The following is a 453750-nucleotide window of genomic DNA, read 5'->3' as shown; positions in this document are numbered from 1 at the left end:
CCGTCGCCGCGCACCAGAAGGGTTTCCAGACCTGGGGCGTGAAGCAGGCCGAACTCAAGCCGAACCTCGCGCTGTTGGTGCATCTGGGCGTGACCGGGAAGAAGCCCACGAAGTAGTCGCGCCCTGGGTCCTGTCTGGCAGGCGGTGGTTCCCGTGCAGCGGGGAACCACCGCCTGCCGCCCTAAGCCGGCAACGGCCGGTCCCGCACCACGTGCTTCATCACCAGCGTCGAGGTCAGGCGCTGCACGCCCGGCAGGGTCGCGAGCCGCTCGTCGTAGAGCCGCTGGAAGGCGGCGAGGTCGGCGGTGGCCACCCGCAGCAGGTAGTCGGGCTCGCCGAACAGCCGCTGCGCGTCCAGCACATGGGGGATCTCCGCGAGCGCCCGCTCGAAGTCGGCGACCGTGTCCCGGTCCTCCTGCCGCATGGAGACGAAGACCAGCGCCTCGAAGGTGAGCCCCACGGCAGCCGGGTCCACCACCGCCCGGTACCCGCTGATCGCCCCCGACCGCTCCAGCTCGCGCAGCCGCCGGTGACACGGCGAGACGCTCAGCCGCACCCGCCCGGCCAGCTCGGTCACGGTCAGCCGCCCGTCCTGCTGAAGCTCGGCAAGGATTTTCCGGTCCACGTCGTCCATGGGCAAGATTCTCCCCCGGAACCCGCACTCGCGAGCAAATTTCGGAAACACTTTCGGGACAATCGCTCCTAATGTCCCTTCCATGGACACCGGACTCCTGCTCTCCTTCCTCGCCGTCGACCTGCTGCTGGTCTGCGTGCCGGGCGCCGACTGGGCGTACGTGATCTCCGCGGGGGTGCGCGGCCGCTCGGTGCCGCGGGCGGTGGCGGGCCTGATCGCCGGGTACGCGCTGCACACCGCGCTGGCGGTCGCGGGGCTCGCGGTGCTGGTCGCCCGGTCGCCGCGGCTGCTCACGGCCCTGACCGTGGCCGGCGCCGGATACCTGCTGTGGCTGGGCTGGGGCGTGCTGCGCCGCCCGACGGTCCCGCGGGAGGCCGAGGGCGCGGGCGGGGCGGGGGCCGGGCCGCAGGGCTTCCGGCGGGGCGCCGCGATCAGCGGCCTGAACCCGAAGGCGCTGCTGCTCTACCTCTCGGTGCTCCCCCAGTTCCTGGTCACGACGGGCGCCCACCTCCCGGTGGCCGCCCAGACCGCCGTCCTCGGCGCCCTGCACATGGCCGCCTGCGCCGCCGTCTACCTGGCCGTCGGCGCCCTCTCCCGCGCCCTGCTCGCCGCCCGCCCCCGGGCCGCCCGCGCGGTGACCCGCACCTCGGGGGCGGCGATGCTGGGCATCGGGGCGCTGCTGCTGGGGGAGCGGCTGTTCTAGTGCCGCGGCAGGCAACGTTTGCCCGTCAAGGAGCGGCGTCCGGTGCGTGCTCTCGGCGTGCCGGCCGGAAGTCCTCGTACTGGACGTACTTGGGCTTCCGTCCGGTGCGGCGAGAGTGCGTGCCGGGCGTCGTGACGGGGCGAACGTTGCCTGTTGCGGCACTAGCCGCTCCCCCGACTTCTCAACGGCGGTCGAGGACGGTGGTCGACTGGGCGGCCAGGTCGGCCGGCACGCTCGTCCGGGTCGTGCAGGAGGCGTCCGCGCCGGGGGCGCCGGCGGTGTCCGGGTAGGCGCAGACCGTACGCCCGGTGCCCGGGACGGGGCCCTTCTGGCCGAAGGACTCGGGGGCGCTGCCGTGTTCGGTCCACGCCTCCAGGGCGTCCAGGAGCCGCGACGGCACGTCGGTGGTGCCGGCGAGGTCCGGCTCGGTGTGGCCGACGCCCGGGAAGTAGAAGGTGCGGACGAAGGAGCGGGTGCCCTGGACGCCGTAACGCTCGAACAGGCGCTGCTGGTAGTTGTAGGAGGTGAACGGCACGATCAGAGGGTCGTTGGTCCCCGCGTAGTAGAGGATCTTGCCGTTGTTCTTCCGGACCTTGGACAGGTCGGTGCTGTCGGTGGCGGCGGTCTTCTCGAACTTGCGGTAGGACGCCTCGAAGAACCGCGGGAAGTTCTCCATGGTCAGGTTCTTGCGCCAGTCGTAGTCCGGGTCCTGCTCCAGCCAGTTGCGGACGTAGGTCTCGATCAGCGGGCTCATGGTGTTCCCGCCGGGCAGCAGGACCGAGAAGGTGGTGCCGCGGGTGATGCCGCCCCACAGCCGGTTGCCGTCGGCGTCGCGCGGGCCGTCCCAGACGAGGTCGACCGCCTCGGCCTCCGTGGCGGTGAGGCCCTTGACCTCGCGGGCGTCGAAGGTGCAGCGGCGGGGGTCGGCGACGACCCCGTCGGTGACGCCGTCCTCGGGGTCGCAGGCGGCGACGGCGGCGGCGTTCGCGGCGTCGCTCTTGGCGGGTGACAGACCGGCGGGGCCGAGCAGTTCGTTGACGACGACCGCGGGCCAGGCCTCGCCGATGATGAACCGGTTCCAGTTGACCGCCGGGTAGCCGATCAGGAAGCCGTCGTACTCGTCGCCGTACTTCTGGGCCATCTGCCAGCCCTGCCGACCGCCGGTGGAGCCGCCGGCCCAGTAGTTCCGCTGGGCGGCCCGGCCGTAGTAGGTCTTCGCGAGGAAGAGCGCCCAGACCGTCTGCTCGTGCAGGCTGCGGTCGATGAAGTCGTCGATCTGCCCGGTGTTCAGCCTGCCCGAGGGGGACAGCACGAAGCCGCCGCCGGCCTCACCGCAGCCGGGCTGGGCGTTGGCCTCGCCGGTTCTCGGGTCGGTCGCGTCGCACCAGGCGGAGCTGTGGCCGGTGTCGGTGACCGAGCCGACCTCGCCGCGCTGGACCGCCACGCCGAGGTCGCCGAGGTCGCCGGCGTAGCCGCCGCCGCCCATGTTGAGGACGCGGCCGTTCCAGGCGCCCGTGTAGGTGCCGCCGGCGCCGGCGTCGGCGGTGCTGAGCGGGAGGGTGACGCGGACGTTGATGGCCCGGGTGGGCACGAGGTCGACCCGGCAGTACGCCGGGAGCGTCCCGGAGGCGGGTACGACCTCGGAGCTGATGCTCTTGACGTGGGAGTCGGCGAGCACCGTCCGCGCGAGGTCGGCGCAGCCGGGCCCGGACGCCCGACCGCCGTTCTCGGCGCCGGCCGGCTGCGCGGCGAGCGCGGACACCGTCACCGTCACGGCGCTCGCGAGGCAGGCCGCGAGCCGCAGCCGGCGGGCGGAGGAGCCGGTGGGACGCCGGGACGCGAGCGGTTCACGTGTGGTCATTCGTCGGCCTTTCGGAGGCGGGAATGCTCAACGCGCCGTTCCAGCGTCCGGTCACGCACGACGGCACCACGTGTGCCGCTCCGCGGAACACCCGACGTGAACACGGACGGCCGTACGCCCTCGGCCGCGGGCCGGTGGGGGCTTGTCGCGCAGTTCCCCGCGCCCCTGACGGGCGATCGGCCCACCGCCTCTTTCCACGGCAACGGTCCGGCAGCAGTTCGGCTGCCGGTGCGTGGGGGCTGATCGCGCAGTTCCCCGCGCCCCTGACGGGCGATCGGCCCACCGCCTCTTTCCACGGCAACGGTCCGGCAGCAGTTCGGCTGCCGGTGCGTGGGGGCTGATCGCGCGGTTCCCCGCGCCCCCAGAAGAAGGGGCGCTGGTGCAGCGCCCCTTTGGGAGCGCGCCGGAACTGCGCGACAAGCCACGGCGGCGCCGCAGTCGGCAGTCGGCGGGGATGCGGGGTGTCCTACCGGCGGGTCAGGTGGAAGATGCGGATCTGCCGGTCCACCCGGTGCTGGTAGGCGGCGTACGGCGGCCAGAAGTCCAGGAGCCGGTGCCAGGCGTCCGCCCGTTCCGGCCCGTCCAGCAACCGGGCGGTGACCGGGATGTCGCGGCCCTTCCAGCTGATCTCGGCGTCGGGGCGGCGGAGGAGGTTGTAGGTCCAGGCGGGGTGACCGGCGCGGCCGAAGTTGGAACCGACGAGGAACCAGCCGTCGCCCGAGGGCATGCAGGCCAGGGGCGTCCGGCGCGGCTGTCCGCTGCGCGCACCCGTGGAGGTGAGGATCACCCCGGGCAGCATCCGGTCGCTGAGCAGCATCCGGCCGCCGCTCAGCCGGTGCACGGCCCGGTCCAGGGCCGGGATCACATGCGGGGCCACCCTGGCGAACCCCCGGGTCGCGGACACCCTCTGCACCAGCCGCTCGCCGATCACACCGCCACCTCCCGCCCCGTGAACAGCCCGGCCGCCTCGGCCGCGTGCGCGCGCAGCCGGTGCCCCGGCCCGAACAGCAGCTCGTCCCCGGCGCCCCGCTTGAAGTACAGGTGCGCCTCGTGCTCCCAGGTGAACCCGATCCCCCCGTGCAGCTGGATGCCCTCCCCCGCGGCGGTGCGCAGCGCCTCCAGCGCCTGGGCGAGCGCCAGCGCGCCGACCGGTTCCCCGTGCGCCGTCGCCCAGGCCGCGTAGTAGGCCGCCGACCGGGCCGCCCGCACCGCCACGTACACGTCGGCCAGCCGGTGCTTGACCGCCTGGAAGGACCCGATGGCCCGCCCGAACTGCTCGCGCTGCTTCACGTACTCCACGGTCCGTTCCAGCGCCCGGTCGGCGGCCCCCACCGCCTCGGCCGCGAGCACGGCGGCCACGGTGTCGCCGAGGGCGGCGAGGGCCGGCTGGATGTCGGACTCCTCGTCCGCCCCGACCAACTCGGCCGGCACGTCACGCAGGTGCACGCACGCCTGACCGCGCGTGGCGTCGAGGGTGGTCCGCCGGGTCCGTACGACCCCGTCTGCGTCTCCCGCCACCAGGAAGAGCAGGACGCGCGAGCGGGCGTACCCCCCGGTGTGCGCGGGGACGAGGAGCAGCCCGGCACTGTGCCCGTCCAGCACCTGGTCGGCCTCGCCGTAGAGCCGCCACCGGTCCCCCCGGTGCCGTGCCTGGACACCGCCGGCCCGCCCGCCGCCCGCCCAGTCGCCGTCGAGGGGACCGGTGAGCGCGAGGGCGGTGCCGAGCCGGGTGCCGGGGACGGCGAGGGCGGCGGTGAGGCTGCCGTCGGCGATCCTCGGGAGCAGTGCGGCGCGCTGGGCCCCGGTGCCGAGGGCGAGCAGCAGCGGGGCCGCGAGCACGGCCGTGGCGAGGAACGGGGTGGGGGCCAGCACCCGCCCCAACTCCTCCGCGGCGAGGACGACTTCGGTGCTCGTGCAACCCGTGCCGCCGTACGCCTCGGGGAGGGCGAGGCCGGGCAGGCCGAGCTGTTCGCCGAGGGCGGTCCACAGGCCGGGGTCGTACCCCTCGGGCCTGTCGACGGCGGCCCGCACGTCCTGCGGGCCGCAGCGCTTGTGGAGCAGTTCACGCAGGGCGCGCCGGATCTCGTCCTGCTCGTCGGTGAAGCGGGCGTCCATGGCCGGACCTCCTGACGATCTGACGGTCCGTCATGTTAGGGGTGGCGGATGCGGATGCACAGGGGCGGAGCCGCAGGGATCTGATGTACCGTCAGATTCATGACTGGCCCCCGCAAGGTCGCCGTGGTCGGCGTGGCGCTGTCCGACTGCGGCCGGGTGGACGAAGCCACCCCCTACGCCCTGCACGCCCAGGCGGCCCGCCGCGCGCTGGCCGACGCCGGCCTCGGCCGTGCGGTGGTGGACGGATTCGCGTCCGCCGGGCTGGGCACCCTGGCACCCGTGGAGGTGGCCGAGTACCTGGGCCTGCACCCCACCTGGGCCGACTCCACCTCCGTCGGCGGCTCGACCTGGGAGGTCATGGCCGCCCACGCGGCGGACGCGATCGCCGCGGGCCACGCCAACGCGGTCCTGCTCGTGTACGGCTCTACGGCCCGCGCCGACATCAGGGCGGGGCGGCGCACCGGGAACCTGTCCTTCGGCGCCCGCGGCCCCCTGCAGTTCGAGGTCCCCTACGGCCACACCCTGATCGCCAAGTACGCGATGGCCGCCCGCCGCCACATGATCGAACACGGCACCACCGTCGAGCAGTTGGCCGAGATCGCGGTCCAGGCACGGGCCAACGCGGCGCTCAACCCGGACGCGATGTTCCGCGCCCCGATCACCGTCGACGAGGTCCTGTCGGGACCGATGATCGCCGACCCCTTCACCAAGCTGCACTGCTGCATCCGCTCGGACGGCGGCGCGGCGGTCCTGCTGGCGGCCGAGGAGTACGTACCGGACTGCAGGACCGCCCCGGTGTGGGTCCTCGGCACGGGCGAGTCCCTCTCCCACGCCACCATGTCGGAGTGGGCGGACTTCACGGTCTCCCCGGCGGCGGTGAGCGGGCGACTGGCCTTCCGCCGGGCCGGAGTCACGCCCTCCGACATCGACTTCGCCGAGATCTACGACGCGTTCACCTACATGACCCTCGTCACGCTGGAGGACCTCGGCTTCTGCGCGAAGGGCGAGGGTGGGGCGTTCGTGGAGAAGGGACGGCTGCGGGTCGCGGGCGGAGAGCTTCCGGTGAACACGGACGGCGGCGGCCTGTCGGCCCAGCACCCCGGCATGCGCGGCCTGTTCCTCCTGGTGGAGGCGGTACGGCAACTGCGCGGCGAGGCCGGGCGGCGGCAGGTGCGGCGGGCGGACGGGGGGCTGCCGGAGTTGGGGGTGGCGTCGGGGACGGGGGGCTGGTTCTGCTCCTCGGGGACGGTGGTGCTGGGGCGGGGGTGAGCGGGAGGACATGTTTCCCGACGAGCGGCGGCAACCTTTCCGGCTCCGGCGGCAACCGCTGTACCGGAAGCTTCGAGTCGTTCGAAGGACATGCACCGCCGAACCGCGTAAGGATCCCTCCGTGGCCTCCTCCTCACACCGCCGCCGCACGCGGCCGAAGCCGGACCAGGACTTCGGGTGGCGCCCGGTCCGCGGCCCGTTGCTCGCGGTCGCCGCCGTGGCCGCCGTCGCCCTCGTCGTCACCCTGGTCGTGGCCTTCCGGCCCGGTGCCGCGGCCGGTGTCACCGGACAGGACCGGGCGGCGTCCGGGCCCGCGTCCGAAGCCGTGACGAGCGCGGCGGCGGCCCCGAAGAGACCGTCACCGAAACCGTCCACGCCGTCACCGGCCCCCACCGGGAGCAGGCGGCCACCGGCGTCGCCGAAGCCCTCGGCGGCGGCGTCCGGAACCCCTTCCCACGCGGCGGCGAACGGCGCCACCCGTACCACCACCGCCCCCGCGGCCGGCCGGATCCGCCCCGGCGCCGCCTACCGGGGCGTCGCCACCTCCTACGACGCCGGCAACGGCGACGGCGCCTGCTCCTTCGGCCCGACCTCCGACGTGCTGACCGCGGCGATGAACACCGCGGACTACGAGACGGCGAAGGCCTGCGGCGCGTACGTCGCCGTCCGCACGGCGAGCGGTACGTCCGTCACCGTACGGATCACCAACGAGTGCCCGGCCCCTTGCGCGGTCGGCCAACTCGACCTCAGCCGACAGGCGTTCGCCAAGCTCGCGCCGCTCTCGGCGGGCCGGATCGCGATCACCTGGAGCCTGCTGAGCCCGGCCGTCCCCGACACCGTCTCGATCCGCTACAAGACCGGTTCCAGCCGGTACTGGTGCGGCATCCAGGCGATCGGCCACCGCAACCCGCTGGCCCGCCTGGAGGTCCGCACCGGCGGCGGCTGGCTGGCGCTGACCCGCACCGGGTACAACTACTTCCTCTCCGAACACGGCACCGGCTGCGGCGGCGAGATCCGCCTCACCGACATCTACGGCGAGCAACTCACCGTGCCGGCCCTCGCCGTACGCCCGGACGTCGCGCAGCGGACCGGGGTGCAGTTCTCCCGACACTGACGGACGGCGCCCCGAAGGTGCGCGAGGAACCACGCGGCCGGCCCCACGGACCCGCGTGGACGAACAGCCCGACCCGCGCAACGCTCAACCGCGTACCGGCACGATCCGGTGGCCGCGGCGCGGCGCGGGACCGTCGAGCAGCACGACGCCGATGTGGTGACGGCCGCGCAGCCACGCCGTGAGCGCCACGACGAGCCCGACGACCGCGACGCACACGCCGGCCGAGATGAGGGCCGGCAGCGCCCTGCCCGCCTCGTGGACGGCGTAGCCCAGCGCGGCGACGGACACGAGGAGGGACAGCGCCGACACGGCCGCCCAGACGCTCCGCACCCGCCGGGTGCGCGCGTGGTCCGCGACCTCGGCGAGGACGGCCGCCGTACAGACGGGACACTCCAGCTCGACCCGGTCCCGGCCCTCGGCCGGCCGCACCAGCCGGAAGTCGCGCGCGGCCCAGGTGACGGCCCGTGTCCTGCGCCGCCCGGCATCACCGTTTACGTGGCGTACGGCCACTTTGACGGTCTTCGGTCCCCTCATGCCGGACAGTGTGGGGCCGGGGCACAGGTGTGCGCAGCGGTTCGCCCGGTTGTGCCCCGGGGCTTGGCCGCAGGGCCCCCGGACCGCCGCGCGAGGTGGCTGATGGCGCGGGTGCGGGAGGTACCGAGTGATACTCGGCACATGGCAGCAACGGATCTTCACGCGCTCCTGAAGTCGCTCCGCGTCTGGTCGCCCGGGACCACGGAGCTACGGCCGTTCGACCCCGAGTCGGCACCCGACGCCCCGCTCCCGCTGTTCACCGCCTGGTTCGCGGAGGCGGTGGCGGCCGGCCAGCCGGAGCCGCACACCGTGTCGCTGGCGACGTCGGACGACGAGGGCCGCCCGGACGTCCGGATCGTGATGCTGCACGGCGCGGACGCGGACGGCTGGTCCTTCGCCTCGCACGCGACCAGCCGCAAGGGGCACCAGCTGAGCGCCCGCCCGTACGCGGCCCTCGCCTTCTACTGGCCGGTGCTGGGCCGCCAGGTCCGGCTCCGCGGCCCCGTCACCGCGGCGCCCTCGGAGGAGAGCCAGGCCGACCTGCACGCCCGCTCGACGGGCGCCCTGGCGGCGGCACTCACCGGCCGCCAGAGCGGGTTCCTGTCCTCGCTGGAGGAACTGCGCGAGGAGTCGGAGGCGGCCTGGGAACGCGCCCGCGCCGACCCGGCCGCGCCCTCCCCGACCTGGACCCTCTACCGTCTGCGCCCGCAGGAGGCGGAGTTCTTCCAGGGCGACCCGGACCGCCGGCACGTCCGGCTCCGCTACGTCCCGGCGGGGGACGGCAGGTGGCGCAAGCACCTGCTGTGGCCATGAGCGCACACCTCAGGCGGTGAGACCCTCGATGGCCACCGGAAGGTGCCGGGGGCCGCGCAGCACCGCGTTGGCCCGGTACGGCGGCGGGTCCTCGACGAGCCCGGTGAACCTGACCCGCCTGAACAGCTCGGGCACGGCCGCGTGGAGTTCGATCCGGGCGAGCGGGGCGCCGAAGCAGTAGTGGATGCCGGTGTAGAAGCCCAGGTGCTCGTTGTCCTTGCGGTCGGGATCGAACCGGTCGGGGTCGTGGAAGCGCACGGGGTCGCGATTGGCCGCGGCCAGCATGAGCCAGACCGGCGAGCCCTTGGGGATGGTCGTGCCGGCGACGTCGATGTCGGCCAGGGCGGTCGTGAACGGTATGAACTGGACCGGGGGCTCGTAGCGCAGCACTTCCTCGATGAGCGGGACGGCCAGCTCCGGCTCCCCCCGGAGCCGTTCGAGGACATCCGGGTGGCGCAGCAGGGTGAGGGTCGTGTTGGTGATCGCGTTGACGGTGGTCTCGTGGCCGGCGACCAGGAGCAGCACCGCGGTGGCCTCCAGGTCCGCCGCTGTCATCTCGTGGGAGAGCGCGCTGAGTATCCCGGGGCCGGGGTTGCGGCGTTTGGTCTCGATCAGGTCGTTCAGGTAGGCGCCCAGCTCCTGGCGGGCCCGCTGTGCCTCCTCCTGGCCGGCGCCGCCGGCGGCGGGATCGAGTGACGACGCCAGGGCGTCGGCCCAGCCGTGGAAGCGCGGTTCGTCCTCGCGCGGCACGCCGAGGACCCGGCAGATCGCGGTGACGGGGAGGGGGTAGGAGAAGTCCTCGACGATGTCGACCTGGTCCTTGCCCTCGAAGGCGTCCAGCAGCCCGCTGACCACCGTGGCCAGCTCGCCGCGCAGGCCGTCGAGGAATCTGGGGCTGTGCGGTGGACCGAAGGGCCGGTTGATGGTGTCGCGCAGCCGGTCGTGCACGGGCGGGTCGGTGAAGATGAAACTGGGCGGCAGACCGGTCTCCTCCGCCGGCTGCCCGGTGCGCGCGTACCCGGGCGGCCGGTTGCTCGTGTCGTTGCTCAGCCGCGGGTCGTTCGCCAGGCTCCGCACCTCGTGGTAGGTGCTGACCAGGTAGGTGCCGTCGTCCTCGCGCCGCACCGGTGTCTTGCGCAGCTCCGCGTAGAGCGGGTACGGATCGGCCCGGTTGGCGTAGTCGACGATCTGCGCGGAGATGGGGTCGGGCGTCATGGCGTCTCCTCGGGGCTCCGGGCGGTACCGGGCCGGTGCTCAGGCGTGCGACGGGACGAACTCGACCCGCCGTTCGCTCGGCGAGTGCCCCGTCAGCGTGACGGTGGCCCCATGGGTGGGCAGGTGCGGATCGGGGAAGGCGGGGTCGACCGGCTGCAGCATCTCGGTCCGGCGGTCGACCGTGCGGTAATCCGGCGGGAAGGGCGCGCCGGACGCGATCTGCTGCTCGTAGAACCCCAGCCACTTGGCGCCGTCGAAGGCCACCGCGGCGATGCAACGGCCGCGGTACCCGTACACCGCGACGAACCGCTCCTCGGCGAGGGTCCCCTGTGCGACGACCAGCTGGTCGCCCAGCGAGGGCACACCCACCGACTTGATGTTGACGCCGAACTGGGAGGACCAGAACATCGGCAGCCACAGGTGCGGACGGCGCTCCGGGCTCGCGCAGATCATGTTGTGCGCGGCGATCTCGGCCTGCTCGACCGCGTTCCCCCAGTGCTCCAACGCCAGGAACTGGTAGTCGAACAGCGGGTGCGGGCTGCGTGCCACGTCACCGGCGGCGTAGATGTCGTCGGTGACGATGCCGTTGACGTCGAACACCCGGCACCCGGCGTCGCACGCGATCCCCCGGGGACCCGCGGCCAGTCCCGAACCGGCGAGCCAGTCCGTGTTCCGCATGGCACCGAGCGAGACGACCGCCACCTCCACGTCGACCGTCGAACCGTCGGACAGATGGGCCCGCTTGAGCCGCCCCACGTCGTCGCCCTCCAGGGCGGTGACACTGATCCCGCAGCGCAGGTCGACGCCGTGCTTGCGCTGCATCCGCTCCGCGACCGAGCCGATCACCCCGCCGAGCGCGCCCACCAGCGGTGCCGGACCGCGTTCGGCGACCGTCACGTCCAGGCCCAGCTCCCGGCAGGCGGAGACGACCTCGGACCCCGTGAAACCGGCGCCGATCACCAGCACCCGCGACACGCCTCCGGCCAGCTTCCGGGTCAGACGCGCGGAGTCGTCCCGGGTACGCAGCACGAACACCCCGTCCAGCGCGGCCTCGTCCGGGTGGAACCAGGGCCGCGCCCGGGTCCCGGTGGTGATCAGCAGCCGGTCGTAGGCGACTCGGTCGCCGTTCGCCAGGACCACCTGCCCGGTGTCCCGGTCCAGCTCCTCGGCGGCGACGCCCAGCCGCCACTCGGCGTCGATGTCACGGCGCCGCGGCAGCGCGGTGTCCTCCGGCCGGGCCCGCCCCAGCAGCGCCTGCTTGGACAGCGGCGGCCGGTCGTAGGGCTCGTACGGCTCGTCGCCGATCATCGTCAGCGATCCGGTGAAGCCCTGCTCGCGCGCCCTGACGCCGCAGGACCTCGACGTCCGTGTCAGCCGACATGGGACTCCACCCGCTTCGTCGGCTCGTCGGAGTAGTCGACCAGGATGGCCTGGACGGGACAGGCCGCGACGGCCTTCTCCACCCGGTCCCGGTGCTCCTCGTCGAAGCGAGGGGAGAACAGCAGCGCCTCCTCGCCGTGCAGGGCGAAGACGTCCGGGGCGAGAAAGACGCACTGCGCGAATCCCTGGCACCGGTTGAGATCGACGACAAGCCTCATCGGGCACCCGCTCCCTGCGCGGGCGACGGAATCCCACGGGCTCCGCGCCCGTCCGCGCTCGGTCCAAACGGTGGTCGGCATGCCTTGCTCCCAGCGTGTGCCTCCCCGAATGCCCTCGCAAGTACAGCGCTCCGAAGCCCCGTCCCCGGACCTGTCCGAGCGACGGTCCGGCGGCGCCGCGGACGACGGACGTCAGGCCCCGAACTCGTACACCGCCCAGTCGGCCACCTCCCGGTAGCCGATGCGCTGGTAGAGCGCGTTGCTCGTGGGATTCGCGAGGTCCGTGAAGAGCAGCACCTCAGCGGCCCCCGCGGCCAGCGCCGCCCGGCTCACCTCCGCGGTCACCGCCCCGGCGTACCCGCGGCCGCGCAGTTCCGGCGGGGTGTAGACCGGCGCGACCCGGACCTGGCCGGCGACCTCCGGGGTCAGGCCGGCCAAGGAGACGGGGGTGCCGTCGGGGGTCTCCCAGAGGGTGACGCCGCCGTACGAGAGCCGGAAGTCCGCCCACTGCCCGGCATCCCCGCCGGCCCGCAGGCCCGCGTCGGCGACGAACCCCTCGTACCAGCGGATCAGCAGGTCCCGGTCGGACGCCTCGGCCACCCTCGGCCGCCCCTCCGGCGCCGGCACGGGGGGCGTCAACTCGGCCAGCCGGTACAGGCGTTGCAGCTCGTGCAGCTTTCCCGGCACCCCCGTCCGCCGTTCCCAGGCCGCCGCGAACGCCGCCGCCGTGGTGCCGTCGGCGCAGATTTCGGACACCGGGTGGCCGAGGGCGAGGAGGCGCTCGGCCAGCGTCTCGGCCTCGGCGGCGGCGAGGCGAGTCACGTTCAGGGCGTAGGGGGGCGTGTGGAGCAGGGTCGCGGCCACACCGCCGTCGCCGCGGGTCAGGACACCGAGGAACGGTGGGTCGCCGCCGTACGTCCGCGGACCTCGCCGCCGGAGCTGCGCGGTCACCGAGAGGTGGACGGTGTACAGGTCCGGGCGGGAGTGGAGGAAGTCACGGGCGAGGGCGAGGAATTCGTCGACGTCGTCGGTGAAGTGCCAGTCGGAGTTCTGAGGTTGTGAAGTCATGGTCGATGGTCCCGGCGGACCGCCGGACCTCGCACCCGAATTAATCCCGCTTGGTCCATCCCGCCTGATCGACCGGCCTGCTCGACCCGGCTTGCTCAATCCCGCTTGCCCGATCCCGCTTGCCCGATCCCGCTTGCTCGATCCGGCTCAGTCCCCCGCCGGGACCCGGTCCAGGTCCGGGCTCGGGTCCGTGGCCAGGCGGCCGTGCAGGTGCACGTCCCGGAAGGCGTCCTGCCGGCCCGCCTCGAACATGGCGCCGCGGAGCGTCCCTTCGTAGCCGTAGCCGCACGTCAGGGCGATCCGGCAGGACGCGTCATGGCCGAGGGCGTGGCCCAGTTCCAGGCGGTGCAGGCCCAGTGCGGTGAAGGCCCAGTCCGTCGCCAGGGCCAGCGCGCGGGTGGCGACCCGACGGCCCCGCGCCTCGGGCAGGACCCAGTAGCCGACCCGGGCGGTCCGGAACGTGTGGTCGATCATGTTCACGCCGACGTGACCAAGGGTCGCGCCGCTCTCCGCGTCCGTGATCCGGAACGGCGCACAGGTGCCGTCCGCCGCCTGCTTCCGCTGCGCGGCCAGGGCGGCACGAGCACCCGCGAGGTCGCTCACCTCGGTGAGCGGAGTGTTCCAGCGACGGAAGTCCGGGTCGGTACGGGACCGCAGCCACGCCTCGACCTGCGCCTCCGCCTCCGGGTCCCAGCGGTCGAGCCGCAGGCCGTGACCGTGCGGGGTGGCTTCGGGGCGGGGGACGGCGGACTGTTCGTCGGTGAGGGCCATGGGGCCATTGAAACCCGTGCACCAGACACGGGCCCAGCGGGTTCCCCGGCCCGACCCGGGCCGCTCCGGTCTTGCCCGCGGCCTCAGCGCCGCGCCGCCGGCACCGGCACCGGCACCGGGCGGAACACCGGCGTTCCCTCCCGGAAGGCGACCTCCAGGTCCAGCCCGGCCCGCAGGGTCTCCGGGTCGGCGTCCACCAGTTCCGTCATCATGCGCGGGCCCTCGGCGAGGTCGACCACGGCGGGCACGTACGGGACGCGGTCACCGAAGGGCGGGAGGTCGTTGCGGTGGACGACGGACCAGGTGTACAGGGTCGCGCGGCCAACCGCCCGTTCCCAGGTGACGTCCTCGCTCCAGCAGTGCGGGCAGAACTCGCGGGGGTAGTGGTGGGCCCGGCCGCAGGAGCCGCAGCGGCGGAGCAGCAGCCGGCCCTCGGCCGCCGCCTCCCAGTAGGGCCGGGTGAAGGCGTCCGGTTCGGGGCGGTCGTATCGCGGGCGCTCGCCGCGTATGCCCTCGGGGCCGGCGTCGGAGCCGCCGTCGGAACTCCTCGCGTCCGTACTCGTCGCGTCCATGCATCTGACGTTACGTCAGTTTCTGAAGCGCGGCCCAGGCCCGGACGGGCAGAACCTGCGCACGTTCCGTGGTCCTGTGGGTCCCCCCTGAGATCCCGGGAAATTGATCGACGTTCTCCGGCCGTCTCACAACAGATTCGGTAGAGCTTCTGGCAGATGAGGTGGGCTGCGTCACAAGCCCCACTCACTTTTCCTACGGGTGTGATCAATCCGCAACCAATTCCGGTCTTGACCGAGACCCATCAACGTGACGCGTGATTACGCTCCCGCTCATGGCCGCATTTCCCCCCACCGTTTCGCCCGTCTACGTCATCGGCGCAGGCCCCGGAGGGCTCGCCGCCGCGTACGCGCTGCGGGTCCGGGGCATCCGTGCCGTGATCCTGGAGAAGTCGGACGGCGTCGGCGCGTCCTGGCGCCGCCACTACGACCGTCTCCACCTGCACACCACCCGGCGCCTGTCCGCGCTCCCCGGGCTGCCGATACCGCGCCGCTTCGGCCGCTGGGTCTCCCGGGACGACGTGGTGCGCTACCTGGAGAAGTACGCCGAGCACCACGAGCTGGAGATCGTCACCGGCGTAGAGGTCTCCCGCGTGGAGCGCTCGCCCGACGGCGACGGCTGGCTGCTGCACGCCTCCGGCGGACGGGAGCTGACCGGCTCCGCGGTGGTGATCGCCACCGGCTTCAACCACACCCCGCACCTCCCCGACTGGCCCGGCCGGGACGGCTTCGGGGGCGAGTTCCTGCACGCCGGCGCCTACCGCAACGCCGAGCCCTTCGCCGGCCGGGACGTCCTCGTCGTCGGCAGCGGCAACACCGGCGCCGAGATCGCCGTCGACCTGACCGAGGGCGGCGCCTCCCGGGTGCGGCTGGCCGTCCGCACGGTCCCGCACATCGTGCGCCGCTCCACCGCCGGCTGGGCGGCCCAGTACAACTCCGTCCTGGTACGACGGCTCCCGACCGCCTTCGTCGACCGGCTGGCCCGCACCATGGCCAAGGTCAGCGTGCCCGACCTGGCCGCGCATGGCCTGCCCCGCCCCGACAGCGGGCTCTACAGCCGGGTGAAGCAGGGCGCCATCCCGATCCTGGACGTCGGGCTCATCGATGCGGTGCGCCGGGGGAAGGTCGAGATCGTGGCCGCCGTCGACGGTTTCGAGGACGGCCGGGTCGTGCTCGCCGACGGCACCCGCGTCTCCCCCGACGCGGTGATCGCCGCGACCGGATACGTCCGCGCCCTGGAGGGCCTGGTCGGCCACCTCGACGTGCTCGACGACCGCGGCCGCCCGGTCGCCCACGGCCCCCGCGCCCTGAAGAACGCGCCCGGCCTCTACTTCACCGGCTACACCAATCCCATCAGCGGCAACATCCGCGAGATGGCCATCGACGCGGAGAAGATCGCGAAGGCGGTCGCCAGGAGAGCCGCGAGGACGGCCGCCCAACGGCAGCGGCGTCAGGCCCGGCCCGAACGCCAGCCGACGGCGTAGACAGCCCCACCTCACTGCGCATCAACCCCGTTGCCCGTGTGACGCATGCGACGGGCGCTGTTTGTTACCGGCGGTAGCATCGCGCCCGTGCCCGGGACCAGAATGTGAGCCCTGCTCAACTTTCCGGTCCCACCCCTCTCGCCCAGCACGGAGGACGCACGTGGCACGTGAAAGACAGCTCTCATCCCGGCCTTCCCCCGAGCCCTCTCCCCAGCTCTCCCGCCGCTCCCTCCTCGGCGGGGCCGCCGCCGGCGCCGCCGGCCTCACCGCCGTCTCCGCGGGCACCGCCACGGCTGCCACGGCCGTCATCTCCCGGACCGTGGACGTCGCGATCGTCGGCGCCGGCATCGCCGGGCTCACCGCGGCCCGTGACCTGGTGGCCGGCGGCAGGTCGGTGGCCGTGCTGGAGGCGCGGGACCGGGTCGGCGGCCGGGTGGTGAACCTGAAGCTGGCCAACGGCGGTTTCACCGAGGGCGGCGGCGAGTTCATCGGCCCCACCCAGAACCGCGTCAAGGCCCTCGCCGACTCCCTGGGCGTGGCCACCTTCCCCACCTACAACACGGGGAACAACCTCCTCTACAAGGACGGCAAGCGCACCCCGTACGACACCAGCGGCCTGCTCGGCTCGGTCCCGCCGGTGGACGCGGCGGGGCTCGCCAACGCGGCGATCGTGCAGTCGAAGCTGGACGGCATGGCCGCCCAGGTGCCGGTGGACGCGCCGTGGACGGCGGCCAAGGCCGCCGAATGGGACAAGCAGACCTTCGAGAGCTGGCTCAACGCCAACGCGGTCATCCCCTCCGCCAAGTTCCTGCTGGACCTGGCCTGCACGTCGATCTTCTCGGCCCAGCCCCGCGAACTCTCCCTGCTCTACGTCCTCTCCTACATCGCCGCCGCCGGCGACGAGTCGAACGCCGGCACCCTGGAACGCCTGACCGACACCGCGGGCGGCGCCCAGGAGTCCCGTTTCGTGGGCGGCTCCCAGCAGGTCCCGATCAAGCTGGCCGCAAGCCTCGGCGACCGGGTGGTGCTGAGCGCGCCGGTGCGCTCGGTCGCCAGGTCCACCGGCGCGTACGTCGTCACGGCCGACGGCATCACCGTCAGGGCCACCCGGGTGGTGGTCGCCCTGCCGCCGCCGCTGGCCGCCCGCATCACGTACGACCCCCTCCTGCCCGCCGCCCGCGACCAGCTCACCCAGCGGATGCCGATGGGCTCGATCGGCAAGGCCATCGCCGTCTACGACACCCCGTTCTGGCGGGCCGACGGTCTCAACGGGCAGGCGGTCAGCGACTCGGGAGTGGTCCGCTCGACGTTCGACAACTCCCCGCCGGACGGCTCCTACGGCGCGCTGATGGGGTTCATCGAGGCCGACGAGATGCGGGCGTACGACGCGGCGGCCGAAGCCGACGTCAGGGCGGCCGTACTGGCCGACTACGCCAACTACTTCGGGAACAGGGCCACATCCCCCACCTCCTTCGTGCTGCAGCGCTGGGACAACGAGGGCTTCTCGCGGGGCGGCCCGGTGGCCTACGCGCCGCCCGGGGTGCTGACCGAGTACGGGGCCGCGCTGCGCGAGCCGGTGGGCGGGATCCACTGGGCCGGGACGGAGACGTCGACGTTCTGGACCGGTTTCATGGACGGTGCGGTGCGGTCGGGCGAGCGGGTGGCGAAGGAGGTACTGGCCGCCCTCGGCTGAGAAGAGGAGCTGTTGCGGCCCTCAACTTTGCGTGCAGAGCAGTTCCTGACGCAGCGTCAGTTCAGTAATCTGACACTGCGTCAGATAATTGTGCTGTCACACAGGAGCGGGCGGAACGATGCTTGGATCAACCCACGGCACCCTCACCACCGACTCCCGCCGGGCCCGGGTCATCGCCTGCGGTGAGCAGCGTCCCGGGCCCGCCGTCCACGGCCGCGCGGCCGAGGCGGGCGACGCGGACGTGCTGGACGTCAGCGGACGGCCGCTGTACGCGGACGTACCGGATCTGGACAGGTTCTTCCGCCCCGAGTCCGTGGCCGTGATCGGCGCCTCGGACGCCGAGGGGCGGCCCAACACCGGCATCACCCGGCAACTGCTCGACTGGGCGGGGCGGGTGGGGGCGCGGGTGCACCCGGTGCATCCGGTTCGGCCGTCGGTGTTCGGCATCGCCTGCGTGGCCTCCGTCGCCGACCTGCCCGAGCAGGTCGACCTCGCCGTGCTGCTGGTCGCCGATCCGCTGCCGGTGATCGAGGAACTGGCGGAGGCCAAGGTGAGGTTCGCGGTGGCCTTCGCCTCCGGGTTCGCGGAGACCGGCGAGGAGGGGGCCGCGGCCCAGACCCGCCTTGCGGCGGCCGTACGGCGCTCCGGGCTCCGGCTGCTCGGCCCGAACACCAACCTGAACGCCTTCGAGCGGTTCCGCGACGATTTGGAAGGACCTGCGATCGCGCTGATCACCCAGTCGGGGCATCAGGGCCGCCCCGTCTTCGCCGCCCAGGAACTCGGCATCCGGCTCTCGCACTGGGCGCCGACCGGCAACGAGGCCGACCTGGAGACCGCCGACTTCCTCTCCTACTTCGCCGAGCGCCCCGAGGTCGGCGCCATCGCCTGCTACGTCGAGGGTCTCAAGGACGGCCGCGCCTTCCTGCTCGCCGCCGACCGCGCGGCCCGCCGCGGAGTGCCCGTGGTCGCCGTGAAGGTGGGCCGCACCGAGGCCGGCGCCCGTACCGCCGCCTCCCACACCGGCAAGCTGACCGGCGCGGACGACGTGGTGGACGCGGCGCTGCGCCAGTACGGGGTGATCCGCGTCGACGGCCTCGACGAACTCCAGGACACCGCCGCCCTGCTGGCCCGGGCGCGGGCACCGCGCGCCGACGGGGTGGTCGTCTACTCGATCTCGGGCGGCACCGGCGCGCACGTCGCCGACCTGGCCGCCGGCCTGGGGCTGAGGCTGCCGGTGCTGTCGGCGGCCCGGCAGGCCGAGCTGCACCAGTGGATACCCGAGTACCTGAGCGTGGCCAACCCGGTCGACAACGGCGGGCACCCGGTGGGCGACTGGCGCGGCCGGAAGATCATCGACGCGATCCTCGCCGACCCGGAGGTCGGGGTGCTGGTCTGCCCGATCACCGGCCCCTTCCCGCCGCTCAGCGACAGGCTCGTCCAGGACCTGGTGGACGCGGCCGAGGCGACCGACAAGCTGGTGTGCGTGGTGTGGGGTTCGCCGGTCGGCACCGAGGCCGCCTACCGCGAGGTCCTGCTCGGCTCCTCCCGGGTGGCCACCTTCCGCACGGTCGGCAACTGCCTCACCGCCGTCCGCGCCCACCTCGACCACCACCGCTTCGTGAGCGACTACCGCTCCCCCTTCGACGAGGCCCCGCGCACCCCGTCCCCCTCCTACCGCAAGGCGCTCGCGCTGATGCGGCCCGGACAGCAGCTGAGCGAGCACGCGGCGAAGCAGCTGCTGCGCGCGTACGGCATCCGGGTGCCGCGCGAGCAGCTGGTGACCAGCGCGGCGGCGGCCGTCCGCGCGGCCGGGCTGGTCGGCTACCCGGTGGTGATGAAGGCGTCCGGCGGCCAGATCGCCCACAAGACCGACCTGGGCCTGGTGAAGATCGGCCTGACCTCGGCCAGCCAGGTCCGGGACGCCTACCGCGACCTGACCGACATCGCGCGCTACGAGGGGGTCGCCCTGGACGGCGTGCTGGTCTGCCAGATGGTGGAGCGGGGCGTGGAGATGGTCGTCGGGGTCACCCACGACGACCTGTTCGGGCCGACCGTGACCGTGGGGCTCGGCGGGGTCCTGGTGGAGGTCCTGCACGACGCGGCGGTGCGCGTACCGCCGTTCGGTGAGGACCAGGCCCGGGACATGCTCGCGGAGCTGCGCGGGCGGGCCCTGCTGGACGGGGTGCGGGGCCGCCCGCCGGCCGACCTGGACGCCCTCGTGGAAGTGATCCTTCGCGTCCAGCGGATGGCCCTGGAGCTCGGCGACCAGCTCGCCGAGCTCGACATCAACCCGCTGATGGTGCTGGAGCAGGGGCAGGGCGCGGTGGCGCTGGACGCGCTGGCGGTGTGCCGCTGATGGACACCGTCCGGTACGTGACGGCGGAGCGGGTCGCCCACCTCACCCTCGACCGCCCCGACGCCCTCAACGCCCTCACCCCCGACCAGCGCGACCACGTCGTCCGCCTCCTCGGCGAGGCCTCCGCGGACCCCGGGATCGGCGCGGTGGTCGTCACCGGCACCGGCCGCGGTTTCTGCGCGGGCGCCGACCTGCGCGGCGGCAGCGGCAGTACGGCCGAACGCGTGCCGGGTGACGTGGCCCGCACCATCCGGCTCGGCGCCCAGCGGCTGGTCGCCGCCGTCCTCGACTGCGAGAAGCCGGTGATCGCGGCGGTCAACGGCACCGCCGCCGGTCTCGGCGTGCACCTCGCGCTCGCCTGCGACCTGGTGCTGGCCGCCGAATCGGCCCGTTTCATCGAGGTGTTCGTACGACGCGGACTGGTCCCCGACGGCGGCGGCGCCTACCTCCTGCCCCGCCTGATCGGCCCGCACCGCGCCAAGGAGCTGATGTTCTTCGGCGACGCGCTCTCCGCCCCGGAGGCCGAACGCCTCGGCCTGGTCAACCGGGTCGTCCCGGACGCCGACCTGGCCAGGACGGCCCGCGACTGGGCCGTCCGCCTGGCCACCGGCCCCACCCGTGCCCTGGCGCTGACCAAGCAGCTGGTCAACACGTCCCTGGACACCGACCGGGCGACCGCCTTCGCCGCCGAGGCAGCCGCCCAGGAGATCAACATGACGTCGCGTGACGCCCGGGAAGGCGTGCGGGCCTTCGTGGAGCGCAGAGATCCCGAGTTCCTCGGGCGGTGAGGCCGACCGGCCTCGCTACGCCCGTTCGAGGATGCGCAGGGTGCCCGCGTCGGGGTCGCCGAAGAGCACGAAGAGCTGGGGCGCGTCCTCGGTGCCGCCGACCGACCACTGGGTGTCCCAGCCGCAGTCCCCGTCCAGTTCGACCAGCACACCGTCGCGCGAGGTCCTCCGGGGTGCCCAGGTACCGGGTCCCGCGCACACGACATAGTCAGTGAAGTCGTCGTTCGTGAAGGGCGCCGGTTCGGTGGGCAGCTTGACGGCCTCCGCGCTGCCGTCGGCACGCAGGCGCAGCTCGGCGCCGCTTCCGTCCCGCCAGACCCCGGTCAGCTGGGCGGCGGTCAGCCGCGGTGGCTCGTACTGCGGGATCATGCCCGCCTCGGACGCCAGCACCCCGCCGACGAGGGTGAGAACGGCCAGCCCGAACGAGCCGGCGGCGGCCCGCCACCAGACGGCCGCCGGCCGCAGGGCGCGCCGCCGGACCCAGCCGACGCCGAGCGTCGGCAGCGCGCCGAGCCCGGCCAGGACCGCGAACGTCGTGGTGAACGGCCAGGACCCGAGCGACGCGAGGAGTGCGCTCCAGAAGGCGGCCGGCACCACCGGCACCACCAGGTACCACGGCCAGGAAGGGCCGCCCAGGCGCCGGGCCGTGAGCCGGGCCGCCACCACGGAGGGCAGGGCCAGCAGGAACGCCTGCGCGACGCCCAGCAGCGGCAGCAGGACCGGCGCCAGGAACAACAGGAACGCCCCACCCAGGACACCGCCGTTCCCGGCGCCGTAGTCGTCACGGCCGGACAGGTCGATGTACCCCAGCAGTCCGGCCGCCGGCAGCTGGGCCATGGCCAGCGCGACCGCCGTGCTCAGATCACCGCCGGACCAGACCGGCCGCCGCTCGCCGGACCGCTCCCGCGTCCCGCCCCGCCCCCGTACGCTTTTCCACCCCATGTGCGCAGCCTACGAAGCGGTCGGCCGGCGCCCGCACCACCCTTCCCATCTGACGTTCCGTCAGCTTCAATGAAGAGGTGATGGGACACGCAGGGGCGGCCGCGGCTGCCGTCCGTTATCTGAGGTCGGTCCCCGCGGCGGGCCCCGTGGAGTCGCTGCCGCGCCCGGAGTTGCGGTGCGTGCGCGCGGACGAGCGGGCGCCGGTCGACCAGACGGAGTTCCGGCGGGTGCTCGGCACCTTCGCGACCGGGGTGACCGTGATCACCGCACCGGCCGCCGAGGGCGAGTCCGCACCGGCAGGCTTCGCCTGCCAGTCGTTCTCCTCCCTCTCCCTCGACCCGCCCCTGGTCTGCTTCATGGTCGCCCGCACGTCGGCCACCTGGCCGCGCATCGCCCGCGCCGGCGTCTTCTGCGTCAACGTCCTCGGCGCGGGCCAGGGCGAGCTGTGCCGCGCCTTCGCGGTGAGCGGCGCGGACAAGTTCGCCGGCGTCACCCACGACCCGGCCCCGGTCTCCGGCTCCCCCCGGCTGACCGGCGCCGCCGCCTGGATCGACTGCACGGTCCACGCGGTCCACACGGGCGGCGACCACCTGATCGTGGTCGGCCGGGTGACCGCGCTGGGGACGGGCGAGGCCCCGGAAGAACCGTTGCTCTTCCACCGGGGGCGGTTCCGCTGAGCCTCCTCCCGCCTGCGAGCGGCTACCCCGCCTGCCATTCCCGGGCGCTGGCCGTGTAGACCGCGCGGCGGGCCCGGTTGAGGTTGCCGAGCGGCCGGAACTCCGGCGGGGCGTGCCACGGGTTGAAGGCGAGGGTGTCGACGCGGTCGCGGGTGGCCTGGCCCGCCGCACCGAGCAGGTCCTGCGCCGGGATGGTCAGCGTGGCCACGCCGAGCCAGGGCGAGTCGCCTTCCCGCCACTCCACCGCGCCGTCCTCGATCGGGGTGAGCCGCTCGTCCACGAACTTCTGGACGTGCAGGGCGAACCGGACCGGGGCGCCGCTCAGCCCGGCCGCGAAGCGGGTCCGCAGTTCGTCCGCCGGATCCGCCGCCGGTGCGAGGGCCGGGGCCGGACCGCCGAGGGGGCTGAGCCGGAACCGTACGGGACCCGCGTCCCCCCACAGGACGGCCCCCCGGCTCCAGTACGACTCCTGCGCCAGGCCGGCCGACGGGCGGTTGGCCCTCCGCAGGTTGCCGAGGATGCGCGCGGTCTCCGACGGGCCGAACCTCAGCAGCATGCGGGGCAGCACCAGCGGCCTGGGTCCGGCGCCGATCCTGGCGATCTCGACGAACTGGGTGGCGTCGCGGGCGTGGGAGACCGGGTAGCTGGTCATGAGCAGGTCGTGCTCCCCGCCGCCGGGCAGCCTGATCTTCAGGGCCGCGCCGCGCAGATCCGGGCTGCTGTCGGCGCGGACGGCGCCGCTCGCGTTGGACAGCCGGACGGTGACCGGGAACCGGGCGCCCGGGGTGAAGTCCCCGGCGCACAGTGCGGCGGGCAGATCGTCCCGGAAGGCGAGTTCGGCGTTGTCCACACCGACGACGATCTTGGCGTGGAAGGTGCGGTGGGAGACCGGCGAACCGGATCTGCGCCGGTTCGCCCGCTGCACGCCCACGATGACGTCGGCGAGGTCCCGGAAGTGCCTCTCCTCGGCCTCGGGTGAGCCGCCGTGGTAGATCTCGCGCCAGCCGGGCCGGGGGGCGGGCGGGGAGCCCTGTTTCTCTGTCACGACGCGTTGTCCTCCGCTGCGGATGGGCCGGTCATATCGGTCTTCCTGTCGTGTCGGCCGGTCAGGCGAGCCGGACGTTGTGCGTGGCGGTGTCGACGACGTCGTCCAGGCGGCCGGCGAAGACCTGCCGCGCCGCGCTCAGGGTGAACCCCGCGGCGGTGCTGGCGGGCACCCGGGCCGGGATCGCGAGCGCGTAGGGATCGACGAGGACGTCGACGACGACCGGGCCGCCGGTGTGGGCCAGGGCGGTCGCGAGCCCGTCCGCCACCTCGCCGGGATCTTCGATGCGGATACCCCTGGCGCCCATCGCCTCGGCGACGGCGGCGAAGTCCGGGGTCGCGAAGTCGGTCCCGAACGGCACGAGGCCCGCCTCCTGCTGCTCGATCCTGACGAACTCCAGCCCGCTGTTGTTCAGGACGACGTGCACGACCGGCAGCCGGCGCTGCACCTCGGTGAGCAGGTCGCCGAGCGCGAGCATGCTGAACCCGCCGTCGCCGCACAGCGCGATCGTCTGCCGTCCGGGGAAGGCGAGCTGCGCACCGAACGCGCCGGGCGACGCGGTGGCCATGGACGCCCACGAGAACGATCCGGACAGCCGCCGCCGCGGCCCGTACCTGATGTGCCGGGCGGCCCAGATGACGGGGGTGCCGGTGTCCGCGAAGAACAGGGCGTCCTCGTCGGCCAGGTCGCTGAGGACGGTGGCGACGTACTCGGGCCGGATCGGCCTGATGCGCGGCCCTTTCTCCGTGTAGTGCCGCATCCTGCGGTGGAACCGTTCCGTCTCCTCCACACAGCGGGCGAGGAAGCCGCCGTCGGGCTTCGGCTCGACCAGCGGCAGGATCGCCTGCACGGTCGCCCGTACGTCACCGGCCACGGCCAGGTCGACCGGAACGCGCCTGCCGAGCCGCTCCGGTTCGTGGTCGACCTGGATGATCCTGGTCCTGCCGTGCTGCGGCAGGAACTCGGCGAACGGGAAGTCGGTACCGAGCATCAGCAGGACGTCGGCGTGGTGCAGCGCGTGATGGCAGCCGCCGTAGCCGAGCAGCCCGGTCATGCCGACCGCGTTCGCGTTGTCGTGCTCCAGGAACTGCTTGCCCTTGAGCGAGTAGCCGACCGGCGCACCGAGCTTCCCGGCCAGGGCCGTCACCTCCGCGTGCGCCCCGGCGCAGCCCTGGCCGCCGAAGACCGCCACCGTACCGGCCTCGTTGATCAGCCCGGCCATGGCGGCGAGGTCCTCCGCCCCGGCCGGGGCGCGGGCCGGCCGGGGCAGCCGGATCTCGTAGCGGTCCTTCGGCGCGCTCGCCGCCGCGACGTCACCGGGCAGGGACAGGACCGCGGGTCCGCCCCGGGTCACGGCGGCCGTGACCGCCGAGGTCACGACGTGGCGGAGCTGGGCGGGGTTGACCAGCCGGGCCACGTACACCGCGGAGGTGGCGAAGAACCGGTACGGGTTGAGCTCCTCGACGGTCTCGCTGTCCAGCAGGCCGGTCTCGGTGTCGCCGGCCAGGACGATGACGGGCACCCGCTCCTTGCGGGCGTCCAGCATGCCGTTGACCAGGTGTACGACGCCCGGTCCCGCCGTTCCGCAGACCACGACGGGCTGCCCCGTCAGCCGTGCCTCGGCGACGGCGGCGAAGACGCCGAACTCCTCGTTGCGCACATGCACGAAGTCGACCTGGCCGTTGCGGCGCAGGGCGTCGACCACCGGGTTGAGCGCGTCACCCACGATCCCGTAACAGCGTCGCACCCCGGCGCTGACCAGCATTTCCCACAGGCCGTCGGCCACTGTCCTGGACATCGCGCACCTTCCGTTCTCGGAGGTCGGCCGGTCACACCGGGTCGCCGGTCGCGGAGTCGAGGACTCCGGGGCGCGGGTCCAGCGCCCAGTCGAGGGCGAAGTCGGCCACCGCCTCCCACCCGGGCTCACCGCAGGTGAAGTGGTCGCGCCCCTCGAACACGGTGTGCGCGGTGACCGCCGTCGAGTGCTTGACGTTCTTCTCGTAGTTCTGCCGCTGGACGACCGGGGGCAGGATGTGGTCGCTGCCGCCGGAGACGAACAGCAGCGGCGCCCGGTCGTCGTCGGCGAAGTCGAAGGTGGTGGCCGCGTGACGGGTGACGGCCGCGAGACCGCCCTGGAAGAGGATGCGGGCCGGCGTCGGCACCGCGTAGCGGTCGTAGGCGCGCCGGGAGGCGTCCTCGTCCAGGGTGTTGGTGAAGGCGTAGTGGAACTGCTCGGCCGTCAGCGGGACGGCCCGGCGCACGTTCGCCGGGTCCTTCAGGACCGGCAGCACCGAACGGAGCTCGGACAGGGGCATCGCGTTCACGCCCTTGACCGCCGCGCCGTCGAGCGACACCCCCGCCGCCCCGAGCCCGGCGCCCACCAGCAGCTGGGCGAAGGTCCCGCCGAACGAGTGCCCCATGATGATCGGCGGACTTTCCAACTCCTCGATGAGGCCGGTGAGATGGTCCAGCACCTCGCGGACGCCGACCCCGGCGATCGCGGAGGCGTCCTTCCGGAGCGCCTCGACCCCGGCCTCCCCGGGCTCGATCCCCGGGTATCCGGGCGTCAGCACGGTGAATCCGCGCTCCTCGTACCGGGTCACCCAGTGCTCCCAGGCGAGCGGCGTCATCCACAGGCCGTGTATCAGGACGATCGTGTCCGGGGCCGTCGTCATGCCCGCATCTCCTCCATCGCGGTAAGGGTGCCGGCAGGGCGGGAATCCCGGCTCCGCCGGACCCTGCCGCCGGACAGCGTGGCACCTGCCTCGTTGTGCACGGGGACAAGAAGCGGGGCCGCCGTTGGGCACCATGACGGCGCCCGGACAGAAGGCGGGCTCCCGGAACGGCGCGGGGCCGGCCGGTGCGGGCCGGCCGGCCCGGTCACGCGGAGCGAGGCGCGGTGCGCGTACCCGTCGTCTCCGCCCGGACCACCGCCAGCCGGGCCAGCTCCCGGTGGGCGTGCCGGTCGAGGTCGAGGCCGGACAGCTTCTCGATCCGGTTGATCCGGTAGAGCAGGGTGTTGCGGTGGGCCGGCAGGGCCGCCGCGGCCGCCGTCCGGTTGAAACCGTGCGCGACCAGGCACGCCAGTGTCCGCGACAGCGTTCCGGAGGGGTCCTCGGCATCGAGCCGGCCCAGTACGCGCCGCATGACGCCGTCGGCGAGCTGGGGGGAGTTCCCGAGCATGACCTCCGTCAGGAAGTCGTCGAGGCGGATCCGCCCCCGGCGTCCCGCCCTGCTCCCCAGGGTGACCAGGTCGTGCAGGGTGCCGACCGTCTCCGCCAGTGCCGCCCGGCCGGTGGCCGGCTCGGCGGCGAGGACCAGCGCGCTGTCGGCGAGGAAGTCCGTCCAGTCGAACCCCGGCCGGGTCAGCCCGGCCACCCGGTGCCCCTCCGCGCAGGCCAGCGCCCCCGCGCTCCGCAGCCGCGCCGCCAGGCCGGCGTGGGCGGCGGCCGAGCCGCCGTCGAGCGCCGTCACGAAAGGGCAGTACGGGCCGGCGAGGTCGAAGCCCAGCCGTTCCGCCCGGTCCAGGTCCTCGACGGTCGTCGCCGACCGGGCGCAGATCCGGGCGAAGAGCGCCGCCGCGCGGGAGTTGCCGTCGGCGGACGGCAGCTCCCGCTGATCGGCGAACGCCCGCCGCACGGTCGTCAGGGCGATGTCCAGGAACGCCCACGCCACGTCCAGCTGGGGCATCAGCCACACCCGGTCCTCGGCCGGGCTGAGCTCAAGCAGCGCGCTGCACACCGCGCGTGCCGCCCCGGAGCAGGCACGGAACGCGTCCTCGGCGAGAAGGCCGTGCCTGGCCGCCGCGCGCGCCGCCTCGTAGAGTTCCGACAGCGCGTCCCCGGCAGGTTCCTGCCCGCTCAGCAGCCAGTTCCTGATCAGTTCGACGCTACGGCGGATCAGGTCCTCCCGGGACCCGGCCCGGCAGCCGGGTCCGGGTATCCGGCCGGTCGGCACCTCCGCCAGGCCGCGGGCCAGCTGATGCGCCATCAGGTCCGGGTCCAGGCGGCGGAGTACGCCGCGCAGCCGGCCGGCCGCCGCGGAGCAGGCGTCGGCGCGGGGCGTGGCGTACATGCGCGTCACCTTCCGGGGGGGGTCGATGCGGCCGGCGTGCCCCGGCTCGCGTGGTGGCCGGTGCGGCCGGGCTCTGGGTTCACCGCCGGCACCGGTGATCAGCTGTCCGGCTTCCGCGGCGGGTGCGCGTGCGGCGGCGGGAGCAGGAAGCGCCACGCGTTCAGCACCCCGCTGACGAACGCCACGGCGGAGGCAGGCAGCAGCAGGTAGAGGCCCGCGTCGTGGCCGAAGGCCAGCAGGGCCCCGGCCGCCACGAACAGCAGCATGACGACCACGTTGGTGTCCCGGCGGTCGAAGATGTCGGTCAGCCGCCCGTCGTCGACGGCCGCCTCGCGCTTGTTCCGCCCGATGGCCAGCAGGCTCAGGCAGGCGCCGATCCCCATGGCGATGAGCTCGGCGCCCAGCACCGGGTCGGGCTGGCCGGGCACGAGCAGGGCGGTGGCCATGAGCAGCGGCGCGATGAACAGCACCAGGGTCTGCGCCGCGCCCGCCCGCAGGCCCGGGTGCCGGGCGATCCGGCCGGTGTCCACGGACACCGCGACGAACAGCAGCCCGGTGAGGGCGGCGCTGGCTCCTCCGGTCATCACGGCGAAGCTCTCCCAGTCGGCCGGGACGCTCATACGCCGCGCACCCCCGGCAGCGACGGCCGGGGCCGGGCGTCACGCCCGGGACTTTCGCAGCGCGCCCTGGCCGCCTCCGGGGCACGTTCGGGGGGCGTCCCGGCCGGCAGTTGCCGGAGAGTCGCCCCCGGGGTCCTGACCGGCGTCCCGCGCGGATCGAGCTCGGACACACGCTCCCCTCCCGTACTGGTGCTCTGCCGTCATTCAACGCCCTGCCGCCTTGTGCCCGGGCACGAACACCCGCCCGGTTTTTGGAAGACCGCCCAGCGGGAGCGCCCGTAGCTTCGCCGCATGCACAAGAGCCCCCTGGCCCGCCTGGGCCGTTCCTGGACATGGCACCTGCTCTTCGGGCTGGTCTCGATCGGCTCCGGCGTCGTCGCCGTGGCCTGGCCCGGCCCGACACTGGTCGTGCTCGCGGTCGTCTTCGGCGTACAGCTCGTGGCCACCGGGGTGTTCCGCCTGGTGGGCTCGGTGAGCCTGGGCGCAGGGGACACCGCCCGCGCCCTGACGGGAGTCCTCGGCGTGGTCAGTCTGCTGCTCGGGCTGTACAGCCTGCGGCACGTGCTGATCACGGTGCTCGCGCTCGGGCTGCTGCTCGGCATCTACTGGGTGGTCGACGGTTTCACGGCCGTGTTCGTGGCGCTGGACCGTCCCGGTCTGCCCGGACGCGGCTGGAACGTCTTCATCGGCCTGCTCGGTGTCGTCGCCGGACTGATGCTGCTGACCTGGCCACAGCTGTCGCTGCTGACGCTGGCGTTCCTGGCCGGCCTCTGGATGATCATGCTCGGCGCCATGCAGCTGGGCCTGGCCCGCCTGCTGCGGGGCACCGGGCGGCCGGCCTAGTGCCGCGGCAGGCAACGTTTGCCCGTCAAGGAGCGGCGTCCGGTGCGTGCTCTCGGCGTGCCGGCCGGAAGTCCTCGTACTGGACGTACTTGGGCTTCCGTCCGGTGCGGCGAGAGTGCGTGCCGGGCGTCGTGACGGGGCGAACGTTGCCTGTTGCGGCACTAGGAACCGTCGGGCTCCGCGCCGGCCGGTCGCAGGTCCCGGCCGAGGGTCTCCCAGGTGACCGCGAGCAGGACGAGGGTGCGGTCCCGCTGCTCCCGGAGAGACAGGCCGGTCAGCTTCTCGATCCGGCCCACCCGGTACAGCAGGGTGTTGCGGTGCACCGGCAGCGCGGCCGCGGCCGCCGTGCTGTCGAAACCGTGGGCGGCGAGGCAGCGCAGGGTGGCCGCCAGGTCCACGGCGTCGGCACGCTCCAGCGGCCCGAAGACCCGCCGGACCACCCGGTCGGCGGTGTCCGGGGCATCGGCGAGCAGCAGTTCGGGCAGGTGGTCGTCGGCCCGCACCCGGCCCCGGCGCCCGGACCGGGCCCCGATGGCGATCAGCGCACGCAGCCCGTCGGCCGCCGCCCCGAGCCGGCCGCGGGCCAGCGGCTCGTCCTCGGCCAGCAGCAGCCGCGGGTCTTCGAGGAACGCCGTCCAGCCGAATCCCGACGGGGTCAGCCCGGTGACCCGCAGCCCCTCGGTGAAGGCCAGCGCCCCCGCCGCACGCAGCCGGAACGCGAGGTCGGCGTGCGCGGCGACCGACGCCCCGGCGAGCTGCGCGGTGAACGGCCGGTACGGCTCCACCAGGTCGAAGCCGAGCCGGGCGGCCCGGTCCTGGTCCTCGATCGTGACGGGCAGCCGGGCGCACAGCCGGTCGAACAGGGTACGGGCGCGCCGGTCACCGGCCGTGGACGGCGCGTCCTCCTGGTCCGAGTAGGCCCGCGCGAACACCTCCACGACCAGGTCGAGGTAGTCCTCCAGACAGCCCCAGACGGTCTCCGACCGGGCGAGCAGCACCGCCCGGTCGGCGTCCGACGCCAGATCCAGCAGCGCCTCCCAGAGCATGCGCGCACCGCGGCGGTAGACCAGGATGCTGCCCTCGATCGGCTGCCCGGACATCGCGCGGGCACGCAGGAACTCGTGGAGCTCGGACCGGAGGTAGTCGTCCGGGGGCAGGCCGTCGACCAGCCAGCGCAGGACGAGGTCGACGTTCCAGCGCACCACCGCGGCCCGGTCCACCGGCCACTGGAAGTCGGTGTAGGCGGGGAGCCGGGCGAAACCGTCCTCCATCCTGCGCACCACGACGCCCACGTCGAAGCGCTGCAGAACACCCCGCAGGTCACCGTCGGCGCCGCCCGCGCCGGCCGGCCGATGCACGTTCACGCGGCGATCCTTCCACAACGGCGCCCGGCACCCGCCCGCCACGGGAGCGCGGGACCGGACCGGGGCACCAGGCGGGGCCGGCGACGTCCGCCGCCGTTGGGCAACGCGCCCCCGAAGGGGCGCTGGAGATACACCGCGGCAGGGCCGGGGGAGAACCCACGCGACCGGCCACGACGGCGGCGCGGACGGCAGACGGCAGACGGCGGACGACGAAGGGCAAACGGCGGACGACGTACGGCGGACGACGTACGACGTACGGCGGACGACGTACGACGTACGACGTACGGCAGACGGCAGACGGCAGACGGCAGACGGCAGACAGCAGACAGCAGACGGCAGACGGCAGACGGCGCACTCTCGGCACTTCCGGCGGGGCGCCTGGCCTAGGCCGCCACGGCACCGAGTCCCGCCGCCGGGGCCACCGGCCGCCGCCGGATCACCAGGGCCATCAGGGCCGCCGCCGCGCACAGGGCACCGGAGGCGTACCAGACCATGTCGTAGGTGCCGAAGACGTCGCGGGCGACGCCGCCGAGGAAGGCGACGAGGGCCGCGCCGACCTGGTGGGAGGCGAGGACCCAGCCGAAGACGATGGCGCTGTCCTCGCCGTATTGCTCCCGGCACAGGGCCAGGGTGGGCGGGACGGTGGCGACCCAGTCGAGGCCGTAGAAGACGATGAAGAAGATCATCGAGGGGTGGACCGACGGACCCAGCAGCATCGGCAGGAACAGCAGCGAGACGCCGCGCAGGGCGTAGTAGACGGCGAGCAGGCGGCGCGGTTCGAAGCGGTCGGTGAACCAGCCGGAGGCGATCGTGCCGACGACGTCGAACACGCCGATGACCGCGAGCAGCGAGGCCGCCGTGGTCACCGGCAGGCCGTGGTCGTGGGCGGCGGGCACGAAGTGGGTCTGGATCAGGCCGTTGGTGGACGCCCCGCAGATCGCGAAGGTGCCGGCGAGCAGCCAGAACGGACCGGTGCGGACGGCGGAGAGGAGCACCCCGACCGTCCTGCGCGCGGCTCCGGTGACCGGTGCCGGCTTCGGGACGAACTCCGTCGCGCCGTACGGCATCTGGGCCACGTCGGCGGGGTGGTCGCGCAGCAGCAGCCAGACGAAGGGGACGACCGCGAGGGCGGCCAGGGCGACGGTGACGGCGGCCGGGCGCCAGTCGTACGTCTCGACCATCCAGGAGAGCAGCGGCAGGAAGATCAGCTGGCCGGAGGCGGAGGCGGCGGTGAGGATGCCGCTGACCAGGCCGCGGCGGGTGGTGAACCAGCGGTTGGTGACCGTGGCGGCGAAGGCGAGCGCCATCGAGCCGGACCCGAGGCCGACCAGCAGGCCCCAGCAGAGCATCAGCTGCCAGGCCGCCGTCATCCACACGGTCAGGCCCGAGCCGATCGCGATGACGGTCAGCGCGACGGCCACCACCCGGCGTATGCCGAAACGGTCCATCAGCGCGGCGGCGAAGGGCGCGGTGAGTCCGTACAGCGCGAGGTTGACGGAGACGGCCGCGCCGATCGTGCCGCGCGACCAGCCGAACTCCGCGTGCAGGGGGTCGATGAGCAGGCCGGGCAGGGAGCGGAAGGCGGCCGCGCCGATGATCGTGACGAAGGTGACGGCGGCGACGAACCAGGCACGGTGGATGCGCGGCGACCGGGTCGGCTTCGGGTCCTCGGCGAGGGCGGCCGCGGCTTCGGTTGTCTGGGTCACTCCACAAATATCGGGCCGACCGCTCCCTTCCATCGAGTGGCCGAGAGGACAGTGTTCGCTAGGATCGGGCCATGAGCAGAGACCCCGGCCCCGGCTTCCGCCCGCACCGCGTCGTCGTCCTCGCCCTCGACGGCCTGCTCCCCTTCGAGCTGGGCATCCCGCACCGCATCTTCGGCCGCCCCAAGGACGCCCAGGGGCGCCACCTCTACGAGGTCGTGACCTGCTCGGTCCGCCCGCCCGGCCCGGTCGACACCGACGCCGACTTCGCGATCCACGTGGCCAACGGCCCGGAGACGCTGGCCACCGCCGACACGGTGATCATCCCGGCCTCGTACGAGCTGGGCCCGGTCTTCGAACAGGGCGTCCTCACCCCCGAACTGGCCGCCGCCCTCGCCCACATCCGCCCCGGCACCCGGCTCGCCTCCATCTGCACGGGCGTCTACGTGCTGGCCGCCGCCGGCTATCTCGACGGCCGCCCGGCGACCACCCACTGGGCCGAGGCGGACCATCTCCAGCGGCTGTTCCCGCAGTTGGAGGTCGATGCGGACGTCCTGTTCATCGACGACGGCGACATCCTCACCTCCGCCGGGGTGGCCGCCGGCATCGACCTGTGCCTGCACATGGTCCGCCGCGACCACGGCACGGCCGTCGCCAACGAGGTCGCCCGCCGTACGGTCGTCCCGCCGCACCGGGACGGCGGCCAGGCCCAGTACATCCACCGTCCCGTCCTCGACCCCCAGGTCGCCACCACCACCGCGGCCCGCGCCTGGGCGCTGGGCCGCCTCCACGAGCCCATCCAGCTGCGGGACATGGCCGAGCAGGAGGCCATGTCGGTACGGACCTTCACGCGCCGCTTCCGCGAGGAGACCGGCGTCAGCCCCGGCCAGTGGCTCAGCCAGCAGCGCGTCGAACGCGCCCGCCACCTACTGGAGTCCACCGGCCTCTCCGTCGACCAGGTGGCCCGCGACGCCGGCTTCGGCACCGCCCAGTCGATGCGCCAGCACCTACAGGCGACGCTCGGCGTCACCCCGACCGCCTACCGCCGTACTTTCCGCACCGGAACGGGCGACCCCGACAGCCGCGGCGCCGTCACCACCCCGGGCTGACGCCAGGGGCCGCCGCACCTCGCCCCACCACCCGACCGCGCCGAGCACCAGGGTGACACCGACCCCGGCCAGGACGGCCGTGGACGGGGCGACCACCCGCAGCAGTGCCCCGGCGAGAGAGCCGGTCACCGCGTAACCGGCGCCGGCGGCCGCGTACATGACCGCGTACCCGGCGGCCAGGGCACCCGCCGGAAGGACTGCGCGCAGCGACAGGTTGCGGGTGAGCGTCGCGGCAGCCGCGCCCCTGACGACACCGGCCAGGCGCCGGCCAGCACGCGCGGGACCGGCAACGCCGAAAAATTTTCCCAGGGTTGTGGATAACCCGGGCACGCTCACCGGAACGTGAGCACCCCCCGTGCCACCCGTCCCGCCTCGGCGTCGGCGCGGGCCTTCTCGAAGTCCTCCACCGGGTATGTCTCGGTCACCAACTCGTCGAGCAGCAGGCTGCCCTGGCGGTACAGACCGGCGTAGAGGGCGATGTCGTGCTGCGGGCGCGAGGAGCCGTAGCGGCAGCCCAGGATGGACTTGTCGAGGAACATGGAGGCGACCGCGAAGGACACCTCGGCGGTGGGGGCCGGCATGCCGAGGAGGACGGCCTGGCCGTGCCGGTCGAGGAGGTCGACGGCCTGCCGGACCAGCTCGACCCGGCCGACGCACTCGAAGGCGTGGTCCACCCCGGTCGGCAGCAGGTCCTTCACCCCGTCCGTCGAGGTCAGGAAGTCGGTCGCGCCGAACTGCCGGGCCGCCTCCTCCTTGGCCGGGTTGGCGTCCACGGCCACGATCCGCAGCGCGCCCGCGATCCGCGCGCCCTGGATGACGTTGAGCCCGATCCCGCCGGTGCCGATGACCAGTACGGTGTCACCGCGGTCGACGCGGGCGCGGTTCAGGACGGCGCCCACCCCGGTCAGCACCCCGCACCCGATGAGGGCGGCCGAGGTCAGGGGGATGTCCTTCGGGATCCGTACCGCCTGCACGGCCTTGACGACCGTGCGTTCCGCGAAGGCCGAGTTGCACGCGAACTGGTACACGGCCCGGCCGCCGCGCAGGAACGGCCGCTGCGGGCGCCCTATGGCCTTGCGGCACATGGTGGGCCGCCCCCGGTCGCAATCGGCGCAGGCGCCGCAGTTGGCGAGCGTGGACAGGGCCACATGGTCCCCCGGCGCCACATGGGTGACCCCCACACCGACCGACTCCACCACCCCCGCGCCCTCGTGCCCGAGCACCACGGGTACGGGGAAGGGTATGGTCCCGTCCACCACAGAGAGGTCGCTGTGGCAGAGTCCGGCCGCGGACACCGCGACCAGCACCTCACCCGGCCCCGGCTCCCGCACGTCCAGATCGTCGACGACCTGCACCTGTTTCCCGTCGAACACGACTCCGCGCATCACGACTCGACCCCCTTCGGTTCCCTCGGCAGACCGAGCACCCGCTCGGCGATGATCGTGCGCTGGACCTGGTCCGAGCCGCCGTAGACGGTGTCGGCCCGGGCGAAGAGGAACAGGTGCTGGGCGGCGTCCAGTTCGTACGGCGCCGCGGCTGACCAGCCGGCCGGGCCGACGCTCGCGGCCGCGCCCCGCACCAGCACGGCGAGTTCACCGAGCCGTTGGTGCCAGCCGGCCCACAGCAGCTTGGCCACACTCGGCGCGCCGGGCTCGACGGCCGAGTTCCCCAGCGTCCGCAGGGCGTTCCACCGCATCACCCGCAACTCGGCCCACAGCCGCACCAGCCGCTCCCGTACGACGGGATCGTCGGCGGCCCCGCTCCGCACGGCGTCCCGCACCACCCGCCCCAGTTCCTGGGCGAACCCGATCTGCTGGGCGAGCGTGGACACCCCGCGCTCGAACCCGAGCAGGCTCATCGCGACGCGCCACCCGTTGCCCGCACCGCCGACGACGTGCTCCACGCGCGCGTGCGCGCCGTCGAAGAAGACCTCGTTGAAGTCGCTGGTGCCGGTCATCTGCCGGATCGGGCGCACCTCGACGCGGCCCGGCTGGTCCATGGGCACGAGCAGGAAGCTCAGCCCGTGATGGCGCCGCGAGCCCGCCTCGGTGCGCGCCAGCACGAAACACCAGTCGGCCTCGTGGGCGAGCGAGGTCCAGATCTTCTGCCCGGTGATGCGGTACCCGCCCGCCTCCCGCACCGCCACCGTCCGCACACCGGCCAGGTCGGACCCCGCGCCGGGCTCGCTGTACCCCTGGCACCACAGCTCCTGCCCGGCGGCGACCGCCGGCAGGAACCGCGCCTTCTGTTCACTGCTGCCGTGCGCGATGAGCGTCGGAGCGAGCAGGTTCTCCCCGATGTGCCCGGACCGCGGCGGCGCGACCGACCGCGCGTACTCCTCGGCCCAGGCGACCTGCTGAGTGAGCGTCGCGGTCCGGTTCCCGTACCCGCCCTCCGCCCACCCGATCCCGATCCACCCGTCGGCCCCCAGGGTGCGTTCCCAACCGCGCCGGTCCACACCGGCTTCGGCATGCGCACCGAGCCAGTCCCGGACCTCACTGCGAAACACCTCATCCTCCGGCGCTACGCCGAAATCCACGGTGACCTCCAGAGATGCGTGGGGAAGTTGGGGCCGTACGAAAACCGCCGGACACCGCCGGACACCGCCGTGGCGACTGATCGCCGTCGCGGCGGAGAAGGAAAGGGGGCCGACCGGGGGCGAAGACTGCGAGCACCGGCATGAACAGCCAACCCAGGGGCGCGGGGAACTGCGCGGCCGGCCACGGCGGCGCCGCACCCGCCCACCCACCACACCCCCACAGAGACGCGAGGAACCACGCAACCCACCACAACCGCCGCACCCACCCACCCACCGCACCCCCACAGGGGCGCGGGGAACTGCGCGACCCACCACAACCCCGCCGCACCCACCCACCACACCCCCACAGAGACGCGAGGAACCACGCAACCCACCACAACCCCGCCACACCCACCCATCACACCCCCACAGGGGCGCGGGGAACTGCGCGACCGGCCACGGCGGCGCCGCACTCGCGCATGGTCCGCACCCCCCTGCCCGCTAGGCGTTCGGCCGGCTTCCCGTTCGGGCGGCCGCTTCCATCGCCGCCAGTCGCGCCAGCATCGGCATCGGATCCGTCCCCACGCTCCCGGGCAGCGCCTGCGCGATCCGTTCCGGCGTCCAGGAGCCCCCGTCGGCGTACGCGGCGCGCAGTTCCCTCGGCTGGGCCCAGACCGCGATCTTCGGTCCGGCCACCGTGTAGACCTGCCCGGTGACCCCCGCGTCCCGCGCCGCGTCCGACAGCAGGTAGACCACGAACGCGGCCACGTCCTCCGGCTCGCCGATCTCGGTGAGTTCCGTCGGCACGCCCGCCGACATCCGGGTCCTGGCCACCGGCGCCACCGCGTTCGCGGTCACCCCGTACTTGTGCAGGCCTAGCGCCGCGCTCCGGACCAGGGAGATGATCCCGCCCTTGGCCGCGCTGTAGTTGGCCTGCGAGACCGACCCCTGGTGGTTGCCGCTGGTGAAGCCGATCAGTGTGCCGGCCCGCTGGGCGCGCATCACCGCCGACGCCGCCCGGAACACCGTGAACGTGCCCTTGAGGTGGGTGGCGACCACCGGGTCCCACTCCTCCTCGGCCATGTTGAACAGCATCCGCTCGCGCAGGATCCCCGCCACGCACACGGCCCCGTCGAGCCGGCCGTACGACGACAGCGCCGTGTCCACGACCCGCTGCCCGCCCGCCATCGTGGAGATGTCGTCGGCGACCGCGACCGCGTCCCCGCCCGCCGCCTCGATCTCCTTGACGACGGCCTCGGCGACCTCGCTGGTGGGCGAGGCACCGTCGACCGAGACGCCGTAGTCGTTGACGACGACCTTCGCTCCCTCGGCCGCCGCGGCCACCGCGACCGCCCGTCCGATACCGCGGCCCGCACCGGTCACGGCGACGACCTTGCCTGCCAAGAAGTTCCCCACGTCCGGCCCCTTCCCGCGGTTTCTGACGGACCGTTAGATTTTATGGCCCGTCAGATGTGCGGACACAAGGCCTGGGGAGGACCCAGATGTCACTGCCGGCGCTTCATCCCGCGTTCCACGACATCGCCAAGCGCGTCAACAACTGGGGGCGCTGGGGCGCCGACGACGAGATCGGCACGTTGAACCTGGTCACCGACGAGGTGGTGCGCGAGGCGGCGGCGACCGTTCGCAGCGGGCGGCGGGTGCCGCTCGCCCTTCCGCTCCGGGAGGACGGGGTGCAGACCGGGCTGATCCCCGGGCGGGTCAACCCGCTGCACGCCATGGTGCAGATCAACCAGGAGCTCTTCGGCCCCGGAACGGTCGCGTGCAGCGACGACGCCGTGACCATGGGACTGCAGGCCGGCACCCATTGGGACGCGCTCACCCACGTCTCGCACTCGGGGCGGCTCTACAACGGCCGCCCGGCGGGCACGGTGACCGCGCACGGCGGTGCCGAGTTCTCCGGGATCGACAAGGCGCGGCACGTCGTCTCGCGCGGGGTGCTGCTCGACGTGGCACGCGCGCGTGGCGTGGACCGGCTGACGGGCGGGCACGCGGTCACCCCGGAGGACCTCGACGCGGCCGAGGAACTCGCGGGAACGCGCGTCCGGGCCGGTGACATCGTCCTCGTGCGGACCGGGCAGGTGCAGGTCTACCTCGCCGGGGACAAGCACGGGTACGGCTACCCGTCGCCGGGCCTGTCGGTGCACACCCCGGAGTGGTTCCACGCGCGCGACGTGGCCGCCGTCGCGAACGACACCCTCACGTTCGAGATCTTCCCGCCCGAGATCGAGGACCTGTGGCTGCCCGTGCACGCCCTGGACCTCGTGGAGATGGGGATGCTGCAGGGGCAGAACTGGAACCTCGAAGAGTTGTCCACAGCCTGTGGAGAAACCGGCCGGTACGCGTTCCTGCTGTCGGCGATGCCCGAGCCGTTCGTCGGGGCGACGGGCACCCCGGTCGCCCCCGTGGCCGTCCTGTGAACCGCGACCACGGGAAGCCGGTGTCACGCCCGAGGGGGCGTGACACCGGCCCTCCCCCATTCCCCCCATCCGGACGGCTGCGCGCACCGGCCCGCCCCGAGCCCGGTCCCGCACGCCGCCGTCCGGCTCGACCCACACTCGACGAGGGCGTCCGTCACGGACCCTCGCCGTCCCCTCGCGGCGAATCGCAGACCTCAAGCGTGAGCAAACGGTCACAAGGCGTCAACACCCGTACGGGGTTTTACGACTTATGCCCCGGTTCACCATGGGCGCGCACGGATGCAAACCCCCGGCGCATGACCGCACACCGGGATCACACCGCCTCGAAGGCCAGCCCTTCGTACGAGGCCAGGCCACCCCCGTACGCCACCGCGGCGCCCTGCCTGGTCTCCGAACAGCGATCGAGTTCGCACCAGATGCGCTTGCCGGCACCCTCGGGGCTCCAGCCCCAGCGGTCGGCGAGCCCGTCGACGAGGGCCAGGCCCCGGCCGCCGGTCGCCTCGCCGTCGGCGCACCGCGGCACGGGCGCGCGGTCGCTGGCGTCGGCGACCTCCAGCCGTACGGTGGCCGACGCGTCGGCGCCGCCGCGGTCCGCGCCCGGCAGTGAGAGCCGCAGCACGGCCGGACAGCCGGTGTGCACCACGGCGTTGGTGACCAGCTCCGAGACGAGCAGGATCAGCGTCTCGGCCAGCGGCTCGTCCGCCGCTATACCGGACCCGGCGAGGCGCGAGCGAGCCCACCTTCTGGCCCGCCCCACCTCCGTGGGGTCGGGCCGGATCTCCAGCTGCACTTGAAGCACCTGCACCGCTCACACCATCCGAACCGGCGGACACATGAACCCGCACCGAGCCAGGGCCACGACGAGGGTCGCGACCACGAGGACGGCGAGGGCCACGATCGTAGCCATTTTCTGCATGGCCAGAACAACGGCCAGAGCAAGGGTCACGGAACGTGATTCCCTTACGCGACAGCATGGTTGACGTACAGTCACCCCAACAAGCGCTTCGGGCATATTCCAGCGCGAAGGAGTACGCCTGCGGCATACTGTGCGACGCTCGCGGCGGGGAGTCGAACAAGCGGGGGCGCAAGCCCTTACCGCCCTGCGAGCGGCGGTGCGCACCCCGAGCGGCGGGGCCGCTTCGACGGCACCGCCGGCATGGCTCGTCCTCGGAACCACTCGCATCCCACAGAAGGTACCCGAGCGGACAGCCGACTCCAGGCCGTGACGAGTCACGCGTTGGACACAACCCGGTATCACGCTCAGTGATTCCGGTATGCCACAATCCGCGACATCCCGACCGCTCGGACCCGTGATTCCGCAGGCCAGCGGCGTTTCGAACGCTCAGCCGAGCAGCTCCGCGGCGAGCACTTCCTCACTCTCCGTATTCACCCCACCACGCAACGACCGCACCCATGTCCGTTTCAGATGCAGATGCACCTCCGACTCCCACGTGAACCCCATCCCCCCGTGCACCTGGAGGCAGTCCCGGGCGCCGCGCACCGCGGCCTCGTCGGCGAGCAGCCGGGCCGCCGCGACGTCCACGGGGTCGGCGGTGACGGCGGCGGCGTAGACGGCCGCCCGCGCGGTCTCGGCGCGCACCAGCATGTCGGCGCACAGGTGCTTGACCGCCTGGAACGCCCCGACGGGCCGGCCGAACTGCACGCGTGTGCGGGCGTGTTGGACGGCCAGCTCGCACACGCGCGTGGCCGTGCCGAGCTGCTCGGCGGCGGTGAGCAGCACGGCCACCGGGTCGGGCGGCCCGAGGGCCGGTCCCGGGACCGGCCCCGGCACCCGGTGCAGGGGCGTCAACGGGTCCGCCGAGCGCACCGGGACGGCCCCCGACGCGCCCCCGGTCACCGCGTCCGCCTCGGCCAGCCACTCCACCAGACCGCCGTCCACGCGGGCCACCACGGCCTCCCCGGTAGCCGCGCCGGGCACGTCGGCGGCCGCGAGGTGGGTCGCCACCAGCGGTCCCGGCAGCAGCGCCCGCCCCGCCTCCTCGAACACCAACACGGCTTCCGGCAGCCCGAGTCCGACCCCGCCGCCGGCCTCCGGCAGCCGCAGCGCGAAGAACCCGGCGGCCCCCAGTTCCCGCCACAGGCCCCGGTCGAGACGCGCCGGCCCGCCGGCCGCCGCCCGCAGCGCCGCGCCGTCGAACCGGCGCCAGAGCAGCTCCCGCATGCCCTCCCGCACCGCCTCCTGGTCGCGGGTCAGTCGAAAGCGCACGTCCGCTCACCGCCCCTTCGGCAGCCCGAGGATCCGCTCGGCCACGATGTTCCGCTGGATCTGCGAGGTCCCGGCGGCGATGGTGTACGAAAGCGAGGTGAGGCGGTCCAGGACCCACGGCCGGTCCAGATCGAGGGCGTCGGGCCCGAGCACCGCGGCCGCCGCGTCGTACAGCTCCTGACGGGCGTGCGAGTAGCGCAGCTTGAAGACCGAGCCGCCGACGCCCGGCACGCCCCTGCCCTCCGCCTCGCTGACGTTCCACTGGGTGAGCCGCCACAGCGCCCGGAACTCGGCGTGCAGCCGGCCGAGGCGGCGGCGCAGCTCCGGGTCGTCCCAGGTGCCGTTCGCGCGCGCCGTGCGCGCGAGGTCGCCGAGGACCCGGCGGCAGGCGACGACCTCGCCGACGAAGGCGGTGCCGCGCTCGAAGGAGAGGGTCACCATGGTGACCCGCCAGCCGTCGTTCTCGGCGCCGACCCGGTTGGCCACGGGCACCCGCACCTCGTCGAGGAACACCTCGGCGAACTCGTTGGACCCGGCGAGCGTGCGCAGCGGCCGCACGGTGACGCCCGGCGCGTCCATGGGCAGGGCGAGCCAGGTGATGCCCCGGTGCCGGGGCGCCTCCGGGTCCGTGCGCACCAGCAGCTCGCACCAGTCGGCGACCTCCGCGTGCGAGGTCCAGATCTTGGAACCGCTGACCACGTAGTCCTCGCCGTCCCGCCACGCGCGCGTGCGCAGCGCGGCCAGGTCCGAACCGGCGTCCGGTTCGCTGAAGCCCTGGCACCACACCTCGTCGCCGCGCAGGATCGGCGCCAGCCAGCGGGCCCGCTGCGCCTCGCTGCCCTCGGCGGCGATGGTGGGGCCCGCGTGCAGCAGACCGACGAAGTTGGCGCCCACGTAGGGTGCGCCGGCCCGCTCGGTCTCCTCGAGGAAGATCAGCCGCACGGTGGGGGACGCGTCCCAGTGGACGTCGGCGTACCCGGCGTCGTACAGCGCGCGCTGCCAGCCGAGGTCGTAGGCGCGGCGGCCCGGCCAGTCCTCCGGTTTCGGCTGCGGCGGCAGGCCGGGCAGCACCTTGGCGAGCCACTCCCGCAGCCGGGCCCGGAAGTCCTCCTCCTCGGGCGTGTAGGACAGGTCCACCGGCAGACACCCCCACGCAACTGATGGTTCGTCAGGTTCCGCAGGCTAGCCCCGCACCCCTGGACCAGCAAGGTGCCAGGACCTACGATCTGACGACTCGTCAGCTCCGCTGTCAGGGGGACTCCATGGACGCCACCGCACACGAACTGAGCGCCTCCCGCACCCTCTGGGACCTGGTCGCGCACCGCGCCGAACTCACCCCCGGACGGCCGGTGTTCCTCCAGGACGACCGCACCCTCTCGTTCGGCGGGCTGCGCGCGCGTGCCGAACGCGTCGCGGCCGGACTCCACGACATGGGCGTGCGCCCCGGCACGGTCGTCGCCTGGCAGCTGCCGACCCGGATCGAGACGGCCGTGCTTTCCTTCGCGCTGGCCAGGCTCGGCGCCGTGCAGTCCCCCGTCATCCCCTTCTACCGGGACCGCGAGGTCGGCTTCGCGCTGCGCGAGTCCAGGGCCGAGTTCTTCGCCGTGCCGGGCGTGTGGCGCGGCTTCGACCACACGGAGCTGGCGCGGCGGCTGGGCGCGAAGGGGATCTTCGAGGCGTACGACGAGCTGCCCGACGGCGATCCGGCCGTGCTGCCCGCCCCGCCCGCCGAGGGCACCTCCGTCCGGTGGATCTACTGGACCTCGGGGACCACCTCGGACCCCAAAGGCGTTCTGCACACGGACCGTTCGCTCATCGCGGGCGGTTCGTGCCTCGCGCACGCGCTGCGGCTCACGGCGGACGACGTGGGCTCGATGGCCTTCCCGTACGCGCACATCGCAGGACCCGACTACACGGTGATGCTGCTGCTGTACGGCTTCCCGGCGGTGATGTTCGAGCAGTTCGCGCTGCCGGACGCGCTGCCCGAGTACCGCAGGCACGGGGTGACGGTGGCCGGCGGGTCCACGGCGTTCTACTCGATGTTCCTGGCCGAGCAGCGCAAGCAGCCCGGGGTGCCGGTGATCCCCTCGCTGCGGCTGCTGGCCGGCGGCGGGGCGCCCAAGCCGCCGGAGGTGTACCACGCGGTGGTGCGCGAGATGGGGGTGCAGCTGACGCACGGGTACGGCATGACCGAGGTGCCGATGATCACGATGGGGGCGCCGGACGACACCGCCGAGAACCTGGCGACGACCGAGGGGAGGCCGCCGGAAGGCATGGAGATCCGGATCGCGGAGGGCGGCGAGGTGCGGCTGCGCGGGGAGGCGGTGTGCCAGGGGTACCTGGACCCGGCGCAGTCCGCCACGGCCTTCGACGAGGAGGGCTTCCTGCGCACCGGCGACCTGGGCCGGGTGACCGGCACCGGCCACCTGGTCCTCACCGGGCGGCTCAAGGACGTGATCATCCGCAAGGGCGAGAACATCTCCGCGAAGGAGATCGAGGACCTGCTCGCCGCGCACCCGGCGGTGGCCGACGCGGCGGTGGTCGGACTGCCGGACACGGAGCGCGGGGAGCTGGTCTGCGCGGTGGTCGAGCAGCCGCCGGGGGCGGCCGCGTTGACGCTCCCGGCGGTGGTGTCGTACCTGCGCGCGGAAGGGCTGTCGGTGCACAAGCTGCCGGAGCGGCTGGAGGTGGTGGACGCCCTGCCGCGCAACGAGACGCTGCGCAAGGTGCTCAAGCGGGAGACGAGTGGTCCGGATCCTCCGTCTTGGGCGGGTCCGCGAACTCCCAGGCGGCGAGGTGTACGCCGCCGGCTCCTGTCACGTCGATGCGCCGTGCCATGGGCCTGGCACCCCCCTAGCTCCGCGTGCCTAGTGTCGCCTCGTTGTGTTTCGTGGTGCTCCGGTACCGCTGCAGACTATCGAACCTCTATTCGAAAATCGGGTTCCCGCGGACAACACCCCTCATTCGAGTGACCCCTCGCCAGGCATGATCGGCGGCACCGGGGGGATTTGTTCTGCGGGGGGCGGGCCGCTCGGGGAAAACGGTCCGCGGGGATGACCCTGAGAGCTCGGGGCTCCGGGTCAGCACTGGGGAGGACAGGCCCCGGCACCGAAGGGTGCCGGGGCCAATCCCACGTCTTCGGCACATCCTCCCCGCCCCCCTCAGGCCATATGCCTCTCGCGACAGCCTCGCACGCGAAACGTTCCGGCGCTGCGATTCGGCGCATTGAACCTTGGATTCGACGCGTTCGACACGCCGCGGGGAGAGGCCGCCCGCAGACGCCAACTTCCGCACACGCAAAGGAAGTTGAACGACGGGCTTCGGGCGCTCAGCGCTTGGCGACGAACACGTGGGAGGCGACGTCCGCCTCCAGCTCGGCCGCCTCGCCGCCGCTGCCCACCAGCACCCCGCCGGCCGCCTCCGTCACGCTCACCACCGAACCGGGCTGCACACCCGCCCGCCGCAGCGTGTACATCAGCTGCGCGTCGGTCTGGATGGGCTCACCGATCCGGCGTACGACCACCGTCTTGCCGTCGGCGCCCGGGTCCAGGTCGGCCAGCGACACCATGCTCTCGTCCAGGAACGGATCCGCGCCGTCCTTCTCGCCCAGCTCCTCCAGCCCCGGGATCGGGTTGCCGTACGGCGACTCGGTCGGATGCCGCAGCAGTTCGAGCACCCGCCGCTCCACGGCCTCGCTCATCACGTGCTCCCAGCGACAGGCCTCGGCGTGCACCTGCTCCCACTCCAGGCCGATCACGTCGACCAGCAGGCACTCGGCGAGCCGGTGCTTGCGCATCACGCGCGTCGCCAGCCTGCGCCCCTCGTCGGTCAGCTCCAGGTGCCGGTCGGTGGCGACGGACACCAGACCGTCCCGCTCCATCCGCGCCACCGTCTGGCTCACCGTCGGCCCGCTCTGGTCGAGCCGCTCCGCGATGCGGGCGCGCATGGGGACGACGCCTTCCTCTTCGAGCTCGAGGATGGTGCGGAGATACATCTCCGTGGTGTCGATCAGTCCGGACATTCGTGCCCCTCGATTACCTCTGCCGGAAGCCCCGGCGGCGTGCACTGCAACCAATTCTGCCGGATCCCACTGACAAGCGGGGGACACCGGAAGAACGGGGGGTGCGGGCCCGTCCTGCACCGGCGGGCCGGTGGTGGTTGCTCGCGCAGTTCACCGCGCCCCTCGCAGGGCGCCGCGGCCGCCGTGGCCTCGTAGCCCGGCACCCTTCGGCACAGGCCGTATTGACACCACCATGGTCCAGACCTGAGGGTGATCCGCGACACAGACGCCGACACAGACGCTGACGCTGCGAAGGGGCACCGCATGAGCGACGGCACGCCCGCCGACCTGTTCTTCGACGCCGCCATCGGCCTCCTGCAACGGGTCCGCGACGAGGAGGCCGAGACCATCGCCGCCGCCGGCACCCTCCTCGCCGACACCGTCACCGCCGGCGGCCGCCTCTTCGCCTTCGGCGCCGGGCACTCCTCCCTCGCCGCCCAGGACGTCGTCTACCGCGCCGGCGGCCTCGCCCTCATGAACCTCCTCGCCGCCCCCGGCCTCGTCGGCGTCGACGTCATGCCCGCCACCCTCGGCTCCCGCCTCGAACGCGTCGACGGACTCGCCACCGCCGTCCTCGACACCTCACCCCTGCGCGCCGGCGACGCCCTCGTGATCATCTCCCTCTCCGGCCGCAACGCCCTCCCCGTCGAGATGGCCATCAGCGCCCGCGACCGCGGCGCCAGGGTCATCGGCGTGACGTCGGTCGCGTACGCCACCGAGACCACCTCCCGGCACGCCTCCGGCACCTACCTCAAGGACCACTGCGACGTCGTCCTCGACTCGAAGATCGCCGTCGGCGACGCCGAACTCACCCTCGACACCATCCCGGCCCCCTTCGCGCCCGCCTCCACCGTCGTCACCAGCGCCCTGCTCCAGGCGGTCCTGGCCACCACCGCCGCCACCCTCGCCGACCGCGGCACCGAACCCCCGCTGCTCCGCTCCGGCAACGTCGACGGCGGCCACGAGTGGAACGCCCGCGTCTTCGAGCAGTACCGCGACCGGATCTTCTACCAGCACTGAGGCCGGAGAACCCCAGCCGCTCCGCCCCACGCCTCGCTACTGTGGCTCCGCGTGACCGGTACCGAGATCGAGATCAGCGCGGACCTGGTCCGCGGCCTCCTGCGGGAGCAGCATCCGGACCTCGCGGGGCTCGCCGTTCGCGAGGTGGCGGGCGGCTGGGGCAACCAGATGTGGCGGCTCGGGGACGAGCTGGCCGTGCGCATGCAGCGCATGGACCCCACCCCGGAACCCCAGCTCAAGGAGCGGCGGTGGCTGCCCGTGCTGGCCCCGCGGCTGCCGCTCCCGGTACCGACCCCGGTGCGGTTCGGCGAACCCTCCGAGCGCTTCCCCAAGCACTGGACCGTGATGACATGGGTTCCCGGCGAGCCGCTGGACCACGGCTCGATCAGCCGCGGCACCCACGCGGCCGACACGCTGGCGGATTTCCTCCGGGCGCTCCACGTACCGGCGCCCGCCGAAGCCCCGACCGCCACGGACCGCGGTGCCCGTCCCGGGCACTCCTCGGACGGCTTCGAGAACCTCCTCCAGGCCGTCGCCCCCCACGACGTCGCCGCCCGCGTCCGGGCCGTCTGGGACGACGCCGTCGCGGCCCGGGCCTGGGAGGGCCCGCCGGTGTGGGTGCACGGCGACCTCCATCCCGCGAACGTCGTCGTCTCGGACGGAACGCTCTCGGGCATCGTCGACTTCGGTGACATGTCGGCCGGCGATCCGGCGTGGGACCTCGCCGCCGCATGGGTGCTGCTGCCCGCGGGCACGGCCGCACGGTTCTTCGACACGTACGCGCGCGCGGACGAGGCGGCGATCCGGCGCGCCCGCGGACTGGCCGCGATGAAGTGCCTCTTCCTGATGCTGATGGGCCAGAACGGGGACCGAGGACTTCCCGGCGGCAAGCCGCACTGGGGACCGGTGGGCCGGGCGGCACTCGACCGTGTCCTGCAAGGCGTCTGACGACCGGCTCAGCCCGCGGGACGGTCCTTCGCGAGATGGGCGAGATCCAGCGCGGTGGCGATGCGCACCGCCACGTCCTCGGCGTACGTCGCGTCCGCGCGCTCGAAACGGTTGCGGCCCGCCCCGCGCAGGAACGTCACGACGCCCAGCGTCCGCCCCCGGCTGCGCAGCACCGCGCACAACGCGTGCACCGCGTCCCCGGGCCACCGCCGGTCCAGCGCCCAGGCCCGTGCCCGGTCCAGCGGCACCGAACCGGCGTCCGCCCGCACGCTGCCCGCCCGCGCCACGCACTGCAACGCCGGATGCCCCTCCTCGTAACGCACCGGCAGCCCCGCCGCACCCGTCAGCATGCTCGGCCCCGGCGTCCCCGACGGCGTGGCCGCGATGCGCACCAGCCGCACCGGTCCCACCTCCCCGTCGGCCCGCGAACCGCCCACCACCCGGTCGATCACCGCGTGATCGGCGAACCCGGCCAGCGCGAAGTCCAGATGGACGGTCGCCGCCTCCGCCGGGTCCTCGCACTCCGCGGCCGCACGGGCCGCACGATGCAGCTGATTGGCCCGGAAGCGCAGCATCGCCGCCTCCTGCTCGGCCTGCTTGGCCTCCGTGACGTCCAGGAACAGCCAGCCGACCCCGAGCGGCACCGGCTCCTCCGCCAGTGGCGACGCCAGCCGCAGGAACCCCGACCGCCAGCAACGCCGCTGCTCGCCCTCCGCCGTCCGCACACTCACCCACATCTCGGCCGGCGCGGGCGGCGCCCCCTCGGCCAGCACATGCGTCAGCGCACCCTCCAGATCCTCCACACCCAGCGCCAGCAGCTCGCCCAGCGGCCGCCCCAGCGCCGACGTACGCCCGGTACCGAGCGCCCGCGCGGCATACGCGTTGACGACGGCCGGCCGCAGGTCCGCGTCCACGACCACCACACCCCAGGCCGCGTCCTCGAACAGCGCCTCGCTCAGCGCGATCGACCGCTCCAGGTCGATCTGCGCATGCACCTCGCTGAACGCGCAGTACACCCCGGCGGGCTTCCCGTCCGGCCCCCGCACGGCCGCCGACTGCGTCCGTACGAGCACCCGCCCGCCGTCCTTCGTGAGCAGCGCGAACTCGTGCACCTGACGCCCCGGAGCGTGCATCGCGGACAACAGCCGGCCCTCGACCTCGTCCGCGTCCGCCTCACGCACCGCCCACCCGGCGAACCCGTGCCGGCCCACCGCCTCGGCCGCCGTCCACCCCAGGATCCGCTCGGCCTCACGGTTCCAGTGAGTGACGAACCCGTCCGCGTCGAAGGCACACAGTGCCGCGTCCATGCCGTCGAGCAGCGCCGCGAGCAGGTCGGACCCGCCCGAGTCCTCCGGAACATCCCGCTCCGGCTCGGGCCCGTCGGGCCCCAGCTCGTCCGTGGCCCCACTACGCCGGGAAGCACTCACCTGGACCCCCATCAGGCTCACTCACTGCCTTCATTCAACTCGAACGTGACGCAGCCCACACTGTGTTCCCGCAAGATTGAAGGAATCGTTGCAACCCGCCGCCCGCCACCTCCTCACAGCACGAGCCGCAGATCCACCCACTCGTCGCTCTTCCCGTCGAGCACATACCGCTCCACCTCGGCGAACCCGTACCGCGCGGCGAACCGCAACCCGTCCTCGTTGACGCCCAGCACACACGTCTCGACGACCTCGGCCCCCTGCCCGCGCACGTACGCGAGCACATGCTCGTACAGCGCCGTCCCGAATCCCCGCCGCCGGAACTCCGGCAGCACCCGCGCGATCACCGTCCCCACCCCGCCGACGACGGGCCGCACGGTCGCACACCCCACGAGCACGTCCCCGTCGTACGCGTTCTCCAGCCGGTACCCCCGCGCAAGCCGCTCCCGCGCCTCCGCCACCGACATCGCGGCCGGCGGCACCACGACGTTGTGCACGTACCGCCACTGCTCCAGCGCCTCACCGTCGTCGTCCACCAGGCCGATCCAGAGCCCGCCCGCACTCACTCGCCGCTTTGTCATGGTCGGGAAGCTAGGGGGTGCCGCCGTGGCACGTCACCTTCAATAAATCCCTTGAGCACCTCCGGCCGACTTCGTAGGGTGTGGGGTACACGAGAAGGGAGGTGGTTCGGCAGATGTATGACAACCGGACGCGTGAGGTGGCTGCGGGCTAGCGGCCCGTCACCACACCGAGTGCGGTGCCGGACCAGCGTGCGACCGATGCATGCAGCCGGCCCAATCCCAGGCAGTCACCCGACCCGCGAGCTCGCCGGTACGTCCGGCCGGCTTCTCCGCCGTACGGCGGAGGGACCCGAGCTCGCGGGTCGTCTGCGTTTTCGGGCGCCGTCCGGGGGCGTCAGGGGCTGAGGCGTTCCACGTGCCAGGTGCCGGCGGGGTCGGCGACGTAGCGGAGGCGGTCGTGGAGGCGGTTCTGGCGGCCCTGCCAGAACTCGACGGCCTGGGGGGCGATGCGGAAGCCGCCCCAGTGCGGGGGGACCGGGACCTGTTCGCCCTCGGGGTAGCGGGCGCTGAGCTCCGCGTAGGCGGCGTCGAGTTCGGCGCGGGAGTAGATGACCGTGGACTGGGTGCTGGCCCAGGCGCCGAGCTGGGAGCCGTGCGGGCGGGTGCGGAAGTAGGCGGCGGTCTCGTCGCGGCCGGTGCGGCGGGCGGTGCCGGTGACGATGACCTGGCGGGCGATGGCGTGCCAGGGGAAGACCAGCGAGACGTACGGGTTCGCGGCGAGATCCTGGGCCTTGCGGGAGTCGTAGTTCGTGTAGAAGACGAAGCCGCGGCTGTCGTACTGCTTCATCAGGACCGTGCGGGAGCTGGGGCGGCCCTCGGCGTCGGCGGTGGCGACGACCATCGCGTTGGGTTCGTAGATCATGCCGTCGGCGGCGGCCCGCGCGGCCTGTTCGAACCAGCGGGTGAACTGGTCCATGGGGTGGGCGGCCAGATCGTGCTCTTCGAATCCCTCGGCCCGGTAGTGCTTGCGCATCGCGGCGGGGTCGAGGATGGGGTCGTCGGATGCGGCGGCGTCGCGATCGGTCACGCGGTCATCCTGCCGTATGCACATATGGGTCCGGGGCACATGTGACGCATACCCGCCCTGGCACTGAGTGCCGCTGGGGTCCCCAAGAGTGGCACTCGGAGTTATGGTGCAGTTGCCTCCGCCTACACCCCCGAGGAGCCGCCCCATGTCCGACTTCGTGCCTGGGCTCGAAGGAGTCGTCGCGTTCGAGACGGAGATCGCCGAACCGGACAAGGAGGGAGGCGCCCTGCGGTACCGGGGCGTCGACATCGAGGATCTGGTCGGGCACGTCTCGTTCGGGAACGTGTGGGGGCTCCTGGTGGACGGGGCCTTCAACCCGGGGCTGCCGCCGGCCGAGCCGTTCCCGATCCCCGTCCATTCGGGTGACATCCGGGTGGACGTGCAGTCGGCGCTCGCGATGCTGGCGCCGGTGTGGGGTCTGAAGCCGCTCCTGGACATCGATGCCGAGCAGGCCCGCGAGGATCTGGCGCGGGCCGCGGTCATGGCGCTGTCGTACGTCGCCCAGTCGGCCCGCGGGCAGGGGCTGGCGATGGTGCCGCAGCGGGAGATCGACAAGGCGCACTCGGTGGTGGAGCGGTTCATGATCCGGTGGCGCGGCGAGCCGGATCCCAAGCATGTGGCGGCTGTCGACGCCTATTGGACCTCGGCCGCCGAGCACGGCATGAACGCGTCCACCTTCACGGCGCGGGTGATCGCCTCGACCGGCGCGGACGTCGCCGCGGCGCTGTCGGGTGCGGTGGGGGCCATGTCGGGGCCGTTGCACGGAGGTGCGCCGTCTCGGGTGCTCGGGATGATCGAGGAGATCGAGCGGACCGGGGACGCGGTGGGGTACGTCAAGCGGGCGCTGGACCGGGGCGAGCGGCTGATGGGGTTCGGGCACCGGGTGTACCGGGCGGAGGATCCGCGGGCGCGGGTGCTGCGGCGGACGGCGCGGGAGCTGGGGGCGCCGCGGTTCGAGATCGCGGAGGCGTTGGAGAAGGCGGCGCTGGAGGAGCTCCACAATCGGCGGCCGGATCGTGTGCTCGCCACCAATGTGGAGTTCTGGGCGGCGATCATGCTGGACTTCGCGGAGGTGCCGGCCCACATGTTCACGTCGATGTTCACGTGTGCGAGGACCGCCGGGTGGTCGGCGCACATTCTTGAGCAGAAGCGGACGGGCCGGTTGGTGCGGCCCTCGGCGGAGTACGTGGGGCCGGGGGTGCGCAGGCCTCAGGACATCGAGGGGTACGGGGATATCGCCCACTAGGGCGGGTGCGGCGGTGGGTGGGCGGGTGCGGGTGGACGGGGGGCTGGTCGCGCAGCTCCCCGCGCCCCTTACGGGGTGCTGTCCAGCACCTCGTCCAGCAGCGCCGCCCACTGTGTCACCACTCGCTCCCGCCGCGCCCTGTCGTCCGTGAGCAGATTCGCCAGGCCGAGGCCCCGCGCCATGTCCAGGAGGCCCTGGACCGTCTCCCGCGCACCCGGGTGGGATTCGTCGGCGGCGAGGAGGTCGACGGCGATGCGGTGGGTCTCACGGCCCACGCGGGCTTCCAGTTCGGTGACGCGGGGGCGGAGCTGGTCCTCGTTGGAGGCGGCGACCCAGAGGTGGAGGGCGGCGCGGAAGAGGGGGCCGGTGTAGAGGTCGACGAGGGCGGAGACGACTGCTCTGCGGTCGTCGGCCGCGCCCTGCGGGAACAGGGCGCGCAGGGCCGTGGAGCGTTCCTCGGCGACGTATTCGACGGCTGCCGTGAAGAGGTCCTCGCGGGTCGGGAAGTGGTGCTGGGCGGCGCCCCGGGAGACGCCGGCGCGCTCGGCGACGACGGCGACCGTGGAGCCGGTCCAGCCGTGTTCGGCGAGACAGGCCACGGCGGCTTCCAGGAGCCGCTGCCGGGTGGCCCGGCTGCGGTCCTGTTTGGGGGCGCGTTCCGCCGTGCTCGCCCCCGTGTTCACACCACCCACGCTGCGTCCCGTCGTTCGAGGAAGGCCGTCATCCCCTCGCGGGCCTGGTCGGAGGAGAACAGCCGGGCCGAGAGTGCGGTGAGGGTGGCCGCGTCCCGGTCGAATGTCTCCAGCACCCTAGCTGTGAGCAGCTGTTTCGTCTCGGCCAGGGCCTGGGGGGCGGAGCGGCGGAGGCCGTCGAGGATGGGTTCGAGGGCGGTGTCGACGTCGTCGGCGGCGGTGGTGAGGAGGCCGAGGCGGACGGCCTCGGCGGGGGCGAAGCGTTCGCCGGTGAGGTAGTAGCGGGCGAGGGCTCGGGGGTCGGTGCGCGGCAGGAGGGGCAGGGAGATCACCGCGGGGGCGACGCCGATGCGTACCTCGGTGAAGGCGAAGGTGGAGTCGGTGGAGGCGGCGGCGATGTCGCAGGCGGCGAGGAGGCCGAGGCCGCCGGCGCGGACGTGGCCGGTGACACGGGCGACGACGGGTTTGGGCAGTTCGACGATCTGGCGCAGGAGGCCGACGACGGCGTCCGGGTCGGGCGGGTCGCGCAGGTCGGCGCCGGCGCTGAAGGTCGTACCGGTGTGGGTGAGGACGACGGCGCGGACGTCGGGGTCCTTGGCGCTGTCGGTGAGGGCCTGGGCGAGTTCGGCGACGAGGGCGGCGGACAGGGCGTTGCGGGTGGCGGTGGCGTCGAGGCTGAGGGTGGTGACGGCACGCGCGCGTGTCTGTCCGATCAACGTTCCGGTCGGCGTTCGGGCCGCTGTTGCGGGCCGTGTTCCGGGTGATGTCATGGGCGCTCCTCGGGTTCCGCGGTCTTCGCGAGGGCGCGCAGTTCGCGGCGGAGTATCTTCCCGGAGGCCGCGCGGGGCACTCCGGCGATGAAGGTGACCTTGCGGACGCGCTTGTAGGGCGCGACGTGCTCGGCGACGTACAGCATGGTCTCGTTCTCGGTGAGGTCGCCGGCGGTGGGCTGGCGGACGACGAAGGCGTGCGGGATCTCGTTGCCGTCCTCGTTGTAGGCGCCGACGACGGCGGCGTCGGCGATGCCCGGGTGGGTGAGCAGGAGGGCCTCCAGTTCGGCGGGGGCCACCTGGAAGCCCTTGTACTTGATGAGTTCCTTGACCCGGTCGACGACGAACAGCCAGCCGTCGGCGTCGGCGTGGCCGACGTCCCCGGTGTGCAGCCAGCCGTCGGTGTCGATCATGTCGGCGGTGGCGTCGGGGCGGCCGAGGTAGCCCTTCATGACCTGGGGGCCGCGGATGAGGATCTCGCCGGGTTCGCCGGTGCAGACGTCCTTGCGCGGGTCGTCGAGCGAGACGATCCGCATCTCGGTTCCTGCGATGAGCTTGCCGACGGTGCCGGGCGGTGCCTGGTCCAGGGCGTCGAGCGGGGTGACGTGGGTGCCGGGCGAGAGTTCCGTCATGCCGTAGGCCTGGGCGACCGGCGGCAGGCCGAGGCGCTCGGAGCAGGCGGCGGCCAGGCGGGCGTCCAGGGGGGCGGCGGCGCTCATGACGTACTTCAGGGAGGACAGGTCGTACGCGGCGACCGCGGGGTGCTTGGCGAGGGCGAGGACGATCGGCGGCGCGACGTACAGGCCGGTGATGCGGTGGTTCTGGATCGCGGCGAGGAAGGTCTCCAGGTCGAAGCGGGGCAGGACGACGACGGTGGCGCCCTTGCGCAGCGGCGCGTTCATGAGGGCGGTGAGGCCGTAGATGTGGAAGAGGGGGAGGACGGCGAGGACGCGGTCGCCGGGGCCGGCCGGGACGGCGGGTTCGAGCTGGGCGAGATTGGTGGCGATCTGCCGGTGGGTGAGCATCACGCCCTTGGGGACGCCGGTGGTGCCGGAGGAGTACGGCAGGGCGGCGACGTCCTCGACGGGGTCGATGTCGACCTCGGGCTCCGGGGCCTCACTGGCCAGCATGTCGATCAGCGAGCGGTGGCCGGGTGCGCTGTCGCAGACGAATATCTCCGCTATGCCACCGGCGAGTTCGGCGGCCCGGCGGGCGGCTGCCAGGAGCGGTGAGACGGTCACGATCCAGCGGGCCGCGGAGTCCTTGAGCTGTTTGGCGAACTCCTCGGGCGTGGCGAGCGGGTGCACGGTGGTGACGGCGGCACCCGCGCGCGTGGCCGCGTAGAACGCGGTCGGGAAGGCGACCGTGTTGGGGCTGTGCAGGGCGAGGACGTCGCCCTTGCGGACGCCGGCCTCGGCGAGCGCGGCCGCGATCCGGCGGTGGAACCGGTCCAGTTGTGCGTACGTGAGGGTGGTGCCGTCGGTGCCGTCGATCAGGGCGGGTGCGTCGCCGAACTCGGCGGCGTGGCCGAGCACGGCCTCGTGGATGGGGAGTTCTACGGGTGGAACGTCTGCGTACTCACTGCGGAACACGGTTCCTCCAAGGCGGCCTCGGGCCTCGTCACGGCTCGGTTCGGCCTGCGTGCGACCTCAGTACGACTTGGGCAGGCCGAGGGTCTGGTGGGAGACGTAGTTGAGAATCATCTCCCTGCTCACCGGAGCAATACGAGCCACGCGCGCGGCCGTTATCAACGAGGCGAGCCCGAATTCCCGGGTGAGTCCGTTGCCGCCGAGGGTGTGCACGGCCTGGTCGACGGCCCTGACGCAGGCCTCGCCGGCCGCGTACTTGGCCATGTTGGCGGCCTCGCCTGCGCCGATGTCGTCGCCCGCGTCGTACAGGTGGGCGGCCTTCTGCATCATCAGGCGGGCGAGTTCGAGGTCGATGTGGGCCTGGGCGAGGGGGTGGGCGATGGCCTGGTGCGCGCCGATGGGGGCCTTCCAGACGGTACGGTCGCGCGCGTACTCGATCGCCCTGGAGAGCGCGTAGCGGCCCATGCCGATCGCGAACGCGGCCGTCATGATCCGCTCGGGGTTGAGTCCGGCGAACAGTTGCAGCAGACCGGCGTCCTCGTCGCCGACGAGCGCGTCGGCGGGCAGCCGCACGTCGTCCAGGGTCAGCTCGAACTGCTTCTCGGCGGCGCTCAGTTCCATGTCGATGGGACGCTTGTGGAAGCCCTCGGCGTCCGTGGGGACGATGAACAGGCAGGGCTTGAGGCGGCCGGTGCGGGCGTCCTCGGTGCGGCCGACGACGAGGACGGCGTCGGCCATGTCGACGCCGGAGATGAAGACCTTGCGGCCGGTCAGCAGCCAGTCGCCGCTCGCCGGGTCGCGGCGGGCGGTGGTGGTGATGCGGTGGGAGTTGGAGCCGGCGTCCGGTTCGGTGATGCCGAAGGCCATGAGGCGGGAGCCGTCCGCCAGCGCGGGCAGCCACCGGTTCTTCTGGGCGTCGGTGCCGAAGCGGGCGATCACGGTGCCGCAGATCGCGGGTGAGACCACGAGCATGAGGAGCGGGGAGCCCGCGGCGCCGAGTTCCTCCAGGACGATGGAGAGTTCGGCGATGCCGCCGCCTCCGCCGCCGTGCTCCTCCGGGAGATTGACGCCGAGGTAGCCGAGTTTGCCGGCTTCCTGCCAGAGCTCCGTGGGGTGACGGCCCTCGGCGACGGTTCGCGTGATGTAGTCGCGGCCGTACTTGGCGCCGAGGGCGGCCACCGCCGCGCGGAGTGCCTTGTGTTCGTCGGTTTCGATGTGGAGGGGCATGGTGGCTCCTTCGCGTGCGGGTCGTGTGTGGTTGCTCGCGCAGTTCCCCGCGCCCCTAGAGGGGCGCCTGTACCACTGCCAGGAGGGAGCCGGGCTCCACCTGCTGTCCGACCACGACCCGCAGTTCGCTCAGCGTGCCCGTGACCGGTGCCGTGATCTGGTGTTGCATCTTCATCGCCTCCAGCCACAGGAGTGGTTGTCCGGCCGTCACCGCCGCCCCCTCCTCCAGGCCCTCCGCCATCCGTACGACCGTCCCCGGCATCGGTGCCAGCAGGGACCCCGGTGCCAACTGAGCCTTGGCATCGGGGAAACGGGGCAGGGCGGTGAGGGTCGTGTTGTTGACGTGGACCTGGTCGCCGTATCTCGACACCTCGAACTTGCGGTGCACGCCGTCGATGTCGAGTACGACGAGACGGGCGCCGGTGTGCACGACCCGGACCCCGTCCGCCGTGAGGCCCTCGCGGGTGTGCCAGTAGTGGGCCTCGTGCTCCTCGCCCGCCATCAGGTAGCGCTTGGTCTGGGGCTGGGAGGGCAGGTTGCGCCAGCCGCCGAAGCGGGAGCGGCCGTGGGCGTCGGCCAGGGCGGCGGCGAGAGGGGCGTGCGGGTCGTGGGCGGGCGCCGTCAGTTCGGTGAGGTGGCGGTCGTAGAAGCCGGTGTCCATGCGGGCCGTCGTGAACTCCTCGTGGCGCAGGGAGCGGACGAGGAGGTCGCGGTTGGTGGTGGGGCCGTGCAGGGTGGCCTGTTCCAGGGCGTGGGCCAGTTTGCGGAGGGCCTCCGCGCGGGTGGGGGCGTGGGCGACGGCTTTCGCGAGCATGGCGTCGTAGTGGACGCCGATCTCGTCGCCGTCGGTGTAACCGGTGTCCAGGCGGACGCTGTCCGGTACGGCGAGGCGGTGCAGGGTGCCGGTCTGCGGGGCCCAGTCGCGGGCGGGGTCCTCGGCGTAGAGGCGGGCCTCGATCGCGTGGCCGCGCGCGGGTGGCGGGTCGAGGGGGAGGGTGTGGCCCTCGGCGACGCGGATCTGTTCGGCGACGAGGTCGAGGCCGAAGACGGCTTCGGTGACGGGGTGTTCGACCTGGAGGCGGGTGTTCATCTCCAGGAAGTGCGCCCTGCCGTCGGCGACGAGGAACTCGACGGTGCCCGCGCCGACGTAGGCGACCGAGCGGGCCGCGCGTACGGCCAGTGCGTGCAGCTCCTTCACCAGGCCTTCGGGGAGGCCCGGTGCCGGTGCTTCCTCAATGACCTTCTGGTGCCTGCGCTGGAGGGAGCAGTCGCGGGTGCCGAGCGGCCAGACCGTGCCGTGCGTGTCGGCGAGGATCTGGACCTCGACGTGGCGGCCGCGCTCGATGTAGGGCTCGACGAAGACCTCGCCGTCACCGAACGCGCTTGCGGCCTCGGCGCGTGCGCCGTCCAGGGCGGCGGCCAGTTCGTCGAGGCGGCGTACGACGCGCATGCCGCGCCCGCCGCCGCCCGCGGCCGCCTTGACCAGCACCGGCAGGTCGGACTCGGTGACCTCGCCGAGGGGGGCGACGCCCATGAGCTCCTTGGCGCGGGTCTTGGACGCCATCGCCTCGATGGCCTCCGGGGGCGGTCCGATCCAGACCAGGCCGGCGTCGACGACGGCGCGCGCGAAGTCGGCGTTCTCGGAGAGGAAGCCGTATCCGGGGTGCACGGCGTCCGCGCCGGCGCTCACGGCGGCCTTCACCACCAGGTCGGCGCGCAGGTAGGTGTCGGCGGGGGTCGAGCCCGGCAGCCGTACGGCGCTGTCGGCCACGCGCGTGTGGAGCGCGTGCTCGTCGGCGTCGGAGTGCACGGCGACGGTCCTGATGCCGAGGTCGGCGCAGGTGCGGAAGATCCGGCAGGCGATCTCGCCGCGGTTGGCGACGAGCAGGGTCGAGATCACGTGGTCCCTCACATCCGGAAGACGCCGAAGCCGCCGCGTGCGCCTTCGTAGGGGGCGGTGTGGATGGCGGACAGGCACAGGCCGAGGACGGTGCGGGTGTCGCGCGGGTCGATGACGCCGTCGTCGTAGAGCCGCCCGGACAGGAACTTGGGCAGCGACTCGGACTCGATCTGCTGCTCGACCATGGCGCGCAGGGCCGCGTCGCCGTCCTCGTCGTAGGGCCGGCCCTGCGCGGCGGCCGACTGGCGGGCGACGATCGAGAGGACGCCGGCGAGCTGCTGCGGGCCCATGACGGCGGACTTGGCGCTGGGCCAGGCGAACAGGAAGCGGGGGTCGTAGGCGCGACCGCACATGCCGTAGTGGCCGGCGCCGTAGGAGGCGCCCATGAGGACGGAGAGGTGCGGGACGCGGCTGTTGCTGACCGCGTTGATCATCATGGCGCCGTGCTTGATGATGCCGCCCTGCTCGTACTCCTTGCCGACCATGTAGCCGGTGGTGTTGTGCAGGAAGAGGAGGGGGATGTCGCGCTGGTTGGCGAGCTGGATGAACTGGGCGGCCTTCTGGGACTCCTGGCTGAACAGCACGCCCTGGGCGTTGGCGAGGATGCCGACCGGGTAGCCGTGCAGGTTCGCCCAGCCGGTGGCGAGGCTGGTGCCGTACAGCGGCTTGAACTCGTCGAAGTCGGAGGCGTCGACGAGGCGGGCGATCACCTCGCGCGGGTCGAAGGGGATCTTCAGGTCGCCGGGGACGATGCCCAGGAGTTCCTCGGCGGAGTACTTGGGGGGCTCCGCCGGGCCCGGCTCCCGGTGTGCCTTGCGGTGGTTGAGGCGGGCCACCACGCGGCGGGCCTGACGGAGCGCGTCCGGTTCGTCGACGGCGAAGTAGTCGGCGAGGCCCGACACACGCGCGTGCATCTCCGCGCCGCCCAGCGACTCGTCGTCGCTCTCCTCGCCGGTGGCCATCTTCACCAGGGGCGGTCCGCCGAGGAAGACCTTGGCGCGCTCCTTGACCATGATCACGTGGTCGGACATGCCGGGGATGTAGGCGCCGCCGGCGGTCGAGTTGCCGAAGACGACGGCGACGGTGGGGATGCCTGCGGCCGAGAGGCGGGTGAGGTCACGGAAGATGGCGCCGCCCGGGATGAAGATCTCCTTCTGGGAGGGCAGGTCGGCGCCGCCGGACTCGACCAGGCTGATGCAGGGCAGCCGGTTGGCGAGGGCGATGTCGTTGGCGCGCAGGGCCTTCTTCAGCGACCAGGGGTTGCTGGCGCCGCCGCGCACGGTCGGGTCGTTGGCGGTGATCAGGCACTCCACGCCCTCGACGACCCCGATGCCGGTGACCAGTGAGGCGCCGACGGCGTAGTCGCTGCCCCAGGCGGCCAGCGGGGACAGCTCCAGGAAGGGGGTGTCGGGGTCGAGGAGGAGTTCGATGCGCTCGCGGGCGAGGAGTTTCCCGCGTCCCCGGTGCCGTTCGACGTACTTCGGGCCGCCGCCCGCGAGGGCCTTTGCGTGCTCGGCCTCCAGGTCGGCGAGCTTGGCCAGCATGGCGTCGCGGTTCGCCCGGTAGCCGGGGGTGTGGGTGTCGAGGGTGGTCTCGATGACCGTCACAGCAGGGCCTCCGGGATGTCCAGGTGGCGGGAGCGGAGCCATTCGCCGAGGGCCTTGGCCTGGGGGTCGAAACGGTGCTGGGCGGCCACCCCCTCGCCGAGAATGCCCTCGACGGTGAAGTTGAGGGCGCGGAGGTTGGGAAGCGGGTGCCGGGTGACCGGCAACTCGGCCGTCTCGGGCAGCAGTTGCCGGAAGGTGTCGACGGTCAGGGTGTGCGCGAGCCAGCGCCACGCCTCGTCCGAGCGCACCCAGACGCCGACGTTGGCGTTGCCGCCCTTGTCGCCGCTGCGGGCCCCGGCGACGAGCCCGAGGGGCGCCCGCCGGGTGGGGCCGCCGGCCGGGTACGGCTCGGGCAGCGGTGGCTCGGGCGGGTCCTGGAGTACGAGGGTGTCCTGGGCCGGCGGCACCGGGATCCGTCGCCCGTCATGGAGGACGGCCACATGGGGCACCTCGCCATGGGGGACGTACACATCCTCGAAGACCCCATAGGGCGCGCCCTTCCCCGGTGGGGCGAGCACATGGAAACCGGGGTAACTGGCGAGCGCGAGTTCCACGGCGGCTCCGGTCAGCGCCCGGCCGACGGTCTCCTGGTCCCGGTCCCGTACGACGAGCCGGAGCAGCGCGCCGGCCGTCTCCTCGGTGTCCGCGTCGAGACGGTCGGTGCGGACCAGCTCCCAGCGGATACCGGCGGGCGGTGCCTTGGCGAGCGCGAGCGCGTCGGTCATCTGCTCCCGCACCAGGGCGGCCTTCGCCTCGATGTCGAGCCCGGTGAGCACGAAGACGACCTCGTTGCGGAAGCCGCCGAGCCGGTTGCGGCCGACCTTGAGGGTGGGCGGCGGTGCCTCGCCCCGGACGCCCTCGATCCGCACCCGGTCCGGGCCGTCCTGGCTCAGCCGGACGCTGTCCAGGCGGGCGGTGACGTCGGGGCCCGCGTACCGGGCTCCCCCGGTCTCGTACAGCAACTGGGCGGTGACCGTGCCGACGTCGACGAGGCCGCCGGTGCCGAGGTGCTTGGTGATGACGCAGCTGCCGTCCTCGTGGAGTTCGGCGAGCGGGAAGCCGGGGCGGCGCAGGTCCCGGCCCGCGGCCGCCGCCTCGGCGAAGAACGCGTAGTTGCCGCCGGTGGCCTGGGTCCCGCACTCCAGGACGTGCCCGGCGACGACGGCGCCCGCGAGCCGGTCGTACTCCCCGGGCCGCCAGCCGAAGTGGGCGGCGGCGGGCCCGGTGACCAGGGCCGCGTCGGTGACCCGGCCGGTGACCACGATGTCGGCGCCGGCCCGCAGGCACTCGGCGATCCCGAAGCCGCCGAGGTAGGCGTGGGCGGCGAGGCTTCCCGGGTGGGCGGCGGTGAGGTCGTCGCCCTCCACATGGGCGACGCGCACAGGTATGCCGAGCCGGTCGGCCAGCCGCCGTACGGCGTCGGCGAGTCCGGCCGGGTTGAGGCCGCCGGCGTTGGTGACGATCCGCACGTCCCGCTCCCGGGCCAGGCCCAGACAGTCCTCCAGCTGGCGCAGGAAGGTGCGGGCGTATCCGGCACCGGAGTCCTTGAGGCGGTCGCGGCCGAGGATGAGCATGGTCAGCTCGGCGAGGTAGTCGCCGGTGAGGACGTCGAGTTCGCCGCCGGTGAGCATTTCGCGCAGCGCGTCGAAGCGGTCGCCGTAGAAGCCGGAGGCGTTGCCTATGCGCAGGGTCACGGGGTGCCGCCCTTCGGGGCGCGGCCGGGGCCGGGCGGGCCCGCGAAGGCCTGGGCGACGTCCAGCCAGCGGTCGGCGTCCTGACCTGCGGCTTCGAGGGTGAGGTCGGCGCGGTGGGCGCGCTGGGTGACCAGGAGACAGAAGTCGAGGGCGGGGCCGGTGACGCGGTCGTCGGCGTCCTCGGGGCCGTACGTCCACAGCTCGCCCGAGGGGGCGGTCAGTTCGACGCGGAACTCCTCGAAGGGCACGGGCTGTCCGTGCACGCCGAAGGCGAAGTCCCGGGTGCGGACACCGAGTCGGGCGATGTGCCGGAGCCGGTCGGTGGGGGTGCGGGTCACGCCCAGCGCATCGGCGATGTCCAGGCCGTGTGCCCAGGTCTCCATCAACCGGGCGGTGGCCATGGAGGCGACCGACATAGGGGGGCCGTACCAAGGGAAACGCGCCCGTGCGGGCGCCGCGCGCAGCGCCTGGTCGAGGGCCTCGCGGCCGGCCCGCCAGTCCGCCAGCAACTGGGCGGGGGGCTTGGCGGCGCCCTCCTCCGCCCCGTTGTCCACGAAGTCCCCGGGCTGGGCCAGCGCCTTCTCGACCTCGCGGGAGAAGGCGTCATGGTCGGTCGCGGCCAGCAGCGAGGAGTGGTCGGTCCAGGCGAGGTGCGCGATCTGGTGGGCGACGGTCCAGCGAGGTGCGGGGGTGGCGAGAGCCCACTGCTCGGCTCCCAACTCGGCTACCAGCCGGTCGAGTTCCGCACTCTCCTCACGCAGGTCGTCGATGACGGGCGTCGGATCGGACATGGGGGGAGCATGGCAGCGCCTCAGGAAACAATCAAGCATGCTTGCATGAATTCAGGAGCGCCGCGGCCCGGAGCACGGGACCGCCGCTTCCCCCGGACCGCCGCTCCCCCTTCAACGTGGCCGTACCGCGCTCGGTCCTCGACACCTTCTCCGGTTCGCCTTGGTTGTCGGTGCTGTTCCTGGCCGCGCCGGCGGTCGTCCTCGCGGTGTGTTCGGAGGCGGACGCGTTCGTGGCGTCGTCGCTCACCGGTTTCTCCCCTCACCGCGCGGCTGGCGTTCATGGTGGTGGGGCCCATGGTCGACCTCAAGCCGATCGCGTTGCAGGCGGGTACCTTCGGGCGGACCGCCCGCCGGCCATCAAGGCGCGGACCGTGGAGATGAACGGGCTGGTCACGCCCGTCCCGGGGGGCGGGTCCTGGGACCTGACCCGGATCATCACCTCCTGCTGCGCGGCCGACGCGCAGTCCGTGAAGGTGCGGCGGCCACCGGCTCCGGCCGGACCCCGCCCGCCGAGTCCGGTTGCGCGGCGACCGCCGATCCCGGCTGTGCGGGGACCGCCTGCCGCCGGCCGCGTCCCGCCTGGGAGCGGACCGCGCCGATGCTCGCCCCGATGACGAGGGCGACGGCGGCCGCCTGGGTGGCCGACAGGGCCTGGCCGAGGACGAGGAACCCGGCGGTGGCGGCGATGGCCGGCTCCAGGCTCATGAGGACGGCGAAGGTGTGGGCCGGGAGGCGGCGCAGGGCGAGGAGTTCGAGGGTGTAGGGCAGGACCGAGGAGAGGACCGCGACCGACGAGCCCAGGGCGACGGTGGTCGGGTCCAGGAGCCTGGTGCCGGCGCCGGCGATGCCGAGCGGGAGGAAGAGCAGGGCCGCGACCGCCATGGCCAGGGCGAGGCCGTCGGCCTGGGGGAAGCGGCGGCCGGTGCGGGCGCTGAAGATGATGTAGGTGGCCCACATGGCGCCGGCGCCCAGGGCCAGGCCGACACCCACGGGGTCGAGGCCGCTGAAGTCTCCGCCGCCGAGCAGGAAGACGCCGCCCAGCGCCAGTCCCGCCCAGAGGGCGTTGATCAGGCGCCGGGAGGCCAGCACCGACAGGGCGAGCGGACCGAGCACTTCGAGGGTGACGGCGAGGCCCAGCGGGATGCGGTCGACGGCCTCGTAGAAGAGACCGTTCATCGCGCCCATGGTGATGCCGAAGACGATCACCGTGCCCCAGTCGGTGCGGGAGTGGCCGCGCAGCCGTGGCCGGCAGACCACGAGCAGGATCACGGCGGCCGCGAGGAGCCGCAGGGTCACCACGCCGAGCGCGCCCGCCCGGGGCATCAGGGTCACCGCGAGGGCACCGCCGAACTGCACGGAGATCCCGCCGGCCAGGACCAGCCCGACGGGACCGAGCGAGCCGAGCCGGCCCGGGCCGGAGGCGGCGGGCGCGGACACCGGGGCGGCCGTGGGCGTCGACGTCGGCTGTGAGGTGCTGGGGGTGCTCACGGGCGGTCCAGGGGATTCGTTGTTCATTACGATGCACTTCTCAGTCCAGGGTAATGGACTCAGACAGGCGCGTGAACCCCTCATGGAACTGTCCTGGATGGTGAGATGCGGCGCCGCCGAGCCGGTACGCGTTCGGCCTCGCCCCCTTGGCGCGGGGCGAGGCCGAACGTAGCGAAACGAATCTTCAGAGATCCCCGGACGGTGGCGGACGTTACTTCACGTCGACGTAGTCGCCGGTGGCCGTCGAGGCACCGGTGGTGGCGTTGGTGGCGAAGGAGTAGCGGTAGTAGCCGTCGACGGTGGCCTTGGTGGTGGCCTTGAGGGCGCCGCCGGTGCCGGCGGTGATGGTCTTGAGGGTGGTGTAAGTGGTGCTGCCCTTCTTGCGGAACTGCAGCTGCACCTTCTGCGACGCGTAGCCGGCGTACGTGCGGGTGTTCCAGTTGGCGCGCGTCAGCTTGCCCGTGACGGTGATGGTCTTGCCCTTCTTCACCGGCTCCGGGGTGGCGTTGACGGTCAGCTTGGACGCCTTCTTGATCTTGGCGGTGGCGACGTTGTCGTCGACGCTGGCGTTCGCGGAGAGGTCGAAGCCACCGAGGAACAGCTTCCAGGTGCCGGCGGCACCGTTGTTCTTCAGGTCGGTGGCCGCGTCGATGTTGAAGACGGCCTTGCAGCTGTAGACGCCGGTCTGGGCGGTCGACTCGACGCAGTTGGGGTCGTCGTCGGTGTCCAGTTCTCCGGTGATGCCGGCCGCGCTGGAGCTGTCGGTGCCCTGCCAGAGGGCGGCCACCGTCAGCGCGACGCCGTTGTCGCTGGTGGCGGTGTAGGTGGCGGTGACGGTCTTCTTGGTCGTGGTGCCGAGGACGATGTCCTTGCCGCCGTTCACAACGCCCTTCGAGAACTTGATGTTCCCCTCCGCGTCCTTCGGCTGGACGACCTTGGCGGAGAAGGAGGCGAGTCCATCCTGCGCGCCGGAACGTTCCGCCGCCTGAGCGGCCACCGGAACGGCGAGTGCGGACAGGACGACCGCGCCGGAGAGAACAGTGGCCGCGACGCGTATGCGCATGTGAATCCCCCTGGGATCGCGAGGGGCCCGGTGAGTCGCCCCCGGCCGAGCCCATTGGCGTACGCAGCCTACGAATCAAGTGGAGGATTCTTGAAGATCCCTTGTGCAATAGGTGTGTAACAACAGCTATGTGACGGACACTCACCAAAACTGCCCGCCGTCCGCGTTGGGCTCAGCCGCCGGCCCAGGGCTCCACGTCACGGAACAGAGGCCGGCCGTCGGGGAGCACGGTGGGCACGTTCGCCCCGTAGTGGGCCTGGATAGGGACCGACTCCACGTGTGCCGACTCCGTGTGCGGTGCCTCCGTGGAGGCTTCGTACACGGGCTGGGGCCCCAGCCCAGCGGCCGCGTACGCGTCGTAGTCGTACATGTTCCCGTACGGCTGCTGTTAGGTGTAGCCGTCGCTCTGGGCGCCCGCGCAGGAGGCCTGGGGCATCTCCACGCCATGGTTCCCCCTGCCGCTACCGCTGCCGCCGGGGCCGTGCCAGGGCGTGATCGGTGAGGTCGCTGAAGAGCAGGATGGCCTCGGTCTCGGCGAGCGCGGCGATCACCGTGCCCACCCAGACGATCACCAGCCAGCCGCGCAGGCCCCTGGTCAGCGGCCAGAAACGGCGGAAGGCAACGCGGGCCGGGATGGTGGGCATGTACTCGTCCCCGTCCTCGACGTACTTTTCGTCGTCGACCTCGTATTCCGAGCCAGCGACTTCGCACTCGAATTCCGCTTCCTCACTCTCCTTCGCGCGCATTTCGCGCCACCTCCGCCCTCCGACGCCAGAACCAACGAATTGCCGATTTCGCGAGCGACAAAGGACCGACGGCGAACCGTCGGTCCTTTTCACGGCCGGCTCAGTTGTCCTGGCCGCCGGGGATCGCCTTCGGAGCCGGCTTCTGAGCCTTCTTCTTGGGCTTCGGCGGCGGGGGCGGCGGCAGCTGCCTCTTGGGCTTGGGGGGACAGCGGGGCGAGCTTCTTGAGGCTCATTCCGACTCCTTGGGAGTTCGAAGTGCAAGTGGTGCGGGATGGTACGAGAACCTCTTGGGGCAACGTCCGGGGATTTCGGATCGTCATCCTCGGAAATCCCCGCCGTCCGACACCGAGAAACTTACACGGCCCAGATCCCAAGCAACGGTAATGTCGGCTTCCGAACGGCAAACAGGTGCTGTGAATATCCGGGTAACAGCTGCATAACGACCCCGAACCCGAGAGTTCTCTCATGAACCTGAGAGCCAGCTTATGAACCCGGGCCGGGCGAACCCCGGACAGGCCTCAGCGGCGGGCCATGTACAGGTCGAACGCCTTGTGGAGCAGCCTGTTGAGCGGGAAGTCCCACTCGCCGGCGTACTCGACGGCCTCACCGCCGGTGCCCACCTTGAAGCGGAGCAGCCCCAGCAGGTGGTTGGAGTCCTCCAGGGTGTCGGTGATGCCCCGGAAGTCGTAGACGGCGGCGCCGAGTTCGTGGGCGTCGCACATCATCCGCCACTGCATGGCGTTGTTGGGCTGGACCTCGCGCCGGCGGCTGGTGGAGGCGCCGTAGGAGTACCAGACGTGGTCGCCGACGGTGAGCATGGTGGCCGCGGCGAGGACGTCGCCGTCGTGGTGGGCGAGGTAGAGGCGCATGCGGTCGGGGTGTTCGGCGGTGAGCGCGGTCCACATGCGCTGGAAGTAGGAGAGGGGGCGCGCGATGAAGCGGTCGCGCTCGGCGGTCTCCGTGTACAGGCCGTAGAAGGCGGGCAGGTCCTCGTACCCGCCCCGGACCACCTTGACCCCGGCCTTCTCCGCCTTCTTCACGTTGCGCCGCCACTGCTGGTTGAGCCCGCGCTGGATGTCCTCCAACGACCGCCCCGCGAACGGCACCTGGAACACGTACCGGGGCTGCCCGGCCGCGAACCCCTCCTCGCCGCCCGCCTCGGCCTGCCGCCACCCCGTCCGGCGCAGCCGTTCGGCGAGGCCGGCACCAAGGGCGTCGTACGACGTCGGTTCGGTGTCCCCCAGCCGCCGGGCGGCCGGATCGGCGATGGCCTCCTTCACGGCCTCCGCGCTCCACCGCCGTACGGCGACCGGCGGCCCCATCTTCACCGCGAACGCCCCGCGTCCCTTCAGGTACGCCAGCAGCGGGTCGAGCCACCGCTCCAGCTCCGGGTCGTGCCAGTCGATGGCGGGCCCCTCCGGCAGGTACGCGAGATACCGCTTCACCCTGGGCACCGCCCGCAGCAGCACCAGCCCGGCCCCGACGATCCGTCCCTCCCCGTCGAACCATCCCAGGCTCTCGGCCGCCCAGTCGGGCTTGACGTCCCCCCAGGACGGCAACTGCATATGGCTGACGGAGGGGCGGGACCCGGCGAAGGCGAGGTGCTCGGCACGGGTGATGGGCTGGAGGCGGAGGGCTGCGGTCATGGGCGGTGCTCCTCGGCAGGTCGGCGACGGTTCACTGGCGACGCGCACCGGCCGGGACGGCGGACGGGGCTGCGGGCGGGGCCGGTGGCGTCGGCTTCCAGGACAACAGACGCACGCCTGCCGGGAATCGTTTCGGCGCGCAGGTGGGCCAAGGCGTGTCGGCGGAGTGCGGGGACGGCGGGCACCCGGCGCCCGGCGCCTGGGGCCTGGGGCCTGGCGCCCGGGTCTGGTGCCGGGCCTGCCGGCCGGGTGCCGGCGCCCTGGGTGACCGGTCCTTCGTGGGTGCCCGGTCCTTCGCGGGTGCCCGGCCCTTCGCGGGTGCCCGGCCCTTCGCGGATGTCCGGTCCTTCATGGGTGTCCGGCCCTTCATGGGTGTCCGGGACGTCACCCCACCTGGGCAAGCAGTTCCTCGGTCGTGAGGATCGCGTGCGCGAAGGTCGGGCCGTTGAGGGCGTGGGCGGCATGCATGCCCTCCTGGGCGAAGGCGGCGGTGGCGTCCTTGACCAGGGTGACGTGGTACCCCAGCTCCATGCCGAAGCGGCCGGTCGCCTCGATGCAGGTGTTGGCGATCAGGCCGATCAGGACGATGCGCCGGATGCCGTGCTGCTTGAGCTGCAGATCGAGGTCGGTGTGGGCGAAGCCGCTCGACCCCCAGTGCTCGTGGGCGACGACGTCTCCGGGCTGGGGCTGGAAGTCGTCGCTGAACGTGCCGCCCCACGTGCCCTTGGCGAAGACCTCCTTCTCGGCCGCTCCGAGCTGGTAGGGAGTGGGGAAGTCGAAGGAGACGTAGTCGCCGGGCTCCCAGCGGTGGTGCGGCACGAAGACGATCTTCATGTCCCGGGCGCGTGCGGCCGCCACCACCTCCCGCAGGTGGTCGAGGAGGTGCACCTCCTCGGCGACCGCCTTCACGCGGGGCCAGATCTTGCCGCCCTCGCTGAGGAAGTCGTTGTAGGGGTCGACCAGCAGAATGGCGGTGGTCGAGGCGTCGTAGCCCATGACGGTCTCCTGTTCGGTCTGTTCCCAGGTCGCGCACTCCCAGGTCACGAGGGGCCCGGCCTGAGCGCGACCTCCGTGCTGCCGGGAACCCGTCCCCCATGAGGATTACGTACATCATCCTCAGAGCCAAACGGGGACGGATCGCACCCCTCCATGGTGGAAGCGGTCGGCCCGGGCCGCCTCCCGGCGCGCGCCCCGCGCTACGGCAGGTGCCGCGCCGACGCCTGCCATCCTGGGGCCATGGACGAACTGGTCGATCAGGTGGACGAGTTGGACCGAGTGGTGGGCGTGGTGGAGCGGGGCGAGGCCGTCCGGCGCCGGCTGCTGCACCGGATAGCGACGACCGTGTGCCGGGACCCCGACGGGCGGTTCCTCGTGCACCGCAGAGCCGAGACCATGCCCCGCTTTCCCGGACAGTTCGACTGGATGCTGGGCGGGGCCGCGGGCACCGGTGAGTCGTACGAGGAGGCCGCCGCACGGGAACTGGCCGAGGAGCTGGGGGTCAGGGCCCGGCCGCGCTTCGTGCTCAAGTTCCTGTGCCGGGGCGGGATCTCCCCCTACTGGCTGGGCCTGCACGAGGTCGTCGTCACGGGACCGCTCCGGCCGGATCCCGAGGAGATCGCCTGGCACGCGTGGGCGACGGAGTCCGAACTCTCCGCCTTCGCCGCCCGCGACTCCTTCGTCCCCGACGCCCGCGAGGCCCTGGCCCGCTATCGCGATCTCGCCCCGAACACCCCGAGCGCCTCCCCGTCCGAGGCCCGGGCCCGCAGGAAGTAGTCGGCCCATTCCCCGATGCCGGGGTAGGCGCACTCCGCCACGAGACGGGCGACGGCCGCCGGGACGTCGTACCGCGTGACGCGCAGGTCCGCTCCGGGACCGAGGAGGCACCAGTGGGCGCCGGGGCGGCCGTACGGCATGCCGACGCTGCCGGGGTTGACGACCAGGCGGCCGTGGGCGAGACGCAGGTAGGGCATGTGGGTGTGACCGCAGACCACGGTGCCGACGTCGGGCGGGACGGCGGCGAGGACCTCCGCCCAGCGCTCCAGCGGGGAGTCGACCAGGACGATCTCCTCGTCGTCGCGCGGGGTCGCGTGGCAGAAGAGGACGCGGCCGAGGCCCCGGACCGCGAGGGTGGCCGTCCCGGGGAGCGCCGCGAGGAAGTCGACCTGGTCGTCCCGGAGCGCGTCCGCCGCGAACGGGCCTATCGGGTCCGGGATCCCGGCGCGCTCTCCCCTGCGGTACTCCACCAGTTCCCGGTCGGCGTTCCCCGACAGCCACAGCACCCGGTCGCCCAGGGCGCGCAGCGCGTCGATCGTCTCGGCCGGCTGCGGGCCCGCCGTGATGTCGCCGGTGAGGACGATGCGGTCGGCCGCCGCCACCTCCGGCTCCGCGAGCACCGCCTCCAGCGCCGGGAGCACCCCGTGGACGTCGGAGAGCACCGCCACCCGGCCCAGCCCGGCCTCGCCGCCCGTCACTCGCCCTCTCCGTCCAGCGCCTGGGCCAGCACCTCCGCCAGATGCCGCCCTCGCACCCCCGCCAGCTGTTCCAGCTGCGTCCGGCACGAGAAGCCGTCGGCCAGGACCACCGTGCCGGGCTCCGCCTCCCGCACCGCGGGCAGGAGCTGTTCCTCCGCGCACGTTCTCGACACCTCGAAGTGACCTTTCTCGAAGCCGAAGTTGCCGGCCAGCCCGCAGCAGCCGCCGACGAGGTCGCCGGTGAGGGCGGCGGCCTCGCGGAGGCGGCGGTCGGGGGCGTCACCGAGGACCGCGTGCTGGTGGCAGTGGGTCTGGCCGGTGACCGGGCGGTCCAGGCGGGGCGGGGTCCAGTCGGGGGCCAGGCGGTCCAGCGCCTCCGCGAAGGTGAGCACCCGCGCGGCGAGCCGGGCGGCCCGGGGGTCGTCCGGGAGCAGCTCGGGCAGGTCGGCACGGAGGGCCGCGGCACAGCTGGGCTCCAGGACGACGAACGGCGGCGGATACCCGGGCCCGTCGGCCGGCTCCGTCTCCGGGGCCGGCTCCGGGTCCGGGTCCGTCTCCGCCGGCGGCAGGAGCGGCTCCAGCAGGTCCAGCGTCCGGCGCAACGCCGCGCGGGCCCGGTCCAGTTGGCCCGTCGACAGGTACGTCAGTCCACAGCAGGCACGCGCCCGGCGAATCCCCCACGGGAACGCCCCGAGGCCCCGCGACCGCCGCCGGTCCGGCAGCGGCACGACCGCCACGCCCGCCGCCTCCAGGACCCGCACGGCTGCTCGGCCCACGGACGGCGAGAGGTGCTCGGTGAACGTGTCCGGCCACAGGTACGCGGTCCGTTCCGGGACGTCCGGCCGCCGTCCCACGCGCACGTCCTCCGTCCGCTCCCGTGGGCGCCCGCGCTCCTGGCGCCGCTCCCAGCGGCTGAACGGCTGCGCCGCCAGGCGCGGGATCCGCCGCTCCGGAGCGATCCCGCCCAGCCGCTTGGCGAGCGCCGCCAGCGGCCCCACCGAGGCGAGCGCGTTGACCAGCCGGGCCGTGCGGGTCCTGGCCGCCCAGCCCAGCCACTTCGGCAGCCATCCCATGCTGTAGTGGGCGGCCGGCCGGCGCCTGCCCGCGTAGTGGTGGTGCAGGAACTCCGCCTTGTACGTCGCCATGTCCACCCCGACCGGGCAGTCCGACCGGCAGCCCTTGCAGGACAGGCAGAGGTCGAGGGCGTCGCGGACCTCCGTCGAGCGCCAGCCGTCCGTCACCAGTTCGCCCGCCAGCATCTCGTGCAGCAGCCGGGCCCGGCCGCGCGTGGAGTGTGCCTCCTCGCCCGTGGCCCGGAAGGACGGGCACATGACGGAGGCGCCGGGCGGCCCGGTCGTGCGGCACTTCGCCACGCCCACGCAGCGGCGGACGGCCGCGGTGAAGTCGCCGCCGTCGGACGGGTAGCCGAAGGCCACGGGCACCGGCTCGCGCGGGAGGACGGTGAAGCGGAGGTTCGTGTCCAGGGGCGCGGGCCGGACCAGCATGCCCGGGTTCAGGAGGTCGTCCGGGTCCCAGACGCCCTTCGCCCGCTCGAACAGGGCCACCAGCTCCGCGCCGTACATCTTCGGGAGCAGTTCCGCCCGCGCCTGGCCGTCCCCGTGCTCCCCGGACAGGGATCCGCCGTGGGCCACCACCACGTCCGCCAGCTCCTCGGAGAACCGCCGGAAGCGGGCCACACCCGCCTCGCTCACCAGGTCGAAGTCGATGCGGACGTGGATGCAGCCGTCGCCGAAGTGGCCGTACGGCGTGCCGCGCAGGTGGTGGGCCGTCAGCAGGGCACGGAAGTCGCGCAGGTAGGCGCCCAGGCGGGCCGGCGGTACCGCGCAGTCCTCCCAGCCCGGCCAGGCCTCTCTGCCGTCCGGCATCCGGGTCGCCGTGCCGGAGGCGTCCTCGCGGACACGCCACAGCGCGCGCTGCCCGGCCGCGTCGGTGACGACCAGGGCGTCCAGGACGTCCGCGGCCCGGACGATCTCCTCCGCACGCGCGCGTGCCTCCGCCGCCGTCCCGCCGCCCGTCTCGACGAACAGCCAGGCCCCGCCCCGGGGCAGGCCGGCCGGGGACGGCACCAGGTCGGCCGCCATGCCCTCGACGGTGAGCGGTCCGTACCGCAGCAGCCCGGCCGCCGCCTCCGCCGCCGCGCTCTCGCCGCCGTAGCCGAGCACCGCCAGCGCACGCGCGGGTGGCGCGTCCACGAGCCGTACGGTCGCCTCCGTGAGGATCCCCAGCGTGCCCTCGCTGCCGCAGAAGGCGCGGGCGACGTCCGCGCCCCGCTCGGGGAGGAGGGCGTCCAGGGCGTAGCCGGAGATGCGGCGGGGGAGGTCGGGGAAGCCCGTGCGCAGCCGCGCCAACTCCCCCTCGACAAGCTGCCGCAGACCCTCCGGCGCCCCGGCCCAGTCCCGCCCCGGGCGCAGCCGCCGCCCCCGCGCGGTGAGCACGTCCAGCTCCCGGACGTTGTCCGCGGTCGTCCCCCAGGCCACGCTGTGCGAGCCGCAGGAGTTGTTGCCGATCATCCCGCCGAGCGTGCAGCGGCCGTGCGTGGAGGGGTCCGGGCCGAAGCGCAGGCCGTGCGGGGCGGCGGCCTCCTGGAGGCGGTCGAGGACCAGACCCGGCTGGACGACGGCCGTCCGGGTGACCGGGTCCAGGCCGACCAGGCGGTTCATGTGACGGGTGAAGTCCAGGACCACACCCGTGCCCGTCGCCTGGCCCGCGATCGACGTGCCCCCGCCGCGCGCGACCACCGGCACTCCGTGGCCGCGGCACACCTCCAGGACGGCCGCCACGTCGTCCGCGTCCCGGGGGGCCACCACCCCTCGCGGGACCCGCCGGTAGTTGGACGCGTCCATGGTGACCAGGGCCCGGGACGTGACGTCGAAGCCGACCTCACCCCGGACCGCGCGCCTCAGTTCCGCCTCGAGTCCCGCCAGATCCGTCATGCGTCCAGGATGCATCCGATCACACTCAGTCACCGATCCTTTTCCACAGCCACGCCAATATCGTCGTACAACCTCACAAGTCCAGGGCCTGGTGATCTCGTCTCATCGAACGGACACGGTTCCGTCCCGTTTCGACCAACGGCTACCCTCCGACTCGTGGCTGACATCCAGATTCCTGCTGACATCAAGCCCGCGGACGGTCGGTTCGGCGCGGGTCCCTCCAAGGTGCGGGTGGAGGCGCTGGACGCGCTGGCCGCCACCGGTACGTCCCTCCTCGGTACCTCCCACCGCCAGGCCCCGGTCAAGAACCTGGTCGGCCGGGTCCGCGAGGGCATCAGCGCCCTGTTCTCCCTCCCGGACGGCTACGAGGTCGTCCTCGGCAACGGCGGCTCCACCGCCTTCTGGGACGTCGCCACCCACGGTCTGATCGACGCCAAGTCGCAGCACCTCAACTTCGGTGAGTTCTCCTCCAAGTTCGCCAAGGCCGCCAAGCTCGCCCCCTGGCTGGCCGAGCCCACCGTCATCGCCTCCGACCCGGGCACCCACCCGGAGCCGCGGGCCGAGGCCGGCGTCGACGTGTACGCCTTCACCCACAACGAGACCTCGACCGGCGTCGCCATGCCGATCAGGCGGGTCGCGGGCGCCGACGAAGGCGCGCTGGTCCTCGTGGACGCCACCTCGGGCGCCGGCGGCCTCCCGGTCGACGTCGCCGAGACCGACGTCTACTACTTCGCCCCGCAGAAGTCCTTCGCCTCCGACGGCGGTCTGTGGATCGGCGTCTTCTCCCCGGCCGCGATCGAGCGCGCCGAGCGCGTCCACGCGTCCGGCCGCCACGTCCCGGAGTTCTTCAGCCTCCCCACGGCGATCGACAACTCCCGCAAGAACCAGACGTACAACACCCCGGCCCTCGCCACCCTGTTCCTGCTCGACCAGCAGCTGCAGTGGCTCAACGGCCAGGGCGGCCTCGCCTGGGCGACGGCCCGCACGAAGGACTCCTCGACCCGCCTGTACACCTGGGCGGAGGAGTCCAAGTACGCCACCCCGTTCGTCGCCGACCCGGCCCAGCGCTCGCAGGTCATCGGCACCATCGACTTCGCCGACGAGATCGACGCGGCCGCCGTCGCCAAGGTGCTGCGCGCCAACGGCGTCGTCGACACCGAGCCCTACCGCAAGCTCGGCCGCAACCAGCTGCGCGTCGCGATGTTCCCGGCGATCGACCCGGCGGACGTCGAGGCGCTGACGAAGTGCGTCGACTACGTCATCGAGAAGCTGTAGCGGCAGCGTGCCGCCCCGGCACCAACTCCCGTGACAAGCTGCTGGTTTACGCGGAAGGCATGATCAAGGCAAAGCCTTCCACGGGCCGTTGAGTCCCCTTCGTCGCACACCGGACACTATGTGACCCCTGCGCCCCCCGGGCCGTGCGACGAAGGAGATCCACGCGTACATGAACAGACCGATACCGGGCACCGTCGAGGTCGCGGTGCGACACATCCTCAGCGACAAGGTCACCGGCTTCCTCGTCCGGACCCGCAGCATCACCTGGAAGGACGGCATCGTCCGGGTGCGTCGCCCGCAGTCCGGCAAGCAGACCGTGGAGCTCACCTGCACCGTCTGCGACGCCTCCCTGCTGGCCGAGGTCCGCACCGAGGCCCACGCCCGGAGGGCCAGGGTCGTCTTCGGCGTCCTGGCCGCCCTCTGCGTGATCGCCTTCTTCGCGGCCCTGGCCTACGCCGTCCACGAGGGCGGCAGGACCCTGCCCGAAGGCCAGTCGCTGCCGGCCCTGTTCCCGGTCAGCATCGTCTCGGTCTTCGTCACGTTCGCCGTCACTCCGGCGCTCGCCCTCCGCAGCCGCTTCTACAACGGCGTCAGCCTGCTGGACGCCCCCAGACCACGCCGCAGGCACGCGATCAGGCCCGTGAAGGGCTGAGCGCCGGGCGTACCGAGGGGCGCTCGCGGAGCACCGCGGGCGCCCCTCGCACCGTCACTCCCCGATGAGCTTCCGGTACGCCTTGGCGTCGAGCAGTCCGTCGGAGGATGCCCCGCCCTTGGCCTTGATCCTGAAGAGCCACGTGTCGTAGGCGTCGGAGTTGACTTCCTCGGGGCTCTCGACGGCCTCCTCGTTGACCGCGACGATCTCGCCGTCCAGCGGGCTGAAGATGTCGGACGCGGCCTTGACCGACTCGACCACGCCGATGGCATCACCCACCTGGACCTTCAAGCCGACCTTGGGCAGCTCGAAGAAGACGATGTCACCCAGCGTGTTCTGGGCGTGGTCGGTGATGCCGACGGTCAGGCTGCCGTCCGCCTCGGTGCGGATCCACTCGTGTTCGTCGGTGTAGCGCAGATCGGCGGGCACTCGGGACATGTCAGGACTCCTTCGGCGGTCGCGGTGCGATCGGGAACAGCCTGACGCCCCGTATCCACGCATCCGTGCATTTCCGGCGGCACGGTCGACCATGCAGGTGACGGCGCGTCACCTCCCGTGCGGCACCGGAGGCCGCCCGCCTCAGGGCGCCGTACAGGTCACGCTCGGCACGGCGCCGCCGCCCGGCGCGCCGCGGAACCCCAGGCGCACCGAGCCGCCGACCGGGACCGACCCGTTGTGCGCGGCGTTCACGGCGGTGACGGTTCCGCCGGCGCCCCGGCCTGGCCGCGCTGGGTGTCAGGTGCCGGGGTTGCCGACCGTGGCGGTGACGGCGCCGATCGTGCCGGTGCTGGCGAGGGTGACCGAGACCGTGACGGGCCGGATCGGGTTGGGCGGCACGATCGGGTTCGGCGGTACGAGGGGCGAGATCAGCAGGAAGCGCGGCTTGATCTTGAGCGTCGTGGTCGCCGCCGCCGAGAACGGCAGGCTGTCCCGGTCCGCGCCGACGAGGTCGTACGTCCCGCCGCTGGGGTCGCCGGTGCCGGAGGTGTCGTCCAGGTCGCTGATGATCTGCGCGGTGCCGCCGCCGGCCGCGTTCGGGACGGTGATGACGGAGACGTCGAGGGTGCCCGTGACGGCGATGTTCTCGCTCGGGCCCTTGAAGGTGCCCCTGATCGGCAGGCGCACCGAGCGGACCTGCGGGACGGCGACGGCAGCGGCCCGTGCCGTCCGGCCCGGCCCGGCCGCGGCGGGGCTCGCGGCGGCGGGGACGGCCAGGGCCAGGGCGGCCGTGAGCAGGCAGACGTGTGCGGTCAGGCGCGGGGCGTCATGGCGCATGGGTGCTCCCGTTCCGTGCGGCGGGACCCGGTGCCGCCTGGTTGCCGCCCCGTCCCGCGGGACGGTTCCCAGCCTGCCCGGACCGGCGCGGGGCCGCCCGGCCGGTGGGCCGGACGGGTGACGTCCGGCGGGCGTCCGGGGGTGCCCGGTCAGTGCCGGCGGGTGGACGGGCGCCGCAGCCGCCGCAGCCCGAAGAGAGCGAGCACGGCGACCCCGACGGCGACGGCGCCGACCTTGGCCCCGGCACTGGGGGAGCTTCCGCCGTCGCTCCCGGCGGCGGAACCGCCGCCGGCCGACGGCGGCGACGCCTTGCCCGACCCGCCCGGCACGTCCTCGGCCTGCACCGGGCTGTCGGCGCCCTCGCTGCCGTACAGCAGCCTGGTGCCGTCGACGGAGTAGGTGAGCGACTCGCCCTGCTTCTGGAGCGGCACGTCGAGCCGGCCCTCGCGCTTGATCTTCCCGCCGTTCCAGTCGTAGTAGACGCCGCCGAAGTAGCCGCGTACCGCGAGCTGCGTGCCGTCCGGCGAGAAGGCGGCGTCGGTGGCCCAGAGGTCGACGGAGGCGACGGGCCTGAAGATGTTCGTGCCCGTCGGGGAGAGGGTCGCCGGACCCGCGTACAGGTGCCCGCCGTCCTCCTTCTTGTCGATGATGTACACCCGCCCGGTCTTGGGGTGGACTACGAGCGACTCGGCGTTCCGGGCGCCGTCGGAGTACTTGACGACGTACTGCGTGGCCCGGACGGTCTGGTCGACGAGCTTCTTCGGCTCGGGCAGCTTGTAGATCCAGACGTACGGCCAGCTGCCGTCGAGGTTGTCGCCGATGTCGCCGACGTAGATCTGGTTGCCGGGGCCGATGGAGATGGCCTCGACGTCCCGCGGCCTGCCGACGCCGCTGAGCGTGATCCTGGCGACGGTCTTCCCGGTCGCGCTGTCGACGGCGTAGATGTACGGGCCGTCGCCGCTGTCGTTGTGCGTCCAGTAGATGCCGGGGTGCAGGTGGGAGGCGGCGAGACCGCTGGACTCGGCGATCCGCGGGTCCGTGATCGTGAATCCCTGGTCACCGGCGCCGTCGGCGGCGGAGGCGGGTGCGGCGGCCAGGGCGCCCGTGAGCAGGACACCGGCGAGGAGGGCGAGCGATCGTGGACGCATGGGCCCAAGCCTGCCATCCCGCGCTGTGTCCGGACGCGGCGGACGTGTCGGTCCTCACACCCCGCCGCCCCCGCTGATCGTCCATCATGAGCGGATGCTCAGGTTCATGCCCGTCGGGGACTCGATGACGATCGGCAGCGCGGGCGAGCACACATGGCGGTACCGCATGTGGCAGCACCTGTGCGCGACGTACGGCGGCCCGTTCACGCTGGTCGGCCCCCGCGAGACGCTGTACGACAAGCAGGCCGACGCGCCCACCTCGTACGCCTACGCCGACCCCGGCTTCCCCCGCGGCCACCTGGCCGGCTGGGGCGAGGGCTGGCTGCACATGGCGCCGCTGATCGGGGAGGCGGTGCGCTCCTGCCGCGCCGACGTCCTGCTCGTCTCCCTCGGCCTGATCGACCTGGGCTTCTACACGAACGCCGAGCAGACGGCGGCGAACGCGCGGACCTTCGTCGCGAACGCGCGGGAGGCCAACGCGCGCATCCACATGGTGCTCCTGCCGGTGATCCCGAACATCCGCGCGACGACGGACGAGCCGTTCGCGGAACAGGTGACCCTCTTCAACGAACTCCTGGCGAAGACGGCGGCCGACCTGGACGAACCCCGCTCCCCGGTCCTCATGGCCGCACCTCCGGAGCCGTACGACATCCACACGGACACCTACGACGGCACCCACCCCAACGCGAACGGCGAGCACCGGATCGCGGGGGCCTTCGCGGAGGCGATGTGGCAGGACTGGGACCTGGGCGGGGAGTACGCGGCCGGAAGCAGTTGACCGAGTTCGGCCGCTTCCCGGTCACCCTGTGTGTCGTTGGACCGCGCGGCCGAACTCGTGCGGAGAGCAGCCGGGGGTGCGCTCCAGGACGACCGTCCCCGAAGACAGGACCGACGAGTTCCCGACCGACTGGTTCCCCCGGCCGAGCACCCCGAAGCCCTTGCCTAGAGCGCACTCCACGCCGTTGGCTGGGTGACCATGAAGTACACGCAGCTCGGACGTACCGGACTCAAGGTCAGCCGACTCGTCCTCGGCACCATGAACTTCGGCCCCCAGACCGACGAGGCCGACAGCCACGCGATCATGGACGCGGCCCTCGACGCCGGCATCAACTTCTTCGACACCGCCAACGTGTACGGGTGGGGTGAGAACAAGGGGCGGACCGAGGAGATCATCGGCAACTGGTTCGCCAAGAGCCCCGTCCACCGCGACAAGGTCGTGCTCGCCACCAAGGTGTACGGCAACATGGCCGCCGACGGGGACGCCTGGCCCAACCACGACAAGCTCTCCGCGCTGAACATCCGGCGCGCGGTGGACGCCAGCCTCAAGCGGCTGCAGACCGACTACATCGACCTCTACCAGTTCCACCACGTCGACCGCCGGACCCCCTTCGAGGAGATCTGGCAGGCGATCGACACCCTCGTCACGCAGGGGAAGATCCTCTACGTCGGCTCCTCCAACTTCCCCGGCTACAAGATCGCCCAGGCCAACGAGATCGCCGCCCGGCGCGGCGGGACCATCGGCCTGGTCAGCGAGCAGTGCCTGTACAACCTCGCCGAGCGCCGCGCCGAGATGGAGGTCATCCCGGCCGCGCAGGAGTACGGCCTCGGGGTCATCCCCTGGTCGCCGCTGCAGGGCGGCCTGCTCGGCGGTGTGCTCAAGAAGGAGGTCGAGGGCGGGCGCCGGGCCAGTGGCCGCGCCGCGGACTCCCTCGCCAACACCACCATCCGCGCCCAGATCCAGGCCTACGAGGACCTGCTGGACAAGCACGGCGTGGAGCCGGGCGAGGCCGCCCTGGCCTGGCTGCTCACGCGTCCGGGTGTCACCGGCCCGATCGTCGGCCCCCGGACCGCGGAGCAGCTGGAGTCGGCCCTGCGGGCCGTGGAACTCGAGCTGAGCGCGGACCTGTTGGAAGGCCTGGACGAGATCTTCCCGGGCCCGGGCCCCTCCCCGGAGGCCTTCGCCTGGTAGGCGCCCCGTAGAGGCGCGGGGAACTGCGCGACCGGCCACCGCCGGCCCGCGGCCGGCAACGGCGGCCGCGGTTCCCCGCTCTCTCGCTCACCTCATGGCCGACGCCACCGCCACCACCACGAACAACAACGCCAGCGCAACGGCCATGATCCGGTTCCGGGTCTTCGGGTCCACGGCAACGAGCCTAACCGGCCGCCCCCAGCTCCCAGCGGCCGACCACCTCGTACCGCGGCTGCTCCCCCGGCACCCCCGAGGTCGGCAGACTGCTCCGCACCAGCGCCAGCTCCCCGACCGTCCAGGTCCGGCTCGCGAACTCGGCGAGCAGCGCGACGTACGGCCGTACCTGCACCGCGTCCCGGCTGCGGGCCACCGTCAGGTGGGCCTTGTAGCGGCGGTGCTCCCCCATCGGCAGGCCCGCTCTCCGGGCCGCCGCCTCCGCGCGGTCGGCCAGCAGGCGGAGGGTGTCCAGGTCGCCGTCGGCCCCCGCCCACAGCGCCCTGCCGTGCCCGAACTGCCCGCCGCCCGCGACGGCCAGCGCGAAGGGCGGGGTGCGGTGGGCGGCGCGGGCGAGGCGGTCCGCGAGATCCGGTACGACGTCGTCGTCGACCTCGCCGTAGAACGCGAGGGTGTAGTGCCAGCCGGGGCGGCCGGTCCAGCGCAGCGCTCCCGCGCCGGGCAGCTTCTTCAACCCGGCCACCCGCTCGGCGAGTTCGGCGGCCACGTCGTCCGGGGGCAGCACGGCGGCGAAGAGTCTCATGCGGACCACCCTGCCATCATGGGGCGATGCGGATCACCATCACAGAAGCCGGACCCGACGACATACCCGTGATCCTCGGCATGCTCGACAGCTGCGTGGAGTGGCTGGTGGGGCTGGGGCGGACCGAGCAGTGGGGGACGACGCCGCTGTCGGCGAACGAGAAGACCGCCGAGTCGGTCGCCCGGTACATGGCCGAGGGCGTGACGTACCTCGCCGAGGCGGACGGGGTGCCCGCCGCCACGCTCACCCTGACCGACGCGCCCGGCGCCTACCTGGCCCATCTGCCGCCGCCCGGTGAGCCCGAGCGGTACATCCACTGGCTCGCCTCCGACCGCCGCTTCAAGGGCCACGGCATCGGCAGCGCCCTGCTGGCGCACGCGGCCGAGGAGACCCGGCGGGCGGGGGTCGCGCTGCTGCGGGTGGACTGCTACGCGGGCGCCGACGGGAAGCTCGTCCGCTACTACGAGAGCAACGGCTTCACCCGCACCGACACCTATACGGCGATGCGCGACTGGCCGGGACAGGTGCTGGCCCGGAGGCTGTAGCCGGCCTCCGGGCCGCAGTCGCGGCTTCGCGTGTCTCAGGCCGCCGGTGCGAGCTGTTCCTGCTGCTCTCTCGGGACGAAACGGACCCGCGGGTGGCCGCCGTGCCAGCCGACCGACAGGCGGAGGTTGCCGACCCGGGCGAGGACCAGGCCGATGACGATCGCCGCGGCCGCGGCGATCGCACCGCCGACGGCGAGGCCCGCCCGGACGCCGTAGGTGTCGGTGATCCAGCCGGCGATGGGCGCGCCGATGGGCGAGCCGCCCATGAACACCATCATGTAGAGGGCCATCACCCGGCCTCGCATGGCCGGGTCGGTGCCCATCTGGACGGTGGTGTTGGCGGTGACGTTGACCGTCATGCCGAACATGCCGATCGGGACCATGAGCAGGGAGAAGAGCCAGAGGGAGGGGGCGGTCGCGGCCACCAGTTCCAGGCCGCCGAAGGCGACCGCCGCCGCGAGCATCACGCGCAGCTTGGCCGTGCCGCGTCGGGCCGCGAGGAGGGCACCGGCCAGGGAGCCGACGGCCATCAGGGTGTTGAAGAGGCTGTAGGAACCGGCACCGGCGTGGAAGACGCCGTCCGCGAAGGCGGAGAGGTAGACGGGGAAGTTGAAGCCGAAGGTGCCGACGAAGCCGATCATGATGATGGTCCAGGTCAGGTCCGGGCGTCCGGCGACATAGCGCAGGCCCTCTCTGAGCTGGCCCTTCCCCTTCGGGGCGCGCCGCACCACGTGCAGCTCACGCGCCCGCATCAGCAGCAGGCCGACGAGCGGGGCGACGAAGGACAGGCCATTGAAGAGGAATGCCCAGCCGGTGCCCACGCCGGTGATCATGAGGCCGGCGACGGCCGGCCCGACCAGGCGGGCGGACTGGAAGTTCGCGGAGTTCAGGCTGACCGCGTTCTGCAGCTGGTCCGGGCCGACCATCTCGGAGACGAAGGACTGGCGGGCCGGGTTGTCGACGACCGTGGCGAGGCCGACGGCGAAGGCGGCGAGGTAGACGTGCCAGACCTGGACGTGGCCGGAGAGGGTCAGCAGGGCCAGCGCGATGCCGGTGAGGGCCATCGACGTCTGCGTGACGAGGAGGGCGCGCCGCTTGTTGAGGCGGTCGACCAGGACCCCGCCGTAGAGGCCGAAGAGGAGCATCGGCAGGAACTGCAGGGCGGTGGTGACGCCGACGGCGGTCGCGGAGCCGGTGAGGCTGAGGACCAGCCAGTCCTGCGCGATGCGCTGCATCCAGGTGCCTATGTTCGAGACGACCTGGCCGGCGAAGAACAGCCGGTAGTTCCTGACCTTCAGCGAGCTGAACATCGAGGACTTGCGGGCTGCGGGGGTAGTAGGGGCGGTCGGTGCGGGGGCGGAAGGTGTTCCGGGTCCCGTACTCAAACGGATTCGCCTCCTCCTTCTATCGGCTGTTACAGGTGTGCGAGCTTCTCCAGCACGGGGGCGGCGGCGCGGAGTTTCGCCCACTCGTCCTCGTCGAGACCGTCGACCAAGCCGGCCAGGAACGCGTTGCGCTTGCGACGGCTCTCTTCGAGCATCGTCTCGGCCTGTTCGGTCTTGGTGACGACCTTCTGGCGCCGGTCCTCCGGGTGCGGCTCCAGCCGGACCAGTCCCTTGGCCTCCAGCAGCGCGACGATGCGGGTCATCGAGGGCGGCTGCACGTGCTCCTTGCGGGCCAGCTCACCGGGGGTGGCCTGACCGCAGTTGGAGAGGGTGCCCAGCACCGACATCTCGGTGGGGCTCAATGACTCGTCGACCCTCTGGTGCTTGAGCCGTCGCGAGAGTCGCATCACGGCGGAACGGAGGGAGTTCACGGCGGCCACATCGTCGCCATGGGTAAGGTCCGGCATGTTCTTTAGAGTAACTCATTACCCTCTCTAAAGACCACTCGGACACGCCGATATGCCCGTGACCTCGGCCACTGAACCTCTTCATCACCCTTCCGAGTGAGTCAGAACCGGAAAGTGACGCATCGGGCGCGCGGATGTGGCGCCCTCGTACCCATGGGGACCAGTGTGCTCAGCCTGCGGATAGACGGGGAGCTGCTCGACCGGCTCCGATGCCACGCGGCGAAAAGGGGAATGAGCGTCCAGGACTACGTGGTCCGGACGCTCATTCGGGACGACTTCGACGAACGGTTCTCGGCCGCCGTCGAGGAGACGGAGAGGTTCTACGGCGACCAGGTCAAGGTCACGTGAGCCCCAGCGCCGGCATCAGGTAGTAGAAGGCGAATACCGCCGAGACGACGTACATCGCGACCGGGATCTCCCGGGCCCGGCCGGCGGCCAGGCGCAGCACCACGAAGGTGATGAAGCCCATGCCGATGCCGTTCGTGATCGAGTAGGTGAACGGCATCATCACCATGGTCACGAAGGCCGGGACCGCGAGCGTGTAGTCGGCCCAGTCGATCTCCTTGACCGAGCCGGCCAGGATCAGGAAGCCGACCGCGAACAGCGCCGGGGTGGCCGCCTGGGACGGGACCATCGTGGCGACGGGAGTGAGGAACAGCGCCACGGCGAACAGGCCGCCGGTGACGACGTTGGCGAAGCCGGTGCGGGCGCCCTCGCCGACGCCCGCCGTCGACTCGACGAAGCAGGTGGTGGCGGAGGAGGAGCTGGCACCGCCGACCGCGACGGCGACACCGTCGATGAAGAGGACCTTGTTGATGCCCGGCATGTAGCCCTGGGCGTCGGTCAGCTTGGCCTCGTCGCTGACGCCCATGATCGTGCCCATGGCGTCGAAGAAGCAGGACAGCAGGACGGTGAAGACGAACAGGATGCCGGTCAGCACGCCGACCTTGCCGAAGCCGCCGAAGAGGCTGACCTTGCCGATCAGGCCGAAGTCCGGGGAGGCGACGGGGTTGCCGGGCCAGGTCGGGACGGTCAGACCCCAGGTGGTCACGTGCGCCACGGCGTTGATGATCAGCGCCAGCACGGTCATCGCGACGATCGAGATCAGGATCGCGCCGGACACCTTGCGGACGATCAGCGCGAGGGTGAGCAGGACGCCGAGCACGAAGACGAGCACCGGCCAGCCGTTGAGGTGACCGTCGGCGCCGAGCTGGAGCGGGACGGTGGTCTGGGCGACGTCCGGGATACGGGTGACGAAGCCGGAGTCCACCAGACCGATCAGCATGATGAACAGGCCGATACCGATCGAGATCGCCTTGCGCAGGCTGTAGGGGACGGCGTTCATCACGCGCTCGCGCAGACCGCTGGCAACCAGCAGCATCACGACGATGCCGGCCAGCACCACCATGCCCATGGCGTCCGGCCAGGACATCCGGGGGGCCAGCTGGAGCGCCACGACGGAGTTCACGCCGAGGCCGGCGGCGAGCGCGATGGGGACGTTGCCGATGACGCCCATCAGCAGCGTCGTGAAGGCCGCGGTGATGACCGTGGCGGTGACCAGCTGACCGTGGTCGAGCTGATGGCCGTACATGTCCTTCGCGCTGCCGAGAATGATCGGGTTCAGCACGATGATGTACGCCATCGCGAAGAACGTGGCGAAGCCGCCGCGCACCTCGCGGGCCAGGGTGCTGCCCCGCTCGGAGATCTTGAAGTAACGATCCAGCGCGCCGTACGCGGGGGTCGCACCCGGCTGTTCGGGGGCGGGGGCCTGAGTGGAAGCCGGGGTCGACATTGGAGTTTCCTACGATCGAAAGTGGTCAAACATAAACGGTTTCAGTATGAACATATGATGCCCAGATCGCTATCTCCGCGCGTAGACCTTGCGAGTGCGTAAGCTGAGCGCCATGGCGAAGTGGACCCCCCAGCACGAGGCACCCGAGCCCCTTGAGGGCCCTGTCGTCCCGACGATCATCGGCGGCACGATCATCTGGTTCGTCCTCTTCCTCGCCCAGCTCCCCTTCTACGGCTGGTACTCCGACCACGGCCACACCTGGTGGATCTGGACCTGTCTGGCCGGCGGCGGCCTCGGCCTGATCGGCGTGTACTACGTGAGGCGACGGGACGCGGCGATCAAGGCGCACCGGGCGCCGGCCGAGTAGGGAATCACCGCGAGGCAGGCAGGACGGACGGGCCGGCCGCTCCGCCGGAGGTGCCGCGGTCCGCCGACGCTGACCGCTGACCGCCGACCGCCGACCGCCGACCGCCGACCGCTGACCGCTGACCGCCGACCGCCGACCGCTGACCGCTGACCGCTGACCGCCGACTGTGCCACCGTCGTGGCTGGTCGCGCAGTTCCCCGCGCCCCTTACGGGGCGCCGCCGGGGACTCGCCAGGCGGGTCCGGGCGGGTCCGGGTGGGTGGGCGAGAAGGACCGGTGTCTACAACCTGCGCACGAGTTCGATCCTCCCCTGGTCGGATCTTCCGGGCACTCGGCAGGTGAACGCGCAAATCCGCACGTACCGTCGAATGCATGCAGCACATCGACGCGGGCGCCGAGCTCGACCCCGTGCATCCCGTACCGCTGCCGGTGCCGCCGGGCAGGGCGGCCGGCCTGACCACCGCCGAGGTCGCGGAGCGGGTCGCGCGGGGCCAGGTGAACGACGTACCGGTCCGCAGCAGCCGCTCGTTCGGCGAGATCGTGCGCGCGAACGTCTTCACCCGGTTCAACGCGATCATCGGTGTGCTGTGGCTGGTCATGCTGGTCGTGGCGCCGATCCAGGACAGCCTGTTCGGCTTCGTGATCCTCGCCAACACGGGCATCGGCATCGTGCAGGAGTGGCGGGCGAAGAAGACCCTGGACTCGCTCGCGGTGATCGGCGAGTCCCGGCCGACCGTGCGCCGGGACGGAGCCGCCGTCGAAGTGGGCACGAGCGAGATCGTGCTCGGCGATCTGATAGAGGTCGGTCCCGGCGACAAGATCGTCGTGGACGGGGCCTGCGTGGAGGCCGACGGCCTGGAGATCGACGAGTCGCTGCTCACCGGCGAGGCCGACCCGGTCGTCAAACGCCCCGGCGACCGGGTGATGTCGGGCTCCTTCGTGGTGGCCGGCGGGGGCGCGTTCTCCGCGACGAAGGTCGGCCGGGAGGCGTACGCCGCCCAGCTCGCCGAGGAGGCCTCCAGGTTCACGCTCGTCCACTCCGAGCTGCGCACCGGTATCTCGACCATCCTCAAGTACGTGACCTGGATGATGGTCCCGGCCGCGATCGGCCTGGTCGCCACCCAGCTGGTCGTGAAGAACAACGGTCTCAAGGACGCCGTCGCCCGCACGGTCGGCGGCATCGTCCCCATGGTCCCCGAGGGCCTGGTGCTGCTCACCTCCGTCGCCTTCGCGATCGGCGTGATCCGGCTGGGCCGCCAGCAGTGCCTGGTCCAGGAACTTCCCGCGATCGAGGGCCTCGCCCGCATCGACACCGTCTGCCTCGACAAGACCGGCACCCTCACCGAGGGCGGCATGGACGTCACCGAGCTGCGGGCGCTGGACGGGGTCGACGAGACGTACGTACGCAAGGTCCTGGGCTCGCTCGGCGAGTCCGACCCTCGTCCCAACTCCTCCCTCCAGGCGATCGTCGACGCCTACCCCGACAGCGATGACTGGCGGTGCGTGGAGTCGCTGCCCTTCTCCTCGGCCCGCAAGTACAGCGGGGCGACCTTCAGCGAGGGCGACGGGGAGCTGAGCACCTGGCTGCTGGGGGCGCCGGACGTACTCCTCGGGGCCGACGACCCGGCCCTGGCCGAAACCGTGCGTCTCAACGAGCAGGGGCTGCGGGTGCTGCTGCTCGCCCGCGCCGACCGCGACCTCGACGACCCGAAGGTGTCGCAGGGGGCCCGCGCCACCGCGCTCGTGGTCCTGGAGCAGCGGCTCCGCCCGGACGCCGCCGACACCCTCCGCTACTTCGCCGACCAGGACATCCGCGCCAAGGTCATCTCCGGTGACAACGCGGTGTCGGTGGGAGCGGTCGCGGCCAAGCTCGGCCTCAGCGGTACGACGGTGGACGCGCGCCGGCTGCCGGCCGAGCGGGACGGGATGGCCGAGGCGCTCGACGCGGGCACCGTCTTCGGGCGGGTCACCCCGCAGCAGAAACGGGACATGGTGGGGGCGTTGCAGTCGCGCGGGCACACGGTCGCGATGACCGGCGACGGCGTGAACGACGTACTCGCCCTCAAGGACGCCGACATCGGGGTCTCGATGGGTTCGGGCTCCGAGGCGACCCGGGCGGTCGCGCAGATCGTGCTGCTCAACAACAGCTTCGCCACGCTGCCCTCGGTGGTGGCCGAGGGGCGGCGGGTGATCGGCAACATCACCCGGGTCGCCACCCTGTTCCTGGTCAAGACGGTGTACTCGGTGCTGCTCGCGGTGCTGGTGGTCTGCTGGCAGGTGGAGTACCCGTTCCTGCCGAGGCACCTGACCCTGCTCTCCACCCTGACCATCGGCATCCCGGCCTTCTTCCTCGCCCTGGCCCCGAACAGGGAACGGGCGCAGCCGCACTTCGTGCGCCGGGTGATGCGTTACTCGATCCCGGGGGGTGTGGTGGCCGGCGTCGCGACCTTCGTGACGTATCTGATCGCCCGCCACTACTACACGGGGCCGGGGTCCCTGGACGCCGAGACCAGTGCCGCGACCCTGACCCTGTTCCTGATCTCGATGTGGGTACTGGCGATCATCGCCCGCCCGTACACGTGGTGGCGGATCGCCCTGGTGGCCGCGATGGGCGTGGCCTTCGTGTTCGTGCTCGCCGTGCCCGCGCTGCAGAGCTTCTTCGCGTTGAAGCTGGTGGGGGTGGCGATGCCGTGGACTGCCGTCGGCGTGGCCGTGGTGGGGTCGGCTGTGCTGGAGCTGCTCTGGAAGTGGGTGGGGCGGAGGTTCCCGGTGTGATGCGGTCGGAGGGGACTGCGCGGGCCCGGTGGGGGCTGGTCGCGCAGTTCCCCGCGCCCCTGAAGGGGCGCTGCAACTACTGCACGTCGACGTAGTCGCCCGCGGCGCTGACCGCCGGGGTCGTGGTGGTGCCGGCGAAGGAGTAGCGGTAGTAGCCGTCGACCGTCGCGGTGGTCGTGGTCTTCAGGGCGCCCGTGGAGGACGTCTTGATGGTCTTCAGGGTGGTGTAGGTGCTGGAGCCCTTCTTGCGGAACTGCAGCTTCACCGACTGGCTGCCGTAGCCGGCGTACTTGCCGGTTTCCCAGTTGGCGCGGGTCAGGGAGCCGGTGACCGTGACGGTCTTGCCCTTCTTGACCGGCTCGGGGGCGGCGTTGACCGTCAGCTTGGACTGGCGCTGGACCAGGACCTTGCCCATGGCGTCCTGGAAGGTCGGGTTGCCGTCCTTGTCGAAGGCGATGCCGCCCTTCTGCCACGTGCCGGCGATGCTGTTGACCAGGTCGGCGCGGCTCACGTTGAGGGTGACCTTGCAGCTCTGGACGGTGGACGAGGTGTTCGTGCAGGTCGGGTCCGTGTCGGGGGCGACGCCGTACTCGGAGGTCTTGATCGAGGTGCCGTGGTAGATGACCGGGACGGCGTAGAAGTCGCTGGTGCTCAGGCTCGCGGCGTGGGTCACCTTGTAGGTGACCGGGACCTTCACGGTGCCCGTGGCGGGCACGACGATCGCCTTGCCGGAGTTGACCGTCATGTTGGAGAAGGTGATGTCCAGCGTGGTGCTGCCGGCGGCGTGCGCGGCCGGGGCGACGAACGCGGAGAGGGCCAGGGCGCCGGAGACGGCCGCCACAGTGGCACGAATGCGCATGAATTCCCCAGTGGGAACAGTGGGCGCGAGGCCCAAGGATCTAGGGAGTCTGTTGACTCGGGTGATCAGATCCACGAGGGGCGAACAAGGTTGTACGAGCGAGACGCAATCCGGTCAGATTTTTTTCTTTTGCGACCGGATTACGTCTCCTTGGGATTACTCGTGGTGCTGCTATTCGAAAATTGTGTTCGGCTCGTGAAGATCAGTCGAACCAGCGGTCCCGCGCCAGCTCCTCCGTCCGGGACGGGTCCTCCAGGAGGGCCGCCACCTCGAAGCGGCGCGGCCACTGACCTGCCGCCCAGGCCAGACCGGCCGCCACGCCCTCCAGGGTCGCGGCGTGCAGGACGCCGTCGCCGGTGAGGCGCCAGTCGATCTCGACGCCGTCGACGACCAGTTCCTCGTGCTCGACGTACGTCCGCGGGGTGCGCGGGCCGAGCAGGACGTGCACCGGCTCGGGGACGTCGTGCTCCGTGCCCTCCGAGTCGACCGACCCCGTCACCGACTCGCTCAGCCTCCGCACCTGGAACAGCTCGGCCAGCTCGGCGGCCCGGGACGGGCGGACGGGCAGCAGCGGGACACCGGCCGTGAACGGCAGGAGGTCGGGCGAGTCCACGACCACCGCGTCCGCCGCGTCCACGACCTCCACCCGGCCGTCGGTCACCGCCCGCAGCTCGTCGGGGAGCGTCACCTGCTCCGGGTCCAGGTCGGCCAGCGCGCCGTACAGCGCGTGCAGTTGGGCGCCGGAGACGGAGCGGTCCGGGTCGGCGAGCCGGTCGAGGAGTTCGGCGGCGCCGCCCGGCTCGTCCAGGAGGGCGGCCACCGAGGTCCGTACGCCCAGTGCCCGCAGCACCTGCTCGTCCTCGAAGCCGGTCGCGTCGGCCTCCTCGTAGAGGCCGCGCAGCAGCGGGTCGCCGCCGGCCGAGAGCAGCCCGGCCGGGCGGCGGCCGTCGAGGACCGGGTGCCCGCGCAGCCACCACGCGGTGTACGGCCGTACGACCTCGTGCGTGCCGTCGGGCAGCAGGATGCGGACCGGCTGGGTGAGGGCGTCGCGCAGCGGCGGCTGGGCCAGCAGGGCGAGGGCCTCGGGCCAGTGGTCCTCGTCGACGAGGTCGAGGTCGCGGACGGCGATCAGCTCGGTGGCGACCGGCGGGACGGAGGCGTCCGGGTAGCGGTCGAGGATGTCCTCGCACCAGACGTCGACGGCGTCGAGCAGGCCCGCGTCGTCGGGTTCCGCGAAGTCGCCCTCACGGGGCTCCAGTTCGTCGGGGTCCAGGACGACGTCGGTGGCGCGGACGAGCGCGAAGTTCGCGAGCACCCCGCAGGCGGCCAGCGGCCCCTCGCCCCACTTCTCGGCCAACTCGGCGTCCACCGAGGCCAGTTCGCCCTCCCTGATCACCCGGGCGAACGGGCTGCCGGGGAAGACCAGTTCACCGGCCGGGGCCGGCTCGCCGTCCTCGTCGGGGAGTGCGAGCGCGCCCAGCCAGGGCTCGTCACCGGGGTCGAGACCGGCGTCCCGGACCAGCGCGAGCACCGTGTCCGCCAGCTCCTCGGCGTCCGGGGCGTCCTCCTCCCAGAGCGCGCCCCCCTCGTCGTCCAGTGAGGCCGCGACCGCGGCCCGCACCTGCGGGGTGGTGAGGACCGCGCGGGGGCTCGCGGGCAGGGCGCCCAGTTTCTCCAGGAGCGGGTGGGCGGCGTCCCGGTGGGCGACCTTGAGGCCGAGCCGGGCCAGCACCTCGGGGTCGACGGCGGCCGCGTCCGGGGTGGGGAGCAGGACCTGCCGGGGACCGATGGTGGTCCTGCCGTCCGCCAAGGGCACCGGCAGCCCGGACAGCCGGTCCGGGTCGACGCCCGCGAGGCTGTCGTAGAGCCGCCACCACCAGTCCGGGTCCTTCTCCAGTCCGGCCAGGCGGTCGACGGCGTCGGCGAGCGGCAGCCGGGCGACTGAGAGGGTGCGCAGCTCGACGCGGCGTTCGAGACCGGCGGGCAGGAGCGTGGGCAGCACCTCGGCGAGCACCCGGACGGTCTCCGCTCCGGCCCCCTCCACGATCTCGGCGTCACGCGGCCGCAGCGCCTCCGGGAGGTCGGCGTCGTCGCTCGCCACGGCGGGCGGCAGGAACGCGGTGCGCGGCAGCCGCTCCAGGATCGCCTGGCGCAGCGCGCCGTCCAGCTCGCCCTTGCCGAGCGGGCCGGGCACCAGGTGGATGATCCCCTCCCCCACCGGCCGCCAGTCGGCGAGGAGTTCGGCGTACGCGTCGGCCGCGCGCTGCACCAGGAAGTCGGTGAGCGGGCCGGGCGCGGCGTGCCGGCGGGTGGTGTCGAGGGGGAAGGAGGCGATGAGCAGGGCGGGCACGCCGAGCTGTTCGTCGCTGGGGGTCGGGGCGTGTACGACGGGGGCGGTGCGCGGCCGGTCGGGGGCGCCCTGGCCGTCCGTGGGCACGGCCCAGGTCAGCGACCAGTGCGGGCGCAGCCGCTCCTCGACCGACCGGTCGGCGAGCAGGTCGGGGGTGAGCGGGCCGTGCGCGGAGACGGTACGCCAGCGGGTGGTGCCCTCCCGCGAGTCCGATACGACGGTGAGCGCGCCGTCGGTGCTGCGGCGCAGGGTGCGGGTGGTGTCGGCGTTCTCGATCACGACCTCCTCGAGCCCGGGGAGGGCGAGGAGCAGGGCGTCGTCCACGGCGTCGAGGAGGCGCTCGGCGAGGTCGGCGGCGGCGGTGTCCCGCAGCGGCAGGATCACGACCGTGTCGTACGGATCGGGGGCGGTGCCCTCGGCGGCGAACGGCAGCCGGAGCAGCGGCACATGACCGTCCCGCCGGCGGATCTCGTCCCCCAGCCCCGGACTGTGCCGGGCGGTCTCCTCGGCCAGTTCCCGCCCCTCGGCGAGCGACCAGCGGACCCCGCCGTGCCGGCCCACGACCGCGGGTTCGTCGGTCACGGCCAGCACGGCGGCGAACCCGACGCCGAACCGCCCCACCGCGCCCTCGGCGTCCCCCCGCTTCGCGGAGGCGCGCAGGGTGGAGAGGGACTCGACGCCGGCCGCGTCCAGCGGAGCACCGGTGTTGGCGGCGAACAGGACGCCGTCGCGGAGGGTGAGCCGGAGCCGGCCGGGCACCCCGGCCCGCGCGGCCGCGTCGGCCGCGTTCTGCGCGAGCTCCACGACGAGCCGGTCCCGGTACCCGCCGAGGACCAGGTCCTCCTCGGCGTTGGCGTCCTCCCGGAACCGGGCGGGGCTGGTGGCCCAGGCGTCGAGGACACCTCGCCGCAGACGAGCGGTCCCGAACGGGTCGGCACCCTCGGCTGCGGGCCGCACGAACTTGCTCACGTTGTCTCTCCTCGTCGACGTGAGCACGAAGGTACCGCTTCACCGGGGAAGCGTCGGCTGGAGGCCGCCGACCTTGACCGGGAGCTTCTGGCGCGTGGCGACCGGGACGTCGGGCCTCTCCGGGTCCACCGGCTCCACGGGGCACCGCAGCTGGTACAGGTCGCCCCGTGGGGGGGAGGTACCGGGGCCGGCCGGGCGACGAACCCGGCCGGATCCCTGGTGGTCGGAACCTGGACCCCGCCGTCGCCCGGCCGGGTCCCCTCACACGGACGGGGGTCGCCCGGGCCGGGCGCGTCGGCTCGTGGCTACGAGTGGCCCAGTTCCGCCGACGTCTCGTCCTCCGTTGCCGGTACCGAACCGGAGTCGGGGGCGGGGCGGAGGGGGAAGGGGTCGACTCTGGTCTCATCGACGACCGGTGGGGCCGGCTGGGGGGTCTTCGGCATGACCGCGGCCTCGGAGTGGCCGCCGCAGCCGTAGGAGAGGGAGACGACACGGCCGTCGGCCGGGGAGAACTCGTTGGCGCAGACGCCGAAGGCCTGGCCGAGGGAGCCGCCGATGGGGCTGAGGAAGCCGCAGCTCACGCAGGTCGCGGGGGCGGCCTGGGCCATGGGGGTCTTGGCGCCGAACGCCTCCTCCCAACGGTCGGCCGCGATGTGCAGGCCGTAGCGGGACAGGACCCGGGCGCGGCGCATGCCGAGTTCCTCGGCGACCGCGGCGATCGTGCCGCGGGAGGGGACCGTCGGCAGGTGCGCGGGCGTGCCCGCGGTGACCTCGGCGTCCTCCGCCTCCACCAGCTCCTCCATCTCCTCGGAGATCGGGGAGTTCGGCTCCGGCTCGTCCTCGCCGGTGTAGCCGGGCTCCAGCCGGAGGTCCTCGGCCTCGGTGGGCAGCAGGTCGCCGGGGCCCATGTCACCGGGGCGCAGCCGGTCGCTCCACGGCACCCACTCGGGGGCGAGGAGGGCGTCGGGGCCGGGGAGGAGGACCACCTCGTCCAGGGTGACGAGCTTGGCGCGGGAGGCGCGGGCCACCGTCACCGCCCAGCGCCAGCCGCGGTACCCCAGCTCCTTGCACTCGAAGAAGTGCGTGACCACGCGATCGCCCTCGGCCACCGCTCCGGTGTGCTCGCCGACCACCCCGGGTGCGGCGGCCTCCTCCGCGGCTCCACGGGCGAGGTCGACGGCCTCGGCGCACAGACGGTCGGGGGTGCGGCTTCGCGTTGTCGCTGCGCTCACAGGTATCGCTTCTCTCCTACGCCGTCTCACGAGTGCGGTTGCCTCCGGCGGTGGGGCGGACGGAGCGGACCTGTGGGCCGCATCGACGTCCGCGTCCGATCGCGCTCGGGCGCACCTATGCCATCCATTCTGCTTTATGGCTGAGATACGCACGCTACCCCGTCGCCGGTGGTGGGGGACAGTCCGGCGTGCGAGCGGGGAGGGGGAGAGCCGACGGGGTGGGTTCCGGGGTCGTGGGGAGTGTGCGGGTGGGTGGGGGTTGCTCGCGCTGTTCCCCGCGCCCCTGACCGGGCGCCGCGCCCGGCCCCTTCCGACTCGCTTGGCCACAAAGTGCACTAGGAACAGCACTCTCAGGGCACTATGAAGCACGTGGCAACCGCGAGGTCACCCCAACGCGCTGTCGGGGTCGGTAGCGGTGCGGGCCGGATGCGCGGTGCCGTCCGCTCGGTCGGGCGTGCCCTGCACCTTCCGGTGACCGGTACCGCCCGCTCCATCCGCAAGGCCACCCACGCGCACGGCGCCGGCGAGTCCGGGCTCGGAAAACTGATCGAACTGCATGCGGTCAACGGCGCCGGCGATGTCATGATCACCGTCGCTCTCGCCTCCACCGTGTTCTTCTCGGTGCCCACCGACGAGGCCCGCGGCCGCGTCGCGCTCTACCTCGCCATCACCATGGCGCCCTTCACCGTCCTCGCCCCGGTCATCGGCCCCCTGCTCGACCGGCTGCCGCACGGGCGGCGCGCCGCGATGGCCGGTGCGATGCTCGCCCGGGCGCTGCTCGCGCTGATCATCGCGGGCGCGGTGGCCGGCGGCGGCCTGGAGCTGTATCCGGCCGCACTCGGGGTGCTGGTCGCGTCGAAGGCGTACGGCGTGGTGCGCAGTGCCGTGGTGCCCAGACTCCTGCCGCCCCGGTTCTCGCTGGTGAAGGCCAACTCACGGGTCACCCTGGCCGGATTGCTCGCCACCGGGGTGGCGGCCCCGGTCGGGGCCGGGCTGCACGCGATCGGCGACCCGTGGCCGCTCTACGGGGCCTTCGTGATCTTCGTGGCGGGAACTTTTCTCTCCTTCTCGCTGCCACCCAAGGTCGACTCGGCCAAGGGCGAGGACGTGGCGCTGCTCGCCGCCGACGAGGAGCATCTGCACGGCCCGCTCCGCAAGGAGACGCGGCGGCCGGGGCTGCGGACGGTCGGCCCCGCCGTCACCCACGCCCTGGGCGCCAACGCGGCCCTGCGCTGCCTCTCCGGCTTCCTGATCTTCTTCCTGGCGTTCCTGCTCCGCGAGCACCCGCTGACCGGCGAGAGCGCCGCGGTGTCGCTCGGGATCGTGGGGGTCTCGGCGGGGGCGGGCAACGCGCTCGGTACAGCGGTGGGGTCGTGGCTGCGCTCCCGGGCGCCGGAGATCATCATCGTGGCGGCGGTGGCCCTGGTGCTGGGCACGGCGATCGTCGCGGCGCTGTTCTTCGGCGCTCTTCTGGTGGCGGTGCTGGCGGCGACGGCCGGTTTCGGGCAGGCGCTGGCCAAGCTCTCCCTGGACGCGCTGATCCAGCGGGACGTGCCGGAACTGGTGCGCACGTCCGCGTTCGCCCGCTCGGAGACGCTGCTCCAGGTGGCCTGGGTGTTCGGCGGCGCGGTGGGCATCGTGATGCCGCTGAACGGCACCCTGGGGCTGGTGGTGGCGGCCGCGATCGTGGCGGTCGGCTGGCTGGCCACCCTGCGCGGCCTGATCGGCTCCGCCCGGCACGGCACCCACCCCCGCCCGCGAGTGGCGTAACGAACCGGGCACGCCGTACCCCACATGGGGAGACGGCCCGGACCGCCCGATAGCCTTCGGCCATGACCACGCTGCACTCCCGCTCGCGACGCCGCCGCGTCGTCGCCGCCGCCGGCGCCGTTTCCGCCGGACTGCTCGTCCTGTCTGCCTGTGACAAGCCGACGCCGATCGCCACGATCACGGTCGGTACGTCCTCGGTCAACTCCGAGGCCAGCTGCTACAACGACGGCAAGGCCCTGGACACGGCCTCCCTCACGAAGTGCCTGAAGGACACCGGGATCAAATCCATCAAGGTGGACCCGGACGACACGGTCCGGTTCGGCGTCGACCCGAAGATCGCGGACAACGGCTGGACGATCCTGCTGAACGGTCAGGCGCTCACCGACTCCAGCACCAAGACCTACCGCACCATCCCGGGCAGCGTGTTCTTCAACGCCCAGTACGGCGCCTCCGGCAGCTCGACCCTGGTCTCCATCAAGGAGGGCGACAAGTCGGTGCTGGGTCTGTGGTCCTTCAAGCTCAAGAAGGACGCCTGACCACGTCCGCCGTGCGCATCCTCGTGGCCACCGCGGTCCCGGCCGAACGGGACGCGGTGGCAAGGGCGTTCCCGGACGGTACGGCGGAGGAGGTACGGCTGCCTGCCGCGACGCTGCTGCGCACGGCCGACGGGTACGACCTGCTCGCCGCCGGCGTGGGTTCTGCCCTCGCCGCCGCCGGCACCGCGACCGCCCTCACCGCGGCCGCGCTCGACGACCGCCCCTACGCGCTGGTCGTCTCCGCCGGGATCGCCGGCGGTTTCCAGCCGGAGGCCCCCGTCGGCTCCCTGGTCGTCGCGGACGAGATCACCGCGGCCGATCTGGGCGCCGAGACGGCCGACGGATTCCTCCCGGTCACCGAACTGGGTTTCGGGACCGTCAGCCACCATCCGCCAAATTCACTCGTACGAGTGACAGCCAGGGCGACCGGAGCCCGCCCGGGAGCGGTACTCACCGTCTCCACGATGACCGGAACCGGCGCCCGCGCGGCCGCACTGCGGACCCGGCACCCGGGCGCCCTCGCCGAGGCCATGGAGGGCTTCGGCGTCGCCGAGGCGGCCGCCGCGCACGGCGTGCCCGTGCTGGAGCTGCGCGCGGTCTCCAACCCCGTCGGCCCCCGCGACCGCGCCGCCTGGCGCATCGACGACGCCCTGGCCGCCCTGACCGAGGCCTTCGGGAAGCTCGTGCCCGCCCTGGAGAGTTGGAACCAGCATGACCAGTGAGCCCCTGCAGATCGCGTACTCGCCCTGCCCGAACGACACCTTCGTCTTCGACGCCCTCGCCCACGGCCGGATCCCGGGCGCGCCCGCGCTCGACGTGACCTTCGCGGACATCGACATCACCAACGGCATGGCCGAGCGCGGCGAGTCGGACGCGCTGAAGGTGTCGTACGCCGTACTGCCGTACGTCCTCGACACGTACACCCTGCTGCCCTGCGGGGGCGCGCTGGGGCGGGGCTGCGGGCCGCTGGTGCTGACCCGGGAGGCCGGGGCGGACCTCACCGGCCGCACGGTCGCCGTGCCGAGCGAGAAGTCGACGGCGTACCTGCTGTTCCGGCTCTGGGCCGCGGACACGCTCCCCGGCGGTGTCGGCGAGATCGTGGTCATGCCCTTCCACGAGATCATGCCGGCCGTGCGGGACGGAAAGGTCGACGCGGGGCTCGTGATCCACGAGGCACGCTTCACCTACCAGAACTACGGCCTGCACAAGCTCGCGGACATGGGCGAGCACTGGGAGAACACGACGGGCCTGCCGATCCCGCTGGGCGCGATCATCGCCAAGCGCTCGCTGGGTGCCGAGGCGCTCACCCGCCTCGCCGACTCGATCCGTACGTCCGTTCACGCGGCCTGGGACGACCCCGAGGCCTCCCGGCCCTATGTCATGGCACACGCCCAGGAGATGGACCCGGCCGTCGCCGACCAGCACATCGGGCTCTACGTCAACGAGTTCACCTCGGAACTCGGCGAGGACGGTTACGCGGCGGTGCGCGGACTGCTCACCCGCGCGGCGGCCGAGGGACTCGTCCCGCCCCTCGGCCCGCACGCACTCGATTTCCCCTGAAAAAAAGCACGGGACTTACCCGCTTCCGAGAGGCATATGCCGCTTGCGCGGCCACCCGGCTTCCCGGCTACACGTCAAGCTGGTCCGCGACCGCGCGCAGCAGCCCGGCGATCTTCGCGCCGGCGGCCTTGTCCGGGTAACGGCCGCGCTCCAGCATCGGCGTGATGTTTTCGAGCAGGGTCGTCAGGTCCTGCACGATCGAGGCCAGCTCGTCCGGCTTCTTCCGCTGGGCGGCGGCGACCGACGGGGTGGGGTCGAGCAGGACCACGGACAACGCCTGGTCACCGCGCTGACCGGCGACGACACCGAACTCCACGCGCTGGCCCGGCTTGAGAGCATCGACGCCGTCGGGGAGAACCGAGGAATGGACGAAGACGTCACCGCCGTCGTCGCGGGAGAGAAAGCCGAAGCCCTTCTCACTGTTGAACCACTTGACCTTGCCGGTAGGCACGTCTGTCCTCGTCCTCGTATCTCGTCGGAAACTGCTCGGAAAACTTCTGAATGCAACAGCTCTGGAACGGGCCTTGATAGCACTCGGGCGGGTCGACCACGACCCGCCGGTACCAAGGCTAATGGTCTTCGGGCGCGTGACAAGACGTCGCCCGGTTGTTCCTTCGGGCAGGGAACTACCCTGGTCGAGTGCGTGACAAAACCCAAGCGAATTCCGCCGGGCCCGGTGACCGACTGGTCCGTGCCGGAGCCGTGGTCTTCTTCATCGGTACGGTGGCCACACTCGTCACCGTGATACCGCTGTTCCTCGGTGCGAAGCCTTTTCCGACGTACATGTACCTGCTGAGCATGCTCATGGGCGTCGGCTTCCTGGTCGCGGCCGCCGGAGTGCTCCAGTCGGTCGCGGCCGGCCGCCGTCAGGCGCGGGAGGCGTCCTCCCGGTAACCGTCCTCGCGGTAGCCGTCCTCGCGGTAGCGGGCCAGCCACGCGGGCAGCTCGGTGAGGTCGGCGAGCACCACGTCGGCGCCGGCCGCGCGCAGCTCCTCGGCGTCACAGGGCCCGGTGGCCACCGCCACCGACAGGGCTCCCGCCTTGCGTGCCCCGCGTACGTCTCCGACGTGGTCGCCGACGTACGCGCCCGCGGCGTGCTCGCGCAGCGCCACCGCCTTCTGCTCGGCCCACAGGCCGCCGACGACCGCGTCGGGGACTATGCCGAGGTGGCTGAGGTGCAGCTTCGCGTTGGGCTCGTACTTCGCGGTGACCACCACGCTCTTGCCGCCGGCCTCCCGCACCGCCGCGATCGCCTCCCGCGCACCCGGCATGGCGGGCGTCGCCACGATGGCGGTCTCCGGATACATCGCCCGGTACAGGTCACCCACCTCCGCGATGCGCTCGGCCGGGAACCAGTGCACCAGCTCCTCCGCGAGCGGCGGCCCCAGCCGGGTCACCGCCAGATCGGCATCGATGAACGTCCCGGTCCGCTCGGCGAGCGCCACGTAGGTGGCGTGGATGCCGGGCCGGGAGTCGATGAGCGTCATGTCGAGATCGAAGCCGACGGTGAGGGGGCGAGGAGTCATACGGGTCATTGTGCAGGGCGGGGGCTGGGGCCGGATGTGGGGACGCTCACCGGCGCCGGCCGGGTGCCGCCCACGCCCACCCGGGGCCCCAGCGGCACGAATGCCCGCGGCCGGGACTTCAAGCACACGGCTGGAAAGCGCCCCGTGAGGGGCGCGAGGAACTGCGCGACCAGCCCCCACCGGCCCGCAGCCGCCCGGCAACAGGCCGCCCCACCTCCTACCGCGACCTCTGCGACCGCCACACCACGTAAGCGGCCGAGGCCAGCGCAGCGCCCCGTACCACCCACGGCCATGTCTCCCCCACCGCACCGCTCATCTGCCCCTGGGCGATCGGTGCGCCCCAGCGGCCTGCGCTGCGGCCCCAGAGCCAGACCAGACCGGCCGCCACGGACAGCCCGGGGACCCACATCACCGCCAGCTTCGTCTCCGCGGGGGTGAGCCGGCGGGAGCCGTAGGCGATGGCCCAGCCGAGGAGGAGGGCGAACCAGTTGCCGAGGACCGCGCCCACCACGAGCGCGGCGGCGGCGAGCAGGAGGAGGGGGTTGCTCCAGCCGACCGCGGGCCGGAACCGGCGCCGCGCGGACGGCGGCGCGGCCTCCGCCACCACCGGGGCCGCCTCCGGCTCGGCCGGCTCCTCCGCCGGCTCCGGCTTCCGCAGCCGCGGCCCGCTGAGCAGCTCCGGGATCTCCACCCCGCCGACGAACCCCGGCACCCCCTCCGCGTCCCCGTCCCCGAACGGGCTGCTGTCCACCCGCCACCAGTCCGGCGGCGCCGTCGTGCCGCCGCCGTCCGGCTTCGCGGGCCGCGGGCGCGGTACGACGCGCCGCAGGTCCTCGGCCGGTACCGAAGGCCCCGCGTCCCGCTGGACGGGGACCGTGCCCGGCGGCGGTTGCGGTGCGCCGGCCGCCGTCGTACCCGTACCGCCCGCCGCCTCGACGACCTCGTCGGGCGTGCCCAGCCGGTCCAGGATGCGCCGTACCGCGGCCGGGCTGTCGACGGTCGCCTTGGCCCGCTGCCGGTCGATGTCGTTGCGCAGGCCGGAGACCAGCCGCATCCGCTCGGCCGACGACAACTGGCGCTGGTGCGCGATGTCCCCGACGCGGCTCAGATACTCGTAGACGACCTGATCGCTCTCGATACCCACGAAGTCCCCTCCGGGGCCGCTGCGTTGCCCTTGACGACTTGGATTACCCCGTCGGGACGACGGTAGCGCAGGCCACCGCTCATGTCGGCCGGCACACCCGCGGGTAGCGGGTCTCCGAGCAGGGGCGGTTGCCGTACTCGCGCGGGATGTCCTTGCCACCCTGGTCGGTGAGGCGGCGCAGGAAGGCGGCGGCGATGGAGCCTGACGGCCGGTTCGCCGTAGGCGTGGGCGTACTCGGTGTTCGCCCGGCCGCATCCCCCGAATCGCCGTGTCCCACCGCGTTGTTGACAACGCGCGGCGGTCAGGGGCCCCGGGTGAGGGCCGGGTGCCGAGTGTCGCCGGCGGTGCCGCGGTCCTCCCGCCGGAATTCATTCGCCGGACATCTGCGCAGCGTCCTGTCGTCCGGGTGGCTGCCCTTTACACGGAAACGGCCGTGGACAGGTGATCCCGGTGCCCGCCCCGCACCCGCTACCGTGGGTCGGATGAGCAACCCGGCCACCCCGCCGCGTTCCCTCGCGGAGGCGCTCCGGGCCAGGGACGACGCCTCCCTGGCCGTACTGCTGCGTGCCCGCCCCGACCTCATCACCCCCGTCCCCACCGACCTGACCCAGCTGGCCACCCGGGCCGGCACCCGTGCCTCGGTGCTGCGCGCCCTGGAACGCCTTGACCGCTTCACCCTGCAGACCGCGGAGGCGCTGGCGGTGGCCGGCGACCCGGCGTCGTACCAGGAGCTGCTGGGCCTGATGGCCGGGGACGGCGGGGACAGCAGGGACCCGGCCGTCGCGGGCGAGCTGCCGCGGGCCGTCGCCGCGCTCCGCGACCAGGCGCTGGTGTGGGGCGGCGACGACCGGCTGCGGCTGGTGCGGACCGCCCGCGAGGTGCTCGCCCCGTCCCCGCAGCACCCCTCGCCGACCGGTCTCGGCCCGACCGTGCGGGAGGCCACCTCGGGGATGTCGCCGGGCCGGATCCAGGAGATCGTGGCCGCCGCCGGGCTGCCCTCCACGCACGACTCGGTCTCCGCGGTGGACGCGCTCACCAAGCTGTTCGGCCACCGCAAGAAGATGGCGAAGCTGCTCGCCGCCGCGCCCGCCGAGTCCCGCGAGGTCCTGTCCCGGCTGGTCTGGGGGCCGCCGTACGGGCAGATCACCCCCGAACCTGCCGCCCATCTGCGCTGGCTCCTCGACCGCGGTCTGCTGCTGCCGACCGCGCCCGGCACCGTGGTCCTGCCCCGCGAGGTCGCCCTGCACCTGCGCGAGGGCCGCGCCCACCGCGAACCGGAGCCCGTGCCGCCCGCCGTCGAACCGGCCGCCGCCCACCGTCCACAGGTTGTGGACGCGACCGCCGCCGGACAGGCGTACACCTCGCTCGCGACCGTCGAGGAGCTGCTGAAGGACTGGGACGAGGGCGGCCCGGCCGTGCTGCGGTCGGGCGGCCTGAGTGTCCGGGACCTCAAGCGGACCGCCGTCGCCCTCGACGTGCCCGAGCCGATCGCCGCGTTCTGGGTCGAGCTGGCCTACGCGGCCGGGCTGCTCGCCTCCGACGGCGAGGCCGACGAGCGCTACGCGGTCACCCCCGCCTACGACGAGTGGCTGGACCGGCCGCCCGCCGAACGCTGGGCCCAGCTGGCCGAGGCCTGGCTCACCGCCACCCGCGCCTCGGGCCTGGTCGGCGGCCGGGACGCCAAGGACCGCGCCCTGTCCGCGCTCGGCCCCGGCCTCGACCGCTCGGCGGCGCCCGAGGTACGGCACCGGGTGCTGTCCCTCCTCGCCGCGCTCCCGGAGGGCGCCGCCCCGGCCGCCGACTCGGTGCTGGCCCGGCTGCGCTGGGAACGCCCGCTGCGCGGCCCCCGGCAGCACGGCGACGACCTGCGCACCCGGCTGGCCCGCTGGACGCTGTCCGAGGCCGAGCTGCTGGGCGTGACCGGGCGCGGGGCACTGTCGGCCCACGGCCGCGCGCTCCTCGGCGCACCGGCCGCGGAGAAGGCCCCCGAGCAGGCCGCGGAGCCGTCCGGCCCCGGCGACAAGCTCCCGGTGCGCCATCACCACCTCTCCGCCGCCCTCGAACCCCTCTCCCCGCCCGAGCAGGCCGTCGCCACCGCCACCGCCGTCCGACTGCTCGCCCCGCTGCTCCCCGAACCCCTCGACCACGTCCTGCTCCAGGCCGACCTGACCGCGGTCGCCCCGGGTCCGCTGCGCCGCCCGCTCGCCGACGCGCTGGGCGTCCTCGCCGACGTCGAGTCGAAGGGCGGCGCCACCGTGTACCGCTTCACGCCCGCCTCCGTCCGCCGCGCCCTGGACGCCGGCCAGACCGCCGCCGACCTGCACGCCTTCCTCACCACGCACTCCCGCACACCGGTCCCGCAGCCGCTCGCCTACCTGATCGACGACGTGGCACGCAGGCACGGACACCTGCGGGTGGGCGCGGCCTCGGCGTACGTCCGCTGCGACGACGACACCGTCCTCAACGAGATCATGGCCGACAAGCGGGCCTCGGGCCTGCGCCTGCGCCGCCTGGCCCCGACGGTCCTCGCCACCCAGGCCGACCCGGCCGCCCTCCTGGAAGGCCTGCGGGCGATGGGCTACGCGCCCGCCGCCGAGTCCGCTGAGGGCGACGTCCTGATCACCCGCGCCCACGCCCACCGCACCCCGCCGCGCACGGCGCCCGAGCCGGTCCCGGACGGCCCGCCGCCACCGGACCCCACCCTCCTCGCGGCGGCGATCCGCGCGATCCGCGCGGGCGACCTCGCCGCCACCACCCCGCGCAAGCCCGCGGGGGCGGCCGTCAAGGGCGGCGAACTCCCGCGCACCACCGCCGCCGAGACCCTCGCCACCATGCAGGCCGCCGTCCTCACCGGCGACACCCTCTGGATCGGCTACGTCAACGCCGAGGGCACGGCCAGCCAGCGGGTCATCGCCCCCATCCGCGTGGAGGGCGGCTTCGTCACGGCGTACGACCACACGGCCGACGAGGTGCGCACCTACCCCTTGCACCGGGTGACGGGCGTGGCGGAACTCGCGGAGGACTGAGGCTCCCCGGTGGACAGGCCGCGAGGGGCCGTCGTCCGGCTGCGGCGCCGTGGTGACTGGTCGCGCGGTTCCTCCCCCAGCCTTCGGCCGGGGCCCCAGCGCCCCTTTCGGGGCACTTGACCGTTCGGCGGCCCGGCTAACAGTCCCGCACCGGTGCCCCGGCCGGCAGGCCGAAGTGGGTGCGGGCCGCGGCCCGCAGGCCGGTGGACGACATCCCCCGGTCGAGGCGGGACGCCGCGTAGCGGCTGAAGTGGTGTTCCGCCCACTCGGCGCTGTCGTCCTCCGGCGCCTGCTCCTCGGAGACGACGCGATAGCCCCCGTCGGCCGCGTCCCGCTCCAGCCGCACGACCTCCGGTATCTCCGCACCGCTGCACAGCACCAGGGCACCCGCGCGCTCCCCGTACTCCTCGCACAGGGTGTTGACGCCGGCCCGCACCCGGCCCCCGCTCGCCTCCAGGTCCAGCGCCTCCGCCCGGCAGAACCACCGCGACCTGAGAGCGGGCTCGTCGGTCTCCGCGTACCCGGTCCCGGTCGCCTGCGTCACCAGCCGCGCCTCGATCGCGGGACGTACCTCGGCCCACAGGCCGGCGTCGACCGCGCTCGACCCGCGTGCCCACACCCCGGCCGCCACCAGCACCACCGCGGCCCCCGCGCCGGTACCCCAGATGCGTACGGACGTCACCCCAGCCTCCCCACCGAGCCACGCCCGTCCGTGGCTCCCTCGGACATGACACCCGAAACGGACCCAAGGTTGCGCCGGACGATCAGGCACCTCCCGAAGCCGGTCACGAGCGGTGCACGTTCCGCCGAACGGCGAAGGTGATCGCTCGCCCATGAGGCACACTGGAACTTTGGTCCATGACGAAAGGGTGCAGCGCGTGAACGGTCCGTTGATCGTCCAGTCCGACAAGACCCTGCTCCTGGAGGTCGACCACGAGCGGGCCGACGACTGCCGCCGGGCGATCGCGCCCTTCGCCGAGCTGGAGCGGGCGCCGGAGCACATCCACACCTACCGGGTGACCCCGCTGGGCCTGTGGAACGCGCGGGCGGCCGGGCACGACGCCGAGCAGGTCGTGGACGCACTGGTCGAGTACAGCCGCTATCCGGTGCCGCACGCGCTGCTGGTCGACATCGCCGAGACGATGGACCGGTACGGACGGCTGACGCTCAGCAAGCACCCGGCGCACGGGCTGGTGCTCACCACCACCGACCGGCCGGTCCTGGAGGAGATCCTGCGCTCCAAGCGGATCACCCCGCTGGTCGGGGCCCGGATCGATCCCGACACCGTCGCCGTGCACCCCTCCGAGCGCGGGCAGATCAAGCAGACCCTGCTCAAGCTGGGCTGGCCCGCGGAGGACCTCGCCGGCTACGTGGACGGGGAGGCGCACCCGATCGAGCTCGCCGAGGACGGCTGGGCGCTGCGGCCCTACCAGAAGCAGGCCGTGGAGAACTTCTGGCACGGCGGGAGCGGTGTCGTCGTCCTCCCCTGCGGGGCCGGGAAGACCCTGGTCGGGGCCGGGTCCATGGCGCAGGCGAAGTCGACCACGCTGATCCTGGTGACGAACACCGTCTCCGCCCGGCAGTGGAAGCACGAGCTGGTGAAGCGGACGAGCCTCACCGAGGACGAGATCGGCGAGTACAGCGGGACCCGGAAGGAGATCCGGCCGGTCACCATCGCCACCTACCAGGTCCTCACCACCAGGCGGAAGGGCGTCTACCCGCACCTTGAGCTCTTCGACTCCCGGGACTGGGGTCTGATCGTCTACGACGAGGTCCATCTGCTGCCGGCTCCTGTCTTCAAGTTCACCGCCGATCTGCAGGCGCGCCGGCGGCTGGGGCTGACGGCCACCCTCGTGCGCGAGGACGGCCGGGAATCGGACGTGTTCTCCCTCATCGGGCCCAAGCGGTTCGACGCTCCGTGGAAGGAGATCGAGGCGCAGGGCTACATCGCACCCGCCGACTGCGTGGAGGTGCGGGTGAACCTGACGGACGCGGAGCGGCTGGCGTACGCCACCGCCGAGACCGAGGAGAAGTACCGCTTCTGTGCGACCACCGCGACCAAGCGGAAGGTCACGGAGGCGATCGTGAAGCGCTTCGCCGGGCAGCAGATCCTCGTCATCGGCCAGTACATCGACCAGCTCGACGAGCTGGGCGAGCACCTGAACGCCCCGGTCATCAAGGGCGAGACCTCCAACGCCCAGCGCGAGAAGCTCTTCGACGCCTTCCGCGAGGGCGAGATCAGCGTGCTGGTCGTCTCGAAGGTCGCCAACTTCTCCATCGACCTGCCGGAGGCGACGGTCGCGGTCCAGGTGTCGGGCACCTTCGGGTCGAGGCAGGAGGAGGCCCAGCGGCTGGGACGCGTGCTGCGCCCCAAGGCCGACGGCCACCAGGCCCACTTCTACTCCGTCGTCGCCCGCGACACGATCGACCAGGACTTCGCCGCCCACCGGCAGCGGTTCCTGGCGGAGCAGGGGTACGCCTACCGGATCATGGACGCGGACGAACTGCTGGCGGAGAGCTGAGAGCCGTCCGGCAGGGCGCCGCCGGGGCGCCTGTCCGGCAGCCTGCGGCTCCGCCGCCGTAGAGCGAGCCCGGCGCCGGCCAGCAGCGCCAGCCCCAGGAGGGGGTAGGGCGCCGCGCATGCCTGCTGCCACCACGGCAGGTGCAGGTCCAGGTCGCCCTGGTGGGGCACCAGCCACATCGTGCGGGCCGTGAAGAGCAGGGCCGCCGTGGCCGCGAGGAGCGTGCGGCCCTCGGCCAGCAGGACCGCCAGCAGCGGGACGCACCACACCCAGTGGTGGGACCAGCTGATCGGGCAGACCAGCAGGGCGGTGCACGCGGTGAGCAGGATGCCCCAGCGGTCGCAGCCGTGGGCCCGGTGGGCCCGGGCTGCCAGGAAGAGGCCCGTCGCCGCCACCAGCGCCGCCGGAAGCATCCAGGCCAGGCCCGGTGCCGCCGTTCCCGTCGCCCTGGCGGCCAGGCCCTGGAGCGACTGGTTGTCGACGATCCAGGCCTTGCCGACCCGGCCGGTCTCGAACAGGCGTCGCGTCCAGAAGTCCACGGTGGCCGCGGGCAGGAGAAGGGCGCCGAGCAGGGCCGTACCCGCGAAGGACGCCGTCGCGGTGGCTGCCTCCTTTCTGCGTGCGGTGAGGAACAGGTAGGCGATGAAGAGCGCCGGGGTGAGTTTGACGCCCGCCGCGATGCCCAGCGCCAGGCCTTTGGCGCGGGCGCCGGGCGGGCGGGTGAGGTCCCAGAGGACCAGGCCGGTGATCGCCAGGTTGACCTGGCCGAAGAGCAGCGTCTGGAAGACCGGCTCCAGCCAGAGCGCGAACGCGGTCGCCGCGCACAGCGGCGGGAGGGGTGCGGGGCGGCCGGCCAGGCGGGCGGAGAGGGCGACGAGCCAGGCGAGCAGGAGCGCGTTGCCCGCGAGGAACAGGGCCTTCAGGGCCGGGACGGGGATCCAGGTCGCCGGGACGAACAGGACCGCCGCGAAGGGCGGATACGTCGCCGGCAGCCGCCACTCGGTGACCGTGAAGCCGTACAGGTCACCGCCGTGGACCACGGCTTCGCCCTCGGCCCGGTAGACCAGCAGGTCGGCCATCGGGGCGCGGAGCAGGATGCAGAGGGCGGCGATTGAGCAGAGGGAGACCGTCAGTAAGGAGAGGGACAGGAGGAGGGGGAGGGAGGCGGGCGGGGCAGAGGGTGACGTCACCGTCCGGTTCGGCACGGGGGCGACCCTATGCCGTTACTTGCGGCGTATGCCCGCTTCCTCGCCGTATTCACCGAGTATCGCGACGCTGAACGCCGCGCTGACGAAGACCTTGACGGCGCGCAGGGCGTCGCCCAGACGGTGGTGGGGTCGAGGGACTCCGTCGAGGGCCGTGGCGCCCGGGGGACGGCTGGGGGCTGGGTGGATGGTTGCTGCGCTCATGTCTCCATGGTGGAACTTCGGACGCCTATGCGGCATCGGTCCACGGGTCCAATTTCCCGCACCCTCCGGTCCACCCCCCGATGGACCCCGCCCCCGGCCTCGGCCCCACCCTCCGGGTGACGCTCCCCCTAGGGGACGCGGCCTCCCGGGCCATGTGGGACTCGGCTGAGGCAACCCCCCTTCACCCCGGAGGCCGCCCCTGCTCACCTCCGGGAAATCCATTGGCCTCCCCGCCCCCACCTGACTAGAATCTCCGCTCTTGCCCGCCTCCGTCCCCGGAGTGCCGCCGCCCGGACGGAAACCGGTCGGCTGATCGCCACCCGCGCGCCACCCACACCTGAGCGCCATCGACTCGCAGGCCTTCGGAGGCACCCCCTTGTCCACGCCCGCCCACGATCCGCTAGCGGACGCCCTCTCCGACCCCGACCCCCTCTCCCGCGAACGGTCGCACCTCGCCGAGTCCCGCGCCGCCCTGCGCGCCATGCGCGAGGACGTCGAGTCGCTGGACATCAGCGACGTCACCGCGAACTGGGTCAACGCCGAGGTCCTCGCCCGCCAGATGGAGGAGCGCATCAAGGCGCTGGCCGACCTCAGCGACACCCCGCTGTTCTTCGGCCGCCTCGACTACCTGCACGCCCCCGGCGCCGACCAGGCGGAAGGCGCGTACGGCGAGCGTTTCTACATCGGGCGCCGGCACGTGCACGACCACGACGGCGACCCGATGGTGATCGACTGGCGGGCGCCGGTCTCCCAGCCGTTCTACCGGGCCTCCAAGAAGGACCCGATGGACGTCGCGCTGCGCCGCCGTTTCGGGTACACCCGCGGTGACATCACGGCGTACGAGGACGAGCACCTCTCCGACCCCGCCGAGGCCGCCCGCACCAGCAAGCTGCTCCAGCAGGAGATCGAGCGCCCGCGCGTCGGCCCGATGCGCGACATCGTGGCGACCATCCAGCCCGAGCAGGACGAGATCGTGCGCAGCGGGCTCGGCGGGACGGTGTGCGTGCAGGGTGGCCCGGGGACCGGGAAGACCGCCGTCGGCCTGCACCGGGTCGCGTACCTCCTCTACGCCCACCGGGAGCGGCTGGCCCGCACGGGCACCCTGGTCATCGGGCCGAACCGCTCCTTCCTGCACTACATCGAGCAGGTGCTGCCCGCGCTGGGCGAGCTGACCGTGCAGCAGGCGACGGTGGACGACCTGGTGGCCCGTGACGTCGACGTCCGCGGCACCGACGACGCCCCCGCCGCGGTCGTCAAGGGCGACGCCCGGATGGCGGAGGTCCTGCGCCGGGCCGTCTACGCGCACGTCACGACGCCCACCGAACCGGTCGTGGTGGTGCGCGGCTCCCGGCGCTGGCGGGTCCCGGCGTACGACCTGGCGGACATCGTCCGCGAGTTGCTGGACCGGGACATCCGATACGGCGCCGCGCGCGAGGCCCTGCCGCAGCGCATCGCGCACGCCGTGCTGGTCCAGATGGAGCGCTCGGGAGAGGCGCCCGACGACCGCGTGCAGGACTCGGTGGCGCGCAACGCGGCGGTGAAGGCGGCCGTCAAACAGGTCTGGCCGCCGGTCGACCCGGCGAAACTCGTGCTGCGCCTGCTCACGGACGCGGACTTCCTCGCGGAGCACGCCGCCGGGATCCTCGACGAGGACGAACAGAAGACGATCCTGTGGGCGAAGCCGGTGCGCAGCGTCAAGGCGGCCAGGTGGTCGGCCGCGGACGCGGTGCTGATCGACGAGGCGACGGACCTCGTGCAGCGCACTCACTCGCTCGGCCATGTCGTCCTGGACGAGGCGCAGGACCTCTCCCCCATGCAGTACCGCGCGGTCGGCCGCCGGTGCACCACCGGTTCGGCGACCGTCCTCGGCGACCTGGCGCAGGGCACCACGCCGTGGGCGACGCGGAGCTGGGACGAGGCGCTGGCCCACCTCGGCAAGACCGACGGGGTGATCGAGGAGCTGACGGCGGGTTTCCGCGTCCCGACGGACGTCATCACCTACGCCTCCCGGCTCCTCCCGCACATCGCGCCGGGCCTCACCCCGGTGGCGTCGGTCCGCGAGAACCCCGGGTTCTTCCAGGTCCGCACCACGGAGGACACCACCGAAGTGGTCGCCGCCTGCGGGGAGTTGCTGGGCAACGAGGGCTCGACGGGCCTGATCGCGGCGGACGCGCGGGTGCCCGCACTGGCCGAAGCGCTCACCGCGGCCGGGATCACCTACCTGAACCCCGGCGAGGAGACCACCGCCGAGACCCGCCTCACCCTGGTCCCGGCGTCCCTGGCCAAGGGCCTGGAGTACGACTACGTGGTCCTCGACGAGCCGCAGGCCGTGGTCGACGGCGAACCCGACGAACGCACCGGCCTGCGCCGCCTGTACGTGGCCCTGACCCGGGCGGTGTCGGGCCTGATCGTGACCCATGCGGCCCCGCTGCCGCCGCAGCTGACCTGAGCCGGCCGGGCTTGCGCGCCCTTCCCCGCGGTTAGGGCACCTCCGGTGATCGGAAGGGGGCCGACGCCACGCTCGCGGCGACCGCCCTGGTGACGGCGGCGCTGGCGGTGCCGATCCGCGGGCTGTCCCGGATCGCCCCCGCCCACCTGCTCGCCACCGAGTGAGCCGGCCCGGCCCCCGGGCGGCGGAGTCCGCCCGGTCAGTCGGAGGAGTCCGCCCGGTCAGTCGGAGGAGTCCGCCCCGTCCAGCACCCGGCGCCAGGACCGCACCGCCGCCTCCGACACCGCACCGTCCCAGCCGGCCGGCCGGGCGGCGCCGCCGATGTGGAAGGCGTCGATGCCCGCCGCCAGCAGGTCGGGCACGTGGTCGAGCCGCAGGCCACCGCCGACCAGGAGCGTCTGCTCGTACCCCGGCTCGCCGCGCCGTCCCGCCTCGGCGAGCAGTCGGGGCAGCCCCTCGTCCACGCCCTCCGCGGCGCCGGCCGTGAGGTAGGTGTCGAGGCCGGGCAGGTCGGCGAGCTGCTTGCGCAGGGCGTCGCGGTCCGCGGCCCGGTCGATGGCCCGGTGGAAGGTCCAGCGGCAGCCGTCCAGCGCGGCGACCACCCGCTCCACGGCGTCCAGGTCCACCCCGCTCTCCGCGTCCAGGAACCCGAACACGAACTGGTCGGCCCCGGCCGCCCGCAGCTCCCCGGCCACCTCCACCAGACGGTCGGCATCGCCCGCGGCGAACCCGTCCGCCAGTCGCAGCATCACGCGCAGGTCGATGTCGACGGCGGCCCGGATCGCGGTGAAGGTCCGGGGCGGCGGGGTGAGCCCGTCGGCCGCCATGTCGGTGACCAGTTCGAGGCGGTCCGCGCCTCCGGCCTGGGCGGCGACCGCGTCCTCGGCGTCGAGGGCGATCACCTCCAGGACTGCACGCGTGCTCATGGGGCTCCTTCCGTGGTGTTCCCCGTGCACCCCGGACATCTCCCGCAAGAGGTCTAGTCCGGAGGTCTAGTCCAATCCAGGGTACGCGGGGAGCGGGGACGGCCGCGAGACCGCCCCCGTCACACGGGGTCCGTATTCAGCCGCGGAAGTTCAGCCGCGGAGGTTCAGCCGCGGAAGTTCGGCCGCGGAGGTTCAGCCGCGGAAGTTCGGCCGCGAAGGTTCAGCCGCGGAAGTTCGGCCGCGAAGGTTCGGCCGCGAAGGTTCAGCCGTAGAGGTTCAGCTCCGCCGCCTCCGCCCCCATCAGCTCGTACGGCGTCCCGTCCGGCGACCGCCCGGTGTACAGCCGGACGAGCGTCGCCGCGTCCCCCATGAAGCGGGCCGGGGTCCGGCTCCCGCTGGTCTCGCCCAGGTGCAGCGGGTCGTCCACGTCGTCCAGGTCGGCCTGGAGCCGCAGGTGCCCCCGCGCCCGGGTCACCCGGGTCAGCAGCGACAGCGCGTGGGGCAGGCCCGCGCCCGTGTAGGCGCCGGGCTCGCCGAGGGTGTCGCGGACGTCACCGGCGTGCACCCATTCGCCGAAGGCGACCGGGTCGAGGCGCCCGTCCGCCCGCTCCGCGATCACGTCGCCGGCCTCGGTCATCCCGCGCTCCAGCTCGTCGAGGACCCGGGCGTTCGACCAGTCGGCGCGCTCGGCGATGTCCCTGGCGTTCGACTCGGGCGAGAACACCCCGGGCCCGAAGCGGCTCTCCACCACCCGGATCAGCGCGGACGAACAGTGGGCGAGCACGTCCCGCACCGTCCACCCGGGACAGGCTGTGGTCGGCAGCGCGAAGTCCGCGTCCGGCCGGGAGCGCAGGAGCGGGATCAGCGCGTCGCGCTCGACGGTGAGGAGACGGCCGGGCAGGAGGGGGTCGCGTGTGTCGTCAGCAGCAGTCATGTGTCCCACGCTAGGGGGATGTCGGTGGCGGGCGGGAGAATGGGCGCATGGACGATCTCCAGGAAAGTGACCTGCGCTCCCGCTGGCTCAGCGCCTTCCTCACGTCGCGGGACGACGACTCCTGTGCGCCCTCCCCGTACCGGTACGCCGAGGAACTGCTCCGCCGCTGGCAGGAGCCCCAGCGTCGGTACCACACGGTCGCCCACCTCGTCGCGGTCCTCGACCGCGTCGACGTACTGGAGGAGTACGCGGACGACCCGGACCTGGTCAGGCTCGCCGCCTGGTTCCACGACGCCGTGTACCTGCCGGACCGGTCGACGAACGAGGAGCGTTCGGCCCGCCTCGCCGAACGGGCCCTCCCCGAGGCCGGAATCTCCGCGGAGAAGACCGCCGAGGTCGCCCGCCTGGTCCGGCTCACCGTCACCCACGACCCGGCCCCCGGCGACCGCAACGGCGAGGTGCTGTGCGACGCCGACCTCGCGATCCTCGCCGCGCCGCCCGCCGCGTACGCCGCCTACACCGCCCAGGTGCGCGAGGAGTACCACTTCGTGCCGAACGACGCCTTCCGCGCGGGCCGTTCCGCGATTCTGCGCCAACTCCTCGACCTGCCACAGCTGTTCAGAACGCCGTACGGCCGCACCGAGTGGGAGCCGACCGCCCGCTACAACCTCGCCGCGGAGCTGGAAATGCTGTCGACCGCTGAGGATCCGGCGTCCTAGGGTGCGACCCATGCGTGTCATGGGCGGGGACCAGGTGGAAGAGGCCGTCGCGGGCTGTGTGACCGCGTTGCGGCCCGCGGTGACGAGGGACTGGACGGAGGTGACGGCCGGCAGGCTGGACTGGAACTGCCACCAGACGGCGGTCCATGTCGCCGACGACCTCGTCGCGTACGCCGCGAACCTGGCCGGGCGCGCCCAGGACGCGTACGTGCCCTTCGAGCTCAGGCTTGACGACGGGACCGACAACTCCGGTCTGCTGCACGTGATCGAGACGACCGGCGCCCTGCTCGCCGCCACCGTCCGCACCACCCCCCGCCAGGTCCGCGCCTTCCACCCGTACCCCTTCCGCAGCGCGGACCGCGCGGGCTTCGCCGCGATGGGCGTCGCCGAAGTCCTGCTCCACACCCACGACATGGCGCTGGGCCTCGGGCTCCCCTACCGGCCCTCCGAAGAACTCGCCGAGTCCGTCCTGGCCTGGCTGTTCCCGCACGTCCAGCCCGGCCCCGCCGCCTGGCCGACCCTCCTGTGGGCCACCGGCCGCGGTGAGCTGCCCGGCCGCGCCCCGGTCACCGACTGGCGCTGGCACAACAACCTGGTCATCCCCGCCGAGCGCCTCGACCTCGTCGGCGTCCGCCCCGCCGAAGCCCGTGACCTGCGCATCGGCGGCGACGGCGGCTTCGAGTGGGTCGACGGCGGCCCCTACGAGGGCACCCGGGACGCCGCCGGCTTCCTCCTCAAGGCGTACGAAGGCGGCGTCCACCGGCCGGAGTTCGGCGTCTTCGCCCTGGTCCGCCGGGCGGACGGCCGTGCGGTCGGCGGCATGGGCTTCCACTCCGCCCCGGACGAGGAGGGCCGGGTGGAGATCGGCTACGACCTGGCCGAGGCCGCCCGCGGCCACGGCTACGCGACGGAAGCGCTGCGCGCCCTGGCCGGCTGGGCCCTGGCCCGCGACGACGTACGGACGCTGTTCGCCACCGTCGAGACCGCCAACACCGCCTCCCAGGCGGTCGTCACCCGCGCCGGGTTCGGCAAGGTGAGCGAGGGCGAGGCGGGACTGGCCTTCGCACTGCGGGCGGAGTGAGGGCGCAGGCGCCGTTACCCGCGGGGCACGTCGCTCTTGCGGCGGCGCAGCCCAGCCCCGTGCAGCAGCCGCACCACCTCGCGGCTGCTGACCTCCACGGCACCGGCCCGGACCGCGTCCCGGTAGCGGTGCGAGGGGATGTCGTAGTGGTCGCGCTCGAAGGCGCGCCGCAGTACGCCCATGTCCTCGGCGAAGGCGTGCAGTTCGGCGTACGAGACGTCGCTGACCAGGTGGGACCACATCCGGCCGTGGCCCGGCCAGTTCGGCGGATCGATGTACACCGTCATGAGAACTCCGTCACGAGGAGGGCATCCCGCCACCCAGGGAACCGCCCAGTGAGCCGACCGAGGCGACCTTCACGCCCACCTTGTGGCACACCCAGTGCGGGTCCGGGCCGAGTTCGGGTTCGACGTCCAGGGCGTGCGGGTCGCCGGAGCCGCACACCGGGCACAGCGGCCAGCGGCCGTACCGTTCGAGGAGCGCGTCCTGTACGTCCTGGGCCACCAGGCCCACCACGTACCCCGCGCCCTCCGGCCACTGCTCCACCCACCAGCGGCGCTGTACGACGGAGTCCTCGACCAGCGAGACGACGTCGGCCTCGGCGACCTCGCCCGCGACCAGATCGGCGAGCACGAGGGCGCGGGCGGCGTGCAACGCCTGTTCCAGGGGGCTCACGGGGTCCATGGTCCTATTGTGCGCGGTCTTGACCGGGTACCCGAGCCGAAAATATCTTTCAAGGGTGATCGAGAGCGCGAAGGAAATTTTCGGCGGCCACGGAAGCGGCCAACGAAGCGGCCGTGGCGGCGGCCACGGAGGCAGCCATGGCAGCGGTGCCGCGCCGCCGGCGCCCGCCGCCCTCGCGGCCAAGGTGCGGACCCTGGCGCCCTCCATGACCCGCTCCATGCAGCGCGTGGCCGAGGCCGTCGCGGGTGACCCGGCCGGCTGCGCCGCCCTCACGGTCACCGGACTCGCGGAGCTGACCGGAACCAGCGAGGCGACCGTCGTGCGCACCGCCCGGCTGCTCGGTTACCCCGGCTACCGCGACCTGCGGCTCGCCCTCGCCGGGCTCGCCGCCCAGCAGCAGTCGGGGCGGGCGCCCGCCATCACCACCGACATCGCGGTCGACGACCCGATCGCCGACGTCGTCGCGAAACTCGCCTACGACGAGCAGCAGACCCTCGCGGACACGGCGGCCGGCCTCGACACGGTGCAGCTGGGGGCCGCCGTCAGCGCGCTCGCCGGGGCGCGGCGGACCGACGTGTACGGCATCGGGGCGTCGGGGCTGGTCGCCCAGGACCTCACGCAGAAGCTGCTGCGGATAGGCCTGATGGCGCACGCCCACAGCGATCCGCATCTCGCGGTCACCAACGCGGTGCAGTTGCGGGCCGGGGACGTGGCGATAGCGATCACGCACTCCGGGTCGACCGGGGATGTCATAGAGCCGCTGCGGGTGGCCTTCGAACGGGGGGCCACGACCGTCGCGATCACCGGGCGGCCGGGGTCGTCGGTGACGCAGTACGCCGACCATGTGCTGACGACGTCGACGGCGCGGGAGAGCGAGCTGCGGCCGGCGGCGATGTCGTCGCGGACCGGGCAGTTGCTGGTGGTGGACTGTCTGTTCGTGGGGGTGGCGCAGCGGACGTACGAGGCGGCGGCTCCGGCGTTGGCGGCGTCGTACGAGGCGTTGGCCCACCGGCACCGGAGTGTGCCTCGATAGACCGTAGGGCTTGATCATGGTGGGAGCGTGCCGGTTCGTCGTGGCTTGTCGCGCAGTTCCCCGCGCCCCCGAGTTGATGCACTCCTCCGCGTTGAAAAGGGCCGTATCCGAATGACCACCGAACACCGCTCACTCCGCAGCGAGCTGGAAACGCTCACCACCGAGGCCTTCCGGCCGGAGCTCGCCGAGATCGACACGCTGCCCACCCTCGACATCGCGCGCCTGATGAACGGTGAGGACGCCGCGGTGGCCGGTGCCGTGGCTCTGCGGTTGCCGCAGATCTCGGCCGCCATCGACGGCATCGCCGCCCGGATGGCCCAGGGCGGACGGCTGGTCTACGCCGGAGCCGGTACCGCCGGGCGGCTCGGGATCCTGGACGCCTCGGAGTGTCCGCCGACCTTCAACACCCGGCCCGGTCAGGTCGTCGGGGTCATCGCGGGCGGGCCCTCGGCCATGGTGACGTCCGTGGAGGGGGCCGAGGACTCGGCGGAGCTGGCCCGCACGGACATCGACACGCTCGGCATCGGCCCCGCCGACTCCGTCGTCGGCGTCTCCGCGTCCGGCCGCACCCCGTACGCCGTCGGTGCCGTCGAGCACGCCCGCGCCCTCGGCGCCCTGACCGTCGGCCTCTCCTGCAACGCAGGCAGCGCGCTCGCGGCCGCCGCCGAGCACGGGATCGAGGTCGTGGTCGGCCCAGAACTGCTCACCGGGTCCACCCGGCTCAAGGCCGGCACCGCGCAGAAGCTCGTCCTCAACATGCTGTCGACGATCACGATGATCCGGCTCGGCAAGACCTACGGGAACCTGATGGTCGACGTCCGCGCCTCGAACGAGAAGCTGCGCGCCCGTTCACGGCGGATCGTGGCGCTCGCCACGGGCGCGCCGGACGACGAGATCGAGGCGGCCCTCACCGCCACCGACGGCGAGGTCAAGCCCGCCGTCCTGGTGATCCTGGCCGGGGTCGACGGGCCCACCGCCGCCCGCCTTCTGGAGGAGTCCGGCGGCCATCTGCGCGCGGCGCTCACCGCGACGGGCGGCTGACGCGCACCCTCGGGGGGTGCAGAGATCGTCGTACGACACCGCCGCCGCGCTGCTGCCCCTGGTCGGCGGCCCCGGGAACGTCACCTCCGTCGCCCACTGCATGACCCGGTTGCGGCTGGGCATCGCCGACCGGGAGCGGGTCGACGCGGAGGCGGTGCGGGCGGTGCCCGGGGTGCTGGGGGTGGTGGCCGACGGCGACACCCTCCAGGTGGTGATCGGCCCGGGCGCGGTGGTGGCGGTGACCGCCGAGTTCGAAAGTCTGCTGGGCACCGCCGCAACCGCCCGTCGCGCACCGGACGACGACCGGCCGGACGCCTTCGAGCCGGGCGGCCCGGCTCCGGACGGCCTCCGCGCCCCCACGGGGCGCGGGGAACCGCGCGAGCAACCACGACGCGCCCACACGCGAGGACGCCGGCCCGATCACGACGCCGTGGCCCTCGCCGCCCGCGGCGCCGAACTGAAGGCCGCCCGCGCCCGGCGCAACGCGACCCCCCTCAAGACCGCCCTGCGCCGCGTCGCCGACGTCTTCGTGCCGCTCATCCCCGCCCTGATCGGCTGCGGGGTCCTGGCCGGCCTCAACGGGCTCCTCGTGAACGCGGGCTGGCTGCCCTGGCTGACCCCCGCCCTCGCCGCCGTCGCCTCCGGCTTCATGGCGCTGATCAGCGTCTTCGTCGGATACAACACGGCGAAGGTGTTCGGCGGGACGCCCGTGCTCGGGGGCGCGGTCGCGGCGGTCGTCGTCTATCCGGGCGTCGCGAAGGTGACGGCCTTCGGAGTGGCGCTCGCGCCCGGCCAGGGCGGGGTCCTCGGGGCCCTGGCGGCGGCCCTGCTCGCCGTCGGCGTCGAGAGGTGGTGCCGGGGGCGCGTCCCGGACGCCCTCGACGTGCTCCTCACCCCCACGGTCACCGTCCTCGTCGCGGGCCTCGCCACGCTCTACGGCCTCATGTACGCGGCCGGTCTCGTCTCGTCCGCCATCGGCACCGCGGCGAACTGGCTGCTCGCCACCACGGGACCCCTCGCCGGACTCGTCCTCGGCGGGCTCTTCCTGCCCCTCGTCATGCTGGGCCTGCACCAGGCCCTGATCCCCATCCACACCACCCTCATCCAGCAGCAGGGCTACACCGTCCTGCTCCCCCTCCTCGCCATGGCGGGCGCGGGCCAGGTGGGCGCCGCCCTCGCCGTCTACGCCCGCCTCCGCCACGACACGCAGCTCCGGACGACGATCAGATCGGCGCTCCCGGCGGGCCTGCTGGGCGTCGGCGAACCCCTCATCTACGGCGTCTCGCTCCCCCTCGGCCGCCCCTTCCTCACCGCCTGCGCGGGCGGGGCGGCGGGCGGCGCCTTCGTCGGCTTCTTCGCGGTGCTCGGCGACCGGGTGGGCGCCACCGCCATCGGCCCCTCGGGCTGGGCCCTGTTCCCCCTTCTCACGGGGAACAGGGGCCCGGCCCTGGCGGCGGCGATCTACGCGGGCGGCCTGCTGACCGGCTACGCCGTCGGCTTCCTGGCGACGTACGCCGGCTTCAGCGGGGCAGGTGCTCCGGGTGACCCGTCACCTCGGCGATCCGGGTGATGACGTCACCGGCGCCCGAGTGACGGCTCGCGCCGTCACCGCGCGGCGGCGTCCGAGAGGATCGCCCGGAGCCGCGCCAGACATTCGGCGACGAAGGCGGGGAAGGTCCGCCAGTAGTAGGCGACTCCGCTGACCCCGACGGCGATCGCCCAGGCACGGGCCCGCGTCCAGGTGGGATCGTCGATGCCCATGGCGTCCCGATAGGCACCCCGGGCGTCCTGCGGCAGGTCCCAGAGCACGGAGTGCTCGGCGTCCGGATGGCCGACCGAGAGAGACCCGAAGTCGATGACCGCGTGCAGCCTGCCCTGCCGGACCAGGAGGTTGGTGGGCTTGAGGTCGCCGTGCAGCCACACGTGCGGTCCCCGGGGCTCGGGCAGCGCGAGCGCTGCCTGCCACAGCCGCTCCAGGGTCGCGACATCGAGTTCGTCCCCGGCGACCGCACGGCATTCCCCGAAATACGTACCGACCCAGTCGGCACAATCCCGCAGGCTGCCTCCGCGGTACCAGCTCAGGTCGTCCGCGCGCGCCGCCCCCATGAGGCCGATGCCGTGCAGCTCCCGCACGACGGCCGCCAGGTCGGCGCCGAAGGCGGCCCAGTTCCGGACGGTGTCCGGACCGGCCTCGTCACCGTCGATCCACCGGTAGACCGACCAGCGGGCCGGGTAGCCGCCGGTGGGCAGCCCGGCGTGGACGGGCTCGGGAACGGGGTACGAAAGAGAGGGTGCCAGGCGCGGCAGCCACTCCTGCTCCTTCCGCAGCGCCCGGCCCTTCGCCACGGTCCGGGGCAGACGCACCAGCAGGTCATCGCCCAGCCGGTACATGGTGTTATCCGTACCCGCTCCGACACGCGACAACGGCAGACCGGCCCACTCCGGGCGCTGAGCCGCCAGCAGCTGACGGATCAGCGTCTCGTCGACCGGAACCTCGTCCTCATGCAGAGTCACGCCGACAGTCTCGCTTCCGAGCCGTTCCCGGAGCCAACGAGATTTCCTCAACCCGGCCGCCGCGCAGCCGCGTTCGCCCGCCGCACCTGCGCCCGCAGCACGTCGTCCGGTGACGCCGGCTCCAGCGCCCCCGCCGGACAGTCCCACTCCCGCCCACCCGCCACGGGCCGCACCTGCACGACACCGCCGACGTGGCCCCTGACCTCGCCGATCCGGCCGTCCCGTACGTCCGTCACGTACGTACCGAGCGGCGGCCGTTCGCCCCGGACCACCGAGGCCAGCCGCTCCGCGACCCGCACGTTGCACCGCCCCAACTCGACCAGGGCGAACGGCTCGTCGCTCGCGCCGGTCACCGGGTCGACGCAGAGCGACGGCAGCACGACACCGGCGCCCCGCAGGGCCGACCGCAACATCTCCACGACTTCTTCGGTGGGCCGCAGCACCATTCCCTACCTCCACGCTGAGTTTCCGGTTCACCACACAGCGTGTCGGAGGCGCATCTAACCTGGCCAGATACGGCATCCCAACAACTTCGGCTGTTGAGACAGGGAGTGGCCCATGTCAGGACCAAAGGACCTGGACCCGTCGTCGTCGCCGCGCGCCCTGCTGGGGGCGGAGTTACGCCATGCGCGGGAGCAGAAGGGGCTGAGCCAGGCCGAGTTGGGTCAGCGCGTTTTCGTGAGCGGCTCGTTCATCGGGCAGCTGGAGGCGGGGACGCGGCGGATGCAGCCGGAGTACGCACAGTTGCTGGACGAAGTCCTGGAGACAGGAGGCTTCTTCACGCGGAACTGCAGGGCGGCGGCAAAGTCGAAGTATGAGCGACCCTTCGAGGAGGTTGCGGAAGCAGAGGCTCTTGCCACGGCAATCAGGCAATACGCACCGCTCCTGATCCCCGGACTCCTGCAGACGCGCCCCTACGCCCGGGCAGTGGACCGGGTGTGGGCGCCGATGGCACCGGAAGAGACCATCGAGGAGTGGACAGAAGGCCGTATGGAGCGGGCCCGACTGCTCGACGACCCAACAAGGCCGGTGTTGTGGGCGGTCCTTGACGAGGCAGCTCTACACAGAAGGGTTGGCGGTCCGACGGTGATGGCAGAGGCTCTACGGCATGTCGCCGACCTGGCCCACCGCAATCGGATCATCGTGCAGGTACTGCCGTTCAGCGCAGGCGGGCACGCGGCAATGCAGGGTGCCCTGAAGCTGATGGAATTCACGGACGCCCCTCCGCTTGCCTACTGCGAGGGGGTGCGTAGCGGACGTATGGACGACGACCCGGCCACCGTCACCCAACTGAGGTTCGTGTTCGATCTCCTCGTGGCCTCCGCGCTCTCGCAGGAGCAGTCCCTGGCTCTTGTGGAGTCATTGGCTCAGGATTACACCCATGAGGAACAGCCCTGACAGCCAACTGAACTGGCGCAAGTCGACGTACAGCGGTGGCAACGACAACTGCCTCGAAGTAGCCGCCGCCCACCCCACTCTCATCCCCGTCCGCGACTCCAAAACCGCCCCCCACGGCCCCACCCTCACGTTCCTCCCGGACACCTGGTCGGCCTTCGTCGACGGCGTCAAGAGCCGTGGTCGTGGCCCCGGGGGCGCCGCGCCAGGGTCTGGGCGCGGGCGGTGACGTCGTCCGGGGAGAGGACGGCGTTGTCGTCGAGCGTCAGCTCGCCGCCGTTGAGCCGGCGGCCGTAGTAGCCGTCGTCGAAGTAGGCCGCCCGGTCCAGGCGCTTCAGGGCGTGCCGGAAGGCGTCCGTGTTGACGCCGCCGGACGCGATACGGCTCGAAAGGATCGCCAGCGCGAAGGCCCGGCGCGCGAGAAGAAGCTGCCCATGGGTCACGTCGAGTCCCCTGAGGCCGCGGCCGAGCGTGCCTCCGGCGAGATCCGACTGGCGAACGCGTGACCCTCCCCCTGCTGCGGCCCCCAGCCCTGGACGCTTCGCCCACCATCGCCCTGGACGACGATCGCCAGGAGGTCGCCTCCGTCGCGCCCCCTGAATGCGCCTGATCACCGAGTACGGCGAAGCCCGCCGCCCCGCTCGTCCCCGTCGGCGGCCTCATCAGAGCCGACATCACGTTGTCGGCGCCGTATGCCACGCTGGTCCCCATGAACCACTCCCAGCTCACCGCCCTGGGCCGGGCCCTTCGTCTGCTCGGTGAGCATGGGGAGGCCCTGACCGGCGAGACGACCGATGCCAAGTTGCACGAGGTGAAGGACGACCTGCGGCGCGCTCTGGACCTGCTGGAGGAGAGCGTCAGCAGGGCCGCTCCCACGACCCGGTGTGCCGAGCATCCGCAGGGGCCCGTGGACGAGAGCGCCCCCGATCTGTGCCTGCTGTGCGAGACGCGGCGGCGGGCCGCACGGCGGTCGGAGTTCGCGGGTGGGCCCCGGCCCGTGCCGGAGGAGGCCGCCGGGCCCGCCATGTCCCGGTACGGCGTGCGGGCGGACCGTCCGCAGCCGCAGCAGCGCTGGCTGCCGGAGGCGTGGAACGGCCGGGAGTGGGAGCTGTGCGGCACCCCCCGGCGCGACCGGCGCGAGGCCGAGCTGTATCTCGCCGCCCAGCGGCGCGGATCCCGGCCGGCCATGGCCTACCGGCTGGTCCACGAGTTCACCGACTACGAGGTGCTGCGCGTCTGGGGCACCCCCTCCCACCTGGACATCGAACCACTCGGCAACCTCTGAGCAGGCCAGACCCCCAGCAGCCACTGGCACCGTCCCCGATTCTCTGACTAAAGTCAGAGAATGGATGAGGCGCAGGCGCAGATCGACCAAGTACGGCGATTCAACCGGACCGTCACCGAACGCGTGGGCGTGCTCCACGACCGGTACCTGGGCCGCGACCGGCCGATCGGCGAGGCCCGGCTGCTCTGGGAGATCGGCGGGCAGGGCCAGGACGTGCGGCGGCTGCGGGAGCGGCTCGGGCTCGACTCCGGGTACGTCAGCCGGCTGCTGCGGTCCCTGGAGGCGGACGGCCTGGTGGCGGTGGAACCGCAGCCCCAGGACAGGCGCGTGCGTACCGTGCGGCTGACCGAGAAGGGGCGCGCGGAGCGCGCCCTCCTCGACGGCCGCAGCGACGAACTGGCCGGTTCGATGCTCCAGCCGCTCAACGCCGGACAGCGCGCCCGGCTGGTCGCGGCCATGGCCGAGGTCGACCGGCTGCTGACCGCCGGGACGGTCACCCTGGACGTGATCGACCCCGACCATCCCGACGCGCGGCACTGCCTGCTGGCCTACTTCGCCGAGTTGCAGGAGCGCTTCGACACCGGCTTCGACCCCGCGCGCAGCCTGCTGCCCGACGCGGGCGAGCTCCGGCCGCCGCGCGGCCTGTTCCTGGTCGCCCGGCTGCACGGCGAACCCGTCGGCTGTGCCGGGGTGAAACTGCCGTCCGGGGCTCCGGCGGAGATCAAGCGCATGTGGGTCGCGCCCCAGGCGCGCCGGCTCGGCCTCGCCCGCCGGTTCCTGACCGAGCTGGAGACACAGGCCGCCCGGCACGGCTACGACACCCTGCGCCTGGACACCAACAAAACGCTCGACTCCGCGATCAACCTGTACCACTCCTACGGCTTCCAGGAGGTCCCCGCCTTCAACGACGAGCCGTACGCCCACCACTGGTTCGAGAAGCGGATCGCCGCGGCGCCGCCGGAGTGACGCGCCGCCGCCACGGTTCGCGCCCGAGCAGCCGTGGCGTCTCCTCCAGCGGTGCCGCCATCCAGGCACTGAACGCCCGGCCCCTTCATGCCGGGGCCCCCGTCCGGGTACCTGTGCGGGGACACGCACACGGAAGGGGTTCGGCAGGATGAGGATCGATCTGACAGGGCGCACGGCGCTGGTCACCGGCTCCACGCAGGGCATCGGCGCGGCGATCGCCGTCGGCCTGGCCCGGGCCGGGGCCCGGGTGGGGGTCAACGGCCGGGACGCCAAGCGCGTCGAGGAGAGCGTGGCCCGGCTGGCGGTGCAGGCGCCCGGGGCCGCCTTCGTGCCGGTCGCCGCGGACGTGACCGGCGAGGAGGGGGCCCGGCGGGCGGCGGAGGCGCTGCCCCGGGTGGACATCCTCGTCAACAACCTGGGGATCTTCGGCGCCGAGGACCCGCTGCGGATCACCGACGACGAGTGGCGGCGCTACTTCGAGGTGAACGTCCTGGCCGGGGTGCGGCTGACCCGCCTCTTCCTGCCCGGCATGACCGAACGCGGCTGGGGACGCGTCCAGTACATCGCCAGCGACTCGGCGGTCGCCATCCCCGCGGAGATGATCCACTACGGCATGTCGAAGACCGCGCTGCTCGCGGTGGGCCGCGGCTTCGCCAAGCAGGCGGCCGGCACCGGTGTCACGGTGAACTCCGTGATCGCCGGACCCACCCACACCGGAGGCGTCGAGGACTTCGTCTACCAGCTCGTCGACCGCGACCTGCCCTGGGACGAGGCCCAGCGCGTCTTCATGCGCGAGCACCGGCCGCAGTCGCTGCTGCAGCGCCTGATCGAGCCGGAGGAGATCGCCAACATGGTCGTCTACCTCAGCTCCGACCAGGCCTCGGCCACCACCGGCGGCGCCCTGCGGGTGGACGGCGGCTACGTCGACGCCATCCTGCCGTGACCGGCCGGACTCCGCGGCTCACCAGCCAGGCCGCGGCTCACCAGCCAGGCCGGGGCTGACCAGCCAGGCCGGGGCTGACCGGGCGTGGCCCCGTCGTGGTCAGCCGAGCAGCGGTGACGGGCCGAACTCGTACCCCTCCCACAGCCGCCTGCTCGTCTCCTCCGGGTAGGCCGTCACCGTCGGTGCCGCGTCCAGGACCTGTGTGGTGCGGGCCTCGGGGTCGTAGGCCGGCCAGCCCGGGTCCCCGGTCCTGGCGAAGGACGTCCACGCGGTGCGGAAGCGGGCGGAGAGGGCCTCGGCCTCGGGGGTGATGCCGGCGCCGGCCCAGAGGAGGTTGGCGAGGTCCGCCTCGAAGGTGCCGAACAGGAGCGGGATGTCCAGGCCGTGACAGGCGCCGAGGAGGCCGCCGTTGCCCGGGGCACCCCAGGTCAGCTCGTAGAGGTGGGCCCGGCCGCCGCCCGCGGTCTGTGCCTCCGCGAGGCGCAGCGACGGTATGGCGAACAGCCAGTCGGTCTGGACCCGTTCGTACAGCTCGCTCGGCGAGGCGTCGGGGTGGGCCGCGCGGTAGGCGTGGTCGCCCGCCGCGCCGCCCGGTGCGAACAGGCGCAGGGCACCGGTCGCCTGCTCCTCCGTGATCTTGCCGTACATCCCGCTCATGACGAGGAACAGGCGGAACTCGTCCCGGTTGTGACCGACGAGGAGGTCCACGTCGCGCGCGGAGCCGGCGGCCAGGGCCTGCCAGGGGGTGGAGGGGAGCACCTCGCCGTCGACCACCGGCGAGAACGGGGTGACCGTCGGCGCGATCCGGCCCCAGCGGTCCACGTACTGAGGCATCTTGGCGCCGAGCGCCTGCCCGGCCTCGGTCAGCCGGCGCGGATCGGTCGTCGCCAGGTCGGCCGCCGTGGGGCGCAGGCCGGCCTCGGCGGCGAGGGTCCTGCCGATGTCCTCGGCCAGGTCGAGGGAGAAGAACGTGCCCGGGACGCTCTGGGCGATCGCCCGCCGGAACAGCCCGCGCGCCCTGTCCATCGCCAGCAGGGACGCCACCGACCCGGCGCCCGCGGACTCACCGAAGACCGTGACCTGGTCCGGGTCGCCGCCGAACGCCGTGATGTTCTCCCGCACCCACTCCAGCGCCGCCACCTGGTCCAGCAGGCCCCGGTTGGCGGGCGCCCCCTCGATCTGGGCGAAACCCTCCATGCCGACGCGGTAGTTGAGGGAGACCACGACCACGTCGCCGTCCCGGGCGATGTGCCGGGCGTCGTACCCGGGGCTGCCGGAGTGGCCCAGCTTGTAGGCACCGCCGTAGATCCACACCATCACCGGGCGCCTGGCGGCCGGGTCCGGGGCGGGCGTCCACACGTTCACCGTCAGCCAGTCGTCGCCCTCGGGGGCCTCCAGGACGCCCGTGCGGCCCTGGATGCCCAGGTCCTGCGGGGGCGGCGGGCCGAAGGCGTACGCCTCACGCGTGCCCTCCCACGGCCGTGCCGGGCGCGGCGCCGCGAACCTGGCGGCTCCCACCGGGGGTTCGGCGAACGGTATCCCCCGGAAGACCGCCAGGCCGTCCTCCCGCACCCCGCGCACGGCACCGGCGGCGGTGCGCACGACGGGGCCCTCGGCGGCGGAAACCGGCTCGCGGGGTTCGAGGGACTCGTTCGTGATCATGATCACTCGCTTTCGACGGCTGGGGCTGCCACTTCCGACGACTGACCGTGCCGGTTTCACGGCCGGTCACCGATGAAACGTCCGGCGGCTCGCACGAGTGCCGAACACACCTCACCCGTTGAGGTGAATCCAGACAATCCGGGTCAGCGCGCCGGGCCGTGAACGCCCTGGCCTCCGCCTCGTCGATCTCGTACACCGTCTCACGGGCCCACGGATCCCGCGCAGGGAGCACGTGCCCGCCCGGCGGGAACGGCACCGGTGACACCGGCGGCCTCCAACGGCCGTCACAAGCGGATAACGAAGTGCGTGCGACAAGTGGTCCGGATCGCCCCCCACTTGAGGCGTTCCCGCAGGTCAGCGCCGCGTCCTGCGACCGTTCCCGGGAGTCGTCCGCACAGCATCCTGACGTCCCACACCTCGACAGCCAGCCGCCGACCGGAGAGCCGAGCCGTGACGAACCCCCCGACCCCCGCGCCGGGACCAGCGCCGATGACCGGCCTGCTCAGGCAATTGCGCGTGTCGCTCCTGATCACGCTCGGGATGTCGGTCTTCACCGTGCCGGACGACCTCCTGCGCGGCGTGGTGCACGGCGACTTCCTCGCGACCCTGGGCGACCAGGCCGCGCGCGCTCTTCTCGTCTGCGCCCTCGTCGCCCTCGTCCACTCCCTGATCTACGGCGCGATGCGCTTCGGACGCCCCGAGACACGCGAGGTGCGGGGCGTCCGGGCCGCGGTGGGGGTGCTGCTGGCGCTCGACGTGGTCCCGCTGTTCGCGGCGGGTCACGTCGTACTGGCCCTCGTACCTCTCCTGGCCATCGTCGGGGGCTGGGTCTTCGCGAGGCGCAGAGGCACGGATGCGGACGCCGGTCCGTACGGCGCCCTGATCTTCGGTGTCGCGTCCCTGCCCGTGCAGGGTGTGGTCGCCGTGGCCATGGCGATCCTGAGGTGACCATGACCTGGGCGGGGCTCGTCGCGCCCTACGCGGTCGCCCTCGGGTTCTCCGGCTGGTCGCCGGCCGACCCGAGGGCGAACCGCCCGGTCAGCTCAGGGTCTTCAGTGCTGACGCGTCGTAGGAGGTGAGTTCGTCCGTGCGGCCGGCCAGGACCTTCGCCGCCCACTCGGGGTCCTGGAGGAGGGCGCGGCCCACGGCGACCATGTCGTACTCGTCGCGCTCCAGGCTGTCGAGGAGGTCGTCGATGCCCCTGATCTCGGAGCCCTCGCCCGCGAAGGCCTTGATGAAGTCGCCGTCGAGGCCGACCGAGCCGACGGTGATGGTGGGCCTGCCGGTGAGCTTCTTGGTCCAGCCGGCCAGGTTGAGGTCGGAGCCGTCGAACTCGGGGAGCCAGTAGCGGCGGGTGGAGGCGTGGAAGACGTCGACGCCGGCGGCGGCCAGCGGGGTGAGGATCGCCTCCAGCTCCTCGGGGGTCTCGGCGAGGCGGGCGTCGTAGTTGTCGGACTTCCACTGCGAGTAGCGGAAGATGACCGGGAACTCCGGGGAGACCGAGTCGCGTACGGCGGCCACGATCTCCGCGGCGAACTTCGTACGGGCGACCGGGTCGCCGCCGTAGGCGTCGGTGCGTCGGTTGGTGCCCGCCCACAGGAACTGGTCGAGCAGGTAGCCGTGGGCGCCGTGCAGTTCGACGCCGTCGAAGCCGATGCGCTCGGCGGCGGCCGCGGCCTCGGCGAACGCGCGGATGACGTCGTCGAGGTCCTGCGACGTCATCGCCTTGCCCTCGCCCTCGGTGCCGTCCAGGCGGATGCCGGAGGGACCGACGGCGGGCGCGTCCGCGACCGGTGCCTGGCCCTGCTTGCGGACCATGCCGATGTGCCACAGCTGCGGCACGATGGTGCCGCCGGCCGCGTGCACGCCCTCGGCGACCTTCGCCCAGCCCGCCAGCTGCTCCTCGCCGTGGAACCGCGGAACGCGGCTGCTGCCTCCCGCCGAGTCGTGACCGACGTACGTCCCCTCGGTCACGATCAGACCGACACCGGCTGCGGCCCGGCGCGAGTAGTACGAGACCACGTCCTCGCCGGGGACGCCGCCGGGGCTGAACTGGCGGGTCATCGGCGCCATCACGATCCGGTTGGGGACCGTGAGCCCGTTCAGGGCGATGGGACGGGCGAGGATCTCGGCTGCGCGGGAGGCGGGGGGCGTGGTGACGGTCACGTGGGGGATCTCCTCGAAAGTAGGTCTTACCAGTCGGTATGTGCACACGCATCGACTACACGTCCCTAGAAACGACCTACCCGCCGGTATGCATTCCCGCTCCCGCGCGGTTGCCGTGTGACCCAGGACACAGATCCTCTCCAGCCGCGGAAACGCCGAAGGGCGGCACCCCCTGTCGAACAGGGGGTACCGCCCTCGGTGCTGCCTGGGAGCTGCCGAGCCGTCAGGCTCAGAAGTCCATGTCACCGCCCGGCATGCCGCCCGGAGCGGCCGCGGCGGCCTTCTCCGGCTTGTCGGCGATGACGGCCTCGGTGGTGAGGAACAGCGCGGCGATGGAGGCGGCGTTCTGCAGGGCAGAGCGGGTCACCTTCGCCGGGTCGATGATGCCCTCGGCGACCAGGTCGACGTACTCACCGGTCGCGGCGTTCAGGCCGTGGCCCGGGGTGAGGTTGCGGACCTTCTCCACCACGACACCGCCCTCGAGGCCGGCGTTGACGGCGATCTGCTTCAGCGGGGCCTCGAGCGCGAGCTTCACGGCCTGCGCGCCGGTCGCCTCGTCACCCTCCAGCTCCAGCTTCTCGAAGACCTGGGAGGCCTGGAGCAGGGCCACGCCACCACCGGCGACGATGCCCTCCTCCACGGCCGCCTTGGCGTTGCGCACGGCGTCCTCGATGCGGTGCTTGCGCTCCTTGAGCTCGACCTCGGTCGCGGCACCGGCCTTGATGACGGCGACGCCACCGGCGAGCTTGGCCAGGCGCTCCTGGAGCTTCTCGCGGTCGTAGTCCGAGTCGGACTGCTCGATCTCGGCGCGGATCTGGTTGACCCGGCCCTGGACCTGCTCGGTGGAGCCGGCGCCGTCGACGATGGTGGTCTCGTCCTTGGTGATGACGACCTTGCGGGCGCGGCCCAGCAGGTCGAGGGTCGTGTTCTCGAGCTTGAGACCGACCTCCTCGGAGATGACCTCGCCGCCGGTGAGGATGGCGATGTCGTTCAGCATCGCCTTGCGGCGGTCGCCGAAGCCCGGGGCCTTGACGGCGACGGACTTGAAGGTGCCGCGGATCTTGTTGACGACCAGGGTCGACAGGGCCTCGCCCTCGACGTCCTCGGCGATGATCAGCAGCGGCTTGCCCGACTGCATGACCTTCTCCAGGAGCGGGAGCAGGTCCTTGACCGAGGAGATCTTGGAGTTCGCGATCAGGATGTACGGGTCGTCGAGGACGGCCTCCATACGCTCCATGTCGGTGGCGAAGTACGCCGAGATGTAGCCCTTGTCGAAGCGCATACCCTCGGTGAGCTCCAGCTCCAGACCGAAGGTCTGGGACTCCTCGACGGTGATGACGCCTTCCTTGCCGACCTTGTCCATGGCCTCGGCGATGAGCTCGCCGATCTGGGTGTCGGCGGCGGAGATGGAGGCCGTGGAGGCGATCTGCTCCTTGGTCTCGACGTCCTTCGCCTGCTCCAGCAGGGCACCGGAGACGGCCTCGACGGCCTTCTCGATGCCGCGCTTCAGGGCCATCGGGTTGGCACCGGCGGCCACGTTGCGCAGGCCCTCGCGGACCAGGGCCTGGGCGAGCACGGTCGCGGTGGTCGTACCGTCACCGGCGACGTCGTCCGTCTTCTTGGCGACTTCCTTGACCAGCTCGGCGCCGATCTTCTCGTACGGGTCCTCCAGCTCGATCTCCTTGGCGATGGACACACCATCGTTGGTGATCGTGGGGGCGCCCCACTTCTTCTCAAGGACGACGTTGCGGCCCTTGGGGCCGAGGGTGACCTTGACGGCGTCGGCGAGCTGGTTCATACCGCGCTCAAGGCCGCGCCGCGCCTCCTCGTCGAACGCGATGATCTTGGCCATGTGAAGTGGTCCCTCCAGGACTGGGGGTGAGTCTTCGGACCGCGCCCGCGCCCGCGACGGACGGCTCGCCGACCCGTGGGTTCCTTGCCCCACCCGGTCCGCGGGCCTCACCGACCCGGTCCTTCTTTGTCACTCTCACCTTCAGAGTGCTAACGCCAATGATTAGCACTCGACCCAGGAGAGTGCAAGGCGCGCTCGCGAAGCGAGTGCTCGTCGGGGGGTGGTGATCGGGCGAAGGGCGGGCGCAAGCGGCTCTCGAGGACCGAGGCCGGGAACATGGCCCGGGACATGCCGAAGGGCTCGTGCCCCGGGAGGCACGAGCCCTTCGAAGATGTACAGAAGAACGTCGCTGTCAGTCGGCGCGTGCTTCAGCTGGTCGCCAGCCGGACCATGTCCGCCTGCGGCCCCTTCTGGCCCTGCGAGATCTCGAAATCGACCCGCTGACCTTCCTCGAGGGTGCGGTAGCCGTCCATCTGAATCGCGCTGTAGTGGACGAAAACATCCGCACCACCGTCGACCGCGATGAAGCCGTACCCCTTCTCCGCGTTGAACCACTTGACGGTGCCCTGAGCCATGCCTAACTCCCCTATTACTGGCCCTTGCACAGATCCACACTTCGCGGATCCGGGTCAGACCTCACCCCCCATTGGTTGGGGGCGTGCGCCGGAACGCGTCGACCGCGGCTGAATGTATCTGTCCAACTGCCGTCTGCAACAGGTCAATCGGACGAGAATTCTTGAGGGAAGGGGTCCGGAATGTGGTAAGAATTCGGCCGAATTCAGGGCAAGTCGGGCCCCATAAAGGCCACAAAAGCCGCATATAACCCGGGCACTTTGGCTGCTTCTTGTCGGGCTCGCGGTATCGAATACGGGGCCCCCGACCTGGAGATCGGGACCGTGTTCCCCAACTGTACCGCGCTCAACCACACAGAATTGCCCCCTCCGCTTCTCTCACGGAGGGGGCAATCGGATGAACAGACGGTGATCGGCGTTACCGAAGGTAATGTTCGGTCATTCGATCAGCCTGTCAAGCAGGTCCGCAGGTCAGCCGCCGGCGACGGCCGGGATGATGGAGACGCCCGCGCCGTCCGGGGTGGCGGTCTCCAGGCCCTGCTCGAAGCGCACGTCGTCGTCGTTGACGTACACGTTGACGAACCGGCGCAGCTTGCCCTGGTCGTCCAGAACCCGCGCGGAGATACCGGTGTGGTTCTTCTCCAGGTCCGAGATGACCTCGCCGAGGGTGGTCCCTTCGGCGGCGACCTCGGCCTGGCCACCGGTGTAGGTGCGCAGGATGGTGGGGATGCGAACGGTGACGCTCACGTTTTTACCTCCGGTCCGGGCGGCCCCTCCGGGCGGCGCCCCTATTTCTCGGGGGACTCAGGCGAGCCCGGCCTCGTGGAAAGACTCCAGACTCGGGCGAATGGTCGCGGTGAGTCCGGTTCCCGCCACCGCGTCCAGCGTCTTGAGTCCATCACCGGTGTTGAGTACAACGACCGACTTGGCCGGATCAATCAACCCATTCTCAATGAGCTTTTTGGTGACTCCAACCGTCACTCCGCCGGCGGTTTCCGCGAAGATTCCCTCGGTCCGCGCGAGCAGCTTGATGGCGTCGACGACCTGCTCGTCGGTGACGTCCTCCACCGCACCGCCGGTGCGCCGCGCGATGTCGAGGACGTACGGCCCGTCGGCCGGGTTGCCGATGGCGAGGGACTTGGCGATGGTGTTCGGCTTCTGCGGGCGGACCACGTCGTGGCCCTCCTTGTAGGCCACCGACACCGGCGAGCACCCCTCGGCCTGGGCGCCGAAGATCTTGTACGGCTTGTCCTCGACCAGACCGAGCTTGATCAGCTCCTGCAGCCCCTTGTCGATCTTCGTGAGCTGCGAGCCCGAGGCGATCGGGACGACCAGCTGGTCCGGGATCTCCCAGCCGAGCTGCTCGCAGATCTCGTACGCCAGGGTCTTGGAGCCCTCCGCGTAGTACGGCCGCAGGTTGACGTTGACGAAGCCCCAGCCCTCGCCCGCCGGGTCGCCGATCAGCTCGGAGCAGAACCGGTTCACGTCGTCGTAGTTGCCCTCGATGCCGACGAGTTCGCCGCCGTAGATCGCGGCCATGACGACCTTGCCCTGCTCCAGGTCGTGCGGGATGAACACGCAGGAGCGGAGGCCGGCCCGGGCGGCGGCGGCACCGACGGCGCCGGCCAGGTTGCCGGTGGAGGAGCAGGAGAGGGTGGTGTAGCCGAAGGCGCGGGCGGCCTCGACGGCCTGGGCGACGACGCGGTCCTTGAAGGAGTGCGTCGGGTTGCCGGAGTCGTCCTTCACGTACAGCCCGCCGGTGACCCCCAGCTCCCTGGCCAGGTTGTCCGCCTTGACGAGCTTGGTCCAGCCGGGGTTGATGTTCGGCTTGGTCGCCACGTCCGCGGGGACGGGCAGCAGCGGCGCGTAGCGCCAGATGTTCGCGGGACCCGCTTCGATCCGCTTGCGGAGCTCCTCGGTGTCATAGGCCGAGAAGTCGTACGCGATCTCCAGCGGGCCGAAACACTCCTCGCAGGCGAACACCGGGCCGAGGGGCACCCGGTGACCGCACTCGCGGCAGCTCAGGGCAGCGGCGGGACCGAGATCGACGGTGGAGTCCGTGGTGCTTGCAACAGTCTGCACAGCCATGTGAGGCGAGGCCCTTTCTCCTCATCTTCCTCACGACGCATCTCGTCGTGAGACGGATTTGGCACCTTCCCTAGCCGGGAGCCTCGCGGTGATCGACAGCGATCTACGAGTACCGACTGGAGGGTTGCCGGGGCTTCAACGGGCCGTTTCCCTCTGCCCCTCTGGATGAGCGGTATGCGGTTGTCAACGCCGGGTGCACCCAGGACATGCGATGGTCATCGGCGTTGTTCAAGACTGTAACCGAAGGCCAGGACAGTTGAGAGAGTCGTCCGTACCGCGAGATGGATCACACGTCGTCGTGTGGCCGTGACAGTGAGGAGCCGCTGACCGTGCTGGAAGAAGTCGAGCGCTGGCTGGCCACCCGCTCCTGGTCCGTAACCGATCGTCCCCTGCACCGGATCATGGCCGCCAAAAGGTCCTCCGGGCAGACGGTCAGCGTCGTGCTGCCCGCGCTCAACGAGGAGGAGACCGTCGGCGACATCGTCGCGATCATCCGCCACGACCTGATGCAGCAGGTGCCGCTCGTCGACGAGATCGTGGTCGTCGACTCCGGCTCCACCGACCGTACGGCGGCCGTCGCCGCGGCCGCCGGCGCCCGCGTCGTGCACCGCGACGCGATCCTGCCCCGCATCCCCGCCGTCCCCGGCAAGGGCGAGGTCCTCTGGCGCTCCCTCCTGGTCACCACCGGGGACATCGTGTGCTTCGTCGACGCCGACCTGCGGGAGTTCTCCTCCGACTTCGTCACCGGCATCGTCGGCCCGCTCCTCACCGAGCCGGGCGTGGACCTCGTCAAGGCGATGTACGACCGCCCGCTCGGCGGCGCCGCCGGGCAGGGCGGCCGGGTCACCGAGCTGATGGCCCGCCCGCTGCTGAACATGCACTGGCCGCAGCTGGCGGGCTTCGTCCAGCCGCTCGGCGGCGAGTACGCGGCCCGCCGCTCGCTGCTGGAACAGCTCCCCTTCCCGGTCGGCTACGGCATCGAGCTGGGCATGCTGGTCGACGCCCTGCACCTGGCCGGCCTGGACGCCCTCGCGCAGGTCGACGTCGGCGTCCGCAAGCACCGCCACCAGGACGGCCAGGCCCTCGGCCGGATGTCCGCCGCGATCTACCGCACCGCCCAGCTCCGGCTGGCCCGCGGCCACCTGATCCGGCCCTCGCTCACCCAGTTCGAACGGGGCGAGGACGGCTTCGAACCGCGCACGTACTCGGTGGACACGGAGGAACGGCCGCCGATGGTGGAGATCACGGAGTACGCCGAGCGCAAGGTGGCGTGACTTCGTCGTACGGCCGTATACGGCGGCGCGTCGGACACGGCCGTACGTTTGAGCGTTTACGGGCCGGGCTAGGTTGTGGCGTATGGCTTCCCCCATGGCTTCCACCGGCGGTGCCGAGGTGCTCGTCGCCTCGAACCGCGGCCCGGTCTCGTACGAGCAGCGCGAAGACGGTTCCCTGTACGCCAAACGGGGCGGCGGCGGGCTGGTCTCGGGGCTGTCGGCCATCGGGCCGGACGCGAACGCGGTGTGGGTGTGCGCGGCGCTGGGCGACGGCGACCGTGAGGCGGTGCGGCGGGCCGACGGCGGCCGGCTGCCGGCCGGGGACACCGGCGGGCAGCAGGTCCGGATGCTCGACATCGACGCGGACGTGTTCGCCGACGCGTACAACGGCATCGCGAACTCGGTCCTCTGGTTCGTCCACCACATGCTCTACCAGACCCCGCTGGAACCGGTCTTCGACGCGGAGTTCCGGCGCCAGTGGGGGTCGTACCAGGCCTACAACCGCGCCTTCGCGCAGGCGCTGGCGGAGGAGGCGGGCCAGGGGGCGGTGGTGGTCATCCAGGACTACCACCTGGCGCTCGCCCCCAGGATGCTGCGGCAGCTCCGCCCGGACCTGCGCATCGGCCACTTCTCCCACACCCCCTGGGCGCCGCCGGACTACTTCCGGCTCCTCCCCGACGACATCGCGGCCGAGCTGCTCAGCGGGATCCTCGGCGCCGACCACGCGGCGTTCCTGACGCGGCGGTGGGCGGACGCGTTCGTGGACTGCTGTCATGCGGTGCTGGGGCCGGGGATCCCCTCCTCGGACACCCGGATCGGGGTGCACGGGCTGGGCGCCGACGCGGACTTCTTGCGGAAGCGGTCGCACGAGCCGGACGTGGACGAGCGGATGCGGGCGTTGCGGGAGGAGATCGGCGGCGAGGGGCGGAAGACGATCGTCCGGGTCGACCGGACGGAGCTGTCGAAGAACATCGTGCGGGGGCTGCTGGCGTACCGGCAGCTGCTCGACGACCACCCCGAGTGGCGGGAGCGCGTGGTGCATGTCGCGTTCGCGTACCCGTCGCGGCAGGACCTGTCCGTGTACCGCGACTACACGGCGGAGGTGCAGCGGGTCGCGGACGAGATCAACGCCGCTTACGGGACGGCGGGTTGGACGCCGGTGGTGCTGCACGTCAAGGACGACTTCGCACGGTCGCTGGCGGCGTACCGGCTGGCCGACGTGGCGCTGGTGAACCCCATCCGGGACGGCATGAACCTGGTGGCGAAGGAGATCCCGGTGGTGTCGGACGAGGGGTGCGTGCTCGTGCTGTCGCGGGAGGCCGGGGCGTACGAGGAGCTGGGCGAGGACGCGGTGGTCGTGAACCCGTACGACATCGGGGGGACGGCGGACGCGTTGGCGCGGGCGCTGGCCATGCCGGTGGGGGAGCGGGCGGAGCGGTGCAAGCGGCTGGCCGAGGCGGCTACGGCGTTGCCGCCGACGGCCTGGTTCCTTGAGCAGCTCAGGGCGTTGGGCGGGTAGGCCCGGGTAGTGGTTCGACTGCGGGGCGGTGGGGGCTGGTCGCGCAGTTCCTCCCCCGGCCTTCGGCCGGGGGTACCCCCAGCGCCCCTTACGGGGCGCTTCAGTTACGGGGCGCTTCGGTTACGGGGCGCCACAAGTCATGAAGCACTCAGTGCGGCCAGACTCCTCAGCAGTCTGACCACTCCCTCCGGGCCGTCCACCACCACGTCGGCCCGGTCCGCCAGTTCGGTCACCTCTGTGCTGCCGCTGCATACCAGCAGGCCCGGGACGCCCTCCTCGCGGAGTTTCTCGACGGCGGCGAAGGCGGGGATGTCGCCCAGGTCGTCGCCGGCGTAGAGGATCGCGCCGGCGTCCATGTGCCGTGCGTACTCGCGCAGGGCCACGCCCTTGTCCATGCCCGGGGGACGGAGTTCCAGGACGAGGCGGCCCGGTTCGACGATCAGGCCGTGCCGGGTGGCGAGATCGGTGAGGGGCTCACGGAGGGTCTCGAAGGTGGCCTGGGGATCGGGGGCGCGGCGGGTGTGGACCGCGATCGCCCGGCCCTTCTCCTCGATCCAGGTGCCGTGCGAGGCGCCGGCGCGGTCGAGGAGGGCGGGGAGTTCGGCGCGGACGGCGGCGATGCCGGGGTGCGGGGGCGGCGCGGTGAGCTCGCCGGTCGCCGCGTCCCAGCGTTCGGCGCCGTAGTGCCCGAGGACGACGAGGTGTTCCAGGCCGGGCACGCCCGCGAAGCCGCCGTAGCGGACGGCCACCTCGGCCGGGCGGCCGGTGACGACGGCGACCGCGGCCACCTTCGGGGCGAGCGCGGCCAGCACCGGCACGGCGTCCGGATGCGCCCGCGCCTGCTCGGGGTCGGCGACGATCGGCGCGAGCGTCCCGTCGAAGTCGAGCCCGACGAGGGCCGTGCCGGGACGTGCGAGGAGCGCGGCGAGGCCGTCGCGACCGGCGGCGGTGCGGGGCGTCGGAAGGGGTTCCGTGATGTGGGTTCCCATGAGCCCGACACTATCCCGTCGGGGGTCCAGGACAGCGCCCCGTCAGGGGCGCTGGAGCCCCCGGCCGAAGGCTGGGGGCGGCGGGGGCGAAGAACCGCCGGCTCAGCGCTCCGAGCGGCGCGCGTCCCGTACCCTCCGCAGCCGATTCACCGTCACCGGGTCGTGGGCCAGCGCCCCCTCGTCGTCCAGCAGGGCGTTCAGTAGCTGGTAATAGCGCACCGGAGCCAGGTCCAGTTCCTCGCGTATCGCGCGTTCCTTCGCGCCGGGGCTGGGAAAGCCCCGGCGTTCGAGGGCGAGGATGGCCTGCTCGCGCGCGCCCAGTTCGTGCCGGTCCATGGCGAGAACCGTAACGCTCAGCGGGTCCCGAGCGTACGGCTGTCGGCCGTCGCCGCCTCGGCCTGGATCCGGGTGAGGACACCGGTGGGGTCGCCGGTCGGGCTCACCGCGGCACCGATCTGGTTCTTGATGTCGGCGCTGATCGCCGCCCAGGAGGTCTTGCCCGCCGGGTAGAGCTGCGAGGTGGGCAGCTGCTCCAGGAAGGGACGCAGCTGCTTGTCCTCGGCCCGGGTGGAGTCGGTCATCGCCTGGGACGCGGACGTGGTGACGGGCAGCAGGCCGTACTCGCGGGAGAAGGCGAGGACGTTCTTCTCGCTGTAGACGTAGTTCAGGAAGTCGCCGACCTGCTCGGCGTGGCCGTTCTGCTTGAACGCCGCCATCCAGTCGGCGACGCCCAGGGACGCGGTGCTGGTGCTCTGCCCGGCGCGGGCCGGCATCGGGACCGTGCCGAACTTGACGCCCTTCTTCTCGGCCTGCTTGATCAGCGTGGGGTGGCCGTTGAGCATGCCGACCTGGCCGTCGGCGAAGGCGGCGAACGCGGTCGCGCGGTTCAGCTTGCCGGGGGCCACCGGACCCGTCAGTCCCTTGCCGACCAGGTCGTCCTTGAGCCAGGTGAGGGTGTCGATGTTCTGCGAGGAGTCGATCGTGTACGTGCCGGTGTCGTCGGTGTAGCCGCTGCCGCCGCTGAGCAGCCACTGCATGGTCTCCGCCTGCGCCTCCTCGGGGCCGAGCGGCAGCGCGTACGGGTACTTCACGCCGTTCGCCTTGAGCGCCTCCGCGTCGGCTTCGAGCTCGTCCCAGGTGGTGGGCGGGGTGGTGATGCCGGCCTGGGAGAAGAGGGTCTTGTTGTAGAAGAGGACGCGCGTGGAGGCGGCGAAGGGTATGCCGTACTGCGCGTGGTTCCACTGGCCCGCCTCGGCGAGCTGGGACGGGAAGTCGGCCTGGACCGGGATGGAGAGCAGGTCGCCGGCCTCGTACAGCTTGCCGGCGGCCGCGTAGTCGGCGTACGCGCCGATCTGCGCCAGGTCGGGGGCGTGGCCGGCGTCGACCATGTCCTTGACCTTGCGGTCGACGTCGTTCCACGAGTAGACGGTGACGTCGACCTTCACGTCGGAGTGCTGGGCCTCGTACGCCCTGGCCAGCTTGTCCCAGTACTTCTGGGAGCTGTTGGCGGCGGAGTCTCCGTAGTCGGCGGCGACGAGTCTGAGGGTGACGTCCGAGGATCCCGTCGTCCCGCACCCACCGAGGACCGCGGTCATGCCCGTTGCGGACACCACCGCGATCATTCCTGCCCTACGCCGCCGCACGTCTACTGCCCCTGTCCCGCTGTCTCGCCGTTCAATACGTCTGACCTATAAGGTCTACACCACGTAAGTGGACTAGACCTCTTGCGGGTCGACGGGCCACACTGTTCCCGTGAGACATGTCATCGCCCTGGACGTGGGCGGCACCGGAATGAAGGCCGCGCTGGTCGGCCCGGACGGCGAGCTGCTCCACCGGGACCGCCGGGCGACCGGCCGGGACCGCGGCCCCGACGCCGTCGTCACCGCCATCCTCGACTTCGCCGCCGAGCTGCAGGCGTACGGCGCGCAGCACCTCGGCGAGCCGGCGTCCGCGGCCGGCCTCGCGGTCCCCGGAATCGTGGACGAGCAGGCCGGAACCGCGGTCTACTCGGCCAACCTCGGCTGGCGCGACGTCCCGCTGCGCACCCTCCTCGCCGACCGCCTCGGCATCCCGGTCGCCCTCGGCCACGACGTCCGTACCGGCGGTCTGGCGGAGGGCAGGCTCGGCGCGGGCCGGGGCGCGGACCGCTACTTCTTCGTGGCCCTCGGCACCGGGATCGCGGGCGGCTTCGGCCTGGACGGCCGGGTGGAGCCGGGCGCGCACGGCTTCGCGGGCGAGATCGGCCATGTCGTCGTACGGCCGCAGGGTGCCCCCTGTCCGTGCGGGCAGCGCGGCTGCCTGGAGCGGTACGCGTCGGCGGCCGCGGTGAGCGAGGCGTGGGCGAAGGCCGTCGGCGACCCGGCCGTGGACGCGGCGGACTGCGCCAAGGCGGTCACGTCCGGCGACCCGAACGCCGTCCGGGTGTGGGGCGACGCGGTGGCGGCTCTGGCCGACGGCCTGGTCACGGCCCTCACCCTGCTGGACCCACGGGTCCTCATCATCGGCGGCGGCCTGGCGGAGGCGGGGGACGCCCTGTTCGGGCCTCTGCGCGAGGCCGTGGAGCACCGGGTGACGTTCCAGAAACTGCCGACGATCGTCCCGGCCGAACTCGGGGACACGGCCGGCTGCCTGGGCGCGGGCCTGCTGGCCCAGGACTTGTTGAAGACGACGACTACTCCGGAGGTAACCCGCTGATGGCTGCGAACGAGCCGCACGACAGCGCCCCGTCAGGGTCGCGGGGAACTGCGCGACCAGCCCCCACGGACCCGCAGCCCGCAGACCACGGACTGGTCCTCTCCGGCGCCCGGGCAGTCCTGCCCACCGGAGTCGTCGAAAACGCCCGGATCTCGGTCGAGGGCACCCGGATCGCCGCCGCCGCCAACGAGAACGCCCAGGTCGTCGACCTCACCGGCCACTGGCTCCTGCCCGGCTTCGTCGACATCCACAACCACGGCGGCGGTGGGGCCTCCTTCAGCTCCGGCACCGCCGAGCAGGTCCTCACCGGCGTCCGCACGCACCGCGCGCACGGCACCACCACGCTGGTCGTCTCCACCGTCACCGACGACATGGACGTCCTGACCCGCCAGGCCGGCCTGCTCTCCGAGCTCGCCGAGCAGGGCGAGATCGCCGGCATCCACTTCGAGGGCCCCTTCATCTCCCCGTGCCGCAAGGGCGCCCACTCCGAAGCGCTGCTGCGGCACCCGGACCCGGCCGAGGTGCGCAAGCTGGTGGACGCGGCGCGCGGGCACGCGAAGATGGTCACGCTCGCCACCGAACTCCCCGGCGGCATCGAGTCGGTACGGCTGCTCGCGGAGCACGGCGTGATCGCCGCCGTCGGCCACACGGACGCGACGTACGAGCAGACGGTGGCGGCGATCGACGCGGGCGCCACGGTCGCCACCCACCTGTACAACGCGATGCCGCAGATCGGCCACCGCGCGCCCGGCCCGATCACCGCCCTCCTGGAGGACGAGCGGGTGACGGTGGAGCTGATCAACGACGGCACCCACCTGCACCCCGCCGCGCTCCAGCTGGCCTTCCACCACGCGGGGCCGGACCGGGTCGCGTTCATCACGGACGCGATGGACGCGGCCGGCAGCGGTGACGGCCGCTTCCTCCTCGGTCCGCTGGAGGTCGACGTCACCGACGGAGTGGCCCGGCTGGTGGACGGCGGTGCCATCGCCGGCTCCACGCTGACGCTGGACCGCGCGCTGCGGCGGGCGGTGACCGTCGACAGGCTGCCCGTCGAGCACGCCGTCGCCGCGCTGTCCGCCAACCCGGCGCGGCTGCTGGGCCTGTACGACCGCGTCGGCTCCCTGGAGCCCGGCAAGGACGCGGACCTGCTCGTCCTGGACGCGGACTTCACGCTCAAGGGCGTGATGCGGAAGGGTACTTGGGTGGTCGCACCCGAACTGGCCTGACTGCGACCATCTCTTGGGAGACGGCGACCTAGGCCGGTCGCCGTCTCTTTGGCATGATCGTGCCCCCACCGATGGCACGGGCATGCACGAGGGAGGTCGCCCGGTGATTCTCACCGTCACCCTGAACACCGCTCTCGACATCACCTACCGGGTCGGCGCCCTGCGCCCGCACACCTCGCACCGCGTCTCGGACGTGACCGAACGGCCGGGCGGCAAGGGGGTCAACGTCGCCCGGGTGCTGGCCGCGCTCGGCCACGAGACGACGGTGACGGGATTCGCGGGCGGGGCCACCGGCCGGGCGGTACGGGAACGCCTCGCGGACGCCCCTGGCGTGCGGGACGCACTCCTCCCGGTCGCCGGCCCGACCCGTCGCACCATAGCCGTCGTGGACGAACTGACGGGCGACACGACCCAGTTGAACGAACCCGGGCCGCAGATAGCCCCGGCCGAGTGGGGCGCCTTCCTCGACCGCTACGAGGAACTGCTCGGCGGAGCCGCGGCGGTGGCCCTGTGCGGCAGCCTGCCGCCCGGGGTCCCGGTGGGCGCGTACGCCGGCCTGATCAAGGCGGCCCGCTCCGTCGGCGTCCCCGTCCTCCTCGACACCAGCGGTGAGCCGCTGCGGCGCGGGGTCGCGGCCCGGCCGGACCTGGTCAAGCCGAACGCCGACGAACTGGCCGAACTCACCGGCTCCCACGAACCGGCCCGCGCCACCCAGGACGCCCGCCGCCGGGGCGCTCGCACGGTGGTCGCCTCCCTGGGCGCGCAGGGCCTGCTGGCCCTCACCCCGGAGGGCCGCTGGCGCGCCACCCCGCCCACCCGGGAACACGGCAACCCGACCGGCGCCGGCGACTCCGTGACCGCCGCCCTCCTCTCCGGCCTGATCGAACAACTCCCCTGGCCGGACCGCCTGACCCGCGCAGTGGCCCTGTCAGCGGCGACGGTACGGGCCGCGGCGGCCGGGGAGTTCGACCGCATGGCGTACGAGAAGCTGCTCGGCCAGGTCGCGGTGACCGGTGGGCCTGCGGCCGGTTAGTCCTTGTTCGTGTGCTTGCCCTGCCTGAGCCACATCTGGTCCAGCAGGACGTCGCACTTGTCGCCGCTCTGGCAGGACAGGGAGATGACGTTGGTGCCCTTGGTGAGGGTGGGGTACGTGTAGCTGGTCGTCCAGGCCTTGGTCGGGTCGCTCTGGCCCGTGTAGTTGTTCAGGGGGAACTTGCTGCCGAACGTCTTGCCGTTGATGGACAGCGTCATGCTCTGGTCCTGTACGGCGCTGTAGTGCGCGTAGACGGTGTAGAGGCCGTCCGACGGGATGCCGTCGACCGTCCAGGTGACGCCGGCGCCTGTCTGGCTGAAGTTGGTGACATAGATGCCGCCCTGGGACTTCGCGCCCTTGACGTCCGAGGCCGTGCTCGCGCCGCCGTCCAGGTGGAAGGTCTTCGCGTCGACCGGCGCGACGTCGCCCGACGCCGACACCGAGCTCGTGCTCGACGGGCTCGGGGACGCGCTCTGCGACTGGGTCGGGGAGGTGGAGGCGTCGCCGCCTGCCTTGTTGTCGTCGCCGTTGCCGTTCATCATCGCGACGCTGATGCCGATGACGACGGCGGCGACGACGGCGACGGCGCCGATGAGGAGGCCCTTGGTGTTGGGGCCGCGGCCGCGGCCTGCGGGCGGCATGGGCGTGCGGGTGGTGGGGGCGCCGCCCGGGAGGGTCTCCGGGGCCTGGTAGGCAGCGGCCGGCTGCTGGCCGTAGCCGGCACCGGGCTGCTGCGGAATGGTCTGGCCGCCGTACTGCGGCTGCGGTGCCTGCTGCTGGCCGCCGTACGTACGCTCGCCGACCGAGCGCACCCTGCTGACCTGATGCGGGTAGCCGTAGCCACCGCCGCCGGACGGCGGCTGGGCCCCTCTGGCCTGACCATCGGCGTACAGATAGCCGAACGGGTCGTCGTCCTCGGGCGTGCTCGCGCCGTTGTCGCCGGGCGTCATCCCTTGGTACTCCTCAACAGGTGCGGGCGGATGCGTACAGGTATTGAGAGTCGAGCCTACCCGGTCTGACTGAGCCAAACGGGTGACTCGGATCGCATCAGCACGATGACCTGCGGATCATCCGGCCCGGCGATGTGCTTTGGGACGAGATCGTTTCTCTACGTACATCCGCTCGTCGGCGGATTTCAGGACTTCGTCCGCCGTCATGCCGCAGTGCGCCCACCCGATGCCGAAACTGGCGCCCACCCGGACGGCCCGGCCCTCGGCGCGGATCGGCTGGATGATCTCGTTGCGCAGGCGTACGGCCAGGTCCTGGGCGTCGGCCTTGCCCAGCCCGTCGGCGAGGATCACGAACTCGTCGCCGCCGAGGCGGGCCACGGTGTCGCCGTCCCGGACGCCCCGGGTGAGCCTGCGGGCGACCTCGATGAGGACGGCGTCGCCCGCGTTGTGGCCGAACCGGTCGTTGATCGACTTGAAGCCGTCGAGGTCGCAGAAGAGCACCGCGAGCCCCTTGGCGCCGTCGTCGCGGCCCTCCTCGGGGGCGACGGTGTGCACGTGGTGGTCGTAGCCGCCGTCGTACGACTGTGTTCCGCCCGCCGTGCCGGCGAAGTCGAAGCCGTGGCCGTTGACGTCGAAGGCGGGGTGGCCGTAGGCCGCGTCCAGGGACTCCAGCTCCCCGGCGTGACCGGCGCGCCGGCAGAGCCGGGAGGAGAGCCGGGAGCGCAGCTCCGCGGAGTTCGGGAGACCGGTGAGGGAGTCGTGGGAGGCGCGGTGGGCGAGCTGGAGCTCGCGGCGCTTGCGCTCCTCTATGTCCTCGACGTGGGTGAGGAGGAAGCGGGGGCCGTCGGCCGCGTCGGCGACGACGGAGTTGCGGAGCGAGACCCAGACGTAGGTGCCGTCACGGCGGCCGAGGCGGAGCTCGGCGCGGCCGCCCTCCGCGGAGGTGCGGAGCAGGGTGCCGATGTCCTCGGGGTGGACCAGGTCGGAGAAGGAGTAGCGGCGCATCGCGGAGGCGGGGCGGCCCAGCAGGCGGCACAGGGCGTCGTTGCTGCGCAGTATTCGGCCGTGCTGGTCGCCGCCCATCTCGGCTATCGCCATGCCGGAGGGGGCGTACTCGAAGGCCTGCCGGAAGCTCTCCTCGCTGGCCCGCAGCGCCTGCTGCTCGCGCTCCAGGCGGACCAGGGCGCGCTGCATGTTCGCGCGCAGCCGGGCGTTGCTGATCGCGATCGCGGCCTGGAAGGCGTACATCTGCAGGGCCTCGCGGCCCCAGGCGCCCGGGTGGCGGCCGTTGCGCGGGCGGTCGACGGAGATCACGCCGAGCAGTTCGCCGCAGGAGCTGCCCGATATGCCGGGCGTGTACATGGGCGCGAAGAGCCGGTCGGAGGGGTGCCACTCGTCCTCGAAGCGCGGCGCGGGGCCGTCGGTGTACCACTGCGGGACGTCGTCGTCGTCGAGGATCCAGCCCTCGGTGTGCGGTATGAAGACGAGGTCGCCCCAGTTCTCGCCCATGTTCAGCCGCCGCTCCCAGGAGTCGCGGGAGCCGACGCGGCCGGTGATCAGGGCCTCGGCGGCGGAGTTGCCGGAGAAGGCGGCGACCACGAGGTCGCCGTCGGGGCGCACGAGGTTGACGCACGCCATCTCGTACCCGAGAGCGGTGATCACGCCGTCGGCGACGGTCTGCAGTGTGTCCGCCAGGCTGCGGGCCGTGTTCATGTCGGCCATGACCTGGTGCAGCTGTCGCAGGGACGCAAGACGGACGTAGGGCTCCGACTCGGTCTCCATGCTCGCCCTCCCCCCGAGACCTCGCAGCGAATCAAGGGTCTGCTTCGGCGCTACTTTTCCCCGCCACTGAATCACAGCGCGCTGCCCACTCGGTACACAGGGTCAACAATTAATGCCCCTTGTGACTCAAGTCACAGGAGAACGTGAGCAATTGCGTGGAGTTTCCGCGTTTTCCCTGTGTCTTTGCCGAACACAGTCTTTGCGGGTGTGCGCACATGACGCACGTTACGGGTTTTCACCGCAGCGCACCCCGCCCTTGGTCCTAGGACCCGGCTCGGGCCGATGGCCGATGCGGCCGCGCCGGGTCCGACACTAGCGTTTCCGGCGTGCTGAAGACTCCCTCCCCCACCGCCGCAGAAGCCACCGGGCATGCTGTGGGGGTGAGCAACGAAGCGTTCAAGGCCGCCCTCTCCCGGCTCGCCGCCGGCGTGGTCCTGGTGACCGCGCAGGAGGCGTCGCTGGATCCGGACGACCCGCTGGCGCCGGCCGGCGAGGACGTCGGCATGACCGCCACCGCGTTCATGTCGGTGTCGCTCGACCCACCGTTGGTGCTGGTCAGCCTGCGTGAGGGCTCCCGGATGGACGACCTCCTGGACGAGCAGCCGCAGTGGGCGGTCTCCGTGCTCACCGAGAGCCAGCGCCACATCGCCGGCCGCTTCGCGATGAAGGGCCGCATCAGCGACCGGCTGCTCTTCGAGGACATCCCGTACGTCCGCGGCCGGACCAGCGGCGCCCCGCTGGTCGGCGGTGCCCTCGCGACCCTGGAGTGCCGCACCGAACAGCGCGTCGCGGCCGGCGACCACACCCTCGTCATCGGCCGCGTCCTCACCGCCGAACTGCCGAGCACGGAAGGCGGACCCCTGGTGTATTTCCGGGGGCGCTACCGGCAGCTGGGATGAAACCGCGCGGTCTGTTTTCGTAAATTCGGTGCGCGGTTACTGAACGCCCCTTCTAGAGTGCGCGGATGCCCTTCGCACCCCGCCTCGAAGAAGTGACGACCGCGAATTTGGCGGCGGCACTCCGCATTCGCGTCCGGCCCGGCCAGGAACAGAACGTGGAACCGGTCGCCGAGTCCCTCGCCGAGGCGTACGTCCATCCGGCGGGGGACGCCTGGCCGCGTCTGATCGTCGACGGAGACCGCACGGTCGGCTTCCTGATGGCCTTCCTCGACATCGACTGGCGCGCCGACGGCACCCTCTTCCGCTCCGGCCTGTGGCGCCTCACCGTCGACGCGGCGGAACAGGGCAGGGGCTACGGCCGGTTCGCGGTCGAGGCGGTGGCCGCCGAGATCCGCCGCCGGGGCGGCAGGGAGATGTACGTCACCTGGCACGCGGGACCGGACGGCCCCGAGGAGTTCTACCTGCGGCTGGGCTTCCGGAGGACCGGTGAGACGAGCGGGGACCAGCCCGTCGGGGTGCTGGTCCTCTGACCCGGTCCGGGTGCCGGGGTCGGCCGGCATCTCCGCGGCGAGCCGCCGTTCCCCTTCGAGGGACCGGAAGAGAACGGCCGACGGCCGGCCCAGCGAGGCGGTCAGGTCGTTCTGGGTCCGCTCCGACGGCCGGCGGGTGGTCAGCTGATACATGCTCAGGCCCCACAGGCCCGCGCCGCCGAACGCGACGCCCAGGCCTTCGTTCCCGCCTGCGCACGCCGGCCGGGGGAACGGCTGCGCCACGGCGCCTTCCGAGGTTTCGGCCGGAGAGCCGCGGCACGGCGCGAGGGGCGCTGAAGGGGCGTTACGACCAGTCGCGGCCGGTCCGCCCCCGCTTGGTATCCGACCGCTGCTTCTTCTCCCGGAGCCGGCGCTCGTTGATCCCGCGCGGAATCCGGGTCGGCCTGCGCGGCTTGGGCGGCGGCGCGGTGGCCTCCGCGAGGAGTGCGGCGAGACGTACGGCGGCGGTCTCGCGGTTGCGCCACTGCGAACGGTGCTCGGACGCCCGTACGACAATCACCCCGTCGACGAGCCGCCCCGCCAGCCGCTCCAGCGCCCGCTCCTTCCACACCGGCGGCAGCGCCTCGGTGTTCGCGAGGTCGAAGCGGAGCTCCACCTGCGAGTCGCTGGTGTTGACGTGCTGGCCGCCCGGCCCGGAGGACCGCGAGAAACGCCAGTTGAGCTCGGCCTCGGGGAGCGAGACGGAGCCGCGGATGACGTAAGGACCGGACATACCCCTATGGTCGCGCGCCTGACCGGCGCACGTCACGCGAATATCGCTCCTCACCCGCTTGGTAAAGAAAGTAAAGCAACGTGGAACCTTCGGTACCCCTCGTGGCGTTCATACGGGTAGCTGTAGCTTCAAGCCCGTACGCGCCGCACGGTCGTACGCGAAACGAGGGAAAGGACTCCCGACCATGGCTGTAAGCCTCTCCAAGGGTGGCAACGTCTCGCTCACCAAGGAGGCTCCGGGCCTGACCGCCGTCACCGTGGGCCTCGGCTGGGACGTCCGCACCACCACCGGCACGGACTTCGACCTGGACGCCTCGGCCATCGCGGTCAACGCGCAGGGCAAGGTCTACTCCGACGCCCACTTCGTCTTCTTCAACAACAAGCAGACCCCGGACAACACGATCGTCCACACCGGCGACAACCGCACGGGCGAGGGCGCCGGCGACGACGAGGCGATCAACGTCAACCTCGCCGCCCTCCCCGCCGACATCGACAAGATCGTCTTCCCGGTCTCCATCTACGACGCGGAGACCCGCTCGCAGAACTTCGGCCAGGTCCGCAACGCCTACATCCGCATCGTCAACCAGGCCGGCGGTGCCGAGATCGCCCGCTACGACCTCTCCGAGGACGCGGCGACGGAGACGGCCATGGTCTTCGGCGAGCTGTACCGCAACGGCGCGGAGTGGAAGTTCCGCGCGGTCGGCCAGGGCTACGCGTCCGGCCTGGTCGGCATCGCCCAGGACTTCGGCGTCAACGTCTGACAGACGCCAACCCCCGGCCGCGCGGGCGCGGCCGGGGGCCCGGCGCCGGATCAGTGCGCCGACGCGTAGGACACGAAGGCCGCCCAGGCGGAGGGGGCGAGCCGGGGGCCGGGGGTGGCGGGCGGGGGTGTGTGGGGGTACTTGGAGTCGCGGATGTGGATGGTGGTGGGGGTGGGGGCTATTTCCAGGCAGGACTCGCCGTCGTTGCCGTCGCTGTAGCTGCTCTTGAACCAGGTCAGGGCGACCTCGACGCAGCTGTCGCCCTCAGGGCCGTCGCTGTAGCCGCTCTTGAACCACGCCAGGTTGGAGGAGTTGCAGGCCGAGGTCTCGTGGATCATGTTTCTCCCAGCAGTTGCTCGATCTCGCCGACAGCACGGCGGGAGTCCCGCTGGGACGCCCCGGAGACCCGCGCGACATCACGATGATCATCGGACGGGCGGGGATAGGTTGCCCGCATGATCCTCCAGCCCCTGTCCGTGCGGCCCGGTGACGACATCCCGGGACCGGTGCTCACCGAGATCACCGCCCTGTACGCCTCGAACCGCGCCTTCTTCGCGCTCAGCGGGGACTTCCCGGACCCGGACGACGTGCGGCCCGAGCAGGTGGCGCGGGCGCTGGCGGACGAGCTGACGCATCCGGACGGGGAGGTGCTGCTCGCCCGCAGCGAGGGGCGGCTGGTCGGCATCGCGGTCACCCTCGCCCGGCATCCGGACCCGGCCGACCCGGACCCGTGGATCGGGCTGCTGATGGTGGACGCGGGGGTGCGGGGGCAGGGGCACGGCCGTCGGATCGCGACCGCCGTCGAGGACCGCTTCCGGGCCGAGGGCCGTACGGCGGTCCGGCTCGCCGTGCTGGAGAACAACCCCGACGGGCTCGCCTTCTGGACCGCCCTCGGCTACGAGGTGATCGGTCACCGCCCGGACCGGGAGCACGGCCGCCCGTGCGCCGTCCTGCGCAGGGAACTGGGCCGCGTGGACGCCTGACGCGCTAGGGATGCGCCGGCTTCCCGTCGCCGTACAGCCAGTCCTTCCAGATCGCGTCGAAGTTCCTGCCCGGCGCCATCTTCTCCACGTACGCGGTGAACTCGGCGGTGTCCGCGTTGCCGTGGCGGTGGGTGGCCGCCCAGCCCCGGAGGATGGCATAGAACCTGTCGTCGCCGACCGTCTGTCGGATCTTGTGCAGGACCATCGCGCCCCATTCGTACACCGGCCGCTCCGAGATGTGGGCGGCGCCCGGCGGTTTCCCCGGGGGGAACCCCCAGAGGGTCGCGTCGTCCTTGGGGGTCGCGTAGACCCTGTCGAATATCTGCTGCGCGGTCTGGCCGCCGTGGTCCTCCTGCCACAGCCACCCTGCGTAGGTCGCGAAGCCCTCGTTGAGCCACATGTCCCGCCAGTTCTTCGGGGTGACGGAGTCGCCGTACCACTGGTGGGACAGTTCGTGGACGAGGGTGTGGAGTTCCGGAGCACCGGGGAAGACCGGCCGGTTCTGGGTCTCCAGCGCGTACCCGGCGTCTCCCGGCCGGTCGACGATCGCGCCGGTGGAGGAGAGGGGGTAGGGACCGAAGGTCTGCTGCTCCCACGCGATGATCTCCGGGATCCTCGCGAGCACGATCTTGCTCGCGGCGGCCTGCGTGGGGTCCACGGCGACGTACACCGGCAGACCGTCCGAGGTGGTGGTCCGGGTGATCGTGAAGTGGCCGATGGCGACCGTGGCGAGGTAGCTCGCCATCGGCTCCGCGCAGTGCCAGACGAAGGCGGTCCGGTCGCCGTCGGTCGTCTCGCTCTTCAACTCGCCGTTGGAGACGGCCTGGAGGCCCTTGGGCACGGTGATCGTGATGTCGTACGACGCCTTGTCCGAGGGAAGGTCGTTGTCGGGGAACCAGGCCATGGAGCCGACGGGTTCACCGAGGGCCAGCGCGCCGTCCGCGGTGCGCAGCCAGCCCTCCTTGGAACCGTCGGGGTCGGTGATCGTCTCCGGGCTGCCCGAGTAGCGCACGGTGGTGGCGAAGGTCGCGCCCTTCTTCAGGTCGCCGTGCGGGCGGATCGTCAGCTCCTGGCCGGCGCGGTTCCAGCGGGCCTTCTTGCCCCCGACGGTGACCGTGTCGACGTCCAGCCCCTTCAGGTCGAGGTCGAAGGCGGTCAGGTTCTGGGTGGCGCGGGCGGTGATGACGGCGGTCCCGGTGAGGTGCCGGGTTCCCGGGTCGTAGGCGAGGGTGAGGCCGTAGTGGCGCACGTCGTAGCCACCGTTCCCCGCCTTCGGGAAGTACGGGTCGTGGAGGCCCGCGCCGCCGGGGGTGCCGTGGACTCCGCCGCTCGCGGTGAGCGTGAGGGTGATGGAGAGGATGAGCGCGCCTGCGGCGACCGACAAAACGCGTACACGTCTGGACACGCGATCGATCCTAATGAGGCCGGGGCGGTTCCCTCAGGCCGATGAGGCGGATGGTTCCGGCCGTGACACCATCGGCACGTGCTCGACATCGGCTATGCCCTTTCCAACCGCTTTCCCGACCCGCCCCAGACGGACTACCGCCGCGTGGACGTCCACGCGCTGCGTCACGACCTGTTCTGCGGGGACGTCTACCTCGCCGACACCAAGGCGGACCGGGAACTGTCCACAGCCTGGGGATGGGTGCCGGTGCTGGACTTCGCGTGGGCGCTGTGCGACATCGTGGAGCGGCTGGACCGGGATCCGGCGGGGTCCCGGGCCGCCCGGCCCCAGCACGCGGAACTCGACTTCACCGAGTCCACCGACCGCATGCTCTTCGAGCGCCGCTTCGGCTGGGTGGACATCGAGGCCGACTGGATGCCGGGCGAGGAACCGCCCCTCACCTTCTCCCACACCGAACTGCGCCGCGAGGCACGCGACTTCCTGCACGACCTGATCGCCGACCTCACCGACCTGCACGAGGACCTGGCGGACAACCCGGCGATCTGGACGCTCCAGGCCCGTTTCCCGAGGGTCCCGTAACCGTTCCGGCAGGTTGAACGACCGTACGGTGTACGCAAGTTGACCACCTGCCGAGGCGACGGTGACAAGTGGTGCGGAGGGGCTTTCCGCCGCCCCGGCCACGCCTACGTTGACTCCGTGCGGACGCAGCAGAAGGCAGGCGACGGCGGAAAGGACGCCTCTTCCGAGGCCTCCCGGGCCCCGGCCACCGCCGCGCCCGTCGACTCCACCGTGCCGGTCGGACCCCCGGAACACGCGATGCGCGCCCTCCAGGGGAGGGCGGGGAACACGGCCGCCACGCTGGCCCTGCGGAACGCGAAGGGCAAGGGCGTCGCGCGGCCCCCCGCGGTCCGCAGCCGGCCGGTGGCACCCGTGGCGACCGTCGAGGAGGAGAACACCGCACCCGGCCTCGTACTGCCCCCGTACCTGAGGGACTTCCAGGCCGCCGGGCTGTCCACGGCGTACGGACCGACCGGGCACGAGTTCGTCCGGAACGCGGTGGCCGCCGTCGTCGGGCACGGCGACGGCACGGTCGCCGAGATCGGCGCCGAACTCGCCGGCCGCCCCGAGTCGTTCTACGGGCAGGGCCGCGCCTTCGCCGTCAAGGGCGGGACCGGCAAGGAGTGGTACGACGTCACCGTCACCGTCTCCCGGGCCCCCGACGACCGGCCGCCCGTCTTCCACCCCACGGACCTGCTCACGAACACCGTGCCGGACCCCGACGGGGCGCCGGTCGCCGCGGTGGACGACGCCGAGGGCAAGGACACCAAGGTCGACGTCCAGCACAACACCGCCACCACCGTCGCGACCACCGCGAGCGGCAGTGCCGGCAAGGGCGCCGGCGGCATGGCCTTCGGGCTCGCGCCCGTCGCACCGGGGCTCTGGCTGGGCGGCGCCGGCCTGCTCAACGCGCAGCCCTGGCAGTCCTCCCGGGAGTCCCGCAGCCAGCGCAACGTGGCCGAACCCCGGGTGCTGCGCAGCGAGAAGGGCTCGGTCGAGGCACCACGCAAGGTGCGGTACGGCGTCCGGATCAAGAAGCAGGGCGCCCAGCACGCGCAGACCTTCCAGGGCTCGGGCACCCTCACCCAGCGCGTGCCCACCGAGCACCTGGTCCCGGCCGGCACCGAGGCCCCCGCCGCTCCGGAGGGCGTCGGCGCGGACACCGCCAGGCGCGTCTCACTCGCCGACTCCATGGCCCCGGTCGCGGTCACCGACACCGCCGCCCCGCACCAGGGCGGCGGCGGGCTCTTCGACGCGGTCGCCACCGTCCTGCACCCCTCGCTCACCGCCCCCGGCGCCCCCGGCCGCTCCCGCCTCTACGAGGCCACCTCCACCGCGACCGTCCTGGAGGACCTGCCCCGCCTGCTGCGCGACGGCGTCACCGGCGAGGACCTCGCCTCCAAGGACGGCAACAGCGTCGGCAGCTACCGCCTGCACGCCGAGATCACCGGCCTGTCCCCCGCCTGGGGCACCGGCGGGACCCAGCTGCGCACCCACCAGCAGACCCAGCACACGGTCACCGACAGTGCCGGCAAGGGACGCGCCCTCACCGGCGGCCTGGGCCCGGCCATCGGCGTCGGCGCGGTCGGCAACGCCGCCGTCCTGCGAGGTACGGCCATGCCGGTCGCGGCGGCCCGCAAGGCGCGGTTCACCGTGGCCGAGCAGACCGTCTCCAGCCGCCAGGGCGCGGAGGTGCGCGGCGACAAGGTGCTCTACCTCGCGACCGTCCAGTTCACCGCGGAGGGCACCGGACCGCGCTCGGCACAGATGGTCCTGCGCCCCGGGACCCGGGTCGCCCGGCACGCGATGCGGGTGTGGATGAGCCTGCGGGCCGACGAGGCACAGTCGCTGGGGCTGCCGCTGCCGCCCGGCACCGAGGCCGGGGAGTTCATCAAGAAGCCGAAGCGGACCGACGAGGACGGCAACGAGGTCGACGTCGAACGGCACCTCCCGTTCGGCGCCATGGGCTCCAGCGTCACCCTCAGCCGGCTCGACACCCGGCCCATGCTCCGGGCCGTGCAGGAGCTGTTCGCGACCGACCCCCAACTGGCCGGCTACCTGCCCTCCTTCGGCACCGACACGCGCCCCACCCCGCCGTCCGGGGAGGAGGCCGCGCTCCAGCGGCGCAACCACCGCGAGCTGACGGCCGCCCTGTCCGAGACCAACCTGCGGGTCAACAAGGACCAGCTGACCACGACCGGCATCCGGGTGCGGCTGCGCCGCAAGACCACCCTGCACTCCCACGACGTACAGATCCGCGTCCGCGGACAGCTCCGCGAGACCGGCTACCTCGGCGACACCGACGACTGGCTGGTCCGCAGCCACTCCGGCGTCACCGGCACCACACAGAGCGGGCGGGGCAGTTCGCGCTCCATCGGCGGTCTGGTGCTCGGGCAGGCCAGGATCGTCCCCGGCGTCCTGACCGGCTCGGCCCGCTACGAGCGGCACAGCACCGGAACCCGCCGCAACCAGGCCGGCCCCACCACCCGCACGGACGTCCTCACCAACGGTTCCGAGCAGGCCGGCACCTTCGGGGCGGCCCTGCGCCTCGACGTCGACGTCACCATGACCTCCCGGCAGCGCAAGCTGGGCCGCGCCCTCACCCCCGGCCTGCCGGGGCAGCACTCGCCCGAGGCGAGACACGTGGCGGACCTGCACCTGGACGAGCAGGACGTACGGCTGGTCACGCCGGCCGAGTTCACCCTCGACGAGGAGGGCAAGCGGCGCCAGGACGCGGTGGGCGACCGGCGCCGGGGCCAGGCACCGCGCCCCGAATACGCCGTCACCGCCGAGGGCATCGGCGACCTGGCCGGCCTCGTGCCCCGGCCGACGGTCGGGCATGCGCTGCGGGACTGGCAGCTGGTGGAGACGGTCGGCGACGGCCAGGCCGTCCGGGACCTCGCCTTCCAGCTGCTGTCCAGGGCCGCCGCCCGCAACAAGGGCGTCCGCGAGGATCCCGCGCTGCAGACGGAGGGGCTCGCGCCACGGCTGGCGATCGAGGAGCGGTTCGGGCCGCAGGCCATCACGGCCTCGCTGCGGCAGGCCGCGTCCTCCGGGTGGGTGGTGAAGAACCTGCGCCATCCGCGCCGGCTCGCCGCGCTGAACGGGGCCGTCGGCACCCGGCTCACGCTGGCCAACCCGAAGTTCCTGCACCGGGGCGCGGGCCCCGGCACGGAGACCTTCGTGCTCGGCGGCCACCAGGCGGCCGGCCAGGAGGGGCAGGGCACCACCAGCACCTGGCAGTTCGGCGCCACCGGCTCGGAGAACGACGCCGAGTGGCGGCTCGGCCAGGGCCTGTCCGGGAACCGCACCACCAACCAGGGCGACACCCGGTCCGCGGCACTGTCCGGCACGGTCGAGCGCAACGCCCACACCCCGAAGAAGGCGCCGCTCTACCTGGTCCAGTGCGACCTGCTCGTCACCATGGTCGCCGAGGTCAAGGTCACCGGCGGCGGCCCCTACGTGGCGAGTGCCGCCCGCACCCTGCCGGCCGAGGCGGCGGTGTGGCTGACGGAGGCGCAACTGCCGGCGGCGATCCGCAGACAGCTGAAGCTCGACCCCGAACCGGACCTGATGACGTCGCCCCGTCAGCCGGGCCGAAACCCGGCGGAGACCTCCCGGCCGGCCGAGAACTCCCGGCCGGCCGAGAGCTCCCGGGCGGATGCCGAGCGCGAGGGCCGGGAGCAGGCGCGCGCCACGGACACCGCCGGGTCCTCGACCTCCGCGCCGCCGCGCACCGGCCCGTCCTTCGCCCGCACGCTGCCCCTCGGCTTCGGCATGGTCGAGGACCTGCCGAACTTCGTGCCGCTGCTGGCCCGGCTGCGCACCCGCCTCGCGGAGAGCGGGCAGCAGAGCCTCGCCGAGGACCTGCTGCCCCGGCAGCAACTGGCGGACCGCAACGACAACGTGCAGCGCCTGCTGCGCGTCCTGGACCGCGACGGCAGCGCGGGACTGCTGTCCGGGGCGATGGACGGCGGAGTCACCGTCGAGCTGTTCGACGGCCGCAGGACGCCGTACTGGGCGGTGTTCAAGGTCAACCGGCCGGCCGACGGCAGCTACGACGGCGCGGCGGACGACGGCAGGGACATGGAGTACATCACCGCGGCCGTCGCCCAGCAGGCCGCCACCCACGACGAGGGCGTGTCGTACGGCCTGGAGGGGATCTTCGCCGGCTCCGGCAAGCCGGACGGCGGAGCCGGCCAGCTGAAGAGCACCGGCGGCGCGGCGGGCCTCGGCGTCGGCACGGGCGGCTCGCGGCGCTCCGGCACGGCCGGCCGCGGCCAGCTCGGCATGAAGACGGTCGCCGAGGCGAAGACCGCGAAGTCGTCGAAGATGCGGGTACCGGTCGAGGCCACCCTCGAACTGCACCGCGGCGACCGCCGGCTGGCGCTGGCCTCGCTGGGCCGCCAGTCGGTGACCCACCGCGTTTTGGACCAGGACCTCGCCGCCCTCGGCCGGCTGACCGCGCCCCGCCGCCAGCCGGTGGCCCCGGCTCCGGGACCCGGGGACGGCCGCCCGGCCGCCCTCGGCGCCTGGCGCGCCGGCGGTGTGCGGCTGCCGATGGAGGCGCAGGTGAACGGCTTCCAGGGGGCACCGCAGGTGCGGGAGCTGGTCGGCTCCGCGGTCCGGGAGGCGGGCGGCGGCGACCGCTTCCGGTCCAAGGGCCAGGCCGCCGCGTACACCCTCCAGGAGGCCGTCTCCACCGAGTGGCTGATCGCCGCGCTGCCGCTGCTGACCTCGGCCGGGGCGGAGCTGCCGCCGGTGCACGCCACCGGGGTGGAGGGCCAGGACCTGCGGGCGTCGGTGCACGCGCGGCTGCGGGACGGGCGGGTGCTGGGCGTCGGCGACAAGATGACCTTCGAGACGGTGGGTCAGAGCCGCCTGGACGCGCCCCGGCCCACCCAGACGGACGGCCTGAGCGCGGCCGACCACGGCCGGTCGGCACGCGGCCTCGCGGGCGCGGGGCTGCTCAACGCCGACGAGTTCCGCCTCAACCAGCTGATGGGCAACGCCGGTGGCGCGGGCGGCGCGGCCGACACCGCGGTGAACGCGTCCGGGTCGATGCCGTTGCACAAGCCCAAGTCCGCCGCGGTCCTGGTGCAGTTCACGCTGGACGTGCGAGTGGTGGCGAGGGTGACCAACCGCGTCCGCTCCGGCCGCACCGGGACCGCCGTGCGGGAGCTGACCCTGCCGCGGCCGGTGGTGGTCCGGATGCCGGAGGCGGCGGTCCGCCGCATGCTCGCCGCGCAGCCGGACCGGCTCCAGGACCCGGACGACCGTCTGGGGCTGCGGAAGAAGGCGGCGCCTGTGCCTCCGGCGAGCTGAGCTTCCGGCGGTTCGTCTGCTGCCGGCCGGTGGAGGCTGGTCGCGCAGTCCCTCCCCCCGGCCTTCGGCCGGGGGGACCCCCAGCGCACCTTACGGGGCGCTGTCCGCGGGGTTCGTCAGTTCTCCACGCGGATGCCCAGCTGTGCCGCCAGTACCGGCGCCAGGTCCAGGAGCTGGGACATGCTGATCACGGCCCCGGACAGGCGCTCCACCCCGGTGGTGATCTCCAGGGACGCGGCGCCCCGCAGATCGACGTCCTTCATCGTCACCCCCCGGAAGTCGGCCCCCTTCACCGTGCAGCCGGTGAACTCCACGCGCTCGAGGACGGCGCCGCCGAAGTCCGGTTCCACCAGGACGCAGCCCTCGAAGACGACGTCCCTGAGCTTCGCGGTGCGCAGGTTGAGGTAGTCGATCTTGCCGCCGCGGATCACCACGCGTTCCAGGACGGAACCGTGCAGCTGGGTACCGCCCAGCCGGGCGTCGACCAGCTCGACATCGCGCAGGGTCGCCTCGGCCAGATCGGTGCCGACGCCTCTTATCCCGGTGAGGACCGTGTCCAGCACGCGCGCGCGGCGCAGCCCCGTCTCGTCGAAGGCGCAGTCGGCCAGCGCGCAGTCCATGAAGCGGGCGCCCGCCCCGTCCTGCCCCGCGAAGTCCGCCTCCCGGAACGCCTGCCCGTCGTAGTCCCCGTCCGGCTCCAGCTCGCCCCCGGCCCAGGGCTCCAGCTCGGGCAGCCGCACCTCCGGCCGCCGCGCCCCCTTCACCCTGCCTCCGCCGGTCCCACCGGCCGCTGTCCTCGCCATGCCCTCCATAGTGCAGGCCGCCACTGACAATCACCGTTGCGCACGCCTTCGGCCCTGGTGCGATCAGCCCATCCGGAATGTCAATCACACACCCGGCGTTGCCGTCGTGCATGAATCGCCTCATGCGATTTCTCCGGGGACTCCGCGGCACGGTGTGGGCGTATGTCCGCAGCGCCCCCGGTACGTACGTCTGGCTGGCGATTCTCTTCGTGACGGCCGTGGCGGTGCACCACATGTCGCCGGAGTTCGAGCAGCAGTTCCTGCGGCAGCGGTCCACCAACATCCGGGAGCTGTCGGACAACCCGGTACGGGTGCTGGTCTCCAGCGCGATGTGGATCGAGGGCGGGCACTGGGTGCCGTACGCCTTCCTCTACACCGTCTTCCACGCGCCGGCCGAGCGCTGGCTGGGGACGGTCCGCTGGCTCGCGGTGTGCGTGACCGCGCACGTCCTGGCCACCCTGATCAGCGAGGGCGCGCTGCTGAAGGGCATCCACGACGGCATCGTCCCGCAGTCCGCGGTCAACACCCTGGACATCGGGGTGAGTTACGCGCTGGCCGGGGTGATCGCGGTGCTGGCGTACCGGATCGCGACGCCCTGGCGGTATCCGTACCTCGCGGCCGTCCTCCTCGTCTACGGGCTGCCGCTGACCGAGTCGCCCACCTTCACCGACCTGGGACATTTCGTCGCCGCGCTGATCGGTCTGGGCTGCCGGCCGCTGGTCAGAGGGCGCGGAAAAGCATGGAATCCGAAGGAGACACTGGACGCCCTGAAGGGTTAGCGTCCAGGTCATGAGCAGATCGGCGAGCGGTGTCGTCAACGGCGGCATCTCCTTCTGGTACGCGGACGACGGCCTCCCGGCGGTGCGGGAGCCGCTCGCCGGTGACGCCTCGGCGGACGTGGTGATCGTGGGCGGCGGGTACACCGGCCTGTGGACCGCGTACTACCTGAAGAAGGCCGCGCCCTTCCTCCGGATCACCGTCCTGGAGCAGAAGTTCTGCGGCTACGGCGCCTCCGGCCGCAACGGCGGCTGGCTCTACAACGGCATCGCCGGCCGCGACCGGTACGCCGCGCTGCACGGCCACGAGGCCGCCGTACGCCTGCAGAAGGCCATGAACGAGACCGTCGACGAGGTCGTGGCGGTCGCCGCCGCCGAGGGGATCGACGCCGACCTGCACAAGGGCGGGGTGCTGGAGGTCGCCACCACCCCGGCCCAGCTGGCCCGCCTGAAGGCCTTCCACGAGCACGAGCTGTCGTACGGCGAGAAGGACCGCGAGCTGTACGGCGCCGGTGAGACCCGGGAGCGGATCCGCGTCGCCGACGCGGTGGGCGGCGCCTGGACCCCGCACGGCGCCCGGCTGCACCCGGTGAAGCTGGTGAAGGGCCTGGTGGCGGCCGTAGCAGCACTCGGCGTCGACATCCACGAGTCCACTCCGGTCACCGAGATCCGCCCCCAGCAGGCCGTCACGCCGTACGGCACGGTCCGCGCTCCCTACGTCCTGCGGTGCACCGAGGGCTTCACCGCGAACCTCAAGGGCCAGAAGCGCACCTGGCTGCCCATGAACTCCTCGATGATCGCCACCGAGCCGCTGACGGCGGAGCAGTGGGCGTCGGTGGGCTGGGAGGGCCGGGAGACCCTGGGCGACATGGCGCACGCGTACATGTACGCGCAGCGCACGGCCGACGGGCGGATCGCGCTCGGCGGGCGCGGGGTGCCGTACCGCTTCGGTTCGCGGACGGACAACAACGGCCGCACGCAGGAGGCGACGGTCGAGGCGCTGCGCGAGATCCTCGTGCGGTTCTTCCCGTCCCTGGCCGGGGTCGCGGTCGAGCACGCCTGGTCCGGGGTGCTCGGGGTGCCGCGGGACTGGTGCGCGACCGTCACCCTGGACCGCTCGACGGGGCTCGGCTGGGCCGGCGGCTACGTCGGCTCCGGGGTCGCCACCACCAACCTGGCCGCCCGGACCCTCCGGGACCTCGTCCAGCTCGACTCCGGCCAGGCCGGCCGCACCGCCCTGACCGAGCTGCCGTGGGTGAACCACAAGGTCCGCAAGTGGGAGCCGGAACCCTTCCGATGGCTCGGCGTCCAGGGCATGTACGCCACCTACCGCACCGCCGACCAGCGCGAACGCCTCCACCCCAGCACGGAGTCCTCGCGGCTGGCCCGGGTCGCGGACCGGGTGGCGGGACGGCACTGACCCGCACCACCCGGCTCCACCTCACGCGTCGGCCCCTCCGGCCCGCAGCACAGCACCGCCGCCCCGCCGTCCAGCCGCAGGGCGGCCAGGTCCGGCCCGCCCCGCTCAGCCGTGTCCCACCACTCCACGCGGTCGCCGTAGCGGGCGAGTTGGCTCCACCTCCCGCCGGCAGATGAACGCCTCACGCGCCGGGGTGCCGCGCGCCAGTGCGACCGCCGGTCGGATGCCGCCCCCGCCCCGGCCGATCACGACGGCGGTCTCGCATGCGTGGTCCAGCTGCGCGGTCCCGACGGGCCGGACGACGGGATCGGCCGGCCCGCCGAGCGAGGTCACCGGCTCGCCGAACAGGACCGGCTTCTCGGCCAGGTTGCTGCCGAACGTGTTCGCTGTAGTTCGCTCCGACCGCGACGATCACTCCCGGACGGGTGACCGGCGGTCCGATACGGACGGCACCGGCCGCGACGGCGACCGGATCGGAACCGGAGACGAGTTCGTCGAGGCGGTCACGCAGGGCGGGACGATGCGCCAGGACGTCGTTCACGCGGGCGGACCCCGGCGCTGCTCGACGTCAACCGTTCGACCCATGCCGCGCGGTCCACCGGCGTGGTCGTGCCCTCCGCCGACGCCGCCGGGATACCCCAAGGCCGAGTTCCGTGCCCACCTTGTCGGAGCCCCCTGTCGGATTCGAACCGACGACCTTCGCTTTACAAGAGCGGCGCTCTGACCAGCTGAGCTAAGGAGGCGCGCGCGCACTCGGGGTGCGTGCCAGTGCAGTGTACCCAGGTCCCGGGCGGGGCCTGTCGAAAATTCCCGCGAAGTTCACAGGGCTCCAGGTACTGACATACAGGGTGAACGCCAGGTACCGTCCTGATCCGGTTCACTCGCGTGGACTACCCGAGTGGACTACACCAACCACCTTCCTACAACGGATCGTCCGGCACGTTCCTGCCGGTAGAAGGGGGCCTCTGAGCCATGGCCACTGTCACGTTCGACAAGGCGACCCGGATCTACCCGGGCTCCACCAAGCCCGCCGTCGACGGCCTCGACATCGCGATCGAGGACGGCGAGTTCCTCGTCCTGGTCGGCCCGTCGGGTTGCGGCAAGTCCACCTCGCTGCGGATGCTCGCGGGCCTGGAGGACGTCAACGCCGGCGCCATCCGCATCGGCGACCGCGACGTCACGCACCTGCCGCCCAAGGACCGGGACATCGCCATGGTGTTCCAGAACTACGCGCTCTACCCGCACATGAGCGTCGCCGACAACATGGGCTTCGCGCTCAAGATCGCCGGCGTCAACAAGGCGGAGATCCGGCAGAAGGTCGAGGAGGCCGCGAAGATCCTCGACCTCACCGAGTACCTGGACCGCAAGCCGAAGGCGCTCTCCGGCGGTCAGCGCCAGCGTGTCGCGATGGGCCGCGCGATCGTGCGCGAGCCGCAGGTCTTCCTCATGGACGAGCCGCTGTCCAACCTGGACGCCAAGCTCCGCGTCTCGACCCGTACCCAGATCGCGTCGCTGCAGCGCCGCCTCGGGATCACCACCGTCTACGTCACCCACGACCAGGTCGAGGCCATGACGATGGGCGACCGGGTCGCGGTCCTCAAGGACGGTCTGCTCCAGCAGGTCGACTCGCCGCGCAACATGTACGACCGCCCGGCCAACCTCTTCGTCGCCGGCTTCATCGGCTCCCCCGCCATGAACCTGGTCGAGGTCCCGATCACCGACGGCGGCGTGAAGTTCGGCAACAGCGTCGTCCCGGTCAACCGCGAGGCGCTCAAGGCCGCCAGCGACAAGGGTGACCGCACGGTGACCGTCGGCGTCCGCCCCGAGCACTTCGACGTCGTCGAGCACAACGGCGAGGCCGCCTCCGCCCTGTCCAAGGACACCGAGGACGCCCCGGCCGGTCTCGCGGTCTCCGTGAACGTCGTCGAGGAGCTCGGCGCCGACGGCTACGTCTACGGCAGCGCCAAGGTCGGCGACGACCTCAAGGACCTGGTCGTCCGCGTCAGCGGCCGCGCGGTCCCGGAGAAGGGCGCCACGCTGCACGTCGTGCCGCGGCCGGGCGAGATCCACGTGTTCTCGACGTCCACGGGCGAGCGTCTCTCCGACTGAGCGATCCGATCGGGCGATCCGGCCGGTCGATCCGGCCGGTCGATCAAACAGAGAAACCTCTGACCAGGGTGAATTCACCCAGGTTGACGGAAAGGGCCCCGCGGCCTGCTGCGGGGCCCTTTCCGTTGCCTCGATTTACCCCGGCAAGCGGGTGGTTTTCGAGCAGCGTGCGTCAACCCCGTACGCGAAACACGGCCCTTCTCCGTCCCTCGAACCGGTGACTAAATGTCGCCAAATCATTACCGCACGCTACCCTCACACGCGTGAAGCACTCCACCACCCCTCAGACGCGAAGCGGCCACCGGGGCGGCCCTGCCCGCCGGATCGGCCGCACTCTCGCCCTCGTCCTGCCCGTCGTCCTGGTGCTCTCCGGGACCCTCGCGGTCACCCGCGTCAACTGGACCGGGTCCCCGCGGAGCTCGGTGCTCACCGCGACCGACGTGACCGACGCGCACGTCTCCTCCAAGGCCGTCGCCGCCCAGGCCCCACAGGACGCGCTGCGCGAGCAGCTGATGACCGAGCTCCAGGACAAGAACCCGGGCCAGGTCCTCACCCACCTCCAGCAGGCGGTCAACGGCCACCCGTCGCTGGCGAAGCACTGCACGTCCATCGCCCGCGCGCTGGGCCGGGCCGCGGTGCGGATGTACGGCGCCTCGCGCGCCCAGTCGTACGCCCGCCCGGTCTGCGACACGTCCTTCGCGTCGGGTGTGCTGGCCGCGCACAGTTGAACCCCGGTCGGGAAGCAGGTAACAGCTCCTTAAGGGCGCACCTGCGGCGTGCAGCCGCCCCCGGGGCGCGTCGTAGAGTTCGGGCATGACCCATCCGAACGCCGCGTTGCGCCCCACCCAAGCCGTGGTCCTGGCCGGTGGCCAGGGCTCACGGCTTCGTCCGTACACCGACGACCGGCCCAAGCCGATGGTCGAGATCCCGGGTACGGGCACGCCGATCATCGGCCACCAGCTGGCCTGGCTCGCCGAGGAGGGCGTCACCGACGTGGTGGTCTCCTGCGGCCATCTCGCCGAGGTCCTGCAGAAGTGGCTGGCATCGGCCGACCTGCCGCTCTCCGTCACCACGGTGGTGGAGACCGAGCCGCTGGGCCGGGGCGGCGGGCTCAGGTACGCGGCCGCGCACCTTCCCCACACCGACCGGCCCTGGTACGCGACGAACGGCGACATCTGGACGCGGTTCTCGCTGCGCGACATGGCCGACTTCCACACGGAGCGGGACGCGGTGGCGACGCTGGCGCTGGCCCGTCCGCGGATCCCGTGGGGCGCCGTGCAGACCGACGGCTTCGGTCACATCACGGACTTCATCGAGGCGCCGCCGTCGACGTTCGAGATCAACGCCGGCGTCTACGTCTTCTCTCCCGAGTTCGCCGCGATGCTGCCGGAGCGGGGGGACCACGAGCGCACCACGTTCCCGGGCCTGGCGCGGAGCCGGCAGCTGGCCGGGTTCACGATTCCGCAGGGCGCGTACTGGCGGGCGATCGACACCGCGAAGGACCTGACGGAGGCCGCGAAGGAACTGGCCTCGCTGGGGCGGTAGCCGAAGAGGGGGGCGCGGCCTGCTCGCCGACTGCGGGCGGGCGGGGGTTGTTCGCGCAGTTCCCCGCGCCCCTTAACAGGGGGCGACGGCAGTTCGTCGACTGCAGGTGCGTGGGGTTTCTCGCGCAGTTCCCCGCGCCCCTTAACAGGGGACGACGGCAGTTCGTCGACTGCAGGTGCGTGGGGCTTTTCGCGCAGTTCCCCGCGCCCCTTTCCCGGGCGCGCGAACGGATGTTCGTCGAGTGCGGGTGGGTGGGGCTTTTCGTGGTGGTTACCGCGCTTCTGACGGAGGGTGCGGGAGCGCCCCGTAAGGGGCGCGGGGAACTGCGCGATCAGCCACGATGGCGTCGCGGACGGCACACGACCGCAGCCCCGCGTCTCTGAAGGGCGGGGCTGCGGTGGTGTGCCGTGGGTGTCAGCCGAGGAGGCCGCCCACCAGGCCGGGCTGGCCGGAGGAGGAGGCGCCGCCGGAGCTTCCGGAGCCGGTGCCGGTGCCGCCGCTGGTGGAGGCGCCGCCGGTCGCGGTGCCGCCGGAGGTGGGTCCCGCGGTGGTCGGCGCGGGCGCGGTGTGCTGGGGCGGGGCCTGACCCGTCGTGCCCTGGGTCTCACTGGGGGTCGTGGTGGTGGCGCCGCCCGTGGTGTGGTCGGCGCCCGGGGTGGTGGCCGCCTGCGAAGGGCTCGCCGTGGCACCCCCGGAGGGAGCCGTGGAGGCCGACGGAGTCTTCCGGTGGGGCTTGGCCGACTCGCCGGGGAGCGGGGAGCCGGGGAGGTTGTTGCGCGGGGCCTCGCCGGGGCCGGGGACGACCACCCGGCTGGAGTCGCGGACCGCACCGCCCAGGAGCGAGCCGACCAGGAGGGTGAGGCCGATGGTGACGGCCGTGATCAGGGCGCCGCGGCGCAGGACGTAGGCGCGCAGGTCCCAGATGTCGGAGTGCGGGCCGAGCCGCCGCCAGGCGCTGCCCGCGAGGCGGCCGTCCACGGAGTAGACGGGGGCGCCCGCGATGATCAGCGGGGACCAGGCGGCGAGGTAGATGATGTCGGGGGCGTCGTAGGCCGGGACGGTCTTCCAGCTGACGGTGACGATGAGCGCGGCGGAGAGCAGCGCGCCGACGACCGCGGCGACCCGCTGCCAGCAGCCCAGGACGGTCAGGACGCCGACGATCACCTGGAAGAAGGCGATGACGAGGCCGGAGCCGACCGGATGCTGGAGGGCGAACTGTCGCAGCGGCTCGGCGACCTCCCACGGGTGCAGCGTGTTGAGCCAGGTGACCATGGAGCCCCGCTTGCCGCCGTCGAAGTAGACGGGGTCGCAGAGCTTGCCCATGCCGGCGTAGATGGAGATGAAGCCGAGGAAGATGCGCAGGGGGAGGAGGACCACGCCCAGGTTCATCCGGCGGCCGGGGTAGTAGGCGTGCCGGGCCGGGTCGCCGTCCCCGGCCCGCCGGGACGACCTCGGTTCGTCGAAGTCCTCGAACTCGTCGTCGCCGTAGGGCGGTTCGTCATAGGAAGGGTCGCCGTAGGCCGGCTCGTCGTAGGCGCTGCCCACCGCCGGCAGGTCCGGGAGCAGCCGCCTCTCGCCGGACGCCGGGGAGCGCGGGTGGCCGACCACCGGGGTCTCGACGGTCTGGTCCAGGGCGTCGTAGCCCTCGTCGACGCGCGGGATGACCTGGGTCGCACCCGCCGGTTCGGCGGGCTCCTCGACGTGCCGGACGCTGCCGCCCCGGACGGCCTGGAGCAGCCGGTGGGCGCCGGTGTCGTCGGGCGCGGACCTGCCGCTCCAGACGAGCGGGCGGCGCCGGCCGGGCACCGCCCCCGCTCTGCCCGCCGGGCCGGCGACCGGGATGCGCGCGGTGTCCTCGGTGGCGCTCAGGTGCCGTGCGACCCGGGGGGATTGGGTACGCCGTGTCGATACGCCCAGCTGCACGCGGAAACTCGCGTGGTTGACGATGACCTGCGCCGGATCGCTCGGCACCTTCACCATGCTCAGCGCGGGAGCGTCGTCGAGCCCGGAATCGAATCCGGAGCGGAATCCCGACGAGCGGTCCCCCGTGGGTGTGCGGGGTGTTCTGGTGTCCACACTCATCTAACCGAGTGACGTGGAGTTAGGACACTGCTTTGACCCGCCGGATGTGTCCGGACCCCGTCAAGGATGTCCCGGACGCCGGAATTAACCCGGCCGGGTGAGGTTACGGACGCTTGTTCACCCGCGTCGCCGCGCCGACTCGTACAGCACGATCCCGGCCGCCACACCCGCGTTGAGCGACTCGGCGCCGCCCGGCATCGGGATCCGGACCCGGAAGTCGCAGGTTTCGCCGACCAGTCGGGACAGGCCCTTGCCCTCGCTGCCGACGACGATGACGACGGGCCCGCCGAGGGCCTCCAGGTCGCCGATCTCGTGCTCGCCGTCCGCGGCGAGGCCGACGACCACGATGCCGGCCTTCTTGTACGCCTCCAGGGCCCGGGTCAGGTTGGTGGCGCGGGCGACGGGCGTACGGGCCGCCGTACCGGCCGACGTCTTCCAGGCACCGGCGGTCATGCCGGCCGCGCGGCGCTCGGGGACGACCACGCCGTGGCCGCCGAAGGCGGAGACCGAGCGGACGACGGCGCCCAGGTTGCGCGGGTCGGTGACCCCGTCCAGGGCGACGATCAGCGGGTCCTCGCCCTCGTCGTAGGCCGCCTCGGCGAGGTCCTCGGGGTGCGCGTACTCGTACGGCGGGACCTGGAGGACCAGGCCCTGGTGGTTGAGGCCGTTGGTCATGCGGTCCAGCTCGGGGCGCGGGGCCTCCATGAGGTTGATGCCGCCGCGCTCGGCCGTGAGCTGCAGGGCCTCACGGACCCGCTCGTCGTTGTCGATGAACTGCTGGACGTAGAGGGTGGTGGCGGGGACGCCCTCGCGCAGCGCCTCGACGACCGGGTTGCGGCCGACGACCATCTCGGAGGTGCCCCTGCCGCCCCGGCCGCGTGCCGCCGGACGGCGCTGGGCCTGCTTGGCCTTGGCCGTGGCGATGCGGTTCTTCTTGTGTCCCTTGCGCATCTCGGCGGGCGGGGTCGGACCCTTGCCCTCCAGGCCCCGGCGCCGCTGGCCGCCACTGCCGATCTGCGCGCCCTTCTTGCCGGACATGCGGCGGTTGTTGGCTGCCATGAGTTACCCGTCTCCGTGAGCTTCGTGTGGTACGTACGTCTTATGCAGTGTGCCGCCCGGGGGGCCGGGCGGCACAGTTGATCTTCCGTTCGGGGGCGCCTAGGACTTCAGGGTCCAGCGCGGGCCCGAGGGGCTGTCCTCGATCGCGAGGCCGGACTGGTTCAGCTGGTCGCGGATGGCGTCGGCGGTCGCCCAGTCCTTGCGGCCGCGGGCGGACTCGCGCTGGTCGAGGACGAGCCGCACGAGCGTGTCGACGACCCCGTGCAGGTCCTCGCCCTGCTCGGCGCCACCGGACCACTGCGGGTCCAGCGGGTCCAGACCGAGGACGCCGAGCATGGCGCGGACCTCGGCGAGGCGGGCGACGGCGGCTTCCTTGTCGTCGGCGGCGAGGGCGGAGTTGCCCTGCCGGACGGTGGTGTGCACGACCGCGAGGGCCTGCGGGACGCCCAGGTCGTCGTCCATCGCCTCGGCGAACGCCGGCGGCACCTCGGCCGAGGGCTCGACCGCTCCCCCGGCCAGCTCCACCACGCGCTGCACGAACCCCTCGATCCGCGCGAACGCCGACTCGGCCTCGCGCAGCGACTCCTCGCTGTACTCGATCATCGAGCGGTAGTGCGGGGTGCCGAGGTAGTAGCGCAGCACGATCGGGCGCCACCGCTTGACCATCTCCGAGACGAGCACCGAGTTCCCGAGGGACTTCGACATCTTCTCGCCGCTCATGGTGACCCAGGCGTTGTGCACCCAGTACTGGGCGAAGTCGTCGCCGAACGCCTTGGCCTGGGCGATCTCGTTCTCGTGGTGCGGGAAGATCAGGTCGAGACCGCCGCCGTGGATGTCGAAGGCCGCGCCGAGGTACTTGTGGGCCATCGCCGAGCACTCCAGGTGCCAGCCGGGCCGGCCGCGCCCCCACGGCGTCTCCCAGCTGGGCTCGCCCGGCTTGACGGCCTTCCACAGCGCGAAGTCCCGCTGGTCCCGCTTGCCGGTCTCGCCCTCGCCCTCGGGCTGGCGGAGGTTGTCCAGCTCCTGGTTGGAGAGCTGGAGGTAGTCCGGGTAGGAGCGCACGTCGAAGTAGACGTTGCCGTCGGCCTCGTAGGCGTACCCGCGTTCGATGAGCCCGCGCATCATCTCGATCATCTCCGGCACGTGCCCGGTCGCGCGGGGCTCGTACGTCGGCGGGAGGCAGCCGAGCGCGGTGTAACCGTCGTTGAACGCCCGCTCGTTCTCGTAGCCGATCGCCCACCAGGGGCGGCCCTGGTCGGCGGACTTGGCGATGATCTTGTCGTCGATGTCCGTGACGTTCCTGATGAACGTCACGTCGTAGCCGCGGTATTCGAACCAGCGGCGCATGATGTCGAAGTTCAGGCCGGACCGGATGTGCCCGATGTGGGGCGCCGCCTGCACGGTGGCACCACAGAGGTAGATCGAGACACAGCCCGCGGTGAGCGGGGTGAAGTCACGGATCTGCCGGGCGTTGGTGTCGTACAGGCGAATAGTCACGGGACCTAGGGTAGTGGGCCGAGGGTAGTGGATGGCACCGGTATGTGGAGCGCCGCGGTCGTGTGCGCCCCCTGGGTGGGACCGGTCACCCCTGTCCGACGACCAGCGCAGTCGCGACAGCCATCAGGCCCTCTCCCCTGCCCGGGAATCCGAGGCCGTCCGTCGTGGCCCCCGAGACCGAGACCGGGGCGCCCGCCGCGTCCGACAGGATCTTCTCGGCCTCGTCCCTCCGCTTGCCGATCTTCGGGCGGGGTCCTACGACCTGTACGGCGACGTTCCCGATGGTGAAACCGGCGGCCCGGACGATGCGGGCCGCCTCCGCCAGGAGGGTCACGCCCGACGCGCCCGACCACTGCGGGCGCCCGGTGCCGAAGTGCTGCCCCAGGTCGCCGAGGCCGGCGGCGGAGAACAGCGCGTTGCACGCCGCGTGGGCGACCACGTCCGCGTCGGAGTGGCCGGCCAGGCCGGGGCCCTCGCCCTCCCACTTCAGGCCGGCGCACCACAGGTCGCGGCCCTCCTCGAAGGCGTGGATGTCGGTGCCGATGCCCACCCGGGGGAGGATCACCTCAGAAGCCATCGTTGAGCCTCCTGCGGGCCAGGACCGCCTCCGCGAGGACCAGGTCGAGGGGGCGGGTGACCTTGAAGGCCTCCTCATGGCCGGGGACGACGACGACCCGGCCGCCGAGCTGCTCGACCATGCCGGCGTCGTCGGTGACGTTCTCGGTGACCGTCTCGTGGGCGCGGACCAGGGTCCGGCGGTCGAAGCCCTGGGGGGTCTGGACGGCGCGCAGCCGGGCCCGCTCGGGGGTGGCGAGCACCGGCTCGGGATCGCCGGGGACGGCGGCCGGCTCGACCTCCTTGACCGTGTCGGCGAGCGGGAGCGCGGGGACGACCGCGGGGGCGCCGTCACGGACCGCCTGGATCACCGCGTCGACCGTGTCGACGGGGACGAGCGGGCGGGCGGCGTCGTGCACCAGGACGATGTCGTAGTCCGGGGGCAGCGCGTCCAGGCCGAGCCGGACCGACTCCTGGCGGGACTCGCCGCCGGGGACGACGACGAAGTCGGTGCGGTCGGGCAGCGCGTGGGCGTCGAGGAGGGACTTGACCTCGGGCGCGCCGTCGGGCGGGGCCACGACGACGACCAGGGAGACGGCGCGGGAGGCGGCGAGGGCGCGTACGGCGTGGACGAGCATGGGCGTGCCGTTCAGCGCGCGCAGCGCCTTGGGGGCGCCCGGACCGAGCCGTACGCCCCGGCCGGCGGCGGGAATCACGGCTGCCGTGCGCAGTGCGGTACGCGGTTCCGTACGCGAAGGACGCGAATCGTCAGACATCGGTTCCTGTCAGGTTTGTGTGCGGGCCTGGCGTGGGTATGGCCTGGGAAGTGCCGGGCGCGACGCCTTGACCGGACCCTTCCGTGACACTGGTCGAGCCAGCAGCCCGGGCCCGGCACGCCTAGTATCGGGGGTCCCCCGACGGCGTACGCAAACATGCCGCAGCGCCCGGCGACAGAGAAAGTGTCATCGGGCACCGCGGCATATCGGGTGTGCGGAGCTTCAGCGTGCCAAGCCGGACAGCGTCTGCGTCAGGACGCGAGGACCTCGTCGAGCAGGGCCTCGGCCTTGTCCTCGTTCGTGTTCTCCGCGAGGGCGAGCTCGCTCACCAGGATCTGGCGGGCCTTGGCGAGCATGCGCTTCTCACCGGCGGAGAGTCCACGCTCGCGCTCACGACGCCACAGGTCACGCACGACTTCCGCGACCTTGATGACATCGCCGGAGGCGAGCTTCTCCAGGTTTGCCTTGTAACGACGGGACCAGTTCGTGGGCTCCTCGGCGTACGGCGCGCGCAGCACCTCGAAGACCCGGTCCAGCCCGTCCTGACCGACCACATCACGCACGCCGACGAACTCCGCATTGTCCGCTGGCACACGTACCGTCAGGTCACCCTGGGCGACCTTCAGCACCAAGTAGGTCTTGTCCACGCCTTTGATCTGGCGAGTTTCGATGGCCTCGATCAGCGCGGCCCCGTGATGGGGATAGACCACGGTGTCGCCAACCTTGAACGTCATGTGACAGGTACCCCTTCCGTGGCTATCCAGGGTAACACGGAAACCGGCGGTTCTGAATGGCGTTTTCGCAGGTCAGGGCATATCTCGGGGCTTGACAACAACGACAGGAACGTGCTTCGCGGACTCTCCGGAAGCAGGTATTCGCAGGTGGGAGCGGCTCTCCGGCCAAGGGGAAACGCCCGCGTTACACACATCCGGACACCCTCCCGAGTGGCCGAACGTCCACATATGTCCGCTTCCAAGCGTACGACTTCCGCTACTCCGTTCGGTTGCCGGCGCCGGATCCCGGACGTTTCCGGAATTGATCACGGGTGCGGCCGAACGCCCGGCTGAACGGTGCGGGAAGCCGCACCTGAAGCAGTAGGTGATCAATTTTCCCGGCGGTCGCGCATTCCTTCACGGAAATTTTGCGCGTGGTGTTGCGGACGGGTTATGTGAATGCCGCACGAGAGTCGCTCCAAAGTGGCCGAAGGGGCACTTGCGGGTGCCCGCGCGTACCCCCTGCCCGAGGGAAGCGAGAGGCTTGGGGAGGGTCGGGTGCGGCCTCGGGGGAACGGCTCGGTAACCTAAGGCCGCTGACAGACACTTAGGGCGGCTTTATAGGGGGCCGCCCGTGCGTTCAAGGAGTTGCCGCCGCCGTGAGCAGCAGCCTTCGACGCGGCGCCCTCGCCGCCTCCGCCATCGCCTTCTCCGCCGCCGCGCTCTCCGCCTGCGGCGCGGGCAACAACTCCCAGACGCTGGAGATCAAGCCGGACAACGCGGCCACGAGTGTCGGTGACATCAAGGTCCAGAACGCGACCGTGATCACCCAGCCCGACCTCACGTCGACCGGCCCGGCCGTGGTCTCCGCGACCATCTTCAACACCGGCACCGAGCCGGAGACGCTGCAGTCGATCATCGTGGCCGGCACCGGCAAGACCGCCGAGCTGCACGCCACCAAGACCCAGCCGCTGACCATCCCGGGCGGTGGCCGGCTGATCCTGGGCGGCAAGGACAACGCCTCCGCGGTGCTGGGCAGCAGCCGCGAGGCGGTCCAGGACGGCAACGCCCAGAAGGTCACGTTCACCTTCAGCAGGGCCGGTGACGTGAGCCTGCGCGCCTTCGTCGTGCCGGCCGAGAGCTACTTCACCGGCTGGGGCCCGAGCGCGGTGCCGTCCGCCACGGCCTCGGCGTCCGCCTCCTCGTCGGCCTCCGCCTCCGTCTCCGGTGCCCCGGCCGCGGGCTCGACGGCGAGCGGGAGCGCCAAGGCAGGCAAGAAGAACAAGGGGTCCGCGAGCGCCACCCCGAGCGACTCCGCCTCCCAGTCGACGAACGCGGGCTGAGCCGACCACACCGGCAACGCGAGAAGGGCGGTACCCCCGAGGGGGCCGCCCTTTTTCGTCGTACGGTCATAACGGCAGGTAAGCGGCTTACGGCTCGAACACCTCCCTCGACGCACCCCTCGCACCGCTCCGCGGGCTTCGGCGCGCCGCGCCGGACTCCGTCCGCCGACCGACCACCGGCCGGTTTTTACGGCTCGAACTTGTAGCCGAGACCACGCACCGTCACCAGGTAGCGCGGCGCGCCCGGGTCCGGCTCGATCTTGGCGCGGAGGCGCTTCACGTGGACGTCGAGGGTCTTGGTGTCGCCGACGTAGTCGGCACCCCAGACGCGGTCGATGAGCTGCATGCGGGTGAGGACGCGGCCGGCGTTGCGCAGGAGCATCTCCAGGAGGTCGAACTCCTTGAGCGGGAGGTCGACCTTGGAGCCGGAGACCGTCACGACGTGGCGGTCGACGTCCATGCGGACCGGGCCCGCCTCCAGGGCGGCCGGTGTGACCTCCTCCGGCTCGCCGCGGCGGCGCAGGACGGCCCGGATACGGGCGACCAGCTCGCGCGAGGAGAAGGGCTTGGTGACGTAGTCGTCGGCTCCTATTTCGAGCCCGACGACCTTGTCGATCTCGCTGTCCTTGGCCGTCACCATGATGACCGGGACGTTGGAGCGGCCGCGCAGCTGGCGGCAGACCTCGGTGCCCGGCAGGCCGGGCAGCATCAGGTCGAGGAGAACGAGGTCGGCGCCGTTGCGCTCGAACTCGTCGAGTCCGTCGGGGCCCGTGGCCGCCACTGCGACCTCGAAGCCCTCCTTGCGGAGCATGTACGACAGGGCGTCGGAGAAGGACTCCTCGTCCTCGACGACGAGCACTCGGGTCACGGAAGGACCTCCGGGGCAGGAAGCGGTTCGTACGGGGATGACTCGGTGGTACCGACCTCGTCTTCGAGGTCGGGGTCGTGCGATGCGCGATCGCGGGCCACGCCCGCCTCCGGCAGCCTGAGGGTGAAAGTGGAGCCCTGGCCTTCGGCGCTCCACACCGTGACCTCCCCGCCGTGCGAGGCGACCACGTGCTTGACGATGGCGAGGCCGAGACCGGTGCCACCGGTGGCCCGTGAGCGGGCCGGGTCGACGCGGTAGAAGCGCTCGAAGATGCGGTCCTTGTCCTTGTCGGTGATGCCGATGCCCTGGTCGGTCACGGCAAGCTCGATCATGTCGCCGCCGGTCGCGCCGATCCGGCGGGCGGCTATCCCGACCCGGGTGCGGGCCGGGGAGTAGTTCACGGCGTTCTCGACCAGGTTGCCGAGGGCGGCGGCGAGCTGGCCGCGGTTGCCCCAGACATGGAGGTCGGCGGTGCCGCCGGCGGCCATGGTGATCTGCTTGGCGCCCGCCTGGTGCCGGCACCGGTCGATCGCCTCGGCGACCAGCTCGTCGACCCGGACGGGCTCGGCGTCCTCCAGCGGGTCGTCGTTCTGCACTCTCGACAGGTCGATGAGCTCCTGGACCAGGTTGGTCAGGCGCGTGGCCTCGATCTGCATGCGACCGGCGAAGCGCTCCACGGCCTCCGGATCGTCCGACGCGTCCATGACGGCCTCGGAGAGCAGGGAGAGCGCGCCGACCGGGGTCTTCAGCTCGTGGCTGACGTTCGCCACGAAGTCGCGTCGTACCGCCTCGATCCTCCGGGCCTCGGTCAGGTCCTCGACGAGGAGCAGCACGAGCCGGGAGCCGAGGGGCGCCACCCGCGCGGAGACGGCCAGGGCCTCGCCCCGTCCGGTCCCCCGCCGCGGGAGGTCCAGCTCGACCTGTCGTATCTCGCCGTCCCGCCGGGTGTCGCGCGCCATGCCGAGCATCGGCTCGATGGCGAGTTTGCCACCGCGCACGAGTCCGAGGGCGTACGCCGCCGAGCTCGCCTTGACAACCGTGTCGGCCTCGTCCAGGACGACCGCGGAGGAGCGCAGCACGCTCAGTACGGTGTCCACGCCCGGGGGCAGTACGGGGTCGGTGTGCAGAGAAGTCCTGGTCGGTCGCTTCTGGTCGCGTTCGCTCCAGCGGAACGCCAGCATGGCGATGACACCGGTAAGCACCCCGGCGATCGCTGCCGCTGCGGCGACCGCCGCGTTCACGTCCATGCAAACAGGTTAAGCAGGGCGTACGACATCCCCACAGTCCGCAAGGTGTCAGCTCGAACACTCGTCGCTCAGAGTTCACCTTGGAGCCAGTATTGGTTCATTTGGGGTGGCAGAAACGGACGCGTAGGGACCGGAACGTGGGAGCGTGGGGTTCGCAGTTGGTTTCGGCCACGGGCCCCGACCCCCGGAACCCCTGAACCACGCATACGAGAGGGAACCCTGATGCGGGACGCGTACCACGAGGAACTCGATTCGATCAGCGACAGCCTGGTCGACATGGCCCGCCTGGTCGGATCGGCGATCGGACGCGCCACGACGGCGATCCTCGACGGCGACCTCAAGCTCGCCGAGAGCGTCATCGAGGCCGACCAGAAGGTGGACGAGCTCCACCACGATCTGGAGGCGCGCGCGATAGCCCTGCTCGCCCGCCAGCAGCCGGTAGCGACGGACCTGCGGATCGTCGTCACCTCGCTCCGCATGTCCGCCGACCTGGAGCGTTCCGGCGACCTCGCCCAGCACGTGGCGAAGCTGGCCCGGCTGCGCTACCCGGCGAACGCGATCCCGCACGACCTGCACGCCACCATCCTGGAGATGGGCCAGCTCGCGCAGCGCCTGATGGCCAAGGCCGCCGAGGTGATCATCACCAAGGACGTCGACCTCGCCCTCCAGCTGGAGCAGGACGACGACGAGATGGACCTGCTGCACCGCACGATCTTCCAGCACCTGCTGGACGACCGCTGGAAGCACGGCATCGAGACCGCCGTCGACGTGACCCTCCTCGGCCGCTACTACGAGCGGTACGCGGACCACGCGGTCGCCGTCGCCAAGCGCGTCGTCTTCCTGGTCACCGGCGAGCACGCGGACGAGCTGCAGCCCGACATCCATCCGGTGACGGGCGCCGAGGGGGCGTGATCCACCGGGCGGGCGGGGGCTCGCGGGGTGCGGGTCGGGCGTACGGGCGCCACTGTGCGCCGTTGATGCGCCCAGTGAAATGGGCATGGAATGGGCAAGGCCCTACCTCTAGGGCATCTAGGGACCTCTAGGAGGGATCCATGGCCGAATCCCCCAGCACCACGCCCGACCCCACGCAGCAGCACGAGACCGATCAGCCCGCCGAGATCAAGAACCTTCTGGTCATCGGCGCCTGCGGGTGCGGCTCGGGCTGCGGCTGCGGCTGCCAGTCGGGCAGCCCCTGCCAATGCGGCTGAGCCGACCCGTCAGCACACATCAGTACAGCGAAGGGCCCCGGACTCCGGTCCGGGGCCCTTCGCATGCCGTGCCGCGGTGACGGGCGCAGCATGGGGGTGAGACGGGTGGGACGGACAAGGCGAAGGAGGTGGCAGCCATGCCGCACTACATGGACGTCCACCACGGGATGAAGGGCATCACCGCCGACCGGCTGAAGGAAGCCCACGAGGCCGACCTCGCCGTCGAGAAGGAGGAGGGCGTGCACTTCGAACGCACCTGGGCCGACCCCGCCTCCGGCAAGGTCTACTGCCTCTCCGAGGCGCCGTCGGCCGAGGCGGTCAAGCGCGTCCACGAACGCACGGGCCATCCGGCGGACGAGATCCACCCGGTGCCGCTCTCGCTCTGACGAGGCCCTTCAAACCGACGAGGCCTTTCAGACCGAGGAGGCCCTTCAAACCGACGAGGCTGCCTTTCAGGCGGAGGGCAGCGCGGCGAGCCAGTCGATGAGCAGCCGGTTGACCTCGTCTGGCCGCTCCTGCTGGATCCAGTGCCCGCAGCCGTCGAGGATGTGGGCGGAGACCAGGCCGGGGAGGGTCACCGGGTACGCCTCGATGGCGTCGGCCAGCCAGGTCGTCGAGGCGTCGAGGCCGCCGCCGACGAACAGGGACGGCTGGGTGACCGGGGCGCCGTCGTAGGCGGCGAGGTCCTCCCAGTCGCGGTCCATGTTCCGGTACCGGTTGAGCGCCCCGGTCAGTCCGGTGCGCTCGAACTCCCCGGCGTAGACGTCGAGATCGCGCTCACCGAGCCACCCGGGCAGCCGGGCGGGGAACCGCTCCCGGAGCGTGCCCCCTGTGCCGACGAAGTGCGGGTCGGGGGCGCCGGGTCCGGGCATGGTGTCGCCGGACAGGGCACCGTAGAACCCCGCGAGCCAGCCCCGTACATCGGGTTCGATCTCGGCCTCGGCACGGCCGGGCTCCTGGAAGTACGAGACGTAGAACTCCTCGTCCCCGCCGCTCATCGCCGCGAAGACGTCACTGGGCCGGGGTCCGCCGCGCGGGGTGTACGGGACGCTCAGCAGCCCCACGGCCCGGAACACCTCCGGCCTCAGCAGCGCGGAGTTCGCGGCGACGGTCGCGCCCCAGTCGTGCCCGACGACCACCGCCGACTCCGCGCCGAGGGCCCGCACGACCTCGGCGTTGTCCGCCACCAGTTCGGTCATCCGGTACGCGTCCGGCGCGACCGGCTTGGACGAACGCCCGTACCCCCGCACGTCGATGGCGACCGCCCGGTACCCGGCCGCGGCGAGCGCCGGCAGCTGGTGCCGCCAGGAGTACCAGCACTCGGGAAACCCGTGCACGAGCAGTACGAGGGGCCCCTCCCCCTGCTCGACGAGATGGATCCGCCGTCCGCCCGCGACGACCGACCGCTGCCGCGCTGCCATACGCCCTCCTCGACTTGCCTGCCTTGCTGCGCTTGCCGTGCTTGCCGTGCTTGCCCTTCGGAACGTCGCCGATCGGCCCGCAGGCCCTTCCCCGATCATGCGAAACCGCGCGCGGCGAGGCCGAGCCCGTTTGCCGGTTCGGCAAACGGCGTCCGGGTCCCGGCTCCCGGCTCCCGGTGCCGCCAAGGGGGCGTCGGGGAGCGAAAGGGACGGAAGCTCCCGTTCTATGGCGTCCATCACAGCTCTCCGCAGCCCTACCGGCATGCTTAGTAGATCCGACGTGGCGGACATCTGAGCATTTGTCCGTCTTGGGTCGTATGTGACCTCAACGACTCTCCCGGAATTCCACCCGGTCGACAGTCGCGCCCAATCCCGCCCACAGCACGCCTTCTGACGCTGTGACAGCTTTCCCGCCCGCCGCCGAACGCGGGCCGGAGCTCCGCGCGCCACCCCGGCGACGTTCCGGGACCTACGAGGCGACGTAGTTGTGGGGACCCCTGGGGACCCTTTGCGCTCCCTGTCAGGCAGTTCTAAGAATGTCGACCCACAGGACGTCGCCGCAGTTCGGCACCGGTGTTCACGCAACGTCGACCACACACCGGACGCTCGGCGTCACCGAGTGAGTAGGAGCCCCCCACATGAAGTCGTCCCGTACGTCCGCGAGACTCCTCGCCCTCGGCCTGGGCCTGGCCTCCGGCGCGCTGGGCACGGCGGTGCCGGCGAGTGCGCAAGCGTCCGCCGCCCCGTCGGCCCCCCGCTCCGCCGCCACCGGTTCCTCCGTGGCGCGGTACGACGGGACGGGCGAGGAGGCCGCAGGCAACAAGGCGTTCTTCAAGGCCGTGCTCAAGTCGGTCGCCGCGAAGCGCGCGGCACAGTCCGACGCGCAGGCGGTGACCATCTACTACAACGACTCCCAGGCACCGAGCTTCCGCTCGCAGATAGCGAGCGCGGCCTCGATCTGGAACAGCTCCGAGTCCGACGTCAAGCTCAAGGAGTCCTCTTCGAGCAACGCCGACTTCTCCTACCGCGAGGGCAACGGCTCGCGCGGGTCCTACGCCTCGACCAACGGCCACGGAAGCGGCTACATCTTCATCGACTACACCCAGGCCCGGCAGTACGACTCGGTCCGCGTCGTCGCCCACGAGACCGGCCACGTGCTGGGTCTGCCGGACGACTACAGCGGGCCGTGCACTGAGCTGATGTCGGGCGGCGGCCCCGGCCCGTCCTGCACCAACCGCTACCCGAACGCCACCGAGCGCTCGCGTGTCGAGCAGCTGTGGGCCGGCGGAGGCGGACAGCAGGCCACGGGGGGCACGGCGAACCAGCCCGGCACCTCGGTGAACGTCGCACCGCAGGCACCGCAGGCACCGCAGATGCCGCAGATGCCGCAGATGCCGCAGATGCCACAGGCGCCGCAGGCACCGCAGATGCCACAGTTGCCGCAGATGCCGCAGATGCCGAACACGGCACCGGGCCAGGTTCACGGGGGCCCGCTCACGGGCATCCTCTGGGGCTGACCGCACTCCACGGCCGCGGCCGGCTACGGGCGCCGGATCGTGCCGTCCGCCGAGATCCGGGCGGCGTGCGGGCCGAAGTCCTCCTCCGACATGGTGGAGACGAGGTCGATCGCATCGCCGCCCGGTTCCGGCGTACCGGGCGCCACGATCAGGGTCGGGCGCAGCCGCCCGGACAGGTAGGTGCCGTCGGAGCCGAGGGTGACCTGCAGCACTCCGCTGGTCGAGAGGGTGCCGCCGAGGCCGAGCACCTTGTAGCCGGAGAAGTTGCCCAGGCTATAGGCGATCAGGCGGCCCTTGTAGAACTCCATCCCCCGCATGACGTGCGGGCCGCTGCCCACCACGAGGTCGGCTCCGGCGTCGATCACCGCACGGCTGAAGCGGTAGCTGTCGCCGCGGTCCTCGCCGAGGAAGTACTCGGTGCCGGGTTCCACGTGGGTGCGGTCCGAGCCTTCCGCACCGGCGTGCATGACGACGATCACGATGTCCGCCATTGCCGCGGCGCGGGCGGTGAGTTGGCGTGCCGCGGGGATGTCCGTGAGGTCGTTCGCCCCTCGGTCGGGAGCGAACCCGAGCACCGCGACCCTGATGCCGCGTACCCGCTGCACGGTGATCTGGCCCAGCCGGCCGGCGTACGGCAGGTTCGCGGAGCGCAGCGCGGCGAACGTCTGGCGCCGCCCTTCCGCCCCGAAGTCGTCGATGTGGTTGTTCGCCGTGTTCAGGACCGTGAACCCGGCCTTCCTGAGCAGGCCGCCGTAGGACGGCGGGGCGTGGAAGGCGAAGCAGTTCGGGCCGTCGATGTGGTCGCACTTGCTGTCACCGCCGGTGGTGAGCGTGCCCTCCAGGTTCCCGAGCACCACATCGCCGGTGAGCAGGTCCTCGACGGGGTCGAAGAACGAGACGCCGTCGTCCGGCGGCAGGTCGTCCGGCAACGAGCCCATGACGATGTCTCCCACGGCGGAGATCCGCACGTTCCCGACCGGACGCGGCGGCGCCGCCGCCCCGGACGGCGCCGCCGCCCTGGTCGCGCGTAGGGGGAGCCGGGCACCGCCGCCGGAGTCCGAGCCCGCGCCGCCCTCGGCGCGGAACGCGAAAGCGAACACCGCGCCGGCCACCACACCGCTCCCGACCAGCCCGACGACGAACAGCCGCCACCGACGCCCCGGCCCTCGCCACGCACCCCGCCGCCCCGAGCGCCGCCCAACGAACCTGATCATTCGCTCATATTACGAAGCGTGCACTCTCCATCCACGGAGGGTCACCATCTGGCGTGTTCCTCAGTCCGCCAAAAAGCCCCCACCCTGCCGGGAAACAGCAGACCGGGGGCTCGACCGGCGTCGGCTTACCCCTTCTCGCCCTGGGTCCTGTCGGGGATCTTGATGACCTGGGGTTTCGCTGCTCAGGAGCGGTGGGCTCGTGTCCCGGCCCGGCGAGCCTCAACAGGGCCTCTGGCGAGGACGGCTCGGGCCGCGACCTGGGGATTCCGCCAGCTTGATCGGCTACACCACTCGGCGGGACGCCATCGCCGCTGCGCGGTGGTGCACCCCTCTTCCATGTCCCACCCTTCGTTGGCGGCGCCGTGGTTGAGCTGTGACCGCATAGGTTGCGCCGGGTTGGGGGCGCGGCGGGTTACCGGCGGAAGCCGTCTCTGTAAGATCGCGGGCCCAGGGTACGAGGGCCGGAGGGCGTGACCATGGAAATGCCACAGACACGCCTCGGCAGCAATGGAGCATGGCTGGAGCTGGTACAGGCCGGCGAGGACAGCTGGCGGGTTACCGCCGATTGGTGCTCATCGTTGTCGGCCGACTACACCGCCTCCCTCACCAGGAAGGAGGCCGCGGACTTCGCTACGCGGATGCTCTCCCACTTGCGCGCCCCTTCGGGCTCTCGATTCTCGGCGGCCGTGACTCCTGGTCGCAATAATCCGCTGGTGCTGAGCGCCGAACCTGTCGGGGACAGGTTTGCCTTCTTCGTGCGTCTGACTCCCAACGGTGACGACGGCGTGTGTCACCTGCAGATGGAGATCAATCCCATCGACGTCGCCGAACTCCGCGACATATTTCATGCGTTGTATACATCATTGGTCCTCTGACCGCACGGATTGCCAGGGCAGGTCACGTCTCGAGCTTTCGGCCACCGGAGGCCCTTTTCGCCGCGCATGCGGGCGCGTTGCGCGACGTTGGGCTTCCAGGATGTCGGGGTGGTGGGCCTTGACGTCGCACCCGTGCAGGTACCGGTCGTCCACGCTCACTGCCGTCAGTGTTGTCGTTGACGACTTGTCGTAACCACGGGCTTGGGGGTTTGGTCCGAGGCGAATTCGGCGAACCACGCTTGGAGGCCGATGTATCCGACACGCTGCTGGAATTTTGCGTCCATCGGAGCCTTCGACCACGCCACAGTCACCCCGGGTCGCCACCGTGGCTGCAGTCATAGTGGTTGCGGTACTTCGTTGCTTATCAAACGCAGTCGTTCGACCATCGCCGCGGCCTCGCCTTCCCCACCTCGAGGTGCGTCTGGCCACTCGTCGACTCGTTGCCACCAGTAGTCACGGGGAGTCCCGGGGTATCGGGGCAGGAGGTGGACGTGCAGATGGGGAAGGTTATCGCCAATGACGGCGGCGTATACGTGCTCGGCACCGCCGGCTTCACGCAGCGCGGCAGCGGCTCGGGTGCACCAGAAGCCCACACGCCGGGCCTCCGCGTCGTTGAGATCAGCAAGCCCTGGAGCATGTCGGCGGGGTTCCACCAGAAGATGGCCGAGGTAAACCGAGTCCGCGCCACCGGGAGCTCGCGGCGACAGATGTGAGACAACCACGAGGTCGTCCATCCATACCGCCCCTCCAGGCATCAGCGAGTCGTCACGGTGCTTCCGGCAAACGAAACAGTCGCCTGGTGAGACTTCAGCTGTCATGGAACCACCCATCTCCTCCGTGATAGCTGGCCTAATGTCAGGCTAGTGCGCGACGCTGTGTATTGGAGCTGTGATCGGACGACTGCCGCGCTGTGGACGGCAGGGCACAGGGCACCATCGGGAGCCGTAGACTCCGGATCGGCTGATCCTCGGGCAGGGGGGACTATGGGTCGGCGGCTCATCGAGCGCACGTGGAACTGGAGCGTGCGGCAGAAGGTGGCGGCCTACCTGGTTTCGCAAGCCCTGTTGCTGGGCGTGCTGCTGGCTGTGGTGGTTGGCGGGGCCATCGGCGTGCCACTCCCGGTCTTGGTTGCCGTGTGGTGCGGTCCTGCCCTGGGCGGGCTCATAGGAGTGTGGCGGAGCGCGAGAAATTCATCCGCTGTACCTTCGGCGCCCGGCGACATCGACGCTGGACGTTGACATCCTCAACCCACCACTCTCGCCGGCTCCGATCCCCTCTGCCATCGCCCCACACACCATGGAGCGGGCGGGTTCATGGCGTCCAGGTGGAGAACGCCACTGTACGAACGACCTGGACGCCATGGGCCGCGTCTGCTCGGCTCTGCCTGGGGCCTCGGGCTGGGCCAGACCCCGTCTGCGGACGGGCCGAGGAAGTCCGGCTGTTCGGGCGTCGGCACACCCGTGAACACCTCGGCCGCCTCCCCCGAGTTCTTCGTCACCGGGGCGAGGCCGGGCGCCGGGTCATCCCGCCGACGGGGGTTGCGTACGACCGTCGTCGGGGCGAGGCTCTTCTGTGGTCCGGCCGCGGGCCTCGGCCAGGGCCTGGTCCAGTGTTTCGCGGGCCCGCCGTTGGACGCCTTCACCGCCGTGCAGGAGCTGATCCGTCTCCTCGGGAGTGGGTGGCTCGGGCGGAGGTCCCTCGTCGGTCAGGCGGTCGTGGAGCCAGCGGCACGCCTGGTCCTCGTCCGTGAACCGTTCCCACACCTCGCGCGTGCCGCGCTCATGGACACCCACGGCCCACAGGCCGCCGCGCTCCTCAAGGAAGTAGCGATCGGTCATGTGAGGCCCGTGGGGACAGCCCTGGATCTCGTAGTACGCCTCCGGGACGCCGGCCGACCGAAGAGCGCGGCACAGCTCGAACCGGTTCATGGAGCCAGTCTCCCACCACGGGCCACACGGTCATGACCGGGACGGATACGTGGTCTTCAGCCGCACGAGGGTGCCGTTGTTCACCAGGTCGGCCACGTTGGTGCGGGGAATGCTCGGGCAGAACGAGCTCGAGGTCACGTACTGGGTGCCCGTGCCCGGTTGCTCGAACGCCGGGGCCTGCGGTCCCGCGCACACGGTGACGTCCTTGGCCAGCCGGTACAGGTGGTAGTCGTAGGGGTAGCGAGGGTCGATGGTGTTGAGGCTGGACGGCGGGAGCGCCCTCAGCCCGTATTTCGTGCCTGCCGGGGCGAGGAACCGGCCCGCCTCGGCGCCGAAGCGGTCGAGCATCAGGCTCTGGTTCGCGTGCAGCACCAACGGCGCCGCGATGACGGCGCCCTGGGCGTTGTGCGCGAAGCCGTCGTCCGGCGGATAGCGCCAGTCGCCCTGGCCCGAATCGGCGGTCGGATTCCACCAGCGGTCCAGGAACCCCACGGCGGTGAGGCCGCCGAGCCGGTTGTAGCCCTTGACGATGGCTCCCACCGGCCCGCCGGTCGGCAACCGACTGGGGCCGAGCCGCCAGTCGCCGCAGAAGTAGTACGGGCGGTAGGCCGCGGGGATGGGGTAGGGCACCAGCCCCCTGCATGCGCGTGGCTCACCGGGCCCGGTTTGCCCGCCGCCGGGCTGCGCAAGAGGTCCGACCGGTGCGGGTGCCGACGTGTCCGGCCGGGCCTGCCGAACGGCTGCCGCCCGGCCGTCGCGGTCGGCAGCGGTCGCGGACGACGAGACTGAAGCGCCCATGACGAGGAAACCGGACAGGCTGACCGCGGAGACGACGCCGGCCCACCACCTTGACGATTTCACTGAACCTCCCGAAGGGGGCCGATTGCTGGGAAGCGGCCCGGCCAGCCGGACATCGGCCACGGATCATCCGATAAGACGGGATCACTGAAGCCGCGAGGAGGGACGAGCGCGAAGGAACCTGCCGCAGCTGCGTCCGAACGAATGTCTCGGTTCATACGGGGAGCCCAACCGCCGAGCGGCCCCCGAACGCCGGCGGAGCGATTCAGGGCGGGAGCTGCCTCGGCGCGGGCGATCACGACCCCATACGCCGTGCGAGCCAATGAAAGCCAGGTTCATGACAAGATTGTCCTCGGCACAGGTGACGGCCAGCTCGCCGAAGGTCACAACAAGCTGCGTGCGGATTCCCCGCTGTGGGCGCCGAGCCACGCAACCGGTGAGGAACAGCGAAGCGGCCCGGCCCACCAAAAGCCCCCGCCCCGCAAAAAACTCGCGGGGCGGGGGCTTGCCGGTGTCGCGTTACTTCTTCTTGCCCTGGTTCTTGACCGCCTCGATGGCGGCCGCTGCCGCGTCCGGGTCGAGGTACTGGCCGCCCGGGGTGATCGGCTTGAAGTCGGCGTCGAGTTCGTAGGCGAGGGGGATGCCCGTGGGGATGTTGAGGCCGGCGATGTCGGCGTCCGAGATGCCGTCGAGGTGCTTGACCAGGGCGCGCAGGCTGTTGCCGTGGGCGGCGACGAGGACCGTGCGGCCGGCCAGGAGGTCGGGGACGATGCCGTCGTACCAGTAGGGCAGCATGCGGACGACGACGTCCTTGAGGCACTCCGTGCGGGGGCGCAGCTCCGGGGGGATGGAGGCGTAGCGCGGGTCGGAGGCCTGGGAGAACTCCGAGTCGTCCGGGAGCGGCGGGGGCGGGGTGTCGTACGAGCGGCGCCAGAGCATGAACTGCTCCTCGCCGAACTCGGCCAGCGTCGCCGCCTTGTCCTTGCCCTGGAGGGCGCCGTAGTGGCGCTCGTTCAGGCGCCAGCTGCGGTGGACCGGGATCCAGTGGCGGTCGGCGGCTTCGAGGGCGAGCTGCGCCGTGCGGATCGCCCGCTTCTGGAGGGACGTGTGGACCACGTCGGGGAGCAGGTCGGCGTCCTTGAGGAGTTCACCGCCGCGGACTGCCTCCTTCTCGCCCTTCTCGTTGAGGTTGACGTCCACCCAGCCGGTGAACAGGTTCTTCGCGTTCCACTCGCTCTCGCCGTGACGGAGGAGGATCAGCTTGTACGGTGCGTCGGCCATGGGACAGAGCGTAATCCACGGATTCGGGGCGGCGGGCGGGCGGCCGCGGGGCGTCCCAGGGGGCGGACAGTTGACTGCATTTGTTAATTGACTGGCTCAGCCGAGCGGTCGGTAAGTAAGTTCCAGTAGCGGTCCGTGGCGCTTACAGAAACCGCATCCGCACCGCATCCGCACCGCTTACGCCTGCCCTGGGGGAAACCATGCCGTCCGCCGCCCTGCGCCGCGCCGTCCGGGAGACCGTCTCCGGTCTGCCCCGGGAGTTCTGGTGGCTGTGGACCAGCACCCTCGTCAACCGGCTGGGCGCCTTCGTGGCCACCTTCATGGCCCTGTACCTGACCCTCGACCGGGGGTACAGCGCGTCGTACGCCGGGCTCGTCGCCTCCCTGCACGGGCTGGGCGGGGTGGTCTCGTCGCTGGGCGGCGGGGTGATGGCCGACCGGCTGGGACGGCGGCCGACCCTGCTCGTCGCGCAGGGGTCCACCGCCGCGGCCGTCGCGCTCCTCGGGTTCGTGCAGGACCCTGTCGCCATCGCCGCCGTCGCCTTCCTCGTCGGCGTGGCCTCCAACGCCTCCCGGCCGGCCGTGCAGGCGATGATGGCCGACATCGTGCGGCCCGAGGACCGGGTGCGGGCCTTCTCGCTCAACTACTGGGCGATCAACCTGGGCTTCGCCGTGTCGTCCATGGGGGCCGGGTTCATCGCCGAGGTGAGCTACCGCGCCGGGTTCCTGATCGAGGCGGGGATGACCGCCGTCTGCGCCGTCCTCGTCTTCCTGCGGCTGCCCGAGTCACGGCCCCGGCGGGCCGCCGCCGAAGTCGCCGAGGGCAGCGAGGTCAGTCTGCTGACCGTGGTGCGCGACGGGCGGTACATGGGCGTCGTCGGGCTGTCGTTCCTGGTCGCCCTGATCTTCCAGCAGGGGTCGGTCGGGCTGCCGGTGGCGATGGGCGAGGCCGGGTTCACGCCCGCCGACTACGGCATGGCCATCGCCGTGAACGGCGTCCTCATCGTGGTGCTGCAGATTCCGGTGACCCGGGTCATCCAGCACCGGGATCCGCGGTCCCTGCTCGTCGTCTCGTCCCTGCTCGCCGGGTACGGGTTCGGGCTCACCGCGTTCGCAGGTTCGGTCGGGGTGTTCGCGCTCACCGTGTGCGTGTGGACGCTCGCCGAGATCGTCAACGCACCCACCCAGACGGGGCTGGTGGTACAGCTGTCGCCGGTGCACGGGAGGGGCAGGTACCAGGGGATGTACACGCTGTCCTGGTCCGCCGCCGCGCTCATCGCGCCGCTGCTGTCCGGCGTCGTCATCGACCGGTTCGGGGCGCGGTGGCTGTGGGGGGTGTGCGCGGTCGTGGGGACGGCGGCGGCTCTCGGGTACGGGCTGCTGATGCGGCGGCTGCCGGTGGAACGGCCGGTGGCGGCGGCCGGGGCGGATGCGGAGGCGGACGCGGGGGTGCGGGCGGCCTGAGCGCGGTGCGGGCCCCGGTCCTCCTACGACGGAGGACCGGGGCCCTTTCCACGGCCGCGGGCGGGTGGTGTCAGTCCGTGCAGCCCGGTACCCGGTTCGGGGTGCAGTTGGTCGGGATGTTGCCGACGACCTTCGAGTCCGTCACCGAGACGTCGTTGGTGCTGAAGACCCCGCCGGGTGCCACCGTGGAGGCGTTGTTGCGGACGTTGCTGTGGTCGAGGGTGACAGTTCCGCCGTTGTTGTAGATGCCGCCGCCCACCGATGCAGCGGGGCCGTTCGCGCTGTTGCGGAAGACGTCGGTGTCTTTGAGACGGAGCCCGCCCGTGTTGTAGATGCCGCCGCCCAGGCCCCCCACGCCGCCGACGACGTTGCCACTGACCTCGGACTTCGCCAGCCTCAGGTTCCCGGCGTTGTAGATCCCGCCGCCCCTGGTGCCCGTGTCGGTGTTGTTCGTGATCTTGCTGTCGACGATCTCCGTCAAGTTGCTGCCGGCGACGAAGATGCCGCCGCCGTTCAAGGACCCGGCCGCGGTGTTGCGCCGGATCACACTCGAGCCGACGAAGATGCTGTCCCCGGACTGGTAGATCCCACCGCCGGAGTACCGGGCGTGGTTGCGGGCGAACTCGGAATTCTCGACGGTCACGGTCCCCCTGGTGTAGAGGCCACCGCCGTTGTTGGCGTTGTTGAACGCCACATAGCTGCTTCTGATCTCCGCCGACCCGCCCGGCTCCACCGCGATGCCGCCACCGCCCCCCACGGCGGTGCTCTGCCCGACGGTGTTGTCGACCACATCGACCTTCGACAGCCTGAGCGCGCCGCCGTTGACGCGGATGCCGGCGCCGTCCCCGGAGATGAGATAGCCGCCGCGGACAGTGAGGTCCTGCAGACGCAGGTTGCCGTTCGAGGCGATGTCGAAGATCCGGAACGCAGAGCCACTCGTCCCGTCCCGGAGGATCGTCGCGCCATTGCCCCGGATCGTGAGGTCCTTGCCGATGGCCGGCAGAGCGGTGCTCAGGTGGTAGGTGCAGTCGCGGCGGAGATCAATGGTCTCGCCGTTCCGCGCGGTGGCGATGGCAAGGCTCAGCGCCGTCCCGCTGCACGGCACCCGGTCCGGATCCGCTGCGGCCGCCCCTCCGCTCGTCAGCACCGTGACGATCGCTGCCGCAACCGCGGCCGCACTGCAGAATCTGATGTATCGCATGACAGTCACATGCGACGCCCGACCCCCGCAGCAACAATTACGATCATCAGATCACCCGGTCACCGGAGGAAATTCCTCCTGTCAGGCGAAGAAGCGGGTCACGGATGCATCCGCGCCCCCTTCAGCACCTTGTCCACCGCGTTCCGCGGCCCGTACACCGAGAGCCCCACCAGGTCCAGCTCCGCCGTGGGCATGGCGCGGACCGCCGCCCGGTTGTCGCGGTCGTTACCGGTCGTGAACAGGTCCGCGGTGAAGACGGCCCGCGGCAGGGCGCGGCCCAGCGCCCGCTCGTGCGCGGCCTTCAGCGTCTCCTTCGCACCCTCGAAGACCAGCACCGGCTGCCGGAACATCGGCAGGTACGCGACGCCGTCCGCGTCCTCGTACGGCTCCCCGACCACCTCGGGGAGCGTCGCGCCCAGGCCGCTGACCAGGAACGCGGTCACGTTCAGCCGCTGCCAGGGCTCCAGGTCGTCCCGCAGCAGCACGGCGATCTTCGTGTCGAAACGGACGGCGTCCGTAGGGGGAGTGCTCATGCCCCGAGACTGCCGGGCGTCGCACGCCCCCGTCTTGTACGTTCTTTGCATGGCCGCCCGGCAGTCCGACGCACGGGAAGTAACCGCCTGGCGCCCCGGTGTCCCGGGCGTCACCGAGGTCTTCCACGCCCGTTTCACCGAGTACGCGTACCCGATGCACGTCCACGACGCCTGGACGCTGCTCATCGTGGACGACGGCGCCGTGCGGTACGACCTGGAGCGCCACGAGCACGGCACCCCGGCCGACACCGTGACCCTGCTGCCGCCGCACGTCCCGCACAACGGCTCCCCCGCCACCGCGGACGGCTTCCGCAAGCGCGTGGTCTACCTGGACGAGAGCGTCCTCGGACCGGGCCTGATCGGGCCGGCCGTCGACGGGCCCGACCTGCGCGACCCCCTGCTGCGGCGGCGGGTGGGCCAGCTGCACTCCGTGCTCGTCCGCCCCGGCGACGAGCTGGAGGCCGAGAGCCGGCTGACCCTCATCGGCGAGCGGCTGCGGGACCTGCTCCGCCCCCGGCCCGTGACCCCCGACCCCACTGACCCGGTCCTCGCCCGCACCCTGCGCGACCTCCTCGACGAGCGGGTGGCCGACGGGCTCGGCCTGGCGGAGGCGGCCCGGCTGCTGCACGCCCACCCCGCCCACCTGGTACGCGCGTTCAGCGGCGCGTACGGCATCGCCCCGCACCAGTACCTGACGTCCCGCCGGGTCGGCCGGGCCCGCCGCCTGCTGCTCGACGGCGTGCCGCCCGGCGAGACGGCCACCGCCGCCGGCTTCTACGACCAGGCCCATCTCACCCGGCACTTCAGGCGGCTGGTCGGGGTGACGCCGGGGCGCTACCGGAGCAGCGCGCGCTGAGCCTCGTACAGGTTCCGCGGCCGTACCGCGTCCCGGGTGCCGTACAGCTCCAGGCGGGAGTGCAGGTCGCCGGTGAAGTCCGGTACGTCGATCTGGTCGAACTCGGTGACCTCGTTGAGGCCGACCGTCGCGGAGTACGGGGCCAGCCCGTCCAGGCGCATCAGGCCCGCGCGGCCGTTGGTCACTCGAACGTTCCAGTGGGTGAAGCGGGCGCCGAACAGCGGTCCCGCGTTGGCGTCGCCGCCGTGCCGGCCGTTGTTGTTCACGGTGATGTCGGTGCGGACGTTGGCGAACGGCAGGCCGCGGTGGGAGTCGAAGGTGCCCATCTGCATCTCGCCGCGCGACCAGACGTTGTGGGAGGACAGACCTTCGACGTTGATGCCGTGGAGTTGGGTGTCGGACGGGGCCGGGACCGTGCGCTCCTCAATGGTGAAGTCCTCGACCAGGTTGTCGTGCGAGCCCTCGCGGCAGAAGTAGGGGTGGTGCTCGCCCCGGCCGCCGACCCGGGTGCGGCGCAGGGTGCAGGCGGAGGCGGCGACCAGGCCGAAGCCGTTGTCGACGTTGCGGACGGTGACGTCGTCCACCCAGCAGTCGTACGCGCACTGCAGGACGACCCCGTTGTAGCCCTTGTCGAGGAGGTGCGGGGACTGCGGGGTCTCCATCACGTCGAGGGTGAGGCCCTCGACGCCGGAGCCGGTCAGCTCCCGGACGTGGGTGGTGAACTGGGGGTTCCACTCCGGGCGGAGGTCCAGCGGCAGCGGGCGTTCCAGCGTCACCCGGCGGCCGCGCACCGCCGTGACCCGGACGGGCCACTCGTAGGGCACGTACGACAGCAGCTTGGTCTTGTCCTCCCAGTAGTACGACGCCGGTCCCGGGCCGCCGCCGGACATGTGCTGGAGGAGGGTGTGGGCGGTGTCGTCGGCGATCCGGAGCAGGACCAGGCGGCCGGGGCGGAGGCCGGAGGGGTCGGTGACGGTGACCGTCCGGTCGCCCTGGCGGGCCGGTTCGACGGAGGTCAACTGCTCCCACTCGTCGCGCCTGTTGCCCGTCCAGCCCTCGAACGGCCAGGCCTGCGCCTTGATCGCGGCGACCAGGGAGTCCCAACGGGCCTTCGGCGCCAGCCAGATGAGGCCGCCGGCCCAGGACCACGCCGACTTCGTGCCGCCGTAGCGCGAGCCGTACGGGCCGATCAGCTCGGTGAGGTTCTTCGTCGCGTACAGGGTCGTACGGCCGCTGCCGGCGCCGCGCAGCACCACGTTGTCGTGGCCGACCAGGATCAGGCCGTCGATGCGGAAGGTGCCAGGCGGGATGGTGACCGTGCCACCGCCGGCCCTGGCGGCAGCGGCGATGGCACGGTTGATCGCGGGGGCGCAGTCGGTGACGCCGTCGGCGACGGCGCCGTACGCGCGGACGTCGGCGACGACCGGGAGGCGCCGGATGCGGGCCGCTCCGGCCCGGCCGACGTAGGGGATCTGCGGGTGGGTGAAGGGGGTGCGCCGGAACTCCCGCCACAGGGAGGGCACCTGGTCGTCGGAGGCACTGCCGCCGAAGGCGTGGGCCGTGCCGCCCGCCACGGCGGTCGCGGCCACCGCCGTGGCGCCGGCGAGCAGGGTCCGTCTGGTCATACCCGCGGTCACGTGGTGGTGCGTGGTGCTCATGCCGTACGTCCTTCCCATGGCGGATTTCATGGTTGTGAACGACGTTCATATGTGCGTCGGCGGTGAGCATGCCATGACGGCCCGGTGCGGTGAAAGAGTCGTGCAGGCCTCAATCAGGTACGGACCTGAGGTCAGTCAGCGGGGCGTTCGATCAGGTGCGTGAACGCGTCGAGGTTGCGCGTGGACTCGCCCCGGGACACCCGCCAGGCGTACTCCTTGCGGATCGCGGAGGCGAAGCCCAGCTCCAGGAGGGTGTTGAAGGCGCCGTCCGCGGCCTCCAGGACCTGGCCGAGGAGCCGGTCGAGGTCGGCGGCGGTGACGGAGGAGAGCGGGAGGCGGGCGGTCACGTAGACGTCGCCGAGGCGGTCGACGGCGTAACTCACGCCGTACAGCTTGAGGTTGCGCTCCAGGAGCCAGCGGTGGACGGCCGGTTCGTTCTCGTCCGGGTGCCGGATGACGAAGGCGTTCAGGGAGAGGGAGTGGCGGCCGACGATGAGGGAGACGGTCGTCCTCAGCTTGCGGGTGCCGGGCAGCTGCACGACGTAGGTGCCGGACTCCGGGCTCTCCCACTCCAGTTCGGCGTCCTTCAGGACACCCTCGATGACCTGGCCGGCCTGCCGTTCCTGCGCACCATCACCCATGGGCCGAGCGTACGCGACGGCGGTGGGACTGGGTCGCGGCCAGGTAGACGTCGGCGGTGGCGGCGGCCGCGGTGTCCCAGCCGAAGGACTGGGCGTGCCGGGCGGCGGCGCTGCCGAGACGGTCCGCCAGAGAGGTGTCGTCGGCGAGACGGCGCAGCACGCGCGCGTAGTCGGCGGGATCGTGACCGCGCACCAGGAAGCCGGTCTCGCCGTCCCGCACGGCCACCGGCAGGCCGCCGACCGAGGCGGCGAGGACGGGTGTGCCGGCCGCCTGGGCCTCTATCGCCACCAGGCCGAAGGACTCGCTGTAGGACGGCATGACCAGGACGGAGGCCGCCCGGAACCAGTCCGCGAGCTGCTCCTGGTCCACCGGCGGGCGGAACCGGACGACGTCCGCGATGCCGAGCCGCGCGGCCAGCTTCTGCAGCCCCTCCGGCTTGGCCAGGCCGCTGCCGCTGGGGCCGCCGACGATCGGCACGACGATCCGGGAGCGGAGCTCGGGGCGCTCGTCGAGGAGCACGGCGACGGCGCGGAGCAGCACGTCGGGGGCCTTGAGGGGCTGGATGCGGCCCGCGAAGAGCGGGATCAGGGCGTCCTGCGGGAGGTCCAGGCGGGCGCGGGCCGCCCTGCGCCCGTCCGCCGGGCGGAACCGGTCGAGGTTCACGCCGGGGTGGACGACGGCGACCTTGCCGGGGTCGGCGCTGTAGTGGCGTACGAGTTCGCCTGCCTCTTCGGAGGTGTTCGCGATGAGGCGGTCCGCCGCGGCGACGATCTGGGTCTCGCCGATGACCCGCGCCGCGGGCTCGGGGGTGTCGCCGTCGGCCAGGTTGGCGTTCTTGACCTTGGCCATGGTGTGCATCGCGTGCACCAGGGGGACCCCCCAGCGCTGGGCCGCCAGCCAGCCGACGTGGCCGGAGAGCCAGTAGTGCGAGTGGACGAGGTCGTAGTGGCCGGGGCGGTGACCGGCCCAGGCCTGCATGACGCCGTGCGTGAAGGCACACAGCTGGGCCGGGAGGTCCTCCTTGGCGAGGCCCTCGTAGGGGCCGGCGTCGATGTGCCGGACGAGGACGCCGGGGGCGAGCTCGACGGTGGGCGGGAGACCGCCGGAGGTCGCCCGGGTGAAGATCTCGACGTCGATGTCGATCGCGGCGAGACGCTGCGCGAGTTCGACGATGTAGACGTTCATGCCGCCGGCGTCTCCGGTGCCGGGCTGGTGGAGCGGTGAGGTGTGCACGGAGAGCATGGCGACGCGGCGCGGCCGGCGGGCCCGGCGGAGCCGGGAGGCAGCCGACGGGGAGCGACGCCCGAGCCTGCTGACGTACTGGCTCACGTGGCGGTCCTCTCTCGGGCGGGCATGCCGTTGGGAGGCATCGGGTGCCCCTCCAACGGGGTGCAACACGGAGGGGAGGATTCCCATTCCGGGGGTGGTTGATTTTGCCGACCCATTGCTTGTGGTCGCTCAACCGTTCGAGGGTGGGATGCGTGGGGGCGGTTCGGTGGTGGGTTCTGGCGCCGGGAGGTGGGGGCGGGTCGCGCGGTTCCCCGCGCCCCTCACGGGGCGCCTCACCTCGGGGCGCCGCACTGTTTACCCTTTGAGACATGACAGCCCGCGCCGCCTCCCGACCCGTGGGGAACGTGACGCGCGGGACCACCAATCCCAACCGGCTGCGCCGCATGGACCGGTGGATCGCCGTCACGCACGGCGGCGTGCTGCGTCGCGCCGCCGACCCGGTCGCCGTCGACCTCGGTTACGGTGCCGCGCCCTGGACCGCCGTCGAACTGCTCGGGCGGCTGCGCACCGTCGCGCCACGCGCGCGTGTCGTCGGGGTCGAGATCGATCCCGCACGGGTCGCCGCGGCCCGGCCGTACGAGCGCGAGGGGCTCGCCTTCCGGCACGGCGGATTCGAGATCCCGGTCCCCGTACGGCCGTTGCTGATCCGCGCGGCCAACGTGCTGCGGCAGTACGACGAGGGCGAGGTCGCCGAGGTGTGGCGGCGGCTGTGCGGGCGGCTGGCGCCGGACGGGCTGCTGGTCGAGGGGACCTGTGACGAGATCGGCCGGCGGCACGTGTGGGTCGCGCTCGGGGCGGAGGGGCCGCGGACGGTGACCTTCGCGACCCGGCTCGGCTCCCTGGAACGCCCGTCCGACCTCGCCGAACGGCTGCCGAAGGCGCTCATCCACCGCAACGTGCCGGGCGAGCCGGTGCACGCGTTCCTGCGGGACTTCGACCGCGCGTGGGCGGCGGCCGCGCCCTACGCGTCCTACGGCGCCCGGCAGCGGTGGGTCCGGGCGGTGCGGGACCTGACGGCCGACTGGCCGGTGACGGACTCGGCGGCGCGCTGGCGGCAGGGCGAAGTGACCCTGACGTGGGAGGCGTTGGCACCGAGGGTCTGACGGGGCCGCCTGGGAACGATCTCGGTGAGTCGTTCGTCACAAGGGCGGGGAGATCGTCATGCTCGGGGGGAAACCGGGGAGGAACCCACCTGCCGTTACCTCTGTCGCTTTGCGGCACGCCGTGGCACGATCCTCCACGTGTCACAAGTTACTGACGGTTAATCAGTTTTTCCGGAGGGGGGGTCGGGCCATGGGACCGGACAAGCACACCGTCCGGCCGGGCGGGCGCGGGATCCTGGCGGCGGCGGTGACCGTGGTCTGTGCGGTGACGGTGCTCGCGGCACCCGGCACGGCGTTCGCGGCACCCGGACCGACGCCCTCCCCCGGCGCCTCGGCCGCCGCCGGCGGTTCCACTTCCGCCTCCGTGACCGTCCCGCCCGACAAGGACCTCGAGGCCGTCCAGGCGAAGCTGGACAAGCTCTACCACGACGCGGCCGTCGCCACCGACGCGTACAACGCCGCGGAGGAGGCGGCCCGGAAGCAGTCCGCCGAGATCGTCGGCCTGGCCAAGAAGATCGTCAAGGGGCAGCAGAAGCTCGACGGACTGAAGGAGCGGGCCGGCCGGGCGGCCGCCGCCCAGTACCGCACCGGCGGACTGCCGGACTCCGCCAAGCTGATGCTGAGCGACAACCCCTCCGAGTTCCTGGACGGGGCCGGGCGGGTACTCCAGGGCGAGCGGGCCACCAAGGCCCTGATCAGGGAAGTGACCCAGACCCAGCAGGACTTGAAGCAGTACGCGGCGGACGCGGCCGACCAGTGGAACAGACTGGAGGCCGGCCGCAAGGCGAAAGCCGCCGCCAAGAAGGAGATCACGCAGCGGATCGCCGCCGCCGAGAAGCTCGAGTCGACGCTGCAGAGGAAGCAGAAGGAGCGTCTCGCCGAACTGGAGCGGCAGTCCGCCTACAAGGCGCAGACGGCCTGGCTGGACACCGGGATACTCGACGAGATCCACAGCAAGGCGTCCGCGGCGGGCAGGAAGGCGGTCGCGTTCGCCACCGCCCAGCTCGGCAAGCCCTACGTGTGGGGCGCCGAGGGTCCGGACTCCTACGACTGCTCGGGGCTGACCTCGCAGGCCTGGGCGAGCGCCGGAAAGCCGATCCCGCGCACCTCCGAGGAGCAGTGGAAGCAGCTCAGGCACGTCGACGTGCAGGACATGCGCCCGGGCGACCTGATCATCTACTTCGACGACGCCAGCCATGTCGCGATGTACATCGGGGACGGCGCGATCATCCAGGCCCCGCGCCCGGGGCGGACGGTGTCGATCGGCGGCGCGGGGTCGATGCCGATCCTCGGGGTGGTACGGCCGGACGCCTGAGCACCGCCGGGCGGTTTACGCATGATGTCCCTTTCGTGAGCTGCGTCATGTGACGCGACGCACCGCAACACCCGCTCAAACTCAGGCAGCACGTGACCTTCGTCATCCCTGCCCGACGACCCTCTTGTCCAACTGCGGTACGGCACGCGGCATATGACAGTGGCCTGAGACAGGGCGACGTGGCTCACACCATTCCGTTGCGGCGGCCGGTACCGCTATGGTCCCCGTCGGGTGGGTCGAGGTCCCTCGCCCCGCCATGCCCTCGGGGGGAGGGAAGGAACCCAACACGATGCCCGTACCCGTACCGCGGCAGAGAGCGATCCCGGCCGTGGAGAGTGGTCAGGCGCCGGCCGCCGTGCCCGCACAGGGCGGCGGCCCCCTCAAGGAAGAGGCCAACCGCACGGAAGCCGCCACCCCGAACACCGGCGGCACCACTCTCACCCTGCTGCTGATCGAGGACGATCCGTCCGGTTCGCCGGTCCTGCCCGAGTTGCGGGACGCGTCCGGCACCTCGATCCGCGTCCGCACCGCCCGCAACCTCACCGAGGCCGAGCGGCTGCTGACCGATGACGTCCACTGCATCCTGCTGGACCTGGCGCTGCCGGCGCCGGGCGGCAAGGAGACGGAGGGCGAGCTCGCCGTGCTCAAGCACGTCCTTGAGCTCGCGCCCCGGCACGCCGTGCTGGCCCTCACCGCATCCGGTGACGCCGAGCGCGGCACCGAGGCCGTGCGCGTCGGCGCGCAGGACTACCTCTTCCGGGACGAACTGGACGGACGGCTGCTGAGCCGCGCCATCCGGTACGCCGTCGAGCGCAAGCGTTCCCTCACCACCGAGCGCAAGCTCGCGGAGGGGCGGCTGCGCGCCCAGGAGAACCGCCGCCTGGAGCGGGGCCTGCTGCCGACCCCGCTGCTGGACGGCTCCTCGCTGCGCTTCGCGGCCCGGTACCGGCCCGGCCGCTCCCGCGCACTGCTCGGCGGCGACTTCTACGACACCGTGCGCACGCCCGACGGGACCGTGCACGCGATGATCGGTGACGTGTGCGGGCACGGCCCGGACGAGGCCGCGCTCGGCGTGGAGCTGCGGATCGCCTGGCGGGCGCTGACCCTGGCGGGGCTGTGCGGCGACGAGCTGCTGTCCACGCTGCAGGAGGTGCTGGAGCACGAGCGCTCCGACGAGGAGATCTTCGCGACGCTCTGCACCGTCGACATAGCGCCGGACGGGCGCCGGGCCGGGCTGTGCCTGGCCGGGCATCCGGCGCCGCTGGTCGCCCGGCCGGGCCGGCCGGCCGAGCTGCTGCCGTACGAGAACAACGGCCCGGCGCTGGGGCTGCTGAAGGGTGCGCGGTGGCCGCGGATGCAGGTGGAGCTGGGCGCCGAGTGGAGCCTGATGCTCTACACCGACGGCCTGATCGAGGGCCGGGTGGGTTCGGGCGGGGAGCGGCTGGGGCAGGACGGGATGGTCGAGATGGTCCGCCGGCAGTTGGCCTCCGGCCTGACCGGGGAGGCGTTGCTGCGGGCGGCGGTGAACGAGGTGCGCCAGCTCAACGGGGGCGAGCTGACGGATGACGTGGCCGTTGTGCTGCTGGACCGGGGGGTTTGAGGGCGGCTGCTCGTCGGCGGGGGGCTGCCGTCGCCCGGGTGCGGGAGCGGTGTGGCTGGTCGCGCAGTTCCCCGCAGCCCCTGACGGGGCGCCCCGGTGGGCGTGTCGTGAAAGGCTCAGCGGCCGCCGTTGTACGGGCCGTACGGGCCGTCGCTGCTGCTGCCGCCTCGGCGGCCCCGCCAGCCGCCACCACCGCCGGAGACCTGCTTGACCGCGGGGCGGACGTCGACGAGGTAGACGATGCTCGCCACCACACCCGCGATCGGGAGGATGGAGAGGATCGAGAAGAGGTAGCTGACGACCAGGGCGATGGCCAGGATGACCAGCCAGAACACCTTGTTCTGCTTGTCGGCCGCGCGGAAGGCGTCCTCGCGCCGGAACACGGCGTCGACCAGTCCGAACGCTGCCAGCGCCATCAGGACGATCTTCAGCAGTCCCAGGAACCCTGCGAATCCCAGCATCAGCATGCCGTCACCACCCGCTCTCTCCCTATCCCTACGCGGCCACCGTACCCGCAGAACGGACCGGGCACCCTCAAGGTGCCCGGTCCGTACGTTCCGCTGACGCGTGCGCCGGTTACTTGGCGGGCGGGGTGCTCTTCCGGACCGGGGTGGCCTTGCGCGGGGCCGGGGTCTTCTTGGCGGCCGGGGCCTTCTTCGCCGCGGCCGGCTTGGCCTCGGCGGCCTTGGGCTCGTCCGCCTTCTTGTCGCCCTCCTTGACCGTGCCCGTCTCGACCTTGCCCTCGACGGCGATGGCCAGGTCCTCGATCTCGTCGGCGGCCTCGCCGCGCCAGGTCTTCACGGCCTGCTCGCCGTGCTCGGCGACCTTCTCATAGGTCTCACGGGCCTTGACGGCGTACTCGGCCGCCACGCCGACCTGGCGCAGCGCGAAGTCCTGGGCGGACTCGCCGAGCTTCTTGAGGTCGCCGTCGAGGGAGACGATGAAGTCGTTGACCTTGGTCTGAAGGCTGGCCTGCGCCTCCTTGGCCTTGACGCCGGCCTCCTTGGCGCGGGCGGCGGCCCTCTCCTGGACGGCCTTCGGGTCGGCCTTGCGGACCGCCTCGATGCGGGCCGGGGCCTCGGCGCGCAGCTGCTCGACCAGGGCGGGTACCTTCTTGGCCTGCTGGAGGGCCAGGTCGGCGGTGCCGGCGGCGAAGTAGAGCGGAGTCGGGTCGCTGAGGGTCTTGCGCAGGTCGTCGGTGATGGCCATGGTGATGGTCCTCCCGTATTAAAGTTCGGCTGAGGGTTGTGTGGTCCGCGGCGCGGCGGCCGGCGCGCTTGGCCGGCTCATCCGGCCGTCCGCCGCGGACCGGTCTCTCTGTCTTCGGTGTCGCTGCCGTCGGTGTCGCTGCCGACGTCGTCGTCCTCGGCGACTGCCAGGGTGCCCGTGCCGCCCGTCCGCTCCTCGCCCGACACGAAACCGTTCTCTTTCCTGAACGACTCGTAGATCTGCAGCAGCACCTGCTTCTGCCGCTCGTCGAGGGTGGGGTCGGCGAGGATGACCGCACGGGTCTCCACCTCGTTCAGATCCCGCTCGGCGTCGAGGATTCCGGCGCGGACGTACAGCGTCTCGGCGGAGATCCGCAGGGCCTTGGCGACCTGCTGGAGCACCTCCGCGCTCGGCTTGCGCAGCCCGCGCTCGATCTGGCTCAGGTACGGATTGGACACCCCGGCGGCATCGGCGAGCTGCCTGAGTGACAGCTGCGCGTTGCGCCGCTGTTCACGCAGATACTCACCGAGATTGCCGACGTTCAGCGATGCCATGCCTCCACCTTGCCTCATCGTCGCTAACAATTGCAAGCACCTGCTTGCAAAAGTGTGCCGCACCATACCCGGATGGCCGCTCCGTCGGCCCGGCCGGTGTCCGTTCTCCGTAGATGTGGCGAGTCCCGGTGGTTCTGGCAAACGACATGGCGGAGTCCCGGCGAAGCCGGCCGGCCTGCACGGTCCACCGCATGGTTGACGCGTTCGACGTGGCTCAAGCTCTGCGCGGCGGAACCCCCGGCAGGGCGGGAGCCTGGGCCTCCGTTCGGAACTTTGCCGCAGCGCGGGCGAAACCGCTCGCCGACGGCGCGGGCACGCGAGCCGAGGAGATGCCGGGGATCGCGCTGCCGACCGCGTTGCGCGAGGCGTATTCGCTCCTCGGCACGCGTCACGACCTCACCGGCAACCAGATCCCGCTGCCGCGCCCTTCCGAGCTGTTCGTACGCGACGAGTTCGGTGGAGGGCCCGTCTTCCGCAGCGAGACCCGGGGATGCGCTTTATGGGGAGTGCGGTGAACCTCTGGAGTGCCGGGCACCTCTGACAGCGTGGGGTCGGCGAACTACGTGTGAGCAGTGGACGTGACGGGTCGCGACAGATGACACCTGGTCGCCATGACTGACGCCCAGAGCGTGCCCGACCCCCGCCACTAGACTCCGGCACCATGACGGCCGCCGCTTCCGCATCGCCCATCCCGGTCGCGCCTGCCGGCCTGACCGACCGGGCCAGGAGGTTCGTCGAAGTGAACGGCGTTCATGTTCCTCGGCGGGACCTGAGGCAGCACCGGGAGAGGTGGATCGAGCAGGGAGTTCCGGCTGTGGACTGCGACCGGGCCGCGGCCTTCCAGGACCGTTGGGGCGGCCTTGCGCTGCCGTCTGCCCCGTTCTACGAGGGAGGTCCGCGCATCCTGGGCGCCGACTGCCCCGAGGGCCCGGCCGCTGAGGGCTGGTCGTTTCCGGCGGGTAGCTGTCGGGTGTCCATGGCCTACGGATTCATGATCGGCTCCGACGGCGCATTCGGGATCGATGCCTACCGCTGGACACCGCTGCATGCCAGCACGGACGGATGGGTGGAGTCCTTGGCGCTCGCCGCCCATGCCGGCCGCTGGGCCAGGACCGTGACACGGATCAAGGGGAAGGCCGTCGAGTCATTGGACCTCGTCGGCTTCGAGCCGGTGCCTGAAGTACAGGGCGTCACGGACACGTGGTGGCGGGGCAAGGACTCACTCATCGCCCTCTACCGAGGCGAGGCTGTCGGCATGGACGCTCCTCGATGCCTTGAAGCCCACGTGTACGGCGGCCTCGACGGGTGGGGGCTTCACGGCGGCTGATCGCCGACACCGCCGAATCTCACCACGATGCCGCCAGTGATCACGAAGACTCCGACCGAGCCGGCTCGCAGCGCCCGTCGTCCCGGCACCTTGGCCGCCATGACCGAAGGCCTCCTGGACCCTCCGCGAGGCGCAACCGCGTCCACGGCCTGAGGCATCGATACCCACCGACGGTCGGCGTCCTTGACCGATCACTCAGCCGACGAGCGAGTGGAAGCAGGACTCTGGTTGACCTTCACCTTGGGGGAGGCCACAGCATCGGTGAGGCCGGGCGACATGCTCGGCATGAGGAGGAGAGCGGGCATGGGGTTGCTGACTATCGGGACGTTCGCGAAGGCGTCCGGGCTGTCACCGAAGGCGCTGCGTCTCTACGACGAGCTCGGTCTGCTGACTCCCGCTCGCGTCGACCCGGTGACCGGCTACCGTCTCTACGCCCCGGAACAGCTGGAGCAAGCCCGGCTGGTCGCCTGGCTCCGGCGCCTGGGGATGCCCCTGGCCCGCATCCAGCACGTCTGCGCGCTGGAGGCAGGACCGGCAGCCCGGGAGGTCCGCGCGTTCTGGGCCCAGGTCGAGGCCGACACCGCCGCGCGGCGAGACCTCGCTTCCTTCCTCATCGGCCATCTGTCCTGGAAGGACCCCGCCATGTCTCCGACCGCTACGCCCCTGGGCATCCGTTACGCCGCTCTCTCCGACACGGGCCTCGTCCGTGAGAGCAACCAGGACACCGCCTACGCGGGGTCCCGCCTGCTCGCGGTCGCCGACGGCTTCGGCAGCGGAGGAGCCCCCGCAAGTGCCGCCGCCGTCGACGCACTCAAGCGCCTCGAAACCGACGGCATCCCGGCAGGCGGTCTCCTCAACCTCCTCGAGGACGCCGTCGAACAGGCCAAACAGGCCGTCAACGGCGTCGCCGGACCCGCCTCATCGCCCGAAGGGGCCGGCACCACACTCACCGCGATGCTCTGGACCGGCTCACAGCTGGCCCTCGTCCACATCGGCGACTCCCGCGTCTACCTCCTGCGCGACGGAGAGCTGTTCCAGATCACCCACGATCACACCATGGTGCAGTCGATGGTCGACGAAGGACGCCTCACCCCGGAGGAAGCCGCCTCCCACCCCCAGCGGTCCCTGCTGCTACAAGCCCTGGGCCAAGGAGCCGACGGCACCCCCGACATGCGTCTGCACGACGCCCGGCGGGAAGACCGCTACCTGCTCTGCTCCGACGGCCTGTCGACCGTCGTGCCGACCGAGGAGATCCACCGGGTGCTCTCCGAGATCGGTGAACCCGAGCAGGCGGTCCGCGAACTCGTCGCCCTCGCCAACGGCTCCGGCGGCCCCGACAACGTCAGCTGCGTGGTCGCCGACGTCGTGGCGCTCCAGCAGTAGGAGCGCGCGGCATGCACTTCGAGTTGCACCAGATCCGCTCTCATGAACTCATCCGCGAGGCGCACGAATACCGACTCGCCCGACAAGCCAGGAAAGCCGATTCGGCTCCCCGATCCCTGCCGGCCGACACATGGCGACCGACTCCACGACGCCTGCCGGCCTGGCTCCGCGGGTGAACCACCACGCTGCCTACAGGTCAATGCCTCCCCCTGCCCACAGACATCTGGGACAGGGCCGCCGGTTTGATCAACCTCCTGCCGCGGCGATCTCGCCGCCCTATGGTGAGCCGATGAGTGCACACCAAATCGACCGGCCTGCCGATCTCGACGTGGTCCGGGAGTCCTACGACCGGGTGGCCGACAACTACGCCGAGATGGTGGCGACGACCGGAATGGGCGACATCCGCCGCCATCCCTGGCTCAAGGCGTCGATCGACGCCTTCGCCGACACCGTGCGCGGACTCGGACCGGTCCTCGACGTCGGCTGCGGGCCCGGAACGGTTACCGCCTACCTCGCCGAACGCGGACTCGACGTGTCCGGGGTCGACCTCTCGCCCGGGATGATCGACAACGCCCGACGCCTCTATCCGAACTGCCGCTTCAGCGTCTCCTCCGCCACCGACCTCAGCCTCGAAGAGGCCTCCCTCGGCGGCGTGCTCGGGTGGTGGTCGCTCTTCAACCTCCCGCGCGCCGTCCTCCCGCAGGTCCTCGCCCTGTTCGCGCGGGCTCTGAAGCCGGGCGGACACCTCATCACCGGAACGCACGTCGGCGACGAGGACGTGGTGCGCACGGAGGCCTACGGAGGCGTGCCCGTCCGCTGGACGACGCACAAGTGGCGGCCGGAACAGTTCGTCGCCCTGATCGAGCAGGCGGGACTACGCCCCGTCGCCGAACTCCGGCTCCCGGCAGACGAGTTCAGCGGCCCGGGCCTGGTCGTCATGGCCGAGCGCCCCGCCTGAGGACGAGGCGCCGGAGAAGGCCCAGGGGCTCGCGCCGGGACTCATGACCTGGCGCCCGCAGCCGGCCGCAAGCGGTCGGCCTCGGGTGCCCGCCTCGACGCACCGTTCGCCGCCCCTTGAAGGCAGGGCGCTGCCACGGCTGTTCTCTAGAACGGCAGCGGTCTCGCGTGCACCACGTCCAGTCGGGACACCGCCCGGGTCAGCACGACGTACAACCGGTGCAGGCCGCGTTCCTCCCCCTCCGCCACCGCCGCCGGTTCCACGGCGACCACGTGGTCGTACTCCAGTCCCTTGACGACGCTCGCCGGGACCACGGCCACCCGTGCGCCCAGCTCGTCCGGGCCCGCCGGTTCGATGCCGGCCGCGGTCAGCGCCTCGCGTACGGCGGTCACCTGCGCGTCCGCCGCGACGACCCCCACCGACCCCGCGTGGGCCAGGGCCTCCCGCACCGCGGTGACCGTCGCCGCGGGCACGTCCCGGGCCGGACGGATCGTCACCTCGCCGTCGCCGCGGTAGGACCTGGCCGGGGGTACGTCCGTGCCCAGGCGCCGCAGCAGCCGGTTGGTCAGGTCCACGACCGCCGCCGGCACCCGGAAGCCGGTGGTGAGCGGGACCACGGCCGCCTCCGGCTTGCCCAGGTGGCCCAGGACGGAGTCCCAGCTCCGCGCCGACCAGGGTGTGGTGGCCTGGGCCAGGTCGCCGAGGACGGTGAGGGAGCCGAAGACCGCGCGGCGGGCGATCGCCCTGCACTCCATGGGGGACAGGTCCTGGGCCTCGTCGACGACGATGTGGCCGTAGCCCTCGGGGTGTTCGACGAGCCCTGCCAGCTCGTCGAGGAGGACCAGGTCGGCGGCCGACCAGCGGGCGGACCTGTACGAGCGCGGCGGCCGGGTCCAGAGCAGGTCCCGCTGTTCGCCGGGGGTCAGGAACCCCTCGGCGGCCCTCGCCAGTGTCTCGCCGTCCGTGAGGAGTCCGGCCAGCACCTCCTCCGGGCGCACCTTCGGCCAGACGGTGTCGAGGCAGGCGCTCATCGCACGGGAGCGTTCGAGCCGCCGCGTCCAGACGCCCGGCTGCGGGCCCGCCCGCCGCTCGGCCTGGAGCTGTACGGCCCGCATCGCCCGGCCGCGGACGCGTTCCCGGCCGACGGCGTACGGCGGTTCCTCCTCCCGTACGCCCGCGACGATCCTCGTCAGCGCGGCCGCGGAGAGCCGCCAGGTGTACGTGCCGTCGGAGAGCGACAGCGGGGTGACGGCGTCGGTGCGGACGCGGGAGTAGAGCGCGCGGCGCAGGACCTCGGCCATCCGCGGGTCGTGCTTGAGCGCGGCGGTGCGGTCGGCGTCGGTGCCGGTGACCGGGTGGCGGCCGATCTCCTCCGGCAGGGTCCGCTGCCGTACGCCGGTCTCGCCCAGGGCCGGGAGGACTTCGGAGATGTAGGAGAGGAAGGTGCGGTTGGGGCCGAGGATCAGCAGGCCGGAACGCCGGATGCGCTCGGGGTGGGTGTAGAGGAGGTAGGCGGCGCGGTGCAGGCCGACGGCGGTCTTGCCGGTGCCCGGGGCGCCCTGGACGCAGACGGAGTCGGCGAGGCCGGCCCGGACCAGGTCGTCCTGGTCGGGCTGGATGGTGGCGGCGATGTCGCGCATGGGGCCGACGCGGGGCCGTTCGATCTCGCGGGTGAGCAGCGTTCCGGTCCCGGACTCCCCCTCGCCGAGCCGCTCGTCCTCCAGGCCCGTGAGGTCGGCGGAGTCGCCGCGGCTGCCGGGTGCCCAGCCGAACCGCCGGCGTACGGCCACGCCCTGCGGGTCGTCGGGGCCGGCCTGGTAGAAGGCGCGGGAGACGGGGGCGCGCCAGTCGACGACGAGGGGCGGTGCGGTCGGCTCCTCGCTGATCCGCAGCCGGCCGATGCGGTAGCTCTGTCCGGCGTGCTCCCCCGCCTCGAAGTCCAGCTTGCCGAAGAACAGCGGGCCCTCGGGCAGCTCGCGCATCTCCTTGGCCCGGCTGCGCAGCCGGTAGCCGAGCACTTCGGCGTCGGCACCGGACGCGGAGACGTCCTCTCCGGTGACGACGTGCTCGGCGGCGCCCTCGACCATGCGGGCGAGGGCGGCTCGGCAGGTGTCGTGGTAGGCGCGTTCGCGGTCGAGTTCCTGCTGCATGGGGACAGCGTAGAGGAGATACTGTAACTGAGTTAAATTTCTTACCGGGAATCATCCGGATCTCGGCCGGCGTCCGCCAGGGCCCGCTCCAGCCGCCCGAACGCCCGCTCCGCCGCCCGCACGGCGTCCGGCCGCACGTCCTCGACCCGCTCCCCCGCCGCGATCCGCCGCCAGTTGTCCTGCGCGAGGATCCGCTGTACGGCGATGATCTGGCCGGCGGCGAGCCTGGCCTCCAGGGTGCCCCCGAGGGCCTCGGCGAGCGCGGCCTCCGACCGCTCCAGGTAGGCGTACTGGCGGGCGACCAGGGTGGGGGTGCTGTTGAGCAGGGTGTGGAAGGCGAGCACCTGGGGATGGTCGTTGAGCCCGGTGATCGGGTCGTTCCGTTCGAGTCCGGCCAGGAAGTGCGCGCGCAGTACGCCGACCGGCGACCCGGCCCCCGCGACCAGCCGCGCCGCCTCCGTCTCGTGGTCCGCGATCCGGTGCAGGACCAGGTCCTCCTTGGCCGGGAAGTACCGGAACAGCGTCGGCTTGGAGATCCCGGCCGCGGCGGCCACCTCGGCGACCGACACCGCGTCGAACCCCTTCGCGAGGAACAGCCGCACGGCGATGTCCGACACGTCCTCGTACATCCGCCGCTTCTTGCGCTCACGCAGGCCCATGTCACCCATGGGGCGAGCCTACGCAGCGAGGGTCAGGCGGACGGGACCTGTCGCCACTGCGGCAGCTTCGCGAGGTTCCACAGGTCGTCGAAGTGCTTGGTCCAGGTCGCCACCGCCGCCTCGGCGACGCCCTCCCGGGACCACACGTTCAGGTCGGTCCGGTAGCCCTTGGGGTCGTAGTACTCGTCGCCCAGGTGGTGCAGCCGCATCCGCACGGACAGGTCGTACAGACCGTGCAGCACCTGCTGCCGGTTGAAGATGCAGATCTTGTCGCGCGGGATCCCGGGATAGAGCCGGTACTCGCACTCGACCCGCACCCGGCCGGCGGCCGTCAGCCGCTCCGCGAGCTCGGAGAGGATGCCGTCGTATTCGCGGCACCGCTGCTCCATGCGCTTGCGGAAGTCGGGATCGTCCACGGGCAGGTCCTGCTCCCCCACCTTGGAGGGAACCGTCATCGGCTGGCCGAAGTCCGGCACGAGCATGCGGACCAGCACCCTGCGGGTGGGGCCGGGGTGGTCGAAGAGGTCTTCCAAGCGGTGGTAGAGCGTGTTGTACAACGTCTCGCCCGTGTAGCCCAGAAAGCTGATCTCGACTCTTCGGGCCTCGAAGGCCTCGCTCACGAAGCTGCCCAGCTGACTGGAGTTCACGAGCGCCCGGGTCGGGGCGCGGACCGACGACGTCAGCTCCTTCACCTGGTCGTACAGGACGTAGCCGACGAGGCTCAACAGGGCGCCGCCGAGATAGGCCTTGCCCTCCAGTGCGTCCCCGACCGGCTTCACGAACTGGGCCGTGAGGCCCGTGACGAAGATGCCGAGCAGCAGGACGCGGGTCACCACCGGCTCAATGCGTTCCTGAAAGCGCCTCAACCGCGATGTGCCGCCCTCACCCGCAGAACCATCGCTTCCCCCGGACATCCACGCCCCCTCCACGCAGCGCTGCCCGGCCGGCCCTGCAGACCCGTGGGCAAACGGGTTTTCGAGGCACTCATGTTCCCGCTAGGTAAGAGCACGAGCAAGATGGGGACTTGCCGCCGCCCGTACGGGCAGGCCCAGGGAGGCGATCGCCGCTGCCAGCGTCATCGCGTACGAGTCCACCGCCCTGCGGACGTTGGGGGCGTCCAGGCTCGCCCCGGTGACCAGCCGGTCCAGGTCCACGTAGGCGGAACGGACGATCTCGATCCACCGGTAGACCCGCCAGTCCTGCTGCCAGGCCCGGGTGTAGGCCTCGGGCAGCAGGCGTTCCCAGCGGCGGAACATCCGGTCCCGGATCTCCGGCCGCGTCGGGGTGAGATGCATGTGCCGGACCAGGTCGTACAGGGGGTCGCCGACGACCGCCATCTCCCAGTCGATGATGGTCAGCGCCATGGCGTCGTCCCGGCGCACCAGGTTCCAGGGATTCAGATCACCGTGCAGGAGCATCGGACTGCGATCAGCCACCTGGTGCCTGCCCAGGATCTGCCGCAGCCGTTCGGCATCCGGCAGGCCGAGTTGCCTGGCGAGTTGCTGGGATTCCTTGGGCAGGTGCCTCACCAGCAGGACGAGTTGTTCGCTCAAGTAGTTGTAGAAGTTGTAGCTCGTTTCACCGGCGGCCGGATCGAGCCCGGTGTAGTCGACGCCCTTCAGCGCACTGAGCTGGTCGACGAGCCGGTCCGCCTCGTGTGGCAGCAGTCCGTGCACCGGATGGTTCGGGGGCCGGTCGATGTCGAACGGCCCTTCGTAGGTGTGAATGGCAAAGCTGTCTTTCCGGTACTTCCCCGGGTAGCTCTCACCGAGGGCCAGGACTCTCGGTGCCGCCACCGGAACACCCGAACTTTCGATGGCCCTGAGCACGGCATGCTCGCTGAGAAAACTGCGCTCGCGGCGGAACACCTTTTTCACCTTGCGCCGCACGACGACAGGGAATTCGATCCCGGGAACCCGTACCACCGAATTCAGGTGTCCGGTTCCCTTGAAAACCCGGCCGGCCGGGGCGGCACCCTCGGCATGCAGAGCACCCTGGACGGCCGCATAAGGAAAGTCCGGATGCTCGGGAAAACGCTTGTCCGGCGTCCAGGACACGCTGACAAAGCTGGAGAAAAGCCCTTTGTGTGCCTCGCCGCGGGAAATGCGCCACCTGAACAGAACGCGCTCGATCTCGGCCGCGCTGGGCAGTTGCCGCAGCCGCAGGGGCACCTGGGCCGTCTCCAGCGCGTTGTGCACCGCCGACGTGGCCTCGTCCAGTCCCTTCTGGTCGAACGATTCGTCCAGGGAGGCGGCGGCCCGCATCACGTCCGGATAGACAGACTGCGCCTGTTCGAAGGCGACGTAGTGGCGCAGATCCTTGTGTACGCCGTTGACGGCTCCGGGTCTGGTCCACTCCATGGCCCGGACCCAGGCCTCGATCACCTCGGACCACTGATCGCCGGGGTACCGCATGCGTACCAAGTGGGTCGCCAGGTCGTGGAGGGGGTCGCCGTAGGTGGCGAGTTCCCAGTCGACACAGATGAGCGGCGGGCGGCCGCCGTAGGTGACGATCAGATTGTCCCGGTGCAGGTCCGCGTGGAGGAGGCTGTACGGCCGACGGGTCATCACCGGCACCCGCTCCGCGAACCGGGTGAGCGCGTCCTCCGGGATACCGAGCGCCGCGAACAAACCGCCGAACACCGACAGGTTGGCTCGCCGGATCTGCTGGTCGGCGCAGTGCGCCAGCGTCTGCAGAAAGCCCTGGCTGTCCTGGCCGTTGCTGGGCCAGGAGGCCGGCAGGCCCGGCAGCGCGGCCCGGCGCACCTGGGTCATGTGCGCGAGGATTTGCGCAATCTCCTCGATGACCAGGATGTCGACGGGTTTGCCGTTGCCGCAGACGCTGGACAGCGGCACTCCTTCCACATAGCTGTGGATGGCGAACCCGTTTCCCTCGAAGAGGCATTGCGGGACATTCGGCAGCACGGTCCTGACAGCCCTGAGGATCTCCGCCTCGTTCTGCCAGGTCCTGATCACCACGGGCAGCGCGTCGGCACGCCGCATGCGCACCGTCACCGAGGTGCCGGACTCACGGCCCAGCAGCTGCGCCACGGAGCCGGCCAACGGCAGGACGTAGTTCCTGTTGTGGTGCCCGCTGTGGGCCTTGCCATGTCGCATGGCGAGGCCCACGAAGTGCTGATAAAGCGCATGACCTGCGCCGGGTTTGGCGCGTTCCCCAGAGGACATGGAGGGAACAGAAGATGCGCCCACTGGCCGCTCCGGGATTGCTAGCGCTGGCTGGAAGGTACGGCAAACGGTAAACGCGGCGAACTGTCCGCACGACCAGAGGCGCAATCGAGTAGCCACAACGGGTGGGTCTGGTGCCCCGCTGCGTCAGGTCGTTCTGAGATCGGTGTGGTTGACCTTCTCATACGTAGGAACCGGAGCGGTTGCTCAGATAATGCGGGCATGCTAGCGCACCTGGCTTGTCCTCACCTCGGTCCGTCCAGGACCCGACAGAAGCGCTACTCGGCGAGCAGGTTCCAAACCGACTCGAACCAGGACCGCATCTTCAGCACGAAGACCGATCCCGGCGAGTCCGGGTCGGCGTCCTCCACGTGATGCGTCAGCATTGCGCCCAGCCCCAACACGTCGAGCGCGTCGATCTCCTCGCCGGTGGCCAGAATGATGGGCCGCCCGATGACCTCGTAGAGGGCGTGCAGAACCTCTGTCCTGTTGATGACGTAGAGCTTGAAGGCCGGAGCCAGCCGCACATGCCTGACCTGTACGTCGACGGACGGCACCAGCTTCTCGGCCTGCAGGTCCCGCAGTGCGGTGCGCAGGGATTCCGTGTGCCGGTCGGTGATGGCGCGCAGCCGCTCCCGCAGGCGCGGATCGTCCCTGTCCTGCCTGACCACGGGGTACGGCAGGTCGAGCTGGGGATCAGGCAGCAGCATCCGCACGACGATGCTGCTGGGCGCGATGAGACCGGCCCGGATCCGCTCCGCCTGGAGCCGGATGTGGGTGTCGAGGGACTCCGAGGTCAACGTGAAGACGTCCAGGGAGACCTCGGGCTGCTCGAACGCCTCGCTGATCAGCGGCTGCAGCGTCATCGCCTGGCGTGACCTGGTGGCCTTCGCCGTGGTGGACTGCACCCGCTGGATCTTGACGACCCGCGCCGGGCTGCCCTGGCGGGACTCGATCCATCCCTCGTTGCCCAGCTCGCGCACCACTCGCTGCACGGTGTCACGGGAGACGCCGAACTCCTTGGCCAGCTTGCCCTGCGCGGGCAGTTCGGCGCCCAGCGGATACGTCCCGTCCACCATCCGGGTCCGCAGCGCCTCGGAGACCTGCCGGAACGCCCTGCCACCACCGTCATGCGCCTGCCTGGCCGCCATACAGCGAACTTTCCTCTCCCAACTCCACGGCAAACACGCACAGTCCATACAGAAAGAGTCATGGACCGCACCGGTTAACGGATCTACCTGCCTGGGCATGCCTGAAATTGACCGGCAACCAGGCAGGTGAGCCCGGGTGCTGCACGGTCGACCAGAGGGTGCAGGGGGCGGGCGCCATGGAGTTACGGGTATTCGGGGTCACGGTGCGGATCGACGACCTGGTGCAACTGGCCGTCTCCGTGTCGAGTGTGATCGGCGGGGTGATCGGGATCCTGACGGCCCGGCGCCACGGGCGCACCGCCCCCCGACGGCTGCGCCCGGCGCCCCCTAGTGCCGGAGGGTCTCCAGCAGCGGCCACAAGGACCCCACCACGTACTCCGCGCCGGCCTCCGTCAGGAGCTTGGCTTTCCGTGCGTTACGCGCGTAGCCGAGAAAGGGGACGCCCGCCGTGCGGGCCGCCTGGTAGTCCGTCGGCGAGTCGCCGATCATCAGGGCCGCGCCGGGGGCGGCGCCCATCGCGCTGAGGGCGCGGTTGAGGCAGTGCGGGTCCGGTTTGAGGCGGTGCAGGTCCTGGGTGCGGCCGTAGATGTGCGGGGCGAAGCAGGAGGTCAGGGCGCGGTCGTCGAGGTAGGCGCGGACCACCCGGGGGGAGTTGTTGGTGGTGACCGCCATGCGCGCGCCCCGTGCCCGCCACGTCTGGATGAGGATGTCCGCGAACGCCGTGGGCATCGCCGTCGACGTGGCCCGCAGCTCCTCTTTGGTGAGACGTTCCTCCAGCTCCGCGACCAGGTCGCTGCCGGGGTGCCGGCGGTCCACGGCGCGCAGCACGAGGTGCGGGTCGAGGGAGGCCCGCTCCGCCTCCGTGACCAGGCCGTGCAGGCCCCGGACCGCCAGCCAGTCGACCAGTTCACCGGCCACTCCGGCCGCCGAGTGTCCCGCGAACAGGCGGCAGATCGGCCCGTCGAAGTCCCAGAGGACGACACTGGCGCTTCTGACCAGTTCCGCGATCTCTTCGGTCGTGTTCCTGCTCTTGGCTGCCGCCGGTTCAGTCTGCCTCGTATCAGAAGTCACTAAGAGAGTGTCAGGTCCGTCGTGATGGTTTCCCAGAGGGCGTTGAACCACTTCTGCGATTGCTCCACGAACGCGGCGTCCCGTTGGCCGGCTCGCTTCTCGAAGGAGAAGAGGAGGGACTCCGAGCCGACGGCGTCGTACATGTCGAGCAGGCCCTCCTCCGTCTGCTCCTCGCGGCGGGTGACCGTGTAGTACGCGAACAGCGCCTCGGCGTCGTTGAGCAGGTACAGCTTGATCGGCGGGGTGAACGGCAGGGCCCGGAAGGTGACGTTCACGTCGATCTTGTGGGTGGAGCGCAGGCCCTGGAGGTTGTACTGGAGAACCTGGCCCTGGGCGTTGCGCATGCCGAGCCAGCGGTTGTGGACCGTGTCGTCGTCGCCGTCGACGGCCGTCGGGAAGGCGAGGGGGATGTTCCGGCTGGGGAGCAGGACGCGGACGTCGATGCGGTCGGGGCGGATCCGCCCCTCGTGGATCAGGCGCAGGGGCTCGGCGAGCGCCGGCAGCAGGCTCTGGGCGGTCAGGCAGGCGGCGTCGATACGGACGTGGTCGGCCGCGAACGCCTCGGTCATGCGGGGGCCGAGGCCGACCATCGTCGGCTGGGGCTCGTCCAGCGCGACGGGCCGCTGCTCGGCGATGCGCGGCGGGCTGCCCTTGCCGACGTCGACGAGGTAACCGTCGTCCTGCAGCGCCCGCACGGCCTGGCGTACGGTCCCCCGCTCCACGCCGAAGGCCTCGGCCAGCTCGGCCTGGGTGGGCAGGCGGTCGCCGGCCTTGAGGTCGCCCGAGCGGATGCGCTGCCGCAGGGTGTCGGCGATCTCCTGAGGTGTGCTGCCGGCGTTCACTGCCACGTTCTCCTGAGTCACGACCAAACGCTACAACTTTGATCCATCTACCGGGAGTTGTTTGAAGGTTGTTTATAAGTAGTGACCAACCGGGGACAACTTAACCAGAGTTGGTCACCAACTTGGTTGAGTTGGCGGAAGCCTTGCTTCCCGACTGATGGGGGACCCACCATGCCTGCCGCCCTCGCTCTCCTCTCCGCCGTCTTCGTCATCGGCTTCGAGCAGATGGTCCAGTCGAAGTACGGTGCCACCGGCATTATCGGCCTGCTGTTGCTCACCGTGGGCATCAAGGCCAAGAGCCCGGCGTTCAGCTCCGCCGGCGCCGTCCTGCTCGCCCTGATGCTCGCCGGCCCGGCCCTGTAGGAACCAGGGGCGGTCCTAGGCAGTCAGGTGCAGCTCCGAACTGATCGTCTCCCACAGGGCGTCGAACCACCGTGTGGACTGGTCCACGAACGCGGTGTCCCGCAGCCCCGCGCCCTGTTCGAAGGCGAAGAGCATCGACCGCGTGCCCTCGGCGTCGTACGTCTGCAGGTGCGCGTGGTCGATCTCCCGCTCGTGGCGCCCCAGCGTGTAGTACGCGAACAGCGCCTCCGCCCCGTTGAGCAGGTACAGCTTGACCGGCGGGGTGAAGGGCAGCGCCCGGAAGGTGACGTGCACGTCGATGCCGTGCGTGGCGCGCAGCGCCAGCAGGTTGTGCCGCAGCACCTGGCCCTGTGCGTTGCGCTGGGCCAGCCAGCGGTCGTGCACCGCGTCCTCGGCCGAGGCGTCGGCCGCCACCGCCGTCGGGAACGCGAGATCGATGTCCCGGCTCGGCAGCAGGACCCGGACGTCGATCTTGGCCGGTTCCAGCCGCCCCGCGTGGATGAGCCGCAGCGGCCCGCCGAGCGCCAGGTTGAGCGAGACCGAGGTCAGGCAGAGCGCGTCGATCCTCACGTGCGAGGCCGCGAAGGCCGCCTCTATGCGCGGGGTGAGGGCCACCATGGTCGGCTGCGGCGGCGCCTCCGGGCCCGGGGCGAACCGTACCGGGCCCGGACCCGGGGCCACCGTCGCCGGAGCGCCCTTCGACACGTTGGTGAGCAGGTGCTCCGACTGCAGGATGCGCAGCGCCTGCCGCACCGCCCCGCGCTCGACACCGAACTCGTCGGCCAGTTTGGCCTGCGTGGGCATGCGCTGGCCCGGCCGCAGCACCCCGGACCTGATCCGGGTGCGCAGTTCGTCGGCCACCTCGTGGTGTGACGACTGAGGCCGCTGTGGCCTCTTCCGCCCATTGACGGAGGCGTGTTCCGGCTCCACGGACAAACAGTACAACTTCCCGCCATCTTTCGGCAGTTCACGGGAAGGTGGTTATGAGTCGCATCCAAGTGGAGATAAGTACTTTTGAGTTGGTCACCAACTCCTGCAACATGGTCATACTTCCTCGGCGGTTGGCCATCCGGGTTCCCTTCCGGAGGGGAGCCGGGAGCCCGGTCCACCTGGGCCGGCCGTCGGGGCGCGCGGCCAGCACGAGCAGCACAGTCACAACTGAACACCGACAACCGAACACAGGCAGACCCGCACAGCCACAACTTCACAGCTCGCTACGGATGAGCAGCACTGCACAGCACAGTCACAACAGCACAGTCCAAGTGAACACAGGTGATTCAGGCACCGTCCCCGGGAGGAAGGAGCGCCTCAGAAGATGTCCGGGCACCAAGGACGCCCGGACGCGCGCAGCAGGGCGTCGGCCTCCCGGGCGGCGCCCACTCGCTCTTCCTGGACCCGTCCGAGGGCGTGCAACCGCGCCACGGACTGGTCACCGAGCCAGACGCTCGCCAGCTCGGCGATGTCGAGGGCGAGGTCGGGGCTGTCGGTGGTCGGGGTGCAGGACGCCCCATCGGGGGAGGCGTCCAGCCGGAACCGGCCGCCGGCCAGTCCCTGCCGATCCACCACCTCCAGGACCAGCGTCCCCGCCCTGTCGTACGTCCGCGCCTCCAGGGCCCGTACGACGTCCAGGATCCGCACCCACAGCCAGTCCGCCTGGTTGGTGACCCGCGCGGCCCGCGGGTCGGGCAGGTAGTGCGGCAGCAGGTCGTCCGGCGACCGCCAGCCGCTCTTCACCCGGGTGATCCAGTCGATCGAGCACAGGTAGTGCCACAGCGCCCGCTCCGCCGCCGGGGTCGCGCCGAGCAGCCAGTGCACGTCGGCGGTGTTGTACGGCTGCTTGCCCTGCCAGTTGTCGTCCGACGCGTACGCCGCCATGCCCTCCACCTCGCCGGCCGCCGAGCGGTACACCGCGAAGTAGGGCTCCTTCCAGTCGTCCTCGAAACGGACGGCGCCGGTGCGCAACTGCCACCACAACTCGCTGCGGCTGACCGCGCCCGGGGTGCTGCGGCGGACGCGTTCGTGCAGGTCGGGGCCGAGCTTGCGGATGTCCTCGCCGTCGACGAGGTCGATCCGGCCGCCGTCCTCGGGGCGCGCCCAGCGCGGGTCCAGGCCGGCCCGCGGGACCTCGACCGTCCACTCCGTGAGCGTGGTCGCCGGGCCGAAGCCGTAGCGGCCGTAGATCCGGTACTCGGCGGCGATCAGGGTCGCCACCACGTCTCCGCGCTCCTTCGCCGCGGCCAGGTCCTGGCTCATCATGCGGGTGAGCAGGCCGCGGCGGCGGTGGGTCGCGGTGACCGTGACGCTGGAGACGGCGTCGGCGGGCAGGATCCCGCCGCCGACCGCGGTCAGCTCCTGGTCGAAGGAGCGGAACGTCGCGACGCAACGGGGGCCGTCGAAGGCGCCCAGGAGTCTGCCCGGCACGAACTGCCGGCGGCGGGCGTCCAGTTGCTCGGCCGAGAGGGTGGGCCTCTGGAGGAAGCCGGTGGACACGGCGCGGTGCCAGTCGGCGAGCTCGGGTTCGGTGACGGGGCGGACTTCGACGGCGTCAGTCATGACAGCACGGTAGGTGTGTTTCGGGGGTGTTGCCGACAATTTTTTGGCCGCGGGCGCACGGGGGCCGAGCGCGCGGCCGGCCGCGCTCCAGGACGAGGCCCCTACGTCAGCAGATCGTCGACCTGGGCTTCGCCCTCCCGGTACCTGCGGGTGATCTCGCCGCTCGAATCGTCGGCCGTCCGCTGCAGGCGCTGCCTTCGCCGGGACACCTCCTGCTCGTAGCGGACCAAACGGCCCATCGCCGTGTTCAGTTCCATGTCCGTGCGGGCCTCCAGGTCGGAGAGTTCGACCTCGGCCAGCATGTCGGCCGCCAGCCTGCCGTACTCCTCGTTGTGCGGGGTGCCCAGCGTGACGTGGCGGGCCGAGGAACGGTGGCGGGCCGGGGCGTCCGTGAGGATCTCCGGGAGCCGGTCCACGACGGCGGCGGCGCCCGCCGGGGAGCGGCGGGCCAGTTCCGCGCGCAGGATGTCGATACGGCCCTGCAGCAGCCGTCGTACGTAACTGAGGTCGGCCTCGTCGCGTTGCGCGTCCCGGCGCAGGACGCGCAGTTCGGGCAGGCTCAGGCGGGCCAGGTCGTGCTCCGGCGGCTCCGCGGGCAGCGGGATGTCCTCGCCGCGTTGTGCGGGCGGCCGGGGCAGGCTCTGCACGCTCTGCGTGCCCTGCGTCTTCAGTCGCCCGGTGCTCGGTGTGCTCATACGTCTCAACCGTCCCCTCGACCGACGTGTGGAAGCATGGTGTCACCCCAAGTGGCCGCAATGTGACCGAGTGCCCCCGAACGGCCCTAGTTGGGACGTTAAGGATCAATAATGGGCCCCTGTGAGGGGCATGTGGGCACCGGGCATGATGGTGCGCATGCGAGCGGTGGTACAGCGGGTGGACGGCGCGAGCGTCGTCGTGGACGGCGAGACGGTGGGCGCGATCGAGGGCGAGGGCCTGTGCGTGCTCGTCGGGGTGACCCATGAGGACACCAAGGAGAAGGCGGCCCAACTCGCCAGGAAGCTCTGGTCGATCCGCATGCTGGCGGACGAGCGGTCGTGCAGCGACGCCGACGCGCCGCTGCTCGTGATCAGCCAGTTCACGCTGTACGGCGACGCCCGCAAGGGGCGCCGGCCGACCTGGAACGCGGCGGCGCCCGGCGCGGTGGCGGAGCCGCTGGTGGACGAGGTGGTCGCGCAGCTGCGGTCGCTGGGGGCGACCGTGGCGACCGGGCGGTTCGGGGCACAGATGCGGGTGTCGCTGACGAACGACGGCCCGTTCACCGTCCTGCTGGAGATGTGACTCCCCCTCCCGCCAAGGCCTCGAAAAGCTCGAAGAGCCCGAAGGGAGGGGATTGCTGGGCGCCGCGGGCTACGGCTCGACGATCACTTCCTGTGCCGCGGCCGTCTCCCCCGCCACCAGGCGGGCGTCCGCCGGGACGTTGCGCTTGACCAACGCCAGGGCGACGGGGCCCAGTTCGAAGTGGCGCACCGACGTCGTCACGACGCCGACCCGCCGGCCGTCCTCGCCCTCGTCGGCCACCCGGATCTCGGTACCGTGCGGCGGCAGGTGGACGTCGCTGCCGTCCAGGTGGAGGAAGACCAGGCGGCGCGGCGGCTTGCCGAGGTTCTGTACCCGGGCCACGGTCTCCTGGCCGCGGTAGCAGCCCTTCTGGAGGTGGACCGCCGTGCCGATCCAGCCCAGCTCGTGCGGGATGGTCCGGTGGTCGGTCTCGAAGCCGACCCGGGGCCGGTGGTGCTCGACGCGCAGCGCCTCGTAGGCGAGCAGCCCGGCAGCCGGGCCCGCCTTCCCCGCGTACGCCTCCAGGTCGGCCCGGGGCAGGAAGAGATCACGCCCGTACGCCGTCTCGCGCACGACGGCGCCCTCCGGGGCCTCGGCGATCGAGCCGGCGGGCAGGTGGACGACCGCGAAGTCGGCGGTGCGGTCGGCGACCTCCACCCGGTAGAAGAACTTCATCGACTCCAGGTAGGCGATCAGCGCCTCCTGGGTGCCGGGCTCCACGTGGGCCCAGACGGTCGTACCGTCGTCGACCAGGTACAGCGCGTGCTCGATGTGGCCGTGCGCGGAGAGGATCAGCGCCTCGGTGGCCTCGCCGACGGGCAGCTCGCTGACGTGCTGGGTGAGGAGCAGGTGCAGCCAGGCGAGACGGTCCTCGCCGGTGACGGTGACGACCCCCCGGTGGGAGAGGTCGACGAAACCGGCGCCGTCGGCGAGGGCGCGCTGCTCGCGGAACAGGTCGCCGTAGTGCGCGGCGACGCCTTCGTCCACGCCCTCACCGGGGACGGCGCCGGGCAGGGACAGCAGGGGGCTCTTCATATGCGTAAGCCTACGACTCGGTAATTGAACTCTGGAGGGACGTGGACGCGGCGGATGGCGCCTTGGCTCTCTTCAGCGTGCAGTCCTTGCAACGCCCGAAGATCGCGAAGTGTTTCATGTCCGTCTCGAAGCCGAAGTCACGCCGCAGCTTGGCGGTGAACTCCGCGGCCACCGCCACGTCCGCCTCGATCACGTTGTCGCAGTCACGGCAGACCAGGTGGATGTGGTGGTGCCGGTCGGCGAGGTGGTACGTCGGCGCACCGTGCCCGAGATGGGCATGGCTGACCAGCCCGAGCTCCTCCAGGAGCTCCAGGGTCCGGTAGACCGTCGAGATGTTGACCCCCGACGCGGTCTTCCTCACTTCACCGAGGATGTCGTCGGGGGTCGCGTGCTCAAGGGTGTCCACGGCTTCGAGCACGAGTTGCCGCTGCGGCGTCAGCCGGTAGCCGCGCTGCCTTAGGTCGCTCTTCCAGTCGGTGCTCACCACACCGAAAGTCTAGAACTACTTCCGAATTCCAGAACTACTTGAAGAACGCGATGCCGTCGTCCGGCATGTCGTCGGGGAGGGCCTTGGCCCAGCGCTCGACGTCCTCCGGGGTGACGACCTTCTTCAGGTGCGCCGACATGTAGGGGCGCAGCTCGACCTCGGGGGTCTGCTTCTCGCCGACCCACATCAGGTCGCTCTTGACGTAGCCGTAGAGACGCTTGCCGCCGGTGTACGGGGCGGAGGCGGCGGTCCGGGCGACGGCGTCGGTGACCAGGTCGATCTGGGGCTTCTGGTTGGCCATCTCGCCGTACCAGATCTCGATCACGCCGTCGTCGCGGACCATCGTGACCTCGACCTTGCGGTCGGCGTCGATGCGCCAGAAGCCGGACTCCGACTCCAGCGGGCGGACCTTGTTCCCGTCGTGGTCCAGCACCCAGGTGTGGGAGTGGTACTCCAGGAAGTCCCGTCCGTCGTGGCTGAAGGTGACCTCCTGGCCGAAGTTGCACTTCTCCGAGCCCGGGAAGTCGTGAACACCCGCACCGGCCCAGTTGCCGAGCAGGAAGGCGAGCGGGACGAGGTCCTTGTGCAGGTCGGACGGAATCTCGATCATGGGTGGTGGTTCCTAGACTCGGGCTCGGACTCGGTCAGCGCTGGCCCTGGTACAGCTTCTTCACGGTCAGCCAGGCGAAGGCGAGGACGCCGACGCAGACCAGGACCAGCAGGGTTTCGAAGAAGGCTTCCACGGGTGCTCCTTGAGCGAGGTCGGGCGTACGTACAAGAGCCGGGCCCAAGCTTACGCGGCCCGGGCCCGGCGCTCTTGGCGAGGTGCTCCCCGCGGGGTCAGCCGAGCAGCTCGCTCTGCAGGGTCACCGTCTGCTCGAAGGGGACGGCGGGCATGCCGCCCTTGCGGGACTGGATGATCACGCCGACGGTGTCGCCGGAGGCGAGGTAGGCCTGCCGGGCCTGCCGGGCGCCGTACGGCTTGAGCTCCGTGTAGGGCGCCAGCAGGACGTGCTCGATCCTGGCCACGTCAGGGAACTTCCCGTCGAGTTCGAACTGGTCCCCGTCGCGCAGCGCGTAGGTCGGCGCCGCCTGGCTCATGAGCTTGCCGTTGAGGATCACCTCCGCGACCGCGGCGGTGTCGAACTGGAGCAGGTAGATCCGGGTGTGCGTGCCGTCGGGGGTGGTCCAGCCGCGGGCGGTGATGTGCCGCAGGCCGCTGTCGAGGAGCGTCTGGCCCAGCTCCTTCCGGTCGTCCGCGGAGGCGAACTCGGCGAGGAAGCCCTTCGTCGGCAGCCAGCCGTCCGTGCCCTTGAGCGAGACGTCGGCGGTGGCTCCCTTCGGCGCCGGGAGGAGCAGTTTCCGCAGGTCGGCGTAGTGGGTGCCGGCCAGGTTGCGGGCGTCGTCGTTCGGGCCGGGGCTGCCGGAGGGCAGCGGGGGCTTCACCAGGACGGGGTACGTCCAGCGGCCGTCGGAGTGCGTGGCCAGACCGGGTACGTCGGTGCGGTCGAGCCGCGTGATGCCGTACGCCGTACCGGTCCCGACGACGCCGAAGACGGCGACGGCGGCGACCCAGCGGAGCGTGGCCCGCAGCAACCGCCGGTCCTTCTTCACGGGCGGCGCGGGCTCCACGGGCGGTACGGGTTCCACGGGCGGTACGGGTTCCACGGGCGGTACGGGTTCCACGGGCTGCGCGACCTCCGCGACCGCAACGGGGACTGGGTCCGGGTCCGGGTTCGAGTCCGCCTTCGCGTTCGGGTCGGGGTCCGAATCCGTGACCAGGACCGTGCTCGGCTCCGTGACCGGGTCCGTGCTCGGCTCCGCGACCGGCTCCGTGACCGGCTCCGGGTTCGGGTCCGCGTTCGTGTTCGTCTCGGTGGTCATACGGCCGCCCCCGGGTCCTTGATCCGTTCGAGCTGGGCGTGCAGCATGTCCGCCGCGCTCTTCGTGTCCAGCGGCTTGGCCGCGGTGGCCGTGGCGGTGACCAGGACGTCCCCCACGTAGCCGTAGCAGAGCATCGAGTCGAGTTTCTCGCCCGACTCGGCCGGCGGCAGGAAGCACGAGGTCGAGTTCTTGTACCCCGCGATCTGCGGGCCCTTCCGGAAGATGGCCAGCGAGTCGAAGAGCTCGCGCTCGGCGTTGGCGATGGTACGGACCGTGGCCCGGTTCTCCATCTGGGCCAGCTGGACGTCCATTGTGTAGTCGTCGTCCTCATTCCCGGCGGTGTACACGTAGCTGCGCATCACCATGCCCTTGACCGGGTTCCTGTCTATCTGCCGGTCCAGCTGCTGGCGCTGCGAACGCGGCAGGTCCTTGATCGACTCCTTGCGCAGCGCCGTGGCCTGGGCGCCGGTCAGCCGCACGTCCGAGCCGAACCCGGGCAGGTCCGGTCCGCGCCCGTACCGCTCGTCGTCGTACGGCAGCAGCATGCCCTGGAGGCCGGTCTGCGCCGTCGCCGCCGCCCCCTTGGACTGCTCGGGCAGGCTCCAGTGGGGAGCACCGGGGTCCCGGTCCGCGGCACGCACGGTCACGACCGTGCCGGCGACACCCGCGACGACGGCCGCGGCGAGGACGCCGGCGGTGATGAAGAGGCCGATACGGCGCCGGGGGCGCGGTGCCGGGGCGGTGAGGTCGGAGGCCGAGGCGTCCGCAGGGAGGGGCGCCTCGGGAACGGCCTCGGGTACGGCCTCGGCAGCGGTCGCCGTCGGCTCGGAGACCGTCGGCTCCGGCGTCGCCGCCGGTTCGGGGTGGACGGATTCCTCGCTCACAACCGCTCCATCTGCCGCTTCGCCACATCCAGCACCTTCGTCCTGGAGATCGACTTCGTGTCGCTGATCCAGATCTCCATGGCGATGTCCCCGCGCCACGCGTGCGCCTCGGCCGAGTACACACTCACGCCGTACTCGCTCTCGGGCTTGTGGTGGACGTACGCCATGCCGTCGCCGGTGCCGGGGATCGGCCAGCTCTCGGTGTCCCGGGCCCCCCTGTCGGCCCAGTAGTACGCGTCGCCCGCCGCGTCCTCGGCCGCAGAGCTGGTCTCCTCCTGGCGGTACTGGACCAGGCGGATCTCGACGCTGTAGGTGCTGCCCTCACGCCAGGTGGTGGCGGCGGCCCGCCGGAAGTCGTCGTCCGCGATCAGTTGACGGAAGGCGCCGGCCGGCTTGTCGAACGTCTCCGCGTACTCGGTCAGGCTCATCCAGCCGTCGGTCCCCACCGTGTACAGCCCCTTGCGCGCCCCGCTCGGCTTCTTCAGCAGCAGCTTGCGCAGGTCGCCGTCGACCTTCACCTTCCGGTCCTCGGCGGCCGACAGCGGCTCCGGACCGGCGCCCTTCGCCTGCGCGACCGACGCCTGGGAGAGGGACGGCAGGGCGGTGGGCGCCCGGTCGGCCTGAACGAGGTAGCCGACGCAGGTGCCGGCCACGATCCCGAGCACGGCGGCACCGGCGATCAGCGCGACGGTACGGCCCGCCCGGCGCCCACGTCCGGGCGAGGCTTCCGGCAGGACTTTCGGAGGGGCTTCCGGAGGGGCTTCCGGAGGGGCCTCTGGAGAGGCCTCTGGAACGGTTTCCGGTGGTTTCTCTGGTACGGGTAGGTCCATTTCGTCCCCCTGTTCGCAACGGGAACACGGATTCCCTGATCCGCGTGCCACAGGAGACTCGTGGTCCGCTCAATGAGTTGTACAAGGATTAATTACGATCAGGACACCGCCGCGAGCCAGGCAGTCGCCCCCGCCGCCGCCAAGAGCGCCAGGTTGAGGCCCACTTGGCGGTCCCCCATCCGCATGTGCACCCGGATCGCGCCGACTTGGAGCACGACGAACCCGACGGCGGCGGCCAGGCCCAGCCAGGGCGCGACGCCGGTCAGGCGCGGGAGGACGAGGCCGGCCGCGCCGAGGATCTCGACGCTCCCGATCGCCCGCACGGCCGGCATCGGCGTGCTGTCCACCCACGCCATCATCGGCAGCAGCCGCTCCCTGCTCTGCACGACCTTCAGCCCGCCCCCGTAGAGGTAGAAGAGGGCGAGCAGACCGGCCACGGCCCAGTACGCGACGCTCATGAGGCGCCGGCCGGCTCGGTGGCGTAACGGCTCATGATCTCGGCGCTCGCCCGCGGGTCCGGCGCCTCACCGGTGGCGAACAGGTCCCGCAGGTCCCGGAAGTACTGCACATACAGGTCGGGCGTGAACGTGCTGAGCATGACGGCCGGTTCGCCGGTGACGTTGGCGAAGCTGTGCGGGGCGCCGGGCGGCACCATGACGAGGGTTCCGGCCCTGGCGTCGTACTCCTCGTCCCCGACGGTGAAGCGCACCGAGCCGGAGATGACGTAGAACCCCTCGTCGTGCTGCGCGTGCCGGTGCTGCGGCGGGCCGGGGGTGTGCGGCGCGAGGACGGACTCGGCGAGGCCGAGGCGGTGACCGGTGGTACGGCCGTCCTCCAGGACGCGCATCCGGGTGGTACCGAGCATCAGCACCTCGCCGTCGCCGGGACCGACGACGGATACCGCGGGAGTGTTGTCGTGAGTCGTCATGCTCCGATTCGACGGCCGCGGCGGTCCGGCTGTCCAAGACCTGTTCGGCCACCCCGATACCCGATCGGTATCGTTGCTGCATGGAGCCGATGGAGCGGATTGAGCTGCGCACGCTGCGCTACTTCGTGGCGGTCGCCGAGGAACTCCACTTCGGCCGGGCCGCCGCCCGGCTCCACATGAGCCAGCCCCCGCTGAGCCGCGCGATCAAGGCGCTGGAGACCGAGATCGGCGCGCTGCTGTTGCAGCGGTCACCGGCGGGGGTCGCCCTGACCCCGGTGGGAGCGGTCCTGCTGGACGAGGCCCGCGCGCTCCTCGACCGGGCCGACCGGCTGCGCGTACGGGTCGCCGCGGCGGCGGGCGCCGGGGTGCTCACCGTCGGCCTCCTGGGCGACAGCACGGATCCGGGCGTACGGCGCCTGGCCCGCGCGTACCGCGAGCGCCACCCGGGCGTCGAGATCCGCATCCGCGAGACCGACCTGACGGACCCCACGTGCGGGTTGCACGCCGGTGCCGTCGACGTCGCCCTCACCCGCGCGCCGTTCGACGAAACAGGTCTGGTCGTTCGGGAGTTGCGCGCCGATCCGGTCGGGGCGCTGCTCCGTGCCGACGATCCGCTGGCCGGCCGGGAGAGCCTGGAGCTGGCCGACCTCGCCGCGCGGCGCTGGTTCCGGTTCCCGGACGGCACCGACCGGCTCTGGCAGTCGTACTGGAACGGCGGCGAGGCGCGGGAGGGGCCGGTCGTGCGAGCCGTCCAGGAGTGCCGCCAGGCGGTGCTCTGGAACGGCACGGTGGGCATGACACTGGCCGGCCATGACCCGGGGGCCGGGCTCACGGTCGTACCGGTCGCCGACATGCCGCCGAGCCGAGTGGTGGTGGCGTGGGCCGAGGGGGACGCGAACCCGCTGCTGCGGTCGTTCGTGCGGGTGGCGGTCGCCGCCTACCGGTGATCAGAGGAAGACGCGGGCGATCTCCAGCCACGTGCGCGCGTCCTCGCCGACCGCGGTGAGGCCGGTCGGCTCCAGCCGGAACGGCTCGGTCGGCAGCGGCAGTTGGGCGGCGTGGAAGGACGGTTCGCGTCCCATCACGCCCAGTGCGGCCACGTGCCGGAGGCGGCCCGTCGCGGGGTTGCCGGACAACCCAGGGTGTCGTAGACGTCCTGGGCCGTAGTCCGGCGTCAGCGCTTGACCCCGTCGACGAAGGCCGCCCAGGCGGAGGCTGCGAAGAGGAGGGCTCCGAGCGAAGGGGCCTTGCTGTCGCGGACGGGGACGAGGGAGGGGAGACCGGCGGCGGCTTCGAGGAAGTTGCCACCGTCCTGGTTGCGGTAGCTGCTCCTGTGCGAGTCGGCGGCGGTACGTAGGAGGCCGTCGGAGACCTCGACGCACTGGCCCCCGTCCTGGTTGCTGTAGCTGCTCTTGCGCCAGGAGGCGGTGGCCGGGAGATCGTCGGAGACCTCGACGCAGTCGCCGCCACTCGTGTTGCTGTAGCGGCTCTTGCGCCACGTGACGCCACTCAGGTCGACGGCTCGCACGGCACTCCCTCCAACGTCCGCAGGATGAACTCGCGTGACTCGGCCGGTGAAAGCGCCAGGTCGCGCATCGCGTCGCACCTACGCAGTAGCAGCTCAACTGAGGCGTTTTCCTCCACCAGTTCACCGCGCAAGTCGTTCTCGGTGTAGGCGACCGTACGGCCATCCGGCAAACGCGGGAACTTCACGGAGGTATTCATCAGGCCACGCGGTCCAGCACTGAACGTCAGCACCTGAAGCGTGATGTCCGGGCGCTCGGTGACTTCTGCCAGGTGCTGCAATTGCTCGCGCCACGCTCTCGAGTCGCGTAGCGACGTGTGCAGCACCGCCTCAGACAGGATGACCCGGAACATCGGCGGATCGTCGCCTTCCAGCAGTTGGCCACGCCCTACCCGCGCTTCTACCTGCTGCTCCAGTTCTGCGCCCTCGATCCAACCCACGGCCAGCGCCTCACGGGCGTATCCAGCCGTCTGAAGCAAACCCGGCGGTGAACTCGACGAGTAGTGCCACGGACTCACCGCCTCGCCTCCAACACCATGTACCGCCGGTACTGCTCCTTGAACTGCGACGGATCCCCAACCGCCAACTCCCACAAGGCCAGCAACAGCCCAGGCGTCCCATAGAACTGATCGAGCGCCTCCACGACCTCCGGGCTCCCCAGGGTCGCCCGCTCTCCGTCTTCCCGAAGTTGGACGCGTCCCAGCCCAGTTCCTCGGCCAGCCCCTTCAAGCTCACCCCCCGGTCCGCCCGCAGCAGCCGCAGTTCCTCCGCGAATCGTTGCCTCGGCTCCTGGCTGCGTCCCGTCACCACCCGCCTCTGCGGCACCGCGCCCCTCCCTGACTCCCCGTGGAATTTGTGGAATTAGCGCCGCCAGACGGGGAAGAACCGGTCCTTCTCGGCGTGCCGACCCCACCTCCCGGCCATCCTCGTAGCAGCCTCGACACGCAGAGTAGTCCAACTCTCGCATTTCGTATAGATGTTGGACAAAAGGAGCGAATGCCATGGAGCCCGGAACCCTGCTCTACGACACCGCCACCGAACAGGTCGGCGAGTACCGGGACCAGTCGGGGCCGTACGCGATGCTGCGTCCCGTGGGGGGAGGGAGAGAGTGGCAGGCCCATCCGTCGACGCTGCGGCCCGCCACCGACAGAGAGCGGCTCAGCGCGGGCGTACGGGCGGCGAACGACCGTACGTGGGCCGTGCCGCCGGATCCCGAGGACCTCAGCCGGCCACCGTGGCCCGTGCCCGGCTGCGCCGAGTGCACGCACCTCGACGGCCGGCGGCAGACCGCCCGCGCCGCGCACGACCACAGCGCGGCCACCGACGCGAACGTGCTGCTGCGCCAGCACCAGCGGGCGGAGCACCCATGACCCGCCGTGCCTTCCGGTACGTGCCGTACGTGATCGCGCAGGACGCGGGCGCCGCACCCGAGTACGAGACGCGGTGCGTGTCGGGGGACGAGGAGGACTGCGGGGCCGGATCGGGGCTGTGCGGGCATCCGGCGGAGGTGGAGGAGTGGCAGCGCAGGCATACGCAGGAGACCCGGCACATGCGCTATCGGCGCGTCTTCGCGGACTACGCGGTGCTCACCCCGGCGTGAGCCGTTCGGCGGGCGCCTGCCGTCGTCCGCCGGCTGCGGCGCACTCACGCCACCCCGGAGCCCTCGCCAGGAGGGCGGCGGATCAGGTGCAGACAGACGACCGAGGCGACGAAGGTCCGCCGTTCGGAGGCGTCCAGGCGGGGCGTCATTGCGACGACGTACTGCTGCAACCCGAGCCATGGGTCGACGGTGCTCACCTCGACCCGGCCGAGGATCTCCGGCGCGGGGTCGCCGCTTTCCGGGTCGGCCTCCGTGAGGCGCCATTCCACCGACGCCGCACTCAGCCGCGTGAGGAGGAGTCGGCGTCCTTGTTCCGTCCGGAGGCTCAGCTGCCGCGACTTGACGAGTCCACGGGCACCGGCGGTGCCGATCTCCCGGTCCGCTCCGTCGGCGAAGTGGAACCGCACCGGACCGAACTGCTGGAACGACTCGACCCAGGAACGCTTCTCGATTCGGAAGACGACCTCGCCGGACGTTCTCGTCAGGAGGAAGTGCGTGTGGTCGAGGTCCGTGACCTCGGCGAGCGGGGTCCCCTCCACGGTGGACACGGCCAGGGCGGGGCCCCTGTACGTGCGCCACTTCGAACGCTTCGGTTGCCCCACCACTACGGCATCCAGCGCGAACAGATCAGGTTGCGTCATCGGTCGCCCCTCCCCGCGCCCCGGCTTCCCCTCGACCGGGTACGTCCACTGTGGCCGAGAACCCGTCGGATCCCCACCCCTCGGGGGCGGCGCATCGGCGCCTGCACCGCGTTCACCGTCTGATCAGAGCTGGTTCGGGCCGAACCGCCAGGGACGGAGCTTCTCGGGATTCCGTACCGCCCAGATGTGCCTGATCCGGTCGCCCGCGATCTCGAACGCGAAGACGGTCGCGACGGCGCCGTCCTGCTCGGCGACCAGTCCGGGCAGGCCGTTGACCGTGCACTCCAGGAACGTCGTGCGGTGGCCCGCCACGCGAGCGATCTCGGCGTAGGCGTGGGCGATCCGCTCCCCGCCCACGATCGGGTCCAGGTGGGTGACGGCCAGCCCGCCGCCGTCGGCGGTCGCGGTGGCCTCGGGGTCGAGCAGGCCGATCAGGGCGTCGATGTCCTTGGCCTCCCAGGCCGTCCGGAACCGCCTGACGATGCCGGCCTGCCCGGCGTTCGGGCCCGCGGGGACCTGTGCGGTGCGGACGCGGCGGCGGGCGGAGGAGGCCAGCTGGCGGCAGGCCGCCGGGGTGCGGCCGACGATCTCGGCGACCTCGCCGAACGGGTAGCGGAAGACGTCGTGCAGGACGAAGGCGACGCGCTCGGCCGGGGTCATCGCGTCGAGGACGACCAGGAAGGCCATCGTCACCGACTCGTCGAGGGTGATCCGGTCGGCCGGGTCGGCCCCGCCGGAGCGCGCGGTGCTCCACTCGGTGGGCTCTGGCAGCGGTTCCGGGATCCAGTCGCCCACGTATGTCTCCCGCCTGGCGCGCGCCGAGCCGAGCAGGTTGAGGCAGATGCGGCTGGCGACCGTGGTCAGCCAGGCGCCGGGCGATGCGATGGCCTGCCGCCCGGACGCGGACATGGCGTACCAGCGGGCGTAGGCCTCCTGTACGACGTCCTCGGCGTCGGCGAGGGACCCGAGGAGCCGGTAGGCGAGGTTGATCAGCTGACGGCGCTCGCTCATGACCGCGCCGAGGCCCGGGGCGCTCTGCTCGCCCCGCTGGTGCCGTTCGCCCTGCTCGGCTCCGGTGGTCATGGCCTGCCGTCTCCCTCGCTCGCCCGTGTGACTGTGCCCCCTACCCGGTACGACAGAACAGCGCACCGGAATGTCAGGCCGGCGGGCCGCCTCACATCCGGCGGGGCTGCGTTGTCGTAACCGGTGAGGACGACGACGACAGGACGATGACGACTAGGGGACTTCGATGAACGACTTCCAGGCCATCGCGGACCGCGTCGAGATCGAGGCACTGCGCGGCGAATTCACCGACGCGGCGATGATGCGCGACCGGCCCCGCCTGGCCTCGCTGTTCACGCCGGACGGCGCTCTGCGCATGCCCAACATCCCCGCCGAGCAGATCGGCCGCGAGGAGATCATCGCCGGGGGCGAGCGGCTGCAGAGCCAGTGGGACTTCTTCGTGCAGAACACGCACCCCGGCACGATCCGGCTCGACGGCGACACCGCGACCGGCCGCGCCTACATCCAGGAGATCGCCCGCGCCCTCGACGGCCGCCAGGGGCTCAACTACGCCGTCTACCACGACCGCTACCGGCGCACCGCGGAGGGCTGGCGGTTCACCGAACGGGTGTACGAGGTCAGGTACCTCGACACCTCCCCGCTGGCGGGCACGGCGCCCCGGGCGGCGCCTGCCGCCTCCTTCGCCGACCCGGCACCGGCCGAACGGCTGGAGCGGACGGCCGCCGCGCTGCGGGCCAACGGCTTCGCCGCGGAGATCCTGGACGGCACCGCGGCCGCGCGCGCCCGCGTCAGGGAGCTGCTCCCCGAGGGCGCCACCGTGTTCACCGGAGCCAGCGAGACGCTCCGGCTGTCCGGCATCGACGAGGACATCAACACCGGCGGCCGGTACGACGCCGTCAGGCCGCGCGTCCTGGCCATCGACCGGGCCACCGGCGCCGACGAGATCCGCAGACTGCTCGCCAGCCCCGAGTACGTCCTCAACAGCGTCGCCGCGGTCACCGAGACCGGCTCGCTCGTCCTCGCCTCGGGCAGCGGCAGTCAGCTTCCCGCCAACGCCGGCGGGGCCGCCCACGCGGTCTGGGTCGTCGGCGCGCAGAAGGTGGTGCCCGACCTGAACACGGCGCTGCGCCGCGTCGAGGAACACGCCCTCCCGCTGGAGGACGCCCGCGCCCGGGAGGTGTACGGGTCACCCAGCGCCGTCAACCGGCTGCTCGTCCTCAACGCGGAGCCCCGCCCCGGGCGCGGCACGGTGCTGCTCCTCCGGGAGGCCGTCGGATACTGACCGGACGCGGCGGGTCCTGGTCGGTGGTTACGCTTCCGGCATGGCGAAGAAGCTGGTGATCAAGGTGACGGCGGGGGCGGACGCCCCCGAGCGGTGCTCGCAGGCGTTCACGGTGGCGGCGGTGGCCGTGGCGAGCGGCGTCGAGGTGTCGATGTGGCTGACCGGCGAGTCCGCGTGGTTCGCCCTGCCGGGCCGGGCCGCCGAGTTCGAACTCCCGCACGCGGCGCCGCTCCCCGACCTGGTCGACTCGATCCTGGCCGGCGGCACGCTCACGCTGTGTACCCAGTGCGCGGCCCGCCGGGACATCACGGAGAAGGACGTCATCGAGGGCGTACGGATCGCGGGCGCGCAGGTCTTCGTGCAGGAGGCGATGGCGGACGGGGCGCAGGCGCTCGTGTACTAGGCGCTCGCGCCGGATGTGCCGCCGTCCATCGGCTGCGGCGCCGTCGTGGCCGGTCGCGCAGTTCCCCGCGCCCCTTCGGGGTGCTAGGACCTCGGTGGCTTCTTGCCGTCCAGTTCGTCCCACCACTCGTCCGACTGCGGATCACCGGAGGGGTCGTCCCACCAGCGGTCGTCGGGGCCGCGACGGTTCGCGACCATCGCGGCGACCGGAGGGATGACCATGGCCACCACGCACATCCCCACGGCGGCGGGGACGGACCAGATGCGCACGACTCCCCAGGCCAGGACGAAGAGCCCGATACAGGTCCCCATCATGGCGAAGTACACGCGACGGCGACGAGCCAGCATGCATCCAGAGTAGGTCGGCCGCGGGCGATGAGCGCGGGCCGGGCGACGGGCGCCGCTCCGCCTCAGGGCCGACGGACGGAGTCCGGCGCAGCGTCACGAAGCCTGCGCAGCAGTACGAGCGACGCGTCACGAGGGGCCACGCGCCGGCGACGAGCCAGCAGCATCCAGAGTAGGTCTGCCGCGGGCGATGAGCGCGGGCCGGGCGACGGGCGCCGCTCCGCCTCAGGGCCGACGGACGGAGTCCGGCGCAGCGTCACGAAGCCTGCGCAGCAGTACGAGCGACGCGTCACGAGGGGCCACGCGACGGCGACGAGCCAGCAGCATCCAGAGTAGGTCTGCCGCGGGCGATGAGCGCGGGCCGGGCGACGGGCGCCGCTCCGCCTCAGGGCCGACGGACGGAGTCCGGCGCAGCGTCACGAAGCCTGCGCAGCAGTACGAGCGACGCGTCACGAGGGGCCACGCGACGGCGACGAGCCAGCAGCATCCAGAGTAGGTCTGCCGCGGGCGATGAGCGCGGGCCGGGCGACGGGCGCCGCTCCGCCTCAGGGTAGGTCGGCCGCGGGCGATGAGCGCGGGGCCGACAGCGGTGAAGGGCCGCGCCTTCCGGAGTGTGGGTCCGGGAGGCGCGGCCCTTCGGGTGTGCTCAGACCGCGATGGCGACCTCGGCCAGGCCGCCCTGCTGGGCGACGACCGTGCGGTCGGCGGTGGCGCCGGGGACGAGGGCGCGGACGGTCCAGGTGCCCTCCGCCGCGTAGAAGCGGAACTGTCCGGTGGCGGAGGTCGGGACCTCCGCGGTGAACTCGCCGGTCGAGTCCAGGAGGCGGACGTAGCCGACCACGGGCTCGCCGTCCTTCGTCACCTGACCCTGGATCGTGGTCTCACCGGGCTTGATCGTCGAGGGGTCCGGGCCGCCGGCCTTCGCTCCACACATGCTGATACTCCAGAGGTCTTGAACGGTCGGTCTGAGGTCTGGCCGGGGTCTTACTTGTTGGCGCCGAGCTCGATCGGGACGCCGACGAGGCTGCCGTACTCGGTCCAGGAGCCGTCGTAGTTCTTGACGTTCTCGACACCGAGCAGCTCGTGCAGGACGAACCAGGTCAGGGCCGAGCGCTCGCCGATACGGCAGTACGCGATGGTGTCCTTGGCGAGGTCGACCTGCTCCTCGGCGTAGAGCTCCTTGAGCTCGTCGTCCGACTTGAAGGTGCCGTCGTCGTTGGCGTTCTTCGACCACGGGATGTTGCGGGCCGAGGGCACGTGGCCGGGGCGCTGGGACTGCTCCTGCGGCAGGTGGGCCGGGGCGAGCAGCTTGCCGGAGAACTCGTCGGGGGAACGGACGTCGACGAGGTTCTGCGAGCCGATGGCCGCCACGACGTCGTCGCGGAAGGCGCGGATGGCGGTGTTCTGCGGCTTGGCCTTGTAGGTGGTCTCGGTGCGCTCCGGGACCTCCTCGACCAGCTCGCGGGCGTCCAGCTCCCACTTCTTGCGGCCGCCGTCGAGGAGCTTGACGTTCTCGTGGCCGTAGAGCTTGAAGTACCAGTAGGCGTAGGACGCGAACCAGTTGTTGTTGCCGCCGTAGAGGATCACCAGCGTGTCGTTGGCGATGCCCTTCGCCGACAGGAGCTTCTCGAAGCCCTCCTGGTCGATGAAGTCGCGGCGGACCGGGTCCTGCAGGTCCTTGGTCCAGTCGATGCGGATCGCGCCTCGGATGTGGTTCTTGTCGTAGGCGGACGTGTCCTCGTCCACCTCGACGATCGCGATCTCGGGGTTGTCCAGGTTGTCCTGGACCCAGTCGGCGTCGACCAGGACGTCGCTGCGGCTCATGCTCTTTCTCCTCCGGGGCAGGTGCGGCGGGGCGTGCGAGTGCGGTGGGTGCGCGTCAGAGCGCACGGATGCCCTCGACAGGGAGGGCAGGGGGATGCGGAGGCACGGCGCGGCCTCCGCCGTCAGAAGGGGCGACAGAGCATGGCGGCGACGCGGCACAGGTCGACTGCCCGCCGCTTCGTGAGATCCGCCTGACGCTTCATGGGCTCGATCGTAGGGACGGATAACCGGGCATGTCACCGGCATGTCGTATGGTGAGACGCGATCGTCCGAATCGCGAGACGGTGGAGGGTTCCGAGGCGTGGTTCCGGGGCGGGCGGGCGCCTGTGTCGGTCACCGCATCTACTGTACGGACGCAGCCGTCTCGTGTGCTGGACCGGCGCCGGTCCCGCCGTGCCGCCTCCCCCTACCCGGCCAGCCTGACGTTCGAACCCTTCACCGCGATCTCCACACCGTCCTTCTCGGCCTCCACCTTGTCCAGCTTGATGCCGCCGGGGAGCTGGTTGATCGCCTGCTGGAAGTCGGAGGCCTGCCGCAGGCGGTCCTCGGCGAGGCTGAAACCGCCGAGCTTGGGGAGGTTGTCGGCGTGCACCTGCACGGTGTTGTCCTTGACAGTGACCGAGCTCAGGACGTCGACCTTCTGGTGGGCGCTGACGCCGGGGACGGTGACCTCGACGGCGACCTTGATCTTGCCGTTGCCGCCGTCGGAGAGGCCGACGACCTGGCCGGTGAAGCCGAGGCCGAGGTCGGTGGGTGCGGTCCGGGCGTTCTTCAGCAGCTCGGCGTAGGAGATGAGCGCGGTGCCGGTGGCGGTCTGCGCGGTGGCGGAGCTGTAGTCGCCGGTGAAGGTGACGTCCTTCATGTCGGCGTTCAGGTCCTCGACGCGGATGGTCTTGCCGGTGGTGCCGGTGGTGGCGTCGTAGTCCTTGATGCCGACGTGCACGTCGTCGAGGGTGCCGCTCGCGACCTGGGTGAGGAACGGGAAGCCCTTGATGGAGACGTCGGGGGTACTGGCGAGGTTCTCCGTCGTCTTCAGCTTGCCTGCGGCCTCGCCCTGGGCGAAGTGCACGGCGACGCGGTCGACGATCACGAAGAGGACGCCGAGGACTACGAGGGTGATCAGAAGGATTCGCAATGCACGCATGTGGTCGGTTTCCCCCGGGGTCGGTGCTGGCGTCGGTGCCGCCACGCTAACCCCGCGGGGGTGGGCCGACGGGGAATTGTCGAGCACCTGTGACACTGCGGTGCTGGTGGTGCGGGGGGCTGCCGCCCCCAGACCCCCGGATCAGGGGGTGAACCGGCCCGTTTCCGGGTGCGGGCTCGGGGGGCTGAGCGCGCAGTTCCCCGCGCCCCTTACGGGGCCCAGGTCCGCGTCCGAGTGCAGGTTCGGGGGGGCTGAGCGCGCAGTTCCCCGCGCCCCTTACGGGGCCCAGGTCCGCGTTCGGGTGCAGGTTCGGGGGGGCTGAGCGCGCAGTTCCCCGCGCCCCTTGGGTCGGTGGAGAGCACCGGTGTTCGAGAGGCCTCGCCTTGTGACGGAGCTCAGCTCGCTTCTCTCGGCTGGCCGAGTCGGGTGGTGGGGGGCGAAGGTCAGTGGAGGATCCACACCACCGGGGCCGCGGCCGTCAGGGGGAGGGCGACGCCCGCTGTGAAGTGGACGAACCTCGACGGGTAGTCGTAGCTCGCCGCGCGGTGGCCGATGAGGGCGCAGGCCGCGGCCGCCGCTCCGATCAGGGCGCCCTTCGCGCCCAGGCCCGTCATGCCGCCCACCGCGATGCCCGCGCCGGCCGCGGCCAGCAGGGACACGACCACCGAGGCCGGGGCCGGCAGGGGCAGCGCCCGGGCCAGGACGGCCACCGCGACCGCGGCCGCGCCGACCGACACCGCGTCGGGGTCCGCGCCCAGGTAGCCCGTCGCGATGATCGCCAGTGCGGAGGAGGCGACGGTGGCCATCAGGCCGTACATCCGGGTGTCGGGGTCCGCGTGCGAGCGGAGCTGGAGGACGAGAGTGAGCAGGACCCAGATGCCCAGCGGGCCGAGGATCGCCGCCGGGGCCTGGTCGCGGCCCGCCACCAGGACAGCCACGTCCGCCGTGACGCCGCCCAGGAAGGCGAGCGCGATGCCCTGCCGGGCCGGCCACATGCCGTTCAGGCGGAACCAGCCGGCCGCCGTCACGGCCTGGAGGACCACCAGGGGGACGACGAGGGCGTACGAGGAGATCGGCGCCGCCACCGCGAGCAGCAGGCCCAGCAGTGCCGTGAGCAGCGCCGGCTGCATGCCGGGCTCGATGATCGGCGAACGGCCCTCCAGGCGGGCCCGCTGGGCGTCCGTGACGCGCGCGTTGCCCGCGAGGGTGGCGGGGCCGTAGCCGGCGTCGGGTTCGGCGGGGGTGGGAGCAGGTGTGGGAGCAGGGGTGGCGAACGCCTGCGGCGGCTGCTGCGGCTGCGGCTGCGGCTGCGGCTGCTCGGCGGTGTACGGGCGTTCGTACGACTGCGGCGGGAGGTAGGCCGCCTCAGGGGCGGCCGCGGCCTGTACCGGGGTGTGCGTCTGCGTCTCCCAGGTCTGGCCCTGCCACTGCTGGGTGGCGTACTGCTGCTCGTCGTACCCCCACTGCGGCTGCCCGGGGGGCTGCTGGTAGGGGTCGTAGCCCTCGTACGGCTCGTACGGCTGGTTGGTCATCGCTCTCGCTCACCCTCCTGCGAACGGCGGGAGCACCTCGACCGTGCCGCCCTCGGCCAGCCGTACCGTCTCATGTCCGCGCGTGCCCACGGGGTCACCGTCGATGAGGAAGGAGCATCGCCGCAGGACGCGCGCCAGTTCACCGGGGTGTCGCGTGCGCACCGCGGCCAGCGCCTCGGCGAGGGTGTCCGCGTCGTACGGCTCCTCGGCGATGCCGGCCGCGGCCTTCGCGGCGGCCCAGTAGCGCACCGTGACCTTGGGCATGCGGTTCCTCAGGAGGCTCGGAAGTTCATCAGTCGGCTGTGTACTGGGCCAGGCTAGCCCGCCCGCGCGGCCGCCCAGTCGCCGATCCTGGCCAGCAGCCGGTCGCTCGCCGCGTGTTCGGCGTGGCCCATGCCGGGCTCCAGCCAGAGCTCGGCGGCCCCACCTGCGGCGTCGGCCAGCATCCGGGGGTGGTCGACCGGGAAGTAGCCGTCGCTGTCGCCGTGCACGATCAGCAGCGGGGTCGGCGCGATCTTCGGCACCGCCTCCACCGGGGAGAGCGGTACCGGGTTCCAGTCCCGGTGGTGGATCCGGGTGCGGAAGCCGTAGCGGCCGACCAGCCGGCCCTCGGGCCTGGTGACCAGCCAGTGGACGCGGCGCATGGGTGCGGTGCCGCGGTAGTACCAGCGGGCGGGGGACGACACGGAGACGACCGCGTCCACACCGGCGTGCAGCGCGGCGTGCCGCAGGACCACCGAGCCGCCCATCGAGAAGCCGACGGTGACCACGCGCGCGTGGCCGAGGTCGCGGGCCCAGGCCACCGCCGCCGCCAGGTCGAGGACCTCGCGGTCGCCGACGGTGGTGCGGCCGGTGGACCGGCCGTGGCCGCGGAAGGAGAAGCTGACCACCGGGGCGTAACCGGTCAGGGCGGCCACCACCCGTCGTACGTGTGGCCGGTCCGCGTCTCCCGTGAAACCGTGGGCGATGACGAACACCAGGTCACGGGAGAGTGGCTGGGAGCCGTCGTATACGACGGAGGCGGGATCGTATACGGAATCGATGGAAACTCCGTCGACCGTGCGCAGAAACGTCCGCATAGAGGCGTTTCTGCTCGTCTCATATGTCGGACGAACGGCGGAACGTGCCACATGACCTGCCGGACCGATGCTCATGTGGGCTATTCTGCTGGGCAGAGGACTCGGGCAGCGCCGCCACCGGGTCCTTTTGTGCTTTCGGAAGGGCTGTATACGAAGCGGGAAACTCCAGGTGACCCGCGGTGTACGGAACATCGGGAGCGCAGCGCAGTGTCGTTGCACACAGTCCTCGCAGGGACCGAGGAGGAACCAGACTTATGAGTTCTCTGCTGCTCCTGACCAACGCCCTCCAGCCGTCGACGGAGGTGCTGCCGGCTCTCGGCCTGCTCCTGCACAACGTGCGGGTCGCCCCGGCGGAAGGGCCCGCCCTCGTCGACACCCCGGGTGCCGACGTCATCCTGATCGACGGACGCCGCGACCTCCCGCAGGTCCGCAGCCTCTGCCAGCTGCTCCGTTCCACCGGCCCCGGCTGTCCCCTCATCCTCGTCGTGACGGAGGGCGGGCTCGCCGCCGTCACCGCCGACTGGGGCATCGACGACGTCCTCCTCGACACCGCGGGTCCCGCTGAGGTCGAGGCCCGGCTGCGGCTGGCCATGGGCCGGCAGCAGATCGTCGCCGACGACTCCCCCATGGAGATCCGCAACGGCGACCTGTCGGTCGACGAGGCGACGTACAGCGCGAAGCTGAAGGGACGGGTCCTCGACCTCACGTTCAAGGAGTTCGAGCTGCTGAAGTACCTCGCCCAGCACCCCGGCCGGGTGTTCACTCGTGCACAGCTGCTCCAGGAGGTCTGGGGCTACGACTACTTCGGCGGCACCCGGACCGTCGACGTGCACGTACGTCGGCTGCGCGCCAAGCTCGGCGTGGAGCACGAGTCCTTGATCGGAACCGTCCGGAACGTCGGTTATCGATTCGTTACGCCGGAGAAGGGCGAGCGGGCCGGTGACGCGGCCAAGGCGCACGCCGACCGGCCAAAGCCGGAGGATGCGGACGCATCGGCGGCCCTGGACGCGGTCGAGGTGCCGACGGAGGCGTAGTCGTCGTCCGGGCGGGGCATGGCCGCCGCCCGGACAGGGCATTGCTTACGCAAGCGAAGCTCCGATTCGCCCTGCCCAGAGCGGGTCCATCCGCGTAGACTCCGCGCGTGGCCAAGGTGACTCGGGATGATGTGGCGCGGCTGGCGGGGACTTCCACCGCCGTTGTCAGTTATGTCATCAACAACGGACCCCGGCCGGTCGCCCCGGCCACGCGCGAGCGTGTCCTCGCCGCGATCAAGGAACTGGGGTACCGCCCGGACCGGGTCGCCCAGGCGATGGCGTCCCGGCGCACCGACCTCATAGGCCTCATCATTCCCGACGCCCGCCAGCCGTTCTTCGGCGAGATGGCGCACGCGGTCGAGCAGGCCGCGTCCGAGCGCGGAAAGATGGTGCTGGTCGGCAACACCGACTACGTCGGCGAGCGCGAGGTGCACTACCTGCGCGCGTTCCTCGGGATGCGGGTCTCGGGCCTCATCCTGGTCTCCCACGCGCTGAACGATCTGGCCGCCGCCGAGATCGAGGCCTGGGACGCCCGGGTGGTGCTGCTGCACGAGCGGCCCGAGGCGATCGACGACGTGGCGGTGGTGACCGACGACCTCGGCGGCGCGCAGCTCGCCGTCCGCCATCTGCTGGAGCACGGCTACGACTACGTGGCCTGTATGGGCGGCACCGCCGACACCCCGGCCGTCGGCGACCCGGTCTCGGACCACGTCGAGGGCTGGAAGCGGGCGATGGACGAGGCGGGCCTGCCGACGGAGGGCCGGCTGTTCGAGGCGCCGTACAACCGGTACGACGCGTACCGGGTCGCCCTCGAGGTCCTCGCCGGCCCCGACCGTCCTCCGGCGATCTTCTGCTCCACCGACGACCAGGCCCTCGGTGTGCTGCGGGCGGCCCGCGAGCTGCGTATCGACGTGCCCGGGGAGCTGGCGGTGGCCGGTTTCGACGACATCAAGGAGGCGGCGCTGGCGGATCCCCCGCTGACGACGATCGCCTCGGACCGCCCGGCGATGGCGCGTGCCGCGGTGGACCTGGTGCTCGACGACGGGCTGCGGGTGGCGGGGTCGCGGAGGGAGCGTCTGAAGACGTTTCCTTCCCGGCTGGTGGTGCGGGGTTCCTGCGGGTGCGTGTAGGCGTTCGGGCCCGGGTGCGCGGTGGTTCGTCGACCGCGGCTGCGTCGTGGTTGCCCGCGCGGTTCCCCGCGCCCCTGACGGGGCGCTGAAGCAAGCGGCGCCACAGACGCGCCCAAAGCACAGGTAACACCTTCCTTAACGACCCATGAGAGCCCTCCGCGACCTGCGGGAAGCTTCCTTATATCGGGCAAACGAGCTTCTCGCGGCGTTCTCAGCGGGCACTCAGGAGGCTCTCATGGTCGCGGGACAAGCTACTTGTCATGACCGAGAGCTTCCGCCGCAGCGGCGAGTACGAGAACCCGCAGGGTCCCCAGGGTGACGCCTACCAGGGCGCGTACCCCCAGCAGCAGCACGCCTCCTCCCCCGTCAACCCGGAGTGGCCGCCCCCGCCCACCCACCAGCCGGTGGTCGACGGCGGCTACGGCGAGGGGACGGCCGTACTCCCCACTGTCGGCCCGGACGCGGAGCACCCGGCGGAGCACGGGACGCACTCGGCACCCAAGAAGCGGACCCGGGGCCCGATAACCCTTCTCGCCGCGGTCGCGATCGTCGCGGCCGCCGTCGGCGGCGGCACCGCGTACGCCTTCCAGGAGCTGACCGGCAAGAACGAGGTCGTCTCCAGCAGCACCACCACCAGCGTGGTGCCCTCCAGCAAGAAGGGCGACGTCGCCAGCATCGCCGCCGCCGTCAGCCCGAGCGTCGTCGAGGTCAACGCGACCCTCAGCAACGGCACCTCCACCGGCTCCGGCGTCGTGATCACCAGCGGCGGCGAGATCGTCACCAACAACCACGTGATCTCCGGCGCCCAGTCGGTCAAGGTCACCACCAGCAACGGCAAGTCGTACACCGCCGAGGTCGTCGGCACCGACAGCTCCAAGGACCTCGCCCTCCTGAAACTCCAGGGCGCCTCCGGTCTCAGCCCCGCCACCCTCGGCAACTCCGCCGGCGTCCAGGTCGGCGACACGGTCGTGGCGATCGGCTCACCCGAGGGCCTGACCGGCACCGTCACCAGCGGCATCGTCTCCGCGCTCAACCGGGACGTCACCGTCTCCACCGACGAGGGCCAGCAGCAACAGCAGGGCGGCGGCGACGGCCGGTGGCCGTTCTCCTTCGGCGGCCAGCAGTTCAACGGCGACACCGGCTCGTCCACCACGACCTACAAGGCGATCCAGACCGACGCGTCCCTGAACCCCGGCAACTCCGGCGGCGCGCTGATCGACGCCGGCGGCGACATCGTCGGCATCAACTCCGCGATGTACTCGGCCAGTTCCGACTCCTCGTCGTCCTCGGACGCGGGCAGCGTCGGCCTCGGCTTCGCCATCCCGATCAACACCGTCAAGTCCGACCTGGCCAAGCTGCGGTCGGGCTCCACCAGCTGAACCACCGGCAAGAGCACGTAGGGAGCACGTCATGATCAAGCAGGTTTCGCACACGATGTCCGCCGACAGCCCGGCCGGTGTCAGCCTGGCCCTTGCCGTGGCGTACGAGTTCCACGCGCCGACGGAGGCCGTGGTCGCGCCGACCCCGGCCCCGCGCGCCCCGGAGGAGGCCATGGTGGCGCCGGCCCCGGCCCCGCGTGCCCCGGAGGTCGTGCCGGCCCCGCAGCTGATGGGCCTGCGCACCTCGGCGGCCCGGCCGCACCAGCGCAAGGTGCCGCTGAGCCGCATGACCCTGGTACGCGGCTAGGGGCGTATCGCCCCACCGGTGTGCATACCCGACAGCCCGGAAACATGCGAGGCTGAGAGGCATCCCGACCAAGAACCCCCACACCCCGAGGAATCGCGAGCGATGAGCCCCGCCGATGGCGACCGTGAACCCCAGCGCATCCTGATCGTCGACGACGAGCCGGCCGTACGCGAAGCCCTCCAGCGCAGCCTCGCCTTCGAGGGGTACGAGACCGAGGTCGCGGTCGACGGCGCGGACGCGCTGGAGAAGGCGGCAGCCTACAAGCCGGACCTGATCGTCCTCGACATCCAGATGCCGCGGATGGACGGCATGACGGCCGCCCGCCGCATCCGCGGGGCCGGCGACACCACCCCGATCCTGATGCTGACGGCCCGCGACACGGTCGGCGACCGCGTCACCGGGCTCGACGCGGGGGCGGACGACTACCTGGTCAAGCCGTTCGAGCTCGACGAACTCTTCGCCCGCATCCGCGCCCTGCTGCGCCGCAGCTCGTACGTGGCCACGGTCGCCGACGGCGTCCAGGAGGACGAGGCGCTCACCTTCGGCGACCTGCGCATGGACCTCGCGACCCGAGAGGTCACCCGGTCCGGCCGCCAGGTCGAGCTGACCCGCACGGAGTTCACCCTGCTGGAGATGTTCATGGCGCACCCGCGCCAGGTCCTCACCCGCGAGCAGATCCTGAAGGCGGTCTGGGGCTTCGACTTCGAGCCCTCGTCCAACTCCCTCGACGTCTACGTCATGTACCTCCGCCGCAAGACCGAGGCCGGCGGCGAGCCCCGACTCGTCCACACCGTGCGCGGCGTCGGGTACGTCCTGCGCCAGGGCGGCGCCGAGTGAACAGGCTCACCGCCCGTTTCCGCAGCCTCCCGATCCGTGCCCGCCTGTCGATGCTGGTCGCGGCGGCGGTGGCGTTCGCGGTGGCGGCGGTTTCGGTGACCTGCTGGTTCATCGTGCAGGGGAAGCTGTACGACCAGCTCGAGAGCGATCTGACGAAGCAGCAGCGCGGTCCGGCGGTGTACCAGATCGTCAGCAACGCCATAGCCGAATGCTCCGAAGCGCCCCAGGACGCCAACAGCTTCCGGACCAACTACGGCCAGGCCGTCACGCTGGACGGCAGGATCTGCCTTCTGCCCGGCGCCACGGGCGAGGTCAAGGTCAGCCAGTCCGACAAGAACCTCATCAAGGCCGGCGACACCCGGACCCTCTACTTCCGCAACGGCACCGACAACGAGGGCAACGCGCTGCGTGTGATGACCCAGGTGTTGCCCACCAACACGGACACGTACGTGGGACTGGTCACAGCCGTTCCTCTGAAGGGCACCCAGGACACCCTCAAGGACCTCGCCCTGATCCTCCTCCTCGTCTCCGGCGTAGGAGTGATCGGCGCCGGCGCCGCGGGCCTCGCCGTAGCGCGGGCCGGGCTCCGCCCCGTCGACAAGCTCACCGAGGCCGTCGAGCACGTCGCTCGTACCGAGGACCTGAGTGTCCGGATCCCGGTGGAGGAGGAGTCGGACGACGAGATCGCGCGTCTGTCCCGGTCCTTCAACAGCATGACCAGCTCCCTGGCCAGCTCCCGCGAACTGCAGCAGCAGCTCATCGCGGACGCCGGTCACGAACTGCGCACCCCGCTCACCTCCCTCCGCACGAACATCGAACTCCTCACCCGCAGCGAGGAGACCGGCCGCCCGATCCCCGCGGCGGACCGCAAGGCGCTGCTCGCCTCGGTGAAGGCGCAGGTGACGGAGCTGGCGTCGCTGATCGGTGACCTCCAGGAGCTGTCCCGCTCGGAGGGGCAGCACGGTGAGCGCGTGCAGATCGTGGCCCTTCAGGACACGGTCGAGGCGGCCCTGCGCCGCGCCCGCCTGCGCGGCCCGGAGCTGACGATCACGGCGGACGTCCAGCCGTGGTTCGTCCGCGCGGAGCCCTCCGCCCTGGAGCGCGCGATCGTCAACATCCTCGACAACGCGGTGAAGTTCAGCCCGGAGGGCGGCAAGATCGAGGTCGCCCTGGAACGCGGCGTCCTCACGGTCCGCGACCACGGCCCCGGCATCCCCGAGGACGAACTCCCCCACGTCTTCGACCGCTTCTGGCGCTCCCCGAGCGCACGGGCCCTCCCCGGCTCGGGGCTGGGCCTGTCGATCGTGGCGCGCACGGTGCGACAGGCAGGCGGCGACGTCACCCTGGCCCGCGCAAACGGCGGCGGCACCCTGGCGACGGTACGGCTGCCGGGGGCACCTACGACTCCGCCGGACATCCGGTGAACAGTTGAACCGCCACCGGCCGTAGCAGCCGGAGCATCCGGCGACCAGCCCGTCTGTCGGGGGCGGCACTCGTGAGACCGTCGGCCGCTCCCCGGACTCCGGCCGGCTGGGGTCACCCTCGTCGCCGTCAGTGTGCGGCCTCCGTGGCCACCGCACTCACCCGCGCTTCGGCCCCGTGATCGTCTCCCCGATCACGGGGCCCGTCGGCTCCAGGCCACCCGTTCGGGCGAGGACGGAACGGGACGCCCACCGCCTCCTGACGCCTCAGGCGGCGGCCATATCCTCTCCCCAGTCGCGCACCCGTTCGGTGCGTACGGGGAGGGGTTCGGGGTCGTGGACGAGGGTGGAGTCAGGCGGGAGTACCGGATGCGGCGCAAGCAGCCGCGCTCGCAGTTGCTGCTGCTGGGGCTGCTGCTGGTGAACGCGTTCGTCCAGACCGGTCGGGTCTCCGGCGGCGGGGACGGAGGCGGGGTCCGGTGGGGGCCGCCGGTCATGGTGCTGGTGATGGTCGTGGCGATCGCGCGGATCTCGCTGGAGCACTTCCGGGCGCGCACCAGGGTCAGCACCGCCGGGATCATTGCGCAGGGGCCGGTGCGGGCGCGGAACTGGGCCTGGTCCGACGTGTACGACATCCGGGTCGAGCACGCGCCGCGCGGTTCCGGGCCGGCGGCCCCGCAGTGGCTCACCTACCTGTACGACTTCCGGGGCCGCCGGTTCCTGCTCCCGCACCTCGACGACTGGCAGGTCGACGACCCCTACGCCGAGGTCGCCGAGCTGTGCCTGGTCGCCGCCCCGCTGCGCAGCCTCACCTGGGAGCGCCGCCCGGACGTCGAGGAGCGGATCCTGCGAGGGGCCGTGCGGCGCAGGGCGTGGACGTGGGGGGCGAACGGCACGATCGCGGTCTTCTGCCTGATGTTCGCGGTCGACATGGGGCGCGCTGCCACGGGGCGCTCCGACCACCCGTTCCTGCTCATGGTATGCGTGCCCCTCGCCTGCGGCGTCGCCCTGGCCGCCGTCCTCGACCGGTACTGGAGCACCCGGCCGCCGCGCTCCCCGGCCCGGCAGCCGTAGCCCACCCACATCCCACCCCCAGCCCGGTTTTGTCCAGCGGGTGCGGCAGAGAGGGCCCGGTGCGCACGGGGGTGCGTACCGGGCCCTGGGTGGGGCGGAGACGGGTGACTACTGGACGATCGTGATCCGGTTGGTGGCCGGCGGCGCGAGCGGGCTCGCGGCCGAGGAGTGGGCCGTCAGGTACTCCGCGAGGGCGGAGAGGTCGTCGGTGCCCACCAGGTCGCCGGTGCCCTGGCCGAGGGTGGTGAAGCCGTCGCCGCCACCCGCGAGGAAGGAGTTGGTGGCGACGCGGTAGGTGGCGGCCGGGTCGATGGCCGTGCCGTTCAGCTTCACGGAATCGGTGACGACACGGTCCGCGCCCGTCTTCGTCAGGTCCAGGGTGTAGGTGAGCCCCCCGGACGGCTGGAGGATCTTCGGGGCGGCCGCGTTCGCACCGCTCACCTGCTCCTTGAGCACCTGGACGAGCTGCGCGCCGGTGAAGTCCTGGAGGTTCACGGTGTTGGCGAACGGCTGGACCGTGAAGCCCTCGGCGTACGTCACGACGCCGTCGCCCTCGCTCCCCTTGGCCGCGTACGTCAGCCCGGCCCGTACCCCGCCCGGGTTCATCAGCGCGAGGTCGGTCTCCGGGTCCAGCTCCTTGCCGTACGCGAACTGGGCGTCGGCGATCAGGTCGCCCATCGGGGACTCGGTGCCGGTGCTGTTGACGTCGGCGGAGATGTAGCCGATGGCGCGGTTGCCGATCGGGGCGGCGAGGGTGTTCCACCTGCTGATCAGCTCGGTCATGTCTGGCGCCTTGGCGACGTCCCGGGTGACCACGTGGTTCGCGGACCGCACGGCCGTACGCGCGATGTCGCCGGTGCGGCGGTCGTAGGTCAGCGTGGTGTCGGTGTAGAGGCGGCCGAAGGAGGCGGCGGAGGTGACCATGCGGGGGTGGCCGGCCGGGTCGTCGATCGTGCAGACGTACGCGGTGTGGGTGTGGCCGGTGACCAGCGCGTCCACGGCCGGGGTCACGTTCTTCGCGATGTCGACGATCGGGCCGGAGATGCCGTCGCCCGCGCCCGGCGAGTCGCAGTCGTAGTTGTAGCTGGACGAGGACGGGAAGCCGCCCTCGTGGACCAGCGCCACGATCGACTGGACGCCCTGGCGCTGGAGCACCTTGGCGTACTTGTTGATGGTCTCGACCTCGTCCTTGAAGGCCAGGCCCTTGACGCCGTCGGCGGAGACGATGCCGGGCGTGCCCTCCAGGGTCACGCCGATGAAGCCGATCCTGACGTCCTTCTTCTGCCAGACCCAGTAGGGCTTGAGGATCGGCTTGTCCGTCTTCTCGTCGAGGACGTTGGCCGCCAGGTACGGGAAGTCGGCGCCCTTGAACCTCTTGCCGGTGTAGCAGCCGTCGGTGGGGTGGCAGCCGCCGTTCTGCAGGCGGGCCAGTTCCTTCGCGCCCTCGTCGAACTCGTGGTTGCCGACCGTCGTGACGTCCAGGTCGAGCTTGTCGAGCGCCTCGATGGTCGGCTCGTCGTGGAAGAGACCGGAGATGAGCGGGGAGGCGCCCACCATGTCGCCGCCGGCGGCGGTGACGGAGTACTCCTTGCCCTTGCGGGCCTGCCGCAGGTGGGTCGCGAGGTACTCGACACCGCCGGCGTCGATCGTCTTCGTCGTCCCGTCGGCCTGGGTCTCGGTGACCCGGCCCGAGGACCCGGACGGCGGCTCCAGATTGCCGTGCAGGTCGTTGAAGGAGAGCAGCTGGACGTCCTGGTAGCGGCTGGGGCCGTGGTGCCCGTGCCCCTTGCCGGAGTGCGCGTCGGCGGGCAGCGCGCCGGCCAGGGCCGCGACGGTGGCGAGCCCGGCGGCCGACGCGAGCAGCGCGTACGTACGGCGTCGGGACGGTCTGGACTCCGCGTGCATGGAACCCCCCTGTGGGTCTGCTGAGAAGTGGCCCGGTCCGGCGCAGCCTAGGGTCAACGCGCGTAGCGCAACAGGGGGTTCATGGTTACATCTTGGTTGCCGGTTGCCCTGTCCTTTACCTTTCGCCGGTGCCCGCACTTTGCCGACCCGGCCCCGTACCCTCGTACGCATGACCAGCGACGACACCGCACGGCCGCCCACGTACTCCCGCTCCATCGACACCTACTCCGCGCTCGCCCCGGATCAGGCCGAGGCCGTACGGGAACTGCTGACGGCGGCCGCGCAGGCCGACGGCCAGCAGCCGGTGTCCGAGCAGGGCCGCCTCCAGCTGAGCGGCGGTGCCCGGGAGGGCGTCTCCCATCTGCTCCTCTCCGTCGGCGACGAACTCGTTGGCTACGCCCAGCTGGAGGACACCGATCCGGTGGAGGCGCCGGCCGCGGAGCTGGTCGTCCATCCGGCGCACCGGGGCCACGGCCACGGCCGCGCGCTGGGCTCCGCCCTGCTGACCGCGTCCGGCAAGCGGCTGCGGGTCTGGGCGCACGGCGGCCACTCGGCGGCCCGCCACCTCGCGCAGGTCCTCGGCCTCACCCTGTTCCGCGAACTGCGCCAGATGCGCCGCTCGTTGACGGACCTCGACCTGCCGGACCCGAAGCTGCCCGAGGGCGTCACCGTCCGCGCCTTCGTCCCCGGCCGGGACGACGCGGCCTGGCTCGCCGTCAACGCCGCCGCCTTCGCCCACCACCCGGAACAGGGCTCGCTCACCCAGCGCGACCTCGACGACCGCAAGGCCCAGCCCTGGTTCGACCCGGCCGGGTTCTTCCTCGCGGAGCGCGGCGGCGAACTCCTCGGCTTCCACTGGACGAAGGTCCACGACGCGGAAGGCCTCGGCGAGGTCTACGTCCTCGGCGTCTCCCCCACCGCCCAGGGCGGCGGCCTCGGCAAGTCCCTCACCACCATCGGGCTGCGCCACCTGGCGGAACGGGGGCTGCCGACGGCGATGCTGTACGTCGACGCCGACAACACGGCGGCGGTCGCGGTCTACGAACGGCTGGGCTTCGTGACGCACGAGACGGACCTGATGTACCGGACGGAGACGTGACGGAGACCTGAGGTCACCTCACCGGTTCGGTGACCGCCTGCGGTTGATCAGGTAGGCGGACCTGCCGAGCACGGCGACGGCGACCGCCGCGGCGACCGCCTTGACGAGGGGCCCGGCACCGCCGGCCAGGGTGGCCGCGGCGAGGACGAGGACGACGGCGGCCGAGAGCCAGGGCATCACCCTCTCGGCCGGGCCCCCGTCACGGAAGGGGTTGTCGCGCAAGCGATCGTCCACGTCCGTCTCCTCACCCGTCCCGGCGCCTGTTGCCCCCCATCATGCCCCCGTCAGCCCTCCTGGCAGTCGTCCGGGCCCTTCGGCACCCGTACGCCGAGCAGGCGGGCCGCCTCGGCCGTTGTGGTGTGCGGTGAGACCAGTTCCCGCCAGTGGGACCTGACCCGGGCCGCCACCGTGTCGTGCGGCTCGCGGAACAGCTCCCGTACGACCTGCGTCTGCTGGCCCGAGACGGACATGCTGCCGCCGTCCGGGGTGAGGACCGAGGCCGGGCCCGTGAGGCTGTCGTCGATGCGGAGGTGGCGGAAGGTGTCCTCGGGGGCGGGGTCGGTGGCCAGGGCCAGCCACATCGTGGTGACCGGGCGGGCGTCGCACATCTCGACGGACGCCGACTCGTTGCCCGCGACCAGGACCCGGGCGACGCCGACCGCGAACTCGGGGACCCGGTGGCCACCCCACTGGGTGCCGACGGTGACCGTGCCGGGGGCGGAGCTGGTCGGGAGGGTGGCGTCCGTGGACAGGTCGGTGATCTCCGGGATGCGCTGGCGGACGGTGAGACGGGCCGTGGCCTGCTCGCCGCCCGCCTCGGCCCGGACGCGACGGACGACCGAGGCCCAGTCGACGGTCCAGCCCTTCCAGTCCGGGTACGCGCAGTACCGGGAGCCGGCCCGCTCGACGCACGTCTGGAACTGCGCGGGGTGGTCCGCCTCCGCCTTCCGCTCGGCCTGCAGACCCGGGGAGTCCCCCGGCGTCTGCCCGGCCACGCCGGCCACCGCCGCCGCCAGGGCCACGGCCGTCGCCGCCTTCAGGAGCCGCGCCCGGCCGCCGGCGACCAGCATGGCCGCACACACCGACAGCACCGTGAGGCCCAGCAGGTACAGCGCGTGCCAGTCCGCCGGGCGGCCCAGCAGTTCGCCGGGGACCGGGGTGCCGCCGTTCTGCAGCACCGCCGGCCAGAGCCAGTCCACGCCGTGCGTGCCCGAGCCGGCGGGCAGCAGGCTGGTGCCGAACCCGATCGCGAGCAGGAACAGCAGCGGGGCCGCCGGGTGCGGCAGGACCCTGGCCAGCAGCACACCGAGCGCACCTGCGAGCAACACGGTCAGCGGAGCCACCGCCAGTTCGAAGACCGAGCCGTGCCCGACCGCGCCCGGCCGCAGCGACGCCCACGCGAACTGGACGTCGACCAGCACGGTCACGCCGACCGCGAAGGGCACGACGGACAGGGCGTGCGCGAGCGTACGGCGGGCGGGCGCCATCGCCAGCACCCCGAACTGCTCCTCCAGGCCGCGCCGCCGGTTGAGCAGCGCCGCCCGGTGCACGCACACCAGCAGGGCCACGGCGAACAGCTCGGGGCCGCCCTGGGTGGCGCGGTCCACGTCGTGCAGGACGGGATACGCGTCCATGCCCTCGTCCCGGCCGAACAGGCCGTACCCGACGTAGGCGAGGTAGAGCAGCCCGAAGAAGAGCAGCGGTATCTGGAGGAGGAGCTGGCGGGCCTCGAACACGGCCAGGGCGACGACCGACGCGGAGGCAGTGACCCGCTCCTGGCGCTCGCGCCCGGCGGCGGCCGGCTCCGGCCCGGTCACGAGTACGGCCGTCATGCCGCCACCCCCGTGGTCTCGTCGTCGAGGACCAGCAGGTAGCCGTCCTCCAGGGTCGGTTCGAGCAGGTCGGCGCCGGCGGGCGGGTCGCCGACGTTGCGGAAGGCGCCGGTGCCGGTGCGCCAGCCCGCCCGTGCGCCCGGGGCGCGTTCCGTGCTGCTCCACACCCGTCCGGCCGCACGGGCCGTCAGCCCGGCCGGTGTGCCGTCGAACCGGACCCGGCCGCCGGCCAGCACGATCACCCGGTTGCAGAGCATCGCGACGTCCTCGGTCTGGTGGGTGGAGAGCAGGACCGTGCGGCCCTCCCCCGCCTCCGTGATCAGCTCCCGGAACCGCATGCGCTGCTCGGGGTCGAGTCCGACCGTCGGCTCGTCCAGGACCAGGAACCGGGGGCCCCCGACGAGCGCGGCGGCCAGCGCGACCCGCTGCCGCATCCCGCCGGAGAGCCGCTTGATCCGCCTGCCGCGCACGTCGGCGAGGCCGACCAGGTCCAGGACGCGCCGGACCTCGCGGTGGCGGCCGCCGCGGTCGGTGAGCTCCTTGAGGATGGCGACGTAGTCGACGAACTCGAAGGCCGTGAAGTCCGGGTGGAAGCCGGGGGTCTGCGGGAGGTAGCCGAGCGTGCGGCGGACCGCGAGCCGGCCGGCCGCGGTGGCCGGGTCCTCGCCGTGCACCGTGAGGGTGCCGCCGTCGGGCGGTACGGCGGTGGCGAGGACCTTCAGCAGGGTCGTCTTTCCGGCGCCGTTGGGCCCGAGCAGACCGGTGACGCCGTCCGTCAGGGACAGGGTGACGCCGTCGAGCGCGGGGGTGCCGCCGTAGCGCACGGTGAGGCCGGCGGCGGAGACAGTGGTGTTCAACTCGGGACTCCAGCGGTCAGTAGGGCTTGGCGTCGAAGCGGTCGCGCACCTGGTGGAGCAGGAGCGTCGCCAGCGCGGCGAGCGCGGCGGCCACCGACTGCCCGGCCGTGGTGAAGGCGACCGACGCGTGCGCCGGATGCATCGCGGCCACCGCCATCAGGGCGGTCCACGCCCCGCCGACCAGTCCGGGCCCGAGCAGCGGACCCAGCCGGGCGGAGAGGGCGAGGCCGGCCGCGGTGAGCGCGAGGGCGGGCAGCAGCCAGCCGAAGGCGAGCAGGCCGTAGCCGGGAAGTGCCAGCGCGGCCAGGCAGTTGAGGCCGAGCGAGACGGTCAGCGCGGCCACCGTGCGGATCATCAGCAGCCGGAAGCCGTGCGTCGGGGCGACCACCGCGATCTCGTACGTCGGGTCCAGGACCGGCCCGTACGACAGGGCCACCGCGGCCAGCGGGAGCAGCGGGGCGAGGGCCAGGAACAGCGCCGGGGCGTCCACCGCGTCGACCACCAGTACTGTCGCCGCCAGCACGAACGCCACCGAGGCCAGCCAGGAGCGGCGCAGCACCGGGGTCGCGGTGAGCAGCTGTGCGGTGTGGTCGGCGACCCCGAGGCGGACCAGGAGCCGCTGGCCCAGCCCTGGGCTCGGCGCGTCCAGTTCGGCGTCCAGGCGGTCCCAGCCGGCGTCCAGCGCGACCGGGTCCGACACGGACGCCAGTACCGCCCTGCACGCGGCGCAGGAGCCGACGTGGGTGTCGGCCGACCACAGCAGCGGCGGCGCCAACTCGCCGTGCGCGTACGCCCGTAGATCCTCTTCAGACACGTGCCAGGTCATGCCAGCTCCTCCCGCAGCTGCTTGCGCGCCCGCATCGCGCGGGTCTTGACCGTCCCCGGCGGGATGCCGAGCAGGACCGCGGCCTCCCGGGTGGTCAGTCCGTCGATCACCGTGGCCTGGAGCACCGCCCGCAGCTCGGGCGAGAGCCGGACCAGGGCCCCGGCGAGGTCCCCGTGCTCCACCCCCGCGAGCACGCGTTCCTCCGCCGAGGCCTCGTCCCGGTGGCGCAGCCGGGCCAGCGCCTGCCGCAGCCGGCCGCGGGCCCCGTCGCCGCGCAGCGCGTCGACCAGCCGCCGCGACCCGATCCGCCACAGCCACCCGGCGGCGTCACCCTCCTCGCGGTAGCGGGCGGTCCCCCGCCACACCGCGAGGAACGTCTCCTGCACGACGTCCTCGACGACCGCCGGATCGGCGCACCGGCCGCGCAGCCGCGCGGTCAGCCACGGGGCGTACCGGCGGTACAGCTCCTCGAAGGCGCGCCGGTCCGAGTCCGCGGCTATGGCCCGCAGCAGCTCACCGTCGCTTCTCGTTCCGCTCACGTCTCCTCATCGCACGAGCCCCGGCGATCGGTTCACCGATCCGGGTTGACTTTCGGGCAGCGCTTCCACCACCCTTTCACTACTCAATTAGTGAAAGGGTGGTTGTACGGGTGGTCGAGTACCGCATCGACCGGCGCTCCGGCGTCGCCACCTACGTCCAGATCGTCCAGCAGACCAAACAGGCGCTGCGCCTCGGGCACCTCCAGCCGGGAGACAAGCTGCCCGCCGCCCGTGAGGTGGTCGAGGCCACCGCCATCAACCCCAACACCGTCCTCAAGGCCTACCGGGAGCTGGAGCGCGAGGGCCTGGTCGAGGCCCGGCGCGGCCTCGGCACCTTCGTGAAGCGCTCGCTCGGTTCCGCCCCGGCGGCCGAGTCCCCCCTGCACGCGGAGCTGGCGGACTGGGCGGAACGCGCCCGTGCGGCCGGCCTCGACCGCGACGACGTGGCCGCACTCTTCACCGCCGTACTCGAGACCCACTTCGAGAAGCATCTCCAAGGAGAGAGTTCATGACCGACACCGCGATAGCGGCGTCCGCGCTCGGCAAACGGTTCGGCCGGCGCGGGGGCTGGGCGCTGCGCGAGTGCACCTTCCGGCTCCCCGCCGGACGGGTCTGCGCCGTCGTCGGCCCCAACGGAGCGGGCAAGTCCACCCTCCTCGCCCTCGCCGCCGGTCTGCTCGGCGCCACCGAGGGCGGGCTGACCGTCCTCGGCACCACCCCGGACCAGGCGCGCACCCGGGTCGGCTACGTCGCCCAGGACAAGCCGCTCTACCCGCAGCTCACCATCGCCGAGACGCTGGCGATGGGCGCCGACCTCAACCCCGGGCGCTGGGACGCGGCCGCCGCCCACGAGGTCGTGGCCGCCGGCGACCTGGACCCGAAGTCCCGGGTCCGGGCCCTCTCCGGCGGCCAGCGCACCCGGGTCGCCCTCGCCCTCGCCCTCGGCAAGCGGCCCGAACTGCTGCTCCTCGACGAGCCGATGGCCGACCTCGACCCGCTGGCCCGGCACGAGCTGATGGGCGTGCTGATGGTGCAGGCCGCCCAGCACGGCACCACCATCGCGATGTCCTCGCACGTGGTCGCCGAACTGGAGGACTCCTGCGACCACCTGCTGCTGATCGGCGGCGGCCGGGTCCGGCTGGCCGGCGAGATCGACGACCTGCTGGCCGCCCACGCCCGCATCGCCGCCGAGGCCGACGCCGACCTCGCCCCGCACACCGTCGTGGACTCCCGGACCACCGGCCGGCAGGTCAGCGCCCTGGTCCGCCCGGCGGGCCCGCTGCCCGCCCACTGGCGCGCCGGCACCCCCTCCCTGGAGGAACTGGTCCTCGCCCATCTCCGCAACCCCGAGGCCCCGGCCCTGACCGCGGTGGAGGCCACCGTATGACCACCCTGACCGCACCCGCGCCGGCCCCTCGGGTCCACCTCACCCGCTGGCTGCTGCGCCTGCACCGCCCCGCGCTGTACGTCTGGGCGGGCCTGGTCCTGGCCCTCGCCGTCCTGCTCCTCGTCCTGCACGGCCCGCTGACCGGCGCCGCGGCCGACGCCTGGCGCCAGTACGACGCCTGCACGGACTGGCAGCGGTGCAGGTACGACCAGAACGCGATCCTGCGCTACAAGGACTGGTACAACTACGCCACCCTGGCCGCGGCCGCGGTGCCCTTCCTGACGGCCGCCTGGGCCGGTGGCGTGTTCGGCAGGGAGCTGGAGTCCGGTACCGCCCGGCTGGCCTGGACGCAGTCCAGCACCCCCGTACGCTGGCTGGCCTTCCGGCTCGCGGTGCCGGCCGCGGCCGTCGCCGCCGGGACCGCGCTGCTGGTCTGGCTGCACCATCTGGCCTGGACCGCGGGCAACGGCCGGATCGACACCGCCAAGCAGTGGTACGACGTCTGGACCTTCCACACCAACGGCACCACCCTCGTCGCCCTGGCCCTGTGCGGCCTGGCCGCGGGCGCGCTGACCGGGCTGCTGTCCCGCCGCGCCCTGCCCGCCCTGGGTCTCGGCCTGCTCCTCACCGGCGCGGTCTGGACCGGCCTCCAGCTGCTCCTGCCCCGCCTGTGGCCGACGAGGACCAGCACCGGAGAGGCCTACGGCGCCCTCCCCCGCAGCTCCTGGACGGTGTGGGAGAGCCCGCGCGGCACCGTCCCCGCCGGCGACTACCACCCCGCCTCGCACTACTGGCCGCTCCAGCTGACCAGTACCGCCCTGCTCCTCACCGTGACGGCCCTGCTGACCCTGGGCTGCTTCCTGGCGCTGCGCCGCCTGACCGGAAAGACGACCGCCCGATGACCGCCCTGCCCGCCACGCCCGCCCCCGCCCCCGCCCCCGGCCCCGTGTCCGCCCACCGCTCCGTGCGCCGGCTGCACCGCCCCGCCCTGCTCGTCTGGGCCGCGTTCGCGCTGCTCGTGACCGGCTGGCTGCTCTGGGTGCACTTCGCCGAGGTGCCCGCCGAGCGGGCCTGCCAGGGCTTCCACTACTCCGTCCGGAGCGACGACCTCCCCAGCTGCGGTTACTCGGCGTTCACGGACGCCAACAACGTCTTCAACTTCCTCGGTGAGGTCCTCACCTACTCCTGCGTCGCCGTCGCCGCCTGGGCGGGCGGGGCGCTGATCGGCCGGGAGCTGGAGTCCGGCACCGCCAGGCTCGCCTGGACCCAGTCCGTGTCCCCGGCCCGCTGGCTGGCCGGCAAACTGACCGCGACCGCCCTGCCGCTGGCCGCCGGGGGCGGGCTGCTCGCGCTGGTCTTCGGCTGGGTGTGGAGCTCCGACCAGGGGCAGTTGGTCAGCAGCTGGACCTACGACCGCGTCTTCATCCCGCACGGCCCGCTGCTGCCGGCCCTGCTCCTGCTCGGCCTCGCCGTGGGCGCCCTCGCCGGGATCGCGCTCGGCCGCACCCTCCCGGCGCTCGGCGCGGCCGCCGCCGTGACCCTGGTGACCAGGCTGTACCTGCGCGAGGCCTGGCTGCCGCTGCACGGCCCGCTGCACGGCTTCTGGGCGGTGCAGCTCAGCGCCACCGCGATGGTGCTCGCCCTGACCGCCGCCGTCACGGCCGGCGCGTTCTTCCTCCTGCGCCGCCGGGCCGGCTGAGGGACCGTCGGCCCCGCGCGTACCCCGGACGGCGGACAGGGCGGACGGGACCTGGGAAGCTCCGGTGGGAAGGTCGTACAGGAACGTCGCTTTCGTGATCCCCAAGGTCTCCCGAGGCTGGTCACATACGTCCGCGAGCCGCCCTCCGCTATCTCGTACGCCATGTCTTCGTAACCATTGGTTCAGACGGACTTGCGACGCTCAGCCAATGAAGCCCGCCGTGCCAGAGCCTTCGCCGCCACCCGAGGGGTTCGCGGGAAACGGGGTCGTCCAGCTCCCACCCGCGCGTTCCGACGCGCCCGTCACGGCCCGGGCGCGGAAGAATGGGGTCATGAGCCAGCAGAACACCCAGGCACCCGAGGTCCAGCACACCCAGCCCTCCGTGGGCTCCATAGCCGCACACCGCCCGCACACCGTGGCCGCCGTGGTCTCGGACCTGGAACCCGATCTCGACGCCGACCTCGACACCTACGAGGAGTCGCAGGTCGACGGGGTGCAGCTGCCCCAGGGGCGCTTCCTCGACCGGGAGCGCAGCTGGCTCGCGTTCAACGAGCGGGTCCTCGAACTGGCCGAGGATCCGGACACGCCCCTGCTGGAGCGGGCGAACTTCCTGGCGATCTTCGCGAGCAACCTGGACGAGTTCTTCATGGTCCGGGTGGCGGGCCTGAAGCGCCGGATCGCCACCGGGGTGGCCACCCGCTCCGCCTCCGGGCTGCAGCCCCGCGAGGTGCTGGAGATGATCTGGGCCCGCTCCCGCGAGCTGATGGCCCGGCACTCCGCCTGCTACCACGAGGACGTCGCCCCCGCGCTCGCGGAGGAGGGCATCCACCTGGTCCGCTGGGCCGAGCTGACCGAGAAGGAGCAGGCGCGGCTCTTCACGCTCTTCCGGCAGCAGATCTTCCCGGTCCTGACCCCGCTGGCGGTCGACCCGGCACACCCCTTCCCGTACATCTCGGGCCTCTCCCTGAACCTGGCCGTGGTCGTCCGCAACCCGGTCAGCGGTCACAAGCACTTCGCCCGCGTGAAGGTGCCGCCGTCGCTGTCCCGCTTCCTGGAGAGCTCTCCGGGCCGGTACGTCCCGATCGAGGACGTCATCGCCGCCCACCTGGAGGAGCTGTTCCCGGGCATGGAGGTCGTGGAGCACCACGCCTTCCGGCTGACCCGGAACGAGGACCTGGAGGTCGAGGAGGACGACGCCGAGAACCTGCTCCAGGCCCTGGAGAAGGAGCTCATGCGGCGCCGCTTCGGGCCGCCGGTGCGCCTGGAGGTCGAGGAGTCCATCGACCGCGAGGTGCTCGACCTGCTGGTGCGCGAGCTGAAGATCTCCGAGGCCGAGGTCTACCCGCTGCCCGGCCCGCTCGACCTCACCGGCCTGTTCCGCATCGCGAGCCTGGACCGGCCGGAGCTGAAGTACCGCAAGTTCATCGCGGGCACCCACCGCGACCTCGCCGAGGTCGAGTCGGCCTCCGCCCCCGACATCTTCGCGGCCCTGCGCGAACGGGACGTGCTGCTGCACCACCCGTACGACAGCTTCTCCACCTCCGTGCAGGCCTTCATCGAGCAGGCCGCCGAGGACCCGGACGTCCTCGCGATCAAGCAGACCCTGTACCGCACCTCAGGCGACTCCCCGATCGTCAACGCGCTCATCGACGCCGCCGAGGCCGGCAAGCAGGTCCTCGTCCTGGTCGAGATCAAGGCCCGCTTCGACGAGCACGCCAACATCAAGTGGGCGCGCAAGCTGGAAGAGGCCGGCTGTCACGTGGTCTACGGCCTGGTCGGCCTGAAGACCCACTGCAAGCTGTCCCTGGTGGTCCGCCAGGAGGGCGAGACGCTCCGCCGCTACAGCCACGTGGGCACCGGCAACTACCACCCGAAGACGGCGAGACTGTACGAGGACCTCGGGCTGCTCACCGCCGACCCGCAGGTCGGCGCGGACCTGTCCGACCTGTTCAACCGGCTCTCCGGCTACTCCCGCCGGGAGACCTACCGCCGCCTGCTGGTGGCCCCCAAGTCGCTGCGCGACGGCCTGATCGCGCGCATCGACAAGGAAATACAGCACCACCGGGCCGGCCGCCCCGCGTTCATCCGCATCAAGGTCAACTCCATGGTGGACGAGGCGATCATCGACGCCCTGTACCGCGCGTCCATGGCGGGCGTGCCGGTCGACATCTGGGTGCGCGGCATCTGCGCGATCCGCCCGGGTGTCGCCGGCCTCTCGGAGACCGTCCGGGTCCGCTCGGTCCTCGGCCGCTTCCTGGAGCACTCCCGGGTCTTCGCCTTCGGCAACGGCGGCGAGCCCGAGGTGTGGATAGGCAGCGCCGACATGATGCACCGCAACCTCGACCGCCGGATAGAGGCGCTGGTCCGGGTCACCGACCCGGCTCACCGGGCCGCGCTCAACCGGTTCCTCGAAACCGGCATGTCCGACTCCACCTCCTCCTGGCACCTGGGCCCCGACGGCGAGTGGACCCGGCACGCGACCGACGCGGACGGCCAGCCCCTGCGCAACATCCAGGAGATGCTCATAGACGCCCGGAGGCGCCGGCGTGGCACAGCAACACCTTGAACCGACGGACCCGACGGCCCGGGTGACGACCGGGGACGCCCTCGCGGGCTACCTGCGCGCCCAGGCCACGGAGTTCCTCCGCGCGCTGCGCCTGCACCGGGAGACCGGGACGGCCAGCGCGACGGAGGAGTCCGTCGACGCGGCCCGCGCCCTGCGCCGCTCGGCCCGGCGCATCAGCGGCAGCCTGCACACCTTCCGACCACTCCTGGAGGCCAACTGGTCCGAGGAGATCCGCCCCGAACTCGCCTGGCTGTCGGGCACGTTGGGCCTTGAGCACGCCTACGAGGCCCGGCTGGAGCGCCTGTTGCTGGCGCTGCACCGCCTCTCCGGCTCGACGAGCCTGCCGAACCAGGCCACTTCGGAGGCGGCGGCCGGGCGCGGCAACCTCACGGTGGGCGCGGCCAAGGCGGGCGCCCTCCTCGACCGCCAGCTCACCCTCGCCCGCACCCGGGCCCACTCCACGGCCCTCCAGGCACTCGGCTCCTCCCGCTTCCACGCGGTCGCCGACAAGGTCGCGGTGCTGGCCAGCGAGGTCCCGCTGACGGCCGCGGCGCCCGCGACCGACCTGCGCCCGCTGGCATCGGCGGCCGAGGAGCGGCTCACCGACGCCGTCGCCGCACTCCCGCTGGTCGCCGCGGGCCACCCCTACAACGCGGAGGCCCTGGTCCACGGCCTGTCCCCGGACCCGTCCCCGCACCCCCAGGACGGCCCCTGGCACCAGGTCCGCCTGCTGCTGCGCCTGCACCGCTACGCCCGCGAGGTGCTGTCCGGCCGGGACGCGCCCGTGGACGTACGGCTGCTCGCGGCCGGCCACGCCCTGAACCGGCACCGGGACGCCTCGGAAGCCGCGGCCGCGGCCGCCGCGGCGGCGCGCACGCCGCGCATCGCCCCCGCGACCGCGTACGCCCTCGGTGTCCTCCACGCCGACCAGCGGCACGAGGTGGAGGCGGCCAGGTTCGAGTTCCAGCAGGCGTGGCAGAAGCAGCGGGTGGAGGCCGTGTGACCGACACCCCGGTGCTGGCGGCGGGCTGCGTCCTGTGGCGCCGGTCGCCGGTCGACGGCGGCCTGGAGGTCTGCCTCGTCCACCGCCCCAAGTACGACGACTGGTCGCACCCGAAGGGCAAGCTCAAGCGCGGCGAGGACGCGGTCGCGGGCGCGTTGCGCGAGGTGGCCGAGGAGACCGGCCGCACGGCGGTCCTCGGCAGCGAGCTCTCCACCACCCACTACTACGCCAACGGCCTTCCCAAGGAGGTCCGTTACTGGGCCGCCGAGGCGGGTGAGGGGCACTTCACCCCGAACCACGAGGTGGACCGCGTCCTGTGGCTCCGCCCGGCGGAGGCCCGGCAACGGCTGACCCAGCCGCGCGACGCCGAGCTGGTGGACGAACTGCTGGCCTCGCTGCCCAGCACCCCCTAGGGACGCCGGCGAACCAGGGTCCGACTGGGGTCCGGCCCTGGGGACCCGACCGGCGCCGGGTGGTTGGGTTCGGGCATGACCGAACACCTGCCCGTATCCGTGCGGGCCCCGCGCCGGGTTCCGCTCGTCGGCCGTCACGCGGAACTGCGGGTGCTCGCCGGTCATGTGCGGGGCGCTCAGGCCCAGGACGGTCCGGGCGGCGCGGTACTGCTGGCGGGTGAGCCGGGCATCGGCAAGACCCGGCTGCTGGACCGGCTGGCCCGGACCTGCCCGGAGCACCTGGTCGTCGGGATCGCCGGGGTGCGCTCCCAGGCGCGGCTCGGCTTCGCGGCCCTGCACGGCCTGCTCCGCCCCTTCCTGGGCGGCCTGGACACGCTGCCGCCGCCCCAGCGCGAGGCGCTCGGGGCCGCGTTCGGCCTGGTGTCCGGCGGCACCGCCGACCGCTACCTGGCCGGCCTGGCGACCCTCACGCTGCTCGCCGGCGCCGCCTCGGTCCGCCCGCTGCTGGTTCTGGTCGACGACGTGCAGTGGCTGGACCCCGAGTCGGCCGACGTCCTGGGCTTCGTCGGCCGGTGCCTGCACGGGGACGCCGTCGCCCTGGTGCTCGCCGGCCGCGACGACCGCGACGGGCCGGATCCGTTCGACGGGATTCCCGTGTTGTCCCTGACCGGGCTGCCCCCGGCCGACGCCCGCGACCTGCTCGCGGCGAACAGCGCCGGCCGGATCGATCCGGCGGTGGCCGGCCGGATCGCCGCCGAGACCGGCGGCAACCCGCTGGCGCTGCTCCGGCTCACCCGCACGCTGACCGCCGAGCAGCTCTCCGGCGGCGCGCCGCTGCCCGTGGCGCTGCCGGTGCCCGGCCGGCTCCGCGCGCACTTCCTGCGCCGGGTCCGCGCGCTGCCCGCCGATACCAGGACGCTGCTGCTGGTCATGGCGGCGGCCGCACCGCGGGAGTCGGCGGAGCGCTGGCGGGCGGCCGGGTATCTCGGCATAGCCGCGCACGCCGCGGACGCGGCGACGGCCGCGGGCATCCTCACCCGTGAGCACGCGGCCGGGTTCCAGCACCCGGTGTTCCGGTCGGCCGTCTACTGGGGTGCCGAGGCGGCGGACCGCCGGCTCGCGCACGCGGCGCTGGCCGCGGTCACCGATCCGGTGCGTGCTCCGGACCGCCGGGCCTGGCATCGCGCCGAGGCGGCGGTCGGACCCGACGCGGAGGTCGCCGGCGAACTCGAGGCGGCCGCCCGGCACGCACGGGCCGACGGCGGACCCGCCGCGGAGGCGACGTTTCTCCTCCGCGCGGCCGAGCTGTCCCCCACCGACCGGGTCCCGCGCTTCCTCGCCGCCGCCCACGCCCACCTCGCACTCGGGAACCCGGCGTCCGCACAGGCCGCCGTGGACCGGGCCGAGACCGAACTGGGCCCCGAAGACGCCCTCCTGCGCGCCCGCGTCCGGCAGACGAGGACACGGGTGGACCTGCATCGCGCACGGCTGACGGACGTACTGCTCGCCGAGCGGGCCCGCACCGAGCTCGCGGCCGCCGGCGAACAGGCCCGCACCCCTGCCGAACCGGCCGACCGCGCACTGACGCACCGGGAGCGGGAGGTGGCCCGGCTCGCGGCCGGCGGGGTGCTGAACGCCGACATCGCGGGCCGGCTGTTCATCAGCGTCTCGACCGTCGAGTACCACCTCGGCAAGGTCTTCCGGAAGCTCGGCGTCACCTCACGGCGTCAGCTGACGACCGTGCTGGACGCCGAGGCCCGGCTGCCCTGAGCGGTACTACTCGGTGGGCGGTGGTCCAGCGACCCGTACCCGGTACGCCTCCGCCGAGGCGATGATCGCGCCGATGTCGAAGGCGGCCGGGGCCTCGTCGACGCTCGACACCGGCGTGCCGTTGGCCACGAACCAGTCCTCGACGCTGGCCGGCGAGAAGACGGTGGCCAGCCGGGCGGACTTGCTCCGCACGAGGTAGCTGTGCGCGACACCGCGCGGGCCGTGTGCGGCCTGGCCGGGTTCGAGGTCGAACTTCTGGTCGCCGACGAAGAAGGTCACCTTCCCGTCCAGGACGATCCAGACCTCCTCCTCGTCGTCGTGCACGTGCAGCGGGGGTGCGTGGCCCGCGGTGTCGGTGAACTCCATGACGCTGATCGATCCGCCGGTGGCCCGGCTGGGCACGAGCACGCGGGCCTGCCCGCCGAGGAACCAGAACGGCTCCCCGGCCGTGTGCGGTGCGGTCATGACCGTCCCTTCAGGAAGGTGAGCAGGATGCGGGTCATCGCCGCCGGCTGCTCCTCGTAGAGCCAGTGGCCGGAGTCGGGTACGACGACCCCGGTGACGTGGGTCGCGTACTTCTTGACCTGCTCGGGCACGGAGTCGCCGAGGCTGCCTTCGGCCCCGACCGCGAGCACGGGCATGGTGAGCTTCCTCTTCTGGTAGACGGCGTCGTTCTTCATGTCCTGCGGGAGCGTCCGGAACCAGGCGAGGCTCGCCTCGAGATGGGCCGGGTCCTTCAGGTGGCCGGCGAAGACGGAGACGTCCTCGGGGGTGACCGCGCCCTTGCGGACCTCCAGGTCGTCGATGAACCGGTCCGTCCACACCTCCTCACGGCCCTGGATGAGGTCCTCCGGCAGGCCGTTGCCGAGGGCGAAGAACCCGAAGTGCCAGGCACCGGGGCCGTCCGCCGTCAGCGACGGGAAGGTGTAGATGCCCGGGTCCGGGATCGGGGCTTCGCTGAGCACGAGCTTCCGCACGTCGGCGGGGTGCGCGGCGGCGTAGGAGTAGGCGACCATCGTGCCGATGTCGTGCCCGACGAGCCGGATGTCCTTGTCATGGCCGATCTGGGCGAGCAGGCCGTGGATGTCCGCGGCCATGCTCTTCTTGTCGTAGCCGCTCACCGGGGCGTCGCTGAGGCCGGCGCCGGGCAGGTCGGGGGCGATGACCGTGTAGTGCTCGGCGAGGGCGGGCATGACGTGCCGCCACTCGTACCAGGTCTGCGGGTAGCCGTGCAGGAGGACCAGGGTCGGGCCGTGGCCGCCGATCACGTAGTTGAGGCCGAGCGCACCGACCTGCGTCCTGTGCTGGGTGAAGCCGGCCGGCAGGTCCTCCTGCACGGCGGCGGCCCGGGTGGCGGGTGCGGCGGTCGCGTACGGCGTGGCGGCGGCGGCGGTCAGGCCGAGCGCCGCCGCCGCTGCCAGCAGGGTCAGGGCTCTCGGGGTGGAGACGGCGGAGAGATGTCGCACGGGGAACTCCTAGGAAGGAACGGTGCGGACTTGCCGCGGCTCAGGACACCAGTCGGGCCGTGCCGTTCGCATCGGGGTGGAGCCACAGTCGCGGGGAGCGCCGGCCCCTGGAGTCGGGGCGGCTCGCCTCGGCCGCGCGGGCACCGGACTGCGCGTGTTTGGCGGTGGCTTGACGACCTCTGTGCCCCGAACGGTCATCTCCCGGCGATATCCTGCGAGTTGCGGCAGGCCCGGTCCCCGGAGGTTCGTGTTGGAGCGCGCTGGTTCGGAGGGGCTGTTCGTGGGCCGTCTCGGCGAGTCGGCCCGGTTGGCGGAGTGCGCCGACCGGGTGCGGGCCGGGGAATCGTGGCTCGCGGTGGTCGAGGGCGAGGCCGGGATCGGCAAGAGCGCCCTGCTGCGCCGGTTCGCCGCCTCGCTGGCGGACCACACCGTCCTGTGGGCCACCGCCGACGCCTCGGAGACGGGCTACTCGGGCGGGATCATCGGCCAGCTCACCCGGCGGGTGGACCGCGCACTGCTCGCGCAGTTCCCGCTGCTGGCCGGGGAGCCGCCCGCCGGAGCGGCCCCGCACGCGGTCGGCGGGCAGCTGCTGCTCCTGCTGGGGGCGCTCCAGGAGTCCGGACGGCCGGTCGCCGTGATGGTGGACGACCTGCAGTGGGCGGACCGGCTGTCGGTGCAGGCCCTGGGCTTCGTGCTGCGGCGCCTGTGGGCGGACCGGGTCCTGACCGTGCTGGCCACCCGCCCGGACGCCGAGGCCGTTGCCGAGCCCCTGGACCGGCTGCTGCGGTCCCTGGACCGGACGGTCAGGCTGGAGCTGCGCGGCCTCGGCGACGGCGAGGTGGCCCAGCTGGCCCAGGGGCTGGTGGAGGGCCGGCTGGCGGCGGGACTGATCGAGCGGCTGTACACCTACACCCAGGGGCATCCGCTGTACGTCCGCATGGTGCTGGCCGAGGTGCCCGCCGCCGCGCTCCACGACGGCGTGCTGGAGCGCTGGCCGGTGCCGCCCTCGCTGCGGGTCGGGATCCGGGCCCAGCTCAACCGGCTCCCCAAGGACGCGCGCGACCTGCTCGCGGCGCTGGCGGTGCTGGACGCCCGGGTGCCGCTGGCGACGGCCGGACGGCTGGCCGGGGTCGCGGATCCGGTCCGCGCCCTCGGCCCCGCCCTGGCGTCGGGGCTCGCGCAGTGGTGGCCGATGGAACACCAGAGCCCCGTCGCCCTGGTGCACGCCCTGCACCGCGACGCCGTGTACGAGACGCTCACCCCCGAACGGCGCCGGGCCCTGCACGCCGGCGCGGCCGCCGTCGTCAGCACGGCCGCGGGCTGGGCGCACCGGGTCGCGGCGGCCGGCGGACCCGACGCCCGGCTCGCCGACGAGCTGGAGGAGTCCGGCATGCGGGAGGCGGCGAACGGGCGCAACGCCCTGGCCGCCACCCGGCTGCTGTGGGCCGCCTCGCTGTCGGAACACCGCGACGAGCACGAGCGACGGCTCCTGACCGCCTGCGCCCAGTCGCTGCTCACCATGCTGCCCGGCTGGTCGGCGAAGCTGCGCCCGCAGGTCGAGGAGTGCGCGCCGGGTCCGCTGCGCAGCTGCGTGCTGGGCGTGATGGACATGATGGCGGGCCAGTTCGCCGCCGCCGAGGCCCACCTCGACCGGGCCTGGCGGGAGGCTCTGGCGCAGCCTGCGGCCGACTGGGTCGCCGTGCTGGCGGGCACCTTCCTCGCCAACATCACGCTGTGGCACGGCCGCGGCGCCCAGACCGTGGAGGTCGCCCGCCGGACCCTCGCGATCGGCGACCTGGACCCGGCCACCACGGACTTCACCCGGGCCGCCCTGGCCACGGGACGACTCTGGCACCGGGGCCCGCGCGCCGCCCTCGAGGACCTCACGCACCTGCCGGACGACGGCTCCGCGGTCCCCGACCACAGCCTCGACACGCTCGCCACCCGGGGAGTCCTGCGGCTCTTCCTCGGCGAACTCGGCCCCGCCCGTGCCGACCTGCAGACCGCGGAGGCGCGCGACCGGCAGGGCGCCGGGGCCAAGATGGGCCCGCTCACCCTCGCCCTGCTGTCCGTCGTCCACTACCTCACGGGCGACTGGAACGAGAGCGAGTCGGTCGCGGACCGGGCGCTCGCGGTGGCGGCCACCCACGACCAGCTGCTCGGCGACGCGGCGGCCCGCTTCTCGGCCGTCTGCGTGCTGGCCGGCCGGGGTGAGTGGGACGCCGCCCTGGACCACGTCGACAACCTGGCCCGCCTCGCGAAGACCCTCGGCGCGTCGACCGAGATCGTCTACTGGTCGCTCGCCGGGGCCACGGTGGCGCAGGCCCGCGCCGACCACCCGGCGATGCTGCGCGCGCTCACGCCGTTGCTCGACGGCACGCCGGACTCCGCGGGCGGCGAGGTCCGGCTCCGGTACCGGCCGTTCGGGCTCTGGCAGCAGTCGCTGCTCGTCGAGGCCCTGGCGGGGTGCGGACAGACGGAAGCCGCCGCGGCCGCGCTGGACGAGATGCGGCAGGCGTTCGACGGCACCGGTTACCTCCGGGTGGTGGTGGCCAGACTCGCCGGCCTCGTCGCCGAGGGCCGCGGCCGCCCGCACGATGCCCTGGAGATCTACGAGCAGGCGGTCGCCGCCGTCGCCGCGGCGACGGACCCCGCCGACGTGTCCCCGCTCCACCGCGCCCTGCTGGAACAGGAATACGGCAGGCTCCTGCTGGCCACCAGAGCCGCCTCACGGCGTACGGCCGCGATGTGGCTGCACACGGCGCACGGCCGGTTCAGCGCACTGCGGGCGACCCCGTTCGTACAGGGCTGCGACGCCAGGCTGGCGGCCGGCGGGCTCACCGCGGCGCCACAGGCCCCCAGCCGGCTGCTGACCCTCACCGAACGCGAACTGTCCGTGGCGTACGTGGTGGCCGGCGGCCGGACCAACCAGGAAGCGGCGGCCGAGCTCTACGTCAGCCAGAAGACGGTCGAGTACCACCTGTCGCACATCTACGCCAAGCTAGGCATCTCGTCACGGCGTCAACTCGGCGAGGCATTGCGGGCGTTGGAGAGCTGAGCCGGCCACTGCCGTCCGTCGGCCGCGGCGCCGTCGTGGCCGGTCGCGCAGTCCTCGCGCCGCTGCGGGGCGCTGCCGCGCGTCACGCCCGGGCTCTGTGGCCCTCGCCGTCCGTGCGGGCGAGGCTTCTCGCCCGTCGTGCCGGTCCCCGCCATCCGCAGGTGCAGCGGACGAAACAGAACCGCCCCTGTTCGACCACGCTCGTGTGGTGTCCCTGTCCCCGCAAGCCCTGCTCGGAACCGTCCTCCTGCGCCACGCCGACAACGTTACTCATGCTCGGTAAAGCACTGGTATGCGTGACGGCCCCACCGACCCCTCGTTAAGCGGAACGACGCGGGACCCGTGACGGACGTACCGGCTGGGGGTAGGCAGGCAATGGATCGGCGGCAGCACTGGCGCGCTGGGAAGACGGCCGTCACCGTAGGGCTCGTGGTCGGCCTCGGCGCCTGCGCCACCGGCTGTGGCGGCGCCACGGCCGAGGGGGTCGGCGGTTCCCCCGGCGACAACCCGGTCCCCCTCCTCAAGCGCGCGGCGGACACCCTGCGGGCCACCCGCACCTCCAAGGCCACGACCTCGATGGAGATGGCCACCGGCGGCACCCGGGTCACCATCCGCGGCAAGGGCGTCTACGACTACGGCCGGCAGCTCGGCCGGCTCACGGTCGTCCTGCCGCAGGACCCGGCCGGCGCCTCCGAGCACCGTCCGATCACCGAACTCCTCGCCCCGGGCGCGCTGTTCATGAAGAACCGGGGCGCCGGGGTGCCCGCCGACAAGTGGGTCCGCGTGGAGACCGCGAGCCTCACCGACGGCAACCTGGTCACCGGCGGCGCGACCGACCCGTTCGCGGCGGCCGAACTGCTGCGCGGCACCCGCACCGCGACCTACGTGGGAGAGACCGAGCTCGCCGGTACCGAGGTACGGCACTACCGGGGCACCGCCGACCTCGCGGCGGCCGCCCGCTCGGCGTCCGCCGGCGACAGGGCCGCCCTGGCCGCCGCGGCGAAAGGGTTCGCCACCCCCGAGGTCCCGTTCGACGTGTACCTCGACGACCAGGGCCGGATCCGGAAACTGCGGCAGCGGTTCAGCTTCGTCAACGACAGCGGCAAGGGCACGGTGGCGGTCGCCTCGACGACCCTGCTGTACGGATTCGGCACTCCGGTCGACGTGAAGCTGCCACGCTCCGAGGACATCTACGCGGGCCGGATCGCCGAAAACCAGCCGACGCACTAGTCAGGGAACGGCTCCGTACAACCCGTGAACTAGCCCGTCCGTGCCATGCGCGTTGTGTAGACCGCTGCCTACTCTAGAGAGTCGGTGACGGCAGAGAAGAGGTGATGCACGTGGCTCCGGTCGGCGGTACGGCAGTTCAGGACCACGTGGCCCTCGCCGAGATCGAGCTGTGCGGAGAGCTGATCATCGCGGCGTCGGCCGCCGAGGACCGGCTCAGCCTGGAGAGCATCGACAAGGTGCTGCGCGTGGCCGAGGAGCGCGAGGCCTACTGATTCAGGCCGTCAGCCGGTCGGGACCGCCCGGCGCCGCTCAGGTCCGCAGCAGGCGGGCGATGGCCTGGGTGGCCTCCTCGACCTTCGCGTCGATCTCCGACCCGACCTTGACCGCCGCGTCGGCGACGCAGTGCCGCAGGTGCTCCTCGAGCAGTTGCAGGGCGAACGACTGGAGGGCCTTCGTCGAGGCGGAGACCTGGGTGAGTATGTCGATGCAGTAGGTGTCCTCGTCGACCATGCGCTGCAGGCCCCGGATCTGGCCCTCGATCCGGCGCAGCCGTTTGAGGTGCTCGTCCTTCTGCTTGTGGTAGCCGTGCGTGGTCGCCGGCGCTCCGCTTCCGGAGGGCGTCGTGGCGCCGGCCTCGGTGGTCGTCATCGCGTCCTCCGCATCGTCGATCTATATACCCCTGGTGGGTATATGGTAACGAACTTTGCTGGGTATAGGGCCCTCGGGGCGCCCCCTTCATGATCACCGAACCCGATGGGCGAAACTGGAGGACGGCCCATTAGCCGTGGCCGGATGATGCGCTTAGCATCAGCCTGACCGAAACCCATGCATACCGAGGACCCCAAGTGCGCTTTCGTCTGACCCCCAGGGAGACGAGCTTCTACGACATGTTCGCCGCGTCCGCGGACAACATCGTCACGGGCTCGAAGCTCCTGATGGAACTGCTCGGGGCGGACATGTCCGCCCGGGCCGAGATCGCAGAGCGTATGCGGGCAGCGGAACACGCGGGTGACGACGCCACGCACGCGATCTTCCACCAGCTGAACTCCTCGTTCATCACGCCCTTCGACCGCGAGGACATCTACAACCTCGCGTCGTCCCTCGACGACATCATGGACTTCATGGAGGAGGCCGTCGACCTGGTCGTCCTCTACAACGTCGAGGAACTGCCCAAGGGCGTCGAGCAGCAGATCGAGGTGCTGGCGCGGGCCGCCGACCTGACGGCCGAGGCCATGCCCCACCTGCGCACGCTGGACAACCTCACGGAGTACTGGATCGAGGTGAACCGCCTGGAGAACCAGGCGGACCAGATCCACCGCAAGCTTCTCGCCCACCTCTTCAACGGCAAGTACGAGGCGATCGAGGTGCTGAAGCTCAAGCAGATCGTGGACGTCCTGGAAGAGGCGGCGGACGCGTTCGAGCACGTGGCGAACACGGTGGAGACCATCGCCGTCAAGGAGTCCTGAGCCGTCGATGGACACCCTCGCGCTCGTCGTGACCGTCCTGGTCGCGCTCTTCTTCACGTATACGAACGGTTTCCACGACTCGGCGAACGCCATCGCCACCTCCGTCTCCACCCGCGCGCTGACGCCGCGCGCGGCGCTGGCCATGGCGGCCGTGATGAACCTCGCGGGCGCCTTCCTGGGCTCCGGGGTCGCCAAGACGGTCAGCGAAGGCCTGATCGAGACGCCCAAGGGCTCCACCGGCATGGGCATCCTGTTCGCGGCGCTGATCGGCGCGATCGTCTGGAACCTCGTGACCTGGTACTTCGGCCTGCCCTCGTCCTCCTCCCACGCGCTGTTCGGCGGCCTGGTGGGGGCGGCGCTGGCCGGCGGCACGACCGTCCTGTGGAACGGCGTCGTGGACAAGGTCATCATCCCGATGTTCCTGTCCCCCGTCGTCGGCCTGATCCTCGGCTACCTGGTCATGACGGCCATCATGTGGCTGTTCCGGCGCTCCAACCCGCACAAGGCGAAGCGGGGCTTCCGCATCGCCCAGACCGTCTCCGCGGCCGGCATGGCCCTCGGCCACGGCCTCCAGGACGCCCAGAAGACGATGGGCGTCGTCGTCATGGCACTGGTGATTTCCGGCCACGAGACGTACGGCGACCCGATCCCGGCCTGGGTGAAGGTCGTCTGCGCCCTCATGCTCTCGCTCGGCACCTACGCCGGCGGCTGGCGCATCATGCGCACCCTGGGCCGCAAGATCATCGAACTCGACCCGCCCCAGGGGTTCGCGGCGGAGGCCACCGGCGCCTCGATCATGTTCACCACGGCGTACCTCTTCAAGGCCCCCATCTCCACGACCCACGTCATCACGTCGGCCATCATGGGCGTCGGCGCGACCAAGCGGGTGAACGCGGTCCGCTGGGGCGTCGCCAAGAACATCGTCCTGGGCTGGTTCATCACGATGCCCGCGGCAGCCCTCGTAGCCGCAGCAGCCTTCGGCATCGTGGACCTGACGCTCCTGTAGCCGCCTCTTTCCCCCCACCCGACTCGGTTCGTACAGCGGCAAGGTCGAAAGACCCCGACAGCCGCCCGGCGCCAGACAGCCATACGGCAAACACCGGCCCCGCCAGCAACGCAGACACCAGCCCCCGCAAGGGGCACAAGCACGAGCCACGTCAGCAACGCACGCACCACCCCCTCAGGGGCACAAACACCAGCCCCGTCGACGACGCACGCACCAGCGCCCTCAGAGGCGCAAACACGAGCCTCGTCAACGACGCGCACACCAGCGCCCTCAGAGGCAACAAACACCAGCCCCGCCAGCAACGCACACACCAGCCCCCTCAGGGGCACAAACACGAGCCTCGTCAACGACGCGCACACCAGCGCCCTCAGGGGCAACAAACACCAGCCCCGCCAGCAACGCACACACCAGCCCCCTCAGGGGCGCGGGGAACTGCGCGACAAGCCACAACGCACCCGCAGCCGCCGTACGACAGGGGGCCCCACCCTCCGGCGGCTCTTCCGCGCCCCCAGACCCGCGCCCCCAGACCCGCAGCCGCCGGCCGGCAGCCCCGCCCGGTTGCGGCCTCGCCTCTCGGCGAACCGAGTCGGGTGGGCGGGTGGGCTGGAGGGGTACAAAAGGGCGGGCCCGCCCCCGGAAGCCCAGGGGCGGGCCCTTTTGCGTCCTCACGGTGGCACCGCCATGCAGCACCGCGAGGGGTCGGTGACACCCTCGGCTCAGCCGAAGCGGCCGGAGATGTAGTCCTCCGTGGCCTGGACCGACGGGTTGGAGAAGATCCGCTCCGTGTCGTCGATCTCGATCAGCCTGCCCGGCTGGCCGACGGCGGCGAGGTTGAAGAACGCCGTGCGGTCCGAGACACGCGCCGCCTGCTGCATGTTGTGCGTCACGATGACGATCGTGAAGCGCTCCTTCAGCTCCCCGATCAGGTCCTCGATGGCGAGGGTGGAGATCGGGTCGAGGGCGGAGCAGGGCTCGTCCATGAGCAGCACCTTCGGCTCGACCGCGATCGCGCGGGCGATGCACAGACGCTGCTGCTGACCACCGGAGAGCCCGGAGCCCGGCTTGTTCAGGCGGTCCTTGACCTCGTTCCAGAGGTTCGCGCCCTTGAGCGACTTCTCGACGATGTCGCTGAGCTCGCTCTTCCTGAAGTTGCCGTTCAGCTTCAGACCCGCGGCCACGTTGTCGAAGATCGACATCGTGGGGAAGGGGTTCGGACGCTGAAACACCATGCCGATCTCGCGGCGCACCGCCACCGGGTCGATGTTGGCGGAGTACAGGTTCTCGTCGTCGAGGAGGACCTTGCCCTCGACGCGGCCGCCGGGGGTGACCTCGTGCATGCGGTTCAGCGTGCGCAGGAACGTCGACTTGCCGCAGCCGGAGGGGCCGATGAACGCCGTGACGGTGCGCGGCTCGATGTTCATCGAGATGTCTTCGATGGCCTTGTGGGAGCCGTAGTAGGCGGTGAGCCCGCTTACGTCGATTCGCTTGGACATTACTTCTTCACTTCCAGACAGTCGGTCGCTGTAAGGCCGCGTCAGCGACCGGTCTTGGGGGCCTTCCAGCGGGCGATGCCGCGGGCCACCAGGTTCAGGATCATCACGAAGGCGATCAGCGTGAGCGAGGCCGCCCAGGCTCGGTCGTAGGCCGCGTTGGCACCGGCGCTGTTCGCGTACTGCTGGTAGATGAACAGCGGCAGCGACGACTGCGCACCCTCGAAGGGGTTGTTGTTGATGAACGGGTTGCCGAACACCAGCAGCAGCACCGGCGCCGTCTCACCCGCGATACGGGCGATGGCCAGCATGACACCGGTCGTGATACCGCCGAGGGAGGTCGGCAGGACCACCTTCAGGATGGTGCGCCACTTGGGCACGCCGAGCGCCAGGGACGCCTCGCGCAGCTCGTTCGGGACGAGCTTGAGCATCTCCTCGGTGGAGCGCACGACCACCGGCATCATCAGGATGGCCAGGGCCAGCGATCCGGCGAAGCCGAACGGCTGCATGTCGAAGATCAGCATGAGGCTGAGGATGAACAGACCCGCGACGATCGACGGGATACCGGTCATCACGTCCACGAAGAAGGTGACGGCCTTCGCGAGGCGGCCGCGCCCGTACTCCACGAGGTAGACCGCGGTGAGGATGCCGATCGGGGCGCCGATCAGGGTGGCGAGGCCGACCTGCTCCAGCGAGCCGATGATGGCCGCGTAGGCGCCACCGCCCGGCTGGGAGTCGGCGACGACGCCCATGGAGTGGGAGAGGAAGTAGGGGTCCAGGACCTTCACACCGCGGGAGACGGTCACCCAGATCAGGGAGACCAGCGGGACCACGGCGATGACGAAGGCGACCCAGACCAGCGAGGTCGCGACCCGGTCCTTGGCCTGCCGGCGGCCCTCGACGCGGGCGGCGACGGCGTAGGTGCCGAGGACGTAGAGGAGGCCGGCGATCAGACCCCACTGGACCTTGCTGTCCAGGCCGCCGACGAGGCCGATGAGCACACCGAGGACGATGGACCCGCCGACGATGGCGTAGGGGAACCACTTGGGGAGGCTGGCACCGCGCAGGGTGCTCGCGCGCCTGTCGACTGCTGCGGTGCTCATGCGTTGGCCCCCGAGTACTCCGCGCGGCGCTGGATGATGATGCGGGCCGCGCCGTTGACCAGCAGGGTGATGACGAAGAGGACCAGGCCGGAGGCGATGAGCGCGTCACGGCCGTCCGAGGTCGCCTCGCCGAACTTGCTGGCGATGTTCTGGGCGAAGGTGCCGCCGCCCGGGTTGAGCAGGCTGGCGTGGATGTCGAAGTCCGGGGAGAGCACGGTGGCGACGGCCATCGTCTCGCCGAGCGCGCGGCCGAGGCCGAGCATCGAGGCGGAGATCACGCCGGAGCGGCCGAAGGGCAGCACCGACATGCGGATGACCTCCCAGCGGGTGGCGCCGAGGGCCAGGGCGGCCTCTTCGTGCATCTGCGGGACCTGACGGAAGACCTCGCGGCTCACGTTGGTGATGACCGGCAGGATCATGATCGCGAGCAGGATCGAGACGGTCAGGATCGAGCGCGGGGCACCGCCGTCCCAGGAGAAGATCCCGGTCCAGCCGAAGAAATCGTTCAGCCAGCTGAACAGGCCGGTCATGTGCGGTACGAGGACCAGCCCGCCCCACAGGCCGTACACGATGGACGGCACGGCGGCGAGCAGGTCGATCACGAACGCGACGGGGCCGGCCAGGCGGCGCGGCGCGTAGTGCGTGATGAACAGCGCGATCGCGACCGCGATCGGGACCGCGACGGCCATGGCGATGATCGAGGAGACGATCGTGCCGAAGGCGAGGACCGCGATGCCGAAGCTCGGCGGGATGAGGTTGGTGTTCCACTCGAAGGTGGTGAGGAAGTTGCCGTGGTCGCGGTTGATCGCGAGGGCGGCCCGGTAGGTGAGGAAGACCGCGATCGCGGCCATGATCACCAGGAGCAGGACGCCGGAACCGCGGGAAAGACCGAGGAAGACTCGGTCACCGACCCGGGTGGCGCCGCGCGCGTTGCGCTTCCGCTGGGCCGCGGAGGGCTGTGGAGGCGTCGGGGGAGATGCGTCTGCTGTCTGCGTGGATATGTCCATCGGGTTCTCCGGTCTGCGGAGTCGCCCTGTGGGGCGGCTCGGAGGAGCCGTACGTCCCACACGTAGGGGCGTGCGGCTCCGGGCGGCGGTGCACCGGACGGTGCGGCCGGGCTCCTTCCGGAACTCGGCCGCACTCTCGGATCTTTAGCTCAGGCCCGCGATGGTGGAGCGGACCTTGGTGATGATCGCGTCGGGGACGGGGGCGTAGTCGATCGTGGAGAGGACCTTCTGACCGTCCTCGGAGGCGATGTAGTTCAGGAACGCCTTGGTCGCCGGGAGGGTGTCGGCCTTGTTGCCCTTGTCGCAGACGATCTCGTAGGTGACCAGGGTCATCGGGTACGCGCCCTCGGCCTTGGTCTTGTAGTCGAGCTTCAGCGCCAGGTCCTTGCCGGTGCCGACGATCTTGGCGGCCGCGATGTCGGCGGTGGCGGACTCGGTGGACGGGGCGACCGGCTTGCTGGCACCCGTGTCGATCGAGACGGCCTTGACGCCGTCCGAGACGTAGGAGAGCTCGAAGTAGCCGATGGCGCCGGAGGTCTGCTTGACCTGCTGGGCCACACCCGCGGACTGCGGAGCGGACTGGCCGCCCTTGGCCTGCCAGGCCTTGCCGCCGGAGTACTTCCAGTTGGACGGGGCGGCCGCGATCAGGTACTTGGTGAAGTTGTCCGTCGTACCCGACTCGTCCGAGCGGTGGAACGCCTGGATCTTCAGGTCGGGGAGGGTGGCGGAGGGGTTCAGCTTCTTGATCGCCGCGTCGTTCCACTTGGTGATCTTGCTGTCGAAGATCTTGGCGATCGTCGGCGCGTCCAGAACCAGGTTGTCGACACCCGGGACGTTGTAGCCGAGAGCGATCGGGCCGCCGACCATCGGGAGGTCGATGCCCTGGCCGCCGGAGCAGACCTTCTTGGAGGCGGTGACCTCTTCGGGCTTGAGGGCGGAGTCGGAACCGGCGAAGGCGACCTGGCCCTGCGTGAAGGCGGTCACACCGGCACCGGAGCCGGAGCCCTTGTAGTTGATCTGCACGCCACAGGCCTGCGAGAAGTTCTTGACCCAGGCGTCGATCGCGTTCTTCTGCGCGGAGGAGCCGTCGGCGAGCAGCTGACCCTTGGCGTCGTCACACTTGATGGAGCTGGCGTTGGCAGCGGTCGAGGGGTTGCTGCTCGAACCGCTACTGCTGCCGTTGTCGTTGGACCCGCACGCCGTCAGGGCCAGGGCGCCGGAGACAGCGACAGCACCGAGAGACAGGGCGCGCAGCCGGTTCTTGCGCTGAAGCTTCACTTTCGGGGGTTCCTTCCAGAGGCGCCACCTTCGGCGGCGTGCGTAGTAGATGGTGGGTGAGGGCCTCCTGACTGGGCATTTACGACCGCTCACCGCACCCGGTAAGGCCGAAATTAGGCAGAACAGGTGAAGCGGCCGATGGCCATAGGTGAACGGAGGGTGAACCCCTGCCGTCAACCCGGTTAGGTCACGGAACGCTTACGGTGAGGGCACATGCCGGTTCCAGCGGGCGGGCTTTCCGAACATTTCTTCGCCGTTCGCCATCGCAGTCGTTACGACGTCACAGCGTTCGTTACACCGCACGGGAACCCGTGTGCGACGGACGCCGTCTCGTCCCACGACAGCCGAAGCGAAAGGCACGGGCATGGAACGGCGTACCTTCATATCGGGCGGGGCGGCCGCCCTCGCGGCGACCGCACTGACGGGGTGCAGCTCCGGCAGCGCCACCGCGACCCACACGACCGGGACGCCACTCGCGACCACATCGTCTCGTACGGCGCTGAAGACCACCAGCGCGGCGGCCGCGGCCAACTGGACGGCCCTCGCCCACGCCCTCGACGGCACCCTGGTCCGCCCCGGCGACGCCACCTGGACCACCGCCCACCAGCTCTACAACACCCGCTTCGACGGTCTGAAGCCGTCGGCGGTCGCCTACGTGGCGCACGCCGACGACATCCGCACCACCCTGTCGTACGCCCAGGCCCACGCCCTGAAGGTCTCGATCCGCAACGGCGGCCACTCCTACGCGGGCTACTCCTCCGGCGACGGCCGCCTCATCCTGGACGTCTCCAAGCTGAACCGCATCCGCGTCAGTGGCGGTACGGCGGTCGTCGGCGCCGGCTCCAAGCTGATCGACGTGTACCGGGCCCTCGCGGCCAAGGGCGTGACCATACCGGCGGGCTCCTGCCCCACGGTCGGCGTCTCCGGCCTGGTGCTCGGCGGGGGCCACGGGGTCGCGTCCCGCGCGTACGGCCTGACCTGCGACAGCCTCACCCAGGCGACGCTGATCACGGCGGACGGCACGCAGGTGGTGGCCAACGCTTCGACGAACAAGGACCTCTTCTGGGCCCTGCGCGGCGCCGGCAACGGCAACTTCGGCGTCGTCACGGAGCTGCAGTTCAGGACCCACCCGACCCCGCAGGGGGTGACGGCGTACCTGACCTGGCCGTGGGCGAAGGCGGCGCAGGTGTTCAAGGCCTGGCAGGAGTGGGGCCCGTCCCAGCCGGACGAGATCTGGTCATCCCTCCACCTGGAGGACTCGGGCAGCGGCCCCCGCGTCTCGGTCGCCTGCTTCTCGATGGGCACGTACGGCGAACTCCAGAACGCGGTGGACGCCCTCGCCCACAAGGCCGGCGCCAACGCCTCCTCCGTCTCGCTCCGCCGCCACGGCTACGAGGAGGCGATGGAGATCTACGCCGGCTGCTCCTCCTTCGCCACCGAGCCCCAGTGCCACCTGCCCGGCTCCACCCCCGGCCGCTCCCCCCAGGGCAAGCTCGGCCGCGAGACGTACACGGCCCGGTCCGACTTCTTCGACCGCTCCCTCTCCTCGGCCGGCATCCAGACGGCGCTGCGGCAGATCGCCGGCGTCCGGGGCGGCGCGGGCAGCATCGCGTTCACGGCGCTGGGCGGAGCGGTGAACAGGGTCTCGCCGACGGCGACGGCGTTCGTGCACCGCCGGTCGCGGATGCTGGCGCAGTACATCGTGTCCTGGGGGGCCGGGGCCTCCGGCAGCACCGGGCAGTCCTGGCTGAACGCGGCGCACACCGCGATGAAGCCGTACGCCTCCGGCGCGGCCTACCAGAACTACACGGACCCAACGCTCACGGACTGGAAGAAGGCGTACTTCGGGGACGCCGTGACGAAGCTGGGCAAGGTGAAGCAGCAGTACGACCCGAACCGGTTCTTCTCTTCTCCGCAGGGGTTGTAGGAAGGGGTGGCTCGGCGGGCCGTGCGTCCACGGGTGCGTGGGGGTCGCTCGCGCAGTTCCGCGCGCCCCTAAAGGGGCGCTTCCCCCGCCTACGCCGCCAGGTCACGCTCCTCGGCCTCGACCGGCGTCCGGCCCCCCGGCACCACGCCGACGGCCGCCGACCGCCCCCGCACGATCCACCCCACCCGGGCCGACCCCTCCACCGCCTTCATCACCGGCGTCAGCAAGGCCGTCGCCGGCGGGGACAGGAGCAGGACGACGGCCGTACCGAGGGCGAACCCCCCGACCACGTCCGTCGGGTAGTGCACCCCCATGTACACCCGGCAGAAGCCTTCCACCAGCGCCAGCCCTATCCCCGCCACCCCGAACCTCCGGTTGGCGACGAACAGGCCGACCCCCAGCGCCATGGTGATCGTCGCGTGGTCGCTCACGAAGGAGTAGTCGGTCTTGCCCGAGAGGAGGACGTCGACGCCCTGGTGGGTGAGGAACGGCCGGGGCCGCTCGACGAAGCCGCGGATGGGAACGTTCACCAGGACGGCGATCGCGGCGGCGAGCGGCGCCCACACCAGCGCGGCCATGGTGGACGGCGCGTCCTCGCCACCCCGGCGCCGCACGGACCACCAGCACCACACCACCAGCAGCACCATCGCGACCAGCAGCCCGTACTCCCCGACGAACTCCATGGCCCGGTCGAACCAGTGCGGCGCGTCCTTGGCCAGGCCGTTGATGTCGTAGAGCAGGTCGACGTCAGGGTTCGACCCGGATTCGGCGATTACAGCCATCGCGCTGCGGCCCCTTCGTCGTCGTTCCGGGACGCACCTGGTGTGCGTCGCTCGCTGCCACCCCCGTGGTCGGCTACGTCAACAGGAACGCACGGCCCACACCACTACGTTCCAGGTTCCACCGAATGATCACGCAGACGTTATCGAAGAGAGACACAAACCCCCAGCTCAGGGGGTGGGTTATACGCTCCGTTCACACCGCGGTGGGGAGTGCTTTCGCGCCATCCTCGGTGACCCGGGTGGCCCCGAAGTAGTCGGCGGAGTCGATGGGGTCGAACCGGATCACGGCCCCGGTGTAGGGCGCGTCGATCATGTATCCGCCGCCGACGTAGATCCCCACGTGGTGGATGGCGCGGGAGTTCGAGAGGTCGGTGGAGAAGAAGACGAGGTCGCCGGGGAGCAGCTCGCCCCGGGAGGGGTGCGGTCCGGCGTTGTACTGGTCGTTGGCGACGCGGGGCAGCGTGATCCCGACACTGGCGTACGCCGCCTTGGTCAGCCCGGAGCAGTCGAAGCGGCCGTTGTCCGCCGTGGTGCCGTTGCCGCCCCAGAGGTAGGGGGTGCCCAGCTTCTCCTGGGCGTAGTTGATCGCCCCGGCGGCCTGCTTGGTCGGGGAGAGCCGGCTGACCGGCGCGGCGAAGCTCTCCTCCAGGGTGGTGATGGTCCTGACGTAGTTCTGGGTCTCCTTGTACGGCGGCACACCCCTGTACTTGATGACCGCGTACGCCCCCGCGTTGTAGGCGGCGAGCATGTTCTCGGAGGTGTTGCCGGGCACGTCCTTGACGTACGAGGCGAGCTCGCAGTCGTAGGAGGCGGCCGACGGGATGGCGTCGTTGGGGTCCCAGACGTCGCGGACCCCGTCGCCGTTCCCGTCGATGCCGTGGGTGGCCCAGGTCCCCGGGATGAACTGAGCTATCCCCTGCGCGGCCGCCGCGCTCTGCGCCTTCGGGTTGAACCCGCTCTCCTGGTAGAGCTGTGCGGCGAGCAGGGCGGGGTTGATGGCGGAGCAGAGGTTGCCCCACTTCTGCACGAGCGTGGAGTACGCGGCCGGCACGGCTCCCTTGGCCAGGGTCTTGCCGGCCCCGCCGACCCCGTTGAGAAGGTTCCCGGCGACGACGTACACGCCGATGACGAGCAGCATGACGAAGCTCACGCCGAGCGCCGTCACCGCGCCACCGACCACCCATACTTTCCGCACGCCCCAACCCTCCCCCATGTCAGGGCTGTTCAACGCCATTTCGGCCGAGAGTGGCGCTATTTCACAGGAAGACGGCGCACATGACGCGCCCTCAGCCGGACGGCTCAGTCAGCCGTGGCGTCCTTGTACAGCTCGGCGGCCTCGCGGCCGAGCACGACACTGTAGGAGACGTCGGGGGTCGACCCGCCCTGCTCGTGTCCGCCGAGGATCCCGACCACCTCGTGGTCCCCGTTCACCCAGGGGCTCCCGCTGGTGCCGCCGGTGAACTCGGGGCAGTCGATCCGCTGTTGGGTGGCGCTGCGCGGAACGGGCTTGTTGGTGCAGCTGACCGGCACCTCACGGGAGTCGGGGTATCCGGTGACGGTGACGGCGGTGGCGCCGGTGGCCACCCCGGCGGCGAACCGGTTGCTCCCGGTCACGTCCTCGACCCGCTTGCCGTCCCGCTCCGCCACGACGGCGAAGGCGACGTCGCTGTCCTCGCTCTGCCCGTGTGCCCACCCGTCGGGCAGGTACCACTTCCCGAGCTTCCACACCCCGTACGGCGCCTGCCCGTCCCGGTACCCGGGCACGAACACCAGGCCGGTGGCCTCCCCCGCCCCGTCGACGCAGTGCGCGGCGGTGACGATCAGGTCGCGCTGCGGGCTGTGCACGACGGAGGCGGTGCAGAAGTGGTTGCCGGACAGGTTCCCGGCCTTGTCCGCACCGAACAGCGCCCCGACCCGGGCGCTCGCCGGCGAGGCCCCGACCACCGCGGTCACCCCGAACGGCCCCGCCGCCTCGTCGGCGGCCGCGACGGAGGCCGAGGTGGCGGCCAGCACGACGACGGCGCAGAGCGCGACGCGTCGCAAGGTGGCGGAGGTGCGTGAGGTGCGCTTCATCGCGCCCACTGTCTCCCACAAAGGTGAGAAACGGTTCCCGACTTCGCTGAGATTTTCCTGTGAACCCCCCTTGCGGCCGACCGGCCTCGCCGCGCAGCGGGAACCCGTCGGTCACGACAGCGTGGTAGGGGCCGTCGTCGGGGGGTGCAGCACGATCAGTTCCGGCGTCACGTGGTCGTCGGGGTCTTCTGTCGGCGCTTTGCCGACTGTCGCCCCGCGCTCAGAACGTCGTCGTCATCCCCCCGTCCACCGCGATCGTCTGCCCCGTGATGAAGGACGCCGCGTCGCTCGCCAGGAAGACGACGATGCCCGCGATCTCGGCCGGGCGGCCCCAGCGGCCGAGGGCGGTGCGGGTGCGGAGCCACCTGTTCCATTCCGGGTCCTCGGCCAGCTCCGCGTTGACCTCGGTGGCGAAGGTGCCCGGGGCCACCGAGTTGACCGTGGTGCCGCTGGGGCCGAGGTCGGCGGCGAGGGCCCGGGTCAGGCCGTCGAGGCCCGCCTTCGCCGTGGCGTAGGCGACGTCGCCGATGCGGCCGAGCTGGCCGACGACGGACGAGACGTTGATGATGCGGCCCGGGGTGCCCCGCTCGGCCAGGCCCCGGGCGACCGTCTGGCTCAGCGCGTACGCCGACGTCAGGTGGACGTCGAGCAGCGCGGACAGCTCGTCCGGCGCCATCTCCTCGACGCCCCTGCGGTCCCGGTGGCCCACGTTGTTGACAAGGATGTCGATCGCGCCGAGGGCGGTCACCGCCTCCTCGGCCGCCTCGCGGTCGGTGACGTCGAAGGCGGCGCCCGAGACGTCCAGGCCGTCGTGCTCGCGCAGGCCCGCCGCCACCTCCTCCAGCGTCGCGGCGTCCCGGCCGTTGAGGACCACGTGCGCACCGGCGCCCGCCAGCCCCCGCGCCATCTCCAGGCCCAGCCCCCGCACGGAGCCGGTCACCAGGGCCGTCCGCCCGCCGAGCGAGAAGTCCACGGCGCCGCCGCTCATCCGGCCACCTCCCGCAGAACCGTCGTACCCGTCGCATCCGTCGTGTCCGCTCACCGTATCCGGGTGCCGTGACAGGCCGGCCGGGAGTCCGGCAACTGGGCGGTCACCAGGACGGGCCGGCGTTCACGCGGCCTCGACGCCCAGCGGCCACCGCACTCCCGTCAGCTCCTCCGACAGCGTCCACAGCCTGCGGGCCGCCGCCGGGTCGCTCGCCGCCGCGCTGCGGGCGACCAGGGCCGGCGCTCCCCTCATCTCGCCCAGGCCGTCCGGGCCGACATAGCTCGCGCCCGGCAGGTCCTGGGTCGCCGCGTACAGCGTGGGAAGGGTGCCCGCGCGGTCGTCCTGGGCGAAGAGGCGGTTGCCGAGCCGCATGCCCAGGCGGGCCAGCGGGTTGGCGGTGTGGCTCTGCAGGTTGGTGGCCGCGTAGCCCGGGTGGGCGGCGAGGGCACGGACCCGGGAGCCGGCCTCCGTCAGCCGGCGCTGGAGTTCCAGCACGAACAACAGGTTGGCCAGCTTGGACTGGGCGTAGGCGCGGGTCGGGGTGTAGGCGCCCTCGAGGTTCACGTTGTCGAAGTGGATCACTCCGTCGCCGCCCCGGTGCAGGCCCGAGGAGACGGTGACCACGCGGTCCGTGACGTAGGGCAGCAGCAGGTTCGTCAGCGCGAAGTGGCCCAGGTGATTGGTGCCGAACTGCATCTCGAAGCCGTCCTTGGTACGCAGCTCCGGGAGCATCATCACGCCCGCGTTGTTGACCAGGAGGTCCAGCGGCCGGTCCCAGCCCGCGGCGAACTCGCGTACCGAGGAGAGGTCGGCCAGGTCCAGGCGGCGCACCTCGGTGCTGCCGTTCACCCGCGCCGCGGCCGCCCGCCCGCGCTCCGGGTCCCGTACCGCCAGCACCACGTGCGCACCCGCCCGGGCCAGCGCGTCCGTGGCCGTGAAGCCGAGGCCACTGTTGGCACCGGTGACCACGGCCGTACGGCCGGCGAGTGCGGGGAGGTCGGACGCGTTCCATTTGCGATTCTTCTCAGCCATGCCCGCCAATGTAGGCGTCGACAACAATGCTGTCAACGACAACAAAGGTGGCAACGACAACAAAGGTGACGCCGCCTACAAAGCTGGCAGCGACTACATCGGGCTACGATGGCCCCCATGCCGCAAAGCCGCCCCTACCACCACGGAGACCTGCGCGCCGCCCTGCTCACGAGCGCCGAGCGCACCCTGCGCGAGAAGGGCACCGCCGCACTCTCCCTGCGCGAACTGGCCCGCGACACCGGGGTGAGCCACGCCGCCCCCGGCCGGCACTTCAGGGACAAGCAGGCCCTGCTGGACGCGCTCGCGCTCAGCGGGTACGAGCGGCTGAACCAGACCCTGGCCGCCGCGGACCTCCCGGACGCCGCCCTCGAACAGCGCATGACCGCGCTCGCCCGCGCCTACGTCGACTTCGCCGTCGCCAACCCCGAGCTGCTGGAGCTGATGTACTCCCGCAAGCACGCCCCGGACGTCGGCACCGACCTCGCGGCCGCCGCCGAGCTCTCCCTGAGCTCCTTCGTCGTGCTGGTGGCCGACGCCCAGCGGCGCGGCGAGATCGTCCAGGGCGACCCGGAGGCCGTCACCCTCACGGCCGCGGCCAGCATCCACGGCCTGGCCGCGCTCGCCACCAACGGCACCCTCGCGCCGGACGCGGTCCTGGCCGGCCTGGACCGGCACGTCCACCTCGTCCTGCACGGCCTCAAACCCCGCTGATCCGGGCTCAGTTCAGGTCGCTCAACGGCGCGGTACGCCCCGATCAACGCGCATTGGACCCCGCCCCGAAGGGGCTTCGGGTCAACCGAGCCCCAACGTGCGGCCATCCGGGCCCCAATGATCAGTAAGCCCATCCCGCGCTTCAGTAACGCGGAAGTCAGGATTCCGAAACCCACCTTGTTGTCGCGTACTCAACAAGGGGATGGTTCGTCGCGGGCCGCCGCCCCCCACCGGCAACCAGGCCGGTGGTCCCCCACCCGCAGGCCTCTGTCCCACCTCTCCCAGGAGGCTGTACGTTGCGTACGCCCACCCCCACCTCCCCCCACATACGCCGTAGATGGCGTCAGCTCGGTTCGGCAGCCGCCGCCACCGCCGCGCTTCTCGTGGCCGGCTTCGGCACCGCGGCCCACGCCAGCGCCGCCCCCGCGACCGCCGCCGCGACCCACAAGGTCAGCGCCAAGGCCATCGCCGCCCAGGTCGCCAAGGCCCACGTCCAGTACGAGAAGGCCGGCTGCGGCGCCGCCCCGAAGGCCGGCTTCGCCGCCTGCAACGCCCTCAGGGTCACCGGCGGCACCACCGCGTTCATGGAGAGACAGGCCGCCCTCAAGGGCGTCACGCCGAAGACCGTCAAGCCGGACGCCGCCTCCGACTCCCCCACCGGTTACGGCCCGAGCGACATCCAGTCCGCCTACGGTCTGACGGACGCCGCCGCCTCCAACGGCTCGGGCGAGACCGTCGCGATCGTCGACGCGTACGACGACCCGAACGCCGAGGAAGACCTCGCGACCTACCGCTCGTACTACGGCCTGCCGGACTGCACGACCGGCAACGGCTGCTTCAAGAAGGTCTCCCAGACCGGCTCCACGACCTCCCTCCCCTCCGCCGACAGCGGCTGGGCGGGCGAGGAGTCGCTCGACCTCGACATGGTCAGCGCGACCTGCCCGAACTGCAACATCCTGCTCGTCGAGGCGAAGTCGGCCTCCGACGCCAACCTGGGCACCGCGGTGAACGAGGCCGTCAAGCTGGGCGCCAAGTTCGTGTCGAACAGCTACGGCGGCTCCGAGTCGTCCTCGGACACGTCGTACGACACCTCGTACTACAAGCACGCGGGCGTGGCCATCACCGCGAGCGCCGGTGACGAGGGCTACGGCGCCGAGTACCCGGCCGCCTCCCGCTACGTGACCGCCGTCGGCGGCACCGCCCTGAAGACCTCCTCCAACAGCCGCGGCTGGACGGAGTCGGTCTGGAAGACGTCGAGCACCGAGGGCACCGGCTCCGGCTGCTCCGCCTACGACGCCAAGCCCACCTGGCAGACGGACGCGAGCTGCTCCAAGCGCATGATCGCCGACGTCTCCGCGGTCGCCGACCCGGCCACCGGCGTCTCCGTCTACGACAGCTACGGATCCGACGGCACCGGCTGGAACACCTACGGCGGCACCAGCGCCTCCTCGCCGCTGATCGCCTCGGTCTACGCCCTGGCCGGCACCCCTGGCAGCAGCGACTACCCGGCCGAGTACCCGTACGCCGCGGCCGGCACCTCCGCCCTCAACGACGTGACGAGCGGCAACAACGGCACCTGCTCCACCTCGTACTTCTGCACCGCGAAGTCGGGCTACGACGGCCCGACCGGCTGGGGCACCCCCGAGGGGCTCGACGCCTTCACCGGCTGAGCCCGTCACCGATCGACCTCCCCGTCGGGTCACGGGGAGCCGCCACCGTGAGGGGGACGTGGGGTCCCCTCGGCGGCAGGGAAAGAGAGACGGGCCACGGCATCCGGCCGTGGCCCGTCTTTCACGTGCCCGACCGCCACGGTTGCTTGCCCTCGGACAACTCCCGTGAATCTGCTGTGAGTTGGGTCAAGCACCCGTCACCCGCGATCCAACGGGGCGCCATCGAAGGGTCACGCGAAGGCCCCGTTCGGCAATGCGGAAGTCAGGATTCCAGTAGCCCCTTGTTGTCGCGTACTCAACAAAGGATTCTCTTCGCGGGCCGTCGCCCTCGCCGCCGAACCCCCATACCGACGGCGAAAGCACCAGATCGCACCCGCACCGCCCCTGTTCCCACCCCCAGTACCGGAACTCAGGAGGCTGCACGCATGCGTTCCACGCTCCCCGACAGACCGTCCACCCGCGGTAGCCGGCGCCGGATCGGCGCCGCCGCAACGGCCTTGGCCGCGCTGGTGTTCGCCGGCTTCGGCAGCGCCGTCCAGGCCGACGCGGCACCCACGGCGTCGTCCAAGGTGACCTACACCGCGACCCCCTGCGCCACTCCCAAGCACACGGGCGAACTCGCCTGCAACTCCTACCGCGTCACCGGCGGCCTCACCGCCTACCAGAAGCAGCAGGCCGCGAAGACCGGCATCACCCCCAAGGCCGCCGACGCGTCCACCCCCTCCGGCTACAGCCCGACCAACCTCCGGTCGGCCTACGGCCTCACCTCCGCCGCGGCCTCCAACGGCTCGGGCGAGACCATCGCGATCGTCGACGCGTACAACGACCCGAACGCCGAGTCCGACCTCGCGACCTACCGCTCGTACTACGGCCTCTCCGCCTGCACCACGGCCAACGGCTGCTTCAAGAAGGTCAGCCAGACCGGCTCCACCACCTCGCTGCCCTCCTCCGACTCCGGCTGGTCCGAGGAGATCTCCCTCGACCTCGACATGGCCTCCGCCATCTGCCCGAACTGCAAGATCCTGCTCGTCGAGGCCACCAGCGCCACGATGGCCAACCTGGGCACCGCGGTGAACGAGGCGGTCACCCTGGGCGCGAAGTTCGTCTCCAACAGCTACGGCGGCAGCGAGTCCTCCTCGGACACCTCGTACGACTCCTCGTACTTCAACCACACCGGTGTCGCCATCACCGTCTCCGCCGGTGACAGCGGTTACGGCGCCGAGTACCCGGCCGCCTCCCGGTACGTCACCTCGGTCGGTGGCACCAAGCTGTCCACCTCCTCCACCACCCGCGGCTGGACCGAGTCCGCCTGGAAGACGTCCAGCACCGAGGGCACCGGCTCCGGCTGCTCCTCCTACGACGCCAAGCCCACCTGGCAGACCGACACCAGCTGCACCAAGCGCATGATCTCCGACGTCTCCGCGGTCGCCGACCCGGCCACCGGCGTCTCCGTCTACGACTCCTACGGCGTCACCGCCGGCTGGTACACCTTCGGCGGCACCAGCGTCTCCGCGCCGATCATCGCCGGCGTCTACGCCCTCGCCGGCACCCCGGCCGGCGGCACCTACCCCGCCCAGTACCCCTACGACTACGCGGGCACCTCGTACCTCAACGACGTGACGAGCGGCAGCAACGGCTCCTGCTCCGTCTCCTACTACTGCACCGCGAAGTCGGGCTACGACGGCCCGACCGGCTGGGGCACCCCCGAGGGCATCACCGCCTTCGCCAACTAGTGACGACCACCCCCTCCGACGGGTCGCGGCAACCAGCCGCGGCCCGTTCGTCATGAGAACATCGGGACGGTGGCATTCACCCGACTGGCCGTCAAAAACCCCGCCAGGTAGTAAAAGGGCACAACGACGGAACTACACCACAGGTTCCGCCCAGGCCTCATTGCCCGGCGTGACCTGCCGTGATACACAGAGTGACCGTACGATCCCTTCGTACGAAACCCGCCAATCAATGACGTCAAGTCGACATACTCCGGCGGCGTTGTCGGCGAGAATGATGCGTGACCTCTGCACCGGGCAGGGGCGGAGAGAACTACCCACCAGGGGCGGTGACTTACATGTTCCTTGCAGCCGACAAGGGTGACATCAACACCATCATCGGCGGAATCGCTCCGGACTGGGGCCCCTTCGGCAGCCTGGGCAACGAAGCGAAGACGATGATCCAGGTGGTCATGGCCGTCGCCATCCTGCTCTGCCTCGGCATCGCCGTCTGGGGTGCCGCCAAACAGCGCATCGGCGCCACGGCCCTCCGTGACACCTTCAGCGCCGAACAGGGCAAGGGCCTCATCATCGCCGGACTGACCGGAGTCTTCATCATCGGCTCACTCGGCACCCTGTTCACCATCGTGTACGGCATGGCCGTCTAGCTGCCTGGACCTCCGTATCCCCCGCTCCGAGGTTGCGTCTCCCTGATGTCGAGTCACCACACCGCGCCCGCGCGGGAACCAGCACGGCTACCGTCGTACTGCTACGCGTTCCGGTACGACGTGGAGGGGGAGTACCCGGCATGAGCCTCGGAGACGAGCCCGGCTACCCGGAGACCGGCCACACCCGCACCCGGCTGCCCGAGGGCGACCCGTACGGCGGCGCCTCCCGGCGCGGCGGCCGCTCCTCCTCCCGGAGCCTGGTCACGGTCGTCGGCGTCGTCGTCCTCCTCATCGCGGCGATCGCCTTCGCGAACAGAGGCGGCAACGACGGCTCCTCGGACACCACCGGCAACGGCAGCACCGGCAACGGCAGCGGACCGGTCACCTCCTCGACGGCGGCCAGCGGCACCAAGCCGGTGGAGACGAAGAGCGACGGGATCCCGACGGGATACGCGCACAGCCAGCAGGGCGCGCAGAGCGCGGCGGCCAACTACGCGACGGCGCTGGGCTCCGACGGCATGTTCATCACGGCCACCCGGCACGCGATCGTGCAGACCGTCGCCGACCCCAACGTGATGAACAGCATGCTGTCCGGCTTCGACGCCGACTACTCGGCCGACTTCCTGAAGAAGGCCGGTCTCAACGCCGACGGCACCGCCCCCCAGGGCAGCACCTTCGTCAACCGCACACTGCCCGCCGGCACCAAGGTCACGGCGTACAGCGACGCCGCCGCCACCGTCGAGGTCTGGTGCAACGGTTTGTTCGGCATGGCCGGTGAGAAGTCCACCACCCCGGTCACCAGCAATTGGTTCACCATCACCATGAAGCTGAACTGGAGCGACGGCGACTGGAAGGTCCTGGAGTCCAGCCAGACGACCGGTCCCACCCCGGTCACCGGAGACAACCCCGTCTCCGGGACCGACGAGATCAGCAAGGCGGTCCAGGAATTCGGAGGGTTCACCTATGCCCGCTAGCCAGCACCGCGTGCTCAAGCTGACCGGCCTGGTGGCCTCCGTGCAGGCCTCCGCCATCCTTCTGGCCACCCGCGCCTTCGCGGACCCGTCACCGACCGCCACCCCGTCCGCCACGCCGAGCAGCAACAACTGCGCCGGAATCACCGGCCCGTCCCTGCAGCTCTGCGAGAGCGGCTCCGGCGGCGGCACCGGCTCCACCACCGACCCCCTCACCTCCACCCTCGACCCCCTCACCTCCCTCGGGCAGGGCTGTGCCAAGGCCGCCTCCTGGACCATCGACAAGCTCAGCGGCGCCGTCAAGGAGACCGCGAACGTCGACTTCACCAACGAGAAGTTCCTCCAGCAGTACGCCGTGGTCTTCGCCGCGTCGACGATCCTCACCCTGCTCCTGTGGCTGCTGGCCGTGGCCAAGCGCGCGGTACGAGGCGTCCCCCTCTCCACCGCCGTCTCCGAGGCCATCGGCTTCCTCTGGCTCACCGTCCTGGCCTCCGCCTTCACCCCGCTGATCCTCTACACGGTCGTCTCGGCCACCGACGGCGTCACCGACGTCCTCGCCAAGACCACCGGCGACCAGACCGACACGTTCTTCGGCACCTTCTCCGGCGCCCTCGGCAAGGGCACCGACATAGGGGGCGGCCCGATCATGCTGATCGTCGTCTCCCTCGTCAGCATCCTCGCCGCCGGCGTCCTCTGGCTGGAGCTCGTCATCAGGGCCGCCCTGCTCTACGTCGGCGCCCTCCTCGGCACCGTCGTCTACGCCGGACTCGTCGACAAGAACCTGTGGGGCCACGTCCGCCGCTGGGCCGGCATCATGATCGCCGTCATCCTCGTCAAGCCGGTCATCGTGATAGTGCTCGGCCTCGCCGGCGCCCTGTCCTCCGACGGCGGCCCGGACTCCTTCTCCGCGGTCGTCTCCGGCCTCGCCATCATCCTGCTCGCCATCTTCGCCAGCGCGATGATCTACCGCTTCGTACCCGGCTTCGGCGACGAGATCGCGGCCGGCCGCAGCAACCGCATCATGTCGGGCGCCGAGGGCAAGGCCGCCGCCGTCATCAGCAGCCCCGCCAACCTGGTCGCCCAGGGCATCAGAACCCACAGCGCCCGCACCGACAACAACGGCGGCGGGGGCGGCGGTTCCGGCGCCTCCGGAGCCCGCCCGGCCAACCCGGCCTCGGGCGGCGTCGCCGCGCACAGCACGCGCACCCCGAACGGTGGTGGCGGCGGAACTGTCCCCTCCGCCGCACCCGCACCCCGGGCGCCCAGCCCGGCGAACACCCCGCACGCCAGCAACACCCGCAACAACAGCTCGGGAGGTGAAGGGCGTTGACGACAGAGTCCCACCTGTCCCATCCGATCACGCCCCGCCGTACGTATCTCATCGGCCGTGCCCGGCCGAACGCGATCATCGGCAGGAACCGTGAATCCGGCGAGATCGTGCTCATCATCGCGGGCGCGTTCCTCGGCATGATGTGCGGGCTCCTCGTCCCGGTGCTCTCCCTGCGGATCGTGCTGCTGATGGGCTTCCCGCTGATCGCACTGGCCGCGGTCTACGTGCCCTACAAGCGCCGCACGTTCTACAAGTGGTTCGAGATCAACCGCAGTTTCAAGCGGACGCTGCGCAACGGCACCGTCTACCGCTCCACCGCGTCCGAGGCCGGCACCCGCCTCGACGGCCGTGAGGTCGAGATCGGCCCGCCGCCCGGCATCGGCCGCATCACCTGGCTCGCCGCGCCCTTCGGCCCCGACGAGATCGCCGTACTCCTGCACGCGGACCGCAAGACGGTCACCGCCGCCATCGAGATCGAGGGCCCCGGCGTCGGCCTGCGCGACTCCGAGGACCAGGAGGCCCTCGTCGACCGCTTCGGCACCCTCCTCAAGCACGTGGCCAACGGCGACGGCTTCGTCACCCGCCTCCAGATGCTCGCCCGCACCCTCCCGGCCGACCCCGACGCGCACGCCAAGGACGTCGCCCAGCGCGGCGACGACAAGGCCCCGGACTGGCTGTCCCGCTCCTACGACCAGCTCCAGTCCATGGTCTCCACCAGCAGCGAGCAGCACCGCGCCTACCTCGTCGCCTGCATGCACTACTCCCGCGAACTGGCCGCCGAGGCCCAGGCCATGGCCCGCGCGTCCCGCCCCCAGTCCGGCCGCAAGCTGGACCGCGACGCCGGCCTCGCGGTCGTCATGGCCCGCGAACTGACGGACATCTGCTCGCGCCTCCAAGAGGCGGACATCCGCGTCCGCCAGCCCCTCGGCCAGGGCCGCCTCTCCTCGCTCATCCACTCCATGTACGACCCGGACCACCCCATCGACCACATCCAGGCGATGACCCAGCGCAACGCCTGGCCGGCCGAACTCGACGCCATGGAACCCACGTTCCTCCAGGCGAAGACCCGCGAGTCCAGCACCCGCGAGCCCTGGTGCCACGCCACGGCCTGGGTGAAGGAGTGGCCGATGACCCCGGTCGGCGTCAACTTCCTAGCCCCGCTCCTGGTCCACACCCCGGACGTCATCCGCACGGTCGCCGTCACCATGGACCTCGAACCCACCGAGGTCGCCATCGAGCGCATGCTCACCGAGAAGACCAACGACGAGGCGGAGGCGTCCCGGGCCGCCAAGATGAACCGGACCGTCGACCCTCGCGACATCGCCGCCCACAACCGCCTCGACCAGCGCGGCGAGGACCTGGCCAGCGGCGCGGCCGGCGTCAACCTGGTCGGCTACATCACGGTCTCCTCCCGTACCCCGGAGGCCCTCAACCGCGACAAGCGCACGATAAGGGCGTCCGCCGGAAAGTCGTACCTGAAACTCGAGTGGTGCGACCGCGAGCACCACCGCGCCTTCGTGAACACACTGCCCTTCGCCACCGGAATCCGAAGGTAGAGGCTGATGCGCTGATGAGGGACCCGCTGTCCGTCCTCACCGAAGCCTTCACGTCCTTCCTGTTCGGGAAGGTCGAGACGACCCGCTCCCCGGTCCGCACCTCCACCGGCCAGGCCCAGGCGGTCTACCTCCCCACGGCCGCCCCCGGCCTCGGCGACTCCGGCGTGATCATCGGCCGCGAGGTGTACTCCGGAAAGGGCTACATCTACGACCCCTTCCAGCTCTACGGCCAGCAACTCCCCGCCCCGCACTGGCTGGTCCTCGGCGAGTCCGGCAACGGCAAGTCGGCCCTGGAGAAGACCTACGTCCTGCGCCAGCTCCGCTTCCGCGACCGCCAGGTCGTCGTCCTGGACGCCCAGGGCGAGGACGGCGTCGGCGAGTGGAACCTCATCGCGGAAGAGCTGGGGATAACGCCGATCCGGCTCGACCCGATGGCCGCCCTCGACCACGGCATCCGGCTCAACCCGCTGGACCCGGCGATCACCACGACGGGCCAGCTGGCGCTGCTGCGGACCATCATCGAAGTGGCGATGGGCCACGGCCTCGACGAGCGCGCGGGTTTCGCGCTGAAGGTCGCCCACTCCTACGTCAACGAGTCGATCCTCGACCGCCAGCCCGTCCTGACCGACATCGTCGAGCAGCTACGGCACCCCGAGCCGGAGTCGGCCGAGGCGATGAACGTCGCCATAGACGACGTACGGGCCTGGGGCCTGGACGTCGCCCTGGTCCTGGACCGCTTGGTCGACGGTGACCTGCGCGGCATGTTCGACGGCCCGACCACGGTCGGCATCGATCTCGACGCCCCCCTCATCGTCTTCGACCTCTCCCACATCGACCGCAACTCCATCGCCATGCCGATCCTGATGGCGATCGTCGGCGTGTGGCTGGAGCACACCTGGATCCGCCCCGACCGCAAGAAGCGCATCTTCCTGGTCGAGGAGGCCTGGCACATCATCGCCAGCCCGTTCGTGGCCCAGCTGTTCCAGCGGCTGCTGAAGTTCGGCCGCCGGCTCGGCCTGTCCTTCGTGGCGGTCGTCCACCACCTCTCCGACGTCGTGGACGGCGCGGCGGCCAAGGAGGCGGCGGCGATCCTGAAGATGGCGTCGACGAGGACGGTCTACGCCCAGAAGGCGGACGAGGCACGAGCGACCGGGCGCGTGCTGGGCCTCCCCCGCTGGGCGGTCGAGATCATCCCGACCCTGACCCCCGGCATCGCCGTCTGGGACGTCAACGGCAACGTCCAGGTGGTCAAACACCTGGTCACCGAGACGGAACGCCCGCTCGTCTTCACGGACCGCGCGATGACCGAGTCCTCCAGCGACACCCTGTTGTCCGCGGACGACGCCCTGGTCGCCGCCGAACTGGAAGCGGAACGGCGGGCCGCGGCCTTCGTGGAGCAGCACCTCGGCGACTCCGAATCGACGGTGGCGTAGGGAGGCCGTTCGTGAGACCGGACCCTCGGCGGGAACACGACCAGCAGGGCGGCGGGATCCCCGACGGCCTGCTGATCGGCATACTCGGGTTCCTGCTCGGCATCACGATCCTGGTGTGGACGGCGACGGGACTGGCGGCCTGGTTCGCCCACGGCGGCTGGCCGTCGACCGTCGACCTCTCCCACACCCCGCCGGCGATGCGCCACCTCATCGGCTCCCCGCACGACATCACGGGCGCCTGGCCGGACACACCGGCGGACCGGCTCGCCGGCTGGGGACTGTTCTGGGGCCTTTTCATCGGCCAGCTGATGGTCCTGATCGTCCTCACCGTGTTCGTCCTCGGGACGATCGCCCGGTGGCGGGCCGGCCGGAGAAGACGGGCGGCGACGGCGAAGGGGGGACGCGCCGGCGCGGTTCCGGAGCCCTCCTCCGAGGCGGAAAGCGTCCAGGAGGCCTATCCACCGGCCTTCCAGGAGGCGCTCCGGACGCCGGCGGTCCCCACACCCACCGCACAGCCGGAACGCCCCCTGGAAGACGTCCGACACCCCTTGGAGGACGTCCGACGCCCTCTGGAGGACCCCCGTCCGGCCCCCGTCCCCGCTCCCGCCGACGGCGTCCGGCCGGGCACCTGGACCAGACTCCACGTCGCACCGCGGGAGAGCCGGCAGACGACCGCGACCCACGCGATCCAGGACGCGCTGGGCCCCGCCCTCGTCGTCACCTCGAACCCCGCCCTCTGGTCGGAGACGAAGGACGCCAGAGCCAAACTCGGCCCCGTCCTCCTCTACGACCCGAACCACCTCTGCGACACCCCCGCCCGCTTCCACTGGTCACCCACGGCCCACTGCGAGGACAAGCCCACCGCGATCCAGCGCGCCCAGGCCCTCCTCGCCCCGGTCCGGCCCACCGCGAAGATCGACCAGACCGTCACCGACACGGCCGAGACCCTCCTGCGCAGCTACCTCCACGCCGCCGCCCTGGAGAACCGCACGGTCCGGCACGTCCACCGCTGGGCCCAGGGCACCGGCGTCCAGGACGCCGTGCGGACCCTCCGCACCCACCCGAAGGCCGCCCCCGGCGCCGCGGGCGAACTGGAGGCCGCCCTCACCTCCCACCCCGAACGCCGGGACATCGCCCAGGAGTTGACGGCCCGCGCGCTCGCCGCCCTCTTCACGGTCAACATCCGCGAGGCCTGCACACCCAACCGAACCGATGCCCTCGCCCTGGATTCCTTCGTCGCCGAAGGGGGCACGCTTTATGTGGTCGGTGAATCCATCGAGGACCCCAGGACCAACCCCGGCGCGATGCCCCTCCTGACGGCCCTCGTCTCCAGCGTGGTCGAGCGCGGCCGGCGCATGGCCGAACGGTCATCCTCCGGTCGGCTCGACCCACCACTGACCCTGGTCCTGGACGACGTGGCGGCCGTCGCCCCGCTGCCCCAGCTCCCCGACCTGCTCGCCACCGGCACCGACCAGGGCCTGCCGTCCCTCGCCCTGCTCCGTTCCCACGAACAGGCCCGCTCCCGCTGGCCGCACCGGGAACTGCCGGTCTAGGCCTACCACTCCAGAACGAGCTCGAACTCCCGCTTCCCCGCATGCGTCTCCAGCTGCACGCTCACCCCACTCGGCACGAACCCGGCCTTCCGGTAGGCGCCCTGAGCCCGCGGATTGTCCTCGTGCACCAGCAGCCGCACCCGCTGAGCACCTTGCTCCCTCGCCCACGCGACACCGGCGTCGAACAACGCCTTGAGCAACCCACTCCCCCGGTGCTCGGGCCGGACGAACACCCCCACCACGTGTCCCTGCCGCCGCTCCACGGGGAACCCGGCCCAGTCCGTGGACCCGGCCTCCTCGATCAGCACGGTCACGGTCCCGACCCACTCGCCGTCCGCCGTCTCGGCGATGAACTGCCGCGCACCACTGGGCTCCTGGGCCGAACTCGCCGCCCGCTCCCGGTAGAAGGAGTCCGGCCGCTTCAGGGCGTCGTCATAGGTCTCAAGAAACGCGATGTCCGCAACCGGATCCCGCAACGCGACGAGCCGCAGCCGCTTGACGGCCTCCCACTCGTCGGCCCGTATCGCGCGAATCACGTAATCACCGCTGGTCATAGGACTCATACGGCCACGCTAACGCCCAACGCACTCCGCCCTCACCTGGTTTCCCGTTCGGTTCGCCGGCCGGACTGTCAGTGCCCCGGTCTACGGTGGGCGCCATGACGACTCTCCCGAACCGCCCGAACACCGCCCTGCTGATCGTGGACGTACAGAACGGGGTGGTGGACAGCTCCCACAACCGCGACGAGGTCATCGCCAACATCAACACCCTGCTCGCCAGGGCCCGTTCCGAGGCGGTCCCCGTCGTCTGGATCCAGCACGCCAGCGACGAACTGAAGCCGGACAGCGCCCCCTGGCAGTACGTCCCGGAACTCGTCCGCGAAGCCACCGAGCCCCTCGTCCACAAGCGCTACGGAGACTCCTTCGAGGACACCGAGCTGGAGTCCGTACTCGCCGAGCGCGGCGTGGGTCGCCTGGTCGTCACCGGCGCCCAGACCGACGCCTGCATCCGCTCCACCCTGCACGGCGCGATGGTCCGCGGCTACGACGCGACGCTGGTCGCCGACGCCCACACCACGGAGGACCTCACCGCGTACGGCGCGCCGGCCCCGGCGCAGGTCATCTCGCACACGAACCTCTACTGGAGCTGGCAGGAGGCCCCGGGCCGACAGGGCGGCACGGTCGAGACGGCGGACGTCGCCTTCTGAACTCTCCGAATTCTCCGGAAACGCAAAAGAGCCCCACACCGTGAGGTGTGGGGCTCTTTCCAAAATTTGTTCGGCGGTGTCCTACTCTCCCACAGGGTCCCCCCTGCAGTACCATCGGCGCTGTGAGGCTTAGCTTCCGGGTTCGGAATGTAACCGGGCGTTTCCCTCACGCTATGACCACCGAAACACTATGAAGTCAGACCGGAAAAAACACGGTCGTTGCCTCAGAACTAACACAGTGGACGCGAGCAACTGAGGACAAGCCCTCGGCCTATTAGTACCGGTCACCTCCACCAGTTACCTGGCTTCCAGATCCGGCCTATCAACCCAGTCGTCTACTGGGAGCCTTACCCCATCAAGTGGGTGGGAGTCCTCATCTCGAAGCAGGCTTCCCGCTTAGATGCTTTCAGCGGTTATCCCTCCCGAACGTAGCCAACCAGCCATGCCCTTGGCAGAACAACTGGCACACCAGAGGTTCGTCCGTCCCGGTCCTCTCGTACTAGGGACAGCCCTTCTCAAGACTCCTACGCGCACAGCGGATAGGGACCGAACTGTCTCACGACGTTCTAAACCCAGCTCGCGTACCGCTTTAATGGGCGAACAGCCCAACCCTTGGGACCGACTCCAGCCCCAGGATGCGACGAGCCGACATCGAGGTGCCAAACCATCCCGTCGATATGGACTCTTGGGGAAGATCAGCCTGTTATCCCCGGGGTACCTTTTATCCGTTGAGCGACGGCGCTTCCACAAGCCACCGCCGGATCACTAGTCCCGACTTTCGTCCCTGCTCGACCCGTCGGTCTCACAGTCAAGCTCCCTTGTGCACTTACACTCAACACCTGATTGCCAACCAGGCTGAGGGAACCTTTGGGCGCCTCCGTTACTCTTTAGGAGGCAACCGCCCCAGTTAAACTACCCATCAGACACTGTCCCTGATCCGGATCACGGACCCAGGTTAGACATCCAGCACGACCAGACTGGTATTTCAACGACGACTCCACAACCACTGGCGTGGCCGCTTCAAAGTCTCCCAGCTATCCTACACAAGCCGAACCGAACACCAATATCAAACTGTAGTAAAGGTCCCGGGGTCTTTCCGTCCTGCTGCGCGAAACGAGCATCTTTACTCGTAGTGCAATTTCACCGGGCCTATGGTTGAGACAGTCGAGAAGTCGTTACGCCATTCGTGCAGGTCGGAACTTACCCGACAAGGAATTTCGCTACCTTAGGATGGTTATAGTTACCACCGCCGTTTACTGGCGCTTAAGTTCTCAGCTTCGCCCACCCGAAAGTGAGCTAACCGGTCCCCTTAACGTTCCAGCACCGGGCAGGCGTCAGTCCGTATACATCGCCTTACGGCTTCGCACGGACCTGTGTTTTTAGTAAACAGTCGCTTCTCGCTGGTCTCTGCGGCCACCCCCAGCTCGAGGAGCAAGTCCTCTCACCAAGCGTGGCCCCCCTTCTCCCGAAGTTACGGGGGCATTTTGCCGAGTTCCTTAACCATAGTTCACCCGAACGCCTCGGTATTCTCTACCTGACCACCTGAGTCGGTTTAGGGTACGGGCCGCCATGAAACTCGCTAGAGGCTTTTCTCGACAGCATAGGATCATCCACTTCACCACAATCGGCTCGGCATCAGGTCTCAGCCTTAAAGTGCGACGGATTTACCTACCGCACGGCCTACACCCTTACCCCGGGACAACCACCGCCCGGGCTGGACTACCTTCCTGCGTCACCCCATCACTCACCTACTACCACCTTGGATCAGCGGCTCCACCACTCCCCTTTGCCCGAAGGCTCCAGGGCGGCTTCACGGCCTTAGCATTAATGGGTTCGATGTTTGACGCTTCACAGCGGGTACCGGAATATCAACCGGTTATCCATCGACTACGCCTGTCGGCCTCGCCTTAGGTCCCGACTTACCCTGGGCAGATCAGCTTGACCCAGGAACCCTTAGTCAATCGGCGCACACGTTTCCCACGTGTGAATCGCTACTCATGCCTGCATTCTCACTCGTCAACCGTCCACAACTACCTTCCGGTGCTGCTTCACCCGGCAGACGACGCTCCCCTACCCATCACGATCCCCGTTGGGGGTACATATCGCAATGACACGACTTCGGCGGTACGCTTGAGCCCCGCTACATTGTCGGCGCGGAATCACTAGACCAGTGAGCTATTACGCACTCTTTCAAGGGTGGCTGCTTCTAAGCCAACCTCCTGGTTGTCTCTGCGACTCCACATCCTTTCCCACTTAGCGTACGCTTAGGGGCCTTAGTCGATGCTCTGGGCTGTTTCCCTCTCGACCATGGAGCTTATCCCCCACAGTCTCACTGCCGCGCTCTCACTTACCGGCATTCGGAGTTTGGCTAAGGTCAGTAACCCGGTAGGGCCCATCGCCTATCCAGTGCTCTACCTCCGGCAAGAAACACACGACGCTGCACCTAAATGCATTTCGGGGAGAACCAGCTATCACGGAGTTTGATTGGCCTTTCACCCCTAACCACAGGTCATCCCCCAGGTTTTCAACCCTGGTGGGTTCGGTCCTCCACGAAGTCTTACCTCCGCTTCAACCTGCCCATGGCTAGATCACTCCGCTTCGGGTCTTGAGCGTGCTACTCCAACGCCCTATTCGGACTCGCTTTCGCTACGGCTACCCCACACGGGTTAACCTCGCAACACACCGCAAACTCGCAGGCTCATTCTTCAAAAGGCACGCAGTCACACCACAAGGATGCTCCCACGGCTTGTAGGCACACGGTTTCAGGTACTATTTCACTCCCCTCCCGGGGTACTTTTCACCATTCCCTCACGGTACTATCCGCTATCGGTCACCAGGGAATATTTAGGCTTAGCGGGTGGTCCCGCCAGATTCACACGGGATTTCTCGGGCCCCGTGCTACTTGGGTGTCTCTCAAACGAGCCGTCAATGTTTCAGCTACGGGGGTCTTACCCTCTACGCCGGACCTTTCGCATGTCCTTCGCCTACATCAACGGTTTCTGACTCGTCTCACAGCCGGCAGACTGCAAAAGAGAGATCCCACAACCCCGTATACGCAACCCCTGCCGGGTCTCACACGCATACGGTTTGGCCTCATCCGGTTTCGCTCGCCACTACTCCCGGAATCACGGTTGTTTTCTCTTCCTGAGGGTACTGAGATGTTTCACTTCCCCTCGTTCCCTCCACACTGCCTATGAGTTCAGCAGCGGGTGACAGCCCATGACGACTGCCGGGTTTCCCCATTCGGAAACCCCCGGATCAAAGCCTGGTTGACGACTCCCCGGGGACTATCGCGGCCTCCCACGTCCTTCATCGGTTCCTGGTGCCAAGGCATCCACCGTGCGCCCTTAAAAACTTGGCCACAGATGCTCGCGTCCACTGTGCAGTTCTCAAACAACGACCAGCCACCCGTCACACACCGCTTACGCGATGCTTCACCGGGGCCGGCGACTGAAGGAAGATCATTCCCTCAGACACCCAACAGCGTGCCCGGCCAACTCCCGTCCGGAGATCATGCGTTCCACGCTCTGACGAGCAGTACTAGCAGCCTCCGACCCGAAAACCTGGCCGAGTAGTCAACGTTCCACCCATGAGCTGACCACCGTCGGACATTTGCCGACGTAGTGGCTCTGGCTGCCTCGCGGCAGCTAGATGCTCCTTAGAAAGGAGGTGATCCAGCCGCACCTTCCGGTACGGCTACCTTGTTACGACTTCGTCCCAATCGCCAGTCCCACCTTCGACAGCTCCCTCCCACAAGGGGTTGGGCCACCGGCTTCGGGTGTTACCGACTTTCGTGACGTGACGGGCGGTGTGTACAAGGCCCGGGAACGTATTCACCGCAGCAATGCTGATCTGCGATTACTAGCGACTCCGACTTCATGGGGTCGAGTTGCAGACCCCAATCCGAACTGAGACCGGCTTTTTGAGATTCGCTCCACCTCACGGTATCGCAGCTCATTGTACCGGCCATTGTAGCACGTGTGCAGCCCAAGACATAAGGGGCATGATGACTTGACGTCGTCCCCACCTTCCTCCGAGTTGACCCCGGCGGTCTCCCGTGAGTCCCCAGCACCACAAGGGCCTGCTGGCAACACGGGACAAGGGTTGCGCTCGTTGCGGGACTTAACCCAACATCTCACGACACGAGCTGACGACAGCCATGCACCACCTGTACACCGACCACAAGGGGGCGCCTGTCTCCAGACGTTTCCGGTGTATGTCAAGCCTTGGTAAGGTTCTTCGCGTTGCGTCGAATTAAGCCACATGCTCCGCCGCTTGTGCGGGCCCCCGTCAATTCCTTTGAGTTTTAGCCTTGCGGCCGTACTCCCCAGGCGGGGAACTTAATGCGTTAGCTGCGGCACCGACGACGTGGAATGTCGCCAACACCTAGTTCCCACCGTTTACGGCGTGGACTACCAGGGTATCTAATCCTGTTCGCTCCCCACGCTTTCGCTCCTCAGCGTCAGTAATGGCCCAGAGATCCGCCTTCGCCACCGGTGTTCCTCCTGATATCTGCGCATTTCACCGCTACACCAGGAATTCCGATCTCCCCTACCACACTCTAGCTAGCCCGTATCGACTGCAGACCCGAGGTTAAGCCTCGGGCTTTCACAATCGACGTGACAAGCCGCCTACGAGCTCTTTACGCCCAATAATTCCGGACAACGCTTGCGCCCTACGTATTACCGCGGCTGCTGGCACGTAGTTAGCCGGCGCTTCTTCTGCAGGTACCGTCACTCTCGCTTCTTCCCTGCTGAAAGAGGTTTACAACCCGAAGGCCGTCATCCCTCACGCGGCGTCGCTGCATCAGGCTTTCGCCCATTGTGCAATATTCCCCACTGCTGCCTCCCGTAGGAGTCTGGGCCGTGTCTCAGTCCCAGTGTGGCCGGTCGCCCTCTCAGGCCGGCTACCCGTCGTCGCCTTGGTGAGCCATTACCTCACCAACAAGCTGATAGGCCGCGGGCTCATCCTTCACCGCCGGAGCTTTACAACCCAGGAGATGCCTCCCAGGCTCATATCCGGTATTAGACCCCGTTTCCAGGGCTTGTCCCAGAGTGAAGGGCAGATTGCCCACGTGTTACTCACCCGTTCGCCACTAATCCCCACCGAAGTGGTTCATCGTTCGACTTGCATGTGTTAAGCACGCCGCCAGCGTTCGTCCTGAGCCAGGATCAAACTCTCCGTGAATGTTTACCCGTAATCGGGTCGACACCACGAGAGCGGAACAGTCGGAGGAATGATCCGACCGTTCACAGCGTCCTCGCTGTGTATTCTTCAAAGGAACCACGCCCCAGCCGTGACGGCCGGAGACGGGGTATCAACATATCTGGCGTTGACTTTTGGCACGCTGTTGAGTTCTCAAGGAACGGTCGCTTCCTTTGTACTCACCCTCTCGGGCTTTCCTCCGGGCTTCCCTTCGGTCTTGCGTTTCCGACTCTATCAGATCTTTTCTCGACCCGATTTCCTCGGTGCTTTCCAGGTTTCCGCTCTCGCGTTTCCCTTTCCGGCGGTTCCGACTCTATCAGATCCTTTCGGCGTCTGATTCCCAGTCAGCGGGAGTTGCCTTCGCGGCCGTTGGGCCGTTCCGACGTCCCAAACCCTAGCGGATCCGCTCCGCGATTCCCAATCGGGCCTACTGGTCCGACCGGGCACCGCTGAGACCCGAAATCGAATTGAATTCGGGCACGCCGAAATCAACCCGGTCGGGAGATCGTGCTGGTGGTTTGGGTGCCGCGTATGCGGCGGAGGTGCTGTCGCAGAACCGTTACGGCTCCGCGGCAACCCGAAGAACATTACGGATCGGCCAGGGGGCTGTCAACCCTCCCCTGTCAAGATTTTTTCCATGACCCGCGCGTCGCGGCATCAGTCCAGGTCGCTGAGCCGGCCGCCGGCGTCGGGCTGAGCGTGCTCCACGCGACGGAGCAGCCGGGTGAGGACCTCGCCGAGCACCGCGCGCTCCGCCGGCGAGAGGTCCTGGAGCAGATCCTCCTCGAAGACGGAGGCGAGACGCATGGCCTCCAGCCACTTCTCACGCCCTTCGGGAGTCAGCTCGACGATCACCCGGACGCGGTTGCACTCGTCCCTCTCCCGGGTGACGAGTCCTTCGGCGACCATCCGGTCGATGCGGTGGGTCATCGCGGCCGGGGTGAGGCCGAGGCGCTTGGCCAGTTCGCTGGGGCCCATGCGGTAGGGGACCCCGGAGAGGACGAGGGCCTTGAGGACCTCCCACTCCGCGTTGCTGATCCCGAGGGCGCCGGTCTGGCGGCCGTAGGCGACGTTCATCCGGCGGTTGAGCCGGGACAGCGCCGAGACGATCTTCTCGACCTGGGGGTCGAGGTCCTGGAACTCGCGCTGGTAGGCGGCGATCTGCTCGTCGAGCGTCGGCTCGCCGGCGCCGGTGGTGTCGGCCATGGTCCGAAGTATCGCACGGTCAGGCTTGGCGTTGAAGTCCTTCGGGATGTAGTCTTTAGCTTCGAACTTTAGCTTCAAAGTCTTCAGACTTCAGCAGTCCGTCGACTTGATGACCTGAGAGAGGTGAACGTGACCAGGGCGATGGGCGCAGCGATGCGCCGGATCCACGTGGGCAACGCACTCAGCGCGTTCGGGCTCGGCTTCACCGTCCCCTACCTGTACGTCTACGTGGCGCAGGTGCGGGGGCTCGGTGCCATGACGGCGGGTGTCGTGCTCGCCGTCTTCGCCGTGGCCGCGCTGATAGTGCTGCCGTTCGCCGGCCGGGCGATCGTGCGGCGCGGCCCACTGCCGGTCCTCCTCACCGCCCTGGTGACGGCCGCTGTCGGCGCGCTGAGCCTGGGGCTGGCGGGGAGCGCCCCGGCGGTGCTGGCCGCGGCAGCGCTGCTCGGGGCCGGCCAGGCCGTGATGCAGCCGGCGCTGGCGACGATGATCGTGGACTGCTCGACGGCGGAGACCCGGTCCCGGGCCTTCGCGACGCAGTTCTTCCTGCAGAACCTGGGACTGGGCGTCGGTGGCCTCATAGGCGGCCACCTCGTCGACACGACCAGGGTCTCCTCCTTCACCCTGCTCTTCGCGATCGAGGCGGCGATGTTCCTGCTGCTGGTCGTCGTGATGGCGACGGTGCGGCTGCCGCACTCGCCGCGCATCGCGGCCGCGCCGGCCGCTGCGTCGGCGAAGGGCAGCTGGAAGCAGTTGCTCGGGAACCGGGCGATGGTGCAGCTGTCCGTGCTCGGCTTCGTGCTGTTCTTCGCGTGCTACGGGCAGTTCGAGTCCGGGCTGAGCGCGTACGGCGTGGAGGCGGCGGGGATATCCACGTCCGCGCTGGGAACCGCGCTCGCCGCGAACACCCTGATGATCGTCGTCGCGCAGTTCGCCGTGCTCAGGTTCGTCGAGCGTCGGCGGCGGTCGCGGGTGATCGCCGGGGTCGGGCTGATCTGGGCCGTGGCGTGGGTCGCGGCCGCGTACGCGGGGCTGGGGCACGGCAGCCAGGAGATGGCGACGGCCGCGTTCGTGTCGACGTACGCGCTGTTCGGGCTGGGCGAGGCGATGCTGTCGCCGACGGTGGCCCCGCTGGTGGCCGACCTGGCGCCGGAGGGGATGGCCGGGCAGTACAACTCGGCGTTCGCGCTGGTCAAGCAGCTTGCGCTGGCCGTGGGGCCGGCGGTGGGCGGGCCGCTGGGGGCCTCGCTGCCCACGCCGTACGTCGTGACGTTCCTGCTGTTCTCGCTGGGGATCAGTGTCCTGGCGATCCGGCTCGGCAAGCGGCTGACCGAGGTCCAGGACCGGCCTTGGCTGGCCGCGAGGAGCAGGGTCGTGGCCCGGGGCGGGGCGACTACGGAGTCCGTGTCCGCGTAGTGGCGGGCTGGGGGCGGGGGGTGTCATTTACGGCACTGGCACGGTGCCGCTGCGCCCACCCGTGCCGCCCTGCGGCACGCCTGCCCACAGCTGGGAAGAAGGGGTGGGCAAAGCGCCCCGTCAGGGGCGCTGGGGGTACCCCCGGCCGAAGGTTGGGGGAGGAACCGCGCGGGCAACCCCCACCCACCCGCAGCCGCAACACAACAGCCGCACCCCCTACGGCGCTCCCGCTACCCCTTCGGCAGTACGAACTCGCACCACACCGCCTTCCCGCCCCCGGGCGTCCGTCTCGACCCCCATCCGGAAGCGATCGTCGCCACGATCGCGATGCCCCGCCCCGACTCGTCGCCCGGTTCCGCGCGGCGGCGCCGCGGCAGGTGGTCGTCGCCGTCGGTGACCTCGATGATCAGTCGGCGGTCGGTGCGGCGGAGCCGCAGCCGCATGGGCGGGGTGCCGTGCTGCAGGGAGTTGGCGACCAGCTCGCTCGTGGCGAGGACGCCCAGATCGTGCAGGTCGGCCGGGAAGCGCCAGCTGGTCAGCACGCCGGAGGCGAAGGCACGGGCGCGTGGCGCCGCCTCGATGCCGCCGAGGAGTTCCAGCGCGGCGTTGCGGAACAGGTCGCCGTCCGGGCCCGTGCGGGCCGGGTGCTGGAGGACGAGGACGGCGACGTCGTCGTCGTGGTCGGCCGTGACGCCGGCCGAGCGGACCAGGCGGTCGCAGATGACCTGGGGCGTGCCGGTGGCCCCCGCCAGCGCGCGCTGCAATGCCGCGATGCCCTCGTCCAGGTCCTCGTCACGGCGTTCGACCAGGCCGTCCGTGTAGAGGACGGCCGTCGAGCCGGGACTCAGCGGCACCGAGGCGGACGCGTGGACCCAGCCGCCGGTGCCGAGCGGCGGCCCGGTCGGTTCCTCGGTGCGCAGCACGCTGCCGTGCTCGTCGCGGACGAGGATCGGGAGGTGCCCGGCGGAGGCGTAGACCAGGCGCCCCTCGTTGGGGTCGTGGACGGCGTAGACGCAGGTGGCGATCTGGTTGGGGTCGATCTCGGTGGCGAGGCCGTCGAGGAGCTGGAGGACCTCGTGCGGGGGGAGGTCCAGGCGGGCGTAGGCGCGGACCGCCGTACGGAGCTGGCCCATGACGGCCGCCGCGCGGACGCCGCGGCCCATGACGTCGCCGATGACGAGGGCGGTGCGGCCGCCGCCGAGGGTGATGACGTCGTACCAGTCGCCGCCGACCGCGGCTTCGGTGCCGCCGGGTTGGTAGGTCGCGGCGATCCGGAGGTCGTCGGGCTGTTCCAGTTCCTGCGGGAGCAGCGAGCGCTGGAGGGTCACGGCCGTCTCGCGCTGCCGGCGTTCGCTGGCGCGCAGCCGCTCCGCCGCCTCGGCGTGGTCGGTGACGTCGGTGGCGAAGAGGAGGACGCCGCCGTCGCGGTCGCCGTGCTCGGCGACCGGGGTGCAGGTGAACGTGTAGGTGCGGCCGTCGAGCGCCTTGCGGGACTTGAGGGTGCGGGGCTTGCCGCTGCGCAGGACCTGGTCGAGGAGGGGGAGGAGGCCGAGTTCCGCGAGTTCGGGCAGGGCCTCGCGGGCGGGGGCGCCCAGGGGCCGTGCGCCGAAGGCCGTCGTATAGGCGTCGTTGACGTACGCGATGTGGTGGTCTGGGCCGTGGACGAGGGCGACCAGGGCCGGGACGTGGTCGAGGACGCCGCGGGCGGGCAGTTCGTCGACCGCGGGGACGCAGGGCGAGTCATCGGTCAGTTGTTCGGCGCGGGCCGCGGGTACGGAGCCTTCCCCTCGTCGGTCCGGGGAGACCGCGTGCTCGGTCCGCGCTGCGGCGCGGCGCTGCGTTCCGGGGAGCCGGGCGCTCCAGCGCGTGAAGTTCACGAAACCTTGCCTCGTGTCGTCGTCTCCGGCCGGCTCGGGGAGCGGCCGGGGGCCGGGGGAGGTCCCCCGGTGCAGTTCTGGGGAGAAGCTGGGGGTGAGCCTTGTGCTCGGTCGGGGGCAGTCTGGCAGGGTGGCCGTCGGCGACGACATCCGTCAGACGCCGGGGCGGCCCGTGGAGTTCCTGAGTTCCGTCAGGACGACCCGTTCGAGTCGCCGGAGGGACTGTGAGGAGGCTTTCCACCGGCCGCGAGTTCGAACTCCGCTCGGGGATGTTCGAGTGATCCGAGCGAGACGATCTCCCGTTTGAAGAGCCCGGAGAGGGTCCATTCGGCGAGGACGCGGGCCTTGCGGTTGACGGTGGGCACCCTGCTCAGGTGGTAGACGCGGTGCATGAACCAGGCAGGGTAGCCCTTCAGCCTGCGCCCGTAGACCTGGGCGACGCCCTGGTGGAAACCGAGCGAGGCGACCGAGCCGGCGTTCTTGTGGGCGTACGTGTCGAGGGGTTCGCCGCGCAGTGCGTGGACGATGTTGTCGCCGAGGACCCTGGCCTGGCGGACCGCGTGCTGGGCGTTGGGGGCGGTGTCGGTGCCGGGTTCGGCGGCGGTGACGTCGGGGACGGCGGCGGCGTCGCCCGCGGCCCATGCGTGGTCGACGCCGTCGATGGTCAGCTCGGCGGTGCATTTCAGCCGTCCGCGCGGGGTGCGCGGCAGGTCGGTGGCGGCGACCAGGGGGTGCGGTTTGACGCCGGCCGTCCAGACGACGGTGCGGGTCGGGAAGCGCTGGCCGTCGCTGAGGACTGCGACGCGGTCCGCGCAGGACTCCAGGCGGGTGCCGAGCAGTACCTGGATGTTGCGGCGGCGCAGTTCGGTGACGGTGTAGCGGCCCAGTTCGGGGCCGACCTCGGGGAGGATCCGGTCGGTGGCCTCGACGAGGATCCACTTCATGTCCTCGGGCTGGACGTTGTGGTAGTAGCGCGAGGCGTAGCGGGCCATGTCCTCCAGTTCGCCGAGGGCTTCCACGCCCGCGTAGCCGCCGCCGACGAAGACGAAGGTGAGCGCCGCGTCGCGGAGCGCGGGGTCGCGGGTCGAGGAGGCGATGTCCATCTGCTCGATGACGTGGTTGCGCAGGCCGATGGCCTCCTCGACGGTCTTGAAGCCGATGCCGTGCTCGGCGAGACCGGGGATGGGCAGCGTGCGGGCGATCGAGCCGGGGGCGAGGACCAGTTCGTCGTACTCCAGGACAGTGGCGCCTTTGCGCTCCTCGGCGGTGGCGAGGGTGGCCACTTCGGCGGTGCGCTTGGCGTGCTCGACGGCCGTCACCTCGCCGACGACGACATGACACCGGTCCAGAACGCGCCGCAGGGGTACGACGACATGACGAGGGGAAATCGAACCCGCGGCCGCTTCGGGAAGGAACGGCTGGTACGTCATGTAGGGATCGGGGGTGACGACGGTGATGTCGACCTCCCCCCGGCTGAGCTCCCGCTTCAGCCTCCGCTGCAGCCGCAGGGCCGTGTACATCCCGACGTAGCCGCCGCCGACAACGAGAATGCGCGCACGTTCCTTCACCATCCCATGACGCACCCGTGACTGTTGTTTGTCCACAGCCCCGGCAATTTGTGTGACCGGAGGGCGGCTTTCCGGGTCGCCGGGCGCACGCGCCGGGCCGGACGAAAGGGACCAGGTCAGCGGGGGCGGGCAGGGGGGCGCGAAGGCACCGAACCGGGAGGTATGCGACCCGTACTCCGATCGGGGGGCGCACCGTGCGGAACGTCCCCCTTCTGAATTGACAGCCTCTCAACTATGTTCGTGTGTCGACGGGGTGCAGAGGATGTGGTCGAACGGCCCGCGAGGGGCCGGTCCGCCCGGCCCGCGTTCCATGGATCGGTCATGGGTCGGCCGCAGTTCCGCTCACTCCGGCTTTCAGTGACGGGGAGAGTCTCCGGGGGGAGACGTCGTTAACCGGGGGAACACAGATGCATATTCAGGACACGCATTGGTCATCGGCGTCCGCTCTCGCGGCCGCTGGCGGAACGATGAGCGCGGCGGTGGGCAACGGACGCGGTGACGGGCCGCGCACGACGCCGCTGCGGGTGGACGCACAGCGCAATCTGGAGCACGTGCTGCGTGCGGCACGCGAGGTCTTCGGCGAGCTGGGGTACGGCGCGCCGATGGAGGACGTGGCGCGGCGCGCGCGGGTCGGGGTCGGCACCGTGTACCGGCGTTTCCCGAGCAAGGACGTGCTGGTACGGCGGATAGCCGAGGAGGAGACCTCCCGGCTGACCGACCAGGCGCGGGCCGCGCTCGGGCAGGAGGACGAGCCGTGGTCGGCGCTGTCGCGCTTCCTGCGGACCTCGGTGGCGTCGGGGGCGGGTCGGTTGCTGCCGCCGCAGGTGCTGCGGGTCGGGGTGCCGGAGGAGGTCGGCGGCGGTGCCGGGGCCGAGTCCGGGGAGACCCGGGTGCCGCAGCAGCGGACGCAGCCGGGCGCCGGTGCCGGGGAGTTGCGGCTGGTGCCGGAGGAGCGGGAGCCGGTGGGCGACGTCGCCGACGACGCGGGGGCGGCCGCGCTGCTCGACGTCGTGGGGCGGCTGGTGGAACGGGCGCGGGCGGCGGGTGAGTTGCGGCCGGACGTCTCCGTGTCCGACGTGCTGCTGGTGATCGCCACGGCGGCGCCGTCCCTGCCGGATGCCGCGCAGCAGGCGGCGGCTTCGGCTCGGTTGCTGGACATCCTGCTGGAGGGGCTGCGGTCCCGGCAGTGAGGGTGGTCTGCGGTGCCCGCGGGAGCGCAGCAGCGTGTGCCGGGTGATGGCCGTGGGCGGGTGCGGGTGAGTTGTGGCTGGTCGCGCAGTTCCTCCCCCAGCCTTCGGCCGGAGGTACTCCCAGCGCCCCTTACGGGGCGCTGTAGTCCCGGCGTTTCCCGACGTGTCCTCTTCCGGGTGACCGTTTCGTCACTCGGGGTCCTCGGCAAAAGGCGGTGTGGCAGTCTGAGCCGGTGATTCGGTCGGTCGGGCAGGCATCGGGGGCGTTCCGCGGTGAGCGTTGAGGGGTGGGACGAGTCCGTCGGTGAGGAGACGGCCTCGCCGCAGGTGCCCAGCCAGGGCGGGCGGGCCTCGGTGCCGCCGACCGGTGAACCGCCGGAAGGGAACGTTCCGGCACAGCGCGGCGGGAGCGTCCTGCCTCCGCCCCGGAAAGTTCCGCATCCCGACAGCCAGTTGATCGAGCGGATGCGGGCCGGCGACGACTCGGCGTACGAGGAGCTGTACCGGCGGCACGCGGACGCCGTGCGGCGCTACGCGCGCACCTGCTGCCGGGACGGGCACACCGCCGACGACCTGACCGCCGAGGTGTTCGCCCGCATGCTGCAGGCGGTGCGCGGCGGGTCGGGGCCCGAGTACGCCGTGCGCGCCTACCTCCTCACCTCCGTACGGCGGGTCGCCGCGCAGTGGACCAAGTCGGCCCGGCGTGAGCAACTCGTCGACGACTTCGCGCTGTTCGCGGCGCAGTCCGGGCGCGGCTCCGAGGTGTCCGACGACGACACTCTGGACCTCGGCGCGGATGTGCGCGCGATGCACGAGGCCGAGCAGTCGATGGCGATGCAGGCCTTCCGTTCACTGCCGGAGCGCTGGCAGGCCGTGCTGTGGCACACCGAGGTCGAGGACGAGTCGCCGAGCGAGGTGGCCGTCCTCTTCGGGCTGGACGCCAACGGCACCCGGGTCCTTGCCAGCCGGGCCCGGGAGGGCCTCAAGCAGGCCTACCTCCAGGCCCATGTGAGCGCCGCCCTCGCCGACGACGAGGAGTGCGCCCGCTACGCCGACCAGCTCGGCGGCTACGCCCGCCGCAAGCTGCGGATCCGCGCCGAACGGGGGCTGCGCAAGCACCTGGAGGAGTGCGCCAGGTGCCGGCTGGCCGCCGCCCAGATCGAAGAGGTCGCGAGCGGGATCCCGGCCGTCGTACCGGTCGCGGTCATCGGCTGGTTCGGGGCCGCCGGGTACGCCAAGGCGTTCGGCATCATCGCCGGGGGCGCCGGCGTGGGAGCCGCGGGCGCGGCCGCCGCGGCCGGCGGATCGTCCGGCGGGGCGGGCGGTGGTGGCGGCGGCGCCGCGGCCTCGGAGGGGCTCGCGGGGCCCGTGAAGGCCGGTATCGCCGCCGGAGTGGTCGCGGCGGCCGTCGCCGTGGTGGCTCTCGCCCTGACGAACGACGGCCACCCGGTCAAGGAGGCCGCCAGACCCGCCCCGTCCGCGCCGGCCGTGCAGCCCGCCACCCCGGCCCCCACCCCGACGAAGAGGAGGCCGGAACCCGAGCCGGTCGTCCTCGCCCCCGAACCGGACCCGACGCCCACGCCGACGCCGCCCCCGAGCCCGCGGCCCACCCCCAGCCCGAAGCCGGCACCCACCCCGACACCCACGCCCACCCCGCCGGCACCGACCCCCACCCCCACGCCCACTCCGCCGCCCGCCCCGGCCGTATACCAGTGGAGCGAGCTGCGCTTCGACGTCACCGGCGACGGCACCCGGCCGGAGATGCGACTGGGCGAGAGCAGTTGGGTGTGGCAGCGGTACGGCGTGACGGTCGCCGGCAAGGAGTACCCGCACGGCGTCACCGTGCACGGCCGGTCCTCCGTCACCATCGACCTCAACCGGCAGTGCACCGCCTACGACGCGCTGGCCGGCGTCGACGACATGACCCTCGGCCTGGGCGAGGTCAGCTTCGCCGTCTACGCCGACGGGGTACGGCTGTGGCAGTCCGGGGTGGTCGAGGGCGGGCAGGCCGCCGTACCCGTCCACGTGGACCTGACCGGGCACCGGACCGTGCGGCTGGTGGTCGAACCGCGGACCGCCTTCGACACGGTGGCCCTCGCCGACTGGGCCGAGTCGAAGTTCACGTGCCGGTAGCGGCCGTCGGGGTTCTGCCCAGTTCGCGCAGGGCGTCCTCCTCGGTGAGGGAGGCACCGCGCGAGCGCTCGGCCGCGTAGCGCTGCGGGGTCAGCGAGGCGCGGGCGGCCGCGTCGACCTCCTCGGCGCGGGTGCGCTCCGGCTCGGGACGGACGCTCCCGGCACGCCAGTGCTCGGCGGCGGCGTACAGCCGTACCGCACCCGCCAGATCACCGAGCCGGGCCAGCAGGTCGGCGCCGACGTCCACCAGCGCCGCCGTGATCACCTCGGCGCACCGGTACGCCACCGCCTCACGCAGCCCTTCGGCCACGATCGGCAGCCCGCTCGCGGGGCCGTGCTCCAGGGCCGTGAGCATGGCCTCGACGGCGCGGAGCGCGGCCGTGAACTGCGGTGGCGCGGAGCCGGCCGACGTGGCGGCGCGGGCGGTCTCGTAGTACTCGCGCGCCCTGGGCAGGTCCCCGACGTGCTGGGCCAGGAGCGCCCGCAGCAGCGCCACGTACGCCTTCGACTCCGCCACCGCGTACCGCTCGGAGGCCTCGCCCGCCTGGTCCAGGACCGCCTGGGAACCCACCAGGTCACCGGAGCGGAAGGCGATCTCGGCGAGCCGCGCGAGCAGGAACGGCGTCTCCGCGTACGCGCCCACCTCGTGGGCGAGGCGCAGCGCCTCCCGGTACTCGCCCTCCGCCGCCACGAACCGGCCGCGCGCCATGTCCGCCTCGCCGGCCGCGCTGCACACCTGGGCCCCCATCCAGCGGTCTCCGACCCGCCGGCTGAGGACGCGCAGCTCGGCCAGGTCCTCGTCGACGCCCCGCAGGTTGCCGGGCGAGTCGACCATGATGTGGGTGCGGTACATCAGGCTGACGCCGACCTCCCAGTCACCGCCGTACATCCGGCAGTTGGCGATCACCGCGGACATGTCCGGGCTGATGTCCACGGCGGAGCCGCCCATGGTCCACGCGGTGAGCGGCCAGATGAGGCCCGGCATCCGGGCGGCCCGGGGACCGCCCGCCTCGAAGGCGGCCCGGACGAGCGCGACATAGCGCGGGGTCCGCTCGTCCGCCGCCAGGTCCGACGGGCCGGACTCGGACGCCAGGAACAGGTCGAGCAGCCTGAGGTCCATGCGCAGCTCGTACAGCGGGTGCCCGGCCTCGGCGTCGGGGGCGGCCAGGAGGGCGCCCACGGGGTCCGCCACGGCGGCGAGCGCGCGCAGTTCGTCCGGTTCCGCGTCGTCGGGCAGGGCGTCCCGGGCGACGCCGAGGCGCAGCACCGCGCGTACCGAGGCCGTCGCCTCCTGGCGGTAGTTGCGCAGCCACCAGAACCAGCCGACGGCGAGGACGATCCGGCCCGCCCGCACCTCGTCGCCTGCGTGGACCGCCCGGTCGAGGGCGGCGCGGATGTTGTCGAGGTCGGCCTCCAGGCGGCGGATCCACGGAAGCTGCTCCCCGGAGCGCAGTCTCGGCTCCGCCTCCTCGACGAGCGCGCACACCCACGCCCCGTGCCGTCGCTCGGCCGCCGTCCGCAGCCCGGGCACCTCGGCGGCACGCTCGACGGCGTACTCGTGGATGGTCTCCAGCATGCGGTAGCGCATACCGCCGGTGCCGTCCGGGCCGTCCGGGGTGGCGACGATCAGGGACTTGTCCACGAGCGCGCCGACCAGGTCCGCGGCCGGTCCGGTGCAGACCGCCTCCGCCGCCGTGAGGTCCCAGCCGCCGGCGAAGACGGACACCTCGCGCAGCATCGTCCGCTCCCGTTCGTCGAGCAGGTCCCAGGACCAGTCGACGACGGCGCGCAGGGTCTGCTGGCGGGGCAGGACCGTGCGGCTGCCGGCGGTGAGCAGGCGGAAGCGGTCGTCGAGCCGGTCGGCGATCTGCCGGGGCGTCAGCAGCCGGAGCCGGGCCGCCGCGAGCTCGATCGCGAGGGGCAGGCCGTCCAGGCGCCGGCAGATCTCGGCGACGGCCGCCGGGTCGCCCGGCGCGGCACCGGGCCCCGCCCCGGGGCGGACGGCGGCGGCGCGCTCCTCGAAGAGGCGGTGTGCCTGCTCGGGGGCGAGGGGTTCGACCGGGCGCACCGACTCGCCGGGGACGCCCAGGGGTTCACGGCTGGTGGCGAGGACCGTGAGGCCGGGGCAGTGGGTGAGCAGGGTCTCGGCGAGGGCGGCCGCCGCTTCGATGACATGCTCGCAGTTGTCAAGGATCAGGAGTGGGCTGCGCTGGGCGCAGTACTCGACGAGCAGGGCCGTGGGGTCGGTCTGCACGGTCGCCAGCTCGTTGGTCATGAGCACGGTCTCGCGCAGACCGAGGGCGCTGACCACCGCGCCCGGCACCGCCTCGGGCCGGTCGAGCGGGGCGAGCTCGACGAGCCATGCCTGCGGGAGCCCGGCGGCGGCCTCCTCGGCGAGACGGGTCTTTCCGGAGCCGCCCGGTCCGGTGAGCGTGACGAGACGGGCCCTGTGCAATTCGGAACGAACAGCTTCGAGTTCGGGTTCCCGCCCCACGAAAGAGGTAAGCCGCGGACGGAGGTTGCCGCCGCGGGGCGGGGGCGCCGGCAGCGGGGTCGTCTGCTGCGTGAGCAACGACGCGTGCAGGGCCTGAAGTTCCGAGCCGGGGTCGGTGCCGAGGCCTTCGGCGAGGGTGCGGCGGGCGGCCTCGTACGCGGCGAGGGCGTCCGCCGGGCGGCCGGTGTCGCGCAGGGCGCGGATGAGCAGGGCGTGCAGCGGCTCGTCGTACGGGTGGGCCGTGGTGAGCTCGGTCAGCTCCGGTACGACACCGGCGGCCCGGCCGAGGCGGAGGGCGGCTTCGGCCCGGGCGCGGGTGGCTTCCAGCCGGAGCGCGTCCGGGCGGGCGGCGGCCGTCGCACGGTCGGGGAGATCGGCGAGGGCGGGGCCATGCCAGAGGGCGAGGGCGTCGGTGAGCACGCGGTGGGCCCCCGCCGGGTCGCCGGCGGCCAGGGCGCCGGTGCCCTCGCGGACCTGCCGCTGGAAGACGTGCAGGTCGATGTCGTCCTCCGCCGCCGCCAGGCGGTAGCCGCCGGGGGTCGAGGCGATGCTGTCCCTGCCGAGGACCCTGCGGAGCCGGCCGACGAGCGCCTGGAGCGCGGCCGGGGCGTCCTGGGGTGGGTCGTCGTCCGCCGCCCAGATCTCCTCGATGAGGGTCTCGGGGGTGAGGGTGCGGGCGGGGTGCAGGGCGAGGACAGTGAGCAGGGCGCGGAGGCGGGGGCCGCCGACGGGTATGGGGGTGCCCTGGTCGTCGCTGGCTTGGGCCACGCCCAGGATTCGGTACCGCACCGGGTCATTGTCGCCGGGGGCGGGGGAAGGGGCACGGGGTTTCGACGCCGGTGGGCTTGCAGGTCGCCCGGAGCGGCGGCTGGGGGTGGGGACGCTCCCCGGCGCAGACCGGGCGCCGCCGCGCCCACCCGTGCCGCCCCAGCGGCACGACTGCCCGCAGCTGAGTGGCTGAGTAACTGCCACGGGCACGCACAGCTGAAGGCCGACACGAACGCGCACAGCTGAGAACCGACCCGAGCGCGCACAGCTGAGAACCGACGCGAACGCGCGCGGTTAAGAGCCGACGCGGACACGCACAGCTGAGAACCGCCCCGGGCACGCACAGCTGAGAGCCGACACGAGCGCGGGGAGTTGAGAACCGACGCGGGCACGCGCGGTTAAGAGCCGACGCGGACACGCACAGCTGAGAACCGACCCGAGCGCCGGCAGTTGAGAACCGACGCGGACACGCACAGCTGAGAACCGACGCGAGCGCGCGCGGTTAAGAGCTGACACGGGCGCGCGCGGTTAAGAGCTGACACGGGCGCGCGCGGCTGTGCAGGGCGTGGCTGGGAAGCGCCCCGTAAGGGGCGCGGGGAACTGCGCGACCTGCCCCCACCGGCCCGCGGCCGAAGCACAGGGGTCCCGGTTGCGGGGGTCTGGGGGCGGCAGCCCCCGGATGCGGCAGCCCCCCGGATGCGGCAGCCCCCGGATGCGGCAGCCCCCCGGATGCGGCAGCCCCCCGGATGCGGCAGCCCCCGGATGCGGCGGCCTCCCTCACGACCTCACGCCCCCGACGCCAACGCCCCCCGCATCGGCCGTATCCCCGCAGGGACCGCACGCGCGCGTGCCGGCGTCCCCGTCCAGCACGTGCCGCGGCGGGAGAGGAGCCGGCGCAGCCACAGCTCCAGGGAGACCAGGTCGGCCAGCCCGTCCAGCGGCAGCGGCTCGCCCGCGGCCGCCCCGCGGAGCGCCTTGCGGACCACCCGCGCCTCCACCAGCCCCGCCTGCGCCAGCAGCGGCGTCGAGAAGAGGGAGATGAGGTCGTCGGCCGCCACGCGCAGCCCCGTACGGGTGGCCGCCGCCGAGGACGCGTGGGAGGGGGCGCCCCAGCCCGGCGGGAGGTCGGCGACGCCGGCGCCCTCCAGGACCGTGCGGAGGATCGCGGCGCGGGCGCCCGGCTGGACGCGCAGCGCCTCGGGGAGCTCGCGGCAGGCGCGGACCACCTGGTTGTCGAGGAAGGGGGTGTGGAGGCGCTGGGAGCGGATCTCGGCCGCCTGTTCCAGGACCCGGATGTCGGCCGCGTGGCGGGCCAGCACCGCACGCGCGCGGTAGTCTCCGGGGCGCTGCCCGGGGCCGACGCCGGAGCGGTTCGCCGATCCCTGGAGCAGAACCGATACTTCAGCCAGCGCCTCACCGGTCAGCCAGCGCGCCGCGGGGCCCGGTCTCGCCCAGGTGAGCGCCGCGAGGGACGCGCCCACCGCGCCTCCGGGGTCGTCGAACCGGCGCCGCAGCAGGCGCTCGGCGAGGGACTCGACGCCCGCACGGTACGGCGTGCGCGCCAGGCGGCGGGCCGCGCTGTAGACGCGCGCGGGAACCATCACCGAGCCGTCGGCCTTGGCGAGCGCGGCGACCGGGCGGACGAGGTGGCGGCGCTTGCGGTCCATCAGCAGGTCGGCGAGGCGCGCGGGGTGGGCGTCGAGGACCTGGCGGGCGCCGTAGCCGGTGAAGTGGTCGGCGCTGCCGGCGGCGAGCCGGGCGCGGTGCCGGGCCGCGGAGATCAGGGACGGGGCCGGTTCGTCGGTGAGGGGGCCGTCGAGGTCGGCGTACGGCAGCACCTCCTCGCCGCCGGTGACCACCACGTGGTGCAGGCGCGGGTTGGCGGCGAGGGCGCCCGCGCGTTCGAGTTCGGCCTCGCGGCCGCCCACGGCCAGATCGTTGAAGGTGACGGCGAGGAGGCGCTCGCCGGCGCCCGTGCCGTGGCCGAGGACCGTGCCGGGCATGCCGGGCAGGCCCGCGGCCAGCAGGGCCAGCGTCCCCGACGCCGGGCCGCCGGAGAGGTCGGCGCCGATGCCCGGGACCGGCATCCCGCGTGCCGCGCGACGCTCCGCGGGGCCCATGCCGGGTACCGGACCAGGGTCGATGTCCGGGACGTGCCGGGGCGCCGACAGCCGCGCGCGTACCGCTTCTACGAGCGCGTCCCGTACGGCGTCCACCGCGCGGTCGGGGTCGGCGGAGGGGGCCGCGACCGCGAGCGAGGCGACCTGCTCGTACCCGGCGACCTCGCGCGCCCCGGTGCGCAGGATCAGCGCATGCCCCGGCGGAATGCGCCGCACGCCCTCGTACGGGGTCGAGTCGTGCAGCGCGGCCGGTACGTCGGGGGCGGCGAGGAGGGCCGCGAGGTGGCCGTAGTCGAGGTTGGCCTCGATGAGGTCGGCGAGCGGGAGCGCGGCCGTGGCGTAGGCCGTCCCGCCTGCCCAGGGGCTGTAGAAGACCGGGCGGGCGCCCGCGAGGTCGCCGCAGACGGTGACCCGGCGGCCGACCTGGACCACGGCGGTATAGCTGCCGGGCCAGGCGGTCAGATGCCGGAGTGCGCCCCCACGCGCCGTGAAGAGGCCGAGGCGGAGTTCCTCGTCGGTGGCGCCGCAGGTGCCGAGGACGGCGATGCGGTTCTGCGCGTCGGCCTTGATGACGCGGACCTCGTCGGGGCGCCAGTCGCCGACCGCCCAGAGCGGGTCGGGGTCGCCCCACAGGAGCTGGGAGCCGACGGGGTGGACGGTCTCGCCGTCGTAGCCCATGGCGCCGGCGGAGCCGATCGTGGCGGCACCGGAGATGGTGCTGCTCCATCCCACCAACCACCGCATCGACGCCTCCACAGGCTGTGGACAACCATGCACGGTACGAACCGGGTCCCCATGCTGCCATGAAGGGCGCGGTCAGGAGTGGCGGTGGGGCCGCCTTTGATCCCTGGAAGATTTCACGGAGTTGCCGTGGAGTTGCCGCAGGACCGGCGACGCGCGCGTGCCGCGGGAGATCCGCGGCGGGAGCCGGACGCCGTACGGTACCGGGCGACCGCGACGTGAATGCGCCCCCCGTACGCTCCCCAAAAACGCCGTTCGCGCCCTCAATTGCCATGGTAGGAGCGTTGAGTCGCCGAAAACGGTGGGGGCGATTTTCGGCCAAATCGCAGACGGCCGCACGGACTTGCGCACGCTCTGTACATGCTTTGCGCATCGCACGCGCGCTTGGCCGGACGCGCACAGTCCGGGAGGCGGGCATCGCCTCCCGGACCGGTCCGCCACCCGCGGGGATGAAGGTGGCGGTGTCCCCCAGCCCACTGGATCCAGTACAGCGGGCCGACCCACGCATCAGCCATGGAACCGCCCCCCAGTTGGCCGGAGAAGAGCGCACGCACAGGCGCACGGCCACACGGCGGGGGCACGACGCGACAGCCCGAGCACGGTGCGTATCTGGGCCGCACTCGCGTACGGACCACAATCCCGCCATCCGGAACAATGCCCCTTAACGCTTGGGATGCGGCGAACTACGCTGGGTTTACGAATGCCGCGTGGTTATGCCAGCGCGACAGCCGTCTGTGTCGAGGGGTGGCGCATGTCCAGGGAGCAACGCGGGCCGAACGAAAAGCTCGGCGCCGTTCTCGCCCTCGCGGGAATCAGCAACGCAGGACTCGCGCGACGCGTCAACGATCTTGGCGCTCAACGCGGGTTGACTCTTCGCTACGACAAGACGTCGGTGGCGCGCTGGGTGTCGAAGGGCATGGTGCCGCAGGGCGCCGCGCCACACCTCATCGCCGCCGCGATAGGCCAGAAGCTCGGCCGCCCGGTGCCGCTCCACGAGATCGGCCTGGCGGACGCGGATCCCGCCCCCGAGGTGGGCCTCGCCTTCCCACGGGACGTCGGCCAGGCGGTGCGGTCGGCGACGGAGCTGTACCGCCTCGACCTCGCCGGCCGCCGGGCCGGTTCCGGCGGCATCTGGCAGTCGCTGGCCGGTTCGTTCGCAGTGAGCGCGTACGCAACGCCCGCCTCGCGCTGGCTGATAACACCCGCCGACAGCTCGGTCGCGCGCGAGGCGAACGCCGTGGACGGTTCGGGCGCACCGCTCAAAGTCGGCCACAGCGACGTGCAGAAGCTGCGGGAGGCCGCCGAGGACGCCAGACGCTGGGACTCCAAGTACGGCGGCGGCGACTGGCGGTCGTCGATGGTGCCGGAGTGTTTACGGGTGGAGGCGGCACCACTGCTGCTCGGCGCGTACTCCGACGAGGTCGGGCGGGCGCTGTTCGGGGCGAGTGCCGAACTGACACGCCTCGCCGGGTGGATGGCCTTCGACACCGGGCAGCAGGAGGCCGCGCAGCGGTACTACATCCAGGCGCTGCGGCTCGCCCGCGCGGCGGCCGACGTGCCGCTCGGCGGGTACGTCCTGGCTTCGATGTCCCTGCAGGCGACGTACCGCGGCTTCGGTGACGAGGGCGTCGACCTCGCGCAGGCCGCCGTGGAGCGCAACCGGGGGCTGGCGACCGCGCGGACCATGAGCTTCTTCCGGCTGGTCGAGGCACGGGCACACGCGCGTGCGGGGGACGCGCAGGCCGCGGGGGCCGCGCTGAAGGCGGCGGAGGGATGGCTGGAGCGGGCGCGGGAGGGTGACAACGACCCGTCCTGGCTCGGCTTCTACGGCTACGACCGGTTCGCCGCGGACGCGGCCGAGTGCTACCGGGACCTGAAGGCCCCGCGGCAGGTGCGGCGCTTCACGGAACAGGCCCTCTCCAAGCCGACGGAGGAGTTCGTGCGGTCGCACGGGCTGCGGCTGGTGGTCTCGGCGGTCGCCGAACTGGAGTCGGGCAACCTCGACGCGGCCTGCGAGCAGGGAGTGCGGGCCGTGGAGGTGGCCGGGCGGATATCGTCCGCGCGGACGACGGAGTACGTGAAGGATCTGCTGCACCGGCTGGAGCCGTACGGGGACGAGCCGAGGGTGGTGGAGTTGCGGGAGCGGGCGCGGCCGTTGCTGATGGCGCCGGCGTGAGGGGCGCCCACGCGTCTGCCGGGGCCGCTGTGGTCGTGCGGGTGCGGGTGCGTGGGGGCCGGCCGCGCGGTTCCTCCCCCAGCCTTCGACCGGGGGTACCCCCGGCGCCCCTTACGGGCGCTTCACCAACCGTGCGTTTGAAGTGGCTGTCAGTGGCGCAGTGCACTATCGGATGCGGGAGGTGGTGCAGGTGTCTGCCGGGGTTGCGTACGACTGTGATGTGCTCGTCGTCGGGGGTGGGATCGTCGGGCTGTCCACCGCGTATGCGGTCACGCGGGCGGCTCCTGGGACCCGGGTCGTCGTGCTGGAGAAGGAGGCCGGTCCCGCGCGGCATCAGACCGGGCGGAACAGCGGGGTCATCCACAGCGGGGTCTACTACCGGCCCGGATCGCTGAAGGCGCGGTACGCCGTCAAGGGTGCCGCGGAGATGGTCAAGTTCTGCGCGGAGTACGGCATCGCGCACGCCGTCACCGGCAAGCTGATCGTCGCCACCGAGCGCGACGAGCTGCCCCGGCTGCACGCGCTCGTGCAGCGCGGCCGGGAGAACGGCATACCGGTGCGGGAGCTCGGGGCCGCCCAGATCGGGGAGTACGAGCCCGAGGTGCACGGGCTCGCCGCCATACACGTCGGGACCACCGGGATCGCCGACTTCGTGGGCGTCGCCCGCCGGCTCGGGGAGGCCTCGGGAGCGGAGATCCGGTACGGCGCCCGGGTCGTCCGGGTGGACCGGCGGCCGGAGCGGGGCGTAGCCGTGCTCACCTCGCGCGGGGACGTCGTACGCGCGCGCGTGCTGGTCAACTGTGCGGGGCTGTACTGCGACGAGGTCGCCCGGCTGACCGGGGACGAGCCGGGGATGCGGATCGTGCCGTTCCGCGGGGAGTACTACGAGCTGGCGCGGCCGGAGCTGGTGCGGGGGCTGGTGTACCCGGTGCCGGACCCGGCGTTCCCGTTCCTCGGGGTGCATCTCACCCGCGGGATCGACGGGGGCGTGCACGTCGGGCCCAACGCGGTGCCGGCGCTGGCCCGGGAGGGATACGGGTGGGACGTCGTCCGGCCGCGGGAGGTCGCCGGGACGCTGGCCTGGCCGGGGTCCTGGGCGCTGGCGCGGCGGCACTGGCGGTACGGGGGCGGGGAGCTGCTCCGGTCGGTGTCGAAGAAGGCGTTCACGAGGGCCGTACGGCGGCTGCTGCCCGCCGCGCAGGAGGATGACCTGGTGCGGGCGGCCGCGGGGGTGCGGGCGCAGGCCGTGCTGCGGGACGGGACGCTGGTCGACGACTTCCTGATCAAGGAGGGGCCGCGGACGGTCCACGTGCTGAACGCGCCCTCGCCCGCGGCGACCGCCTCGCTGCCCATCGGGCGGGAGGTGGCACGGAGGGCGCTGGAGGCGCTGGGCTCGGTGTGACACCCCGCGGGCCGTCCCGCGGGGGCCGTAAAATCGACGCACTGTGTCTGACTCCCGCAACGCCCCCGAAGCCCCCCGGCCCGCCGAGACCGGCCTCACCGAGACCGGCCCCGCCGAGCACGTCCCCGGTGCGCACCCCGACCACGCCCCCGGGGTGTCCGTCCGGCACACCCGGGCCAAGGGGGAGCCGCGGTTCCCGAACGGCCCCATGGCCGATCCGGCCGGGTCCCACTTCGAGCGGCGGATCCGCAGTTTCCAGCCACGCCGCAGCCGGGTCACCGCCGGGCAGGCCGACGCGTTGCAGCGGCTGTGGCCCAAGTGGGGCCTGGACATCGACGGGCAGCGGGTCATCGACCTCGGCGAGTTGTTCGGCAACGACAACCCGGTGGTGCTCGAGATCGGGTTCGGGATGGGCGAGGCGACCGCGCAGATGGCCGCCGAGGAACCAGGCGTCAACATCCTCGCGGTCGACGTGCACACGCCGGGTCAGGGGAACCTCCTCAACCTCGCCGACCAGAACGGGCTGTCCAACGTCCGCGTCGGCAACGGCGACGCGATCATCCTGCTCCGGGAGATGCTCACGCCCGACGCGCTGGACGGGCTGCGCGTCTACTTCCCGGACCCCTGGCCGAAGAAGCGGCATCACAAGCGGCGGCTGATCCAGCCCGAGTTCCTCGACCTCGCGGCGACCCGGCTGCGGCCCGGGGCGATCCTGCACTGCGCGACCGACTGGGAGCCGTACGCCGAGCAGATGCTCGACGTGCTCGACGCCCACCCGGAGTTCGAGAACACGCAGGCCGAGGGCGGTTTCGCGCCACGTCCGGCGCACCGGCCGCTGACCCGTTTCGAGGGTCAGGGACTGGACAAGGGACATGTGGTGAACGATCTGCTCTTCCGTCGCGTACAGCACCGGGTGCCGCAGAGCGAGCAGCACCGTCAGGAGTCACCTCGTTAGGGTCGATGCCGTGGCCACCTTCCCGCCGCCGTACCCGCAGTACTCACCACAGCCGCCGCGGCCGCCGTATCCGCCGGACCCCGCAGGGCACGGTCTGCGGCATCCCCGCTGGTGGCAGCGGCGCTGGGTGCGGTACGCGGCGCTGAGCACCCTGCTGGCCCTCTCCGGGCTGGTGATCCTGGCGCTGGTGCGGGAGCAGACCGGGACGGAGGGCTTCCTCGTCGGGCTCGGGCTCGCCGTGCTGCCCGTGCCGCTGCTCGTGGGCGCGTTCCGGTGGCTGGACCGGGTACAGCCAGGACCCTGGCGGAACCTGCTGTTCGCCTTCGCCTGGGGCGCCTGCGCGGCCGCGCTGATAGCCATCGTCGCCAACAGCTTCGCGACGAGATGGATAGCGACGGCGACCGCGGACCCGAGCAGCGCGGACACGCTCGGGGCGACCGTGATAGCGCCGGTCGTCGAGGAGTCGGCGAAGGCGGCGGCCGTCCTCCTCGTGTTCCTCTTCCGCCGGCGGGACTTCACCGGGGTCGTCGACGGGGTGGTGATAGCCGGGGTCACCGCCACCGGGTTCGCCTTCACCGAGAACATCCTCTACCTCGGCACGGCCTTCGGGACCGACCAGCTGACCGGGGACAGCGGGATCGCCTCCGTCACCGCCGCGACGTTCTTCGTGCGGATCGTGCTGTCGCCGTTCGCGCATCCGCTCTTCACCGTCCTCACCGGCATCGGCTTCGGCATCGCCGCGCTCTCCGGGGAACGGCAGCGGGCGCGGCGGGTGCTGGTGCCGGTGGCCGGGCTGCTGCTCGCGATGAGCATGCACGCGTTCTGGAACGGTTCGTCCACGTTCGGGCAGTACGGGTTCTTCGCCGTGTACGGCATGTTCATGGTGCCGGCGTTCGGGCTGCTGACCTGGCTGGCCGTCTGGACGCGGCAGCGCGAGCTGCGGGCCGTACGGGAGGAGCTGCCGGTGTACGTCTACGCGGGGTGGCTGGGCACCGCGGAGCCGTTCGTGCTCGGGTCGATGCGGGCGCGGCAGATGGCCCGGGAGTACGCGGCGTACCACTTCGGGAAGGCGGCGGGTCGGGCGGTCGCCGAGTACGAGGGGTACGCGACGACGCTGGCGCTGCTGCGGCGCCGGGGGCGGCGGGGGCGGGCGGCGGCCGACTTCATGGCGCGGGAACGGGAGCTGCTGACGGAGCTGTGGAGCCGACGGGAGCTGGTGCGGCCGGCCATGGAGTACGCGGCGCGGACGGCTGCGCCGGGCGGGTGGCGGCCGGGGCACGCCGGTTACGCGGCGCCGGCCCACGGGGCGGCGGTGCCGTATCCGGCCCACAACCCGTACCGGAACTAGCGCTTCGGGGTTGCGGACGGCTCGGCACCGCCGGAACGCGCCGCGAGGGCTGAGCACTGTCGCGGCCGACTCACGTACGCGCCTAACTACAACTCCCCAGCCGAGGGCTGGGGAGGCACCGTTGCGGCGGAAAGGACGGAGCGGGGCCGGCCGTCGTCAGGCCGAGGCCGTCGTCAGCTTCGTCAGTTCCTCGTCCGTCAGGGTCAGGTCGGCGACGCCCAGCAGCGGTGGGAGTTGCTCCAGCGTGCGGGCCGAGGCGATCGGGGCCGTGATGGTGGGCTGGGCTGCCAGCCAGGCGAGGGCGACCGTGGGGATCGGGGCGTCGTGGGCCGCGGCGATCTCGTCCAGGGCCGCCAGCACCCGCTGGCCGCGCTCCGACTCGGCGTACTGGGCGGCCCGGCCCGCTCGCGCGCTGTCGACCGTCGTACCGGGGCGGTACTTGCCGGTGAGGAAGCCGGCGGCCAGCGAGAAGTAGGGGACGGCCGCGAGGCCGGTGCGGGAGGCCAGGTCCTGGAGGGGGCCTTCGTAGGTGTCGCGCGAGACCAGGTTGTAGTGCGGCTGGAGGGCCACGTACCGGGCGAGGCCCTCGCGGTCGGAGAAGTCCAGGGACTCCTGGAGCCGCTCCGGCGTGATGTTGGACGCGGCGATGTGCCGGACCTTGCCCGCCCGCACCAGCTCGTCCAGCGCGCCGATGATCTCCTCGACCGGGATCTCGGGCTTGTCGAAGTGCGTGTAGTACAGGTCGATGCGGTCGGTGCCGAGACGGCGCAGGGACGCGTCGGCGGCGGCCTTGATGTTGGCGGCGGACAGGCCCTGGTACTCGGGGTGCTGGCTGACCTTGGTCGCGATGACGACGTCGTCGCGGTTGCCGCGCGCCTTCACCCACTTCCCGATGATGGTCTCGGACTCGCCGCCCTTGTTGCCCTCGATCCACGCCGTGTACGAGTCGGCGGTGTCGACGAAGTTGCCGCCCGCGGCGGTGTACGCGTCGAGGACGGCGAAGGAGGTGTCCTCGTCGGCGGTCCAGCCGAAGACGTTGCCGCCGAGGGCTAGCGGGAAGACCTCGAGGTCGGAAGAGCCGAGTTTGCGAAGAGCAGTCATGCCCTACTTCAACGCGGGCCGCCCGGGGACCCATCCCTGTCGATTACGAAGGTCTCGTAAAAGCGGAATCCGCGGTCGGCACGCCGGCGGCCCTGACGCCGGGGGTTGTCGTCAGGGCCGCCGGGAGCCGGTCGGTGCGTTCCGGGCCGGGGTCAGGGGTTGAGGCCCTTGCCGCGCAGCCAGGTCATGGGGTCGATGGCGGTGGCCTGGCCGTTCGGGTGGACCTCCAGGTGGAGGTGCGGGCCGGTCACGTTGCCGGTGGCGCCCACCCGGCCGATGACGTCGCCGGTGGCGACCTTCTGGCCGACCTTGACGCCGATCGAGGACTGGTGGCAGAACCACAGCTCGGTGCCGTCGTCGAGGGTGATGATCGTGCGGTAGCCGTAGGAGCCGGCCCAGCCCGCCTCGGTGACCGTGCCGCTGTGCACGGCCTTGATCAGCGTGCCGGTGGGCGCGGCGAAGTCGAGGCCGGTGTGGTAGCCGGAGGCCCACATGGAGCCGGCCTGGCCGAAGGTGCCGGTGATCGTGTACGAGACGACGGGCAGCGTGTACTGCTTGGCCAGCGCGGCGAGGCGGGCCTGCTCGGCCTTCTGCTTCGCGGAGGCCTCGGCCTTCTCCTTGGCGTCGGCGGCCTTGGCGGCGGCAGCCTTCTCCGCCTGGGCCTCGGCGTCCGCGACCGCCCTGTCGGCGGCGGCGACGGCCTTGGCGCTGGCCTTGGTGTCGAGCTGGTTCTGCTGCTGCGCGGCCTGGGCGATGATCCGGCTGCGCAGCGCCTCGCCGGCGTCGGACGAGGAGGAGTCCGCGTCGGTGGCGCTCGTCGTCGTGACGCTGCTGAGCGCGGTCTGGGTGGCCTGGTGGCCGCTGCCCTCGCCGAGCAGGGCGTCGACGGAGGAGGGCAGGTCGGGCAGCGAGATGGAGACCGGCGGCTTGCCGGTGTTGGCGCTGGCCATGCCGCCCGCGCCGACGGCGGCTATGACGCCGACGCCGAGAACCGTGGAGCTGCGGGCGAGGCCGCCGCCCTTCTGCTTGGCGACCCGGTGCCGGCCGCGGGCCGCGGAGAGGGACTCCTCGGTGGGGTTCCACTCCTCGAAGGGGCCCTCGTCGGTGCGGTAGCCGCCGTAGGCGAAGGTCTCGGGCCGGCGCTGGCTGGGCACGAACGGGGCTGTCGGAGCAGGCGGGTTGGACGCCACGCGGGCGCACTCCTTTCCTTCCGCTGCCTACCGGGTTAGCTGACGGGTTCGGAGCGGGAAGGTCTCCTACGCGCGTATACCGGCCGTTTCGTACCCGGCGGTAGCCGTGCGATTCACCCCAAGGTGGTGGTTCCCCGGTTCCCTTGCGGGATTCGGCGCGTGCGCACGGAGCCGTCGCGGGTGACGGCTGGGACGACCGCGCTGCGTTATCGAACGTTAATAGACCCGGCTATCAGATTCCAAGCAGTTCGTCTTGATCATTAAGCTTTCAAAGCTCGGACTTACCTGCCATGACCGGTCGAAACCGGTCGAGTCGACGGTGCGCGCTGCTCAGCTCAGGAGTCACACAGGTTTTGATGGTGACTCAGTTGTCATGCGCAGGGCGGTCGTCCGGACACCGACCGTGACCGCCCGCCGTTCAGGGCCGCCGTACCGCGAGCAGCGCCATGTCGTCGGTCATGGCGCCCCCGGTGTGCCGGCGCACCTCGGCCGCGAGCCGGGCCACCAGGGCGCCGGGGGCGGTGGCGGCGCGGCCGGTCAGCCGCCGCTGCGGATCGTAGAAGCGGCCGTGCGCGTCCCGCGCCTCGGAGAGGCCGTCGGTGTGCAACAGCAGCGTGGCCCCACTCGGGAACGCGTGCTCGGCCGCCCGGTCGGGCCACGCCTCCAGCTCGCCCAGCCCGAGCGGCAGCGCGGCCTCCGGCGCCCGTATCGGGCGCACCTCGCCGTCGCCGTGCAGCAGCAGGGGTGGCGGATGACCACGGTTGACGAGCCGGAGCGTGCCGTCGCCGTGCGGGAGTTCGGCGAGTACGGCGGTGGTGAACCCCTCGTGGGCGTCGGCGCCGCCGCGCCGGGCGCCCTCGCGGGCCAGCGCCCGCTCCAGCCGGCCGGCCACCGCCTCCAGCGTGGCCTCCTGCTCGGCGGCCTCCCGGAAGGCGCCGATGACCACGGCGACGACGGCGACCGCGCCCATCCCCTTGCCGCGGACGTCGCCGACGACCAGCCGCACGCCGTACGGGGTGTCCTGGACGGCGTACAGGTCGCCGCCGACGAAGGTGCCCTCCTGGGCCGCCTCGTAGCGGGCGGCGATCTCGAAGCCGCCGATCCGCTCGGCGGGCTCGGGCAGCACGGCCCGCTGGGCGGCCTCGGCGACTTCGCGGGCCGTCGCGAGGCGCTGGTCGCCGAGACGGACGATCCGGTTGATGCCGGCGGCGAGGGCGGAGACGGTGATCACCGTGAGGATCTCCGTGACGGCGTCGTCGTCCGGGAGCAGGGCGAGCCGGGCGTGCACGGCGTAGGTGGCGAGGAGCGCGGCCAGGCCGGTGAGGAGGGTGGTGCGCAGCGAGGAGAGGGGCGCGGCGATCAGCGGGGCGGCCGTGAAGAAGGGGACCGCGGTGAAGGGGGCGGGGGTGAGGCGGTCGTAACAGACGCCGGCGCAGATCAGCAGCGCGGGCAGGAAGCGGGCGAGGACGCGGGCGGACGCCGGACCGCGCTGCTCCAACTCCGCACGGCCCACCACGCGACCCCCCTGCCGTCCCATGTCCTCGATGCGCTCGCCGTGTGCGATGTCCTCGCCGTGTGCGATCTGCTCACGGTGTTCGATGCGTCCGGTGTCTTCGATGCCTGTCCGTCCAGGTTTGCGGCTGCGAGCGGGTGGGGCGAACGGTGTGGGCCGGGCGGATGAGTGCGGAAGTGTGTGATGAGGAACACGCGCCCGGACACGACTCAGGGCCGGAATCCTCGAATCTCGGATTCCGGCCCTGGGTTTCAGTAGCGGGGACAGGATTTGAACCTGCGACCTCTGGGTTATGAGCCCAGCGAGCTACCGAGCTGCTCCACCCCGCGTCGGTGACACCAGCATACGCCATCGGAAGGGTGGGAGTCACACGCGTTAAGACTCACGCGCGGGAGCGGGTCAGCGCACGCCGAAGCGGCGGGCCCGGGTGGCCGCCTCGCGGGGGCCGTCGGCGAAGGGCCGGCCGTGGCCCGGCAGCAGGACGGTGTCCCGGGAGAGGCCGGCGATGGCGTCCAGCGATGCGAGGGCGGCGGCGGAGTCGTGGGTGAAGGCGCGGCAGACGAGGCAGGGGCCGGTGTGCCCGGTGAAGGCCTCCTGGGTGACCAGGGCGTCGCCGGTGAAGAAGAGGCCCTGGTCGGGGAAGTGGAAGCCGGTGCTGCCGGGGGTGTGGCCCGGCAGCGCGACCGCGAGCGGCCGTCCTCGCCCTGCTCGCCGGCCTCACCGCGGCCGCGGCACCGGCAACCGGTCCGGCCGCGACACCGCCCGCGCCACCGGCCGCCGGCCCGGCCACGCCACCGGCCACCGGGCCAACCGCGGCCGCGGCACCGCCCGCGAAACGGCCCGTCACTCCGGCCGCGGAACCGCCTGCCGCTCCGGTCGAGCCGCCGCGTCACCGGCGCGGGTGACGCGTCACCGGCGCGGGCGAGCCGACAGCCCGCCGACCCGACCCCACCAGCCCCCCGCTCGGATCAGCCGAGGAGATGTCCGTTAGGCGCCTTCGCCAGTCCCTCGTACTCCCCCAGCACCAGCACCTCCACCCCCGCCTCCCGCAGCATCCCCGTCCCGTCGGCCGCCGCCACGAACGTGTCCGGCTCGCGCCACGCCGTCACCACGCGTCGTACCCCGGCCCGGAGGATCAGCTCGGCGCAGGGGTGCGGGCGGGAAGCGCGGTGGGTGCAGGGTTCGAGGCTGGTGTAGACGGTGGCCGAGGCCAGCCGGGGGTCGTCCGCGGGGAGCTTGGCCAGGGCCGCCTCCTCCGCGTGGACCACGGGGTCGCCGGCCTCACGGGAGTGGCCGCGCGCCAGTTCCGTGCCGTCCGCCGCGACGACCACCGCGCCCACGCTGAACGCGGTCCTGGACGGCGGGCACTCGGCCGCCAGTTCACAGGCGATCCGCAGCCAGTGCCGGTCCGCGGCGGACGCCGACCCGCCGGTGCCGGGGGCCGTGGGCTCGTAGCGCATGAGGACGACGTCCTCGATCCGGCGGGTCTCCAGGAGCCGCAGCCGCCCCTCCTGGTATCCGCCGGGACCGAAGAGGCGCGGCGCCTTCGGGTCGCCGACGAAGAGGGGCGCCAGCACCAGCTGGAGCTCATCGGCCAGGCCCAGCTGGAGGAGCTGGGTGTGCACGGTGCCGCCGCCCTCGACCATGAGCCGCCGTACGCCCCGTACGTCGTGCAGGTGCTCCAGGAGCAGCCGCCAGTCGAGGTCGGTGCCGAGGGAGACGGTGTCGGCGGCGATCCCCAGGTCGTGGGCCCGCCGCACACCCTCGTCCGTCGTGTAGACGATCTTCTCGCCGCCGGTGTGCCAGAACTTCGCGTCCGGGTCGAGGTCGCCGGTCGCGGTGACCGTGACCTTGAGGGGATACTCGGCCCGGCCGGCGGCGGTCCGGGCCGCGCGCCGCTCCGGGGAGTTGACCAGGAGCCGGGGGTTGTCGGCGCGGATGGTGCCGGCGCCGATCAGGATTGCGTCGGCGGAGGCCCGTACCGCGTCGACGCGGTCGAAGTCGGCGGGGGAGGAGAGCAGGAGCCGGTCGGGGCCGGTGTCGTCGAGGAAGCCGTCGAGCGAGACGGCGGCGGACAGCAGGACGTAGGGATACGGCATCGGACGCGCTCACTCCTGGCGGCGGGCGGGCTGGCCGGCCGGCTGGGATCGGCGATCGGCCTGTCTGCTCTGACATGGACGCTTGGTTAAAGTTTGAAGCAAACCTACACTGGTGGCATGACGACTCGCTGGCTCACTCCGAAGGAGCAGCGCGCCTGGCGCGCCTACATGGCGGCGACGCACCTCCTGGAGGACGCGATCGACCGGCAGCTCCAGCAGGACGCCGGCATGCCCCATCTGTACTACGGCATCCTGGCCAACCTCTCCGAGGCGCCGGAGCGCAGGCTGCGCATGACCGATCTCGCCGAGAAGTCGAAGATCACCCGGAGCCGGCTGACGTACGCCGTGACCAGGCTGGAGAAGGACGGGCTGATCCGGCGCGAGGACTGCCAGTGGGACAAGCGCAGCAGCTTCGCGATCCTGACGGACGAGGGCATGGCGGTGCTGGAGCGTACGGCTCCCGGCCACGTGGAGACGGTGCGGGCGGCGGTCTTCGACCATCTCTCCGCCGAGCAGGTGGAGCAGCTCGAGGGGATCAGCTCCGCGATCGCGCGGGCTCTGGAGGGTGACGAGTCGACTCCGCGGCCGACCTCGGACGAGCTGCCCTGGCGACGCCGGTCGTCGTCGCCCTGCAGCGGATCCTGAAGCTCGCTCGTGCACGTGATTTCGCGAAACCGTACGGAAATCTGTCGCTTCAAATTTAAAGCATGCGGTAGGGTTCCAGCCGTGGATCTGCTTCAAATCTGAAGCAGGCACCCGCGACGTCCCACTGGAGAACCCGATGACCGACTTCCCAGCCGCCACCCAGCGCGCCCGCGTCCGGGTTCCGCTGCGCTTCAACGACGGCTACAGCGTCAACGCCGAACTCGTCACGTTCCATGGCCTGATGGACGGCCAGGAGCACGTCGCCGTCGTCCTGGGCGAGCCCGCCCCGGGCGCCCTCCCGCTGGTGCGCCTGCACTCCGAGTGCCTGACCGGCGACGTCTTCGGCTCGGCCCGCTGCGACTGCGGACCCCAGCTGCGCGAGGCCGTCGAGCGGATCGCCGAGCGCGGCGGCGTCCTGCTCTACCTGCGCCAGGAGGGCCGCGGCATCGGCCTCTACAACAAGCTCGACGCCTACGCCCTCCAGGACCAGGGCCTGGACACCTACGAGGCGAACGCCGCCCTCGGCCTGCCCGAGGACGCCCGCGACTACACCGCCGCCGCCCAGATGCTGGCCGCCCTCGGCATCGCCGACCTGGACCTGCTCTCCAACAACCCCGACAAGGCCGAGCAGTTGCGCGGCCTCGGCGTCACCGTCCGGGACCGCGTCCCGACCGGTGTCTTCAGCACCGCCCACAACGTCCGCTACCTGCGCGCCAAGGTCCTGCACACCCAGCACACGCTGCCGCTGTCCGAGCTGACGGAGCTCAACGCGGGCTGAGCAGGCCTCCGTGGACGACCGCCGGCGCGTGTTCTCGACGGCCTCCAGCAGGAGGGCCGGGCGCGCCGGCCTGCACCCCGGGCGCCCCCGTCGGCCTCCTGGCCGTGCTCGACGCCGAGCGACCGGCATTCCCCACGGCGGAGGCAGTCACCCCCTGAAGAAGGAATGACCGGCGCCACAGCCCGCCGGGCGCCCGGCCACGAACGGGCTTCCGCGGCGGTCAGGACTTGCCGCGGCCGGTGATGAGGTCGCGGGCCCGGTCCACCAGACCCGCGCCGGGGGCGAGAAGCTTGTTGGCGGGCGGGGTGTTCGGGGCGGAGGGGTGCGGGCGGGTGGGGGCGATGGACTTGGCCCGGCGGATCTTGTCCCCGAGATCGTTCAGCGCCTCGGCGGTGCACGCCTGCCGCAGCGCGGGGAAGAGGTTGTCCTCCTCGTCCCGGACGTGGGCGGAGACCTCGTCCATGAGCTGCCGCAGCAGCGGGCTCGTCTTCAGGTCGTCGGTGTCGGTCTTCTCCAGCTCCTTGAGGAGCTTCTCGACCCGGTCGTGGTCCGCGATCTCCTTGTCGGCGATCCGGTCGCCGCCTTCGATGTGTTCGCGCACCGCCGGGTAGAGGTGCTCCTCCTCGGCGATCGAGTGCCGGACCAGCTCGATCGTGACCTCGTCCACCACGTCACGGAGTTCCTGCCCGGCGCGCGGCATCCCCTGGATCCGGGCGAACATCTCCTCGACCTCACGGTGATCGGTCATCAGCTCCGCGATCGCGTCTCCGCCATGCCCCATCGTCTGTCCGCCTCTCGCTGATCATGTCCGGGCCGGCCCATCCCGCCCGGCTGACAGTGGTTCCCCTGCCGAAAGGGCCCGGTGCGGCCCCGGGTGATATCCACCCGGTCGGGCGCCTCCGCCCTGCGGGAAGGGACGCGGACGAACCGACCCCGTGCCCGTGTCGTCGAGCGTTGCGCACACGCGGGTCCGCATCGTCATGGGCAGCCACCGCCTCACCAGAGCCCGGTGGCGTTCCCGACGCCCGCTGAGCCCAGGGAGCGTCGGGAACGGAGGAGAGGTCACGCGACGGCGTCCTCCAGGTTTGCGTACACCTTGAAGACCCGGTCGGTCCCGGTGAGTTCCAGCAGGCGCCGCAGCTGGGTCGGCGGCGCGAGTATGCGCAGGTCGATCGTGCGGTGGATGCCGATCAGCAGATTCAAGAAGGTCGAATCGGCGAACGTGACGGCGACGGTGTCCACCACCACCCTGGGGTGCTTCTCGGCAACCGACCGCAGCGCTACCGCCAGCGGCGTGATCGAGGCGGGGTCGTAGGCACCCTGGGCCACGACCACCTGAGTGCCCTGGAACTCGTACTGCACCGCCTCCGGCGACTCCGGGCTGGAACGGCCGACCCGGGTGGAACGATCGTCGTCACTCCCGGCCGAATGACTCATGCCTCCAGTATCCTCCGCGGGACGACTCGCGGACAGGCGGAGGCCAGGCACGACGGTGGCCACGGCCGCGCCGGGCGCCGGGCGCTGGGCATGTGGTCAGCGGTCAGCGGTCAGCGGTCAGCGGGACGCTCCTCCTCGTCGTCCTCTCACGCGGTCACGCGGTCACGACGGCTCACGGGTCTTGGCGTTGCCGGCCCGGAGCCCCTTACGGCTGCGCCGCAGCGGGGGCTGCTGGGGGTCGGACGTGTCGGGGCCTCCCCTCTCTTTCGGGATGAGGTCAACGTTTCGAGTTCCCTGAAGCTGCCGTCCGATCCATCGGCCTACAGGAGTCGGAGACGTCATCCGGGGCGACAGGGGCCGGTGCCACGCCGTCTCGGCCCGCTGCGGTTCCTGGAGAAGCAAGAGGTCCAGTCCCCGGCCATCCGCCCAGGCCGCTCCTCCGTTACGGCAGCTGTCCAGGGGTACCCGTGTGGCGCCGTCGGCCGCGCCCGGCACATCCGATTCCCGACACCACTGTGGAGCGATCCCGTGAAAGCCCTCGTCATCAACTGCACGCTCGAGAAATCCCCCGAGCCCTGCCCTACGTACGACCGGATCGCGGGTGTGGTCGTCACCGGGAACGAGGACGGCGCTCACCACGTCATCAGTGGGATATCCGGCGCGCGCGCCGAACACCCGCTGCAGACGGCCGGCTGACGGGCCCCGCGATGACGGCCGAATCCCTCGCCACGGCTCCCCGGCTCCGCTGCTGGACCCCGCCGGGCGTCTACCGCCCGCAGACCGACACCGCCCTGCTCGGCCGGGCCCTGCGCCGGGAGAGGATCATCAGCCGCACCGAGGTCCTGGACCTCGGCACCGGAAGCGGCGCGCTCGCCGTGGAAGCCGCCCGGCTGGGTGCCCGGGTCACCGCCGTGGACATCTCCTGGCGGGCACTCGCCGCCGCCTGGTGCAACGCCCTGCTGAACGGCCAGACGCTGCGCGTCCGCCACGGTGACCTGGCCGCCGCGGTGCCCGGCCGCCGCTTCGACCTCGTGATCACCAACCCGCCCTACGTACCCGCGCCGTCCGGCGACGGTCCGCCCCGGGGCCCCGCCCGGGCCTGGGACGCCGGCACGGACGGACGGCTGCTGATCGACCGCATCTGCGCGGCGGCGCCGACGCTGCTGCGACCGACCGGGCGGCTGCTGATGGTGCACTCGCAGCTCAGCGGTGTCGAGGAGACGGTGGCCCGCCTCCGGGAAACGGGGATGCGCGCGGAAATCGTCGACCGGACCAGGCTCCCCTTCGGCGACGTCCTGCGCTCCCGGCTCGGCTGGCTGCGCGAACGCGGCCTGGTCGCCGACAACGCCGAGTCCGCGACCGAGGAGTTGGTGGTGCTCCGTGCCGAGAACACCTGACCGCCCCCGCCGTATCCGCGACGGGAGCGTGTCCCGGCGCTGCACGGTGGCCGTGCGCACCTGCCCGACGTCCGAGCAAGCGGTCCCTGGGCCCCGGACATGGACGCTTCCAGCGTCGTCGGCCGATCAGCAGCAGCCGCCTGCGACGGCCGGTTCCTCCGTTGCGGTATCCGCAGAGTCGGCGCAGCAAGTGCTGCCCTGCCGCTTGGCCAGGGAGTCGGCGTCGGCCTTGACGACGTAGACCTCCCAGGGTTCCTGGCCGGGGCCGTGGACCCAGACCTTGTCCTGGAGGGCGTAGCAGCAGACGGTGTCGTTCTCCACGTCGGTGGCCAGGCCGGCCTCGCTCAGGCGGGTGGTGGCGGCGTGGACGGTCTCCGCGCTGTCGACCTCGACGCCGAGGTGGTCCATGCGGGTCGCCTCGCCCGCGGTGCCTTCGATCAGGACGAGCTTGAGCGGGGGCTCAGCGATGGCGAAGTTGGCGTAGCCGTCGCGGAGTTTGGCGGGTCCGGTGCCGAACAGCTTGCTGTAGAAGGCGATGGACGCGTTGAGATCGGGAACGCGGAGGGCGAGCTGTACGCGGGACGTCATGGCGAACCTCCTTGCGCGGGTGAGGTGTTCAGCAGCCGCCGGAGGAGGCCGTCGGGGCTCCGACGCCGATCTGGAGGGTGGCGGGGGCAGCGCAGCATCCGCCGCCGGACCGCTCGGCGTCGTCCGGCTCGTCGAAGAGGCCCGCACCGCCGCACACCCCCGACTCCGGGAGGACCAGTTCGACGCGCTCGGCGGCCTCCCGGTCGCCGGCGATCGCGGCGCTGATGGAGCGGACCTGCTCGTAGCCGGTCATCGCGAGGAAGGTCGGGGCGCGGCCGTAGGACTTCATGCCGACGAGGTAGATGCCCTGTTCGGGGTGGGAGAGCTCGCCCACGCCGTGTGGGTAGACGGTGCCGCAGGAGTGGACGTTGGGGTCGATGAGCGGGGCGAGGGCCGTCGGGGCCTGGAGGCGCTCGTCGAGGCCGAGGCGGACCTCGGAGAGGAAGGACAGGTCGGGGCGCAGGCCGGTCAGGACGATGACCTCGTCGACCGGGTCGAGGCGGCGGCCGTCCTCCGCGACCAGGACGAGCTGGTCGCCGTCCCGGTCCACAGCCTGTGTACGGAAGCCGGTGACCGCGCCGGCGTGGCCGGCCTCGACGGCGGCCTTGGCGCGCAGGCCCAGGGCGCCTCGGGCTGGGAGCTGGTCGGCTTGGCCGCCGCCGTAGGTGTGCGCGCCGATGCCGCGGCGCAGGATCCACACCACGTGGGTGCCGTCCTCCTCCTTGGCCAGGTCGGCGAGAAGGGCGAGAGCGGTGAAGGCGGAGGCACCGGAGCCGAGGACGGCGGTGCGCCTGCCCGCGTAACGGGCGCGTACGGCCGGGTCGCCCAGGTGGGGGACGCGGTAGGTGATGCGGTCGGCGGCGGTCTTCTCGCCGAGGGCGGGCAGGCCGTCGGCGCCGGCGGGGCTTGGAGTGGACCAGGTGCCGGAGGCATCGATGACGGCGCGGGCGGTGATCCGCTCCTCGCGTCCGTCGGCGTGCTGGATGTGGAGGGTGAAGGGCTGCTCGTCGCGGCCGGAGTCGACGATGCGGTCACGGCCGGCGCGGGCGACACCGGTGACGATGGCGTCGTAGCGGACCTTGTCGCCGAGGACGTCGGCGAGCGGCTGCAGGTACTGCTCGGCCCAGTCGCCGCCGGTCGGGTAGGCGGACCCCTCGGGGCGGACCCAGCCGGTGGGGGCGAGGAGCCTCTCGGCGGCGGGGTCGGTGACCTCGGCCCAGGGGGAGAACAGCCGTACGTGTGCCCAGTCGCGAACGGCGGTACCGGCGGACGGTCCGGCCTCCAGGACCAGGGGTTCGAGACCGCGCTCCACGAGGTGGGCGGCTGCGGCCAGGCCGACAGGGCCGGCTCCGATGACCACGACGGGCAGCTGGTCGGTGGCGGGCGCGCTCACGAGACTCCCCTTTATTTCGACGTTTGTCGATGGCTTGTGCGGCCCAGCATGGCATCTGCATCGACAAGCGTCAACATAGACATGTCTCGAATTAGGCCGGACGGGTAAGCGACGGCAGCCGGCCGGACCGGTCAGGAACCGGCGGACACCGCGGGCGCGGGCATTGCCGGACGTCCGGCAGCCCGCTTCACTCGCGACCGGCCACCCCTCCGCGCTTGCTTCGACGTGTGTCAACATAGACGCATGTCGAATGCCCAGGTGCTGCCGCTGGTCGAGTCCGAAGCGTCCGATGCCGTGGCGCCGTGCTGCCCGCCGCTCACCGAGCGCCCGTTCACCGCGGAGGAGGCCGACGTGGCGGCGCGGATGTTCAAGGCGCTCGGCGATCCGGTGCGCCTGCGGCTCTTCTCCGCGGTCGCCTCCCACGAGGGCGGCGAGGCGTGCGTGTGCGACATCTCCGACGTCGGCGTCTCCCAGCCCACCGTCTCCCACCACTTGAAGAAGCTCAAGGACGCCGGCCTGCTGACCTCCGAGCGGCGCGGCACCTGGGTGTACTACCGGGTCGAGCCGTCGGTGCTGGCCGCGATGGGCAAGCTGCTCACCGTTGCGCCGACCACGATCCCGAGGTGACCGGCCACCCAGTTCGTCATCCCCCTCGGCGCGCAGCGGAGGCCCGCTCGGACAGGCCGGTCCGCTGCGGAGCTGGTGGTAACGCAGCGGCAGCTTTCCGATCGGGCATGAAGATGAGGGACACCAGAGCCAGTCCGGCCACGGCGCCCACGAGTTGCGCGCCGATGAAGCCCAGCACCGAACCCGGGGCGATGCCCGCGAAGGTGTCGGTGAAGGCGCGGCCGACCGTCACGGCCGGGTTGGCGAAGGACGTGGACGAGGTGAACCAGTAGGCGGCGCCGATGTAGGAGGCGACCGCGACGGGCGCGAAGCGCAGCTGGTCCGCCCGGGCCAGGCCGAAGATCAGCAGGATCAGACCGGCCGTCGCGACGACCTCGCCCAGCAGCAGATGACCCGCCGACCGGTCGTGGGTGGACCACTTCACCAGCGGCTCGCCGAACATCGCGTCCGCCAGGATCGCACCCGCGACGGCGCCCGCGATCTGCGCGGGCAGGTACACGGCCGCCTCGCGCAGGGTGACCCCGGCCCCGCCACGTCGTGCTGTCCACCACTCGGCCAGCGTGACCACGGGGTTGAAGTGCGCACCGGAGACCGGGCCGAGCAGGAGGATGAGGACGCCGAGGCCGAAGACGGTGGCCGTGGAGTTGGCCAGCAGTTGCAGGCCGACGTCCTTGGTCAGTTCGGTGGCCTGGATGCCGGAGCCGACCACGACCGTCACCAGCGCGGCGGTGCCTGTGAGTTCGGCGGCGGCCCGGGCGACCAGCGAGGTGCGCGGCGGGCCGGCTCCCGGCGCGGGCGCGACGGACTCGGCCGCAGGCGCCGCCGGCGCGGACTGATCGGTCGGGGCGGCCTCGGCGGCGGTCATGGGCAGGCCCTCTTCTTCTCCGCGGCGGCGCGGGCGGACTCGGCCAGGTCGGCGAACTGACCGGCGAGCGAGGCGATCACGTCCGGACGCAGCTTGTAGTACGTGAACCGGCCACACGGCTCCGTCTCCACGACCCCGGCCTCGCGCAGCACCTTCAGGTGGTTGGACAGGTTGGTCTGTCTCGCGCCCGTCTCCGCCACGAGATGCGTGGTGCACAGCGTCTCCCGGGCGAGCAGGCTCACGATCCGGAGCCTGAGCGGGTCGGCCAGAACCCGGATCAGATCAGCGTCGACTGACGTCAGCATGCGCTGATACTGTCACATCAGCGGTGACTGACACCATCGGGTACTGATATGTCGTGCCCGTTCTGTTGCGAGACAAGAGAGACCTCTGATGTCCGACAAGCCCTCCGTGCTGTTCGTCTGTGTCCACAACGCCGGCCGCTCCCAGATGGCCGCCGCGTGGCTGACCCACCTGGCCGGGGACCGCGTCGAGGTCCGCTCCGCCGGCTCCGACCCCGGCGCCAACGTGAACCCGGCCGCCGTCGAAGCGATGGCCGAGGTCGGCATCGACATCTCCACCGAGGTCCCGAAGATGCTCACCGTCGACGCCGTCAAGGAGTCCGACGTCTGCATCACCATGGGCTGCGGCGACACCTGCCCGGTCTTCCCCGGCAAGCGGTACCTGGACTGGGATCTGGAGGACCCGGCGGGCCAGGGTGTCGCGGCCGTCCGCCCGATCCGGGACGAGATCAAGGTGCTGGTCGAGGGCCTGATCAAGGAGATCGCACCGGAGCCCCGGGCATGAGCGAGGGGATGCCCATCGACACGGGAAGCGGCGAGAGGAAGTCTGGCCGACCTCCGTCGTCGTGACCGGCGGTGCGGTCAGCCGCGCCACTCCACCAGGAGCAGCGTCGCGTCGTCCGTCGTCTGTCCGCCCCGCGCCCGCATGAGGGTGTGCGACAGGCTGCGTGCCACCGCCCGGACCCCGCGGCCGGTCCTCTCCAGCCGGTTCACCGAGTCGATCAGCTGGTCCTCCCCGAACTGCTCTCCTCCCACCGCGTGCTCCTCGATCAGTCCGTCCGTGAAGCAGAGGACGCGGTCCCCGCGCTCCAGTTCCAGCTCGCTGACCTCCGGCTCGGCGCCGCCCAGGCCGACGGGGAGGGTCGTGGGGGCGTCCAGCCGGCGCAGGACGCGGTGATCGCGCACAAGTATCGGTGGCGGGTGTCCCGCATTGACCAGGTGTACCCGTCCCGTGGCCGTGTCCAGCCGCATCATCTGCGCGGTGACGAAGTGGTCGGGGCCGAACTGCTGGGCCACGGCGTCGTCCATGGCGGCGTAGATCTCCGACAGGCCGGTGCCGCGGCGGCGGGCGTGACGGTACGCACCGATGGCGACCGTGGCCATCGTGGCAGCGCCCAGGCCGTGACCCATCGCGTCGATCATGGCCACGTGGAGGATGTCACCGTTGAGCGCGTAGTCGAAGCTGTCTCCCGCCACGTTGTAGGCGGGCTCCAGGATCCCGGCCACGGCGACCCGCGGCATGATCATCGCCAGTGGCGGCAGCAGGGACCACTGGATCTCGGCCGCGACGCTCATCTCTTCTCCTCGGCGGGCGGAGAAGAACAGGTCGGAGTAGCCGTGCTTGGTCACCAGCAGGACGGCAATCAGGCCGGAGAGCCTGCCCAGCAGCCGTCGGTCGTCGTCGTCGACCCGGTCCAGCGTCACGGCCATCACGCCCACCTGGTCACCGCAGTCCAGCAGCGGCAGGTAGACCCGCACGCCGTCGTCCTCGAGCACCTCGACGCGCCGGGCATCGAGAAAACACCGGCCCGCGGCGGAGGCGTCGATGTCCTGCGGGTCTCCGGCCTTGAGGCCCTCACCGCACAGAGGCACGAGCAGCAGTTGGCCGTAGTCCTGGAGCAGCACCTGCGGACGGCGGCCCCCCAGCCGCTCCACCACGTCGGCGAACAGCGATCCGACGAGGTGCGGCGGGAGCTCGTTCGACCCGTCGAGAACCGCCCCCAGGAGCGCTTCCCCGAAGCTCTCGGAGCGGTCCACGCGCGGTCCGGCCGTCATCCGCTCACCCACCGTGATCCGCTTGAACACGCGCGGCGGGCTCGGCCGACGAAAGAACTGCCTGTCTCATCACTTCATCATGGGCCGCGTCGGACCTCGGTGCTTTCCCGGCCGAGGCCGGCCTCGACACGTGCCAAGGTGCGCTGAGCCGACAACGGGTTCCACGGATCGGCGGCCGCGGCCAGCAGGCGCTCGGCCGTTCCGGCCGGCTCGTCGGGCGGGACGACCAGCAGCTCCCAGCGCCCCACGGTGCCGCAGTCCAGGCTGATGGCGTGCTCCTCGGCGGTGGCGTCGCTCAGGACGACCTCGATCACGTGGTCGGGCGCCGACACGGTCAGTGGGGCGTCAGGCCAGGCCACGGCACCCACGGTGACACGGGTGACCGTGCCGCGGCCGGGGTCCAGTGACCCCACCAGCGCGGGCAACTCCAGCTCCAGTGCGTCGCAACGCGGCCACCACGCTCCGTCCAGCGGGCCGTGGCTGGCCTCGGGCGTGAGGCTCAGCCGGGCCAGCGGCATCCTGTAGGTGTGCGCGTCACCCGGTGACCGGTCGCCGGCAGGCGATGCGAGGGAGTCCATCGTGCGATCCCGTCCGGGCTGCCCGGGGCTGCCCTCGTTCGTCACTCGCCGGAAACGGCGCTGAGGTGGTCGTGCGCCCGACATGCTCCCGGTATCTCCCAAGCTACGCCCGGCCCGGACCGGGCGGCCCGAGGCGCGGACAGCGAAGATCCGCGCTCCCGGGACAGGGTCAGCACGCAAGGAGCACTCCGGCAGGGCAGCCCGACCAACTCCCCGTGATTCCGCCAGCCCCAGGAGTCGTAGAGGGTTTGTCCGGCCCGGTCGGCCGGGTGCAGCAGGGTGACTCCGAGTTCGGCGCGCCCGTCGGCCAGCAGACGCTGTTGCAGACGACGGCCGATGGCCCGGTGCTGAGGGTGCTGGTGCGCCACGACCTGGGTGAGGAGCAGGAACCGGGCACAACCGGTGATCCGTTGGACACTCTCCTGCAGCCCCCGCTCGGAGTGGCCGGCGGGGCTCACCGGAAATCCGAAGACGCACCCCACCAGCACCGTCGTCTCGGCCACCAGCAAAGCGAAGCCAGGCCGTCGGGCGCTGGCGGCAAGCCGCCCCAGGAAGTCGCCCCGCTCCCGGTACACCTTTCCGGTGAAGCCGACGACGGATGCCACGGCCAGGTCGGCGATGTCCTCTCGCATGTCCTCCGCCTGCCGACGAGTCAGTCTGCGCAGTCGGATCCCGTCCTCGACGACAGGTGCACCGGCACGATCGTCGGACGTCTGAGTCCCCGGCGCCGAAGGACCCGCCGCGGACGCGTCCGGCAGATCGCGGAGCAGGGCAGGGGGCACAGGATGTGCCGGGGTGGCGAGGAGCAGGGGTGCGGAGCCGGTGGCGGCGAGGAGCCGGGTGATCTGCGCGCACGGATGGTGGAGGTACAGGCAGGCGCGCACCCGGCCGGCCCGCCGTGACGCCGTCAGAAAGACGTCCAGGCCCTTGGCGTCACAGGAGTGGACCGTGGTGAGATCGACGTCTATGGCGGTCATTCCGTCACGCAGGCACTGCTCCAGCGCGGCCCGCAGCAGGGGCGTCGTGGCCGGCCAGATGTCACCGACGAGCGTGACGAGGGCGCGCTCCCCCCGGTCACGCCGGTGGATGTCCAGGCGTTGCACTGCCATCACCCCGCACTTCGGAAGGGCGGCGCAACAACCAGGGAAGGGTGCGGAGTTGTGGTGATCGCGGCGGCCATGACGCCGACCCGTCTCCGCACCGGCGCTCGGACGGCCCGGGGTTCGTCTCTCGCCGAGGACGACCCGGCAGGACAGCCGGAGTGCGTGATGCCCTCGGTACCTCCACCGTACGCCGTCGGCCGCCTCGACCCGGAGCACCGGACGGGCTCACCCGGAACGAGCGCACCGCCCGCCGAGCGGCTCATGGAGACATCCGGGGCAGACGGCCCGCTCGTGGGGCACACTGCCGTACCTCACGCCCACCGGGTATCCGCTGAGGCCGGTCTCACACCAACCCGCCGCAGCTGTACGCGCTTCCCGCTCACGCAACGCTCACGCAACGGCTCGAAAACGAAGCAGCGCCCGAGCCGACCGAAGCCGACCCGGGCGCTGCGTAGCAGGTCAGAGGGTATATCCCCCGCCCACATCCCGTAGGCCGTGTGGGACTCGAACCCACAACCAATGGATTAAAAGTCCACTGCTCTGCCAATTGAGCTAACGGCCCAGGCGATGTTGCCTCCCCGAGCATAGCCGGACGGAGGCGTCTGGCCGATCGGGTATCGGGGTCGTGGCCGCGTCGCGTGGCAGAAGTGGGACGGACGGGGTCCGCCGGGTCAGAGATCGACCAGTTTGGCGGGGTCCTGGGCGCGTGCTCGGTCCGGGTTGAGGAACCAGTGGCGGGCCGAGGCCTGCCACCAGATCGCGGCGAAGCCGAGGACGGCCAGGACGGCGACCGGGGCGTAGTTGAAGGACTTCCAGGTGACCGGGGAGACCTGCGGGAGCATGAAGAGGACGGTGATGATCACGACCCAGGTCACCGAGACCACACCGACGACCAGCGACCAGCGGCCCAGGTGCCAGGGGCCGCGCTCGAACGCGTCGCCCTTGCGCACCCGCAGCAGCGTCGGGATCACGTACGCCACGTACAGCCCGATCACCGCGATCGACGTCACGGCGGCGTAGGCGGTGTAGTTGATCAGGTAGGGCAGGCCCAGGGCGAGCGCGGAGAGGGCCGCCAGCCAGACCGCGGCCACGGGCGTGCGGGTGCGCGGGCTGACGGTGTGCCAGACGCGGGAGAAGGGGAGCGCGCCGTCGCGCGAGAAGGCGTAGATCATGCGGCTGTTGGCCGTGACCGAGGCCATTCCGCAGAAGAGCTGGGCGCCGATGACGACGAGGAGCAGCAGCTTGCCGGAGGTCGCGCCGAGTGCGTCCAGGAGGATCTGGGCCGGGGGCGCGCCGGTCGGGGACGCCAGCTCCTTGTCGTACGACTGGATCGCGAACGTGAAGCCGAGGAGGAGGACGAAGCCGGCTATCCAGGACGTCCAGATCGAGCGGACGATGCCCTTGGGGCCCGCCGTCGCCGCGTCGTGGGTCTCCTCGGTCATGTGCGCCGAGGCGTCGTAGCCCGTGAAGGTGTACTGGGCCATCAGGAGGCCGAGGAGCACGACGTACGGGCCGCTGCTCCAGCCCGTCTCGTTCACGAACTTCGTGAAGACGAAGGACGCCGACTGGTGGTGGTCGGGGACGAAGGTCAGCGCGCCGACGATGACGGCGACACCCAGCACGTGCCACCACACGCTGACGCTGTTGAGGAAGGCGATTATGCGGACGCCGAAGGTGTTGAGGAGACCGTGCAGGACGAGGATCGCCGCGAACAGGAGGATCGTCCGGCCGGGGGTGACGGTGAAGTCGAACTGGAGATTCAGGTAAGCACCCAGGAAGGACGCGGCGCCGAAGTCGATGCCCGCCGTCACCGCCACCTGGCCGAGCACGTTGAACCAGCCCGTGAACCACGCCCAGGCGGCGGCGCTGCGCGGCGGGGCCAGGCGGTGGGCCCAGAAGTAGAGGCCCGCCGAGGTCGGGTACGCCGAGCAGATTTCGGCCATCGAGAGGCCGACGAACAGGGTCATCAGGCCTACGGCCACCCAGCCCCAGGTGATCACGGCGGGACCGCCGGTGATCATGCCGAAGAGGTAGAGGGTGAGACAGCCGGAGAGGACCGAGATGATCGTGAAGGACACCGCGTAGTTCGAGAAGGCCGACATACGGCGGGCCAGGACCTGGGTGTAGCCGAGCTGGGCGAGCCGCTCCTCGTCGGAGAGCGCGCCGGGAGCCGGGCCGGAGAGCGACTTGGCTGTCGCGTCATCTGTCATGCCCCCAGCGATTCCCTCCCCGAGGGCGTGACATGCGTCACAAGTTGGCTAGAAAAGACCCTTGTAGCCCTGCCAGCCCGTCGCGATCTTCACCCGGGCCGCGAACGTCCCCTTGCCGGTGCCGCTCAGCCGGTACAGGTTCCCGGCCGTGTCGCGCGCGACCAGGTCGTTCCGCGCGTCCCCGGTGAGGTCGCCGACGCCGACGACCGCGTTGTACGACGCTCCCCACCCGGTGGCGATCCGCGCCCGGCCCCCGAAGGTGCCCTTGCCGGTGCCGTAGTACCGGTACAGGTTGTTCGCCTTGTCCTGCGCGACCAGGTCCCCGATGCCGTCGCCGTTAAGGTCCCCGGCGCCGACGACCTTCTTGTACGTCTTCCAGTTGCCGTACAGCTGCACGCGCGCGGAGAGCTTGCCCGTGCCGGTCGTCCTGTAGAGGTAGACCGCGCCGGTGGAGGCGTTGCGGGCGAGCAGGTCGGGGCGGCCGTCCTTGGTCAGGTCGCCGGGCGAGGTGAGGACGTCGTACTGGTTCCAGCCGCTCGCCCCGAGGGTCGTGTACGGCGTCGACGAGGTGAGCGCGGCGCCGCAGGCGGGCCTGTAGGCGCGCAGCGCGCCGGCCGGCGTGCGGACCAGCACGTCGTTGCAGCGGTCGTTGTTCAGGTCGCCGTACGGCACGGCGAGCGTCTTCGCCGACCAGCCCTTCCCGGAGACCGTCCCCGCGAAGCCGCCCTTGCCGGTGCCCCGCTGGAAGGACAGCGTCGACCCCGAGGAGTTGAGGGTGAGCAGGTCACCGATGCCGTCGGCGCCGACGTGGTCGTGGCGTACCGGGCTGCCGGTCTCGATCCGCACCGAACCGGTCACCTGGAGGTCCGCCCCGGTCCCGTCGGCGGGCGTGACGGACACCGTCCACGTGTACGCGCCGTTCGGCAACGGCACGTCCCCGGGGAGCGCGCGGTCCATGCCGAACCAGCCGACCTTCAGCTCACCGCGTACCTCGGCGCCGCTGTTCTCGGTGTCCACGACCTTCCCGGTCGCCTTCGAACGCACCGTCAGCCGCCATCCCGCGGCCGGCTTCGACAGCAGCAGGGTGGTCAGGGTGTCCGCGGTCGTGTCGACCGGCGTCGGGTCGACCGAGGCGGCGTTCTGTGCCGGGGCGAGCAGTCGCAGCGGCTGCTGCGGCACCCCGGACGGCACGAGGTGGATCTGCTCCTCGTCGTCGACGTAGGCCGCGTTCGCCCCGGACTCGTCGACCGTCCAGCGCACGTCCCGCTGCGAGACACCGGTGTCGGGCAGGTCGCCGATGACCCGGCTGACGGGGCTCCCGCCGGCGACGGCGGTCAGCACCAGCCGCCCGGCCTTCTTGTCGTGCGTGACGACGTACCCGTCCCCGAGCTTCGCCTCGTCGGCGGGCACGGGCACCGACGTCTTCGCCGTACGGTCGTAGACCCCGGCCGTCGTGCCACCGCAGTTCCAGTACAGGTAGCGGCCGTTCGCCTGGAGTTCGGTGGGGGCGCAGCCTCCGTTGTCGAGGGTGAGCGTTCCGACGGTCTTCTTCGCCGCCAGGTCGTAGGCGCCGACCTGCCCGGGGGTGGTGACGCTCGCGGTCCAGAGCAGGTCACCGGAGAGGGCGGCGGCGCCGGGGGCGCGGGTGACCTCGGGGCCCGCGCTGTCACCGATCTTGTAGACGTACTGCTGGGTGCCGGTGGTGTAGAGGACGTACGGGCCGGAGACGTCGGTGATCCGGCCGCCGGCCGGTACTTCTCGGTCCCAGAAGCGGCCCGGCCCCGGGCCGTTCGCCCGCAACCAGTCGGAATCGCCGGCAGCGCCCGCCCCGCGCATCAGCCACACGGTCAGGCCCGAGGCCGTGCCGAACAGCTGCGAGCAGCCTGTGTCCGTCATCGCACAGTCGCCCAACAGGACGTTCCCGCCTCCGTAGTTCGCCCGCGTCCCGAACACCGGTGTGCCGGTCGCGGCGACGGTACGGCCGTAGGTGGCACGATTGCCGTACGTGCTCTCGTCCACCTCGACCAGCCGCCCCTGGTCCAGCGACAGACCCTGGATCGGGTACGGCGGCTTCGACAGGGCCTTGATCATCTCCACGACGGGGCGGCCGTCGGCCCCCGCCCGGATGCGCTGCACACCCCAGTCGTCGGCGCCCGTACGGCCGACGACGACGGCGCCGCCGTCCGGCGTGACCGAGATCCCGAGGCCGGACGCGGCGGTCAGGGTGACCGGATCACCGCCCGCGATCGGGACGGCCGTCACCTGTCCGCCGCTGCCGGGCCGGTGTACCAGCCAGTCCCCGACGACCGCGAGGTCGTCGGCCGTGGCAAAACCGCTCGCCACCCGGTCCAGGGCGACCGCTACCGGAGCGGCCGCCGGATCGGCCCGGGAGTAGACGTACGCCGTGGTGGCCTGGGCGCCGGTGTAGGCAACCAGGTACCGCGGCGAGAGCTTCACGTAGTAGGCCTCCGCCGGCAGCGCGGGCGTCCAGCTCCCCACCTGCCCGGTCGCCGGGTCGACCTCGGCCAGGCGCAGGCTGTCGTCCAGCTTGGCCAGGAAGACCAGTCCCTCCGCGTCGCCCCGGAGCACCCCGCCGACGGTCATCCCCGCCGGAGCCCCGCCGACGGTCACGTCCCGGGTGGTGCCGTCCGGGGCGGCGGTGAGCAGGTGCTTGACCCTGGTGACGGTGCCGTCCCCGGCGGTCACCTGGTGGTAGGTGACGACCGTGCCGCCGTAGACGCCGAGGTAGGTCTGGTCCTCGGGCACCCGCACGGTGGTGGTCGTGCCGTGCGCCGCGTCCCACAGGTCGATGCGCCCGTCGGAGTACCGGTAGGCGAGGAGGTCACTGCCGGTGGCGGTCTGCTGGGTGAGGTTGATCAGCGGCGTGTCGAAGGACCGGCCGTCCGAGTACCGCGTCCACACCGGGGTCGGATGCCCCTCCAGGCGGTGGAACACGCCCTGTGTGCCCGCTCCGTCACCACCGGTCCGCTCGTCGTACGAGAACAGCGGCGCCGAGGTGTACGTGGTGCGGTACGTGGCTGGGACCACCGTCTCCTGCGCCGGCCCCGCGACCGCGGTGCCCAGCGGGCCGAAGGCGGTGATCAGCGCGGCGGAGGCGGCTACGGCCACCGCGGACACGAAGGCGTGACGCGCCAAAATGAGTCCTCCCCTGGGAAAAGGAGGGACGCGCGCCGCTCGGTTGCCCCGCCCCCGGCTGTCATGTCCCCCTCTGAAGTGCGCTGATTTTACCGTCACCTCAGGGGTTCATGGGCATCCCTTTTCGATCCGCCGAGCGGTCCGGAAACGGCTGAGCGCCGCGCCCCGGTGCGGGGCGCGGCGCTCAGCCGTTCATGAGGGTGTGTCAGCCGTTGCGCTTCCAGCGCGGCTTGTCGTCGCGGCGGCCGACGGAGCCGGAGGACGAACCGCGGTGGTCGTCGCGGCGGCCGAACGGGCGGTCGTGGCCGCTGTGGCCGCCGGTGCGGAAGCCCGGGCGGTCGTCGCGGCGGTCACGGTTGAACGGACGGTCGCTGCCACGGTGACCGGACGGACGGTCGTCCCGGCGGAAGCCGCCGCGGTCGTCACGGCGCTCGAAGGGACGGCCGCCACGGTCGTCACGGTCCCGGTCGAAGGAACGGCCACCACGGTCAGCGCGGTCGTCGCGGCGGAACCCGCCACGGTCGCCCCGGTCGTCACGACGCTCGTCGCGACGGAAACCACCGCGGTCGTCGCGGCGGTCGCGGTTGAACGGACGGTCCGTGCGGTCGCGGTCCCGGTCGAAGGAACGGCCACCACGGTCGTCGCGCTCGAAGGGGCGGCGCTCGTCACGGCGTTCGAAACCGCGCTCGCGGTTTTCGCGGCGCTCGAAGGGACGGCCGCCACGGTCGTCACGGCGGTCGTCGCGACGCTCGAAGCCACGGTCCCGGTCACGGTTGAACGGGCGGTCGCCGCGGTCGCGGTCCCGATCGAAGGAACGCTTCTCGAAGCCGCGCTCCCGGGTGTCCCGGCGCTCGGTCTCCCGCGCCGCCGGAACGGTCGGCTCGGCCGCCACGACGGCCTCCTCGACCACCGCGACCTCCGCCTGGGCCTGCGCCTCGGCGACCGCCGTCTCCGGGTCCTCGCCGCGCTCGCGGGCGACCCGGGCGACCAGACGGTCGGCCTCGTCGCGCAGCTCGGCGGCCCGGCGCTGCGCCCGCTCCAGCTCCTTGGTGAGCTGGGCGACCTCGCGCTCGGCCTGCTGAGCCGCGTTGGCCGCGGACTCGGACTGGACCTCGGTCATCGAACGGGCGCCGGTGATCTCGGCGACCTCGGGCTCGAAGGCCGTACCGGAGTTGATGATGTGACGCCCGGCGTCGACACCCGCGTCCTCCATGAGACGGAAGATCTGGCGGCGCTGGTGCGGCAGCGAGAGCGAGACGACCGTGCCGGTGCGGCCCGCGCGGGCGGTACGGCCGGCCCGGTGCAGGTAGTCCTTGTGGTCGCCCGCCGGGTCGACGTTGAGGACCAGGTCGATGCCGTCGACGTGGATACCGCGGGCGGCGACGTCGGTGGCGACGAGGACGTTGACGTAACCGTCCTTGAAGTCGGCCAGGGTCCGGGTACGGGCGCCCTGGGTCATGCCGCCGTGCAGCGCGTCGGCCTTCACGCCGGAGTCGCGCAGCTGCTCGGCGACGCGGTCGGCGCCCAGCTGGGTGCGGACGAAGATGATCGTGCGGCCCTTGCGGGAGGCGATGGCCGCGGTGACCGGCGCCTTGTCCTTGGGCTTCACGATGAGGATGTGGTGGGACATGGTCGTGACCGCACCCTGGGCCGCGTCCACCTCGTGGTGGACCGGGTTGTTCAGGTAGCGGTCGACGAGGGTCTTGATCTCGTTCTCCATGGTCGCGGAGAAGAGCATGCGCTGGCCGCCGGCCGGGATCTGGTCGAGCAGCTCGGTGACCTCGGGCAGGAAGCCCAGGTCGGACATCTGGTCGGCCTCGTCGAGGACGGCGATCTGCACGTCCTCGAGGGAGCAGGCGCCGCGGTTGATGATGTCGCGCAGGCGGCCCGGGGTGGCGACGAGGATGTCGACGCCACGCTCGAGGGCGTAGATCTGGTTGCCCATGGACGTACCGCCGCAGACGACCTTCATCTTCAGGCCGAGGACGTCGCCGTAGGGCTGGAGCGCGTCGGCGACCTGCATCGCCAGCTCGCGCGTCGGGGTGAGGATGACGGCACGCGGCCGCTTCTTCTCGGTGCGGCCGCCGGCCAGCGTGGCCAGGGTGGGCAGACCGAAGGAGAGGGTCTTGCCGGAGCCGGTGCGGCCACGGCCGAGGATGTCCTTGCCGACCAGGGCGTCCGGGATGGTCGCGGCCTGGATCGGGAAGGGGGTCGTCACGCCGTTCTGCGCGAGCTTGCGCACGACGCCCTCGGGGAGGCCGAGGTCGGTGAAGGTGGTCTGGGGGGTGGTGTCGGTGGTGTCAGCGGTCTCCTCGGAGACCTGGGTCACCAGCTCGTCGTCCTGAATATTCTCGGGCACGACGATCTGATCATTACTGGACACGGACATGCGAATGCGAAACCTTCCGGAGTCTCGTCGGCACGCGCCCGTCAACTCCGTGATTCGCACACGACCGCCTCAATGCGGTCCGCCACGGCAAGGGAGAGTACGCGCCACACGGCGCGCTCTGCGGTGGCGCCGGGCAAATGGGATCAAACGATCTACCACCATACGCACCCAACACCCACGAAGGCAAACCGAGCCACAACCTCGCAGCTCACAGCAGGTTCACCACAACCCCATCGACGCTCACGCCGATCCCTCGACGCACCGATCACAGTGATCTGGTGCACCGGGTCAGATAGACCGGACGCGCAGCCCTACTCACCCCCCAACACCCGACCCCACCGTCTTCTTCCCGCCCGACATCCCCTCCTCCGACCGCCCTGAGCGCACCCGCCGACCCGGAACCCGCCCGCCACACCACCGCAGCCCACCCGCCATACCGCCGCAACTGGCCCACCGCACCGCTGGTCGACTCCGCCCGTGACACTCGTCTCACCGCACGGGCCCCACGTCCGCCGCCCGAAAGTCTTTTCCCGCCGCATCTCACCCGCGATACCGCCGCAGCTCACCCACCGCACCGCTGGTCGACTCCGCCCGTGACACTCGTCTCACCGCGCGAGCCCCGCGTCCGCCGCCCGAAAGTCTTTTCCCGCCGCATCTCACCCGCGATACCGCCGCAACCGGCCACCGCACCGCCGGCCAACTCCGCCCGGGACACTCGTCTCACCGCACGGGCCCCACGTCCGCCGGCGCCCGGAAGTCTTTTCCCGCCGCAACGGCGCCCAGCCCCCACGGCGGTCCCGGCGGTGCCGAAACCCGCCGCGCCCCCGCGTCCGGCGCCGCCCCTCCTACGCCGGTGTCCCCGCCGCCGGTGCCGGCTCCCGCTGGACCAGTTGTGTCCCCGTGCCCTCGTGTGCCGACGAGGACGGCTCGGCGGACGGCGGGTCCGTCGCCGGGGGCGGCGGGGTGGGGGAGTCCGGCGGCGGGGTGGGCGAGGCCGCCGGCGGCGCGGGGGTCGTCGGGGCTCCTGTCGGCCCGGCCGGCACCCCCGGCGGCGCGCTCTGGCCCGGCTTCACCGGCACGGCCGGCACCGCGCTCGCTCCTTTCGCCGGCTTCGTGGACGCCGAGGCCGACTCCCCCGGCTTCGCCTTCTCCCCGTGCCCACGCTTCCCGTCGGCCATCGCACCGCCGGACCCCGCACCGCCCTCGCCGAACACCCCCGACCCGCCGTCGGCCGCGTCACCGCCCCGGTGCCCCGCGGAGTGCGACGGCTTGGCCTTGCCCGCGTCGTCGCCCACGTTCACACAGCCGGCGGCGGCCGCGACCGCCATCACCGTGACGGCCAGACGGACGGGTACGTACAAGGGGCGCACGGCGGCCACCTCCGGGGGCGGAGAAAGAAGTCAACCTGCCCAACTCCCGCCGCCCACAAGAGGACACGCAACCGGCGCGGTACCCGGCACCGCACCCGTCAGCCGTACCCCAGCGCGTGCAGCCGCGCGTCGTCGATGCCGAAGTGGTGGGCGATCTCGTGCACCACCGTCACCTCGGTCTCCGCGACGACCTCCTCGCGCGACGCGCACATCCGCAGCGTCGGCCCGCGGTAGACGGTGATCCGGTCCGGCAGCACACCCGCGTACCACTCCCCGCGGTCGGTGAGCGGAGTCCCCTCGTAGAGCCCGAGCAACTCGGGGTCCGACGGATCGTCGGGCTCGTCCTCGACGAAGACCGCCACGTTGTCCATGAGCCGGGTCAGTTCCGGCGGGATCCGGTCGAGCGCCTCGGCGACCAGTTCCTCGAACTCCTCGCGCGTCATCTCCAGCACAGGCCCATTGTCCGGTACGGAACGCCCGTACGAGAGTCGCGAACCCCGGAACATGCACGCCACGAGCCCCGCATATCAGCCCCCAAGCCTGGGCATACGGCACCAATGGCCCGCGTCCGCACCCGAACCCGAGCCCAGTCCCGAACCCAGACCCAGGCCCGGATCCGGATCCAGGCCGAGACCCGAACCAGAACCCGAACCCGAATCATCGACCGCATCCCTGGCCGAACCCGCGACCGGGGCCGTCTGCCCGTGCTGGAGCTGGCCCCCGAGACGCACCGGCCGCGCGCCTGGCGCCGCGCTCTCGGTCTGGCCGCCGTCGTCCTCGTCGGCGCCTGGCTCGGCCTGCTGATCGTCGGGAACGTCCGGGCCCAGGTCGGCCCGATGGACACGACGATGACACTGCGCCCGTCCCTCACCGGCGGCACGAAGATCAACGTCTCCCCGCTGGGCGCCCTCTACCTGGACACGCACTCCGGCCCCGTCCGCCTCGACGTCAACGTCGACCAGCTCGACCCGATCCGCGCCCAGGCCCTGGTCGACCACCCCGAGCGGCTCTCCGGCCTCCAGGACGAGGTCGCCCACGACGTCGAGCACGGCACCCTCGACCTGGCCGTACGCTCCTGCGTGGCCGTCGTCACCGGCGCCACCGCCCTCGGCCTCGCGGTCTACCGCCGCCCGCGCCGCGCCCTGGCCGCCGGCGGCCTCGCCCTCGCCCTGCTCGCCTCGTCCGGCGCGACCGCGTTCGCCACGTGGAACCCCGAGTCGGTCCTGGAACCGAGGTACTCCGGCCTGCTCTCCTCCGCCCCGGCGCTGGTCGGCAACGCGCGCAGCATCGTCACCGAATTCGACGTCTACCAGAAGGAACTGGCCCGCCTGGTGACGAACGTGACGAAGCTGTACGACGTCACGTCCACGCTCCCCGCCTACTCCCCGGACCCGGGCACCCTCCGCGTCCTGCACGTCTCCGACATCCACCTGAACCCGGCGAGCTGGAAGATCATCGCCTCGCTGGTGGAGCAGTACAAGGTGAACGTGATCGTCGACTCCGGCGACACCATGGATCACGGCAGCGCGGCGGAGAACGGCTTCCTGGACCCCGTCGCCGACCTGGGCGTGCCCTACGTCTGGGTCCGGGGCAACCACGACTCCCGTACCACCCAGCACTACCTCTCCCGCATGAGGAACGTGCACGTTCTGGACGACGGCCGCGCGGAGACGATCGCCGGGCTGCGCTTCGCCGGGATCGGCGACCCCCAGTTCACTCCCGACCGCTCGTCCGTCCCCGGCGGCGACGCGTCCGAGGAACTGGCCGGGGACCGCCTCGCCACGGCCCTGCGGGAGCAGCGCGCGGCCGGCACCCCGGTGGACGTCGCGATCGTCCACGAGCCGTCGGCGGCCCGGATGACGGACGGCGAGGTGCCCCTGGTCCTGTCCGGCCACCTCCACCGCGAGCAGACCGTGCTCCTCCCGCACGGCACCCGGCTCCGCGTGGAGGGCTCCACGGGCGGCAGCGGGCTGCGGGCCGTCGAGGGCAAGTACCCGGACCCGATCGAGGCCTCGATCCTCTACGTCGACCGGGACAGCCACCGGCTCCAGGCCTGGGACGAGATCAAACTGGGCGGCCTGGGCGAGACGACGGCCGAGGTCAGCCGTCACCTCCCGGAGGACAACCAACCGGGCGCGACCCGGTCCCCCTCGCAGAGCCCGTCACCCTCAGGGAGCACGACCAGCGCACCCTCGCCTTCGGCGCCGTAAACCGTTTTGGCGATACTCCCCGCCATCCCATATGCTTCTCACGTCCCCGACGCGCTGACGAAGCGCCCAGGCGGGCCGATAGCCCTCATCGTCTAGCGGCCTAGGACGCCGCCCTTTCAAGGCGGTAGCACGGGTTCGAATCCCGTTGGGGGCACGCAAGATCGTGTGCAACACTGTTGCACGCACAGCTTGGTCCTGTGGAGCAGTTTGGAGTGCTCGCCACCCTGTCAAGGTGGAGGCCGCGGGTTCAAATCCCGTCAGGACCGCTGGGGTTTCACGTGAAACCTCGTGGCTGGGTAGCTCAGTTGGTACGAGCGATCGCCTGAAAAGCGATAGGTCGCCGGTTCGACCCCGGCCCCAGCCACAACAGACAGCCCCTCCGGGATTCCGGAGGGGCTGTTCTCATTCCCCACCCCGCCCGCCGTGCTTCTTCCACTCCCGGCGCATCAGCTCCAGCTTTTCGTAGAAATCGGGATCCTCGGCGATCTTTCCCGAGGTGAAGGGAACGGGCAGCAGGAACGACGTGCCGTCGGTCCGGGTGACTCCGATCTGGGTGATGCTCCCGTTGCGCCCACGGCCCGCGAGCTCGTGGATGCTCTCGATGTCCTTCCAGGCCACGCGGCGGTGGCCGGTCATCCCGCGGGTGCGCAGGCCCTCCGCGTCGATGCGCGTCCAGCCCGTCGGCATCCCCACCAGCGGTACGAACAGCACGGTCGGTATCAGTCCGAGCACGAGCCACAGGCTTACGGCGGAACCGGTCTGGCCGTCGGCCAGGTACCCGGCTGCACGCACGCTCACCGCCCCGGCCCAGACCGCCATCCCCGACGCGGACGCCCCCATCGCCAGGCGCTGCCTGCGCGTGTACCGAAAAGCCGTCTCGTTCATCCGTGCAGTCTGCACAGTGGCCCGCCAACCGGCGCCGCTGGGCCGCCTTTTGAGCAAGACCGGGGCGGAGTATGGCGTTCCTTTGAAGTCGGGCTGCGATCATGACGACTGCATGACAACGCTGAGCCGACCTGCCTCCTCCGGCGTTCTCGTGACCGCACCCGCGAACGCGCCGTGGAGACCCCATGCACAGATCCCGCCCAGCCGTCGGACTGTCCCTCGCCCTGGTCGTCGCGGTGGGCGTGATGGGCGGCGGGGGCGCCGGGCGGGCCGCGGCGGACCCCGGCCCGGGACCTGGCCGGACGCTGTACGTGGAGAACTACAGCGCGGTCTGCAGTGACAGCGGTACGGGGACGGAGAGCCGGCCCTTCTGCACCGTGCAGGCCGCCGCGGACGTGGTCGAGCCGGGGGACACCGTCCGGGTCCTGGGGTCCTCCCTCTCCGCGTACTCGCAGGCCGTGACCCTCACCCGGTCGGGGACCAGCGACGAGCCGATCACCATCAGCGGGGCGCCCCTCCCGTCGAGCCGTTCGCAGGCGGTCCTCGCCACGCCCGCCTCCGCACCGGCGCTGACGCTGAAGGGCGTGCACGACGTACGCGTCGAGTCGCTGGCCTTCAGCGACGAGCACCACGCGGACGTGGTGGCGGTGACCGGGTCCGACCATGTGACCCTCGACCGGCTGACGGTGGCCAACTCCGCCCCGACGGTCGCCGTCACCGGGACGGCGATCGGCGTGGACGGCACGTCCTCGGACGTGACCGTGGCACGGACCTCGATCTACGCCGGCACCGCGTACGGCGTGCGGGTCGAGCCGGGAGCAGCCCGGGTCACCGTGACGACCAACGTGATCCTCACGCAGCAGCGGGGCGGGATCGCGGTGTCGGGGGCGGCCGACACGGACGTGACCGGCAACACCGTCTTCGCGCCCTGCGCCACCGCGATCTCGCTGGACGGCGGGAGCTCCGGAGTGGTGGAGAACAACGTGACCGCCTTCCTCAGCAACGGCTCGCTGCAGACCGGCGCCTGCCAGACGCCGACCGCTCCGCTCTACGCGGTGTCGGCCGACTCCGCGAGCCGGGTCACCGCCGACTACAACGCGGTCACACACCAGCAGTCCTCCTCCGCTCCCGCCCGGACCGAGTACTCCTGGGCCGGCGCCTCGTACACCACCAGCGGGGCGTTCCGGGACGGGACCGGTCAGGGCGCGCACGACATCGACGGGATCACCGCGCCCCCGGCGACGCCGTCCGAGCACTCCCCCCTGATCGACTCGGCCGACGCCACCGCGCCCGGCGAACTCGGCACCGACCAGGAAGGGCACGCCCGGGTCGACGACCTGCTGGTCGCCGACACCGGCAACGGCACGGGCCACCCCGACCGGGGCGCCCTGGAGCGGCAGGACACCCTCACCATCTCCGCCGACGACGATCCGACGCCCCCGAAGGGGCTCGCGCCGCTCGGCATCTCCATGAAGACCGACGCCACCAGCGCATGGGGCGCGGCCCTCACCTACTCGGCCGACTTCGGCGACGGCAGCGCCCCGGCCACCGGCACGCCGGGCACCCCGGTCAGCCACACCTACACCGCGCCGGGGCGCTACACCACGCGCATCACGTTCACCGAACCCGACGGGACGAACGCCGAGAAGTCCTACGCCGGAGTGACGGCGGGCACGGCCACCCCGCCGGGCACCGCCCTGTCCGTCGCCGCGGACACCGCGGCCGGGCAGGTCAACGGCGGGTTCGCACGATTCACCGTGCCGGCGCCGGCCGACCCGTGGGAGGTCGGGTACCGCACCCTGAGTTTCGGCGACGGCACGCAGGACAACCTGCCCGCCGACGACCAGGGACCGACGCAGACCACGCACCAGTACCCGGCCCCCGGCACCTACACCGCCACCCTGACCCAGACCGACCTGCTCGGCCGGACCACCACCGCCAGGACGACCTTCCACGCCGCCGACGCCTTCGTCGCGATGACCTCGCAGTACGACACCGAGAAGACGATCGCCGCGCACGGCGTCCTGAAGCTCTCGGCCGCCACGCTGCGGGCCGACTCGAACGGCGCGGACGCGGTGCAGCTCCAGCTCGCCACCAGCAACGCGAAGGCGAGCGGCACGCTCACCCTCTACCCCCACGGCACCACCCGTCCGGGCACCGGCGACGCCACCTTCGAACCGGGCCGTACGACGACCACCGAGACCACGGTGAAGGTCACCCCGACCGGTTCGGTCGACCTCTACAACGGCAGCTCCGGCGCGGTGACGGTCAACATCGCCACGGTCGGTCTCCAGTCCCACGCCCAGTACGCCGACACCTACCACCCGGTCGCCCCGGTCCGCCTGCTCGACACCCGCACCGGCACCGGCGGCACGCGGAGCCCGGTCGCGGGCGGCCACTCGCTCACCCTGACCGCCGGCGGCACCCACGGCGTCCCGGCGAACGCGACCGCCCTGGTCCTCGACGTCACGGCGACCACCACCAAGGCGTCCGGCGACCTCACCGTCGCCACGCACAGCACCAACGACTCCGTCGTGAGCGGCCCCTACTGGACCACCGGCCAGACCGCCACCACCCAGGTCGTGATCCCCGTGTACGACGGCAAGGTCGTCCTGCGCAACGAAAGCAAGGCGTCGGCGAACCTCGTGGCGGACCTCGCCGGCTGGTACGGCACCACCGCGAACGGCTCGGAGTTCCTGCCCGTCACTCCGGCCCGCATCCTCAGCACCCGCACCGGGGCCGGCACCGGCAAGGTCGCCAGGCTCGCCGCCCACGGCACCCTCAAGCTCAAGGTCACCGGCGCCCACGGCGTCCCCGCGACCGGGGTCACCGCCGTCGACCTGAACCTCACGGTGCCGTCCCCGTCCGGCAGCGGCTACCTCGTCGCCTACCCCGACGGCACCTCACGCCCCGGCACCTACGCGCTGAGCTTCGCCAAGGGCCACACCACGACCGCCCGCGCCCTGGTCAGAACCGGCACCAACGGCGAGATCGACCTCTACAACGCCGGCAGCACCTCCGTGGACGTGTACGCAGACCTGGTGGGCGACTACGACGTCTTTCCGGCGGGCTGACCGGAGCGAGGAGACAAGATGGCACCCGAGTTCCACGGCTTCGAGATCGTCCGGCGCGGCTACGACCGCGCCCAGGTCGACGCCTACCTCGCACTCCTGGTCTCGGGTACGGCCCCGGACACGCCGCCCGCCTTCGACGTCGTGCGCCGCGGATACGACCGGGCACAGGTCGACGCCCGGCTGGCCGAGTGGAATGCGCCCCGCTAGGTTCTGGCGGGTCAACACGTCACCAGGGTGGGGAAGATGAGCCGGGATCAGGACATACAGCTGGAGAAGGTCCGTGCGCGCTACGGCCTCCTCGCCGTCGTCGTCAGCAACCTCGCGATCGCCGGGGTCGCGGTCTTCGGCGTCTGGCGGCTCGACGGCAACGAGTCCGTGATCATCGGCGTCCTCACCGCCGCCTTCACGGCGGTGAGCAGCATGACCACGGCGTACCTGGGCATCAAGGCCGTGTCGAACACGGCGAAGTCCATCGCCGCAGCCTCCGCCCCGGCCCCCACCCCTACGCCCCCTGCCCAGCGGACCCCCTGAGGGCTTTCACCCACCGGCGCCGACGGGTGCCGCCGCGCCCACCCGTGCCGCCCTCCTGCGGCACGCCTGCCCGCAGCCGAGTAGCGGTGAAGCGGCCCCATAAAGGGCGCGCGGAGGGCGCGGGGAACTGCGCGAGCAGCCCCTATCCATCCGCACCCGAACCACGAGGGCCGCCCCCCGTAGCCTCGGCCAAACCGCCGGAGGCAAAAGCGTTCGCCATGAATTTCCCCGAGGTGAGATCCTGGATCGCGTATGTCTACGCATCCCGCCCCCGCCCTCGGCCCCCTCGCCCCCCGCCTGACCGAGCTCTCACTGCGCGACGCGCACCGGCTCGGGCGCAGGCTGGAAGGTGCGCGCAAGATCCGTAAGCCGGAGGCCCGCGCCGCCGTCCTCGCCGAGATCGAGGCAGAGGTGGCCAGGGCCGAGGAACGGATGGCCGCCCGGCGCGCCGTCGCGCCCGCCGTCACGTACCCCGAGCAGCTGCCCGTCAGCCAGAAGAAGGACGAGATCGCGGAGGCGATACGCGACCACCAGGTCGTGATCGTCGCCGGTGAGACCGGCTCCGGGAAGACCACCCAGATCCCCAAGATCTGTATGGAGCTCGGGCGCGGCGTGCGCGGCATGATCGGGCACACCCAGCCCCGCCGGATCGCCGCCCGTACCGTCGCCGAGCGGGTGGCGGAGGAGCTGCGGACGCCGCTCGGGGAGGCCGTCGGCTGGAAGGTCCGCTTCACCGACCAGGTGAACCCCGACGCCACCTTCGTCAAGCTGATGACGGACGGCATCCTGCTCGCCGAGATCCAGACCGACCGCGAGCTGCGCGCCTACGACACGATCATCATCGACGAGGCCCACGAGCGGTCCCTCAACATCGACTTCCTGCTCGGCTACCTCGCCCAGCTGCTGCCGCGGCGGCCCGACCTCAAGGTCGTCATCACCTCCGCGACCATCGACCCCGAGCGGTTCTCCCGGCACTTCGGCGACGCCCCGATCATCGAGGTGAGCGGCCGGACGTACCCGGTCGAGGTGCGGTACCGGCCGCTCCTGGAGGAGGACGCGGAGGACGCCGACCGCGACCAGATCACCGCCATCTGCGACGCGGTGGAGGAGCTCCAGGGCGAGGGCCAGGGCGACATCCTCGTCTTCCTCTCGGGCGAGCGGGAGATCCGGGACACCGCCGACGCGCTCACCAGGAAGAACTACCGGTTCACCGAGGTCCTCCCGCTCTACGCGCGGCTCTCGCACGCCGAGCAGCACCGGGTCTTCCAGCCGCACACCGGTCGCCGGATCGTTCTGGCGACCAACGTCGCCGAGACCTCCCTCACCGTCCCGGGCATCAAGTACGTCATCGACCCCGGCTTCGCGCGGATCTCCCGCTACAGCCACCGCACCAAGGTGCAGCGGCTGCCCATCGAGGCGATCAGCCAGGCCAGCGCGAACCAGCGCAAGGGCCGCTGCGGCCGTACCTCCGACGGCATCTGCATCCGGCTGTACAGCGAGGACGACTTCGTCTCCCGGCCGGAGTTCACGGACGCGGAGATCCTCCGTACGAACCTGGCGAGCGTCATCCTGCAGATGACCGCGGCCGGCCTCGGCGACATCGAGAAGTTCCCCTTCATCGACCCGCCGGACCACCGCAACATCCGGGACGGCGTGCAGCTGCTCCAGGAGCTGGGCGCGATCGACCCGGCCGAGAAGGACCCGCGCAGACGGCTCACCGACACCGGCCGCAAGCTCGCCCAGCTGCCGGTCGACCCGCGGCTCGCCCGGATGGTCCTGGAGGCCGACAAGAACGGCTGTGTCCGCGAGGTCATGGTCATCGCCGCCGCGCTCTCCATCCAGGACCCCCGCGAACGCCCGGCCGAGAAGCAGACCCAGGCCGACCAGCAGCACGCCCGCTTCCGCGACGAGACCAGCGACTTCCTCGCCTTCCTCAACCTGTGGAAGTACGTGCGGGAACAGCAGCGCGAACGGGGCTCGTCGTCCTTCCGGCGGATGTGCAAGCAGGAGTACCTGAACTTCCTGCGCATCCGCGAGTGGCAGGACATCTACACGCAGCTGCGTACGGTCGCCAAGCAGATGGGCATCCACCTCAACGAGGAGGACGCCCCAGGCGACCGCGTGCACGTCTCCCTCCTGGCCGGTCTGCTGTCCCACATCGGCATGAAGGACGTGAAGGACGGCGCGAAGAACGAGTACCTGGGGGCGCGCAGCGCGAAGTTCGCGCTCTTCCCGGGCTCCGCGCTCTTCAAGAAGACCCCGCGGTTCGTGATGTCGGCCGAACTGGTGGAGACCTCGCGCCTCTGGGCCCGGGTCAACGCGAAGATCGAGCCGGAGTGGGTCGAGCCGCTCGCCGAGCACCTCCTCAAGCGGACGTACAGCGAGCCGCACTGGGAGAAGGACCAGGCGGCCGTGATGGCGTTCGAGAAGGTCACGCTGTACGGCGTACCGATCGTCGCGGACCGGAAGGTGAACTACGGCCGGATCGACCCGGAGACCAGCCGCGAGCTTTTCATTCGCAACGCGCTGGTCGAGGGCGACTGGCGGACCCACCACAAGTTCTTCGCCGACAACCGCAGGCTGCTGAGCGAGGTCGAGGAGCTGGAGCACCGCGCCCGGCGCCGGGACATCGTCGTCGACGACGACACCCTCTTCGACTTCTACGACCAGCGGGTGCCCGAGCACGTCGTCTCCGGCGCGCACTTCGACTCCTGGTGGAAGCGGAAGCGGCACGAGCAGCCGGAGTTCCTGGACTTCGAGCGGGAGATGCTGATCCGGGAGTCGGCGGAGGCGGTCACCAAGGCCGACTACCCGGACTCCTGGCGGCAGGGGCAGCTGAAGTTCCGGGTGACGTACCAGTTCGAGCCGGGCGCGGACGCCGACGGCGTGACCGTCCACATCCCGCTCCAGGTCCTCAACCAAGTCACGGACGAGGGCTTCGACTGGCAGATCCCGGGCCTGAGGGAAGAGGTGGTCACCGAGCTGATCCGGAGCCTCCCGAAGCCCATCCGCCGTAACTACGTGCCCGCGCCGAACTTCGCGAAGCGCTTCCTGGACACCGCGGTCCCGCTCCAGGAACCCCTCACCACGACCATGGCGCGTGAGCTGAAGCGGATGGTCGGCGTGCCCTTCGAGGCCGAGGACTTCGACTGGGCGAAGGTCCCGGACCACCTGAAGATCACCTTCCGGATCGTCGACGAACGGCGCCGGAAGCTGGCCGAGGACAAGGACCTGGAGGCGCTGAAGCTCCGGCTGAAGCCGAAGGCCCGCCAGGCCCTCTCCCAGGCCGCCGCGGCCACCGCCTCCCGTGAGGGCGGCGAGTCCCTGGAGCGCAAGGGCCTCACCGACTGGACGATCGGCACCCTGACGCGCGTCTTCGAGACCCGTCGGGCCGGCCAGCCGGTCAAGGCGTACCCCGCGCTCGTCGACGACGGCGACACGGTCTCGGTCCGCCTCTTCGACACCGAGGAGGAGCAGGCCGAGGCGATGTGGAAGGGCACGCGGCGGCTCATCCTCCGCAACATCCCGGTGAACCCGGCGAAGTTCGCGTCGGAGAAGCTGACGAACGCCCAGAAGCTCGCGCTGTCGGCGAACCCGCACGGCACGATACAGGCCCTGTTCGACGACTGCGCGATGGCGGCGGCGGACAAGCTGATCGCCGACTTCGGGGGGCCGGCGTGGGACGAGGAGTCGTACCGGAAGCTGTACGACAAGGTGCGCGCCGAGATCGTCGACACGACGGTCCGCACGGTCGGGCAGGTGCAGCAGGTGCTTGCCGCCTGGCAGGCCTGTGAGCGCCGTCTGAAGGCCGTCCGGAGCCCTGCGCTGCTCGCGAACCTGACGGATGTCCGCAAGCAACTGGACGCCCTCGTGAAGCCCGGCTTCGTGACGTGGGCCGGGATACGCCGGCTCCCCGACCTGATGCGCTACCTGGTCGCCGCCGACCGTCGCCTCCAGCAGATGCCGACGAACGTCCAGCGGGACACCACCCGCATGGAGAAGGTCCACGAGATGCAGGACGAGTACGCCTGGCTCCTGGAGCAGCTCCCGAAGGGCCGGCCGGTGCCGCAGCAGGTCCTGGACATCCGCTGGATGCTGGAGGAGCTGCGGGTCAGCTACTTCGCGCACGCACTGGGCACGGCGTATCCGGTCTCGGACAAGCGGATCGTGAAGGCGATCGACTCGGCGGCTCCGTAACCGACCGGGCACGCTGGGTGAGTTCGACCAGGGCCCGCCCCCTCCTGTACAGTCCTTCTCGCAGCACAGCGCAAGACAAAGTGCCGCGAAACCTGGTCCTGTGGAGCAGTTTGGAGTGCTCGCCACCCTGTCAAGGTGGAGGCCGCGGGTTCAAATCCCGTCAGGACCGCCCAACTGCCAAGGCCCGCATCCCGCAAGGGAAGCGGGCCTTTCGCATACCCGCAGCCGACGAGCCGGGCATCGCCCGCTCCCTCCCTCCCGCCGCCACCGCGGCCGCCCCGACGGCGCGGACCGGTGATGCCGGACCGGCCACAGCCGGCGCGCCGGGCACCGCCGAGAACCGCCGTCGCGGCCAAGCGCCGTCGCGGCGGAAAGACAGGCATCCACCGCACCCCCATTCCCACCGCAGCGGAAAGACGAGCACCGGCCCCTCCCCCCTCTCCGGCCACGGAAGAAAGAAAGGCACCGGTCGCGCCCCCTTCCGCCGCCACGGCGGGAGGTCAGGGTCGGTCGGGGAGGGGGCGCGGCGGCCGGGCCGGGCGGCGCAGGCGGCAGGGGAAGGGGAAGGTGAGGGCGGGGCAGCTGAGGGGGTGCCGCTGAAGTGAGCGGACAGGAAGGGGGCCGTATCGGAGATCGACGGTCTGAAAGTGGGCCGGATCGGTCGCATGTGGTCGGCTTGGAACGCGTGGGGGGAGCGGTCGGTGCCCTTGACGGCGTCACATTCGGTGGCTACCCAGGAGGGAGGGCTTGGTTGTTGTCGGCGCCCTTCTGGAGGTGGCGTATGGCGGCTTCGGTGCGGCACGAGACGCGGGCGTTGCTGAGGGCCCACCTGGCGGCCGCCTCGTCGTACCGGCATCTGACCCGCCACTGCGCGGTCTGCCACCAGCTGCTGCGGCTGGCCATGGACTCCGCCCCGCACGCCGCGGAGCCCCCCGAGGACGCCACGGAGGACCAGGCCCCCGTCAGCCCGTGACGGTGGGCCCAACCGCCGTTCCCCCAAGGGCCGGTGGGGCGCGAGGCTCCTCTAGCGCACCCGGGACAGTACAAACAACCCGTGCGGTATGTGACGGGTGTCACCGCATGAGTTTCCGAAACGGCGGTACTTACCCCCTTCCTACAACTGGTCAATTTAATATGTGCAATTGCACCACCCTGGGAGCCCCGTACCGGGCCGCGCCCCGAGCCCCCTCCGGTGCCCGCACAGTGGATCCGACAGCGATCCCCAGACTCAGACAAGGCTGCTCACAGAGGCGCCGGCCAGGGTCTCCGAAGACGCCATGGACGCACAAAAAAGATCGCGCTGGACCCGGCGGAGTCCAGCGCGATCTACGACGCACCCTGTGTCGCTTGCCTGAAAGTTCTTGTCGGCCTGGGCGTGGGCCCTGTTGGGGCAGGTCCCGCGTCGCTTGTAGCTAGGGTTCGGGGCACCTCGGCCAGTTGGGGGACCGGTCGGTTTGCCCGCTATTCAGTTGGATCAGGCTTCACTGCGCTGCTGCGGGATGCCCGCCAGCAGGGCGCGCACCTCAGCCTCGCGGTAGCGGCGGTGTCCGCCGAGCGTGCGGATCGACGTGAGCTTGCCGGCCTTCGCCCACCGCGTGACCGTCTTGGGGTCGACGCGGAACATCGTGGCGACCTCGGCGGGGGTCAGCAGCGGCTCGGCATCAGGGGTGCGAGCGGTCATGAGCGGCCTCCTCGGGAGAACCGAACCTTCTCGGTTCTTTCCTCTAAATTCTGCACCTTGACCCGCGTTGCCCGAAATGGCGGACGCGAGTCGAGTCGGTTATAGGACGAACGGCTTGTCCTCGGCACTACAACTACACCATCTGTCCAGCCGCGTCGGCCAAACCGATGGAATTGCCCTCCCAGGTAGGCATCAGCCGCGGAAGCCGATGGACCATGCCATAGCGGACAGTCACGCCACTGTGACGATCAGTCACAGGACGATCAGGAGGCATCAGCCCCCCCAAAACACGTAATGCTGAGAATCCGCCCACAGTGCACCACACTTGGACGGATGGAGACCTCCCCGGACTCCTTGTCCTATTTTGGCACGAGGAGTGGCAAGAGGCGCAAGAGCCGTGTACGTGCTATCCGTCACCCTTGACGCAAAAGCCCGGATCAGGATCCAACGTCCAGTGCGTTCACTGAAGTGCCGTCAACGTACGTTGTTTCATGGCTTCTGGGCCGTGACGTGCATCACTCACCACACACACGTCACGCAGGTGTCATCCGGTGGTAAACCGCATCGGACGCCCCGTCACTCAGTGCGGATCACCGGCTGTCCGCGCTCAGACCGACTTCCGGACCGGCTCCCGACCGGCTCCGGCCGGCTCGCAGAACGTGGCGCGGACCGGTCAGTTCGCCGAACGGCGGTCCCGTACCGTGCGCCACCGCTCCACCAGCCGCCCGTACGCCTCCCCGGCCGCCGCCCCGTCGCCCTGGCGCAGCGCCTCGATGCCGGCCGCCACGTCGGCCGCCGAGTGGTCGTCCTCCAGGTCCCCGGCAGGCAGGGTGTGCACCAGGCCGCCGTAGTCCAGTTCGACCACCGAGCGTGGATGGAACTCCTCCAGCCAGCGGCCGACGTCCACCAGGCCGTCGATCAGCGGCCCTTCCTCCACGGTGTCCTTGAGCGTGCGCAGCGCCCGGGCCACCCGGCGCCGGGCCTGCACCATGGGCGTGCGGTAGCGCAGCATCGGCGGGATCTCGGCGGTGCCCTTCCCGTACCGGCGCTCCTCGTCGGAGACCAGCACGAACCAGTTCAGCGGCACCTGCCAGGTCGCGGTGCGGATCCACGGCCGGGAGTCGGGATTGCGGGCCAGCCAGCGCTCGTAGTCCATCGCGGCCTGCCGGCGCACGACCGGCGGCAGCATCGCGTCCAGGACCGGCTTCGGCAGCTCGTCGGGGAGCTCCTCCAGAGCCCGCCAGCCGCGCAGCCGGGTCCGCCACGGGCAGACGCAGACGACGCCGTCGACCTCCAGGACGAACGCGTCGCCGCTCTCCTGGACCGGCACCGCGATCGGCGGGGTGGGCAGCAAGTCGGCCAGGGAGCGTCGGAGTTCGTCCTGGTAGGAGGGGCGTTCCGGACGGCGGGCGTAGCGCGTCCAGTGGTCGCGCTCCCGGTCCGGGAAGGCTGCCAGCGGCTCGTACACACGCAGGTACGTCGCGTAGGGGACGACCACCGAGGACACCTTGGGCACGCCTGCTCCCTCCCCATCGGACCGGTCTCGAAACCAGCGGAACCCACGGCGGAGCCATGACGGAGCCGGCCGGGGCCGGCCGCGGAAACCACAGCAAATCGTCCCACGCTCATACGTGCACACACGGCACGGGAGAGTGATCCTGAACACTGCGCGGATGGTGTACGGGCAATGGCTCTACGCTCATGCCAGGCCCCCGCCACCCTTACGGGAGCCCCCCGCTTCCACCCGCGCGACACACGCGACACAACCGGGAGTCACCACAGTGACCGACGTTTCCACCGGCGTCCTGCACACCCTGTTCCACTCGGACCAGGGCGGTCACGAGCAGGTCGTGCTCTGCCAGGACCGCAAGAGCGGCCTCAAGGCCGTCATCGCCATCCACTCCACCGCACTGGGCCCCGCTCTCGGCGGCACCCGCTTCTACCCGTACGCCAACGAGGAGGAGGCCGTCGCCGACGCCCTCAACCTCGCGCGCGGGATGTCGTACAAGAACGCCATGGCCGGGCTCGACCACGGCGGCGGCAAGGCCGTGATCATCGGAGACCCGGACCGCGACAAGACCGAGGAGCTGCTGCTCGCCTACGGGCGGTTCGTGGCCTCGCTCGGCGGCCGGTACGTCACCGCCTGCGACGTCGGCACGTACGTCGCCGACATGGACGTCGTGGCCCGCGAGTGCCGCTGGACCACCGGGCGCTCCCCCGAGAACGGCGGCGCCGGCGACTCCTCCGTGCTCACCGCCTACGGCGTCTACCAGGGCATGCGGGCCAGCGCCCAGCACCTGTGGGGCGACCCCTCGCTGCGCGGCCGCACCGTCGGCATCGCCGGCGTCGGCAAGGTCGGCCACCACCTGGTGGAGCACCTGCTGGAGGAGGGCGCGCGGGTGGTCGTCACGGACGTGCGCCGGGAGGCCGTCGGCCGGATCTCCGACCGCCACCCGCAGGTGCAGGTGGCCGTCGACACCGACGCCCTGATCCGCGTCGAGGGCCTCGACATCTACGCCCCCTGCGCGCTCGGCGGCGCCCTGAACGACGCGTCCGTGCCGGTGCTGACCGCCAAGGTGGTGTGCGGCGCGGCCAACAACCAGCTCGCCCACCCGGGCGTCGAGAAGGACCTCGCCGACCGCGGGATCCTCTACGCGCCGGACTACGTGGTGAACGCCGGCGGGGTCATCCAGGTCGCCGACGAGCTGCACGGGTTCGACTTCGACCGGTGCAAGGCGAAGGCGGCGAAGATCTTCGACACCACGCTCGCCATCTTCGCACGCGCGAAGGACGACGGGATTCCGCCGGCCGCCGCGGCCGACCGGATCGCCGAACAGCGGATGCACGAAGCGGTAACGGCGGGCGGTCACTGACCGAACACCGGGTTTCCGGACGGATTTCCGGTACCCGTCGGCGGGCACTTGGAGAGAACTCTCACGTTCGTCGGCGGGTCGTCCGCCAGGAAGTGGTTAAAATCGTGGTTGACCAGCGGGGACGGGGCGCCTCGCGGGTCGTGCAGCCAGGCGCGTGGTGCGGGCGACGTACCGTATGGGCGCGGGCTCAGGTACCGTGGAAGCCCTACGGACCGGTCTCTCCGAGGAGAGCCCGTTCCGGACCATGAACGCGTGTCAGACTCTGGGGCCGTCGAGCCCCGTCACCGAGGGGGTCGAGCCATGGGGCGCGGCCGGGCCAAGGCCAAGCAGACGAAGGTCGCCCGCCAGCTGAAGTACAACAGCGGTGGGACTGACCTGTCACGTCTGGCCAGCGAGCTGGGCGCATCGACTTCGAACCAGCCGCCGAATGGCGAGCCGTTCGAGGACGACGACGAGGATGACGACCCGTACGCCCAGTACGCGGATCTCTACAACGACGACGATGAGGACGAGGACGAGGACGACCAGTCCGGTCCGCACTCCCAGCATCGTCGCGGTGCTTGACGCCGGCGGCTGCTGAGCCGCTTCACTTGCCCGGTCCGGGGTTCCATGCCGGACCGGGTTTTGTGCTGGCCTCTCGGGCTCCGCCCCGGATCCCGCTCATGGGACGCCGGAGGGAGCCGGGCTTATGCGTAGTCGCCCACCAGTTCCGCGCCCGTGGTGTGTTCACCGCGGTCGGTGATCTCGCCGGCCACCCAGGCGTCGACCCCACGGTCGGCCAGGGCGGTCAGTGCCACGTCGACCGATTCCTGCGGAACGATCGCCATCATGCCGACGCCCATGTTGAGCGTCTTCTCCAGTTCGAGCCGCTCGACGCTGCCGGTGCGGCCGACCAGGTCGAAGATCGGACCGGGGGTCCAGGTGGCGCGGTCGACGATCGCGTGCAGGTGGTCCGGGATCACCCGGGCCAGGTTCGCGGCGAGTCCGCCGCCCGTGATGTGGCTGAAGGCGTGAACCTCCGCCGTGCGCATCAGGGCGAGGCAGTCCAGCGAGTAGATCTTGGTCGGCTCCAGGAGTTCCTCGCCGAGGGTGCGGCCGAGGTCCTCGATGTGCGTGTCGAGCGCGAGGCCCGCCTGGTTCAGCAGCACGTGCCGGACCAGGGAGTACCCGTTCGAGTGAAGCCCGGAGGACGCCATGGCGATCACCGCGTCACCCGTACGGATACGATCCGCACCGAGCAGCCGGTCGGCCTCCACCACGCCCGTACCGGCTCCGGCCACGTCGAAGTCGTCCGCGCCGAGGAGGCCCGGGTGCTCGGCCGTCTCGCCGCCCACGAGGGCGCAGCCGGCCAGCACACAGCCCTCGGCGATGCCCTTGACGATGGCGGCGACCCGCTCCGGGTGCACCTTGCCGACGCAGATGTAGTCGGTCATGAACAGCGGCTCGGCGCCGCACACCACGATGTCGTCCATGACCATGGCGACCAGGTCGTGACCGATGGTGTCGTACACGCCGAGCCGGCGCGCGATGTCGACCTTGGTGCCCACGCCGTCCGTCGCGGAGGCCAGCAGCGGGCGCTCGTAGTTCTTCAGTGCCGAGGCGTCGAAGAGGCCGGCGAAGCCGCCGAGGCCGCCGAGGACCTCGGGGCGCTGCGTCTTCTTCACCCACTCCTTCATCAGCTCGACGGCGCGGTCGCCCGCCTCGATGTCGACACCGGCAGCCGCGTAGGAAGCACCGGGAACAGAGTTCTCAGACATTGCCTGGGATCTTTCGGGTTGGTTTCTACGAGGCTTACGGGCGACGGATCGCGTCGGCCGCGGCCGTGGCTGCCGGACCGGCCGCCAGCTCGGTCTCCAGGAGCTGCTTGCCGAGCAGCTCGGGGTCCGGGAGCTCCATCGGGTACTCGCCGTCGAAGCAGGCGCGGCACAGGTTCGGCTTGGCGATGGTGGTCGCCTCGATCATGCCGTCGATGGAGATGTACGCGAGGGAGTCGGCGCCGAGCGAGGTGCCGATCTCCTCGATCGTCATGCCGTTGGCGATGAGCTCGGCGCGGGTCGCGAAGTCGATGCCGAAGAAGCACGGCCACTTGACCGGCGGCGAGGAGATCCGGATGTGGACCTCGGCCGCGCCCGCCTCCCGCAGCATCCGCACCAGGGCCCGCTGGGTGTTGCCGCGGACGATCGAGTCGTCGACGACGACCAGCCGCTTGCCCTTGATGACTTCCTTGAGCGGGTTCAGCTTGAGGCGGATGCCGAGCTGCCGGATGGTCTGCGAGGGCTGGATGAAGGTCCGGCCGACGTAGGCGTTCTTGACCAGACCGTTGCCGAAGGGGATGCCGGAGGCCTCGGCGTAGCCGATGGCGGCCGGGGTGCCGGATTCCGGGGTCGCTATCACCATGTCGGCGTCGACCGGGGCTTCCGCGGCGAGCTTCCGGCCCATCTCCACGCGGGACAGGTACACGTTCCGCCCGGCGATGTCGGTGTCGGGGCGGGCCAGGTACACGTACTCGAAGACACAGCCCTTGGGCTTCGCTTCCGCGAATCGCGAGGTGCGCAGGCCGTTCTCGTCGATGGCGACGAACTCGCCCGGCTCGATCTCGCGGACGTAGCTGGCGCCGCAGATGTCGAGCGCGGCGGACTCCGAGGCGACGACCCAGCCGCGCTCCAGGCGGCCGAGGACCAGCGGGCGGATGCCCTGCGGGTCGCGGGCGGCGTAGAGGGTGTGCTCGTCCATGAAGACGAGCGAGAAGGCGCCCCGGACCTTCGGCAGGACCGCGTGCGCGGCCTCCTCGATGGTCAGCGGCTTGCCGTCGTCGTCGGTCTGGGCCGCGAGGAGGGCGGTGAGCAGGTCGGTGTCGTTGGTGGCCGCGACCCGGGTGGACCGGCCGTTGTGGTCCTTGGGGAGTTCGGCGACCATCTCGGCGAGCTGCGCCGTGTTGACCAGGTTGCCGTTGTGGCCGAGCGCGATCGAGCCGTGCGCGGTGGCGCGGAACGTCGGCTGGGCGTTCTCCCACACGGAGGCACCGGTGGTCGAGTAGCGGGCGTGACCGACCGCGATGTGACCCTGGAGCGAACCGAGCGAGGTCTCGTCGAAGACCTGGGAGACGAGGCCCATGTCCTTGAAGACGAGGATCTGGGAGCCGTTGCTGACCGCGATACCCGCGGACTCCTGGCCCCGATGCTGGAGGGCGTACAGCCCGAAGTACGTGAGCTTGGCGACCTCTTCACCGGGAGCCCAGACACCGAAGACGCCGCAAGCGTCCTGGGGGCCCTTCTCGCCGGGGAGCAGATCGTGATTGAGGAGACCGTCACCACGTGGCACGGCACCGAGTGTAGGCGAGATCGACCACTGGTCCGAATTGGGGATACCCGGCCTTAATGGATCTACGACCGCGGACGCGGTTGTGGCTTTCTCCATTTTCGCAGGTCAGCACGGTGGGAGCTTTCTCCAGGTGGCGCCGGTTGGGGCGGAGCGGTGCCCGCGCAACCCCCTCACACCGTATCTCTGAGTGAGGTGTCGCACATCATTCGGGGGCCGCGCGGCCGCCGGGTGTCACGCCTTGGACAGCTGGACGCGGTCGCCGCCGCTCGCGGTGAGGGTGAGTTTCCCGGCCTCGCCCGTCATGGTCAGCGGCCCGGAGGTGAGCGTGCGGGAGAGGGCGCGCTCGAAGGTCATCCGCGCGTTGTCGCAGGCCATTCGCGTGGTGCGGACGTGGCTCAGCCGGAACTGGTCGCCGGTGATCTGCGCCGTGCCGCTGAACCGGTTGCACCCGAAGCTGCCGGCCGCCCGGTCGTCCTCGATCCTCACGTGGGCGTGCGCCGGCGCGCGCTGGGTGGTGCCGCCGACGGTCACGCTGTCCACGGTCCAGTCGATCCCGGTCACGGCCGGCACAGTCCCCACGGTGGTCCCGCCTCTCCCATCGCCACAGGCCACCGCGAGCAGAGCGAGCAGGGCGGCGGCCACTGCCCTCGCCAGGGTCATACGGCGCATGCGCTGTTTCAACCCGTACCCGTACATACCGTTTCGACGGCGCGCCCCGGGTGATCGGTTCCCTCACCCCATGACGGGCAGGTACGCCCCGAGATCCGCCCGCTCCCCGCTGGCGCTGACCCTGGCGTCCGCCAGGGCCTCCGTCCACCCCAGCCGTCCGGTGGCCAGCCGGATCCAGGTCAGCGGGTCGGTCTCGACGACGTTCGGCGGGGTCCCCCTGGTGTGCCGGGGCCCCTCGACGCACTGCACCACGGCGTACGGCGGCACCCGCACCTCGGTCGACCCGCCGGGCACCTTGACCGCGAGCGCGTCGGCGAGCAGCCGGGTGCAGGCGGCCAGGGCCTGCCGGTCGTAGGGGATGTCGAGTCCCGGGACCGCCGAGCCGAGGTCGTCGGAGTGGACGACCAGCTCCACGGCCCGGGTGACGAGGTAGTCGTCGAGGGAGAGCGCACCGGCGCTGGTGGCGATCAGCCGGGTGCCGGGGTGTGCGTCGAGCAGGGCGCGGAAGCCGTCGTCGATGTCGGCGAGGTAGGCGTCGAGGTCGGGATGTCCGGCGGCGAGGCGCCGGGTGAAGTCGTCGATCGCGGCGGCGTTGCCGGAGGTCCCGAACGGCCAGTCGAGCAGTACCGCGTCGGCCTTCGCCGGCTCGGGCTGGTCCAGGGCCCGGTGGACGGCGGTGAGCGCCATGCCGATGTGGGCGACGAGGTCCCGTACGGTCCACCCCTCCAGCCGGGTGGGGAGCGCGAGTTGGTCGGGGGCGAGGGTGCGGACGGCGTCCCGCACGTTCGAGAGCTGGGCGAGAACCGCCGCGCGGGTCTTGGCGGGGTCGTACGTCCTGGGGCGCTTCTTGGCGGGAGGCATGGCGGTGAGCGTATTGCCTCGGTCCGACAGACGAGCTCGGGAAGTGTCAGTCTGGGTTGACAGTGTCCCGGTCGTCAATCCAGACTGACAGACATGGAGACACAAGAGCTCTCGGAACGCCTCAGGTCGCACGACCCCGCGGTGGGACTGCGGGCCGTGGGAGCCCTGCACCGGCTGGCCGAACAGGTCGAGGCGGCGGCGGTCGTGCGCGCCCGCGAACAGGGCTGGTCCTGGGAGCAGATCGGGGACGCCCTCGGGGTGTCCCGGCAGTCCGTCCACGCCAAGTACGGGAAGTGAGGCGACCATGTTCGAACAGTTCGCGGCGGAGGCCCGGGCGACCGTCACGTCGGCGGTCGAGGAGACCACGCTGCGCGGCGACCGCCGCATCGGCACCGAGCACCTCCTGCTGGGGGTGCTCCACGACCCCGGCGCGGCCCGCGCCCTCGGCACCGACCTGGAGACCGCCCGCGCCGCCCTCGACACCCTCGACCGCTCGGCGCTGGCCGTGGTCGGCATCGACGTCCAGGGCATCGAGCGATCGCCGATCCCGGCGTCCCGCAAACGAACCCCCTTCACCTCGGGCGCCCGCGCCGTCCTCCCCCGCGCCCTCGCCGAGACGAAGCGGGCCCACAGCCGCCGCATCACCCTGGAACACCTGCTACTGGCACTGCTCGACTGCGAACACCCGGACCCGGTGGCGGCACTCCTCACCGAACTCGACATCGACCGCACCACGGTCCGGGCCCGCCTGAGGCAGCCGGGGTGATCACCCGTGCGTGTGATCAGCGGCCGAACCCGCCCCGCACCGCCACGGCCTGGCGACACTGGTCTTCGCCTGGAAGGGGGTGCAACATGACGGTTATGGCCGAGCGCACGTCTCAGATGTCGGTGGAAGAGTTCGAAACGATCGCCTCCGCTGCTCCCGAGACCGTCACGTTGGAGTTCATCGACGGACGGATCGGAGTCAAGAAGGTGACGGACGGGGACCACAGCACCATCGTGTCCTGGCTCGCCCGGCGCTGTATGCAGAGCAGGCCCGACCTGGACCTGTACCAGGGCCAAGGGCTCCGGGTCGATGCGTACCGGGAAGGCAGAGCGAAGCCGGACGCAGTACTCGCGCCGGAGGCCCACTTCGCAGGACACGGCGAGTGGGCCGACCCGGACGGCGCGCTCATGGTCGTCGAGATCACCTCGTACGACTCGGACACCGACCGGCGGGACCGGCACGAGAAGCCGACCGCGTACGGCCAGGCCGGGATCCCCCTGTACCTCCTGATCGACCGGGACTCCTGCACGGTCACGGTGCACAGCGGCCCGGACCGGCAGGTCGGCGGGTACCGCACCGTCCAGACCTCGAAGTTCGGCGAGAAGGTGATCCTCCCCGAACCGATGGGCATCGAACTCGACACGGAGATTCTCAAGAACTACGTCCGATGAGTGCGACGAAGGCCCCGCCCGGCGGCATGACCCGGGCGGGGCCTTCGGCGTGCTGCGGCGGGTTACGCCAGGAGGGCCTCGATCGTGCCCTCGTGGGCCTCGCGGAGTTCGGCCAGGGAGAGTGCGAACTCGCCCTGGATCTCCACCGAGTCGCCGTCCACGACACCGATGCGGGTGACCGGGAGGCCGCGGGCGCCGCACATGTCGTTGAAGCGGACCTCCTCGGAGCGCGGGACGGCCACGAGCGCGCGGCCGGCCGACTCGGAGAGGAGGAAGGTGAAGGCGTCGAGGCCGTCCGGGACGACGAGGCGCGCGCCCTTGCCGCCGAGGAGCGCGGACTCCACGACCGCCTGGATCAGGCCGCCGTCGGACAGGTCGTGCGCGGAGTCGATCATGCCGTCGCGGGAGGCGGAGATCAGGATCTCGGCGAGGAGCCGCTCACGCTCCAGGTCCACCTTCGGCGGCAGACCGCCCAGGTGGTCGTGGACGACCTGGGACCAGGCCGAGCCGCCGAACTCCGCACGCGTGTCGCCGAGGAGGTAGAGCAGCTGGCCCTCCTCCTGGAAGGCGACCGGCGTGCGCCGGGCCACGTCGTCGATCACGCCGAGGACGGCGACCACCGGGGTCGGGTGGATGGCCGCCTCGCCCGTCTGGTTGTAGAGCGAGACGTTGCCGCCGGTCACCGGGGTGCCGAGCTGCTGGCAGCCGTCGGCGAGACCGCGGATGGCCTCCGCGAACTGCCACATCACCGCCGGGTCCTCGGGCGAGCCGAAGTTCAGGCAGTCCGAGACCGCGAGGGGCTTGGCGCCGGTCGTGGCCACGTTGCGGTAGGCCTCGGCCAGCGCCAGCTGGGCGCCCGTGTACGGGTCGAGCTTGGCGTAGCGGCCGTTGCCGTCGGTGGCGATGGCGACGCCGAGGCCGGTGGCCTCGTCGATGCGGATCATGCCCGAGTCCTCGGGCTGGGCCAGCACCGTGTTGCCCTGCACGAAGTGGTCGTACTGCGAGGTGATCCACTTCTTGGAGGCCTGGTTGGGGGAGCCCACCAGCTGAAGGACCTGCGCGCGGAGTTCCGCGCTGTCGGCCGGGCGCGGCAGCTTGTTCGCGTCGTCCGCCTGGAGGGCGTCCTGCCAGGACGGGCGGGCGTAGGGGCGCTCGTAGACCGGGCCGTCGTGGGCGACCGTGCGCGGGTCGACGTCGACGATCTTCTCGCCGTGCCAGAAGATCTCCAGACGGTCGCCGTCGGTCACCTCGCCGATGACCGTGGCGATGACGTCCCACTTCTCGCAGATCTCCAGGAAGCGGGCGACCTTGGCCGGCTCGACCACCGCGCACATGCGTTCCTGCGACTCGCTCATGAGGATTTCCTCGGGCGAGAGGGTCGAGTCGCGCAGCGGGACGTCGTCCAGGGTGACGGTCATGCCGCCGGAGCCGTTCGAGGCCAGCTCGGAGGTGGCGCAGGACAGACCGGCCGCGCCGAGGTCCTGGATGCCGACGACCAGCTTCTCGGCGAAGGCCTCCAGGGTGCACTCGATGAGGAGCTTCTCCTGGAAGGGGTCGCCGACCTGGACGGCGGGGCGCTTGGAGGGCTTGGCGTCGTCGAAGGTCTCCGAGGCCAGGATCGAGGCGCCGCCGATGCCGTCGCCGCCGGTCCGGGCGCCGTACAGGATGACCTGGTTGCCGGCGCCGGAGGCCTTGGCGAGGTGGATGTCCTCGTGCCGCATGACGCCGATGGCACCGGCGTTGACCAGCGGGTTGCCCTGGTAGCAGGCGTCGAAGACGACCTCGCCGCCGATGTTCGGCAGGCCCAGGCAGTTGCCGTAGCCGCCGATGCCGGCGACGACGCCGGGCAGGACGCGCTTGGTGTCGGGGTGGTCGGCGGCGCCGAAGCGCAGCGGGTCGACCACGGCCACCGGGCGCGCGCCCATCGCGATGATGTCGCGGACGATGCCGCCCACGCCCGTGGCGGCGCCCTGGTAGGGCTCGACGTAGGAGGGGTGGTTGTGCGACTCGACCTTGAAGGTCACGGCGTAACCCTGGCCGACGTCCACCACGCCCGCGTTCTCGCCGATACCGACGAGCAGGGCGTCCGTCTGGGGCGCCTTCTCGCCGAACTGGCGGAGGTGGACCTTGGAGGACTTGTACGAGCAGTGCTCGGACCACATGACCGAGTACATGGCGAGTTCGGCGCCGGTCGGGCGGCGGCCGAGGATCTCCACCACCCGCTCGTACTCGTCCTTCTTCAGGCCGAGTTCGGCCCAGGGCAGCTCGACGTCGGGGGTCGCGGCCGCGTGCTCGACCGTGTCCAGAGGCGTCCGGCTCATGCGTTGACCAGCTTCTTGAGGATCGAGGTGAAGAAGGGGAGGCCGTCCGTGCGGCCGGTGCCGATCAGCGGCTCGACGGCGTGCTCGGGGTGCGGCATGAGGCCGACGACGTTCCCGGCCTCGTTGGTGATGCCGGCGATGTCGCGGAGGCTGCCGTTCGGGTTGAAGTCCACGTACCGGAAGGCGACCCGGCCCTCGGCCTCCAGCTTGTCGAGCGTGTACTCGTCGGCGACGTACCGGCCGTCCATGTTCTTCAGCGGGATATGGATCTCCTGGCCCGCGCTGTAGTCCGTCGTCCAGGCGCTGGAGGTGTTCTCCACGCGCAGCTTCTGGTCGCGGCAGATGAAGTGCAGGTGGTTGTTGCCGAGCATCGCGCCGGGGAGCAGGTGGGCCTCGGTGAGGACCTGGAAGCCGTTGCAGATACCGAGGACCGGCAGGCCGGCCTTCGCCTGCTCGATGACGGTCTCCATCACCGGCGAGAAGCGCGAGATGGCGCCGGCCCGCAGATAGTCGCCGTAGGAGAAACCACCGGGCAGGACCACCGCGTCGACCTGGTGGAGGTCCTTGTCCTTGTGCCAGAGGGCGACCGGTTCCGCGCCCGCGAGCCGGATCGCGCGCTGGGTGTCACGGTCGTCCAGGCTTCCGGGGAAAGTGACGACGCCAATACGAGCGGTCACTTCGCCGCCTCCGCGACTTCGTCGACGCGAACCGTGAAGTCCTCGATCACCGTGTTGGCGAGGAAGGATTCCGCAAGATCGTGGATGCGGGCGAGCGCGGCCTCGTCGACCGGCCCGTCAACTTCCAGTTCGAATCGCTTTCCCTGACGTACATCGGAGATGCCCTCGAAACCCAGGCGCGGCAGCGCACGCTGGACCGCCTGGCCCTGGGGGTCGAGGATCTCCGGCTTGAGCATGACGTCGACTACGACGCGTGCCACTGGCACTCCCGGTGTTGTGGTGCTGACTGCTGAGCAGATACCCGTGATACCCGTCGGTGGTCTCCGACCGGTGTCTTCAGACTACCCGCACAAAATTTCTACGCGAGTAGAGTTGTAGGAAACTACGTGAGCCGCATCACGATCGGGTGACATCGGCCGATCCTCACGAAAAGTTCTGGGAAAGTTCCCCGGGTTCGTCCACGACATCTATTGCGCTGGGGACACGCGGACAGATTTAGTCGGGCTTCACTTTGTATTGCCAGGCACTGTACAAATGAATTGGCAATAGCCGATACTCGGCACGTCATCTTCCGCCGTCGCGGTCATCGCCGATGAGCTGTCGATGAGCTGTATAGACGTGCCACACGAAGGGACCGAATATTCGTGGCGCAGAAGGTCGTGGTCACTCTCTTTGACGACATCGACGGCTCGGAAGCGGCGGAAACGATCGCCTTCGGACTCGACGGCAAGTCCTACGAGATCGATCTGAATCAAGCCAACGCGAAGAAACTGCGCAGGGCCCTGGAGCCCTACGTGGTGGCCGGCCGCAAGCGGTCGAAGTCGGGCAAGGCGTACCGGCAGACGGAGGTCGCCCCCGACCCGGCGGCCGTCCGCGCCTGGGCGCAGGCGAACAAGATGGATGTCCCGGCCCGCGGCCGCATCCCGAAGAAGGTGTACGAGGCGTTCAGCGCCGCCCAGTGACAGGTGCGGCCGGCTGCCCTCAGGGTGCGTCAGCCGCCCCTGAGAGCAGCCGACTTGCGCTACCCCCCTGCTGATCAGCTAATGTCTGGAGCACGCCGACGGGCCCGGCCGAAAAGCCGAAGCCCACGGAGTACATGCGGGTGTAGTTCAGTAGTAGAACATCCCCCTTCCAGGGGGAAGGCGCAGTGTGCAATTCCTGTCACCCGCTCTGCACCGCCGGTCCTGAGCATGCTTGTGGATCAGGTAGGCTGGTGCTCGCACCGATCGGTGGGAGCCGGTCGGGAGCAGTGCGGACGTAGCTCAGTTGGTAGAGCGCAACCTTGCCAAGGTTGAGGTCGCGAGTTCGAGCCTCGTCGTCCGCTCCAGCTCATAGAGGAAACCCCAGTCAGATGGCTGGGGTTTTTTCGTGTAGCCGCCTCCGCGCACCGCTGCGCCCTCTGACATTTGTCATGGCGAGTGATGACACCGCGCACTGCTCCCCGGCTCCGGCCACGGGGACGCTGGAGTCATGAACTACGAACACGTGATTGAGGTCACAGATCTCCGGCGTGTCTACGGGGGCGGGTTCGAGGCGGTCCGCGGAGTCACCTTCTCCGTGGCCCGCGGGGAGATCTTCGCTCTGCTCGGCACCAACGGTGCCGGAAAGACGTCGACGGTCGAACTGCTGGAGGGCCTCGCGCCGCCCGACGGCGGCCGGGTACGGGTGCTGGGCCACGACCCGCACCGGGAGCGGGCCGCCGTACGCCCGCGCACCGGCGTGATGCTCCAGGAGGGCGGCTTCCCCTCCGAGCTGACCGTCGGCGAGACGGTACGGCTGTGGGCCGGCTGTACGACGGGAGCCCGTCCCACGGCCGAGGCGCTCGGCCTGGTCGGGCTCGGCGGCCGGGCGGACGTCCGGGTCAAGCAGCTCTCCGGCGGTGAGCGGCGCCGCCTCGACCTGGCACTCGCGCTGCTCGGCAGACCCGAGGTGCTGTTCCTGGACGAGCCGACCACCGGACTGGACGCCGAAGGCCGCCGGGACACCTGGGAGTTGGTGCGCACACTGCGCGACGAAGGGACGGCCGTGCTGCTCACCACGCACTACCTGGAGGAGGCCGAGGGCCTCGCCGACCGGCTCGCGATCCTGCACGAGGGACGCATCGCGGCCGCCGGGACACCGGGCGAGGTGACCGCGGGCCGGCCCGCGCGGATGTCCTTCGAACTGCCCGCGGGCTACTTCCTCGGGGACCTGCCGCCGCTCGCCGCGATGGGCGTGTGCGGACACGAACTCGACGGCGGCCTCGTCCGGCTGCGGACCCGCGAGGTGCAGCGGACCGCCGCCGCGGTCCTGGGCTGGGCCGAACGGGCCGGGGTCGAACTGCACCGGCTGGAGGTGCGGTCCGCCTCCCTGGAGGAGGCGTTCCTGGGGATCGCGGAGGCGACCGCGTGAACACGGTGGTCACGGCGCGGCTGCGCGCCCTCTCCCGCGCCGAGCTGCTCCTCTTCGGCCGCAATCGCGGCGCGGTGCTCACCGCGCTGCTCATGCCGCTCGTGCTGCCGGTCAGCGTGCGGCCCGCGATCGACCAGGCCGGCCCCAAGGGAATCGGCCTCGGCACCCTGACGCTGACCGCCGCGATCGGCTTCTCCTTCCTGTTCGCCGTCTACAGCTCGCTGGTCGGCGCGTTCGTCGCCCGCCGCGAGGAACTCGTCCTGAAACGGCTGCGCACCGGCGAGCTGTCCGACGCGGAGATCCTGACCGGCACCGCGCTGCCCGTTCTCTGTCTCGGCCTGGCCCAATCGCTGCTGCTGGCCGTCGGCTGCACGGCGCTGCTCGACGCGGGCGCGCCCAGAGCGCCGTACCTCACGCTGCTCGGGCTCGTCCTCGGCCTGCTGCTCAGCGCCGCGCTCACCGCGCTCACCGCGGCCTTCACCCGGACCACCGAGAGCGCCCAGATCACCGCGGCGCCCCTGGTCCTCGTGTCCATGATGGGCTCGGGCATCGCCGTCCCCGCGGACGTCCTGCCGCATCGGCTCGCCTCGGTCTGTGAACTCCTCCCGCTCTCCCCGGCGGTCCGCCTGGTCCGCGCGGGCTGGACCGGGGAACTGAGCGCCTACGAGGCACTGGGCGCGGTCGCCACCGCGCTGGCCTGGACCGTGGTCGCGGTGTTTGCTGTACGCCGGTGGTTCCGCTGGGAACCCCGGCGCTGAGAGGAACGAGACGCGGGGAACGAGGGGATCGGGACCGGATGAGCGGGGCAGCAGGCGGCTGGTGGCGGCGGAAGACCACCCCCGCCAAGGTCGAGACGTACACGCGCTGGTCGTTCCACTTCTTCGCGGTGATCGAGGTCGCGGTGCTCGGGCTGCCGGTGTTCTCGCAGGCCGGGCCGGGGGTCGCGGGCTGGCTGATGGCGATGGTCGTCGTCCACGCGCTGCTCTGCGCGGTGACCGCCTCCCGGGCGCTGGACTGGACGCGCGGCCGGCGGGGGCAGCCGGTGCGGCTGCTGTGGGCGCTCGCCGCGGCGACGTACGTCTTCGCCGTCGTCGCCCTCGTCCTGCGCGAGCACGGGTCGGGGCCGGACATGAACGCCGTCGGCGGCAGCGTCTTCACCGGGGTGCTGGCCTTCGGCGCCGGGACCACGGCGCTCGGGGTGCACCACCGCAAGCGGGTACTGTCGCTCGTCGCGGGCTTCGCCTGCGGTGCCGGAGCGGTCTCCTTCCCGCTCGGCTACCGGGGGGTGGCCGCGCTGCTGACCGCGTTCGTGGTGTTCCTCGGCGGTGCGTTCCTCGCCTTCACCTCGATCTTCTCCGTCTGGCTGCTGAACGCCGTCTACGAACTCGACGAGGCCCGCGAGACCCGCGCACGGCTCGCCGTCGCCGAGGAGCGGCTGCGGTTCGGGCGGGATCTGCACGACGTCCTCGGCCGGAACCTCGCCGTCATCGCCCTCAAGAGTGAACTGGCCGTCCAGCTGGCCCGGCGTGAACGGCCCGCGGCCGTCGACCAGATGATCGAGGTGCAGCGGATCGCGCAGGAGTCGCAGCGGGAGGTCCGCGATGTCGTCCGGGGCTACCGGGAGGCCGACCTGGGGACCGAACTCGCCGGTGCGCGGGGCGTGCTGACGGCCGCGGGAGTCGACTGCGAGGTGACCGGCGACGCCGCCGGGCTGCCCGCCGAGGTGCAGTCGGCGCTCGGCTGGGTGGTACGGGAGGCGACCACCAACGTGCTGCGGCACGGGGACGCGGGACGGTGCACGGTGGGGTTGCGGGTGCGGGAGGGACACGTGGTCCTGACGGTGGAGAACGACGGAGTTGTGGCGCGCGGGACGGGCGGAGGCGGTGGGTCCGGGCTCGCCGGGTTGCGGGAGCGGCTCGCGGAGGTCGACGGGACGCTGGAGGCCGGGCCGGTCGGGACGGACGGGTTCCGGGTGGTGGCCTCGGTACCGCTGTCCGGTCGCACGACGGCCGATACGAGTGTGAGTGGAGTCACTTCATGACGTCTCCGGTACGGCTGTTGCTCGCGGACGACGAACATCTGATCCGGGGTGCGCTGGCCGCGCTGCTCGGCCTCGAGGACGATCTGGTCGTCGTCGCGGAGGCGGCGAGCGGGCCCGAGGCGCTGGCCATGGCGCAGGCCCACCGGCCCGACGTGGCGGTGCTGGACCTGCAGATGCCGGGCGCCGACGGTGTGAGGGTCGCCACATCGCTCCGCGCCGAACTGCCCGGCTGCCAGGTGCTGATCGTCACCGGTCACGGACGGCCCGGGCATCTCAAGCGGGCGCTGGCCGCCGGAGTGCGCGGGTTCGTCCCGAAGACGGTGAGCGCGCAGCGGCTCGCCGAGATCATCCGGACCGTGCACGCGGGAAACCGGTACATCGACCCGGAGTTGGCCGCCGACGCGATCTCCGCCGGAGACTCCCCGCTGACCGCGCGGGAGGCGGAGGTGCTGGAGCTGGCGGCCGACGGGGCGCCGGTCGCGGAGATCGCCGAGCGGGCCGCGCTGTCACCGGGAACCGTGCGGAACTACCTCTCCGCGGCCGTCACCAAACTCGGTGCGGAGAACCGTCATGCGGCAGTGCGTCTCGCACGGGAGCGAGGTTGGGTATAGTTGCTCTCGCGCCACGGCGCATGCGGACGTAGCTCAGTTGGTAGAGCGCAACCTTGCCAAGGTTGAGGTCGCGAGTTCGAGCCTCGTCGTCCGCTCAGAGAAGAAGGCCCCCGGTGAGTTGCCGGGGGCCTTCCGCGTCGTCCGGGGCCTTCGTCACCCCGCTCCCGGGCGCAGGGGCCCGGGAGACGCCGCCGTCGTCACGACCAGGTGTTGCCCGTCAGGCGCTCGTACGCCTCGATGTACTTCGCGCGGGTCGCCTCGACCACCCGCTCCGGCAGCGGCGGCGGGGGCTGTTCGCTCCCGCGGTCCCAGCCGGACTCGGCCGAGGTCAGCCAGTCGCGCACGTACTGCTTGTCGAACGACGGCTGGGCGCGGCCCGGCTGCCACTGGTCGGCCGGCCAGAAGCGGGACGAGTCCGGGGTGAGGACCTCGTCGGCGAGGACGAGGGTGTCGTTCTCGAAGCCGAACTCGAACTTCGTGTCGGCCAGGATGATCCCCCGGTCCCGGGCGATGTCCCGGGCCCTGCCGTACACCGCGAGGGTGGCCTGGCGCAGCTGGGCGGCGGCCTCGGCGCCGACCTGGCGGGCGACCTCCTCGTACGACACGTTCTCGTCGTGCTCGCCGACCTCGGCCTTGGTGGCCGGGGTGAAGATCGGGGCGGGCAGCTCGGAGCCGTCGACCAGGCCCTCGGGCAGGGCGAGGCCGCAGACCGTGCGGGACTCCTGGTACTCGGCGAGGCCCGAGCCGGTGAGGTAGCCGCGGGCCACGCACTCCACCGGGAGCATCTTCAGGGACTTGCAGACGAGGGTGCGGCCCGCCCAGTCGGCGGGGGCGCCCTCGGGCAGCTCGGTGCTGATGACGTGGTTGGGGACCAGGTCGGCGAGCTTGTCGAACCACCACAGGGAGAGCTGGGTCAGGACCCGCCCCTTGTCGGGGATCTCGGTCGGCAGCACCCAGTCGTACGCGGACATGCGGTCGCTGGCGACCATCACGAGGTCTCCGGCCGCGTTCTGGTACAGCTCGCGCACCTTGCCGGTGTGCAGATGCACCAGGCCCGGCACCTCCACGGGCTCGGGCTTTTCGACGAATCCGGACACGGTTCCTCCCCGTGGTTCTGTACAGGTGCCCTCGATTCTCCCGTATGCCGGGTTGTGCACGGACATCGGGGCCGCGCGGACACCTGTGCGGAGCCGTCGTGCCCGCGTCAGTCGTGCTTGCAGATGCGGTCCAGGAGATTGGCGGTGGCCCGCTGGACGCGGGGGTCGATGTGGCCGGGGCGGTCCAGGGCCGGGGACCAGGCGAAGGTGCCGGCGGCGAAGACCAGGGCGCCGGAGGGAGCGCGGTAGAGGGAGGTCTCCTGATGGCGCAGGACGCCGTCGTTGTCGGTGTAGGGGGAGTGGGCGAGCAGGATGCGCTCCTCGTGCTCGGGCAGTGCGGTACGCGGGAAGTAACGGTCCGCCTCACCGGCCACCAGGCCCGGGAGTTCGTCGCCCTCGTGCGCGCCGGTGGCCTCCCAGAGCCAGTGCCCCGCGTTGCGCACGATCAGGGGGTACGGCTCGGGCACCCGGCCCGCGTACTGGATGCCGACCGTCTGCTGTTCGGGCCGGTCGATCTCGCGCCAGAGCACGGGCTTCCCCGGGCCCTTGCGTTTTCGGCAGGTCAGCAGGCGGTCCGCGACCCCGGACGGCGAGGGGCCCAACTCCACCTGCCAGTACATGGTGTTGGCGGAGAGGAAGACGAGGCTGGTGCCGCTGTCCCGGGCCAGCTCGACGGTGCGGCGCATCTGCGGCGACCAGTACTCGTCGTGGCCCGGGAAGACCAGGCCCCGGTAGCGGGTGGGGTCGACGCGGCCGGCGTGCAGGTCGCGGGCTTCGGCGTAGGCGATGTCGTAGCCGTAGCGCTCGGCCCAGCGGATGAAGTCGTAGGCGTGGCCGACGTGCAGCGGCAGGCCGGCGCCCGCGTACGGCCGGTCGAAGGAGACGGTGGTCGCCGCGTCGGCCTCGCCGAGCAGCCGGCCCCGCTCGTCCCAGGCGTGGTACAGGCTGGCACCGGTGCGGCCGTCCTCCGGGTAGAGGTTGTACGCCTGCCAGGTGACGTCCGGCAGCAGGAGCAGCAGGTCGGCCGGGTGGTCGTCGCGGATCGTGAAGGGCACGTGGGAGCGGTAGCCGTCGGCGGTGGTGAGCACGGCGACGTACGCGCCGATGCTCCAGTACGACGGGACCTGCAGCCGCCAGGACAGCCACCAGTGGTGGCAGGAGACCGTGCGGTCGGCGGCCAGCGGCGGGGGCTGGACGATGCCGGACAGCCGGGGGCTGGTGGTGATCTTGGACGCGCCGTCGCCGCCGTAGTGACCGATGCGGTAGATGTCGACGCTGAACTCCTGCGGCGGGTCGACGGTGATGTGGAAGTCGACGGCCTCGCCCGGGGTGACCGCGCCGGTCGAGGTGAACCCCTTGATCTGGCGGTGCACGTCGTCCGCGGAGCGCGGGCCGCCGTCGGCCGAGCGCGGTGCCGGGACCCGCGGGTTCTCGCCGGTGGGCTGCGGCCGGCTGGGGTCCACGTACCAGGGGACGACATGACCGGTGTCGTCGAAATAGGTCTCGCTGCCGCGCAGCCAGGGGACGGGTCCCTGACCGAAGGGGTCCGTGACGGCGTGCGCGAGTGCTCCCGACTCCCAGCGGCGGATCTGGTCCGATGCCATGGTGGCTCCCCTCCCTCGTGCCCCCGTGAAGTGTGCTGATACGAGCCGACGTGCGGTGTGTGCGATGTGCGCGTGCGGTGCGGTGCCGTTCCGTGCTGTGTCGTCCTGTGCCGAGTCGTGCTGTCCGTGTCGTGACCGGGGCGTCTGTCTTATGTCGGATGCGCTTGCCACACCCGGCAACGGTCCCAGCACATCACATAACGCACGCGTACGGTCACGGTTCGTCGCGAATTTGCCTGAAGTGGAACAGTTCGCTCCGCTAAAGCGTCGAAACGCCCAGGTCAGACCAGCCGGACCGGTTTCTCGGGACGTATTCCGGACTCGACCAGCCAGGCCCGCAGCGGGGCCGGGTCTCCCTCCTCGATGAGGCTGAGGATTCTGGGCGTCAGGTCGGCGGCGCGCTCGCCGTCGACCAGCAGGGCCGGACCGTCGAGCCAGTCCAGGCCGGGGGTGGCTCCGGCGGTGTCCATGGCCGCGCAGCACACCATCGCCTTGACGTGGTCGGCGAGGAGTTCGCGGGCGGTGCGCGGGGGCTGGAGCGGGAAGAGGGGCAGCGCCCCGTCGTCCCAGAGGGGACTGGGGCCGCCCTGGCCGCCGGCGGCCGCCGGGCAGCCGGGGCGCGTGGTGTCGACCGTGCTCGCGTGCGCTCCCTCGTGCTCCTCGCGGGCGAGGGCCGCGGTGAGGCCGGCGGCGAGGGCGGCGCTGCGTGCGGTACCAGTGGGCTCGCCGTCCGCCTCGTCGTCGTAGCCGGGTATGTCGTAGCCGGGTATGCGGACGTCGTGGCCGGGGGTGCGGTGGTCTTGGCCGGAGGCGCGGGGATCGCCGTCGGAGGTGCGCGGGTCGTCGTCGTGGGCCCGGAGGCAACGGAGCCTGTCGGCGGCGGCCGGGTCGGTCAGATGGTCGAGGACCCGGGCCAGGGTGGGGCCGCCGGGGTCCGGGGCGCCGGGGTCGAGGGTGGCGCGGACCCCGAGGGCGTCCAGGACGCGGTGCAGGCGGGCCGCCTCGGTGCGCCAGGTGCGGTCGACGACCTCGTCCGGGTACTCCTGCCAGGCCACCGGCGACCAGGCCGGTCCTGGCTCGGCGGGGCCGCCGTGGAAGAGGCGGGCCGCGAGCAGCGAAGCGGCCTCGTCCACGACGCCCGGTTCCTCCAGCAGGTCGCAGGCGGGCCGCTCGCCCAGCCGGGAGGCGAAGCCCTCGGCCAGCCGGTCGCGCCGGGACAGCTCGGTGAGGGCCGCGACCACGCCCGCGTCCAGCCGGGAGGGCCAGCGGCCCATCCGCCAGGCGGGCAGTGCGACCCGGGTCAGCAGCCGGTCCCAGCCGGCGTAGGCCAGGCCGACCTGTTCCTGGGCGACGATCCGCAGGCCGTAGTCGACCGCCTGGGCTCGCTCGGCGGCCGCGGCGGCCACCCCGCGCTCCATCAACGCCGCGTGCTCCCGGCAGCCCCGCAGCAGCAGCCTCGCCACCCAGGCGATGCCCGCGCCCGCCAGGCGGATGACCGGACGTCGGGCGGGCGCCGCGGAGACCGCCACCGCCGCGTCCAGGCCCCGTACGAACCGGCGGGCGGCCGCTATGTCCGGATGCGCCGAGGGTCCCGTGCCCGCGACGACCGGGGCGAGGACCGCGCGGAGCTCGCCGACGCGCATCCACCACAGGAACGGGGAGCCGATGACGAGGACGGGGGCGGCCGAGGTGCGGCGGTGCAGGCCGGGGGTGCCGAGCTCGTCGCCGCCCTTGGGCGCGGGCGGGCCGTGGGCCGGGTGGGTGCGGTCCTCCAGCCAGCTGTCGCAGTCCGGGGTGAGCGCTATGGCGGAGGGCGCCGGCACCTCGAGGCGGTCGGCCAGGTCGCGCACCATCCGGTACAGGTCGGGGGCGGACTCCTCCGGGATCGGCACCGTGGGGCTCACTGCCGGGCGGGCGCGGGCCACGACCAGGGCGATGCCGGCGGCGGCCAGCAGCACGACGACCGCGAGGGCGCCGACGGTCCAGCGGGCGGTGTCCCAGCCACGGCCGACGAAGTGGCCGGTGGATCCGCCGGCCAGCAGGATCACCGTGGCCGCGGCGGGCAGCAGCGCCACGGCCAGGGCACGGCCGCGGACGCGCAGGACGGCGAGGGCCCGGGTACGCGCTGCCTGCGCTCCCACCTCCGCACCGATACCGGTACTGGTCACGTCGGGACCTCACCCCCTCCCTGCTGTCCTCGGCCTGTCCTGGCTGTTGCTCACTCCCCCACTGTGGCACCCGCCACTGACATCGCAATGCCGGTGGGCCAAGTGCCGGAATGCTTGCGCCGCACCCTAGTTGGGGGTTCGGCCCCCGTCAGCCGGATGGGGCATCGGTCACTCGATGGAATGGCTTTGGTCAGAGGTGATCGACAGAAAGCAACGATCAGGCCCCGGATTTCGGGTCCGGGGCCTGATCAGGGACGGGTCTGCGGGAACAGCGGAGACGCCGGGGTCAGGCCTCCTGGGCCTGGGCCGCCGCCTTCGCGGCGATGTCCGTACGGTGCTGGGAACCGTCGAGGCCGATCCGCGCGACCGCCGCGTACGCCCGCTCACGGGCCTGGGTCAGGTCCGCGCCGGTCGCCGTGACGGAGAGGACCCGGCCGCCCGCGCTGACGACGTCGGCACCGGCCCGCTTCGTGCCCGCGTGCAGGACGTAGGCGTGCGGCGCGTCCTCGGCGGCGACCGCGTCGAGGCCGGTGACGGGGTCGCCGGTGCGCGGGGTGTCCGGGTAGTTGTGCGAGGCGACGACGACGGTGACGGCCGCCTCGTCGCGCCAGCGCAGCGGCGGGAGGTCGGCGAGGGTGCCGTTCGCGGCGGCGAGCAGGACACCGGCCAGCGGGGTCTTCAGGCGGGCGAGGACCACCTGGGTCTCCGGGTCGCCGAAGCGGGCGTTGAACTCGATGACCCGCACGCCGCGCGAGGTGATCGCGAGGCCGGCGTAGAGGAGACCGGAGAACGGGGTGCCACGGCGCCGCATCTCGTCGACGGTCGGCTGGAGGACGGTCTCCAGGACCTCGTCGACGAGCTTGGGGTCGGCCCAGGGCAGCGGGGAGTAGGCCCCCATGCCGCCGGTGTTCGGGCCCTCGTCTCCGTCCAGGGCGCGCTTGAAGTCCTGGGCGGGCTGGAGCGGGAGGACCGTCACGCCGTCGGTGATCGCGAAGAGGGAGACCTCGGGGCCGTCCAGGAACTCCTCGATGACGACGCGGTCGCAGGCGGCGGCGTGCGCCTTGGCGGCGTCCAGGTCGTCCGTGACGACGACGCCCTTGCCGGCCGCCAGCCCGTCGTCCTTCACGACGTACGGTGCGCCGAAGGCGTCCAGCGCCTCGGCGGCCTCCTCGGCGTTTGTGCAGACGTACGAACGGGCGGTGGGGACTGCGGCGCCCGCCATCACGTCCTTGGCGAACGCCTTGGACCCCTCGATCTGCGCGGCCGCCCCGGAGGGACCGAAGACCGGGACACCCGCCTCGCGCACGGCGTCGGCGACCCCGGCGACCAGGGGGGCCTCCGGGCCGACGACCACCAGCTCGGCGCCGAGTTCCAGGGCGAGCGCGGCCACCGCCCCGCCGTCCAGGGCATCGACCTGGTGCAGCTCGGCCACCTCGGCGATGCCGGCGTTGCCGGGGGCGCAGTGCAGCGCGGTGACGTCGGGATCGAGGGACAGAGAGCGGCACAGGGCGTGTTCGCGGGCGCCGCTGCCGATGACGAGGACCTTCACGGAGGCCAGCGTAGCCGGGTGGGCCGACTGGAGGTTCCTCCAAGGGGGCCAGGCCGAGCAGTGGCTGCCTGCCGAGGCGGCCCCCCATGGAGGCTGCCGCCCCCAATCCCCCGCTTCGGCCCGAACGGCCTCGTCCTCAAACGCCGGACGGGCTGGGGCGGTTGCCGCCTCAATCACCTGACGGCCCTGTGGGGGGTAGCCACCTCAATCCCGCGACCGGCCGAGGGGGACTGCTGCCTCAATCACACGACCACCCGAAGCGGGGTGATAACTACCTCGAACGTCGGACAGACCGAAGGGTGATCGCTGCCTCAATCACGCGACCACCCGAAGCGGGGTGATAGCTACCTCGAACGTCAGACAGACCGAAGGGTGATCGCTGCCTCAATCACGCGACCACCCGAAGCGGGGTGATAGCTACCTCGAACGTCAGACAGACCGAAGGGTGATCGCTGCCTCAATCACGCGACCGGCCGCGGGGCAGTGTGCTTCAACGCCGGATGGACCGAGGGCTGATAGTCGCCTCAATCACGCGGCCGGCCGCGGGGCGATTGCTGCCTCGATCATCTGACGGGGCGAGCGGCAGCGCCCCGTGAGGGGCGCGGGGAACTGCGCGAGCGGCCACGACGGCGCCGCAGTGGGCGTACGGCGAATCGCGGCAGTCTCAGCGGACCGAACGCCGGACGGACGGCAGCCGCCTACGATCTCCCGCGCTGGATGCGCTGAGACACCTGGGGGCCCGGGGAACCCCGGCGGCCCGCAGCCACCCGCCGAGCCGCACCCTCTGCCTCCGAGCCGTCGGCTGCCGCCACGCGTCACTCGTTCTGGATCTCCTCGACCACCGTCGCCCCCAGTTCCTTCACGATCAGTTCATGGCCGGAGAGAGCCGACTCGTCGAGGTCGGGGTCGTCCTCCTCGGGGATGTCGTCCTCGGGGGACACCGGCGGCGGTTCCGGGGCGACCGGCGCGGAGGCCGGGGCCTGGGCCGCTGCTCTCGGGACGGACGGCGGGCTCTGGGCCGGGGCGGCGGCCGCCGGGGTTTGCTGGACGGGCGCGGGGCGGGCCGGGGCCGCGGGGGCCGCGCCGTAGCCGGCGGGCGGAGCCGCGCCACCGCCGCCCGTCGGGTCGACGACCGCCTCGATCCGCCACTGCACGCCGAACTGCTCGCCCAGCGCCTGCCGCAGCACGTCCTCGCTGCCACTGCTCGCGAAGTTGTCGCGGGCGCCGGCGTTGACGAAGCCGATCTGGAGGGTGGTGCCGTCGAACCCGGCGACCTGCGCGTTCTGGCTGAGCAGGATCCAGGTGAAGCGGCGGCGGTTCTTCACCGCCTCCAGGATGTTCGGCCAGAGCACCCGGGGGTCGAGGCCACCGGCAGGGGCGGCAGCGGGGGCCGGGGCCGGGGCGGCCGCCGGGGCCACCGAGGGCTGCGGGGCCTGCTGGGGTGCCGGAGTGGCCGCGGCGGCGCCGCCCGTGGCCGTGGGCCAGCCGCCGGGGCGACGGGTGCCGCCGCCGCCCGCGGGTGCCGCCGTCGGCCAGGCACCGGGTGCGGGAGCGGCCGGGGCGGGCGGTGCCGGAGCCGGCGCGGCGGCGGCCGGAGCCGGGGGCTGTGGAGTCTGCGCCGGGGCCGGGGCGGGGGCCGGGGCCGGGGCGGGGGCCGGGGCCGGAGCCGGAGCCGGGGTCGGCGCCGCTCCGCCTCGTACGGCCGCCCGGGCCGCCGCCGGGCCGCCTCCCTGCTGCACCGGCGCCGAAGGCTGGACGTGTGCCTCGGGACCGGGGACGTACCCCATGGTGGGTGCGCCGCCCCCGCCCGAGAAGTTGACGCCCCGCTCCAGGCGGTCGAGGCGGGCCATCACGGACCGCTCGTCGCCGTAAGCCGCCGGCAGCAGCACGCGGGCGCAGATCAGCTCCAGCTGGAGGCGCGGGGAGGTGGCGCCGCGCATCTCGGTCAGGCCCTCGTTGACGAGGTCGGCGGCGCGGCTGAGCTCGGCGGCGCCGAAGATGCCGGCCTGGGCCTGCATCCGTTCGAGTACGTCGGCGGGGGCGTCGAACAGCCCCTTCTCCGCGGCGTCCGGCACGGCGGCGAGGATCACCAGGTCCCGCAGCCGCTCCAGCAGGTCGGCGACGAAGCGGCGCGGGTCGTTGCCCCCCTCGATGATCCGGTCGACGACCTCGAAGGCGGCGGCGCCGTCCCCGGTCGCGAAGGCCTCGACGACGGAGTCGAGCAGCGACCCGTCCGTGTACCCGAGGAGAGAGGTGGCCATGGCGTACGTCACACCTTCGTCACCCGCCCCGGCGAGCAGCTGGTCCATGACGGACATGGAGTCACGTACGGACCCCGCACCGGCGCGCACCACGAGCGGGAGCACCCCGTCCTCGACGGGGATCTGTTCCTTGCCGCACACCTCGCCGAGGTAGTCCCGCAGCGTGCCCGGTGGCACCAGCCGGAACGGATAGTGATGGGTCCGCGACCGGATGGTCCCGATGACCTTCTCGGGCTCGGTCGTGGCGAAGATGAACTTGAGATGCTCCGGCGGCTCCTCGACGACCTTCAGCAGCGCGTTGAAGCCGGCCGACGTGACCATGTGGGCCTCGTCGATGATGTAGATCTTGTAGCGGCTGGAGGCGGGCCCGAAGAAGGCCTTCTCGCGCAGCTCACGGGCGTCGTCCACACCACCGTGAGAGGCCGCGTCGATCTCGATGACGTCGATGGAACCGGGGCCGTTGCGCGCCAGGTCCTGGCAGGACTGGCACTCACCGCACGGCGTCGGCGTCGGGCCCTGCGCGCAGTTCAGGCACCGGGCGAGGATCCGCGCGCTGGTCGTCTTGCCACATCCACGCGGGCCGCTGAACAGGTACGCGTGATTGACCCGGTTGTTCCGCAGCGCCTGCTGCAGCGGGTCGGTGACATGCTCCTGCCCGATGACCTCGGCGAACGACTCCGGGCGATAGCGGCGGTACAGCGCGAGAGACGACACGCATACGAGGTTATAGGCGCCCACTGACAACCAGCCCCGCCCGCAAACGCAAGCGCCCCCCACGCACCCGCCAGAGCCAACCTACCCTTGCTGCCTTCCGGCCCTGGGGGAGTTCAGTCAGATAGCGCCGCGTGAGGGGCTCCGCACAGAGTACCCGACGTCAGGGGGTAGGAACGAGTTCGCGAGCACTCCTCTCGGTCATGTAATGTTCCCAGCGGAGGATTCGCCTAGAGGCCTAGGGCGCACGCTTGGAAAGCGTGTTGGGGGCAACCCCTCACGAGTTCGAATCTCGTATCCTCCGCCAGTGCCTCACCGGGCACGATGTCGAAGGGCCCCACCGTTCACGGTGGGGCCCTTCGGCGTTGTCCGTTTCACTTTCCGTTTCGGTCGGCCTCCGCGGAGTACCAACCGGGGGCGCTCTCCTTGGTGACGACCGGTTCCGCCCAGGCCGCGATCGCCAGGACGTCCCGTTTCACCATGCGCCCGTCGACAACCTCGTAAAGCAGCCGCCGCGCTCTCGGCCCGAGCCGGATCACGTACCGAACGCCCTCGACGTCCACCGCGCCGATTTCACCACGGTCGCTGTCGGCGGCGAACCCGTCAGCCTCGACCACCTGCCAGCCGGCCTTCGTGGCGAGGTGCACCCAGGTACCGAACGCCCGCTCGTGATCCGAGTAGGGCGTCACGCCACCCACGCGCGCGACGATCTCGACAGGGTCCGTCCGCTCGTCCATGGTTCCTCCCCGGCTCCCCCTCCCGGACGGGAGACAGGCGATCCCGGATCATGGCAGATGCCGTCCATCGGCGCCGTACAGGGCCTCGCCGACCTGCTGAGCAACCCTTTTCGACACCGGGCCCGCATCCGGGCCGCTCCCCAGGGCAGTAACGGATGCCTAGGGTCCAGTTTCGCCTCGCCGGGTCTCGAAACCCCAGGTCAGCGGCGTGAGAGGGTTGTTCCCGTCTTGATCTGTGCCGACGGCCACAGCGGCCGGGACACGCGCGGGCGCATACTGAGCCATGACTAAGCCTGCTGCGCCGAAGCGTCACTTGCCCACCAGCCCCTTCAAGGCCGCGGTCACACCGATCCCCAAACACTTCGCCGTGGGGGACCAAGTCACCCACGACATGTACGGCCTCGGCCGAGTCATCGGCATCGAGGGCGGAGTCGCGGCACTCGTGGATTTCGGCTCGGCGCAGATGCGGATCTTGAGCCCGTACGCCAAGATGACCAAGCTGTAGGACCGCTGTGCCCGGTCACGGCACACCCAGGCCCCTTCAGGGACTTGTAACGAAAGAGAGTCCTCTCATCCACCTGACGTCGCTGTTCTCCGCCCCGGAAGCCCAAACCCGTTGCTCCACCGCAGCATCGCCGCCTCCGTCGGCCAACCCCTTCCAGGCCCCTGACTTCGGAGAAGACGAGACCCTGCCGCTCAACGACACGCAGGAGCCCGCCACGGGCACGCGTGTGACGCGGCCCGACGCGGCTTGGCTCCGGGACTGACAGCCCCGTTCACCACCGTTCGGCCGGGTCCCGTAGCGCTCCCGGCACCGACGGCCGCCGTCCCTGAACGCTGGTGAACGCGCCTGCACACCGCGAGTGCCTCACCGGGCACGTTGTCGAAGGGCCCCACCGTGAGGTGGGGCCCTTCGACGTTGTCCTCGGATCTCGTTGTCCTGGTCTTTGTCCGGCCCTGTCCTTGCCCGCAGCGCGCGGACCCCGCCCGCCGTCTACGGCCCGCCGTCGAAGAAGCCGGACTTCAGGTCCCCGATGACGGCGTCGAGCGGATGCCCGCTGACGACGAACGGTCCGCTCCAGGGCGCGCTGAGTGCGAAGAGCAACGCCAGGCTCAGCCCGACCACACTCGCGACCCCCACGATGAGCAGCGACGTTCGCAGACTGCTGCGGAAGACGAGTGCGCCGGAGTTCACGATCAGGGCCACACCGCTGACCACGAGGGTGACGACGTAGAGCGTGGGAACGTCGCGCGAGGCGGCCGCGACGCGGGCGCGGCGACTGCTGGTGACACCGTCCAGGGCGAGCACCAGCTCCCCGCCGGTCGGGACGCCCACCTCGGGCCGGGCCGCCTCGGTCCGCACGCTCCGTTCCAGCCCTGCGATCGCGCGAGCGGTGGCCGGGTCGTCGCCGGACGCCGCTGCCGTGCCCTCCCACTCCCTGGCCCGCGTGGTCCGCAGGTAGTCCAGCAGTGCCGCATGGATCGGCTCCGACCGGACGTGCGGGCTCGTCGCCGCCCATGCCAGCCGGGAGGCCGCGGCCGCCTCCTCGCTCACCAGCCCCTCGGCCGCGCGCAGGTAGCCGGCCTCGCTGGCGAGCGAGAGTGCCGCGAAGATCGCGAAGGCGGCGCCGAGCGTCGGCATCAGGGGCGTGGCGATCTGCGGCACCCGATCCCGTTCCTCCACCGGTACGAGTGCGCGGACTCCGACCCGCGCCACCGCCGCAACCACGAGGGCGAGCAGGAGGCCGGCCACGACCAGTACCACCGCCGGGCGCGACGTCAACCAGTTCACCGCGTCACCTGCAGCGCGTTCCCGCGAACACCCCACGGCAGCGGCACATCGGGCACCGCGACCCGGAGCTCCACATCGACCACTTTTCTCCGTATCGATCACTTTTGATGACCGCGCCATGATCACAGGTCGCATACCTCTGCCGCCCGCGACGCCCGGACGGCGCCCCTCTTCGTCGGCCGAACAGCCCATGGCCCTCCGGTCTCGGCGCTGCTCGTCCACGCCGGCATGGGCAGGCGGGTGCCGGAATGGGTGCGGTCGGCTGGATACTGCTCGCGCGCCCGGGACGCCGGAGCGGATGATCGGTCAAACGGATGAGGAGTACGGCCAGTGACCAGCGACCCCCGCACGGGACCGCCCAGCTTCGGCAGTGAACGCGAGATGCTGCGGGCCTTCCTCGACTATCACCGCGCGACCCTCGCGATGAAGTGCGAGGGGCTCACCGACGAGGAGCTGCGCCGGCGGTCGATGCCGCCGTCCACGTTGTCGCTGCTCGGTCTGGTGCGGCACCTGGCGGAGGTGGAACGCGCCTGGTTCCGCCGGGTGTTCGAGGACAAGGACGCGCCCATGGTGTGGTCCGACGAGATCGACTTCCAGGCGGCGTACGACGCGAGCCGGTCGACCAGGGCGGAGGCGTTCGCCGCCTGGGAGGCCGAGGTGGCGGCCTCGCGCCGGATCGAGCGCGCGGCAGCCTCCCTGGACCAGGCCGGGTACCAGCCGAGGTGGGAGGAGGAGGTGTCGCTGCGGATGGTGATGCTGCACGTGCTGCTGGAGTACGGCCGCCACAACGGGCACGCCGACTTCCTGCGCGAGGGCGTCGACGGGACCGTGGGCGCCTGACCGGAGCAGCCGGGCCGGACGGCCCGCTTCCGGGCCCGCTCCGCCGGGTGGGCCCCCGGGACGGCCACGGGCTCCGCTCAGCCTTCGCGCCAGCCGAGCTTGATGAGGAGGTTCTTAGCCTCCTCCGCGACCTCGGCCTGGGCGACCACGTCGTAGCGGGCGGCGACGATCTGGCTGCGGGACGCGAAGTCGCGGCGGCCCCCGGTGAAGGCGTGGCCGGCGAAGCCGAAGAGGGCGCCGAAGATCGCGCCGTAGAACAGGCCGCTGATCATCAGGACGAGGACGTGGTGGTTGCCCGCGGCGAACAGCGACAGGAGCAGGCCGACGAGCAGCCCGAACCAGGCACCCGAGCCCGCGCCGGCCAGGGCGGCCCGGCCGCGGGTGAGGCGGCCGAGCACCGTCTCGACCATCCGCAGGTCGGAGCCGATGATCGCGGTGTGCTCCACCGGGAACTTGCTGTCGGAGAGGAAGTCGACCGCGCGCTGCGCGCCCTCGTAGGTCGGGTACGAGCCGACGACCGGCCGGTCGAGCGGCGCCGTGGGCGGTTGCTGGGTCATCGCGGGACTCCCTTCCTCACCGCCCCCGTCGAACAGCCTGCTGCGGGGCGGTGGTCCCCGCAAGGCGGAACGCGCCCGACGCACGCGGTGGACGGCGGGGTCCGCTGCCGGCCACCGAACGCGCCGTCCAGAAGATCATCACCGACCTGGAACAGCACGGCTGCCTCTCCCACACCCGCAAACGGCCGCACCAACCAGTGCCGCATCGACCCCGACAAGGTGCTCCGCCACCCCGCCGGGGCCGGCGCCGGACTGGCCGTCGCCTTCCTGCTCACCCTGCTGGTCAGGGGCGAGACGGAGCGCCACGGCGGTCACCGCCAAGTGGCGATCCGCACCTTCTTCGTCACCGTCACCTGGTCCAGGTCGGAGATCCGTACCGTCACCGACATCGTCCACTCGCCCGCGATGGGGAGGTTGACGGAGTCGGCGGCCCAATAGCCGCCGCGGTCGGTCACGTTCGCCGGGAGAGGGCCGATCTTCTGAGCGGCGAGGGTGAAGGAGAGGCGGAGTTCGGGGACGGCGGAGATGCCGCCGTCGGGGCCGAAGACGACCGCCTGCACGGAGTTCGCGCCGACCCGCCCCGGGTCCAGGGTGATCTGCACCTTGCCGTGGCCGTTCGGAGTGCCGACGTCGAAGGGGACGAGGGCGACGACGGCCGCGGGGATGCCGGCCGGGGCGGCCTGCGCCGCTCCCGACCCGGCCGCCTCGGCCGCGGCCCGGCCGGGCAGGGTGCCGGTGAGGATCGTGGTGATGCCAAGGACGGCGACGCCGACGGCCACTTCGGCGAGGACCGAACGGCGCAGGGCGGCCTGCCGGCGGCCGGCCGGGGCGGACCCGGGCTCGTCGGTGGGGGCCCGAGGCTCGTCCGGGGGTGGTGTGTCCTGCCCCTCGGCCGGTGAGCCCGCCGGGCCGCCGACCGGCAGTGGGACACGCTCGGGGACCGGCACGGCCGGGGAATCCGCCGCCTTCGCCGTCCAGCGGCGGGACTGCGAGGCGGCCGCCAGCAGCAGCGTCACCGCGGCGAGCTTGACGAGCAGGAGCCTGCCGTACGCCGTGTCCGTGAGGGCCTGCCAGGAGCCGAGGCCGCGCCAGGACTGGTAGACGCCGGTGACGACGAGGACCGTCACCGAGCCGAAGGCCGTGCGGGAGAAGCGGGTGACCACCGCGGCGGGCAGCGGCACGGCGGAGCGCTGGAGGGTGATCAGGAGGGCCACCAGGCCGCCCATCCAGAGCGCCATCGACAGCAGGTGCAGGACCGACGACGTCATCGCCAGCGGGACCTGGATACCGGCCGAGGCGTGTTCCGCCGCCGCCCAGGTCAGGGCCAGGGCGACGGAGAGGGCGGCGGCCGCCGCGAGCTGGGGGCGCGACGGGCCGGACGGGAGCTCGCGGCCCACCCGCCCGCGGAGCAGGTGGTGGAGGGCTGCGATGAGTGCCAGCAGGGCCACCCTGGCCAGCAGGGCCAGACCCGGGCGGCCGGTCGCGGACCTGGCGAGGGCGGAGAGGTCGAAGGCCGCCGCCGGGGAGGTGCCCTCCTCGTACGGGGAGCGCAGGACGAAGAGGAAGAGGGTGGCGGCGAGCAGCGCCCACCACGCCGTGCGGACCGGGGTGCGCAGGGGGGCCGGGTCCGGCGGGCGGCAGACGGCCAGGAAGGCGACGGTGCCTATCAGCAGGGCCACGGCGAGGTACGCGACGTAGCGGCCGATGTTGTAGAGGCTGCCGGTGAGCGGGTTCTCGACGGGGCCGGCGGAGACCGTCGCCGTGGTCGCCGACGGCTTGCCCACGGAGAAGGTGAGGGCGCCGGAGACGGGGTGGCTGTCCGCCGAGACGACCCGCCACGCGACGGTGAACGTGCCGGTGCCCAGCTTCTCCGGGAAGGTGATCCGCGCGGTGTCCGAGCCGGCCGGGCCGTGTCCGGCCTCGCTGGTGTCCACCCGGTGGTTGGTCGGGTCGTACACCCGGAACGAGTCGTCGAGCAGGCCGACGGCCTCGGTGAAGGTGAGGGTGACGGAGGCCGGGGACGACTTGAGCACGGCACCGTCGGCGGGGTCGCTGCCGCGCAGGGCGGCGTGTGCGGAGGCGGGGGCGGCCGAGGCGAGGAGGAGGGCGGCGAGGAGGGAGCCGAGGAGCGTGAGGGCGCGCAGGACGCCGCGGTACCCGTGGTTCCGGTGGTCGCCGGTCGGCCCTCGCCGCTGGTCGTGTCCTTCGCTCATGTCACCCGCTCGGAGTTCGGAAACACGCGTTCCCGGGTCATACGGCTGGGAAGCCCGTGGTGCTCATTCGTCGGCGGGATCGTCGTGGCCGGTCGCGCCCCGCAGGGGCGCGGAGCCGCACATCGACACGGCCCCGCCCCCTGCGGGGCGCTACCACGTCGGGCGTGCCGACACCCCGCCGTCGACCACCAGGTCGTGGCCGGTGATCCAGGACGCCAGGGGCGAGGCCAGGAAGACCACCGCGTTCGCCACGTCGTCCCCGTTCCCCAGCCGGCCCGCGGGCACCGCCTCCTGCCACCGCCGGACCCCGTCGGGCCAGTCCTCCGCGAGCCCTGCGCGGTCGATGAGGCCCGGGGAGACGGTGTTGACGCGGATGCCGGAGCGGCCGTACTCCAGGGCCGCCGCCCGCGCGTGCATGACCACCGCGGCCTTGGCCGTGCAGTAGTGGGCGTGGCCGGGGGCCGGGTGGGACGCCTCGATGGACGCGATGTGGGTGACCGTGCCGCCGCCCGCGCCCGTGACCAGGGCGGTCTGTCCGTCGAGCAGAGGGGTCATGGACGGCAGAGTTCCGTGATGCGGGCGGCTTCGGACGGATAACGCGCCGTGAGGTCGGCCGCGTTGCCGTGCTCGTACCCCTCGAAGGTGAATCCGGGGGCCATGGTGCAGCCGAACAGTGTCCAGGCGCCCGGGGTCGCCACCCGGGCGCCCATCCAGGTGCCGGCCGGGACGGTCAGCTGGACGTGCTGGCCGCCGAGCAGGTCGGGGCCGAGGACAGGCGTGCTGGTGGTGCCGTCGGGGGCGAGCAGCAGGAGGTCCAGCGGGTCGCCCAGGTGGTAGTGCCAGATCTCGTCGGTGGGGAGGCGGTGCAGGGCCGAGAAGTCGTCGGCGGTGAGGAGGACCACGATCGCGGTGCCCTCGGGGCGGCCGTCGGGGCGGGCGGGACCGGCCCAGGTCTCCCGGAACAGGCCGCCTTCGCGGGGGATCGGCTCCAGGCCGTAGTGGGCGATGAGGTCAGCGGGGGTCGGCTTCGGGCTGGGGCTCGACATCGCGGAAGTCACCCGGGAAGGCTACCGGCCGGGTGAGGAAAGCCAGTTGAGCGTGCTTCTCGGGCAGGTGGACGTCGGGCAGGTCGATCTCGGGGAGGACGACGGCCGGGCCGAGCTCGAAACCCTGGCGCCGGAAGCGGGCGATCGCCTTCTCGTTGCGGACGTCCGGGTCCACGACGATGCGGTGGCGGTCCCGGGCGAGCAGCACGTACGCCGTGAAGGCGGTCAGCAACGCCTCCGTCCAGCCGGGGCGGGGGCCTTCGGGTCCGGGCGGGGCGAGCAGGACGTGGACGCCGATGTCGCCGGGGCGGACCTCGTAGCACTCGCCCACCCGGTCGGCCGCGGGCTCGTAGGTCTGCAGGAGGCCGACCGGGGTGCCGTCCTTCTCGGCGAGGTGGGCGTGGTGGGTGTCGAGGGTCGCCAGGTGGGCGTAGACCTCCGCGACCTGGGCGCGGGTGAGGCCGGTCATGCCCCAGAAGGCGGCGCGTTCCGCGTCGACCCAGCTGTGCACCACGGCCGCGTCGTCCTCGGGGTCGAGGGGGCGGAGCCGGACGGTGCCGAAGCCGGGGACGGGGTGTTCGAAGACGGGGTGGTGCTCAGCCATCGGTGTCCTCCGTGAGGTCTGCGCGGTGCAGTCGGGCCCAGTCGGTGACGACCGGGGCCAGTTCTCCCCCGAGCCACAGGGGGAGTTGGTCGGTGTGGTGGGGGGCGCCGGGGGCGCCGTCCGCGCCGAACGGGACCACCCAGCGGCTGTCCTCGCGGCGGGCCAGGTCCCAGACGTAGCGGGCGGCCGGGCCGCGTGCGGAGCGGTCGGTGAGGCCGGGGACGGCGGAGGTGCACAGCACGCAGTCGTGGTCGCCGGACAGCGCCGGTCCGTCGTACGGCGACGGACCGGGCAGCGCCTGCCAGGGGGCGAGGCGGTGGGTGTCGCCCCAGGTACCGGTGGGCGGTCCGGCCGCGACCTCCTGCACGGCCGCGCGGACGGCGGCGGGGCGATCGACGCCGTACAGCTCCTCCGCCCGCAGGAGGTGTTCGAGGGCGAAGGCGATCCGGGGGGTGAGGGCCAGCCAGGGGAGCAGGACCTCGGGGAGGGCCGGGGGTTCGGCGAGCGCGGCGAAGGCGGGATGGGCGGCGAGGTGCCGTACGACGGCGGAGCGTACGGCCGCGTAGGCGGCGGCGTCGGTGCTGTCGGCGTCCATCCGGCGGTCCCAGGCGAGGAGGCGGTCACGGAGGGCGCCGGCCTCGGGGGTGAGACCGTCGAGGGCGGCCAGGTGGTCGAGGAGGGGGGCGGCGGAGGCGAGGTGGGTGTCGGTGTGGATCGCCTGCAGGCCGTCGGCGGACCAGGTGCGGCGCTCGTCGAGGAGGGCGCGGATGCGGTCGGCGCGGTGCGGCGGGGCGAACTCGACACCGAGGGGGGCGGCCGGGCCGCGCTGGTTGGCCATCACGGCCACGCCGTCCGTGAGGCCGCCGTACGGCATCTCGTGCCAGCCCTGCCAGTCGTGGCCGGGGAGCCAGGCGGGGGCGAGGCGGGTGCGGTTGGTGTGGGACCGGACGGGGACGCGGCCGGCGACGCGGTGCAGCACGCCGCCGTCGGTGTCGGCGGCGTGCACGACGTTGACGGGCTCGACCCAGGCGTCGAAGGCGCGGTCGACGTCGGTGACGTGGCGGGCGCGGAGGAGGGGGAGGAGGGCGCTGAAGCCGAGGTCCTCGGTGACGCGAGGCGGGTAGCGGAGCGCCAACGCCTCGGCTTCGCCCTCGGCGGACGTCTCCCCACCCGCACCACCCGTGCAGGTCTCGTGGTCGGGTGCGGGTGGCCCCTGCGGGGGTTGAGCGCCGACGGCGGCTGCGGATGGCTGGGCAACGGCGAGGTTATCGGCGTGCGGAGCACGTGGCGTGCGGGACTCGTGGGCGGGTGCAGGTGGCCCCTGCGGAGGCCGGGCGCCGACGGCGGCTGCCGGTAGGTGGGAGACGGCGAGGGGGTCGGCGTGCGGAGCGCGCGGCGTGCGGGACTCGTGGGCGGGTGCAGGTGGCCCCTGCGGAGGCCGGGCGCCGACGGCGGCTGCCGGTAGGTGGGCGACAGCGAAGGGTTCGGCGTGCGGAGCACGTGGCGTGCGGGACTCGTGGGCGGGTGCGGGTGGCCCCTGCGGAGGTTGGGCGCCGTCGGCGGCTGTCGGTGCGGCGGCGAGGGGGGCGGCGGGTGGAGTGCGTGGCGTCCGGGATTCGTGGGCGGGTGCAGGTGGCCCCTGCGGAGGCCGGGCGCCGACGGCGGCTGCCGGTAGGTGGGAGACGGCGAGGGGGTCGGCGTGCGGAGCACGTGGCGTCCGGGATTCGTGGGCGGGTGCAGGTGGCCCCTGCGGAGGCCGGGCGCCGACGGCGGCTGCCGGTAGGTGGGAGACGGCGAGGGGGTCGGCGTGCGGAGCGCGTGGCGTGCGGGACTCGTGGGCGGGTGCGGGTGGCCCCTGCGGAGGTTGGGCGCCGTCGGCGGCTGTCGGTGCGGCGGCGAGGGGGGCGGCGGGTGGAGTGCGGGATTCGTGGGCGGGCGCGGGTGGCCCGCAATCGGCGGCTGCTGGTGTGGTCGTCTGCGGGGGGTCCGGCCATTCGGTGATGACCGGGCCCCGGGGTGTTTCGAGTACCTCGATCTCGACCGGCGGGTTGCCGGAGACCTCGATCGTCTCCGTGTGGCGGTCGGCCGGGGTCCAGGTGCCGTCCGGGGCGAGGGCCTGTACGCCGGTGTCCGTGCGCCGCAGGCGCTCCCGGTAGAGGTCCTGGTAGTCGGCCATCGCGTTGGTGATGGACCAGGCGACCGTGCCCGTGTGGGCGAAGTGCGCGATGCCGGGGACGCCCGGGACCGCCAGTCCCACGACGTCGAACTCCGGGCAGGCGAGCCGGATCTGCTGGTAGACGCCGGGTGCCTCGATGAAGCGGTGGGGGTCGCCGGCGAGGAGGGGCCGGCCGGTGGTGGTGCGGGAGCCGGCGAGGAGCCAGCCGTTGCTGCCCGAGGTGCCCGGGCCGTCCGTGGCGAAGAGCGGGACGGCCTCCTCGCCCAGGTGCCGTATCGCCTCCTCGCGCCACAGCTTGGCCGGGAAGCCGGCGAACAGGATGTGCGTGGTCAGCCAGACGCCCAGGGGATGCCAGGGCTCCCAGGTGCCGGGGGCCAGGCCGGTGCGGGCGAACTCCGGGGTGCGGGCGGCGCCGGCCGGCAGGCCCTCGTTGACGCCGGCCACGTACGCCCGTACCCACCGGGCCGTCTCCGGGTCCCGTCCCTCCAGCGCCCCGAAACAGCGTCTGGCCGTGTCCGCCAGGCGGGCCCGGCGGGCGAAGGCGTCCCAGGCGACGGCCGGTGCGCCGAGGAAGGACGCCGACGTGCCCTGCGCGCGGTGCCGTTCCACCTCCAGCTGCCAGGCCCGGTCATGGGCGGTGACCCGGCCCTGGGCTCGGGCGAGTTCGAGGGCGTCGGCCGCCCGCAGATGCGGGATGCCCCAGGCGTCGCGGTACGTCCCGGCGGCCACCTTGCGACCTCCTTGTCTGAGGTTAGCCTTACCTAAGCTGAATCGCGGAGGAATCGTACGCGAGGAGGGAGGGAGCGGCGGAGGCCGGGGGAGCGCGGGCGGCGGCGAGCGCGCGGCGCCGGTCCGGACGCGGGATCATCGAGCCATGGACGCCGACACCGACTCCCCCGCCCTGCATCTCGCCCAGGACCCCGAGGCCGACGAACTCCTCAGCCGCAGCAGGCTCGCCGCGCTCACCGGCATGCTGCTCGACCAGCAGGTGCCGATGGAGTGGGCGTTCAAGGGGCCGGCGACCATCGCCCGGCGCATGGGCACGGACGACCTGGACGCGCACGAGATCGCCGCCCAGGATCCGGAGGCGTTCGCGGCCCTGCTCGCCGAGAAGCCGGCCGTGCACCGGTATCCCGGCTCCATGGCCAAGAGGATCCAGCAGCTGTGCCAGTACCTCGTCGAGCACTACGACGGTGCCGCCGAGGGCATCTGGCGGGACGCCGCCACCGGGGCGGAGCTGCTCCGGCGGCTCCAGGAACTGCCCGGCTTCGGGAAGCAGAAGGCGCAGATCTTCCTGGCGCTGCTGGGCAAACAGCTCGGGGTGACGCCGACGGGGTGGCGGGAGGCCGCCGGGGCGTACGGGGAGGCGGCGGCGTACCGGTCGGTGGCCGACATCACCGGGCCCGAGTCGCTGGCGAAGGTGCGGGCCCACAAGCAGGAGATGAAGGCGGCGGCGAAGTCCGCGAAGGGCGGGGCCACGTAGCGGGTGGGTGCCGCGCCGTGACACGTGCCGGGCGGGCGGCCGTGGTCCTCGGGGCGTCATCCGATCAGTCCCTCCCTGCTGGCACCACCGCCTTCCCCGGTCTCAGCTGGAACCATGACCGAGCCCCCCAGCACCGGCCCCGCCGACGACGACCGGAAGGCGCACGCCACCGGCACCGCTCGGCATGAGCCCGAACCGCCCTTCGAGGGACCGCTGCACGCCCTCTCCCAGGCCGCCTGGCAGATCGTCCTGCTCACCGGGATCGCCTCCCTGATCCTCGGCGTCCTGGTCCTCGTCTGGCCCGGCGCCTCACTGCTCGCCGCCGGCGTGCTCTTCGGCATCTATTTGCTGATCGCCGGTGTCTTCCAGCTGGTCTCCGCGTTCGGCACGCACCGGGCGACCTCGCTGCGCGTGCTGGCGTTCATCAGCGGCGCGCTGATGATCGTGCTGGGCCTCTTCTGCTTCCGCGGCCCCCTGGAGTCGATCCTGCTGCTCGCCCTGTGGATCGGCATCGGCTGGCTGATCCGCGGGATCACGCAGACCATGGCCGCCGTCTCCGACTCCCGGGTGCCCGCGCGGGGCTGGCAGGTCTTCCTCGGGATCGTCACGTTCATCGCCGGCGCCGTGCTGATCGTCTCGCCGTTCACGTCGGTCGCGGTGCTCACCCTGGTCGCCGGTATCTGGCTGGTCGTCGTGGGCGTCGTCGAGATCGTCACGGCGTTCGGCATCCGCGGCCGCGCCCAGCAGATCCCGCGGACCCTGTGAACCCCGGCCTCGTCGGCGCGGAGCTCGTGAGCGGCGTGGGCCACGGCGGCGTCGCCCCGTCCGATTCGTCAACCTCGCGCCCCGCAGGTACGCCGAGCGAGCGGTTCTCGGGCCCCGCACGATGAACACCGCCCACTTCGCGGGGAGATGACCGGCATGAGCAGCGGTCCTTCGACCGGACGCCGCCCGCGGTCGGGCCCCGCCTGGCCGCGGGTGCTCGTGCTGCTGCTCGCCCTGCTGCTGGCCGGCGTCCCGACGGCGGCCGAGGCGCTCGCCGCGACCGCCCCGGCCGTCTCGGCGGAGACCGCCGAGCACGACGTCGCCGACATCCCGCTGCGGCCGCCCGCCCGCCCCGTCGACCGGGCCGACGTACCCCAGCGCCCCGCGCCGCTTCCCGACCCGGCCCCCGCCGGCCCGGCGGACCGCCACCGGCCCTGCCCGACGGCACCGCGTCCGCCGTACGCCACGCCCCTGCTGCGCACCGTGGTCCTGCGCTGCTGAGAGACCGGCCTGTCCCGCACTCCCCCAGGTCAGTCAGCTCAGTCGGTTCTACGCAAGGAACACAGTCATGTCCTCAGACCCGTACGCGGTCCTGCGCGCCCTGCTGCGCGCGGAAGCCGTGCGCAGCACGCCGAAACCGGAGACGAAGACGGCCGAACCGCCGCAGCCGCGGCCTCAGGCGCAGAAACGCGGTTGACCCCGCGGAGCTGAGCCGGAACCGAGTCGTGGCCGGGCCGGGTGTCCTGTGCGGGCGCCCGGCTCACCGGCGCCGACGGGCCGTGCCGAACAGCGACCGGGTGATCTCACGGCCGAGTTGCGTGCCCACCGACCGGGCGAGGGACCTGAACATCCCGCTGCCGACCACCTGCTCGACCAGCGACGGTTCCGCTCTGCGGGCCGCCGCGGGGGCGGGGGCCTGCGGCTCGGCCGGCGTCCGCCGCAGCTTCTCGTACGCCGACTCCCGGTCCACAGCCTGTGCATAACGTCCGTGCAGCGCGGACCCGCGCACCGCCGCGTCCAGCTCCGCCGCGTCGACCGGCCCCATCAGCGACTCGGGGGCCCGCAGCCGGGTCGCCGCGACCGGCGTCGGGGCGCCGGTCTCGCCGAGCACGGTCACCACGGCCTCGCCGGTGCCGAGCCCCGTGAGCAGCTCCTCGAGGTCGTACGACGACTTCGGGAAGGTCTGCACGGTGGCCCGCAGCGCCTTCTGGTCCTCGGGGGTGAAGGCCCTGAGCGCGTGCTGGACGCGGTTGCCGAGCTGGCCGAGGACGTCGGACGGTACGTCCTTCGGGGTCTGCGTCACGAAGAAGACGCCGACTCCTTTCGAGCGAATGAGGCGCACGGTCTGCGTGATCGAGTCCAGGAACGCCTTCGAGGCCTCGTCGAACAGCAGGTGCGCCTCGTCGAAGAAGAAGACCAGCCTCGGCCGGTCGGCGTCGCCGATCTCGGGGAGGTCGTGGAAGAGGTCGGCGAGCAGCCACATCAGGAAGGTGGAGAAGAGGAGCGGTTTGTCCTGGACGGCGGGGAGTTCGAGCACCGAGACGATGCCGCGGCCGTCCGGGGCCGTGCGCAGGAGGTCGGCCGTGTCGAACTCCGGCTCGCCGAAGAAGTCCGTCATGCCCTGGGCCTCGAAAGCGGTGAGCGAGCGCAGGATCACCCCGGCCGTGGCCGTCGAGAGGCCTCCGATGTCCTTCAACTCCGCCTTGCCCTCGGCGGAGGTGAGGAAGGCGACCACCGCCCTGAGGTCCTTGAGGTCGATCAGCTCCAGGCCCTTGGTGTCCGCGTAGTGGAAGATCAGGCCGAGGGACTGCTCCTGGGTCCGGTTGAGCTGGAGCACCTTGGCGAGCAGCAGCGGGCCGAAGCTGGTGATCGTCGCGCGGACGGGGACGCCGTGGCCCAGGCCGCCGAGGGCGAGGAACTCCGCGGGGAAGCCGGTCGCCGTCCACGGCCGGCCGGCCTCGGCCGCCCGGCCCTCGACCCCGGCGTCGGGCCGCCCGGGCCTGGCGATGCCGGACAGGTCGCCCTTGACGTCCGCCAGGAACACCGGGACGCCGTGCGCGGAGAGCTGCTCGGCGATCAGCTGGAGCGTCTTGGTCTTGCCGGTGCCGGTGGCGCCGGCGACCAGGCCGTGGCGGTTGAGCACGGCGAGGGGGATGCGGACCCGTGCGCCGGGAAAGCACCGGCCGTCCCGCAGAACGGCGCCGAGGTCCAGCGCCTGACCGGCGAAGGCGTACCCGGCGGCGATGTCGGCGACCACGGGATCGCCGGCGCCCGCGGGGTCGTTGACAGGCGCTTCGTCGGCCTCACCGGCACTCATCATCGGACCCCCTGTTCCCGTTTGGCCCACTTGTTGACCTTTACGGTGTCTTTTCCAGCGTCGCACTCGGTCGCCATGGCTGCGCCCGGAACGTCTGGACCGGTAGGCTTTCCGTGTGATCTTCAAGCGCATCGGAAACGGCCGGCCGTACCCCGACCACGGCCGGGAGAGCACCCGGCAGTGGGCGGACGTCGCACCGCGCCCGGTCCGCCTCGATCAGCTCGTGACGACCAAGGGGCAGCTCGACCTGGAGACCCTCCTCGCCGAGGACTCGACGTTCTACGGCGACCTCTTCGCGCACGTCGTGAAGTGGCAGGGCGACCTGTACCTGGAGGACGGGCTGCACCGCGCGGTCCGCGCCGCCCTCCAGCAGCGTCAGGTGCTGCACGCACGCGTGCTCGAACTCGACTGACACCCGTAGGCCGTCGGGCATTTGCCGCCGGTTGACCCTTTCGGGTCAGACCGTCCGCCGTCGGATGATCATCTATTAGTCAACGCACCCGTGGCGCACTACGCTGCGCTCATGAGCATGCTGACTCCCCCCGGCATGGGCGGCCAGTACCGGATCACAGGGGACAAATACCCTCGCATGCGCCCGCGCCGGCGGCGTGCCCGGCTGGTTCTCTCCGTGGTCGCCTCCGTCACCGCGCTCGGCCTGGTCGGCTGGGGCACCCTGCAGCTCATCGACGTCTTCACGGGCGGCGGCGGAACGGCCTCGGCGGCCGGTTCGGCGAGAGACTGCGTCAAGCAGGCCGCCGCCAGCGCGAGCCCCGCGGCCGGTGCGTCGGCCGTGGTGTTCCCCAAGCCGGCCCAGATCACGGTGAACGTCTACAACGCCACGACCCGCACGGGCCTGGCCAAGGACACCGCCGACGAACTGAAGAAGCGCGGCTTCAGGATCGGCGACGTCGGCAACGCGCCGGCGAAGTTCGACCAGAAGGTCAAGGGCACGGCGATACTGCTCGGCCCGGCCACCGCCCTGAAGACCTCGCTCCCGGTCCTCGCCACCCAGGTGACGGCGGCCGACCAGCGCACGGAAGCGGGCCGCAAGGGCACCGCCGTCGACCTGATCATCGGCAACGCCTTCAAGTCCCTGACCCCCCGGGCAACGGCCACACAGGCCATCACCGCCCTCTCCGCCCCCAAGCCGCCGGCCTCGACGACGAAGAAGACCTGCTGAGAGCAGGGCACCGCCGAACTCCGCCGCCCCACCGGGTCAAAGCGGCGCCCAGGCGAACGCCCCACAACGCCCCAAAGGGGCGCGAGGAACTGCGCGACAAGCCACGACGGACCCACCGCCGCCGACGCACCCGCACCCCTACCGCGCCCAGGCGAACGCCCCAATGGGCACCGCTGCGGCGCGTCAAAGAGACAGGTCCGCAACGCCCCAAAGGGGCGCGAGGAACTGCGCGACAAGCCACGACGGACCCACCGCCGCCGACGCACCCACACCCCTACCGCGCCCAGGCGAACGCCCCAATGGGCACCGCTACGGCGCGTCAAAGAGACAGGTCCGCAACGCCCCAAAGGGGCGCGGGGAACTGCGCGACAAGCCACGACGGACCCACCGCCGCCGACGCACCCGCACCCCTACCGCGCCCAGGCGAACGCCCCAATGGGCACCGCTGCGGCGCGTCAAAGAGACAGGTCCGCAACGCCCCAAAGGGGCGCGAGGAACTGCGCGACAAGCCACGACGGACCCACCGCCGCCGACGCACCCGCACCCCTACGGCGCCGAGGCGAACGGTCCGCTACTCGGCCGCGCCGTACAGCCGGTCGCCCGCGTCGCCCAGGCCCGGCACGATGTAGCCCTGCTCGTTGAGGTGGTCGTCGACTGCCGCCGTCACGACCGTGACCGGCGTCCCCGCCAGCTCCCGCTCCATGAGTTCGACGCCCTCGGGCGCGGCCAGCAGGACGACCGCCGTCACGTCGTCCGCGCCGCGCCTGATGAGCTCGCGGATCGCCGCGACCAGCGTGCCGCCCGTGGCCAGCATCGGGTCCAGGACGTACACCTGGCGCCCGGAGAGATCCTCCGGCATCCGCGAGGCGTACGTGGACGCCTGCAGCGTCTCCTCGTTGCGGATCATGCCCAGGAAGCCCACCTCGGCGGTCGGCAGCAGCCGCACCATGCCGTCCAGCATGCCGAGCCCGGCCCGCAGGATCGGCACCACCAGCGGCCGCGGCCGGGCGAGCTTGACGCCGGTCGTGGCGGCCACCGGGGTCTGGATGTCGACCGCCTCGGTCCGCACGTCCCGCGTCGCCTCGTAGGCGAGCAGGGTGACCAGTTCGTCGGCGAGCCGCCGGAACGTCGCGGAGTCGGTGCGCTGGTCGCGCAGCGTGGTGAGCTTGTGGGCGACCAGGGGGTGGTCGACGACGTGGAGACGCATGTCCACAACAGTAACCGCGCCCTCTCCCGCCTCGCGCACCCCCGCGCAGCTCCATGCTGGCATCAAACCCCCCATCCGGGGGAAAGTGGAGGTGTCGGACTGGGGGTGATGTGATCGTGCCCGAACTTCCCGGACCGCACGAGCGGCCGGACCGCGCTTACGGCGCGCCCGAGGGTGAGACGGAGGCCGAGCGGCGGCGCCGCCGGGCCCGGTTCCTGCGCGAGCTCGCCGAGGCGCGGGCGCTGCGCGACCGGGTCCAGCCCCGCCGCGCCAAGGTGGCCCGGCTGCGGCACGCGATGCGCATGCGGACGTTCCGCTGGTAGGAATCGCCAGGAGACGGCAAGACTCGGCAACAGTCGTGAAGCCGATCCTTCGGCAAAGATCCACTCCTTGTGGCGCGTTGCGGTCCGGCACGGGGAAGGCCGTGCGTGGGCCGCGGGAAAACCCGCGTACGATCCGCAGGTGGCGGCAACGAGTGCGCTGGTGACTGCGTTGACGGGCGCATGGATGGCTCTTTGCATACGTGCGATCAAAACTGCCAGACACAGGGAGCCGAAGACGTCCCCTGAACGCCTTGTTTCTGCCACGATTCCGAGTGGGCGGGGCTCGGAGCACAGCTCTCCCGCCCAGAACCTCCGCCGGGGGGACCCCCAACCGGCACGCCTAAGACCAGTGGGAGAGTCACGGTGTACTTCGCCGCACTGCTCGCGCGCACCGAAGACGGGTGGGAAGCGAGCGACACAGAGCTCGACGATGTGGAGACCCTGTCGGACCTGGCCGATCTGGCCCGGGAATCGGCCTCCGAGGCCGACGACACGGTGCTCGTCTTCATCGAGCAGGAAGACGCGTGGTTCGGCGTCGTGCGCGTCGACGGGGAGGAGGATCCCCGGGTCTTCGTCTCCAACGCAGCCGCCGCCGCCCGCAGCTCGTACGGCGAGCTCCTGCTCACCGACGAACTGCTCGGAAGGGAGCCCAAGGACGACGCCGACGACCTGGACGCCCTCGACCTCGACGGCACCGAGGACGGTGAGCCGGACGCCGAGGAGGACGACGACGCGGACGGTTCCGCCGTGCCGGCCGGCCCGGTCGGCGACGCCGCGATCCTGGACGACCTGGGCGTGAGCGCGAAGGAGCTGCTGACCCTGGACGAGGACGCGCTCGGCGAGATCGCCGAGGCCCTGGGCGCCTCCGACGTCCTGGAGACCGTCCGCTGACCCTCCACGAGGCAGCAGGGTCCCCCGACCCGGTACGCGACCGCTGGCGGGCCGCGATGCTGCTCGCCCTGGACGAGGCCGGCCAGGCCGTCCGGGGCGGGGACGTCCCCGTCGGCGCCGTCGTGCTGTCCCCGGACGGTACGACGGTCCTCGCGGCCGGGCACAACGAACGCGAGGCCACCGGCGACCCCACCGCGCACGCCGAGGTCCTCGCGCTGCGCCGGGCGGCCGCGGCGCTCGGGGAGTGGCGCCTCACCGGCTGCACCCTGGTCGTCACGCTGGAGCCCTGCACGATGTGCGCCGGCGCCCTGGTCCAGTCCCGGGTGGACCGGGTCGTCTACGGCGCCCGCGACGAGAAGGCCGGCGCCGCGGGGTCCCTCTGGGACGTCGTCCGCGACCGGCGCCTGAACCACCGCCCCGAGGTCGTCGAGGGCGTCCTGGCGGACGAATCCGCCCGCCTCCTGACGGACTTCTTCCGCACCCGCTGACCCACCCGCCGGGGCCTTCCCCGGCCGCCGAATACCGATTTCAGAGCACGGCCCCCCGTGCTGTAAGGTCTCCCTCGGTAGCGTGTCCGAGCGGCCGAAGGAGCTCGCCTCGAAAGCGAGTGTGGCGCAAGTCACCGAGGGTTCAAATCCCTCCGCTACCGCTGTCGAAGGAAGGGCGGTCCCGTATCGGGGCCGCCCTTCCTTCGCTCAGGCCGGCCGCTCGGGGCGCTTGCCCGCGTAGTTCCACACGAGGGCCCCGAAGACCGGGGCGTGCAGCAGGAACAGCAGCCAGAGCCACTTGGGGACGTACCTGACCCGCTCCCTCGGCGTGCGGACGCAGTCGAGCAGTGCCGCCACGACGAGCACGATCAGCAGGGTGACGAGCCCGAAGGCCACCGCCGTCATCAGCATCCGCGTTCTCCCTCTCGACCCCCGGTCTGCCCCGGGCCGCCTCCGTCGTCTCGGCCCTTCATCGGAGCGGGCCCCGCGATCGGTTCACGCGTGCGGTTCACGCCTGCGGTTCACGCGATCGGTTCCTGCTGGGGAGATCCGGAGATTCGGAGAAAAAACCCGGCGCCCAACGCGCCGTTGGTCATACAAAACGATCGGAGGGTTACACTCGCGCCCGGCAACCGGGGGAACCCGGGGGACGTGACAGGGGAGAGGCCAGGTGGCGGTGAACGCCAAGAAAATCGGCGTCTACGTGCTCGTGATCTTCGCGCTCTACGTGATCATCACGGACCCGCCCAAGGCGGCGGACTGGATCCAGATAGTCTTTCAGGGCATATCGGACGCCGCGAAGGCCGTCGGTGACTTCTTCACCTGGCTGGCCAACGGGGCGAAGTAGACGCGCCGGGAGTACTCATGATCCGCCACCTGGTCCTCTTCAAGCTCAACGAGGGCATCGGGCGCGACGATCCGCGGGTCGTCGCGGGCGCCCAGGCCTTCGCCGCCCTCGGCGACCAGATCGAGGAGCTGCGCTTCTGGGAGTGCGGCTGGAACATCAGCGACCGCCCCATCGCCCACGACTTCGCGATCAACTCGGCGGTCGAGGACCAGGACGCGCTCAAGCGGTACCTGGAGCACCCGGCCCACCAGGCGGGCGTGGCGCAGTGGCGGGAGTTCGCCACATGGGTGATCGCCGACTACGAGTTCTGAGCCGGACGGCCGCGTCCGCATCCCGAGCCCTCTGCCCGCCGGGCAGGGGGCTTTGCTGCATCTTGTGCCTCAACTTGCCCGTATTAATACCCAACACGACGTTACCAGGTGCTTGCACACAGTGCACATGTCTTGTGATGCTATGACCGCTTTTGACGGATGATTGACCGATGAAGAGGTGGCGTTGACCGTGTCGGCCAGTTCTGCGCCGCCCCAGGAAGAGGCGCCCGCCCCAGCCCAGACCCCCGCCGCTCCCGCCCAAGCCCCCGCCCCCGCCCCGGAGAAGCGGCGGGGTGCCGACACCCGGGCGCTGACCCAGGTGCTCTTCGGGCAGCTCAAGGAACTCAAGCCGGGCACGCCGGAGCACAACCGCGTGCGCGCGGCGCTCATCGAGGCGAACCTCCCGCTCGTGCGCTACGCGGCCGCCCGCTTCCGCTCCCGCAACGAGCCGATGGAGGACGTCGTCCAGGTCGGCACCATCGGGCTCATCAACGCCATCGACCGCTTCGACCCGGACCGGGGCGTGCAGTTCCCGACCTTCGCGATGCCGACCGTCGTCGGGGAGATCAAGCGCTACTTCCGGGACAACGTCCGCACCGTGCACGTACCGCGCCGGCTGCACGAGCTGTGGGTCCAGGTCAACAGCGCGACCGAGGACCTGACCACCGCCTTCGGCCGCTCCCCCTCCACCGCCGAGATCGCCGAGCGGCTGCGGATCAGCGAGGACGAGGTGCTCTCCTGCATCGAGGCCGGCCGGTCGTACCACGCGACCTCCCTGGAGGCCGCGCAGGAGGGCGACGGGCTGCCGGGCCTCCTCGACCGCATCGGCTACGAGGACCCCGCCCTGGACGGCGTGGAACACCGCGACCTGGTCCGCCACCTGCTCGTCCAACTCCCCGAGCGGGAGCAGCGGATCCTCCTGCTGCGCTACTACAGCAACCTCACCCAGTCCCAGATCAGCGCGGAGCTCGGCGTCTCCCAGATGCACGTCTCCCGCCTCCTGGCCCGCAGCTTCCAGCGCCTGCGCTCGGCCAACCGCATCGAGGCGTAGGGCCTCGCCCCAGGGGACCGTTACCGGCCCGAGACCCGTTCCCGGCGACTTGGTGAGACCGTAACCGCAAACAGGATCGAGCCATCACCGCCGCGAGCGAATCGCTCACCAGGGCACTTCCCGACAGTTGAGCGTCGAAAAAGCGTCAGACCCCCTTCTTCCAGGGCGGATTCGCATCTCGCATGTCGACATGTCACTACAGCGTGTTGCCGACATGTGACATTCTGCGGGAAGCGCGTTTGCAGGGGCTCCGGCTCCGGTATTCAGGTGAAGGCATCGTTCCTCGCAGGGAACACCGCCGCGACCGTCCCGCGACCCAAAGGGGGTGGCATGTCCGCAGACCAGGGCAGCTCGAAGGTGCTCACGCCCACGAACAGCGAGGCAGCGCCCAAGGAGCTCGACGCCATCGACGTGCTCGACAGCATCGATGGCACGATCGACGGCGCCCCGGCGCTGGAGGCCCCTCCGGCCCAGGAAGTTCCGGCCGTCTCGGAGAGCCTCGACACCCGCACCCTGTCCCGCTCCCTGTTCCTGCGCCTTGCCGCACTCGAGGAGGACAGCCCCGAGCGTGCCTACGTCCGGGACACCCTGATCGAACTCAACCTTCCCCTCGTGCGCTACGCGGCGGCCCGCTTCCGCAGCCGCAACGAGCCGATGGAGGACATCGTCCAGGTCGGCACCATCGGCCTGATCAAGGCGATCGACCGCTTCGACTGCGAACGGGGCGTGGAGTTCCCCACGTTCGCGATGCCGACCGTGGTCGGCGAGATCAAGCGGTTCTTCCGTGACACCTCCTGGTCGGTCCGCGTCCCGCGCCGGCTCCAGGAGCTGCGCCTGGCCCTCACCAAGGCCAGCGATGAGCTCTCCCAGAAGCTGGACCGCTCGCCGACGGTGACGGAGCTGGCGGCCGTCCTGGGCGTCTCCGAGGAGGACGTGGTCGACGGCCTCGCCGTCGGCAACGCGTACACCGCCTCCTCCCTCGACTCCCCGGCCCCCGAGGACGACGGCGGCGAGGGCTCCCTGGCCGACCGCCTCGGCTACGAGGACACGGCCCTGGAGGGCGTCGAGTACCGCGAGTCGCTCAAGCCGCTCCTCGCCAAGCTCCCGCCGCGCGAACGCCGGATCATCATGCTCCGCTTCTTCGCGAACATGACCCAGTCCCAGATCGGCGAGGAGGTCGGCATCTCCCAGATGCACGTCTCCCGCCTGCTGACCCGCACCCTGGCCCAGCTCCGCGAGGGCCTGATCTCGGACTGAAGTCGCGCCTACGGGTTCCTTACTGACGGAGTGTCAGCCACACTGGCGCGATGCCTCTCCGCAGGACAGAGATCCGTAGGACGCAGATCAGCAGGACGCCGAGCAGCGGGACACCAACCCGCAGGACGCCGAGTGGCCGTGGGGCCGATGCTCCCGCGGCGCCGGTGGCCGGTCGGGTGCGGTCTCGCACGGCGCTGGGCGGCCGGTGGGTCACCGGCACGGCGGCCTCGGCGGTCGCCGCCTGTCTGGCCTCGGCGCTCGCGGCGTGCGCGGGCGGCGGCCACGGCGGCTACACGGCGGTGGGTGCGGCGGGCGGCGCCCCGAGCGCGTCGGCACGGCCGACGGGGTCGGTGACGCTGGTTCCCCTGGACGGCGCGAAGGGAGCGGCGGACAGGCCGACGGCTCGGGCGGGCGGGCGCGAGCCGGTCCCGACCGGCGGCACGGCCACCGCGGCCACCTCGCCGTCCCTCACGACGCCTTCCCCCGGCTCCTCTTCGCGCCGCGACGGCGCCCAGCCACCCCGCAGCGATCCGCCGGCGCCCGACTCACCACGGCCCGGCCCCTCTTCGGCCACGCCTTCGCCCTCGCCCGCCGCCCTCACCTGGAGCACCCCCACCCGCGCGGCCACCGACCAGCGCTGGTGCGAGAAGGTGACCGTCACCTTCGCCAACTCCGGGGGCACCGCGGTGCGTTCGGGCACGGTCACGCTCGGCACGCACATCATCGACCTGCTGGGCATCGACTGGTCGACGGTCACGTCGACGGAGCCCGTGCCAGCCCCGGTCGCGCCCGGCTCCCGCAAGGTGAAGACCTGGACGGTCTGCGTGGACGGCTGGCGCGTACCGCTCGGCATGCACATCGAGACGCGGGTGGTCACCGTCGACTGGAGCTGAGCACGCCGAAGACCCGGAGCACACGGCCCCGGGTTCCTTCGCCGTAGCGGCCGCCGTGGCGGCCGTCCTACATGAACGCGAGCCAGGCCACCGCCGCCACCACGACCACCGCGGCGACGATGCCGAGGATCAGGCCGAGGCGGGGACCGGAGGAGGAGTAGGTGGTCGCCGTCTGCTGAGGAGTCTGCGGGGCCTCGTCGACGAACGCGCGGAACATCTGGGTGCTGCCGGCGGGGTCGTAGTTGCCCTGGGGGCCCTGGGTGTTAGCCATGGCCCGAGACACTAGCGAATCCGGGAGTCCGGCCCAAGTGGGGGGCCTCCCCTACACCCGGCCCACCCCACCTGCGTATTTACGTTCGCAATACTTGTCTTTGCCAAGTTTTTATGCCCACCCTCGCCGATATATTTGCCTGTGGCAACCAAGCAGTTCTATGGTTGCCCCAAGCAACGAATACGGTCGTGAGGAGGTGTGCGGGATGGCGGAGCAGGCGCAGTTCGAGGAGCTGGCGCGTCAGCTCAGCGCCGTCGGAGCCGTGAAACGGGATCTGGGCCGCATTCTGCCGCCCGAGTGCCCGACCGGCTCGGCGGCGGTACTGACGCTGCTCGGCCGTCACGGCTCCATGCGCATGAGCAAGCTCGCCGAGCTGCTCGCCGTGGACATGTCCGTGACCAGCCGGCACGTGGCGCACGTCGCCGAGCGCGGCTGGATCGAGCGCTCATCCGATCCGGCGGACAAGCGCTCCCGCATCCTGCACCTCACGCCCGCGGGCGAGGCGACCCTCGTGGAACTGTCCCGGCGCAGCACCGAGCTGCTCGCCGAACGGCTGGGCGACTGGAGCGACGAGGAGGTCGACCAGCTGATCCGGCTGATGACCCGGCTCCGGGAGAGCTTCGGCGACTGCCGGGCCCCGCACCCGCGGCCCGCCGCCGTCGGCACGGCGCCCACTCCGGGCACGCCGAAAGCCACGGCCGAGGCGACGGACAAGGTCACGGTCACCTCCGCCGCCCGCGCCCCCACGCCCGTACTCGAACCGACGTCCACGACGACCACCCGTACACCCGCATAAGACGTTAGAGAAGGAAGCCCATGGCAACGACCACACCAGCCGGTGTGCGGGCCCACGCCAGGCACGGGGGAGGCAGCGCCGCCGGCCCCGCCGAGCTGGCCCCGATGTCCCACCGGCAGATCATGGAAGCCCTCACCGGGCTGCTGCTCGGCATGTTCGTGGCGATCCTGTCGTCGACGATCGTCACCAACGCCCTGCCGCACATCATCGGCGACCTCGGCGGCGGCCAGTCCGCCTACACCTGGGTCGTGACCGCCTCGCTGCTGGCCATGACGGCCACCACCCCGCTGTGGGGCAAGCTCTCCGACCTGTACAGCAAGAAGGCGCTCGTCCAGATAGCCCTGGTCATATACGTCGCGGGCTCCATGATCGCCGGTCTCTCGCAGAACCCCGAGATGCTGATCGCCTGCCGTGTCGTCCAGGGCGTGGGTGTCGGCGGTCTGTCGGCGCTCGCCCAGATCGTCATGGCCGCGATGATCTCGCCGCGCGAGCGCGGCCGTTACTCCGGCTACCTGGGCGCGACCTTCGCCGTCGCCACCGTCGGCGGCCCGCTGCTCGGCGGCGTCATCACCGACACCTCGTGGCTGGGCTGGCGCTGGTGCTTCTACGTCGGCGTCCCCTTCGCCGTCATCGCGCTGATCGTGCTGCAGAAGACCCTGCACCTGCCGGTCGTGAAGCGGGACGTCAAGGTCGACTGGGCCGGCGCGTTCTTCGTCGCGGCCGCCGTGTCGCTGCTGCTGGTCTGGGTCACCTTCGCCGGTGACAAGTACGACTGGGTCTCCTGGCAGACGTTCGCGATGGTCGGCGGTTCGGTCGTCCTGGGTCTGGTCTTCATCCTGGTCGAGTCGAAGGCCAAGGAGCCGATCATCCCGCTGCGGCTGTTCCGCAACCGGACCATCACCCTGGCCTCGCTGGCCTCCCTGTTCGTCGGTGTCGCGATGTTCACCGGCACCGTGTTCTTCAGCCAGTACTTCCAGCTGGCCCGCGACAATTCCCCGACGATGTCCGGTGTGATGACGATCCCGATGATCGGCGGTCTGTTCATCTCCTCCACCGTCTCGGGCCAGTTCATCACCCGCACAGGACGCTGGAAGGCGTGGCTGGTCAGCGGTGGCGTGCTGGTGTCGGCGGGTCTGGGCCTGCTCGGCACCATCCGCTACGACACGGCGTACTGGAAGATGTCGATCTTCATGGCGCTGATGGGTCTCGGCATCGGCATGATGATGCAGAACCTGGTGCTCTGCACGCAGAACCAGGTCGCCCCGTCCGACCTCGGCTCGGCCAGCTCCACGGTCACCTTCTTCCGGTCCCTGGGCGGTGCGGTCGGCGTCTCGGCGCTGGGCGCGGTGATGGCCAACCGGATCACGCACTACATCACGGACGGCATCGCCTCCCTCTCCCCCAAGTACCAGGCGGCCCTTGCCGGTTCGAGCTCGTCCACCGACAGCATCCCGGACCTGGGCAAGTACCCGAAGCCGCTGCGCACCCTCGTCGAGAGCGCGTACGGCCACGCCATCGCCGACGTCTTCATGATCGCCGGTGCCCTCGCGGTCCTGGCGTTCCTGATCAGCCTGTTCATCAAGGAGGTTCCGTTGCGGACCAAGGGAGCGCTGGCCCAGGCCGCCGAGGGCGAGAACACCGAGACCCCCGAGACCGTGCCCGCCGCCGTCGCCGCGCCGGCCGCGGCTCCCGTAGCGGAGCAGCAGGTCCCGAGCTGGGCCGCCCCGGTCGTGAGCAGCACCACGGAGGCCGCGGCCCAGCCGGAGACCGCCGGGCTGTTCACCGCCGTCGCCACCATCGCCGGTCCCGAGCAGTCGGCGGGCTCCGGTGCCACCCCGGTGCACGGCTTCGTGCGCGGTGCCGAGAGCGCCCCGGTCGCGCAGGCCGCGGTGACCCTGATCTCGCTGTCCGGCCGCCAGCTGGGCCGCGCGGTCGCGGGCTTCGACGGTTCCTACCGGCTGGACGCGCCCGCTGCGGGCTCGTACGTGCTGATCGCCTCCGCCGACGGCTACCAGCCGCAGGCCGCCACGGTCGTGGTGGGCGAGGAGCCGGTGCCCTATGACATTTTGCTGAGCGGCACCAGCGGCCTGACCGGCGTCGTCCGCGGGGCCGGCAGCGCGCTCCCGGTCAAGGACGCGATGGTCATCGTCACCGACGTGCGCGGCGACCTGCTGGCCACCGCTGCCACCGGTGACCAGGGCGACTTCCGCTTCGGCGAGCTGGTGCCGGGCGTGGTCACGGTCGCGGTGAACGCGGCCGGGTACCGGCCCCGCGCCCTGCAGGTCGAGATCGGCACCACCGGGGTCACCCGGATCGAGGTCGACCTGGACGCCGGCGCCCAGCTGCAGGGTGTCGTACGGGCCCCGCACGGCCCGCTGGCCGACGCCCGCGTGACCCTCGTGGACGCGGCGGGCAACGTGGTCGGCACGTCCACCACCGGCCTGGACGGCGCGTACGCCTTCGCCGACCTGGACGGGGGCGACTACACCGTGATCGCGACGGGCTACCCGCCGGTCGCCACCGCCCTGAACGTCACGGGCGCAGGTGTCGACGACCACGACATCGAACTCTCCCACCCGGGCGAGTAGTTCGAACTCCGGCCCGTGGCGGGCGCGCCCACAAGGAGGCGCCCGCCGCGGGCCGGTCTCATACGGCCAATTTGTCATTGTCTGAGTGTTTGAGTGTCTGCAGGGAGAAACGGGATGGGACTGACCGCGAGGATCCGCACCCGGGACGGATGGGCCGTGTCGCACGCGGTCGTCACGGTGACCGACATGACCGGCAGCCAGGTGCTGCGGGCCGAGGCCGACGACGAGGGCACCGTGCGTGACCCGAACCCGCTCGCGCCGGGGGCGTACACCGTCATCGTCACTGCGCTGGGCTACGCGCCCGCCGCCTCCAGCGCCATCGTGACCGCGAGCGGCCGCGCCGAGGTCGGCACGGTGACGCTGGCGCGGCAGGGCGGCACCGAACTGCCCCCGCCGGGCCCGTGGACGGTGGACCCGGCGCACTCCACGGTGGGTGCGGTCGCCCAGCACCTGGGCATCTCCAGCGTCCGCGGCCGGTTCACGGACTTCAGCGCGGGGATCGAGATCGCCCCCGACGACGTCACCAAGTCCCGTGTCCAGGCGGTCATCCGGGCCGCCTCCATCGACACCGGCAACGGCATGCGCGACACCCACCTGCGCTCCGCCGACTTCCTCGACGTCGAACGCCACCCCGAGATCACCTACGTCTCGACGGGCCTGACGGCGGCCGGCTCCGACCGCTGGACGGTGCACGGCGAGCTCTCGCTGCACGGTGTCGTACGGCCGGTCGACCTCGACCTCGCCTACCTCGGCACCGGCGCCGACCCGTGGGGCGGCACCCGCGCCGCGTTCCGCGCGACGACCGAGCTGCACCGCGAGGACTTCGCCATGAACTACAACCAGGTGGTCCAGGCGGGCATCGCCGCCATCGGCACCACCCTCAAGATCGAGCTGGAGATCCAGGCGGTCCAGGGCGAGTCGCTGCCGCAGGCCTGAACATGAGCCCGCCAGGAGCAGGCTGAGCAGGCCCCGCGCCCCTAGGCTGGCGCCATGGCACCGAACATCGCGACGAACACCACCGTCTCCCTCGACGAACTGCTGGACTTCGTACGACCCCGCCACCGCGCGATCCTGCTCACCCGGCGCGCCGACGGCAGCCCGCAGGGGTCGCCGCTGACCTGCGGGGTCGACGACTCCGGGCGCATCGTCGTCTCCACCTACCCCGAGCGGGCCAAGACCCGCAACGCCAAGCGGGACGAGCGGGTGAGCCTGCTCGTCCTGAGCGACGACTGGAACGGGCCGTGGGTCCAGGTGGACGGCCGGGCCGAGGTGATCGACTCGCCCGAGTCGGTGGAGCCGCTGGTGGAGTACTACCGGAACATCGCCGGGGAGCACCCGGACTGGGACGAGTACCGGGCGGCGATGGTGAAGCAGGGGAAGTCGATCATCCGGGTGACGCCGGAGAAGTGGGGGCCGGTGGCCACCGGCGGGTTCCCGGCGCGGCTGGCCTCACCGGACGCGTAGGGCACGGTCGGCTGCCCAGGACGGGCTACCCGGGGCCGACGGCGGCCGGCTTCGGGCAGTGCTGGGCCCAGACCCTGAAGCCGGCCGTCCTGGTCCGCTGAGCAGGCCGTCGGTCGGCTGCGGCGCCGTCGTGGCCCGCTGAGCAGGCCGTCGGTCGGCTGCGGCGCCGTCGTGGCCCGCTGAGCAGGCCGCCGGTCGGCTGCGGCGCCGTCCTGGCCCGCTGAGCAGGCCGCCGGTCGGCTGCGGCGCCGTCGTGGCCGGCCGCGCGGTTCCTCCCCCAGGCCGCGGCCGGGGGTACCCCCGGCGCCCCTTACCGGGCGCCCTTCGCCACCATCGCCTCGATTCCCGCGATCAGCAGATCCAGCGCGAACGTGAAGTCCCGGTCCAGCATCTCGGCGACGGTGTCGCCGCCCCGCGCCGCCAGGAGGTCCCTGGACTCCTCGATGATCTGTGCGGTCGCCGGGGTCTCGGTCACCGCGTTCATCGCGGTGTCGAAGTACTCGTCCGGGGTCATGCCGGCCGCCGCCACGCGCTCGGCGAAGTGGCCCTCGATCGTGCCGTAGCCGTAGACGAACTGGAAGACGGCCGAGATCGCGCCGGTCACGCCGTGGGCGGGCAGACCGGCGCGGCGGACCACCTGCTGGATCACCCGGGAGAAGGCGAGCGAGTGGGGGCCGATGTTGAGGTAGCGGCCGGCCAGCGGGGAAAGCCAGGGGTGGCGGACCAGCAGGGCGCGGTACTCCGTGGCCAGCGCGCGCAGTTGCGCACGCCAGTCGCCGGCCGCGGCGTCGGGCAGGGCCAGTTCGCCGAAGGCCGCGTCCAGGGCGAGTTCGAGCAGGTCGTCCTTGGTGTCGACGTACCAGTACACGGACATCGCGGTCACGTTGAGCTCGGCCGCCAGCCGCCGCATGGAGAACTTGTCGAGCCCGTCGGCATCGAGGAGCCGGACGGTGACGGAGGTGATCCTGGCCCGGTCGAGCCCGGACGGCTGACCACTGCGCCCGCCCTTGCCGCCCTTCTCCTCCAGCCACACACTGGCCCGCGCCATAGACACACCCTCCTCCACGACCACTTCCAGGATGCTAGAACCCCAACGCCGCTGAAAGGGGCGCGGGGAACTGCGCGACCAGCCACAATCCACCCGCACCCGCCGCTGGACAAGTACCCCCCGATCCCGGCGGCCCCGGCCGCGTCGCCCACCTGACCGACAGGACGCCGAAGTCGAGGACGGTGTTGTCGAGCAGCACGGTGAACTGGGCGAGGCAGAGGGTTTCCGGGGCACGGCAAAGGGCGGTGACCGTGGAGGTCACCGCCCTTGCGCCGGTCAGGGAGCCGTCAGCCGCCCGTCTTCTGCGTGAGGTCGTAGAAGGTGGACGAACCCACCGTCACCTTCTTGAAGTTCTTCTCGACCCAGGAGGAGATCTGCGAGGCCGTGCCGCTGCCGCCGCCGCCCGTCATGCCGCCGCCGGTGCCGGAGGAGACGAAGTAGTGGATCCTGCCTTCGGCCACGTACTTCTCGAACTGGGCGAGCGTCGGGGACGGGTCGGTGCCGTTGAAGCCGCCGATCGCCATCACCGCGTCGCCGGTGGAGAGCTGGTAGCTCGCCGCGTTCTGCGCGCCGACGGCCGCCGCTACCCAGGTGTACTGGGAGGAGTTCTTCCGCAGCAGTGCCTTGGCCTCGGAGGAGACGGTCGCGCCGTTCAGCAGGCCGCCGGCGCCACCGCCCATCCTGCCGCCCATGCCGCCGCCCGCGCCCATCCGCCCGCCGCCGGGGATCCCGGCGGTACCGCCGCCCGGGAACCCGCCGGTGCCGTTCTGGCCCTGCCCCTGGCCCTGCGTGGTGCCGTTGCCGCCCTGCTGGTTCCGGCCGAAACCGCCGCCCGTGCCGCCGCCGAAGCCGCCCCTGCCGCCGCCGGGACCGCCACCGCCGCCGAAGCCCACCATGCCGGCGCCCGCCGGACCGGCCGTCGGGATGGAGCCGGTGTGCGCGGAGTCCACCGTGGAGAGGGTGTAAGCCGTCGGGCCGGCCAGTGCGGCCAGCAGGCCGGCCGCGGCCGCCCCGAGGGCGAGCTGCCGGGAGATCCGGCCCGCGAAGATCAGGCCGAGCGCGGCGGTCAGACCGCCGATCAGGACCAGGTACTTCAGCCAGGGCAGGTAGGTGGAGGTGCGGCTGAGGAGGACGTAGCCCCAGACCGCGGCCGAGACCACCGCGGCGGCGAGGGTGATCGACGCCCACAGCTCGGCGCGCTTCTCCCAGAGGAGACCCGCGCCCATGCCGACCACGGCGGCGGTGTAGGGGGCGAGGGCGACCGTGTAGTACTGGTGGAAGATGCCCGCCATGTAGCTGAACACGATCATGGTCATCAGCAGCGAGCCGCCCCAGACCAGGAACGAGGCCCGGGTCACCGAGGTCCGCCGCAGCCTGCGGGTCGCCACCAGGCCGGCGGCCAGGAGGATCAGCGCGGCCGGGATCAGCCAGGAGATCTGGCTGCCGATCTCGTCGTTGAACATCCGGTCCCAGCCGGTCGCGCCCCAGCGGCCGGAGCCGGTGCCGCCGCCACCGCCGCCGACGCTGCCGGTCTCGTCGCCGCTGATGCGGCCGAGGCCGTTGTAGCCGAAGGTCAGCGACAGGAAGCTGTTGTCCTGGGAGCCGCCGATGTAGGGGCGGGAGGAGGCCGGCCACAGCTCGACGATCGCCACCCACCAGCCGCCGGAGACGACCAGCGCGCCGGTCGCCAGGGCCAGCTGCCCGATCCGCTTCTTCCACGTGTGCGGGCCGACGGCCGCGTACACGAACGCCAGCGCCGGCAGGATCAGGAACGCCTGGAGCGTCTTGGCGAGGAAGGCGAAGCCGATCGCCACGCCCGCCCACACCAGCCACCTCGTACGCCCGTCCTCGACGGCCCGGACCACGAAGTAGCAGGCCAGCGCCATCAGCAGGGCCAGCATGGCGTCCGGGTTGTCGAACCGGAACATCAGCGCCGCGACGGGGGTGAGCGCGAGCACGGCGCCCGCGATCAGGCCGGCCGCGGGGCTGAACCGGCGGCGCACGGAGGCGTGGACGACCGCGACCGTGCCGACGCCCATGAGGACCTCGGGGCCGAGGATCGTCCAGGAGTTCAGGCCGAAGATCCGGGCCGCGATCTCCATCGGCCACAGGAACGCCGAGGGCTTGTCGACGGTGATCGCGTTGCCCGCGTCCAGCGAGCCGAAGAACATCGCCTTCCAGCTCTTGGTGCCGGCCTGGACGGCGGCCGCGTAGAAGGAGTTGGAGTAGCCGTTGGCGCTCAGGTTCCAGAAGTACAGCACCGCGGTGGCGAGCAGCAGGCCGAAGAAGGCCGGCCGCACCCAGCGGGGGTCCTCGGGGCGGCCGCGCCACAGTCTCCGTACGAAGGGCTGCTTCGGTTCACCGGGGCCGGGGGCGGGCGCCGCCGGGACGTCGGGGGCCTGCCGGGGCGGCGGGGGAGCCGTGGGGGGCGCGGTCGGGGGCGGGCCCCACTGGGCCGGGTGCTCGGTGTCGGTGCTCATCGGGGGTCCCCCGGCTCGGTGTCGTGCGGGCGCACCGGCTGCAACTGCACGGTGGCGTCCCTCCAGGTGCCGTTCGCGGCTTCACCAGCGCGGAACTGCGTGGTCGTGGTGCCGTTCCGGGGGTACGGTGGGTTCGCCGGGCGCTGCGGGAGCGGGACCTGGGGCTGGTACGGCTCCTGGTACGGCTGGTAGCCGCCGGTCGTGCAGGTAGGGGACGACGGGTTGTGCTGGGCCACCACCGTCGACTCCGGCCGGCCGGTGCCGTCGCGGTCAGGGAAGACCCAGGCGCGGAAGAGCAGGAAGCGCAGCACGGTCGCGGCGAGGTTGGCGGCGATCAGCACCGCCAGTTCGGTGGAGTGCGCGGGGTCGCTGCTCGCCGCGTTCAGGGCGGCGAGGGAGCCACTGGTCAGCGCGAGGCCGATACCGAAGACGACCAGGCCCTGCGCCTGGTGCCGGACCGCCCCGCCCCGGCCGCGCACCCCGAAGGTCAGGCGCCGGTTGGCGGCCGTGTTCGCCACCGCCGACACCAGCAGCGCGAGCGCGTTGGCGACCTGCGAACCGGAGAACTCCCGGAAGAGGCTGTAGAGGAGGAGGTAGAAGACGGTCGACAGGCCGCCGACCACGCAGAACCCGACGAGCTGGCGGGTCAGGCCCTTCGGCACGTCCTGGATGTCACGGTCGCGCGGGTCGTCGCCGAACGGCCGGGCGACCCGGTCCAGCGGCAGCGAACCGGTGGCCAGGGCCTTGCCGACCCGCCACACCCCCTTGAGGTCCTCGGTCGCCGTCCTCACGATGTGCACGGTCGAGTCCGGGTCGTCGACCCAGTCGACCGGCACCTCGTGGATCCGCAGGCCCGCGCGCTCGGCGAGCACCAGCATCTCGGTGTCGAAGAACCACCCGGTGTCCTCGACCATCGGCAGCAGCACCTGCGCGACGTCGCGCCGGATCGCCTTGAAGCCGCACTGCGCGTCCGAGAAGCGGGCCTGCAGCGAGCCGCGCAGGATCAGGTTGTACGAGCGGCTGATGAACTCCCGCTTGGCGCCGCGCACCACGCGCGACGAGCGGGCCAGCCGGGAACCGATCGCCAGGTCGGAGTGGCCGGAGATGAGCGGCGCCACCAGCGGCAGCAGCGCGTTCAGGTCGGTGGACAGGTCCACGTCCATGTAGGCGAGGATCGGCGCGTCCGAGGCCGACCAGACGGTCCGCAGCGCACGTCCGCGGCCCTTCTGCTCCAGCCGGAACGACGTCACCTCGGCGATCTCCGCCGCCAGCTGCTCCGCCACCTGGGGCGTGGTGTCCGTGGACGCGTTGTCCGCGACGGTGATGCGGTACGCGTACGGAAACGTTCGCCTGAGGTGGTCGTGCAGTCTGCGGACGCACGGGCCGAGGTCCTTCTCCTCGTTGTAGACGGGGATCACTACGTCCAGGACAGGCGTACCGGCGTTACCGGCCGGGAGATGCTCCCGCGCCGGCAGGGTGCCGGGAGAAGAGTCGGTTCGCATGGCACCGACTCTCGTCAAGCGCCCTGTCGCACCCATGTGGTGGCACTGTGCTGTGCCTGTGAGTGCGATTGCCAGTTCGTTTCGGGGGACGGCTGCGGGAGCGCCGGCGCAAGCGCGGGCAGATAGAGGGTGAACACCGTACGGCCGGGCACGCTGTCCACGGTGACGGCGCCGCCGTGTGCGGTCGCGACGGCCTGCACGATGGCGAGCCCGAGGCCGGTGGAGCCCGTGGACCGCGACCGCGCGGAGTCGCCGCGCGCGAACCGTTCGAAGACGTGCGGCAGCAGGTCGGGCGGGATGCCCGGCCCGTTGTCCTCGACGTCCACGCACATCCACGACCCGCGCCGCTGGATGCGGGCGGTGACGGTGGTGCCCGGCGGGGTGTGCTTGCGCGCGTTGCCGAGCAGGTTGATCAGCACCTGCTGGACGCGGGCCGCGTCGGCGGCGACCGGCGCCGGCTCGTCGGGCAGGTCGAGACGCCAGTTGTGGTCCATGCCGGCGGCGCGCGTGTCGCTGATCGTGTCGACGACGAGCGGGATGAGGTCGGTGTGCTCGAACTGCAGCGGCCGCCCCGCGTCCAGCCGGGCGAGCAGCAGCAGGTCCTCCACGAGGAGGGTCATCCGCCCGGCCTCGGACTCGATACGGCCGAGGGCGTGCCGGGTGTCGGGCCCGACCTGCTCCCGCCCGCGCCGGGTGAGTTCCGCGTACCCGCGGATGGAGGCGAGCGGGGTGCGCAGCTCGTGACTGGCGTCGGCGACGAACTGCCGTACCCGCATCTCGCTCTGCTGGCGGGCGTGCAGGGCGCCGTGCACGTGGTTGAGCATCCGGTTGAGCGCGGAGCCGACCTGGCCGACCTCGGTGTGCGGGTCGCACTCGGTGTCCGGTACCCGCTCGCTGAGGTTCACCTCGCCGGTGTGCAGCGGGAGTTCCGAGACCCGGGTGGCGGTGGCGGCGACCCGGCGCAGGGGGCGGGTGGCGACACCGACGATGACGGTACCGGCGAGGGTGGCGGCGATGAGGCCGGAGACGGTGACACTGATCTCCACGAGGATCAGTGTGCTGATGGTGCTGTCGGCGTCCTTGGTGGGGATGGCGACGTAGTAGGCGTTGCTGTCGTTGCTGGCGTACGCGACCAGGTAGCTGCCCAGACCGGGTACGTCGATCGCGTGCGGCCTGTTGTCCTGGGGAACCGAGTTGAGCGCCCGCTGCTGGGCCGGCGACAGCCTCTTCGCACTCATCGAGAAGGTGGCCTGGGTCTTGGACTTCACGCCGACCCGGGAATCGGTGACGTCGCCGTTCACGACGGACGCCGCGATCGTGCCGTCCGGCAGCTGTGGTCCCTTGACGAAGTCTTCGAGCGTGATGACGTGCAGTCCGCCCTGCCGCGGGTCGGGCGTCCTGGAGCCGCCGTCCTTGACCCCGTTCGGTGGCCCGAACGCCCGGGGTGCCACACGCGCGGCGACCTCGCTCAACCGGTCGTCCAGCTGGCCGTAGAGGTGAGAGCGCAGTGCCAGCGTCGTCACCGTGCCGATCACCGCGCAGACCACGGCGATCAGCACCACCGACGCGACGACGAGCCGGGTCCGCAGGGTGCGCGGTTTTCCCGCTCGGCGCTTCTGCGTACGCGGCCGTCGTCGCCCGCTCATGACGCGGCTGGCTTGATGAGGTAGCCGGCGCCACGCCGGGTGTGGATCATCGGCTCCCGGCCGACGTCGATCTTCCTGCGCAGGTACGAGATGTAGAGCTCGACCACGTTGGCCTGACCGCCGAAGTCGTACGACCACACCCGGTCCAGGATCTGGGCCTTGCTGAGCACCCGGCGCGGGTTGCGCATCAGGAAGCGGAGCAGCTCGAACTCGGTGGCGGTGAGGTGGATCGACTCCCCGGCCCGCGAGACCTCGTGGCTGTCCTCGTCCAGGGTGAGGTCACCGACGACGAGCACGGAGTCGGACCGCCGGTCGGCCGCCCCGGCGCGGCGGATGAGCCCACGCAGCCGGGCCACGACCTCTTCGAGGCTGAAGGGTTTGGTGACGTAGTCGTCGCCGCCCGCGGTGAGGCCCGCGATCCGGTCCTCGACCGCGTCCTTCGCCGTCAGGAACAGCACCGGCACGTCCGGCAGTTCGCGCCGCAGGCGCCCCAGCACGGTGAGGCCGTCCATGTCGGGCAGCATCATGTCGAGTACGACGGCGTCGGGGCGGAACTCCCGGGCGGTCTGGATGGCGCCCTGGCCGTCGCCCGCACTCCTGATCTGCCAGCCCTCGTACCGCAGGGCCATGGAGAGGAGTTCGGTGATCGACAGCTCGTCGTCCACCACCAGCACTCGGACGGGGCTCCCGTCCGGCCTCAGCAGTTCGGTGCGCCCCTGGGGCGAGGTCGTGGTCATGGTGGACACCTTGTCGGGGTCCTCTGAGAACACGCTTTCACAAATCTGTGATTTCCCTGAGAAACGCACAGGCGCCTCTCAGGGAACACCTGGGAATCCCGTCACGCGTGCCCGAACTCGTGACCTCGCTCGCGCCGGGCTGTGCGGATCATGTCCGTCCGGGCCACGCCCCGGACCGTTCATGAACTGCCGGTGAGCCGCTGATGAGAGCCTAGCGACCGAGCCCGGATCCCGCGCGGCGAGGCCTCCCGCGAGGCCGCCGGTACTCAGAAGAGGCCGGCCTGCGGGGCCTTGAACTCCCTTACCGGCACCTGGAGTCGGCCTTCCTCCCCGGCTCCGGCAGCGGTCAGTTCCCACCCGGGCAGCAAGCGGGTGTCGAGGACGACGACACCGCGCCGGGTGGCGAGATGCAGATCCGGTCCGGCCGCCGCGACCAGCTCGCCGCTCACCACGCCGCCCGGCACCAGCTCGGCCACCTCACCGACGGCGGCGGCCACCCCGTCCAGCCCGAACACCGCCATGTGATCGACGACTTGGCACGGCTCCGGGACGAGCGACTCGGGCCAGCCGCCGAGCGCGACAGCGAGCGCGTGCAGTCCCTCGACCTCGGCCGCCCGCTCGGCCCGGTCCGCCGGCAGCAGGGCGCGTACGACGCGCTTGTCGCCGTACGGGATCCGGTCCGGCACCCGGAGCGCCGCCCGCAGCAGCTCCTCGGCCCGCCGGGCGGCCATCAGCGGCCCGGCGCCCAGCCAGCTGAAGCACACGGCCCCCTGCTCCAGCAGCCGCGCCGGGCCCCGCTCGACCGCCGTGATCCCCACCTTGACCATGCCGGGCCCGAACCACGCCAGATACACGTGGTACGGCCGGGGGTCGTCGGGGACGGTGTCCGCGGCCACGGAGTGCGCCCGGTCCAGCCGCGCGCACTCCTCGCACCGGGCCCCGGTGGTCCGCCCCGAGACGGGTGCCCGGGTCGGACAGGCATGCCCGCGCGCCCCCACGCACTCCCGCACACCCCCTTCGGCGACCCCGAAGGCCACCCGCTTCCCCCGGCCGAGCGGACTGCGCCGGCCGCCGCTCCACCGCAGCACGGGGCCGTCCTCCGACCACCGCAGCCCCGAGCATCTCCACACCTGTGCCATCACTCGCGAGGGTAGAGGGCGGCACTGACAACGGCCCGGGGGCAGCCGGGCCGTTGTCCTCGGCCCGCCCGGTCAGCCGTCCTCGGCCCCGCCCGGTCAGCCGTCCTCCGCCCCGCCCGGTCAGCCGCCCGCCTGCGCGGTCGCCGGCTCGGCCTCGCCGGCGCCGGACACCGGACGGAGCGCGGACGCGGTACGCCGCCCCCGGCCCGCCAGCCGGCACGAGACGCAGCCGGGGTGGCCGACGCGGGCGCCGTTGTCCCGTACCCGCAGCGGCCACTGCGCCCGGGGGCGCGGGCCCGGCGGCTTGCCCCACCCCGCGAGATGCAGAGACCAGGTGACCAGGACGCTCACGGCACACACCGCGAGCCCCGCGACCAGGGCGGCGGCCGAGACGGCGCACACGCCCAGCCCCAGCAGACCGCTCCCGACGGTCGCGATCGCGGTACCGGTCCACCCTGCCACCGTGTGGCCTTCGTCGTGTTGGCTCACGTACCCGTCTCCCCTTCATAGGCGGCGGAAACACCCAGTCCGACGAGGGCGACTAGAATCCCTCACCGTGTGAGAAATTTACTCCCCATACCTCTCACGCACTAAGGGAATCCGCGGATCTCCAGGGAAACGGGAACGACCATGCACGGCAAGCCGCGACCGCCCGCGGACCCGGCCCGGGCGCTGTCCGCCATGGACCACCTCATCGCGGCCCATGTGATCGGCCAGCAGGAACTGGCCCGGCGGCTCGGGGTGAGCGTCACGGACCTCACCTGCTTCGCCTTCGTCCTGGAGGCGGGCGACGCCCTGCTGACCGCGGGCGACCTGGCCGCCCGCGCCCACGTGACGACCGGTGCGGTGACGGGCATCCTCAACCGCCTGGAGCGCGCGGGATACGTCACCCGCCGCGCCGACCCCGACGACCGCCGCCGGGTCCGTGTCGCCGCGGTCCCGGAAGCCGTCACCCGCGTCGAGGCGGTCTACGCCGGCCACTACGCCCGCCTCGCCGAACTGTTCGCCGACTACACCCCCGACGAACTCGCGATCCTCACCGACTGGTTCACCCGCGCGACCACCCTCGCCCACGAGTACCTGGAGAAACTCAACAGGAACGACCCGGCGGAACCCTGCTGACACCGCCGCCCGGCCGGTGTCCGGTCAGCCACCTCTCCGCGTACGCCACCGCCGGCGCGAGGTCGAACAGCAGGCAGTCGGCGGCGCCCACCCGGCCCCGGGCCACCGGACGTTCCGGCAGCGACGCGTAGGAGCGGCCCAGCGCCGGGAAGTCCGACGCGTCGAAGTCCACGTCCCGGTAGCGGTGCCAGCGCCGTCCTTCCGGGCCGTCGGCGACCGCACAGCCGTACAGGCGGGTGCCGCGGCCCGGCACGCGATACTCGGCCAGGTGGAAGGCGGTGCAGACGGAGTAGCCCACGCCCAGCAGCAGGATGCGGGCGCCCAGCTCCTCGAGTCGGGCGAGGGGGGAGTCCTCGCCCAGGTGGCAGTCCAGGGCGTGCCCGGCGGTGATCCGCGCGGCGGCCGGGCCCAGCGCGGCGAACGAACTCTGCGGGTGGCCGCTGCGCAGCGCCCCGGGGCGGGTGCGGACCTCCTCCGGCAGCACACCCACCCGGAAGCTCGGGGTCCGCTCACGGTCGAAGGCGGGCAGGGTCGCGCGCAGCCGGGGCCACTCCTGCGCGGGCACGGCATACCCGCGCGTGACGGGCCAGCGGGAGGGATCGGAGTTGTCCGGAGTCTGCGTGTAGACGACGAGGGTGCCGTCCGGGCCCAGCGTCTCCAGCAGGGAGTCGGCGACGGTCCGCGCCCGTCCCCGCACCGGCCCGACGGCACTCAGGGACGCGTGCACGAGCAGCGTGTCCCCGGGCCGGACTCCCAACGCACTCAGCTGGGCCACGAGTTCGTCGCGGCCGAGGGGGCTGTCGACGGCGATCACCCTGTTTTCTGTCAACAAAGCCTGTAAAAAATGGAGTTGATGGCCCGAATTGTGCCACGGCCGGTTGGCGGGTCCCGTGCGAAACTGAGGACCAGGCAGGTACGCAAGCCACACAGCGGGGGATGAGATGGTGCCCGGGTACCGCTATGCCGTCAGCTATGCGCACGGCAGGGACGAGGCCTGGGTCGCGAGATTTCTGGACGAGCTGAGACGGCGTCTGGAAATCGCCGGCGGCCCGCGTTTCCACCGCCTGGTCCCGCCGCCCGGCCCGCCGGACGGCAGGGCCGGGTCGTACGGCGTCGGGACGGCCGACATCGTACTGGCCCTGTGCAGTCCGGCGTACTTCAACGAGGGTCCCGCCCAGCACGACTGGGCGGTCCTGGCGCTGCGCCGGCGCCTGGGACAGGCCCGTACCGGAGTCACCCCGCAGACGGCCCTGTCCCTGGTGTGGGAGCCGGTCGACCGGCGGCTGCCGGAGCCGGTCGCGACGGCCGACGTGCTCTCCGCGGACCGGTTGCCCGAGTACCGCTCGCTCGGGCTGGCGCTGCTGACCATGCAGGCCCCCCGGTATCGCGCGGCCCTGGACCGGGTGCTCGACGCGATCGTGGCCCGTATGACGGCGATGGCCGAAGCCGCGGCCCCCGCACCCGAGCTGGACGACCGGTCCGCCGACCGGGCACCCGACGCGCTGTCGGCGGAGGACGCGGCCTTCACCGAGCAGTTCCGCAAGGAGGTGGCCCCGGCCCTGCCCGCGACGACGGTCCCCCGCACCCTGACCGGCCACGGCCCCGTGACCACCCGGAGCTCGGCTCCGGACGGGTCGGCCCCGCCGCCCGCGCAGGACGGGCCGCCCGCGGAGGGCGCCCTGTCCGCCGACGCACTGCCGGAGCTGGGACGCCGGATCCTCCTCGTCGGGCCGCCCGGGACCGGGCACAGCACCGAACTTGCGCGGCTGGCCGCGAGAGCACTGGACGACACGGCGCCGGGGCGGACCGACGCGGGCGGCCCGCCGTGGGGCTGCCGGATACCGTTCGTGCTGTCGGCACGGTCGGGGGCGCTGCCCCGCCTGGACGGGCTGGTGCCGACCCTCGCACCGCTCGCGGCGCCGCAGGAGCCGGCCGGCTGGGCCGCCCGCCAGCTGCGCTCCGGGCAGGCCTTCCTCGCCGTCGACGACCTCGACGCGGTGCCCGTGGCCAACCGCGCCGCCGTGTGGGAGTGGCTCCTGCACCTGCTAGAGGCCCACCCTCAGGCGCCCTGCGTCATCGCCACGAACGGCACCGGAGTGCCCTGGGCCCGGCTCGGTGACGCCTTCCGGGTCACCGGCCTTGGGCCACTGCCCCCGGACGGGGTCCGCGCCCTGCTCGGCTCCCTCGTGGCGACGTCCGCCGGCGACCGGCGGGCCCTCACCGCGCTGCTGCGGCGGATCGACACCGATCCGCTGCTCCTCGGGGTCGCAAGCCGCCCGGCCGCCGCCACGGCACTGCTGCGGGCAGCGGGTGGTCCGGACCGGCCAGGACCGGTTCCACGGCACCGTCTGCTGCGCGCGGGCGTCTCGGCGGTGTGGCGGCGGGTGCGGGAGGAGCCGGGCTGGCCGGGGCCGTCCTCCCCTTCCGTGCCCGTGCCCGGCCTCGCCGCCGACCAGGTCCCCGACAGCGTCCTGAGGTCCGCCGCCGGCCTGCTGGCCGTCGCCGCCCTCGGCCTGGACAGCTCCCGCGTCCCGCTGCGGACCGCCCTCGGCGCGCTGCGCGACCCCGGTGCCTCGGACGCCGCCTCGCCCGAACGGCTGCTGGCCGCGCTCGCGGACCGGGCAGGCGTGGTGTTCCGGCCCGGACCCGACACCGTGGCCTTTCCCGGCCCCGAGGTCAGGACCTTCCTGGCGGCCCAGCACCTGGCGCACACGCCCGGCGCGGAGCCCGACGAGCTGCTCGTCCGGCACCCTTCCGTCGAACTACGCGACCTGCTCGCCGAGTTGCGGGCCGCCGAGGCGGGCACCGGCACCCCGCGCAGTGTCCTCGCGCCGACGGGCGGTCCGCCGCGCCGGCTGTCGGCCGGCAGCCCGCCGCCCCGGACCGCCGTACGGCGGGCGGACGCGCGGTCGGCCGCCGAGCTGCGCGCCCTGCTCCGGACGGACACCGTCGTGACCGAGCTGCGCTGCACCGGCCCTGTGGACGAGCTGGCCGCCCTGCTGCCGCGGCTGCCCGGACTGCGCTCACTGGTCCTCGCGGACGACCCGTCGCTCACCGCCCTGCCCGAGCTGGGCGGCTGCCGGTCGCTGCGGTCGCTGCGCGTGCTGCGCTGCCCGAACCTGCGGGATCTGACGGCGCTGGAGTCCTCGGCGGTCATGTTCCTGGACGTCGATCCGTGGCCGGACCTGCCGGTGCCGGCCGGTCTGCGCCGGGCGCCCTGGCTGAGCCGGGTGAACCTGGTGACCGGCGGGCCGGGGATCCGGCCCACCGGGGCGGCCGGGGCGGTCAGGACTGCCGACGCTGCGGTCCGGCCGACGGCCGGGGTGCCGGAGGCGGCGGCGCTGCCCGAGGTCCGGATACGGCGCCGGCTCCGCGCCCGAGGGCTTCCCGGACCCGCGGACCCTCCCGCCAACTCCGCGGACTCCGGGGTCGCCGCGGATACTTCGGCGGTTTCGGCGTCTCCGGGAGAACCGCGCCGTCGGCCATATTCGTCGACGGAGTAGTGGCCGTACGCCCCGAGGGGAAGAGTGCAACGGGTGGGGTGCGCCGGAGCCACAGGCTGACAATGGGGGGCAGTGGGCTTGATCAAGCTTTTCGACCCGGCCGAGGAGACCTACCGGCCTGCACCGACCGGCCGCACGCCCGCGCGCGGCACGGGCCGCCTCGACGAGCAGGTCTACCTCTTCGACGCCCGGACCGTCCTCGCCGTCAACGTGGCTCTGGCGTCCGGCCGTCCGCTGCTCGTGCTCGGGCCGCCCGGCTCGGGCAAGTCGGCGCTCGCGCCGAACGTGGCACGGCTGATGCGGTTCCGCTACTACGCCGAGGTGGTCACCGCCCGCACCGAACCGCACGACCTGCTCTGGCGCGAGGAGGCGTTCCGCCAGCTCAACGACGCCACACAGGGCCTGCTCCAGGCCCCCGGCTCGCGTGCATACTTCCGGCCCGGCCCGCTGTGGAAGGCGCTCGATCCGGCCGTGGACGAGGAGGGCCTGCCCGCGCTCCGCGCCCGGCCCGCGGTAGTCCTCATCGACGAGATCGACAAGGCCGACCCCGATGTCCCGGACGCGCTTCTCGATCCGCTCAACAACCTCCGTTTCGTCGGCCCCGACCGCCACACGGTGACCGCGGCCGAGGGCACGGGCGCACCTCTGGTGGTGATCACGAGCAACGAGGAACGGGAGCTGTCCGCCGCCTTCCTGCGCCGCTGCATCCTGCTGAGACTGGACGCGCCGGACCGCGAACACCTGCTGGAGGTCGCCCGGTTGCACATGGGAGACGACTACGACGAGGCGCTCACCGTGGAGTTGGCCGACATGTTCGAGCACGAGTCGGTGGCGTCCCGGCCGGCGGCCAGCACCGCCGAGTTCCTGGACACCCTGCGAGCCTGCCGCCAGATGGGCCTGACGGTCGAATCGCCGGAGTGGCGGGCGGTCGCGGACCTCGCCATGACGAAGGGCTCCTCCGACCCCTTCTCCTACACATGAGCCGAAGCCCGGCGCGCCTGGGAGAACTGCTCCGGGCGGCCCGCGCCCTGGGGGTGTCCGACACCGACGGCCTGACCACGCTGGCCGCGGCCCTGGGACTGGCGCTGACCACCGACGGCCCCGGCACCGACGACCCCGCCCGCCGCGCCGCGGATCCGGTGCGGCCGTTCCGGGGCGAGGGGACAACGGGCGGCGCGGTCCGCCCGGGGCCCGGCACCGGATCCCCGGCCCGCGCCCGCGGCGCGGGCACCCCGCCCGGCCCCGGTGCGGGGGACGCCGCCGGTCCCGACCCGTACCGCCGGACCCCGGTCCCGCCCGAGCAGGTCCCCGGCCCGGACACCCGGTCGGCCACCGGCGGTTCGCTGCTGCTGGTCGGTGCCGCGCGACCGGCACCGGGTCGGGAGCCGGACCGGCCACAGTGGCGCGAGACCGGTCTGCCCGATCCCCCGGACGACAGCGCCGGGCAACTCCTCGCCCACCCCGAGGCGTTCGACGTGTCCTGGCCGACGGCCCTGCCACCGCCCGCCTCGCCCTGGGACCCGCGGACCGAGCGGGCCGTCTTCCTCGCGCTGGCCGGCACCCGCACCACCGGACGCGCGGTCGACCACCCCCGGCTGGTGGACCTGGTCGTGCGCGGTCTCGCGGGTGGTCAGACGGGCCGGCCACGGGTGCCCTACCGGCAGCGGGCCACCACCCGGGCCGGCGCACTGCTGCTGATCGACCGCGGCGAGTCGATGCGGCCGTTCCGGCACGACCAGGAGTGGATCACCCGGCTCGCGGGCAGCATCCTGCCGCCGGGCGGCCTGCGCGTGCTGGACCTGCGCATCGCCCAGGGCGTCAGCCGCGACCGGGGACGCACCTGGGAACCCCACCCGGTGCCACCGTACGGGCAGCCGGTGCTCCTGCTCTCCGACCTCGGGCACCTGCGACCGCCCGCACCGGGCCGCCACCACTCCCCGCCGGCGAACTGGCTGCCGTACCTGCGTCGGCTGTGGGAGGCGGGCAACCCCGTCGTCTGCCTGACGCCCTATCCCGCCGAGGAGTACCCGGCGGCCGTGCGGCGGACGGTCGCGCTGGTTCCGCTGGACCGCCGGGTGTCCGTGCGGCTCGCGCAGACCGCGGCCCGCCGGGACCCGCGCCGGGCGAGGCGGCGATGACGGCGGCGCCCGAGCGCACCGCCTCCCAGCTGATAGCGGAGGAGCGCCGGCACCGGCCCGCCGTGGTCCGGCTGGCCCGATCACTGTGCCTGGCCGCGCAGGCGGAGCCGTACTTCCTCAGAAGCGCCCGGCTCCGCTTCGCCCCGGACAGCAGCGCCGGACTGGAGGCCAGGCTGTACTTCTCCCCGCTGGTGGAGGCCGCCGACAGCCGCGCGCTGGTGCTGTACCCGGAGGTCAGCGCGGAACTGCGCCGGGAGCTGTACGACGATGACCTGGAGCTGCTCGGTTCGGTCCGCGACTTCACCCTCGCCGCTCACCGCTGCGCACCGCCCCTGGTCCGCGGTTTCGAGGAACTGCTGTGGTCGGCGACGATCGGCCCGCCGCCCGCCGAGGCAGAGGTCGAACGGACCCTGACCCCGCTCTTCCGGCAGGTGCTCGCCGAGGGTGTGGCGGCGGCCGAGGCCAGTCGCTGGATCCTGCGCTTCCTGCCCCGGCTGCCGGAAGCCGTACGGGAGTCCCTGCCGGCCTGGCAGCTCCAGGTGATGGCGGCGGAACGGCTGGGCATGGAGCCGCCGCGTGCCCTGCTCACCCGGGCCACCGCCGACGAGGTACGGACGGTACGGGCACTGGTCCACACCGAGGTGGACATCGGCGTCCGGGCCTCGGCTCAGGGTCTGGTGCTGAGCCGGCCCCCGGAGCCGGACGCCCTGATCTGCGGAGCGAGCGGGGCGGGCCGCGTACAACTGCGGCTGCGCGGCGCGCTGCCCGGCACCCGGTGGCACGAACTGGACCTGTACGACGGCGAATACACCGCCCTGGGCGTCAGCGTCGCCGCCGAGGTGCACGTGGACGGCACGCTCCTGGCCGCGCAGGCGGAACTGGGCGGCACGCTGCTGTGCGCGCGGGCGGGTCGGCGGGCGGCGGCCGCGACGACCGCGGACGGCCGGACCGCACTGCGCGTCGACGACGGCGAGTCCGTGCTCTCGGTGGACCTGCCCGAGCAGCCGCGACTGCTGGCGGTCGCCGACGCGGGGCCCGCGGCCACGGCCGTGGTGAGCGCCAAGGGGCTGCACGTGGTGACGTCGGCCGTGGACGGCACGGCCGAGGCCGTCCTGCACCCGCTGTCCGAGCAGCCGACGGCCGTGGGCTGGTCCCGGACCCGGGAGCGCGGCGTGCTGTGCCTGGCCACCGGGAGCGACGTCCTCCTCGTCGACGGCGGGGACCCCGGCCGGAGGCTGGGCACGCTGTCGCATCCCGCTCCGGTGGTGCGCCTGTGGGCCTCGGTCCGGGCCGGCCTGGTGGCCGTGGCCGACGCGCACGGCGGGGTGACGGTGCACGACCTGGCCGGCGGCCCGGCCACCGGTCCCGGACGGCGGCAGCAGGCTCCCGGGGGCGCGGTCACGGCTCTGTGCGGCGATCCGTGGTCGGGGGCGGTGGTCTGGGGCTGTGCGGACGGGCGGGTGTACGGGGTGGAGGCGGCGGCCGGTGTGGTCGTCCCGCTGGGCACGTTGCCGGCGTCGGCGTCCTCGCTCGCGCCGGCCGGCGACGCCGGACTGGTCGTGGCCGCGGACGGCGGGGACCGCTTGTTGCGGCTGGCCTGGCCTGGGGGCGGGCCGGTCACGGCGGTGCCGATGCCCTTCCGGGTGCGGGAGGTCCATGCGGCGCCGGGCGGGCTGCTGCTGGTGTCGGGGCACGGCGGCGAGGTGGAGATCCGCGCGGAGGACGGCCGCACGCATCTGCTCACTCCGGGGCCCGTGCCCGCACCGCCCGAGGGGGCTGGACCCGGCTGGCTCCGGGACAGCGTCGGGGTGGTGCTGCCGGAGGGCGGGGCCGGGCTGCCGGCCGGCGTCCGGCGCCGGGGCGTCGGGCACGTCTGTCTGCCCGCCTCCCTGCCACCGGACTCGGCGGAGTTCGCCACCCTGCTGGCGGAGGCCCGCGACCAGGGGCTGCGCGTCCTGGTGGAACTGGCGCCGCCCGGCGAGAACACCCCGCACGGCGAACTGCTCGGCCGCGCCCACGACCTGCTGGAGGCAGCGGTCGACGGGCTCCGGCTCAGCGCCCCGGACCGGTGGCCGGCGTCCCTGCTCGTCCGCCTGCGCCACCTGCTGGACGCCTACCCGCAGGCGGCGGTCGTCACGACGGGCGCCCCCCGGCTCGCCCTCGGCCCCGGCCACCTCACCCTGACCGCGCCCCCGGAGTCCGCGGCCGCCCCGAGCGTGCCCGACGGCAGCTGGTCCCTCCCGGACGGGCTCCCCCATCCGCAGGCCTGCCTGCTCCTGGCCCTGCCGGGCTGCCGGGAGGTGCCCGCCTCGGTCCTGGCACCGGCAGACCCGGCGACCGCGACACCGGCCCCGCTGCTCGCGGCCCGTGCCGCACAGCTGGCCCTGCGATACGGCGGAGTGGAGCGACCGCCGACCGGCTCCACGCGGGTGACCGCCGTTCGCCGGGACCACGCGGGGCAGGCCGTCCTCTGTCTGACCAGCACGGCCCACGCGCCGGTCACCGTTCGGGTCCCGCTGCCGGCGGCCGCCGCCGGGACCGAGCTGATCCAGATCGCCCACGATCTCCCGGACCACCCGCCCGACGCGCCGCCGCCCGTCCTGCGGCCGGATCCCGACGGCCTGGTCACCGTCGCACTCGACGCGGGCCGCACCCGCTGGTTCCGGATCCGCACCGCCGCCCACCCGCCGCCGCACGGGGCCACGGACCCCTTCGCCCCCTCCGCTCCCTGACACGTCACGGTCCCTACGAGGAGTCCCATGCCCGGTCCCCATGTATTCCTCAGCCGCAGCGAACCGCCGGGCTGCACCTGCAACTGCTGGCCGGCCCGCCGCGCCCTGGAGGAACTGCTCTACCAGGAGGGCTGCGAACCGATCATCGTCGACCGGGAGTCCCTGGTGCCGGGACAGGACTGGATGGAGGCCATCTCCGACGGCATGGGCCGCGCCCACGGCATGCTCCTGATCGTGTCCAGCCATGCCCTGAGATCCGAGCACGTGCAGAACGAGCTGGCCATGGCGGAACTGCGCAACCGGCACGACGGTTTCCCGGTGATCCTGCTGATGCTCCCGGAAGTGACCCTGGAGGCACTGGAGAAGAGCGGTCTGGGGTCGCTCAGCCCGAGCAGACGGCAGACCGTGGAGTGGCCGGGAAAGGACGGCATCGAATCCGTACGCCGCGACATCAGGCCGCAGCTCGATCTGATGCGCGCCGACCTGATCGGGGCGAAGGTGCACCACCGGGTGGTCCACCACCTGCGGGAGGTGGATGCGCAGAGCCTGGGCCGGGCCGGCGCGACGCTGGGGGTTCCGGTCGAGACGCTGTCCCCGCTGATGCGCCACCGGCTCGCCTCGGGTCTCCTGGCCGAACGGCCGAGCGAGCCCGAGACCGACCCGCTGCGCCTCGCCCTCACCGAGCTGCTGCCCCTGTCCGGCCCGGACGCCTCACGGGAGCTCATCCAGCTGAGCGTGACCCACGCCCGGGTGCCCGCGGCCGAGGCGGACCGGATGCGCGGGGTGCTCGGCGCCGGTTCCCCCAGGGTCGCGGTGCTGCCCGCGCTCTCCACGGACACGGCACGCCGCTACATCCACCGGGCCAGCGAACAACCGCTGCCCTGGGACCACTTCGTCGTCGCCCTCACCGCGGGCGGCGGCGTCCTGGGCGATCTGGTGCAGCGCATCGGAGAGGAACTGCTGGAGGAGTTCGACATCCACGACGAGGAGACGCTGCGCGAGCACGAGCACGACTTCGGCCCGGTCGTCGTGATCGTCCCCCATCCCCCGGACGCCGACCTGGTCAGGGCGCTCGACACGGCGTACCCGGTGGGACTGCTGTTTCTGTTCGTAGTCGACGGGGAGCTGCTCGGCGCCACCGGGGCGCTCACCCGGCTGGAGGGCCTGCCCGCCTGGCGGGAGGAGGAGATGAACCGCACGGTGCGCCGGTTCGTGCGCAGGTACGGGACGACTCTGCACAACTGACGCGGTGTGCCGTGGCCGCCCCGCACGGACCCCGGGGCGGCCACGGCACGGCCAGGCTCAGATCGGCGGCATCTCCAGGTCGAAGTCGATCCGCTTCCGGTCGTTCATCACCCGGACCAGGGGATGACCCGGCCCGAACTCGCGTTCGGCAGCCAGCGCGGCCTCGCGGACACCGGGGAAGGTGTCGTCGTGGCCCGCCAGGCTGCGGTCCAGGACGACGTTGTACTCCGCGCAGAGCACCCGCGGGTGATGATCGCGGTAGAGCTCGCGATAGGCCTCGTGGACTTCCTCGTCCTGGGCCAGCGCCTCGTCGTACCGGCCCAGCGCCGACAGCACGCCGGCCCGGTTGGCGCGGCAGGCGACGGTGGCCGGGTGGGCGGGGCCCAGCCGCTCGACGAGCAGCGGGAGCGTCTCGTCGGCGAGGTCCATCGCGCGCTCGGTCTCTCCGCTGTTCCTGAGGATGGCGACCAGGTTGGTCGCGGCCGACAGGGTGAACGGGTGGTCGTCGCCGAGCCGCTCGCGGTAACGCTCGAAGTTCTGCTTCCCGAGCTCCACCGCCTCCGATCCGCGGACCGGATCCAGCAGTGACAGGGCGAGCAGGTCACAGGCGAGATTGGCCGTGCACGACATGGTGTCGGGGTGCGCCTCGCCGTAGCGCTGCCGGTACACGTTCAGGGTGGAACGCGTCAGGGCCTCCGCCTCGGCGTAGTTGCCGAGACGGCGCTGGGTCACCGCGAGGGACGCGTCCGTGCCCAGCACGTCGTTGGACTTCTCGTCCTTCTGGATGCCGACGAACCGTTTACGGATCTCGATGAGCAGGTCGAGGGAGCCCTGGTAGTCGCCCGTCTCCCGGCGGTCCAACGCGACGCTTCCGGCGAAGGCCCAGGTGAGTGGCCGCTGGAGCCCGAGTGTCTGCCGGGACTTCTGGTAGGTCTCGGTCGCACGGTCCAGGGCTTCGCCGGGACGGCCCGCGAGGTTGAGGGAGACACCGAGGTTGTTCGCCGCCCGGAGGGTCTCCTCGTTGTCGGGGCCGAAGTGCGGACTGCTGAGGTAGAGCTCATAGGTCCGCCGGTCCTCGTCGTACGCCTCCTGGTAACGGCCCAGACCGCGCAGGTCGGCGGCGTAGTTGCGGGCGGTGACCAGGCTGTAGCCGTCGTCGGGGCCGAGCTGCTCGCGCTGACGCCGCAGGGTGTCGGCATCCACGTCGTGGGCCTCCTGGTAACGGCCGAGGGAGCGCAGTGGGTTGGCCACCTGGGCCGCGAGCCGCAGCCGGAGGTGGTGGTCCGCGCCGAGGGACTCCGTCCAGGCGTTGAGTGCCTTCTGCCCCAGCGCGGCGGCGGCCCGGTGGTCGCCGATGCGCCACTGGTTGCGGACCTGGCGGATGACCCACTCGCACACCCGCGCGTCGGTGTTGGACAGCGCTTCGGAGGGTTCCAGGTGGGGCAGCAGCTCCGCGAAGCGCTGCCGGACCGTGGCACTGTCCTCCTGGAAGGAGGCCGAGGGCAGCGCTCCCGCCAGCACGAGTTGTGCCTGGCGTCGTGTCCGTTCCTCGCGCTCGGGGTCCTCGCCCAGCCATTCGCGCACCGCGGCCTGGACCAGTCGGTGGACCTGGATGGAGCCGCTCTGCTGGTCCACCGTGGCCAGCGCGTACCGTCCGAGGTCGCGGATCAGGTACCCCATCACCATGGGGTCGAGCACGGATTCGTCGCCGGTCTCCTCGGCGAGCCGGTTGCGCATGGCGTCGCTGTAGAGGAGGGAGTGCGCGATCGGCTCCGGCGAGAGAAAGGAGCAGAGTTCGAGGAGCCGCACCGCCGCGGGCCGCTCGTTGCCGAGCCGGTCGACGGTCAGCCGCCAGACCGCCAGGAGGGACTCCTGCTGGCTGTCACCGCTGCCGCCGGTGCCGCCGGTGCCGCTCAGCACCGTGCTGACCCGGCTGTTGACCTGTTCGAGGTAGGTGTCCAGGGGCATGGCCGTCTGCCGCAGCCAGGCCGCCGCGAGTTCCATGGCCATCGGGAAGTCGCCGAGCGTCTCGGCGATCCGGTCGGCGTCCCGCGCGGAGAGTCCGTCCACCCTGCGGCGCAGCAGGGCGATGCTCTCGGACCTGTTGAAGGCGTCGACCTCCACCGCGATCTGGTTCTCCTCGTGGGGCGAACGCCGGGCAGTGAGGATGACATGTCCCGGCCCCTCGGCTGGAAGGTACCGCTCCACTGTCGTGTCTCCCTCGTCCCGGGTCTCTCCGTTCGTGTCCTGGCTTTCGGTGATGTTGTCGAAAACCAGCAACCAACGACCGTGATCGCCATTCTTAAGCGCCGTCACGGTTGCCTGCGCGCGTTCGTCGACCGTGTCGCCGGGAATTCCCAGCTCCAGCCCGAGTTCCGCGAGAAGCTGAGGGATCCGGTTGGGCTGTTCGGCCGGAACCCAGTGCACGAGGTCGTACTGGGAACCGTACCTGTGGACGTATTCCTGCGCGATCTGGGTCTTTCCGATCCCGCCGAGCCCATAGAGGAACACCCTGCCCACCGGCGTGTCCGGACGCAGCGACTCGGCGTTCAGTTCGGACCGCAGCCGGTCCAGCTGTACGTCGCGGCCGGTGAAGGCGTTGTTGCGGCGCGGTACGTTGAAGATCCGGGGGGCCAGGCCAGGATAGGTGAGGTCCCCGCTGACGGCGGGGATCCGCGTTTCGAGTTCGAGCAGGCCGAAGAACCTGCTGAGCACCTGCGTGGCGGACTGGTCCACCAGTGTGAATCCCGGCAACCCGCGCAGCGCCGGCTCCGGCGTGTGCTCCCGGGTGCGCAGACCTATGATCCTGGGCCCTTCGGGGGCCGCCGCCAGGACGCGTACCTCGTCCGCGACCGGTGTGGTCGCGAAGTCCGGTGAGAGCAGCGCGACGACCACGTCGGCTCCCTCCGGCGGAGCGCTGGACAGCGGCACGGACGGGCTGCTTCCGCGCAGCGCCACGGAGATCCCCGCGGCCTGCAGCTGGGCCGCGATCCACTCCGCCCAGGCGCCGTCGCGCAGCGCGTAGTCGACCCGCACCCGGGGCACGAGGCGGCCGCCGGGTACCGGTACCCGCTGGAAGCGGGCGAGCAGCTGCCTGCGCACCGGCTCCTCGACCGGCCGCAGGGCCGTCACCTGACCGTCCGTGATCACCGAGGTGAGGCGTTCGTAGGCGCCCAGCAGGGAGGCAGGCTGGCGAGGTGTGTCCGCGACGGTGGCCAGCACCTCCTCGTAGGCGAAGAACGGCTTGTAGGGGATCTCCACCGCGCCCCAGTAGCCGTCGGGGTCCGCCGCCCGTGGCGTGTCCTTCAGGAACTCCTGGAAGCGCTGGCGGGCATGGCCCCGGCTGATCACGAGCTTCTCCTGCTCGGCGTCCTCCACCCGCATGGGCACGGGGAGGATCTTGACGTGCGGGACCGTGCGCCGGACGTCCGCGGCCACGCTGGCGCTGCCGTCCACCGACTGGGTGTTCAGCGTGAAGCAGTCGACCAGCACGTCCGGCATGACCATCGTCGTTATGCCGGACGTGTCGCTCCAGCCCGTCCGGCTGTCGATCAGGGCGTAGTCGTAGTTGCGGCGCATGTCCTCGCGCAGGGCGTGGAGGAATGCCGCACCGCCACGGCGGTCGTAGAACCCCTTCCAGTCGTACGTGTTGATCGTCTCGGAGTATTCGGGGGTCTTCCGCCCCGGGGAGACGAAGTCGACGTAACCGCCGCTGTCGAAGCTCCGTGACAGGGTCGAGGCGAAGCGCTCGACCCTCGCGTACTGGCTGTAGTCGCCGTCGACCGGCCTCGGCCTGGCCAGGTCGAACCCGCGGATCAGGTCGATGAGACCGGGAGTGGAGTCGAGCTCTGGGTCGCCCAGGAAGGGGGCGAAGTAGCGGTGCAGACCCGGCGCCTCCAGGTCCCAGTCCATGGCCAGCACGCGTTTTCCGTTGCTGGCCAGGATCCAGGCCACGTTCGCCAGGGCCATGGTGCGGCCGGTGCCGCCCTTGAACGAGTAGAACGTGACGATCGTGCCGGACTCGCGGGTGCCGGCGTCACCCGAGTCGAACGTCATGAGGAATACCTTCCGAGCAGGGGAAACGTGCGGAGACCTTCGGCCGGCGTTGCCGGTGACCGAACGGACTCCGCTGACTTGAGCGCCTCGTTCTGGAGGCGGATGAGGACCTTGCGCAGGGAGGAGGTGAAGCTCTCCGCGTCCGGCAGCCCCCAGCGGTCGTACTCGCTGTGCTGCCCGCGCATCAGGGGGAGCGTGCGGTCCAGGAGTTCGTCGAGGGCGACGGTCTGTTCGAGCGACTCGGTGTCGTCACGGGACCTGGGTTCGAGCGCCGTCGTCGCATCGGGGCTGCGGTCGTCCACGGCCGCCAGCAGCCGCCGTTTCTCCCGGCGCATGGCCGCCCAGGCGTCCACGAGGAGCACGACGAGCTGCTCGGGATCCCCCTCCGCGCTGATCCGGTCCACGGTCTCCTGGTCCAGCGGCAGCACGGTCGCGGTGAAGTCCAGGGCGGTGGCAGTGTTCTTCACCAGCGAGACGAGTGCCTCGTGCTCCCCCGGAGCGTAGGGCGACCAGTCCAGGGCCGTCTTCCCGTAGTACTGGCTGGAGCGCCGCTCCTCGGGCAGGTCGTCCTCGGCCGTGGACGCCACGACGAAACTCACCGCCTGGCCGCCGACGGGCACCGGCGCGCCGAGAGGGGAATGGCTGCCGGCCGCATCGAATCCGTGCACCTCGGGAAGCTGTTCCGCGGCTCCGACGATGCGGTCGGCGGTGGCCCTCAGCACCTCCTCGTAGTCGGACCGGTAGCGCGCCTTCAGCCGCAGCAGGTGCAGCAGCCCGTCACGCCGGTAGGCCTGGGACCGCGCGCCGAGGGACGGGTACGGGAGGACGGCCTCCAGCGCGTGCGCGGGGTCGGGCTCCCACATGACGGGGACGACCGCGTCCGCGCTGCGCCCGGTCCTGGACCGCTGCATGTTGAGGCGCCGCTGGAAGTAGGACAGCTCGGCCCGGCAGTACGACTGGCTGAAGTAGCGGGGCGAGTGCAGCACGACCAGGACGGTGGAGCGGCCCAGCAGTTCCACCGACACGTCCGACGAGTGCGGCTTCCCACGGACCCCCACGACTTCCGGGGAGCGTCCCGTGCGCTGGGCCACGACCCGGCAGAGGTCGTGAAAGAACGACGCGACCCACTCCTCGTCGACGGTGCGAACGTGACTCAAGTAGAAGTGGCTCACGATGATGGCTCCATAGGCACAACGCGGTCCCGGGACGGGCCGGACCGGCGGATCGGCCGAGTGGTTGCGGGGGACACTCCGCGCGACTCGTCACCACCGGCACCACGTCGATGTTTGTTGCGGACATGGCGAACATCTGGTGATGCACCCGGGCCACGCGTTCTCGCCGCTCGCTGCGCGGCCGCGGCTGTCCGCCGCACCGTCGCGTTTCCGCCGTGCCACCGCGTCCTCATATATCAGCCCGCCCCCGGTGTCGTTTCGTCCGACGTCTTCCCACCGCACCCGGCCGTGCCGCGGCCCGGGCCCGCCACGCCCTGTACAGGGGAGGAAGGTCCGCGCCTTCGCGTCAGGTCCGGCGCCTGCCGCGACGCCACCCGAACGGGTGGGGGACCACTGCGGCACAGGGAGGGTGGCGGACGCACCGGGAAGCCGCAGCGCGCCGCCTCGTCCGCCATGTTCGCGACGAAGCGGGCACCGACGGGCGTGAGTGCGGGGTGGACCTGCAGAATCCCCAGGGCGTCCGCGACCTGCCGCCCGTAATGGTGCAGACGTGCCCGCGCGGCACGGGCCTGCATGCCGCTCAGTTCCCGGTGGCGACGGCTCCAGAACTCCAGGAGCGCCAGGTGGGCGTGGGTTCCGGTGAGCACGGACCCGACGGGGCGGGCGTCCTCCCGCCAGCCGACCTGCTGCAGTGTGCGGTCCTCGGGATCCGCGAGATCGACCAGATCGGCGAGGGCCCCGAAAGCGATGTGCGCGCTCTCGTGCACCACCGTCTCGGCCAGCCGTACCGGATCGGCGGTGTAGGAGGCCGCGATCGCCCCGTAGGCCTCCCGCGCCGAGGAACTCACCCCCCGTCCGGTCCACGGCGGCCGCAGCGGCACGAGCGCCGTCCACAGGGCGGCACAGGCCGCCGCCCGTTCCGGGACGAGGCGCGTCACCACCTCCCACGCCGAGGCGACCGACACCTGCCAGGCGTGCAGTTCCCCAGCCGTCTGGCGGGGCAGCACCGGATGGCGGTGCGCGTGCCGGTAGGGATCCGTGTCCTCCAGGACCACCGACAACGGCGGCGCGTCTCCCGGAGGCGTGGCGGTCAGGGGGCGCGGTGCGCACAGGGCCGGGTCGCCGGGGGCGGGTTCGTCCCGCTCCACCAGGGCCACGGATCGTCCGGCCAGGTCCAGGACGTCTCCGCGCAGGCGGGCCTCCCGCGCGCCCTCGGTCAGCCGGACACTGCCCAGCGTGGGCAGCCAGACCAGCGAGTCCGGTGCCGGAAGGGCGAGGTGCGGGCGGAGCCCGGCCCGTAACGCGGCGGCGGCCGCCAGACCGGTCAGCCGGGCGCACTCGGCGCTCGCGCGGACGGCGGCACGCGGGTCGTCCAGGTCCCGCAGGCAACGGCCCAGCCAGACACCGACATGGGGATGGAGCAGTACGTCCTCGAAAGCCCGGACGTCCGCGCCGCGGGCCCGCAGGCACAGCTCCCAGGCCACCGCTCCCCAGGACTCCCAGAACTCCGGCCTGCTGCTCCGGGCCGTGTCGGCGACGCTCATCAGCATCAGCAGGCGCCGGGAGACCTGGCCGTCCCGCAGGACCCGCAGGGCGGCCGGGGACGGCCTGCAGGCCGCCACGCCCGCGAAGTCCCCGACGGTCATGCGCAGGGTCGCCGGGGCCGTCACGACACGCTCCCGAGCAGGGCGTCGGCGTCGGCCACGACACGGTCCCGGATCCGGGTGGTGAGCACGCGCAGGTCGGCGCAGTACACGCTGGCGTTGGCGAAGCCGGTGTCCGGGCGGAAGCGGTGGGCACGCAGTCCGCCGCCGCACAGGCGCACGACCTCACAGCCGCGGCACACGTCGGCGAGCGCCGCCAGGCCACCGCGGCGGGCGTCGGCCACGGCCGGGTGCCGCGCGGCGGTGTCGAAGTCGTGGGTGAAGATGTCGAGACCGGTGGCCGCGCCGCCCTCCTGTGTGACCTTCAGCGAGTCGGACAACTCGATCGTCCCGTCGCTCTCGACCACCAGGAAGTCCGTGTCGGCCAGTCCCGTGCTCTCCGAGCGCACCTCACCGCCGAGCGCGAGGTCCACGAGGTCCTCGAACAGGCGGACCCCGGTCTCCTGACGCGGTGCCGTGTACCACCTTTCGAACACCGTCAGGAGCCAGTTCGCATACGGTGTGCGATCCGGGTCGTGGCCGGGCGGCGGGTGTTCCCAGGTGGCGTGCGGCAGCAGGAAGTTGACGGCAGGCGGCTCGTACGCGAGCAGGGACTCGAAGACGTCGAGCGGCGCGTTGTCGAGGTCCACCGTGCAGAGCAGACCCGCGAACAGCGCCTTGTTCTCGGGTCTCCTCAACAGTTCCAATCCCCTCTGGACGGCGGCGTGGCTGCCGCGCCCGTTCCTGGCACGCCTGTGGCGGTCGTTGGCCTCGCGACCGCCATCAAGACTGACGCCCACCGACACCCCGTGTCGGCGGAACAGGTCCATCCACAGGGGATTGAGGAGTGTCGCATTGCTCTGCACGGAAATATCACACTCAGCCGTGCCGTGGAGCTCCAACTCCAGTACTTCCAGCAGGTGTTCGATTCGCGGCAGGCCAGCGAGCAGGGGCTCGCCCCCGTGCAGGGTCACCCGGACCCGGGGCAGGGCGTGACGCCTGGCGTGCTCGGCGATGCGACGGGCCAGCTGATCCGCGGTCCGGGGGGACATGACCGTCGGTTTGTGCCGCCAGCTGCGATCGGCCATCTCGTACACGTAGCAGTAGTCGCATGCCAGATTGCACGGCTGGGCAACCTTGACCACCCACTCGACGAAGGGGTTCGCATCACGCACGTGCCACCTCCTGCCACGCGGTCCCCCGCTGCCTACGCACCCATCAGAGCGCCGAAGTGAACATGGACACGTCCACCGCGCGATGCTCCAGAGTGTCCCGCCGGACCCGTCGTATGGACCTGCCCAGAGCGTTGCTGGGCAGCTCCTCCAGATCCAGGGTCGCGGAACCGCTGAGGTCCACCACGTCGAAGTCGATCTCCACGTCAGTCCCTGACGTCTCCATGAACCCCCCGTGCTCCTCGCCCCGCGGACCTCGGCCGGTGTTCCGAACCCCGCGGATGTCAACCTGCGTCGGGCCGCAACCGGCGCCGCCGGACGCCGAGTTGCGGAAGAGGTAGCGCTGTTCAGTTCTCGTCTCAGGGAAGCACACGGATCAATCGAGGGCCAGCACGCAGGGGCCGTGGGCCCGGGTGCGGCCTGATCTCATCGGCTCCGGCCTCAAGTCCTGCGGCCCGACGTGGCGTCGACGGCGGTTCGACCCCGCGCCACCATGAGCCTTCCCCGCCGCATGACGGTCTGACCCATGACGGCGACCACACCTGGGCAAAACGTTTCCGGTGACGGCGCGACAGCCCGGACGGCGGGTCGCTACCGGATCACGCCTTTGTCGGGGTCGCCGAGGGGGACGCTCTCCACCGGCCAGATCTCGGTGGGTGCGGCCACGAGGGGCTCGAGCGCGTTCCTGATCCGCCGGAGGTTCGCGCCGGCCACGTGCGCCCGGAAGTCCTTGGAGGTGAGCCAGTGCTCGACGATGAAGACGTCCTCGCCGTCGGTGTGCAGCGCCAACAGCGCACAGCCGGGTTCCCGATGGACCACCGGGGCGAACCCGCGGTAGACGTCCAGCACCTTCTGGATCTGACCCGGCGCGGGATGCAGGCGGGCGACGACAACGGGCATGCGCGCGCTTCCTTCCGGGGCAGCCGCACGGGCTGCGGCAGGGGGGGGGCGGGTCCCCGCCTCCAAGACGCACCTCACCGGCCGGCCCGCCACCGGTGGGCGGTGGCGGGCGGCACAACCACAACCACCGGCATCATCACCTTGCCGAGGGCCGCCTTCGTCTCCGGCGGCCACAGCGAAGCATCGTGCGCTCTTGGCTCCCCGGGATGACCCGGCCCCGCACTTCGCTGCCGTACACCCCGGAACGACAAAGGCCCCGGAGTGATCCGGGGCCTTTGATCTCTGTGCACTCGGCAGGATTCGAACCTGCAACCTTCTGATCCGTAGTCAGATGCTCTATCCGTTAAGCTACGAGTGCTTGTTGTTTTGTTTTTCTGTCCTCGCTCCCGGCCCTTCCGGCCCGCTCGCGGCGACAGGAAGAACATTACATGACTGCCGCCGCCATGTGAAATCCGTTAGCCGCACCCCTTGTGAGCTGCGGAAACGCCGTATCGGGCGGGTTCCGGCCATGGGGGGTTCGCGGCGGCGGGGCCGTGAACGCGAATCAGGGAGCCCAGACCGAAACGGTTGGACTCCCTGAGTCAGGCGCGGAGGCGGAGGGATTTGAACCCTCGATGGGCTTTAAGGCCCAAACCGCATTAGCAGTGCGGCGCCATAGACCGGACTAGGCGACGCCTCCAGCACAGCCGCCCGCGCGAGCGCGAGTGGTGCGTGCAGATGATGACACAGTCGAGCGTGCTGTCACCAATCGGCTCCCACGGTACTAGGCAGCCGGGCCGCAGGGCAAAGCCCTTCCCTCCGGCGGGGGCGTCGCGCAACGTCCGGCCGGGACGAGCGTTGGGCAGGACATGTCGCACTTCGCCGTGCGGGGCGCCCTCGGGGCCGTCGCCGCCGTCCTCGGGTCCGTCCCCGCCCTGCCCGCCTCCGCCGCCGCGGGCGACCACCTCACCGTCACCGTGCGCCATGCCGGAGACGGGCGGGACGGGACGTACGAGCTGTCCTGTCACCCCGGCGCCGGCAGCCACCCGGACGTGACCGGGGCCTGCCGGGTGCTGGACCGGAACACCCGCTGGGGCCGGGACACCTTCGCGCCGGTCGCCCCGGGCACCGCCTGCACCATGCTCTACGGCGGCCCGGCCACCGCCCGTGTCACCGGGATCTGGGCCGGCCGCCCGGTCGACGCGACGTACGACCGCAGCAACGGCTGCGAGATCGGCCGCTGGGACCGGATGGTGCCCCTGCTCCCCGGTCCGGACACACCGGGTGATCCCGGCTGACGGACGGGCCCGGCCGCCAGGGGCGGGCACAGGCGTTTCACGGCGCGGCCCCGGGTGCGCAAATGTCTCGCGAAGATATGGCGGAGCCGAGGCGTGTCGGTCACATGTTCGCCGTCACTTCGTCGTGCGACCTCCCTCTCATCCGGCGCCGCTAGCGCAACCGGTGCCTTTAGACTCCCTCGCGTGACACGCCGCGGGCCGGTTGGCAAGATGGCCCGAGCGGTCGGCAAGGTGCGGTAACAGGGAGGAAGCGTCTCGTGAGCAGCAGGCCATCCCGAGGCGCTGCTCGCCTCGCAGCCATACTGGACGCGCTGCCGGATGCGTTGGTGCTGGTCAACGCCAACGGCACCGTCGTCAACGCGAACACCATCGCCCTGGAGGCCTTCGAAACCCCGGGCACCGCGCTGGTGGGACGCGGGCTGCTCGACCTGCTTCCCCAGTTCGACTCGCGGCTGATCCCGGGATCCATGCGGCGGCCCGATCACATGGACCCGCGGGGGCGGACCAAGCCGACCCGGATGGTCGCCCGGCGCACCGACGGGACCGAGTTCCCGGTCGAGGTCACCAGCGCCAACCTGGAGAACGGGCAGCAGGCCTACGACGGTTACGGCTACAGCGGCGACGAGCTGCTGATGCTCGTCGTCCGCGACCTGACCGGCACCGTCGACACCGAGGCCGAGCTGGCCCGCTCGCAGCGGCAGACCGAGATGATCCTGCGGGCGGCGAGCGAGGGCGTCGTCGGGACGGACACCGACGGGCGGATCGTCCTGGTGAACCCGGCCGCCGCCCAGATACTGGGGTACCGGGCCGGTGAGCTCGGCGGCAAGGAGCTGCACAACCTGGTGCTGCACTCGCGCGCCGACGGCTCCCCCTTCCCGTACGCCGAGTCGCCGCTCGCCGACACCCTGCGCTCCGGGCGCAAGCACCGGGTGCGCGGGCAGGTGCTGTGGGCCAAGGGCGACAAGAAGGTGCCGGTCGACCTGACGACCGCACCGGTGCGCGACGGCGACCAACTGGTCGGCGCCGTGATGACCTTCACCGACCGGCGGCCCTACGACTCGGTCGTCGACGAGAAGACCGCCCAGGAGAAGGCGCACGCCGAGGAGCTGGAGCGGCTCTCCGAGGAGCACGCCTCCGACCTGACCGCGCTGCGCCAGAAGCACGTCACCGAGGTCGAGGAGCTGCTCGAACGGCACGCCGAGGAACTGGCGGCCGGCGAGGACCGGTACGCGGCCCTCGGCGAGCGCGAGAAGGACCGGTACGAGGCCCTCTCCGGGCGCCACGAGCAGCTGCTGACGCTGCTCGCGCAGTCGCTGCGCGGCCCCCTCGACGAGTTGCGCCGGGAACTGGCCGCGCTCGCCGCCGACGACGCCGGGCAGCTGTGGCCCGAGGCCAACCAGGTGCTCCACCATCTCTCGGCCGGTTACTCGCGGATCACCCAGCTCATCGACAACGTGCTCGGCTACCAGCGGCTGGACGCGGGGTCGGAGGACATCAACCGCACGAAGGTCATGCTCGACGCCGTCGTCGCCGCCGGTGTGGACGGGGCGGTGGAGCTGATCGGGCCCGGGCGGGTGCAGTTCGCCGTGCACGCGCCGCCCATCGAGGCCGAGGTCGACCCGCAGCGGCTCGCCGTCGCGCTCGCGCATCTCGTCGCGGACGTGGCCGGGGTCGACGCGACCGGCAACGCGCCCGTCTCCGCGGGCGGCTACATGGACAACACCGTCGTGGTCGCGGCGGCGCAGCGCGGCGAGGTCGTCCGGATCGAGGTGCGCGGTCCCTACGCCGGGGGAGACCCGGTGCACGAGCCGATCGTGCGCGGGATCGTGCGGGCCCACGGCGGGGTGCTGCAGACCCACGAGGTGCCCGGCATGAGCGGCAGCGCGTTCGTGCTGGAGGTGCCGATCGGGGGCGGCGCCGGCGCGGTGCCCCCGCCGCCCGGTGCCGAGGTCGAGCTCGTCGCGGCCACCGACGAGACCGGTGCCGGTGGGCGGCGGCGGGCCCGGCGGCCCTCCGTGGACGCCTTCCTGGAGAGCGACGCGCCCGGCGAGGCGGGCGGCGAGGGCGAGGCCCCGGTCCCGCCGACCGGACGACGGCGCAGGCGTGCCGCCGAGGCGGCGGGCCCGGAGAGCGGACCCGCGGCGATCGAGAGCGCGGAGCCGGCGTCCGGCGGTACCGGACGGCGGCGCGGACGTCCGGCCGACGGTGACGGCGGCGGCCCGGGGGTCGCCGAGGGCGCCGTGGTGACGGCGGCCGAGCAGGGTGCCGGGGCGGCTGCCTCGGGTACCGGGCTGGGCGGCACCGTTCCCCCGCAGGGCGTACCCGTGCCCGTGCCGACGTCGGGGCGGCGCGCCCGGCGCGAGCCCGACGAGCGGCAGGCACTGCCGCCCGCACTGCCCTCGGCACCGTCCGGGCAGGCGGGCGGACAGGCGGGCGAGCCGGTGTTCGACGAGAGCCAGTCCGGCGGGCGCCGGCGGCGGGCGCTGGCCGCCGCGGCCGAGCGGGCGGAGCAGCAGCAGGCGGGCCCCCGCCCGGTCTTCGCGCTGCCGCCCGCGGAGGCCGACCGCGCCATCGACCCGGCCGACGCGATGGAAGCCATGGAGGCGGCGGGCGACGAGGGCCGGCACGACGCCGTGTCGCACGGCCAGGCCGAGGACCACACCCCGCCGCAGCCGCACCCCACCGACGGGCCGACCGGCCGCCGGCGGCGGGCGGTGGGCCAGCCGCCGGCCGAGAACACCCCGGCGGTACCGCCGGTGCCCGCGCAGGCGGCCGCTCCCGGACCGCAGCCGGTACCGCCGGTGCAGCCGCAGGGCGTGCCCGTCCAGCCCGGCCGGCCGCAGGGCGTCCCGGCGCAGGCCGGACCGGCGGCGGCCCAGGTCGCCGCGCCGGCCGGAGTCCCCGGCGCCCCGGCGGCAGGCGCCCCCGGCACGGCCGTACCGGCCCAGGCGGCGCCGCAGAACCAGCCGCAGCCGCCGGCTGCCGCTCCACGCGCCCCGGGGCAGCCCGCCCCGGCCGCCGGAGCCGCGCCGGTGCCCGCCCAGCCGCTGCCGCTGCCGGCGGAGGCCGCGCCGGTGGCGCCCGTACCGCAGCAGTGGCCGGGCGCCGACAACGCTGCCGCCGCCCAGCCGGCGCGTGCCGCGCAGCCGTTGCCCGCCGAAGCGGCCGCACCGGCTCCGGTCGACCCGGACTCCACGCAGGGCCGGGCGTTCAGTGTGCGGACGCTGGGGCAGGGGGTGCCGTTCTCGCGGCAGGCCGCGCAGGTGCAGCAGCCGACGCCGACCCCGCCCCCGCACCAGCCGGGCGGCAACGGCCGGCGCCGCAAGCTGGGCACGCGCCCCGATCCGGGAGCGGCCGCGGAGCAGCCGGGGGCCGAACAGTCCGCCCGACCCGCCCAGTCCGCCCGGCCGCATCCGCCGGCCGAGCAGCCGGTCGGCGCCCAGCCGCCGCAGCCGTCGCCGGCCGGGCAGTCCCGGCTGGTGGGTGCCACCGAGGGCGGCGGACGGTCGTACGCGATAGGCGCCCCCGACGTGAACGCCGCCGAGGGTCCGGAGCCGCTGGACGGTCCGGGCGGGGCGGTCGAGGTCGCGGACCTGCCGCGCCCGCAGCCGCTGGACGACGAGCTGCCCCCGGAGCCGCTGGACAACCCGCGCCGGCTGCTGGTGTGGCCCGCGCCGGACGTCACCACCCAGCAGGAGCTGAGCGACCGCGGCTACCGGCCGGTGATCGTGAACTCCCGCGAGGAGGTCGACGCGCAGATCGCCGCGTTCCCGGCGGCGCTGTTCGTGGACCCGCTGACCGGGCCGATCACCCGGACGGCGCTGCAGTCGCTGCGGCAGGCGGCGGTGGCGGCCGAGGTGCCGGTGATGGTCACGGCCGGTCTCGGCCAGGCGACGCGCGAGGCGGCGTACGGCGCCGATCCCGCCGTCCTGCTGAAGGCGCTCGCGCCCCGGGACAGCGAGCAGCATCCGCCGCGGGTGCTGCTGATCGAGGAGCACGCGGAGATCGCGCTCGCGCTGACCTCGACGCTGGAGCGGCGCGGGATGCAGGTGGCGCGGGCGGCGAGCGACGCGGACGCGGTGACGCTGGCCGGGCAGCTGCGGCCGAACCTGGTGGTGATGGACCTGATGCAGGTGCACCGCCGACAGGCCGGGATCATCGACTGGCTGCGGGCGAACGGGCAGCTGAACCGGACGCCGCTGGTCGTCTACACGGCGGCCGTCGACCAGGCGGACCTGCCGCGGCTGGCGTCGGGGGAGACGGTGCTGTTCCTGGCGGAGCGGTCGACGAGTGCCGAGGTGCAGAGCCGGATCGTTGATCTGCTGGCCAGGATCGGGACGAACTGAGAGCGCCGGTCGGGGAACTGCCGACCTTCGGCCGCGGGTGATCCGTGGCTGGTCGCGCAGTTCCCCGCGCCCCTTTCGGGGCGCCTCAGTGCCGGGCGTTCACAGGCTGGTGACGTCCAGCTCCCCCTCGGCGTACCGCCTCCTGAGCACCTTCTTGTCGAACTTGCCCACGCTCGTCTTCGGCACCGCCTCGATCACCGTCCAGCGCTCGGGGAGCTGCCACTTGGCGATCTTGCCCTCCTCGGCGAGGAAGATGCGCAGGGTCTCGAAGGTGGCCGTGGAGCCCTCGCGCAGGACGACCGTGGCCAGCGGGCGCTCGCCCCACTTCTCGTCCGGTACGGCCACCACCGCGGCCTCGGCGACGTCCGGGTGGGACATCAGCGCGTTCTCCAGCTCGACCGAGGAGATCCATTCGCCGCCGGACTTGATGACGTCCTTCGCCCGGTCGGTGAGGGTGAGGAAGCCGTCCGGGGAGATGGTGCCGACGTCGCCGGTCTTCAGCCAGCCGTCCTCGCTGAACTTGTCCTCGGGACGCAGGGGTTCGGCGTCCGGACCGTTGTAGTAGGCGCCCGCGATCCAGGGGCCGCGCACCTCCAGCTCGCCCGCCGACTCGCCGTCCCAGGGGAGGCGCTCGCCGCCGGGGCCGCTGAGCCGGGCCTCGACACTGGCCGGGAACCGGCCTTGGGTGAGGCGGTACGCGAACTCCTCCGCGGTGCCGACCGCGTGGGCCGGCGGACGGGCGACGGTGCCGAGCGGCGAGGTCTCCGTCATGCCCCAGGCGTGGCAGACCCGCATGCCCAGCTTGTCGAAGGCCGTCATGAGGGAGGGCGGGCAGGCGGCGCCGCCGATGGTGACCTGGGTGAGGGAGGAGACGTCCCGGGGGCGGGCGGTGAGCTCGCCGAGCAGGCCCTGCCAGATGGTGGGGACCGCGGCCGCGTGCGTGGGGCGCTCGCGCTCGATCATCTCGGCGAGCGGGCCGGGCTGCAGGAAGCGGTCCGGCATCAGCAGGTTGACGCCGGTCATGAAGGTGGCGTGCGGCAGGCCCCAGGCGTTGACGTGGAACTGCGGCACGACGACCAGGGACGTGTCCTGGTCGGTCAGGCCCATCGACTGGGTCATGTTGACCTGCAGGGAGTGCAGGTAGATCGAACGGTGGCTGTACACCACCCCCTTGGGGTCACCGGTGGTGCCGGAGGTGTAGCACATGGCGGCGGCCCGGCGTTCGTCGAGCTCCGGCCAGTCGTAGCCGGTCGGCTTGCCCGCGAGGAGCTCCTCGTACTCGTGCACGGCCACGGTCGCGCCGGCGAGGAGGGAGCGGTCGCCCGGACCGGAGACCACGAGGTGCTCGACGGTCGGCAGCTTGGACAGCAGGGGCGCGATCAGCGGGAGCAGCGAGCCGTTGACGAGGACGACCTTGTCCGCCGCGTGGTTGACGATCCAGACCAGCTGCTCGGCGGGCAGGCGGAGGTTGAGGGTGTGCAGGACCGCGCCCATGGAGGGGATCGCGAAGTACGCCTCGGTGTGCTCCGCGTTGTTCCACATCAGGGTGGCCACGCGGTCGTCGCCCTGAACCCCGAGGTCGCCCCGCAGGGCGTGCGCCAACTGGGCGGCGCGGTCGCCGATCTCGGCGAAGCTGCGGCGGTGCGGCTCACCCTCGCCGGTCCAGGTGATCACCTGTGACGCGCCGTGAACCCCCGACCCGTGGGTCAGGATCCTTGAGATCAGCAGCGGTACGTCCTGCATGGTGCTCAGCACGGCGTCCTCCCGGGGGCGACATTGCCTACTCGGTGGCTAAGGGGCTGCGCTGATTCTGCTCACATACCGCGCGGTATGTCACTAGGAGGAAGCCAACAAAGCCCGTTCGGACGCTTCGAACACCCCGGGACGCTCCGGCAGTTCCGGACGCGCCGAAGGCCGGCCGGTCAGCGTGCGAGGTCCAGCTCCGGGTCCTCGCGCAGCTTGCCCAGCGCACGCGACACGGCCGACTTCACCGTGCCCACCGAGACCCCGAGCACCTCGGCCGTCTGCACCTCGCTCAGGTCCTCGTAGTACCGCAGCACCACCATCGCCCGCTGCCGCGCCGGGAGTTTCGTGATCGCCCGCCACATCGCGTCGTGCAGCGCCTGCCGTTCGGCCGGGTCGTCCTCACCGGGCACCGGCTCGGGCTCGGGCATCTCGTCGCAGACGAACTCGTCGACCCGGCGCTTGCGCCACTGCGAGGTCCGGGTGTTGAGCAGGGCCCGGCGCACATAGCCGTCGAGGGCCCGGTGGTCCTCGATCCGCTCCCAGGCCACGTAGGTCTTGGCGAGCGCGGTCTGGAGGAGGTCCTCGGCATCGCTCGGGTTCGCGGTCAGCGACCGGGCGGTGCGCAGCAGGACGGGCTGGCGGGCCCTGACGTACGACGCGAACGACGGATAGGAGGGGCGGGCGTACGGGCGGGTCTGCCGCGCCGAGACAGCGGCGGCGTCCGAAGCGCCGGTGCAGACGGGTGTGGTCATGGCTCCACGCTATGAGCGCGCGGTGTCACCGCGGATCGGCCGCAGGTCCCGAAGCCGGGTCCCCCTCAGGTTGTAGGGGTGAGGCTGCCCACACCTCCTGAAGGTGGAGTACGGGTGTGGAACTCCTGCGGGTTTACCCCTGAGGGGGAGGGCCCGGGGGGACCCCGGCGGACCCCAGGGGGTGGCGGCCTCACCCGTCCGAGGTCAGGACCAGCCCGGACGTCGGTACGCCCGTGCCGGCCGTCACCAGGACCCGGTCCGCGCCCGGTACGGGGTTCACGGCGGTGCCGCGCAGCTGGCGCACCCCCTCCGCCACCCCGTTCATCCCGTGCAGGTAGGCCTCCCCGAGCTGGCCTCCATGCGTGTTCAGCGGCAGCCGCGCCCCGGCCACGAAGTCCGCGGCCTCCCCCCGCCCGCAGAACCCGAACTCCTCCAGCTGCATCAGCACGAACGGGGTGAAGTGGTCGTACAGGATCCCCACGTCGATGTCCGCCGGGGCCAGTCCGCTGGTGCGCCACAGCTGGCGGGCCACCACGCCCATCTCCGGCAGCCCGGTCAGGTCGTCCCGGTAGAAGCTGGTCATCTGCTCCTGGGCCCGGCCGGCCCCCTGCGCGGCCGCCGCGATCACCGCCGGCGGATGCGGCAGGTCGCGGGCCCGTTCCACCGACGTGACGACGAGGGCCTGGCCGCCGTCCGTCTCCTGGCAGCAGTCCAGGAGCCGGAGCGGCTCGACGATCCAGCGGGAGGCCGCGTGGTCCGCGAGGGTGATGGGGCGGCCGTGGAACCAGGCGGCCGGGTTGGTCGCCGCGTACGCGCGGCCGGTCACCGCCACCTGCCCGAACGCCTCCGGGGTCAGCCCGTACGTGTGCAGGTAGCGCTGCGCCGCCATCGCCACCCAGGACGCCGGGGTGAGCAGGCCGAACGGCAGCACCCAGCCGAGCGCCGCGCCCTCCGCCGACGGCTCCCGGTGCTGTACCCCCGAGCCGAAGCGGCGGCCCGATCTCTCGTTGAAGGCGCGGTAGCAGACCACCACCTCGGCGACCCCGGCCGCGATCGCCAGTGCCGCCTGCTGGACGGTCGCGCAGGCCGCGCCGCCGCCGTAGTGGACGCGGGAGAAGAAGGACAGCTCGCCGATCCCGCAGGCCTGCGCCACGGTGATCTCCGGGCTGGTGTCCATCGTGAACGTCACCATGCCGTCCACGTCCGCCGGGGACAGCCCCGCGTCGTCCAGCGCGGCCCGCACCGCCTCCGCCGCCAGCCGCAGCTCGCTGCGCCCCGAGTCCTTGGAGAACTCGGTCGCCCCGATGCCGACGACCGCCGCCCGCCCGCCGAGCGAGTCCCGGCCCCGCACGCTCATGAGTCCGCCTCGTCGGTGAGGGTGACGGTCACCGTGGCTTCGGTGAAGGTGAGGGTCACCGTGCCGGTCACGTGGTTGCCGAGGCCGTTGGCGCCGACCACCCGGACCGTAGCCGTCCCCCGCTCGTCGTCCAGCTCCTCGATCCGGCCGGTCAGCACCATCGTGTCCCCCGGGTAGTTGGGCGCCCCGAGCCGGATGGCGACCTTGCGGAGCTCGGCCGTCGGGCCGAAGTAATCGGTGACGTACCGGCCGACCAGGCCGTTCGTCGTCAGGATGTTCATGAAGATGTCCGGGGAGCCCTTCTGCCGGGCCAGTTCGGCGTCGTGGTGCACGTCCTGGTAGTCCCGGGAGGCGATCGCTCCCGCCACGATCAGCGTCCGTGTGACCGGGATCTCCAGCGGCGGCAGCTCGGTGCCCACTCCCGGCCGGGTCGTCTCAACTCCCACTCTCGATCAACTCCCCCAGTTCCTGGAGCACTTCGCTCCCGCTGCCCAGATACGCGTCCAGTTGCCGGCCCCACAGGAAGTGCCGGTGCACGGGATGGCCGACGTCGGCACCCGCGCCACCGTGCAGGTGCTGCCCGGTGTGCACGACCCGCTGCCCGGCCTCGGACGCCCACCAGGCCGCGGTCAGCGCGTGCGTGGCGTACGGCAGGCCGGCGTCCCGCCGCCAGGCCGCCTCGTACGCCGTCACCCGTATCGCCTCGATGTCCATGTGGGCGTCGGCGGCCCGGAGCTGGACGGCCTGCCGGGTGGCGAGCGGGCGCCCGAACTGCTCGCGGGTGTTGGTGTGGGCCACGGCCCGGGCGAGGGAGCCCGCGCAGACGCCCGCCTGGAGACCGGCGAAGGCGGTGCGGGCGGTGGCCAGGACGTCGGCGTAGACGTCGGGGCCGGAATCCGGGCCGGGACCGGAGCCCAGGACCTCGGCCGGGGCCTCGTCGAGGACGAGCCGCCCCGCCGACCAGGGCGCGGTCAGCTCGGCCTCCTCGATGCGGGTGCCGGTGCCGGTGCCCACGCCGAGCGGCACCAGCCACAGTTGCCGGCCGGCGTCCGCGACCAGGGCGTGGGTGGCGTCCCGCAGCCACGGGACCACGGGGACGGTGCCGCTCAGTCCGCCCCGCGCGGAGGGCCGCACCCCCTGCTGGGCCGGGAACGCCCCCGCCACCACCACCGACCCGTCCCCGATCCCCGGCAGCAGCCGCGCCCGCTGGTCGCCGGTGCCGTGCGCGGCGATCGTCAGCTGCCCGTACACACAGCTCGCCGCGTACGGCACCTGGGCCGTGGTACGCCCCTGCTCCTCCAGCAGGAGCACCAGTCCCAGCAGGCCCAGCTCCGCGACCGCGGCGACCAGTCCCGCACCGCACAGCGCCTTCCACAGCTCCGGGTCGCTGCCGGTGCCGGCCGCCCGCAGCCGCTCGTGGGTGGCGAGGTCGGCGAAGATCCGCGCGGCCAGATCACGGGCCTCGGCCTGGTCCTCGGTGGGCGTGAAGTCCACGTCAGGCCTCCGCACCGAGAGCGCCGGAAGCCCCGGAAGCGCTGGAAGCCCCGGCAACCCCCGCAGTCCCCGCAGTCCCCGCAGTCCCCGCAGTCCCCGCAGTCCCCGCAGTCCCCGCAGTCCCCGCAGCGTCGAGCGTGCCGAGGCTGCCGAGCGTGTCGGCCACCCGGAAGACGGGCAGGGTCGACGCCCCGCCCTCGTCCTCGTAGCGGCGGAACTCCACCCGTACCGGCAGCCCGATCCGCACCTTGTCGTACGGCACCCCCACCACGTTGCCCACCATCCGCACGCCTTCGGCGAGCTCGATCAGGCCGACCGCGTACGGCGGGTCGAAAGCCGGGAAGGGCGGGTGGTGCATCACGACGTACGACCAGACCGTGCCCTCGCCGGACGACTCGACGGTGTCCCAGTCGAGGGAGCCGCAGGCGTTGCAGCCCGGCAGCCAGGGGTGGCGCAGGGTGCCGCAGCCGGTGCACCGCTGGATGAGGAGCCGCTCCGCGGCCACGCCCTCCCAGAAGCCGGCGTTGTCCCGGTTGACCACCGGACGGGGGCGCGGCGGAGCCTTGGCCGGCCGCCCCGCGGGCGCGTACTTGAGGACGCGGAGACGGTGGACGCCCACCAGCTCCTCGCCGACCCGGATGTCCGTGCGCGTGGTGACGAAGTAGCCCGTGCCCAGCTTCGTCGTCTTCCGCGCGGACACCGACTCGATCACCGTGTCGAAGGCCGGCTCGTCGCCCGGCCGCAGCGGGCGCAGGTACTCCTGCTCGCAGTCGGTGGCGACGATCGAGACACAGCCCGCCGCGTCGAGCAGGGCGGACATCTCGTCGTACGCGCCGGTGCGTGCCGTGTTCCCGGAGAGGCCGCCCATCGTCCAGGCCTGGAGCATGGTGGGCGGGGCGATCGCGTCCGGCCCCTCGTACGCCGGGTTCGTGTCGCCCATCGCCTCGCACCAGTGCCGGATCATGGGCAGGTTGACGGGGTCCTTGGCGATGCCCGCCCGGGAGGCCGGCTGCCCCTCGTACGCCTTGAGCCGCGCCCCCAGCTCGTCAGTCCCCCCGGCCACGGCCACCCCTCCGCATCCCGAGCCGCATCGTCGCGACGATCTCCCGCTGCACCTCGCTCACCCCGCCCCCGAACGTGTTGATCTGTGCCGCCCTGTTGAGCCGCTCCAGCTCGCCGTCCCCGAAGACTCCCGGCGAACCGGACCGGACCCATGCCGCCTCGCCGACGATCTCCTGACACATGCGATACGTCGCGACTGCCGATTCCGTTCCCGCGAACTTCACCCCGCTGGCCTCCGCGGGAGCCACCCGGCCCGCCCCCGCGTCCCCCACCAGACGCCAGCTGAGCAGGCGGTTCGCCGCAAGTCGGGCATGCGCCTCGGCCAGCCGAGAACGAATCCACGGCTCGTCAATGCGGCGCCGACCGGTCACCGGATCGGGGGTGCGGGAGGCGGTGAGCGCGGCCGCGTAGAAGTCCTCGGCCTGCATGCCGGTCGCGGCGAGGGCGACCCGCTCGTGGTTGAGCTGGTTGGTGATGAGCGACCAGCCGTCGTGCTCGGCGCCGACGAGGCTGTCGGCGGGGACGTGGACGCCGTCGTAGTACGTCGCCGTCGTGATCTGCCCGCCCACGGTCTCGATCGGCGTCCAGGAGAACCCGGGCGCGTCCGTGGGGACGAGAAGGATCGAGATGCCGCGGTGCCTGGGCGCCTCGGGATCGGTGCGGCAGGCCAGCCAGATCCAGTCGGCGTGCTGGGCGCCCGAGGTGAAGATCTTCTGCCCGTCGATCCGCCAGCCGTCGCCGTTCCGCACCGCCCGGGTGCGAAGCGCGGCCAGGTCGGTGCCCGCCGAGGGTTCGCTGTAGCCGATGGCGAAGACCAGGTCGCCGCGGAGGATGCCGGGCAGGAAGCGGGCCTTCTGCGCCGCGCTGCCGTACTTCATCAGCGTCGGCCCGACCGTGTTCAGGGTGACCATCGAGACGGGGGCGCCGGCCCGGTACGCCTCGTCGAAGAACACGAACTGCTCGTCCGCACCCCGCCCTTGGCCGCCGTACTCGACGGGCCAGCCGAGGCCGAGCAGGCCGTCCGCGCCGATGCGGCGCAGCAGGGCGCGGCGGTCGGCGGGGTCCTCGGGGGCGGGGGGCGGGATCAAGGACCGGAAGTAGGCGCGCAGTTCGGCGCGCAGCCGCTGCTGGCGTTCGGTGGGAGCCAGATGCATGGTTTCTGACTGTCCGTCAGATGCGGCTGGCTGTCAAGGTCGAAAGAGGGCGGCAGGAGGGGCGGCGGGCAGCGAAAGGGGGCGGCAGGAGGGGCGGCAGGCAGAGAAAGGGGACGGCAGGAGGGGCGGCAGGCAGAGAAAGGGGACGGCAGGAGGGGCGGCAGGGGAGACAGGAGGGGGCGTGGGCGACAAGAGGCCTAGGGGGAGTGCCGGAAGCAGCCGGAAACGCCTGCGCGGCGGCGCCGAAGCACCGCCGCGCGGACGCACTGCCCATCCCCACAGACCACACCCCACCAGGGCTCAGGCGGGGCTTACCACAGCCGGGTGAAGTGGACGGCGACGTTGTCGTTGCCCTGCTGGAGCGCGGTCCACGCGGAGCCGTTGACCTGAGCGGTGTTGCTCTGGTTCGAGGCGCCGTTGCCCACCGCGTTCTGCTGGGTGGTGGAGGAGTTGCCGTTGTTGTTGTGGCCGACCCCGCTGCCGATGATGCCCGCCGTGCCGGCGTTGGCGCTCGATCCGTGGTCCGCGATCGCACCGTTGTCCGCTGTCGCGACACCGGCGAAAAGGGCGGCGGCGAGCGGGAGGGCGGAGACGGCGGCGAGAACGCGGGCGGTACGGATGCTTGCCATGTTGTTTCCTCTCAGAGCCCGGCTGTGCCGGACGTTCGTCAAGTAAGCCTTTTTCCCGGGCAGTTGGCCGACCGCCCCGGTGGTTGTCTTCGACGTCGCGAGACCAGAGTTGCCCACCGAATCCCCGGCGAACCACCCCGGAAGCCCTTATTCGCCCTCAAGCGTGATGACAAGTCGATAAACCCCTTTCACCATCTTTGGTTGACTCTCACCCCAGTCGTGACCACTCGGGACAACACCCCACATCAAGCCCTCCAAGGGAAAAACCGTTCCGCTCCCGATCCGCGCCCCCGCCACCGCCACCGGCGTGTCACACCGGCACCCCCTTCCTTTTTTCGAACGCGCGTACGAAAATAGATGCATGGCCACCACCGATCGGCAGGCCACGACGCTGGCCCTCGCACACGCCCTGTCAGCCGCCGAGCGCGGCCTGGCCGTCATCCCCCTGTCCCGCACCAAGCTCCCCGCCCTGCGCTCCCCCCACCGCCTCGACCCCGACGCCGCGCCGCCGCCCTGCCACGGCGAGTGCGGCCGCCCCGGCCACGGGGTGTACGACGCCACCACCGACCCGACCCGCATCCGCGAACTGTTCGCCGCGGCGCCCTGGGCGACCGGCTACGGCATCGCCTGCGGGCTGCCCCCGCACCGTCTGATCGGCGTCGACCTGGACGTGAAGGGCGGCACGGACGCCACGGGCGCCCTGCGGGAACTGGCCCTGCGGCACCTGTTCACCATCCCGCCCACGGTCGTCGTCCTCACCCCGAGCGGCGGCCGCCACCTCTGGCTGACCGGACCGCCGGACACCGTCGTCCCCAACTCGGCCGGCCGGCTCGCCCCCGGCATCGACATCCGCGGTGCCGGCGGCTACCTGGTCGGTCCGGGCTCCCGCACCGACCACGGCGTCTACGCCGTCGCCCCCGGCACCGAGCACCTGGTCCCCGCGCCCTGTCCCCCGTCCCTGCTCCGCCTCCTGCTCCCGCCGCCGCGCGCGCCGCACCCCGCGACCCACCCCTCGGTCGGCAACCGCGGCCAGGGCCTGGTCCAGTTCGTCCTCTCCGCCCACGCGGGTCAGCGCAACACCCGCCTCTTCTGGGCGGCCTGCCGCGCCTACGAGAACGGCATCGGCCGCGCCCTGCGGGCTCCGCTGATCGACGCGGCGGTCCACACGGGCCTCACGGAACAGGAGGCCCGCGCGACGATCGCGTCGGCGGCCCGCATGACCGGCCACCGGCCCTGACCCTGAGACGCCCTGAGAGGTTCTGCGGAGCCCTGAGAGGTTCCGCGGAGCCCTGAAAATCGAACACACCCGGGCCGCCCCCACGTCTAGCCTTCCCTCCATGACCCTGACCCGTGTCGTCCTCACCTCCGGGCGAGTGATCGGTCTCTCCCACCTCCGGCTCTCGTCGACGTACAGCGGACTGCTGGAGGGCTATCCGAACCAGAGCCTGAACGACCGTCGCATCGAACGCCTGTTGGCCGCGGCCACCGCCGAGTACCCGCACACCCCGACCCATCTGGTCCCGCCCCCGCGCGAACACCCCGACGACGACCGCGCCCGCCCCTTCGGCCCGGTGGAGATCCTGCCGCCCGTCGCCTGCACCGGCCTGTTCGATTCCGCGCCCGTCGCCCCGGACATCGACCAGGTCCTCCACGGCTCGGCCCTCACGATCGTCTGGTTCCAGGCCACACCTCAGCCGCCGTCGGGCCACGACGCGGACCAGGGGCTGCGGGAGGTGGCCTGGGAGGAGCTGGCGGCGGACTACGAGATCTGAGGGGCTGATCTCTGGTATCCGCGCGCTGCGCGCCGCGACTTGGGAATGCCGAGGCAGCTACGAAAGATGCGCGGACGCAGACTTTCGGGAACTGATCGGGTCGGCACCCGCTCGCCATGCTGGCGGCATGGATCAGGCGAAGATTTCCCGGCGTGCCCTGGTGGGCACCGCCGCGGCCGCCACCGCCGCCGCTGCCACCGCCGCCGCCACCGCCGCTGTGACGGCCGGGGCGGCCCCGGTCGTCACGGCGGCCAGGGCGGCCCCGGCTCCGCGGGCGACGTCCGTGGTGGAACCGGGGACGTTCACCCTCAGCGTCGGCAGCGCCTCGGACCGCCTGCACCAGCGGATCTCCCTGACCGTGTCCTGACCCGCCCCACCACCACCGAAAAACCGGAAACCGGAGAACCGGAGAACCGGAGAACCGGAGCACCGGAGCACCGGAGCACCGGAGCACCGGAGCACCTGAAAACCGGGGAATCGGAGAACTGGAGAACTCCATGAACACCGCCGACACCCCCCTCGCCGAGGCCGACTACATCGCGGCCACCGCCGACGAGCTGAGCCGCAAGCAGGGCGCCGACAGGGCCGCGGCGCTGGTCAGCCAGAAAGCCCTCTTCCAGCGCCGCGGCCGGATCGTCCTCCGTCCCGACCGGCTCGTCCTCACCAACTGGTCGGACACCGGCCCCCTCGTCCTGGCCCGCACGGACATCACCGCGGCCGAGACCCGCTTCACCGAGCTCTACGGCCGCTTCATGGGCGGCCTTCTCAACGCCGGCAAGCCCCTCATCCTCACCACCACCGCCGCCGTTCCGTCCCCGGGCGACATCTACCTGCTCGTCAACCGCCGTGAGTTCATGGAGACGACCGACGACAGGCAGTGGGAGAAGCGCATCAACGACTGGCTCAGCGACTGATCCCGGCGGCCGGCGGGACCGCCGGCGCGGCCGCCGAGAAGTCGTACCCGGACCATTCGCTCAACCGTTCAAAGCCGAGGCGCTGGTACAGCGCGTTGCTGGTGGGGTTGGACAGGTCCGCGAACAGGACGACGTCCTGCGCCCCCGCGGCCAGCGCGGCCCGGCTCACCTCCGCCGTCACGGCCGCCGCGTAACCGCGACCGCGCAGGTGGGCCGGGGTGTAGACGACGTCCACCTGCATCTGGCCGCCGATCAGCGGATTGAGTCCCGCGACGGAGACGGGAGTGCCGTCCGGGGTCTCCCACAGGGTGTAGGTCTTGTCGGCGAAGCGCGTCCCGGCCCAGGTCCCCGCGTCGATGACCACGTCCTCCCCGACAGCCTTGGCGAACTCGCCGCACCAGAACATGGCCTCCTCGAGGTCCTGCTCGCCGAGGACGCGGCCCCGGCCCGCCGGCAACGGGTCCGGTGGGGTGAGCGTGCCGAGGCGGTACAGGCACAGCCGCGTGTCCCGGAGCGTCGGCGTCGCGCCGGTGCGCCGCTGCCAGGCCTCGGCGAAGGCGGTGGCCGTGCCGTGGTCCGCGCTGACGGAGGGAACGGGGTCCCCGAGGCCGGCCAGCCGGTCGGCGAGCGAGTCGGCCTGCTCGGGCGTGAGCGGGGAGAGGCCGAACCCACGGGGCGGGAGGCGGTAGCAGGTGGCGTGCACCTCACCGCCCCGCTCCAGCATCCCGAAGACGGGGACGCCGGGGCCGAACGCCGCGGCCCCTCGCACCCGCACCCTCTCGGCCCACGTCGACTGCATGACGTGCGGGCCGGGACGCGAACGCAGGAACTCCCCGGCGCGGGCGAGGAATTCGTCGACATCATGGGTCAGGTACCAGTCGGATGAGCGCATGCCCCATGCCCTACCACTCGGACCACGCAACCAGTCGGACCCCGCCGGACCTACCCCCTGCCGAACAGGAAAGCGCAGGTCGCCAAGATCCCCGACGGGACCCCGGACAAGAAGTGGCAACCTCTCATGATCAAGCCCTCTACCAGCGAAGATCCGCGGGTAGAGGGCTTGTCGCCGTGGACGCGGATCGGCGGTCAGGCTGCCGGTATCGGCGATCCCGCGGTTTGACGATCAGAAGGAGACGGTGATGCCGACCTGGTGGTACTGGCCGACGGTGTCCAGGACGCCGTCCTTGACCGCACCGAACTGAGTCACGAGGTCCGAGCTGCTGACCGCCGTGGGACCGGCGGCGATGCCGACCTGCGGGCTCAGGCCGCCGGAAACGGTGTCGAGTTCGGCGTCAGTGATTTCAAGGGTCTGAACCTGGGGAGCGGAGTTCATGAGGAAACTGCCCTTCATATGGATGTTCCACAAGGGGGAGCGGCCAAGCTGGGGATAGCCGATGGGCCGCGACCGCAGGCCCGCGCCATCCGTTTCCGGACGTCTTGGCGCGATCCAGGCGGCGCGAAGGATCAAATCACGGGGCGTGCCCGGCATCCAGTCGCTCACCGCTCCTGGCAGGGCAGTTGGAACGGTCGAGTACTCATCCATGCGCGCATGCACACGAATTGAGGGCAGCTTCTCTACATGTAGCCCGGCACCGGAAACCGACAGCTATTGCCACGGCAGCTCCGACCACGACAACTCCGCCCCAACCGAACGCCCCCGTGCCGCAGTTGCGCATTCGCTGTAAAGATTCAGTCGCCTTTGCATCCGCGCGCATCCGCGCGCCCTTCAGGACCTTGCCCACCGCGTTCGGCGGCCCGTACACCGCCGGCCCCGTGAGACTCAGCTTCCCGGTCGGCATGGCCCGGACGGCGACACGATCGGCGCGGTCGTTTCCGGTCGCGAAGAGGACGGAGCTGAGGACGGCACGGGGCAGGGCGGGGCCGACACCCGGGCGTCGTCGAACGCATGGCCGCCATCGGGATCACCGTCAGCCACGCCGTGGAGCAGCCCGAGCCTCGGCAGGCGACCGCCGAGGAGGCATCGCTCCTCGGTATCCAGAAGGCCGCTCTCGTCACCCACATCCGGCGGACCTATTACAGCGACCAGGGACGGCCCGTGGAGACCGCGGACATCATCGTGCCCGCCGCCCACTGCGAGATCGTCTACGAGATTCCCATCAACCGGTAGGCGACAGCCCCCTCAGGCCATGATCCGAGGCCTTCAGGTCGTGCCCCAGCCGTGCCCCTTGCGTGCCCGATAGAGCGGGAAACCAGGGGGAACAGCGGTGACCGAGAGGGAGCGCACACGCCAACGGCCCCCGACCGTCTTGCCTGGTCAGGGGCCGTAAACGTCAAGCGGTGGGTGTGGGATTTGAACCCACGGTGACATCGCTGCCACGACGGTTTTCAAGACCGTTCCCTTAGGCCGCTCGGGCAACCCACCCCGCGCCGACGGAGGTCGGCGCGGGGAACAGAGTAACCGGTCCGTGCGGGCGGGTGCGGGTCAGTTGTCGCCGACGCGGGCGCCGAGGGTGACGGTGGTCGTGTGTTCGCTGCCGCCCCGCTTGTAGGTGATCTCGACCTTGTCGCCGGGCTTGTGGGTCCAGATCTCGCCGATCAGTGTCGGGCCGCTGTCGATCACCCTGTCGTCCAGCTTGGTGATGACGTCGCCGGGCCTGAGGCCGGCCTTGTCCGCGGGGCCGCCCGACTCCACCGCGGCGGAGCCGCCCGAACCGGAGTCGGTGATCTGGGCGCCGGAGGTGCCGTCCTCCAGCGACACCGACGCGCCGATCTTCGCGTAGACCGGCTTGCCGGTCTTGATCAGCTGCTGGGCCACGTACTTGGCCTGGTTGATCGGGATGGCGAAGCCGAGACCGATCGAGCCCGACTGCCCGGTGCTGCCCAGGCCGCCGCTGGACGCGGACTGGATCGCGGAGTTGATGCCGATCACCGCGCCGGAGGCGTCGAGCAGCGGACCGCCGGAGTTGCCCGGGTTGATGGAGGCGTCGGTCTGCAGGGCGCTCATGTACGACGCCTTGCTGGTGGAGCTGCCGTCGCTGGAGGCGACCGGGCGGTTCTTGGCGCTGATGATGCCCGTGGTGACCGTGTTGGACAGGCCGAAGGGGGCACCGATCGCGATCGTCTCGTCGCCGACGGCGACCTTGTCGGAGTCGCCCAGGGCGAGCGGCTTCAGGTCCGACGGCGGGTTCTTGAGCTTGATCACCGCGACGTCGTAGCCCTGGGCATGGCCGACGACCTCGGCGTCGTACTTCTTGCCGTCCGGGAACGTCGCGGTCAGCTTGCCGCCGTCGAGGGAGTCGGCGACCACGTGGTTGTTGGTGATGATGTGGCCCTGCTTGTCGAAGACGAAGCCGGTGCCGGTGCCTCCCTCGCCGTTGGTGCCCTCGGACTCGATGGTGACCGTGCTGGGCAGCGCGTTCTGGGCCACCGCCGCGATGGTGCCGGCGGCGCGCTTGACCTGGGTGGCGCCGCCGCTGGAGGACGCGGAGATGGTCGTGGAGCCGCCGTCGTCGTTGTTCTTCGCCAGCGTGTAACCGAGGCCGCCGCCGAGGCCGCCCGCGACCAGCGCGGCCACCAGGACGGCGGCGATCAGGCCGCCGCGCCCGCTGCCCTTCTTCGGCGCGTGCTGCGGCTGCTGGAACGGCTGGTGCTGGTACTGCTGGTACTGCTGGTGCTGCTGGTCGTACGACGAGCCCCAGCCGGCGCCGGCGCCCGGGTCCGCGTAGGCGGGGGTCGCGGGGGGCGGCGGCGGCCAGGCGGCGTCGGGGGCCTGAGGTGCGGGCCCGTAGGGGTCGCTCGCGGGCGCACCCTGGGGCGTCGGCGCGATCGGGCCGGTCGGCGCTTCCCCGCCGTCGGACGCGGCTGCCTGGGGCGGGGCGGCGGGAGACGACGGCGGCACGGGAGGTGCGGACGGGGCCGGGGGTACCGGGTTGCCCTCGTTCTCGGTGCTCACAGCTTCTCTCCTCGGTCCACGGCTCTTCTTCTCGGTCGCACTCGGTCACGCTCTTTCACGCTTGCTGTCGGTCCGGCGCGATTCGGCTGTGCATGTGCTTTTGTATGCCGTCAGCTTTTCCCACAGGCCGTCAGGGCACCATAAGCGGTGGCTGTGGGTACACGGACAACCTTTATATAGTGCTTGTCCGACAAAAGTTCTCTTTACCGGCATCGGTGATGCCCCCAGCCACCCCCGCTCGGTGGCACCATGTCGCGGTGACCCACGCACCACAGCATCGCATCCAGGTCGTCGCGCACCGCGGGGCCTCCGAGTACGCCCCCGAGCACACGCTGGCCGCGTACCGGAAGGCCATCGAGGACGGCGCCGACGCCCTGGAGTGCGACGTACGCCTGACCGCCGACGGCCACCTGGTGTGTGTCCACGACCGGCGGGTCAACCGTACGTCCAACGGGCGGGGCGCGGTCTCGGCCCTGGAGCTCGCGGACCTGGCCGCCCTGGACTTCGGTTCGTGGCGGAAGGGTCCGGCCTGGCGCGGGCGGGACGAGGAGCCCGACTGGGAGTTCCGGCCCGAGGACCGCGCGGACACCGCCGTACTGACGCTGGAGCGGCTGCTCGAGCTGGTCGCCGACGCCGGGCGGCGGGTGGAGCTGGCGATCGAGACCAAGCACCCCACGCGGTGGGCGGGGCAGGTCGAGGAACGGCTGCTGGTCCTGCTCAAGCGGTTCGGGCTGGACGCGCCGGCCGCCCCGGAGGAGTCGCCGGTGCGGGTCATGAGCTTCTCCGCGCGGTCGCTGGCCCGGGTGCGGGCGGCCTCGCCGACGCTGCCGACGGTCTATCTGCTGCAGTTCCTCTCGCCCCGGCTGCGCGACGGGCGGCTGCCGGCCGGGGTGCGGATCGCGGGCCCCTCGATCCGGATCGTGCGCAATCACCCGGCCTACATCGAACGGCTGCAGCGCAACGGCCACCGGGTGCACGTCTGGACGGTGAACGATCCTGAGGACGTGGACCTGTGCGTGGAACTCGGCATCGACGCGATCATCACCAATCGGCCGGCCGCCGTGCTGAGCCGGCTGGGGCGCTGAGCGGCACCCGGGGCGGCGGCCCAGGACCGTCCTGACCAGGGCTCAGATAAAGAGTCGAGTAAGGACATCTCGCATCCCTTGACCCGACAACCCGCCCACAGCATCCTCACTTCTCGGCCACACCATCGAAATTCAGCCACACGTAGCCATATCCGGGGGATCTGGCGACGACCCGTCACAGGGAGTGCTCCGGCGCGTTCGGCACGTATTCGTCCGTTGCGAATGCGTCACCGGGCATTCATTGGCCGGTTTCCGGTTCAGGCCAATGGGGCATCCACACCGTGGCGTGGGGCAAAGGAGGTCTCGGGGGTGGCGTTGGTGGTGGCACAGGAGGTGCCCACGTCGTCGAGCATGGCCGTACCCCATGGCCCTGCGGGCGTGGGGAAGGCGAGACACCGGATGCGCAATCAGTTGCGCACGGGCGGCCTGTCGGAAGCGGTCATCGACGATGCCGTACTGATCCTTTCCGAACTTTTGAGCAATGCCTGCAAACACGGGCGCCCCCTGGGGGACGCCCTGGCCGGGGACGGCGACGTCCGGGCCGCCTGGCAGGTGGACACGCGCGGCCGGCTGATCGTCGAGGTGACGGACGGCGGCGGCCCGACCCGCCCGGCCCCCATGACCCCGTCGGTCACGGCGCACGGCGG

The 453750-nt window shown here is 71.9% G+C and carries 405 protein-coding genes, 15 tRNA genes, 3 rRNA genes, 1 other RNA gene, 8 pseudogenes and 2 riboswitches (2 of these 434 only partly in view); of the genes and pseudogenes, 190 read left to right on the top strand and 242 right to left on the bottom strand.

Annotation, left to right across the window (positions count from 1 at the left end; translation table 11 throughout):
- Positions 1 to 116: the 3' portion of a TetR/AcrR family transcriptional regulator gene (locus tag BLW82_RS24070; RefSeq protein ID WP_093501656.1), read on the top strand. 532 nt of this gene lie to the left of the window's left edge; the window shows 116 of its 648 coding nt (coding positions 533–648); its start codon lies off the left edge, out of view; it ends in the stop codon at positions 114 to 116.
- Positions 117 to 181: 65 nt separating this feature from the next.
- Here BLW82_RS24070 and BLW82_RS24065 read toward each other — a convergent pair whose 3' ends face one another.
- Complete coding sequence (locus BLW82_RS24065; protein WP_093501654.1) at positions 182 to 634, bottom strand: Lrp/AsnC family transcriptional regulator; 453 nt, start codon at positions 632 to 634, stop codon at positions 182 to 184.
- 82 nt (positions 635 to 716) lie between these two features.
- Between BLW82_RS24065 and BLW82_RS24060 the strand changes: the two genes are divergently transcribed.
- Positions 717 to 1337 (top strand): LysE family translocator, encoded by a 621-nt coding sequence (locus BLW82_RS24060; protein ID WP_093501652.1) that lies wholly within the window; start codon positions 717 to 719, stop codon positions 1335 to 1337.
- Between the two features lie 181 nt (positions 1338 to 1518).
- On the opposite strand, the gene BLW82_RS24055 is transcribed toward BLW82_RS24060, so the two are convergent.
- The 3 genes from BLW82_RS24055 to BLW82_RS24045 all read right to left on the bottom strand — a co-directional run bounded on the left by BLW82_RS24055 (position 1519) and on the right by BLW82_RS24045 (position 5313).
- A complete protein-coding gene (locus BLW82_RS24055) occupies positions 1519 to 3198 on the bottom strand; it encodes a tannase/feruloyl esterase family alpha/beta hydrolase (RefSeq protein ID WP_093501650.1) in 1680 nt (559 codons plus the stop codon).
- Between the two features lie 466 nt (positions 3199 to 3664).
- Positions 3665 to 4129 carry a nitroreductase/quinone reductase family protein gene (locus BLW82_RS24050; protein WP_093501648.1) on the bottom strand — a complete coding sequence of 155 codons (465 nt, stop codon included), beginning with the start codon at positions 4127 to 4129 and terminating at the stop codon, positions 3665 to 3667.
- Positions 4126 to 5313, bottom strand: a complete 1188-nt coding sequence (locus BLW82_RS24045) for an acyl-CoA dehydrogenase family protein (protein WP_093501646.1) — start codon at positions 5311 to 5313, stop codon at positions 4126 to 4128. Before BLW82_RS24045 ends, BLW82_RS24050 begins: the two co-directional genes overlap by 4 nt.
- A gap of 99 nt (positions 5314 to 5412) precedes the next feature.
- On the opposite strand from BLW82_RS24045, the gene BLW82_RS24040 reads away from it, so the two are divergent.
- Complete coding sequence (locus BLW82_RS24040) at positions 5413 to 6582, top strand: thiolase C-terminal domain-containing protein (RefSeq protein ID WP_093501644.1); 1170 nt, start codon at positions 5413 to 5415, stop codon at positions 6580 to 6582.
- A 121-nt stretch (positions 6583 to 6703) separates the two neighbouring features.
- A complete protein-coding gene (locus BLW82_RS24035) occupies positions 6704 to 7696 on the top strand; it encodes an RlpA-like double-psi beta-barrel domain-containing protein (protein WP_256215933.1) in 993 nt (330 codons plus the stop codon).
- Positions 7697 to 7780: 84 nt separating this feature from the next.
- On the opposite strand, the gene BLW82_RS24030 is transcribed toward BLW82_RS24035, so the two are convergent.
- Entirely contained in the window at positions 7781 to 8230 is a 450-nt protein-coding gene (locus BLW82_RS24030) for a hypothetical protein (RefSeq protein WP_093501640.1), read from the bottom strand.
- Positions 8231 to 8371: 141 nt separating this feature from the next.
- On the opposite strand from BLW82_RS24030, the gene BLW82_RS24025 reads away from it, so the two are divergent.
- Entirely contained in the window at positions 8372 to 9043 is a 672-nt protein-coding gene (locus tag BLW82_RS24025) for a pyridoxine/pyridoxamine 5'-phosphate oxidase (RefSeq protein WP_093501638.1), read from the top strand.
- A 9-nt stretch (positions 9044 to 9052) separates the two neighbouring features.
- On the opposite strand, the gene BLW82_RS24020 is transcribed toward BLW82_RS24025, so the two are convergent.
- The 6 genes from BLW82_RS24020 to BLW82_RS23995 form a co-directional block, all read right to left on the bottom strand.
- Positions 9053 to 10258, bottom strand: coding sequence for a cytochrome P450 (locus BLW82_RS24020; protein ID WP_093501636.1), 1206 nt, complete (start codon positions 10256 to 10258; stop codon positions 9053 to 9055).
- 39 nt (positions 10259 to 10297) lie between these two features.
- Positions 10298 to 11632 carry an NAD(P)/FAD-dependent oxidoreductase gene (locus BLW82_RS24015; RefSeq protein WP_371131505.1) on the bottom strand — a complete coding sequence of 445 codons (1335 nt, stop codon included), beginning with the start codon at positions 11630 to 11632 and terminating at the stop codon, positions 10298 to 10300.
- On the bottom strand, positions 11629 to 11856 hold the full coding sequence (locus tag BLW82_RS24010; protein WP_093501634.1) for a ferredoxin: 228 nt from the start codon (positions 11854 to 11856) through the stop codon (positions 11629 to 11631). Before BLW82_RS24010 ends, BLW82_RS24015 begins: the two co-directional genes overlap by 4 nt.
- Positions 11857 to 12048: 192 nt before the next feature.
- Positions 12049 to 12924: a GNAT family N-acetyltransferase gene (locus BLW82_RS24005; RefSeq protein ID WP_093501632.1), complete on the bottom strand. Its 876-nt coding sequence runs from the start codon at positions 12922 to 12924 to the stop codon at positions 12049 to 12051.
- A 147-nt stretch (positions 12925 to 13071) separates the two neighbouring features.
- Positions 13072 to 13695, bottom strand: a complete 624-nt coding sequence (locus tag BLW82_RS24000) for a GNAT family N-acetyltransferase (RefSeq protein ID WP_093501630.1) — start codon at positions 13693 to 13695, stop codon at positions 13072 to 13074.
- Positions 13696 to 13778: 83 nt separating this feature from the next.
- Positions 13779 to 14267 carry a Zn-ribbon domain-containing OB-fold protein gene (locus tag BLW82_RS23995; protein ID WP_093501628.1) on the bottom strand — a complete coding sequence of 163 codons (489 nt, stop codon included), beginning with the start codon at positions 14265 to 14267 and terminating at the stop codon, positions 13779 to 13781.
- 272 nt (positions 14268 to 14539) lie between these two features.
- Between BLW82_RS23995 and BLW82_RS23990 the strand changes: the two genes are divergently transcribed.
- The 4 genes from BLW82_RS23990 (at position 14540) to BLW82_RS23975 (ending at position 20585) form a co-directional block, all read left to right on the top strand.
- Entirely contained in the window at positions 14540 to 15748 is a 1209-nt protein-coding gene (locus BLW82_RS23990) for a flavin-containing monooxygenase (RefSeq protein WP_093501626.1), read from the top strand.
- Between the two features lie 160 nt (positions 15749 to 15908).
- Positions 15909 to 17441 carry a flavin monoamine oxidase family protein gene (locus BLW82_RS23985; RefSeq protein ID WP_093501624.1) on the top strand — a complete coding sequence of 511 codons (1533 nt, stop codon included), beginning with the start codon at positions 15909 to 15911 and terminating at the stop codon, positions 17439 to 17441.
- Positions 17442 to 17559: 118 nt separating this feature from the next.
- The gene (locus BLW82_RS23980; RefSeq protein ID WP_093501622.1) at positions 17560 to 19797 is read left to right on the top strand and encodes an acetate--CoA ligase family protein; all 2238 of its coding nucleotides are present in this window, start codon (positions 17560 to 17562) and stop codon (positions 19795 to 19797) included.
- Complete coding sequence (locus tag BLW82_RS23975; RefSeq protein WP_093508224.1) at positions 19797 to 20585, top strand: enoyl-CoA hydratase/isomerase family protein; 789 nt, start codon at positions 19797 to 19799, stop codon at positions 20583 to 20585. The genes BLW82_RS23980 and BLW82_RS23975 overlap by 1 nt, the downstream gene beginning before the upstream one ends.
- Positions 20586 to 20600: 15 nt before the next feature.
- Here the strand turns inward: BLW82_RS23975 and BLW82_RS23970 are convergent, their stop codons facing one another.
- Entirely contained in the window at positions 20601 to 21527 is a 927-nt protein-coding gene (locus tag BLW82_RS23970) for a hypothetical protein (protein ID WP_093501620.1), read from the bottom strand.
- An 80-nt stretch (positions 21528 to 21607) separates the two neighbouring features.
- Between BLW82_RS23970 and BLW82_RS23965 the strand changes: the two genes are divergently transcribed.
- The gene (locus BLW82_RS23965) at positions 21608 to 22204 is read left to right on the top strand and encodes a flavin reductase family protein (protein ID WP_093501618.1); all 597 of its coding nucleotides are present in this window, start codon (positions 21608 to 21610) and stop codon (positions 22202 to 22204) included.
- 22 nt (positions 22205 to 22226) lie between these two features.
- On the opposite strand, the gene BLW82_RS23960 is transcribed toward BLW82_RS23965, so the two are convergent.
- The 5 genes from BLW82_RS23960 to BLW82_RS44560 all read right to left on the bottom strand — a co-directional run bounded on the left by BLW82_RS23960 (position 22227) and on the right by BLW82_RS44560 (position 27943).
- The gene (locus tag BLW82_RS23960; protein ID WP_093501616.1) at positions 22227 to 23249 is read right to left on the bottom strand and encodes a catalase; all 1023 of its coding nucleotides are present in this window, start codon (positions 23247 to 23249) and stop codon (positions 22227 to 22229) included.
- Positions 23250 to 23310: 61 nt separating this feature from the next.
- Complete coding sequence (locus BLW82_RS23955; RefSeq protein ID WP_093501614.1) at positions 23311 to 25047, bottom strand: thiamine pyrophosphate-dependent enzyme; 1737 nt, start codon at positions 25045 to 25047, stop codon at positions 23311 to 23313.
- A gap of 31 nt (positions 25048 to 25078) precedes the next feature.
- Entirely contained in the window at positions 25079 to 25924 is an 846-nt protein-coding gene (locus tag BLW82_RS23950; protein WP_093501612.1) for an alpha/beta hydrolase, read from the bottom strand.
- Positions 25925 to 26129: 205 nt separating this feature from the next.
- Positions 26130 to 27323 (bottom strand): PucR family transcriptional regulator, encoded by a 1194-nt coding sequence (locus BLW82_RS44565; protein ID WP_093508223.1) that lies wholly within the window; start codon positions 27321 to 27323, stop codon positions 26130 to 26132.
- Between the two features lie 98 nt (positions 27324 to 27421).
- The gene (locus tag BLW82_RS44560) at positions 27422 to 27943 is read right to left on the bottom strand and encodes a hypothetical protein (protein WP_107408566.1); all 522 of its coding nucleotides are present in this window, start codon (positions 27941 to 27943) and stop codon (positions 27422 to 27424) included.
- Positions 27944 to 28234: 291 nt separating this feature from the next.
- Between BLW82_RS44560 and BLW82_RS23940 the strand changes: the two genes are divergently transcribed.
- Positions 28235 to 28786, top strand: coding sequence for an HdeD family acid-resistance protein (locus BLW82_RS23940; protein WP_093501610.1), 552 nt, complete (start codon positions 28235 to 28237; stop codon positions 28784 to 28786).
- A 161-nt stretch (positions 28787 to 28947) separates the two neighbouring features.
- On the opposite strand, the gene BLW82_RS46070 is transcribed toward BLW82_RS23940, so the two are convergent.
- Both BLW82_RS46070 and BLW82_RS23930 read right to left on the bottom strand, forming a co-directional pair.
- Positions 28948 to 30150, bottom strand: coding sequence for a PucR family transcriptional regulator (locus BLW82_RS46070; RefSeq protein ID WP_093501608.1), 1203 nt, complete (start codon positions 30148 to 30150; stop codon positions 28948 to 28950).
- A gap of 383 nt (positions 30151 to 30533) precedes the next feature.
- Complete coding sequence (locus tag BLW82_RS23930) at positions 30534 to 31856, bottom strand: MFS transporter (RefSeq protein WP_093501606.1); 1323 nt, start codon at positions 31854 to 31856, stop codon at positions 30534 to 30536.
- Between the two features lie 71 nt (positions 31857 to 31927).
- Here BLW82_RS23930 and BLW82_RS23925 point away from each other — a divergent pair, with 71 nt between their 5' ends.
- A complete protein-coding gene (locus BLW82_RS23925) occupies positions 31928 to 32962 on the top strand; it encodes a GlxA family transcriptional regulator (protein WP_093501604.1) in 1035 nt (344 codons plus the stop codon).
- A 332-nt stretch (positions 32963 to 33294) separates the two neighbouring features.
- Here the strand turns inward: BLW82_RS23925 and BLW82_RS23915 are convergent, their stop codons facing one another.
- The 3 genes from BLW82_RS23915 to BLW82_RS23905 form a co-directional block, all read right to left on the bottom strand.
- Positions 33295 to 34347, bottom strand: coding sequence for a Zn-dependent alcohol dehydrogenase (locus BLW82_RS23915; protein WP_093501602.1), 1053 nt, complete (start codon positions 34345 to 34347; stop codon positions 33295 to 33297).
- Positions 34347 to 35501: an acyl-CoA dehydrogenase family protein gene (locus tag BLW82_RS23910; RefSeq protein ID WP_093501600.1), complete on the bottom strand. Its 1155-nt coding sequence runs from the start codon at positions 35499 to 35501 to the stop codon at positions 34347 to 34349. The genes BLW82_RS23915 and BLW82_RS23910 overlap by 1 nt, the downstream gene beginning before the upstream one ends.
- 480 nt (positions 35502 to 35981) lie before the next feature.
- A complete protein-coding gene (locus tag BLW82_RS23905; protein ID WP_093501598.1) occupies positions 35982 to 36896 on the bottom strand; it encodes an SDR family NAD(P)-dependent oxidoreductase in 915 nt (304 codons plus the stop codon).
- Between the two features lie 86 nt (positions 36897 to 36982).
- Between BLW82_RS23905 and BLW82_RS23900 the strand changes: the two genes are divergently transcribed.
- Positions 36983 to 37918 carry a cyclase family protein gene (locus BLW82_RS23900; RefSeq protein ID WP_093501596.1) on the top strand — a complete coding sequence of 312 codons (936 nt, stop codon included), beginning with the start codon at positions 36983 to 36985 and terminating at the stop codon, positions 37916 to 37918.
- A 313-nt stretch (positions 37919 to 38231) separates the two neighbouring features.
- Here the strand turns inward: BLW82_RS23900 and BLW82_RS23895 are convergent, their stop codons facing one another.
- The 3 genes from BLW82_RS23895 to BLW82_RS23880 form a co-directional block, all read right to left on the bottom strand.
- A complete protein-coding gene (locus BLW82_RS23895) occupies positions 38232 to 38708 on the bottom strand; it encodes an ATP-binding protein (protein WP_093501594.1) in 477 nt (158 codons plus the stop codon).
- Between the two features lie 552 nt (positions 38709 to 39260).
- Positions 39261 to 40145, bottom strand: a complete 885-nt coding sequence (locus BLW82_RS23885; RefSeq protein WP_093501590.1) for an acyl-CoA dehydrogenase family protein — start codon at positions 40143 to 40145, stop codon at positions 39261 to 39263.
- A 6-nt stretch (positions 40146 to 40151) separates the two neighbouring features.
- Entirely contained in the window at positions 40152 to 41282 is a 1131-nt protein-coding gene (locus tag BLW82_RS23880) for an acyl-CoA dehydrogenase family protein (RefSeq protein ID WP_093501588.1), read from the bottom strand.
- A 125-nt stretch (positions 41283 to 41407) separates the two neighbouring features.
- Here BLW82_RS23880 and BLW82_RS23875 point away from each other — a divergent pair, with 125 nt between their 5' ends.
- Positions 41408 to 43117, top strand: a complete 1710-nt coding sequence (locus BLW82_RS23875) for a class I adenylate-forming enzyme family protein (RefSeq protein ID WP_256215932.1) — start codon at positions 41408 to 41410, stop codon at positions 43115 to 43117.
- Positions 43118 to 43473: 356 nt separating this feature from the next.
- On the opposite strand, the gene BLW82_RS23870 is transcribed toward BLW82_RS23875, so the two are convergent.
- Complete coding sequence (locus tag BLW82_RS23870) at positions 43474 to 44166, bottom strand: iron-dependent transcriptional repressor DtxR (protein WP_093501586.1); 693 nt, start codon at positions 44164 to 44166, stop codon at positions 43474 to 43476.
- A 303-nt stretch (positions 44167 to 44469) separates the two neighbouring features.
- On the opposite strand from BLW82_RS23870, the gene BLW82_RS23865 reads away from it, so the two are divergent.
- Both BLW82_RS23865 and BLW82_RS23860 read left to right on the top strand, forming a co-directional pair.
- Positions 44470 to 45225: an SIS domain-containing protein gene (locus tag BLW82_RS23865; protein WP_093501584.1), complete on the top strand. Its 756-nt coding sequence runs from the start codon at positions 44470 to 44472 to the stop codon at positions 45223 to 45225.
- A gap of 51 nt (positions 45226 to 45276) precedes the next feature.
- A complete protein-coding gene (locus BLW82_RS23860) occupies positions 45277 to 46173 on the top strand; it encodes an aminoglycoside phosphotransferase family protein (RefSeq protein WP_093501582.1) in 897 nt (298 codons plus the stop codon).
- Positions 46174 to 46181: 8 nt separating this feature from the next.
- Here the strand turns inward: BLW82_RS23860 and BLW82_RS23855 are convergent, their stop codons facing one another.
- The 3 genes from BLW82_RS23855 to pdxH all read right to left on the bottom strand — a co-directional run bounded on the left by BLW82_RS23855 (position 46182) and on the right by pdxH (position 49229).
- Entirely contained in the window at positions 46182 to 47600 is a 1419-nt protein-coding gene (locus BLW82_RS23855; protein WP_093508222.1) for a PAS domain-containing protein, read from the bottom strand.
- A gap of 113 nt (positions 47601 to 47713) precedes the next feature.
- On the bottom strand, positions 47714 to 48178 hold the full coding sequence (locus BLW82_RS23850) for a GNAT family N-acetyltransferase (RefSeq protein WP_093501581.1): 465 nt from the start codon (positions 48176 to 48178) through the stop codon (positions 47714 to 47716).
- Positions 48179 to 48512: 334 nt separating this feature from the next.
- Complete coding sequence (gene pdxH, locus BLW82_RS23845; protein WP_177233047.1) at positions 48513 to 49229, bottom strand: pyridoxamine 5'-phosphate oxidase; 717 nt, start codon at positions 49227 to 49229, stop codon at positions 48513 to 48515.
- Between the two features lie 121 nt (positions 49230 to 49350).
- On the opposite strand from pdxH, the gene BLW82_RS23840 reads away from it, so the two are divergent.
- A complete protein-coding gene (locus BLW82_RS23840) occupies positions 49351 to 50451 on the top strand; it encodes a citrate synthase 2 (protein WP_093501577.1) in 1101 nt (366 codons plus the stop codon).
- Between the two features lie 68 nt (positions 50452 to 50519).
- On the opposite strand, the gene BLW82_RS23835 is transcribed toward BLW82_RS23840, so the two are convergent.
- Genes BLW82_RS23835 through BLW82_RS23800 form a run of 8 tightly spaced genes read right to left on the bottom strand, consistent with a single transcriptional unit; the run spans position 50520 to position 60721 of the window.
- Positions 50520 to 51143, bottom strand: coding sequence for a TetR/AcrR family transcriptional regulator (locus BLW82_RS23835; protein WP_093501575.1), 624 nt, complete (start codon positions 51141 to 51143; stop codon positions 50520 to 50522).
- On the bottom strand, positions 51131 to 51913 hold the full coding sequence (locus tag BLW82_RS23830) for an enoyl-CoA hydratase family protein (protein ID WP_093501573.1): 783 nt from the start codon (positions 51911 to 51913) through the stop codon (positions 51131 to 51133). The genes BLW82_RS23835 and BLW82_RS23830 overlap by 13 nt, the downstream gene beginning before the upstream one ends.
- Positions 51910 to 53505 carry a 4-coumarate--CoA ligase family protein gene (locus tag BLW82_RS23825; RefSeq protein ID WP_093501571.1) on the bottom strand — a complete coding sequence of 532 codons (1596 nt, stop codon included), beginning with the start codon at positions 53503 to 53505 and terminating at the stop codon, positions 51910 to 51912. Before BLW82_RS23825 ends, BLW82_RS23830 begins: the two co-directional genes overlap by 4 nt.
- A 57-nt stretch (positions 53506 to 53562) precedes the next feature.
- Positions 53563 to 54729 carry an acyl-CoA dehydrogenase family protein gene (locus tag BLW82_RS23820; protein WP_093501569.1) on the bottom strand — a complete coding sequence of 389 codons (1167 nt, stop codon included), beginning with the start codon at positions 54727 to 54729 and terminating at the stop codon, positions 53563 to 53565.
- Between the two features lie 55 nt (positions 54730 to 54784).
- Entirely contained in the window at positions 54785 to 56629 is a 1845-nt protein-coding gene (locus tag BLW82_RS23815; protein ID WP_093501567.1) for an acetyl/propionyl/methylcrotonyl-CoA carboxylase subunit alpha, read from the bottom strand.
- A gap of 8 nt (positions 56630 to 56637) precedes the next feature.
- A complete protein-coding gene (locus tag BLW82_RS23810; protein ID WP_093501565.1) occupies positions 56638 to 58236 on the bottom strand; it encodes an acyl-CoA carboxylase subunit beta in 1599 nt (532 codons plus the stop codon).
- A complete protein-coding gene (locus BLW82_RS23805) occupies positions 58233 to 59930 on the bottom strand; it encodes an acyclic terpene utilization AtuA family protein (RefSeq protein WP_177233046.1) in 1698 nt (565 codons plus the stop codon). The genes BLW82_RS23810 and BLW82_RS23805 overlap by 4 nt, the downstream gene beginning before the upstream one ends.
- On the bottom strand, positions 59927 to 60721 hold the full coding sequence (locus BLW82_RS23800; protein ID WP_093501563.1) for a TIGR03084 family metal-binding protein: 795 nt from the start codon (positions 60719 to 60721) through the stop codon (positions 59927 to 59929). Before BLW82_RS23800 ends, BLW82_RS23805 begins: the two co-directional genes overlap by 4 nt.
- Positions 60722 to 60831: 110 nt before the next feature.
- On the opposite strand from BLW82_RS23800, the pseudogene BLW82_RS45620 reads away from it, so the two are divergent.
- Positions 60832 to 61063, top strand: a pseudogene (locus tag BLW82_RS45620) (permease); the annotation flags it as partial.
- Positions 61064 to 61156: 93 nt separating this feature from the next.
- Here the strand turns inward: BLW82_RS45620 and BLW82_RS23790 are convergent.
- The 5 genes from BLW82_RS23790 to BLW82_RS23765 all read right to left on the bottom strand — a co-directional run bounded on the left by BLW82_RS23790 (position 61157) and on the right by BLW82_RS23765 (position 66660).
- Positions 61157 to 62236, bottom strand: a complete 1080-nt coding sequence (locus BLW82_RS23790) for an EamA family transporter (RefSeq protein ID WP_093501561.1) — start codon at positions 62234 to 62236, stop codon at positions 61157 to 61159.
- A 184-nt stretch (positions 62237 to 62420) separates the two neighbouring features.
- Positions 62421 to 63272: a hypothetical protein gene (locus tag BLW82_RS23785; RefSeq protein ID WP_093501559.1), complete on the bottom strand. Its 852-nt coding sequence runs from the start codon at positions 63270 to 63272 to the stop codon at positions 62421 to 62423.
- 461 nt (positions 63273 to 63733) lie between these two features.
- The gene (locus tag BLW82_RS23775; protein WP_093501556.1) at positions 63734 to 64018 is read right to left on the bottom strand and encodes a hypothetical protein; all 285 of its coding nucleotides are present in this window, start codon (positions 64016 to 64018) and stop codon (positions 63734 to 63736) included.
- A gap of 518 nt (positions 64019 to 64536) precedes the next feature.
- Positions 64537 to 65664 carry a lipid II:glycine glycyltransferase FemX gene (locus tag BLW82_RS23770; protein ID WP_093501554.1) on the bottom strand — a complete coding sequence of 376 codons (1128 nt, stop codon included), beginning with the start codon at positions 65662 to 65664 and terminating at the stop codon, positions 64537 to 64539.
- A gap of 384 nt (positions 65665 to 66048) precedes the next feature.
- Positions 66049 to 66660, bottom strand: a complete 612-nt coding sequence (locus BLW82_RS23765) for a cysteine hydrolase family protein (protein WP_093508220.1) — start codon at positions 66658 to 66660, stop codon at positions 66049 to 66051.
- Between the two features lie 240 nt (positions 66661 to 66900).
- Here BLW82_RS23765 and BLW82_RS23760 point away from each other — a divergent pair, with 240 nt between their 5' ends.
- A complete protein-coding gene (locus BLW82_RS23760; RefSeq protein WP_093501552.1) occupies positions 66901 to 67437 on the top strand; it encodes an NUDIX hydrolase in 537 nt (178 codons plus the stop codon).
- Here BLW82_RS23760 and BLW82_RS23755 read toward each other — a convergent pair.
- Positions 67371 to 68135, bottom strand: coding sequence for a metallophosphoesterase family protein (locus tag BLW82_RS23755; protein ID WP_256215930.1), 765 nt, complete (start codon positions 68133 to 68135; stop codon positions 67371 to 67373). The two genes, BLW82_RS23760 and BLW82_RS23755, sit on opposite strands and share 67 nt — an antisense overlap.
- Entirely contained in the window at positions 68132 to 71080 is a 2949-nt protein-coding gene (locus BLW82_RS23750) for an FAD-binding and (Fe-S)-binding domain-containing protein (protein ID WP_371131504.1), read from the bottom strand. Before BLW82_RS23750 ends, BLW82_RS23755 begins: the two co-directional genes overlap by 4 nt.
- Positions 71081 to 71245: 165 nt before the next feature.
- Here BLW82_RS23750 and serC point away from each other — a divergent pair, with 165 nt between their 5' ends.
- Positions 71246 to 72364 (top strand): phosphoserine transaminase, encoded by a 1119-nt coding sequence (gene serC, locus BLW82_RS23745; protein WP_093501548.1) that lies wholly within the window; start codon positions 71246 to 71248, stop codon positions 72362 to 72364.
- Between the two features lie 169 nt (positions 72365 to 72533).
- The gene (locus BLW82_RS23740) at positions 72534 to 73016 is read left to right on the top strand and encodes a hypothetical protein (protein WP_093501546.1); all 483 of its coding nucleotides are present in this window, start codon (positions 72534 to 72536) and stop codon (positions 73014 to 73016) included.
- A 54-nt stretch (positions 73017 to 73070) separates the two neighbouring features.
- Here BLW82_RS23740 and gcvH read toward each other — a convergent pair whose 3' ends face one another.
- The 3 genes from gcvH to BLW82_RS23725 all read right to left on the bottom strand — a co-directional run bounded on the left by gcvH (position 73071) and on the right by BLW82_RS23725 (position 75439).
- Positions 73071 to 73454 (bottom strand): glycine cleavage system protein GcvH, encoded by a 384-nt coding sequence (gene gcvH, locus BLW82_RS23735; RefSeq protein ID WP_093501544.1) that lies wholly within the window; start codon positions 73452 to 73454, stop codon positions 73071 to 73073.
- A gap of 297 nt (positions 73455 to 73751) precedes the next feature.
- Positions 73752 to 74291 carry a hypothetical protein gene (locus BLW82_RS23730; protein ID WP_093501542.1) on the bottom strand — a complete coding sequence of 180 codons (540 nt, stop codon included), beginning with the start codon at positions 74289 to 74291 and terminating at the stop codon, positions 73752 to 73754.
- 149 nt (positions 74292 to 74440) lie between these two features.
- Positions 74441 to 75439 (bottom strand): TolB-like translocation protein, encoded by a 999-nt coding sequence (locus BLW82_RS23725; protein WP_093501540.1) that lies wholly within the window; start codon positions 75437 to 75439, stop codon positions 74441 to 74443.
- Positions 75440 to 75533: 94 nt separating this feature from the next.
- On the opposite strand from BLW82_RS23725, the gene BLW82_RS23720 reads away from it, so the two are divergent.
- On the top strand, positions 75534 to 76217 hold the full coding sequence (locus tag BLW82_RS23720) for a GDSL-type esterase/lipase family protein (protein ID WP_093501538.1): 684 nt from the start codon (positions 75534 to 75536) through the stop codon (positions 76215 to 76217).
- Between the two features lie 198 nt (positions 76218 to 76415).
- The gene (locus BLW82_RS23715; RefSeq protein WP_093501536.1) at positions 76416 to 77408 is read left to right on the top strand and encodes an aldo/keto reductase; all 993 of its coding nucleotides are present in this window, start codon (positions 76416 to 76418) and stop codon (positions 77406 to 77408) included.
- A 184-nt stretch (positions 77409 to 77592) separates the two neighbouring features.
- Here BLW82_RS23715 and thpR read toward each other — a convergent pair whose 3' ends face one another.
- Complete coding sequence (thpR, locus tag BLW82_RS23710) at positions 77593 to 78165, bottom strand: RNA 2',3'-cyclic phosphodiesterase (protein ID WP_093501534.1); 573 nt, start codon at positions 78163 to 78165, stop codon at positions 77593 to 77595.
- 26 nt (positions 78166 to 78191) lie between these two features.
- Between thpR and BLW82_RS23705 the strand changes: the two genes are divergently transcribed.
- A complete protein-coding gene (locus BLW82_RS23705) occupies positions 78192 to 78710 on the top strand; it encodes a GNAT family N-acetyltransferase (protein WP_093501532.1) in 519 nt (172 codons plus the stop codon).
- A 35-nt stretch (positions 78711 to 78745) separates the two neighbouring features.
- Here BLW82_RS23705 and BLW82_RS23700 read toward each other — a convergent pair whose 3' ends face one another.
- Together BLW82_RS23700 and BLW82_RS23695 are read right to left on the bottom strand one after the other, a co-directional pair.
- Complete coding sequence (locus BLW82_RS23700; protein ID WP_093501530.1) at positions 78746 to 80095, bottom strand: MFS transporter; 1350 nt, start codon at positions 80093 to 80095, stop codon at positions 78746 to 78748.
- 29 nt (positions 80096 to 80124) lie between these two features.
- Positions 80125 to 80562 (bottom strand): MarR family winged helix-turn-helix transcriptional regulator, encoded by a 438-nt coding sequence (locus tag BLW82_RS23695; protein ID WP_093501528.1) that lies wholly within the window; start codon positions 80560 to 80562, stop codon positions 80125 to 80127.
- A 153-nt stretch (positions 80563 to 80715) separates the two neighbouring features.
- Here BLW82_RS23695 and BLW82_RS23690 point away from each other — a divergent pair, with 153 nt between their 5' ends.
- Complete coding sequence (locus BLW82_RS23690) at positions 80716 to 80910, top strand: ribbon-helix-helix protein, CopG family (RefSeq protein WP_093501526.1); 195 nt, start codon at positions 80716 to 80718, stop codon at positions 80908 to 80910.
- On the opposite strand, the gene BLW82_RS23685 is transcribed toward BLW82_RS23690, so the two are convergent.
- Entirely contained in the window at positions 80903 to 82354 is a 1452-nt protein-coding gene (locus BLW82_RS23685) for an NCS2 family permease (RefSeq protein ID WP_093501524.1), read from the bottom strand. The two genes, BLW82_RS23690 and BLW82_RS23685, sit on opposite strands and share 8 nt — an antisense overlap.
- A 112-nt stretch (positions 82355 to 82466) precedes the next feature.
- Here BLW82_RS23685 and BLW82_RS23680 point away from each other — a divergent pair, with 112 nt between their 5' ends.
- On the top strand, positions 82467 to 82721 hold the full coding sequence (locus tag BLW82_RS23680) for a DUF2530 domain-containing protein (RefSeq protein ID WP_093501522.1): 255 nt from the start codon (positions 82467 to 82469) through the stop codon (positions 82719 to 82721).
- Between the two features lie 371 nt (positions 82722 to 83092).
- Positions 83093 to 85495, top strand: a complete 2403-nt coding sequence (locus tag BLW82_RS23675) for a cation-translocating P-type ATPase (protein WP_093501520.1) — start codon at positions 83093 to 83095, stop codon at positions 85493 to 85495.
- Positions 85496 to 85571: 76 nt separating this feature from the next.
- Here BLW82_RS23675 and BLW82_RS23670 read toward each other — a convergent pair whose 3' ends face one another.
- From BLW82_RS23670 to BLW82_RS23660, 3 genes are all read right to left on the bottom strand, one after another.
- The gene (locus tag BLW82_RS23670; RefSeq protein WP_093501518.1) at positions 85572 to 86354 is read right to left on the bottom strand and encodes a hypothetical protein; all 783 of its coding nucleotides are present in this window, start codon (positions 86352 to 86354) and stop codon (positions 85572 to 85574) included.
- A gap of 202 nt (positions 86355 to 86556) precedes the next feature.
- Positions 86557 to 89673 (bottom strand): sacsin N-terminal ATP-binding-like domain-containing protein, encoded by a 3117-nt coding sequence (locus BLW82_RS23665; RefSeq protein WP_093501516.1) that lies wholly within the window; start codon positions 89671 to 89673, stop codon positions 86557 to 86559.
- A 305-nt stretch (positions 89674 to 89978) separates the two neighbouring features.
- The gene (locus tag BLW82_RS23660) at positions 89979 to 90905 is read right to left on the bottom strand and encodes a DUF3027 domain-containing protein (protein WP_093501514.1); all 927 of its coding nucleotides are present in this window, start codon (positions 90903 to 90905) and stop codon (positions 89979 to 89981) included.
- Between the two features lie 426 nt (positions 90906 to 91331).
- On the opposite strand from BLW82_RS23660, the gene BLW82_RS23655 reads away from it, so the two are divergent.
- The 4 genes from BLW82_RS23655 (at position 91332) to BLW82_RS23640 (ending at position 94771) form a co-directional block, all read left to right on the top strand.
- Positions 91332 to 92675, top strand: coding sequence for an MFS transporter (locus tag BLW82_RS23655; protein ID WP_093501512.1), 1344 nt, complete (start codon positions 91332 to 91334; stop codon positions 92673 to 92675).
- A gap of 62 nt (positions 92676 to 92737) precedes the next feature.
- On the top strand, positions 92738 to 93211 hold the full coding sequence (locus BLW82_RS23650; protein ID WP_093501510.1) for a DUF2771 domain-containing protein: 474 nt from the start codon (positions 92738 to 92740) through the stop codon (positions 93209 to 93211).
- Positions 93212 to 93222: 11 nt separating this feature from the next.
- Positions 93223 to 93933, top strand: a complete 711-nt coding sequence (locus BLW82_RS23645) for a futalosine hydrolase (RefSeq protein WP_093501508.1) — start codon at positions 93223 to 93225, stop codon at positions 93931 to 93933.
- A complete protein-coding gene (locus BLW82_RS23640; RefSeq protein ID WP_093501506.1) occupies positions 93923 to 94771 on the top strand; it encodes a 1,4-dihydroxy-6-naphtoate synthase in 849 nt (282 codons plus the stop codon). The genes BLW82_RS23645 and BLW82_RS23640 overlap by 11 nt, the downstream gene beginning before the upstream one ends.
- A gap of 67 nt (positions 94772 to 94838) precedes the next feature.
- On the opposite strand, the gene BLW82_RS46065 is transcribed toward BLW82_RS23640, so the two are convergent.
- The gene (locus BLW82_RS46065) at positions 94839 to 95222 is read right to left on the bottom strand and encodes a cold-shock protein (RefSeq protein WP_093501504.1); all 384 of its coding nucleotides are present in this window, start codon (positions 95220 to 95222) and stop codon (positions 94839 to 94841) included.
- A gap of 188 nt (positions 95223 to 95410) precedes the next feature.
- On the opposite strand from BLW82_RS46065, the gene BLW82_RS23630 reads away from it, so the two are divergent.
- A complete protein-coding gene (locus tag BLW82_RS23630; protein WP_093501502.1) occupies positions 95411 to 95665 on the top strand; it encodes a hypothetical protein in 255 nt (84 codons plus the stop codon).
- Here BLW82_RS23630 and BLW82_RS23625 read toward each other — a convergent pair.
- Both BLW82_RS23625 and BLW82_RS23620 read right to left on the bottom strand, forming a co-directional pair.
- Positions 95638 to 96297 (bottom strand): HAD family hydrolase, encoded by a 660-nt coding sequence (locus BLW82_RS23625; RefSeq protein WP_093501500.1) that lies wholly within the window; start codon positions 96295 to 96297, stop codon positions 95638 to 95640. The genes BLW82_RS23630 and BLW82_RS23625 overlap by 28 nt on opposite strands.
- Positions 96298 to 96514: 217 nt before the next feature.
- Positions 96515 to 97441 (bottom strand): hypothetical protein, encoded by a 927-nt coding sequence (locus BLW82_RS23620; protein ID WP_093501499.1) that lies wholly within the window; start codon positions 97439 to 97441, stop codon positions 96515 to 96517.
- 482 nt (positions 97442 to 97923) lie between these two features.
- Between BLW82_RS23620 and BLW82_RS23615 the strand changes: the two genes are divergently transcribed.
- A complete protein-coding gene (locus BLW82_RS23615; RefSeq protein WP_093501497.1) occupies positions 97924 to 100467 on the top strand; it encodes a helicase-associated domain-containing protein in 2544 nt (847 codons plus the stop codon).
- A 136-nt stretch (positions 100468 to 100603) separates the two neighbouring features.
- On the opposite strand, the gene BLW82_RS23610 is transcribed toward BLW82_RS23615, so the two are convergent.
- A complete protein-coding gene (locus tag BLW82_RS23610) occupies positions 100604 to 101149 on the bottom strand; it encodes a hypothetical protein (protein WP_256215928.1) in 546 nt (181 codons plus the stop codon).
- Between the two features lie 196 nt (positions 101150 to 101345).
- Here BLW82_RS23610 and BLW82_RS23605 point away from each other — a divergent pair, with 196 nt between their 5' ends.
- Entirely contained in the window at positions 101346 to 102989 is a 1644-nt protein-coding gene (locus BLW82_RS23605) for a DNA repair helicase XPB (protein WP_093508216.1), read from the top strand.
- On the opposite strand, the gene BLW82_RS23600 is transcribed toward BLW82_RS23605, so the two are convergent.
- Both BLW82_RS23600 and BLW82_RS23595 read right to left on the bottom strand, forming a co-directional pair.
- On the bottom strand, positions 102947 to 104194 hold the full coding sequence (locus BLW82_RS23600; RefSeq protein ID WP_371131385.1) for a glycosyltransferase 87 family protein: 1248 nt from the start codon (positions 104192 to 104194) through the stop codon (positions 102947 to 102949). The genes BLW82_RS23605 and BLW82_RS23600 overlap by 43 nt on opposite strands.
- 18 nt (positions 104195 to 104212) lie before the next feature.
- A complete protein-coding gene (locus BLW82_RS23595) occupies positions 104213 to 104398 on the bottom strand; it encodes a hypothetical protein (RefSeq protein ID WP_093501495.1) in 186 nt (61 codons plus the stop codon).
- A 376-nt stretch (positions 104399 to 104774) separates the two neighbouring features.
- On the opposite strand from BLW82_RS23595, the gene BLW82_RS23590 reads away from it, so the two are divergent.
- A complete protein-coding gene (locus BLW82_RS23590; RefSeq protein ID WP_093501493.1) occupies positions 104775 to 106847 on the top strand; it encodes a HelD family protein in 2073 nt (690 codons plus the stop codon).
- 221 nt (positions 106848 to 107068) lie between these two features.
- Here BLW82_RS23590 and BLW82_RS23585 read toward each other — a convergent pair whose 3' ends face one another.
- Positions 107069 to 107773: a copper homeostasis protein CutC gene (locus BLW82_RS23585; protein WP_093501491.1), complete on the bottom strand. Its 705-nt coding sequence runs from the start codon at positions 107771 to 107773 to the stop codon at positions 107069 to 107071.
- A gap of 262 nt (positions 107774 to 108035) precedes the next feature.
- Positions 108036 to 108707, bottom strand: a complete 672-nt coding sequence (locus BLW82_RS23580) for a maleylpyruvate isomerase family mycothiol-dependent enzyme (RefSeq protein ID WP_093501489.1) — start codon at positions 108705 to 108707, stop codon at positions 108036 to 108038.
- Between the two features lie 47 nt (positions 108708 to 108754).
- Here BLW82_RS23580 and BLW82_RS23575 point away from each other — a divergent pair, with 47 nt between their 5' ends.
- Entirely contained in the window at positions 108755 to 109426 is a 672-nt protein-coding gene (locus BLW82_RS23575; protein ID WP_093501487.1) for an HD domain-containing protein, read from the top strand.
- Between the two features lie 10 nt (positions 109427 to 109436).
- A complete protein-coding gene (locus BLW82_RS23570) occupies positions 109437 to 110507 on the top strand; it encodes a GNAT family N-acetyltransferase (protein WP_093501485.1) in 1071 nt (356 codons plus the stop codon).
- 14 nt (positions 110508 to 110521) lie between these two features.
- On the opposite strand, the gene BLW82_RS23565 is transcribed toward BLW82_RS23570, so the two are convergent.
- The gene (locus tag BLW82_RS23565) at positions 110522 to 110794 is read right to left on the bottom strand and encodes a DUF4031 domain-containing protein (RefSeq protein ID WP_093501483.1); all 273 of its coding nucleotides are present in this window, start codon (positions 110792 to 110794) and stop codon (positions 110522 to 110524) included.
- Between the two features lie 10 nt (positions 110795 to 110804).
- Entirely contained in the window at positions 110805 to 111191 is a 387-nt protein-coding gene (locus tag BLW82_RS23560) for a hypothetical protein (RefSeq protein WP_093501481.1), read from the bottom strand.
- 55 nt (positions 111192 to 111246) lie between these two features.
- On the opposite strand from BLW82_RS23560, the gene BLW82_RS23555 reads away from it, so the two are divergent.
- From BLW82_RS23555 to BLW82_RS23545, 3 genes are all read left to right on the top strand, one after another.
- A complete protein-coding gene (locus BLW82_RS23555) occupies positions 111247 to 112224 on the top strand; it encodes a MurR/RpiR family transcriptional regulator (RefSeq protein WP_256215927.1) in 978 nt (325 codons plus the stop codon).
- Positions 112225 to 112335: 111 nt separating this feature from the next.
- Entirely contained in the window at positions 112336 to 113265 is a 930-nt protein-coding gene (gene murQ, locus BLW82_RS23550; protein WP_093501479.1) for an N-acetylmuramic acid 6-phosphate etherase, read from the top strand.
- A 16-nt stretch (positions 113266 to 113281) separates the two neighbouring features.
- Entirely contained in the window at positions 113282 to 114835 is a 1554-nt protein-coding gene (locus tag BLW82_RS23545; protein WP_093501478.1) for a PTS transporter subunit EIIC, read from the top strand.
- A 35-nt stretch (positions 114836 to 114870) separates the two neighbouring features.
- Here BLW82_RS23545 and BLW82_RS23540 read toward each other — a convergent pair whose 3' ends face one another.
- Together BLW82_RS23540 and BLW82_RS23535 are read right to left on the bottom strand one after the other, a co-directional pair.
- Positions 114871 to 115779: an aminoglycoside phosphotransferase family protein gene (locus tag BLW82_RS23540; RefSeq protein WP_093501476.1), complete on the bottom strand. Its 909-nt coding sequence runs from the start codon at positions 115777 to 115779 to the stop codon at positions 114871 to 114873.
- Positions 115780 to 115826: 47 nt separating this feature from the next.
- Entirely contained in the window at positions 115827 to 116219 is a 393-nt protein-coding gene (locus BLW82_RS23535; RefSeq protein ID WP_093508215.1) for a hypothetical protein, read from the bottom strand.
- Positions 116220 to 116337: 118 nt separating this feature from the next.
- Between BLW82_RS23535 and BLW82_RS23530 the strand changes: the two genes are divergently transcribed.
- Entirely contained in the window at positions 116338 to 117177 is an 840-nt protein-coding gene (locus tag BLW82_RS23530; protein WP_093501474.1) for a helix-turn-helix domain-containing protein, read from the top strand.
- Positions 117161 to 117403 carry a DUF397 domain-containing protein gene (locus BLW82_RS23525; protein WP_093501472.1) on the top strand — a complete coding sequence of 81 codons (243 nt, stop codon included), beginning with the start codon at positions 117161 to 117163 and terminating at the stop codon, positions 117401 to 117403. The genes BLW82_RS23530 and BLW82_RS23525 overlap by 17 nt, the downstream gene beginning before the upstream one ends.
- On the opposite strand, the gene BLW82_RS23520 is transcribed toward BLW82_RS23525, so the two are convergent.
- Complete coding sequence (locus BLW82_RS23520; RefSeq protein ID WP_093501470.1) at positions 117345 to 117617, bottom strand: SH3-like domain-containing protein; 273 nt, start codon at positions 117615 to 117617, stop codon at positions 117345 to 117347. The two genes, BLW82_RS23525 and BLW82_RS23520, sit on opposite strands and share 59 nt — an antisense overlap.
- A 266-nt stretch (positions 117618 to 117883) precedes the next feature.
- Between BLW82_RS23520 and BLW82_RS23515 the strand changes: the two genes are divergently transcribed.
- From BLW82_RS23515 to BLW82_RS23505, 3 genes are all read left to right on the top strand, one after another.
- Complete coding sequence (locus BLW82_RS23515; RefSeq protein ID WP_093501468.1) at positions 117884 to 118459, top strand: hypothetical protein; 576 nt, start codon at positions 117884 to 117886, stop codon at positions 118457 to 118459.
- Positions 118460 to 118519: 60 nt separating this feature from the next.
- Positions 118520 to 119425, top strand: a complete 906-nt coding sequence (locus tag BLW82_RS23510; RefSeq protein ID WP_093501466.1) for a bifunctional helix-turn-helix transcriptional regulator/GNAT family N-acetyltransferase — start codon at positions 118520 to 118522, stop codon at positions 119423 to 119425.
- A 148-nt stretch (positions 119426 to 119573) separates the two neighbouring features.
- Positions 119574 to 120368: an SDR family NAD(P)-dependent oxidoreductase gene (locus BLW82_RS23505; protein ID WP_093501464.1), complete on the top strand. Its 795-nt coding sequence runs from the start codon at positions 119574 to 119576 to the stop codon at positions 120366 to 120368.
- A 99-nt stretch (positions 120369 to 120467) separates the two neighbouring features.
- Here the strand turns inward: BLW82_RS23505 and BLW82_RS23500 are convergent, their stop codons facing one another.
- The gene (locus BLW82_RS23500; RefSeq protein WP_093508214.1) at positions 120468 to 122030 is read right to left on the bottom strand and encodes a carboxylesterase/lipase family protein; all 1563 of its coding nucleotides are present in this window, start codon (positions 122028 to 122030) and stop codon (positions 120468 to 120470) included.
- Between the two features lie 450 nt (positions 122031 to 122480).
- Here BLW82_RS23500 and BLW82_RS23495 point away from each other — a divergent pair, with 450 nt between their 5' ends.
- On the top strand, positions 122481 to 122978 hold the full coding sequence (locus tag BLW82_RS23495; protein WP_143063710.1) for a hypothetical protein: 498 nt from the start codon (positions 122481 to 122483) through the stop codon (positions 122976 to 122978).
- A 90-nt stretch (positions 122979 to 123068) separates the two neighbouring features.
- On the opposite strand, the gene BLW82_RS23490 is transcribed toward BLW82_RS23495, so the two are convergent.
- The 5 genes from BLW82_RS23490 to thrC form a co-directional block, all read right to left on the bottom strand.
- Positions 123069 to 124196, bottom strand: a complete 1128-nt coding sequence (locus tag BLW82_RS23490) for an NADH:flavin oxidoreductase (protein ID WP_093501460.1) — start codon at positions 124194 to 124196, stop codon at positions 123069 to 123071.
- A gap of 229 nt (positions 124197 to 124425) precedes the next feature.
- On the bottom strand, positions 124426 to 126048 hold the full coding sequence (gene groL / locus BLW82_RS23485; RefSeq protein ID WP_093501458.1) for a chaperonin GroEL: 1623 nt from the start codon (positions 126046 to 126048) through the stop codon (positions 124426 to 124428).
- Between the two features lie 368 nt (positions 126049 to 126416).
- Entirely contained in the window at positions 126417 to 126623 is a 207-nt protein-coding gene (locus BLW82_RS23480; RefSeq protein WP_019057200.1) for a cold-shock protein, read from the bottom strand.
- Between the two features lie 468 nt (positions 126624 to 127091).
- Positions 127092 to 127367, bottom strand: coding sequence for a MoaD/ThiS family protein (locus BLW82_RS23475; protein ID WP_093501456.1), 276 nt, complete (start codon positions 127365 to 127367; stop codon positions 127092 to 127094).
- A gap of 57 nt (positions 127368 to 127424) precedes the next feature.
- Positions 127425 to 128708, bottom strand: a complete 1284-nt coding sequence (thrC, locus tag BLW82_RS23470) for a threonine synthase (RefSeq protein WP_093501454.1) — start codon at positions 128706 to 128708, stop codon at positions 127425 to 127427.
- 18 nt (positions 128709 to 128726) lie between these two features.
- Positions 128727 to 128880: riboswitch (SAM riboswitch) on the bottom strand.
- A 157-nt stretch (positions 128881 to 129037) separates the two neighbouring features.
- On the opposite strand from thrC, the gene BLW82_RS23465 reads away from it, so the two are divergent.
- Positions 129038 to 129982 carry a glucosyl-3-phosphoglycerate synthase gene (locus BLW82_RS23465; RefSeq protein WP_093501452.1) on the top strand — a complete coding sequence of 315 codons (945 nt, stop codon included), beginning with the start codon at positions 129038 to 129040 and terminating at the stop codon, positions 129980 to 129982.
- 94 nt (positions 129983 to 130076) lie between these two features.
- Positions 130077 to 131501, top strand: a complete 1425-nt coding sequence (locus BLW82_RS23460; protein WP_093501450.1) for an alpha,alpha-trehalose-phosphate synthase (UDP-forming) — start codon at positions 130077 to 130079, stop codon at positions 131499 to 131501.
- Between the two features lie 137 nt (positions 131502 to 131638).
- Here BLW82_RS23460 and otsB read toward each other — a convergent pair whose 3' ends face one another.
- The 3 genes from otsB to BLW82_RS23445 form a co-directional block, all read right to left on the bottom strand.
- Positions 131639 to 132490 (bottom strand): trehalose-phosphatase, encoded by an 852-nt coding sequence (gene otsB / locus BLW82_RS23455; RefSeq protein WP_093501448.1) that lies wholly within the window; start codon positions 132488 to 132490, stop codon positions 131639 to 131641.
- Positions 132491 to 132592: 102 nt separating this feature from the next.
- Positions 132593 to 132826: a DUF3263 domain-containing protein gene (locus BLW82_RS23450; protein ID WP_093501446.1), complete on the bottom strand. Its 234-nt coding sequence runs from the start codon at positions 132824 to 132826 to the stop codon at positions 132593 to 132595.
- Positions 132827 to 132843: 17 nt separating this feature from the next.
- Positions 132844 to 134112, bottom strand: a complete 1269-nt coding sequence (locus tag BLW82_RS23445) for an extracellular solute-binding protein (RefSeq protein WP_177233045.1) — start codon at positions 134110 to 134112, stop codon at positions 132844 to 132846.
- A gap of 130 nt (positions 134113 to 134242) precedes the next feature.
- On the opposite strand from BLW82_RS23445, the gene BLW82_RS23440 reads away from it, so the two are divergent.
- From BLW82_RS23440 to BLW82_RS23430, 3 genes are all read left to right on the top strand, one after another.
- Complete coding sequence (locus tag BLW82_RS23440) at positions 134243 to 135184, top strand: ROK family protein (protein ID WP_093501444.1); 942 nt, start codon at positions 134243 to 134245, stop codon at positions 135182 to 135184.
- Entirely contained in the window at positions 135184 to 136410 is a 1227-nt protein-coding gene (gene nagA / locus BLW82_RS23435; RefSeq protein ID WP_093501442.1) for an N-acetylglucosamine-6-phosphate deacetylase, read from the top strand. The genes BLW82_RS23440 and nagA overlap by 1 nt, the downstream gene beginning before the upstream one ends.
- A gap of 103 nt (positions 136411 to 136513) precedes the next feature.
- Positions 136514 to 137443, top strand: a complete 930-nt coding sequence (locus BLW82_RS23430; protein ID WP_093501440.1) for a 1-phosphofructokinase family hexose kinase — start codon at positions 136514 to 136516, stop codon at positions 137441 to 137443.
- Here BLW82_RS23430 and BLW82_RS23425 read toward each other — a convergent pair.
- Positions 137440 to 138393: a carbohydrate-binding protein gene (locus tag BLW82_RS23425; RefSeq protein WP_093501438.1), complete on the bottom strand. Its 954-nt coding sequence runs from the start codon at positions 138391 to 138393 to the stop codon at positions 137440 to 137442. The genes BLW82_RS23430 and BLW82_RS23425 overlap by 4 nt on opposite strands.
- A gap of 117 nt (positions 138394 to 138510) precedes the next feature.
- Entirely contained in the window at positions 138511 to 140175 is a 1665-nt protein-coding gene (cdgB, locus tag BLW82_RS23420; RefSeq protein ID WP_093501436.1) for a diguanylate cyclase CdgB, read from the bottom strand.
- A 326-nt stretch (positions 140176 to 140501) separates the two neighbouring features.
- Between cdgB and BLW82_RS23415 the strand changes: the two genes are divergently transcribed.
- Together BLW82_RS23415 and BLW82_RS23410 are read left to right on the top strand one after the other, a co-directional pair.
- Positions 140502 to 141074 carry a flavin reductase family protein gene (locus BLW82_RS23415; protein ID WP_093501434.1) on the top strand — a complete coding sequence of 191 codons (573 nt, stop codon included), beginning with the start codon at positions 140502 to 140504 and terminating at the stop codon, positions 141072 to 141074.
- A gap of 65 nt (positions 141075 to 141139) precedes the next feature.
- Positions 141140 to 141604 (top strand): GNAT family N-acetyltransferase, encoded by a 465-nt coding sequence (locus BLW82_RS23410; RefSeq protein ID WP_093501432.1) that lies wholly within the window; start codon positions 141140 to 141142, stop codon positions 141602 to 141604.
- Positions 141605 to 141908: 304 nt separating this feature from the next.
- Here BLW82_RS23410 and arfB read toward each other — a convergent pair whose 3' ends face one another.
- Positions 141909 to 142337 carry an alternative ribosome rescue aminoacyl-tRNA hydrolase ArfB gene (gene arfB / locus BLW82_RS23405; RefSeq protein WP_093501431.1) on the bottom strand — a complete coding sequence of 143 codons (429 nt, stop codon included), beginning with the start codon at positions 142335 to 142337 and terminating at the stop codon, positions 141909 to 141911.
- Positions 142338 to 142521: 184 nt separating this feature from the next.
- Here arfB and BLW82_RS23400 point away from each other — a divergent pair, with 184 nt between their 5' ends.
- Positions 142522 to 143097, top strand: a complete 576-nt coding sequence (locus tag BLW82_RS23400) for a TerD family protein (protein ID WP_093501429.1) — start codon at positions 142522 to 142524, stop codon at positions 143095 to 143097.
- Positions 143098 to 143147: 50 nt separating this feature from the next.
- Here the strand turns inward: BLW82_RS23400 and BLW82_RS23395 are convergent, their stop codons facing one another.
- Entirely contained in the window at positions 143148 to 143435 is a 288-nt protein-coding gene (locus tag BLW82_RS23395; protein WP_093501428.1) for a DUF397 domain-containing protein, read from the bottom strand.
- Positions 143436 to 143552: 117 nt separating this feature from the next.
- Between BLW82_RS23395 and BLW82_RS23390 the strand changes: the two genes are divergently transcribed.
- Positions 143553 to 144080 carry a GNAT family N-acetyltransferase gene (locus BLW82_RS23390; protein ID WP_093501426.1) on the top strand — a complete coding sequence of 176 codons (528 nt, stop codon included), beginning with the start codon at positions 143553 to 143555 and terminating at the stop codon, positions 144078 to 144080.
- A 4-nt stretch (positions 144081 to 144084) separates the two neighbouring features.
- On the opposite strand, the gene BLW82_RS23385 is transcribed toward BLW82_RS23390, so the two are convergent.
- The gene (locus BLW82_RS23385; protein WP_093501424.1) at positions 144085 to 145485 is read right to left on the bottom strand and encodes a M1 family metallopeptidase; all 1401 of its coding nucleotides are present in this window, start codon (positions 145483 to 145485) and stop codon (positions 144085 to 144087) included.
- Positions 145486 to 145563: 78 nt separating this feature from the next.
- Here BLW82_RS23385 and BLW82_RS23380 point away from each other — a divergent pair, with 78 nt between their 5' ends.
- The gene (locus BLW82_RS23380) at positions 145564 to 146064 is read left to right on the top strand and encodes a hypothetical protein (protein ID WP_093501422.1); all 501 of its coding nucleotides are present in this window, start codon (positions 145564 to 145566) and stop codon (positions 146062 to 146064) included.
- 117 nt (positions 146065 to 146181) lie between these two features.
- Positions 146182 to 151368 (top strand): hypothetical protein, encoded by a 5187-nt coding sequence (locus tag BLW82_RS23375; RefSeq protein WP_256215925.1) that lies wholly within the window; start codon positions 146182 to 146184, stop codon positions 151366 to 151368.
- A gap of 116 nt (positions 151369 to 151484) precedes the next feature.
- Here the strand turns inward: BLW82_RS23375 and BLW82_RS23370 are convergent, their stop codons facing one another.
- Complete coding sequence (locus BLW82_RS23370) at positions 151485 to 152171, bottom strand: pentapeptide repeat-containing protein (RefSeq protein WP_177233044.1); 687 nt, start codon at positions 152169 to 152171, stop codon at positions 151485 to 151487.
- A 122-nt stretch (positions 152172 to 152293) separates the two neighbouring features.
- Between BLW82_RS23370 and BLW82_RS23365 the strand changes: the two genes are divergently transcribed.
- Positions 152294 to 152950 carry a rhomboid-like protein gene (locus BLW82_RS23365; protein WP_177233043.1) on the top strand — a complete coding sequence of 219 codons (657 nt, stop codon included), beginning with the start codon at positions 152294 to 152296 and terminating at the stop codon, positions 152948 to 152950.
- Positions 152951 to 152960: 10 nt separating this feature from the next.
- A complete protein-coding gene (locus tag BLW82_RS23360; protein ID WP_093501419.1) occupies positions 152961 to 154367 on the top strand; it encodes an NAD(P)/FAD-dependent oxidoreductase in 1407 nt (468 codons plus the stop codon).
- A 105-nt stretch (positions 154368 to 154472) separates the two neighbouring features.
- On the opposite strand, the gene BLW82_RS46340 is transcribed toward BLW82_RS23360, so the two are convergent.
- Positions 154473 to 154715 carry a hypothetical protein gene (locus tag BLW82_RS46340; protein ID WP_371131503.1) on the bottom strand — a complete coding sequence of 81 codons (243 nt, stop codon included), beginning with the start codon at positions 154713 to 154715 and terminating at the stop codon, positions 154473 to 154475.
- Between the two features lie 321 nt (positions 154716 to 155036).
- Positions 155037 to 155110: transfer RNA gene (locus tag BLW82_RS23350), tRNA-Thr, on the bottom strand.
- Positions 155111 to 155339: 229 nt separating this feature from the next.
- On the opposite strand from BLW82_RS23350, the gene BLW82_RS23345 reads away from it, so the two are divergent.
- The 3 genes from BLW82_RS23345 (at position 155340) to BLW82_RS23335 (ending at position 158021) form a co-directional block, all read left to right on the top strand.
- Positions 155340 to 156476: an ABC transporter ATP-binding protein gene (locus BLW82_RS23345; protein ID WP_093501415.1), complete on the top strand. Its 1137-nt coding sequence runs from the start codon at positions 155340 to 155342 to the stop codon at positions 156474 to 156476.
- A 263-nt stretch (positions 156477 to 156739) separates the two neighbouring features.
- Positions 156740 to 157204: a hypothetical protein gene (locus BLW82_RS23340; RefSeq protein WP_093501413.1), complete on the top strand. Its 465-nt coding sequence runs from the start codon at positions 156740 to 156742 to the stop codon at positions 157202 to 157204.
- A gap of 85 nt (positions 157205 to 157289) precedes the next feature.
- Complete coding sequence (locus BLW82_RS23335; RefSeq protein ID WP_093501411.1) at positions 157290 to 158021, top strand: nucleotidyltransferase family protein; 732 nt, start codon at positions 157290 to 157292, stop codon at positions 158019 to 158021.
- A 414-nt stretch (positions 158022 to 158435) separates the two neighbouring features.
- Here BLW82_RS23335 and BLW82_RS23330 read toward each other — a convergent pair whose 3' ends face one another.
- The 6 genes from BLW82_RS23330 to BLW82_RS23300 form a co-directional block, all read right to left on the bottom strand.
- A complete protein-coding gene (locus tag BLW82_RS23330) occupies positions 158436 to 160103 on the bottom strand; it encodes a DoxX family protein (protein WP_177233041.1) in 1668 nt (555 codons plus the stop codon).
- Positions 160104 to 160220: 117 nt separating this feature from the next.
- Positions 160221 to 161162, bottom strand: a complete 942-nt coding sequence (gene rlmB / locus BLW82_RS23325) for a 23S rRNA (guanosine(2251)-2'-O)-methyltransferase RlmB (RefSeq protein ID WP_093501407.1) — start codon at positions 161160 to 161162, stop codon at positions 160221 to 160223.
- 99 nt (positions 161163 to 161261) lie between these two features.
- Positions 161262 to 162659 (bottom strand): cysteine--tRNA ligase, encoded by a 1398-nt coding sequence (gene cysS, locus BLW82_RS23320; RefSeq protein ID WP_093501405.1) that lies wholly within the window; start codon positions 162657 to 162659, stop codon positions 161262 to 161264.
- 85 nt (positions 162660 to 162744) lie between these two features.
- A complete protein-coding gene (ispF, locus tag BLW82_RS23315; RefSeq protein ID WP_093501403.1) occupies positions 162745 to 163236 on the bottom strand; it encodes a 2-C-methyl-D-erythritol 2,4-cyclodiphosphate synthase in 492 nt (163 codons plus the stop codon).
- A complete protein-coding gene (gene ispD, locus BLW82_RS23310) occupies positions 163226 to 163990 on the bottom strand; it encodes a 2-C-methyl-D-erythritol 4-phosphate cytidylyltransferase (protein ID WP_093501401.1) in 765 nt (254 codons plus the stop codon). Before ispD ends, ispF begins: the two co-directional genes overlap by 11 nt.
- 251 nt (positions 163991 to 164241) lie before the next feature.
- Complete coding sequence (locus tag BLW82_RS23300) at positions 164242 to 164724, bottom strand: CarD family transcriptional regulator (RefSeq protein ID WP_003953493.1); 483 nt, start codon at positions 164722 to 164724, stop codon at positions 164242 to 164244.
- A 638-nt stretch (positions 164725 to 165362) separates the two neighbouring features.
- Here BLW82_RS23300 and BLW82_RS23290 point away from each other — a divergent pair.
- The gene (locus tag BLW82_RS23290; protein WP_093501397.1) at positions 165363 to 166046 is read left to right on the top strand and encodes a copper chaperone PCu(A)C domain-containing protein; all 684 of its coding nucleotides are present in this window, start codon (positions 165363 to 165365) and stop codon (positions 166044 to 166046) included.
- Positions 166047 to 166233: 187 nt separating this feature from the next.
- On the opposite strand, the gene BLW82_RS23285 is transcribed toward BLW82_RS23290, so the two are convergent.
- Together BLW82_RS23285 and BLW82_RS23280 are read right to left on the bottom strand one after the other, a co-directional pair.
- Positions 166234 to 166914 (bottom strand): two-component system response regulator PhoP, encoded by a 681-nt coding sequence (locus BLW82_RS23285; RefSeq protein WP_010358452.1) that lies wholly within the window; start codon positions 166912 to 166914, stop codon positions 166234 to 166236.
- Positions 166911 to 168161: a two-component system sensor histidine kinase PhoR gene (locus BLW82_RS23280; RefSeq protein ID WP_093501395.1), complete on the bottom strand. Its 1251-nt coding sequence runs from the start codon at positions 168159 to 168161 to the stop codon at positions 166911 to 166913. Before BLW82_RS23280 ends, BLW82_RS23285 begins: the two co-directional genes overlap by 4 nt.
- Before the next feature lie 222 nt (positions 168162 to 168383).
- Here BLW82_RS23280 and phoU point away from each other — a divergent pair, with 222 nt between their 5' ends.
- The 3 genes from phoU (at position 168384) to BLW82_RS23270 (ending at position 169755) form a co-directional block, all read left to right on the top strand.
- Positions 168384 to 169073: a phosphate signaling complex protein PhoU gene (gene phoU / locus BLW82_RS23275; RefSeq protein ID WP_093501394.1), complete on the top strand. Its 690-nt coding sequence runs from the start codon at positions 168384 to 168386 to the stop codon at positions 169071 to 169073.
- Between the two features lie 140 nt (positions 169074 to 169213).
- A complete protein-coding gene (locus tag BLW82_RS44555) occupies positions 169214 to 169369 on the top strand; it encodes a hypothetical protein (RefSeq protein ID WP_177233040.1) in 156 nt (51 codons plus the stop codon).
- 137 nt (positions 169370 to 169506) lie between these two features.
- Positions 169507 to 169755 (top strand): SCO4226 family nickel-binding protein, encoded by a 249-nt coding sequence (locus BLW82_RS23270; protein WP_093501392.1) that lies wholly within the window; start codon positions 169507 to 169509, stop codon positions 169753 to 169755.
- Between the two features lie 66 nt (positions 169756 to 169821).
- Here BLW82_RS23270 and BLW82_RS23265 read toward each other — a convergent pair whose 3' ends face one another.
- Entirely contained in the window at positions 169822 to 170790 is a 969-nt protein-coding gene (locus BLW82_RS23265; RefSeq protein ID WP_093501391.1) for an alpha/beta fold hydrolase, read from the bottom strand.
- Positions 170791 to 171428: 638 nt separating this feature from the next.
- Between BLW82_RS23265 and snpA the strand changes: the two are divergent.
- Positions 171429 to 172079 (top strand): annotated as a pseudogene (gene snpA, locus BLW82_RS23260) (snapalysin); the annotation flags it as partial.
- 251 nt (positions 172080 to 172330) lie between these two features.
- Here snpA and BLW82_RS23255 read toward each other — a convergent pair.
- The gene (locus tag BLW82_RS23255; RefSeq protein ID WP_093501388.1) at positions 172331 to 173521 is read right to left on the bottom strand and encodes a CapA family protein; all 1191 of its coding nucleotides are present in this window, start codon (positions 173519 to 173521) and stop codon (positions 172331 to 172333) included.
- A gap of 470 nt (positions 173522 to 173991) precedes the next feature.
- Between BLW82_RS23255 and BLW82_RS23250 the strand changes: the two genes are divergently transcribed.
- Positions 173992 to 174396: a hypothetical protein gene (locus BLW82_RS23250; protein WP_143063709.1), complete on the top strand. Its 405-nt coding sequence runs from the start codon at positions 173992 to 173994 to the stop codon at positions 174394 to 174396.
- A gap of 335 nt (positions 174397 to 174731) precedes the next feature.
- Here BLW82_RS23250 and BLW82_RS46335 read toward each other — a convergent pair whose 3' ends face one another.
- The 4 genes from BLW82_RS46335 to BLW82_RS23230 all read right to left on the bottom strand — a co-directional run bounded on the left by BLW82_RS46335 (position 174732) and on the right by BLW82_RS23230 (position 178403).
- A complete protein-coding gene (locus BLW82_RS46335) occupies positions 174732 to 175130 on the bottom strand; it encodes an HIT family protein (protein ID WP_218162378.1) in 399 nt (132 codons plus the stop codon).
- A 786-nt stretch (positions 175131 to 175916) separates the two neighbouring features.
- Positions 175917 to 176324, bottom strand: coding sequence for a hypothetical protein (locus BLW82_RS23240; protein WP_093501382.1), 408 nt, complete (start codon positions 176322 to 176324; stop codon positions 175917 to 175919).
- A gap of 30 nt (positions 176325 to 176354) precedes the next feature.
- The gene (locus BLW82_RS23235) at positions 176355 to 176954 is read right to left on the bottom strand and encodes a TNT domain-containing protein (protein WP_177233039.1); all 600 of its coding nucleotides are present in this window, start codon (positions 176952 to 176954) and stop codon (positions 176355 to 176357) included.
- Between the two features lie 687 nt (positions 176955 to 177641).
- Complete coding sequence (locus tag BLW82_RS23230; RefSeq protein WP_093501378.1) at positions 177642 to 178403, bottom strand: phosphoglyceromutase; 762 nt, start codon at positions 178401 to 178403, stop codon at positions 177642 to 177644.
- 200 nt (positions 178404 to 178603) lie between these two features.
- On the opposite strand from BLW82_RS23230, the gene BLW82_RS23225 reads away from it, so the two are divergent.
- Positions 178604 to 179866 carry an MDR family MFS transporter gene (locus tag BLW82_RS23225; protein ID WP_093501376.1) on the top strand — a complete coding sequence of 421 codons (1263 nt, stop codon included), beginning with the start codon at positions 178604 to 178606 and terminating at the stop codon, positions 179864 to 179866.
- Positions 179867 to 179936: 70 nt separating this feature from the next.
- Here BLW82_RS23225 and BLW82_RS23220 read toward each other — a convergent pair whose 3' ends face one another.
- Positions 179937 to 181067 (bottom strand): right-handed parallel beta-helix repeat-containing protein, encoded by a 1131-nt coding sequence (locus BLW82_RS23220; protein WP_143063708.1) that lies wholly within the window; start codon positions 181065 to 181067, stop codon positions 179937 to 179939.
- Positions 181068 to 181165: 98 nt separating this feature from the next.
- Entirely contained in the window at positions 181166 to 181651 is a 486-nt protein-coding gene (locus BLW82_RS23215) for a DUF2000 domain-containing protein (protein ID WP_093501372.1), read from the bottom strand.
- Between BLW82_RS23215 and BLW82_RS23210 the strand changes: the two genes are divergently transcribed.
- Positions 181650 to 182456 carry a helix-turn-helix domain-containing protein gene (locus BLW82_RS23210; RefSeq protein ID WP_093501370.1) on the top strand — a complete coding sequence of 269 codons (807 nt, stop codon included), beginning with the start codon at positions 181650 to 181652 and terminating at the stop codon, positions 182454 to 182456. The genes BLW82_RS23215 and BLW82_RS23210 overlap by 2 nt on opposite strands.
- On the opposite strand, the gene BLW82_RS23205 is transcribed toward BLW82_RS23210, so the two are convergent.
- The 3 genes from BLW82_RS23205 to mshA all read right to left on the bottom strand — a co-directional run bounded on the left by BLW82_RS23205 (position 182435) and on the right by mshA (position 186085).
- On the bottom strand, positions 182435 to 184114 hold the full coding sequence (locus BLW82_RS23205) for a glycosyl hydrolase family 28-related protein (RefSeq protein WP_177233038.1): 1680 nt from the start codon (positions 184112 to 184114) through the stop codon (positions 182435 to 182437). The genes BLW82_RS23210 and BLW82_RS23205 overlap by 22 nt on opposite strands.
- 131 nt (positions 184115 to 184245) lie before the next feature.
- The gene (locus BLW82_RS23200; protein ID WP_093501368.1) at positions 184246 to 184755 is read right to left on the bottom strand and encodes a type III secretion system chaperone family protein; all 510 of its coding nucleotides are present in this window, start codon (positions 184753 to 184755) and stop codon (positions 184246 to 184248) included.
- Entirely contained in the window at positions 184748 to 186085 is a 1338-nt protein-coding gene (gene mshA, locus BLW82_RS23195; protein WP_177233037.1) for a D-inositol-3-phosphate glycosyltransferase, read from the bottom strand. The genes BLW82_RS23200 and mshA overlap by 8 nt, the downstream gene beginning before the upstream one ends.
- A gap of 269 nt (positions 186086 to 186354) precedes the next feature.
- On the opposite strand from mshA, the gene BLW82_RS23190 reads away from it, so the two are divergent.
- The 3 genes from BLW82_RS23190 to BLW82_RS23180 all read left to right on the top strand — a co-directional run bounded on the left by BLW82_RS23190 (position 186355) and on the right by BLW82_RS23180 (position 190064).
- A complete protein-coding gene (locus BLW82_RS23190) occupies positions 186355 to 187149 on the top strand; it encodes a class I SAM-dependent methyltransferase (RefSeq protein ID WP_093501364.1) in 795 nt (264 codons plus the stop codon).
- A 190-nt stretch (positions 187150 to 187339) separates the two neighbouring features.
- Positions 187340 to 188464 (top strand): C40 family peptidase, encoded by a 1125-nt coding sequence (locus BLW82_RS23185; RefSeq protein ID WP_093501362.1) that lies wholly within the window; start codon positions 187340 to 187342, stop codon positions 188462 to 188464.
- Positions 188465 to 188753: 289 nt separating this feature from the next.
- Entirely contained in the window at positions 188754 to 190064 is a 1311-nt protein-coding gene (locus BLW82_RS23180) for a PP2C family protein-serine/threonine phosphatase (RefSeq protein ID WP_093501360.1), read from the top strand.
- 116 nt (positions 190065 to 190180) lie between these two features.
- Here BLW82_RS23180 and BLW82_RS23175 read toward each other — a convergent pair whose 3' ends face one another.
- The 3 genes from BLW82_RS23175 to BLW82_RS23165 form a co-directional block, all read right to left on the bottom strand.
- Positions 190181 to 190531, bottom strand: coding sequence for a DUF2516 family protein (locus BLW82_RS23175; protein WP_093501358.1), 351 nt, complete (start codon positions 190529 to 190531; stop codon positions 190181 to 190183).
- Between the two features lie 109 nt (positions 190532 to 190640).
- Entirely contained in the window at positions 190641 to 191273 is a 633-nt protein-coding gene (locus tag BLW82_RS23170; RefSeq protein WP_093501356.1) for a hypothetical protein, read from the bottom strand.
- A gap of 77 nt (positions 191274 to 191350) precedes the next feature.
- Positions 191351 to 191827: a helix-turn-helix domain-containing protein gene (locus BLW82_RS23165; protein WP_093501354.1), complete on the bottom strand. Its 477-nt coding sequence runs from the start codon at positions 191825 to 191827 to the stop codon at positions 191351 to 191353.
- 191 nt (positions 191828 to 192018) lie between these two features.
- On the opposite strand from BLW82_RS23165, the gene BLW82_RS23160 reads away from it, so the two are divergent.
- The 4 genes from BLW82_RS23160 to BLW82_RS23145 all read left to right on the top strand — a co-directional run bounded on the left by BLW82_RS23160 (position 192019) and on the right by BLW82_RS23145 (position 195495).
- Positions 192019 to 192342, top strand: a complete 324-nt coding sequence (locus BLW82_RS23160) for a hypothetical protein (RefSeq protein ID WP_143063707.1) — start codon at positions 192019 to 192021, stop codon at positions 192340 to 192342.
- A gap of 146 nt (positions 192343 to 192488) precedes the next feature.
- Positions 192489 to 193154 (top strand): hypothetical protein, encoded by a 666-nt coding sequence (locus tag BLW82_RS23155; protein ID WP_093501350.1) that lies wholly within the window; start codon positions 192489 to 192491, stop codon positions 193152 to 193154.
- A 303-nt stretch (positions 193155 to 193457) separates the two neighbouring features.
- A complete protein-coding gene (locus BLW82_RS23150) occupies positions 193458 to 194537 on the top strand; it encodes a MerR family transcriptional regulator (RefSeq protein ID WP_093501348.1) in 1080 nt (359 codons plus the stop codon).
- 289 nt (positions 194538 to 194826) lie between these two features.
- Positions 194827 to 195495: a class I SAM-dependent methyltransferase gene (locus tag BLW82_RS23145; protein WP_093501346.1), complete on the top strand. Its 669-nt coding sequence runs from the start codon at positions 194827 to 194829 to the stop codon at positions 195493 to 195495.
- A 146-nt stretch (positions 195496 to 195641) separates the two neighbouring features.
- On the opposite strand, the gene BLW82_RS23140 is transcribed toward BLW82_RS23145, so the two are convergent.
- From BLW82_RS23140 to BLW82_RS23110, 7 genes are all read right to left on the bottom strand, one after another.
- Positions 195642 to 197645, bottom strand: coding sequence for a HelD family protein (locus BLW82_RS23140; RefSeq protein ID WP_093501344.1), 2004 nt, complete (start codon positions 197643 to 197645; stop codon positions 195642 to 195644).
- Between the two features lie 41 nt (positions 197646 to 197686).
- On the bottom strand, positions 197687 to 198313 hold the full coding sequence (locus tag BLW82_RS23135; RefSeq protein WP_093501342.1) for a TetR family transcriptional regulator: 627 nt from the start codon (positions 198311 to 198313) through the stop codon (positions 197687 to 197689).
- A gap of 23 nt (positions 198314 to 198336) precedes the next feature.
- Positions 198337 to 199137, bottom strand: a complete 801-nt coding sequence (locus tag BLW82_RS23130; protein WP_256215923.1) for a hypothetical protein — start codon at positions 199135 to 199137, stop codon at positions 198337 to 198339.
- Between the two features lie 162 nt (positions 199138 to 199299).
- Positions 199300 to 201489 (bottom strand): aminoglycoside phosphotransferase family protein, encoded by a 2190-nt coding sequence (locus tag BLW82_RS23125; protein WP_177233036.1) that lies wholly within the window; start codon positions 201487 to 201489, stop codon positions 199300 to 199302.
- 278 nt (positions 201490 to 201767) lie between these two features.
- Positions 201768 to 202640, bottom strand: coding sequence for a winged helix-turn-helix domain-containing protein (locus BLW82_RS23120; protein WP_093501336.1), 873 nt, complete (start codon positions 202638 to 202640; stop codon positions 201768 to 201770).
- 327 nt (positions 202641 to 202967) lie between these two features.
- Entirely contained in the window at positions 202968 to 203762 is a 795-nt protein-coding gene (locus BLW82_RS23115; protein WP_093501334.1) for an HAD family hydrolase, read from the bottom strand.
- Positions 203711 to 204580, bottom strand: coding sequence for a FadR/GntR family transcriptional regulator (locus BLW82_RS23110; RefSeq protein ID WP_093501332.1), 870 nt, complete (start codon positions 204578 to 204580; stop codon positions 203711 to 203713). Before BLW82_RS23110 ends, BLW82_RS23115 begins: the two co-directional genes overlap by 52 nt.
- Before the next feature lie 144 nt (positions 204581 to 204724).
- Here BLW82_RS23110 and BLW82_RS23105 point away from each other — a divergent pair, with 144 nt between their 5' ends.
- On the top strand, positions 204725 to 204916 hold the full coding sequence (locus BLW82_RS23105; RefSeq protein WP_093501330.1) for a hypothetical protein: 192 nt from the start codon (positions 204725 to 204727) through the stop codon (positions 204914 to 204916).
- 15 nt (positions 204917 to 204931) lie between these two features.
- Here the strand turns inward: BLW82_RS23105 and BLW82_RS23100 are convergent, their stop codons facing one another.
- From BLW82_RS23100 to BLW82_RS23090, 3 genes are all read right to left on the bottom strand, one after another.
- The gene (locus BLW82_RS23100) at positions 204932 to 205852 is read right to left on the bottom strand and encodes a winged helix-turn-helix domain-containing protein (protein WP_093501328.1); all 921 of its coding nucleotides are present in this window, start codon (positions 205850 to 205852) and stop codon (positions 204932 to 204934) included.
- A gap of 372 nt (positions 205853 to 206224) precedes the next feature.
- Positions 206225 to 207469, bottom strand: a complete 1245-nt coding sequence (locus BLW82_RS23095; protein WP_093501326.1) for a GNAT family N-acetyltransferase — start codon at positions 207467 to 207469, stop codon at positions 206225 to 206227.
- Positions 207470 to 207570: 101 nt separating this feature from the next.
- Positions 207571 to 208164, bottom strand: coding sequence for an RsiG family protein (locus BLW82_RS23090; RefSeq protein ID WP_093501324.1), 594 nt, complete (start codon positions 208162 to 208164; stop codon positions 207571 to 207573).
- A 157-nt stretch (positions 208165 to 208321) separates the two neighbouring features.
- Here BLW82_RS23090 and dtd point away from each other — a divergent pair, with 157 nt between their 5' ends.
- Positions 208322 to 208747, top strand: coding sequence for a D-aminoacyl-tRNA deacylase (gene dtd, locus BLW82_RS23085; protein WP_093508210.1), 426 nt, complete (start codon positions 208322 to 208324; stop codon positions 208745 to 208747).
- A 69-nt stretch (positions 208748 to 208816) separates the two neighbouring features.
- Here the strand turns inward: dtd and BLW82_RS23080 are convergent, their stop codons facing one another.
- The 8 genes from BLW82_RS23080 to BLW82_RS23040 all read right to left on the bottom strand — a co-directional run bounded on the left by BLW82_RS23080 (position 208817) and on the right by BLW82_RS23040 (position 214795).
- A complete protein-coding gene (locus BLW82_RS23080) occupies positions 208817 to 209782 on the bottom strand; it encodes a CAF17-like 4Fe-4S cluster assembly/insertion protein YgfZ (RefSeq protein ID WP_093501322.1) in 966 nt (321 codons plus the stop codon).
- Positions 209783 to 209792: 10 nt separating this feature from the next.
- Positions 209793 to 210269, bottom strand: a complete 477-nt coding sequence (locus BLW82_RS23075; protein WP_093501320.1) for a Fur family transcriptional regulator — start codon at positions 210267 to 210269, stop codon at positions 209793 to 209795.
- Positions 210270 to 210303: 34 nt separating this feature from the next.
- A complete protein-coding gene (locus BLW82_RS23070; RefSeq protein ID WP_093501317.1) occupies positions 210304 to 210879 on the bottom strand; it encodes a heme-binding beta-barrel domain-containing protein in 576 nt (191 codons plus the stop codon).
- A 230-nt stretch (positions 210880 to 211109) separates the two neighbouring features.
- On the bottom strand, positions 211110 to 212153 hold the full coding sequence (locus tag BLW82_RS23060) for a hypothetical protein (RefSeq protein WP_371131380.1): 1044 nt from the start codon (positions 212151 to 212153) through the stop codon (positions 211110 to 211112).
- Complete coding sequence (locus BLW82_RS23055) at positions 212150 to 213037, bottom strand: hypothetical protein (protein ID WP_256215921.1); 888 nt, start codon at positions 213035 to 213037, stop codon at positions 212150 to 212152. The genes BLW82_RS23060 and BLW82_RS23055 overlap by 4 nt, the downstream gene beginning before the upstream one ends.
- Positions 213034 to 213702, bottom strand: coding sequence for a hypothetical protein (locus BLW82_RS23050; RefSeq protein WP_371131379.1), 669 nt, complete (start codon positions 213700 to 213702; stop codon positions 213034 to 213036). The genes BLW82_RS23055 and BLW82_RS23050 overlap by 4 nt, the downstream gene beginning before the upstream one ends.
- A 263-nt stretch (positions 213703 to 213965) precedes the next feature.
- The gene (locus tag BLW82_RS23045) at positions 213966 to 214325 is read right to left on the bottom strand and encodes a DoxX family protein (protein ID WP_093501314.1); all 360 of its coding nucleotides are present in this window, start codon (positions 214323 to 214325) and stop codon (positions 213966 to 213968) included.
- Entirely contained in the window at positions 214322 to 214795 is a 474-nt protein-coding gene (locus BLW82_RS23040) for a cupin domain-containing protein (RefSeq protein ID WP_093501313.1), read from the bottom strand. Before BLW82_RS23040 ends, BLW82_RS23045 begins: the two co-directional genes overlap by 4 nt.
- 98 nt (positions 214796 to 214893) lie before the next feature.
- On the opposite strand from BLW82_RS23040, the gene BLW82_RS23035 reads away from it, so the two are divergent.
- Positions 214894 to 215742, top strand: coding sequence for a LysR family transcriptional regulator (locus BLW82_RS23035; protein WP_093508206.1), 849 nt, complete (start codon positions 214894 to 214896; stop codon positions 215740 to 215742).
- Here BLW82_RS23035 and BLW82_RS45600 read toward each other — a convergent pair whose 3' ends face one another.
- The 3 genes and pseudogenes from BLW82_RS45600 to BLW82_RS23020 all read right to left on the bottom strand — a co-directional run bounded on the left by BLW82_RS45600 (position 215743) and on the right by BLW82_RS23020 (position 217145).
- Complete coding sequence (locus BLW82_RS45600; protein ID WP_256215919.1) at positions 215743 to 215877, bottom strand: hypothetical protein; 135 nt, start codon at positions 215875 to 215877, stop codon at positions 215743 to 215745. It abuts the gene before it with no gap.
- A gap of 92 nt (positions 215878 to 215969) precedes the next feature.
- Complete coding sequence (locus tag BLW82_RS23025; RefSeq protein WP_093501311.1) at positions 215970 to 216323, bottom strand: DUF397 domain-containing protein; 354 nt, start codon at positions 216321 to 216323, stop codon at positions 215970 to 215972.
- Positions 216305 to 217145 (bottom strand): annotated as a pseudogene (locus tag BLW82_RS23020) (helix-turn-helix domain-containing protein). The gene BLW82_RS23025 and the pseudogene BLW82_RS23020 overlap by 19 nt, the downstream one beginning before the upstream one ends.
- Before the next feature lie 176 nt (positions 217146 to 217321).
- Between BLW82_RS23020 and BLW82_RS23015 the strand changes: the two are divergent.
- Positions 217322 to 217690 carry a hypothetical protein gene (locus tag BLW82_RS23015; protein WP_093501309.1) on the top strand — a complete coding sequence of 123 codons (369 nt, stop codon included), beginning with the start codon at positions 217322 to 217324 and terminating at the stop codon, positions 217688 to 217690.
- The gene (locus BLW82_RS23010; RefSeq protein ID WP_093501308.1) at positions 217687 to 217920 is read left to right on the top strand and encodes a DUF7848 domain-containing protein; all 234 of its coding nucleotides are present in this window, start codon (positions 217687 to 217689) and stop codon (positions 217918 to 217920) included. The genes BLW82_RS23015 and BLW82_RS23010 overlap by 4 nt, the downstream gene beginning before the upstream one ends.
- Before the next feature lie 44 nt (positions 217921 to 217964).
- On the opposite strand, the gene BLW82_RS23005 is transcribed toward BLW82_RS23010, so the two are convergent.
- Entirely contained in the window at positions 217965 to 218561 is a 597-nt protein-coding gene (locus tag BLW82_RS23005; RefSeq protein ID WP_093501306.1) for a hypothetical protein, read from the bottom strand.
- A 123-nt stretch (positions 218562 to 218684) separates the two neighbouring features.
- Entirely contained in the window at positions 218685 to 219644 is a 960-nt protein-coding gene (gene sigJ, locus BLW82_RS23000) for an RNA polymerase sigma factor SigJ (RefSeq protein WP_093501305.1), read from the bottom strand.
- Positions 219645 to 219810: 166 nt separating this feature from the next.
- On the opposite strand from sigJ, the gene BLW82_RS22995 reads away from it, so the two are divergent.
- A complete protein-coding gene (locus tag BLW82_RS22995; protein WP_093501303.1) occupies positions 219811 to 220866 on the top strand; it encodes an LUD domain-containing protein in 1056 nt (351 codons plus the stop codon).
- Between the two features lie 40 nt (positions 220867 to 220906).
- Entirely contained in the window at positions 220907 to 221269 is a 363-nt protein-coding gene (locus BLW82_RS22990; protein WP_093501301.1) for a DsrE family protein, read from the top strand.
- A gap of 83 nt (positions 221270 to 221352) precedes the next feature.
- Here the strand turns inward: BLW82_RS22990 and BLW82_RS22985 are convergent, their stop codons facing one another.
- The 8 genes from BLW82_RS22985 to BLW82_RS22955 form a co-directional block, all read right to left on the bottom strand.
- A complete protein-coding gene (locus BLW82_RS22985) occupies positions 221353 to 221616 on the bottom strand; it encodes a DUF3099 domain-containing protein (RefSeq protein WP_093501299.1) in 264 nt (87 codons plus the stop codon).
- A gap of 643 nt (positions 221617 to 222259) precedes the next feature.
- Complete coding sequence (locus BLW82_RS22980; protein WP_093501297.1) at positions 222260 to 222547, bottom strand: DUF1416 domain-containing protein; 288 nt, start codon at positions 222545 to 222547, stop codon at positions 222260 to 222262.
- Between the two features lie 50 nt (positions 222548 to 222597).
- On the bottom strand, positions 222598 to 223437 hold the full coding sequence (locus tag BLW82_RS22975; RefSeq protein ID WP_093501295.1) for a sulfurtransferase: 840 nt from the start codon (positions 223435 to 223437) through the stop codon (positions 222598 to 222600).
- A 122-nt stretch (positions 223438 to 223559) separates the two neighbouring features.
- Entirely contained in the window at positions 223560 to 223640 is an 81-nt protein-coding gene (locus BLW82_RS46330) for an Ms5788A family Cys-rich leader peptide (RefSeq protein WP_350751515.1), read from the bottom strand.
- Between the two features lie 203 nt (positions 223641 to 223843).
- Positions 223844 to 224581: an LmeA family phospholipid-binding protein gene (locus BLW82_RS22970; RefSeq protein ID WP_093501292.1), complete on the bottom strand. Its 738-nt coding sequence runs from the start codon at positions 224579 to 224581 to the stop codon at positions 223844 to 223846.
- A gap of 443 nt (positions 224582 to 225024) precedes the next feature.
- Positions 225025 to 226113: a hypothetical protein gene (locus BLW82_RS22965; RefSeq protein WP_093501290.1), complete on the bottom strand. Its 1089-nt coding sequence runs from the start codon at positions 226111 to 226113 to the stop codon at positions 225025 to 225027.
- Positions 226114 to 226122: 9 nt separating this feature from the next.
- Entirely contained in the window at positions 226123 to 226377 is a 255-nt protein-coding gene (locus BLW82_RS22960; protein ID WP_093501288.1) for a MoaD/ThiS family protein, read from the bottom strand.
- A 53-nt stretch (positions 226378 to 226430) separates the two neighbouring features.
- The gene (locus BLW82_RS22955) at positions 226431 to 227267 is read right to left on the bottom strand and encodes an alpha/beta hydrolase (RefSeq protein WP_093501287.1); all 837 of its coding nucleotides are present in this window, start codon (positions 227265 to 227267) and stop codon (positions 226431 to 226433) included.
- 179 nt (positions 227268 to 227446) lie between these two features.
- On the opposite strand from BLW82_RS22955, the gene BLW82_RS22950 reads away from it, so the two are divergent.
- From BLW82_RS22950 to BLW82_RS22920, 7 genes are all read left to right on the top strand, one after another.
- On the top strand, positions 227447 to 228226 hold the full coding sequence (locus BLW82_RS22950) for a response regulator transcription factor (protein WP_093501285.1): 780 nt from the start codon (positions 227447 to 227449) through the stop codon (positions 228224 to 228226).
- 107 nt (positions 228227 to 228333) lie between these two features.
- Positions 228334 to 229356 carry a LacI family DNA-binding transcriptional regulator gene (locus BLW82_RS22945; RefSeq protein ID WP_093501283.1) on the top strand — a complete coding sequence of 341 codons (1023 nt, stop codon included), beginning with the start codon at positions 228334 to 228336 and terminating at the stop codon, positions 229354 to 229356.
- A gap of 260 nt (positions 229357 to 229616) precedes the next feature.
- Positions 229617 to 230735 carry a S1C family serine protease gene (locus tag BLW82_RS22940; RefSeq protein ID WP_093501281.1) on the top strand — a complete coding sequence of 373 codons (1119 nt, stop codon included), beginning with the start codon at positions 229617 to 229619 and terminating at the stop codon, positions 230733 to 230735.
- Between the two features lie 31 nt (positions 230736 to 230766).
- Positions 230767 to 231042, top strand: coding sequence for a hypothetical protein (locus BLW82_RS22935; RefSeq protein WP_093501279.1), 276 nt, complete (start codon positions 230767 to 230769; stop codon positions 231040 to 231042).
- A 102-nt stretch (positions 231043 to 231144) separates the two neighbouring features.
- Positions 231145 to 231879, top strand: a complete 735-nt coding sequence (locus BLW82_RS22930; RefSeq protein ID WP_093501277.1) for a response regulator transcription factor — start codon at positions 231145 to 231147, stop codon at positions 231877 to 231879.
- On the top strand, positions 231876 to 233303 hold the full coding sequence (locus tag BLW82_RS22925; RefSeq protein ID WP_093501275.1) for a HAMP domain-containing sensor histidine kinase: 1428 nt from the start codon (positions 231876 to 231878) through the stop codon (positions 233301 to 233303). Before BLW82_RS22930 ends, BLW82_RS22925 begins: the two co-directional genes overlap by 4 nt.
- A gap of 333 nt (positions 233304 to 233636) precedes the next feature.
- Positions 233637 to 234374, top strand: a complete 738-nt coding sequence (locus BLW82_RS22920; RefSeq protein ID WP_143063706.1) for a PH domain-containing protein — start codon at positions 233637 to 233639, stop codon at positions 234372 to 234374.
- Between the two features lie 108 nt (positions 234375 to 234482).
- Here BLW82_RS22920 and BLW82_RS22915 read toward each other — a convergent pair whose 3' ends face one another.
- Entirely contained in the window at positions 234483 to 236279 is a 1797-nt protein-coding gene (locus BLW82_RS22915; RefSeq protein WP_093501273.1) for a bifunctional metallophosphatase/5'-nucleotidase, read from the bottom strand.
- Positions 236280 to 236448: 169 nt separating this feature from the next.
- Between BLW82_RS22915 and mshD the strand changes: the two genes are divergently transcribed.
- Positions 236449 to 237378 (top strand): mycothiol synthase, encoded by a 930-nt coding sequence (mshD, locus tag BLW82_RS22910; protein ID WP_093501271.1) that lies wholly within the window; start codon positions 236449 to 236451, stop codon positions 237376 to 237378.
- A gap of 18 nt (positions 237379 to 237396) precedes the next feature.
- Here mshD and BLW82_RS22905 read toward each other — a convergent pair whose 3' ends face one another.
- Genes BLW82_RS22905 through BLW82_RS22885 form a run of 5 tightly spaced genes read right to left on the bottom strand, consistent with a single transcriptional unit; the run spans position 237397 to position 241432 of the window.
- Positions 237397 to 237612 carry a hypothetical protein gene (locus BLW82_RS22905; RefSeq protein ID WP_093501270.1) on the bottom strand — a complete coding sequence of 72 codons (216 nt, stop codon included), beginning with the start codon at positions 237610 to 237612 and terminating at the stop codon, positions 237397 to 237399.
- 50 nt (positions 237613 to 237662) lie between these two features.
- Positions 237663 to 239210, bottom strand: a complete 1548-nt coding sequence (locus BLW82_RS22900) for a hypothetical protein (RefSeq protein ID WP_093501268.1) — start codon at positions 239208 to 239210, stop codon at positions 237663 to 237665.
- Entirely contained in the window at positions 239207 to 240067 is an 861-nt protein-coding gene (locus tag BLW82_RS22895) for an ABC transporter ATP-binding protein (protein ID WP_093501266.1), read from the bottom strand. The genes BLW82_RS22900 and BLW82_RS22895 overlap by 4 nt, the downstream gene beginning before the upstream one ends.
- Positions 240068 to 240083: 16 nt before the next feature.
- Complete coding sequence (locus BLW82_RS22890) at positions 240084 to 240893, bottom strand: cupin domain-containing protein (RefSeq protein WP_093501264.1); 810 nt, start codon at positions 240891 to 240893, stop codon at positions 240084 to 240086.
- On the bottom strand, positions 240890 to 241432 hold the full coding sequence (locus tag BLW82_RS22885) for an RNA polymerase sigma factor (protein WP_093501262.1): 543 nt from the start codon (positions 241430 to 241432) through the stop codon (positions 240890 to 240892). Before BLW82_RS22885 ends, BLW82_RS22890 begins: the two co-directional genes overlap by 4 nt.
- Before the next feature lie 110 nt (positions 241433 to 241542).
- On the opposite strand from BLW82_RS22885, the gene BLW82_RS22880 reads away from it, so the two are divergent.
- The 8 genes from BLW82_RS22880 to BLW82_RS22845 all read left to right on the top strand — a co-directional run bounded on the left by BLW82_RS22880 (position 241543) and on the right by BLW82_RS22845 (position 250270).
- Positions 241543 to 241944: a GntR family transcriptional regulator gene (locus tag BLW82_RS22880; RefSeq protein WP_093501260.1), complete on the top strand. Its 402-nt coding sequence runs from the start codon at positions 241543 to 241545 to the stop codon at positions 241942 to 241944.
- Positions 241941 to 242819, top strand: coding sequence for an ATP-binding cassette domain-containing protein (locus tag BLW82_RS22875; protein WP_093501259.1), 879 nt, complete (start codon positions 241941 to 241943; stop codon positions 242817 to 242819). Before BLW82_RS22880 ends, BLW82_RS22875 begins: the two co-directional genes overlap by 4 nt.
- Positions 242816 to 243721 carry a hypothetical protein gene (locus tag BLW82_RS22870; protein WP_093501258.1) on the top strand — a complete coding sequence of 302 codons (906 nt, stop codon included), beginning with the start codon at positions 242816 to 242818 and terminating at the stop codon, positions 243719 to 243721. The genes BLW82_RS22875 and BLW82_RS22870 overlap by 4 nt, the downstream gene beginning before the upstream one ends.
- Positions 243718 to 244518 (top strand): hypothetical protein, encoded by an 801-nt coding sequence (locus BLW82_RS22865; RefSeq protein ID WP_093501257.1) that lies wholly within the window; start codon positions 243718 to 243720, stop codon positions 244516 to 244518. The genes BLW82_RS22870 and BLW82_RS22865 overlap by 4 nt, the downstream gene beginning before the upstream one ends.
- Before the next feature lie 208 nt (positions 244519 to 244726).
- Positions 244727 to 247084: an RNA degradosome polyphosphate kinase gene (locus BLW82_RS22860; RefSeq protein ID WP_093501255.1), complete on the top strand. Its 2358-nt coding sequence runs from the start codon at positions 244727 to 244729 to the stop codon at positions 247082 to 247084.
- The gene (locus BLW82_RS22855) at positions 247065 to 248087 is read left to right on the top strand and encodes a CHAD domain-containing protein (protein WP_093501253.1); all 1023 of its coding nucleotides are present in this window, start codon (positions 247065 to 247067) and stop codon (positions 248085 to 248087) included. Before BLW82_RS22860 ends, BLW82_RS22855 begins: the two co-directional genes overlap by 20 nt.
- Positions 248084 to 248500 (top strand): NUDIX hydrolase, encoded by a 417-nt coding sequence (locus BLW82_RS22850; protein ID WP_093501251.1) that lies wholly within the window; start codon positions 248084 to 248086, stop codon positions 248498 to 248500. The genes BLW82_RS22855 and BLW82_RS22850 overlap by 4 nt, the downstream gene beginning before the upstream one ends.
- Before the next feature lie 75 nt (positions 248501 to 248575).
- On the top strand, positions 248576 to 250270 hold the full coding sequence (locus BLW82_RS22845; protein ID WP_093501249.1) for a helix-turn-helix transcriptional regulator: 1695 nt from the start codon (positions 248576 to 248578) through the stop codon (positions 250268 to 250270).
- A gap of 6 nt (positions 250271 to 250276) precedes the next feature.
- Here BLW82_RS22845 and BLW82_RS22840 read toward each other — a convergent pair whose 3' ends face one another.
- Together BLW82_RS22840 and BLW82_RS22835 are read right to left on the bottom strand one after the other, a co-directional pair.
- Positions 250277 to 250735, bottom strand: coding sequence for a cupin domain-containing protein (locus tag BLW82_RS22840; RefSeq protein ID WP_093501247.1), 459 nt, complete (start codon positions 250733 to 250735; stop codon positions 250277 to 250279).
- Complete coding sequence (locus BLW82_RS22835) at positions 250732 to 251736, bottom strand: alpha/beta fold hydrolase (protein WP_093501245.1); 1005 nt, start codon at positions 251734 to 251736, stop codon at positions 250732 to 250734. The genes BLW82_RS22840 and BLW82_RS22835 overlap by 4 nt, the downstream gene beginning before the upstream one ends.
- A 247-nt stretch (positions 251737 to 251983) precedes the next feature.
- Here BLW82_RS22835 and BLW82_RS22830 point away from each other — a divergent pair, with 247 nt between their 5' ends.
- The 3 genes from BLW82_RS22830 to BLW82_RS44550 all read left to right on the top strand — a co-directional run bounded on the left by BLW82_RS22830 (position 251984) and on the right by BLW82_RS44550 (position 256296).
- The gene (locus BLW82_RS22830; protein ID WP_256215918.1) at positions 251984 to 254794 is read left to right on the top strand and encodes an ATP-binding protein; all 2811 of its coding nucleotides are present in this window, start codon (positions 251984 to 251986) and stop codon (positions 254792 to 254794) included.
- A gap of 375 nt (positions 254795 to 255169) precedes the next feature.
- Positions 255170 to 256024 (top strand): SCO4651 family lipoprotein, encoded by an 855-nt coding sequence (locus BLW82_RS22825; protein ID WP_093501241.1) that lies wholly within the window; start codon positions 255170 to 255172, stop codon positions 256022 to 256024.
- 104 nt (positions 256025 to 256128) lie between these two features.
- Positions 256129 to 256296, top strand: coding sequence for a hypothetical protein (locus BLW82_RS44550; RefSeq protein WP_177233035.1), 168 nt, complete (start codon positions 256129 to 256131; stop codon positions 256294 to 256296).
- Positions 256297 to 256333: 37 nt separating this feature from the next.
- On the opposite strand, the gene BLW82_RS22820 is transcribed toward BLW82_RS44550, so the two are convergent.
- Positions 256334 to 256672 carry a metal-sensitive transcriptional regulator gene (locus BLW82_RS22820; protein ID WP_093501239.1) on the bottom strand — a complete coding sequence of 113 codons (339 nt, stop codon included), beginning with the start codon at positions 256670 to 256672 and terminating at the stop codon, positions 256334 to 256336.
- A gap of 197 nt (positions 256673 to 256869) precedes the next feature.
- On the opposite strand from BLW82_RS22820, the gene BLW82_RS22815 reads away from it, so the two are divergent.
- Both BLW82_RS22815 and BLW82_RS22810 read left to right on the top strand, forming a co-directional pair.
- Entirely contained in the window at positions 256870 to 257490 is a 621-nt protein-coding gene (locus BLW82_RS22815) for a DUF47 domain-containing protein (protein ID WP_093501237.1), read from the top strand.
- Between the two features lie 7 nt (positions 257491 to 257497).
- Positions 257498 to 258496, top strand: a complete 999-nt coding sequence (locus BLW82_RS22810) for an inorganic phosphate transporter (protein WP_093501235.1) — start codon at positions 257498 to 257500, stop codon at positions 258494 to 258496.
- Positions 258497 to 259212: 716 nt separating this feature from the next.
- Here BLW82_RS22810 and pstB read toward each other — a convergent pair.
- From pstB to pstS, 4 genes are all read right to left on the bottom strand, one after another.
- Positions 259213 to 259989: a phosphate ABC transporter ATP-binding protein PstB gene (gene pstB / locus BLW82_RS22805; RefSeq protein ID WP_093501233.1), complete on the bottom strand. Its 777-nt coding sequence runs from the start codon at positions 259987 to 259989 to the stop codon at positions 259213 to 259215.
- Between the two features lie 41 nt (positions 259990 to 260030).
- The gene (gene pstA / locus BLW82_RS22800; protein ID WP_093501231.1) at positions 260031 to 261089 is read right to left on the bottom strand and encodes a phosphate ABC transporter permease PstA; all 1059 of its coding nucleotides are present in this window, start codon (positions 261087 to 261089) and stop codon (positions 260031 to 260033) included.
- The gene (gene pstC, locus BLW82_RS22795) at positions 261086 to 262096 is read right to left on the bottom strand and encodes a phosphate ABC transporter permease subunit PstC (protein ID WP_093501229.1); all 1011 of its coding nucleotides are present in this window, start codon (positions 262094 to 262096) and stop codon (positions 261086 to 261088) included. Before pstC ends, pstA begins: the two co-directional genes overlap by 4 nt.
- 144 nt (positions 262097 to 262240) lie before the next feature.
- Positions 262241 to 263374, bottom strand: a complete 1134-nt coding sequence (gene pstS / locus BLW82_RS22790) for a phosphate ABC transporter substrate-binding protein PstS (protein WP_093501227.1) — start codon at positions 263372 to 263374, stop codon at positions 262241 to 262243.
- A gap of 364 nt (positions 263375 to 263738) precedes the next feature.
- On the opposite strand from pstS, the gene BLW82_RS22785 reads away from it, so the two are divergent.
- Positions 263739 to 265301 carry an FAD-binding oxidoreductase gene (locus tag BLW82_RS22785; protein ID WP_093501226.1) on the top strand — a complete coding sequence of 521 codons (1563 nt, stop codon included), beginning with the start codon at positions 263739 to 263741 and terminating at the stop codon, positions 265299 to 265301.
- 89 nt (positions 265302 to 265390) lie between these two features.
- Here the strand turns inward: BLW82_RS22785 and BLW82_RS22780 are convergent, their stop codons facing one another.
- From BLW82_RS22780 to BLW82_RS22760, 5 genes are all read right to left on the bottom strand, one after another.
- A complete protein-coding gene (locus tag BLW82_RS22780) occupies positions 265391 to 266083 on the bottom strand; it encodes a phosphatase PAP2 family protein (RefSeq protein WP_093501224.1) in 693 nt (230 codons plus the stop codon).
- Between the two features lie 193 nt (positions 266084 to 266276).
- Complete coding sequence (locus BLW82_RS22775; protein ID WP_177233034.1) at positions 266277 to 267296, bottom strand: C40 family peptidase; 1020 nt, start codon at positions 267294 to 267296, stop codon at positions 266277 to 266279.
- A gap of 86 nt (positions 267297 to 267382) precedes the next feature.
- Positions 267383 to 268156 (bottom strand): trypsin-like peptidase domain-containing protein, encoded by a 774-nt coding sequence (locus BLW82_RS22770; RefSeq protein ID WP_093501221.1) that lies wholly within the window; start codon positions 268154 to 268156, stop codon positions 267383 to 267385.
- 220 nt (positions 268157 to 268376) lie between these two features.
- On the bottom strand, positions 268377 to 269144 hold the full coding sequence (locus BLW82_RS22765; RefSeq protein ID WP_093501219.1) for an SDR family oxidoreductase: 768 nt from the start codon (positions 269142 to 269144) through the stop codon (positions 268377 to 268379).
- Positions 269145 to 269267: 123 nt separating this feature from the next.
- A complete protein-coding gene (locus BLW82_RS22760; protein ID WP_093501217.1) occupies positions 269268 to 270176 on the bottom strand; it encodes an oxidoreductase in 909 nt (302 codons plus the stop codon).
- A gap of 108 nt (positions 270177 to 270284) precedes the next feature.
- Here BLW82_RS22760 and BLW82_RS22755 point away from each other — a divergent pair, with 108 nt between their 5' ends.
- From BLW82_RS22755 to BLW82_RS22715, 9 genes are all read left to right on the top strand, one after another.
- Positions 270285 to 270887 carry a TetR/AcrR family transcriptional regulator gene (locus BLW82_RS22755; RefSeq protein ID WP_093501215.1) on the top strand — a complete coding sequence of 201 codons (603 nt, stop codon included), beginning with the start codon at positions 270285 to 270287 and terminating at the stop codon, positions 270885 to 270887.
- Between the two features lie 296 nt (positions 270888 to 271183).
- Positions 271184 to 272557, top strand: a complete 1374-nt coding sequence (locus BLW82_RS22750; protein WP_093501213.1) for a S53 family peptidase — start codon at positions 271184 to 271186, stop codon at positions 272555 to 272557.
- Positions 272558 to 272982: 425 nt separating this feature from the next.
- Positions 272983 to 274290, top strand: a complete 1308-nt coding sequence (locus BLW82_RS22745) for a S53 family peptidase (protein ID WP_093501210.1) — start codon at positions 272983 to 272985, stop codon at positions 274288 to 274290.
- A gap of 335 nt (positions 274291 to 274625) precedes the next feature.
- Positions 274626 to 274934, top strand: coding sequence for a hypothetical protein (locus BLW82_RS22740; protein ID WP_089101683.1), 309 nt, complete (start codon positions 274626 to 274628; stop codon positions 274932 to 274934).
- Between the two features lie 140 nt (positions 274935 to 275074).
- Positions 275075 to 275908: a DUF8175 domain-containg protein gene (locus BLW82_RS22735; protein ID WP_093501208.1), complete on the top strand. Its 834-nt coding sequence runs from the start codon at positions 275075 to 275077 to the stop codon at positions 275906 to 275908.
- On the top strand, positions 275898 to 277235 hold the full coding sequence (locus BLW82_RS22730) for a hypothetical protein (RefSeq protein WP_093501206.1): 1338 nt from the start codon (positions 275898 to 275900) through the stop codon (positions 277233 to 277235). Before BLW82_RS22735 ends, BLW82_RS22730 begins: the two co-directional genes overlap by 11 nt.
- Entirely contained in the window at positions 277232 to 278791 is a 1560-nt protein-coding gene (locus tag BLW82_RS22725; RefSeq protein ID WP_093501204.1) for an SCO6880 family protein, read from the top strand. Before BLW82_RS22730 ends, BLW82_RS22725 begins: the two co-directional genes overlap by 4 nt.
- A 14-nt stretch (positions 278792 to 278805) precedes the next feature.
- A complete protein-coding gene (locus BLW82_RS22720) occupies positions 278806 to 280224 on the top strand; it encodes an ATP-binding protein (protein WP_093501202.1) in 1419 nt (472 codons plus the stop codon).
- Positions 280225 to 280235: 11 nt separating this feature from the next.
- Entirely contained in the window at positions 280236 to 281777 is a 1542-nt protein-coding gene (locus BLW82_RS22715) for a type IV secretory system conjugative DNA transfer family protein (RefSeq protein WP_093501200.1), read from the top strand.
- 2 nt (positions 281778 to 281779) lie between these two features.
- Here the strand turns inward: BLW82_RS22715 and BLW82_RS22710 are convergent, their stop codons facing one another.
- Complete coding sequence (locus BLW82_RS22710) at positions 281780 to 282340, bottom strand: GNAT family N-acetyltransferase (protein ID WP_256215916.1); 561 nt, start codon at positions 282338 to 282340, stop codon at positions 281780 to 281782.
- A 95-nt stretch (positions 282341 to 282435) separates the two neighbouring features.
- Between BLW82_RS22710 and BLW82_RS22705 the strand changes: the two genes are divergently transcribed.
- A complete protein-coding gene (locus tag BLW82_RS22705) occupies positions 282436 to 282984 on the top strand; it encodes a cysteine hydrolase family protein (RefSeq protein ID WP_093501196.1) in 549 nt (182 codons plus the stop codon).
- A 68-nt stretch (positions 282985 to 283052) separates the two neighbouring features.
- Here BLW82_RS22705 and rrf read toward each other — a convergent pair.
- The 4 genes from rrf to BLW82_RS22680 form a co-directional block, all read right to left on the bottom strand.
- Positions 283053 to 283169, bottom strand: a 5S ribosomal RNA gene (gene rrf, locus BLW82_RS22700).
- 69 nt (positions 283170 to 283238) lie between these two features.
- Positions 283239 to 286345, bottom strand: a 23S ribosomal RNA gene (locus tag BLW82_RS22695).
- A gap of 301 nt (positions 286346 to 286646) precedes the next feature.
- A 16S ribosomal RNA gene (locus BLW82_RS22690) occupies positions 286647 to 288171 on the bottom strand.
- The 16S, 23S and 5S rRNA genes sit together here, the layout of an rRNA operon.
- 675 nt (positions 288172 to 288846) lie before the next feature.
- Positions 288847 to 289395 carry a MarR family winged helix-turn-helix transcriptional regulator gene (locus BLW82_RS22680; protein ID WP_093501193.1) on the bottom strand — a complete coding sequence of 183 codons (549 nt, stop codon included), beginning with the start codon at positions 289393 to 289395 and terminating at the stop codon, positions 288847 to 288849.
- A 141-nt stretch (positions 289396 to 289536) separates the two neighbouring features.
- Here BLW82_RS22680 and BLW82_RS22675 point away from each other — a divergent pair, with 141 nt between their 5' ends.
- Positions 289537 to 290811 carry an MFS transporter gene (locus tag BLW82_RS22675; protein ID WP_177233309.1) on the top strand — a complete coding sequence of 425 codons (1275 nt, stop codon included), beginning with the start codon at positions 289537 to 289539 and terminating at the stop codon, positions 290809 to 290811.
- A 230-nt stretch (positions 290812 to 291041) separates the two neighbouring features.
- Here BLW82_RS22675 and BLW82_RS22670 read toward each other — a convergent pair whose 3' ends face one another.
- Positions 291042 to 292688 (bottom strand): ATP-binding SpoIIE family protein phosphatase, encoded by a 1647-nt coding sequence (locus tag BLW82_RS22670; RefSeq protein WP_093501189.1) that lies wholly within the window; start codon positions 292686 to 292688, stop codon positions 291042 to 291044.
- A gap of 191 nt (positions 292689 to 292879) precedes the next feature.
- Positions 292880 to 294259 carry an NAD(P)/FAD-dependent oxidoreductase gene (locus BLW82_RS22665; RefSeq protein WP_093501187.1) on the bottom strand — a complete coding sequence of 460 codons (1380 nt, stop codon included), beginning with the start codon at positions 294257 to 294259 and terminating at the stop codon, positions 292880 to 292882.
- Between the two features lie 404 nt (positions 294260 to 294663).
- Here BLW82_RS22665 and BLW82_RS22660 point away from each other — a divergent pair, with 404 nt between their 5' ends.
- Together BLW82_RS22660 and BLW82_RS22655 are read left to right on the top strand one after the other, a co-directional pair.
- Positions 294664 to 295446, top strand: coding sequence for a TetR/AcrR family transcriptional regulator (locus tag BLW82_RS22660; RefSeq protein WP_093501185.1), 783 nt, complete (start codon positions 294664 to 294666; stop codon positions 295444 to 295446).
- A 273-nt stretch (positions 295447 to 295719) separates the two neighbouring features.
- Positions 295720 to 297579, top strand: a complete 1860-nt coding sequence (locus BLW82_RS22655; protein ID WP_093501184.1) for a sigma-70 family RNA polymerase sigma factor — start codon at positions 295720 to 295722, stop codon at positions 297577 to 297579.
- Here BLW82_RS22655 and BLW82_RS22650 read toward each other — a convergent pair.
- Positions 297566 to 300862, bottom strand: coding sequence for an AfsR/SARP family transcriptional regulator (locus tag BLW82_RS22650; protein ID WP_177233033.1), 3297 nt, complete (start codon positions 300860 to 300862; stop codon positions 297566 to 297568). The genes BLW82_RS22655 and BLW82_RS22650 overlap by 14 nt on opposite strands.
- Positions 300863 to 301626: 764 nt before the next feature.
- Positions 301627 to 303705: an asparagine synthase-related protein gene (locus BLW82_RS22645; protein ID WP_093501182.1), complete on the bottom strand. Its 2079-nt coding sequence runs from the start codon at positions 303703 to 303705 to the stop codon at positions 301627 to 301629.
- 748 nt (positions 303706 to 304453) lie between these two features.
- Here BLW82_RS22645 and BLW82_RS22640 point away from each other — a divergent pair.
- The 4 genes from BLW82_RS22640 to BLW82_RS22625 all read left to right on the top strand — a co-directional run bounded on the left by BLW82_RS22640 (position 304454) and on the right by BLW82_RS22625 (position 309583).
- On the top strand, positions 304454 to 305878 hold the full coding sequence (locus BLW82_RS22640; protein WP_093501181.1) for an NsdA family TPR-like regulatory protein: 1425 nt from the start codon (positions 304454 to 304456) through the stop codon (positions 305876 to 305878).
- Between the two features lie 172 nt (positions 305879 to 306050).
- Positions 306051 to 307280, top strand: a complete 1230-nt coding sequence (gene lhgO, locus BLW82_RS22635; protein ID WP_177233308.1) for an L-2-hydroxyglutarate oxidase — start codon at positions 306051 to 306053, stop codon at positions 307278 to 307280.
- 43 nt (positions 307281 to 307323) lie between these two features.
- Positions 307324 to 308235 (top strand): tRNA (guanosine(46)-N7)-methyltransferase TrmB, encoded by a 912-nt coding sequence (gene trmB / locus BLW82_RS22630; RefSeq protein WP_177233032.1) that lies wholly within the window; start codon positions 307324 to 307326, stop codon positions 308233 to 308235.
- A gap of 10 nt (positions 308236 to 308245) precedes the next feature.
- A complete protein-coding gene (locus BLW82_RS22625; protein ID WP_093501179.1) occupies positions 308246 to 309583 on the top strand; it encodes a PrsW family intramembrane metalloprotease in 1338 nt (445 codons plus the stop codon).
- A gap of 156 nt (positions 309584 to 309739) precedes the next feature.
- Here the strand turns inward: BLW82_RS22625 and BLW82_RS22620 are convergent, their stop codons facing one another.
- The 6 genes and pseudogenes from BLW82_RS22620 to BLW82_RS22595 form a co-directional block, all read right to left on the bottom strand.
- Positions 309740 to 310684 (bottom strand): aldo/keto reductase, encoded by a 945-nt coding sequence (locus tag BLW82_RS22620; protein WP_093501177.1) that lies wholly within the window; start codon positions 310682 to 310684, stop codon positions 309740 to 309742.
- A gap of 152 nt (positions 310685 to 310836) precedes the next feature.
- Entirely contained in the window at positions 310837 to 311874 is a 1038-nt protein-coding gene (locus tag BLW82_RS22615) for a M23 family metallopeptidase (protein ID WP_093501175.1), read from the bottom strand.
- A gap of 7 nt (positions 311875 to 311881) precedes the next feature.
- Positions 311882 to 312042: riboswitch (cyclic di-AMP (ydaO/yuaA leader) on the bottom strand.
- Positions 312043 to 312292: 250 nt separating this feature from the next.
- On the bottom strand, positions 312293 to 313411 hold the full coding sequence (locus tag BLW82_RS22610) for a PP2C family protein-serine/threonine phosphatase (RefSeq protein WP_093501173.1): 1119 nt from the start codon (positions 313409 to 313411) through the stop codon (positions 312293 to 312295).
- A 231-nt stretch (positions 313412 to 313642) separates the two neighbouring features.
- Positions 313643 to 313716 (bottom strand) — tRNA-Met (locus BLW82_RS22605).
- Between the two features lie 70 nt (positions 313717 to 313786).
- Positions 313787 to 314083: pseudogene (locus BLW82_RS22600) on the bottom strand (MBL fold metallo-hydrolase); the annotation flags it as partial.
- A 272-nt stretch (positions 314084 to 314355) separates the two neighbouring features.
- Complete coding sequence (locus tag BLW82_RS22595; RefSeq protein WP_093501171.1) at positions 314356 to 315486, bottom strand: dihydrofolate reductase family protein; 1131 nt, start codon at positions 315484 to 315486, stop codon at positions 314356 to 314358.
- A gap of 117 nt (positions 315487 to 315603) precedes the next feature.
- Between BLW82_RS22595 and BLW82_RS22590 the strand changes: the two genes are divergently transcribed.
- Complete coding sequence (locus BLW82_RS22590; protein ID WP_093501170.1) at positions 315604 to 316131, top strand: MarR family winged helix-turn-helix transcriptional regulator; 528 nt, start codon at positions 315604 to 315606, stop codon at positions 316129 to 316131.
- Between the two features lie 136 nt (positions 316132 to 316267).
- Entirely contained in the window at positions 316268 to 316909 is a 642-nt protein-coding gene (ribA, locus tag BLW82_RS22585) for a GTP cyclohydrolase II (protein WP_093501168.1), read from the top strand.
- A 220-nt stretch (positions 316910 to 317129) separates the two neighbouring features.
- On the opposite strand, the gene BLW82_RS22580 is transcribed toward ribA, so the two are convergent.
- On the bottom strand, positions 317130 to 317690 hold the full coding sequence (locus BLW82_RS22580) for a hemerythrin domain-containing protein (protein ID WP_093501166.1): 561 nt from the start codon (positions 317688 to 317690) through the stop codon (positions 317130 to 317132).
- 281 nt (positions 317691 to 317971) lie between these two features.
- Positions 317972 to 318346, bottom strand: a complete 375-nt coding sequence (locus tag BLW82_RS22575) for an STAS domain-containing protein (protein WP_093501164.1) — start codon at positions 318344 to 318346, stop codon at positions 317972 to 317974.
- Between the two features lie 585 nt (positions 318347 to 318931).
- On the opposite strand from BLW82_RS22575, the pseudogene BLW82_RS43425 reads away from it, so the two are divergent.
- Positions 318932 to 319009, top strand: a pseudogene (locus BLW82_RS43425) (flavodoxin family protein); the annotation flags it as partial.
- 44 nt (positions 319010 to 319053) lie between these two features.
- On the top strand, positions 319054 to 319743 hold the full coding sequence (locus BLW82_RS22570; protein ID WP_093501162.1) for a HemK2/MTQ2 family protein methyltransferase: 690 nt from the start codon (positions 319054 to 319056) through the stop codon (positions 319741 to 319743).
- A 126-nt stretch (positions 319744 to 319869) separates the two neighbouring features.
- Here the strand turns inward: BLW82_RS22570 and BLW82_RS22565 are convergent, their stop codons facing one another.
- Complete coding sequence (locus BLW82_RS22565) at positions 319870 to 320331, bottom strand: ArsI/CadI family heavy metal resistance metalloenzyme (protein ID WP_093501160.1); 462 nt, start codon at positions 320329 to 320331, stop codon at positions 319870 to 319872.
- A 28-nt stretch (positions 320332 to 320359) separates the two neighbouring features.
- Entirely contained in the window at positions 320360 to 321724 is a 1365-nt protein-coding gene (locus tag BLW82_RS22560) for an FAD-dependent oxidoreductase (RefSeq protein WP_093501158.1), read from the bottom strand.
- Positions 321725 to 321967: 243 nt separating this feature from the next.
- On the opposite strand from BLW82_RS22560, the gene BLW82_RS22555 reads away from it, so the two are divergent.
- Positions 321968 to 322351 (top strand): ArsR/SmtB family transcription factor, encoded by a 384-nt coding sequence (locus tag BLW82_RS22555; protein WP_093501156.1) that lies wholly within the window; start codon positions 321968 to 321970, stop codon positions 322349 to 322351.
- Between the two features lie 16 nt (positions 322352 to 322367).
- Here BLW82_RS22555 and BLW82_RS22550 read toward each other — a convergent pair whose 3' ends face one another.
- Together BLW82_RS22550 and BLW82_RS22545 are read right to left on the bottom strand one after the other, a co-directional pair.
- On the bottom strand, positions 322368 to 323216 hold the full coding sequence (locus BLW82_RS22550) for an aquaporin (RefSeq protein ID WP_093501154.1): 849 nt from the start codon (positions 323214 to 323216) through the stop codon (positions 322368 to 322370).
- Complete coding sequence (locus BLW82_RS22545; RefSeq protein ID WP_093501152.1) at positions 323213 to 323521, bottom strand: ArsR/SmtB family transcription factor; 309 nt, start codon at positions 323519 to 323521, stop codon at positions 323213 to 323215. The genes BLW82_RS22550 and BLW82_RS22545 overlap by 4 nt, the downstream gene beginning before the upstream one ends.
- A gap of 88 nt (positions 323522 to 323609) precedes the next feature.
- Between BLW82_RS22545 and BLW82_RS22540 the strand changes: the two genes are divergently transcribed.
- On the top strand, positions 323610 to 324023 hold the full coding sequence (locus BLW82_RS22540) for an arsenate reductase ArsC (protein WP_093501150.1): 414 nt from the start codon (positions 323610 to 323612) through the stop codon (positions 324021 to 324023).
- Positions 324024 to 324100: 77 nt separating this feature from the next.
- Here the strand turns inward: BLW82_RS22540 and BLW82_RS22535 are convergent, their stop codons facing one another.
- The 9 genes from BLW82_RS22535 to BLW82_RS22495 all read right to left on the bottom strand — a co-directional run bounded on the left by BLW82_RS22535 (position 324101) and on the right by BLW82_RS22495 (position 336552).
- Complete coding sequence (locus BLW82_RS22535) at positions 324101 to 325294, bottom strand: PP2C family protein-serine/threonine phosphatase (RefSeq protein ID WP_093508201.1); 1194 nt, start codon at positions 325292 to 325294, stop codon at positions 324101 to 324103.
- 77 nt (positions 325295 to 325371) lie between these two features.
- Positions 325372 to 325872: a DUF5994 family protein gene (locus tag BLW82_RS22530; protein WP_256215915.1), complete on the bottom strand. Its 501-nt coding sequence runs from the start codon at positions 325870 to 325872 to the stop codon at positions 325372 to 325374.
- A gap of 41 nt (positions 325873 to 325913) precedes the next feature.
- Positions 325914 to 326981 (bottom strand): STAS domain-containing protein, encoded by a 1068-nt coding sequence (locus BLW82_RS22525; RefSeq protein WP_093508199.1) that lies wholly within the window; start codon positions 326979 to 326981, stop codon positions 325914 to 325916.
- A gap of 483 nt (positions 326982 to 327464) precedes the next feature.
- A tRNA-Lys gene (locus BLW82_RS22520) sits at positions 327465 to 327537 on the bottom strand.
- 109 nt (positions 327538 to 327646) lie between these two features.
- Complete coding sequence (locus BLW82_RS22515) at positions 327647 to 329185, bottom strand: amino acid permease (RefSeq protein WP_093501148.1); 1539 nt, start codon at positions 329183 to 329185, stop codon at positions 327647 to 327649.
- 48 nt (positions 329186 to 329233) lie between these two features.
- Positions 329234 to 332314: an FG-GAP repeat domain-containing protein gene (locus BLW82_RS22510; protein ID WP_256215914.1), complete on the bottom strand. Its 3081-nt coding sequence runs from the start codon at positions 332312 to 332314 to the stop codon at positions 329234 to 329236.
- 232 nt (positions 332315 to 332546) lie between these two features.
- Entirely contained in the window at positions 332547 to 334730 is a 2184-nt protein-coding gene (locus tag BLW82_RS22505) for a DEAD/DEAH box helicase (protein ID WP_093501144.1), read from the bottom strand.
- Positions 334731 to 335575: 845 nt separating this feature from the next.
- The gene (locus BLW82_RS22500) at positions 335576 to 336100 is read right to left on the bottom strand and encodes a hypothetical protein (RefSeq protein WP_093508198.1); all 525 of its coding nucleotides are present in this window, start codon (positions 336098 to 336100) and stop codon (positions 335576 to 335578) included.
- 98 nt (positions 336101 to 336198) lie between these two features.
- On the bottom strand, positions 336199 to 336552 hold the full coding sequence (locus tag BLW82_RS22495; protein WP_218162377.1) for a metallopeptidase family protein: 354 nt from the start codon (positions 336550 to 336552) through the stop codon (positions 336199 to 336201).
- A gap of 105 nt (positions 336553 to 336657) precedes the next feature.
- Here BLW82_RS22495 and BLW82_RS22490 point away from each other — a divergent pair, with 105 nt between their 5' ends.
- From BLW82_RS22490 to BLW82_RS22475, 4 genes are all read left to right on the top strand, one after another.
- Positions 336658 to 338310: a metallophosphoesterase family protein gene (locus tag BLW82_RS22490; RefSeq protein ID WP_177233031.1), complete on the top strand. Its 1653-nt coding sequence runs from the start codon at positions 336658 to 336660 to the stop codon at positions 338308 to 338310.
- 81 nt (positions 338311 to 338391) lie between these two features.
- A tRNA-Glu gene (locus tag BLW82_RS22485) sits at positions 338392 to 338464 on the top strand.
- 37 nt (positions 338465 to 338501) lie between these two features.
- Positions 338502 to 338576: transfer RNA gene (locus tag BLW82_RS22480), tRNA-Asp, on the top strand.
- Between the two features lie 24 nt (positions 338577 to 338600).
- Positions 338601 to 338674 (top strand) — tRNA-Phe (locus tag BLW82_RS22475).
- 38 nt (positions 338675 to 338712) lie between these two features.
- Here the strand turns inward: BLW82_RS22475 and BLW82_RS22470 are convergent.
- The gene (locus BLW82_RS22470; protein ID WP_107408564.1) at positions 338713 to 339195 is read right to left on the bottom strand and encodes a PH domain-containing protein; all 483 of its coding nucleotides are present in this window, start codon (positions 339193 to 339195) and stop codon (positions 338713 to 338715) included.
- Positions 339196 to 339380: 185 nt separating this feature from the next.
- On the opposite strand from BLW82_RS22470, the gene BLW82_RS22465 reads away from it, so the two are divergent.
- The 6 genes from BLW82_RS22465 (at position 339381) to BLW82_RS22440 (ending at position 347970) form a co-directional block, all read left to right on the top strand.
- Entirely contained in the window at positions 339381 to 342269 is a 2889-nt protein-coding gene (locus tag BLW82_RS22465) for a PKD domain-containing protein (RefSeq protein WP_093501138.1), read from the top strand.
- 18 nt (positions 342270 to 342287) lie between these two features.
- On the top strand, positions 342288 to 342476 hold the full coding sequence (locus BLW82_RS22460; RefSeq protein WP_093501136.1) for a DivIVA domain-containing protein: 189 nt from the start codon (positions 342288 to 342290) through the stop codon (positions 342474 to 342476).
- Between the two features lie 36 nt (positions 342477 to 342512).
- Positions 342513 to 342800 carry a hypothetical protein gene (locus tag BLW82_RS22455; protein ID WP_093501134.1) on the top strand — a complete coding sequence of 96 codons (288 nt, stop codon included), beginning with the start codon at positions 342513 to 342515 and terminating at the stop codon, positions 342798 to 342800.
- Between the two features lie 252 nt (positions 342801 to 343052).
- Positions 343053 to 346997: an ATP-dependent RNA helicase HrpA gene (hrpA, locus tag BLW82_RS22450; RefSeq protein WP_093501133.1), complete on the top strand. Its 3945-nt coding sequence runs from the start codon at positions 343053 to 343055 to the stop codon at positions 346995 to 346997.
- Positions 346998 to 347091: 94 nt separating this feature from the next.
- Positions 347092 to 347166 (top strand) — tRNA-Asp (locus tag BLW82_RS22445).
- A 612-nt stretch (positions 347167 to 347778) separates the two neighbouring features.
- Positions 347779 to 347970, top strand: coding sequence for a DUF6274 family protein (locus BLW82_RS22440; RefSeq protein ID WP_093501131.1), 192 nt, complete (start codon positions 347779 to 347781; stop codon positions 347968 to 347970).
- Positions 347971 to 348471: 501 nt separating this feature from the next.
- On the opposite strand, the gene bldC is transcribed toward BLW82_RS22440, so the two are convergent.
- Both bldC and BLW82_RS22430 read right to left on the bottom strand, forming a co-directional pair.
- Entirely contained in the window at positions 348472 to 348678 is a 207-nt protein-coding gene (gene bldC / locus BLW82_RS22435; RefSeq protein WP_003949541.1) for a developmental transcriptional regulator BldC, read from the bottom strand.
- A 673-nt stretch (positions 348679 to 349351) separates the two neighbouring features.
- On the bottom strand, positions 349352 to 350194 hold the full coding sequence (locus BLW82_RS22430; RefSeq protein ID WP_093501129.1) for a DUF8083 family protein: 843 nt from the start codon (positions 350192 to 350194) through the stop codon (positions 349352 to 349354).
- 265 nt (positions 350195 to 350459) lie between these two features.
- On the opposite strand from BLW82_RS22430, the gene BLW82_RS22425 reads away from it, so the two are divergent.
- Both BLW82_RS22425 and BLW82_RS22420 read left to right on the top strand, forming a co-directional pair.
- Complete coding sequence (locus BLW82_RS22425; protein ID WP_093501127.1) at positions 350460 to 351551, top strand: Leu/Phe/Val dehydrogenase; 1092 nt, start codon at positions 350460 to 350462, stop codon at positions 351549 to 351551.
- Between the two features lie 300 nt (positions 351552 to 351851).
- Entirely contained in the window at positions 351852 to 352115 is a 264-nt protein-coding gene (locus BLW82_RS22420) for a DUF3073 domain-containing protein (RefSeq protein ID WP_093501124.1), read from the top strand.
- Between the two features lie 122 nt (positions 352116 to 352237).
- On the opposite strand, the gene purM is transcribed toward BLW82_RS22420, so the two are convergent.
- From purM to BLW82_RS22400, 4 genes are all read right to left on the bottom strand, one after another.
- Positions 352238 to 353308, bottom strand: coding sequence for a phosphoribosylformylglycinamidine cyclo-ligase (gene purM / locus BLW82_RS22415; RefSeq protein WP_093501122.1), 1071 nt, complete (start codon positions 353306 to 353308; stop codon positions 352238 to 352240).
- A 34-nt stretch (positions 353309 to 353342) separates the two neighbouring features.
- Positions 353343 to 354872, bottom strand: coding sequence for an amidophosphoribosyltransferase (gene purF / locus BLW82_RS22410; protein ID WP_093501120.1), 1530 nt, complete (start codon positions 354870 to 354872; stop codon positions 353343 to 353345).
- A gap of 231 nt (positions 354873 to 355103) precedes the next feature.
- The gene (locus BLW82_RS22405) at positions 355104 to 355433 is read right to left on the bottom strand and encodes an META domain-containing protein (protein ID WP_256215913.1); all 330 of its coding nucleotides are present in this window, start codon (positions 355431 to 355433) and stop codon (positions 355104 to 355106) included.
- Between the two features lie 171 nt (positions 355434 to 355604).
- The gene (locus tag BLW82_RS22400; RefSeq protein ID WP_093501118.1) at positions 355605 to 356402 is read right to left on the bottom strand and encodes a maleylpyruvate isomerase family mycothiol-dependent enzyme; all 798 of its coding nucleotides are present in this window, start codon (positions 356400 to 356402) and stop codon (positions 355605 to 355607) included.
- Positions 356403 to 356495: 93 nt separating this feature from the next.
- Between BLW82_RS22400 and BLW82_RS22395 the strand changes: the two genes are divergently transcribed.
- The 3 genes from BLW82_RS22395 to BLW82_RS22385 all read left to right on the top strand — a co-directional run bounded on the left by BLW82_RS22395 (position 356496) and on the right by BLW82_RS22385 (position 357839).
- The gene (locus BLW82_RS22395) at positions 356496 to 356699 is read left to right on the top strand and encodes a helix-turn-helix domain-containing protein (protein ID WP_093501116.1); all 204 of its coding nucleotides are present in this window, start codon (positions 356496 to 356498) and stop codon (positions 356697 to 356699) included.
- Between the two features lie 7 nt (positions 356700 to 356706).
- On the top strand, positions 356707 to 357168 hold the full coding sequence (locus BLW82_RS22390) for a Clp protease N-terminal domain-containing protein (protein WP_093501114.1): 462 nt from the start codon (positions 356707 to 356709) through the stop codon (positions 357166 to 357168).
- A gap of 86 nt (positions 357169 to 357254) precedes the next feature.
- Complete coding sequence (locus BLW82_RS22385) at positions 357255 to 357839, top strand: Uma2 family endonuclease (protein ID WP_093501112.1); 585 nt, start codon at positions 357255 to 357257, stop codon at positions 357837 to 357839.
- 62 nt (positions 357840 to 357901) lie between these two features.
- Here BLW82_RS22385 and purL read toward each other — a convergent pair whose 3' ends face one another.
- Genes purL through purS form a run of 3 tightly spaced genes read right to left on the bottom strand, consistent with a single transcriptional unit; the run spans position 357902 to position 361097 of the window.
- The gene (gene purL / locus BLW82_RS22380; RefSeq protein WP_093501110.1) at positions 357902 to 360160 is read right to left on the bottom strand and encodes a phosphoribosylformylglycinamidine synthase subunit PurL; all 2259 of its coding nucleotides are present in this window, start codon (positions 360158 to 360160) and stop codon (positions 357902 to 357904) included.
- Positions 360157 to 360837, bottom strand: a complete 681-nt coding sequence (gene purQ / locus BLW82_RS22375; RefSeq protein WP_093501108.1) for a phosphoribosylformylglycinamidine synthase subunit PurQ — start codon at positions 360835 to 360837, stop codon at positions 360157 to 360159. Before purQ ends, purL begins: the two co-directional genes overlap by 4 nt.
- Positions 360834 to 361097 (bottom strand): phosphoribosylformylglycinamidine synthase subunit PurS, encoded by a 264-nt coding sequence (gene purS / locus BLW82_RS22370; RefSeq protein WP_093501106.1) that lies wholly within the window; start codon positions 361095 to 361097, stop codon positions 360834 to 360836. Before purS ends, purQ begins: the two co-directional genes overlap by 4 nt.
- A gap of 384 nt (positions 361098 to 361481) precedes the next feature.
- Between purS and BLW82_RS22365 the strand changes: the two genes are divergently transcribed.
- The 8 genes from BLW82_RS22365 (at position 361482) to BLW82_RS22330 (ending at position 365975) form a co-directional block, all read left to right on the top strand.
- Positions 361482 to 361799, top strand: a complete 318-nt coding sequence (locus tag BLW82_RS22365) for a histone-like nucleoid-structuring protein Lsr2 (protein WP_093501104.1) — start codon at positions 361482 to 361484, stop codon at positions 361797 to 361799.
- Positions 361800 to 361935: 136 nt separating this feature from the next.
- Positions 361936 to 362007 (top strand) — tRNA-Gly (locus tag BLW82_RS22360).
- A gap of 81 nt (positions 362008 to 362088) precedes the next feature.
- Positions 362089 to 362164: transfer RNA gene (locus tag BLW82_RS22355), tRNA-Gly, on the top strand.
- Between the two features lie 143 nt (positions 362165 to 362307).
- Positions 362308 to 363228 carry an ABC transporter ATP-binding protein gene (locus tag BLW82_RS22350; protein WP_093501102.1) on the top strand — a complete coding sequence of 307 codons (921 nt, stop codon included), beginning with the start codon at positions 362308 to 362310 and terminating at the stop codon, positions 363226 to 363228.
- Positions 363225 to 363986, top strand: a complete 762-nt coding sequence (locus BLW82_RS22345; protein ID WP_093501100.1) for an ABC transporter permease — start codon at positions 363225 to 363227, stop codon at positions 363984 to 363986. Before BLW82_RS22350 ends, BLW82_RS22345 begins: the two co-directional genes overlap by 4 nt.
- Positions 363987 to 364024: 38 nt before the next feature.
- Entirely contained in the window at positions 364025 to 365269 is a 1245-nt protein-coding gene (locus tag BLW82_RS22340) for a sensor histidine kinase (protein ID WP_093501098.1), read from the top strand.
- Positions 365266 to 365880, top strand: a complete 615-nt coding sequence (locus tag BLW82_RS22335) for a response regulator transcription factor (RefSeq protein WP_093501096.1) — start codon at positions 365266 to 365268, stop codon at positions 365878 to 365880. Before BLW82_RS22340 ends, BLW82_RS22335 begins: the two co-directional genes overlap by 4 nt.
- Positions 365881 to 365902: 22 nt before the next feature.
- Positions 365903 to 365975, top strand: a tRNA-Gly gene (locus BLW82_RS22330).
- 102 nt (positions 365976 to 366077) lie between these two features.
- On the opposite strand, the gene BLW82_RS22325 is transcribed toward BLW82_RS22330, so the two are convergent.
- The 6 genes from BLW82_RS22325 to ffs form a co-directional block, all read right to left on the bottom strand.
- Positions 366078 to 366977 carry a phosphoribosylaminoimidazolesuccinocarboxamide synthase gene (locus tag BLW82_RS22325; protein WP_093501094.1) on the bottom strand — a complete coding sequence of 300 codons (900 nt, stop codon included), beginning with the start codon at positions 366975 to 366977 and terminating at the stop codon, positions 366078 to 366080.
- Between the two features lie 107 nt (positions 366978 to 367084).
- Positions 367085 to 368581: a N,N-dimethylformamidase beta subunit family domain-containing protein gene (locus tag BLW82_RS22320; protein ID WP_093501092.1), complete on the bottom strand. Its 1497-nt coding sequence runs from the start codon at positions 368579 to 368581 to the stop codon at positions 367085 to 367087.
- 281 nt (positions 368582 to 368862) lie between these two features.
- Positions 368863 to 370749: a M48 family metalloprotease gene (locus BLW82_RS22315; protein ID WP_093501090.1), complete on the bottom strand. Its 1887-nt coding sequence runs from the start codon at positions 370747 to 370749 to the stop codon at positions 368863 to 368865.
- A gap of 286 nt (positions 370750 to 371035) precedes the next feature.
- Positions 371036 to 372298, bottom strand: a complete 1263-nt coding sequence (purD, locus tag BLW82_RS22310) for a phosphoribosylamine--glycine ligase (RefSeq protein WP_093501088.1) — start codon at positions 372296 to 372298, stop codon at positions 371036 to 371038.
- Positions 372299 to 373113: 815 nt separating this feature from the next.
- Positions 373114 to 375273: a DNA polymerase III subunit gamma and tau gene (locus BLW82_RS22305; protein ID WP_093501086.1), complete on the bottom strand. Its 2160-nt coding sequence runs from the start codon at positions 375271 to 375273 to the stop codon at positions 373114 to 373116.
- A 45-nt stretch (positions 375274 to 375318) separates the two neighbouring features.
- Positions 375319 to 375417, bottom strand: an RNA gene (gene ffs, locus BLW82_RS22300) — signal recognition particle sRNA small type.
- A 72-nt stretch (positions 375418 to 375489) separates the two neighbouring features.
- Here ffs and BLW82_RS22295 point away from each other — a divergent pair.
- Positions 375490 to 375577, top strand: a tRNA-Ser gene (locus tag BLW82_RS22295).
- A gap of 67 nt (positions 375578 to 375644) precedes the next feature.
- Here BLW82_RS22295 and BLW82_RS22290 read toward each other — a convergent pair.
- The gene (locus tag BLW82_RS22290; RefSeq protein ID WP_093501084.1) at positions 375645 to 376007 is read right to left on the bottom strand and encodes a hypothetical protein; all 363 of its coding nucleotides are present in this window, start codon (positions 376005 to 376007) and stop codon (positions 375645 to 375647) included.
- Positions 376008 to 376290: 283 nt separating this feature from the next.
- Between BLW82_RS22290 and BLW82_RS22285 the strand changes: the two genes are divergently transcribed.
- Positions 376291 to 376512, top strand: coding sequence for a hypothetical protein (locus BLW82_RS22285; RefSeq protein ID WP_093501082.1), 222 nt, complete (start codon positions 376291 to 376293; stop codon positions 376510 to 376512).
- Positions 376513 to 377001: 489 nt separating this feature from the next.
- Here the strand turns inward: BLW82_RS22285 and BLW82_RS22275 are convergent, their stop codons facing one another.
- Positions 377002 to 377799, bottom strand: coding sequence for a bestrophin-like domain (locus BLW82_RS22275; RefSeq protein WP_256215912.1), 798 nt, complete (start codon positions 377797 to 377799; stop codon positions 377002 to 377004).
- 330 nt (positions 377800 to 378129) lie between these two features.
- Here BLW82_RS22275 and BLW82_RS22270 point away from each other — a divergent pair, with 330 nt between their 5' ends.
- Positions 378130 to 378639, top strand: a complete 510-nt coding sequence (locus tag BLW82_RS22270) for a DinB family protein (protein ID WP_093501080.1) — start codon at positions 378130 to 378132, stop codon at positions 378637 to 378639.
- A gap of 77 nt (positions 378640 to 378716) precedes the next feature.
- On the opposite strand, the gene BLW82_RS22265 is transcribed toward BLW82_RS22270, so the two are convergent.
- Positions 378717 to 379196 (bottom strand): YflT domain-containing protein, encoded by a 480-nt coding sequence (locus tag BLW82_RS22265; RefSeq protein ID WP_093501078.1) that lies wholly within the window; start codon positions 379194 to 379196, stop codon positions 378717 to 378719.
- Positions 379197 to 379309: 113 nt separating this feature from the next.
- Between BLW82_RS22265 and BLW82_RS45590 the strand changes: the two are divergent.
- Positions 379310 to 379499, top strand: a pseudogene (locus BLW82_RS45590) (ArsR family transcriptional regulator); the annotation flags it as partial.
- A gap of 8 nt (positions 379500 to 379507) precedes the next feature.
- On the opposite strand, the gene BLW82_RS22255 reads toward BLW82_RS45590, so the two are convergent.
- The 5 genes and pseudogenes from BLW82_RS22255 to BLW82_RS45585 all read right to left on the bottom strand — a co-directional run bounded on the left by BLW82_RS22255 (position 379508) and on the right by BLW82_RS45585 (position 385964).
- Positions 379508 to 381409 carry a copper resistance CopC/CopD family protein gene (locus BLW82_RS22255; RefSeq protein ID WP_093501076.1) on the bottom strand — a complete coding sequence of 634 codons (1902 nt, stop codon included), beginning with the start codon at positions 381407 to 381409 and terminating at the stop codon, positions 379508 to 379510.
- Between the two features lie 150 nt (positions 381410 to 381559).
- Positions 381560 to 381925: pseudogene (locus BLW82_RS22250) on the bottom strand (SDR family NAD(P)-dependent oxidoreductase); the annotation flags it as partial.
- A gap of 35 nt (positions 381926 to 381960) precedes the next feature.
- Entirely contained in the window at positions 381961 to 382455 is a 495-nt protein-coding gene (locus tag BLW82_RS22245) for a cupin domain-containing protein (protein WP_093501072.1), read from the bottom strand.
- The gene (locus BLW82_RS22240; protein WP_093501070.1) at positions 382421 to 383059 is read right to left on the bottom strand and encodes a GNAT family N-acetyltransferase; all 639 of its coding nucleotides are present in this window, start codon (positions 383057 to 383059) and stop codon (positions 382421 to 382423) included. The genes BLW82_RS22245 and BLW82_RS22240 overlap by 35 nt, the downstream gene beginning before the upstream one ends.
- On the bottom strand, positions 383052 to 385964 hold the full coding sequence (locus BLW82_RS45585) for a penicillin acylase family protein (RefSeq protein WP_256215911.1): 2913 nt from the start codon (positions 385962 to 385964) through the stop codon (positions 383052 to 383054). Before BLW82_RS45585 ends, BLW82_RS22240 begins: the two co-directional genes overlap by 8 nt.
- Before the next feature lie 145 nt (positions 385965 to 386109).
- Here BLW82_RS45585 and BLW82_RS22225 point away from each other — a divergent pair, with 145 nt between their 5' ends.
- The 4 genes from BLW82_RS22225 (at position 386110) to BLW82_RS45580 (ending at position 388180) form a co-directional block, all read left to right on the top strand.
- Complete coding sequence (locus tag BLW82_RS22225; protein ID WP_093501068.1) at positions 386110 to 386718, top strand: HhH-GPD-type base excision DNA repair protein; 609 nt, start codon at positions 386110 to 386112, stop codon at positions 386716 to 386718.
- 114 nt (positions 386719 to 386832) lie between these two features.
- A complete protein-coding gene (locus tag BLW82_RS22220; RefSeq protein WP_093501066.1) occupies positions 386833 to 387483 on the top strand; it encodes an HdeD family acid-resistance protein in 651 nt (216 codons plus the stop codon).
- Positions 387484 to 387639: 156 nt separating this feature from the next.
- The gene (locus BLW82_RS44545; RefSeq protein ID WP_177233030.1) at positions 387640 to 387984 is read left to right on the top strand and encodes a hypothetical protein; all 345 of its coding nucleotides are present in this window, start codon (positions 387640 to 387642) and stop codon (positions 387982 to 387984) included.
- A 67-nt stretch (positions 387985 to 388051) separates the two neighbouring features.
- Complete coding sequence (locus BLW82_RS45580; protein WP_256215910.1) at positions 388052 to 388180, top strand: hypothetical protein; 129 nt, start codon at positions 388052 to 388054, stop codon at positions 388178 to 388180.
- 63 nt (positions 388181 to 388243) lie between these two features.
- Here BLW82_RS45580 and BLW82_RS22210 read toward each other — a convergent pair whose 3' ends face one another.
- Complete coding sequence (locus BLW82_RS22210; RefSeq protein WP_256215909.1) at positions 388244 to 389803, bottom strand: helicase HerA-like domain-containing protein; 1560 nt, start codon at positions 389801 to 389803, stop codon at positions 388244 to 388246.
- Between the two features lie 112 nt (positions 389804 to 389915).
- On the opposite strand from BLW82_RS22210, the gene BLW82_RS22205 reads away from it, so the two are divergent.
- Together BLW82_RS22205 and BLW82_RS22200 are read left to right on the top strand one after the other, a co-directional pair.
- The gene (locus tag BLW82_RS22205; protein WP_003999914.1) at positions 389916 to 390212 is read left to right on the top strand and encodes a type II toxin-antitoxin system VapB family antitoxin; all 297 of its coding nucleotides are present in this window, start codon (positions 389916 to 389918) and stop codon (positions 390210 to 390212) included.
- A 111-nt stretch (positions 390213 to 390323) separates the two neighbouring features.
- Positions 390324 to 390980: a LytR C-terminal domain-containing protein gene (locus tag BLW82_RS22200; RefSeq protein WP_256215908.1), complete on the top strand. Its 657-nt coding sequence runs from the start codon at positions 390324 to 390326 to the stop codon at positions 390978 to 390980.
- Between the two features lie 571 nt (positions 390981 to 391551).
- Here BLW82_RS22200 and upp read toward each other — a convergent pair.
- Positions 391552 to 392187, bottom strand: a complete 636-nt coding sequence (upp, locus tag BLW82_RS22195) for a uracil phosphoribosyltransferase (RefSeq protein WP_093508193.1) — start codon at positions 392185 to 392187, stop codon at positions 391552 to 391554.
- A 116-nt stretch (positions 392188 to 392303) separates the two neighbouring features.
- Between upp and BLW82_RS22190 the strand changes: the two genes are divergently transcribed.
- The 4 genes from BLW82_RS22190 to BLW82_RS22175 all read left to right on the top strand — a co-directional run bounded on the left by BLW82_RS22190 (position 392304) and on the right by BLW82_RS22175 (position 394050).
- Positions 392304 to 392510 (top strand): hypothetical protein, encoded by a 207-nt coding sequence (locus tag BLW82_RS22190; RefSeq protein WP_093508192.1) that lies wholly within the window; start codon positions 392304 to 392306, stop codon positions 392508 to 392510.
- Positions 392511 to 392873: 363 nt separating this feature from the next.
- Positions 392874 to 393401 (top strand): tRNA adenosine deaminase-associated protein, encoded by a 528-nt coding sequence (locus BLW82_RS22185; protein WP_093501063.1) that lies wholly within the window; start codon positions 392874 to 392876, stop codon positions 393399 to 393401.
- Between the two features lie 56 nt (positions 393402 to 393457).
- On the top strand, positions 393458 to 393889 hold the full coding sequence (tadA, locus tag BLW82_RS22180) for a tRNA adenosine(34) deaminase TadA (protein ID WP_256215907.1): 432 nt from the start codon (positions 393458 to 393460) through the stop codon (positions 393887 to 393889).
- 76 nt (positions 393890 to 393965) lie between these two features.
- Positions 393966 to 394050: transfer RNA gene (locus BLW82_RS22175), tRNA-Ser, on the top strand.
- Positions 394051 to 394096: 46 nt separating this feature from the next.
- On the opposite strand, the gene BLW82_RS22170 is transcribed toward BLW82_RS22175, so the two are convergent.
- Positions 394097 to 394300 (bottom strand): PLD nuclease N-terminal domain-containing protein, encoded by a 204-nt coding sequence (locus tag BLW82_RS22170; protein WP_093501060.1) that lies wholly within the window; start codon positions 394298 to 394300, stop codon positions 394097 to 394099.
- A gap of 265 nt (positions 394301 to 394565) precedes the next feature.
- Between BLW82_RS22170 and BLW82_RS44540 the strand changes: the two genes are divergently transcribed.
- The 5 genes from BLW82_RS44540 to BLW82_RS22145 all read left to right on the top strand — a co-directional run bounded on the left by BLW82_RS44540 (position 394566) and on the right by BLW82_RS22145 (position 398248).
- Positions 394566 to 394736, top strand: a complete 171-nt coding sequence (locus BLW82_RS44540) for a hypothetical protein (protein ID WP_177232768.1) — start codon at positions 394566 to 394568, stop codon at positions 394734 to 394736.
- A 17-nt stretch (positions 394737 to 394753) separates the two neighbouring features.
- The gene (locus BLW82_RS22160) at positions 394754 to 395047 is read left to right on the top strand and encodes a Dabb family protein (protein ID WP_093501057.1); all 294 of its coding nucleotides are present in this window, start codon (positions 394754 to 394756) and stop codon (positions 395045 to 395047) included.
- Positions 395048 to 395231: 184 nt separating this feature from the next.
- Positions 395232 to 396098, top strand: coding sequence for an RNA polymerase sigma factor SigF (locus tag BLW82_RS22155; RefSeq protein WP_093501054.1), 867 nt, complete (start codon positions 395232 to 395234; stop codon positions 396096 to 396098).
- Between the two features lie 330 nt (positions 396099 to 396428).
- Positions 396429 to 397355 carry an RNA polymerase sigma factor SigF gene (locus tag BLW82_RS22150; protein ID WP_093501052.1) on the top strand — a complete coding sequence of 309 codons (927 nt, stop codon included), beginning with the start codon at positions 396429 to 396431 and terminating at the stop codon, positions 397353 to 397355.
- Between the two features lie 176 nt (positions 397356 to 397531).
- Positions 397532 to 398248 (top strand): hypothetical protein, encoded by a 717-nt coding sequence (locus BLW82_RS22145; protein WP_093501050.1) that lies wholly within the window; start codon positions 397532 to 397534, stop codon positions 398246 to 398248.
- Between the two features lie 67 nt (positions 398249 to 398315).
- Here BLW82_RS22145 and BLW82_RS22140 read toward each other — a convergent pair whose 3' ends face one another.
- A complete protein-coding gene (locus BLW82_RS22140; RefSeq protein WP_093501049.1) occupies positions 398316 to 398519 on the bottom strand; it encodes a hypothetical protein in 204 nt (67 codons plus the stop codon).
- Positions 398520 to 398724: 205 nt separating this feature from the next.
- On the opposite strand from BLW82_RS22140, the gene BLW82_RS22135 reads away from it, so the two are divergent.
- From BLW82_RS22135 to BLW82_RS22120, 4 genes are all read left to right on the top strand, one after another.
- Positions 398725 to 399315, top strand: coding sequence for a MarR family winged helix-turn-helix transcriptional regulator (locus tag BLW82_RS22135; RefSeq protein ID WP_093501047.1), 591 nt, complete (start codon positions 398725 to 398727; stop codon positions 399313 to 399315).
- 20 nt (positions 399316 to 399335) lie between these two features.
- Complete coding sequence (locus BLW82_RS22130; protein WP_093501046.1) at positions 399336 to 401903, top strand: MFS transporter; 2568 nt, start codon at positions 399336 to 399338, stop codon at positions 401901 to 401903.
- Positions 401904 to 402017: 114 nt separating this feature from the next.
- Positions 402018 to 402839 carry a YceI family protein gene (locus BLW82_RS22125; RefSeq protein ID WP_093501044.1) on the top strand — a complete coding sequence of 274 codons (822 nt, stop codon included), beginning with the start codon at positions 402018 to 402020 and terminating at the stop codon, positions 402837 to 402839.
- A 54-nt stretch (positions 402840 to 402893) separates the two neighbouring features.
- Positions 402894 to 403367, top strand: coding sequence for a PPOX class F420-dependent oxidoreductase (locus BLW82_RS22120; protein WP_093501042.1), 474 nt, complete (start codon positions 402894 to 402896; stop codon positions 403365 to 403367).
- Positions 403368 to 403677: 310 nt separating this feature from the next.
- Here BLW82_RS22120 and BLW82_RS22115 read toward each other — a convergent pair whose 3' ends face one another.
- The 7 genes from BLW82_RS22115 to BLW82_RS22085 form a co-directional block, all read right to left on the bottom strand.
- Entirely contained in the window at positions 403678 to 404415 is a 738-nt protein-coding gene (locus tag BLW82_RS22115) for a TetR/AcrR family transcriptional regulator (RefSeq protein WP_177233029.1), read from the bottom strand.
- Between the two features lie 287 nt (positions 404416 to 404702).
- Positions 404703 to 406895 (bottom strand): glycosyltransferase family 39 protein, encoded by a 2193-nt coding sequence (locus BLW82_RS22110; RefSeq protein WP_093501040.1) that lies wholly within the window; start codon positions 406893 to 406895, stop codon positions 404703 to 404705.
- Positions 406892 to 408397, bottom strand: a complete 1506-nt coding sequence (locus BLW82_RS22105; RefSeq protein WP_093501038.1) for a bifunctional glycosyltransferase family 2/GtrA family protein — start codon at positions 408395 to 408397, stop codon at positions 406892 to 406894. The genes BLW82_RS22110 and BLW82_RS22105 overlap by 4 nt, the downstream gene beginning before the upstream one ends.
- A 14-nt stretch (positions 408398 to 408411) precedes the next feature.
- Positions 408412 to 410043, bottom strand: coding sequence for a sensor histidine kinase (locus BLW82_RS22100; protein ID WP_093501036.1), 1632 nt, complete (start codon positions 410041 to 410043; stop codon positions 408412 to 408414).
- Positions 410040 to 410780, bottom strand: a complete 741-nt coding sequence (locus BLW82_RS22095; protein ID WP_305729050.1) for a response regulator transcription factor — start codon at positions 410778 to 410780, stop codon at positions 410040 to 410042. Before BLW82_RS22095 ends, BLW82_RS22100 begins: the two co-directional genes overlap by 4 nt.
- A 266-nt stretch (positions 410781 to 411046) precedes the next feature.
- On the bottom strand, positions 411047 to 411919 hold the full coding sequence (locus BLW82_RS22090; protein WP_093501032.1) for a DUF2797 domain-containing protein: 873 nt from the start codon (positions 411917 to 411919) through the stop codon (positions 411047 to 411049).
- Between the two features lie 120 nt (positions 411920 to 412039).
- Positions 412040 to 412408 carry an HGxxPAAW family protein gene (locus BLW82_RS22085; protein WP_093501031.1) on the bottom strand — a complete coding sequence of 123 codons (369 nt, stop codon included), beginning with the start codon at positions 412406 to 412408 and terminating at the stop codon, positions 412040 to 412042.
- Positions 412409 to 412549: 141 nt separating this feature from the next.
- Between BLW82_RS22085 and BLW82_RS22080 the strand changes: the two genes are divergently transcribed.
- Positions 412550 to 413041 (top strand): MarR family winged helix-turn-helix transcriptional regulator, encoded by a 492-nt coding sequence (locus BLW82_RS22080; protein WP_093501029.1) that lies wholly within the window; start codon positions 412550 to 412552, stop codon positions 413039 to 413041.
- Here the strand turns inward: BLW82_RS22080 and BLW82_RS22075 are convergent.
- On the bottom strand, positions 413010 to 413870 hold the full coding sequence (locus BLW82_RS22075; protein ID WP_256215906.1) for an AAC(3) family N-acetyltransferase: 861 nt from the start codon (positions 413868 to 413870) through the stop codon (positions 413010 to 413012). The two genes, BLW82_RS22080 and BLW82_RS22075, sit on opposite strands and share 32 nt — an antisense overlap.
- Positions 413871 to 413982: 112 nt before the next feature.
- On the opposite strand from BLW82_RS22075, the gene BLW82_RS22070 reads away from it, so the two are divergent.
- From BLW82_RS22070 to BLW82_RS22050, 5 genes are all read left to right on the top strand, one after another.
- Positions 413983 to 416544, top strand: a complete 2562-nt coding sequence (locus BLW82_RS22070) for a large ATP-binding protein (protein ID WP_177233028.1) — start codon at positions 413983 to 413985, stop codon at positions 416542 to 416544.
- A gap of 72 nt (positions 416545 to 416616) precedes the next feature.
- Positions 416617 to 417525 (top strand): AAA family ATPase, encoded by a 909-nt coding sequence (locus tag BLW82_RS22065; RefSeq protein WP_371131374.1) that lies wholly within the window; start codon positions 416617 to 416619, stop codon positions 417523 to 417525.
- Positions 417522 to 418682: a hypothetical protein gene (locus BLW82_RS22060; RefSeq protein ID WP_093501027.1), complete on the top strand. Its 1161-nt coding sequence runs from the start codon at positions 417522 to 417524 to the stop codon at positions 418680 to 418682. Before BLW82_RS22065 ends, BLW82_RS22060 begins: the two co-directional genes overlap by 4 nt.
- Positions 418679 to 421414, top strand: coding sequence for a hypothetical protein (locus BLW82_RS22055; RefSeq protein WP_093501025.1), 2736 nt, complete (start codon positions 418679 to 418681; stop codon positions 421412 to 421414). The genes BLW82_RS22060 and BLW82_RS22055 overlap by 4 nt, the downstream gene beginning before the upstream one ends.
- Positions 421415 to 421441: 27 nt before the next feature.
- The gene (locus tag BLW82_RS22050) at positions 421442 to 422659 is read left to right on the top strand and encodes a toll/interleukin-1 receptor domain-containing protein (protein ID WP_093501023.1); all 1218 of its coding nucleotides are present in this window, start codon (positions 421442 to 421444) and stop codon (positions 422657 to 422659) included.
- Between the two features lie 57 nt (positions 422660 to 422716).
- Here the strand turns inward: BLW82_RS22050 and fxsT are convergent, their stop codons facing one another.
- The 8 genes from fxsT to BLW82_RS22010 all read right to left on the bottom strand — a co-directional run bounded on the left by fxsT (position 422717) and on the right by BLW82_RS22010 (position 432281).
- A complete protein-coding gene (gene fxsT, locus BLW82_RS22045) occupies positions 422717 to 426715 on the bottom strand; it encodes an FxSxx-COOH system tetratricopeptide repeat protein (RefSeq protein WP_093501021.1) in 3999 nt (1332 codons plus the stop codon).
- A complete protein-coding gene (fsxC, locus tag BLW82_RS22040) occupies positions 426712 to 427887 on the bottom strand; it encodes an FxsC protein (RefSeq protein WP_093501019.1) in 1176 nt (391 codons plus the stop codon). The genes fxsT and fsxC overlap by 4 nt, the downstream gene beginning before the upstream one ends.
- A 236-nt stretch (positions 427888 to 428123) precedes the next feature.
- Positions 428124 to 429557 (bottom strand): aKG-HExxH-type peptide beta-hydroxylase, encoded by a 1434-nt coding sequence (locus tag BLW82_RS22035; RefSeq protein ID WP_093501017.1) that lies wholly within the window; start codon positions 429555 to 429557, stop codon positions 428124 to 428126.
- Positions 429554 to 430705, bottom strand: coding sequence for an FxsB family cyclophane-forming radical SAM/SPASM peptide maturase (locus BLW82_RS22030; RefSeq protein ID WP_093501015.1), 1152 nt, complete (start codon positions 430703 to 430705; stop codon positions 429554 to 429556). Before BLW82_RS22030 ends, BLW82_RS22035 begins: the two co-directional genes overlap by 4 nt.
- 43 nt (positions 430706 to 430748) lie before the next feature.
- Positions 430749 to 430928, bottom strand: a complete 180-nt coding sequence (gene fxsA, locus BLW82_RS22025) for an FxSxx-COOH cyclophane-containing RiPP peptide (RefSeq protein WP_093501013.1) — start codon at positions 430926 to 430928, stop codon at positions 430749 to 430751.
- A 365-nt stretch (positions 430929 to 431293) separates the two neighbouring features.
- Positions 431294 to 431602, bottom strand: a complete 309-nt coding sequence (locus BLW82_RS22020) for a putative quinol monooxygenase (protein WP_093501011.1) — start codon at positions 431600 to 431602, stop codon at positions 431294 to 431296.
- A gap of 285 nt (positions 431603 to 431887) precedes the next feature.
- Positions 431888 to 431960 (bottom strand) — tRNA-Arg (locus BLW82_RS22015).
- A gap of 230 nt (positions 431961 to 432190) precedes the next feature.
- A tRNA-Ser gene (locus tag BLW82_RS22010) sits at positions 432191 to 432281 on the bottom strand.
- A 169-nt stretch (positions 432282 to 432450) separates the two neighbouring features.
- Between BLW82_RS22010 and BLW82_RS22005 the strand changes: the two genes are divergently transcribed.
- Both BLW82_RS22005 and BLW82_RS22000 read left to right on the top strand, forming a co-directional pair.
- Entirely contained in the window at positions 432451 to 432879 is a 429-nt protein-coding gene (locus BLW82_RS22005) for an SSI family serine proteinase inhibitor (protein WP_093501009.1), read from the top strand.
- A gap of 257 nt (positions 432880 to 433136) precedes the next feature.
- On the top strand, positions 433137 to 437225 hold the full coding sequence (locus BLW82_RS22000; protein ID WP_093501007.1) for a hybrid sensor histidine kinase/response regulator: 4089 nt from the start codon (positions 433137 to 433139) through the stop codon (positions 437223 to 437225).
- Between the two features lie 99 nt (positions 437226 to 437324).
- On the opposite strand, the gene BLW82_RS21995 is transcribed toward BLW82_RS22000, so the two are convergent.
- From BLW82_RS21995 to BLW82_RS21955, 8 genes are all read right to left on the bottom strand, one after another.
- A complete protein-coding gene (locus BLW82_RS21995) occupies positions 437325 to 438968 on the bottom strand; it encodes a long-chain fatty acid--CoA ligase (protein ID WP_093508188.1) in 1644 nt (547 codons plus the stop codon).
- A gap of 179 nt (positions 438969 to 439147) precedes the next feature.
- Positions 439148 to 439723: a SigE family RNA polymerase sigma factor gene (locus BLW82_RS21990; protein WP_093501006.1), complete on the bottom strand. Its 576-nt coding sequence runs from the start codon at positions 439721 to 439723 to the stop codon at positions 439148 to 439150.
- Positions 439724 to 439913: 190 nt separating this feature from the next.
- Positions 439914 to 441080, bottom strand: coding sequence for a lipid-transfer protein (locus BLW82_RS21980; RefSeq protein ID WP_093501004.1), 1167 nt, complete (start codon positions 441078 to 441080; stop codon positions 439914 to 439916).
- Positions 441077 to 441526 (bottom strand): MaoC family dehydratase, encoded by a 450-nt coding sequence (locus BLW82_RS21975; protein WP_093501002.1) that lies wholly within the window; start codon positions 441524 to 441526, stop codon positions 441077 to 441079. The genes BLW82_RS21980 and BLW82_RS21975 overlap by 4 nt, the downstream gene beginning before the upstream one ends.
- Positions 441516 to 442574, bottom strand: coding sequence for an acyl-CoA dehydrogenase family protein (locus tag BLW82_RS21970; protein ID WP_093501000.1), 1059 nt, complete (start codon positions 442572 to 442574; stop codon positions 441516 to 441518). The genes BLW82_RS21975 and BLW82_RS21970 overlap by 11 nt, the downstream gene beginning before the upstream one ends.
- A 1-nt stretch (position 442575) precedes the next feature.
- Complete coding sequence (locus tag BLW82_RS21965) at positions 442576 to 443643, bottom strand: bifunctional MaoC family dehydratase N-terminal/OB-fold nucleic acid binding domain-containing protein (protein WP_371131373.1); 1068 nt, start codon at positions 443641 to 443643, stop codon at positions 442576 to 442578.
- Positions 443621 to 444790, bottom strand: coding sequence for an acyl-CoA dehydrogenase family protein (locus tag BLW82_RS21960; RefSeq protein ID WP_093500998.1), 1170 nt, complete (start codon positions 444788 to 444790; stop codon positions 443621 to 443623). The genes BLW82_RS21965 and BLW82_RS21960 overlap by 23 nt, the downstream gene beginning before the upstream one ends.
- A gap of 311 nt (positions 444791 to 445101) precedes the next feature.
- The gene (locus tag BLW82_RS21955) at positions 445102 to 445419 is read right to left on the bottom strand and encodes a hypothetical protein (protein WP_093500996.1); all 318 of its coding nucleotides are present in this window, start codon (positions 445417 to 445419) and stop codon (positions 445102 to 445104) included.
- A 361-nt stretch (positions 445420 to 445780) separates the two neighbouring features.
- On the opposite strand from BLW82_RS21955, the gene BLW82_RS21950 reads away from it, so the two are divergent.
- The 4 genes from BLW82_RS21950 to BLW82_RS21935 all read left to right on the top strand — a co-directional run bounded on the left by BLW82_RS21950 (position 445781) and on the right by BLW82_RS21935 (position 448105).
- Positions 445781 to 446656 carry a bifunctional DNA primase/polymerase gene (locus BLW82_RS21950; RefSeq protein ID WP_093500994.1) on the top strand — a complete coding sequence of 292 codons (876 nt, stop codon included), beginning with the start codon at positions 445781 to 445783 and terminating at the stop codon, positions 446654 to 446656.
- A gap of 100 nt (positions 446657 to 446756) precedes the next feature.
- Positions 446757 to 447191 (top strand): hypothetical protein, encoded by a 435-nt coding sequence (locus BLW82_RS21945; protein WP_093500992.1) that lies wholly within the window; start codon positions 446757 to 446759, stop codon positions 447189 to 447191.
- A 127-nt stretch (positions 447192 to 447318) separates the two neighbouring features.
- Complete coding sequence (locus tag BLW82_RS21940) at positions 447319 to 447558, top strand: hypothetical protein (RefSeq protein WP_093500990.1); 240 nt, start codon at positions 447319 to 447321, stop codon at positions 447556 to 447558.
- Positions 447559 to 447688: 130 nt separating this feature from the next.
- Positions 447689 to 448105, top strand: a complete 417-nt coding sequence (locus tag BLW82_RS21935; protein ID WP_093500988.1) for a hypothetical protein — start codon at positions 447689 to 447691, stop codon at positions 448103 to 448105.
- Here the strand turns inward: BLW82_RS21935 and BLW82_RS21930 are convergent.
- From BLW82_RS21930 to BLW82_RS46325, 3 genes are all read right to left on the bottom strand, one after another.
- Entirely contained in the window at positions 448095 to 448997 is a 903-nt protein-coding gene (locus BLW82_RS21930) for a GNAT family N-acetyltransferase (protein WP_093500986.1), read from the bottom strand. The genes BLW82_RS21935 and BLW82_RS21930 overlap by 11 nt on opposite strands.
- A 231-nt stretch (positions 448998 to 449228) precedes the next feature.
- On the bottom strand, positions 449229 to 449438 hold the full coding sequence (locus BLW82_RS21925; RefSeq protein ID WP_107408618.1) for a hypothetical protein: 210 nt from the start codon (positions 449436 to 449438) through the stop codon (positions 449229 to 449231).
- Between the two features lie 202 nt (positions 449439 to 449640).
- Positions 449641 to 449979 carry a DUF2000 family protein gene (locus BLW82_RS46325; protein WP_371131502.1) on the bottom strand — a complete coding sequence of 113 codons (339 nt, stop codon included), beginning with the start codon at positions 449977 to 449979 and terminating at the stop codon, positions 449641 to 449643.
- A gap of 17 nt (positions 449980 to 449996) precedes the next feature.
- On the opposite strand from BLW82_RS46325, the pseudogene BLW82_RS21915 reads away from it, so the two are divergent.
- A pseudogene (locus BLW82_RS21915) lies at positions 449997 to 450233 on the top strand (UTRA domain-containing protein); the annotation flags it as partial.
- Between the two features lie 168 nt (positions 450234 to 450401).
- On the opposite strand, the gene BLW82_RS21910 reads toward BLW82_RS21915, so the two are convergent.
- A tRNA-Ser gene (locus BLW82_RS21910) sits at positions 450402 to 450488 on the bottom strand.
- A 60-nt stretch (positions 450489 to 450548) separates the two neighbouring features.
- Entirely contained in the window at positions 450549 to 452018 is a 1470-nt protein-coding gene (locus tag BLW82_RS21905) for a S1C family serine protease (RefSeq protein WP_093500982.1), read from the bottom strand.
- Between the two features lie 257 nt (positions 452019 to 452275).
- Between BLW82_RS21905 and BLW82_RS21900 the strand changes: the two genes are divergently transcribed.
- The gene (locus BLW82_RS21900; protein ID WP_093500981.1) at positions 452276 to 453103 is read left to right on the top strand and encodes a glycerophosphodiester phosphodiesterase; all 828 of its coding nucleotides are present in this window, start codon (positions 452276 to 452278) and stop codon (positions 453101 to 453103) included.
- Positions 453104 to 453325: 222 nt separating this feature from the next.
- Positions 453326 to 453750, top strand: partial view of an ATP-binding protein gene (locus BLW82_RS21895; protein ID WP_093500979.1) — the 5' portion only. The gene runs 214 nt beyond the window's last position; only the first 425 of its 639 coding nucleotides appear in the window; the start codon lies at positions 453326 to 453328; its stop codon lies beyond the right edge, outside the window.

Source organism: Streptomyces sp. Ag109_O5-10, assembly GCF_900105755.1.
GTDB lineage: Bacteria > Actinomycetota > Actinomycetes > Streptomycetales > Streptomycetaceae > Streptomyces.
Note: the sequence above shows the minus strand (reverse complement) of the source record. Positions and strands in the feature narration are given on the sequence as shown.

Bases quoted from the DNA above. Each gene is read 5' to 3' on its own strand.
- BLW82_RS24065 (WP_093501654.1), bottom strand. From the start codon at position 634: ATGGACGACGTGGACCGGAAAATCCTTGCCGAGCTTCAGCAGGACGGG.
- BLW82_RS24060 (WP_093501652.1), top strand. From the start codon at position 717: ATGGACACCGGACTCCTGCTCTCCTTCCTCGCCGTCGACCTGCTGCTG.
- BLW82_RS24055 (WP_093501650.1), bottom strand. From the start codon at position 3,198: ATGACCACACGTGAACCGCTCGCGTCCCGGCGTCCCACCGGCTCCTCC.
- BLW82_RS24045 (WP_093501646.1), bottom strand. From the start codon at position 5,313: ATGGACGCCCGCTTCACCGACGAGCAGGACGAGATCCGGCGCGCCCTG.
- BLW82_RS24040 (WP_093501644.1), top strand. From the start codon at position 5,413: ATGACTGGCCCCCGCAAGGTCGCCGTGGTCGGCGTGGCGCTGTCCGAC.
- BLW82_RS24030 (WP_093501640.1), bottom strand. From the start codon at position 8,230: ATGAGGGGACCGAAGACCGTCAAAGTGGCCGTACGCCACGTAAACGGT.
- BLW82_RS24025 (WP_093501638.1), top strand. From the start codon at position 8,372: ATGGCAGCAACGGATCTTCACGCGCTCCTGAAGTCGCTCCGCGTCTGG.
- BLW82_RS24020 (WP_093501636.1), bottom strand. From the start codon at position 10,258: ATGACGCCCGACCCCATCTCCGCGCAGATCGTCGACTACGCCAACCGG.
- BLW82_RS24010 (WP_093501634.1), bottom strand. From the start codon at position 11,856: ATGAGGCTTGTCGTCGATCTCAACCGGTGCCAGGGATTCGCGCAGTGC.
- BLW82_RS24005 (WP_093501632.1), bottom strand. From the start codon at position 12,924: ATGACTTCACAACCTCAGAACTCCGACTGGCACTTCACCGACGACGTC.
- BLW82_RS24000 (WP_093501630.1), bottom strand. From the start codon at position 13,695: ATGGCCCTCACCGACGAACAGTCCGCCGTCCCCCGCCCCGAAGCCACC.
- BLW82_RS23995 (WP_093501628.1), bottom strand. From the start codon at position 14,267: ATGGACGCGACGAGTACGGACGCGAGGAGTTCCGACGGCGGCTCCGAC.
- BLW82_RS23990 (WP_093501626.1), top strand. From the start codon at position 14,540: ATGGCCGCATTTCCCCCCACCGTTTCGCCCGTCTACGTCATCGGCGCA.
- BLW82_RS23980 (WP_093501622.1), top strand. From the start codon at position 17,560: ATGCTTGGATCAACCCACGGCACCCTCACCACCGACTCCCGCCGGGCC.
- BLW82_RS23975 (WP_093508224.1), top strand. From the start codon at position 19,797: ATGGACACCGTCCGGTACGTGACGGCGGAGCGGGTCGCCCACCTCACC.
- BLW82_RS23970 (WP_093501620.1), bottom strand. From the start codon at position 21,527: ATGGGGTGGAAAAGCGTACGGGGGCGGGGCGGGACGCGGGAGCGGTCC.
- BLW82_RS23965 (WP_093501618.1), top strand. From the start codon at position 21,608: ATGGGACACGCAGGGGCGGCCGCGGCTGCCGTCCGTTATCTGAGGTCG.
- BLW82_RS23955 (WP_093501614.1), bottom strand. From the start codon at position 25,047: ATGTCCAGGACAGTGGCCGACGGCCTGTGGGAAATGCTGGTCAGCGCC.
- BLW82_RS23950 (WP_093501612.1), bottom strand. From the start codon at position 25,924: ATGACGACGGCCCCGGACACGATCGTCCTGATACACGGCCTGTGGATG.
- BLW82_RS44565 (WP_093508223.1), bottom strand. From the start codon at position 27,323: ATGTACGCCACGCCCCGCGCCGACGCCTGCTCCGCGGCGGCCGGCCGG.
- BLW82_RS44560 (WP_107408566.1), bottom strand. From the start codon at position 27,943: ATGAGCGTCCCGGCCGACTGGGAGAGCTTCGCCGTGATGACCGGAGGA.
- BLW82_RS23940 (WP_093501610.1), top strand. From the start codon at position 28,235: ATGCACAAGAGCCCCCTGGCCCGCCTGGGCCGTTCCTGGACATGGCAC.
- BLW82_RS23925 (WP_093501604.1), top strand. From the start codon at position 31,928: ATGAGCAGAGACCCCGGCCCCGGCTTCCGCCCGCACCGCGTCGTCGTC.
- BLW82_RS23915 (WP_093501602.1), bottom strand. From the start codon at position 34,347: ATGCGCGGAGTCGTGTTCGACGGGAAACAGGTGCAGGTCGTCGACGAT.
- BLW82_RS23900 (WP_093501596.1), top strand. From the start codon at position 36,983: ATGTCACTGCCGGCGCTTCATCCCGCGTTCCACGACATCGCCAAGCGC.
- BLW82_RS23875 (WP_256215932.1), top strand. From the start codon at position 41,408: ATGGACGCCACCGCACACGAACTGAGCGCCTCCCGCACCCTCTGGGAC.
- BLW82_RS23870 (WP_093501586.1), bottom strand. From the start codon at position 44,166: ATGTCCGGACTGATCGACACCACGGAGATGTATCTCCGCACCATCCTC.
- BLW82_RS23865 (WP_093501584.1), top strand. From the start codon at position 44,470: ATGAGCGACGGCACGCCCGCCGACCTGTTCTTCGACGCCGCCATCGGC.
- BLW82_RS23850 (WP_093501581.1), bottom strand. From the start codon at position 48,178: ATGACAAAGCGGCGAGTGAGTGCGGGCGGGCTCTGGATCGGCCTGGTG.
- pdxH (WP_177233047.1), bottom strand. From the start codon at position 49,229: ATGTGCATACGGCAGGATGACCGCGTGACCGATCGCGACGCCGCCGCA.
- BLW82_RS23840 (WP_093501577.1), top strand. From the start codon at position 49,351: ATGTCCGACTTCGTGCCTGGGCTCGAAGGAGTCGTCGCGTTCGAGACG.
- BLW82_RS23830 (WP_093501573.1), bottom strand. From the start codon at position 51,913: ATGACATCACCCGGAACACGGCCCGCAACAGCGGCCCGAACGCCGACC.
- BLW82_RS23820 (WP_093501569.1), bottom strand. From the start codon at position 54,729: ATGCCCCTCCACATCGAAACCGACGAACACAAGGCACTCCGCGCGGCG.
- BLW82_RS23800 (WP_093501563.1), bottom strand. From the start codon at position 60,721: ATGTCCGATCCGACGCCCGTCATCGACGACCTGCGTGAGGAGAGTGCG.
- BLW82_RS23790 (WP_093501561.1), bottom strand. From the start codon at position 62,236: ATGAACAACGAATCCCCTGGACCGCCCGTGAGCACCCCCAGCACCTCA.
- BLW82_RS23785 (WP_093501559.1), bottom strand. From the start codon at position 63,272: ATGCGCATACGCGTCGCGGCCACTGTTCTCTCCGGCGCGGTCGTCCTG.
- BLW82_RS23775 (WP_093501556.1), bottom strand. From the start codon at position 64,018: ATGCGCGCGAAGGAGAGTGAGGAAGCGGAATTCGAGTGCGAAGTCGCT.
- BLW82_RS23770 (WP_093501554.1), bottom strand. From the start codon at position 65,664: ATGACCGCAGCCCTCCGCCTCCAGCCCATCACCCGTGCCGAGCACCTC.
- BLW82_RS23765 (WP_093508220.1), bottom strand. From the start codon at position 66,660: ATGGGCTACGACGCCTCGACCACCGCCATTCTGCTGGTCGACCCCTAC.
- BLW82_RS23760 (WP_093501552.1), top strand. From the start codon at position 66,901: ATGGACGAACTGGTCGATCAGGTGGACGAGTTGGACCGAGTGGTGGGC.
- BLW82_RS23740 (WP_093501546.1), top strand. From the start codon at position 72,534: ATGAACAGACCGATACCGGGCACCGTCGAGGTCGCGGTGCGACACATC.
- gcvH (WP_093501544.1), bottom strand. From the start codon at position 73,454: ATGTCCCGAGTGCCCGCCGATCTGCGCTACACCGACGAACACGAGTGG.
- BLW82_RS23730 (WP_093501542.1), bottom strand. From the start codon at position 74,291: ATGCGCCATGACGCCCCGCGCCTGACCGCACACGTCTGCCTGCTCACG.
- BLW82_RS23725 (WP_093501540.1), bottom strand. From the start codon at position 75,439: ATGCGTCCACGATCGCTCGCCCTCCTCGCCGGTGTCCTGCTCACGGGC.
- BLW82_RS23720 (WP_093501538.1), top strand. From the start codon at position 75,534: ATGCTCAGGTTCATGCCCGTCGGGGACTCGATGACGATCGGCAGCGCG.
- BLW82_RS23715 (WP_093501536.1), top strand. From the start codon at position 76,416: ATGAAGTACACGCAGCTCGGACGTACCGGACTCAAGGTCAGCCGACTC.
- thpR (WP_093501534.1), bottom strand. From the start codon at position 78,165: ATGAGACTCTTCGCCGCCGTGCTGCCCCCGGACGACGTGGCCGCCGAA.
- BLW82_RS23705 (WP_093501532.1), top strand. From the start codon at position 78,192: ATGCGGATCACCATCACAGAAGCCGGACCCGACGACATACCCGTGATC.
- BLW82_RS23695 (WP_093501528.1), bottom strand. From the start codon at position 80,562: ATGCCGGACCTTACCCATGGCGACGATGTGGCCGCCGTGAACTCCCTC.
- BLW82_RS23690 (WP_093501526.1), top strand. From the start codon at position 80,716: ATGGGGACCAGTGTGCTCAGCCTGCGGATAGACGGGGAGCTGCTCGAC.
- BLW82_RS23685 (WP_093501524.1), bottom strand. From the start codon at position 82,354: ATGTCGACCCCGGCTTCCACTCAGGCCCCCGCCCCCGAACAGCCGGGT.
- BLW82_RS23680 (WP_093501522.1), top strand. From the start codon at position 82,467: ATGGCGAAGTGGACCCCCCAGCACGAGGCACCCGAGCCCCTTGAGGGC.
- BLW82_RS23675 (WP_093501520.1), top strand. From the start codon at position 83,093: ATGCAGCACATCGACGCGGGCGCCGAGCTCGACCCCGTGCATCCCGTA.
- BLW82_RS23670 (WP_093501518.1), bottom strand. From the start codon at position 86,354: ATGCGCATTCGTGCCACTGTGGCGGCCGTCTCCGGCGCCCTGGCCCTC.
- BLW82_RS23655 (WP_093501512.1), top strand. From the start codon at position 91,332: ATGCGCGGTGCCGTCCGCTCGGTCGGGCGTGCCCTGCACCTTCCGGTG.
- BLW82_RS23650 (WP_093501510.1), top strand. From the start codon at position 92,738: ATGACCACGCTGCACTCCCGCTCGCGACGCCGCCGCGTCGTCGCCGCC.
- BLW82_RS23640 (WP_093501506.1), top strand. From the start codon at position 93,923: ATGACCAGTGAGCCCCTGCAGATCGCGTACTCGCCCTGCCCGAACGAC.
- BLW82_RS23625 (WP_093501500.1), bottom strand. From the start codon at position 96,297: ATGACTCCTCGCCCCCTCACCGTCGGCTTCGATCTCGACATGACGCTC.
- BLW82_RS23615 (WP_093501497.1), top strand. From the start codon at position 97,924: ATGAGCAACCCGGCCACCCCGCCGCGTTCCCTCGCGGAGGCGCTCCGG.
- BLW82_RS23595 (WP_093501495.1), bottom strand. From the start codon at position 104,398: ATGAGCGCAGCAACCATCCACCCAGCCCCCAGCCGTCCCCCGGGCGCC.
- BLW82_RS23585 (WP_093501491.1), bottom strand. From the start codon at position 107,773: ATGAGCACGCGTGCAGTCCTGGAGGTGATCGCCCTCGACGCCGAGGAC.
- BLW82_RS23580 (WP_093501489.1), bottom strand. From the start codon at position 108,707: ATGACTGCTGCTGACGACACACGCGACCCCCTCCTGCCCGGCCGTCTC.
- BLW82_RS23575 (WP_093501487.1), top strand. From the start codon at position 108,755: ATGGACGATCTCCAGGAAAGTGACCTGCGCTCCCGCTGGCTCAGCGCC.
- BLW82_RS23570 (WP_093501485.1), top strand. From the start codon at position 109,437: ATGCGTGTCATGGGCGGGGACCAGGTGGAAGAGGCCGTCGCGGGCTGT.
- BLW82_RS23565 (WP_093501483.1), bottom strand. From the start codon at position 110,794: ATGACGGTGTACATCGATCCGCCGAACTGGCCGGGCCACGGCCGGATG.
- BLW82_RS23560 (WP_093501481.1), bottom strand. From the start codon at position 111,191: ATGGACCCCGTGAGCCCCCTGGAACAGGCGTTGCACGCCGCCCGCGCC.
- murQ (WP_093501479.1), top strand. From the start codon at position 112,336: ATGACCACCGAACACCGCTCACTCCGCAGCGAGCTGGAAACGCTCACC.
- BLW82_RS23530 (WP_093501474.1), top strand. From the start codon at position 116,338: ATGTCAGGACCAAAGGACCTGGACCCGTCGTCGTCGCCGCGCGCCCTG.
- BLW82_RS23525 (WP_093501472.1), top strand. From the start codon at position 117,161: ATGAGGAACAGCCCTGACAGCCAACTGAACTGGCGCAAGTCGACGTAC.
- BLW82_RS23515 (WP_093501468.1), top strand. From the start codon at position 117,884: ATGAACCACTCCCAGCTCACCGCCCTGGGCCGGGCCCTTCGTCTGCTC.
- BLW82_RS23510 (WP_093501466.1), top strand. From the start codon at position 118,520: ATGGATGAGGCGCAGGCGCAGATCGACCAAGTACGGCGATTCAACCGG.
- BLW82_RS23505 (WP_093501464.1), top strand. From the start codon at position 119,574: ATGAGGATCGATCTGACAGGGCGCACGGCGCTGGTCACCGGCTCCACG.
- BLW82_RS23500 (WP_093508214.1), bottom strand. From the start codon at position 122,030: ATGATCACGAACGAGTCCCTCGAACCCCGCGAGCCGGTTTCCGCCGCC.
- groL (WP_093501458.1), bottom strand. From the start codon at position 126,048: ATGGCCAAGATCATCGCGTTCGACGAGGAGGCGCGGCGCGGCCTTGAG.
- BLW82_RS23480 (WP_019057200.1), bottom strand. From the start codon at position 126,623: ATGGCTCAGGGCACCGTCAAGTGGTTCAACGCGGAGAAGGGGTACGGC.
- thrC (WP_093501454.1), bottom strand. From the start codon at position 128,708: ATGGCTGTGCAGACTGTTGCAAGCACCACGGACTCCACCGTCGATCTC.
- BLW82_RS23460 (WP_093501450.1), top strand. From the start codon at position 130,077: ATGGCTTCCACCGGCGGTGCCGAGGTGCTCGTCGCCTCGAACCGCGGC.
- otsB (WP_093501448.1), bottom strand. From the start codon at position 132,490: ATGGGAACCCACATCACGGAACCCCTTCCGACGCCCCGCACCGCCGCC.
- BLW82_RS23450 (WP_093501446.1), bottom strand. From the start codon at position 132,826: ATGGACCGGCACGAACTGGGCGCGCGCGAGCAGGCCATCCTCGCCCTC.
- BLW82_RS23445 (WP_177233045.1), bottom strand. From the start codon at position 134,112: ATGATCGCGGTGGTGTCCGCAACGGGCATGACCGCGGTCCTCGGTGGG.
- nagA (WP_093501442.1), top strand. From the start codon at position 135,184: ATGGCTGCGAACGAGCCGCACGACAGCGCCCCGTCAGGGTCGCGGGGA.
- BLW82_RS23425 (WP_093501438.1), bottom strand. From the start codon at position 138,393: ATGACGCCCGGCGACAACGGCGCGAGCACGCCCGAGGACGACGACCCG.
- cdgB (WP_093501436.1), bottom strand. From the start codon at position 140,175: ATGGAGACCGAGTCGGAGCCCTACGTCCGTCTTGCGTCCCTGCGACAG.
- BLW82_RS23410 (WP_093501432.1), top strand. From the start codon at position 141,140: ATGCCCTTCGCACCCCGCCTCGAAGAAGTGACGACCGCGAATTTGGCG.
- arfB (WP_093501431.1), bottom strand. From the start codon at position 142,337: ATGTCCGGTCCTTACGTCATCCGCGGCTCCGTCTCGCTCCCCGAGGCC.
- BLW82_RS23400 (WP_093501429.1), top strand. From the start codon at position 142,522: ATGGCTGTAAGCCTCTCCAAGGGTGGCAACGTCTCGCTCACCAAGGAG.
- BLW82_RS23395 (WP_093501428.1), bottom strand. From the start codon at position 143,435: ATGATCCACGAGACCTCGGCCTGCAACTCCTCCAACCTGGCGTGGTTC.
- BLW82_RS23390 (WP_093501426.1), top strand. From the start codon at position 143,553: ATGATCCTCCAGCCCCTGTCCGTGCGGCCCGGTGACGACATCCCGGGA.
- BLW82_RS23370 (WP_177233044.1), bottom strand. From the start codon at position 152,171: ATGGCGAGGACAGCGGCCGGTGGGACCGGCGGAGGCAGGGTGAAGGGG.
- BLW82_RS23365 (WP_177233043.1), top strand. From the start codon at position 152,294: ATGCGATTTCTCCGGGGACTCCGCGGCACGGTGTGGGCGTATGTCCGC.
- BLW82_RS23360 (WP_093501419.1), top strand. From the start codon at position 152,961: ATGAGCAGATCGGCGAGCGGTGTCGTCAACGGCGGCATCTCCTTCTGG.
- BLW82_RS23345 (WP_093501415.1), top strand. From the start codon at position 155,340: ATGGCCACTGTCACGTTCGACAAGGCGACCCGGATCTACCCGGGCTCC.
- BLW82_RS23335 (WP_093501411.1), top strand. From the start codon at position 157,290: ATGACCCATCCGAACGCCGCGTTGCGCCCCACCCAAGCCGTGGTCCTG.
- BLW82_RS23330 (WP_177233041.1), bottom strand. From the start codon at position 160,103: ATGAGTGTGGACACCAGAACACCCCGCACACCCACGGGGGACCGCTCG.
- rlmB (WP_093501407.1), bottom strand. From the start codon at position 161,162: ATGGCAGCCAACAACCGCCGCATGTCCGGCAAGAAGGGCGCGCAGATC.
- ispF (WP_093501403.1), bottom strand. From the start codon at position 163,236: ATGGCTTCTGAGGTGATCCTCCCCCGGGTGGGCATCGGCACCGACATC.
- ispD (WP_093501401.1), bottom strand. From the start codon at position 163,990: ATGTCTGACGATTCGCGTCCTTCGCGTACGGAACCGCGTACCGCACTG.
- BLW82_RS23300 (WP_003953493.1), bottom strand. From the start codon at position 164,724: ATGACGTTCAAGGTTGGCGACACCGTGGTCTATCCCCATCACGGGGCC.
- BLW82_RS23280 (WP_093501395.1), bottom strand. From the start codon at position 168,161: ATGGACGTGAACGCGGCGGTCGCCGCAGCGGCAGCGATCGCCGGGGTG.
- phoU (WP_093501394.1), top strand. From the start codon at position 168,384: ATGCGGGACGCGTACCACGAGGAACTCGATTCGATCAGCGACAGCCTG.
- BLW82_RS44555 (WP_177233040.1), top strand. From the start codon at position 169,214: ATGGCCGAATCCCCCAGCACCACGCCCGACCCCACGCAGCAGCACGAG.
- BLW82_RS23270 (WP_093501392.1), top strand. From the start codon at position 169,507: ATGCCGCACTACATGGACGTCCACCACGGGATGAAGGGCATCACCGCC.
- BLW82_RS23265 (WP_093501391.1), bottom strand. From the start codon at position 170,790: ATGGCAGCGCGGCAGCGGTCGGTCGTCGCGGGCGGACGGCGGATCCAT.
- BLW82_RS23255 (WP_093501388.1), bottom strand. From the start codon at position 173,521: ATGATCAGGTTCGTTGGGCGGCGCTCGGGGCGGCGGGGTGCGTGGCGA.
- BLW82_RS46335 (WP_218162378.1), bottom strand. From the start codon at position 175,130: ATGGACGACCTCGTGGTTGTCTCACATCTGTCGCCGCGAGCTCCCGGT.
- BLW82_RS23240 (WP_093501382.1), bottom strand. From the start codon at position 176,324: ATGAACCGGTTCGAGCTGTGCCGCGCTCTTCGGTCGGCCGGCGTCCCG.
- BLW82_RS23230 (WP_093501378.1), bottom strand. From the start codon at position 178,403: ATGGCCGACGCACCGTACAAGCTGATCCTCCTCCGTCACGGCGAGAGC.
- BLW82_RS23225 (WP_093501376.1), top strand. From the start codon at position 178,604: ATGCCGTCCGCCGCCCTGCGCCGCGCCGTCCGGGAGACCGTCTCCGGT.
- BLW82_RS23220 (WP_143063708.1), bottom strand. From the start codon at position 181,067: ATGCGATACATCAGATTCTGCAGTGCGGCCGCGGTTGCGGCAGCGATC.
- BLW82_RS23210 (WP_093501370.1), top strand. From the start codon at position 181,650: ATGGCCGCCCGGCAGTCCGACGCACGGGAAGTAACCGCCTGGCGCCCC.
- BLW82_RS23215 (WP_093501372.1), bottom strand. From the start codon at position 181,651: ATGCAAAGAACGTACAAGACGGGGGCGTGCGACGCCCGGCAGTCTCGG.
- BLW82_RS23205 (WP_177233038.1), bottom strand. From the start codon at position 184,114: ATGAGCACCACGCACCACCACGTGACCGCGGGTATGACCAGACGGACC.
- BLW82_RS23200 (WP_093501368.1), bottom strand. From the start codon at position 184,755: ATGGGTGATGGTGCGCAGGAACGGCAGGCCGGCCAGGTCATCGAGGGT.
- BLW82_RS23190 (WP_093501364.1), top strand. From the start codon at position 186,355: ATGACAGCCCGCGCCGCCTCCCGACCCGTGGGGAACGTGACGCGCGGG.
- BLW82_RS23185 (WP_093501362.1), top strand. From the start codon at position 187,340: ATGGGACCGGACAAGCACACCGTCCGGCCGGGCGGGCGCGGGATCCTG.
- BLW82_RS23180 (WP_093501360.1), top strand. From the start codon at position 188,754: ATGCCCGTACCCGTACCGCGGCAGAGAGCGATCCCGGCCGTGGAGAGT.
- BLW82_RS23175 (WP_093501358.1), bottom strand. From the start codon at position 190,531: ATGCTGATGCTGGGATTCGCAGGGTTCCTGGGACTGCTGAAGATCGTC.
- BLW82_RS23170 (WP_093501356.1), bottom strand. From the start codon at position 191,273: ATGGCCATCACCGACGACCTGCGCAAGACCCTCAGCGACCCGACTCCG.
- BLW82_RS23165 (WP_093501354.1), bottom strand. From the start codon at position 191,827: ATGGCATCGCTGAACGTCGGCAATCTCGGTGAGTATCTGCGTGAACAG.
- BLW82_RS23160 (WP_143063707.1), top strand. From the start codon at position 192,019: ATGGTTGACGCGTTCGACGTGGCTCAAGCTCTGCGCGGCGGAACCCCC.
- BLW82_RS23155 (WP_093501350.1), top strand. From the start codon at position 192,489: ATGACGGCCGCCGCTTCCGCATCGCCCATCCCGGTCGCGCCTGCCGGC.
- BLW82_RS23150 (WP_093501348.1), top strand. From the start codon at position 193,458: ATGGGGTTGCTGACTATCGGGACGTTCGCGAAGGCGTCCGGGCTGTCA.
- BLW82_RS23145 (WP_093501346.1), top strand. From the start codon at position 194,827: ATGAGTGCACACCAAATCGACCGGCCTGCCGATCTCGACGTGGTCCGG.
- BLW82_RS23140 (WP_093501344.1), bottom strand. From the start codon at position 197,645: ATGCAGCAGGAACTCGACCGCGAACGCGCCTACCACGACACCTGCCGA.
- BLW82_RS23135 (WP_093501342.1), bottom strand. From the start codon at position 198,313: ATGGGTGACATGGGCCTGCGTGAGCGCAAGAAGCGGCGGATGTACGAG.
- BLW82_RS23125 (WP_177233036.1), bottom strand. From the start codon at position 201,489: ATGTCCTCTGGGGAACGCGCCAAACCCGGCGCAGGTCATGCGCTTTAT.
- BLW82_RS23120 (WP_093501336.1), bottom strand. From the start codon at position 202,640: ATGGCGGCCAGGCAGGCGCATGACGGTGGTGGCAGGGCGTTCCGGCAG.
- BLW82_RS23105 (WP_093501330.1), top strand. From the start codon at position 204,725: ATGCCTGCCGCCCTCGCTCTCCTCTCCGCCGTCTTCGTCATCGGCTTC.
- BLW82_RS23095 (WP_093501326.1), bottom strand. From the start codon at position 207,469: ATGACTGACGCCGTCGAAGTCCGCCCCGTCACCGAACCCGAGCTCGCC.
- BLW82_RS23090 (WP_093501324.1), bottom strand. From the start codon at position 208,164: ATGAGCACACCGAGCACCGGGCGACTGAAGACGCAGGGCACGCAGAGC.
- dtd (WP_093508210.1), top strand. From the start codon at position 208,322: ATGCGAGCGGTGGTACAGCGGGTGGACGGCGCGAGCGTCGTCGTGGAC.
- BLW82_RS23080 (WP_093501322.1), bottom strand. From the start codon at position 209,782: ATGAAGAGCCCCCTGCTGTCCCTGCCCGGCGCCGTCCCCGGTGAGGGC.
- BLW82_RS23070 (WP_093501317.1), bottom strand. From the start codon at position 210,879: ATGATCGAGATTCCGTCCGACCTGCACAAGGACCTCGTCCCGCTCGCC.
- BLW82_RS23060 (WP_371131380.1), bottom strand. From the start codon at position 212,153: ATGACCACCGAGACGAACACGAACGCGGACCCGAACCCGGAGCCGGTC.
- BLW82_RS23045 (WP_093501314.1), bottom strand. From the start codon at position 214,325: ATGAGCGTCGCGTACTGGGCCGTGGCCGGTCTGCTCGCCCTCTTCTAC.
- BLW82_RS23040 (WP_093501313.1), bottom strand. From the start codon at position 214,795: ATGACGACTCACGACAACACTCCCGCGGTATCCGTCGTCGGTCCCGGC.
- BLW82_RS45600 (WP_256215919.1), bottom strand. From the start codon at position 215,877: ATGGGACGCGAACCGTCCTTCCACGCCGCCCAACTGCCGCTGCCGACC.
- BLW82_RS23015 (WP_093501309.1), top strand. From the start codon at position 217,322: ATGGAGCCCGGAACCCTGCTCTACGACACCGCCACCGAACAGGTCGGC.
- BLW82_RS23010 (WP_093501308.1), top strand. From the start codon at position 217,687: ATGACCCGCCGTGCCTTCCGGTACGTGCCGTACGTGATCGCGCAGGAC.
- BLW82_RS23005 (WP_093501306.1), bottom strand. From the start codon at position 218,561: ATGACGCAACCTGATCTGTTCGCGCTGGATGCCGTAGTGGTGGGGCAA.
- sigJ (WP_093501305.1), bottom strand. From the start codon at position 219,644: ATGACCACCGGAGCCGAGCAGGGCGAACGGCACCAGCGGGGCGAGCAG.
- BLW82_RS22995 (WP_093501303.1), top strand. From the start codon at position 219,811: ATGAACGACTTCCAGGCCATCGCGGACCGCGTCGAGATCGAGGCACTG.
- BLW82_RS22990 (WP_093501301.1), top strand. From the start codon at position 220,907: ATGGCGAAGAAGCTGGTGATCAAGGTGACGGCGGGGGCGGACGCCCCC.
- BLW82_RS22985 (WP_093501299.1), bottom strand. From the start codon at position 221,616: ATGCTGGCTCGTCGCCGTCGCGTGTACTTCGCCATGATGGGGACCTGT.
- BLW82_RS22980 (WP_093501297.1), bottom strand. From the start codon at position 222,547: ATGTGTGGAGCGAAGGCCGGCGGCCCGGACCCCTCGACGATCAAGCCC.
- BLW82_RS22975 (WP_093501295.1), bottom strand. From the start codon at position 223,437: ATGAGCCGCAGCGACGTCCTGGTCGACGCCGACTGGGTCCAGGACAAC.
- BLW82_RS46330 (WP_350751515.1), bottom strand. From the start codon at position 223,640: ATGAAGCGTCAGGCGGATCTCACGAAGCGGCGGGCAGTCGACCTGTGC.
- BLW82_RS22970 (WP_093501292.1), bottom strand. From the start codon at position 224,581: ATGCGTGCATTGCGAATCCTTCTGATCACCCTCGTAGTCCTCGGCGTC.
- BLW82_RS22965 (WP_093501290.1), bottom strand. From the start codon at position 226,113: ATGACCAACCAGCCGTACGAGCCGTACGAGGGCTACGACCCCTACCAG.
- BLW82_RS22960 (WP_093501288.1), bottom strand. From the start codon at position 226,377: ATGCCCAAGGTCACGGTGCGCTACTGGGCCGCCGCGAAGGCCGCGGCC.
- BLW82_RS22955 (WP_093501287.1), bottom strand. From the start codon at position 227,267: ATGAGCATCGGTCCGGCAGGTCATGTGGCACGTTCCGCCGTTCGTCCG.
- BLW82_RS22950 (WP_093501285.1), top strand. From the start codon at position 227,447: ATGAGTTCTCTGCTGCTCCTGACCAACGCCCTCCAGCCGTCGACGGAG.
- BLW82_RS22940 (WP_093501281.1), top strand. From the start codon at position 229,617: ATGACCGAGAGCTTCCGCCGCAGCGGCGAGTACGAGAACCCGCAGGGT.
- BLW82_RS22935 (WP_093501279.1), top strand. From the start codon at position 230,767: ATGATCAAGCAGGTTTCGCACACGATGTCCGCCGACAGCCCGGCCGGT.
- BLW82_RS22930 (WP_093501277.1), top strand. From the start codon at position 231,145: ATGAGCCCCGCCGATGGCGACCGTGAACCCCAGCGCATCCTGATCGTC.
- BLW82_RS22915 (WP_093501273.1), bottom strand. From the start codon at position 236,279: ATGCACGCGGAGTCCAGACCGTCCCGACGCCGTACGTACGCGCTGCTC.
- mshD (WP_093501271.1), top strand. From the start codon at position 236,449: ATGACCAGCGACGACACCGCACGGCCGCCCACGTACTCCCGCTCCATC.
- BLW82_RS22900 (WP_093501268.1), bottom strand. From the start codon at position 239,210: ATGACGGCCGTACTCGTGACCGGGCCGGAGCCGGCCGCCGCCGGGCGC.
- BLW82_RS22890 (WP_093501264.1), bottom strand. From the start codon at position 240,893: ATGACCTGGCACGTGTCTGAAGAGGATCTACGGGCGTACGCGCACGGC.
- BLW82_RS22875 (WP_093501259.1), top strand. From the start codon at position 241,941: ATGACCGACACCGCGATAGCGGCGTCCGCGCTCGGCAAACGGTTCGGC.
- BLW82_RS22870 (WP_093501258.1), top strand. From the start codon at position 242,816: ATGACCACCCTGACCGCACCCGCGCCGGCCCCTCGGGTCCACCTCACC.
- BLW82_RS22865 (WP_093501257.1), top strand. From the start codon at position 243,718: ATGACCGCCCTGCCCGCCACGCCCGCCCCCGCCCCCGCCCCCGGCCCC.
- BLW82_RS22860 (WP_093501255.1), top strand. From the start codon at position 244,727: ATGAAGCCCGCCGTGCCAGAGCCTTCGCCGCCACCCGAGGGGTTCGCG.
- BLW82_RS22845 (WP_093501249.1), top strand. From the start codon at position 248,576: ATGACCGAACACCTGCCCGTATCCGTGCGGGCCCCGCGCCGGGTTCCG.
- BLW82_RS22840 (WP_093501247.1), bottom strand. From the start codon at position 250,735: ATGACCGCACCGCACACGGCCGGGGAGCCGTTCTGGTTCCTCGGCGGG.
- BLW82_RS22825 (WP_093501241.1), top strand. From the start codon at position 255,170: ATGGATCGGCGGCAGCACTGGCGCGCTGGGAAGACGGCCGTCACCGTA.
- BLW82_RS44550 (WP_177233035.1), top strand. From the start codon at position 256,129: ATGCACGTGGCTCCGGTCGGCGGTACGGCAGTTCAGGACCACGTGGCC.
- BLW82_RS22820 (WP_093501239.1), bottom strand. From the start codon at position 256,672: ATGACGACCACCGAGGCCGGCGCCACGACGCCCTCCGGAAGCGGAGCG.
- BLW82_RS22810 (WP_093501235.1), top strand. From the start codon at position 257,498: ATGGACACCCTCGCGCTCGTCGTGACCGTCCTGGTCGCGCTCTTCTTC.
- pstB (WP_093501233.1), bottom strand. From the start codon at position 259,989: ATGTCCAAGCGAATCGACGTAAGCGGGCTCACCGCCTACTACGGCTCC.
- pstA (WP_093501231.1), bottom strand. From the start codon at position 261,089: ATGAGCACCGCAGCAGTCGACAGGCGCGCGAGCACCCTGCGCGGTGCC.
- pstC (WP_093501229.1), bottom strand. From the start codon at position 262,096: ATGGACATATCCACGCAGACAGCAGACGCATCTCCCCCGACGCCTCCA.
- BLW82_RS22785 (WP_093501226.1), top strand. From the start codon at position 263,739: ATGGAACGGCGTACCTTCATATCGGGCGGGGCGGCCGCCCTCGCGGCG.
- BLW82_RS22780 (WP_093501224.1), bottom strand. From the start codon at position 266,083: ATGGCTGTAATCGCCGAATCCGGGTCGAACCCTGACGTCGACCTGCTC.
- BLW82_RS22775 (WP_177233034.1), bottom strand. From the start codon at position 267,296: ATGGGGGAGGGTTGGGGCGTGCGGAAAGTATGGGTGGTCGGTGGCGCG.
- BLW82_RS22770 (WP_093501221.1), bottom strand. From the start codon at position 268,156: ATGAAGCGCACCTCACGCACCTCCGCCACCTTGCGACGCGTCGCGCTC.
- BLW82_RS22765 (WP_093501219.1), bottom strand. From the start codon at position 269,144: ATGAGCGGCGGCGCCGTGGACTTCTCGCTCGGCGGGCGGACGGCCCTG.
- BLW82_RS22760 (WP_093501217.1), bottom strand. From the start codon at position 270,176: ATGGCTGAGAAGAATCGCAAATGGAACGCGTCCGACCTCCCCGCACTC.
- BLW82_RS22755 (WP_093501215.1), top strand. From the start codon at position 270,285: ATGGCCCCCATGCCGCAAAGCCGCCCCTACCACCACGGAGACCTGCGC.
- BLW82_RS22745 (WP_093501210.1), top strand. From the start codon at position 272,983: ATGCGTTCCACGCTCCCCGACAGACCGTCCACCCGCGGTAGCCGGCGC.
- BLW82_RS22740 (WP_089101683.1), top strand. From the start codon at position 274,626: ATGTTCCTTGCAGCCGACAAGGGTGACATCAACACCATCATCGGCGGA.
- BLW82_RS22735 (WP_093501208.1), top strand. From the start codon at position 275,075: ATGAGCCTCGGAGACGAGCCCGGCTACCCGGAGACCGGCCACACCCGC.
- BLW82_RS22730 (WP_093501206.1), top strand. From the start codon at position 275,898: ATGCCCGCTAGCCAGCACCGCGTGCTCAAGCTGACCGGCCTGGTGGCC.
- BLW82_RS22720 (WP_093501202.1), top strand. From the start codon at position 278,806: ATGAGGGACCCGCTGTCCGTCCTCACCGAAGCCTTCACGTCCTTCCTG.
- BLW82_RS22710 (WP_256215916.1), bottom strand. From the start codon at position 282,340: ATGAGTCCTATGACCAGCGGTGATTACGTGATTCGCGCGATACGGGCC.
- BLW82_RS22705 (WP_093501196.1), top strand. From the start codon at position 282,436: ATGACGACTCTCCCGAACCGCCCGAACACCGCCCTGCTGATCGTGGAC.
- BLW82_RS22680 (WP_093501193.1), bottom strand. From the start codon at position 289,395: ATGGCCGACACCACCGGCGCCGGCGAGCCGACGCTCGACGAGCAGATC.
- BLW82_RS22675 (WP_177233309.1), top strand. From the start codon at position 289,537: ATGGGCGCAGCGATGCGCCGGATCCACGTGGGCAACGCACTCAGCGCG.
- BLW82_RS22665 (WP_093501187.1), bottom strand. From the start codon at position 294,259: ATGGTGAAGGAACGTGCGCGCATTCTCGTTGTCGGCGGCGGCTACGTC.
- BLW82_RS22660 (WP_093501185.1), top strand. From the start codon at position 294,664: ATGCATATTCAGGACACGCATTGGTCATCGGCGTCCGCTCTCGCGGCC.
- BLW82_RS22645 (WP_093501182.1), bottom strand. From the start codon at position 303,705: ATGCGGTGGTTGGTGGGATGGAGCAGCACCATCTCCGGTGCCGCCACG.
- BLW82_RS22640 (WP_093501181.1), top strand. From the start codon at position 304,454: ATGTCCAGGGAGCAACGCGGGCCGAACGAAAAGCTCGGCGCCGTTCTC.
- lhgO (WP_177233308.1), top strand. From the start codon at position 306,051: ATGCGGGAGGTGGTGCAGGTGTCTGCCGGGGTTGCGTACGACTGTGAT.
- BLW82_RS22620 (WP_093501177.1), bottom strand. From the start codon at position 310,684: ATGACTGCTCTTCGCAAACTCGGCTCTTCCGACCTCGAGGTCTTCCCG.
- BLW82_RS22610 (WP_093501173.1), bottom strand. From the start codon at position 313,411: ATGGGACGGCAGGGGGGTCGCGTGGTGGGCCGTGCGGAGTTGGAGCAG.
- BLW82_RS22595 (WP_093501171.1), bottom strand. From the start codon at position 315,486: ATGCCGTATCCCTACGTCCTGCTGTCCGCCGCCGTCTCGCTCGACGGC.
- BLW82_RS22590 (WP_093501170.1), top strand. From the start codon at position 315,604: ATGACGACTCGCTGGCTCACTCCGAAGGAGCAGCGCGCCTGGCGCGCC.
- ribA (WP_093501168.1), top strand. From the start codon at position 316,268: ATGACCGACTTCCCAGCCGCCACCCAGCGCGCCCGCGTCCGGGTTCCG.
- BLW82_RS22580 (WP_093501166.1), bottom strand. From the start codon at position 317,690: ATGGGGCATGGCGGAGACGCGATCGCGGAGCTGATGACCGATCACCGT.
- BLW82_RS22575 (WP_093501164.1), bottom strand. From the start codon at position 318,346: ATGAGTCATTCGGCCGGGAGTGACGACGATCGTTCCACCCGGGTCGGC.
- BLW82_RS22570 (WP_093501162.1), top strand. From the start codon at position 319,054: ATGACGGCCGAATCCCTCGCCACGGCTCCCCGGCTCCGCTGCTGGACC.
- BLW82_RS22565 (WP_093501160.1), bottom strand. From the start codon at position 320,331: ATGACGTCCCGCGTACAGCTCGCCCTCCGCGTTCCCGATCTCAACGCG.
- BLW82_RS22555 (WP_093501156.1), top strand. From the start codon at position 321,968: ATGTCGAATGCCCAGGTGCTGCCGCTGGTCGAGTCCGAAGCGTCCGAT.
- BLW82_RS22550 (WP_093501154.1), bottom strand. From the start codon at position 323,216: ATGACCGCCGCCGAGGCCGCCCCGACCGATCAGTCCGCGCCGGCGGCG.
- BLW82_RS22545 (WP_093501152.1), bottom strand. From the start codon at position 323,521: ATGCTGACGTCAGTCGACGCTGATCTGATCCGGGTTCTGGCCGACCCG.
- BLW82_RS22540 (WP_093501150.1), top strand. From the start codon at position 323,610: ATGTCCGACAAGCCCTCCGTGCTGTTCGTCTGTGTCCACAACGCCGGC.
- BLW82_RS22535 (WP_093508201.1), bottom strand. From the start codon at position 325,294: ATGACGGCCGGACCGCGCGTGGACCGCTCCGAGAGCTTCGGGGAAGCG.
- BLW82_RS22530 (WP_256215915.1), bottom strand. From the start codon at position 325,872: ATGGACTCCCTCGCATCGCCTGCCGGCGACCGGTCACCGGGTGACGCG.
- BLW82_RS22525 (WP_093508199.1), bottom strand. From the start codon at position 326,981: ATGGCAGTGCAACGCCTGGACATCCACCGGCGTGACCGGGGGGAGCGC.
- BLW82_RS22515 (WP_093501148.1), bottom strand. From the start codon at position 329,185: ATGACAGATGACGCGACAGCCAAGTCGCTCTCCGGCCCGGCTCCCGGC.
- BLW82_RS22505 (WP_093501144.1), bottom strand. From the start codon at position 334,730: ATGTCCGTGTCCAGTAATGATCAGATCGTCGTGCCCGAGAATATTCAG.
- BLW82_RS22490 (WP_177233031.1), top strand. From the start codon at position 336,658: ATGGCCCGCGTCCGCACCCGAACCCGAGCCCAGTCCCGAACCCAGACC.
- BLW82_RS22470 (WP_107408564.1), bottom strand. From the start codon at position 339,195: ATGAACGAGACGGCTTTTCGGTACACGCGCAGGCAGCGCCTGGCGATG.
- BLW82_RS22465 (WP_093501138.1), top strand. From the start codon at position 339,381: ATGCACAGATCCCGCCCAGCCGTCGGACTGTCCCTCGCCCTGGTCGTC.
- BLW82_RS22460 (WP_093501136.1), top strand. From the start codon at position 342,288: ATGGCACCCGAGTTCCACGGCTTCGAGATCGTCCGGCGCGGCTACGAC.
- BLW82_RS22455 (WP_093501134.1), top strand. From the start codon at position 342,513: ATGAGCCGGGATCAGGACATACAGCTGGAGAAGGTCCGTGCGCGCTAC.
- hrpA (WP_093501133.1), top strand. From the start codon at position 343,053: ATGTCTACGCATCCCGCCCCCGCCCTCGGCCCCCTCGCCCCCCGCCTG.
- BLW82_RS22440 (WP_093501131.1), top strand. From the start codon at position 347,779: ATGGCGGCTTCGGTGCGGCACGAGACGCGGGCGTTGCTGAGGGCCCAC.
- bldC (WP_003949541.1), bottom strand. From the start codon at position 348,678: ATGACCGCTCGCACCCCTGATGCCGAGCCGCTGCTGACCCCCGCCGAG.
- BLW82_RS22420 (WP_093501124.1), top strand. From the start codon at position 351,852: ATGGGGCGCGGCCGGGCCAAGGCCAAGCAGACGAAGGTCGCCCGCCAG.
- purM (WP_093501122.1), bottom strand. From the start codon at position 353,308: ATGTCTGAGAACTCTGTTCCCGGTGCTTCCTACGCGGCTGCCGGTGTC.
- BLW82_RS22400 (WP_093501118.1), bottom strand. From the start codon at position 356,402: ATGCCTCCCGCCAAGAAGCGCCCCAGGACGTACGACCCCGCCAAGACC.
- BLW82_RS22395 (WP_093501116.1), top strand. From the start codon at position 356,496: ATGGAGACACAAGAGCTCTCGGAACGCCTCAGGTCGCACGACCCCGCG.
- BLW82_RS22390 (WP_093501114.1), top strand. From the start codon at position 356,707: ATGTTCGAACAGTTCGCGGCGGAGGCCCGGGCGACCGTCACGTCGGCG.
- BLW82_RS22385 (WP_093501112.1), top strand. From the start codon at position 357,255: ATGACGGTTATGGCCGAGCGCACGTCTCAGATGTCGGTGGAAGAGTTC.
- purL (WP_093501110.1), bottom strand. From the start codon at position 360,160: ATGAGCCGGACGCCTCTGGACACGGTCGAGCACGCGGCCGCGACCCCC.
- BLW82_RS22350 (WP_093501102.1), top strand. From the start codon at position 362,308: ATGAACTACGAACACGTGATTGAGGTCACAGATCTCCGGCGTGTCTAC.
- BLW82_RS22340 (WP_093501098.1), top strand. From the start codon at position 364,025: ATGAGCGGGGCAGCAGGCGGCTGGTGGCGGCGGAAGACCACCCCCGCC.
- BLW82_RS22335 (WP_093501096.1), top strand. From the start codon at position 365,266: ATGACGTCTCCGGTACGGCTGTTGCTCGCGGACGACGAACATCTGATC.
- BLW82_RS22320 (WP_093501092.1), bottom strand. From the start codon at position 368,581: ATGGCATCGGACCAGATCCGCCGCTGGGAGTCGGGAGCACTCGCGCAC.
- BLW82_RS22290 (WP_093501084.1), bottom strand. From the start codon at position 376,007: ATGGACGAGCGGACGGACCCTGTCGAGATCGTCGCGCGCGTGGGTGGC.
- BLW82_RS22285 (WP_093501082.1), top strand. From the start codon at position 376,291: ATGACTAAGCCTGCTGCGCCGAAGCGTCACTTGCCCACCAGCCCCTTC.
- BLW82_RS22265 (WP_093501078.1), bottom strand. From the start codon at position 379,196: ATGACCCAGCAACCGCCCACGGCGCCGCTCGACCGGCCGGTCGTCGGC.
- BLW82_RS22255 (WP_093501076.1), bottom strand. From the start codon at position 381,409: ATGAGCGAAGGACACGACCAGCGGCGAGGGCCGACCGGCGACCACCGG.
- BLW82_RS22245 (WP_093501072.1), bottom strand. From the start codon at position 382,455: ATGTCGAGCCCCAGCCCGAAGCCGACCCCCGCTGACCTCATCGCCCAC.
- BLW82_RS22240 (WP_093501070.1), bottom strand. From the start codon at position 383,059: ATGGCTGAGCACCACCCCGTCTTCGAACACCCCGTCCCCGGCTTCGGC.
- BLW82_RS22225 (WP_093501068.1), top strand. From the start codon at position 386,110: ATGGACGCCGACACCGACTCCCCCGCCCTGCATCTCGCCCAGGACCCC.
- BLW82_RS22220 (WP_093501066.1), top strand. From the start codon at position 386,833: ATGACCGAGCCCCCCAGCACCGGCCCCGCCGACGACGACCGGAAGGCG.
- BLW82_RS44545 (WP_177233030.1), top strand. From the start codon at position 387,640: ATGAGCAGCGGTCCTTCGACCGGACGCCGCCCGCGGTCGGGCCCCGCC.
- BLW82_RS45580 (WP_256215910.1), top strand. From the start codon at position 388,052: ATGTCCTCAGACCCGTACGCGGTCCTGCGCGCCCTGCTGCGCGCGGAA.
- BLW82_RS22210 (WP_256215909.1), bottom strand. From the start codon at position 389,803: ATGATGAGTGCCGGTGAGGCCGACGAAGCGCCTGTCAACGACCCCGCG.
- BLW82_RS22200 (WP_256215908.1), top strand. From the start codon at position 390,324: ATGAGCATGCTGACTCCCCCCGGCATGGGCGGCCAGTACCGGATCACA.
- upp (WP_093508193.1), bottom strand. From the start codon at position 392,187: ATGCGTCTCCACGTCGTCGACCACCCCCTGGTCGCCCACAAGCTCACC.
- tadA (WP_256215907.1), top strand. From the start codon at position 393,458: ATGCTGCTCGCCCTGGACGAGGCCGGCCAGGCCGTCCGGGGCGGGGAC.
- BLW82_RS22170 (WP_093501060.1), bottom strand. From the start codon at position 394,300: ATGCTGATGACGGCGGTGGCCTTCGGGCTCGTCACCCTGCTGATCGTG.
- BLW82_RS22160 (WP_093501057.1), top strand. From the start codon at position 394,754: ATGATCCGCCACCTGGTCCTCTTCAAGCTCAACGAGGGCATCGGGCGC.
- BLW82_RS22150 (WP_093501052.1), top strand. From the start codon at position 396,429: ATGTCCGCAGACCAGGGCAGCTCGAAGGTGCTCACGCCCACGAACAGC.
- BLW82_RS22140 (WP_093501049.1), bottom strand. From the start codon at position 398,519: ATGGCTAACACCCAGGGCCCCCAGGGCAACTACGACCCCGCCGGCAGC.
- BLW82_RS22135 (WP_093501047.1), top strand. From the start codon at position 398,725: ATGGCGGAGCAGGCGCAGTTCGAGGAGCTGGCGCGTCAGCTCAGCGCC.
- BLW82_RS22130 (WP_093501046.1), top strand. From the start codon at position 399,336: ATGGCAACGACCACACCAGCCGGTGTGCGGGCCCACGCCAGGCACGGG.
- BLW82_RS22125 (WP_093501044.1), top strand. From the start codon at position 402,018: ATGGGACTGACCGCGAGGATCCGCACCCGGGACGGATGGGCCGTGTCG.
- BLW82_RS22120 (WP_093501042.1), top strand. From the start codon at position 402,894: ATGGCACCGAACATCGCGACGAACACCACCGTCTCCCTCGACGAACTG.
- BLW82_RS22115 (WP_177233029.1), bottom strand. From the start codon at position 404,415: ATGGCGCGGGCCAGTGTGTGGCTGGAGGAGAAGGGCGGCAAGGGCGGG.
- BLW82_RS22110 (WP_093501040.1), bottom strand. From the start codon at position 406,895: ATGAGCACCGACACCGAGCACCCGGCCCAGTGGGGCCCGCCCCCGACC.
- BLW82_RS22105 (WP_093501038.1), bottom strand. From the start codon at position 408,397: ATGCGAACCGACTCTTCTCCCGGCACCCTGCCGGCGCGGGAGCATCTC.
- BLW82_RS22100 (WP_093501036.1), bottom strand. From the start codon at position 410,043: ATGAGCGGGCGACGACGGCCGCGTACGCAGAAGCGCCGAGCGGGAAAA.
- BLW82_RS22095 (WP_305729050.1), bottom strand. From the start codon at position 410,780: ATGACCACGACCTCGCCCCAGGGGCGCACCGAACTGCTGAGGCCGGAC.
- BLW82_RS22090 (WP_093501032.1), bottom strand. From the start codon at position 411,919: ATGGCACAGGTGTGGAGATGCTCGGGGCTGCGGTGGTCGGAGGACGGC.
- BLW82_RS22080 (WP_093501029.1), top strand. From the start codon at position 412,550: ATGCACGGCAAGCCGCGACCGCCCGCGGACCCGGCCCGGGCGCTGTCC.
- BLW82_RS22070 (WP_177233028.1), top strand. From the start codon at position 413,983: ATGGTGCCCGGGTACCGCTATGCCGTCAGCTATGCGCACGGCAGGGAC.
- BLW82_RS22060 (WP_093501027.1), top strand. From the start codon at position 417,522: ATGAGCCGAAGCCCGGCGCGCCTGGGAGAACTGCTCCGGGCGGCCCGC.
- BLW82_RS22055 (WP_093501025.1), top strand. From the start codon at position 418,679: ATGACGGCGGCGCCCGAGCGCACCGCCTCCCAGCTGATAGCGGAGGAG.
- BLW82_RS22050 (WP_093501023.1), top strand. From the start codon at position 421,442: ATGCCCGGTCCCCATGTATTCCTCAGCCGCAGCGAACCGCCGGGCTGC.
- fxsT (WP_093501021.1), bottom strand. From the start codon at position 426,715: ATGACGTTCGACTCGGGTGACGCCGGCACCCGCGAGTCCGGCACGATC.
- fxsA (WP_093501013.1), bottom strand. From the start codon at position 430,928: ATGGAGACGTCAGGGACTGACGTGGAGATCGACTTCGACGTGGTGGAC.
- BLW82_RS22020 (WP_093501011.1), bottom strand. From the start codon at position 431,602: ATGCCCGTTGTCGTCGCCCGCCTGCATCCCGCGCCGGGTCAGATCCAG.
- BLW82_RS22005 (WP_093501009.1), top strand. From the start codon at position 432,451: ATGTCGCACTTCGCCGTGCGGGGCGCCCTCGGGGCCGTCGCCGCCGTC.
- BLW82_RS21995 (WP_093508188.1), bottom strand. From the start codon at position 438,968: ATGCAGGACGTACCGCTGCTGATCTCAAGGATCCTGACCCACGGGTCG.
- BLW82_RS21990 (WP_093501006.1), bottom strand. From the start codon at position 439,723: ATGACCACACCCGTCTGCACCGGCGCTTCGGACGCCGCCGCTGTCTCG.
- BLW82_RS21980 (WP_093501004.1), bottom strand. From the start codon at position 441,080: ATGAGCGTGCGGGGCCGGGACTCGCTCGGCGGGCGGGCGGCGGTCGTC.
- BLW82_RS21960 (WP_093500998.1), bottom strand. From the start codon at position 444,790: ATGCATCTGGCTCCCACCGAACGCCAGCAGCGGCTGCGCGCCGAACTG.
- BLW82_RS21955 (WP_093500996.1), bottom strand. From the start codon at position 445,419: ATGGCAAGCATCCGTACCGCCCGCGTTCTCGCCGCCGTCTCCGCCCTC.
- BLW82_RS21950 (WP_093500994.1), top strand. From the start codon at position 445,781: ATGGCCACCACCGATCGGCAGGCCACGACGCTGGCCCTCGCACACGCC.
- BLW82_RS21945 (WP_093500992.1), top strand. From the start codon at position 446,757: ATGACCCTGACCCGTGTCGTCCTCACCTCCGGGCGAGTGATCGGTCTC.
- BLW82_RS21940 (WP_093500990.1), top strand. From the start codon at position 447,319: ATGGATCAGGCGAAGATTTCCCGGCGTGCCCTGGTGGGCACCGCCGCG.
- BLW82_RS21935 (WP_093500988.1), top strand. From the start codon at position 447,689: ATGAACACCGCCGACACCCCCCTCGCCGAGGCCGACTACATCGCGGCC.
- BLW82_RS21930 (WP_093500986.1), bottom strand. From the start codon at position 448,997: ATGCGCTCATCCGACTGGTACCTGACCCATGATGTCGACGAATTCCTC.
- BLW82_RS21925 (WP_107408618.1), bottom strand. From the start codon at position 449,438: ATGAACTCCGCTCCCCAGGTTCAGACCCTTGAAATCACTGACGCCGAA.